Origin of the sequence: Herbaspirillum lusitanum, from assembly GCF_046025995.1 — a bacterium.
GTDB lineage: Bacteria > Pseudomonadota > Gammaproteobacteria > Burkholderiales > Burkholderiaceae_D > Herbaspirillum > Herbaspirillum lusitanum_A.
The window spans coordinates 1-461,373 of record NZ_JAQQFM010000006.1; the positions used below are offsets into that span (position 1 = coordinate 1).

Consider the following 461,373-nt stretch of genomic DNA (forward strand, 5'->3'; position numbering starts at 1 on the left):
ATTTCATGTCTGAAACCGATCGCAATTAAGATGATGAGCTAATTTTTACGTCGATTAAGATCGAATGCTGAAAGATGCCCCATTTTAATTGACCAAAGAAGCATCCTTCTTTCACTTGGATGTATCCCGATGAATAACGATCTCGCCAAAAGATCCGCAATGTGCAGCTCTCGGCAATTCATCGAATTCCTTCGATAAACACTGATAGAATGATAGCCATTCTCATTCAATGCTTGTTGCGGGAGTCGCGCGAAAGACATCGTACGCCTGATCGCGGCCGCCTTATTTCAGTTTATCGCTCACTCATGTCAATGACCGAACCGCACCACCAGCAACTGGGAACGCTTTACAGCGATCACCATGGCTGGCTCAAGGCATGGCTGCGCAATAAGCTAGGGTGTGCGGCGGATGCTGCCGATCTGGCGCAAGATACTTTTCTCCGTCTGCTGAATCGCGAAGAGAGCGGGCACGCCACCAAGACCGCCGGTTTGCGCGAACCGCGCGCCTATCTGACGCGCATCGCTCAAGGTCTGGTGATCGATCACTGGCGACGGCGCGATGTGGAACATGCTTACCTGGACGCGTTGGACGGCATGCCCGAAGCCGAAGTACCGTCACCCGAAACGCGTCTGTTGATCATCGAGACACTGGTGCGTATCGATGCCGCCTTGCATGCGCTGAAACCGCGCGCGAGAAAGGCATTCTTGCTGGCGCAGCTGGATGGCCTGAGCGGACCAGCCATCGCCGAACAACTCGGCGTATCGCTGGCGACCGTCGAGCGCGATTTGAATGCCGCCTGGCAGCAATGCTATCGGGTCTATTTCCAGTGAATTTTTCAGCCACTGCCCCATCCGTACCCATCATCGAACAGCAACTGGTGGACGAAGCGATTGCCTGGGGCGTGCGCTTGCGTCTGCGCGTCGCCAATGCGGCAGAGCTGCAGGCATTTCAGGCATGGCGCAACGCCGACCCAAGACATGAAGCAGCCTGGCGCCGCATCGAGGCCATGCAACACGATATGCAGCAGCATGTGTCGACCTTGCCTCCGCAGATGGCGGGACAGGTGCTGGCGACCAGCGCCCAAAACGCGGCACAGCGCAAAGGCAGGCGTACCGCCATCAAATTGATACTGACAGGTACATTGGTCGGCACCGGCATCTACGCCGGCCGGGATAGCGCCTGGATGCAAATGGTGACGGCAGACTACAGCACCGGCATCGGTCGCCGGCAGACGGTGCAACTCAATGACGGCACCGAGCTGGTACTCAATACCGACACCGCCATCAATGTGCGCTACGAAGCCGGCCGCCGGATGATTGAAGTCCGGCGCGGCGAAATTCTGGTGACCACCGGCCGCGATGAGCTTTCACCGAAGTTGCGGCCGTTTATGGTCGACACCAGCGACGGCATGATGCTGGCCAAGGGCACCAAATTCATGGTGCGCAAGGACGCAGCACAGACCCGCCTGACGGTATTGGAGCACGCGGTCGAACTCAGCAGCCGCGAGGCATCCGGCACAGTGCTGGCGAGGGCCGGCGACAGTTATTACATGTCGCGCACGGCTATCTGGAAAGCCGATGCGGCCGACTTCGATCCGGTCGCATGGACCGAAGGCCTGATCGCCGCGCGCGAGATGCGCATGGATCATTTTGTGGCCGAATTGTCGCGCTATCGTCCCGGCTTGCTGAGATGCGATCCCGCGGTTGCCGGCTTGCCCGTGTCCGGCATCTTCCAACTGCAGGATACCGATCGCACACTGGAAGTCTTGCTGGCCACCCAAGCTGTTGCCGCCCTGTACCGCACACGCTATTGGGTGACGATCATTCCGCGACAGCCGGTCTGATTAAGGAAATCGGCAGCGGGCAATGGCGAAAAGAATTTTGAAAATAAGTGAGGGGATTGGCGAACTGCTGCGGCATACAAGTTAGGAAACCTTAACTTGTAGCTCAACTCATCGAAAAGCCCATGTCTATCCGAAATCCACTGCGTTTTCATCTGCAGCGTTCAACTGCTCCGGTCGTTCCAGTCGTCGCCTCTCAACTTCCTCTCAAGCGTCCGCTGGCGCACGCAGTCGGCGGCGCCATGCTGTTGCTGGCATTCGGCCTGCCTATGGCGCAATCCGCGTTGGCGCAGACCTCCGGCAACACCGGCGCGGCAGCGCATAATTTTCGTATTGCAGCAGGATCACTGGATGCTGCGCTCGACCGCTTTGCGCGCGAAGCCCGTATCACCCTGACCTATGATGCCGCCGCATTGCGCGGCTTGCGTGCGCCAGAACTCAATGGCAGCTATACCGTGGATGCCGGCCTCACTGCACTGCTGGTCGGCAGCGGCATGACGGCCGTACGCCTGGCCGGTGGCGAATACGCGGTGCGAGCAGCAACAACTGCTGCCGGCGATGCGGCCGCTGCATCGAGTCAGTTGCCGACGATTACCGTCAAGGACAACGCCGACGCCGAAACCGGCCTGTCGCCCGTGGCCGGCAACGTCGCGCGCGTCAGCCGCGTCGGCACCAAGACCGATACCGCGCTGAAGGAAACGCCGCAAGCGATCTCGGTCATCACGCGCGACCAGATGGATGCGCAAGGGGTGGAAAGCATCGCCGAAGGTCTGCGTTACACACCCGGCGTGGTCGCGCAATACGGCAATACCGACTTGCGCTACGACTGGCTGACAGTGCGCGGCTTCGTGCCCGGCCGTTATCTGGATGGTCTGCGTTTACCATTTGGCGCGCGCGGCTACTCCCAGCCGCGCATCGAGCCTTTTGGCCTGGAGCGGGTTGAAGTGCTGAAGGGCCCGAGCTCGCTGCTGTATGGGCAAGCCAATCCGGGTGGTCTGGTGAATATGGTGAGCAAGCGTCCGACCACCGACACCGTGCGTGAAGTGGAACTGCAATACGGCAGCTATAACCGCAAGCAGATCGGCATCGATCTGGGCGGCAAGATCGATGAAGCAGGCGAACTGAGTTATCGCTTCGTCGCCCTCGGCCGCAAGAGCGACACCGCCTACGATTACGTGAGTGAAGAAAAGACGTACATCGCGCCATCGCTGACCTGGCGTCCGAATGCCGATACCAGACTGACCCTGCTGGCGCAGTATCAGAAAATCGATTCCAAAGGGGGCGGCGGTGCGCCGGTGCTGACAGCCAACGGCACGCTGTATACCAGCCGTTACGCCGCGCTTGATCGCAGCAGCTTTGCCGGCGAACCGAACTTCGATCGCTTTACCAACGAACAGTATTTTCTCGGCTACGAGCTTGAGCATAATCTGAACGACAACTGGAGCCTGCGCCAGAATCTGCGTTACGGCGAAGTCGATGCCGACACCAGGCGCGTGCAGGTGTATTGCCGTACCGCCGCCTGCGATCCGGCCAATCTCGGGCGCTACGCCTGGGCCTTCCCGGAGAAATCGCGTCTGTTCACCGTCGACAATCAGCTGCAAGGCAAATTCAACGCTGGCGCCACGCGCCACACTTTGCTGGTCGGCGTCGATTACTCATCGGAACGCACTGTCTACGACGAAACCACGCTCAGTCTGCTGAGCGGCGTCTTCAACGCTTATGCTCCGGTCTACGGCACCTACAGCGGCGCGGTGCCGCCTGTCGCCACGCACATCGAACAGGATCGCGATCAGCTCGGCGCCTACGTGCAAGACCAGATCAGGCTGGAGCGCTGGACCCTGGTCGCCGGTGGCCGTTACGACTGGGCCGACACCAGCACCCGCACTGTGACCTCTGCCGCGCGCAGCTCGGTCAAGCAAAGCGACAGCGCCTTCACCGGTCGCCTCGGTCTGCTCTACAGCTTCGACAACGGCATCACGCCCTATGTCAGCTATTCGACTTCATTCCAGCCGACGGTCGGCACCAGCCGCACGCTGGAAGCTTTCAAACCGACCAAGGGCCAGCAATATGAAGCCGGCCTCAAATATCAGCCGGACGGATCGAAGACCATGGTCACGCTCTCGGCGTATCAGCTGACGCAGCAGAACGTCACCACACCCGATCCGCTCAACACCAGTTTCAACGAGCAGACCGGCGAAGTGCGCGTGCGCGGTCTCGAACTGGAAGGCAAGATGCAATTGCAGAAGGGACTGGATCTGATTGCCTCCTACGGCTATACCGACAGCAAGATCACCAAGGCCAATCCGACCTCCGCAGGTGTCAATATCACCGGCAATCGTCTGGCTTTCGTGCCGCGCAATCAGGCCAGCGCCTGGCTTGATTACACAGTGCAAAACTCCGACCTGGCCGGTCTCGGCGCAGGTGTCGGGGCGCGTTATCTGGGCGAGAATTTCGGCGATAACGCCAACGTTTATCACATGCCCGGCGTAACCTTGTTCGACGCCGCCTTGCGCTACGACTTCGGCAAGCTCAACCCGCAACTGAAGGGACTGAGAATGGCGCTGAACGCTTCCAATATTTTCAACAAGACCTACGTCGCGGCCTGCCTCGGCACTACCGGTTGCTACTACGGCGATGGCCGCAGCGTCTATCTGACGATGAAATATGGTTGGTGATGCAGGGTTCGCAGAGGCGGGCTGATCGATTGTGTTCACCGTAAAAAAAGGCCCGGTGTTATGCCGGGCCTTTTGATTTTGTAGCGCTGAAATTCGGTGCAGCGGGATTTGATGCATATGTGCGTGAAATCGCCGGCCGCGTTCACCATCATCCTGATCGGCGGAATCAATGCTGCCGGCGTTGAGGCGCAGGCCGCAACACTCTGCATGCGCCGCTCCGATCAGAAGGTGTGGCGGACGCCTGTCATCACGCCGAACTGATTCATGCCGGCACCGACGCTGCCGCCTACATCCAGAGCGATCGCTGCCGTGCCTGCATTCTTCATGTAGCCGACGGAGGTGTACAGCGCAGTGCGCTTGGAGAGGTTATAGGTGAGACGCGCCACCGACAGCGTCGACTTGTTGACGCTGCCCTTGACGTTCAGACGCGCCACTTGTGCGTCCAGCACCAGCGCCACGCTGATCGGATACGACGCACCGATGTAATACAGATCGGAGTCGGTATTCACTGCGGCCGCTGCGCGCGTCTTGCGATCCATCACGCCCAGGCCGATCTTGGTGTTGCCCAGCATCGCATAGCCGTTCAGCGTGATGCGCTGATCGGTGTTGTCGCTGCTGGTCAGCCCGTTGGCGGCGCCGGTATTGCCGTACAGGATGTCGTAGGAGCCTGATACACCGAAGCTCTGGCTGTCGTAAGCCAGCATGCCGGTCACCTGGCGGCAGGCCTTGGCATTGCCGGCCACTTCGCCGGCACAGCCGGTTGCGCCGGCGCCGCCGGTGGCGGAGGTGTCGCGGCCGAAACTGTAGGTGGCGCCGACGGTAAGGCCGGAGAAAGTGCCGAGGTAGCCGATCGCATTATCGCTGCGGGCGTTCGGGATATACGCATCGATGCTGCTCATGGAGAAGATGTTCGGACCCATCACGTCCGATTTGGCTGCGACCAGATAGGTCATGTTGACCTGGCGGCCCAGCATGATGGTGCCGTAGTTGTTCTTCAGGCCGACATAAGACTGGCGCCCGAAAATGCGATTGCCCTGACCCATCGCGCCGCTGTCCACCGCGAAACCGGATTCCAGCACAAACAGCGCCTGCAGCCCGCCGCCCAGATCTTCGATGCCCTTGAAGCCGATGCGCGAAGGAAATGATGCGGTCAGGCCCGGCATCTTCAGTGCCGAGTTGCCGGCGGCATTGGCATTGGTGGTATAGACGACGCCGGTATCGACGATGCCGTAAATCGACACCTGGCTTTGCGCCAGTACCGGTTGCGCGCAGGCGATGCCCAGCAAGAAAAAAGTGCTGCAGACTAATTTGTTCATGATCTTCCCCATTTGAATGAAATTACCAAGTCGATTCTTGACGACGCCCGCCAGCATTCAGATTTGTACCGTTAAGTACAAAAAAATTGGCGCCCGCAGATCGCACCGGCCGCGTGTTTGGCATCGCTGCCGATGCGCGGTGTTGCCCAAGGATTTTTAAGTCTTGCCATCAGGCTTGCGCTGAAGGCCTTATCACTTGTCGGAGCGATCTTAGTGAAATCGGGAAGTGAAAAATATCCGCCGCTTGCACGTTACGGGCACAGGAATATCCGTTTTTTACGTTTGATTTTCGGTCGGAAAATGCTGGTGCAATGCGCGCTCGTTTCTGTGCGGCCTGCATGATTTTGTACGCGACAGCGAGCTGACTTCTGACCCGCGCATGTTCTTTTTCGTGATGAGGAATACGGCTTGTGAATGCCCATCGGAATCACATTGTGAGTGGATCAGATAGGTATCAGGTGCGCATCAGGAACGCGTCAGGAGTTCATCAAAAGAGGCGCTGCAATGTGCGCCGCCTGATGCAGGCGAAGGTCGGAAACCTTGAACACCGAGACTGTCTTGTTCAGTCGGTCGGCCTGTTCTTCCAGGGATTGCGCCGCCGCCGCAACCTGTTCTACCAATGCCGCGTTTTGCTGCGTACCTTGATCCATCTGGGCAATCGCGGCTGCAATTTTTTCAATGCCGTGGCGCTGTGCGACCGAGCTTGTGCTGATGGCACTGACGATGGCGGAGACATCGCCGATCGACTGCTGCGCCTGATCGACCGTGCTTCTGACCTCATGCGCCTGGCGCTGGCCATCTTGCACCAGACCTGCCGAGGCATCGATCAGGCCGCGGATCTCCTTGGCTGCAGTGGATGAGCGGTGCGCAAGATTGCGGACTTCGCTGGCCACCACCGCAAAGCCGCGACCTTGTGCGCCCGCGCGCGCCGCTTCGACAGCTGCGTTGAGCGCCAGGATGTTGGTCTGAAACGCGATGCCGTCGATCAGCGCCGTGATCTCTGAAATCTTCTTTGAGCTTTGATCGATTCTGGCAATCGTCTCGCTCATATTCTGCATCGCCTTGCTGCCTGACAACGCCAGCGTGTGGGCGCTGTCCGCCAGTGCATTGGCGCGCAGCGCATCGTCGGTATTGTGGCGAATCGCCTCGCTCAGCGCTTGCATGCTGTGCGCGGTCTGCTCCAGCGCAGCGGCCTGTTGCTCGGTGCGTATCGACAGATCGAGATTGCCGGCGGCGATCTCGCGCGTGGCGGTGCTTACCGATGCGCTGGAGTGCATGACGCTGACCACCGCGCCTTCCACCCGCTGCAGAAAGCCGTCGAAGGCCTTGGCCGAGTGGCCGAACTCATCGCGACGCGGACTGGCGGAGCGCTTGGAAAAATCGAGGAAGGACGCCATCTCGCGAAACTTGTTGGTCTGCCTATGCAAGCCGCCACACACCACCGTCACCAGATGACGCGCGGCGATCCACGCGATCAGAATCCCGACTAGCGTCAAGCCGACTATGCTGCAGGTCAGCACCGTGATCAGATCACGCTCGGCCGTGCCCTGCAGGCTGCGCATGAGCACCATGGCGCACACGCCCATGCAGCACAGGATCAGGCTGGTCAGACCGAAAGCCAGTCTGATCTTGAACTGAAGCGAGCGGAAATAATGATGCATCGCAGCCCTTCGCGTATAGGTGGTGGAGTGTTGCGGCAGCAGGTCGCCGGATTGCAGGCGGCCGGCTATTGCGCGATACAAATTGTGCGCAGCGCCAGTTGAGCTGATGCTAGTGGAGCGGCGCTGAAAGGAATATCCGGCGCTTGCAGATGGGGCTGCGGGCTTTATCCGTTTCTGGCGGATACGGGGATGCCGAGGGGGACTTATAAAGCACGCGCACAACAACGGGCACAACACGGCTCGCCGCATGGTGCCGGCGAGCTGTGTTCAGGGAAGAGGCAAAGGATGTCGAAGCAGAGGGTGTTGATGCAGCCGAACAATCAGCGCGCAGCGACGCGCGTCTGTTTCGGCAATTCGCCGAAGCGTTCGCGATAGTAGGCCGAGAAGCGGCCGAGGTGGCCGAAACCGAATTCGAAAGCAGTATCGGTGATGTTGGCGCCGGGATGCGTCAGCAGCCGTTCGCGCACCGCATCCAGGCGGATGTTGCGCAGCAAGTCCATGGGCGCCACACCGTGATGCTGATGGCACAGACCATTCAGAGCACGCACGCTGACACCGGCGGCGTTGGCCAGATCGGCCAGCGACAAGGGCGCGCACAGTCGGGTCTTGATGTATTTCTCCAGCATGTCCAGGCGTTGCAGCTTGCCGGCGCCGACCAGATTTTCAGCCGATTCATTCGCTGCCAGGCCGGCCGCAGTCGGCGGTGCAGTGTAAGTGCTGGTCAGTTGCGATAGAAGAAACTGCGCGGCGCCGCGTTCGAAATGATTGATCCACGCACTGTGGCCCTCGTGCTCGCCCGGCAGCGCCAGTACGCGCAGCAGCGATTGCACCAGCAGATCCCAGTGCGGCACCGCTCGTTCCGGCAACATGAACAAAGAAGGAATGCCGGGATGCACGGCCTGACCCTGCGCGCTGAGTTCATCGAACAGCGCCAGCGGCACCTTGAGGATCAACTGTTCCGAACCGGCTTGCCACCACAGACGCAAATTCCGTTTTGGTGCAATCAGGGCGGTCTTGCCTTGCGGGATGCACACTTTTTGTCCGTCCGCCTCGATCTCGGCGGTGCCGCTCAAGGTCATGTGGACCAGCGCAAAACCATCGAACAGACGCGGCCGCACCACCACCTCGGCGCCGTATTTCAACATGAAGATCTGCAACTGCTGGATCGCCGCCTTGAACAGCACGGTATCAACGTCGTCGCCCTTCCAGAACAGATCATGCTCGGATAACTCGTTGGCGACCTGAGCGTGGCAATCCACCTTTCTGCTCGACTGAAACACACGGTGTCGATAGAGCGGAGCCAGGCTTAATGAGTGGCTTAGGTTCTGCATGTTTAACCTCTTAACGATGTCCCGCCGAATGGGATGGGAGGACGATAGAGAGTGGAATGTTGCGGACTTGCCTGCTCGCTTGAACGCGCTTTTGGATGCAGGATGAAGTCAAGTGGCTGGTTTGACTCAAGTCAAGTTTTGAAGCAATTGCGGTGCATTGATGCGCCTGCCGTCAGCAATTTTCGTGCCCGCATCGGCGTGAAAACTCAGGAGCGAGTCTGTATGCGCGCCCGTGTCTGCGCATCAGCTGCCGTTGCAGCATGGCTGTTTCAATGGCGCGAACACAAGGTCAAACATCGTTTGCAGGATGGCTGGTGTTGCATCTGGGAAGGATGCGCGCTGTGCTTGTTGCCGCGTATTGTTGCATGCGTTGCCGCAGACATTGCCGCGTGCGCAAGGCTCTCGCTGCTGAACAGATTCATCCCGGTCTCCTGATATTTAGCGCTTATTTTCCCGATCATAGGAAGAAAACTTGGCATTTGTCCAAGACCATTTGTGCTGCCCTGCATACCTATTGGGTATGGCGCAGTGCGATGGCGGCGTGCTGCCAGGCGCAGCGGGAGTGGTGCGGCGCGGCACGTGATGGTGCGTGCAAGAAACGGATAGCCCGGCCCTGCAAGCTTGCAAACGGCGGATATTGTCGCGCAGGCGCTTTCCCTATGATGAGGTATCTGCTGGCCGAGGCATCGGCCGGTCTTTACCAAGGAATGAGGAAAAGCTTCATGCACACAACTACCCGGCTTGAGCAGGAAGGCTATGCGCCCTTGCTGCAGTTCCCGCGCACGGACGGCTCGCGCACTCCCTATAAGGTGTACAGCTCGCAGGAAGTCTATGACCTTGAGCAGGAGCGCATCTATCGCGGCGAGACCTGGAGCTTCCTGGCGCTTGAGGCGGAAATCCCGAACAACGGCGACTTCAAAAGCACCTTTGTCGGCGATACGCCGGTGGTTGTCACCCGCACTGAAGACGGCGCGCTGGCGGCCTGGGTCAACAAATGCGCACACCGCGGCGCCATCGTTTGCCGCACACCGCGCGGTAACGCCACCTCGCATAGCTGCGCCTATCACCAATGGAGCTTCGACACCCGCGGCAATCTGCTGGGCGTGCCGTTCCGTCGCGGTCAGAAGGGCGCCGCCGGCATGGCCAAGGACTTCGATCCCAAATGTCACGGCTTGCGCCAGCTGCGCGTGGAAAGCTATCGCGGCCTGGTGTTCGCCAGCTTCAGCGCCACGGTGGAACCGCTGGCCGATTACATCGGCGCCGAAATGCGGCCCTGGATCGACCGCATCTTCCACAAGCCCATCGTCTACCTGGGTTGCACGCGCCAGTATTCCAAGTCGAACTGGAAGCTGTATCTGGAAAATGTGAAAGATCCCTATCACGCCAGTCTGCTGCACCTGTTCCATACCACCTTCAATATCTTCCGCGTGGGCATGAAGGCGCGCTCCATCGCCGACAAGCATCACGGTCTGCACAGCATCATCACCGCCACCAAGAACGAGGCCGAAACTTCGGACGCCTACAAAGAGCAGGCGATCCGCTCCTTCGATGAAGGCTTCGCGCTGGAAGATCCTTCCGTGCTGGGCCAGATCAAGGAATACGAAGAGATGACCACCAACCACATCCAGCCGATCTTTCCGCAACTGGTGGTGCAGCAGATCCACAACACCCTGGTGGCGCGTCAGTTGCTGCCGAAGGGGCCGGGCAACTTCGAACTGATTTTCCACTTCTTCGGTTACGCCGACGACACTCCGGAGCTGCGTGCCTTGCGCATCAAGCAAGCCAATCTGGTGGGGCCGGCCGGCTATATCTCGATGGAAGATACCGAGGCGACCGAGCTGGTGCAGCGCGGCACCGCGCGCGATCCGAATGACTGCTCGGTGATGGACATGTCGCGCGACAAGCCGGACCAGGAAGACACGCTGATCACCGAGAGCCTGATCCGCAAGTTCTGGCTCGGTTACCAGAAGCTGATGGGCTTCGAGCGCATTGAAAAAGCATAACGAGGCACACGAGATGGAAAAAATGACATTGTGGTTTGAACTCCACCAACTGCAGGAAAGCTATATCCACGCGCTCGACAACGATCGCCTGGAAGACTGGCCGGAGTTCTTCACCGACGACTGCCTGTACGAAATCGTCCCGCGCGAAAACGTCGACGCCGGCCTGCCGATCGGAATCATTTATTGCGACAGCAAGAAGATGCTGCGCGACCGCGTGCTGTCGCTGCGTCACGCCAATATCTATGAAGAGCATACCTACCGGCACATGACCTCGGGGCTGATCTTCAAGGAAGTGGATGCCGAAACGGTGGAAGCCGAATCCAGCTACGTGGTGATCCAGACCTTGCAGAACGGCGAATCCTTCGTCTATCAGGCCGGCCGCTATATGGATCGGGTCGTGAAGACCGCCGCCGGTTGGCGCTATGCCAGCCGCCGGGTGATCTACGACACGCTGCGCGTGCAGACGCTGCTGGCGACACCGATCTGAGGATGCAGCGATGAGCGATTGGTTTGATGTCGGCGACGCCGGCGATTTTGCCGACGGCGAAGTGGCACCCGCCATGGCCGGCGGCCAGCCGGTGGCGGTATTTCGCATCGGCGAGGAATTGTTTGCACTGAAGGATCTGTGCACACACGGCAATGCCAGATTGTCCGACGGCTATGTCGAAGACGGCTGTGTCGAATGTCCCTTGCATCAGGGCCTGTTCGATATCCGCAGCGGCGCCGCGCGCTGTGCGCCGGTGACCGAGGCGGTGCGCAGTTTCCCGGTGCGGGTGGTGGCCGGGCGGGTGGAAGTCGGGATGGCGGCGCAGGCGCAGAACGAGAGCGCACCCGTGGTGCGCAAATTGCACGCGCGGATTGCCGGCATCACGCGCGCGGCGCCGGATGTCGCCGTGCTGGAGCTGCACTGCCAGGCCGAGGCCGATTCCGGCGCCGAGACCTTCGTCTATCAGGCCGGGCAATACGTGGACGTGCTGCTGGACGATGGCCAGCGCCGCAGCTATTCGATGGCGACGCCGGCGGCGGCCAGCGCCGGTTTGCATACGATCGAGTTGCATGTTCGTCATCTGCCGGGCGGCTTGTTTACCGACCGTGTCTTCAATGGCATGCAGGCCGGCGACATGCTGCAGCTGGAAGGGCCGGGCGGCAGCTTCTATCTGCGCGAGGGCGATGCCCCCCTGGTGCTGCTGGCCAGTGGCACGGGATTTGCTCCGATCAAGGCGCTGGTAGAAGAGGCCATCGCCAACAACATCAGCAGGCCGATGCGGCTGTATTGGGGCGGGCGCAGACAGGCCGATCTGTACATGGATGTTTTGTGTCGCGAGTGGGCTGCGCGCTTTCCCTGGTTTGAATATGTGCCGGTCTTGTCCGAGCCCGATATCCCGGCCGGCAAGCATGCTCAGTCAGATCAGCAGGATGAGGCCGGCACGCCGGCTTGCGCCTGGTCCGGACGTACCGGCTTTGTGCATCTGGCCGTCATGCAGGATCTGCCGGATCTGCGGCGCTATCAGGTGTATGCCTGCGGTGCGCCGGTCGTGGTCGAATCGGCGCGTCGGGATTTCACTGCCCGCTGCGGTCTGGCCGATGCCGATTTTTTTGCCGATGCTTTTTTATCGAAGGCCGATGGCCGGACTTGAATTCAGAAGTGAGCGCCGGCTATCAACAGCCGCACATGGCGGTGTTGATCTGCATCGCCATCCTCATTTTTCTCCACGCAATTTCCATTCACTTTCAGGAGTTTTGGCATGAATCGAATAACAACAATAGCGGGCGCGGCTTTGCTGACGATGGCAATGAGCGCGCAGGCGGCGGATGTCGTCAAGATCGGTTTCCTGACCACCTTGAGCGGCCCGGCAAGTGCACCTGGCGTCGATGAGCGCGATGGCTTCACGCTGGCCCTGAAAACACTGGGTGGAAAACTGGGCGGCGTGCGCGCCGAGGTGATCACCGTGGATGACCAGTTCAGCCCTGACGCCGCCAAGCAGGGCGCGGATCGTTTGCTCAAGCGCGAGAAGGTCGACATTCTGACCGGCTTCGTCTATTCCAACATTCTGCTGGCGGTGGCGCCGGCCGCCTTCGCCAGCAAGACCGTGGTGATCAGCGCCAATGCCGCGCCGGCGCAATTCGCCGGCGCCGGCTGTTCGCCGTATTTCTTCAGCGCCAGTTATCAGAACGATGCCACCCACGAAGCCGCCGGCAAGCTGATGGCCGACAAGGGCTACAAGCGCGTGGCGATCATCGCGCCCAACTATCCGGCCGGCAAGGATGCTTCAGCGGGCTTCAAGCGCTTCCTGAAAAAAGAACCTGCACTGGAGCTGTTCCCCAAACTGGGCCAGCTCGACTTCGCCACCGAGATTGCACAACTGCGCGCCGCCAATATCGACGCCCTGTACTTCTTCCTGCCGGGCGGCATGGGCGTGAACTTCGTCAAGCAATACTCGGCGGCCGGCATGGATCCCAAGATCGTGCGCGTGATGCCGGCTTACGATGCCGACCAGCAAATGCTGTCCAACGGCGATCTGATCGCCGGCGTCGCCAACACCGGACAATGGTCGTCCGATTTGCCGAACGAGCAAAACCGCGCCTTCGTCAGCGCCTTCGTCAAGGAATACGGTCATCAGCCGTCGATGTATGCCTCCCAGGCCTACGATGCAGCGATGCTGATCGACAGCGCCGTCAAAGCGGTCGGCGGCAAGGTGGAAAACCGGGAAGCCCTGATCGCCGCCATCAAGGCTGCCAACTTCAAGTCGGTACGGGGCGGCTTCAGGTTCGCGGCCAATCATTATCCGATCCAGAATCAATATGCGCGTGTGGTCACCAAGGGCGCCGACGGCAAATACGTCAACAACATGACGCAGACGCTGCTGACCGATCACGTCGACGCCTATGTCGGCGAATGCAAGATGCAATAAGGGACGATCTTGGCCAATCTGATTTTTGAGCAGGTGCTCAACAGCCTGCAGTTCGGCGTCATGCTGTTCCTGATCGCCTCGGGATTGACGCTGATCTTCGGCGTGATGAATTTCGTCAATCTGGCGCACGGCAGCTTCTTCATGATCGGCGCTTATCTGGCGGCCTGCATCGCCGGCGTTACCGGTTCCTTCTGGCTGGGTTTGCTGGGCGCGCTGCCGGCCACGGCGGCGCTCGGCTTTCTGCTTGAATGGCTGGTGTTTCGCCGGCTGTACAAGAAGGATCACATGGTGCACGTGCTGGCCACCTTCGCCCTCATCCTGATTTTCAATGATGGCGTACGCATGATCTGGGGCCCGCAACCGCTGCCGCTGAACATGCCGGCGGCGTTCGCCGGCCCGGTCATGCTGTTCGGTCTGCCGTACTCCAGTTTCCGTTTGCTGGTGATGGCGGTCGGCATTGCAGTTGCCATCGCTCTGTATTTTCTGATCAACCGCACCCGGCTCGGCATGTGGGTGCGCGCCGGCTCCAACAATCTGGAAATGGTCACCGCCATGGGCATCAACATCCGCCTGTTGTTCCGGCTGGTGTTCAGCTTCGGCCTGGTGCTGGCGGCACTGGCCGGCATCATGCTCGGACCGCTGGTGGCAGTGCAGGCCGGCATGGGCGACGACGTACTGATTCTTGCCTTCGTGGTGGTGGTGATCGGCGGCATCGGCTCGGTGCCGGGCGCGGCCATCGGCGCCCTGATCGTGGGCGTGGTCGATACCCTGGGCCGTGGCTTGCTGCCGCCGCTGTTCTCGCTGTTTCTCAGCGCCGATGCCGCCGCTTCAGTCGGACCGGCGCTGGGCTCGATGATGATTTATCTGGTCATGATCGCGGTGCTGTTCTGGCGTCCCAGCGGTTTGTTTCCCGCTCGTTCCTGAGGATTTTCATGCAACGTCTGTTTTTGCTGTTACTTGTGGTGCTGGCGATCTTGTTGCCGGTGCTGGCGCAGGCCGCCGGGCTGGATTACTACATCGGCGTTCTCACACGCATCCTGATTTTCGCGATGGTCGCGTCGAGTCTGAATTTCATTCTCGGCTACGGCGGCATGGTCAGCTTCGGTCATGCGGTGTTCTTCGGTCTGGGCGCCTATGTCACAGGGATCGCCAGTTTTCACGGCATCACCAGCGCCTGGCTGATCTGGCTGATCGCAGCGCTGGTCAGCGCACTGGCCGGGCTGGGCATCGGCATCATCGCCCTGCGTACGCGCGCGGTCTACTTCATCATGATCACGATGGCGCTGGCGCAATTGTTCTATTACTTTTTCGTCGGCCTGCGCTACTACGGCGGCGATGACGGACTGCAGATCAATGGCCGTCCGGGCATCGGTTTCGGTCTCGACATCAGCGGCGACAACGGTTTCTACTGGCTTGTGCTGGCCTGGTTGCTGGCGGTGCATGTATTGCTGGCGTGCTTGCTGCAATCGCGCTTCGGCCTGGCGCTCAATGCCATGCGCGAGAACGAACGACGCGCGCAGGCCATCGGCTATCCGACCTTGCGTTACAAGCTGGCGGCTTTCGTGATTGCGGCGGTGATTGCCGGCATCGCCGGCAGTCTGATCGGCATGAACAATCTGTTCGCCAGTCCCAAGCTGCTGCACTGGTCGCAGTCGGGCATTCTGCTGGTGATGGTGGCGCTGGGCGGCGTCGGTTATTTCTACGGCGGCATTCTGGGCGCGGCGGTGTTCCTGCTGCTGGAAGAAATGCTGTCCACCCATTTTGAATACTGGCAAATCTACGTCGGACTGATCTTGCTGCTGGTGGTGATGGTAGCGCCGCGCGGTGTCAGTTCGCTGATGAGCATCGGCAAGTCCTTGAAGCAGGGGGAACAACATGGCGCATGAGATATCGTTGCCAGCGTCTGCATCCGCGTTGACGGTAAAGGGACTGAAGAAAAGTTATGGCGGTCTCTATGCCACGCGCGATGTACAACTGGCGATCCAGGCGGGACATGTCCACGCCATCATCGGCCCCAACGGCGCCGGCAAGACCACTTTGCTGTCGCTGCTGTCGGGCGCTTTGGCGGCGGATGCCGGCGAGATCTTCCTGTTCGGCGAAGCCATGCATGAGCGCGCAGAACAGGCGCGCGTGAGCGCCGGCCTGACGCGTTCGTTCCAGATCACCAGCGTGTTCGACGAACTGAGCGTGCTGCAGAATCTGCAGGTCGCGGTGCAGCGTCAGCAACACGCCGGTTTCGGTTTCTTCCGCAGCAGCGCGCGGGATCAGGCGGCCAAAGACGCAGCGCTGGCGGTGGCGCGACGCGTCGGCCTGGAAAAGTCTGCGCATCAGTTGTCCTCGCAGTTGTCGCACGGCGCGCGCCGGCGTCTCGACGTCGGTCTGGCGATTGCCTGCAAGCCGCGCGTGTTGCTGATGGATGAGCCCATGGCCGGCATGGGGCATGAAGAGTCGGGCGAGATGATTGAACTGATTCAGTCGCTCAAGAAGGAGCTGACGGTGGTGCTGGTGGAGCACGACATGGATGCCGTGTTCGCACTGGCCGATCGCATCACGGTGCTGGTCCAGGGCGCGGTGCTGGCGACCGGCAGCGTGGATGAAATTCGCGCCAATGCCGAGGTCAGGCTGGCCTATCTGGGCGAAGACGAAAGCGAACATGAAAGCCGGCATGAAGGCCGACACGAAAGCGCCGGGAGCAAGACGGCGCACAGCGAGGAAGTGCCATGAGCAAATTGCTAGAGGTGGCCGGCCTGACCGGCGGCTACGGTTCCAGTCAGGTGCTGTTCGGCATCGACATGCAGGTCAATGAAGGCGAAGTGGTGACGCTGCTCGGTCGCAACGGCATGGGCAAGACCACCACCTTGCGCACGATCCTGGGTTTGAATCGTCCGACCGGCGGCGAAGTGCGGTTTCGCGGCCAGCCGATTCACGCCCACAGCGCCGACCACATCGCGCGACGCGGCATCGCCATCGTTCCGGAGGGACGGCAGATTTTCAAGAATCTGAGCGTGGAAGAAAATCTTTCGGCCTTCGCTGCGCGCCGCAACGGTCGCGACAATCCCTGGACGCTGGAGAAGATCTATCTGCAATTTCCGCGCCTCAGGGAGCGCCGCAGCAACGGCGGCGGCCAGCTTTCCGGCGGCGAGCAGCAGATGCTGGCGATCGGCCGGGCGCTGATGACCAATCCGCATCTGCTGATTCTCGACGAAGCCACCGAAGGACTGGCGCCGCTGGTGCGCGAGGAAATCTGGTCGTGCCTGAAGGCGCTGCGCGAGTATGGCCTGACCATCATCGTGATCGACAAATACATCAAGCGCCTGATCGGTTTTGCCGACCGTCACACCATTCTCGAAAAGGGCAAGGTGGTGTGGCAGGGCGACTCCGCGCAATTATCGGCACAGCCCGATTTGTGGGATCGTTATCTGAGCGTCTAGGCTTGCTTGCGGGATTGCACATCGCCCCATCCACGAACAGATCAATGGCCGCGAGGCCGCACAGGACAGTTTATGCATCAGAGCACATCGAAGATTGAAACCACGCAATTGCGCGTCATCTGCGCCGAGCAGGATTGCGAAGCCGGCTATAACCTGAAGGCTGCCTTCCCTGATTTCCCTGAGGTCTTGCAGGCCTGGCAGAAGGCCAGCGCCGAAATCGCGCCATCCATGCTCAGCGATGCGCATATCGCCTACGGTGCGCAGCCTTTGCAGACCTTCGATGTCTACCGCGCCGCCGGCGCCGATCGTCCCTTGCTGGTGTTCATTCACGGCGGCTACTGGCAGGGCGGCGACAAGAGCGACATCGGCTTCATCGCCGCGCCCTATGTGCGCGCCGGCATCAGCGTCGCCGTCATGAATTATTCGCTGGCGCCGCAAGCCGGCATCGAACAGATGACTGCGGAAGTACACGCCATGCTCAGGCACATCAAAGGCATGGCCTCGCAACTCGGCATCGATACCGGCCGCATCTCGCTGATGGGGCATTCGGCCGGCGGTCATTTGGCCGCGTATGTCGCGGCCGACCTTGCTGCCGACAATGCGGCTGCTTCGAACCCGCAAGCGCTAAAGGCGGTGTTCGCCATCAGCGGTCTGTTCGATCTGTTGCCGCTGATTCCTACCTCGCTGAACAAGGCCCTGACGCTCGATACCCGGCGCGCCGAGCAACTGAGCCCGGTGCTGATGGCGGGGCCATCAGGCACCCGTGTGCACACCATCATCGGCGAGCATGAAACCGGGCAGTTCCACATTCAGGCTGCCGTGATCGCCAATTGCTGGCCGCAAGTCGTGGCGCACCATGTCGTGCCCGCGACCCATCACTACACGGTGCTGTGGCCGCTGGCCGATGCCGACAGCCCCGTGTGTCAGGCGGTGATCGCGGAAATACTGGCTTGAGCATCAAAGCGCAGACCGTCGGCTAATCCGGCACCGCCCTGGCGTTGCCGGGCGCGGCGCGAACGGCTTGCGCCCGCGCCAGAATGGCCGGGCAATCGCTGGCTTGGCTCGTGCCCATATTGATCAGCGGAATCACCGCCGCCACCGGCGCCACCAGCGCCAGCGCCGCCGCTGCGCCGGCCTTGGCGATCAGCGGCCCTTTGTGTGCGCCGATATCCGGATGGCTGAAGCTGCCGCGCGCATACAGCGGCGTGCGTAGCGAGAGCAGTCGCACGCCTCTGGTTTGCGGATGCACCTCCAGATCGAGCAATTCCCTGGCCAGATCGATATGGCCGCTGACTTCCACCACCGCATCGTCGGTATCCATCATGAAGCGGCGAATGTCAGCTCGTCCATGCTCGACCTTGAAATCGCTGATCGCGCAGTTCAGGTGCACCTGCTTGTCGTCGAACATCTTGGCGAAGATGGCGTCGGCCACGTTGAGGCCGGCGGCCTCCAGAATGAATTTGCTGATCGAACCCTGGCTGATGACGGCGCTGATGTCGCCGTTCGCGGTGGCGAGCATGCGCGCCACCGAATTGCCGCTGCCGCTCAGCGCCGCATCGCCGTTCACCTCGCCGAAGCTGGCCTGCATCGATTCCAGCGTCGGAAACAACTTGCGAATTTGCAGATGACGCGCGGCCAGTTTCAGTTGCGCCTGTATCTCGGGCTTGCGCCCGTCGAGCGCCAGATTGCCGGTCACCGCACCATCCGCCATAGCGAATTTCAGCGGCGCCAGCGTAAGCACCTTGTCTTGCAGGCGAATCCCGGTGCTGATGTCTTGCAGCGGGAAGGAGCGCGGTCTTTCGATTTTCTTCGCGGTGAACTTCACGTCGGCATCCAGCGCGCCCCATTTTTCAGGATTGAACTGCTTGCCCGGCAGCGCCTTGTCGTCGCCGCGTTTTGCCGGGCCGTCCTTCTGGTTTGCGCCGGTCTTGCCGGATTTTCCCGCTTGCTGTCCCGCGCCCACGCTGGGCGCCAGGTCGTTCAGCAGCAGCCGTTCTGAATGAATCGTGGCCTCCAGCATGGGGCGTGGTGCGCGTTGCAGATAGCGGGCATCGCCGGCGATATCGCTCTGGCCTATGCGTCCCGCGAATGTGCGGTAATGCCAATCCCAATACTTGCCATCCTCATCGATGCGGGTGGCGCTGAGCTGGCCGCTGGTGTCGAATGCGCCGGTGGCCGGCAACAGCACGTCGGTGATCGGATAGAGATCGGCCAGACTATCGCCGGCCAGCGTCAGTTTGAGATTGAGCGAGATCAGCCGATGCGGATTGGTCAGCATGCCGTCGACCGAGGCACGGGCTTTGCCGACCGTGCCCGTTGCGCGCACCGGGTAGAGCGCCTGCTCATTGAGCAGATCCAGCAACTGGCCGGCCTCACCTTTGCCGCTGACTGCGCCGCCGCGATAACTGCCGGACAGATCGAATTTCACCGCGAATTCCGGCGTATCGTTTTTGCTGACGGCGCCCGGCGCGTTGGAGAGCGGTGTGGTGTCGGCCCGCAGATCGGCATCGAGCACGCCGTCGACGTAGCGGATTTGCGCGCGGTCGAATTCCAGGCGCTGGATATCGAAGCTCCACAGCGGATATTTGCGATCGCTGAAACGCCAGTTCTTGCGGCGGTCTGCTGAGCGCTCCATGGTGATCTGCGCCTGCTGTACCTTCAGATCGGTGATCAGCCAATGCTTGTGCAGCAGCGACAGCGGCGCGAAGGACAGATCGACGAAAGCGGCGCGCGCCAGAAAAGGCCCGGAATGGCTCCACCCGGTATTGCCGATGAACACATCGCGCGCGGTCAGGCGCAGGCGCGGCAGATATCGGGTGGCGGCAGATTCGCTAGCGGGGCCGCGCGTCAGCGACAGCTGCATGTCGCCGTCGATGCGGATGTCTCGTTGCAGCAGCGCCGAGCTCTGGCGGTTGAACCAGGGGCGCAGGTGGTTCCAGTCGAACAGCGTGATGAACAGACTCAGCGCCAGCAGCAAGCCGAGCAGGGCGACGCTGGCCCACAGCAGGATTCGTAAGGGTAATCGCAAACGGCCATGCATATCGCGCACGTAAACCTCCATTCTTATTCTGTCGAGTGTTCAGATGCGCGGGCCTATGTCCTCAGGCCCGTCGCGAGTCATTGCATCAAGCCGGGCACCAGCACGATCTTGCGGCATTCTTCCAGATGATTGTGATACAGCTTGTAGGCCTGCGGCCCGTCTTCCAGTGAAAAGTGATGCGACACCAGCTGTTCCGGCTGCAGCTTTCCCTCCTGCACATACGTCATCAATTCTCTGACATAACGCTGCACGTGTGTGCGGCCGGCCTTGATGGTGACATTCTTTTCAAACACCGAGCCGAACATGAAGCCGTGCAGCATGCCCGAGTAGCTGCCGGCCACGCTGATGCGGCCGCCGCGACGCACGCTGGCGATGGCGCGTCTGAGCGCCTTGCCGCTGCCGCCGGCCAGTTTGACGGTGGCCATGGCGCTTTCCAGCGGACTGCCCTCGGCCTCGAAACCGACCGCGTCGATCACGCAATCGGCGCCGCGAAAACCGGTGTGCTCGATGATGAATTGCTCGGGATTGACGGCGTTGAAATTGATCGGGATGGCGTCGTAGTGTTCCGCCGCAAAACGCAGCAGATGATCATGGCGGTCGCAGATGTAGATGCGTTCCACCCCCAGCATGCGGGCGCAGGCGGCCGCCATCTGGCCGACCGGACCGGCGCCGAAAATGGCCAGTGAATCACCGCGTTCGATCTCGCAATTGAGCACCGCCTGATAAGCGGTCGGCAGCACGTCGCACAGAAAGATGGCCTGATCGTCGCACATGCCTTCGGGGATTTTTACGGGACCGACATTGGCTGCGGGCACCCGCACGAATTCGGCCTGACCGCCGGGCAGGCCGCCATGAAAATGACCGTAACCGAAAAAGGCGGCGCCGGAGCGGATGATCTTTTCATTCATCAGCGTGCCGCGATCCAGATTGCTGCGTTCGCAGGCGGCGAATTGCCGGCGCTGGCAAAAGAAGCAGATGCCGCAGGCCACCACCGAAGGGACCACCACGCGATCGCCTTCCTTGAGCTCCTTCACGGCCTGGCCGGCCGCAGCGACCGTGCCGACGAATTCACGCCCGAGAATATCGCGCTCGCGAATCCCGGGAATCTGTCCGCGATAGATGTGCAGATCGGCGCCGCCCAGGCCTGCCGCCGATACCTGAACCACGATGTCGTCGTCTTCATCGATGATCGGCTTGGGCAAATGCTCTACCCGTACGTCGTGGCCGGAATTGAATACCAGAGCGCGCATCGGCTTTCTATGAGTGGTGAGATCGGTGGAAGGCGGCATCGCCGGGCAGACGCAGCAGCAATGCTCCGCGTTGCAGGAGGCCTAAGTATCGGTGCTCCGCGCACAGAGAGGTATAGGACGGCCGCCATTCCCTTTGTAGGCGATTCAGCATGGCTGCCTTCGTTCTCAGGGGCGGGCGGAAGAGAGCGTCTTTGTGTGGGTTCCCTGTGAACCATCCAAATGGCGAGCGCGATCCCCTCCTATCGGCTTTCATTGCGCCCTTGAGCACAGCAGAACACGTCCGGCCGACGGCCCATCGACAGCGCAATGATCATTGCCATTTGGAAATTTTCAGATCGGGCAGGCTGTGATTCCGATCAAAACTAAATCCCGGCTGCTAGTGGTGTTATCTCTTATCTTAATGGTATAGTGATTATACCAGTTAGGTGTTCGGCTGCTTTTCACGCGGCTTTCCTTGCTGGCTCACAACGATAGAGGATGAGCAAAGTCCTCAAAACCAGTCCGGCGCCAAGCCGGCGTAGCACCCGATCAGCCGACAAGAGCTTGCAAAGCCGACGGCATAAAAAAAGAGGCTGTTGTTGAATAGGCAAGAGCCTTATCCAATCGACTCAGGAGACAAAAGTGGAGACAAAAGTCAGCGCCGTAGAAAAATCGGCCATCAGAAAGGTCGCGTTTCGTCTGGTGCCCTTCGTGGCATTGATGTTCTTTATCAATTTTCTGGATCGCACTGCGATCTCATTCGCCGGCCCCAACGGCATGAGCAAAGACCTCGGTCTGACCGCCGCGCAGTTCGGCTTTGCCGCCGGCGTGTTCTTCATCGGCTACGTGCTGCTGGAAATTCCCAGCAATCTGGCACTTCACAAATACGGCGCACGCCGCTGGCTGGCCCGCATCATGGTCACCTGGGGCATCGTCGCGCTGCTGTTTACCTGGGTCAGCAATGTGGAAGGCCTGTATGTGCTGCGCTTTCTGCTGGGCGTGGCCGAAGCCGGCTTCTTCCCGGGCGCGATCCTGTATCTCAGCATGTGGGTGCCGGCGCGTCATCGCAGCCACATCCTCGCACTGTTCTATCTGGCGCAGCCGCTGACCATCGTGATCGGCGCACCGGTGGCCGCCTTGCTGATCGAAGCGCATGGCACTTTCGGTCTGGAAGGCTGGCGCGTGATGTTCGCCGGCGTCGCCTTGCCGGCCATCGTGGTGGGCGTGATTGCCTGGTTCTATCTGGCGGACAGTCCGGCCGACGCCAAATGGCTGACGCCGGCCGAGCGCAACTGGCTGACTGCCGAGCTGACTGCAGAACACAAGGAAAAACAGGCCGGCCACGCTGCCGCGCACAGCGTCACTGCCGCCGCAGCAGCCCTGAAGAACAGCCGCGTCTGGCTGCTGTCGGTGGTCTACTTCGGTCTGATATATGGCTTGTATGCCCTGGCGTTCTTCTTGCCGACCATCATCGGCGGCTTCGAAGGCCAGTTCGGCACCAAATTCAATGTGTTCCAGAAGGGCCTGATTACCGCCATTCCGTATCTGCCGGCGGCCATCGCACTGTTCTTGTGGAGTCGTGATGCCACCGCTCGCGGCGTACGCAGCTGGCACGTCGGCGCCCCGGCGCTGCTGGGGGCGCTCAGTATTCCGCTGGCGCTGTACATGAATTCGCCGGCGGCAACGGTGGCGGCCATCACCGTGACGGCCTGCTCGATCTTTTCCGCCTTGCCGACCTTCTGGTCGATTCCTTCGCGTTTCCTGTCCGGCGCGGCGGCCGCCGCCGGTATTGCCCTGATCAATACGATCGGCAACGCCGCCGGCTTTATTGCGCCGTTCGTCACCGGCGCCATCAAGGATGCGACCGGCTCGTATCAGATGCCGATGTTTGTGGTCGGCGCGCTGATGCTGGTGTCCTCGGTGGTGATCTTTGCCATTGGCGCCGGTGCGCGTCAGGAGAACGAGCTGGCTCAGCAGATGCGCGGCAAGGTCATCGCTGAATGAGTGGATGAGAAGTTGAAATCTGTAGCCGGCAATCGGCGGGCAGCAAGCAGTAGCAGCAAGCCGATTGCCGGAATGAACCTGAAATAAAACGGAGAGAAATGATGAAAGAGAAAATTGCCCTGTTCGGCGCCGGCGGAAAAATGGGCGTGCGCCTGGCCAGGAATCTGAAGAAGTCCGATTATCAGGTGGCGCACGTGGAGGTTAGCCAGGTCGGGCAGCAGCGGCTGAAAGATGAAGTTGGCGTCGAATGCGTGAGCACCGAAGTCGCGCTCGACAACGTCAAGGTGGTGATTCTGGCGGTGCCGGATACCCTGATCGGCAAGATCGCCGCCGAGATCACGCCCAGGCTGCCGGCCGGCACCATGGTGATGACGCTGGACGCCGCCGCGCCGTTTGCCGGCCATCTGCCGAACCGCTCCGATCTGGTCTACTTCGTGGCTCACCCTTGCCATCCGCCCATCTTCAACGATGAGCAGACCACGGAAGGCCGTCGCGACTTCTTCGGCGGCGGCGCTGCCCGGCAGTCGATCACCAGCGCATTGATGCAGGGTTCCGATGCCGATTTCGATCTGGGCGAAGACATCGCCAAGGTGATCTATGCGCCTATCCTGCGCTCCTATCGCCTGACCGTGGAACAGATGGCGCTGCTGGAGCCGGGCTTGTCGGAAACCGTCTGCGCCACGCTGCTGCAGGTGATGCGCGACGCCATGGATGAAACGGTGCGGCGCGGTGTGCCGGCCGAAGCCGCGCGCGATTTCCTGCTGGGGCATATGAACATCCTCGGCGCGGTGATCTTCAATGAAATTCCCGGCGCGTTTTCGGATGCCTGCAACAAGGCGATTCAATTCGGCAAACCGCGTCTGATGCGCGACGACTGGATCAAGGTTTTCGATCACGACGAAATCGCCGAGAGCATCCGCCGCATTACCTGATCGCCAGCTTGTCCGGTGCAACGCTGCTCGACAGCGCTGCCGCCGGACCGGCGATACTGAAACAGCCAGCCATTCACATCACTCAAGCGAAGCTATTCATGGAACGCATCTACGCCAGCTACTGGCTTGAAACCGGCGACGACCCGCGCCGTGCCGCCGAGGTGATCGCCGGCGAACAATCCAGCGGCACCTTCGTCGCACTCGCCAATGAAACGCCGGAGCTCAAGCTGCGCTCCGGCGCGCGCGTCGAGCGACTTGACATTCTAGGGCACAGCGCGACGCCCGGCCTGCCCGGCGGCATGCCTTCGGCGCGCTATACCCAATGCGCACTGGAACTGTCCTGGCCGCTGGAAAACATCGGCCCCTCGCTGCCCAATCTGATGGCGACCATCGCCGGCAATCTGTTCGAGCTGCGCCAGGTTTCCGGCCTGCGTCTGACCGGGCTGAAGCTGCCGCAGGCCTTTGCCGATGCGTATCAAGGGCCGGCGTTCGGCATTGCCGGCACGCGCAAGCTGAGCGGCGTGGCGCACGGCCCGCTGATCGGCACCATCATCAAGCCCAGCATCGGCATGTCGGTGGACGAGACCGTGCAGCAGGTGCGCGAGCTGGTCGCCGGCGGCGTCGATTTCATCAAGGACGATGAGCTGCAGGCCGACGGCGCGCGCTGTCCTTTCGATGAACGCGTGCGCGGCGTGATGCGCGTGATCAATGAACACGCCGAGCGCAGCGGCAAGAAGGTCATGATGGCCTTCAATCTGACCGGCGATCTCGATCAGATGCGGCGCCGCCATGATCTGGTGCTGGCCGAAGGCGGCACCTGCGTCATGGCCAGCCTCAATTCAATCGGCCTGATCGGCCTGCAGGAGTTGCGCCGCCACGCGCAATTGCCGATCCATGCCCACCGCGCCGGCTGGGGTTATCTCTCGCGCTGTCCGCAACTGGGCTGGGACTATGCCCCGTGGCAAATGCTGTGGCGTCTGGCCGGCGCCGATCACATGCACGTCAACGGCTTGCGCAATAAATTCAGCGAGCCCGACGAGAGTGTGATTGCCGCCGCCCGCTCGGTGCTGAACCCGGTGATGCCGCAGGCGGCCTTGCCCGCCATGCCGGTCTTCAGCTCCGGCCAGACTGGCCTGCAGGCCGCCGATACCTATCGTGCGCTCGGCAGCGTCGATCTGATCCACACTGCGGGCGGCGGCATCTTCGCTCATCCGCAAGGGGTGGCCGCCGGCGTCGAGGCGCTGCGCGAAAGCTGGGTCGCAGCGATGGAAGGCGTGCCGCTGGAAGCGCATGCCAGACAACATCCGGCCTTGCAGGCCGCCCTGGGGTTCTGGTAAGGCCGGGCCGGGTTGCGCCGGCGGCAGCGGGGAGGCGATGAAAAGCGATGTGGTAGAGTCAGCTACCGAAATTTGAGAGTCATCGCAGTCATGCCGGAACCGATACAGCGCCGCAAGTTATATCAGGAAGTACTGGAACGTTTGATGGAGCGCATCCACAGCGGCGAACTGCCGCCCGGATCGCAACTGCCCTCGGAACGTGAATTGATGGAGCAATACGGGGTCGGCCGGCCGGCGGTGCGCGAAGCGCTGCAGTCGATGGAGCGCTCCGGCTTCGTTGAAATCGTGCACGGCGAACGGGCGCGGGTGGTCGATCCGACCGCCGAGCGCCTGATCGCCCAGATCGCCGACGGCGCTCAGCATCTGCTGCGCACCAAGCCGGCCATGCTGGGCCATCTGAAAGAAGCCCGTGTGCTGCTGGAAATCAGCACCGCGCGCATGGCCGCCGAGCGCGCCACGGAGGAACAGGTCGCGCGCCTGCGCCTGAGTATCGCCCAGCACCGCGCCTCGATGGTCAATCTGGAAGAATTCATCGAACGCGACATGGCCTTCCACCGCGAGATCGCCGACATCAGCGGCAACCCGATTTTCCCGTCCATCGTTGAATCCATGTTCAGATGGGCCAGCGAGTTTTACTACACACTGGTGCGCGCCCCCGGTGCAGAAGAACTGACGCTGGTGGAGCATCAGCGCATCGTCGATGCCATCGCCGCGCATGACGGCGACGCCGCTGCCGACGCCATGCGCGCGCATCTGATGCGGGCCAATGATCTGTATCGGGAGTTGGGGCAGCAGTAAGCCCTCAGCAACAAGTAGCAGGGCCGCCGCACGAATGGAAAAAGCCGCTCTCGGTGGAGACGCGGCTTTTTTTCGTCGGGTTTGGCTTGCAGCTTATTTCACATTGGCGTGATCGATCACCACATAGAACTTGCTGGCGGCTTCGACGATTTCAAAAATGCCCTTGAAGCCCGGCGGAATGATCCCGGTTTCACCCGGCGCGAACTGGCGCACGGTGCCGGTGTCGTCGCAGCTGATCCTGATCAGGCCGCTCAGTACGTGGAAGAACTCGTGCTTGGCGGCCGGCATCTGCACCCGGTAGGCGCCGGGGCCGGCGCTCCAGGTGCCCGAACGCAGACCGTAGTCGATGTCTTCGAAGTAGTTCAGCGTGGTGCGATCCGGGGCGCCGCTGATGCGCATGTCAGGGTCGGGCTGGCGAACGGTCTTGACCGGTTGCAGGTCGGCAAAGCTGATGATGGTGGACATGATGTGGTGAGCCTTGAATAGGGTAATGAGGCGTGGCGCGCCGCGACGTGAGGGCGGCGCCGGGTTTGTGATTACTGCAGACCGCCCTGGCACATGTATTTGATGTGCATGTAGTCATCCAGACCATGGCGCGAACCTTCGCGGCCGTAGCCGGATTCCTTGACGCCGCCGAAGGGCGCCGCTTCGCTGGCAATGGCGCCTTCGTTGATGCCGACGATGCCGGTTTCGAGCTGGCCGGAAACGCGCCAGATGCGGGCGGCGTCGCGCGCATAAAAATAGGCGGCCAGGCCGAAGGGCGTGTCGTTGGCCTTGCGGATGGCCTCGGCCTCATCCTTGAAGCGGAACAGCGGCACCACCGGGCCGAAGGTTTCTTCGGCGAACAGCTCCATGTGTTCGTCGGCATCGCCCAGCACCGTCGGCGCGTAGTAGAACGGGCCGTCGGCGATCTCGTTGCGCAGGCGTTCGCCGCCGGCCAGTTTCACCGCGCCGCGTTGGACTGCATCCTGCACATGGCGGTCGATCTTGTCGACCGCGCGGGCGTTGATCATGGGGCCGATCCTGGATTCGCTCCAGGTGGCCGGGCCGACTGCCAGCGCCGCGACGCGCGCCGCCAGTTTGGCGGCGAACGCCTCATACACCGCATCCTGCACATAGACCCGGTTCGGGCACACGCAGGTCTGGCCGCCGTTGCGGAATTTGGCCGCCATCAGGCCATCCACCGCCAGATCCAGATCGGCGTCGTCGAATACGATGAAGGGCGCATTGCCGCCCAGTTCCAGCGACAGTTTCTTGAGCGTGCCGGCCGACTCGCGCGCCAGATGCTTGCCGACCGGGGTCGAGCCGGTAAAGGTGATCTTGCGCACACGGCTGTCGGCCAGCCAGCTGTCGACCACCGCCGGCGTATGCGCGCGCGAGGCGCTGACGATGTTCAGCACGCCGGCCGGGAAGCCGGCCTCTTCAGCCAGACGCACCAGCGCCAGCGCGGTCAGCGGCGTGTCTTCCGCTGGCTTGGCCACCACCGTACAACCGGCTGCCAGCGCCGGCGCAAATTTGCGCGCGATCATCGCCAGCGGAAAATTCCAGGGCGTGATCGCCGCTACCACGCCGACCGCTTCCTTGACCGCCGTCATGCGCTTGCCGGGGATCAGATCGGGAATGATGTCGCCATAGCTGCGTACCGCTTCTTCGGCGAACCATTCGATATACGAGGCGCCGTAGCCGACTTCGCCGCGCGCTTCATACAGCGGCTTGCCTTGTTCCTGCGAAATGATCTGCGCCAGATCGTCAACGTTATCCAGCACCAGCTTGTGCCAGCGTTTCAGCAACTGCGCACGCTCGCGCGGGCTGCGCGCTTTCCACGCAGGCAGGGCGGCAGAGGCGGCATCGGTGGCGGCTTTGGCGTCGGCGGCGCTGCTGTCGGCGACCTCGATGAAGTCCTTGCCGTCAGCCGGGTTGGAAACCGGCAGCAGGGCGCCGTCCAGCGCCGGCAGCCAGGCGCCGCCGATGAAGTTTTGCGTGCGCAGCAGTTCCGGGCGTTTCAATACAAGTGAGGCAGAGCGGGGCGATGTCATGGCAGGTAGCGTTCCTTGAACTTGATAAGACCTTGAAGCGGATGGGGTAGGCAAAGTCCGCCGCGGTCTGAATGGCGGAGTCAGACGGCGGCGGACGATGCTTGGAGGATAGTTTTTAAGCTGCCGCGACCTGCTTGGCGATGGCCATGCCCAGCTCGGTGGTCGAGCAGGTGCCGCCCAGATCCGGCGTATGCGGGCCGGTCGCCAGCACGTTCCTGATCGCCTCCAGAATCGCGTCGTGGGCGGCGCGGCCGGCGCCGCTGCTGCCGGTCAGAAAGTCCAGCATCATCGCGCCGGACCAGATCATGGCGACCGGATTGGCGATGTTCTTGCCGTAGATGTCGGGCGCCGAACCGTGCACCGGTTCAAACAGGGAGGGGAACTTGCGTTCCGGATTCAGGTTGGCCGATGGCGCGATGCCGATGGTGCCGGCGCAGGCCGGGCCGAGGTCGGACAGGATGTCGCCGAACAGATTGGAGGCCACCACCACGTCGAAGCTTTGCGGCTTCAGCACGAAGCGGGCGCACAGGATGTCGATGTGCTGCTTGTTCCATTCGATCTCGGGATAGTTGGCGGCCATGGCGGCGGCGCGTTCATCCCACCACGGCATGGAGATCGAAATGCCGTTGCTCTTGGTGGCCACCGTGACATGTTTGCGGGCGCGGGTCTTGGCCAGTTCGAAGGCGAATTTCAGCACGCGATCCGAACCGCGGCGCGAAAACACCGATTGCTGCATCACGATTTCATGTTCGGTGCCGGGATACATGGTGCCGCCGACCGAGGAGTATTCACCTTCGGTGTTTTCGCGCACGATCATCATGTCGATATCCGGCGGACCCGACAGCGGGCTGCGCACGCCCTTGAAGATCTGTGCCGGCCGCAGGTTGATGTACTGATCGAATTCGCGGCGGAATTTCAGCAGCGAGCCCCACAGCGAAACGTGATCGGGCACGATGTCCGGCCAGCCGACCGCGCCGAAGAAAATCGCATCCATCGGCTGCAACTGTTCCTTCCAGTCGTCCGGCATCATCTTGCCGTGCCTGGCGTAGTAGTCGCAGTCTGCCCATGCAAAATTGATCAGTTCCAGTTTGATGCCGAAGCGATCGGCGGCTACCTGAAGCACGCGCAGGCCCTCGGGCATGACTTCCTTGCCGATGCCGTCGCCGGCCAGTACTGCAATCTTGTAGGTCTTTTCCATGAAGCTGATCCTCAAAGTGCGGCGATGCCGCTAAGTGGCGCAGAAATCCATCCCGGATTCCTGCCGAAAAGGGCCGGAGTTGCTGATCATCCGGCTGCAAAGACCCGTCCGGCGGGTCTCCCGCCAGGCGCGAAAGCGCGCCCGACGAGCAGATGCAAGGATTATAGGGAAGGCCGATATTGAATATAATGATGGATTGGGTTGAATCATTATCTACAGATCGTGCATAAATATGAGCGTCGTACATAAAGTAACCACCTCCCCTAAACCGCACAAAACGCCGACGCCCGACGATCTGCGCGTCTTCATCGCGGTGGTGCGCAAGTCCAGCTTCTCGCAGGCTGCCGACGAACTGGGGGCGTCAGCCGCCTACGTCAGCAAACGCGTGCGCCTGCTGGAGCAGGATCTGTCGACCCGGCTGTTTCACCGCACCACCCGCAGCGTGGTGATTACCGAGGAGGGCGAGCGCGTCTATCACTGGGCGCAGCGGATTCTGGACGATATCGACCATCTGATGCAGGAAGTCTCGATCACGCAGCAGGCGCCGCGCGGCGCGCTGCGCATCAGCAGCAGTTTCGGCTTCGGGCGCAATGTCATGGGGCCGGCGATTGCCTTGTTGTCGAAGCGCTATCCGCTGCTGACGGTGCGTTTCGAGGTATTCGACCGGCTGGTGGACGTGGCCGCCGAAGGCATCGACCTGGACATCCGCATCGGCGACGAGATCGCGCCGCATCTGATCGCGCGCCAGATGGGCGCCAATCACCGCATTCTGTGTGCCGCGCCGGATTATCTGGCGCGACGCGGCACGCCGCGCACCCTGGCCGAACTGGCGCAGCATGATTGTCTGGTGATCAAGGAGCGCGATCATCCTTTCGGCGTGTGGCGCATGGACGACCGCAGCGGTGCGGCCGAAACGGTCAAGGTGATGGGGCCGCTGTCGACCAATCATGGCGAGATCGCGGTGCAATGGGCGATGGACGGTCTGGGCGTGGTGCTGCGTTCGATCTGGGACGTGCAGCCGCAGCTGGACAGCGGCAGGCTGGTGCGCATCCTGCCCGACTACCGGCAGGACGCCAACATCTGGGCGGTCTATCCGGCGCGGCTGGATACCTCGGCCAAGGTGCGGGTGTGCGTGGAGTTTCTGCAGGAATATTTCACCGGCATCGGACTGGCGGCGCATCCGCGTTGACGGGCGGTCCCGGCAACATCTTCAGCTTTTAAGCGCAGCGCCGATGTCGCCTCAGCCAGCACGCATATTCGGCGCCAGCTTGAGCAGCTGCAGCTCCGGATACATTGCATCCACCGCGTACAGATCGCTGCGCGTCTCTTCGATGATCCAGTCGCGCAACTCGGCCACCACCGGCCGCATGCGGGTGCCGGCGGCATGCACCAGATGGCACAGGCGGCCGGTCACATACACCTCGCCGATGGCCGGCACCAGCGCGCCGTTGCGCATCCAGTGGGTGGCGATGTTGACCCAGCCGGGAGCGATGCCCTGGCCCAGCATGGCGGCCTGCACCACGATCGAATAATCGGAAAAAATCAGGTTGTAGAGCGGATGGCGGCGCTCGCTGAAGGCCGGGAAATGCCTTTGCCATTCGCGGTCGCCGTCGCTCAGATTGATGATGGTGTCGATGCTGCGCTCGGCAAAATCGCGATAGGCCGGGCTGCACAAGGGAACGATGATTTCCGGCATGACCAGTACGCTGTCGTATTCGGTTTCGTTGCCATGGATGAAACGAATCCCCAGGTCGACATCGTGCAGCGGGCCGCCGACCTTGCCCGAAATCAGCTGAAAGCGCAGATCGATGCCGGGGAAGGCCGCGCGCAGCTTCTCCATGCGCGGCATCAGCCAGTGCGTGGTGAAGGCGGTGGAGACCGACAAGGTAATGGTTTCGGTGCCGGTCGCGCGCGTCTCGATCTCGCTGATGGCCTCCTCTATGCCCTTGAAGCCCTCGGTGATGCGTTCATGCAGGATGCGGCCGTTCTCGGTCAGTTCGATGCCGCCGCGTACGCGGTCGAACAATTGCACCCCCATGTGCTCTTCCATGCGCGCCAGCATGCGGCTGACCGCCGGTTGGCTGACATACAGTTCGGCGGCGGCCTTGGTGAAGTTGCCGCAGCGGCCGGCCGCCTCGAAAACGAAGAGGGCATTCGCGCTGGGAATTTTTCTGCGGAGATTAGCCATAACCTCATGTTATCGCATCTCCAACAATTCAGGATTTGTATTCATATTTTTTATCCCCTATATTTTGCCCACAGTGATGCAATTGCCAAGGGGAGAAAATGTCCGTCCGTAACAGCACAGGGGTTTCCATCAGGTCCGCCAGCAAGCGTTACGGAGACACCGTTGCTCTCGACTCTATAACTTTGGATGTCAAGCCGGGCGAGTTCGTATCACTGCTGGGGCCTTCCGGCTCGGGCAAGACCACCTTGCTGGGCATCCTCGGCGGTTTCGTCACTCCCAGCTCGGGGTCGGTGTGGAGCGGCGAGCGCGACATCACCTTCATGCCGCCGCACAAACGCGACATCGGTATTGTGTTCCAGAGTTATGCCCTGTTCCCGCATATGACGGTGGCCGAGAATGTGGCATTTCCGTTACGTGCACGCCGTCTGCCGAAATCGACCTGGGCGGAAAAAGTCGCCGGCGCACTGGCGATGGTGGCCCTGACCGGTTATGAAGACCGCAATATCGCCGCGCTCTCCGGCGGCCAGCGGCAGCGCGTGGCGCTGGCCCGCGCCATGGTGTTCGAGCCGCGCCTGATCCTGATGGATGAGCCGCTCTCGGCGCTCGACAAACAATTGCGCGAATCGATGCAGATCGAACTGCGCCAGCTGCACAAGAAACTCGGCGCCACCATCATCTATGTCACCCACGACCAGCGCGAAGCCCTGACCATGAGCGACCGCGTGGCGGTGCTGCGCAACGGCCGCATGGTGCAGATCGGTACGCCTTCACAACTCTACGATCATCCGGCCGATTCCTTCGTCGCCAGTTTCATCGGCGAATCGACCTTGCTGCCGGTGCTGCGCGCCGGCCCTGCCGAAGTCAGGCTGGGCAATCTGACGCTGCGCTCGGCGCGCGAATTGCCGCCCGGCGAAAAGCTGCTGCTGGCGCTGCAGACCGAAAAACTGCTGATCGACGACGGGCGCGGCAGTACCGCCGGCGGCGCACTCAACCGTATCAATTGCCGTGTGACCGAAGTGGTGTATCAGGGCGAAAGCCTGCGCGTGTTCGCGGTGCTGGACGACGGCACCGCGATCAGCCTGCGGCAACCCGCGCATCACGCCGCACGCTTGCAGATTCCGGAAGTGGGCCAAAGCATGATCGCGGTGCTGGCGCCGGAAGACACCATCATCGTGCCGGCATCGGACTAGCGCCCGCCATTCAAGCAAGGCAGTTCAGGCGCGCCGCTCCTTGGCTCATGCTGCGGCGCCTGCAGGCAAGCATCGTCAGAAGTTATCCGGATAGAGCAGTCAAGCACCTCAACCAACGTCAGAAAGGCCAGCAATCATGTCCCAGAAACCAAGCCTCGATCAGTTCAAGGTCCTCACATTCGACGTCGTCGGCACGCTGATCGACTTCGAGCGCGGTGTGCTGGATGCGGTGCGCCGCATCGGCGGCGAAGCAGCCGCCAAGCTCAGCGACGATCAGATTTTCGAGCCCTACAAGCGCGGCCGCGACACCTTTCCCGGCCGCTCCAGCCAGGAAATGGTGAACGTCTACCTGTCGCTGGCCAAGGAGCTCGGCCTGCCGACCGATCCGATTTCGGCGCAGGCCTTCCAGCTGGCCGTGCTGCAATGGCCGTCCTTTGACGATTCGGTGGCTGCGCTCAAGCGTCTGCGCAAGCACTATCGCCTGGTGGCGATGACCAATGCCGACCGCGTGGCGCTGTCGTGCTACGCGCATACCCTGGGCGATCCTTTCGACGACACTGTGACCTGCGACGAAACCGGCGTGGCCAAACCGAATCCGCAATTCTTTGCCTACAACCGCGGCCGTCAGGCGGCGCATGGCTACAAGTTCGGCGAAATCCTGCACGTGGCGCAAAGCCAGTATCACGACATCGGCGTGGCGCGCGAGCTGGGCTACACGGTCTGCTGGATCGAACGTCGTCAGGGCATGAACGGCTTCGGCGGTTCGCCCAAGCCGGCTCAGGTGACCACGCCTGATTTCCATTTCTCGACGCTCAAGGGGCTGGCCGACGCCGCCGATGCCGCGTTTGCTGCGGCTGCGTCCAAGGCGGCCTGAAGCAGCCATGTCCATGCCAACGGATCAGTCCGCAGATCGGCCAGGTCTTGCCGCCTCGGGGCAGTCCGGGCTGAGCTCGCTGTGGCTCAGCACCGCCGGTCCGGCGCCGCTGCTGCCAACGCTGGCGGGCGACTGCCGCACCGAGGTGGCCATCATCGGCGCCGGTTACTCCGGTCTGGCGGCGGCGCACCGGCTGCAGCAGCGCGGCGTGGCGGCGGTGGTGCTGGATGCCAACGAAGTCGGTTTTGGCGGCAGCGGCCGCAACGGCGGCGTGGTGTCGGCCAAATACCGCTTGTCTTTTCCTGCCATCGCCGGCGCCTATGGCCTGGACATCGCCCGCCTCATGCATCGCATTGCGCATGAGTCGGTCGATGCGGTGGAAGAGCTGGTGCAGGAATTCGGTATCGGCGCCGCCGGGTTTGCGCGCGTCGGCAATCTCAAGTGCGCGCACACCGAGCGCAGCAGCGCTTCCATCGTGGCCGAAGCCGAATGGCTGCAGCGCGAACTCGGTGATCGCGCGGTGGCGGTGCTGACGCCGGCCGAAGTGGCCGCCGAGACCGGTTCGCGCAGTTTCAGATCCGGCGTGCTGACCAAGGACGCCGGCGCGATCCATCCGCTGAATTACATACGCGGTCTGGCTGCCGGCCTGGCCGCGCGCCAGGTACAGATTTACGAACACAGTCCGGTCACGGAAATGCAGCGCGCAAGCGACGGCGTCAGCCTGCTGACACCGCGCGGCCGGGTGCATGCGCAGCAAGTGATTGTCGCCACCGACGCCTGGTCCAATCTGAGCCCGGCCACGCGGCGCTTTCGTCAGAGCATCATTCCGTTTCGCAGTGCCATCATCGCTACCGAGCCGCTGCCGCCGGAACTGAATGCACGCCTGCTGGTGAACTGTCGCAGCTACACTGAAACGCGGCGCATGATGAAATGGTTTCGCAAGGTCGACGGCCGCGTCATCTTCGGCGGCCGCGGCGCCTTCGGCAAGCAGGAAAGCATGGCCGCCTTCGATGGCTTGCAGCATGGCATGTGCGCCTTGTTTCCGGAGTTGCAGGCGGTCAGGGTCACGCATCGCTGGTCCGGCTTCGTCGGCATGACCATGGATCAGTTGCCGCATGTCGGCCGTCAGGATGATCGCATCAGTTTCTGCGTCGGCTACAACGGCGCGGGGGTGGCGATGGCCAGCATGCTGGGACGTTACGCCGCCGACTTTGCCATGGGCGAACAGCCGGCAGTCGGTTTGCTGGACGCCTCGCGGCTCAAGGCGGTGCCGTTCTATCCCTTGCGCGAAGCCGGGGTGCGCATGGTGGCGGGCTGGTATCAGTTGCTGGACGCCATCGGGCGCTGATACAGACCGGCCGCCGTGGCAATGAAGAATCAGGAAGTCGTTTTCAAGATGCAGCAGAAATAAAGGAATACAACAACATCCGCCGTCCAACGTTGCACACTCATCGGAGAACATCACATGCAATCCTCACGTTTCCGTCTTCCCCGCCTGACCGCAGCCGCCGGCGCGGTCATGGCATTGCTGGCCATGTCCGCTTTGTCTACAGGCTCGCAGGCGCTGGCCGCCGACAAGATCACGTTTGTTTCGCAGGGCGGCGCGTATCAGGAAGCGCAGACCGTGGCGATTCTGGATCCGGTGGCCAAGGCCACCGGCATCACCATTGCGCAGGATAGCGCACCGGATGCATGGCCGATGATCAAGACGCAGGGCAGCACCGGCAAGGTGACCTGGGACGTGGTCGATACCCCGACCGTCAACTGTATTCGCGGCGGCGAGCAAAAACTGATCGAGAAGCTGGACTACAGCAAGATTCCCAACGCCGCCAAGATTCCCGCCGAATACAAGACGCCGTACTCGGTGCCGTATGAGTTTTATTCCAGCGTGCTGGCCTACAGCCGCGCCAAGTTCCCCAGCGGCGCACCGCAGAACTGGGCTGATTTCTGGAACGTGAAGAAATTCCCGGGCCGCCGCGCCTTGCGCAACCATCCGCTGGGCACGCTGGAAGCAGCGCTGCTGGCCGACGGCGTTCCGCGCGACAAGCTCTATCCGCTGGATGTCGACCGCGCCTTTCGCAAGCTGGAAGAGATCAAGCCCAACATCACCGTGTGGTGGACCTCCGGCGGCCAGTCGGCGCAACTGCTGCATGACGGCGAAGTCGACATGATCATGATCTGGAATGGTCGCGCCAGCGCACTGGCCAAGGACGGCGCCAATGTCACCTACACCTACAACGACGGCATCCTGCAGAACACCCAGTTGTGCATTCTCAAGAACTCGCCGAATCTGAAGGCTGCGACCACCTTCATCAACGCCGCCATCGGCCCTGATGTGCAGGCCAATCTGCCGCTGCAGATCGACTACGGTCCGGGCAATCCGGCTGCGTTTGAAACCGGCAAGATCTCCAACCTGCGCGCCGCGCAGTTGCCGAGCGCACCGGGCAATGTGTCGCGTCAGGCCCTGATGTCCTACACCTGGTGGGCCTCGCCGGAAGGTGAAAAGGCCGAGAAGCGCTGGCTGCAATTCATGCAGAAATAAACGCGGTGCAGAAGCGGGGAAGCGGCCACCGGCCGGCCCCGCTTTTTGCGCCTCGCCATGCATCGCGGCGGTTCTGCGGCGCATCGTCTTTTCGATTCCGTTTCAATTCACCAGCATCGGGAAATTCAATTGAAAACCAAGGTCGCCGATTATTCGGAAGCAGCCACCCGCCGCGAACAGTTGCTGATGCTGTTGCTGGCCTCGCCGGCTGCGCTGGTCATTTTCGTGCTGCTGATCGTGCCGCTGGCCTGGCTGTTCTGGCAGTCGATCTATGCCGACGGTTTCACGCTGGAGCACTACCGCCGCATCATCACCGAAGACATCTATCGCAACACCTTTGCGCTGACCTTCAAGATCAGCATCATCGTCACTCTGCTGACCGTGCTGCTCGGCTATCCGGTGGCGTATGCCGCCGCCGCTTTGCCAAAACGCTGGGCGACGCTGGTGCTGGCGCTGGTGATTCTGCCGTTCTGGACCAGCGTGCTGGTGCGCGCCTATGCCTGGCTGATCCTGCTGCAGCGCAGCGGCCTGATCAACAAGACACTGATGGGCATGGATTTGATCCAGACGCCGTTGCCGCTGGTGCATAACGAATTCGGCACCATCCTCGCCACGGTGCACATCCTGCTGCCGTTCATGGTGCTGCCGCTGTACTCGACCATGCAAAAGATCCCCGGTGATCTGATGCAGGCCGGCGGCAGTCTGGGCGGCAATCCGCTGCACGTATTCCTGCGCGTGTTTTTCCCGCTGTCGCTGACCGGCGTGCTGGCCGGCATGACGCTGGTCTTCGTGCTGTGCCTGGGCTTTTACATCACGCCCGAACTGATGGGCGGCGGCCGCACCATCCTGGTGTCGATGGTGGTCAGCCGCAACGTCGAGCTGTACAACCAGTGGGGCGCCGCCAGCGCAGTGAGCGTGGTGCTGCTGGCCTGTGTGTTCGTCATCTTTTATCTGGTCAGCAAGCTGATTCCGCTGGAACGCATTCTGGGGGCGAAATGAGACAGTTAACTCTGGGCCGTATCCTGCTCGGCATCGTCGTCGCGGCGATTCTGATCTTCTCCATTCTGCCGGTGCTGGTGATCATTCCGGTGTCGTTCTCGGATACCCGGTTCATGACCTTTCCGCCGCCCGGCTATTCGCTGCGCTGGTATCAAAGCTTCATCAACAATCCGACCTGGATGGACGCTGCCAGGACCAGCTTGCTCACCGCATGCCTGACGGTGCTGATCGCCACGCCACTGGGCGTGGCCGCCTCCTATGCCTTGCACAACGGGCGCCACTGGAGCCTGCGCTACATCCGCATCGGCATGATGATGCCGCTGATCGTGCCCATCATCATCGTCGCGGTCGGCGTGTTCTTCGTGTATGCCAAGATCGGTCTGCTGTCGACCATTACCGGCCTGGTGCTGGCCAATACCATGCTGGGACTGCCGTATGTGGTGACCTCGGTGCTGGCCGGTCTCAAGGGTTTCGACCCGGCGCAGGAAATGGTGGCGCGCAGCCTCGGCATGAACCGCCTGCGCGCCTTCATGCTGGTGACGTTGCCGCAGATCAAGGCCAGCGTGATTTCGGGCGCGATCTTCGCCTTCATTCAGGCGCTCGATGAAACCATCGTGTCACTGTTCGTGTCGGGCGGCGAGAACCAGACCCTGACCAAGCGCATGTTCACCACGCTGCGCGACGAGATCGATCCGACCATCGCCGCCATCAGCACCTTGCTTACCGCCGCCAGTTTTGCACTGGTGATGCTGACGGTGCTGAGCAAGAACAAGACGCCGCGCAAGACGGCTAAATAAAGAACGGCAAATGATCATGCACATGCCCGCCTGCCACAGTCACCGCAGTCAAAAAAGCCCGCTCGGCGGGTGGCCTGCGGGCTGGGCTTGCATGACGGCGGAGAGGCTTGCGGCACGCCGCAGCGCATCAGGTATTGATGAATTTTTCCAGCGGGTAATGGTTCTTGATGAAGGGCGACTTGATCACGATGTAGCTGAAGTATTTCTCGATGCGCAGATGCTGCTCAAGCAGGTTTTCGATGATGCTCTGGTAATGCACCACGTTGCGCGTGACGAACTTGAGCAAATAGTCGTATCCGCCGCTGACCAGGTGGCATTCGATGATTTCATCGACGTTGCGGATATAGGATTCGAACTTGGCAAAGTCTTCGCGCCGGTGATCGGACAAGGTCACTTCGGTAAACACCACCTGCACATCGCTGAGTTTTTCCAGCTGGATATGCGCGCCGTAACCGCTGATGTAACCGGCTTTTTCCAGGCGCTTGACGCGGATCAGGCAGGGGCTGGGCGACAGACCCACGGCATCCGCCAGCACGACATTGGTGATCCGACTGTTTTGCTGAAGATGACACAGGATGCGCAGATCGATCCGGTCAAGCTTCAGGGCACCGCTAGCAATCATTTTTGACTCCGTTTTTCAGGCTGTTCTTTTACGCGCGCCCATCGTATCACGCAGCGCAAGTCACGCAACTTGCCTTGCGCCTCTGCGGGATGTTGTTCTCCCGTCCGACATCGCTTCCGACTCTGTTTTTTCTATCCGCCGACAGCGCGATGCAGCGCAGAAACTGACTTGCGTCAGTCGCTGAACTGCAAGCTATCCCGCTGCGGCAGATTGCGCTTAGACCAGCGCTTTGCGTACTTCCGGCTGTTCCAGCACCGTATCCAGAATCTGCTTCAGACGGCTGAACATCAGCGCAAAATCATCGCTGCTGTAGCACAGCGCCGGTGCGAATCCAAGAATGTTGTCGCCGAAGGCGCGGAAGATCAGGCCCTGTTCGTAAGCGGCCGTGGCGATGCGTTCGTGCAGTTTCAGTTCCGGTGCAAAGCGTTGCTTGCTGTCCTTGTCGGCCACCAGTTCCAGGGCGCCGAGCAGGCCACGGCTGCGGGCATCGCCCACCAGCGGATGCGACAGCAGATCGCGCAGACCGCCGGCAAAATTCGGCTCTTGCGCCACGCCGTTGGCCAGCAGACCGCCTTCGTGATACAGGCGCAGCACTTCGAGGCCGATGGCGGCGCTCACCGGATGGCCGGAATAAGTCTGGCCGTGGCCGACCACCACGTGTGCGGCGGCGCCGTCGGCGATGGTGTTGTAGATCCGGTCCGACATCATGACCGCGCCCATCGGCGCATAACCTGCCGTCAGGCCCTTGGCCATGGTCATCAGATCCGGTTGCACGTCTTCCGCCAGGCAGGCGAACAGTGGGCCGGTGCGGCCGAAGCCGGTGATCACTTCATCCACCACGAACAGAATGCCGAGTTCGTTACAGGTTTTTTGCATGGCCTTGAGCCAGCCGAACGGCGGCACGATGACGCCGCCCGAACCCTGAATCGGTTCGCAGAAGAAGGCCGCGACATTGTCGGCGCCCAGTTCCGCAACCTTGGCGCGCAAGGCCGCCACCGAGCCGGCGATGATCGCAGCGTCGTCGTGGCCGACCGGGCTGCGGTAGGGATAGGGCGAGGCGATGTAATTCTGGGTCGGCAGCGGCAGGTCGAAATTGAAGTGGAAGTTCGGCAGCGCAGTCAGACCGGCGCCGACCGAAGACGAACCGTGGTAGCCGCGCTCCAGCGAAATGAATTGCTTCTTCTGCGGCTGGCCCAGCGAGTTGTAGTAATGCGTGATGTAGCGGATCGCGGCATCCACCGCATCCGAACCGCCCAGCGTGAAATACACGTGCGTCAGCGAGGCCGGCGACAGCTCCACCAGTTTTTCCGCCAGCAGAATCGCCGGCTCCGAGCCGAAGTGAAAATAGCCGGTGGCGTAAGGCAGGCGGCTCATCTGTTCGGCCGCCACGCGCACGATGCTTTCCTGGCCGTAGCCGGTGTTGACGCACCACAGGCCGGAGAAGGCATCCAGCAATTCCTTGCCCTGATGATCGCTCAGATAGGCGCCGCGTCCGGATTGCAGAATGGTGACGCCGGCCTGTTCATGTTCGCGGAAGCTGGCGACGGGGTGAATCAGGTGTTTGCGGTCGAGTGCGACGAGATCTGAGGTTTGCATGATGGCAGGATTTCCTATGGCTGGCAGGGGGTTCAAGTCATTGAACGGCATGGAATATGGTAAGTCCGCCCCCTCAGCTTTAGCTTGCAAGATGCCGCGTTGAAACGGCATCTTCGGGCTAATTATTCAGTCCCGCAGCATATTCTGCGGTGTCCCGCAATGGCGCATGGGACGTGGTTTGAATCGGGGCGCAGGGCATCATGAAGGTGCAGAAAACGGGAGTGGAATGAATGAAAAGCGTGCAGCCGCCGGCCGCGCTTGATGATGCGCTCGCGGATGAACACAGCTGAAAGCAGGAGGGGACGCAAGCGGCCGGTGGCGTGCGCCGGCCGGCAAATCAATAACCGCGCGTGCGGTCGACCAGGCCGACCAGCGGTTGTCCGGCCTGATGACGGCGGATGTTGTCGAGCACCGCTTCGAAGCCGGAGACCGGCTGCGTCATGCTGGCGATATGCGGCGTCAGCACGATGGACGGATGATCCCAGAACGGATGATCGGCGGCCGGCGGTTCAGTCTCCAGCACATCGATCACGGCAGAAGACAAATGGCCGCTGTCCAGCGCCGCCAGCAGATCGGCCTCCACCAGATGCGCGCCGCGGCCGACATTGATCAGTGCGGCGCCGGCCGGCAGCGCGGCGAACAGTTTGCGGTTCAGAATGCCGCGCGTGCTGTCAGTCAGCGGCAGCAGGCAGATCAGGATATCGGTGCGCGCCAGAAAGCTGTCGAGACCGGCCTCGCCGTCGTAACAGGCCACGCCCTCCAGCGTATGTGGCGAGCGGCTCCAGCCGGCGCAGTCATAGCCGAAATCGCGCAGCTTTTCCAGCACCGCCTTGCCCAGCACGCCCAGTCCCAGCACACCGACGCGCCGGCTGGAAGCAGGCTTGACGGTGCGCGCGATCCATTGGCGCTGACGCTGCTGTTGTTGATAAAGAGGGCCATCGCGATGCAGCGACAGCACCGCCTGCATCACGTACTCGACCATGCCGGCGGCCAGGCCCGGTTCTATCATGCGCACCACCGGCACGTGCGCCGGCAGGGTGGAAAAATCGAACTGATCGATGCCGGCGCCCACCGAAAACACCACCTCGACATTCGGAAACTGCTGCGCCAGATCGGCCGGCGGGATCCATGCAGCGAGGTAGCGCACCTCTTTCGGATCGCCGGTTTCAGGCCAGCAATGAAACGTGATTTCCGGTGCACGTTCGGCAAACAGGCGTGCCCAGAGTTCGCCGCGGACCGGGTCCGACTTGTAGAGAAAATGCATGCTGTTCCTGTGTAAGCCGGTATCGCTAAGCGTGAATGGGGAATAGGAAATAGTGACCGGAGACGGGCCGCGTCAGCCCATGGCCTGATTGATGACGGAAAAATGTCTGACGTCGGCGGCCGGCATCGAGGTCGCCGGCTTGCCGTTGTCCTTGCGCATCGGCACCACGGTATCGACGCGAGTCAGGCCGATGTCGGTGAGCCATTCGCTGAGCTCGCCCGATTCGAACACGTCGATGCGAATGAAAGAGTCGGCATACACATTGATCCAGTGGCTGATCAGCGCCTTGGCGCGCTGCACATCGGGCGCCACCACCGGGCCGATCACGCGGCCGTGGCCAAAGCGGCGCACCAGCGCAAAGCCCAGCATTTCGCCGTCGCGGTCGATGGCCACGCCTTCGGCCACTTCGCCGATGGCTTCCAGCACCTGGCTGCGATCCAGTCCGCTGGCGCGCGCGTCCAGCGCTTCGATGCGGGCGCCGTCGCTGTTGCCCAGCGGCCGTACGCGTTCGCCGGCCGGCAGCGGAATCAGCAGCGGCTGAAACAGCGAGCCCTGATGCTGGTGCAATTTGCCGACCGCAGCAAAACCGAGTTTTTCATACAGCGGCTGGCCGGCCGGCGTGGCGTTGAGCAGGCGCACGCGGCCATCAGTTTCATCCAGCAATTTCTGCATCAGGCGACGACCCAGGCCATGACCTTGCAAGCCCGGTTGCACGATCACCATGCCCAGCGAGGCATGGCTCTCACCGTAATTGAAATACAGCGCGGAGCCGATCAGCACCGGCGCTTTATCGCCGTCCCGGCTTTCGATCACGAAGCCGTGCCCCATGCGCTCCATGAATTGCCAGTCTTCCAGACGGTGCGGCCACCTCAGTTGCAGCGACAGGCGATGGCAGGCCGGGGTATCGGCTTCGGTCATCGCGCGCATGCTGAAATTGCCTGCCGGGCCGGTGGCTTCGGTCTTGGGTGATGAAGTGCTGGAGGCTGGATGTGCTGCTGACATGGGAATTCCTTGACGAATATCGGGCGGTCGCAATGGGTAAAAGCTAACTGAAAAACGGGCCTGCGGCCGGCGAATTGACTGACCTCAATCATGCCTTGTTTCAGACCGCAGAATGCCGCCTTCTGCACGCAAACTTCGCAATCTTATAGCGTGTTCAGGCTGCGTCTCGGCACAAAATTGTCGCTGTTCGGGATTAGCATCTTGCTATTCCTGCGCAGTCCCAGGCTCGAGTTCCGGCAATTTCAATGCCGGTGAATCGCTGCAGGCCTGGCGCCGGATTCTCGCCAATAACTTGCATGCACGCAGCATGCGGTGCACTTATTCAACCAAGGATTTTCAGATGCAGGACTTTGCCCCCGATCAGATTGTCGTCCGCTGCGCTCACTTCATCGGCGGCGAATACATCGATGTCAGCGCCGGCCTGATGGATGTCCTGCGTCCTTCGGATGGCGTGGCCTACGCCGGCTTGCCGGTAGCCGATGCGGCGCTGGTCGATCGCGCCGTGGAAAACGCCTGGCAAGCCTGGCGCGGCAGCAACTGGGCCTCGCAAGCGCCGCGCGACCGCGCCCGCATCATGCGGCGCTGGGCCGATCTGATCGATGCCGACGTCGGCGTGCTGGCGCCGATGGAGGCGGTCGGTTCGACCCGGCCGATCCGCGACGCGGTGCAATGGGATGTGCCGTTCACCGCGGAAGGCATACGCTTTTTCGCCGAGCTGGCCGACAAGCACGGCGGCGATGTGGCCGCCACCAGCCAGCATCAGCTGGGCATGACCATCACCGAGCCGTATGGCGTGATCGGCGCCATCGCACCCTGGAATTTTCCGATGGTGATGGCCTCGTGGAAGGTAGCCCCCGCGCTGGCGGCCGGCAATGCGGTGGTGCTCAAGCCATCGGAGATGACGCCGTTCACGGTCTTGCGGCTGGCGGAACTGGCGATTCAGGCCGGCATGCCGCCGGGCATCTTCAACGTGATTCAGGGCGATGGCCGCACTACCGGCGACAGCCTGTGCCGCCATCCCAAAATTTCCAAAGTCACCTTCACCGGATCGACTGCTACCGGCGCCGCCATCATGCGCGCCTGCGCCGAAAGCGGCACCAAGCCGGTGACGCTGGAGCTGGGCGGCAAGAGCCCGCAAATCGTTTTCGCCGATGCGCCCGACCTGAAGAAAACCGCACGCACGGTGGCCGGCGCCATCACCGGTAATGCCGGTCAGGTCTGTGTCGCCGGCTCACGCCTGCTGGTGCAGCGCGGCGTCGCCGGCGAACTGATCGCCGGCATCGTGCAGGCGTTTCAGGCGCTGCAGCCGGGGCCGACCTGGCATGCTGCAACCACCTTGCCGCCCATCATTTCCAAAGGCCAGGCCGACCGCATCGACGGCATCGTGCAGCGCACCGAAGCGGCCGGCGCGCAAGTGATCACCGGCGGCAAACTGCTGGGCAATGGGGGCGCGTATTACCTGCCGACCATCCTCAGCGGCGTCACGCCCGGCATGGAGGCGGTGCACAGTGAAATCTTCGGCCCGGTGCTGACGGTGCAGGAGTTCGACGACGAAGCCGGGGCGCTGGCGCTGGCGGCGCATCCCGACTACGGGCTGGCGGCCGGCGTGCACACCAGCGACATTGGCCGCGCCTTGCGCATGGCGCGCAAGCTCGAAGCCGGAACGGTGTGGATCAACCGCTACGGCCGCACTTCAGACTTCATGATTCCGACCGGCGGTTACAAGCGCTCGGGCATCGGCAAGGATCTCGGGCGACAGGCTTTCGAAGCCAACCTGCGCGTCAAGAGCGTGCTGATCGAGATCGGCGAATAAGGCGCTGCAGTTCCAGGGATCTGAGCGCTCAGAAAAAAATGCCCGCAGGCGCTGCGCCTGCGGGCATTTTTACTGCCTCACATTTTTCTTCAGGTTTTCTCAATAACCGGCGGCCCAGCGTTCCAGATCGGCCGCACTCTGTTCGCCGGCAAACATGGCCATGATGCGTTCACCCAGCAGCGGCCCGAACTTGAACATCTGGCCGTCGCAGTTGGTGACCACCAGGCCGCGTCCTTCGGATTCGACGCGGAAGCGGCGTGAGCTGTCCATCTGGTAGTAGCCGACCTGAATGCGCAGCGCGCGATAGGCCTCGGCCTGTTTCAGATAGGGCTTGAATGCGCCCAGCACGATGGCGCCTTCGGTTTCCAGATCGGAGCCGAAGCCGTCTTCTTCCGGCTTGGCCAGACGGCGATGTGCGCCGTGGCCGAACTTGAGGCCGGCGCCGCGCCGGTCCGGCAGGGTGTAGCCGCCGTGGTCGCCGATGGCGACAATGGCCGGCGAGTTGCGCCAGCTTTCGACATAGTCGGCCGGCGGCTCGACGTAACACAGGCCCTGGCGGAAGGTCGGGCCGTCGCCGTAGCTGTCGGGCAGCAGACGCGAAATCCAGGCGCCGGCCGCCACCACCAGCAGATCGCCGCTGATTTCGCTGCCGTCTTCCAGTGTCGCGATACCGCGGGTGCGATCCACCGATTTCACTGCGCAGTTGTGACGCAGATCGACGCCGTGCTTGCGCACCCAGTCGGTCAGTTCAGTGACGATGCGGCTGGCGAACAGCGGGCCGCCACGACCGCCGGTGACGCCCCAGGCATCGGCCGGCAATTGCAGATGCGGGCAAAGCTCCTCCAGCGCGCTGCGGTCGTGCACCTCATGTTCCTGGCCGACTTCGCGGAAGGCGTCCAGCGTCTTCTGGCCGTAGTCATTGGGCAGCAGCGAAATGGCGACGGCGCCGGTGTTCTCGAAATGCTCGGTGCCGAGATCGGCCCAGACGCGATCCCAGGCGTCGAAGGCCGGCGTCACCATGCGCGTGTAGCCGCCGAAGGAACCGTAGTGATAACGGATCATGCGATGCAGGTCGAACGATGCGCTGTGCGGATTGGGCGCCGGGCCGCGTTCCAGAATGGTGGCCTGATGGCCGCGCTTGATGGCGGCGCGGGCGACCGACAAGCCGACTATGCCGGCGCCGACGATGACGATATGACTCATGTGCTGCTGTTCCTATGTGGAGTCCGTCTTGCTGCAAGAAGCTGAGCCTTGGCTCACTGGCTGGCGGCGGACATTGAAAATAAGTGATGGAGCGATGGGTGTTTCAGTGTGTTCCGGCGGCAGCCTTGGCGGGGGAGGTCGCTGCTGCCAAGATGGCTTCCGCCGCCGCAAAGCGTCCGATGGCATAGTGCTCCAGGGGCACATCGGTGGCGCCGGTATCGATCAGTTCGGCCATCACGTCGCCGACGCCGGGGCCGAGCTGGAAGCCTTCGCCGCAGAAGCCGAAGGCGTAATACAGGCCCGGCACCTTGGCGCTGGGGCCCATCACCGGATTGCTGTCCGGCAGATAGCTTTCGATGCCGCTCCAGACCCGGATCAGATTGACGTTGGCCAGCACCGGCGACAGCCGCCGCAACTGGCTCAGCTGGCGGATGGTGTTTTCCGGCTTGACGTAGGCGCGAATGGTTTCGGTGCTCACTTCGCCGTAGCCGCAGCCGCCGAAGATGATATTGCCGCGCGGGATCTGGCGGTAGTACAGACTCTCTTCCGTGATGTTGGTCGAGACCCCGACCACCGGGCGAATGCCGTACGGCACCGGCTCGGTCACGCCCATCTGCGGGCCGCGCGCGATCAGCGGCACCGGCTCGCCGAACTGCAGCGCCAGGTGGTCGCCCCAGGCGCCGGCGGTGATCAGCATGGCCGGCGCGCGATACACGCGGCCGTCGGTGCTGATGGCGCGGAAATCTTCGCCTTCCTTTTCCACCAGCGCGATTTCGGTATGTTCTATCATCTGCGCGCCCAGCCGCGCCGCCGCGCGGCAGAAGGCCGGCGCCGACAAGCGCGGATTGGCATGGCCGTCGAGCGGCGAGAGCGAGCCTGCCCGCACCTCGGGGCCGAGATAGGGGAAGCGCTTGCGCATGCTGTCGCCGCTCACCATTTCCAGTTCCAGGCCGTAATCGCGGGCGTCGCGGGCATAGCTTTCCAGCAGGCCGACGCGCTCTTGATCGTAAGTGATGCGGATGTGGCCGGAGGGCAGAAATTCAACGTCTTCGCCGATCAGCTCAGGCAGCCGGCCCCAGACTTCGCGCGAGCGATTGGCCAGCGGCAGCTGATGCAGATGGCGGCCCTGGCGCCGCACATTGCCGAAGTTGGCGCCGCTGGCCTGACGGCCGACCAGTTCGCGCTCCAGCAGAATCACCGAGCGGCCGCGACGGCGCAGAAAGAAGGCCGCGGCGCAGCCCATGATGCCGCCGCCGACGATGATCACGTCGGCTCTGGCAGAAGCAGCAGTATTCATTCGAGCTCCTCGATGCTGGCCAGCGACAGCGGCTTGACCGGCGCCTGCGCACGCAGGCGTCCGACCTCGGCAATCGGAATCCGGGCGGCGGCGGCAATCACTTCCGCGCCGGCGTGCGCGCAATAGCGACCCTGGCAGCGGCCCATGCCGACCCGGCTGAAGGACTTGGCGCGATTGGCTTCGAGCGCGCCGGTCTGCTGCACCACCTGGCGCAACTGGCCGGCGGTGATGCTTTCGCAGCGGCACACCACGGCGTCGTCGGGCAAATCCGCCGCCTGTTGCGAGGGCCAGGGAAACGCCTGCAGCAGGCCGACCCGGAATTTGTCCATCTTGATTTGCCTGGCCAGCAGCTCGGCGCGGCTGGCCGCATCCACCGGCAACTGCAAATCGCTGAGCACCGCCATCGCCGCCAGCCGGCCGGCGTTTTCCGCACCGTCGGCGCCGAGAATGCGCACACCGTCGCCGGCCAGATACACATCGGGCACCGAGCTGCGGCCCTCGGCATCGATGGCCGGCAGCCATTGACGCGAATGGGCGTCGAACTGAAATTCGCAGCGCGCCATGTCGGCCAGTTGCGTTTCAGCGCGCAGGTGATAACCCAGCGCCACCGCATCGCATTCAAGCAGATGTTCGCCGGCGGCATCGCGATAGCGTATGCCCTGCACGCCGTCTCCCGCAGTGCCGGTGATTTCCAGCGGCGTCATGCCCTTGATCACCGGCACGCCGGCGCGCCTGATGGCGCCGATCAGCGACATGCCTTTGCGGATCAGTGCCGGCCGCGCCAGCATGTGCGGCAGGGCGCCCAGTTGTTGCGTGAAGCGGGCGGTGTCGAGCACGGCGGCGACCTGGGCGCCGGCCTTGATGTATTGACTGGCGACCAGATACAGCAGCGGGCCGCTGCCGGCAAACACCACCTTGCGGCCGATCGAGCAGGCCTGCGATTTCAGCGCCACCTGCGCGCCGCCCAGGGTATAGGTGCCGGCCAGTTGCCAGCCCTTGAGCGGCATCAGGCGGTCGGTGGCGCCGGTGCACAGGATCAGGCGATCGTATTCGAGGTTGAGCACGCGGCCGCGGCTGACCATGTGAATCTTGCGGCCGCTGATGTTCCAGGCCAGGGTCTCGGGCCGGTAATCGATCTGCGCCCGGATGGCGTCGAAGCTTGCATGCAGCGCACGCGCATGGCCGGCTTCGGTGCCGTACAGGGTTTCGTAGGAGCGTTTGAAATGGGCCGGCTGACGGCGATAAATCTGGCCGCCGTCGCGCGCGCCTTCATCGATCAGGGTCGGACCCAGGCCGGCGGCGACCAGCGTTTCGGCGCAGCGCACGCCGGCCGGGCCTGCGCCGACGATCACTATGCGAGCTGCGGCCATGTCGCCTCCGGCTGTCGCGTGAACAATTGCATGCCGGCCTCCACCACGGTGGAGCAGGCGCGCACCCGGGCGCCGCCGGCGTCCCACACCCAGCAATCCTGGCAGGCGCCCATCATGCAGAAGCCGGCACGGCGGTCGTCGCCGAACTCGGACTGGCGCAGCGTGCGCACATTGGTCAGCATGGCCACCAGCACGGTGTCGCCCTCCAGCGCTTCGGCAGACAGGCTATCGATGGAGAGCCTGACGACCGCGCGCCCGGTTTCCTGCAATCTGACCAGACGGCCTCGAGGTGATGCGCTCTGCTTGGATATCTCTTTCATGCGGCGATCTCTTGCTCCGCGATCAGCGGTGCTTGCAGTTGCTCCAGATCGGAGATGGTGCGGTGGCAGAGGATGCGGGTGCCGTTGTCGAGCAGGCGGCGCGGCGGTTGCACGGTATTGCAGATGCCGTCCATGCGCAGGCCGCAGCGGTCGACGAAGGTGCAGATATCGATGCTGCGGTCGCTGGGGCCGATGGGCGGCAGGCCTTGCGGCGTCCGGCCGGCGGCTTGCTCCAGCCAGCCCGGACGCAGGTCCGGCACCGAGGACATCAGCAGATGCGAATACGGATGGCGCGGCGCTTCGGCCAGCGCCTCACGCGGACATTGCTCGACCATGTGGCCGGAATACAGCACCACGATGTCGTCGCAGATGGCGCGCACGGTGCTGATGTCGTGGCTGATGAACATGTAAGACACGTTGAGTTCGCGGCGCAGCTGCGTCAGCAGATCGAGGATGGCGGCGCCGACCACGGTGTCCAGCGCCGAGGTCACTTCATCGCACAGCAGCAGGTCGGGTTTGGCGGCCAGTGCACGGGCCAGATTGGCGCGCTGCTTTTGTCCGCCCGACAGCTCGCCCGGCAAGCGGTCGATGACATTGGCCGGCAACTGCACCAGATCCAGCAGCTCGGCGATGCGTTTCTTTTGCGCCGCCTTGTCGAGCCCGTGATAGAAGCTCAGCGGACGACCCAGAATGCGGCCTATGGTATGACCGGGATTGAGTGCGGTGTCGGCGTTCTGGAACACGATCTGCACCCGGCGGAACTGATCGCGCGTGCGATTCTCCAGCGTCGGCGGCAACTCTTCGCCGTCCAGCAGAATGCTGCCGCGCGCCGGCGCCACCAGTCCGGCCACTACGCGTGCCAGCGTGGTCTTGCCGGAGCCCGATTCGCCGATGATGCCGACGGTGCTGCCGCGGCGGATGGTCAGATTGATGTCGTCCAGCACGCGGCTGGACGGCAGCCCGCGCCGGTCCGGCCGGCCGTAGCCGGCCACCAGGCCGCTGATGCGCAGCAGCGGCGCATCTTCCGACGGCGCCGGCTGTTCGCGCAGCTTGGGCCGGGCGGCCGCCAGCAGACTTTGGGTGTAGGCGTTTTCCGGGTGATAGAGGATGTGGTCGGTGGTGCCCACTTCACGCATGCGGCCATCGCGCAGCACGATGATGCGGTCGGCCATCTGCGCCACCACCGCCAGATCGTGCGAAACATAGACGGCAGTGGTGCCGAGTTGCTGCACCACGTTCTTGAAGGCGCGCAGCACCTCGATCTGGGTGGTGACATCGAGCGCCGTGGTCGGCTCATCCAGCACCACCAGTTGCGGATCGGTGATGAAGGCCATGGCGGCCATGATGCGTTGCAGCTGGCCGCCCGAAACCTGGTGCGGATAGCGGCTGCCGATATGTTCGGGATCCGGCAGCGCCAGCGCGCGGAACAGGCCGACGGCTTTTTCCTGCGCCTGCCGGCGGCTCATGATCTTGTGGATCATGGCGCTTTCGATGACCTGATCCATCAGCGTGCGTGAAGGATTGAAGGCGGCGGCCGCACTCTGCGCGATGTAGGCCACATGGCGCCCGCGCATGTGCTGCAACTGCCGGTCGTTCATCGTCAGCACGTCGTGCTCGCCGACCTGGATGTTGCCGCCGGTGATCTTGCAGCCGGTGCGCGCATAGCCCAGCAGCGACAGCGCAATGGTGGTCTTGCCGGAGCCGGACTCGCCGATCAGCGCCAGCACTTCGCCGCGTCCGATGTTGAAGGCAACGTCCTGCACGATGGGCGTGAGCTGACCGTTTTCCTTCAGGGCCGCGACCTGCAGTCCGCTGACGCGGACCACTTCAGCGCCGGCGCTGCCGCTGTCGGGTCCTTGCTTGTGTGTGTTCATATCCAGATCCTTCTAAGCCTTAACGACGCTTGCCGCGCAGATTGTCAATCAGCAGATTGACGCCGATGGTCAGCGTGGCGATGGCCAGCGCCGGCATCAATACCGCCGGCGCACCCTGGCCGAGGCCGGAAATGTTTTCGCGCACCAGCGAGCCCCAGTCGGCGTCCGGCGGTTGCACGCCGAGGCTGAGGAAGCTCAGACCGCTCAGCAGCAGCACTACGTAGACAAAGCGCAGGCCGAGGTCGGACATCACCGGGCGAATCATGTTGGGCAGCATTTCGATGCAGGTGATGTAGAGCCAGCCTTCGCCGCGCGCCCGCGCCACCTGTACGTATTCCATGGTCTGTACGTTGACCGCCAGTGCCCGCGCGATGCGGAAGGCACCCGGCATGTAGGTGATGGCGGCGGTGATGATCAGCAGCCGCACCGAGGAGCCGAAGGAAGCCACCATCATCAGCGCAAACATCTTGCTGGGAATCGAGATCAGGGCATCGAAGGTGCGGCTCAGCAGCGAATCCAGCCAGCCGCCGCTGACGGCCGACACCATCGCCAGCAGGGTGCCGAAGCCGCTGGCCAGCAAGGTGGCGACCAGCGCCAGGCCGATGGTGTAGCGCGTGCCGTAGAGAATGCGGCTGAGCATGTCGCGGCCGAGGTAATCGCTGCCCAGCCAGAATTTGCTGCTGATGCCGCCGAATACATCCATGTCCAGCACTTCGCCGGCGTCGTGCGGCGACAGCAGCGGGCCGAAGATCGCCATCAGCACCCAGAACGCGACCAGCGCCAGGCCGACCAGACCGAGCGGACTGAGACCGAGGATGCGGCGCGCCGGTGTGTGGGCGGACTGATTGGCAAGGGGGGCGCCGGCAGGCGTAGCAGGCGCTGGAGTGATCGCGCCGGGTGTGGAATCAGGCTGGCTCATTTGATCCTCAGTTTCGGATTGGCGACGATGGCGACGATGTCGGCGAACAGCACCAGCATCAGATAGGCGGCACAGAAAATCATGGCGCAGGCTTGCACCAGCGGCATGTCGCGCGTGGTGACCGCGTCTACCATCAGGGTGGCGATGCCGGGATAGTTGAAGATCGATTCGACGATGATCACGCCGCCCAGCAGATACGACAGGCTGAGCGCCACCGCATTGACGATGGGGCCGATGGCATTGGGCAGCGCATGGCGCAGCACGATGCGCACCGGGCCGGCGCCCTTGAGGACCGCCATCTCGACATAGGAAGAGGTCAGCTGATCGATCACCGCCGCACGCGTCATGCGCGACATCTGGGCCACGATCACGCAGCACAGCGTGATCACCGGCATGGCGTAAGCCTTGACGAACTGGGCAAAGGTGGTGATGCCGGCGGTATGCGACAGCGCCGACAGCCAGTGCAGATGCACGGCGAAGATCAGCACCGCAATGGTGGCCACCAGAAATTCGGGAATCGACACCATCGACACCGCCATCACATTGACTGCGCGGTCATATTTGCTGCCGCGATACATGGCGGAGGTGATGCCGAGGGTCAGCGCAATCGGCACCGACACGGCAGCGGTGACGCCGGCCAGCAGCAGCGAGCTGGGCAGACGGCCGCCTATCAGTTGCGCCACCGGCATGTGATTGACCAGCGATATGCCGGGCTGGCCGGCCAGCAAGCCGCTGAGCCAGCTGAAGTAGCGCAGCGGGGCCGGCTGATCGAGGCCGAACTGGGTGCGCAGGGCGGCCAGCAATTCGGGCGTGGCGGCCTGGCCGAGCGCGGCCTGCGCGGCATCGCCGGGCAGCAGATTGGTGATGAAGAAGACGGCGACCGAGACGATCAGCAGCGTCAGTATCCCGAGCGCCAGACGTTGGGCGATGAGCCTGCCGACGGTACTGTTCATGAAAAACTCCCCGGAAAATGCGCGACGCGTCGCTGGATTGCAATCAATAACTGAAGCTTGGTTTTGCGCTGCCGGGCAGGTGCAAAAGCGCGGAGCTGTATAGGGGCCTGCAGGGTCTGGATCATGGCCCGGCAGAAGCAAACATCGTGCAAGCTGCCGGCGCGCTCATGCGCTTCAGGTGAAGCGCATGAGCGCGGGCAACATTCAGGCTGACAACTTAGTCCGCTTACGCCGACAACCAGATGTATTCGCCGCTGGTGTAGTTCATGAAGGCGCCCAGCGGGATCGGTTCAATGCCCTTGATCTTGGTGCTGTAGCCTTCCAGATTGGTGATGAAGACCGGAATGCCGATGCCGCCCTTTTCGTGGATCAGCACCTGCATGTCGGCATACATCTGCTTGCGCTTGGCGAAGTCGGTCTGGCCGCGCGCCTGCACCAGCAACTGATCGAACTGTTCGTTCTTCCAGCCGGACTCGTTCCAGGTGGCGTCCGACTTGAAGAATTGCGTGAACAGGATGTCGGCGCTGGGACGTGGGTTGATGTTGCCGAAACCGAGCGGCACCTTCATCCACTGATTGGACCAGTAACCATCCGCCGGCAGGCGTTTGACGTCCAGCGTCAGGCCGATCTTCTGTGCCGATTGCTGCATCAGCATGGCCATGTCGACCGAACCTGCGGCGGCCACCGAGGCCACCAGCGGGATCGGCGTGCTGCCCAGTACGCCGGCCTTGCCCAGGTGGAACTTGGCCTTGTCCGGATCGTAGGGACGCTGAGGCAGACCGGCGAAGAAGAAACGGTTGGTCGGATCGATAGGCTGATCGTTGGCGACCACGGCGTAACCGCGGAAGGCGGCGGTCTTTATCTGCTGGCGATCAATCAGATACTTCATGCCCAGCGTGAAGTCCATGCTCTTGCCCGGTGCCGAATCCTGGCGGATCACCAGGTCGGAATACAGGCCGGACTTGGTTTCCAGAATGCCGAAATCAGGGGTGGCCTTGATGCGCGAAGTCGAGCGCGGATTGACTTCGTTGATCCAGTGCACGTCGCCCGACAGCAGCGCATTGACGCGCGCCGCTTCGTCGGGAATGCCGAAGATTTCGATCTCGTCCAGATAAGGCATGCCCGGCTTCCAGTATTCGTTGTTGCGCACGCCCACGGTGCGTACGCCCGGGGTGAACTCGGAACACTTGAAGGCGCCGGTGCCGTTGGCCTTGGTGAAGCTGGTGGTGCCGTCGCGGATGATCAGGAATTGTGCAGTGGCCAGAATCACCGGCAGGTCGGCGTTGGGGCCGGTCAGCTTGATCTGCACTTCATTGGCGCCGCTGGCCTTGACCGATTCGATCTGGTCGGCAATCGCCTTGACCTTGGAGCCGGTGGCCGGATCCTTGTGGCGCATCAGCGAGAACACCACGTCGGCCGGCGTCAGCGGCTTGCCGTCGTGGAAGCGCACGTCCTTGCGCAGCTTGACGGTCCACAGCGTGGCGTCGTCGGTATTCATTTCTTCGGCCAGCACCATCACCGGCGCCAGCTTGATGTCGAGCTTGGTGAGGCCGTTGTAGAACAGGTGCGCGCGGGTGTAGTCGGTGGAGTGCGAGGTCTTGGCCGGATCGAGGGTGTCGGCGGTGGAACTGGACTGCGTGGCGATCTTGACCTTGCCGCCGCGTCGCGGTGTGGCCGGGGTGGTCGCCGCCTGCGCAAAGGCGCTGCCGGAGGCGGTCAGCAAACCGCCGGCCGAACTGGCCATGAGGCCGCCGGCCAGCACCGAACGGATCATGGCGCGACGGCTGAAACCGCCGGTTTCTATCAGCGATCCGGAGGCAGCTGCAGTGGTGGCCGATGCGGCAGAAGCAGCGTCGGCGTTCTGCAGGTCTTGTTCAAATTTGCTCTTAGTCATAAATCGCCTCGTCAAGGAAGTAGCACCATCAATCTTGACCGACCACGCTAGCGGGTCGGCCGGTCTTTTTTTGCTGCACCAACAATTCATGCCCGGCGGCGGTGTTGCAGTCCAATTCCATCTGTTGAGGTCTGCTGCGCCGGTTGATTCTTTTCGCCTGCTGCTTGTTTTTCTCTTCCTTCGCGCTTCAGGCCAGCTTGTCGCGCAACTGGTAATACGCACCCACCAGCGGCAAAAACCAGGGCTTGCCGAAATGTCCGGGAATCGGCGGCCAGGCCATGCCGCGCATGGGGTTGGCCTGGACATTGCCTTGCAGCACCTCGGCCATGACTTCGCCCATATGCACCGACATCTGCACCCCGTGGCCGCTGTAGCCGGTGGCGTAATACATGCCCTGATGTACGCCGGCGCGCGGCAGGCGATCGGCCGACATGTCGACCGAACCGCCCCAGCAATAATCGATGCGGGTCTGGCGCAGGGCCGGGAACATCTCGATCATGGCCGCCTGCAGCAGCGCACCGCTTTTGGCATCCGACTTCGGATTGGACATCGCAAAACGCGCACGGCCGCCGAACAGCAGGCGGTTGTCGGGCGTGATGCGGAAATAGTTGCCGATATTCTTGGTAGTCACATAGTTGCGGCGGCCCGGCATGATCTGGTCCAGCAGCGCTTGCGACAGCACTTCGGTGACGATGATGAAGCTGCCGACCGGCACCAGCCGGCGGCGGAAATAGCCCAGCGGTCCGGTGGCGCAACCGCCGGCGGCGATCAGCACCTGTTGTGCGCGCAGGCTGCCTTGTGCGGTCTCTACCATGAACGATTGATCGGGCTGGCGCTGCAGGCCGGTCACCGGCGTCGCTTCAAAAATGCGTGCGCCCTGGCGTGCTGCGGCATGCGCCAGACCGATGCCGAACTTGCCGACATGCATCTGGGCGCTGGTGGTTTGCAGCAAGCCGCCATGAAAATCGCCCCCGCCGATTTCGGACGCCATATCCTGCGGCGCGATCAGTTTCAGGTTGGCATCGATATCCGGGCTCAGATCGCGGAACACCTGTTGCAGTTTGGCGTAATGCTCGGGCTTGGCTGCCACCTTCAGCTTGCCGCAGCGGCGGAAATCGCAATCGATATTTTCATCGGCGACGATGCGCGCCACGGTTTCCACCGCCTGGCTATAGGCGCGATACAGCTCGGTGGCCCTGGCCTTGCCGATCTTGCCGCTCAGCTCCGAAAAGTCGTGCGCCAGTCCGGCGTTGACCTGGCCGCCGTTGCGGCCGGATGCCTCGCCGGCGATGCGGCCGGCTTCCAGCAGCACCACCGAACGATGTTGCTTGCGCAGCGCAAGCGCGGCCGACAGCCCGGTGAAGCCGCCGCCGACCACCACCACGTCGGCTTCGCCGTTCACCGTTCCTGCGGCGCCGCCGCTAAAGCGCGGCGCCGTATCCAGCCAGTACGATTCAAGTTTCATTGGGGCCCAGAAGACAGGAATGGATGAGCTTGCGCCAGTGTGCCGACTTGCCGGCTTACAGCCCGACCACGCCCGGCAAGCCGCCGATGTCGGTGATCTCGGTGTAGCCGTAGTACGGAGTCGACGGCTCATGACCGCGCGCCACATACACCTTGTTCTTGATGCCCATGTCGCTGGCCGGCATCAGATCGTAGCGCAGGCTGGAAGACACGTGCAGCACATCTTCAGGATTGCAGTTGAGGTTGTCCAGCATGTATTCGAAGGCCTTCAGGCGCGGCTTGTAAGCCTGCGCCTGCTGCGCCGTGAAGACCTTGTGGAAGGGCGCGCCGAGCTTGTCGACGTTGTGCTGGATCTGCTCATCGGCGGCGTTGGAGAAGATCACCAGCGGGAATTCCTTGGCCACGCGCGCCAGACCTTCAGGCACGTCGGCATGCGGGCCCCAGCTCGGCACGGCCTGATAGTACTTGCCTGCTTCTTCGTCGCTGACGGCGATGTTCCAGCGGGCGCAGGTGCGCTTGATGGCGTTCTTCAGCACTTCTTCATACGGCTTCCACTGATCCAGCACTTCGTCCAGACGGTAAGCGGCGAACTGGCGCAGGAAAAAGGGCATGTCTTCCGCCGAGACGCGATCGGCAAACATCTCGCGCGCCATGTCCGACATGCGGAAGCGGGTCAGGGTACCGTAGCAATCGAAGGTGATGAATTTAGGCCGGAAGATGCTCATGTGCGTAGTCCTCTGTCAGGTTGGATCAGCCGTCAGGCGCGTTGGCCGACGACTTGAAATTGGGGGCGGAAAACAATGCGGCTTTCTTGCGCAGCAGTCTCCAATCCGGGCCGGACCATTGCGTAATGCTTGCCTTGCTACGTTGATGATTACATCACACACGATCAGCGGGAATATTCCGTTTTGCGAGGGCGACGGCACAGAATCACGTGTTTTGGGCAGGGCAATCAGCATAGCTTGCTGAGCGGTGCAGCAATGCGCTGCGGCGGGGCGTTATTTGATGAAATTCACCGGGCTGGTGCGGATTCCGGCGCTGCCTGCCGCCAAAAATGGCAGAGGCGCTTGTCGCTGTATCCGAATGGCGCGCTTTACGTTTGTCAATTCCGGCAGCGGCAGCGTCGCCGTGGCGCATGCGTATGGCAAAGTAAGTTGCGCCGCATCACGTCGCCATTTTTATGCTGCCGGCAGCCCGGATTCAGCAGATTGTTTCAAGGCCGCCGCCTGCCGTTCATCCTGAGCCCGAGCTCTGCTCATCCTCAGCGCCACCTCAGTCCATCCAGAAATCCGGCCCGGCTTTTGTCAGCTCCTCTTGCATGAACTGCGTCACCAGTTCCACCCGCGCCAGATCGCGCGTGTCGGCGTGCGTCACCAGCCAGTAGGAGCGCGTCAGGCGAATCTGTTCCGGCAGCACGCGCACCAGGCCGGGCTCGTTGCGCGCCATGAAGTGCGGCAGCACGCCGATGCCGGCGCCGCCGGCCAGCGCCATCATCTGCGTGATCACGTTCGACACGCGCAGGTGTGCGCTGATGTCGCGCGCCACCTGCGGCAGATAATCCAGCTCGGGCGTCCACATCAGATCTTCCACATAACCTATCCAGTGATGCCGGCCGAGGTCTTCGCGTTTGCGGATGCGCGCGTGCTGCTCCAGATAGGCCGGCGCCGCATACAGGCCGAGCGCATAGTCGACCAGCTTGTTGGCGTATACCCGGCCCTGTGCCGGGCGCGCCATGCTCACCGCCAGATCGGCTTCGCGCTTGGTCAGGCTGAAGGAACGCGGATTGGCCACCAGTTCGATTTCCAGACCGGGATGAGCGTGCGTGATGCCGGCGATGCGCGGCCCCAGAAAGTAAGTGCCGAAACCCTCAGGTGTGCCGACCCGCACGGTGCCGGTCAGGCTGGCGCTGCCGTCGTCGAGCTGGGCGCGCATGCGCAGCGCCAGTGTCTCGATGGCTTCGGCGTCGCCGAGCAGGCGCTCGCCTTCCGGCGTGAGCACGAAACCGACCGTGCGCCGTTCGAACAGCGGCACGCCCAGCGCCGCCTCCAGCGCCGCAATGCGCCGGCTCAGCGTCGAATGATCGACGCCCATGCGCTGCGCCGCCACCGTCAGGCGGCCGGCGCGCGCCATGGTGAGAAAGGCTTGCAGGTCGTTCCAGTTGAAATCGGACATGGGGTTTGTTGCACAAGCCGATTTCGGCTTTGCGCATTCTTTTGCGGAAATGCCGATGCTATCTTCAAGCCGCGCCGCTGTGCAATAAGAATCCGCTCAGCGGTGTTAGGCTTGCCGGTCTTCGCCAGGTAAGGCGGGGGCGTATATCAGGGCGCCATTGCCGATTTTCATTATTTCAACAGGAGACCTTGCATGTCCTTAGCCGTCGTCGTCGATTTCCTCATCAAGCCGCAGCACGCGGAAGACTTTGCCGTCGCCATTCTCAAGAACGCGCGTGCCTCGGCCGCCAACGAGCCCGGCTGCCGGCAGTTCGACGTCTGTCGCGATCCGGACGACGCCTGCCGTTTCTTTCTCTATGAACTTTACGATGACCATGCCGCCATCGAAGCGCATCGCAGCGCGCCGCATTATCTGGCGATGCAGAAAGAAGTCGGAGACTGGATCGTGCAGCGCGATTTGCGCGTTCTGCAACGGGTGTGATTCTGCGGCCGGCGCTTTTTCGGACCCACGCAAACCGATAAGAGCGCCTGCTAATCCCCCGTTATTGTTCTCTTGCAGCAGCCAGGACCGACGCTATCATCCGCTCTTCACCAATAAAAAAAGGGGAAGCGGATGTTTGACACCTCGGAAAATTTCTTCAAGCCGATTCCATTCATCGCGGACGGCGCATCGGCGCCCTTGCTCGACAAGGAGCAGTTTCCGTTTCTCTACAACAGCGGCGGCAAGCTCGAGCAGCTGGCGCAGCCCAAAGGACGGCTGATCACGATGTCGCCCGAAGAACCCGGACTGGAGATGGGGCAGCGTTACAGCGGCATCCGCCATTGGCCCAAAGAGATCGTCAGTCCCTACGGCAACTATCAGATCACCGAGTTCGACTTCGGCGTGCAGGAAGTGCGCTACGCCAGCCTGCCGGCCAATGCGCGCAACGCGCAGGCCTTCGGCATGACGCTGCTGCATCCCGGCGAATGCGTGCGCTTCCAGTACGACCAACTGGTCATGAGCGACTACACCTATGGCAAGTGGGCCGGCTATCAGTCGCCGTACATCGGCGCGGCGCGCGAGCTGGAGTTGCTGACCATTAATCCCACCGATCTTGAGTTTCACGATTTCCCGCATGTGTTCGTCTCGCGCGATGATGTGCCGCTGGTGATCAGCGTGGCGCGCTGGCGCGTCTATGTGAATGAAATCTCATTGGCCGATTTATGGATTGCACCGGGCGACGCTATTGTGCTGCCGCCCAAGCTGATGCCGCCGCCGCCCGAAGCCGGCATGCCTGAGGAATATGCGCGGCGGCTGGTGGTGGATATGCATGGCAATCGCAATTCGGCGCAGGCCTGCCGTTTCGTCGAAGGCAAGCCAGCGCTGGCGACCACCACCGTGCTGGCCAACAGCACACGAATGAGCGAACCGGAATACGCGCCGCGCTATCACGAAGAAAAGCATGCGACGCTGCACGTGAAGTTACCGTTCTATCAACTTGAACAAGCTGATCAGCTTGCGACGGTGCAGGCGATGCCAGCGGGCGAAATGTCAAAGTAAAGCCTGCCGCGGGGGCGAGGCTGCACGCCGGGTGCGGGTCGCGGCATCGCCTTCTCAGGCCTGAAAGTCGACCCGGAAAATCGCCCCCGCGTTGCCGTTTGCGGCATTGGCAGCATCGGCGGCATTGGCGGCATTGGCGGCATACAGGCGCCAGCCGTGGAAGCCGGCGATTTCCTGGCAGATCGAGAGCCCGAGACCGGCGCCTTCGTCGCGCCGCTCCGGGCCGCGCCAGAAGCGTACGAACAGCATCTCCATCGTCGCCGGCGGGATGCCGGGGCCGTGGTCGCGTACGCTCAGACCCCGGCGCTCGACTTCAATGTAGACCTTGCTGCCGGGCGGCGCGTGGTGCAGGGCATTTTCCAGCAAATTGCGGGTCAGCGCGAACAGCGCACTGCGGTCGGCGCGCTGCATCACGGCATCGTCTGACAAGAGGCTGACGATGAAGACTTGGCGCCGCTGCGCCAGTCGCTGCAAATGCGTGACGGCTTCGCGCACCGGCTCGCGCACATCGATGATTTCCATCGCGTAGTTCTGGCGCTCACTGGCTTCGGCCAGATGCAGCAATTGATTCACCTGGCGCGCCATCTGGTCCAGATCCTTGAGCAATTGCGCGCGGTCTGCAGGCTGATTCTGTTCGTTCAATTCGATCTGGCCGCGTATCAGCGCCAGCGGCGTCTTCAGCTCATGCGCGGCCGAGGCCAGAAAATTCTGCTGCACGCGGAAACCATGTTCGACCCGTTCCAGCGCCTGATTGAAGGCCTGGAACAGCGGCGTCAGTTCGCTCGGGATGTCGCGCGTGGAAAGCCGGGTTGAAAGACTGTCCATCTTGATCGCCGCCGCCGCTTCGGCCGCCACGCGCAGCGGCTTGAGCATGCGATGCAGGATCACCAGCACCACCAGCGTGAAGATGGCCATGGCGATCACCGCCGCCGCGATCCAGGTGTGCTTAGTGTGTCCGCTGTCGTTGTCGAGCATGACTTTCTGCATGCGTTCGCTGCGCATGGCCTGCACGTAAAAGCGCTGGCCGCCATGCGCGAAGCCGCGCGTGTGCACATGCAGATCCTGGCCGTTCAGGGACAGTTCGAAGCGGCTGAGTTGCGGCTCGAAATCCTGACCCGGTCTGGTGTAAGGCCGGCTCGCCGCATCCGAGGACAGCAGCACATGGCCGCTCTGATCGAGCACGCGATAGCCGTTGTCCAGTTTGACGGCATCGTAGGCGGCCTGCATTTTGTAGTCGACGCGCAGGCTGTCGGGCGTGCCGGCAGCATTGAAATGCACGCCGTTTATAAGACGCCCGGCGTCACGCTCCAGCTGGTGCTGCATCAGCCCCTGGGGATTCAAGGCCAGCAGCAGCGACAGGCCCAGGACCACCACGGCGGTGATCAGTGTCAGCAGCAGCGCCACCGCGGTCAGCAGACGGAAAGAGAGACTGTCGCGCAGCACAGCCTTGCCGAATCGAAACTTCATGCGGGCGTGAGTGGCGGTGGTGCGCCTTCATCCTGCAGGGCATAGCCGTGGCCGCGAATATTGACCAGCTGCAGCGTCGAGTCTATGCCGTTCAGCTTGCGTCGCAGACGGTGCAGCGCCACATCCAGCGCGTTCGGCGTGACCGGCTCGGTCAGACCCCAGGCCGCCGCTTCCAGCGCGGTGCGGCGCACCGTCTTGCCGGCTGCGCGCACCAGACTCAGCATTAGTTGCATTTCGGCCGGCGCCAGCGAGATCGATTCTGCGCCGCTGTGCATGCGGCCGGCTTCCGGATCGATGCGCAGGTCGCCGAACTGCGGCGCCAGACTGCGCTGTTGCGCCGGACGCCGCATCAGGGCGCGCACCCGGGCAATCAGTTCTTCCATGGAAAAAGGTTTGGGCAGGTAATCGTCGGCGCCGGCTTCCAGCCCGGCCACCCTATCGTGCAGGGCATCCAGCGCGGTCAGCATCAGGCTGGGCGTGAAGTCGCCGCGCGCCCGCAACTGCTTGAGAAAATCCAGGCCGTCGCCGTCCGGCAGATTGCGATCGATCACCAGCACCGGATAGCTCAGTTGCGCCAGCCCCTGACGCGCCTGCGCAATGCTGGCATAGGCATCGGTTTCGATGCCGGCGCCGGCCAGCGCCTTGCTGATCAGCGCGGCCATGCGTTCATGATCTTCCAGCAGTGCGATGCGATTCATGCCCCAACCATGTCTTGTCAGAATTTATACAGATAACCCAGGCGCAGCGCCGGCGAGCTGGAGCGATCGACCAGCGGGCTGTCGCTGATGGCCGAGCCGTAGCGCGTGACCGAAGCGTCCATTATGAGGGATTGGCTGGCGGTCAGCGCATAGTCCACGCGCAGGCCGGCGGTGAGGTTGACGGTGGAGCCGGCGCTGTAGGCGCGCCGCGCCGAGGTCGCCTCGGACTGGCGCACGCCATAGTAATAGTCGGTGTAATTGCTGCTCAGCCAGGCTGCGCCCAGATGCGGCGTCAGGCGCGCCTTGCCGAAGCTGAAGCCGCGCTCGGCGCCGAGTCGCAGGGTCTGGCCGCTGCTGTTGCCGGAGACATCCCCCAGCCATTCGAGCGAGATGCGCGCCAGCGGGCTGCGCCAGGTAGCGGCGCCGCCGGCCCAGAAGCTGCTCTTGCGGTCTTCCATGCCGTTCAGGATGGCGGCGTCGCCCGAGCTGTAGCCTTCGCCGCTGTATTTGGCGCGCAGGCTGAAATCGACACTGGAGAGGCTGCCCAGCTTGAGATCGGCGGTGGTGCCTTGAAGGCGGAAGCGCGGGCCGTCGTAAGTGATCAGCGGCAGCACCCGCGTCTTGTTGCCGTAGTCGCGATAGGGGCTGCGTTCGACCGACGCGGCCAGGCCCAGGCCCCAGTGGCTGGCGCTGCTGTTTTGGGCTGCTGAGTCATCGGCGGCGCCGGCGGTTTGCGCCATGGCGGGGACTGCCGCAGCGGTAGCGGCCAGCAGCGCAAAACCGATGAAGATGAAAGGCAAGCTGTGACCTGAGCGACGTGGGTTACCTTGATGAAACGACATGCGGACTCCTGTGGCGAGGTGATTGAGCAAATCAGAAGGGAAGGACTGAGGCCGCATGATGGAGGCGTCCGTCTTACTGTTTACTTACCAGGAGGCCGGACACAGGCGTGTTGCCTGTGCAGCGCGGTAAATAACCGTAATGAAAAGCGCCGCCGGCTTGTGCGCGCAGTGGTTCCGGCGCCGCCCGTATTCTCTGCGGCCATGTGCAAGAGATGTGGATTTATGCACAGACTACTTTCCTGTTTGCGTATTGGATTGCGAAAATGTTGGTGCTATCTTTGCCTACAGCAGTCGGCGCTGCAGCCGTTTTTAACGCCTTGCCGCCAGCAGGCGCCGCACACACTGCCAGGTTTTGCCTTGCGACTCGCCAAGTCTTGCTTGTCGTTTGCTTGTCGCTTGCGTGCAGCGCGGGCAGCCATTCAGATCGTTCATAAAAACATTTTTTACGGAGACAACATCATGTCGCTCATCGCTAAATTGAAGGCGCGCGCCGCCAACGGCAAACCGGTCCGCGTGGCCGTTATCGGCGCCGGCAAGTTCGGTTCCATGTATCTGTCGCAGGCGCCGCGCACACCCGGCATCCATCTGGTGGCGGTCGCCGATCTGTCGCCGACCCGCGCCCGCGCTTCGCTGGCCCGCGTCGGCTGGGAAGAGCCGCGCTATCAGGCCAAGTCGCTGCAGGAAGCGGCGCGCAGCGGCTCCACCTTCATCACCGACGATGCCGACGCCATGATCGCCAGCGAATATGTGGATATCGTGATCGACGCCACCGGCAGCCCGGCGGCCGGCATTCACCACGCGCTGCAGTGCTGCGCGCACAAGAAACACATCATCATGGTCAACGTCGAAGCCGACGTGCTGGCCGGCCCGCTGCTGGCGCGTCGCGCCGAAGAAGCCGGCATCATCTATTCCATGGCCTCCGGCGACCAGCCGGCCCTGATCGCCGAAATGGTGGACTGGGCCCGCACCATCGGCATGGAAGTGATCTGCGCCGGCAAGGGCACCAAATATCTGCCCATCTATCACCAGTCGACCCCGGAAACCGTCTGGGGCCACTACGGCTTCTCGGAAGAACAGGTCAACGGCGGCGACTTCAACGCCCAGATGTTCAATTCCTTCCTCGACGGCACCAAGTCGGCGCTGGAAATGGCGGCCGTGTCGAACGGCTGCGATCTGGTGCCCCCCAGCGACGGCCTGATGTTCCCGCCTTGCGGCGTGGACGACATGCCGACCATTCTGCGTCCGACTGCGGACGGCGGCATCCTGCAGCAGCGCGGTACGGTGGAAGTGCTGTCGTCGATCGAGCGTGACGGCCGTCCGGTGTTCCGCGATCTGCGCTGGGGCGTGTATGCAGTGTTCGAAGCGCCTAGCCAATACGTCAAGGACTGCTTCGCGCAATATGGTCTGAAGACCGACGCCAGCGGCCGCTTTGCCGCCAGCTACAAGCCCTATCACCTGATCGGTCTGGAGCTGGGCATTTCGGTGGCCAGCATCGCGGTGCGCAATGAAGCCACCGGCGCCACCACCAACTGGGCCGGCGACGTGGCCGCCACCGCCAAGCGCGCCCTGAAGGCCGGCGAGAAGCTGGACGGCGAAGGCGGCTTCACCGTCTACGGCAAGCTGATGCCGACTGCCGATTCACTGCGCCTGGGCGCCTTGCCCATCGGTCTGGCGCACAACATGGTGCTCAAGAACGATATCCCGGCCGGTCAATCGGTGCGCTGGAGCGACGTCGATTTCGATGCCTCGAAAGAAGCGATCCGCGTGCGCCGCGAGATGGAAGCAATCTTCAGCAAGGAACTCGGCATTCATGCTGAACAGAAGAAGGCGGCCTGATCTCTCGTCTGAGTGAGCAGTAACAGCCGGCAATACCCGACGGGAGGATGCGCTTCATCCTCCCGGAATTTGCATACGCCGACGTGTATGCAAATTCAGAATCTCGCTTCTCCTTTGATGCAATGTCGGATGAGTCTGGTCCCTCAGACGCATTGCATCAGTTTTTAGTGCGGCGAGCGTTTCCATCACCGCCCTCAGCCAGGAAGACCAGAAAAATTTAATCCGCCCGCTTCAATCCACAACCTCAATTCAAAAGCCCTCTAAAGGGCGCCGGAGGAGACATGACACAAAACACACTGGCGCAGCCTGCTGCGCACGCCGGACGTTTCGACGTCTACCGCAAGATCTCGTGGCGCATCATGCCGTTCATCGTGCTGTGCTATCTGGTCGCCTATCTGGACCGCGTCAACGTCGGCTTCGCCAAGCTGCAGATGATGACCGATCTGCATTTCAGCGATGCCGTCTATGGCCTTGGCGCCGGCATTTTCTTCATCGGCTATTTCATCTTCGAAGTGCCCAGCAATCTGATCCTGCACAAGGTCGGCGCGCGGCGCTGGATCGCCCGCATCATGGTGACCTGGGCCATCATCTCGGCGCTGACGCTGTTCGTGCAGACGCCGACCCAGTTCTACGTGGTGCGTTTCTTCCTCGGCGTGGCCGAAGCGGGTTTCTCGCCCGGCATCATGCTGTATCTGACCTACTGGTTTCCGGCCAAGAAACGCGGCTTCGCGCTCGGCTTCTACTACATAGCGATTCCCCTGGCGGGCGTGATTGGCGGTCCGGTGTCCGGCTGGATCCTGGATGCCTTCGCGCAATCGACAGTGATGCGAGGCTGGCAATGGCTGTTCCTGATCGAAGCGATTCCTTCGCTGATCGCCGGCATCGCCGTGCTGTTCCTGATGGTGGACAAGCCGGAGCAGGCGCCGTGGCTGAGCCCGGATGAAAAGCGCGAAGTGGTGGAGGCGATCCGGCGCGAAGACGCCGGCAAGACCACCCACGACAGTTCCGGCTCCTTCATCAAGGATGCGCGTCTGTGGAAACTGGCGGCAGTCTATTTCTGCCAGATCATCGGCCTGTACGGCATCAGCTTCTGGCTGCCGTCCATCATCAAGGGCGCCGGCATCAGCGACAACACCATGATCGGCTGGCTGTCGGCGATTCCTTACCTGTTCGCGATTCCGGCCATCATCCTGACCGGCATCAGCGCCGACCGTTTCCGCTCGCGCCGCATGCACTTTTCGCTGGCATTGGCGGTCGGCGCCATCGGTCTGGCGATGGCCGGCTACGTCGGCAAGGATCCGACGCTGGCGATCATTGCGCTCACCGTGGGCACCGCCGGCACCTTGTCTGCGCTGTCGCTGTTCTGGGGGATTCCATCGGCCTTCCTGGCCGGCACCTCGGCCGCCGCCGGCATCGCCGCCATCAACTGCATCGGCAACCTGGCCGGCTTCGTCTCGCCCTACATGGTGGGCTGGCTCAACGACGTCACCGGCAACGCCCGCATCGGTCTGTATGCAGTCGCCGCCTTCATGCTGCTGGGCGCGCTGCTGGTGCGGATGATTTCGGGGCGGATTGCGGATCAGTAAGTCCGGCACAAGCTTCAGCCTTAATCGAAAGACGGCGGTGATATTTCACCGCCGTTTTCTATTGCCGAAACAGAGGCTCAGAAACGATAGCGGATCGTCGCCGTCAGATTGCGTTCGGCGCCCAGATAGCATTCGCCGTGATAGCAGATGCTGTTGTACTTGCGGTTGAACAGGTTGCTGGCATTGAGACGGAAGCGCCATGGCCCCAGTTCATAGCGCAGCATGGCGCTGGCCAGTGCAAAGCCGCCTTCGGCGGTGGTGTTGGCTTCGTCGTTCTGACGGACGCCGACATAGTTCACGCCGCCGCCCAAACCGAAACCGCCGCCGGCTTCATAGTCCAGCCAGATCGCTGCAGTCTGTCTGGGAATGGTGGCCGGCACCTTGCCGACCTCGGTGCTGTCGGCGCTTTCCAGCACCTTCATGGCCAGCCAGGTCATGGATGCAACCGCATTCAGGCGCGGCGTGATTTCGGTCTTGGCTTCCAGCTCAAGGCCGCGCGAACGCTGCTTGCCGATCTGGCGCGCGTCGCCGGTGAGGTTGTCGTAGGTGACGGTATTGGTCTTGCGCAGATCGAACACGGCGGCCGTGAACAGACTGCGCGAAGCTTCCGGCTGGAACTTGATGCCGGCTTCCAGCTGCTTGCCGCGGCTGGGTTTGAAAGGATGATTGTCGGCATCCAGTCCGCTCGACGGCAGGAAGGATTCGGCATAACTCAGATAGGGCGACCAGCCGTTGCCGAACAGATAGCCGAGCCCGAGCCGGCCGCTGAACATGCTGTCGTTCTGCGTGCTGCTGTTACTGGCGCTGAGATGATTGTCGGTGCGGGTGCGCACATAATCCTGGCGGCCTCCGATGGTCAGCAGCCAGCGCTCATCGATCTTGATCTGGTCCTGCGCATACAGGCCGATCTGGCTCATCGTCTGATTGAAGTTGGCCAGCGGCGTGGTCGCCGCCGGAATGTTCAGGCCGTAGACCGGATTGAGCAGATCCAGATCGGGCGCCGTGCCGCGGAAACGCAGGGCGTCGCCGTCCAGATAATTCCAGTCGACACCGAACAGCAGCGTGTGCGCGGCGACGCCGGTCTGCAGCTTGCCCTGCAACTGGGTATCGAGCGAAGTCTGCTTCAGGCTGTCGTCCCAGGTGCGGGTGCCGCGCGAATAGGTATGGCCGTCGGCTTGCAAGGAATCGACCCACACCACACGGCGATCCAGCGTGATGTCGGTGTAGCGGAAGTTCTGGCGCACGCTCCAGGCGTCGTTCAGATGATGCTCGAACTGATAGCCGAGTGAGGCCTGATTCTGGCGGAAGCGGCTATAAGACGGATCGCCCATCTTGACGCGCGAGAGGCTGCCGTCGCCGGCGATGGCGTAATACGGATCTTCGCCCGAGTCGTTCTTGATGAATTCGCCCAGCAGCGTCAGCGAGGTCGATGCATTCGGCCGCCAGCGCAGCGAGGGCGCCAGCGCATAGCGCGTACGATTTATTTTCTGGCCGTCGGGATAGCGGTCCTGATCGTTGCTGTCGAGCGCCACCCCCAGCAGGCGGTAGCTGAGGTCTTCATTGCTGCTGAATTTGTCGCCCAGATCGAAGGCCAGTTGCTTGCGGTCGAAGCTACCGTATTGCAGCTCGATCTCTTTGATGGATTCGTCGCCGGCCAGTTTGCTGACGCGGTTGATGACGCCGCCGGCTTCGCCCTGGCCGAACATGACCGAGCCCGGCCCGCGCAACACTTCCACACGCTCCAGACCATACAGTTCCGTCATGCGGTAGATCACGCCGAACTGGCTCTGCGGCAGACCATCGCGAAAGCTGCTGGTATTGCCGCTGAAGCCGCGCAGCGACACGTATTCCCAGCCGCGGTTGTCGGGGCCGTAGGGATTGACGGCGATGCCGGGCGTCAGCGCCACCACGTCCATCAGATCCTGCGCCCCGCGCGCCTCGATTTCGGTACGGCCGATGACCGAGATCGACTGCGGGATTTCGATCAGCGCGGTGTCGGTCTTGGTGCCGCTGCGGCTGCGCCTGGCGACATAGCCGTTGACCGGGCCGTCGGCGCTGTCGCGCGCACCATTGACCAGCACCGTGGGCAGGGTCGCGGCAGCGGCCAGGCCGGCAGCGCCGGCGGCGCTGGTCGATGACGCGCCGTCGGCCCGCAGCGAATAAGCGCCGCCGGCGCCGCGCACCAGTTGCAGCGCATGGCCGCGCAGCAATTCCGCAAAGCCTTCGTTGACGCTGTAGCTACCGCTGAGACCTTTGCTGGTCTTGCCCTGAATCAGCGCAGCATCGACCGCCAGTTCGACGTCGGCGGCATGGGCAAACGCCGTCAGCACGCGCTCCAGCGGACCGGCTGCAATGTTGTAGGCGCGTTTTGCTTCGTTCGCGCCTTGAGTGGCCGCCTGGGTTTGCGCATGCGCCGTCGGCGCGGTCAGCGGCAGACCGCTCAAGGCCAGGCCCAGGCTCGCCAGAAACATGGAACGGATCACCGCTGCCGGGGGCCGCAGTCGCAAGCCCGGTGCGGCGGGGTGCCCTGCAGGTGCGGACGTTGGCCTGCCTGAGTTAGTCCTGAGGTGATGCGTATTCTGGCGGGAAGCCATGCGGAGATCCTTTCGGTGCGGAGAATTGTGGAGGTGTTCATCAGGTCTCCCGGACGGAAACGCTAAAACCTCAATCCCGATCGAAAATTTTTTCGGCATGCCCCCAATGAGGGAAATATCTAATTCGCGCGGGCGCGCACCGTAACCCAGTAGCGGGTGCGATAGCTCACCTCCACCGGCAGCGCCAGACTCAGATTGGACAGCGCCTGATCGGTGTCGCGCAGGCGGAATACGCCGGTGACGCGCAGCCCGGCAATAGCCGGCTCGCAGCGCAGCAGGCCGTGCCGGTAGCGGCTCAGTTCAGCCAGGAAGTCATCCATGCGCATGCTTTCCGCGATCAGATTGCCTCCGGCCCAGGCAGCCTTGCTTGCGCTGGCCTCGGATGCATCTGCGGCACTGACCTCGGCGGCGGAGAACCGGGCGCCCTGGCCGGCATCGATGCGCACTGCCGTGGCGTCTGCCTGCTGCGGCCGGATCTCGACCGCGCCTTCGAACACGGCCACCTGCGAATCCGCTCCGTCCTGACGCACCGTGAAGCGGGTGCCGAGCGCGGTCACCCGGCCTTGGCGGCTCTGCACTGAAAACGGCCTGTGCAGCGGCGCCGGGTCGCGGGCGGTGCTCACCAGAATTTCGCCGGCGCGCAGCACGACCAGGCGTTCACGTTCGGTGAAGCGCAAGTCGATGGCGCTGGCGGTATTGAGCACCACGCGGGTGCCGTCCGGCAGCAGCAGTTCGCGGATCTCGCCGGTGCCGCTGCGGAAGTCGGCGGCGGCCATGCGCCAGGTCTCGGTATCATGCGCGGCATAGAGCGCGCCGCCGCCGACCGCGATCAGTCCCAGCATGCGCAAAGTGCGGCGTCGCGAGGCGGCTTTGACGCTGCGTTCGGCGCGGGCGATTTCTGGTTCCAGCAAGGCGTGGCGGGCGACGTCGCGCGGCAAGTCGTCGAGCTTGCCGCTCATGGCCTGCAAAAAGCGCCAGGCGCGCTCATGGTCGGGATGCGCCGCCCGCCATTGCAGACAGGCTTGCCGATCGCTTGCGCTGGCGTCGTCGGCCCAGATGCGCGCGATCCACTCCGAGGCGCGGCGGATGATAGCCGGGTCGATGGGGGCGTGCAGCGGCGGGGCGGGCATGGTAGCGGGGGCGGGTTGTGGCGAGCAGTGCCGGCTCAGCCGGGCAGCTGATGCAGGCCGGGATGCAAGCCCTGCATGCAAGCCTGGTAGCAGGCCTGAAAGCCGGCGGCGATGTATTTTTCCACCGACGACTGCGAGACGCCCAGCCGCCCGGCGATTTCACGGTAGCTCAAGCCGTCCAGCTTGAACATCAGCAGCGCCATGCGCGCCTTGCCCGACAGCGCGTGCAGGATAGTATCGATTTCGATCAGGGCTTCCAGCACCAGCGCCTTCTGTTCTTCCGACGGCAGCGCCGGTTCCGGCAGATGGCAGAGAGTTTCCAGATAGGCCGCCTCAAGCCGGCGGCGCCGATGCAGATCGATCACCAGACCGTTGGCGATCTGTGTCAGAAAGGGGCGCGACTGCTCGGCTTGCGGTGAGCGGCCCGACACCATCAGGCGCAAATAGGTGTCGTGCGCGATATCGGCGGCGTCGAAGGCATTGCCGAGTTTCTTGCGCAGCCAGCCGCGCAACCAGCCGTGATGGTCGGTGTACAGCGCTTCAAGCGAAGGCAGGGGAGCAAGAGGGGAGTCGGCCGCTGACATGGTGTCCGGATTCTCGAATGAATGTTATGTGCAAATAAGAATTGTTCGCAATTGTAGGGGCGGGACGATCTTAAGGCAAGGCTGGGCGGGCTTCTGTTGCCGATCGTCCATTGCCCGGGCGCAATCAAGGCGCTGATATCCCGGCGCCCGCTTTTGACTTGTCCATCCAGCAAAATCTTCATCTGTGTAAAAATGGCGTCCTCTGCGGAAATGACAGGCCGGACAGCATTGATGGCGCCGGCGGCGTTCCACGCATCGAATTCAAAGACATCAAGAGAAGGAAGCACCGTGATCTTGCGCAATCGTTTTTTTCAGCAACTCCTGCCGCTGTGCGCCCTCGGCGCCGTGCTGACGTTCAGCGCCGCGGCTCAGGCTCAGAGCCCCATCAGGATCGGCGAGATCAACAGCTACAAGGCGCAGCCGGCTTTTCTTGAGCCCTACCGCAATGGCTGGGAAATGGCGCTGGGAGAAATCAATGCCGGCGGCGGCGTGCTCGGCAAGAAGCTGGAAGTGATCGCGCGCGACGATAACGGCAATCCCGGCGATTCGGTGCGCGTGGCGGAAGAGCTGGTGGCGCGGGAACGCGTGAGCCTGCTGTTCGGCGGTTTTCTTTCCAACACCGGGCTGGCGCTGGCCGACTACGCCAAGCGCCGCAAGATTTTCTTCCTCGCGGCCGAGCCGCTGACCGACAAGCTGGTCTGGGAAAACGGCAACAAATACACCTATCGCCTGCGGCCTTCGACCTACATGCTGGTGGCCTCGCTGGTGAAGGAAGCGGCCAGGCTGAAGAAGAAGCGCTGGGCCATCGTCTATCCCAATTATGAATACGGCCAGACCTCGGTCGCCAGCTTCAAGAAGCTGCTGAAAGAGGCGCAGCCGGATGTCGAGTTCGTCGCCGAACAGGCGCCGCCGCTGGGCAAGATCGACGCCGGCGCGGTGACGCAGGCGCTGGCGGATGCCAAGCCGGATGCCATCTTCAATGCCTTGTTCGCGGCCGACCTCGGCAAGTTCGTGCGTGAAGGCAATACCCGCGGTCTGTTCGAAGGCCGCGAAGTGGTGTCGATGCTCACCGGCGAGCCGGAATATCTGGATCCGCTGAAGGGCGAAGCGCCGGTCAACTGGATCGTCACCGGCTATCCCTGGTACGCGCTGACCACGACTGAGCACAAGAAATTCGTCGATGCCTATCGCAGGAAATTCAACGACTATCCGCGTAACGGTTCGCTGGTCGGCTATTCGGCGCTGATGTCGATTGCGGCCGGTCTGAAAAAGGCCGGCAGCGTCGATTCCGACAAGCTGGCGGCGGCATTTTCCGGCCTCAAGGTGGATACGCCGGTCGGCCAGATCACTTATCGCGCGCAGGATCACCAGTCGACGCTGGGCGCCTTCGTCGGCCGCACCGGCGTCAAGGACGGCAAGGGCATCATGACCAGCTTCACCTATGTCGACGGCGCTACGCTGCAGTTGCCCGATGCCGAAGTGAAGAAGCTGCGTCCGGCTGACTGAAACATTCCTTGCGACGGGAAGCATGGCAGGCAAAACAGAAGCGCGGCGTTGCCTGACGCTTTTTCCGGCCTGCGACTCGGGATCACGCAATAGCCGTTGATCGATCTTCCGATTCCCCCCTTCCTCCCGAACCACGAGCGCAACACCGATGACACTTTCCGGCTTGCTGGTGCAAATGATCAACGGCCTGGCCGATGCGTCCGCCATGTTTCTGGTGGCGGCCGGCTTGTCGCTGATCTTCGGCGTCACGCGCATCGTCAACTTCGCCCACGGTTCGTTCTACATGCTGGGCATCTTCATCGTCTACACCCTGGTGGGCCTGATCGGCGCCAGCGGTCTCGGTTTCTGGAGCGCGGTCTTGCTGGCGGCGCTGGCCACCGGCCTGCTTGGGGCGGTGGTGGAGATCGTGATTCTGCGCCGCATCTATCGTGCCCCCGAACTGTTCCAGCTGCTGGCGACCTTCGCGCTGGTGCTGGTGCTGAAAGACGCCGCGCTGTATGTGTGGGGGCCGGAGGATTTGTTCGCACCGCGTGCGCCGGGTTTGTCCGGCTACGTCGAATTGCTGGGCCGCCGTCTGCCGCAATACGATCTGGTGCTGATCCTGATCGGGCCGCTGGTGTTCGGCCTGCTGTGGCTGCTGCTCAATCGCACGCGCTGGGGCACGCTGATCCGCGCCGCCACGCAGGATCGCGAAATGGCCGGCGCGCTCGGCATCAACCAATCCTGGCTGTTCACCGGTGTGTTTGCGCTGGGCTGTTTTCTGGCGGGCCTGGGCGGCGCCTTGCAGGGGCCGCGCATGCCGGCCAATCTGGCGCTGGATCTGGAAACCATCGGCAATGCATTCGTGGTGGTGGTGGTCGGCGGGATGGGCTCGATCGGCGGCGCGTTTCTGGCGGCCTTGCTGATTGCCGAGATCAAGGCGCTGTGCATTGCCTTCGGTCAGGTGTCGTTCGCCGGCATCGAGGTCTCGCTGTCCAAGCTGACGCTGGTGGTGGAGTTTCTGGTGATGGCGGCGATTCTGGTGGTGCGTCCCTGGGGTTTGCTGGGACGGCCGCAGCCGCAAGTGCGCGCCGGCGCCTTCGATGAAACGCCGCTGCATCCTGCCGCGCCATGGCAGCGCCGTCTGGTCTGGGGCGGGCTTGCCTTGTTGCTGGCGGCGCCTGTGCTGGCGCCGGTCTTTCCGTATCTGACGGTGCTGCTGGTGGAAATCCTGATCGCGATTCTGTTTGCCGCCAGCCTGCATTTCATCATGGGGCCGGGCGGCATGGCTTCCTTCGGTCACGCCGCCTATTTCGGTCTCGGCGCCTATGCCGCGGCGCTGGTCTTGCTGCGCCTGCATGCGCCGATGGAGCTGGCCCTGTTGGCCGGGCCGCTGGCCGGTGCGCTGGGCGCCTTGCTGTTCGGCTGGTTCTGCGTGCGCTTGTCGGGCGTGTATCTGGCGATGCTGACGCTGGCCTTCGCACAGATCGTGTGGGCCATCGTGTTTCAGTGGGATGAAATGACCGGCGGCAGCAATGGTCTGATCGGGGTGTGGCCGGCGCCGTGGCTGGCGTCGCCCACGGCTTACTACTATCTGGCGCTGGGCTTCAGCGCGGCCGGTGTCTGGCTGCTGCGGCGCGTGCTGTTCTCACCCTTCGGCTACGCCATGCGCGCCGGCCGCGACTCGCCCTTGCGCGCCGACGCCATCGGTATCGACGTCAAGCGCATGCAGTGGCTGGCCTTCGTCATCGCCGGTGCGTTTTGCGGCATGGCCGGCAGTCTGTTTGCGTTTTCCAAGGGCAGTATCTCGACCGAGGCGATCAGCATCGCCCGATCGGTCGACGGCCTGGTCATGGTCATGCTGGGCGGGGTGCAGACGCTGGCCGGGCCGGTGGTCGGCGCCGCCGCATTCACCTGGCTGCAGGACTTGATTGCGCGTGAGACCGATTACTGGCGCGCGCTGCTGGGGGTGACGATACTGGCGCTGGTGCTGCTGTTCCCGGCCGGTATCGCCGGCTATTTCGGCCAGCTAGCCCAACGCTTCGGCGGCCCGGCGGCGGACAAGCGCAGCAGCGGGGAGGCGCCATGAGCCTGTTGCAGATCGATCGCATCAGCAAGACCTTCGGCGGCGTGCAGGCGGTCAAGGAGGTTTCCTTCGAATTGCCGGCCGGGCAGTTGCTGGCGCTGCTGGGGCCGAACGGCGCCGGCAAGTCCACCTGCTTCAACATGCTCAACGGCCAGACCCGGCCGGACAGCGGCAGCGTGCGTTTCGACGGCCGCGACATCACGGGCATGCGGCCGCGCGCCATCTGGCGTCTCGGCGTCGGCCGCACTTTTCAGATTTCCGCCACCTTCGCCTCCATGAGCGTGCTGGAAAACGTGCAGATGGCCTTGCTGTCGCGCGAGCGCAAGCTGTTCCAGTTGTGGCGGCCGGCGGCTTGCTTCTATCGCGACGAAGCCATGCAACTGCTGGGGCAGGTCGGCATGGCGGCGCAGGCGCAGCGCTCGTGCGCGGTGCTGGCCTATGGCGACGTCAAGCGCGTGGAGCTGGCGATTGCGCTGGCCAATCGCCCACGGCTGCTGCTGATGGACGAGCCCACCGCCGGCATGGCGCCGGGTGAACGCAATGCCTTGATGGCGCTGGTCAAGCAGCTGGTGGTCGAGCACCAGCTGGCGGTGCTGTTCACCGAGCACAGCATGGACGTGGTGTTCGCCTTTGCCGACCGCATGATCGTGCTGGCGCGCGGCGAACTGATCGCGGAAGGGGACGGCGATGCCATCCGTCGTCATCCGCGTGTGCAGGAGGTGTATCTGGGCAGCGGCAAGAGCTTCGAAACGCAGCCTGATGTGAATGCAGGCGGAGGTGCGGCATGAGCGCGGTCGATCAGACCGGCGAGCCGGCAGACCTGCTGCTCGACGTGCAAGGCCTCAAGGCCTTTTACGGTCGCGCGCAGATTCTGTTCGACCTCGCGCTGCAAGTGCGGCGCGGTGAAGTGGTGGCGCTGATGGGGCGCAACGGCGCCGGCAAATCGACCACCATGAAAGCGCTGATGGGTTTGCTCGACGGCGCCGGCGGTCATGCCGAGGGCCGCATCCGTTTTCGCGGTGAAGATATTTCCGGCGCGCGTGCGCATCGCATTGCGCGCATGGGCATGGGCTATGTGCCGGAAGACCGGCGCATCTTTTCCGATCTGACGGTGATGGAAAATCTGGAAGTCGGGCGTCAGCCGCCGCGCGCCGACGCCGTGCACTGGACGCCGGAAAAACTGTTCCGCCTGTTTCCCAATCTGGGCGAGATGCCGCAACGCCCCGGCGGCCAGATGAGCGGCGGCGAGCAGCAGATGCTGACGGTGTCGCGCACCTTGATGGGCAATCCCTATCTGGTACTGCTGGACGAACCCTCGGAAGGCGTGGCGCCGGTGATCGTGGAGCAGATGGCGGCGATGATTCTGCAGCTCAAGCAGGCCGGCATGTCCATTCTGCTGTCGGAACAGAATCTGCATTTTGCGGCGCTGGTCAGCGACCGCGTCTATGTGCTGGAAAACGGTCAGCTGCGTTATCAGAATACGATGGCGGCGCTCACTGCAGATGAAGCCGCGCGGCGCGCTTATCTGGCGGTGTGAGCGCCATGCTCTAAGCAGACTTGCTGACCCGATAAACGCAACGGCGCGCGCCCGACAGCAGATGATCTTCGCGCTCGACCGTAGCCTCGCTGCCCAATACTTCGCGGAACAAGTCCAGCTCGGAGCGGCAAAAGCCCTGGCAACTGCGCGCTGCGGCGCAGATCGGGCAATGGTCCTCGATCAGCAGCCAGTCCTTGCCTTGCTTTTCCACGCGCGCCATATAGCCTTCGGCATTGCGCAGGCCGGCCAGTCTTTCCACGCGCGACTTCAGTGAGCTGAGTCCGGCGCAGGCTTGCAGGTAATGGCCGCGCATCTCGTTTTCGCGCTGGGCGATCAGCTTGTCCATTCCCTGTTCGCCGAACAGTGTGCGGATCGAGCCTATCAGTTGCACCGTCAGTTCCTTGTGGGCGTCGGGGAAGCGCGCATAGCCGGCTTCGCTCAGTTCCCAGTGCTGGCGCGGGCGCCCGGCGCCGGATGGCGCTTGCGCGCTGCCCATGATCAGGCCTTCTGCGAGCAGCTTCTGCACCTGCAGGCGCGCCGCTTCGGCGGTGATGTCGAGTTCCTGCGCCAGCGTCGCGGTCGAAGCCGCACCCTGCGTCTTCAGGCGCATCAGCATGCGGTCGGTGGTGGCCGACGGCACTTGCTGAGTTTGCAGGGTGCTCTGATTATCCAAATTTTTACTTGTATATTTCATGGCGACGTCTTAGTATGCAGGCTTAAATATCCAAATAATTTCTTGGTTAATTGCCGCATCATAAGCGGCCCCAGCCAACTTGTCGAGCCTGCCATGAACAACAACACCCGCTCCGAGCCACCTGTGCCGGATACTTCGGCTTCTTCGGCCGCCGCTTCCGCCTCCTGGGGCGAGCTGTTCGACCGCCGCAATATCTGGCGTGCGCTGGCGCTCACCGGCGGTGTGGCGCTGCATGCCATCAATGTGCACATCGTCACCACCATCCTGCCATCGGTGGTGCGCGATATCGGCGGTCTCGATTACTACGCCTGGAACATCACGCTGTTCGTCGCTGCCTCCATCGTCGGCTCGGCGCTGACCAGCAAGCTGCTGGACCTGCTCGGTGCTCGCCCGACTTATCTGCTGGCGCTGCTGGTGTTCGTGGCCGGCTCGCTGATCTGCGCGGCGGCACCGCAGATGTTGTGGATGCTGGCCGGGCGCAGCGTGCAGGGACTGGGCGGCGGTCTGTTGGCGGCGCTCGGCTATGCGCTGATCCGCGTGGTGTTCGCACCGCGTCTGTGGTCGCGTGCGGTGGCGCTGGTGTCTGGCATGTGGGGCATCGCCACCTTGCTGGGGCCGGCCGTCGGCGGCATCTTCGCCGAGAGCGGCAACTGGCGTCTGGCGTTCTGGGCGCTGTTGCCGGTGGCCTTGTTGCAGGCGCTGATCGTGACGATGCAATTGCGCGGTCGCGGCACCGCGCCCGTCACCGGCGGCAGCTTGCCGGCATTTCGCATTGCCTTGCTGACCGCATCGGTGCTGGCGATTGCGCTGGCCGGACAGGTGCAGGAGCCGTTATGGCAAATCGGCGGCATCGTCATCGGCGTCTTGCTGGCGGTGTGGATGGCGCGGCTGGACAGCCGCATGCGGCGCGCCGGCGCCACCACCGTTTTCCCCAAGGGCACTTACCAGCCGGGCAGCGTGATGGGCAAATTGTTTGCCTGCGTCGCGTTGCTGACCATTGCCACCACCACTGAAATCTTCGTGCCGTATTTCCTGCAAGTGATTCATGGCCAGCCGCCTTTGCTGGCCGGCTACATGACTGCCGCCATGGCCGGCGGCTGGAGCGCCGCTTCGCTGATCAGTTCCGGGCGCAGCGGCGCGTCGGCCGATCGCATGGTGCGCAGCGGTCCTTTGATCATGGCGATGGCATTGCTGGCGCTGGGCGTCTTGCTGCCGCAGCCGCCGGACTTGTCGCCGCTCTTGCCGTGGCTGCAGGTGCTGGCGCTGGCCGGCGCCGGACTCGGGGTCGGCCTGGGCTGGCCGCATCTGTTGACGCGGGTGCTGCAATCGGCCGAGCGCGGAGAAGAAAATCTGGCCTCGTCGTCAATCACCACCGCGCAGTTGTATGCGATGGCGGTCGGTGCGGCGCTGGCCGGGGTGGCGGCCAACGGCGCCGGGCTGGTGCAGCCGGGCGGTGTGGAAGGCGCGCAGATGGCGGCGCGCTGGCTGTTCGCAGTGTTTGCGGCGGCGCCGCTGCTGGCAGCCTGGCTCACGCGCGGCCTGTCGCGCCAACTGGCGCGTTCATCTGCGGCGCAGCGCTCGCGCACAGTGGAACAGGGCCGGTGAACACGCGCAGCGACAACATGCTGGCCGCGCCGGCTGAATTGCGTGAGGCCCTTGAGCGGGAAGCAGGGCAGCGCGACGCCATTGCATATCAGTTGCTGCTCAATGAATTTGATCTGTTGTGGAGTCGGCTGCCGCAAGCCGGCGACCGCGTGCGCATGGATCAGTTGATAAGCTTGATCGAGGCGTATGAAGCCAGGCGCCGGATGGCTTCTTCGGCCTGAGCGAGATCGGCGGCCGGCAAGCGGATCTGCAGATGCACTGAGGCGCCGTGGCTGCTATCGAGCAAGGTGTAATTCTGTTGCTGCAGCCAGCGTCGCAGTGTGGATTCTTCGGCATAGCCGATTTCGACATCGAGCGCGGCATAGGCGATGCGCTCGATTCTGTCCGTGAGTTTCAGCACGCTGGCGATGGCATCGGTGTAGGCGCGCACCAGGCCGCCGGCGCCCAGTTTGACGCCGCCGTAATAGCGCACCACCATCGCCAGCACGCCATCGAGTTCGTGATGGCGCAGCACTTCCAGCATGGGGCGGCCGGCGGTGCCCGAGGGCTCGCCGTCGTCCGACATACCGGACTGGCCGCCGGCCATCAGCGCCCAGCACACATGGGTGGCGCCGCGATGCGCCTCGCGCACGCGTTCCAGCTCGCGCATCGCCGCCGCCCGGTCATCGACCGGCACGACGATGCCGATGAAGCGACTCTTGCGAATCTCTGTCTCGGTTTCGGCGGCGCCGGCCAGCGTGTAGGTGGGCATGTGCTTGCGCCGGTAAGGCGCTCAAAAAAGATACTGGGAAATGAGGCGATCAGAACGGCGAGGGATCTTCGCCGTTCAGCTGCGCCTTGAGCTTGTGATTTTCGGAAGTCAGTTCGGCAATCCTGGCCTGCAGGCGCGCGATCTCGGCGCGCAATGCCGCCGGATCGTCGCCGACCGGCGCCGAAACGCCGCCATCAGTCGATGCCGCCGGACTGCCCGCTGTAGCTGCGCGCGGCGTGCGCGTCAGATTCTTTTGTTCGCGCACATGCTTGGCGGCCTGGCGCAATTCCTTCTTGCCGCCGGCTACGGCGCTGACCTGTTCTTCGCTCGGCAGTGAGGCCACTGCCGCAGCAGCGTTGATCGAGATGGTGCCGGCGCGCACCGCCTGCATCAGTTCCGGCGCCGCCGTCTTGCGGATTCTTTCGATCTGGCCGATGGTGTTGCTGCTGATGCCGGCAACGCGTGCGATGTCTTCGCGCGTCTTGATCTGCGCCGCGCCGGCTTCTGCCGCCGCTTCTTCCACCGGTGCATCGCCCGCGGCAGCGTCGCCGGCCTCTGCCGCCTCAGGATGTTCCGCTGACGGATCGTCGGTCTTCGCCGGACGGCTGCGGGTCGACATGATGTCGCGCTTGCGCAGCGCCAGAATGCCGCGCTGGAAATCGCTGACGCTGCGGCGGCCGAGCTGATTGTCGATCATCCACAGCAGCACGTCGTCCAGCGAACTGAAGCTGGTGTTCTGCACCGTCCTGAATTCGATGTCGTACTTGCGGCAGATTTCGTAGCGGTTGTGGCCGTCCACCAGCACTTCGCCCCACAGCACCAGCGCATCGCGGCAGCCCTCCGCCAGCAGACTGCGCTCCAGCGCGGCATACTCATTGGGCGTGAGCGGGTCAATGTATTTGAGAAGTTCGTCGTTGATGATGATGTTCATGCGTTTCCTGTGCTGCGGCCATGCGATTTCTGAAGGAGCGGAATTTTACCTCAGACCGGACTTCGCACCGGGCTTGCCGCACGTAAGCCATATGGCGTCTGTCGCTGCACTACAATAGCGGGAGCATTGCGCCGCAGCCATCTGCGGCCCGGCGCAACAAAAAATATAAATCAGATGAACCAGCGAAGCGGCATGCTCCTGCCCCCATGAGAATCGATCCCTACAGTCTTGAGCTGTTTCTGGCCGCCGTGCGCGAAGGTTCCATTGCACGCGCCGCGCGCAGCGAGCACATCGCGCCTTCCGCCCTGAGCCGTCGTCTGGCCGATCTGGAGCAGGCCATGGGCTTGCCCTTGCTGGTGCGTTCGCCGGGCGGCGTGACACTGACCGAAGCCGGGCAGCATGCGCTGGTGCGGGCCACGCGCCTGCATCAGGATCTGCAGGCCATGGTGCGCGAGGTGCGTTCGCTCAGCGGCGAGGTGTCGGGCGTGGTGCGGCTGTTCGCCAACGCTTCCGCCATCGTCGGTTTTCTGCCGGAAAAGCTGAAGCGCTTTCAGGCCGATTATCCCTTGGTGGAGATCGCGCTGAACGAACATATCAGCGCTGACATCCTGCGCGCCTGTCTGGAGGATCGCGCCGACCTCGGCATCTGTGCGCAGCCATCCCAGGCCCAGACGCCGCGTGGGCTCGATGCCTGGCATTTCGCCGATGACCCCTTGATGGTGGTGTTGCCGCGCAAGCATGAGCTGGGGCGCGAACGCAGCCTGACGCTGGCGCAGGTGGCGCGCTTTCCGCAGGTGGCCTTGCAGGTGGGCGGTGCGCTCGACCGCTTGCTGCATGATCAGGCCGAGGCCGCGCAATTGCCGCTGCGCATCAGCGTGACGGTCAACAGTTTCGATGCGCAATGCCGCATGGTGGAAGCAGGACTCGGCATCTGCGTGGTGCCGACCAGCGCCGCGGCGGCGTATGCCGGCACACGCAATTTTGTGCGGCGGCCGCTGGCCGAGTCGTGGGCGCAGCGCCGTCTGCAACTGTTTGCCTTGCGCAAGTCGCCGCGCCTGAAGGCGGTGCAGGCGCTGATCGATGCGCTGGCGGCGCCCGACTGAGTATTTGCCGTCGTCTCATTTGCAGTCGTCTCATAAGGCGATGGCAGAGGCAGGCGGGGCAACGCGAAATGCGACGGCCCCGGTGCCGAAGCAGCACTACATGACGATGTCCCTTGCGGCGTAGATTGTCGGCAGGAGAACTGCATGACACATCTGAACTTAGCGGGACGTGTACTTTTTTTAAGCACAGACCCCGGCATCATCGAACGCCAGCTCGGCGGCGACAATCTCTCTCTGAGGGACGCCGGCGCCTTGCGCGACGACGTCTCTACCGACGAGATCACGCCCATGAGCGTGCTGACCTACTACGACGAACGGCTCGGCCGTTATCCCTATGTCGGCCTGCGCGCCGGCGAGCGCAATCCGATTGGCACCGATGCCGTCCGGAACGGCAATTTCTGCGTGACCGTGGCCGGCAATCGCTACGGCAAGGGCTCGTCGCGCGAGCATAGTCCGGTGGCGGAAGTGCGCGCCGGCATCCGGCTGGTGATCGCCAAAAGCTTCGAACGCATTTATCGCCAGAACGCCGACAACCTCGGCTTGTTCACCTCCACCGACTTCGGCCTGATTGCACGCATTCAAAACGGTGAGGCGATTCCTCTGGAAGAGCTGGTGGCCTCGCGCGATGCGCTGGCGGCCGCGATTTTGCGCAACGGCGGCTTGCTGCGCTATGGCATGGCCAATATGCGCGATGTGGCCACCGCCGAGCTGGCCGAAGAGACGCGCCCGCGCACGCTGACCGAAAAGATTCTGGCGCGCCACGCCATCCGCACCGAGCAGACCAGTGCCTCCATCGAGGCTGGGCAGGGCGCGTTCGTGCGTGCCGACTGGCGCTTCATCCATGAGTACTACACCGGCATGGCGACGCACATGCTGCACACGGCGTTCGGGCGTCCGCTGAAGCTGGCCGACGCCGCCAGCATTCTGGCGTTTGAGGATCATCTCTCGTATGCGCATCGCAGCGAGCTGCATATCAAGCATGGTTTGCTCGGCAATGTGCGCGAACTGTCGCAGGCGCATCGCGCATTTGCGCAGGAATGCGGCGTGCGCAATCACGGCTATCTCGATCCCGACGGCAGTCTGGGAGCGGAAGGTGCGGAAGGCTCGGAGGGTATCTCGCACGCCATGATGGCCGAGCTGTATGCGCTGCCGGGGCAGGTGCTGGTCGGCACCGATTCGCATACGCCGCATAGCGGTGCGCTGGGTTGCGTGGCCTTTGGCGTCGGCACCACCGACATGGCGAATGCCTTCGTCACCGGCGCGGTGCGCATGACGGTGCCGCAGTCGCTGAAGATAGACCTGCGCGGCCCGGTGCCGGCCGGCGTCACGGCCAAGGACCTGGTGCTGCATCTGCTGGCCGATCCGAAGATCAGCGCCGGCGCCGGCGTCGGCAAGGTCTTCGAATTCTGTGGCTCGGCCATGGGACAGCTCAACACCGATGAGCGCGCCACGCTGACCAACATGACCGCCGAACTGGGCGGCTTTACCGGCATCGTGGCGCCGGATGCCGAAACCGTGCACTTTCTCAAAGAGCGGCGCGGCATCGATTTCGTGGTGGAAGACTGGATGCTGAGCGATGTCGGCGCCGCGTATGCCGACACCATCGTGATCGAATGCGCGCAGATAGCGGCCATGGTGGCGCGTCCGGGCGACCCCGGCAACGGCCTGCCTTTGTCGGAGTTGCACGAGCGGCCCGGCATCGATGTTGCCTACGGCGGCTCGTGTACTGCCGGCAAACGCGAGGACTTCGATCACTATCACGCGGTCTTGTCCTGGGCCGCGCAACGCGGTCTGCGCGTGCCGGACGGCGTCAGACTCTATCTGCAGTTCGGCACCGCCGACGTGCGCGATTACTGTGTGGAGCGCGGCTATCTGCCGGCCTTCGAACAGGTCGGCGCCGAGATGCTGCAGCCGGCTTGCGGCGCCTGCGCCAATTGCGGCCCGGGCTCATCGACTGAAGCAACACAGGTCACGGTGAGCGCCATCAATCGCAATTTTCCTGGCCGCTCCGGCCCCGGGCAGGTGTGGCTGGCCAGTCCGCCGACGGTCGCCGCCAGTGCGATTGCCGGCGAGATCATTTCCTTTGAGGAGTTGCAGCAGCGCTTTGCTGCGGCTTGACGGGCTGTCGATCAGGCTTGAGGGGTGAGGGCTGCGATTCGGCTAGAATGACGTGTCATTTTTGCGCGCTGCGCTTGATGCATGAGCGCGCGTCAATTGACTCGCCATCTACCTCTTCTGTCTTTTCACTGCATCCAATTCATTCCATGCGTTTCATCTCACGTATTGCGGCACTGACTGCCGTTTCTTCATCGCTGTTGCTGGCCGCTTGCAGTTCCGGCTGGGTGCCCGGTTTTTCCGGCGCCAAGCCGGCCGACAATGCCGGCGCGACGCCGGTGGCGGCGCCGACTGCACCTCCCCGGAAAATCAGGATCGGTCTGGCGCTGGGCGGCGGCGCCGCGCGCGGTTTTGCGCATATAGGCGTGATCAAGGCGCTGGAGTCGCAGGGCATCAATGCCGACGTGGTGGCCGGCACCAGCGCCGGCAGTCTGGTCGGCGCGCTGTACGCGGCCGGCAATAATGGCTTCGCGCTGCAAAAGCTGGCGCTTGAGATGGACGAGGCGGCGATTTCCGATTGGTCGGTGCCGCTGTTTTCCAAGGTCAGCGGGGTGCTGAAAGGCGAGGGTGTGCAGAACTATGTGAACCGTTCGGTCAACAATCTGCCCATCGAAAAATTCAAGATTCCGTTCGGCGCGGTCGCCACCGATCTGAAGAGCGGTCAGCCGATTCTGTTTCAGCGCGGCAATGCCGGTATCGCGGTACGCGCTTCGTCGGCGGTGCCGGGCGTGTTTCAGTCGGTGAAGATCGGCGACCGCAATTATGTGGATGGCGGCCTGGTGTCGCCGGTGCCTGTGCATTTCGCGCGGCAGATGGGCGCCGATTTCGTGATCGCAGTGAATATTTCGGCGCAACCGGAGGTGCAGGCGTCTTCGACTTCGGTCGACGTGTTGCTGCAGACCTTCGCGATCATGGGGCAAAGCATCAATCAATATGAATTGAAGGACGCCGATATCGTGCTGCAGCCCAGCCTGGGCAATATGCGCGGCAGCGATTTTTCAAGTCGCAACGTGGCGATTCTGGCCGGCGAGCAGGCCACGATGGCGGCCATGCCGGAGATCAAGTACAAGCTGAAATTGCTTTCCGGAAACTGATTGCGCCACCGCCTTGCCCAATGAAAAAAGCCGCTCATTCGAGCGGCTTTTTTCATTATCTGCTGATTGCCTTGAGCGGAATCAATCCAGACGGGATCTTATTTGGTTTCGCTTTCGTCGGCGGCGATGCGACGCGCCCCATTGAAGCGCTTCTTCCAGTAGGCGACATCCATGTCTTCGATGCGCACCTGGCCGCCGGCCGATGGAGAGTGGATGAACTTGCCGTCGCCCAGATAGATGCCGACGTGCGAAAAGCCGCGGCGCAGCGTGTTGTAGAACACCAGATCGCCCGGTTGCAGTTCGCCCTTGCCGATTTTTTCGCCGACGCGACTGATTTCAACTGCGGTGCGCGGCAGGTCGGTGCCCCATGCTTCCTTGAACACGTATTGAACGAGGCCGCTGCAGTCGAGTCCGGTGTCGGGGGAGGTGCCGCCGTAGCGGTAATTGATGCCCAGCATGCTGAGGGCCTGAACCGCCAGTTCGGATGCGCGATTGGTAATGTCGTGCAAACGGGCGATGGCGAAGTTGGTCTTGCTGAGGGAGGAATTGTCTTGCGGTAACTGCGGCGGATCGATGCTCCAGGCGCTGCTGCTGAACCATAGTCCGGCCGCAAGCACGCACGCTTGCACAGCGTGTCGTCGGAGGCGGTCAGATCGGTTTAGCGTCATTCGGAGTTGTCTCGTTCAGTATGACTGCAGGAATGTAAGTGAATTCTTACCGGGTGTCAAAAGCTAATTTCATGCCAGCTCAACAATAAACGCCTGCGGCGGGCTTGCGCGGGGTGGCGCTTTTCCCCGCCCCGTAAGGGTTTTTCCGACATCGGGCGATGAGCGCGGAGACGAAATTATTTGCGAAATTTTTTACGGGTTTAAGTCGAACTGCCTTAATTCGGTGCGCTCTGTTATCGAGGTGTCATGTTTTTGCCCGATTCGGAGTTGCAGCGAAAAAGCCGGCGCCGGATCGTCGGACTGATGAATATGTTTCGTCCGCCGGTTGATGCCAAAACAGCTTTATCGCCGTACAATCAGCGTTCAATTTTTTTAGGTAACCGGAGCGATCCATGCAAACAAAACCATTCCTGTCCCTGGACGACGTGAAGAAAATCGCCGCCGGCGCCGAAGCTGAAGCCAAGGCCAACAACTGGGCAGTGACCATTTCCATCGTCGATGATGGCGGTCACCTGCTGTGGCTGCAGCGCCTGGATGGCGCCGCACCGATTTCTTCGCACATCGCACCGTCCAAGGCGCGCACTGCCGCGCTGGGTCGTCGCGAAACCAAGATTTATGAAGACATGATCAACAACGGCCGTTTCTCTTTCCTGAGCGTGCCTGAAGTCGACGGCCTGCTGGAAGGCGGCGTGCCGGTGGTAGTCGATGGCCACTACGTTGGCGCAGTCGGTATTTCCGGCGTGAAATCTTCGGAAGATGTACAGATCGCCAAGGCCGGCATCGCTGCGCTGGGTCTGTAATCTTTTTAACCCGGCCGCCGTTCGCGCGGCCGGCGTTTCCTGATATTTGCGCTCTTTTGAGCGCTTCTTGCGGCAACTTTCGGCGATCTCGAATTTGCTGGAGGTGCCTTTTTGCGCTATAATCGAGCGGTTTAGCTAAATTTATATTCCGCCGTAGCGCATACCACTCCTCCACCTCGTTCCAGCAGGCCAACCAACTACCCTTACCGAATGAGTCGGGGAGTTCGCGCCGGTCGGTTTGGTGCGCAAGGTCTTCCGGTCATCCAGCGGCGGTAACAATCTCAGGAGTTACCCTTGCTGCCTCTTCTTTCCGGTCCCGCGATTCCGGCCATCCTCGCGCTCGCAGACGGGTCTGTATTTCAGGGCTTTTCCATCGGCGCCGCCGGCAATACTACCGGCGAAGTGGTGTTTAACACCGCAATGACCGGTTATCAGGAAATCCTTACCGATCCCAGCTATAGCCGCCAGATCGTCACACTGACCTATCCCCATATCGGCAACACCGGCATCAATCGCGAAGACATCGAAGCTTCCCAGATTCACGCCGCCGGTCTGATCATCAAGGATCTGCCGCGTCTGGTGTCCAATTTCCGCAGTCAGCAAAGCCTCAGCGAATACCTGCAGGAAAGCAATATCGTTGCCATCGCCGGCATCGATACCCGCAAGCTGACCCGCATCCTGCGCGAGAAGGGTGCCCAGAGCGGCGCCATCGTCGCCGGCGACACGAATATCGAAGCGGCAACCGCCAAGGCGCTGGAACTGGCGCGCGGTTTCCCGGGCCTGGCCGGCATGGATCTGGCCAAGGTGGTGTCGACCAAGCAAGCCTACAACTGGACCGAAACCGAATGGCAACTGGGTCGCGGCTACGGTCAGCAGATCACGCCTAAATTCCACGTGGTCGCGTTCGACTACGGCGTCAAATACAACATCCTGCGCATGCTGGCCGAGCGCGGCTGCAAGGTGACGGTGCTGCCGGCGCAGGCGACTGCCGCCGAAGCGCTGGCGCTCAGTCCCGACGGCATCTTCCTGTCCAACGGCCCCGGCGATCCGGAGCCCTGCGACTACGCGATCAAGGCCTCGAAGGAACTGATCGATCTGGGCATTCCGACCTTCGGCATCTGCCTCGGTCACCAGATCATGGCGCTGGCCTCAGGCGCCAAGACGCTGAAGATGAAGTTCGGTCACCATGGCGCCAATCACCCGGTGCAGGATCTGGACAGCAAGCAAGTAATGATTACCTCGCAAAACCACGGTTTTGCGGTGGATGCCGCAACCCTGCCGGCCAACTGCCGCGTCACGCACGTGTCGCTGTTCGATGGTTCGCTGCAAGGTTTTGCCCGTACCGATAAGCCCGCGTTCTGCTTCCAGGGCCACCCCGAAGCATCGCCCGGGCCGCATGACATCGCCCCCCTGTTCGATAAATTTGTGGCGATGATGGAGAAAAAGAAACATGCCTAAGCGTAACGACATTAAAAGCATCCTGATCATCGGCGCTGGTCCGATCATCATCGGTCAGGCCTGCGAATTCGACTATTCCGGCGCACAGGCCTGCAAGGCCCTGCGTGAAGAAGGCTACAAGGTCATTCTGGTCAACAGCAACCCTGCGACCATCATGACCGATCCTGAAATGGCGGACGTCACCTACATCGAGCCGATCACCTGGCAGGTGGTGGAGCGCATCATCGCCAAGGAAAAGCCGGACGCGATCCTGCCGACCATGGGCGGCCAGACTGCGCTGAACTGCGCACTGGATCTGCACCGCAACGGCGTGCTGGAAAAGTACAAGTGCGAACTGATCGGCGCTTCGCCGGAAGCCATCGACAAGGCCGAAGACCGCTCCAAGTTCAAGGATGCCATGACCAAGATTGGTCTGGGTTCGGCGCGTTCGGGCGTGGCGCACACCCTGGAAGAGTCCTGGGGCGTGCAAAAGGGCCTGGGCTTCCCGGTCATCATCCGTCCATCGTTCACCATGGGCGGCACCGGCGGCGGCATCGCCTACAACGCCGAAGAATTCGAAACCATCTGCAAGCGCGGCCTGGAAGCATCACCGACCTCCGAGCTGCTGATCGAAGAATCGCTGATTGGCTGGAAAGAGTATGAGATGGAAGTCGTGCGCGACAAGGCCGACAACTGCATCATCGTCTGCTCGATCGAAAATCTGGATCCGATGGGCGTGCACACCGGCGACTCGATCACCGTGGCGCCGGCGCAAACGCTGACCGACAAGGAATACCAGATCATGCGTAACGCCTCGCTGGCGGTGCTGCGTGAAATCGGTGTGGATACCGGTGGTTCCAACGTGCAGTTCTCGGTCAACCCGGCCGACGGCCGCATGATCGTGATCGAAATGAATCCGCGCGTTTCGCGTTCGTCGGCGCTGGCATCGAAGGCCACCGGCTTTCCGATCGCCAAGATCGCGGCCAAGCTGGCGGTCGGCTTTACGCTGGACGAACTGCGCAACGAAATCACCGGCGGCGCGACCCCGGCTTCTTTCGAGCCGTCCATCGATTACGTCGTCACCAAGATTCCACGTTTCGCGTTTGAAAAATTCCCTCAGGCCGACAACCATCTGACTACTCAGATGAAGTCAGTCGGTGAGGTGATGGCGATCGGCCGCACCTTCCAGGAATCCTTCCAGAAAGCCCTGCGCGGTCTGGAAGTCGGCGTCGATGGCATGAACGAAAAGACCACCGACCACGAAACCATCAAGGAAGAACTGGGCGAGCCTGGTCCCGACCGTATCTGGTACGTGGGCGATGCATTCGCACAGGGTTTCTCGCTGGAAGAAGTGCATGCACTGACGCACATCGATCCATGGTTCCTGTCGCAGATCAAGGAAATCGTCGACATCGAACTGTGGCTGGAAAACGGTCAGACGCTGGAAGGTCTGGACAAGGACACGCTGTACAAGCTGAAGCAAAAGGGCTTTGCCGACCGCCGGCTGGCCAAGCTGCTGAAGGTGACCGACACTGCGGTGCGCGAAAAGCGCCATGCGCTGAACATCCGTCCGGTCTACAAACGCGTGGACACCTGCGCCGGCGAGTTCTCGACCAACACCGCGTACATGTATTCGACCTACGAGGAAGAGTGCGAGTCCAAGCCGAACGACAAGAAAAAGATCATGGTGCTGGGCGGCGGTCCTAACCGCATCGGCCAGGGCATCGAATTCGACTATTGCTGCGTGCACGCCGCGCTGGCGATGCGCGAAGACGGTTACGAAACCATCATGGTCAACTGCAATCCGGAAACCGTTTCCACCGACTACGACACCTCCGATCGTCTGTATTTCGAATCGCTGACGCTGGAAGACGTGCTGGAAATTGTGGCACTGGAAAAGCCTTATGGCGTGATCGTGCAATATGGTGGTCAGACGCCGCTGAAGCTGGCGCTGGATCTGGAAGCCAATGGCGTGCCTATCGTCGGCACGTCGCCTGACATGATCGATGCCGCTGAAGACCGCGAGCGTTTCCAGAAACTGCTGCAAGACCTGGGGCTGCGTCAGCCGCCGAACCGTACCGCGCGCACTGAACCTGACGCGCTGCGTCTGGCGCAGGAAATCGGTTATCCGCTGGTGGTGCGTCCTTCGTACGTGCTGGGCGGCCGCGCGATGGAAATCGTGCACGAGCAGCGCGATCTGGAGCGCTACATGCGTGAAGCCGTCAAGGTTTCGCACGATTCGCCGGTGCTGCTGGACCGCTTCCTGAACGATGCGATCGAAGTGGACGTCGACTGTCTGTCCGACGGTCAGCGCACCTTCATCGGCGGCGTGATGGAACACATCGAACAAGCCGGCGTGCACTCGGGCGACTCGGCCTGCTCGCTGCCGCCTTATTCGCTGTCGAAGGAAACCATCGAAGAACTGAAGCGGCAAACTGCGGCGATGGCCAAGGGCCTGAACGTGGTCGGTCTGATGAATGTGCAATTCGCGATTCAGCAAAGCGAAGTCGACGGCAAGACCGTTGATACCGTGTTCGTGCTGGAAGTGAATCCGCGTGCATCGCGTACCGTGCCCTTCGTCTCAAAGGCCACCGGTCTGCAACTGGCGAAGATCGCTGCACGTTGCATGGTCGGTCAGTCGCTGGACAGCCAGGGCATCAAGAACGAAGTGATTCCGCCTTACTTCAGCGTCAAGGAAGCCGTGTTCCCGTTCGTGAAATTCCCGGGCGTCGACACCATTCTCGGACCTGAAATGAAGTCGACCGGTGAAGTCATGGGCGTGGGCAAGACCTTCGGCGAAGCCTTCGTCAAGTCGCAACTGGGCGCCGGCGTGAAGTTGCCGAAGTCGGGCAAGGTGTTCCTGAGCGTCAAGGGCAGCGACAAGCCGCGCGCGGTGCAGGTTGCCAAAGACTTGGTGGCGATGGGCTTCTCGGTGGTGGCGACCAAGGGTACGGCAGCGGCAATCAGCGCCGCCGGCATTCCTGTGGCGACCGTCAACAAGGTGGTTGAAGGCCGTCCGCACATCGTCGACATGGTGAAGAACAACGAGATCGCACTGGTGGTCAACACCGTCGAAGAGAAGCGCAACGCCATCGCCGACTCCGGCGCCATCCGTACTTCGGCCCTGGCTGCACGTGTCACCACGTTCACCACCATCGCCGGCGCGGAAGCCGCGGTGGAGGGCATGCGCCATCTGGACGCGCTGGATGTGTATGATTTACAAGGACTGCATAAAGCTATACACTAAACCCACACATACGTTTCGTTGTTAGGTCGCAGAGGGCATCTGAGTAATCGATGCCCTCTGCGGCTTTTTGAAAGAAGCTTAACGGAACTTCTGCAGCAAAGTTCTGTTCATCTGTAGAGCTTGATCCCGGAAAAACTTACGATCTTGTCGCCCATTCAATGCGTGACGGGAGTGGGTTTTTTTGTTTTCAGCCGCAGCAAGGGCTTGATGGCCCGGCGCTGCTCAAGGATAGATGAGCGCAACTGCGCATAGTGCGAAGTTCATAAACTGGATTGAGATAGACATGAGCACAGTGCCAATTACAAAACACGGGGCCGAACTCCTGAAAGAAGAGTTGCAACGTTTGAAATCGAAAGAACGACCAGCCGTCATCAATGCGATCGCCGAAGCGCGCGCGCAGGGTGACCTGTCGGAAAACGCGGAATACGATGCCGCCAAGGAACGTCAGGCTTTCATCGAAGGGCGCATCGCCGATCTGGAAGGCAAGTTGAGTTCGTCGCAAGTGGTCGATCCGACCACCTTGAGCGCGGATGGCCGCGTGGTTTTTGCGGCAACCGTTGATCTGGAAAATCTGGACAGCGGCGAAAAGGTGACCTATCAGATCGTCGGTCTCGACGAAGCGGATATCAAGGAATCCAAGGTCTCTATCACTTCGCCTATCGCACGGGCGATGATCGGCAAGAGCGCCGGCGACGTCGTCGCGGTGGAGGCGCCCTCGGGCGTGAAGGAATATGAGATTCTGGAAGTGCGCTACATCTGATCTCAGATGGCGATGCGATGCCGGGACTTGCGGATTGTTAGTGCACCTGCCTGAAAATGGCAGAATCGACCGCAGCCGGCGACATGCCGGAATCGCAGCTCAATTGAATGGGATTCCGGTAGCCGCAGCGCAATGAAAAATGCCCGCGTCAGCGGGCATTCTGTTGTGCAGAGGAGGTACTTGCAACTGTCTGCAAGCACGGCGCCCTCAACCGGCTGCAGCCTTCTTGACACTTTTCTGGCGCGGCTTGGCGCGCTTGATCGAACCGCCGGCAGTCACGCGTTCATTGCCCTTGAGCATGATCTTGGTGACCGAAGGTTTCTTGGCGGTATGCGTCTTGACGATGGTCACTTCGCGCATGCCCTTGCCGCGCGTGACGCTGCGTTCTTTTTCTGCATCTTTTTTCGGACGGTAGATCACCAGCAGTTTGCCGATGTGCTGCACCTGCGCGGCTTTGAGCTGTTCGCAGACGGTGTCGTAAATCGCGATGCGCTGTTCACGGTCATCGCCGAACACGCGGATCTTGATCAGACCGTGGGCGTTCAGGCTGAGATTGATTTCCTTGAGGACGGAATCGGTTAATCCGCTTTCGCCGATCAACACAACTGGATTCAAGGCATGGGCTTCGGCGCGCAGCTCGCTGCGTTCGGCGGGAGTTAATTTCAACATGGAATGGGAGTGCGGGACGCTGCGGCGTAGCGCAAATCCGTCCCTGATAGGTGTAAAACCAGTATTCTACGCGAATGGCAAAGAACAAATTAAACAAAAACTGGTTACATGACCACATCAACGACCCTTATGTGAAGCTGGCGCAGAAGGAAGGCTATCGGGCGCGCGCCGCCTACAAGCTCAAGGAAATCGACGAAGACGAGAAGCTGATCAAGCCCGGGCAGGTGATCGTCGATCTGGGGTCAACACCTGGTAGTTGGTCGCAATATGCGCGCAACAAGCTGGCCGGGCAGGAGGGGGGCGGCATTCGTGGCACCATCATCGGCCTCGACATGCTGCCGATGGCTCCGATTGCCGACGTTCACTTCATTCAGGGCGATTTCCGCGAAGAAGCCTCGCTGCGTCAGCTGGAATCGATTCTGGATGGCCGCAAGGTCGATCTGGTGTTGTCCGACATGGCGCCGAATCTGTCGGGCGTGGCGATTGCCGATGCTGCGCGGGTCGAGCACCTTATCGATCTGGCAATCGAATTCGCGCAGGCGCACATGAAGCCGAGCGGATCGGTGCTGGTGAAGTGTTTTAACGGCACCGGCTACAACGAACTGATACACAAATTCCGCGCAGAATTCAAAACGGTGACCTCAAAGAAGCCCAAGGCCAGTCGCGACAAATCGTCGGAAATTTTCCTTCTAGGGAAAATCCTGAAAAACCCGGTGTGAAAAATGATCTAAAGTGCATAAAGGTCGAATTTGCGCGTTTGCATGCCTTGTTTTCGATTATTTCAGCCACATATGAATCTGCGGAAATCATCATAAAGCCGGGTAATCGCCGATTTTGACGCTTGTGATCATTTGGCGATAACGGCTGTTTCATGCACAGCCGTCATTCCGTTCAGCGATTTATTGACCGGGATGCAACGAAGCTTGTTCAATTGCGACAGGCTTGCGCCGAAACGCCTTATAGCAGGCGGTTTCCTAGTAAGGGTGCATGAATCCGGGTAAAATCGGAAACATATAAAGGCAACGTGGCGCGTCGGCGTCGGAGGAGTTCTAGTGAACAACATGTTTTCCAAGGCTGCCATCTGGGTAGTCATCGCACTGGTGCTGTTTATGGTGTTTAAACAGTTCGACAGCCGCAGTATGGCGTCCGGTGCCTCGCCGATCGCGTATTCCGATTTCATCAGCGAAGTCAAGGCTGGTCATATCAAAGATGCAACGATCGAAGACCGCAATATCGTTGCCACCACGCAAGACGGCAAGAAGGTCAAGACTGCAGCGACCTATCTGGATCGCGGCCTGGTCGGCGATCTGCTGAACAACGGCGTCAAGTTCGACGTCAAGCAGCCGGAAGAGCAATCTTTCCTGTCCCAAGTCTTCATCTCCTGGTTCCCGATGCTGTTGCTGATCGGCGTGTGGGTATTCTTCATGCGTCAGATGCAAGGCGGCGGCAAGGGCGGCGCGTTCTCCTTCGGCAAGTCGAAGGCGCGCATGCTGGATGAGAACAGCAACTCCGTCACTTTCGCCGATGTCGCAGGTTGCGACGAAGCGAAGGAAGAAGTGCAGGAGCTGGTCGAATTCCTGCGTGATCCAACCAAATTCCAGAAGCTCGGCGGTCGTATTCCTCACGGCGTGCTGATGGTCGGTCCTCCGGGTACCGGTAAAACTTTGCTGGCGCGTGCGATTGCTGGCGAAGCCAAAGTGCCCTTCTTCACCATCTCCGGTTCGGACTTCGTTGAAATGTTTGTCGGTGTCGGCGCATCCCGTGTGCGCGACATGTTCGAAAACGCCAAGAAGCACGCACCTTGCATTATCTTCATCGATGAAATCGACGCGGTCGGCCGTCATCGCGGCGCCGGCATGGGCGGCGGTAACGACGAGCGCGAACAGACTCTGAACCAGATGCTGGTTGAGATGGACGGCTTCGAAGCCAACTCGGGTGTGATCGTGATTGCTGCGACCAACCGTTCCGATGTGCTCGACAAGGCGCTGCTGCGTCCGGGCCGTTTCGACCGCCAGGTGATGGTCGGTCTGCCGGACATCCGCGGTCGCGAACAGATTCTGTACGTTCACATGCGCAAGGTGCCTATCGCTCCTGACGTCAAGGCTGACATTCTGGCGCGTGGTACACCTGGTTTCTCAGGCGCCGATCTGGCGAACCTGGTCAACGAAGCTGCTCTGTTTGCCGCACGCCGCAACAAGCGTCTGGTTGAAATGCAGGACTTCGAGGATGCCAAGGACAAGATCGTGATGGGCCCGGAACGCAAGTCGGCCGTCATGCGCGAAGAAGAACGTCGCAACACCGCGTATCACGAATCCGGTCACGCGGTGGTCGCCAAGCTCTTGCCCAAAGCAGATCCTGTGCACAAGGTCACGATCATGCCGCGCGGTTATGCGCTGGGCCTGACCTGGCAGTTGCCTGAGCATGACCGCGTGAACATGTACAAGGACAAGATGCTGGAAGAGATCGCGATCCTGTTCGGCGGTCGTATCGCAGAAGAAATCTTCATGCATCAGATGTCGACCGGCGCGTCCAACGACTTCGAACGTGCGACCAAGCTGGCGCGTGCGATGGTGACACGCTACGGCATGTCCGAAACGCTGGGTACCATGGTCTACGAAGACACCGAGCAGGATGCCTACTTCGGCCGCATGTCCGCCAAGACCGTGTCGGAAGCGACACAGCAGAAGGTGGATACTGAAATCCGCAGTATTCTCGACACGCAATATGCTCTGTCGCGCAAGCTGCTGGAAGACAATCGCGACAAGGTCGAAGTGATGGCAAAGTCCTTGCTCGAATGGGAAACACTGGATGCGGATCAGATCAGCGACATCATGGACGGCAATGACCCACGTCCACCGAAGTCGGGAATTCCGGTCAAGAAGACGCCGCCTGACAGCAAGCCGGGCGACATCACACCGAACGCGACAGCACCAGCCTGAACAGGATAGCCGGTTCGCCGGCTAGGTTAAAAAAGGGTGAGGATTAATCCTCACCCTTTTTCTTATGGAAGACGGCAAATGCCGCAATGCCGAGCAGGCCCGGATGCAGGGGGGATGCAAGCGAAGCTGCGCACTGCAAGTGAACCAGCCGCATGCGCTGAATCGGCAAGCATGCTAATCCCCATGGCAGATATCAGAACTTCGGTAAAATCGATCGCTCGGAAAGCAACGCGGTAAAAACTCGCTAAATAATTTCCTTGGACGAAAATGCTCGGAAGCAAAACTGCGGCAAAAAAATGACTCACAACTATCTTCAATGCGGCAGATTCCGTCTGCCGACAAACTCCGGCAAGCGGCCGCTGGTCATGGGCATACTCAATATCACGCCGGATTCCTTTTCCGATGGCGGGCATTTCAGCACGCTGGAATTTGCGCTCAGCCATGCCGAGCAAATGATTGCCGATGGCGTCGACATCATCGATATCGGCGGCGAGTCGACACGGCCCGGGATCGCGCCCTTGTCGCTGGAGCAGGAATTGCAGCGCGTCATGCCTGTGATCTACGCATTGCGCGATTGTGGCAAGCCCTTGTCGATCGATACCTATAAACCGGAAGTGATGCGCGAAGCGCTGATCGCCGAGGTCGACATGATCAACGACATCAACGGCTTTCGCGCTCCCGGCGCCATTGACGTGGTCAAGGATAGCGCCGCCGGTCTGTGCGTGATGCACATGCAGGGCCAGCCGCAGACCATGCAGCAAGAGCCGCATTACGACGATGTGGTGGGTGAAGTCGCTGACTTTCTGCGGCAGCAGATGGATCAATTGACTGCGGCCGGCATCGCGCGTGATCGCATCTGCATCGATCCCGGTTTTGGATTCGGCAAGAACCTGCAGCACAATCTGGCGTTGTTGCGCAACACGCGCAGACTGATTCGCGAGCTTGATCTGCCTTTGTTGGCCGGCATGTCGCGCAAGTCCATGATAGGCGCAATTACCGGCAAGCCGGTCGAGCGTCGCATGGCCGGCAGCATAGGAGCGGCGCTGGCGGCAGCCGAGCAGGGGGCGCTGATTGTGCGCGTGCATGACGTAGCTGAAACGGTCGATGCCCTGGATGTGTGGCAGGCCGGGCGTGAGCCTTCAGGCAATTGAGCTGAGTGGCCTCAGGCTTTTATCACGCTCACCCGCCGCGGCTTTGTCAGCAGCATGTCAAGTAAGGCTGCCAGACTCGCCAGACTTGTGCTTCGGATACAACCGCAAGCAGGCCGCAAGGCACGATCAGACTTGAGGGAAACGCCATGCGGGGCATACAATTCGGGCTGGCCTGAGGTACGTCGCTTGTGCAAAGAGAATAAAAAAACAGGCAAGCGTAAGACAGCAATTCCGCTACCTCAGCTGCGCGAGAATACAAGAACACACAAAGGGATATCTCCCTGCATAACGAAGGCAAATGATGGCGACAAAATATTTCGGCACCGATGGCGTGCGTGGACGGGTCGGCACCGCGCCGATCACGCCTGATTTCGTGATGCGGCTCGGCTATGCCGCCGGCAAGGTGCTGGTGCACTCGCTGGCACAGAACGTAAAAGGTCACCCGACGGTGTTGATCGGCAAGGACACGCGGATTTCCGGCTATATGCTGGAAGCGGCGCTGGAAGCCGGTTTTGCAGCAGCAGGTGTGGACGTGATGCTGGCCGGCCCGGTGCCGACGCCGGCAGTCGCCTATCTGACGCGGGCTTTACGCTTGTCGGCCGGGGTCGTCATCTCGGCCTCGCACAATCCCTTCCATGACAACGGCATCAAGTTCTTCTCCGCCTCGGGCAACAAATTGCCGGATGCGGTGGAAGCCGAAATCGAAGCGGCGCTGGAGCAGCCCATGGATTGCGTGTCGTCCGAAAAACTCGGCAAGGCGCGCCGTCTGGATGATGCTCAGGGCCGCTACATTGAGTTCTGCAAGAGCACCTTCCCCACTGCGCTCGATCTGCGCGGCATGACTATCGTCATCGATTGCGCGCATGGCGCCGCCTACAATATCGCGCCGCACGTGTTCCATGAACTGGGCGCGGAAGTGATCACCATCGGCAATCGTCCTAACGGTCTGAACATCAACGACGGCTTCGGTGCGACCGCGCCTGAAGCATTGTCGCAAGCCGTGCGCGCCAACAAGGCCGATCTCGGCATTGCCCTGGACGGCGATGCCGACCGTCTGGTGATGGTCGACGGCGAAGGCCGCATCTATAACGGCGACGAGCTGCTGTACCTGATGGTCAAGGATAGGCTGGCGGTCGGCCCGGTGGATGGTGCGGTCGGTACACTGATGACCAACATGGCACTGCAAGTGGCGTTCAAGAAAATGGGAATCCCGTTCGAGCGCGCCAAGGTCGGCGACCGCTATGTGCTCGAAGTGCTGCAGGAGCGCGGCTGGCTGCTGGGCGGCGAAGGCTCCGGCCATTTGCTGTGTCTGGACAAGCACACCACCGGCGACGGTATCGTGTCGGCCCTGCAGGTCTTGTCTGCGCTCAAGCGCAGCGGCCAGACGCTGGCGCAGATGACGGCCGACATCAAGCTCTATCCGCAGGCGCTGATCAATGTGAGAATTCCGGCCGGCTACGACTGGAAATCGAACGCTGCACTGCAGGGCGAGAAAGAAGTCGTCGAGCGCGAGCTGGGCGACAGCGGCCGCGTTTTGCTGCGTCCGTCCGGCACCGAGCCGCTGATCCGAGTGATGGTCGAGGCGCCGCAGGCCGAGGTGGCGCATGCCATGGCGCAACGCATTGCCGACAAGGTCTTGCAATAAACCTGTATCCTTGCGCTGCCGCGTCAGCCTGACCGACGCCAGCGCTGGTGTTCATCGATGGAAGACTGGCCCGCGTCTGCCTTGGCCGCGGTCCAGAAGCCTGTTCAACTGAACGCCTTGAGCGGGCCGATGCGTCCGACCTTCGCTGGACTCAATTTCGCAGAACCTCAATTCATTCGCATGGCAAAAGAGCAGCCTCATATTCTGTTGGTCGAAGACGAACCCAGCATCGCTGAATTATTGCGCTTCACGATGCAGGGTGCCGGTTTTGTCACCAGCATCGCCAGCGATGCCACGCAGGCGCGCAAGCTGATCGCCGACGCTTTGCCGCAGGTGGTGTTGCTGGACTGGATGCTGCCGGACAGCTCGGGCCTGATCTTGCTCAGCGAGTGGCGGCGTGATGCGCGTACCGCGCATCTGCCCATCATCATGCTGACCGCCAAGGGCATGGAAGAGGACAAGGTCAAAGGCCTGAACGAAGGCGCCGACGATTACGTGACCAAGCCGTTTTCACCGAAAGAACTGGTCGCGCGGGTGCAGGCCCTGCTGCGTCGCAAGATGCCGGAAGCCGGCAGCCAGGCGCTGGCTTACGGTTTGCTCAGCGTCGACACCGAGCGCCATACGGTCACGGTCGATGGCGCCGAAGTCGCGCTGGATCAGGCCGAGTTCAAGCTGCTGCGCTATCTGGTGGCGCACCCCGACCGCATCTTCTCGCGTGCGCAATTGCTGGACAAGGTCTGGGGCGATCACACCTTCATCGAAGAGCGCACCGTTGACGTCCACATCATGCGTCTGCGCAAATCGCTGGGCGCCGCATCGGGCTATGTGCAGACTGTGCGCGGCGTCGGTTATCGGCTGAGCATGGAAGAGAAGTCCTGAGCGGGATCTAGCCGCATCTTCCGACGGCTTGCCCATGCGGCAGTCGTCCATGAAAAAGCGACCCTTGCAGGTCGCTTTTTCATTTCTGTGCTCATCGAAATAGGCGCTACTGCGCGGGCACTGCCCGATTGCGATTGACGTCGTTGGCCGATACCATGCCGGCGCGATTGCTCCAGCTGTTGCGGATATAGGAGACGATGGCGGCGACTTCCTGATCGTTCAGCGTCTGACCGAATGGCGGCATGCCATAAGGATGAGGATTGCCGGCAGTCGATGGTGGAAAACCGCCGTTCAGCACCATGCGGATGGCATTGACTGCCGACGTGGTCGTCATGGCGCGATTGCCGTCCAGTGGCGGATAGTTGGGCGGGAAGCCCTTGCCGCTGCCGCGATGGCAGCTCGCACAGTGATCCTGATACAGGGTTTCACCGAGCGCCATGATGCGCTGTGCCTCTTGCAGCGGCGGTTGCCGGCCCACGTCTTCGGCGGGCGCATCGGCTTGCGTCAGCGATTTCAGATACAGCGCCATTGCCGTCAGGTCTTCTGTCGTCAGATGCTGCAAGCTCTGGCCGACCACCTCTGCCATCGGCCCGAATGCCGTGGCGCGCGGCGACACGCCGGTTTTCAGCAAGTCCACGATGTGCGGCACTTCCCAATCGCCCAGCCCAGCCTCGCGATTCGATCTCAGCGAAGGCGCATACCAGTTCAGCGCCGGGATCAGGCCGCCGGCCAGATCAGCCTTGTCCACCGTGGCGCCCACTGCATTGCGCGCCGTGTGGCAGGCGCTGCAATGCCCCAGACCCTGCACCAGATACGCGCCGCGATTCCATGCCGCCGATTGTGCAGAATCCGGCTTGAAGGATTCCGGTCTGAAATAGAGCGCGCGCCAGCCGGCCAGCAAGAGGCGCTGGTTATAGGGAAAGCGCAGCGCATGTTCCTGATTCTGCTGCGCGACTGCGGGCAAGTCTTGCAGATAGGCGAATAGCGCATCGGCATCGCTGCGCGTCACCTTGGTGTAATTGGTGAAGGGGAAGGCCGGATATAAAAAACTGCCATCCCTGGATCGGCCATGATGCAGCGCGCGCCAGAAATCATCGGCTGTCCAACTGCCGATGCCGGTGATCCGATCCGGCGTGATATTGGGCGAATAGATCGTGCCGAAGGACGTCGGAATTGCTCGCCCGCCGGCGTAAGCCGGGCCGCCACGCACGGTATGGCAGGCCATGCAATCGCCGGCGCGCGCCAGATAGGCGCCGCGCACGATCTGTTGTGAGCGGTCGCTGTTGGTGGCCGGTTCTGCGCGTCCCATGTCTTCGGCGCCGTAAAACTGTAATGCAATCACCGCCGCCGGCAGGACGATGGCGATCAACAGAACCAGCATGAGTGCGCGCAGCAGCAGATGTTTCATCTGGCGCTCCCCTCGGTGGTGCCGGACTGGGGGACCCCGCCGCAGGCCAGCGGCATGCTCGCCGGCAGCGTCGTCGCCGGTTGCGCGCCGGGCGGCACCGGCTGGCCGGACAGCCAGGCGCTGAGCGCGCTGACGTCTTCCAGCGTCAGCTGTCTGGCGATGTGGCTCATGCAATCCGGCTGGCGCGCCTGGCGCAGGCCGTTTTTCCATGCGCCCAATTGCGCGCTGATGTAGTCGCGCGGCACGCCGATCAGACCGGGGACGGCTGGCGCCAGGCCGGTCAGCGCTTGGCCGTGGCAGGCGATGCAGGCCGGGATTTTTTTCGCAGCATCGCCGTGATGCACCAGCAGGCGTCCGCGTTCCAGCATCGCAGCGGAAGCGTCGCCGGCAGCCGGTGCCGGGTAGGGCGGATGCTGCTCCGAAAAGTAGCGAGCGATTTCGTGCAGATAATCATCCGACATGTTGGCCAGCATGTAGGTCATCAAGGGATATTGGCGGCGGCCGTCGCGAAAGTTCTGCAGCTGATTGAACAGATAGCCCTCGGGCTTGCCGGCCAGGCGCGGATAGTAGCCATCGGCAGCAGCGCGTCCTTGCTTGCCGTGACAGGCGGTGCAGGCGATCAGGCGCTGATGCATGGTATCCGGCAGTACCTGGGTTGGCGGCAGCGTTTCAGCATCGCTGCTTTGCGTAGTTTGTGCCGAAGCTGCTGGAACGAACTGGAATGAAATGAGGACCGAAAGCAGCAAGCCTGGCAAGGCTGAGGCGGCCGAAATCATTGACATGATGACGCGAGTGCACGCAAGTTCTATGCTGGCAATGCTGAAGCTGGCCATCTGGTTGGGGTCTCCGTATCTGTTCTGACGACAGAATCAAGTGCGTGCCGCATGGCAGTCCGGGGCGGCCGCACGTCAGCAGCTATTGTATTTGATCGGCGCGGTGGCGGGACGCTACACCGGCATCAATGAAAAACCAATACAGCAGGCGATGTTATATTGTCGCCAGCCAGAATTTGTGTATGCGATGCCGTGATGCATGGAGGATCCGGCTGGCTCGCCTGTGCCAAAAACAAGCCCGAACAGACTAAAAGCAAGCCCGAACGGATCGGAACCGACAGCAGATGAAAGACCTTAATTTCGAGCAAGCCCTGGTGGCCGAGCGGGCTACGCTGGTCAAATTCGCGCGTCTGCATTTGCAGTCGGATGCGGCCGAAGATGTGGCGCAGGAGACCATCATGGCGGCGCTGCAGAATCCCTCCGGCTATTCAGGCAAATCCAGTCTGCGCACCTGGCTGGTGGGCATACTCAAGCACAAGATCGTCGATGTCATCCGCAAGGAAAAGAAGTATGTGCAGCTGACACCGCAGGAGGCGGGTGATACCTCCGATTTCGACGTGCTGTTTCAGCGTGACGGACATTGGGCCGAGGCGCCTGTGGATTGGGGCAATCCCGATGCCACGCTGCAAGAGGCGCAGTTTTTCGACATCATGGATTTCTGTCTGAACAAGCTGACGCCGGCCATGGCCAGAGTGTTTTCCATGCGCGAGATCTTCGAATTCGAGATCAAGGAAATCTGCAAGGAACTCAAGATCAGCGCCAGCAATTGCAGCGTGCTGCTATATCGCGCGCGCATGCAGTTGCGCCTGTGCCTTGATCACAATTGGTTTGCTGTCAGAGCGTGAATCCTGAGTTAGTCATGAGTAAATCAGGCATTGCGGGCATCGAACAGGCAATAGCTCAATGCTGACAACCCATAACTGCCGCGATCGGTGATCCAGGTTTTCTGACCGCTGCCGGTCATGCCGGTGCTGCCGGCATGTTGCCAGCGCGTGCTCAGGCCTAGTTTGATGTCGTCGTCCGCCGATTCCACGCCGGGATAGCGCGCGGGTATCAGGCAATTGATCGCCGGCAGCGCGTGCAGCTGTATGCGCGCCGGTTGCCAGATCAGATCGAGCAGCTGTTTCGCCGGAGTCAGTTCGATGGCCGCGATATCGGCAAACGGCAGCCACAGATATTGCCCCTCCAGAATGATTTCGCAGGCCGGGCCGATGCGCGTATCGCTGTCCAGCAGCCATGAAAATCCCCCCAGATTGCTCATCCCGCCTTGCTCCTTGAGCAGAGAAAAGGCCAGCTTGCGGGCATTGTCCGCCAGCACGAACTGATGCTGCGACTGCAGGCGCAGGGCGGCGATCCACTGCGGGGCCCAGTTCGGCGTGCGATGCAGAAAGGTCGGCGGGCAGTAGCCATCCAGAATCTCGCGCCTCAGATTTTCACTGCGCAACAGCAGGCGATAGGCCTGCGCCATTTCATTCAGGCTGTCTTGTGCCTGAGCGCAGGCTTGCAGCTCACGCAGCGCGCCCGACCAGTTTCCATGCAAGCAATGCAGTTGAAACATGCGTGCGCGCAGATCGGCGTTGTCCGGCTGCCGGCGTAGGTGCAGCAGCGTTTCATTGCGCATCTCGTCGAGGCTGCGTCCATCCGGCCATTGCGTCAGTGCCAGGGGGATTTGTGTTGGGGAGTTGGGGATAGCAGAGGTGGCAGAAGTTTGCATGACAAGCTGGAAGGGGGTGATGGTGACGGCGGGATGGGGGGATCGAGAACTCGGAATCAAGAACTGGGGGATTGCGGGCGCGGGTTCTGAACCGATGCTGCGCCATTCAGATCAGCCGGTAAGGCAGGCTAGAAACCGTTGAGGAGCGGACGATGAAAAAATCAGAGGCTGATCGTAAGACCTCAGCGTATCTTTGCCTATAGATTTTCATCGGTAATCACATTTTTCAGAGAATTCTCATATCGACGTTTTTTCGCGAAACCGATAATCGCTGCGCTGCAACCATCCGCCAAAGCGTGCCGTGGCCCGGATTTCGGGAGCGCCGCGCGCATAAAAATTCAGCACCTGCGGTATGCCATCCATGCAACACGGTACTGTCTTCAGATATCAGATCAGCGATTCGCTCAGGGAAACAATGTCAAATCCGGCAGCTACTGCAAGAAGTTATTTCGACGAAAGAGAAATGTCGGCGCACGCCTGCCGCGACCTGCTCATCGCCGATGCGGCGGCGCTGACGGCGCATCTGTCCGTTTTCAGCAATTCGGACGAGGTGGTGGTGAAGGGCATTGAGCGTTTGCCGGAGCTGAGCTCGCCGGCCTTTCTCAATATCGAGATTGATCCCTTCGATGAGCGCATGAAAGCCATGAAGCCGCGCGGTATCCTGCAGATCAAAGAGATCGATGCCGAGAACGAAGGCGAGTCCTACTGCACCATGGCTGAACTGGCGCCTTATGCGTTGAACGTGTTTGAAAGTGCCGGCATGATGCCGAGCGCTCACGTCCGCGCTCATGAGTCGGCGCAGCCAATGCAAGCGGTGCGCAGCGTGGCAGAGTTTTATGAGGACTGTCTTTCCTGCGATGTCGATAACGGCCCGGGGCCTTTGCTTTAAGCATGCGGCCAAATGCGGGCGGGATGTCCTATGCGTCCTGCATGCGAAGCGTGGAAAGCGGCTGGCGCCGGCGCCGAAGCCGCACGCGGCGAGATTCCGTGCTTTGCAAGCCAGTCGGCAGTCGTTACAATAGCGGCTTGTTTTGCCCCCGTAGCTCAGTGGATAGAGCGATCCCCTCCTGAATTTTGGGCACCGGATGCCGAAAGGCGCCGCGTGAATGGAGTCAAATTCGGTGAACCCTGACAGCGCACAGGCTGCTGGCAATACCGAGCCAAGCCCCGCGTTTTGCATGAACCGGAAACGCGCGGAAGGTGTAGAGACTAGACGGCTCCGGCCTGCCGATTGCATACCTCATGCAATCCACGGCCAAGGTATAGTCCAGACCACAAACACTCATCCTGGTGGCGGAAGCCATAGTGGTACGAAGGGATAGGTCACACGTTCGATCCGTGTCGGGGGCACCAGAAACAAAAAAAGCGCAGAAGATTTTTCTTCTGCGCTTTTTTCTTTTCCATTTTTTTCTGCTCCGGCGGCGACGGATTGCTCCGCCGCATCGGCCCGCCGTCTTTTCTTGCTCGCGTGATCAGTGGCCCTGATACAAACCTTCGGTCGGGCCCTTCTTTTGAGCCGGCCCACTTGGCTGCGCGCTACCGGGTGCATTCGGTGCAGCTGCATTGCCGCCCGGCGTCTGGCTCGGCGTCCAGCCGAAGAAGTTGGAAATGGCATCGACCACGGTCACGCCCAGATTCGTGACCAGACCGTTGCCCGGCGTGAAGTTGTCGTAATAAGGCTCGCCGTCGATGATGCGCACACCGTCCGGGGCCGGCATGTCATAAGCGGGTACGCCCTTGAGCGCCTTGCCCATGTAGTCGACCCAGATCGGCAGCGCCAGTTGCGCCCCGAATTCCATGCCGCCGAGGCTCTTGGGTTGGTCGTAACCCATCCACACCACGGTCGCCAGCGTGCGCTGATAACCGGCGAACCAACCGTCGATCGCTTCGTTGGTGGTGCCGGTCTTGCCGGCCAGATCGGTACGGCCGATGCTGTTGCTGCGGGCGCCGGTGCCGCGCTGCGCCACCGATTTCAGCAGATTGGTCATGATGTAGCTGTTGCGCGCCGGCAGTACGCGCGGCGCGTTATCGTCCGCGACCAGCGGCGCCGCCTTCGACAAGACATTGCCGCGCGCATCGGTGATCTGGGTGATCAGATAAGGATTGATCCTGTAGCCGCCGTTGGCGAACACCGAATACGCCGCCGTCAATTGCAGCGGATTGGTCTGGCCTGCGCCCAGCGCCATCGGCAGATACGGCGGCACCTTGTCCTTGTCGAAACCGAAGCTGTTGGTGATGAAGTCCTGCGCATAGGGCACGCCGATGTTGTCCAGCGTGCGGATCGCTACCAGATTGACCGATTTCTGCAGCGCGGTGCGCACCGTCATCGGACCGGCCGGGGTTTCATCATCTTTCGGTTCCCAGTTTGGCTGACCTGCGCCGGCCGGGTAAGACACCGGCGCGTCGTTGACGATACTGGCCGGTGCAAAACCTTTTTCCAGCGCTGCCGAATAGATGAAGGGTTTGAAGGTCGAGCCCGGCTGGCGCCATGCCTGGGTCACGTGATTGAAATTGTTTTGGGTGAAGTCAAAGCCGCCGACCAGTGCGCGGATCGCGCCGTTCTGCGGCGTCACCGAGACCAGTGCCGACTCGACCTGCGGCAATTGCACGATCTGCCAGTTGTTCTTGGCATCCTGCATCAGACGGACCAGCGAACCGGCCTTGATGCGTACTTCCTTCTTGGCTTTTTCGCTGAGCGCACCGGCGACGAAGCGCAGGCCTTCACCGCGAATGCTCACGGTCTCGCCGTTGCGCAGCGTGGCCTGAACTTCCTTGGCTTGTACCGAGACCACGACTGCGGCGACGATGTCGTCGTTGTCGGGGTGGTCGTCCATCACGTCATCGATGGCCTGCGCGCGCTCATCCGCGTCGGATGGCAAATCAATGGTTTCTTCCGGACCGCGATAGCCGTGACGGCGGTCGTAATCCATCACGCCCTTGCGCACGGCGTCATAGGCCGCCTTCTGACCCGCCGAGTCGATGGTGGTGGTGACCACGATGCCCTGGGTGTAGGTCGCTTCCTTGTATTGCGCATACACCATCTGGCGCACCATCTCGTTCACGTATTCGGCGTGTACGCTGTACTGGGTGCCGGGGCTGCGCACTTTCAGTTCTTCCTTGCTGGCCTGATCGTATTGCGCCTGGGTGATGAAGCCCACGTCCAGCATGCGTTGCAGAATGTATTGCTGGCGGATATGTGCGCGCTTGGGGTTGACCACCGGATTGTAGGCCGACGGCGCCTTGGGCAGCCCTGCCAGCATTGCAGCTTCGGCCAGCGACACATCTTTCAGATCCTTGCCGAAGTAAGTGCGTGCGGCGGCGGCGAAGCCGAAGGCGCGCTGGCCCAGATAAATCTGGTTCATGTAGACCTCAAGGATCTGATCCTTGGTGAGTGCGCTTTCGATCTTGTTGGCCAGCAGCACTTCATACAGCTTGCGCGTGATGGTCTTTTCCTTGGTCAGGAATACATTGCGCGCCACCTGCATGGTGATGGTGCTGGCGCCTTGCGAGGCCGTGCCGCGAAGGACGTCGGCCACCAGCGCGCGCGCGATGCCGAAATAATCGATGCCGCCGTGTTGGTAGAAACGATAGTCCTCAATGGCCAGCACCGCATTCTTGACGTCGGCCGGGATATCGTCGAGCTTCACCAGGCTGCGCTTTTCTTCGCCGAATTCGCCGAGCAGCACCTTGTCTTCCGAGTAGATGCGCAGCGGAATCTTGGGGCGGTAATCGGTGATCACGTCCAGCGAGGGCAGGCGCGGATTGATGAAGATCAGCGCATACACCACCAGCAGCGCGCCGGCGATGCCGAGGCCGAGAATCGAGAGTCCGAGAAACTTTGCGATATTGGGGTTGAGAAAACCGCGTTGACGGCGCAGCGAGCCCGAAGGGGGAGTAGAAGAAAAGTGCATGGAATAGGCCAAAATCTAGACCGGGCTATCTTACAGCATGCGCGCTGCTGCGGCCCCCGACGGACAGATCCGGTTACACCTTTGAGGGAGACTTTGCCGCCAGATTTTCGCCGATTTTCAATTTGGCTTGTCAGAGTGGCATCTTCGGTCTGGAACGAGGCCAGGTTTTCTTCCGTACACCTGACACCGGCGCGGTGTGCATCCTCGCCTTTACCGCAAAATTCGCCAGAATCCGTCAATTCGGCACAAACCCGGCTATATCTGTATGTTGCAGCGCAATTTGAGCGCCGCAGTCGGTACAATGCCGTCTTTGTCTTTCTATTCAGCCGGCTTCGTTTCAGCCGCCGGCCGCACATCACATCCTATGGCAGTCTTTTCTATTTCCGACGCGCAACTCGCCTTCGGACACGTTGCGCTTCTCGATCACGCAGAATTCTCGCTGGAATCCGGCGAGCGGGTCGGCCTGATCGGCCGCAACGGCACCGGCAAATCGTCCTTGCTCAAGATCATCGCCGGCCGCTCCAAGCTGGATGACGGCCTGCTAGTGATGCAACAGGGCGTGAAGATCGCCTACGTTGACCAGGAGCCGCATTTCGCGCCCGACATGACGGTGTTCGACGCCGTTGCTTCGGGCCTCGGCGATCTGCCGGCCTTGCTGAGCGAATACGAAGCGCTGACCGGCCAGTTCGGCGGCGACAACGACGATGCCCTGCTGGAGCGCATGAACCAGATCCAGATGCGTCTGGATGCGTCGGACGGCTGGTCGATCGGCAACAAGGTCGAGATCACGCTGGACAAGCTGAATCTCAATCGCGACGCTCGCATCGGCGAGCTGTCCGGCGGTATGCAAAAGCGCGTGGCGCTGGCCTGCGGCCTGGTCGGCGCGCCCGACATCCTGTTGCTGGACGAGCCGACCAATCACCTCGATTTCGGCTCCATCCTGTGGCTGGAGGGCCTGCTGCGCGACTACAAGGGCAGCATTCTGTTCATCACCCACGATCGTAGTTTTCTGGATAACGTCGCCACCCGCATCATCGAACTCGATCGCGGCAAGATTCTGTCCTTCCCCGGCAACTTCAGCACTTACCAGACGCGCAAGGCCGAGCTGCTGGCTAATGAAGAAGTGGAAAACGCCAAGTTCGACAAATTCCTGGCGCAGGAAGAAGTCTGGATCCGCAAGGGCGTACAAGCTCGCCGCACGCGCGACGAAGGCCGTGTGCGCCGTCTGGAAGCCTTGCGCCTGCAGCGCGGCGAACGCCGCGATCGTCAGGGCCAGGTCAAGCTGGAAGTCTCCTCCGGCGAACGTTCCGGCAAGATCGTGGCGGAACTGGAAAACGTCAACAAGGCCTTCGGCGCCAAGACCATCGTGCGCGATTTCAGCACCATCCTGATGCGCGGCGACAAGATCGGCCTGATCGGCCAGAACGGCGCCGGCAAGACGACCCTGCTCAAACTGATCCTGGGCGAAGACACGCCTGACAGCGGTTCCGTGCGCCAGGGCACCAAGATGCAGGTGGCGTATTTCGACCAGATGCGTACGCAGCTGGATGAAGAAGCCAGCCTGGCCGACACCATCGCGCCGGGTAGCGACTGGGTTGAGATCAACGGTCAGCGTCGACACGTGATGACTTATCTGGGCGACTTCCTGTTCGCGCCGGAGCGCGCGCGTTCACCGGTGCGCACCTTGTCCGGCGGCGAGCGCAATCGTCTGCTGCTGGCGCGTCTGTTCGCCAAGCCGGCCAATGTGCTGGTGCTGGATGAACCGACCAACGATCTGGACATCGATACGCTGGAACTGCTGGAAGAACTGCTGGAAGAATACGAAGGCACCGTGTTCCTGGTCAGCCACGATCGTACTTTCCTCGACAATGTGGTGACGCAGGTGATCGCCTCCGAAGGCAACGGCCAGTGGAAGGAATATGTCGGCGGCTACAGCGACTGGGAGCGCGTGCGCACCGTGGCGCCGGTCCAGAGGAAGGGCGAATCCAAAGCCGACGTCAAGGCTGAGTCGACCATGGCTGCTCCGGCGGCGGTCCCCGCTGCGGCCAAGGGCAAGAAGCTGAGCTACAAGGAGCAGCGCGAGCTGGACGAACTCCCCAAGCGCATCGCTGAGCTGGAGACGGAGCAGAAAAGCATTTCCGAAAAACTGGCTGATGCCGAGCTCTACAAGAGCAATCCGGATGACATCGTGAAGCTCAATCTGCGCTTCGCTGAAATCGACGAGCTGCTGCTGGAGAGTCTGGAAAAGTGGGAAGCGATCGAAACGCGCAAGTGATATCGAGCGTGCCTGAATCGGCTTGAACGATTCGCAGGAAATGAAACCGGAGCGCCATGGCGTTCCGGTTTCATTTTGGGGATAAGATTTTTTGCGTTGGGGGAACTAGCGATGGATTAGCCCGGCCGGCGCAAGGCCTCGCGCAAATCCGGCAGCATCTCGCGCAGATTCTCCGAGTCTTCGGCCTGCGGGCGCATCGCCAGATACGCTTCGAGGTCTTCCAGTGCCTGCTGCGGCGCCGACAGATTGGCGTGTGCCAGACCGCGATCGCGGCGCTCGGTAATTTCTTCCGGCAGCAGGATCACCAGACGTTCCTGCACATCCAGCACCTGTTGCCAGCGCTGGTTTTCCATGAAGATGGCTTTCAGGTTGCGCAGCATGCGCGCCAAAATCTCGCGCGGATGTGCTGCGCGCAGATAGGCCGCCAGCGGGATCTCATCGCCGAAATCGTATTCTTCGTTTTGCAGATAAGGTTCCAGGCGTTCTTCCAGCTCCTCGCGCGACAGGCTGGCGCCATTCATGGGATCGAGCACGATCTCGCCCGACTGTACCGACAGCTTCATCAGGAAATGGCCGGGGAAGGACACGCCCTTCATGCTCAGGCCGACCTGCAGGCCCAGTTCCATGTAAACCACCGCCAGCGAAATCGGAATCCCGCGCCGGGTCGACATCACGCGATGGATGTAGCTGTTGTCGGGATCGTAGTAATTATTGATGTTGCCGGCGAACGCCAGCTCTTGAAAGAAGAAGTGATTCAGCATGCGCAGCTTCTGAATCTGCGAGGCATCGGACGGAATGCGCTGCTTGAGCTTAAGCGCCAGCATATCCATTTCCATCTCGAACTCGCTGAAATCCAGTTCGGGATAAAAATCCTGTCCCAGCGTCAAAGCCGATTCAAACAAAGGAATCGAATCGTCCTGGCGCACCAGCGACGCAAAATATTCGAGAGGGGTGAGCGTCATATGCTGACCATCCTATCAAAATTAATCATCTTGCGTAATGTCGCGGGCGTAAATATTGGCGGCCATTGCGAGCCGTGATGCGCGCACAGATTTCTGATCGGCGTGCTGCCCATGCCGCAAAAGCCTTAACGCGCGATGCGCTTGAATTCCCTAAAGCGAAAGCCCATGATCATCAGTGCGCCGAAATAGGCCACGCTGCAAGCCGCCAGCACCAGCATCAGCGCGCCGATGCGGGCGATCGGATGCGCGCGCATGGCGATCCAGTCAAAATGCCCGGCGACCCACATGGCGACGCCCGCCAGCAGGAACAGCGCGCCGATGAGCTTGATCAGAAACAGGCCCCAGCCGGGACGCGGCGTATAGAGTTTGCGGCGACGCAGGCCCCAGAACAGCAGGACGGCATTGAGGCAGGCGCCGAGTCCGATGGACAGCGCCAGCCCTGCATGGGCGAACCAGGGTACGAAGATGCTGTTCATCAATTGCGTGGCGATCAGCACGCCGATGGCGATCTTTACCGGCGTGCGGATGTCTTGCTTGGCATAGAAACCCGGGGCCAGGATCTTGACCAAAATCAGCCCGATCAGGCCGACGCCGTAGGCGATCAGCGCGTGGCTGGTCATCAGCACCGAGGTATTGTCGAATTTGCCATAGTGGAACAGCGTGGCCGTCAGCGGCTCCGACAAGGTTGCCAGGCCGACGGCGGCCGGCAAGGCCAGCAGGAAGGTCAGGCGCAGGCCCCAGTCGAGCAGCGAGGAATATTCCTCCATGTCGTTGGCGGTGTGCGCATTCGACAGGCTCGGCAACAGAATCGTCCCCAGCGCTACGCCCAGCAGCGCGGTCGGGAATTCCATCAGGCGATCCGCATACGAGAGCCATGACACGCTGCCATGCGCCAGCCGCGAGGCGATATTGGTGTTGATCATCAGGCTGATCTGCGCGGCCGAGACGGCGAATACCGCTGGCCCCATCTTCTTGAGCACGCGTCGCACGCCTTCGTCCCGCATGCCCAGCATCGGGTTCAGGTAAAGACGCGGCAGCATGCCTATCTTGATCAGCGCCGGCACCTGTAGCGCAACCTGCAGCACGCCGCCGACGAAAACGGCAAAGGCCATCGCATAGATAGGCTGCTTCATGAACGGCGCCACGAACAGCGAGGCGACGATGAAAGACAGATTGAGCAAAACCGAGGTGAAGGCCGGGATCTTGAATTCCTTCCAGGTATTCAGAATGCCGCCGGCCAGCGCCACGAAGGCCATGAAGCCGATATACGGAAACATGATGCGCGTCATCACCACCGAGGCGTCGAAGGCCTCAGGGTTGTATTGCAGGCCGGTGGCGATGAAGTAGATCACCAGCGGTGTGGCGACGATGCCGGCCGCACAGGTTGCCAGCATGACCCACATCAGTACGGTCGCGACGTGATCGATCAGATGCTTGGTCTCGGCCTCGCCGCGCTGATTCTTGTATTCGGCAAGGATGGGCACGAAGGCTTGCGAGAACGCGCCCTCGGCGAACAGTCGCCGTAGCAGATTGGGAATGCGGAAGGCGATATTGAAGGCGTCGGTATAAGCGGAAGCGCCGAATGCGCGGGCAAACAATATTTCACGGGCCAGGCCGGTGATGCGCGACAGCATCGTCATGCCGGAGATGGTCGCAAGCGTTTTATGCAAGTTCATGGAGCGGGATTATAGCGGCGGCTCTGCGTGGCGAGCGTTTATAATATGCGCTCTTCACGAGACCGGCAGAGGGTTTGGTGGTTGCGGATCCGTTGCGCGATCATCTGTTTATATATGGCGCGCCGGCGATGCTGATTGCAGGGTCGGGCGAGTAGACCGGTGCTGTGCGCTGCAAGTTCGGCCTGAGTTGACAGTGACGGCGCAGAATCTCTGATTCGCCTGGTTTCGCTGAGGCGGGGAGTGCGGATCGAAATGCGCGAAAGCTGGCCGAAACGGGCGTAGAAGCAACAGCTTTCGCCCCGGAAACCCTAAAAACCAAGGGGGATTTGCTCCTTCCCCGAAAAATGGTTATAATCCAACGCTTTACAGAATTCGGCCTCGCGAGTCCCTCGGGTTTGCGGCGCACACGACACTCGATTTAGGATAATTTCATGGCAAATACCGCACAAGCACGTAAGCGTGCTCGTCAAGCTGTTAAGCAAAACGCGCACAACTCCAGCCAGCGTTCGACGCTGCGTACAGCGATCAAGGCTGTTCGCAAGGCAATCGAAGCAGGCGACAAGGCTGCTGCGACTTCCGTGTTTCAAGCTTCGATCTCGACAATTGACAGCATCGCTGACAAGAAAATCATTCACAAGAACAAGGCTGCTCGTCACAAGAGCCGTCTGGCTGCCGCTCTGAAGGGCCTGGCAACCGCCGCTTAAGGCTTGTTTCTGGTGTTTTCGGCGCATGCCGGAAATGCTGTGAATGCAATAAAAAACCGTCTCAATCTGAGGCGGTTTTTTGCTTTATACATTCGAAATAGATCGTCGTGATTTGGGATGTGCCGGTCAAGCCGCTGCTGCCTGGCTCTGTCTTTTGAGGTGCTACCTGTATTTGAGCGCAGTCGAGAGCTGCCTAGCGTCGCGGGTTGCCGTGACTTGCACGGTCATCTTTTGTCGTTCGTGCTACGCGCCTTGAGCGCGCTAGCCGGCGCTCAAGGAAGGCTGTCAATCTGATCTCTGACCGGGCTAGTGCGGGATGCCCTCAATCTTCATCCCGGCTTTGATGTTCTTCTGCTTGAACCAGCCCTTGTTCATTTCCAGCGCATAAGTGGCCGCCTTGGTCGCACAGTGCGAATTTGTGGTCTGCTCCTTCATTTCTTCGATGTTGATGATTTCACCCTTGTCATCGAGGAAGGCTACCGACAGCGGAATCAGCGTGTTCTTCATCCACATGCACACGCCGGCCGGCGCGCCGAACAAAAATATCATGCCCTCATTGGGCCCCATCTTTTCGCGAAACATCAGACCTTGTTCGCGCTCGGCTTCATTGGAGGCGACTTCTGCCTTGATCAGATGAATGCCGGTGTTGAGCGTCACGGTCGGAAACTTCTTGATTTCTTGCGCATGTGCAGTTGCGAGGCTGCTGGCCAGGCCGACAGCGGCAATGACATGCAGTGCGCCTGCGATCAGTTTGCGCAGCGCGGGTTGATCAGGAAATCCAGTGGCTTGCTTGCGGGAAGATGAGTGCATGGCGAATTTTGTTCTTGAGGATGATCGGAAATTATAACTGTCCGTCCGGGCTGCCGTGGCGGGCGCATCGGCATCGCTTGTCGCTCGATGCGTCGCAGCGTGCCGCGCAAATAAAAAGTCTTGCTGAAAAAATAATAGGCGGGAAGGGCAGGTAAACCGTTCAGGCAACAAAAAAGGCAGGACTAGCCTGCCTTTTTTTGAGTCGCGCGACGCTAAATTACTTAGCTTCAGCAGCTTTCTTTGCCTTCTTGGCCTTGTGTGCCTTCTTGGCTTTCTTAGCCTTAGGAGCAGCAGCTTCAGTCTTTGCAGCTTCCGGTGCAGCAGGAGCTTGTGCGAAAGCAGCAGTAGCGAACAGACCAGCGATCAGAGCGGCGATCAATTTTTTCATTTTGCGTCCTTCAATTCAACATGTTAGGGATGTTTGGAAAACTGCGATTCGTTCGAATCACTGTCAATAACGATGTGCTGCAAGCGTGGTTGACATGTTTTTTAAAAAGTTTTGCATGGGGCTTTGTTTTCTTTGGGCGCGCCGTCATTCGAGGGCTGCGAGCTTGTCGTTTTACTATCGTCTTGCCGCGATGGCATCTTCACGGATCGAGTTCACTCGCTATATTCAGATGTCGTCCGCATCGACCTCGCGCGATTCGCCGGGCCACAGCGGATGCGTCGCGAGTGAAAAAGGGCCGATCGCAATTCTGATCAGGCGCAGCGTAGGCAATCCCACTGCCGCAGTCATTCTGCGCACCTGGCGATTCTTGCCTTCGCTGATGGAGAGCGTGAGCCAACTGGTCGGCAGATTTTGCCGCTCGCGTATTGGTGGATCGCGCGGCCATAACCAGTCCGGCGCCGCGACATGTTTGACTTCGCATTTTTGCGTGACGAAGTCACCGAGATCGAGTGGGTTGCGCAGACGTTCCAACATGTCGTCGGCAGGTTCGCCTTCGACTTGAACCAGATATGTTTTAGCTTGCTTGCGTTTGGGATGACTGATGCGATGCTGCAGCTTGCCGTCATCGGTCAGCAGAAGCAGGCCTTCGCTATCTGCATCCAGGCGTCCGGCGGGATAGACTCCGGGCGTTTTGATATAGTCGGCCAGCGTCTGGCGCTGTGGATGCGCCGAAAACTGGCACATCACCTGAAAAGGCTTGTTGAATAAAATGAGAGGCATGCGCTAGTGTCGCAAAAACGCGGCGTTCCGTAAAATAGCCATGCATAATGCAGCAGATGGGTCATTTGTCTTATAGAAGATTGATGGTGCTCTCGCGTGCATCCGGATGCTGATTCCTGAAATCCGATTTCGGTGCTGAGTCGTCGTCCTGGCATTCCCTGGTTTTTTCCTGACGCAGCCGGAATGGCAGAATGGCGGACTTGCACTGATCGCTGCTTACTAGGCGCGTCCCTTATTCTTTTGCGTTTTTTACGTTTATCTGTCGGAGACAGTCATGTCGTATCAACATATCAAAGTGCCCGCTGAAGGCAAGAAGATTTCTGCCAACGCGGATTTCTCGCTCAACGTTCCCGACAATCCAATTATTCCGTTCATCGAAGGCGATGGCGTTGGCAGCGACATCACGCCGGTCATGATCAAGGTAGTTGATGCCGCAGTCGCCAAGGCCTACGGCGGCAGCCGCAAGATCAACTGGATGGAAATCTACGCCGGCGAAAAATCGACCAAGCTTTACGGCCCTGACGTGTGGCTGCCTGAGGAAACCATCGATGTCGTCAAAGAGTATCTGGTCTCGATCAAAGGGCCGCTCACAACGCCGGTCGGTGGTGGTATCCGTTCGTTGAACGTCACGCTGCGTCAGCAACTGGATTTGTATGTCTGTCTGCGTCCAGTGCGCTATTTCAAGGGAGTGCCTTCACCGCTGCGTGAGCCGGAAAAAACCGACATGGTGATCTTCCGTGAAAACTCGGAAGATATTTATGCCGGTATCGAATGGGAAGCGGGTTCCGACGGTGCCAAAAAGCTGATCGATTTTCTGCTCAATGAAATGGGTGCACGGAAGATTCGTTTCCCTGAGACGTCGGGTATCGGCATCAAGCCGGTGTCGCGCGAAGGCACTGAGCGTCTGGTGCGCAAGGCAATTCAGTACGCGATCGACAATGATAAGCCTTCGGTGACGCTGGTTCACAAGGGCAACATCATGAAGTTCACGGAAGGCAGCTTCCGCGATTGGGGCTATGCCCTGGCGCAGAAGGAGTTTGGCGCCGAGCTGATTGATGGCGGCCCGTGGGTGCGGTTGAAGAATCCCAAGACCGGCCGGTACATCATGATCAAGGATTCGATCACGGATGCATTCCTGCAGCAGATTTTGTTGCGCCCGGTAGAGTACAGCGTGATTGCAACCTTGAATCTGAACGGTGATTACATTTCTGACGCGGCAGCAGCGCAGGTCGGCGGCATCGGCATCGCGCCGGGCGCCAACATGTCAGATTCGGTCGCGATGTTCGAGGCGACCCACGGCACGGCGCCGAAGTACGCCGGCAAGGATTACGTGAATCCGGGTTCGATGATCCTGTCGGCGGAGATGATGCTGCGTCACATGGGCTGGGTTGAGGCTGCTGATCTCATCATTGCGGCGATGGAAAAGGCCATCCCATCCAAGCGCGTGACTTATGATTTTGCGCGTCTGATGGAAGGTGCGATGCAGGTGTCCTGCTCCGGCTTCGGTGATGTGTTGATTGAAAACATGTAATTGCTGAGAGTCGAATCAAAAAAAGCCGGGCGAGTCCCGGCTTTTTTGTTGATCGTTATTTTTCAGGCTTGCGTTCGCCATTGCTTTGGATTCAGCCACTGGCCTGGCGTTTAATGCCCGGCTTTAGAGCGGGATTGTGGCATCAAAGGTGGCGTCAAAGGGGCTCCAGAAACAAAAATGCCTCGCAAGTGCGAGGCATTGTCTAGCGTACCTTGGAGGGTATCAAGGAGCCTGGATATTCGAGGCTTGCTTGCCTTTCGGGCCTTGCGTGACTTCAAACTGAACCTTTTGACCTTCTTTCAGGGTCTTGAAACCATTCATCTGAATTGCGGAGAAGTGTGCGAACAAATCCTCACCGCCATCATCAGGGGTGATAAAGCCGAAGCCTTTGGAATCGTTGAACCACTTAACTGTACCTGTCGCCATAAAAAGCATCTTTCAATTAAAAACTATCACACGAGCCGTAAAAGCAAGAAGCCTCGCGTCACGCAGCCCTCCTTAAACTTGCCCCCTATCGCATTGATTAGTAGTAACTACTTATCAATGAATTCCATTGTTCGCGCTGCAAATATAAAAGTCAAGCTGTTTTCACCGTAAATAATAGCCTTTTGTTCAGGCGATGGGCCTCGCCCCTCTTGATTTAGGATAAATCACCGTTATCTGCGCAACATCTGGAAAACGCGTAATATCTAATCTGATTAGACGAACGTGGCACCCATGTGCGTTGCACGGGTATTTCACAGTAAAGAACGCATGGCAACCAAGCACGAAAACGATAACGGTACAGTCCTGGAGCGGCAAGAGCAGAAACTTAAGCCGCCCCCTATGTACCAAGTACTGTTGTTGAACGATGACTATACGCCGATGGAATTCGTCGTCGCAGTCATCCAGGAGTATTTCAACAAAGACCGGGAAACCGCGACGCAGATTATGCTGATGGTGCACCGTGATGGGAAAGGTATGTGCGGTGTGTATCCGAAAGATATCGCATCCACTAAAGTGGAACTCGTTTTAACCCACGCTCGAAAAGCAGGGCACCCCCTGCAATGCGTGATGGAGGAAGCATGATTGCGCAGGAACTTGAAGTCAGTTTGCACATGGCCTTTGTCGAAGCCCGGCAATCGCGCCATGAATTCATTACGGTAGAGCATCTGTTGCTGGCGTTGCTGGACAATCCTTCCGCCGCGGAAGTGTTGCGTGCATGCTCCGTCAATATCGATGATCTGCGCAAGACACTGACGAATTTCATTACCGATAACACTCCGACCGTTCCCGGCACCAATGAGGTCGACACGCAGCCGACGCTGGGTTTCCAGCGCGTCATCCAGCGTGCGATCATGCATGTGCAGTCGGCGTCGAACGGTAAGAAGGAAGTGACCGGCGCCAACGTGCTGGTCGCAATCTTCGGCGAGAAGGATTCGCACGCGGTGTACTACTTGCATCAGCAAGGCGTAACACGCCTGGACGTGGTTAACTTCATTTCGCACGGCGTGCGCAAAGACCAGCAGGTCGATCCCCAGAAGGCCCCTGAAGGCGCTGAGGATGTGCAGGCTGAAGGCCAGCAAAAGGAAAGCCCGCTGGATCAGTTCACGCAGAATCTGAACAAGGCCGCTGCCGAAGGCAAGATCGATCCGCTGATTGGTCGCGATTCCGAAGTCGAGCGCGTGATTCAAACACTGTGCCGTCGTCGCAAGAACAATCCCTTGCTGGTCGGCGAAGCCGGCGTCGGCAAGACTGCGATTGCCGAAGGTCTGGCATGGCGCATTACGCAAAACGACGTACCGGAAATTCTCAAGAACGCTGTCGTCTATTCGCTCGATATGGGGGCACTGCTGGCCGGCACAAAATACCGTGGCGATTTCGAGCAGCGTCTGAAGGCCGTTCTCAAGCAATTGAAGGACAGCCCGCACGGCATTCTGTTTATCGATGAAATCCACACCATCATCGGCGCGGGTTCGGCATCGGGCGGCACGCTGGATGCATCCAATCTGCTGAAGCCGGCGTTGTCGAGCGGCCAGTTGAAGTGCATCGGTGCGACTACGTACACGGAATTCCGTGGCGTGTTCGAAAAAGACCACGCGCTGTCGCGCCGCTTCCAGAAAATTGATGTCAACGAACCGACCGTCGAGCAAACGATTCAGATTCTGCGCGGCCTGAAGTCCAAGTTCGAAGAGCACCATGGCGTGAAGTATTCCGCCTCGGCGCTGACTTCTGCGGCAGAACTGGCGGCACGCTTCATCAATGACCGTCATCTGCCGGACAAGGCCATTGACGTGATCGACGAAGCCGGTGCGGCGCAACGCATCTTGCCGAAGTCCAAGCAGAAGAAGACCATCGGCAAGCCCGAGATCGAAGAGATCATCTCCAAGATCGCACGCATTCCGCCGCAATCGGTCAATCAGGACGATCGCACCAAGCTGCAAACGATAGACCGCGACCTGAAGAATGTCGTGTTCGGTCAGGATCCTGCGATTGAAGCGCTGGCGTCCGCCATCAAGATGGCGCGTGCCGGTCTGGGCAAGACTGACAAGCCGATCGGTTCCTTCCTGTTCTCCGGTCCTACCGGCGTCGGCAAGACCGAAGTGGCGAAGCAGCTGGCCTTTATCATGGGCATTGAGCTGATCCGTTTCGACATGTCGGAATACATGGAGCGTCACGCCGTCAGTCGTCTGATCGGCGCGCCTCCGGGTTATGTCGGTTTTGATCAGGGCGGTCTGCTGACCGAAGCGATCACCAAGAAGCCGCATGCCGTGCTGCTGCTGGATGAAATCGAAAAAGCCCATCCGGACATTTTCAATATCCTGCTGCAAGTGATGGATCACGGCACGCTGACCGACAACAACGGCCGCAAGACTGATTTCCGCAACGTGATCATCGTGATGACGACCAATGCCGGCGCTGAAAGCTTGCAGAAGCGTTCGATCGGTTTCACCGAGAAGAAGGAAGCCGGCGACGAAATGGGGGATATCAAGCGTATGTTCACGCCTGAGTTCCGCAATCGTCTGGATTCCATCATCAGCTTCCGTCCGCTGGATGAAGAAGTCATCCTGCGCGTGGTCGACAAATTCCTGATGCAGCTGGAAGAGCAGTTGCACGAGAAGAAGGTGGAAGCAGTCTTCTCTGATGGCTTGCGCAAGTTCCTGGCCAAGAAGGGATTTGATCCGCTGATGGGCGCGCGTCCTATGTCGCGTCTGATTCAGGACATGATCCGCAAGGCGCTGGCCGACGAACTGCTGTTCGGCAAGCTGGTATCCGGCGGTCGTGTGACGGTCGAGATGGATGACAAGGATCAGGTCAAGCTGGAGTTCCCGGAGGGCGATGATTCCGCTCCACCGGAAGAGCCTCAGGAAAAGCTGGAAGTCGAATAAGTCTTTTGATTTGACGTGAAAAAGCCGGAACATTGTTCCGGCTTTTTTTATGCCTGCACGATCTGGAAAAGAGAGATTGAAGGCCGTTACACCGGCGATCATTTTCCTGGCCGCTGTGACTTTGACCCGAGAGAACAGTCGGCAATTTCAAGCCGCCTGACCCGCCGTCCAGGCCATGATGCCGTACCGATCGCGCAATCAAGAAAGGCCGCAATACATTGCGGCCTTTCTCTTTTCAACGCCAGAAATTCAGCGCCTCAGACTTCAAGGCACCAGCGGCTTGCTCGCGGCCTGTTTGGCCTTCACTATCTGCGTCACCTTGTCGATCATCGCCAGGCGATACGTGGTCGAAGGGTGGATCGCGGTATAGCCGTTCGGCACGCTGGCCGGATATTTATCCGCCAGACGCTTCCAGAACACCGGCGCCTTATCGATGTTGTAGCCGGCGCGCGCCAGCATGTACAGCGACAGCGTGTCGGCGGCGGCATCCAGGTCCTGAGGATATACGCGGATACCGGCAGTGCCTGCCGTGGTGGTCGGGTCAGGATGCGGCTGCAGCAGGTTATCGATCACCTCGGCGATGGTCGACACCATGCGCTGGCGGATCGCGTGGCCCAGCGAGTTGTGGGCCATCTCCTTGGCGATGAGATAGGCCAGCTCGTCATCATTTTGCGTGAAGTTCAGCATGCCGCGAGTGATCAGTACACGACGGCCGTCGGCGTAACTGTTGACGTTGTCGGCATTGCCCAGTTCGATGCTGAAGGCGCACGCCAGCGTCAGTGGCACCGACATGGATTGCTCCTGGCCGTTGCGCGATACGCTCAGCTTGATCGGCGCCCGCTTGATCACCAGCGGGCCCAGCAGTAGAGCCGCCTGGCGTTCGGCATCGGTGCCTTGCGGCATCGGCTTGTCGGCCACCGACAGCAGGATGTCGCCGCGCTGGATGCCGGCCTGTGCCGCACCGCTGCCCGGCAGCACGCCGCTGACTTGCAGGCGGTCGTCATAGCCCAGGTTTCTGGCGCTGTCGGCGTATTCAATCGGGAAGGAGAAACGGTTCTTGGCAGTGAAGCCCAGCAGATTGCGCGCATTGCCCTTGCACAGCGGCGCGTTGCTGGTCAGTAGCGGGGCGGCGACGCGATACAGACGATCTTGCTGATCGATCAGCACCCGCAAGGCCTGCTCCTGCGGCGTCAAGCTGCGCGGCGCGACTGCTTGCGGTTTGGGGGCTGCGACCGTCGGTGCGGTGGCGGTATCCATGGGCTGCGTGGCGCAGGCCGCCAGCAAGGCGAGCGGGGTGAGAATTGCGATATTTCTTATCTTCTGCCAGTTCGGCATGTCATGCAGGGCCATCAAATTTTCTCCATCAGTGTTTGCCGGTGCTGCCGAAACCGCCGGCTCCGCGTTCGCTGCTGTCGAATTCTTCGACAACATTGAAGCCGACCTGCAGCACAGGAACGATGACCAGTTGCGCCAACCGTTCCATCGGGTTTAGGACAAATTCGGTATTACTGCGGTTCCATGTCGAGACCATGAGTTGGCCCTGATAGTCGGAATCGATCAGGCCCACCAGATTGCCCAGCACGATACCGTGCTTGTGACCCATGCCGCTGCGCGGCAGGATCACGGCCGCGTAGCCGGGATCAGCCAGATGGATCGCCAGCCCGGTCGGGATCAGATGCGTGCTGCCCGGCGCGATGGTCAGCGGCGCGTCGATGCAGGCGCGCAGATCGAGACCGGCGCTGCCTGGCGTGGCGTAGGCCGGCAACTGATCTTTCATGCGTGGATCGAGGATTTTGATATCTATGGTTTTCATGGGCAGGGCTGAATTCAGTTGGAGGTGTTGAAGGGTTTGCAGCAAGCGCAATTGTTCGAGGCGCAACGCTCAGGCTTTGCGGCGTCGCCGTTCCGGCGCTGTGCTAATGCTGCAGCATGCGGCGCGCAATCTCGCGCACCAGTTGCCGCGCCAGCGTCTGTTTGTCGGCGCGCGGCAGATCGCTGTGACCCTGTGCGTCAAACAGCATCAGCGCGTTGTCGTCCCTGCCGAAGGTCTGATGGCCGATGTTGCCGACCAGCAGCGGGATATTTTTGCGTACGCGTTTGGCGGCGCCGTATTGCTCAAGATTTTCCGACTCGGCGGCAAAGCCTACGCAATAAGGTCTGACCGGCAACGCGGCGACTTCCGCAAGAATGTCCGGGTTTTGTTCAAACTCCAGCAGCGGGGCTTTGCCATCTTCATCCTTCTTCAGTTTTTGTGTGCTGACATTGGCGACGCGCCAGTCGGCCACCGCCGCCACTGCGACAAAAACATCCTGGCCGGCGACATTCGCCAGTACGGCATCACGCATTTGCTGCGCGGTCTGCACATCGACGCGGCGCACGCCATAAGGCGCGGCCAGCGCCGTCGGGCCGGATACCAGCACCACCGCGGCGCCGGCTTCGCGCGCGGCGCGCGCCAGCGCATAACCCATTTTTCCGGAAGAGAGATTGGTGATGCCGCGCACCGGATCGATAGGCTCAAAGGTCGGGCCGGCCGTCAGCAGTACACGTTTGCCGCTCAGCAGTTTGGGCTGAAAAGCGGCAATGATTTCTTCCAGCAGTTGTTCCGGTTCCAGCATGCGGCCCAGACCGACTTCGCCGCAGGCCTGCTCGCCGGCATCCGGGCCCAGCAGCACAATGCCGTCCTGGCGCAGCTGCGCCACGTTGCGCTGGGTCGCCGGGTTTTGCCACATCTCTACATTCATGGCCGGCGCCACCATCAGCGGCAAACCGGCGGGACGCGCGATGCACAGCGTCGACAGCAGATCGTCGCAGGCGCCATGCGCCAGCTTGAAGATGAAATCGGTGGAGCAGGGCACGATCACGATGGCATCGGCCTCGCGCGTCAGATCAATGTGCGGCATGTTGTTGGCGATGCGCGCATCCCACTGATCGCTGTAGACGGTGTTGCCGGTCAGCGCTTGCATGGTGACCGGGGTGATGAATTGCGTGGCCGCCTGCGTCATCACTACCTGCACCGAGGCGCCGGCTTTGCCCAGGCCGCGCGCCAGTTCGGCCGCCTTGTAGCAGGCCACGCCGCCGGTCAGGCCGAGTACGATTTTCTTGCCAGCGAGGTCCATGTTATAGCTCCCGGAATGAGGCAGTGTGGTGAATGCAGATTGCGCATTGAGGGCAGTGCCGCGCGATGTACCACATGACGGCGGAGCAGCAAGTGCCGGCGCCGCCGTGTCGCGTTTATTTTTTCGAAACCCTGCGCAATTCGTCCAGCACGAACAATACCGCACCTACGCAGATCGCACTATCGGCCACGTTGAAGGCCGGCCAATGCCAGTTGCCGACGAAGACGTCGAGGAAGTCGATCACATGGCCATACGCCACGCGGTCGATCACGTTGCCGATGGCACCGCCCAGGATCAGGGCCAGCGCCCAGCAGAACATGCGCTGTCCGGCGTGCTTGCGCAGCATGTGGATGATGAACACCGCCGCCACGATGCCGATAGCCGTAAACAGGTAACGCTGCCAGCCGGTTTCGCTGGCGAGGAAGCTGAATGCCGCGCCCTTGTTATAGACCAGCACCAGATTGAAGAAGCCGGTCACCGGACGCGATTCGCCGTATTGGAACAGACGCAGGATGGTGATCTTGGACAACTGATCGAACAGCAGCACGATGGTGGCGATGCCTATCCATGGCAGCAAGCCGCCGCTGCTGCTACCGGTAGAAGAAAACGAAGGACGTTTTTTAGTGGCCATGAGATTTGTTGTTGAAGGCTGGGGCGCCGCCGGCTGAATTCGACTTCATTTTCACTGCGGCACGTCGGAGACGTTCGGCGGTTCGAAGAAGAGTGCAAGCGCCTGGCGCGGAAGATATTGCTGAAACTGATATTGGGGCTGAAATGCAATCCGGCTGCCTGAACTGCAATCAGGTAGCCGGATCTGGTGCATCAGGCGAAGCGTCGTGTCTCGCCCTGACCGAACAGATTGCTGTAGCAGCGACCGCACAGTCCCGGATGCTCGGCATGAGATCCGACATCGGCGCGATAGTGCCAGCAGCGCTCACATTTTTGTTGCGTCGACGGCGTCACGATCACCGCTTCATCAGCTGCGTCCGCCACCGGAGTGACAGTGGCGGACGAAGTGATCAGCACGAACTTCAGATCATCGTCCAGGCTTTGCAGCAGCGCGGCCTTGTCGCCCGCCACCTTCAGTTCCACTTCCGCCTGCAGCGACGAACCGATGTTGCCGGCGATACGCACTTCTTCCAGTTGCTTGGTCACGGTCGCACGGACTTCATGCAGCACGTTGAACTTGGCGACCAGCGCTTCGGCCTGTTCCACTTCCGGCAACTGATAATAGGTCTGCGAGAAGATGGTCTGGCTGCTGGCTTCGAACTCTTCTTTGCCGGCGAAGAAGCTCCAGGCTTCTTCCGCCGTGAACGACAGCGTCGGCGCCATCAGACGCAGCAGCGCCTGAGTGATGTGCCAGATCGCAGTCTGTGCCGAGCGGCGCGCATGCGACTCTGCGCCGCTGGTGTACAGACGGTCCTTCAGGATGTCGAGATAGAAGCCGCCCAGATCTTCCGAACAATACATCTGCAGCTTGGAGACTACCGGATGGAATTCATAGGTCTCGTAATGCGCCAGAATTTCCTTCTGCAGATTGGCCATGTTGGCGATGGCGTAGCGATCGATTTCCAGCATCTCGGCCACCGGCACGGCATGCTTGGCCGGGTCGAAGTCGGAGGTGTTGGACAACAGGAAACGCAGCGTATTACGGATGCGGCGATAGGCTTCGGTGACGCGCTTCAGGATTTCATCGGAGATCGAGATCTCGCCCGAGTAATCGCTCGATGCCACCCACAGACGCAGGATTTCCGCGCCCAGCGAGTCGGCCACCTTTTGCGGCTCGACGCCGTTCTTGAGCGACTTCGACATCTTGCGGCCTTCGCCGTCCACCACGAAACCGTGCGTCAGCAGCGCCTTGTACGGCGCGCAGCCGTTGAGCATGGACGAAGTCAGCAGCGAAGAGTGGAACCAGCCGCGATGCTGATCCGAGCCTTCCAGATACAGATCGGCCGGGAACTGCAACTCCTGCTTGTGCGAACCGCGCAGCACGGTCTGATGGGTCGAGCCGGAGTCGAACCAGACGTCCAGCGTGTCTTTGTTCTTCAGATACTGATCGGCTTCGTCGCCCAGCAATTCTTTCGGATCCAGCGTCTGCCATGCCTCGATGCCGCCTTGCTCGATGCGCTGGGCAATCTGCTCCAGCAGCTCGGGCGTGCGCGGATGCAGCAGGCCGCTTTCCTTGTGCACGAAGAAGGCCATCGGCACGCCCCACTGGCGTTGGCGCGACAGCGTCCAGTCGGGACGGTTGGCGATCATGCCGTGCAGGCGCGCCTTGCCCCAGGCCGGGAAGAAGGCGGTGTCTTCGATGCCTTGCAGCGCAGTTGCGCGCAGGCTCTTGCCGCCATCCTTGGGCGTGTTGTCCATGCTGGCAAACCATTGCGAGGTCGCACGATAGATGATCGGCGTCTTGTGGCGCCAGCAGTGCATGTAGCTGTGATCGAACATCACCAGCTTGAACAGCGTGCCGACTTCTTCCAGTTTGGCGCAGATCGGCTTCGACGCTTCCCAGATCGTCATGCCGGCAAACAGCGGCAGCGACGACGCATAGCGGCCGTCGCCCATGACCGGGCTGATGATGTCGTCGTCCTTCATGCCGTGCGCCTTGCACGACACAAAGTCTTCGATACCGTAAGCCGGCGCCGAGTGCACGATGCCGGTGCCGCTGTCGGCCGTCACGTAGTCGCCCAGATAGATCGGCGACAGGCGGTCGTAGCCTTTATCGGCGGTGGCCAGCGGATGATGGAAGGCGATCAGCGACAGCGCCTCGCCCTTGGCGGTGGCGATCACTTTGCCTTCCAGGCCGAAGCGCTGCAGGCAGGATTCGACCAGATCATTGGCCAGAATCAGCAGTGTTGCTTCGCCGTTGCGCTCGGTCTGCACCAGCGCATAGTCGAATTCCGGATGCACGTTCAGCGCCTGGTTGGACGGGATGGTCCATGGCGTGGTGGTCCAGATCACGACGTAACCTTTATCCGTTGGCAGCTTGGCCAGGCCGAAGGCCTTGGCGATCTTGTCGTGTTCTGCAAACGGGAAGCCGACGTCGATGGCCGGGTCGCGCTTGTCCTGATATTCCACTTCCGCTTCGGCCAGCGCCGAACCGCAGTCGAAACACCAGTTGACCGGCTTCAGGCCGCGATACACATAACCCTTCTCCAGAATCGTGCCGAGCGCGCGCAGCTCATCGGCTTCGTTGGAGAAGTTCATGGTCTTGTATGGATTGTCCCATTCGCCCAGCACGCCGAGGCGGATGAAGTCTTTCTTTTGCAGCTCGATCTGCTCGTTGGCGTAAGCGCGCGCCTTGGCTTGCACTTCGGCCACCGGCAGGTTCTTGCCGTATTTCTTTTCGATCTGGATTTCGATCGGCATGCCGTGGCAATCCCAGCCCGGCACGTATTGCGCGTCGAAGCCGGCCATGTTGCGGGCCTTGACGATCATGTCTTTCAGGATCTTGTTGACGGCGTGACCCAGGTGGATTTCACCGTTGGCATACGGCGGACCGTCGTGCAGGATGAATTTGGGCCGGCCGGCCGAGGCCTTGCGGATACGCTGATACAGTTTCTTGCTCTGCCATTCCTTGACCCATTGCGGCTCGCGCTTGGCCAGATCGCCGCGCATCGGAAACGCGGTCTCGGTCATGTTGACCGGATACTTGCTGACCGGCTTGCCTTCGGATTTGCCGGGCTTGTTCGGCTTTTGGGATTCGTTGTTCGACATGAGGATTTTCTTTACAGGGATTTCTTCCAGCCCGTCGCGATCTTTGCGCGGGTGCTGATGTTCTTGATGTTGCCGGTCGCCTGCAGCAGGCTGCGAGCTGCAATTGCGCGGTGGTAGGGTAACTGGCTGCCGGCGCCATGCCGACAGCCAGCATCAAATTCGGTCGGTGGCCGAGATGGCTGAGCTGGTCTGCTCTTTGAAAAAGTTGCGCGCCTGTTCGGCATCGCGCTCGATGGCCGCAGTCAGCGTCGGCAGGTCGATGTATTTCTCTTCGTCGCGCAGTTTCTTCAGAAACTCCACGCGCAGCAGCTTGCCGTAGCAGTCGCCGCTGTAATCGAATAGATGCGTTTCCAGCAGCACGCGGCCGCTGTCGTCCACGGTCGGGCGCACGCCCAGGCTGGCGACGGCCGGCAAGGGCTGGTCGCCCAGTCCATGCACCTGCACGACGAAAATGCCGGACAAGGCAGGGCGCTTGTGACCGACGCGCATGTTCAGCGTCGGAAAACCGATGGTACGTCCCAGCTTCTTGCCGTGAATCACGTGGCCGCTGATGCCGTAGGAATGCCCCAGCAGTTGTCGCGCCAGGACGAAATCGCCATCGGCCAGCGCAGCGCGCACGGCGGAAGACGAAATGCGCACGCCGGCGTTGGTGACGGTCGGCATGGTGTGCACTTCAAAGCCGTGCTGCTTGCCGGCTTCTATTAGCGTCTCGATATTGCCGGCGCGGCGTGCGCCGAAGCAAAAGTCGTCGCCCACCATCAGCCAGCGCACATGCAGGCCCTGCACCAGAATCTTCTCGATGAAGTCTTGCGGCGACAGCGCCGCGAAGTGGCTGCCGAAATGCTCCACGATCACGCGGTCGATGCCGGCATCGGTCAGCGATTGCAGCTTGTCGCGCAGATTGGCGATGCGCGCCGGCGCCTTTTCGGGCGTGCCGGCCAGTTGCGCAAAGAATTCACGGGGATGCGGTTCGAACGTCATCACGGCCGCGTCCAGCTCCAGCCGGGCGGCGGCATCGCGCACCTGTGCCAGCAAGGCCTGATGGCCAAGGTGTACACCGTCGAAATTGCCTATCGTCAGCGCACAGGGCGCGCGCGATTCGGCGTTGGGAAGTCCGCGAAATACCTTCATGGAAGAAGCTGAAAGTGGCTTTGTTGCAAAAGCCGACCATTATAAAGGTTTTCGGGCAGTTTCCCCGCATCGCAGCGATGCGGGCTTACGGGAGGCAGAATTGAGAGAAAGTTGCTTTTTTGAAATGGTGGGGCAAGGCGGCCGGCGCAGCAAAAGCCGCGTCAGACCATTTCGCCGGTCTTTTGCTGTCGCGCTTCGGCCAGCATCCAGATCGTGATCTTGCGCACTTCCAGCTTGCTCTGGGTAATGTGCGCGCGCAGCAGGATTTGCGCTTCGGTGGCCTTGCGCTTGGCGATGAGCGCCAGAATCTTGCCATGCTCTTCATAGGTGGCCGTCACGCGGTTCTTCTTGAGAAAGTCGAGCCGGCGCACGATGCGGATCTTTTCCGTCACTTCGGTGTGGATGCGGGTCATCTCTTCATTGCCGGCGGCTGCCACCAGATTGGTGTGAAAGCTTTCGTCCAGCTCGGCCACCTTCACGGCGTCGCTCTCGCGTGCATCTTCCTCTACCAGCCACACCGCGTTGAGATTCTGCAAGGCCGGGGGGATATCCGGGTTCTGGCAGATGCGTTCCAGCGCCGCCATCTCCAGCACGATGCGCAGGTCGTAGAGATTGTCGAGGCGGTCGAAGTCGATCGGCCGCACCTTCCAGCCGCGGCGGAAGCCGACGTCCAGATAGCCTTCGCGCTGCATCCGGAACAGGGCGTCGCGCAGCGGCGTGCGCGAGACGCCGTAGGACTGCGCCATTTCGGTTTCGGTGAAATTGTCGCCGGGCAACAGCCTGAAATTGAAGATGTCGTCCTTGAGCCGGTTGTAAACCTGTTCAGCGAGGGGGTTTGCAGCAGTTACGGTCATGGGGAAACGTCATCAGCAAAAAGAAAAAGTGGGGCGTAGATAAGGCGCCGGGCGGTGTGACTCGCGTCTCGGTATCCGCTCATGGCATCAGGCTCACATGCGCGGCGACGATGCGCCAGCCGGCGTCCATGCGCACCCAGGTCTGCATCTGACGGCCGATCTTGTCCGAGTCCTCGGCCGTGAATTCGGTGCTGACAGTAGCATAGTCGCTGCCGAAGCTCGTGACTACCGTGCGCTGCAGGCGGCGCGAAGGATGCACCGGCTTGCAGCTCTGGCGATATTCGCGGATCGCGGCGCCGCCCAGCAGAATCTCGGCCACGCCGTAGCGCACCGTCTGCGGGTCGTACCAGAACCAGCGATCCAGGCGCACGATGTCGTTGACGCGCAGCGCGTGTTCATAGTCGGCGAAGACCTGTTCGACCTCGGCCACGATATGCGGCAGATTGATTTGCATCATGAGTGTTCTCCGGAGGTTTCTTTGAGGGCCGCCTGCAATGCGGCCAGCGGTGCTTTCCAGCCGACGATGCCGCCCTGCGCGGTCAGCATCGCCAGCGTGGCCTGATGGAATACCGGGAAATAGCTGGCGCAGGCATCTTCCACGATCAGACATTCATAGCCGCGGTCGTTGGCTTCGCGCATCGAGGTCTGCACGCAGACTTCGGTGGTGACGCCGGCAAACAGTAGATGCGTGATGCCGCGCGCCTGCAATTGCGCGTGCAGATCGGTGGCGTAAAACGCGCCCTTGCCGGGCTTGTCGATCACCAGCTCGCCGTCTTGCGGCGTCAGCAGCGGCAGGATCTGATTACCCGCTTCGCCGCGCACCAGAATGCGCCCCATGGGGCCGATGGCGCCGATGGCCAGCGAGGGATTGCCGCGCCGCAGTTTCGATGGCGGGCAGTCGGACAGATCGGGCAGATGCGATTCGCGCGTGTGCACCACCAGCATGCCGCCGGCGCGCGCGGTGGCCAGCAGTGCGGCCACGGTCGGCACGATCTCGGCCAGCGGCCGCACGTCGTTGCCGAGTGCGCTGCCGAAGCCGCCCGCTTCAATGAAGTCGCGCTGCATGTCGATCACCACCAGCGCGGTGTGTTGCAGCTCGAATCGGTAGGGCGTAGGGAAAGCATCTATCGTGCTCATGCGGTCTCCAGTTGAGTATGGTCGTGCGCCGGCGCTGCATCCTGATGGCCGGCCATCCAGCGACCCAGCTCCGTGCGGTCGGCGACTCCGGCCTCGCAGGCATGCACGATGGCGCCGTCGGTCATCACCAGAATCCGGTCCGCCAATTCCAGCAGCTCGTCCAGATCCTCGCTCACCAGCAGCACCGCTGCGCCCCGCGCGCGCGCCTGCAGCAGCCGGGCGTGAATGTCGGCTACGGAGGCGAAATCGAGGCCGAACACCGGGTTGGCGACGATCAGCACATGCGCGGCCTCTGCGGATGACATGCCGTCATCCGCATCGCCCAATTCACGGGCCAGCACCGCGCGCTGCACATTGCCGCCCGAGAGTGTGCCGATGGCGCGTTCCGGCAGGGGCGGGCGCACATTGAAGGCCGTGATCAGCGATTGCGCCTGCCGCCGCATGGCGGGCCGGTTCAGGCACCAGCCGAGCCAGCCGCTGCGGCGAAACGGCGGCACGTCGAAATTGCGCAGCGCCATGTTTTCCGCCACATTCATGCCGGCGATACAGGCGTTGCGCAGCGGCTCTTCCGGCAGTGCGAAAACCTTGTGCCGGCGCATCTCGTCGCGGCTGGCCTGATAGGCGGCGCCGGCGATGCCGACCTGTCCCGACAAGCGGCGGCGCTGGCCGAGCAGGGCCTCCACCAATTCTTTCTGACCGTTACCGGAGATGCCGGCCAGGCCGACGATCTCGCCGCGCCTGACCTGCAGCGACAGATCCCGGACGGCCGGCACGCCGCGATCGTTCAGCACCTGCAGCGCGTCGATCTGCAAGCCGACTGGCGCATCGGCGGGCACCGGCGGTCGTGCTTGCGCTTCCTTTTCCACGCGCGCCTGACCCATCATCCAGTGCGCCAGTTCGGCCGGACTGGTATCGGCCACCGCGCTGCTGCCGACCAGCCGGCCCTTGCGCAGCACGGTCACATCGTCGGCGTAGGCCGTCACTTCGTGAAACTTGTGGGTAATCATCAGTACCGTCAATTCCCGGCGTCGGGTGAGATCGCGCATCAGCCCCAGCACTTCATCGGCCTCTTGCGGCGTCAGCACCGAGGTCGGCTCATCCAGAATCAGCAGCCGGCGGCGCAGATAGAGTTGCTTGAGAATTTCCAGTTTCTGTTTTTCACCGGCCGACAGGCCGCTGATGTGGCGATCCAGATCGATGCGGAAAGGCATGGTCTGCATGAAGTCGCGCAACGCCTCGCGCTCTTGCTGCCAGCGTATGCGCCAGCGCATGTTGCCGCGCGCCAGCAGCAGGTTTTCCGCCACCGTCAGGCTGGGCGCCAGCGTGAAGTGCTGATACACCATGCCTATTCCCAGCGTATTCGGCACACGCGGGCCGCGAATCTCCACCTCGCGGCGGTCGGCCTGGATCATGCCCTGATCGAGCGGACTATAGCCGACCAGACCTTTGACCAGCGTGCTCTTGCCGGCGCCGTTCTCGCCCAATAGCGCATGAATGGTGCCGGCCCTGATCTTGAGCGACACCTCGTCCAGCGCGCGGAATTCGCCGAAGGACTTGCCGGCGCCGGTGATCTCCAGCTCGAGCGCATGCATGATTATTTTCCTATCGCTTGCAGCAGCGATGATGAGTCCGACACCGCGCCGAACACGCCGCCCTGCATCTTGATCATGGATAGCGCCGCCAGATGATTGGCCGGATCGGTGGCGCCGCAGCAGTCGCTCAGCATCACGCATTCGAAGCCGCGATCATTGGCCTCGCGCATCGTGGTGTGCACGCAGACGTCGGTGGTGATGCCGGTCAGGACGATGTTGCGGATGCCGCGCGTGTGCAGCACCAGCTCCAGATCGGTGGCGCAGAACGAGCCCTTGCCGGGTTTGTCGATGATGATTTCGCCGGCCAGCGGCGCCAGTTCGGGAATGATTTCCCAGCCCGGTTCGCCGCGCACCAGAATCTTGCCGCAGGGGCCGTCGTCGCCGATGCCGACGCCATTGGTCCCTATCTGGCGTGAGCGCCAGCGCTTGTTGGCAGGCAGGTCCGACAGGTCGGGGCGATGGCCTTCGCGCGTGTGGATGATGGTGTAGCCGCCGGCACGCATGGCGCTCAGCACGCTCTTGATCGGCGCGATCGGCGCGCGCGTCAGCGACAGGTCGTAGCCCATCTTGTCGACGTAGCCGCCGATGCCGCAGAAATCGGTCTGCATGTCGATCACGATCAACGCCGTGTTGGACGGCTTGAGCGCGCCGTCGTACGGCCACACATAGGGTTCGGCCTGGATGAACAATTCGGACATGTCGGTTCTCCGCTAAAAAAAAGTTGATCGAGCTTATCGAGATTATCGGGTCAGGCTGAGTTCGCCCGGCGCGCTCGACAGACTACGGTCGGGGCGGCAGGTGATGACCATGATCAGCAAGGTCAGCGCATACGGCGCGGCGTTGAACAGGTAGTAGCCGGAGGTGATGCCGACCGCCTGCAAGGCCGGGCCGAGCGCGCCGGCGGCGCCGAACAGCATGGCCGCAAACAGACAGCGCAGCGGCTGCCAGCGGGCAAAGATCACCAGCGCCACCGCCATCAGGCCCTGGCCGCTGGACAAGCCTTCGTTCCAGCTGCCGGGGTAGTACAGCGACAGATAGGCACCGCCGACCGCCGCCAGAAAACCGCCGCAGGCGGTCGCCACGATGCGCGTGAAGTTGATGCGATAGCCCAGCGCACGAGCGGTTTCGGCGTGGTCGCCGACCAGCCGCAGCGCCAGCCCCCAGCGGGTGCCGGCCAGACCCCATTGGAGCAGCGCCGCCAGCACCACGCCGATCAGGAACAGGGCATTGATTTCCAGCGCGTGATGCAGATGCGGATTGCTGCTCCAGCTGCCCAGATCGATGGCCGGCAACATAGTCGCCTGCGGTTGAATGAAGGGCTTGCCGAGGAAGAAGGCGAGGCCGGTGCCCAGCAGCATCAGCGCGATGCCGAAGGCGATGTCGTTGACGCGCGGCAGCGAGCACACCAGTCCGTGCAGCGTGCCCAGCAGCATGCCGGAGCCGCCCGCCGCCAGCACGCCCAGCCAGGCCGAGCCGGAAAAGAAGGACACCGCGTAGCCGGTCATGGCGCCGCACACCAGTATGCCTTCCAGTCCCAGATTCACGCGGCCGCCTTTTTCGGTCAGACATTCGCCCAGGCTGACGAACAGAAACGGCGTGCCGACCCGGATGGCGCCGGCGAACAGTGCCAGCAGCAGTGTGCTGAAATCGATGTCAGACATGGCTGCTCTCCTTGATGGCGGCAGAGGTGCCGGCAGGTGCCGCAAATCGGGTGTGCAGCTGTTGCTGCCAGCGCGTCTTCAGCGCCGCCAGGCGGCCGGTGATGGCTTCCCATGCCAGCAGATTGCAGAACAGCAGACCCTGCAATACCAGCGTGGTGGCGTCGGGCAGATCGAGACGGCGTTGCAGCAGACTGCCGCTGGCTTCGACGCCGCCGATCACGATGGCGCAGACGATGATGGCGAGCGGATTCTGGCGCGCCGCAAAGGCCACCAGAATGCCGCTGAAGCCGTAGCCGGCCAGCAGCGCGCTGTTGGCGCTGCCATGCACGGCGGCGACTTCGAACATGCCGGCCAGTCCCGCTGCCGCGCCGCCCATAGCGCAGGCGGTCAGCACCAGGCGGTTGACCGGCAGGCCGACCAGCCGCGCGGTGCGCACATTGCCGCCGGCCACCGCCATGGCGAAGCCGGACACGCTATGACGCAGGAATACCCAGGCCGCGACGCAGGCCAGCACGCCCCATGCCAGCCCCCAGTGCACATCCAGACCGGGCAGAGGATTGATCAGATAGGCCTCGGCCAGGGGCGGCGTCGAAGGCTTGTTGAGGCTGGCCGGATCGCGCAGCGGGCCTTCCACCAGATGCTTGAACAAGGCCACCGCCAGATACGACAGCAGCAGGCTGGAGATGGTCTCGTTGACGCCGCGCCATTGACGCAAGGCGCCGCACAGCGCGATCCACAAGCCGCCCGCCAGCATGGCGGCGCCGGCCATCAGCGGCAACATCAGCCATGGCGAAAGTACCGGCAGATAAGCCGGCAGCACGGCGGCAAACAGGCCGCCCATGGCCAGCGCACCTTCGCCGCCGATCACGATCAGGCCGACACGCGCCGGCAGCGCCACGCACAGCGCCGTCAGCAATAGCGGCGCCGCGCGTTGCAAGGTGTTCTGCCAGGCAAACATCGAGCCGAATGCACCCTGATAGATCAGCAGACAGGCATCGGCGGCGGGCTTGCCCTGTAGCGCCAGAAACAGCACGAACAGCGCCAGCGTGCCGGCCAGCGCGCACAGCGTCGGCAGCATGGGAAGGGCGGCCATGCCGAGCCTGGCCTTGGCCTTGAGCATGAGCGGGGGCGCGCTGTGAACTGGAGTCATGGCAATGTCCGAAATGAGGAAGAGATCAGCAAGTCTGGTACCTGAAAATCCTGACGCCTGGAAAATCCCGCCGCCCTGAAACTGCCGGCGGCAGGAGATTCAAGGCATGCTTCACACCTGCCCGACCACGCCGGCCACCAGATAATTCATCTTCTCCAGCGCGACGTCGGTCTGCGCCTGCGTGGTGCCGGCCGGGATCACGACCGCGCCCTTGTTGTCCTTGATCGGGCCCTTGAAGATCTGGAAGCTGCCGGCCAGCATCTGCGCCTTGATGTCGTCGGCCTTCTTCTTTGCCGCCGCGCTGACGCCGGCGCCGTAAGGCGACATCTTGACGAAATTGTCTTTCAGGCCGCCGCGCAGGAAATTGATCATCGGTTTGCCGTCCAGTGTGGCCTTGACGATCTCGGTGTAGGGCGTGGCCCAGTTCCATTCAGCGCCGGTGAGGTAGCCCTTGGGCGCCAGCGCAGCCTGGCTGGCGTGGTAGCCGGTGGTCATGATGCCGCGCTTCTCGGCGGTTTCGACGATCACCTTGGGGCCGTCGACGTGGCAGGTGATCACATCGCAGCCCTGATCGATCAGGCTGTTGGCGGCTTCCGCTTCCTTCACCGGTAGCGACCAGTCGCCGGTGAAAATCACGCGCGTGGTGATGCCAGGGTCGACCGATTGCGCGCCCAGCGTGAAGGCGTTGATATTGCGCAGCACCTGTGGAATCGGTTTGGCGGCGATGAAGGCCAGCTTCTTGGATTTGCTCATGTAGCCGGCCACCACGCCGCTCAGATATTCGCACTCCTCGATGTAGCCGAAGAAGCTGCCGACGTTCATCGGATGCTTGCCCTGCGTCCACAGGCCGCCGCAATGGGCGATGCGCACCTTGGGATATTTCTCCGCGACTTTCAGCACATGCGGATCGAAATAGCCGAACGAGGTCGGGAAGATCAGCGATGCACCGTCCTGCTGGATCATGGCTTCCATGGTCTTTTGCACCGCCACGGTTTCCGGCACTTTCTCTTCTTCAATGACCTTGATGCCGGGCATCTTCTTGATGATGGCGGCAGCCTGCGCATGCGACTGGTTGTAGCCGAAGTCATCGCGCGCGCCGACGTAGATGAAGCCCACCGTCAGCGGTCCGGCGGCCAGCAGATCAAGCGGGAAGGCAGCGCCGAGTGCGGCGGCGCCGGTCAGTTTGAGAAAGTCGCGACGTTGAGTCATCTTTGGCTCCTGGAAGGGGAAACGTTAATGGTGTTGTTGGCAAAGAACTGAAGGTGAACGGAGGTCCGCCCTGCAAAATTACCTGGGCGGCCGGGCAGTGGCTTCACGCCGCACTTCGCGTTGGAAAATCTCCAGGCTGGTTTTCTTGGCGGCGATGAAGCTGGGCTGCGACAGCGTTTCCACTGTGCGCGGACGGGGATCGTCGTAGCGCAGGATGTCGGCCACCTTGGTCGGGCGTTTGGTCAGCAGCAGGATTTCATCGGCCAGATAGACCGCTTCTTCCAGATCGTGCGACACCAGCACCATGGTGGTCCCGGTCTGCATGAAGACTTCCTGCAGCTTTTCGCGGATGAACAGGGTCATCTCGAAATCCAGCGCCGAGAACGGCTCGTCGAGAAACAGCACCTCCGGCCCCGGCGCCAGTGCGCGCATGATGGAGGCGGTCTGCTGCTGCCCGCCCGACATTTCGTAGGGATACCGGTTGAGGTCGAACTTGACGTCGAAGGAGGCCACCAGCTCCTCCACGCGGCGCTTGATTTCAACTTTCGATTTGCCTTCCAGCTTGAGCGGGTAGGCGATGTTGTCGATGGTGCGCAGCCACGGAAACATGGCTTCGCGGTAGTTCTGGAACACGTAGCCGATCTTGGTATCGGCCAGCGATTTGCCGTCGAACAGGATCTGGCCGGAGTCGATCGGAATCAGGCCGGCGATCATGTTGATCAGCGTCGACTTGCCGCAACCGTTGGGGCCGAACACCGACACGATCTTGCCCTTGGGGATGTCGAGATCGAAGTTCTCATACAGCGGCCAGCCGGCGAAATACTTGGTCAGGCCGCGAATGGTGATGTGGGTGCCGGGCGGGCCGGGCACGAAAGGAATGACCGGCTCTTCATGTTTGAGTTTCGGGGAAATGACCACGCTCATCTTCCGCTCCAGTGGACGATACGTTTTTCAATCACGATGAACACCACGTTCAGCGCATAGCCGAGTGCGCCGGCCGCCAGAATCGCGGCATACATTTCGCGTACGTTCAGGACTTGCTGGGCGTCGATGATCTTGTGGCCCAGACCGTTTTCGGAACCGATGAACATCTCGGCCACGATCACGATCACCAGCGCCATCGACACCGCGCTGCGCAGGCCGACGAAGGTCGGCTGCAGGCTTTCCCACAACAGCACATCCTTGAAGATCTGCCAGCGCGAGGCGCCCATCACCTTGGCCGCCATCACGCGCTGCTTGCGCGCATTGAGCACGCCGTAGGCGCTGTTGAACAGCACGATCAGCAGCGCGCCGAAGGCGGCGATCGCGACCTTGTTGATATCCGATACGCCAAAGATCAGCAGGAACAGCGGGATCAGCGCGGACGACGGCGTGGAGCGGAAAAAGTCGATCAGGAACTCGACGCTGCGATAGGCGCGCTCATTGCTGCCCAGCAGAACCCCGAGCGGCACGCCGATCACGGCGGCGATCAGGAATGCTTCCAGCGTGCGCCACACGGTGACCAGAAAATCCGTGAGCAGCGGGCCGCCGGCCAGGCCATTGACCAGCGTGATCAGCGTGGCGGTCGGTGTCGGCAGCAGGATCGCCTTGATCCAGCCGGCGCGCACCACCAGATCCCAGATGATGAACAGCACCACCGGGCCGAGCACCGGCAGAAATTTGCCGAACAGTTGCGACAGGCGGCGCTTGCGCGGCGCCGCCGGCCTGATGGAAGGGGCGCTTGCCGGCAGTTTTTTGGCCGTGCCGTCGGCCACGATGGAATCGGACATGATCAACCCTTGTAGAGCAAGTTATCGACCACCACGCGCGACGCAAAAATGCCTTTGTCCACGAACAGGTCATAGAATTTCTGGAAGTAGGCGATATCGCTGGCCTTGAACTCGTTGTAAAGCATGTAAGACGCCAGCGGCACTTCATTGGTCAGCGAACCTTCGATGGCGGTATAGCCCTTCAGATAAGGACGCGCCTTGTCCGGCGTCTTGCGGATCAGCTCGATGCCGCGCGTGTAGGCGGCGATGTATTTCCTGGCTTCGGCCGGATGCTTGTTGATGAAATCGCTGGTCAGCGCCGCTGCGCCGCCATGCCAGGGCGCCATCGGATTGCCGAGGATGTACTTGGCGATGACGCCGGCTTCCAGCACGCGGGTGGTGTTGTTCATGCGGCCGACGGTGCCGGTCGGCTCCAGCGTGTAGACCGCATCGACCTGACCTGCCGCCAGCGCCGCCACGTGCTGGCCGATCGGCAATTCTGTGACCGTGGCGCCGGTGGCGCCGGCGCGTTCCAGCACCGTTTTTGCCAGCGTCACGTTCTGAATGCCGGGACCGGAGGCGACCTTCTTGCCCTTGAGTTCGGCAATCGACTTGATTGTGCTGTCCTTGGGCACCAGGAACTCGTCGAGCACGTATTGCGCGTTGCTGGGATTGGTCGCGAAAATCTTGAACAGGCCGGGCTGGGCAATTTCGCCGATCGCCAGATTGCCGGCCCCGGTGCCATTGGCCGAACCATCCGCACGGCCCGAGAGCATGGCTTCCATCACCTGCTGGGCGCCGGCGAATTTGATCGGCTGCACGTCGAGCCCGGCTTCCTTGAAATAGCCGGCCTCCACCGCAGCGTAGAACGGCAGACCGGCGGCCACCGGCCAGTAGCCGATGCGGATAGGTACGCTCTGGGCGCGCACGATGGCCGGCGCCGCCAGAGCGCTCAATGTCAGCGCACCGGCGGCGCCGAGCAGCGTGCGACGCTTGCTCTGTACGCCTTTGGCTGAGCTATCGCTGGAGGTGTCCATGGAAGTGCTGGCTGCTTGTTCAGGTACAGTTTTCATGCTGGCTCCGTCAGGTAGGTGCGGGTAATTGAATCGTTGCGTCGTTGAGTGCTTGTTGCGCGTGCTGAATATTTGCCGGGCAATCCGGCAGGCTAAATCTTGGTCTCCAGATAGGCGCACCAGCCGCCGTAGCCGGTGATGTCGCGCGCCGTTTCGAGTGCCGCCGGTTCGCAGATGAAGCCCTTGACGCTGCTGCCGTCGATCAGCTCCAGCGTGCCTATGCCGAGCGGCGCCGGAATGCCGGCGACGAAGCCGCCGAAATTGCGCAGCGGCATTTCCCAGACTTCGAGCACGATGGCCGCGCCTTCACCATTGGCTGCGACGCGCGCCAGACCCGGCTTGGGCGGCGTGGTATTGGCCAGGGCATACAGGCGATAGTCCTTGCTGGTGGTGGTGCGGGCATGCAGGCGGGCGCCGGCTTCGAGCAATTGCCAGTTGAGCGGCTGACCGCTGAGATGGGCACCGACCACCGCCACCTTGATCGTGGCTTCGTTGAACGGCAGCGGTGCAGCGGCGATGGAATCGGCCTGCGGTGCGCCGCCCAGCGCTTCCTGGAAACGGGCGCCGGCTTCCGCCAGCAGATGATCGGCACCGGCCGGGCCGATCAGCGTCAGTCCGGCCGGCAGGCCGTCCTTGCGCCACACGGCGGGAATCGCCAGTGCCGCCATGTCCATCAGATTGACGAAGTTGGTGTAGTAGCCCAGCTGAGAGTTGCGCACGATGGGGTCGGCTTCGACCTCGGCGATGGTCGGCATGGTGGGCGTGGTCGGCACCAGCATCAGGTCGCTGCCGCTCAGCAGGGTTTCCACCTCGCGTCGCAGTTCGGCCATGCGGTACTGGCCGTTGAAGGCGTCGACCGCATCGTAGTTGGCGGCCTGGGCGGTGATTTCCATGACTACCGGATGCACGGCGGCGCCATGCGTCTCGAAAAAATCGCCCATGGCGGCGCGGCGTTCGGCCACCCAGGGACCTTGATAAAGCAGTTGCGCTGCGTCGGCAAACGGCTGGTAGGGAATCTTGCTGAGCGTGACGCCGGGCAGGGCGGCGATGACTTCCAGCGCTTTTTCGTAAGCCTCGCGCGCCGCCTCGTCGCCGAAGAATTCCGGCGCCTGCGGCACGGCGATGCGATAGCCGCGACGCTTCACGCCCAGCATGGCGGGGCTGCGTGAATAGGCGTCGTCGGCATCGAAGGCGGCAGCGGTTTGCAGCACGCGCCAGGCATCGGCGACGTCATGCGCGAAGATGGAGATGCAGTCCAGCGTCTTGCAGGCCGGGAACACGCCTTTGCCGCTCAGCAGCCCGCGTGTCGGTTTCAGACCGACCAGATGATTGAAGCCGGCCGGCACGCGGCCGGAGCCGGCGGTGTCGGTGCCCAGCGAAAACGCCACCTGGCCGAGCGCCACCGCCACCGCCGAGCCTGAGCTGGAGCCGCCGGACACATATTCCGGCCGCAAGGCATTGCGCACCGCGCCGTAGGGCGAACGCACGCCGACCAGGCCGGTGGCGAACTGATCCAGATTGGTCTTGCCGATCAGGATGGCGCCGGCTTGCTGCAGGCGCGCCACGACGGTCGCGCTGGCGGCAGGGATGAAGCTCAGTTCCGGGCAGGCGGCGGTAGTTGCCATGTCGGCGGCGTCGATGTTGTCCTTGACCGCGAAGGGGATGCCGAACAGCGGCAGCGTCTCGAACACGCTTTCGCCCTTGATCTGGCGATTCAGGTCGAGCGCGGCGGCCTGCTGTTTCACGGTCTTGGCGGCGACGCGGCTGATCCACACTTCGCTGCGGTCGGATTGCTCGATCTGTTCCAGCAATTCGGCGACCATTTTGCTGACCGAGAGACGCCCGCTGCGATACGAGGCCAGCAGGTCGGCGATGGTTTTGGCCGGCTGCAAAGCCGGGACGGAAGCTGATTGAAGTGAATTCATGATTTATATTCATTCTTGAATACAAGATGGAATTCATAAAAGCATGGAGTGTGCCAGGGTCTCTCGAAGAAGTTTGGATCGGCTTGAAGGCCAGGCCAGATCAGGATGTTTTACTACGGCAAGACTAATTTAGTGATGCTGTGCGCTGGTCCGATGGCACGGATTTGAGGCGCAAATATCGTTCGTGGTGCGAGATCGGGGCGCATCCGGATCAATTTTGGTGCCGGTCGCAGGTCAGGAGTCGGGCGGGGGAGGTCAGGCCGCATGCAGGCAATTCATGGGGCGAGCTCAGGCGAGGGGTCTGGGCTTATACAGAAGCGCGATTATAGAAGCGCGCTAAGAGCCCCTGAGGCGCGTTGGCGCAGGGAAAAAGAATCCAGCCCGGAGGCATGCACCGCCGGGCGAGCAACTGGCGAATTACATTTCGCCCCAGATCGCATTGATCGCCGCCAGCGCGCTGAGGCCGGCAGTTTCGGTGCGCAGCACGCGCGGGCCCATGGCCAGCATCAGGGCGCCATGCTCGCAGGCCAGTTGTTCTTCTTCATTGCTGAAGCCGCCTTCCGGGCCGACCAGCAGTGTGACGGCCTGCGGCGGATGATGGCGCGCCCAGTCCGACAGCGATTGCTCGCCGCGCGGTGACAGCAAAATGCGTTTGTGCATGTCGTTTTGCGTGATCCAGCGTTTGAAGTCGATCAGATCCGCCAGATGCGTCAGGCGGTTGCGGCCGCTTTGTTCGGCCGCGGCCTGGATGATGCCTTTCCAGTGCGCCTGTTTTTTCTCGGCACGCTCGGGATTGAGGCGCACCACGCAGCGTTGCGCCGCCAGCGGCTGGATCGCGGTGGCGCCCAGTTCAACCGCCTTTTCGATGATCCAGTCGATCTTCGAGCCTTCCGGCAGCGCTTGCGCCAACGTCAGGCCGTAGGGCAGTTCCACTTCTGTCGGCGCAAAGGTCTTGATTTCGGCCTGGGCCGTTTTCTTGCCGATGGCGACCACGCTGGCAATGAATTCACCGCCCTGGCCGTTGAACAAGGTAATCACGGCGCCCGGTTGCAGGCGCAGCACCTGAATATGGTGGGCAATGTGCTCGGGCAGCTCCAGCGTCATGCCGATGGTCAGGTCTTGCGGACAAAAAAAACGTGGCATGCGGGCGTTCCGAAGAAGTGTTGGACAAGAAAAAGCGGTGGGCGCGCATGCTTCCTGACGGAAACTCTGCGATGCGTCTCTGGGCGGCGCCGCCTGTGGCCTGCACTAGTATCGTGCGTAGTCCCGGAATTTTAATGCCTGACGGCGCTGGCCGGTAGCTCTCTGGTAAAATACTCGCCCGCGCCGGCCCTGCGTCGGCGCGATTGTTTTTGGATTCAGAGTCCTTGATCAGGTTTTTCGATCAGATTTTCCGACTCGGTTTCTCGACCCAAGATTCGTGTGCTCCTATTTGGAGCGCCACTTCGCCACTCTCTGACATTGACATGATTTCCACACTCCCCACCGACAAGATGGCCAATGCGATCCGCGCACTGGCGATGGACGCTGTTCAAAAAGCCAATTCCGGCCACCCAGGCATGCCGATGGGGATGGCGGAAATCGCGGTGGCCTTGTGGGCCAAGCATTATCGTCACAACCCGGCCAATCCGGGCTGGGCCAACCGCGACCGCTTCGTGCTGTCCAACGGCCACGGCTCGATGCTGCAATACGCACTGCTGCACCTGAGCGGCTACGATCTGACGATGGAAGACATCAAGGGCTTCCGTCAGTTGCATTCCAAGACCGCCGGTCACCCTGAAGTGCACATCACCCCGGGCGTGGAAACCACCACCGGTCCGCTGGGCCAGGGCGTGACCAACGCGGTCGGCATGGCGCTGGCTGAAAAGCTGCTGGCGGCCGAATTCAACAAGCCTGATCTGGCGGTGGTCGATCACTACACTTACGCCTTCGTCGGCGACGGCTGCCTGATGGAAGGCATCTCCCACGAAGCCTGCTCGCTGGCCGGCACATTGCGCCTGTCCAAGCTGATCGTGCTGTACGACGACAATGGCATCTCCATCGACGGCCACGTTGAAGGCTGGTTCAAGGACGACACCCCTAAGCGTTTCGAAGCCTACGGCTGGAACGTGATCCCGGCTGTCGACGGCCACAACGTGGAAGCTGTCAACGCTGCGATTCATCAGGCCAAGCTGGCCGACAAGCCGACTCTGATCTGCTGCCGTACCGTGATCGGCAAGGGGTCGCCGAATCTGGCCGGTACCGACAAGGTGCACGGCGCGGCACTGGGCGACAAGGAAATCGCCGCCGTGCGCGAAGCCCTGGGCTGGAGCTCGGCGCCGTTTGAAGTCCCGGCCGACGTGTATCAGGCATGGGATGCCAAGACCGCCGGCGCACAAGTCGAAGGCGAATGGAACAAGCTGTTCCAGGCCTACGCCGCCAAATATCCGACCGAAGCGGCAGAACTGAGCCGCCGCCTGAAGGGCGAACTGCCGGCCAACTTCGACGCGACCGTGGCCGCCTATATCGCCAGCACCGTCGACAAGAAGGAAAACATCGCTACCCGCAAGGCCAGCCAGAACGCAATTCAGGCCTACGCGCAAGCGCTGCCTGAATTCCTCGGCGGTTCAGCCGATCTGACCGGTTCGAATCTGACCAACTGGAAAGAATCGGTCGCCGTGCGCGTCGACCAGGCCGGCAATCACATCAATTACGGTGTGCGCGAATTCGGCATGAGCGCCATGATGAACGGTATCTCCCTGCACGGCGGCTACATTCCGTTCGGCGCGACTTTCCTGACCTTCTCCGACTACAGCCGCAATGCACTGCGCATGGCGGCGCTGATGAAGATCCGCGCGCTGTTCGTGTTCACCCACGACTCCATCGGTCTGGGCGAAGACGGCCCGACCCACCAGTCGGTGGAACACGTTTCCAGCCTGCGTCTGATTCCGAATCTGGACAACTGGCGTCCATGCGACACCACCGAAACCGCGGTGGCATGGGCCGAGTCGGTCAAGCGCAGCGATGGTCCGAGCACGCTGATTTTCTCGCGCCAGAATCTGCCGTATCAGGAGCGTACAGAAGCTCAGATCAAGGACATCGCGCGCGGCGGCTACGTGCTGCAGGACGTGGCGAATCCTAAGCTGGTGCTGATGGCGACCGGTTCCGAAATCGAACTGGCAGTCAAGGCGGCCGCCGAACTGACGCAGCAAGGCGTGGCCGTGCGCGTGGTGTCGATGCCGTCGACCGATGTGTTCGACCGCCAGGATGCAGCGTACAAGGCCGGCGTGCTGCCGCACGGCGTGCCGCGCATCGCGATCGAAGCCGGCGTCAGCGCCTTCTGGTACAAGTACGTCGGCCTGGAAGGCGACGTGGTCGGCATCGACACCTTCGGCGAATCGGCTCCGGCCGGCGTGCTGTTCAAACATTTCGGCTTCACCGTCGAAAATGTGGTGTCCAAGGCCAAGCTGCTGCTCGCTTGAGCGCGCCGCAGATTGAAGCAAATGGAACCTCAATGAACGCAGCATCGGTATCAGCGCAGTTGCCGGGCGACGCGCAAGTCGGCGAAGTCACCATCCGCCGCGCCCGCGTGTCGGATGCGCCGGCCATTTCCGGCGTGCGCATCGACAGCTGGCGCGCAACATATCGCGGCGTGTTTCCGGATGCTTATCTGGATGGAATGAAGGGCGATCAGAGCGTGCAGCTGTGGCAACGCGTGCTGGGTGCCTCCTCGGATGCGGCCTGCACTTACGTGGCCGTGGTCGAGGATGAAGTGGTTGGTTTTGCTTCCGGCATGACGCTGGCGGAAAGCCGTTTCGGTTGCGATGCCGAGCTGACCGGCATGTATTTGCTGCCGCACATCCAGCGGCGCGGCGTTGGCCGCAAGCTGCTGGCGCACGTGGCGGCGTCGCTCATCAACGCCGGCGCCACCGGTCTGCTGACCTGGGTGGTGTCGAAGAATCAGGGCGCACGGGATTTTTTCGGCGCCTTAGGTGCCGAAGAGCTGATCGAACAAAGCTTCCAGTGGGACGATGACACGGAAGTGGCTGAAACCGCATACGGTTGGCGCAAGCTGAAAGGCTAAGGCTGCAGGCGAGGGATGCCTGAGAGGACAGCGAGGGAAAGCGAGCCGCAAGAAGCTTGAGCACGAGATTGAAGATTCAGTTTTAACCCTAAGGAGAAGAGCATGACAATTCGCGTAGCAATCAATGGCTATGGCCGCATCGGCCGCAACATCCTGCGTGCCCATTACGAAGGCGGCAAGAAGCATGATATCGAAATCGTCGCCATCAACGATCTGGGCGATCCCAAGACCAATGCTCACCTGACCCAATACGACACCACCCACGGCAAGTTTCCTGGCACCGTGACTGTCGATGGCGACTCCATCGTCGTCAACGGCGACCGCATCAAGGTGCTGGCGCAACGCAATCCGGCAGAACTGCCGTGGGGCGAGCTGAAGGTCGACGTCGTGCTGGAATGCACCGGCTTCTTCACCACCAAGGAAAAGGCCAGCGCACACCTGAAGGGCGGCGCCAAGAAGGTCATCATCTCCGCACCGGGCGGCAAGGATGTGGACGCAACAGTGGTGTTCGGCGTCAACGACGGCGTGCTGAAGGCAACTGACACCGTGATCTCCAATGCATCGTGCACCACTAACTGCCTGGCGCCGCTGGTTCAGCCGCTGCACGAAAAGATCGGTCTGGTCAACGGCCTGATGACTACCGTTCACGCTTACACCAACGATCAGGTGCTGACCGACGTTTATCACGAAGATCTGCGTCGCGCGCGTTCGGCAACCCAGTCGATGATTCCGGCCAAGACCGGCGCTGCTTCCGCTGTCGGTCTGGTGCTGCCGGAACTGAACGGCAAGCTGGACGGTTTCGCCATCCGCGTGCCGACCATCAACGTATCGATCGTCGATCTGTCGTTCATCGCCGCACGCGACACCACGGTGGATGAAGTCAACGCCATCATGAAGGCCGCTGCTGACGCCGGCCCGCTGAAGGGCATCCTGACCTACAACACCGAGCCGCTGGTGTCGGTCGACTTCAACCACAATCCTGCATCGTCCAACTTCGACTCGACACTGACCAAGGTCTCCGGCCGTCTGGTCAAGGTTTCGTCCTGGTACGACAACGAGTGGGGCTTCTCCAACCGTATGCTGGACACCACCGTCGCACTGGTTTCGGCCAAGTAAGACGGACGCAGACATCTCCGGATGTTTGCCGACATTTGCGATTTCCGGCCGGATTCGGCTTCTTTTCATCGGATGGCATTCAAGTATTGCCGGTGAAAATAAGCTACCAGCCGGAAAAGCACCAAAGGCTGTTGCAAAACCTGGTTTTGCAATGGCCTTTTGTCTTTCCCGGCGCATGCAATTTAAATAACAATTCCGGACACCGGACCGATCCGCGCAGGCCGCGATCGCAGGCAGCCGAAGCGCCATGTGCCAGATCCAGACGATCCAGCGTGCATCCCGCCCTCAGGCCGACGCCAGACGATCAGTGCAGGCTTGCGCCGCCTTGGTCCGCGCTCCATCCGGCCATCGACCATTGAGGGATGCAATGTCATCAACGTCTTTCCAAGTGCGCACGCTGAATACGCTGAGTAAGCTGGCTCTGATTCTGGGTGTCAGCCTGTCGCTGAGCGCTTGCGACTACATCAGCAGTTTCAGCAAGCCCAAGCAGACCCCGGAAGAAGCGCGCGCCGAAGGCATCGCGCTGGGCGCCGGTTGCCGTCAGGCCGGGCAGACGCTGGAAGACTGCTATCAGCGCAATCCCGATGCACTGAAGGCAGGCATCTTCGCCGGCTGGAAAGACATGCACGAATACATGGCCGCCAAGAATATTCAGACCGTGACGCCGCCACCGCCACCGGTCAAGGAAGCCGAAGCACCCAAGGAGGCTTCCAAGGACGGCGCCAAGGATGAAAAGAGCAGTCGCTCGCGGGATCGCGAAAGCAGCCGCAGCCGTGACCGCGACCGTGACAGCAGCGCGTCGAAGGACGGCAAAGATAGTAAGGACAGCAAGGAAAGCAAAGACAGCTCCAGCGATCGCAGCAGTCGCGCCAGTCGCGATACCGCCAAGAATTATTGAGGCGATTTTGCGTAGCGTGCATGGTTTGCGGCCTGCGGCTGCAAGCTGATGCGCTCAGCAGAAAACATTCAAGGCCGGCGTTTGCCGGCCTTTTGATTTACATTCCCTTTGCAATTTTCTTCCAGAAACAATTCGATGCAGTAGAATTCGTGACTCGGGGGAAATATCCAGCCAGCCTGAATGCAGGCCAGCCATCTTGCTTGTCTGATTCCATGTGACCCAGCAATACGCGGGCCGCCGGACTGCCATCAGGCCATCGCTCACATTCACATCTCTGAATTCAATGGGCCGGCCATTCTTCAAGCGATCACTCCTCTGAATTCACGGCGTGCATCCGGGCATGGGATGGCGCCGGGTACGAGGCAACCGGCGCAGCTGCGCCGGATTTCAGATCATAAAGAGCGTGGCGCTTGCCGCGCCGTTAAGCAAAAAGAATGAACAAACCTTTGACATTGAAGCCGGAACTGGCTTCCGATCACGTGCCGGAAACCGCTTTCGGCATCTGGTTCCTGCAAACTCCCACCTGGTCGCTGCACGTGCTGGAGCGCGCCTTCAAGGATCTGGAACCGCTGATCGCGGATCGCAAGGCGTCCTATCCGGTGATCGCCGATGTCGGTTGCGGCTGGGGCCGCTCCATGAAAAAACTGCACGAGCGCTTCGCGCCGCAGCGCCTGATCGGCATGGACATCGACCAGGCCATGCTGGATGCCACCGCCAGGGAAGCCGAATTGGAAGGCCTCAAGGTCGAGCTGGTTCATTGCTCCAGCTCGCGCATGACGCTGGAAGACAACAGCGTCGATCTGCTGTTCTGCCATCAGACCTTTCATCATCTGGTCGAGCAGGAGCAGGCCATCCAGGAGTTTTTCCGCGTGCTCAAACCGGGCGGCATTCTGCTGTTTGCGGAATCGACCAAGCGCTACATCCATTCGTGGATCATCCGTCTGCTGTTCCGTCACCCCATGGAAGTACAGAAAACCGCCGAGGAATACCTGGCGCTGGTGCGCAGCGCCGGTTTTCAGGTCGACGCCAAGGCGATCTCCTATCCGTATCTGTGGTGGAGCCGCGAAGACCTCGGTCTGCTGGAGCGGGTGTTCAGGATCAAGCCCAGGGCCGAGCGCGAAGAGACGCTCATCAATCTGGTGGCGGTCAAGCCGATGCCAGCGGTGGCCTGAGCGCTTAAGCTCAAGGAATCCAAAAAAACAGCGCAGACGGATTATTCCGTCTGCGCTGTTTTTTCATGAGAGGGCGGTCTCCTGCCGTCAGTGATGCGCATTCAGTGCGCTTAGTCCGTTCCGTCCGCTCCGAAAATCTGGCTCCACAATCTGATCACGCAAGCCTTTTCCAGATCGACCAGGTTGCCGGCGATGTGCGCGCGCTCCGAACCTTGCAGGCGGATCTGGTGCTGCAATTTGCGGAAGCGGCGATAGGCGTCTGCGACTTCGGCGGCCAGCATGGAATCGATCAGGCCGAGCTGGCCGCTCAGCTTGAGCAGCGCGATGTTGCCGATGTCGGCAGTCAGTTGCGGATATTGCGGCGCGTAGCGCAGCACCAGATATTGCACCATGAACTCGATGTCGATCATGCCGCCGGCGTCCTGCTTGAGGTCGAACAGGCTGCTGCGGCTGGGGTGCGCCTCGCGCATGCGCTTGCGCATGTTCAGCACTTCTTCGCGCAGCTTGGCGGTATCTCGCTCCTGCGTCAGCACGCGCTCGCGCAGCGCTTCAAAACGCAGGCCGATGCTGGCATCGCCGGCGCAGAAACGGGCGCGCGTCAGGGCCTGGTGCTCCCACATCCAGGCTGAATTCAGCTGGTATTTTTCAAAGGTGCTGAAGGGCGACACCAGCAAGCCGCTGGCGCCGTCCGGGCGCAGCGCGACGTCGATGTCGAACAGCGTGCCGGCCGGGGTGTGGCTGGTCATCCAGGTGATGAAGCGCTGCGCCAGCTTGGCGTACAGCGGAGGGGCATCCTGATCTTCATCGTCGTACAGGAACACCACGTCCAGATCCGACACGTAACCCAGCTCCTTGCCGCCCAGTTTGCCGTAGGCGATCACCGCAAACAGCGGTGTTTCGCGATGGCGGTTGGTCACGGTCTGCCACACCGCCTTTACGGTGATGTCGACCAGCATGTCGGCCAGCGCCGACAGCTCATCGGCCAGCCGCTCGACCGACAATTCGCCTTCCAGATCCTGCGCCAGCAGGCGGAACAGTTGCGCGTGATGCATCTCGCGCAGGATGTCCATCTGGCGTTCGGTATCGCCCGGCACGGTATCGAGCTGGCGCTGGCAATCCTGAACGAAGGCCTGCCAGTCCGGCGCCGCTTTAAGATTACGGTCGTCCAGCAATTCGTCCAGCAGGATAGGATGCTGGGTCAGGTATTTGGCGGCCCAGTCGCTGGCTGCGATCATGCGGATCAGGCGCGCCAGCGCCTGCGGAAACTCTGTCAGCAGCGCCAGATAGGCGGCGCGGCGGGCGATGGCTTCGAGAAAATCCAGCAGCCGGCCCAGCGTCGCGAGACGGTCTTCCTTCTGCGCGGCGATCAGCGGCAGAGCGGCATTGATCAATGCCGTCAGCCGCGTGCGGCTTTGCTCCGGCAGCGATTGCAGGCGCGGCGACTGGCGCGTCATCTGCAAACGTTTGGCGGCTTCGTTCAGCTCGTCGTCGGCGTAGCCCAGCGTCTGCAGGGTTTCGGTGATCGATTCGAGATTGTCGTCCTCGCTCAGGCCGGGCAATTCGGCGGTACTGTTTTCTTCATTGCCGTCGCCGCTGCCATTTCCGTTTCCATTGCCGTTTTGCTTGTCGCTGAAGATGGCGTCGAACTGTCCGGCCACGATGCGGCGATGCCGCTCCAGCTCGCGCAGCAGCCCGTCCAGGTCCGGATAGCCCATCATCTGCGCCACCAGCAGCTGGTCGGACGGATTGACCGGCAGGGTATGCGTTTGCGCGTCTTCCAGATATTGCAGACGGTGTTCCAGATCGCGCAGGAATACATAGGCCGCCAGCAATTGCTCCACCACTTCAGGCTCCAGCAGATTCTTTTCCGCCAGCGTGCGCAGCGTGGCGCGCGTCGAGCGGTCGCGCAACTCCGGATCGCGGCCGCCGCGGATCAGCTGGAACACCTGGCTGGTGAATTCGATCTCGCGGATGCCGCCGCGTCCCAGCTTGACGTTGTTGCTGCGGTCGGGGTGCAGCGACTCCTGGCGTTTGACCTCGGCGCGGATCTGGCCGTGCATGGAACGCAGGGCGTCGATGGAGCCGAAATCCAGATAGCGGCGATAGATGAAGGGCCGGCTGATGGCTTCCAGCGCTTCGATGTCCTGGGCCTCGCCGGTCAGTGCACGAGCCTTGGTCCAGGCGTAGCGCTCCCATTCGCGGCCCTGCCGGATCAGGTATTCCTCCACCATGTTGAGGCTGGCCACCAGCGGGCCGGAGCCGCCGTTGGGGCGCAGCGCCATGTCGACGCGGAAGGTGAAGCCGTCTTCGGTGATTTCCGACAGCGCCGCGATCAGCTTCTTGCCGAGGCGGATGAAGAATTCATGATTGGACAGCGATTTCTGACCGTCGCCGGCGCGGGTATCGCCGTCCTCCGGATAGACGAAGATCAGGTCGATGTCGGACGATACATTCAGTTCGCCGCCGCCCAGCTTGCCCATGCCCAGCACGATCATGTGCTGTTCGCGGCCGGATTCTTCGCCGATGGGCATGCCGAACAGGGCCGTCATCTCCTGCATCAAAGCAGCCAGATGGGTCTGCACCGCGAAGTCGGCGAACTCGCTCATGGTGCTGACGACTTCATTCAGATCGGCGCGTCCGTTCAGATCGCGCTCGATCAGCGTGCATACCGCCAGATTGCGCAGACGGCGCATGGCGGCATTGAGGGTCAGCCCTGCCGCCAGACTCTGTTGCAGGCGCTCTTCAAAGAAGGTGCGCGACATGGCGGCGTCGGCGCAAGCCCCGATCAGCGCTGCGCGTGTGGTATCCGCGTTCACCCAACGTGTAAAAAATCGTGAAGCGCTGCTGCTGACGAGGGAGGTGCCGGTAGAGTTGCTCATGGTTGCCATGCGGGAAGATAAACCTTGAATTGTCGTGTACGGGGAGATCTGTATTTGCGCCAACGGTCTGAACTCTGGGGCGATTCGCGCTGTCCGTCTTGTGGTCTCTGCTTGATCTTGTGAATGTTGAGGCCTGAACCCGAGCACCGTCTGAGCGCTGGCGGAGAGACTGTTCAGACATCCCCCGCCGATATACTTGAGAGATACTTGTTAACTGCCTCAAAGTTTCCATGCGATCATGTGCGCTTGTCCGATTTATTCTACCTTGAGTTGTCACTCTTACCCTGATGTCCCCAGACCAACACCACGCCACACCACCAACTGGCCGCCTGGCCAAATGCTGGCGAATCGTGCGGGTCAGCTACCGTCGACTCAACCGCGCCACCTTTCATGTGCTTGGCTTTACGCTGAAGCTGCTGCTGGCCGCCTATTTCATTTTTTGCGTGCTGTTTCTGGCGCTGCGTTACGCCGTGCTGCCGGAAGTGGCGCGCTACAAGCCCGAAATCGAAAAGCTGGCCTCGAAGGCGGTCGGCCGCACAGTCGCCATTCAAGGTATCGAAGCCTCCTGGAGCGGACTCAGACCGCAGCTGGCGCTGACCAATGTCACCATCCGTGATGAAGGCCGTCAGGCCGAACTGACCTTGCCGGACGTGCAGGCCACGCTGTCCTGGACCTCCATCCTGGCCGCCGGCCTGCGGCTGGAAAATCTGACCATCAATCATGCCGATCTGGCGATCCGGCGCGACGCCGCCGGCAAGCTCTACGTGGCCGGGATTCCGGTGCCGGACAGCAAGGAGCACGGCGGCGCCCAATGGGTGCTGTCGCAACGCGAAATCGTGATCCGCAACGGCAAGCTGCGCTGGCTGGACGAGCAGCGCAATGCGCCCGAGCTGGCGCTGGACGACGTCAATCTGGTGCTGCACAACCAATGGCTGCAGCACAAGCTGGCGCTGAAGGCGACGCCGCCGCTCAGTTACGCCGCGCCGCTCGACGTGCGCGCCGACTTCAGCCACCCGGCGTTCGCGTCCAACATCGCCGACGTGTCGCGCTGGAAGGGCATGCTGTATGCCGATCTGCGCAATACCGATCTGGCGGTGTGGCGCGCGTTTGTCGATTACCCGATCGAGATCACCCAGGGCAGCGGCTCGGTGCGCGCCTGGCTGACGCTGGACCGCGCCAAGATCGCCAATTTCACGGCCGATCTGGCGTTGCAGAATTTTTCGGCGCGGCTGAGCAAGAAGCTGGAGCCGCTCAGTCTGCGACGCGTGGATGGCCGGATCTCGGCCAGCGAGAGTCTCGGGCCGACGCCGGAAGACGGCGTGCCGACCTTTGGCGCCAATGGCCACAAGGTGACTTTGAATAATTTCTCGGTGGAAACCGAAGACGGCTTCCAGTTGCCGCCCACCTCCATCAGCGAAGTCTACGAACCCGCGACCCGTCTGCATGCCGAAAAGATGAGCGTGCAAGCCAGCGTGCTGGATCTGGCCGCCTTGTCGCAGATGGCGGCGCGTTTGCCGCTATCGCCGTCGCAGCGGCAATTGCTGAGCGACCTCGACCCGCGCGGCCGCCTGCAAGACTTCACCATGCAATGGCAGGGCACTTATCCCGATGTGGATTCCTTTCAGGTGCGCGGCAAGTTTTCCGGGCTCGGCCTGAAGCCGCAGGCGCGCCATGTCGAAACCCGCAAGACGACGCCTTTGCAGACTTCGCAGGTGTTCTGGCCCGCGACCCCCGGTTTCGATAATCTCAACGGCCAGATCGACGCCACGGAAAAAGGCGGCACGCTGAGTCTGGCCTCGACCCATGTCAGCATCCAGCCGCCGCTGCAGTCGGTCATGCCGGTCATGCCCTTCGACAAGCTCAATCTGCGCGCGCACTGGGCGCTGCAGAAAGATCAGACCATGCTGTTTCAGGTGGACGACATGGACTTTGCCCAGGCGGGCGTAGCCGGTCGCCTCAGCGGCACCCACATCATGCCGCTCAACGGCAAGTCGGCCGGCGTGATCGATATCAACGCCCGGATCAGCGAATTCGACGTCAAGACCATGGCGCGCTATCTGCCTCTGAACATGGCGCCGCCGCTGCATAACTGGCTGACCAAGGGGCTGATGGACGGCACCGTGCGCGATGCCCAGATCGTGGTCAAGGGCGCGCTCGCCGACTTTCCGTTTCACACCAGCAAGCCGGGAGACAAGCCCAAAGGCCAGTTCAGCGTCAGCGGCAAGTTCGATGGCCTGAAAGTGAATTACACCCCAGGGCATCTCAACAAGGAAGGCCGGGAGCCGGAATGGCCGTTGCTGGAAGAAGGCCGCGGCCAGCTGCTGATCGACCGCACCCGACTTGAAATTCACGCTGACACCGCCAAAACCCGTGGCGCGACGCTGACCGATGTGAAGGCGGTGGTGCCCGATTTGCTGGCGGCCGATTCCGTGCTGGAAATCGACGGCAATGCGGCCGCGCCGATGCAGACCTTGCTGAACTACCTCAACGACAGCCCGGTGGCGCGCTGGATCGGCAACGCCACCGAGCAGACCACCTCCAGCGGCAACGGCAAACTGCAGCTGAAGTTCCAGATGCCCTTGCATCACGCCATCGACACCAAGGCCGAAGGCGCGCTGCTGTTCACCAATAACGACGTCGATCTGATGCCGACGTTGCCGGTCATGTATCGCACCAACGGCAAGCTGGAGTTCAATGAAAAGGGTTTCACCCTGAACGGCATCAGGGGCCAGTTCCTGGGTGACAACGTGGCGGTCACGGGCGGTACGCAACACGACGGCAGTACCCAGGTCAAGCTGGAAGGCATGGTCGCCATCGACGGTCTGCGCAAGTCCTACACCGAGCCGATGATGCAGCGCCTGCTGGCGCACGTCAGCGGCAGCGCGCGCTACACGGCGTCGGTGATCGTGCGTCAGCACCGGCCGGAGGTGATCGTCGAATCCAACCTGCTCGGTCTCGGCATGAATTTCCCGACGCCGCTGGTGAAGGCGGCGAATGAAAGCATGCCGCTGCGTTTCGAGCTGCAGACGCAGGCTTCCAACGATGCGCTGGTGCAGCGCGATGAGGTTAAATTTGCGCTGGGCCAGTTGCTCGCCAGCCGTTATGTGCGTCAGCGCGTGGCATCCAAATCGGATGAATGGCAAGTGTTGAGCGGCGGCATCGGCCTCGGCCAGCCTGCACCGCAACCGGCCAGCGGACTGGCCGTGCAGATCGGTGGACGTGCGCTGAATCTGGACGAGTGGCTCAGTTTCAAGACCGAAATCAAGGGCGGCAAGTCTGCCACGCAGTCGGGTGAAACGGCAGGCGGCAAGCCCGGGATTCGGGCATCGGGTGTCGATCTGGACCAGTATCTGGAGCCCGATTCGGTGAGCGTGCGCGTGCCTGAAGTCACGCTCAAGGGCAGCAGGATCGGCAATGTGAATCTGAATGCCGTGCATCGCGAGAACGTCTGGCAGATCAATCTCGATTCCGATCAGGCCAGCGGCAACATTACCTGGAACGAGTCGCGCAGCGGTCGCGGCGCCGGGCGTCTGAATGCGCGCCTGAGCCGACTGGTGATCCAGAAGGGCAGCGTCGCCGATACCTCCGGCGATAGCGCGGACAAGAGCAGTACCGATAACGACAACGGCGATGCGCAGATCCCGGCGCTGGACATCATGGCCGACGACTTCCAGCTGTTCGGCAAGAAACTCGGCAAGCTGGAACTGAATGCCAACAATGTGCGCGTCAGCGTAGGGCGCGAATGGCGCATCAACCGGCTGACGCTGAGCAACGAAGACGCCGAGTTCCGCGCCGCCGGCAACTGGATGAGCTTCGGTAAGAGTAACGACACCAACATGACCTATGCGCTCGACGTGCATGATGCCGGCAAGCTGCTGGAACGTTTCGGCTTCCACGGCGTGGTGCGCAGCGGCGCGGGTAAGCTGGACGGCGACATCAGCTGGAAGGGCGCGCCGTTTCAACTGGACATTCCGAGCCTGAGCGGGCAGGTGCATGTGGACATGCATGGCGGCCAGTTCCTGAAGGTGGAGCCGGGCGCCGCCAAACTGCTGGGCGTGCTCAATCTGCAGGCCTTGCCGCGTCGCCTGGCGCTGGATTTCCGCGATGTGTTTTCAGAGGGGTTTGCCTTCGACAACATCGTCGGCACCGCGGCGATTGCGCAAGGCGTGGCGACCACCGACAATCTGAAGATGACCGGCGTTACGGCCTCGGTACTGATGAACGGTTCGGCCAATATCGCCAGGGAAACGCAGGATCTGCATCTGGTGGTGATTCCGGAAATCAATCTCGGCACCGCGTCGGTGGTGGCGATGGCGATCAATCCGGTGGTCGGCGTCGGCACCTTGCTGGCGCAATTGTTCCTGCGCAATCCGGTGATGAAATCGCTGACCTTCGAATACAAGGTCAGCGGCTCCTGGAGCGACCCGGTGGTGGTCAAGCAGGAGCACAAGACCGACGGCACCACCGCGCCGAAAACCGGCAGCGATGCCGCCGCGAATGCCATGCCGGCCGCCGCTACGCATTGATTGCTGCATGCCTGTGCATCTTTGCGGGCAGAGGTTTATGCTTGCTCTTTCGCGGGCGGGAGCCGCAGCAGTATCTTGACCACCATTGAAGATGCATGGCGCAGGCTGGAGTCCAGGGCCCTGTGCCGGGGAGAAACGACATGAGCGAGACATTCAAAGTAGCCGCGGTGCAGATGGTATCGACGCCCGATGTGGCGCAGAATTTCGAGGCAGCAGCGCGCCAGGTGGCAGCCGCAGCGGAGCAGGGCGCCAGGCTGGTTCTGCTGCCGGAATACTGGCCCATCATGGGCATGCACGAGCGCGACAAGATGGCGCATGCCGAGCAGAACGGTCAGGGCCGGATTCAGGATTTCATGGCCGGTCTGGCCGAGCGCCATCAGTTGTGGCTGATCGGCGGCACCTTGCCGATGGTGGCGCGCGAAGAGGGCAAGGTGCTCAATACTTCGCTGGTCTACGATCCGTCCGGCAAGCAGGCGGCGCGCTATGACAAGATCCATCTGTTCAGCTTCGTCAAGGGCGAGGAGTCGTATAACGAAGCGCGCACCATCGAATACGGCGACACGGTGCAGACCTTTGAGGCGCCTTTCGGCAAGGTCGGTTTGTCGGTCTGCTACGACCTGCGTTTTCCCGAGCTGTATCGGGCCATGGGCGACTGCGCGCTGATCGTGATGCCGGCGGCATTTACCTATACTACCGGCAACGCCCACTGGGAAACCCTGCTGCGCGCGCGCGCCATCGAGAACCAGTGTTACCTGCTGGCGTCGGCGCAAGGCGGCAAGCACGTCAACGGTCGCCGCACCTGGGGGCACAGCATGCTGATTGATCCCTGGGGCGAGATTGTGTCGGTGCTGCCGGAGGGCGAAGGCCTTGTTATCGGCGATATTGACCCCCATCGTCTACAATACGTACGAGATAGCTTGCCGGCATTGCGCCATCGCAAGCTTTAAATGTTGATTAAAGTACCCCTTATGAAATTATTTGAGCCCAATCTGAGTGCCCTGAGCGTCGCGCGCGACGTGCTGTTGACCCCGTTCGGCCTGGATGAGTCCAAGCTCCTGAAAACGCTGGGCAGCATGTTCACGCACAAGGTCGATTACGCCGACCTGTATTTTCAGTTCACCAAGAGCGAGGGCTGGAGCCTGGAAGAGGGCATCGTCAAGACCGGCAGCTTCTCGATCGACCAGGGCGTCGGCGTGCGCGCGGTGTCGGGCGACAAGACCGCCTTTTCCTACTCCGACGAAATCTCCGAGAGCGCCTTGCTGGATGCGGCTGCGGCGACCCGCACCATCGCCCGTCAGGGCGCCGGCAAGATCAAGGTGGCCGGCACGATACAGCCTAGCGGCGGCCGCTCGCTGTATCTGCCGCACGATCCGCTGGTGTCGCTGGACGCCACGGCCAAGGTCAATCTGCTGGAACGCGTAGAGCGCATCGCCCGCGCCAAGGATCCACGTGTGGTGCAAGTCATGGCCAGTCTGTCCGGCGAATACGATGTGGTGCTGGTGGCGCGCAGCGACGGCGTGCTCGCGGCTGATATCCGCCCGCTGGTGCGCGTGTCCGTGACGGTGATTGCCGAACAGAACGGCCGTCGTGAAATGGGCAGCAGCGGCGGCGGCGGTCGTTACAGCTATGCTTACTTCACCGATCAGCTGCTGGAAAAATATGCCTCGGAAGCGGTCTCCACCGCGCTGGTGAATCTGGACGCGCGTCCGGCACCGGCCGGTCCGATGACGGTAGTGCTCGGCCCCGGCTGGCCCGGCATCCTGCTGCATGAAGCCATCGGCCACGGTCTGGAAGGCGACTTCAATCGCAAGGGCTCCAGCACCTTCTCCGGCCGTATCGGCGAACGCGTGGCCGCCAAGGGCGTGACCGTGGTCGACGACGGCACCATCGCCGATCGTCGCGGCTCGCTCAACATCGATGACGAAGGCAATCCGACCCAGTGCACCACGCTGATCGAAGACGGCATTCTCAAGGGCTACATCCAGGACACCATGAATGCGCGTCTGATGAAGATGCCGGTGACCGGCAACGCCCGTCGTGAGTCGTTCGCGCATCTGCCGATGCCGCGTATGACCAACACCTACATGCTGGCCGGCGACAAAGACCCGGCGGAAATTCTGGCCTCGGTGAAGAACGGTTTGTACGCGGTCAATTTCGGCGGCGGTCAGGTCGATATCACCAACGGCAAGTTCGTGTTCTCGGCCAGCGAAGCCTACATGATCGAAGACGGCAAGATCACCTACCCGGTGAAGGGCGCGACGCTGATCGGCAACGGTCCGGATGTGCTGAACCGCGTCTCGCTGATCGGCAACGATATGCAGCTGGATTCCGGCGTCGGCGTGTGCGGCAAGGAAGGGCAGAGCGTGCCGGTGGGCGTCGGCCAGCCGACTTTGCGTCTGGATGGCGTGACCGTAGGCGGAACAGGCTGATCGGGCCTGAGCTTTATTCCATGCCGACTTGCTGAAGAGCTGATCCCGCCAAGCGGGGTTTTATCCGGAAAGAAAGCAAGATTGAAAAGCCGCTGCGCAATCAGCGGCTTTTTTCATTTTGCGGGAATCTAGAGCGCATGAAAGCGATGAAACGGGCCCGGTTTGCACATATTTTGAGATCATGAGCGCCATCACATCCGTCATTTCCTGGCCACTGACATGCATGCCTCAAGATTTTTTATTGTATTTATTGCCTTTAAATTTAATAAAATGCACAAATAATTAATTTTAATCATATTTAATGGCTGTTTTGTGAGTTATTTCGAAATATCGCCAAACTGCTGAGCCAGCTTGCCAAAGCCCGTTATTTGTAGCACTATGAGCGCTCGTCAAATTTAACCATGACAGCAGACATGTCTTTTACCGCTTACTTTTTCTACTTTTACTTTAGCTATTCCAGCCCAACGGCGGTGAAAAGCGGTAAGCGTTCGTAAAAGCAAAAACCGAATTTCTAAAAAACCGCCAGTGATGGCGGTTTTTTTTTGTCGATTACCAAAATAGCAATCAGGAGAAAAAATGCCGCGCACCGACGATCTACGCATCCGAGAAATGAAAGAACTGATTCCCCCGTCGCATTTGATCCGCGAATTTGCCTGCACTGAAAAAGTCGAAAGCACCACCGCCGAATGCCGTACCGCGCTGCATCGCATTCTTCACGGTCAGGATGACCGCCTGATGGTGGTGATCGGCCCCTGTTCGATTCACGATACCAAGGCCGCGATGGAATATGCGCGCCGCCTGGTGGTCGAGCGTGAGCGCCTGAAGGGCGAGCTGGAAATCGTCATGCGCGTCTACTTCGAAAAGCCGCGTACCACGGTTGGCTGGAAGGGCCTGATCAACGATCCTTACATGGACAACAGCTTCCGCATCAACGACGGTCTGCGCGCCGCGCGTGAACTGCTGCTCAACATCAACGACCTCGGTCTGCCGGCCGGCACCGAATTCCTCGACGTGATCAGCCCGCAATACATCGCCGACCTGATCAGCTGGGGCGCGATCGGCGCCCGCACCACCGAATCGCAAGTGCACCGCGAACTGGCTTCAGGTTTGTCCTGCCCGGTCGGTTTCAAGAACGGCACCGACGGCAACGTCAAGATCGCGGTCGATGCGATCAAGGCCGCTTCGCAGCCGCACCACTTCCTGTCGGTGACCAAGGGCGGCCACTCGGCCATCGTCTCCACCGCCGGTAATGAAGACTGCCACATCATCTTGCGCGGCGGCAAGGCGCCGAACTACGATGCTGCCAGCGTCGATGCGGCTTGCCAGGATATTGCCAAGAGCGGCCTGGCTGCGCGCCTGATGATTGATGCTTCGCATGCCAACAGCTCGAAGAAGCCTGAAAACCAGATCCCGGTCTGCGGCGATATCGGTGCTCAGGTCGCGGCGGGGGATACCCGCATCGTCGGCGTGATGGTGGAATCGAACCTGGTGGCAGGTCGTCAGGATCTGGTGCCGGGCAAGGAGCTGACCTACGGCCAGTCGGTCACCGACGGTTGCATCAACTGGGAAGAAAGCCTGGGCGTATTGCAAGGTCTGGCCGATGCGGTCAAGCAGCGTCGTCTGGTCGGCGACAAAGAGTGAGCCTTGCTGCAGTTTTAAACTGATGCAGGAGAGGGGCGGGAAGAGATTCTTTTCCCCCATAAAAAACGCCGGCATTTGCCGGCGTTTTTTTGTCCTGACGCAATCGGAATCAGTCGCGGAAGTTGTTGAACTCCAGCGGCAGATCCTTGATTTCCTTGCGCAGCATCGCCATCGCGGCTTGCAGGTCGTCGCGCTTGGCGCCGGTGATACGCACGGCGTCGCCCTGAATGCTGGCTTGCACTTTCATCTTGCTGTCCTTGACGACACGCACGATCTTCTTCGCGTCTTCGGTCTCGATGCCGTTCTTGACCTTGATCACCTGCTTGACCTTGTCGCCGCCGATTTTTTCAATCTTGCCGTGATCCAGGAAGCGCACGTCGACGTTGCGCTTGGTCATCTTGTTGGTCAGTACATCGCGCACCTGGCCGAGCTGGAATTCGGAGTCGGCATAGGCGGTCAGATCGCGTTCCTTCTGTTCGACGCGGGCGTCGCTGCCCTTGAAGTCGAAACGGGTGGTGATTTCCTTGTTGGCCTGATCGACGGCATTCTTCACTTCCACCAGATTGGCTTCGGAGACGGTATCAAATGAGGGCATGGCGGTTTCCTTTATTCTTGCGCGCTGTGCAATCACAGCATCCAGGGCGTGATTTTAACGGACTGCGGCGGACCCGGCTATTGCTTGTTCTCTGACAGCGGCCCGGCAGCACGGCATGACATGCAGCGTGCTGCGGGCGTGCGCGATGCAGCTATAATCCTGCGCTTATGTTTCCGATTCCATTACAACGCGACTTCTCGCTGCGCCAGCTCAATACCTTCGGGATCGATGCCCGCGCGCAAGCCTATCTGCCGGTAGCCGGCGTCGACACCCTGCGCGCCGTGCGCGACAGCAAGGAGCTGGCCGGCTGGCCGCGTCTGGTGCTGGGCGGCGGCAGCAATCTGCTGCTGACGCGCGATTTCCCGGGCTTGGTGCTGCACATGCGCAGCAGCGGCATTGAGATTGTCGACGAAGATGAGGACTACTTTTACGTACGCGCCGCTGCCGGCGAAAACTGGCATCGCTTCGTGCAATGGACCTTGCAGCAAGGTCTGGGCGGGCTGGAAAATCTTTCGCTGATCCCCGGCAGCGTCGGCGCCGCGCCTATCCAGAACATCGGCGCCTACGGCATCGAAATAAAAGACCGTTTTCATCAACTGACTGCCTTCGATTTTGTCAGCGGCGAAGTGCTGACACTGGACAAGGCCGCCAGCCGCTTCGGCTATCGCGACAGCGTCTTCAAGCATGAATTGCGCGATCGCGCGGTGGTGCTGGATGTCACCTTCGCCTTGCCGAAATCATGGCGGCCCAACGTCAACTACGCGGACGTGGCGCAGGCGCTGAACGACGCCGGCATCACTGCGCCGACGCCGCAGCAGATCGCCGATGCGGTGATCGCCATCCGCAGCAGAAAACTTCCCGATCCGGCACAGATCGGCAATGCCGGCAGTTTCTTCAAGAATCCCATCGTCAGCGCGCAACAGCGCGATGCCCTGACGCAGCAACATCCGACCCTGGTCAGCTATCGCCAGGACGACGGCAGCTACAAACTGGCGGCCGGCTGGCTGATCGACCAATGCGGCTGGAAGGGCAAGTCGCTCGGCGCTGCCGGCGTCTATCCCAAGCAGGCGCTGGTGCTGGTCAATCTGGGGGGCGCCAGCGGTGCAGATGTTGCGGGTCTGGCGCATGCGATTCAGTCGGATGTGCAGGCGCGCTTTGGTGTGTTGCTGGAGCCGGAGCCGGTGTTCATCTGAGCTGCAGGCAAGTTGTCCGGCCCGAATTTCAGTCATCCTTTCAGTCGTCCAGACTGGCCAGTATCGACAGCAGATCCTCCGGAAAATAGCTGAAATCCGCGTTCGCCAATTCTTCCCTCGACCACCAGCGATGGGCGGCGATGACTTGCTTTTCCTGCTCCGTCCAGCCTTGATCGGATAAGGTGCCGGTCGTGCATCTATCCTCCATTTTGACGGCAAAGAAGCGCTCCTGCGCCAGCACATGCTCGCCGTCCGGCAACTGCAAGATGAATTCGCGTTGCGCCACCACGGGGCCGGGATGGTTTGTCTGCAGGCCGGTCTCTTCCCGCAGTTCACGGCAGGCGGCCTGCTCATAAGTCTCGCCGGGATCCACGCCGCCGCCCGGTGTCGCCCAGTAATCCTGGCCCGCCAGCGCACCTTCACGATGATGAAAGCGAAACAGCAATACGCGGCCTTCGGTGTCGCGTATCAGCAGGCGTGAAGAGGGGCGGGTTCTCATGTATGGCTTTCAGTCGTGAGTGAATGAGGCGATGTCGATTCGATGTGTGCTGATGGAGTCTCTGCATGTGCCAGAGCGGATTGGAAAAGCGCTGCTCAATAAAAAAACCGGACGTTTGCGCGTCCGGTTTTTTTGAGTCCTGCTTAATGCCTGATGGGCATCAACCGAAATGGCAGACGTAATCCAGAGTCTCGGTCACTTCAATGTCGAAGCTGGAGTTGGCCGGCACGTCGAAAGTGGTGCCTGCGGCGTAGGTATTCCAGGCTTCTTCACCCTTGAGGCGCACGCGGCAGCTGCCGCCGTTGATTTCCATGATTTCCGGTGCGCCGGTATTGAAGGTCAGCGAAGCCGGCAGAATCACGCCCAGTGTCTTCTTGGTGCCGTCAGCAAAAATCACGGTGTGCGAAACACACTTGCCGTCGAAATAGACATTGCCCTTTTTGAGGACGGTAACGTTGTCGAATTGAGTGGTCATGTTGAGTTCTCTGGGTTGCGATGATTACTTCGTGTCTTTGTCCAGCAGCGGCAGCGATACGGCGTTGCTGGTGGCCAGCAGGCCTGTGCTTTGATAAATCGCCAGCTTCTGACGCGTGTCGATGATATCCAGATTGCGCATGGTCAGCTGGCCGATACGGTCTTGCGGCGTGAATGCGCCTTCGCCCTTTTCCATGGTCAGACGCTCTGGCTGATAGGTCAGGTTGGCCGACTCGGTGTTGAGGATCGAGTAGTCATTGCCGCGACGCAGTTCGATGGTGACCTCGCCGGTGATGGCGCGCGCCACCCAGCGCTGTGCGGTTTCGCGCAGCATGATGGCCTGCGAATCGAACCAGCGGCCCTGATACAGCAGGCGACCCAGCTTGCGGCCGTTGTCGCGGTATTGCTCGATGGTGTCTTCGTTGTGGATGCCGGTGATCAGGCGTTCGTAAGCGATGAACAGCAGCGCCAGGCCAGGGGCTTCGTAGATGCCGCGGCTCTTGGCTTCGATGATGCGGTTCTCGATCTGATCGCTCATGCCCAGACCGTGACGGCCGCCGATGCGGTTGGCTTCCAGGATCAGGTCGGTCATGTTGTCGAAGGTCTTGCCGTTCAGGGCAACCGGACGGCCTTCTTCAAAGCGCACGGTGACTTCTTCGCGTTTGACTTCGACCTCGTCGCGCCAGAACGCCACGCCCATGATCGGCTGCACGATCTTCATGCCGCTGTTCAGGAATTCCAGATCCTTGGCTTCGTGCGTCGCGCCCAGCATGTTGGAGTCGGTCGAGTAAGCTTTTTCCACCGACATCTTGTAGTCGAAGCCGGACTTGATCATGAACTCGGACATTTCCTTGCGGCCGCCCAGTTCATCGATGAAGGTGGCGTCCAGCCATGGCTTGTAGATGCGCAGGTTAGGGTTGACCAGCAGACCGTAGCGATAGAAACGTTCGATGTCGTTGCCCTTGAAGGTGCTGCCGTCGCCCCAGATGTCGACATTGTCTTCACGCATTGCAGCGACCAGCATGGTGCCGGTGACGGCCCGGCCCAGCGGCGTGGTGTTGAAGTAAGTCACACCGGCGGTCGAGATGTGGAAGGCGCCGCTTTGCAGCGCTGCAATACCTTCGTTGGCCAGCTGCTCGCGGCAATCGATCAGGCGCGCCAGTTCTGCACCGTATTGCATGGCCTTCTTCGGAATGGCGTCGTAATCAGGCTCGTCCGGCTGGCCCAGATTGGCCGTGTAGGCGTAAGGGATGGCGCCCTTTTGGCGCATCCAGGTCAGCGCAGCGCTGGTATCGAGGCCGCCGGAGAAGGCGATGCCGACTTTTTCATTGACCGGAACGGATTGCAGGATGTTGGACATGATCTTACCGAGATGAGGTTGTTGTAACTTTAACGGGAGAGGTGAGAGCGCGTCGTCCTCAGACGATCTTGCCGCACACCAGATATTCGAGCAGCGCCTTTTGCACGTGCAGACGGTTTTCGGCTTCGTCCCACACTACCGATTGCGGGCCGTCGATCACCTCGGCGGCGACTTCTTCGCCACGGTGAGCCGGCAGGCAGTGCATGAACAAGGCATCAGGCTTGGCGCGCGCCATCTTGGCCTGATCGACGATCCAGCCGTCGAAGGCTTTCAGACGCGCGGCGTTTTCATCTTCAAAACCCATGCTGGTCCACACGTCGGTGGTGACCAGATCGGTGTCCTGGCAGGCATCGGCAGGATTGCTGTAGAAGGTGTAATTCTTGTTGCCCGGTGCGACTTGCGCAGGGTCGATGTCGTAACCCTTCGGAGTCGACACGTTCACATGGAAGCCGAACACCTGCGCCGCCTGCAGCCACGAATACAGCATGTTGTTGGCGTCGCCGATCCAGGCCACGGTCTTGCCCTGGATGGAACCGCGTTGCTCGATATAGGTGAAGACATCGGCCAGTACCTGGCAGGGATGCTGTTCGTTGGTCAGGCCGTTGATCACCGGCACGCGCGAGTAAGCCGCAAAGCGCTCGATGATGTCCTGGCCGAAGGTGCGGATCATGATCACGTCGCACATGCGCGACATCACCTGCGCTGCATCTTCCACCGGTTCGCCGCGGCCGAGCTGGCTGTCGCGCGTATTCAGATAAATGGCGGCGCCACCCATCTGATGCATGCCGGCCTCGAACGAGAGGCGGGTGCGTGTGGAGTTTTTTTCAAACACCATCACCAGCGTGCGATCGGCCAGCGAATGATGGGGTTCGTAATTCTTGAACTTACGTTTGATCACACGAGAGCGTTCGATGACGTACTCGTATTCATCAAGCGTAAAGTCGGAAAACTGGAGGTAGTGTTTGATTGCCATAAATAAAAACGGCGGCCGGTGTGGCGCCTGCCGCCGATTGCCTGTCGCTGTGTGCTTGAACTCATAGATTATAAGGGATTTGGCTTAAAAAGATACCCGGCTCTATTGCTCAGGGGAAATGTCGGCGTCGAGCCTGCATTAAGCCTGCATCAAGGCTGAACTGAGTCTGCATCAAGCCCGCGTCGCTCCATATTCTCACCACGTTTTCAGATTTTTCCTCTTCCCCGCCGTGCGCGAATTTTTCAGGCGCAGCGGTTTTCCTGCGGTCATGTCCGCACGCGATTTCTTCGTTGAAAATCATGCAATAAAGATAACTAAAAGAAGATATTCAATGCTTTGGTCGTCTTTCATTCAGTGGCGAATTGACGTTCCGCGATTGTTTCCCTGTATCTGCCGGCCCCAGATTTTGGATGAGAATTATTGTCATTTGTAAACCTAGAATGGCGCCTCTTTTCTCAATCAACAATACAGGGGCGAGTCCGTTTCCATCATGCTTACACCTCCACGCAGGCCATTGCGCCTGAAGACATTGTCATTGGCCATGCTCTCGGTTTTCGCAGGCTTTTCCAGCGCCACGGCCAGCGCAGCAGACACTGCCGAAACCCGCGACCTGCCATCGATCGAAGTACGCAGCGAGCGCAGTCATTATGATCCGCGTGCTCCGAAAGGAAGTACGGCAACCCGTACCGACACCGATCCGCGCGAGGTGCCGCAGACCGTCAATAGCATCAGCGTGGAGCAAGTCGCTTCCTACGGCGGGCGCGATCTGGCCAGCGCCTTGTCCGGCACGCCAGGAATTTCGAATGTATCCGACACGCGCTTCGACTCGTTCAGGATCCGCGGTTTTTCCAGCGCCGGCGATCTCTTGCTGGACGGCATGCGGGACGACGCGCAATACGTGCGCAGCCTCGGCAATATCGAGCGCATAGAGGTGCTCAAAGGGCCGGCAGCCGTTTTGTATGGGCGAGGCAGCGGCGGCGGAGTGATCAATCGCATCAGCAAGCAGCCGACGCCCGATGCGCATAGCAGCATCTCGGGAACCTGGGGCAGCTACGGCGTTATCGGGGCGGCTGTCGATATCAACCGACCCTTGTCCGATCAATGGAGCATGCGTATCAACGCGGGGCGTGAGCGCGCAGACAGCTTCCGTCAACAGGTCGACAGCACACGTCAGTATTTCGCGCCTTCGCTGAAGTGGGAAGACGCTCAGAACACCTGGCTGCTGCAGGCTGAATACAATGAATTCGAGCGTATTCCGGATCGCGGCATGCCGGCCAGAGTGAGCGCGGTGAATCGCAGCGGGCAGCCGGTCAGTTACACCCTGCCACCGGCTTCGCAAGAAAAATTCTTCGGTGCGGCAGGGCGTGATTTCATTCGCGACACCAATCTCAATCTGCGCTCGACCTTGACCCACAGGATCAATCCTGACTGGCAATTGCGTCATATGCTGAGCATGCTCGATCTGAACAGTAATTTCGACAACACCTATGTCACGCAAAGTTTCGTCACCACACCGCGCGACTACAACCGCGTGCAACGCGCCCGCTATGTGCAGGATTTACAGCAGCGTAATGTGCAGACCAATCTGGAGTTGAGCGGCAAGCTGAGCACAGGGCCGATCGCTCATCAAGTGCTGCTCGGCACGGAATACAGCTGGCAGAAGCGCGAGCCGCGCTTGTGGTCGGCAACTGCGCCGCCGGTGTCCATCACCCGGCCGGACAATTACGCCAATCGCAGCTCGGCATTGACGCCGTTCATGATGAACTACCATCGGGCCAGCGGCTATGCGCTCTACGCGCAGGATCAGATCGATCTTGGCGGGCAGTGGAAAGTCCTGGCAGGTTTGCGCTGGGAGCGCTTTGAGGTTGACTCCACCAATCAGCTGCGCAATCTGCGTTCCCGGCGTTCATCATCGGTGTTGAGCCCGCGCATCGGTACAGTCTGGTCGCCTGTCGCCGACCATAGTCTCTACGCTTCGTATAGCAAGAATTTCGCCCCGGTCGGCGGTGACACCATCGGTATCACGCCCAATGCACAAGGCAACGTCAATGATGTCGGCCCGCAGTACAGCCGGCAATATGAGGTCGGGCTCAAGAGCGATTGGATGCATCGCAGAATCAGTACAACGCTTTCCTGGTTTCAGCTTGATTTGTATAACCGCGCAGTGGCCGATCCGGTACGTCCCGGCATTTTTTATCTGACCGGGCTGGAGCGTAATCGCGGTGTGGAACTGAGCGTCAATGGCGAGCTGGCGCGCGACTGGTTCATTCGCAGCGGCGTGAGCCGTCAGAACGCCAGGGTGCTTGAGGCAGAGCGTCAATTCACCGGCAAGCGCTCAAGCGGCGTGTCGTCCACCAACGGCAGTGTGTTCATTTCCTACGCACCCGCGCATGGCTTCTTTGCCGAAACCGGTCTGGTGTATGAAGGCTCGCGCTACGCCGATCGCGACAATCTGCTGGAGCTGCCTTCTTATACGCGCTGGGATGGGAAGATCGGCTATCGCACCCGTCAGACTGAAATCACCCTGGCAGCCACCAATCTCGCCAATCGGAGTTACTACGTGAGTTCTACCGGCGCCGCGCAGATCATGCCCGGTTCACCGAGGGCGCTGACGCTGACTGCAGCTTACAAATTCTGATGAGCTGATTGAGCGCAAAAAAAGCCATCCTTGAGGATGGCTTTTTATATTGTCTGATGCTGACGTTGCATCGAAAGAATATCAATACAACTTCTGCGAAGACTCATGCAGCAACTGCGCATACAACTGATGCCGCATGGTCGCGATCTCGCCGCTTTTCACGGCTTCCAGCACGGCACAGGAAGGCTCGGTCAGGTGGTGGCAGTTGTAGAACTTGCAGTGGCCGAGGTAAGGCGCAAACTCGCGGAAGGCGCGTTCCAGCATGCCTTCGCTGAGCTGGTAGAGGCCGAATTCCTGGAAGCCCGGCGAGTCGATGATGGCGGTGTTTTCATCCATCTGGTACAGACGGGTGAAGGTGGTGGTGTGCTTGCCGGTGTCCAGCGCGGCCGAGATTTCGCGTACGGCGATGTCGGCGTCGGGAATGATCAGATTGATCAGCGACGATTTGCCCATGCCGGACTGGCCGATCAGGATAGTGTTCTGTCCTTCCAGCAAGGGCATGAAGGCGGCACGCGTTTGCTCGGGCTCGGCACGCGCCGATACTTCATGAATCGGATAGCCGAGGCGGGCGTAAACCTGCAGGCGCTCGCGCGTCTTCGGCAAGGCTTCGACGATGTCGGTCTTGTTCAGGATCAGGTGGGCGCTGACGCCGGCCGATTCGGCGGCCACCAGCGCGCGCGACACCAGATCGTCGGTGAAGCCCGGTTCGGTGGCGACCACGATGAACAGTTGCGTGACATTGGCGGCCAGCAGCTTGGACTTGTATTGGTCCGAGCGATACAGCAGCGTCTTGCGCTCATCGATGGTTTCCACCACGCCCTGATTCGGCGAGGTGCGCTTGAAACGGATCAGGTCGCCGACGGCGACATCGCTCTTCTTGCCGCGTGTGACGCATTGCAGTTTCTGTTCGCCGGCCTGCACCAGATAATGGCGGCCGTGCGCGGCAATCACTGTGCCGGATTCCAGTGCCGCTGAGGCGTCCTTGCTATTTTTTTCTTGAGACTTGCGGCCGCCCATGCTCAGGCCGATCGCTGCGCGAATACGGCGTCGACCTTGGCCGCGCAGATGAAGTCGTTGATCGACAGCCCACCCTTGCCGCCGTTGACGCTGTGCGTATCGAAACGCACGCCGCAGCGGTTGTAACTCACGGCCAGATCGGGGTGGTGATCTTCGGCGTGGAAGATGTAGGCGACGGCATTCACGAAGGCCAGGGTTTCATAGTAGTTCTTGAAGTCGTAGCTCTTGGCGATCTTGCCGCCGTCGATTTTCCAGCCCTCGACAGTTGCCAGATAGTGCTTGATATCGGCGTCGCCCAGCGCTTCGGTCTGGTTGGTGCAGTGGCGGGTCGCCAGTTCGGTTGCGGATGATGTCATGTTGATCTCCTCGGTTCAGTTATCGGAAGCCCGTCGCGAACAGGGTTCTGGGTGGACTCCGATGCCGGCGCCGGGTTCAGCTTCTTTCTGTGTGATGAATAAGGAGCAAATAAAGGTGCAAATAAGGTGAGCCGATTCAGTGCGCGCTGCCCGCAGCGGCCACATTGCCGACATTGCCCGTATTTCCGTACGCCGCCGTCAGGCGACCGATGCGCAGCGTGGCCGGCGGATGCGAATCGTAAAAGGCCGAATGCAGCGGATCGGGGGTCAGCGTAGAGGCGTTGTCTTCATACAGCTTGACCAGCGCCGAGACCAGATCCTGGGCGTTGGTGTGCTGCGCGGCAAAGGCATCGGCTTCGAACTCATGCTTGCGCGAAGTCAGTGAAGACAGCGGGCCGAGCAGGAAGGTGAAGATCGGCAGCGCCAGCATGAACAGGATCAGCGCCATCGCATTGTTGCTGCCGAACAGCAGCGGATTGACGCCGAGGCCGGTGTAAAACCAGACCTGCCCTTTGAGATAGCCTAGCAGCGCCAGAAAGCCCAGCGAGACGGCAAACATCACGCTCACGCGCTTGACGATGTGCTTGAGCTTGAAGTGGCCGAGCTCATGCGCCAGCACCGCTTCGATTTCATGCGGCGCCAGACGCGCCAGCAAGGTGTCGAAAAACACGATGCGCTTGCCCGAGCCAAAGCCGGAAAAATAAGCATTGCCGTGCGCGCTGCGCTTGGAGCCGTCCATCACGAACAGGCCCTTGGAGGCAAAGCCGACGCGCTTCATCAGATTTTCGATGCGGCTGCGCAGGCTATCGTCTTCCAGCGCGGTGAACTTGTTGAACAGCGGGGCGATCACGCTCGGATACAGCACCAGCATCAGCAATTGAAAACCGCTGAACACCAGCCAGGCGTAGAACCACCAGAAGGCGCCGGATTTTTCCATCAGCATCAGGATTACCCACAGCAGCGGCAGACCGATGACCGCGCCCACCAGACTCTGCTTGATGGCATCGCTGAAGAACAGCTTGCGCGTCATCTTGTTGAAGCCGAAATAGCTTTCGAGGCGGAACTGGCGGTAATAGTCGAAAGGCAGATCGATCAGGCCGGAGATCATGGCGAAGGCCACGATCAGGCCGATCTGATACCACATGTCGGGGCCGCCGGTCCATTGCAGGATCGTCCCGGACAACCATTGCAGGCCGCCCAGCAGCGTAAAGCCGATCAGCACGGCGCAGTTGACCACCAGCGTGATCAGACTGAACTTGGTGCGCGCCACGGTGTAATCGGCGGCTTTCTGATGCGCCGCCAGCGGAATTTTTTCAGCGAATTCCGGCGGTACTGCGCTGCGATGTTGCAGCACATGGCGGATATGGCGCGATGCCAGCCAGAAGCGCACCAGCACGCTTAAGGCCAGGAAACCGACGAACAAAACTGAAAACGTAAGTGAAGACATGCTTTCCCTGTGAGAAAATGGCGCCTGATCGATGTCCGGTGCCGTAAGGCTGAGTGCGCGAAGCCGGGCTTTGCAGCGGCTTGATCACCGGAATGTTTAAAGTTGCCGGAGGGTATCTCCCAACCGGATCAGGATTTGGTTCCACGCCGGATCCGCATCGAATCCCTGCACAGAAAACCAGTCATCAGTAAATGGGGGACAAAACCCATTTCATCAATAAGGAAGAATTATGTCACAAGCCACCGGCGCCCACGCCGCAGCACCTACCCCAAGCGTTCCGGCGCGCACCAATGAATTCAATCTGGTCTGGCTGGACATGGAAATGACCGGCCTCGATCCGGACAACGACCGCATCATCGAAGTCGCCGTGGTGGTGACCGATTCCGAACTCAACATCATCGGCGAAGGTCCGGTGCTGGCGATTCACCAGGCCGACGAAGTGCTGGACGGCATGGATGCCTGGAACAAGGGCACCCACGGCCGTTCCGGCCTGATCGAACGGGTCAAGGCGTCGACCGTGACCGAAGCAGAGGCAGAAGCCGTGCTGGTCGAATTCCTGAAGAAATATGTGCCGGCCGGCAAGTCGCCGATGTGCGGCAATTCGATCTGCCAGGATCGCCGCTTCATGGCGCGCGGCATGCCGAAGCTGGAAGCTTTCTTCCACTACCGCAATCTGGACGTGTCGACCCTGAAGGAGCTGTGCAAGCGCTGGAAGCCTGAAATCGCCAGCGGTTTCAAGAAGCACCAGATGCACACCGCTCTGGCCGACATCATCGAATCCATTGATGAGCTGAAATACTACCGCCAGCATTTCATCAAGGAATAGGTCGCCTGGTTTCATGCCGCGCCGCGCGGCTTGCTGCAAATGAAAAACAGCGTGGGGGATTTGCTTCCCTCACGCTGTTTTTTTGTCACGGCAGCAAGCAGATCCTTACAGCTTGTCTCCCCGCCAAGCGGGATGCCTCCGGATATGAACCAGACTCAATCCTCGCCTTCGCGTCCGCAGCAGCTCTTGTACTTCTTGCCGCTGCCGCACGGGCAGGGATCGTTGCGGCCGACCTTGGGCGCCGCGCGCTTGACGGTTTCCACCGCCGATTTGCGCTTGGGCTGCCAGTAGCGAAAGATATGCGGAATCGCCGATTCGATTTCCACCGCCAGCTTGTGGGTCTTGATCGGGGTATCGATGAGCTTGGTTTCTTCTTCTTCCAGCTCATCCGAACCGAGCAGATAGATAGGGCGCAGCAGCGGGCCGAGGTCGGAGTGGAAAATCTCTTCCCATTCGGCCTGGCGCAGTTGTATGCCTTCCCAGAAACCCCAGGCCCAGGCTTCCGCATCCAGCAGCGGCTTGCCTTCATGTTCACGTTCGCAGAACAGCGGTTCGTATTCCTTGGGCGCCACCTCGAAGGTGATCGCGATTTCGTTCAGGGAGCGCGCAATCAGGCTGGTGATGCGCTCGGCTTCCTTGCCCGACTTGAACTTGGGCGTGTCTTCCGGCTGGCTGCCCCAGACGCGCGGCAGCCATTCGGCCATCAGGACTTCCTGCGGACCGATCGTCAGCGCCGTCAGATAACCGTGCAGGGTATCCATAGTCATCACATCGTCGGCGCAGCGATCGGACAAAAGGAAATCGTCGAGTTCGTCGAACTCTTCATCGGACAGGGGCTGATCGAGGTGCATGGTGATTCCGTTTCAATGGGGGCTGCGTAAAACCCGCAGTGTAATTGCATTCGACGGTGGAGGCGAGCATTGTTGTTTCGTCAGCTTTTCTTTACGCTGGCTGCGATGCGCGCCGCCGGCCAGGCTTTATCGCAAGGATGGCATAACGATGCTGCACCCGCAGCACGTACAATACGCGCATGACAAATACCGAGCCCGTAACTTCTTTTGCATCGTTGTCGCCCGACATGGTGCTGGACGCGCTGGATAGCGTCGGCCTGCGTGGCGATGGCCGCCTGCTGGCGCTCAACAGCTATGAAAACCGGGTCTACCAGGTCGGCATGGAAGAGGGGCCGCCGCTGGTCGCCAAGTTCTACCGGCCGCTGCGCTGGAGCGATGAGGCGATTCTGGAAGAGCACGCTTTCGTCGCACAACTGGTGGCGCAAGAAATTCCGGTGGTGCCGGCCATGCAACTGGAGCAGGGACTCACTCTGCAGGAATTTCAGGGATTCCGCTTTGCCGCCTTCGCGCGCCACGGCGGCCGCGCGCCTGAACTCGATAACCCCGACACGCTGGAGTGGATGGGGCGCTTCATCGGCCGCATTCATGCGGTCGGCATGCAGCAGCCTTACGTCAAGCGTCCGGCGCTGGACATTTTCACCTTCGGCGAAGAGCCGCGCGACTATCTGCTGGCGCATGATTTCATTCCCATGGATCTGCTGGCTTCCTATAAAACCACGGTCGCGCAGGCGCTCGACGGCGTGCGGCGCAGCTACGACCGCGCCGGCGCCGTGCGCAATCTGCGCCTGCATGGCGATTGCCATGTCGGCAATGTGTTGTGGACCGATGCCGGCCCGCATTTCGTCGACTTCGACGACAGCCGCAGCGGACCGGCGATTCAGGATCTGTGGATGCTGTTGTCCGGCGAGCGCAATGACATGCAACGCCAGTTGGCCGATTTGCTGGCCGGCTACGAAAGCTTTTGCGATTTCGATGCGCGCGAGCTGTATCTGATCGAAGCCCTGCGCACGCTGCGCCTGATTCACTACGCGGCATGGCTGGCGCGGCGCTGGGCCGATCCGGCTTTTCCGGCGGCCTTCCCGTGGTTCAACACGCAGCGCTATTGGCAAGACCGGATTCTGGAGTTGCGCGAGCAGATCGCGCTGATGGACGAAGCGCCTTTATGGCCCGTCTGATAAAAAATGAATGAGGGAAACATGACGACACGCTGTGCCTGGGTCAATCTGAATAATCCGCTGTATGTCGAGTATCACGATAAAGAATGGGGCGTGCCTTGCCACGACGAAACCCGCCTGTTCGAAATGCTCAATCTGGAAGGCGCGCAAGCCGGGCTGAGCTGGGAAACGGTGCTCAACAAGCGCGAGACCTATCGCGCCGCTTTCGATCAGTGGAATGTCGAAAAAATCGCCGGCTACGATACGCGCAAGGTGGCGGAATTGCTGTCCAATCCTGGCATCATCCGCAATCGCCTCAAGGTGGAGGCCACCATCACCAACGCGCAGAGCTATCTGCGTCTGCGTGATGAAGTCGGCGGCCTCGATCCTTTCCTCTGGGCTTATGTGGATGGCGAGCCGATCCACAACAAGTGGACCGACCTTGGTGAATGTCCCGCCAAGACACCCTTGTCGAATCAACTGGCAAAGGACATGCTCAAGCGCGGTTTCAAGTTTGTCGGCTCCACCATCATGTATGCCTACATGCAGGGCATAGGCATGGTCAACGATCACGTCACCGGCTGCCATTGTCACCGCAAGGAGCACTGAGTTTGCGGGGCGGGGCCAAGGGCGGCGGGGTGGCTGGCCTGATCGGTTAGAATCCTTGCCTTGCAGAAATGCAGGCCTCGCTGTATTGAGTCCGCTGTATTGAGTCCGCGACATCAAGCTCCTTGTTACGCCGGCACGGCGTCAGCAATTGAGAAACGCGAAGACGGCTCATTAGTTTGAACAAGTAATCAAGTCGGCGCTGCCGTCTCATCTTTCTGCGCCGCATTGGACCGCAGAGAGCAGCATGCCGGGTAGGCCGGGCAGCGCCGTTTCAAGTTTTCGGGAATAGCATGATCTTCATCAAATGGTTTGGCTGGTCGGTACTGTGGATAGTGCCGCTGCTGTTGAGGTCGGCGCTGGCAGCGCTGACTCGCAAATCCATACTCGGCGGACGCGGCTCCATCCGTCTCTGGCTCGGCACCTTGATGGTATTGGCATCGAGCTGCGCCATCGAATCCATGGTGCGTGCGCAAAGCGATACCGACGACAGCGCGGATACGGCTCCTGCTGCCGACGTGCTCGGTGCAGCGCTGGCGCAAAGCATGGCGGGCATGATGGGCAAGGCGATTTCGGTGATCGTGTTGTTCGCACTGGCCGCGCTCGGTCTGAAATGGATGCTGGGCGTATTGCTGGGACGCGGAGAACGTGGCGCTGTGGCCACCGACGAACGCATTGCTGCGCAGTCCTTGAATCCCTCTTCGACCGGCGACCTCGTACGGCGCGGCAGTATTGAAAGCATACGCCTCAAGAATGCTGCCGCGGGCGCTACGCCGGTGCAGGCGAGGCCAATCCCGCCGCGCCCTGCGACGGCATCAACGACATCGGCCACCTCCACGATATCCACTGCGCCGCCACGTGCTTTGAATACACGGCAGCCGGGCGCAGCACCGGGCCAGGCGAATGCCGCTGAACGTTCCGAGCGCTTTCCAAGTCCGGTCGAGCGCATGCGCGAGGGCGGTGGCCGCAGCGATGTCTGGCCCTTGCCGCTGAATTCTCTTAATGGCGGCAAGCAGGCGCCCAAGGGGCGTGACATGCGAGCCCCTGCGCGGCCATTACCGCCCAGCCTGAGCAAGACCGGCGCCGACAAAACGGCACGTCCCGAATCCGAGTGGGCTGCTTTCGAAGCGCTGCGTCCGACTGAAGCCATGCTGGCGCGCGGCGGCGCAGCAAGCGGCGCAGCTGCTGGCACTGCGGCGGGCTTGTCTTCTTCTGCATCGGCAACATCCATCACGCCGCCGGGTTTTGCTGCTCAGCCATCCGCATCGGCCAGCGGCAACCCGGCGGTGCCGCATGCCATCGGCTCCACGCGCAGCATTCGTATCAGCAGCGTGGGCCGCGCGGCCAAAGCCGGCGAAGCGAAACGCCTGCCGAGTGAACCCGCTGAAGTGGTGCCTACGCGCCTGATGCGTTCGCTGCAGGAAGCGGCGGAGCGCGAGCAGGCTGCGGCGGCCCCGCTTGTGCATGCGCCTGCGGTATCTCCGGCGACACCTCCTGCGACGGCTGTCGAAGTCGTTCCGCACATTCCAGCCGCGCTTCCCTTGGTGCAGCCGCAGATTGTGGAATCTGCGCCCGCCATCGAGACACCGGCACTGCCTGCTGCTGAAGAAGCTATTCCGCCGATAATGACACCGACCGCCGAGCACGCCGCGACAGAGCCCGGGACAGCGCAGATGAGCATGCTGCAAGATGAGGCGCTTCTTCCCGCTCCTCAGGTTGCGCAGGCGGATTTGATTGCGACGACGTCACCAGATGCGCCGCCGAGCCAGGACCCGGCGCAGCCGACATTGAGCGTCGCGTTGCCGCCGGTGCAGGAAGTCGCGCCCGAGCCCGAACTGCCGGCGCCGGCAGTGACCGTAAAGGAAATTCAAATACCGGTGTTCACGCAGCATGCCGCTGCATCACAGATAGCGGCGCCTGTCATACCTGTTGTACCTGCAGCACCTGTGCCGACACCAGTAAAGATCGCAGCGGGCATCCCTGAGACGCCGACGCTGTTCTGGGATGACGAGCCGGAAGACCTTATTGCACCCGCCGCATCCGCGCCCGTGGTTTTACCTGCTGAAGCGGCGGCACCCGGCAATTCTTTCTTCGTCCGCCAGGTCACCACTCCGGCGCCTGAAGTGCAGAGCGTGCCGCCCGAGGACATCGAGCCAGCCGAGCCGCGTCCCGAAATTCCCTTGCCGGCCCTGGACTTACTGGATCAGGCGCATGAAACCAAAGTGGAAATCGATGCTGAACAGCTCAATGAAACCGGTCGTCTGATCGAACAGCGCCTGAAGGAATTCAAGGTGCCCGTCACGGTGCTTGGCGCCGATGCAGGCCCTGTGATTACGCGCTTTGAAGTCGAGCCGGCGCAGGGTGTGCGCGGTGCGCAGATCGTCAATCTGATGAAGGATCTGTCACGCGCGCTGGGCCTGACTTCGATCCGGGTGGTCGAGACCATTCCCGGCAAGACCTGCATGGGACTGGAGTTGCCGAACGCCAAACGGCAGATGATCAGGCTGGCCGAGATCGTGCAGTCCGAGGCTTATCGCAAATCGTCTTCGCTGCTGACGCTGGCGATGGGCAAGGACATCACCGGCGTGCCGGTGGTGACCGATCTGGCGCGTGCGCCGCACATGCTGGTGGCCGGCACTACCGGCTCCGGCAAGTCGGTGGCGATCAACGCCATGATTCTTTCGCTGCTGTACAAGGCCACGCCGGACGAAGTGCGCATGATCATGATTGATCCCAAGATGCTGGAATTGTCGATCTATGAAGGCATCCCGCATCTACTGGCGCCGGTGGTGACCGACATGCGCGAAGCCGCGCATGCGCTCAACTGGGCGGTGGAAGAGATGGAGCGCCGCTACAAGAAAATGTCCAAACTGGGCGTGCGTAATCTGGCCGGATTCAATCAGAAACTGGACGAAGCCCACGCGCGCGGCGAAAAGATCGGCAACCCGTTCAGCCTGACGCCGGACGCACCCGAGCCGCTGGAAAAACTGCCGGCCATTGTGATCGTGATCGACGAGCTGGCCGACCTGATGATGGTGGTCGGCAAGAAGGTGGAAGAGTTGATTGCGCGTCTGGCGCAAAAGGCGCGCGCCGCCGGCATTCATCTGATCCTGGCAACGCAGCGTCCTTCGGTGGATGTGATTACCGGTCTGATCAAGGCCAATATTCCGACGCGTGTGGCGTTCCAGGTGTCCTCCAAGATCGATTCGCGCACGGTGCTCGACCAGATGGGCGCAGAGTCTTTGCTGGGGCACGGCGACATGTTGTTCCTGCCGCCGGGCTCGGGTTATCCGCAGCGTGTCCATGGCGCCTTTGTATCCGATGAAGAAGTGCATAGGGTTGTGGAATATCTGAAGTCCTTTGGCGAACCGCAGTATGAAGAGGCGATTCTGGCGCCGCCGCAAGCCGAGGAGGTGCAGGCGGATATGTTCGGCAACGAGGTGCCGGATGCCGAATCCGATCCGCTTTACGATGAGGCGGTGGCGTTTGTGCTGCGCAGCCGGAGGGCGTCGATTTCTTCGGTGCAGCGGCAGTTCCGTATCGGCTATAACCGGGCGGCTCGGCTGGTGGAGCAGATGGAGACGGCGGGGGTGTTGTCGGCCATGTCGCGCAATGGGAGCCGGGATATTCTGGTGCCGCCTTCTGCTGAGGAGTGAGGTTTGGGCGTAGTTTGCTCTTGACGCCTTGCTTGCGCTGATCGATTCCGCTTTTTCTTCGGGCTGAGGGGAGCGCCGGGGGTAGCCCGGCAGCTACTCACTTTTCTTGCTTCGCCAAGAAAAGTCAGCAAAAGAAGGCGACCCCAGGGGCTGCGGATTCCCGGTGCTGTGGCGCAAAAAATGGGAAGTGAAACAAACTCGCTGCGCTCAGACAAGTTTCACTTCTGATCCATTTTCTGCACCACATCACCGGCTGCGTCCCCACGGGGAATTCTTTTAGCCGCCTCGCCTTCGGCCTCGGGTTCTTTTGTCACCCGCTTCAGATCGCGCCCCAAAACAAAAACGGCGAACCGATTTCCGGTTCGCCGTTTTTATTCATGAAGTAGCCAGTCCTGCGCTGCTTCAGTCAGGTCTGACGATTACACATCCAGTTGCGAGACGAACTTGGTGTTGACGTAGGCTTCGATCGCTTCGGTGCCGCCTTCCGAGCCGTAGCCGCTGTCCTTGATGCCGCCGAACGGGACTTCAGGAATGGCCAGGCCCATGTGGTTCATGGTGATCATGCCGCTTTCCACGCGTGATGCCAGCGCGTGCTTGACCTGGGCCGATTTGGCGAAGGCGTAGGCGGCAAGGCCGAACGGCAGGCGGTTGGCTTCGGTGATGGCTTCTTCCAGCGTGTCGAAGGAGTTGATCAGCGCCAGCGGGCCGAACGGTTCTTCGTTCATCGCGCGGGCCGTCAGCGGGACGTTGGTCAGCACGGTTGGCTGGAAGAAGTAGCCCTTGTCGCCGATGCGCTTGCCGCCGGTGCGCAGTTGCGCGCCTTGCGAGACGGCATCGTCGATCAGCGCCTCCAGTGCCGGGATACGGCGCTTGTTGGCCACCGGGCCCATGGTGGTGCCGCTTTCCATGCCGTTGCCGACCTTCAGTTGTTCGGCGAAGGCGACGAACTTCTCGACGAAGGCGTTGAACACGTTCTTTTGCACCAGGAAGCGGGTCGGCGCCACGCAGACCTGGCCGGCGTTGCGGAACTTGGCGCCGGCCAGGTTCTTGACTGCCGCGTCGATGTCGGCATCGTCGAAAATGATGGCCGGAGCGTGACCGCCCAGTTCCATGGTGGCGCGCTTCATGTGCTGGCCGGCCAGTGCTGCCAGTTGCTTGCCGATCGGGGTCGAGCCGGTGAAGGAAATCTTCTTGATGGTCGGATGCGGGATCAGGTATTCGGAGATTTCCGACGGCACACCGTACAGCAGATTGATCACGCCGGCCGGGACACCTGCATCGGCATAAGCGCGCACCAGTTCAGCCGGGGAAGCCGGAGTTTCTTCCGGCGCCTTGACGATGATGGAACAGCCGGCCGCCAGCGCGGCGGACATCTTGCGCACCACCTGATTGATCGGGAAATTCCATGGCGTAAAGGCTGCGACCGGGCCGACTGGCTCCTTGATCACCATCTGATACGCACCGGGCACGCGCGACGGCACCAGACGGCCGTAGGTGCGGCGGGCTTCTTCGGCGAACCAGTCGATGGTGTCGGCGGATCCCAGGGTTTCCATCTTGGCTTCGGCCAGCGGCTTGCCTTGTTCCAGAGTCATCAGTTGCGCGATTTCATCGGCGCGCTCACGCAGCAGATTGGCTGCCTTGCGCATGATCTTCGAGCGTTCGAAGGCGGAGATGTTGCGCCATACTTCGAAACCCTTTTGTGCTGCGGCCAGCGCCGCGTCCATATCTTCCTTGTTGGCGTGGGCGATCTTGCCGATCACCTCTTCCGTGGCAGGATTGATTACCTGGATGGTGCGATCCGAAACGCTCTGGGTCCAGCGGCCATCGATGAATAGTTGAACGTCCTTGTACATAAGAATTACCTCGCTTGACTGGGTTGGAAGGGAAGCCGCATCCGGCAGATACAAAGTGCGGAGCGGGTGAACATGTTTTTATGATGACGTGGCGGCTATGCGGAAAAACTTGCTGGCTGCGTGACGTCCTTGACGGTGCATGACGGGCGGATGCCACCCCATATTTATACCATGCATCGCAACATCGCGTATGACGTCCGATCTCTGCAAGGCGCGGAGCAAACGTCAAAAACGTCCTGGAGCGACGCAACAGGCGAGCGCAATAAAAAATGCCGCTCAGCGCTGGCTGAACGGCATCGATGCTCAAGGAGCCGGTTGCCCGCCGCAAGATGTCTGCGGCAGGGCAAAAGACATCAATACTTCCACAGAATCTTCTGCAGTTCCTTGCTGTCGTTGGTCTTGGTCAGCGCCAGCGCGGTCAGGATGCGCGCCTTTTGCGGATTCTGATCGTCGGTCACGACCCAGTCGAACTTGTCGTCGTTCTGTTCGCCGTTGCGGATCACCACGCCCGAGCCGGTGCGTGTTGCGCGCACCACTTGCAGGCCCTTGCTGCGCACTTCCTGCAGCACCGGCACGATCTGTTCGGCGACGCTGCCGTTGCCGGTGCCGTCATGGATGATGGCCTTGGCGCCGGCAGTGACGAAGGCGTCATATGCAGCGCGGCTGACGTTGCCGTAGTTGTAGGCGATGTCCACGCGCGGCAGGCTGTTGATCTGATCGATGTCGAACTCGGTCTGGGTGGTGTGCGGGCGTGCCGGCAGGCGGTAGAACATCAGCTTGCCTTCCACCACATAGCCCAGCGGGCCGTATGGCGAGCGGAAGGTTTCTACCTTGAAGGAGTTGGTCTTGGTGACGTCGCGGCCTGAATGGATTTCGTCGTTCATCACCACCAGCGTGCCCTTGCCTGCAGCGTCCTTGCTGGAGGCAACCAGCACCGCGTCATACAGGTTCAGCGCACCGTCCGCGCCCAGCGCCGTACCCGGACGCATGGAGCCGACGACTACGACTGGCTTGTCGCTCTTCAGGGTCAGGTTGAGAAAGTAGGCGGTCTCTTCGATGGTGTCGGTGCCGTGGGTGATCACGATGCCGTCGACGTCACTCTGCTTGAGCAGCTCGGAGACGCGCTTGCCCAGTTTCAGCAGGCGCTCGTCGTTGAAGCTTTCACTGCCGATCTGGAAGATCTGTTCGCCGCGCACATTGGCGATCTTGGAGATCTCGGGCACGGCCGCGATGATCTTGTCCACCGGCACCACCGCCGACTGGTAGGCTGCGGTATTCACGCTGGAGGCGCCGGCGCCGGCAATCGTGCCGCCGGTGCCGATCACTACCACATTGGCCTTCTTGTCCTGCGCTTGCGCGGACAGGGAAACGGCGGCCGACAACAACAGCACGCTACTGATTTGTTTGAGTTTTAAGTACTGCTTCATCTAAGGTCTCCTGGATGAACTATGGACAGAAAAGCGACTGAATGAACCGCTTCGTCGCCCTGATCTTGTCGTGTTGAATAAAGCGATCGAAGCGGCTGGCCGGGTGCTTTTTGCACTCTCGGACGCAGCGATCATACGGAAGGGCAGATGCGATGTCTCATGCTTTTAAAACATAAAAATGGGCTAACTATGCTGCAATTGCATGAGTCTGGAGACGCGAGTGAGTCCGTGTTTTTCGTTCCTTGAAGATCACTCATCACCCATCCTGCAGACGAAAAAAAACCGTCGAAATCGACGGCCTCGTTTCAGTGTGACGCGGTGGTAAAGGCTACGCGTTCAGAAGAACTCGACAGTATCGTTGGTGGTGATACCCGAATTGAGGACGCCCGAATCCACCAGCTCTTCATAGAAGCAGATGCGGTTGCGGCCGGTATTTTTGGCGTGGTAGAGCGCCTGGTCGGCGTGCCCCAGAATCACCACCGGCGTCTCGCGCGAGATACCGACGAAGCCGAGGCTGACCGTGACGTTGCCGACCTGCGGGAAATCGTATTCCTGCACGTTCTGGCGGAAGCGGTCGAAGATCTTGCGGGCATCGCTGAGTGTGGTCGCACGCAGCAGGATCACGAATTCCTCGCCGCCGAAACGGAAGATGCGGTCATGGCTGCGGAAAGACGCGCGCAGGATATTGGCCATCAGAATCAGCACTTCATCGCCGTACAGGTGGCCATAACGATCGTTGACCTGCTTGAAGTGATCGATGTCGACCACTGCCAGCCAGTGTCCTTTGACCTCTTCGTCGATGGCTTCGGTGCGGCGCTCATCCTTGTCCAGCGAATGCGATTCATGCGGCGCAATGGCGAACGCATACTTGGTGAATTGCTCGTCGAAGGTCTTGCGATTGAAGAGGCCGGTGAGCGCATCACGCTCGCTGTAATCGAGCAGGCTTTGGTAATTGCAGAAAACGTGGAAAATGCCGCTGATGACGTCCAGCATCTGCTGGTCGAAGGCGCGTTCGCTGCGGATTTCAACACAGGAATTGACCTTGCCGTGCAGCCAGACCGGCAGCCACAGAATGTGCACGCCCTCGGGCGAAATTTCCAGGAATTCGTTGAGGTGCGAGCGTATGCATTCCTGAATCGGAGGATAGGCGCTCAGCAGTTCTTTGGGATCGTCGGCGGTATGTTCATCGATGGTGTGGATCTCGCCTTCCGTGATCACCATCTTTTCCTGCACGTAGTATTCCTCGCGCATGCTGAACAGTTCAAGCATGCGAATACGCTGCACATTGGTCAGCTGATACAACGCGGACAGAACCGACACAGCCAGACGGGAGTGCTCCCGATGGGCAGTGATCTCTACCAAGTGTTTCAGAAGTGGTTTCTTCATCTGGTCGTCGATTTCCCGCATGAGCCCATTGTTCTATGTCTGGTTGGTCTCTAATTGATGCTCCACCATTCACGCAATGTACTGAGGACTAATGCAAGAATCACGCCATGAAACTGAGCTGGAAGCGCATTGATTTTACACGTTCGCCGCAAGGGGCGTTAAGGACTTTGTGCAAATTCAGTACGAAAATTTGACTTTAATTTCCAGGTGGAAATTATTTCCGCTTTTTATTCGCAGCTGCAATTCCGCCCCGGGATTTGACACTTTGCTTGAACGATTGCGGCTATAGAAATTTGTGCAGCGCTGCACAAAAAAACACCTTTGAAATGAATGCCCATGGGGAAAATTGGCGCCCGCCCTGACGCAGATTTTGTACCGGTCGGTTTGGAAAAAAAATGCCGGCGCATGGCCGGCAATTTTGAGTGGAACAATGGCTGAGCAGTGCTCAGGTAATCGTGAGGCAAGAAGGGGCGGCGAGCGAGTGAAATTCTTCTCGGGCCCTGTTTTATTTCACAGGTAAATGATCAGCAGCGCGACGGCGATGATCAGACCGAACTTGGTCACCTTATAGGCAGTGCGGTTCCAGTTCTTGAACTTGCGGCGATATTGTCCGGCCAGCCAGACGAAGCGGAACAGCTTGTTGATGCGGCCGGTCTGGTCGCCGGTTTCATTCGGCGAACTGGCCGCCGTCATCATGGTGCGGCCCAGCCAGCGGTTGATGGCTTCGGCCCAGCGATAACGCAGCGGGCGCTCGATGTCGCAGAACAGAATGATACGGTTCGTATCGGCGCCGTTCTGCGCCCAGTGGATGAAGGTTTCGTCGAACACCACGCTTTCGCCGTCGCGCCAGCTGTAGCGCTGGCCGTCGACTTCGATAAAGCAGCTGTCGTTGTTGGGCGTGACCAGTCCCAGGTGATAGCGCAGCGAACCGGCGTAGGGATCGCGGTGCGGGTTGAGCGTGCCGCCCGGCGCCAGCTCCGCGAACATGGCAGCCTTGACGCAAGGAATGCGGCGCAGGATTTCCACGGTCTTGGGGCAGAACTGTTCGGCCGAAGGATGGCTGGCGTTGTACCACTTCAGATAGAAGCGCTTCCAGCCGGCCTTGAAGAAGGAGTTGAAACCGGCGTCGTCGTTCTTTTCCGCTGCCTTGATCTTGGACAGATTCTGCAAGGCCAGCGCTTCGCCTCGAATCACTTGCCAGTTTTCATCCAGCAGATTCAGATTCTGATAATCCTTGAGCGAAGGATAGGGAATCGACGGCACCTTGGAGAAGGCGTACATGAAGAGGTTGATCGGTGCCATGATCGACGAGTGATCAAAGAACTGGCGCAGGAACGGCAGCCGCACGCGGCCGCGGAAGTGGATGAATAAAATGGAAAACAGATAAATGGCGACAACAACCCATTTCATTTCGATACCCTCATGATGATGTCGGTATTGCAGCGACTGATCGTGTTAAATGCATATGGCTGCAAGATGGAGGCAGATCGCGGTAAATCAAGCTGCGCGGCCTGCGCAGGCGCTGCGGCCATAGTTGGCATGGCCGTGGCCGGATCCGGCGTTGCCCCGGATTCTACACCAAGCGTTTGTGAGGGAATGTAAGGACGCCGGACCGCAGTTTGCGTTCAATCAATAAAAAAGCAGGTCCCCCGCGAACGGGAAGACCTGCCAATACCACAGTGAAGACTTTGCTTTGCTAGCCGGTTTGAAGCCTGTCAGGCGATCAGGCCGTCTGCTGGACGACGTTCGGACGTTGCGCCCAGCGCGGCAGGCCGGTGAAGGCGAAATCGATTTCCGGCTGACGGCCGGCCACGATCTCGGCAATCGCACGGCCGGAACCGCAGCCCATGGTCCAGCCCAGCGTGCCGTGACCGGTATTCAGATACAGATTGGCGAACTTGGTCTTGCCGACGTAAGGCACGTTGGACGGCGTCAGCGGGCGCAGGCCGGCCCAGTAGACCGGGTTTTCGTAATCGCAGCCGTCCGGGAACAGTTCGCGGGTACGGCGCGTGATCGCTTCACAGCGCGTGGTGTTCAGTTCGCGGCCGTAACCGTTCAGTTCGCAGGTGCCTGCCACGCGCAGGCGATCGCCCAGACGCGACACCACCAGCTTGTAGCCATCATCGGTCAGCGACACGGTGGGTGCCGCATCCGGATTGGTGACCTTGTAAGTGGCCGAATAACCCTTGCCCGGATACAACAGCAGATCGATGCCCAAAGGCTTGACCAGCGGTTGCGAGAAACTGCCCATGGCGACCACGAAGGCGTCTGCGTGCAAGACTTCATGGCGGCCGTCCGGATTGATGACTTCCACGCCGGTCACGCGTGCCGAGGCGCCGGCGCCTTCGGTGATCAGACGAGTGATGGTGGTGCTGTAGCGAAACTTGGCGCCGCCTTGTTCGGCCTTTTGCGCCAGACCGCTGGTCAGTTTGTAGACGTCGCCCGATTCATCGGTGGCGGTGTAGTCGCCGCCGACGATCTTGTGGCGGATGCTGGCCAGCGCCGGCTCGATGCGGATGACTTCGTCGGCGCCGATGGAGTCGCGCGGACAGCCGAGATCGCGCATCAGCTTGGCGGCGGGCAGCGATTCGTCGAATTCTTTTTGCTCTGTATAGAAATGCAGGATGCCGCGCGTCAGGTGATCGTATTGAATCCCGGTTTCGGCGCGCACGGCTTGCAAGGTCTGGCGGCTGTATTCGCACAGCGCCACAATCTGGCGGATGTTCTGATCGGTGCGGGCGGCGGTGCATTCACGCAGGAAGTGCACTGCCCATTTCCATTGCAGCCATTCCGGACGGAAACGATACAGCAGCGGTGCGTCTTCTTTGCCCAGCCACTTCAGCACCTTCATTGGCGCCGACGGATTGGCCCAGGGTTCGGCATGCGAGACCGAGATCTGGCAACCGTTGGCGAAACTGGTTTCCTGTGCTGCGCCAGGCTGCCGTTCGATGACGGTGACGTCGTAGCCTTCCTTCTGCAGGAACCACGCCGAAGCCGTGCCGATGATGCCTGCCCCCAATACGATCACTTTCATCAGAATCTCCTTAGTCAATGGATGGCATTGTAAGAACTTACTGATTTTTTATGTATTCAATCGCAGGGGCTGGATTTTTATTTATTCGCCATGGAGTCGATCCAGGCTTTAAAAATAAAAATAAATGGCGAGAAAATTTACTTTTTCGAAAATTCGAATTTCGCCATTTCTTCTGCCACTGCGCGCGATACGCTTTCTTCCAGCGCCTGCTGCAGGCTGAACTTGATGCGCTGCGTCAGAATATCGGCCATATTGTCCAGAACCACCGCCATATGGTCTTGAAAATGCTGCTGCAGCACACCATCGACATGCGTCAGCAGATTCTGCAATACATTTTCCCGGATGTCTTGTTGTATCTGGCCTAGCTGTGCGGCGTCAGGCTGGGGCGGAATCGGGGCAGGCGCTGGCTGGGTGATGTTGTCCTGAAAAGACGGCAAGACGCCCGGCGGCATATTCGGCGCATTGAAAGACGATTGCCAGGTCTGCGCCGTGTGCATTGGCGGCTCATCGGTGAATTGCAAGCTCTGTGGCTGTTGCCACGGCTCAGGCGCATAGGCAGGCGGCTGATGCTGTTGCTCGAAATGCAGCGGCGCCGGCTGCTGCCAGCCATAGCGATTCTGTGTGGAATAGGGCAGAGGCTGTTGTGCTTGCTGCGGCTGTGGCTGAGGCGGCGACTGAAAATGATGTGGCGCCTGATCTGAGGAAGGCGTCAGCAAGGGCGCGGGGATATCCGAGTAGACGTTCACATCGGGCGTCGGCTGAGAGGTGTGCGGTGCTTGCCGTCGTTCCTGAGCCTCAGGCGTCGCCGGAATGATCTCGGTCAGCAGCGGAATATTGTCGTCGTGATTCATGGAAGGCTTTCCTTACGCTTATCCGGGAGCGCCGCCCTGAACGGCGGCGAGAGCGATTTCCTGATGGCAGGCGGGCCGCGATGAGCAGGTGACCGGCAGGCTACAAATAAGGAGCGATCAACTGGCGACGAAGTGACTGAGCGGGTAGCCGCGTTCCTTGTAGAAACGATAACGTTCGCGGCCGGCGGCCTTGTCGGCTTCCTCGTCGGAAATGATTTCGAACATGCGCTCAAAGCGCGCGAAGTGCGCGGGCGTCTGTCCGGAGAGATTGATCAGCACCTGATGATGCGGCAGTTCGACATCGTCGTCTGCGGTCAGGATGATGGGCGTCTGTGTCGCTTGCGGGCTGCCTGCGATCACGTGCGGCAGAAAGTCCAGCTCGGAAAATGTCCACAAGGCCTGATCCAGTTGCGCCAGTTCGTTGCGGTCGCGGGCGCGCAGAACAATCTGGTTCTGCGCGCCGCGCGCCTTGCGCACCAGGCGGCAGACGTAAGCCAGTTTCTGCGGAACATTGCTATGGAAGTCGATACGGGTCATGGCGGCAGTATAGACATTTGCAGGGGAAAGGAAAACCAGTCAGGGCAGAGAGGCGGGCGCGGGGAGCGTATGGAGCGTGCGGAACGTATTTCCTGCGGGCATCAAAAGCCAAGGTCCGGCGCCCGCATCGCGCAACCCGGCATGTTGTCACATGGCGAGTGCGGATTCAGGCGCCGGACCTTGCCGGCTTGCTGCATGCGGAATCGCGTCAGGCGGCCATGCCGCTATGGCGCAGCAGGGCATCGATGCTTGGCTCACGGCCGCGGAAGGCCTTGAAGGATTCGATGGCCGGACGCGAACCGCCGACCGACAGAATTTCCTTCTGGAAGCGCTGGCCGGTTTCGATCGAGATCACGTTGCCGCCGGCGGCCGCGGCTTCTTCGAAGGCGCTGTAGGCGTCGGCCGACAGCACTTCCGCCCACTTGTAGCTGTAATAGCCGGCAGCATAACCACCGGCGAAGATGTGGCTGAAGGAGTGCTGGAAGCGGTTGAATTCCGGCGGCGTCACCACCGAAATCCGCTCGCGTATGCCGTTCAGCAATTGCTGCACGCTCTGTTCGCCGCCGGCCTGATATTCGTGGTGCACCAGCATGTCGAACAGCGACAACTCCACCTGGCGCAGCATCTGCAGGCCGGACTGGAAGTTCTTGGCGGCGGTCATCTTGTCGAACAGCGCGCGCGGCAACGCTTCTCCGTTGTCGGCGTGCGCCGTCAGATGCTGCAGCACGTCCCATTCCCAGCAGAAGTTTTCCATGAACTGCGACGGCAGCTCGACAGCATCCCATTCGACGCCTGAAATGCCGGACACGCCGACTTCATCCACCTGCGTCAGCATGTGATGCAGGCCGTGGCCGAATTCATGGAACAAGGTGATCACTTCATCGTGCGTGAACAGCGCCGGCTTGCGTACGCCGTTGACGGTGGCCGGTTCGGTGAAATTGCAGACCAGATAGGCGATCGGCGTCTGCACGCCGGCCGGCGTCAGGCGGCGGGCGCGGGCGTCGTCCATCCAGGCGCCGCCGCGCTTGCCGCTGCGCGCATACATGTCCAGGTAGAACTGGCCGACCAACTGGCCGTCGCGTTCGATGCGGAAGAACTTCACGTCAGGATGCCAGACCGGCGCGCTGTCGGTCTTGATATCGACGCCGAACAGGCGCTGCGCCAGATGGAACAGACCGTTGACCACCTTGGGTTCGGGGAAGTATTGCTTCACTTCCTGTTCCGAGAAGGCGTAGCGCTGCTCGCGCAGCTTTTCCGAGGCGTAGGTAGTATCCCAGGCTTCCAGCTTGTCCAGTCCCAGTTGTTCCCTGGCGAAGCTGCGCAGCTCGGCGTAATCCTTCTCGCCGAAGGCGCGTGCGCGGCGGCCCAGATCTTCCAGGAAGGAAATCACTTCAGCCGGCGACTGCGCCATCTTCGGCACCAGCGACAGTTCGGCGAAATTGGCGAAGCCCAGCATGTGTGCTTCTTCCTTGCGCAGCTTCAGGATCTCGACGATGTTCTGGCTGTTGTCCCATTCGGACCTGGCGCCCAGTTCCGAGGCCTTGGTGGCGTTGGCGCGATAGATCTTTTCGCGCAGTGCGCGATTGTCCGCGTATTGCAGCACCGGGAAGTAGGACGGGAAATGCAGCGTGAATTTATAGCCAGGCTTGCCATCCTTTTCAGCGGCGGCGCGCGCGGCCTGGCGGACGTCTTCCGGCAGGCCGGACAGTTCGGCTTCATCTTCCACGAACAGACCGAAGTCGTTGGTGGCGTCGAGAATGTTTTCGGAGAAGCGGGTGGTCAGCGCAGCATGCTGCTCCTGGATGTCGGCGAAGCGTTCCTTCTGATCGTCCGGCAGTTCGGCGCCCGACAGTCGGAAATCGCGCACCGCGTTACCGACCACCTTTTGGCGCGCGGCCGAGAGCGAGGCGAAATCGGGGCTGTCATGCAAGGCCTTGTACTTTTCGAACAGCGCCAGATTCTGGCCCAGCGCAGTCCAGAACTCGACCAGACGCGGCTGGTTTTCGTTGTACGTGGCGCGCAGTTCAGGCGTGTCCATCACCGAATTGAGGTGGCCGACGATGCTCCAGGCGCGGCCCAGTTTTTCGGTCGCGCTTTCCAGCGGCTCAACGAAGTTGTCCCAGCTCACCTGCGCCATCGGCGCTTCCAGTTGCGTCACCAGCTGGCTGGCATCGGCCAGCAGCATGTCCAGCGCCGGCGTGACATGCTCCGGTTTGATGGCGTCGAAATGCGCCAGACCGGTAAAGTCGAGCAGGGGATTGCCGGCAAGGGCTGCAGCGGTTTGGGTCGTCATAAACTCTCGATTCTTGAAGGATTGCCGTCAGGATGTAAGGTGCTGCGCGGCTGAAGCCTGAATTCAGGCTTCAGATGCAGCGGCTTCAGGCGCGTTCGGCGGCTTCGATGGTGTTGACCAGCAGCATGGTGATGGTCATCGGTCCGACGCCGCCCGGCACCGGCGTGATATAGCCCGCAACTTCGCTGGCGCCGGCGAAATCCACATCGCCGCACAGCTTGCCGTTGTCGTCGCGGTTCATGCCGACGTCGATCACCACCGCGCCCGGCTTGACCATGTCGCCGGTGACGATGTTGCGCTTGCCGGTGGCGACCACCAGGATGTCGGCCTGACGCGTGTGATGCGCGAGATCGCGGGTCTTGGAATTACAGATAGTGACGGTTGCCCCGGCTTGCAAGAGCAACATGGCCTGCGGCTTGCCGACGATGTTGGAGGCGCCCACCACCACCGCATTGGCGCCGCGCACCGGGTAATCGATGGATTCCAGCATTTTCATCACGCCATACGGCGTGCAGGGGCGGAACAGCGGCTGGCCGGTCATCAGCAGGCCGGCGTTGCTGACGTGGAAACCGTCCACGTCCTTGTCGGCGGCGATGGCTTCGATCACCTTGTGCGAGTCGATATGCGCCGGCAGCGGCAGTTGCACCAGAATGCCGTTGATCCTGGGATCCTTGTTGAGGGCGTCGATGCGCGCCAGCAGTTCGGCCTCGGTCATCGTCGCTTCGTATTTTTCCAGCACCGAATGCAGGCCGTTGTCTTCACAAGCCTTGACCTTGTTGCGCACATAGACCTGCGAGGCCGGGTTGTCGCCGACCAGCACCACGGCCAGGCCGGCTTGCTTGCCCTTGGCGTTGAGGGCGGCGGCGCGCTTGGCGACATCGGCGCGCAGTTGTTTGGAGAGCAGATTTCCGTCTATCAGTTGTGCTGGCATGGTGGCTATGTAAAAACGTGGGGAGGATGGAATGAAGAGGTCGAATCAGGCGGCTCGCAGGCAATCGGACCCGCTCGCAGGGGCAGATGCATGTGCCGTGTGCAAAGACGACATTATAAGACGAGCGGGGCCGGCAATGCGCGGCGCAGCAATCTGCCGGAGGGCGGCGCCGGAGTCGTGAGCCGGATCGTCTCGACTGGGCGGGCTTCAAGCTCGCGCAGCAATCCGCTGCCGGCGCTCGCATAGAATGGCGCGCCGATGCAGATGGTTCGAAGATGTTTTGAGCGGAAAATATTTTTTGCGGCGGAGCGCTGAAGGCGAGCGGCTGAAGAATAAATTCTCGCTCTTTCGGAATGCGCGCCATGGCTGCTCATGCTCAGCGTCTGATATTGACTGGACGGCGCTCTGGCGGCGTATACGAGCCGATATGAACGTGCCGCCAAGGCCGCAGATTTCGATCAGGCGACGACGAGCTTTTTCATTTTCGGTTATGCTCCGCCAACTAATTATTTCGAAGGACTTTTGCATGGCCGATCTGCTCACACAACGCCTCAAGCTGCTTGCCGACGCGCAACATCGCGATCTGCTTGGAAAAGGCTTGCGCGGTGTCGAGCGGGAGACCCTGCGCGTCGATCTGCAAGGCCATCTGGCGCAGACGCCGCATCCGGCGGCGCTGGGTTCGGCGCTGACCAATGAGCAGATCACCACCGATTATTCGGAGTCGCTGCTGGAGTTCATCACGCCGGCCGAAAACGATATCGCCACCGCGCTCAGGCGCCTGGATGAAATCCATCGTTTCGCCTACACCAAGCTGGATAAGGAAATCCTCTGGAATTTCTCCATGCCCTGTGTGCTGCCGGACGAAACCGACATTCCCATCGCCTGGTACGGCACTTCGCACATCGGCACGCTCAAGCATGTCTACCGGCGCGGCCTGGCGCTGCGCTACGGCAAGACCATGCAATGCATCGCCGGCATCCACTACAACTTTTCGCTGCATGAAGACCTGTGGGATGTGCTGCGCCAGACCGACGGCAGCGTCGAGGCCAGCGTTTCGCGCCGCGATTACCAGTCGGAGCGCTACATTGCGCTGATCCGCAATTTCCGTCGTTACAGCTGGTTGCTGATGTATCTGTTCGGCGCTTCGCCGGTGGTCGCCAGCAATTTCCTGCGCGGCCGTCCGCATCAGTTGCAGACCTTGAGCGAAGACACGCTGTATCTGCCTTACGGCACCAGCCTGCGCATGAGCGATCTGGGATATCAGAGCAATGCCCAGGCGAATATCACGCCGCATTACAACAATCTGCCCAGCTACATCCGCAGCCTGTCGCAAGCCGTCAGCGAGCCGTATCCGCCCTACGAGGCAATCGGCACCAAGCGCGACGGCGAGTGGGTGCAGATCAATACCAATATCCTGCAGATCGAAAACGAGTTCTACTCGGCGATCCGCCCCAAGCGCGTGATCTATAGCGGCGAGCGTCCGGTGCAAGCCTTGTCGGCGCGCGGCGTGCAATACGTCGAAGTGCGCTGTATGGACATCGACCCCTTCAATCCGCTGGGCATCAGCCTGGAGGCGTCGCGCTTCCTCGACGTCTTCCTGCATTTCCTGGCGCTGGAGGAAAGCGACATCACCACCGGCGAAGAAGGCGACCAGAATCGCGCCAACTTCATGGCCACCGTCAAGCAAGGACGCCAGCCGGGCCTGCAGTTGCATAACGGCGAACGCAGCGTGGGTTTGCAGCAGTGGGGCCTGGAACTGCTGGAGCGCATGGCGCCGGTCGCAGCCTTGCTGGATCAGCAGGCCGGCGGCGACGAGCACGCGCGCAGCATGGCGACCCAGCGCGCCAAGCTCAATGACGCCGACCTGACGCCTTCGGCCCGGGTCTTGCGCGAAGTGCAGGCCAACGGCAATTCTTTCCCGGCATTTGCGCTGCGCCAGAGCCAGTTGCAGGCCGACGAACTGATGGCGCGTCCGCTGAGTGCCGAACAGACGGCAGACTTCGTCGCCATGGCGCAAGCCTCGCTGGATGCCCAGACCAGTATGGAACGCACCCAGACCGGCGACTTCGATACCTTCGTCGCCGCTTATCGCGCCAGTACGCTCGGTAATATCAGCGTCTGATTTTTACTGACGCCTCAAAAACGCCGGCTTGTTGCCGAAATGCCGTTCAGTGAAGAACTGAGCGGCATTTTTTTGTACTGTTCGATTTCAACTCCGTTCGCCCTGAGGAGCTGCAAAGCAGCGTATCGAAGGGCAGGCAAGCGCCATGAACGTCGCAGGCCGGTTTCGACACGGTCTTGCGGCCCTGCTCAGCACTAACGGCTCGCCTGGGAAATTTTACTTAACTGAAGGGCATCAGGCTTGTTGCCGGCGTTTCTGGGCCCGGATTCAGGCGGGTGGGCTCGTGTTCTTCAAACTTTAGCTCTGGAGAGGCCGCAATACAGCGCTCCGCATGCCGGCGTCGGCATTGCCTGCAAGGCAAGTAATCAGTCAGCTATTCTCAAGGCTCTTCTATATATAGAGCAGTGATTTCCAATTTCCCTGTGGGTTTAATTAACTCGGAGTCGAAAAGCTTCAAAAGCAGCTTGTGCGATCCGGGTTTGATGCCGCAGATTTCTTCCCGGTAACTCAGGACCGTGCGGCGCAGCTCGATCCGCAGCTCCGGCTGATGCGTTTGCAGCCGGTTTTGTGGCAGCGCAAACCGGACGCAAAACCATGGCAAGGCTGAAAACCGTAAAAAAACGACGGCCTGAGAGCCCCTGTTTATGCCGCTTTGCAGCAAAATTTCAAATTATGAAATCGATTATCGTAATTTGAAAATTAAAAATTCCCTGATAAAATGCGTCGTCCACAAGGCTGGAAGACCGTACATTAACGTTTCAGCGCGTCGGCTTTGCTCAAGGTTCTGGGCTCATTTGAGAGCACCGGATCATCTCAACAAACATGGAGACATGACATGTCAGCCCAAATCGATCAAGTTCTGGCACAGGCGGCCAACGATCCCGATGTGATGGAAACCCAGGAGTGGCTTGACGCCCTCGAAGCCGTGATCGAAAAAGAAGGTCCTGAACGCGCGCACTATCTGATGGAGCGCATGGTCGATCTGGCCCGCCGCCGGGGCGCGCACATCCCGTTCTCCAGCAATACCGCTTACGTCAACACGATTCCTGCCGATCAGGGCGAGCACTGCCCGGGCAATCTGGAAATCGAAGAGCGCCTGCGCTCGTGGATGCGCTGGAATGCGATGGCGATGGTGGTCAAGGCCAACCGCGTCGACGGCGATCTGGGCGGTCACCTGTCCTCGTTTGCTTCGCTGGCCAACATGCTGGGCATAGGCTTCAACCATTTCTGGCACGCCCCGACCGAAGATCACGGCGGCGACCTGCTGTACATTCAAGGCCACTCCTCGCCGGGCGTCTACGCCCGTGCGTTCCTGGAAGGCCGCCTGTCCGAAGAACAGCTGCTGCATTTCCGTCGCGAAGTCGACGGCAAGGGCCTGTCTTCGTATCCGCACCCGAAACTGATGCCTGAGTTCTGGCAGTTCCCGACCGTGTCGATGGGCCTGGGCCCGCTGATGGCGATCTATCAGGCGCGCTTCCTCAAATATCTGCACGCACGCGGCATCGCCAAGACCGACAACCGCAAGGTCTGGGCCTTCTGTGGCGACGGCGAAATGGACGAGCCGGAATCGATGGGCGCGATCGGCATGGCCGGCCGTGAAAAGCTGAACAATCTGGTCATCGTGGTCAACTGCAATCTGCAGCGTCTGGACGGCCCGGTGCGCGGCAACAGCAAGATCATTCAGGAGCTGGAATCCGACTTCCGCGGCGCCGGCTGGAATGTGGTCAAGGTCATCTGGGGCAGCGGCTGGGACGAGCTGCTGGCCAAGGACAAGGACGGCATCCTGCAAAAGGTGATGATGGAAACCGTCGACGGCGAATATCAGAACTACAAGGCCAAGGATGGCGCCTACGTGCGCAAGCACTTCTTCGGAAAGCATCCCAAGCTGCTGGAAATGGTCAGCAAGATGTCCGACGACGACATCTGGCGCCTGACCCGCGGCGGCCACGATCCGCACAAGATTTACGCCGCATTCAAGGTGGCGCAGGACAGCAAGGACCAGCCGACCGTGATCCTGGCCAAGTCGATCAAGGGCTATGGTTTCGGCAAGGCCGGCGAAGCGCGCAACACCGCGCACAACACCAAGAAGCTGGACGACGAAGCCATCAAGGCCATGCGCGACCGCTTCCAGCTGCCGATTTCGGATGCCGAGCTGCCAAACATTCCGTTCTTCAAGCCGTCCGACGACACCCCGGAAATGCAATACCTGCACGAGCGCCGCAAAGCGCTGGGCGGTTACCTGCCGCAGCGCCGTCCGCAAGCCGACGAAAAGCTGACCGTGCCGGAACTGTCGGCCTTCCAGGCCATGCTGGAACCTACTGCCGAAGGCCGTGAAATCTCGACCACCGCCGCGTATTCGCGCGTGCTGACTGCACTGCTGCGCGACCAGAGCCTGGGTCAGCGCGTGGTGCCTATCATGGTCGATGAGTCCCGCACATTCGGTATGGAAGGTCTGTTCCGCCAGATCGGCATCTTCAGCCAGGTCGGTCAGTTGTACGAGCCGGTCGACAAAGACCAGGTGATGTACTACCGCGAAGACAAGGCCGGCCAGATTCTGCAGGAAGGCATCAATGAAGCGGGCGGCATGAGCTCGTGGATCGCTGCGGCGACCTCGTACTCGACCAACAACCGCATCATGATTCCGTTCTATACGTATTACTCGATGTTCGGTCTGCAGCGTATCGGCGATCTGGCATGGGCAGCGGGCGACATGCGCGCACGCGGCTTCCTGATCGGCGGCACTGCCGGCCGCACCACGCTGAACGGCGAAGGTCTGCAGCACGAAGACGGCCACAGCCACGTGTTCGCTTCGGCAATCCCGAACTGCGTGCCTTACGATCCGACCTTTGCACACGAAGTCGCCGTGATCATTCACGACGGTCTGCGCCGCATGGTGGCGAATCAGGAAGACGTGTTCTACTACATCACCGTGATGAACGAGAACTACGCACATCCAGGCATCAAGGCCGGGCAGGTGGACGGCATTCTGAAGGGCCTGTATCTGTTGAACGAAGCCGGCAAGGAAAACAAGCTGCGCGTGCAACTGCTGGGTTCCGGCACCATCCTGCGCGAAGTCATCGCCGCCGCCGATCTTCTGCGCGACGACTGGAAGGTCGATGCCGACGTCTGGTCCGCACCGTCGTTCACGCTGCTGGCGCGTGAAGGCCAGGACGTCGAGCGCTGGAACATGCTGCACCCGGCCGATACCGCCAAGAAGGGCCATTTCGAGCAGTCGCTGGAAAAGAGCGAAGGTCCGATCGTGGTCTCGACCGACTACATGCGCACCTATGCCGAACAAGTCCGCGCCTTTGTACCTAAGGGCCGTTCCTACAAGGTGCTGGGTACCGACGGTTACGGCCGCTCCGACACCCGCGCCAAGCTGCGCGAGTTCTTCGAAGTGAACCGTTACTTCGTCACCGTGGCGGCGCTCAAGTCGCTGGCCGACGAAGGCAAGATCGACGCCTCGGTGGTCAAGCAGGCGATTGCCAAGTACGGCATCGATCCGGACAAGCCGAATCCGGTCACTCAGTAAGGTAAAGCAACTCAGGTAAGCGCAGGGAAACCGATCCGTGCCAACGCTCACGCCAGATTCCGGAATGACCGGAATTGCAGCGGATGCGGTCGGCCGGATCGCCCGAAACTAAAGGAAAGGCGGCTTGTCATGACATACTCCATGTCTGCAAGCCGTCTTCACATACGCGGATATCACAGGCCGGCAGCAGCGCCGGTCCCCAAAAATACGGAGCGCAACAGATGAGTCAAGTCGAAGTAAAAGTGCCGGACATTGGCGATTTCAAGGAAGTCGAAGTCATCGAGCTGCTGGTCAAGGTCGGAGACACCGTCCAGGTCGATCAATCGCTGGTGACCGTCGAGTCGGACAAGGCCAGCATGGAAATCCCGTCAAGCACGGCCGGTGTGGTCAAAGAGCTGAAGATCAAGATCGGCGACAAGATCGCCGAAGGTTCGGTGCTGTTGATCGTTGAAGCCGACGGCGCTCCGGCTGCCGCGGCTCCCGCAGCAGCGCCGGCACAGGCTGCCGCTGCGCCTGCCGCCGCCACCGCTTCGGCTCCCGCACCTGCTGCCCCTGCGCCAGCTGCTGCACCGGCAGCCGGCGGTGTGCAAGACATCGTGGTGCCGGACATCGGCGACTTCGCCGAAGTGGAAGTGATCGAACTGCTGGTCAAGGTCGGCGATACCGTCAAGGTCGAGCAATCGCTGCTGACCGTCGAGTCCGACAAGGCCAGCATGGAAATTCCATCCAGCAGCGCCGGCGTCATCAAGGAACTCAAAGTGAAGATCGGCGACAAGGTTGCCAAGGGCAGCGTGATCGCCTCGATCGAAGCCAGCGGCGGCGCGCCAGCTGCTGCCGCAGCACCGGCACCGGCGGCCGCTGCAGCAGCACCGGCGGCGGCTCAGGCTTCCGCGCCTGCATCTGCTCCGGCAGCGGCGCCAGCCTCGGCTCCTGCGGCTGACGCCATCGCCAGCGCTTCGGCCACCACTACCGGCGGCAAGGCGCATGCCTCGCCATCGATCCGCAAGTTCGCACGCGAACTGGGCGTTGATCTGGGCCGCGTGGCCGGCACCGGTCCCAAGGGCCGTATCCTGCAGGAAGACGTGCAGAAATTCGTCAAGGCGGCACTGGCCGGCGGCGCCGGTACACCGGCCGCAGCAGCCAAGGGCGGCAGCGGCGCGGGCATGGATCTGCTGCCGTGGCCGTCGCTGGACTTCAGCAAGTTCGGCGCCACCGAACTGCAACCGCTGTCGCGCATCAAGAAGATCAGCGGTCCGAACCTGCATCGCAACTGGGTCATGATTCCGCACGTCACGCAATTCGACGAAGCCGACGTCACCGAGCTGGAAGAATTCCGCGTCAGCTCCAATGCCGCTTACGCCAAGGCCAAGTCGCCGGTCAAGCTGACCATGCTGGCGTTCGTGATCAAGGCCAGCGTGGCCGCGCTGAAGAAATTCCCGGCTTTCAATTCCTCGCTGGATGCCAAGGGCGAAAACCTGATCCTGAAGCAGTACTACAACATCGGCTTTGCGGCCGACACGCCGAATGGCCTGGTGGTGCCCGTGATCAAGAACGCCGACCAGAAGACCATCGGTCAGATCGCCACCGAAATGGGTGATCTCTCGGCTCAGGCGCGCGACGGCAAGCTCAAGCCGGCCGACATGCAGGGCGCGACCTTCACCATCTCCTCGCTGGGCGGCATCGGCGGTACGGCGTTCACGCCTATCATCAATGCGCCTGAAGTGGCGATTCTGGGACTCTCCAAATCCATCACCAAGCCGGTCTGGGACGGCAAGCAATTCGTGCCGCGCCTGATGCTGCCGACTTCGCTGTCCTACGATCACCGCGTGGTCGACGGCGCGATGGGCGCACGCTTCTCGGCCTATCTGGCCGAAGTGCTGGGCGATCTGCGCAAGTCGCTGCTGTAAATCACGGAACTGCTGCGGCGTCTGCCGCAGCAGTTTTGCGTTGAGCAGCCTAGCCATCAAGTACCCGTTCACCGCATCCGGCTCTGGCCGGACCGGTCAGCCGACAGCGTCAAGCGAACAACAGAACACACGGAGTAAAGACATGAGTCTGATCGAAGTCAAAGTCCCCGATATCGGCGACTTCAAGGAAGTCGAAGTGATTGAATTGCTGGTCAAGCCGGGCGACAGCATCAAGGTCGATCAATCGCTGGTGACCGTCGAATCCGACAAGGCCAGCATGGAAATTCCATCCAGCCACGCCGGCGTCGTCAAGGAATTGAAAATCAAGGTCGGCGACAAGGTCGCTGAAGGTTCTGTCGTGCTGACGCTGGAAGCCTCGGCCGACGCCGGCGCCGACAAGCCGGCAGCGGCCGCTCCGGCGCCTGCCGCTGCACCGGCTGCGCCGGCTGCAGCCCCGGCAGCTCCGGCCCCGGCGGCACAGGCTCCGGCCCCGGCCGCCGCCAGCTTCGGCGGCAAGAGCGATATCGAATGCGACGTCATGGTGCTGGGCGCCGGTCCCGGCGGCTATTCGGCGGCTTTCCGCGCGGCCGATCTGGGTCTCAACGTGGTGCTGATCGAGCGCTATGCCACCCTCGGCGGCGTCTGCCTTAACGTCGGTTGCATCCCCTCCAAGGCGCTGCTGCACGTGGCAGCGGTGATCGATGAAACAGCCTCGATGGCCTCGCACGGCGTGACGTTCGGCAAGCCCGAAATCGACATCGACAAGCTGCGCGGCTACAAGGAAAAGGTCATCGGCAACATGACCGGCGGTCTGGCCGGCATGGCCAAGGCGCGCAAGGTCAACGTGGTGCAGGGCAACGGCCAGTTCGTCGGCGCCCATCACATCGAAGTCACGGCGGCTGACGGCAGCAAGAAAACCATCCAGTTCAAGCAGGGCATCATCGCTGCCGGCTCGTCGGTGGTGAAGCTGCCGTTCGTGCCGGAAGATCCGCGCATCGTCGACTCCACCGGCGCGCTGGAACTGCGCGGCGTGCCCAAGCGCATGCTGGTCATCGGCGGCGGCATCATCGGCCTCGAAATGGCGACCGTGTACTCGACGCTGGGCGCACGCATCGACGTCGTCGAAATGATGGACGGCCTGATGCAGGGCGCCGACCGCGACATGGTCAAGGTCTGGCAGAAGTTCAATGAAAAGCGCTTCGACAACATCATGCTGAAGACCAAGACCGTTGCGGTCGAAGCATTGAAGGAAGGCATCAAGGTCACGTTCGAAGCTGCCGAAGCCGGCGCCAAGTCGCCCGAGCCGCAAGTCTACGATCTGGTGCTGGTGGCCGTCGGCCGCAGCCCGAACGGCAAGAAGATCGCCGCCGACAAGGCCGGCGTGCAAGTCAGCGATCGCGGCTTCATCAGCGTCGACAGCCAGATGCGCACCAACGTGCCGCACATCTTCGCCATCGGCGATCTGGTCGGTCAGCCTATGCTGGCGCACAAGGCGGTGCATGAAGCGCACGTCGCGGCCGAAGCGGCTGCAGGCCAGAAGAGCCACTTCGACGCCAGCGTGATTCCGTCGGTGGCCTACACCGATCCGGAAGTGGCATGGGTCGGCGTGACCGAAGACGAAGCCAAGGCCAAGGGCATCAAGATCGAGAAGGGGCATTTCCCGTGGGCGGCTTCCGGTCGCGCAGTGGCCAACGGCCGTGCCGAAGGCTTCACCAAGCTGCTGTTCGATGCGGAAACGCATCGCGTCATCGGCGGCGGCATCGTCGGCACGCACGCCGGCGACATGATCGGCGAAGTGGCGCTGGCCATCGAAATGGGCGCGGATGCAGTCGACATCGGCAAGACCATCCACCCGCATCCGACACTGGGCGAGTCGCTCGGCATGGCGGCGGAAGTGGCGGAAGGGCATTGCACCGACTTGCCGCCGCAGCGCAAGAAGTAAAATCTGGCAGCAGCTCAAGCTGAGGGCCAGCAAGCCTCTCACGGCGTAATGAAAAACGGCGAACCTCGGTTCGCCGTTTTTTTTCGTCTCTGTGCGAAGCAGATCAGGAAGCGGGCATGAGGCCGGCGCGGCGTCCCCACACCGAGGCGTCCAGCAGCGAGTCAGGCGGTCGTCCCGACAGTGCGGCGATGACCTGCGCCGCGCACTGGGTCGCGGTGGCTTGCAGCGCCTCCTGCGAGGAGCCGGCGATGTGCGGCGAGAGCACCACATTGCCGAGTGCCGCCAGCGGTGATGCCGGCGCCAGCGGCTCTTGCTCGAACACGTCGAGACCGGCGCCGCCGATGCGCCCGGCGCGCAGTGCATCGACCAGTGCAGCCTCGTCGATCAGACCGCCGCGTGATGTGTTGACGATGATGGCGTCGCGCTTCATCTGCGACAAGGCGCCGGCATTGATGGTGTGTGCAGTGTCGGGGCGCAGCGGACGGTGCAGGCTGATCACGTCGGACTGCGCCAGCAATTGTTCAAACGATGTCGCGACCTCGGCGCCGAAAGAGCGTACGTGAGTCGCCTCCGCGCGCGGCGACCACACCAGTATCCGCATGCCCAGTCCCTTGCCGGCCATGTCGCACAGCAGTTCGCCGATGCGGCCGAAACCGACGATGCCCAGCGTCTTGCCGTACAGCGACAGCATGCGGCCTTCGTACTTGAAGCGCCAGTTGCCGGCGCGCGTGGCGTCGTCGGCGGCGACCGCCTGATGTGCCGTGGCCAGCATCAGGTAGAGCGTGTGCTCGGCCACGGCGCGTACATTGGCCAGCGGCGTGTTGCTGACCGCGATGCCGAGCCGGTGGGCATGGGCGACGTCAATCTTGTCGGTGCCGGTGCCATGGTTGGCCACCAGCAGCAGGCGCGACGCAGTATCGAGCTGGGCGGCGTTGACGCCGTCGCGCACGATGGCGGCATCGGCGCCGGCCAGCTCCTGCGCGAAGGCGGCCGCGCCCCTGGATTGCAACACCTCGATGCCGGCTGCGCGCAGCAGTTCGGCGCCGACCGGATGGATGGGTTGGGCGATCACACACAGCGCCATGGCGGGGAAGTCCTTTCAGGTGAAAACCGCACCGGGCTCAGCGGCGCCGGTGCGAAAAATGCTGCAGCATGTGCTGCAAAAAAAATCAGGGATTCAGGCCAGCAAGGCTTGCGCCGGATCCCAGTGCGCGCCCGGCATGGCCGCGATCAGTGCGCGCGTGTAGTCGTGGCGCGGCGCCTCGAACAACTGCAGCGGCGGACCCTCTTCGACGATCTTGCCGCGATGCATGACGATCAGCGAGTCACAGATTTGCGCCGCTACCCGCAGATCATGGGTGATGAACACCAGCGCGATCCCCAGCTTCTGCTGCAGCTCGCGCAACAGTCGCAGCACCTGCGCCTGCACCGATACGTCCAGCGCCGATACCGATTCATCGGCCACGATCAGTTGCGGCTCCATCGCCAATGCCCGGGCGATTCCCACACGTTGCCGCTGGCCGCCCGAGAACTCGGCCGGATAGCGGTCGAAGGCCGAGCTGTCCAGTTCCACCAGTTGCAGCAGCTCGCGCGCACGCCGTTCGGCATCCTTGCGCGGCACACCGGCCGCCACCGGTCCGTCGCACAGAATGCGGCCTATGGTCTGGCGCGGGTTGAGCGAGGCAAACGGGTCCTGGAAGATCATCTGGATGTCGCGCCGGCGCGGGCGGAACTGGGTTTCGCTCAGCGGCGCGATATCCTCGCCGCCAAACAATATCTTGCCGCCGTCGATGCGGGTGAGCTTGAGCAGGCACTTGCCGATGGTCGACTTGCCCGAACCGGATTCGCCCACCACGCCCAGCGTCTGGCCGCGACGCACCGAGAAACTCACGCCGTCGACCGCATGCACCACGCGCTTGCGACCCCACAGACCGGAGCCGGTGGCATAGGTTTTTTTCAGATTGTCGACCTGCAGCAACGGCGCTTCCTGCACCTGGCGGATGTGGCGCTGTTCTTCCTTCGCGGGCGATGTCTGGCCGCCGTGCCGCGGCACCGCGCCGATCAGCTTGCGCGTGTAGGGATGACGAGGACGGTTCAGCACCTCATCCACCGTGCCTTGCTCGACCAGTTCACCCTTTTCCATCACGATCACGCGGTCGGCGATTTCCGCCACCACGCCGAAATCGTGGGTCACGAACATCACGCCCATGCCGCGCTCCTTCTGGATGCGTGCGATCAGCGCCAGAATCTGCGCCTGCGTGGTCACGTCCAGCGCCGTGGTCGGCTCATCGGCGATCAATAGCTTGGGCTCCAGCGCCAGCGCCATGGCGATCATCACGCGCTGCCGCTGTCCGCCGGAGAGGCGGAAGGGCCAGCTGTGGCGCAGCGTGGCGGGATCGGGCAGGCCGACGAATTCCAGCAGCTCCAGCACACGCCGTTCACGCTCGGCGCCGGGATGGGCATCGTGCACGCGCATGACTTCGGCGATCTGGTCGCCCACCGTCATCAGCGGATTGAGGGCCGACAGCGGCTCCTGAAAGATCATCGCCATTTCGCGTCCGCGCAGCGTGCGCAGACTGTCTTCATTCATCTCCAGCAGGTCGCGTCCTTCGAGCAGGATGCGGCCCTGTTCCGGGCGCAGGTAGGTCGGCAGCAGACCCATGATGGCATTGGCGCTCATCGACTTGCCCGAGCCGGATTCGCCGACGATGCAGACGATTTCGCCGGCATGGATGTCGTAGGAAATGTCGCGCACCGCATACTTGCGGTCGCTCTGCCGCGGCAGTGCAATGCTGAGATTGCGGACGGACAGCAGCGGGGCCGCAGCGGCCGTGTTTGTATTCGTTTTTGTGCTTGCGTTTGTGTTTGTGCTCATCTCATTCCCCACGTTTGCGCAGTTGCGGATTGAGCGCATCGTTGAGGCCCTCGCCGATCAGATTGATGGCAAGCACCGTCAGCATGATCGCCAGCCCCGGCCACAGACTCATCATCGGCGCTTCGCGCAACATGGTGCGCGAAGCGCCGATGATGTAACCCCAGCTCATCAGGTTGCGGTCGCCCAGTCCCAGAAACGACAGCGCGGACTCGGTCAGGATGGCGGTCGCCGTCATCAGCGAAGCGGTGACGATGATCGGTGAAGCGGCATTGGGCAGAATCTGCGTGACGATGATGCGGGCCGGCGTCTGGCCGATCACGATGGCCGCCTGCACGAACTCGCGCTGCTTGAGCGTCATGAATTCCGAGCGCACCAGACGCGCCACCGGCGGCCATGAAACCACGGCGATGGCGCCCACGATGGAATACAGCGAGGGCTTGAAGATCGCCACCAGCACCATGGCCATTGCCAGTTGCGGAATGGTCTGAAAGAACTCGGTGCAGCGCATCAGCAGATCGTCGATGCGGCCGCCGTTGTAGCCGGCCAGCGCGCCGACCACCACGCCCAGCAGCACCGCAACCAGGGTCGAGATCAGGCCGATCATCAGCGACACGCGGGCGCCGTAGGCCAGTCCCGCCGCCAGATCGCGGCCCAGCATGTCGGTGCCCAGCGGATAGGCGGCGTCGCTGAAGGGCGGCAGCAGCGGCTGCGCCACCATCGCCCAGGGCGATTCCTCGTACCAGAACGAAGCCAGGCAGGCCACCAGCGCCACGATCACCAGCAGCACCAGACCAGCCAATGCGCCGCGATTGGCGGAAAAACGTCGGAAGAACAAAGTCATGAGAATTCCTTTTAATGCTCGCCGATTAATGCTCGCCGATGCGCGGATCGATCAGGCGGTAGAGCAGGTCGGTCAGCAGATTGAACACCACCACCATCACCGAGGTCATCAGAAACACCCCCAGCATCAACTGGTAGTCGCGCTGCATCAGCGCGTCGAACATCAGGCGGCCGATGCCGGGCCAGCCGAATACGGTTTCGGTCAGCACTGCGCCGCCGGCCAGCTGGCCCAGCTGGATGCCGGCAAAGGTCACCACCGGCAACAGCGCATTGCGCAGCGCGTGGCGACGGATGATTTCACCGGTGGCCACGCCCTTGGCGCGCGCGGTCTTGATGAAGTCCATGCCCAGCACTTCGAGCATGGAGGCGCGCGTCAGGCGCGCGTACACCGCCATGAAAAAACAGCCCAGCGAGATGGTCGGCAGCACCAGATGCGCAGCGACATCGGCGACGTGGGCCCAGCCGGTGAGGCCGGCGCCGACGCTTTCCATGCCGAACGGCGGCAGCCAGCCCAACTGCAGGGAAAAGAAGATCACCGCGATCAGGGCCAGCCAGAACTGCGGCGTGGCATAGATCAGCAGGGCGATGCTCATGATGGCGCTGTCCAGCCAGGGCCGTTTTCCGGCATAGCGGGCGCGCGAGGCGATGACGCCTAACAGCACACCCAGCACGACCGAGAAGACGAAGGCGCAGCTCATCAGCAGCAAGGTGGCCGGCAGGCGATCGAGGATCAGGTCGAGCACCGGCAGGCGCTCACGGTAGGAAAAACCGAGATCCAGTTTCACCACGCCCTTGAGGTAAGTCGCCAACTGCACGTACACGGGTTGATCGAGACCGAATTCATGACGCAGTTGCGCCACGTAGGCCGGGTCGGACGAGCCGGCGTCTCCGGCCAGCACGCTGGCGGGATCGCCGGGCGCCATGCGGATCAACAGAAAGTTGATCACGACCACGCCCAGCACGACCACCAGGGCTTTGCCCAGCCGGGCGAAGAGGAAAGACAGAGACTTCATTGCTGACTCCAGGGGGCGGCCCTGCGCGACACTCTGCGCAGGGCCGTTACTAAGGTGTTGCGGGATGGGACAGGTTCACACCCGGCGGCGGGCCCGGTTGAAAGCAGGGGCCGGCACCGGGTGCGAGCGTGGACAGCGTCTTACTTGTCCAGATAGACGTCGGCGAAGGTGTCGTTCAGGCCGATCGCGCTCTTGACCAGGTTATGCACCTTGCCGCTGTAGAGCGTCGGGTTTTCCAGCTCGAACAGATAGCCGTTGGCGACTTCCTCGACCAGAGTCTTCTGGATCGTGGCGTAGGCCTTGCTGCGTTCGTCATTGGACGTAGCGGCCGCGGCCTTGTCCCACAGTTCATCCATGGCGGCGTTCTTGTAGCCCTGGTTGTTGACGAAGGCCGAGCCCTTCACGATATTGCGGGTCAGGTACAGGCGCGACACGCCCAGCGCCGGATCGCCGTATTGCGAGGTGAAGCTGAAGGTCAGGTCGAAGTCGAAGTCCGATACGCGCTTGGACCAGGTGCCGGCGTCGGCCGACTCGATCTCCACCTTGAAGCCGATCTGTTCCAGGCTCTGGCGGGTGTATTCAGCCAGACGATCCCAGGCTGCGCCGTAGGGATAGGACAGAATCTTGACCGGTGTTTTCGAGAGGTCCACGCCGGACTCTTTCACCAGCGCGCGGGCCTTCTTCAGATCGAAGGCGTAGGCCGGCACGTCGCTGCTGTAGAACGGCGTGTTCGACGAGACCGGGCCGGTGGCGACCTTGCCCAGACCGAAGAAAATGTTGTCCACCACGAACTTGCGATTGATCGCCGCCATCACCGCCTGACGCACCTTGACGTTGTCGAAGGGCGGCTTGCGCTGGTTCATCTGGATATAGGACTGCTGGGCGAACATCTCCCAGCCCTTGGTGGTGTACTGCACGTTGGGCAATGCCTTGAGGCGCTTGATGTCGACGTTGTCGGCATCACCGCTGCGCAGCACCTGCACGTCGCCGCGCTCGAAGGCGACCGCACGGGAGGCGGCGTCGGGGATCACGTTGAACACGATCTCATCGAGGTAGGGCTTGCCGGCCTGCCAGTAGTCAGGGTTGCACACCAGGATGATGTAGGAACCCTTCTTCCATTCCTTGAACTTGAACGGGCCGGTGCCGATCGGGGTCTGGTTGGCCGGGTTGTTCTTGTAGTCGGTGCCGTCGTAGATGTGCTTGGGCACGATAGGCATGTTGTCGCTGACGAAGGCCTTGAGGAAGGGAGCAAACGGCTCCTTCAGCTTGATCTCCACCCTGGTCGGCGACAAGGCCTTCACCGAGGCCACGAACTGATTGATGATCACGCGTGCGCGCGGGTGCACCTCACGCAAGAACTTGTCCACCGAGAACACCACATCGTCGGCCGAGAAGGGCTTGCCGTCGTGCCACTTCACGCCGCTTTGCAGCGTGAAAGTGTAGGTCTTGCCGTCCTTGGAAATCTCCCAGCTCTTGGCCAGACCCGGTTGCGCCTGCAGCTCGGGCGACCAGGTCAAGAGGCTTTCATAGATCTTGCCGGCGACGTACTGGGTCGGGATCTGCTGGTTCAGGCCCAGCATGAGCAGCGGCGGCTCCGGCTGCACGATGGCGCGCAAGGTGCCGCCGCGCGTCTGGGCCTGTGCGGCCGAAGACGTCAGCACGCCGGTGGCGCACAGGCCGAGCGACATGGCGGCCACCGCGATGGCGCGGCGGGAGGGAAGGGCAATGCGTGAAAACATGAACTTGGCCTTTCTGGTTGACGGTCGGAATGAGTGGTGGAGTGCTACTGGAAAAAAACGCATCAGGTGGCGGCGATGAGAATGCCGTCGGCGCGCAAGGCGGCGCCGATCTGTTGAGCAAATACGGTGGCGCCGGCCTGATCGCCATGCACGCACAGTGTGTCGGCCTTGAGCGGCACGTCCTTGCCGGACAGCGCACGCACCGAACCCTGCAGCACCATCTGGCGCACCTGCGCGGTGGCCAGATCCGGGTCTTCGATCATGGCGTGCGGCTGCGAACGCGGCGTGAGCGTGCCGTCGTCCTGATAGCTGCGGTCGGCGTAGACCTCATACGCCACCTTCAGGCCGAGCGCCAATGCGGCATCGGTCATGTGGCGGTTGGCGACGTAGACCTGCAGCGCCGGGTCGATGTCGAACACCGCTTGCGCCACGGCGTCGGCGAGCGCGCGGCTGCGGCCGGTCATGCCGTACAGCGCGCCGTGCGTCTTGACATGGTGCAGCCGCGCGCCCTGCGTGGCGGCGATGCCTTGCAGCGCTCCCACCTGATAGGCCACCAGCGCGTAGACTTCGGCCGCGTTCATGACGATTTCGCGGCGGCCGAAGCCTTGCAGGTCGGGCAGGCCGGGATGCGCGCCCAGCGCCACGCCGTGGCGCAGCGCCAGTCTGACGGTGGACAGCATCACGCCCGGATCGCCGGCGTGGAAGCCGCAGGCGATGTTGGCCGAAGTGATGTGCGGCATGATGGCTTCGTCGGCGCCCATGTTCCAGGCGCCGAAGCTTTCGCCCATGTCGCAGTTGATGTCGATGCTTGGCATGGCTACTCCTTGTTGTATCGGTTTCAGTTCGGTGCAAGCGCGCGCTGCGCTGCCTCGCACAAGGCTTGCATGCGGTCTTCGCATTGCAGCCAGAGTTTTTCGGCCCGGGCCTGCGTCAGCGTCGCGAAGCGCACTGCCGCGCCCGGCCCGGCCTGCGCCAGCAAGGGCAGATCGGCGGCGGCGACGTAGGCGATCTTGGGATAACCGCCGGCGCTCTGGCGGTCGGCCATCAGGACGATGGGGCGACCATCCGCCGGCACCTGTACGGTGCCGAAACAGGTGGCCTCGGAAATCATTTCAGGCAGATCAGGTCTGGCCAGCGCCGCGCCGTCGAGGCGATAGCCCATGCGGTCGGATTGCGGCGTGATCTGCCAGCTCTGGCCGGTGAAGGCTGCGCGTGCGGCGGCGTCGAAGGCATGCCAGTGCGGGCCGGGGATGCAGCGCAGCGTCAGCACATCACTTGCCGGATCGACCTCGCAAAGCGGGACCCAGTGGCCGGCCGCTTCCGGCAGCGCTGCAGCCGCCACCATGTTCAGGCCGCTGGAGACCAGCATGCGCTCCAGCGCCAGCGGCGGCATGCCGCGTTCGCGACTGAAGGCGGGCACGCGGTCGCCGCGTTGCAGCGCGCGTCCCTGCATGCCGCCGAAGTGGCCGCGCACATAGGTGCTGCGGCTGCCCATCACGCTGTCGGTGGCAAAGCCGCCGCGCACGGCAAGGTAGGCGCGGGTGCCGCTGACGGCGCCTTGCAGTTCGATCTTCGCTTGCCGGCGCACCATCACCGCGCGGTGGCGCGGCAGCGCGCGGCCATCCACGGTGGCGCGCATGTCGGCGCCGGTCAGCGCGATCAATGTGTCCTGGCTGAAGTGCAGGGCCGGCCCGGTCAGCGTGCATTCCAGCACCGCCGCATCTTCCGGGTTGCCCACCAGCGCGTTGCCGGCGCGATGCGCCCACTCATCCATCGGGCCATTGACCGGCACCCCGTATTGCTGGAAGCCGTAGCGCCCCAGATCTTGCAGCGTGCAGTACATGCCCGCGCGGTCGATGTGCATCAGATTCATGCGCGCGGCTCCAGCAATTGCTCGAACTGTTCCGGTGAGACCGGACGGAAATGGATGCGGTCGCCCGGTTGCATGCGGGTGGGCGGCATGGCCTTGAGGTCGAACAGGCTCAGCGGCGTGCGCGCGATGATGTTCCAGCCGCCCGGCGAGGCATTCTGATAGATCGATGTGATGCCGCCGGCCACGCCCACCGAGCCGGCCGGCACCAGCGTGCGCGGCGTACTGCGGCGCGGAATATCCAGGCGCGGATCGAGCGGCCCGGCAAAGGGATTGCCGGGCGAGAAAAAGAAGGCGTACACCGTCAGCGGCTGGCTGCTGTGCAGGGCGATGAGTTCTTGCGGCGTCAGTTTGCAGTGGCGCGCCACTTCCAGCAGATCGGGGCCGTGTTCGCCGCCGTAGCAGGCCGGTATCTCGACCACGCGGCCGCTGCCGGTGGCGGCCGCTACGCTTCGGTTCAGCAACTGCTGCACCTTGCGCGCGACCTGTGCCGAGGCCGGCCCCGCGCGACGCGGAAAAGCGGCCGGCTGAAAATGCACCGCCACCGTGGCGAAGGCCGGCACCACGTCGAGCACGGTATCGCCAAAGCCGGCGCGCAAAACTGCTGCCACCGCATGCACGATGCGGCTGGTGTCCACGCCCACCGTCTGCCCTACGCGCACCAGCAGGCAGCGTTCGCCGACCGGCTCGGCCTGCCAGTTGAAGGCAGGCAGCGAGGCCGCGTCCACCACGCCTTCGGCGATGGCGTAGTCGCGATCATAGGGGCGGGCGGCGGTAGTCATTCCATCAACTCCTTATGTCCGGCGCAGGCGCTGGCAGGCGTTCACGATTTGTTCGCAGGCCAGACGCAGGCGTTCGTCGGCGGTGGCATAGGCCAGGCGCAGATAGCCGGTCATGCCGAAGGCGCTGCCCGGCACCACCGAGACGCCGGCTTCTTCCAGCAGCCATGCGGCGAGCGCCCAGTCATCGTTCAGTCGCTGGCCTTGCGGCGTGATGGCGCCGAGTGCGGCCTGGCAGTCGGCATACAGATAAAAGGCGGCGGCCGGCTTGCGCACGGAAAGCCAGGGCGCGGCATCGGCCAGAATGGACAACGCCATGTCGCGTCGCGCCCGCAGGCGTTCGCGCCAGCCGTCGAGGAAATCCTGCGGCCCCGTCAGCGCCGCCAGCGCACCGGCCTGGCTGATCGAGCTGGGATTGCTGGTGCTCTGTGACTGCAGCAATTCCAGCGCCCGGATCAGCCATTGCGGGCCGCCCGCATACCCCAGACGCCAGCCGGTCATGGCGTGCGACTTGGAGACGCCGTTCACCGTCAGCGTGCGCGCCTGCAGGTCGGGCGCCGCTTCGGCAAAGGTGCAGAAGACGCCGTCGAAGACGATGGCTTCATAGATGTCGTCGGCCAGCACCATGATCTGTTCATGCGGACGCAGCACATCGGCCAGCGCGCGCAGCTCATCCATGCTGTACAGCGCGCCCGAGGGATTGCAGGGCGAGTTCAGCATCAGCCAGCGTGTGCGCGGCGTGATGGCCGCTTGCAATTGCTGCGGCGTGAGCTTGAAGTCTTGCTCGGGCGAGGTCGGCAGCACGACCGGCTCGCCGCCGGCGATGCGCACCATCTCGGAATAGGAGACCCAATAGGGCGCCGCCATGATGACTTCATCGCCGGCATCGACCGTGGCCAGCAGCGCGTTGAACAGAATCTGCTTGGCGCCGGTGGCGGCGATGACCTCACCAATTTGGTAATCGAGCCGGTTGTCGCGCGCGAATTTGGTGACGATGGCTGCTTTCAGCGCCGCCGTGCCACCCACCGAGGTGTAGCGCGTCTGACCTTCGGTAATGGCCTTGATGGCGGCCTGTTGTATATGGTCGGGGGTGTCGAAATCCAGTTCGCCTTCGGCCAGGCTGATGATGTTGCGGCCTTGTGCAGCCAGCCTGCGGGCGGCTTCGGAGGCGGCGCCGGTGGCAGAAGGGCGGGCCTGAGCCAGGCGCGCCGAGAGACGTTGTGAAGGAGGCTGGGTCGTCATGTAAAGAAGCTTGATTCGGTTCGTTTCAAATGAAATACAATTGGTATACCATTCGTATTCAAGCAATACTCGTGCCAAACACAATGACTCTTTCGGTTAAAATCTGCCCACCATGAATGCCCGCCACGACCTGCCAGCCCAATCCGACGCCGCCGATGCCGATGTGAATGGCAATGCGGATACCGACGTCGGCATCGACGCGCCCGAAGCCGGCGCCGCCAGTCTGGGTAATCAGGCGTATGAAGCCCTGGTGGATCTGATTCTCTCGCGCGAGCTGAAGCAGGGCGAGGCAGTGCAGGAGCGCATGCTGGCCGCGCGTCTGGGTATTTCGCGTACGCCGCTGCGCGAGGCGATGCACCGGCTGGAAGGGGAGCGCGTGCTGGAGCGCAAGGCCAATGGCCGTCTGTATGTTCGTCTGGTGACGGTGCAGGAAATCATGGAGGTGCTGCACGTGCGCCGGCTGCTGGAATCCGATGCCGCCACGCGCGCTGCCGGCAAGGTGCCGGCAGCGCAGGCCGCAGATCTGCGCGCGCGCATCGAAGCCATCATGCTGCGTGATGATCCGGCCGATCCTGAACACCAGCGGCTCGACGGCGAGCTGCACGGCCTGATCACCGACTGCTGCGACAATCAGTTGCTGGCGGCGATGATCATCGAACTGCGTCGCAAGACCCGCATGTTTTCGCTGAAGCGCATGGACAACCGCGCCCATCCCACCTGTCTGGAACACATGGCCATTCTCGACGCGCTGGTGCGCGGCGACGGCGCCGTGGCGGCGGCCGAGACCGCGCGCCATATCGACAATATCCGTCAGGCCATCATCGACAAACTGTTGCGCTGAACGGCGCGCAACCGCTTCTCTCTTTCTCTCTTCTTTATTTTTCTTGCTTCCTGCCTTACAGCAGCTTGCCCGGATTCATGATGTGGTTAGGATCGAAGGCCTGCTTGATGCGCAGCATCAGCTCCATTTCCAGCGGTGACTTGTAATGCTTCAGTTCGTCGCGGCGCAACTGGCCCACGCCGTGCTCGGCGCTGATGCTGCCGTTGAAGTTGATCACCAGATCGTGGATCAGGCGGTTGAAAGCGGCGGTGGCGCTTTTCATTGCTTCATATTCGGTGCTGGCCGGCAGCAGCACGTTGAAGTGCAGGTTGCCGTCGCCCAGATGGCCGAAGTTGATCAGGTCGGTAGTCATGCCGGAATCGGCCAGCGCCTGTTCAGCCTGCGCCACGAACAAGGGCAGCGCCGAGATCGGCAAGGCGATGTCGTGCTTGATGGCCTTGCCGGCGCGCACCTGCGCCTGCGAAATGCCTTCGCGGATTTTCCACAGCGCGGCGGTCTGACTCTGGTTGCTGGTGAACATGGCGTCGCTGATCAGTTCCTCTTCCAGCGCCTGGCCGAGCACGTCTTCCAGCATCGCCTGCAGACCGGTGTCTTCGGTGTCGCTGAGTTCGATCAGGGCGTTGTAGGCGGTCTTGCTTTCGAGCGGTGCGCGGGTGTCGCTGACGTGTTCCAGCACCAATTCCAAGGAACGCGCCGACATCATTTCAAATGCCACCAGTCGTTCGCCGCAGCGGGCGCGCACGCGCGTCAGCAGGCTCACCAGTTGCTGCAGGCTGGCCGCGCCGACCCAGGCGGTGGCGCGTGCATGCGGTTGCGCAAACAGTTTCAGCACGGCGCCGGTGATCACGCCCAGCGTGCCCTCCGAACCAATGAACAGGTCGCGCAGATCGTAACCGGTGTTGTCCTTGCGCAGACCGCGCAGGCCGTTCCAGATGCGGCCGTCGGGCAATACCACTTCCAGTCCGAGCGCCAGCTCGCGCATATTGCCGAAGCGTAGCACGGCGATGCCGCCGGCATTGGTCGCCAGATTGCCGCCCACGGTGCAACTGCCTTCGGCGCCCAGACTCAGCGGAAAATAGCGCTCGGCCTGGCGCGCCGCTTCCTGCGCATGGGCCAGGATCACGCCGGCATCCACCGTGATGGTGTTGTTGACCGGATCGACTTCGCGAATGCGGTTCATGCGCGTGGTGCTGAGGATCACTTGCGCACCGCTGTCGTCGGGCGTGGCGCCGCCGCTCATGCCGGTGTTGCCGCCCTGCGTCACGATAGGGGTATGCGTGGCGTGGCACAGTTGCACCACGGCGGCGGTCTCTTCGGTGTTGGCGGGACGCACCACCACCGAGACCTTGCCATGCCATTTGCCGAGCCAGTCGCGCAGATACGGTTCCTGTTCGGAGGCTTCGGTGATCACGCCGGCCGGGCCCAGCAATTCTTGCAGGCGGCGGATCAGGTAGGCGCTGCTATGGTCATGTCCGGGTTGCTGCAGTTGATTCATGTTGAGGTTCACAGTCAAGTTCAAGTTGGTAGCGCATTCGCGCCTGAGTTCGGCCCTGGCTTCTGCATTGCCGCTGCAGTTCAGGCACGATGCCAGTTCATCTGCACCCGGCCGATGGCCATCGCGACCGCCGCCTGGCTAGGCTCCACCACCGGAATGCCCAGTGCGTCCTGCAGCGGATCGCGATATACCGCCATGCCGGCGCAGCCCATCACGATCACGTCCGCACCTTTTTCATCGCGCAGGCGCTTGCCGGTATGCACCATGCGTTCCAGCGTACGGTCGAATTGCGAAAGTTCGGTGACATTGAGGCCGATGGCCAGTTCGCCGGCCAGGCGCTGGCTCACGCCCATGGCGCCATAGGCGCGCAGGTGGCGCGGGATGGAGCCATCCAGAATCGCGATCACGCCGAAGCGCTGGCCCAGCGTCAGCGAGGTAAGAATGCCGCATTCCATGATGCCCAGCACCGGTCTGGCGACCGCTTCGCGCACCGCATACAGGCCGGGGTCGCTGAAGCAGGCGATGACGAAGGCGCCGGCTTTTTCTTCCAGCGAACGCGCCAGCATGGCCAGCGGCAGCGTCACCGATTCGACATCGTGCTGAGTCTGGATACCGGCCGGCCCGGAGGGCAGCGACAGACAGGAAATCTGCGGGCCGCCGGCCATGCGCAGCGGCGCCATGGCGGCGTCGATGCCGTCGGTCACGCGCTGCGTGCTGTTGGGATTGATGACATAGATATGAGGCTGCATGACGGGGCTCCGGCAAGCCGCAGCAGCGCGCCGGCATGAATCGATGAAAACTGTTCATGCCTGGGCCCGGTCTGCGGCGTTAAGTTGGCGCACCGGAGCCGGCATTTGCCGTGCTGCGACGCTGGTTGAAACTCTACTCCAAGGAACTGGGCATGTTCCTTGCTCATTTGTGGGTTCCCCTTAACATCCTGTTATGCATGCGAGCTTCCATGGCACTCAATCTGCGTCAGATCGAAATCTTCCGTGCGGTCATGATCACCGGCTCCATCAGCGGCGCGTCGGAGTTGTTGTTCGTCTCGCAACCGGCGGTCAGCCGCCTGTTGTCACACACAGAACAGCGCGTCGGCTTTGCACTGTTTGAGCGCATCAAGGGCCGTCTTTATGCCACGCCGGAAGCCAAGAAGCTGTTCCATGAAGTCGAGTCCGTCTATCAGGCGGTGCAGCGCGTCAACGAACTGGCGCACGATCTGTCGGAAAACCGCAGCGGCATTCTGAACATCGTCTCCAGTCCCAGCATCGGCCAGATGCTGATCCCGCAGGCGATCACGCTGTTTCGCGCCAAGCATCCCGAGGTCAAGCTGACCTTCAACTGTCTCAGCTACGCTTACCTCAAGGAGCGCCTGCTCAACCGCCAGGCCGATCTCGGCATCATCATCCTGCCGATGGAGCATCCCAATCTGGAAGTGACGCCGCTGTGCAGCAACCGTCTGGTCTGCGCGCTGCCCTACAACCACGAGCTGACGCGGCGCGGCACGCTGACGCTGGCAGATCTGCGACCGTTTCCGCTGATTTCCTACGACAAGGATTCGCCCTTCGGCGGCATCGTCGGCCGCATGTATCAGGCGCAGGATGAAGCGCTCAGACCGATCATGGAAGTCGGCTCGCCGCAGAACGCCTGTTCGCTGGTGCAGATGGGCGCCGGTATCGCGCTGGTGGATGAGTTCTCGGTGCGCAGCTGGTCGGCCAACAGCCAGCTGGTGGTGCGGCCGGTGGCCAATGCGCCGGTTTTGCAGGCCAATCTGGTTCATGTGCAGCTGGAGCCGCTGTCGCAGCTGACGCAAGCCTTCATCGCCGAACTCAGAACGCTGGTGCAGGGGCAGGGCTACGGGGTGCCGGCCTTGCATGCGGAGGGGCAATCCGGCGCGGGTGCGAATGAAGCAGCGACACCCGCACGCAAGGTCAGGCAGAAGAAAGCGGCTTAACATCACGTTAAGGCTTTCGCACAAAAAGGCATGCGACAGCGGCGAAAGTCTCCACCACAATGAATTCCACATCTCGTCACTGCTTACGGAATTCACATGTCATCGACCACACCTGCCGCCGCTTCCCAGAGTTCTCTGAACACCGCTCGCGGTGTCTACACGATCTGTCCGACGCCTTTCCATCACGACGGCACCCTGGATCTGCACAGCATCGCTTCGCTGGTCGAGTTCCAGATTGCAGCCGGCGTCTCCGGTCTGGCCATCCTCGGTTTTCTGGGCGAGGCGCACAAGCTGTCCAACGCTGAGCGCCGCGTGGTGGTGGAAACCTTCGTCAAGTGCTCGGCCGGCCGCGTGCCGGTCTGGGTCGGCGTGCGCGCGCTGGGCCTGGCCGGCGCCGTCGAGCAGGCGCAGGAAGCCGCGCAAGCCGGCGCCGCCGCCATCTTCGCTGCGCCGCTGGACAATGCCTCCGACGCCGTGCAGTTCGACTACTACCGCGCACTGGCGGCTGCGCTGACTATCCCGGTGGTGATTCATGATTTCCCGGATTCCTTCGGCACTGAAATCAAGGCGGAGGTAATCGCTCGCTTGGGCAAGGAAGGCGGCGTCAATTTCATCAAGATGGAAGAGCCGCCGGTGGGCCAGAAGATCAGCCGCATCCGCGATCTGGCCGGTGAGTCCATGCGCATTTTCGGCGGCCTCGGCGGCGTCTACTTTCTGGAAGAGCTGCAACGCGGCGCGGTCGGCACCATGACCGGCTTTGCCTTCCCCGAAATTCTGGTGCGCATCTATGACAAGTTCGCGGCCGGCGATCTGGCCGGCGCCGCCGCCACCTTCGACCGTTACTGCCCGCTGATCCGCTACGAATTCCAGCCCAAGATCGGCCTGGCGCTGCGCAAGTATGTGTACCGCAAGCGCGGCGTGATCGGCTGCGAAGCCATCCGCTCGCCGGGCATGCGCATCGATCCTGAAACCGAGCGCGAACTGGAAGCCGTGATCGCCCGCGTCGGCCTGTCGCTGGATCAGCGCGGCGCGCTGGTGATCGAGTAATTGCCGATTCGGATTTCAGCAGCAAATGATGAAAGCGCCGACCCTCAGCAGGCAATCGCCTTCGTCAATAGAATGGCCGGGCAGAAATAAATCTGTACCGACCATTTAAAGAGAAGAGGACACACCATGGACTTAGGAATCAAAGGACGCAACGCCATCGTTTGCGCATCGAGCAAGGGCCTGGGACGCGCCTGCGCATTTTCACTGGCGCGTGAAGGCGTCAACCTGACCCTGATCGCACGCGGCCAGGAAGCACTGGATGCCACCGCCGCGGAAATCCGCGCCGCCACCGGAGTCAGCGTGACCGCCATCGCCGCCGACATCACTACGCCGGAGGGCCGTGCGCTGGTGCTGGCGGCCTGCCCCAATCCGGACATTCTGGTGACCAATGCCGGCGGCCCCAAGCCCGGCGATTTCCGCGACTGGTCGCGTGACGACTGGGTCGCCGCACTGGACGCCAACATGCTGACCCCGATCGAACTGATCAAGGCCACCGTGGACGGCATGATGGCGCGCGGTTTCGGCCGCATCATCAACATCACCTCGGCTGCAGTGAAGGCACCTATCGATATTCTCGGGCTGTCCAATGGCGCGCGTTCCGGCCTGACCGGTTTCATCGCCGGCCTGTCGCGCAAGACCGTGGCGCGCAACGTCACCATCAACAATCTGCTGCCGGGCCCGTTCGAAACCGATCGCCTGCGTTCCACCGCGACCGGCGCCGCCAAGGAAAGCGGCAAGACCGTGGATGAAGTGCTGGCGGCGCGCCGTCTCACCAATCCCGCGCTGCGTTTCGGCGATCCGGCCGAGTTCGGCGATGCCTGCGCCTATCTGTGCAGCGCGCAGAGCGGCTTCATCACCGGCCAGAATCTGCTGATGGACGGCGGCGCCTTCCCCGGCACTTTCTAAAACTTCTGAACGATGGCTATCGATCACGGCGCCTATTTGAACGACGGATTTTGACTGCAACTATGAACGACGCTCAGACATTCGATCTCACCATTCGCGGTGGGCGCATTTCCACCGACAAGGACACTTTCATGGCCGACATCGGCGTGAAGGACGGCGTGATCGTGAAGATCGCGCCGGGCTTGCCGGCCGGCCGCGAAGACATCGACGCCTCCGGCCGCTGGGTGCTGCCCGGCGGCATCGATAGCCATTGCCACATCGAACAGTTGTCCGGCATGGGCATGATGTGCGCCGATGATTTTTATTCGGGCACAGTGTCGGCGGCCTTCGGCGGCACCACCACCATCATTCCCTTTGCCGCACAGCATCGCGGCAATCGCATCCCGGATGTGATTGCCGACTATGCAAAAAGGGCGCGCGAAAAGGCGGTGATCGATTACGGTTTCCACCTGATTCTGTCGGACCCGGACGAGCAGGCCTTGCAACACGATCTGCCGCAGGCGATCCGCGACGGCATCACCTCGCTCAAGGTCTACATGACCTACAACGCACTCAAGCTCGACGATTATCAATTGCTGGACGTGATGGCGCTGGCCGGCCGCGAAGGCGCGCTGGTGATGATCCACGCCGAGAATCACGACATGATTCGCTGGATCGCTTCGCGCCTGCTGGATCAGGGCCACACCGCACCGAAATTCCACGCCGTGGCGCACGATGCGCTGGCCGAATCGGAAGCCAGCAACCGCGCCATTGCGCTGTCGCGCCTGATCGGCGTGCCGGTGCTGATCGTGCACGTGGCCGGCGCCGAAACCGTGCAGACCATCCGCAACGCCAAACTGCTGGGCGCGCAGATTTATGCCGAGAGCTGCCCGCAATATCTGTTTCTCACCGCTGAAGATATCGATCTGCCCGGCGTCGAAGGCGCCAAGTTCTGCTGTAGCCCGCCGCCGCGCGACGCCAAGTCGCAGGAGGCGGTGTGGGACGGTCTCAAGGACGGTACGCTGGGCATGTATTCCTCGGATCACGCGCCTTACCGTTTCGACACCAGCGGCAAGCTGCCGCGCGGCGACGACACCACCTTCAAGGAAATGGCCAACGGCGTGCCGGGCATAGAGTTGCGCCTGCCGCTGCTGTTTTCCGAAGGGGTGCTGGGCGGCCGCATCAGCATCAACGAATTTGTACGCCTGACCGCCACCAACCATGCGCACATGTATGGCATGTCGCACCGCAAGGGCAACATCGAGGTCGGCTTGGACGCCGATCTGGCGCTGTGGGATCCGCACAGCAAGCGCACCATCACCAGCAGCATGCTGCACGACAACGTCGGCTACACGCCGTATGAAGGACGCGCCATCACCGGCTGGCCGGAGACCGTCATCAGTCGCGGCCGGGTGGTGGTGCAAGACAATCAACTGCTGGCCGGGCGCGGCTCCGGCCAGTACATCGCACGGCACTGTCCGGAACCGGCCGGCATCGGCTATCCGCCGGCGCGCGGCAACTTGCCGGGTCTGCTCGGCCTGAAAGGAAAAGCATGGCAATCGATCTGAATACGGGCAGCGGCACCGGCAACAGCAAGATCAAAAACAGCTTCGGCCTGGCCGTGGCGCAGATGGGCCCGGTGCATCTGAATGACAGCCGCGTTGCGGTGGTTGCGCGCCTGCTGGAAATGATGCGTGAAGCGGCATCGCGCGGCGCGAAGATGGTGGTGTTTCCGGAACTGGCATTGACCACATTCTTCCCGCGTTACTGGATGGACGACGCCGAGGTCAATGCGCGCTTTTTCGAACCCAGCATGCCCAGCGCCGAAACGCAGCCGCTGTTCGATCTGGCGGCACAACTGAAGATCGGCTTCTATCTCGGCTATGCGGAACTGACGGCAGACGGCCACCGCTTCAATACCTCGGTGCTGGTCGACGAGAACGCGAAGATCGTGGCGCGCTATCGCAAGATCCATTTGCCCGGCCATTCCGATCACAAGCCGGATGCGCCGTTTCAGCATCTGGAGAAAAAATATTTTGAAGTCGGCAATGAGGGCTTCGGCGTCACCGACATGCTGGGCACGCGCATCGGCCAATGTCTGTGCAATGACCGCCGCTGGCCCGAAACCTATCGTGTGATGAGTCTGCAAAGCGCGCGCATCGTGGTGCTGGGCTACAACACGCCGTCCTGGAATATCCACTGGAGTGAGCCGCCGCATCTGCGCATGTTCCATCATCTGCTGTCGCTGCAGGCCAATGCCTATCAGAACGGTCTGTGGGTGGCGGCGGCCGCCAAGTGCGGCGCCGAAGACGGTTTCCACATGATAGGCGGCTCCGCCATCGTGGCGCCGACCGGCGAAATCGTGGCGCAGGCGCAGAGCGAGGACGATGAAGTGATCTTCAGCAATTGCGATCTGGGGCTGGGCGAGACCTTTTTGCAGCACGTCTTCAATTTTGCCAAGCATCGCCGTCCTGAACATTACAAGCTGATCACCGAGCGCACCGGCGCCGGCGAGCCTTTATCCGCCTCCGCACTAAAAACAACCCAACCCCAGGAGTAATGCAATGTCCATGTTTTCTCTGAAGAATTTGTGTGTCATGACGGCAGGCGCCGCCGCGTTCTCGATGCTGGCGGCAGGTGCTTATGCACAGACTGGCCCCGGCCCTGGCCCATTAAGGACCGGCGTCGATGCCACCTTTGCGCCGCATGCCATGGTCAAGCTGGCCGGCGGTTTGCAGGGTTTCAACATTGATCTGGGTGAAGAACTGGCGCGCCGTCTGGGCCGCAAGATTGAAATCGAAGGCACCGAATTCTCCGGTCTGGTGCCGGGCCTGAACGCCAAGAAATACGACTTCGTGCTGGCGCCGGTAACGGCCACGCCGGAACGCGCCAAGGCCATGCTGTTCACCGAAGGCTATCTGGACACCGACTACACCTTCGTGATCAAGAAGGGCGCAGCGCCGATCAAGGCGCTGGAAGATCTCAAGGGCAAGACCATCTCGGTCAACAAGGGATCGGCTTACGAGAGCTGGGCGCGCGACAACAGCCCCAAGTATGGTTTCAAGTACGACGTCTACGGCAATAACGCCGATGCCGTGCAGGCCGTGCAGTCCGGTCGCGCCGATGCCAATCTGGCCGGCAGTACGGTGGCCGCCTGGGCCGCCAAGCAGAATCCGGCAGTGCAGACCACCTATACCGTCAAGACCGGTCTGGTCTGGGCGCTGGCCTTCCGCGTGGACGACAAGGCCGGACGCGATGCCGCCGGCAATGCGCTCAAGTGTATGAAGCAGGACGGCACCATGTCCAAGATGGCGCAGAAGTGGTTCGGCTACACGCCGGCGGCGGATGCCACCGTGGTCAAGGTCGGCGTCGGTCAGGGCGTGCCGGGTCTGGACGGTTACGATCCGACGCCGGTCACACCGGTCTGCAAGTAATCAGCGGCTTAGTTTCACAACAGTTCATCACCAAGCGGATCATCACATGCAAGCTGCCCCCATCCTGGAAATCGTCGGACTGCACAAGTCCTACGACAACAACGTCGTACTGCGCGGCATCGATCTGCGCGTGCGGCCGGGGCAGCTGATCTGCGTGATCGGCCCTTCGGGTTCGGGCAAGAGCACCATGCTGCGTTGCTGCAACCGGCTGGAAGAACCGAGCGAGGGGCAGATCCTGGTGGACGGCATTCAGATCATGCATCCGCGCGTGAATCTGAATGAAGTGCGGCAACGCATTGGCATGGTGTTTCAGCAATTTAATCTGTATCCGCATCTGACGGCGCTCGGCAATGTGATGCTGGCGCTGAAAAAGGTGCAGCGTCATCCGCACCCCGAAGCCGAAAAGCGCGCCCGCAAGGCCTTGCAGCAGGTCGGTCTGGAACACAAGGCCGACAGCTATCCGGGCCAGCTGTCGGGCGGCCAGCAGCAGCGCGTCGGCATCGCCCGCGCGATTGCGCTGGAACCCAAGGTGATGCTGTTCGACGAACCGACCAGCGCGCTCGATCCCGAGCTGGTCGGCAGCGTGCTGCAAGTCATGCGCGAATTGCGCGAAGCCGGCATGACCATGCTGGTGGTCACGCACGAGATGGCATTTGCGCGCGCCGTGGCGGATAGGGTGGTGTTCATGGACGGCGGCCACATCGTTGAAGAAGGACCGCCGGAACAGATTTTCGGCGCGCCTCAGCATGAGCGCACGCGCGCTTTCGTGTCGCGCTTTTCCGGCGAGGCCTCCTCGCATGCATCACACTCCGCAGCTGCGGCCTGACATCGGACGCCGGCATGCAGCAATTCATCTTCACTTTCTTCAACGCCGATATCGCCGCGCGTTACTGGCCGGATATCCTGCGCGGCATGGGCGTGACCGTCATGCTGAGTCTGGCGGTGATCGTCGCCGGCCTGCTGCTGGGGCTCGGGCTGGCGATCCTGCGCGCGACGCAAAAACGCGCGCTGGTGCTGCTGGTGGTGATGTTCGCCGACATCATGCGGGCCTTGCCGCCGCTGATCATCATCATCGTGCTGTTCTTTGCGTTTCCGTATATCGATCTGGCAATGTCTTCATTCACCGCCACCTGGCTGGCGCTGACGCTGGTGCTGGCGGCTTACGCCGAAGAAAGCATCTGGGCCGGCATCCAGTCGCTGCCGCGCGGTCAGACCGAAGCCTCGCGCTCGACCGGTCTGAGCTGGTGGCAGACCATGTCGTGGGTGGTATTGCCGCAGGCGATGCGGCTGGCGGTGCCGCCGCTGACCAATCGGGTGATTTCGATCACCAAAAATACCGCGCTCGGCTCGGTGGTCGCGCTCAGTGAAATTCTCAACACCGCACAGGCCGCCAGCAGCAATGCCGGCAACCCGACGCCGCTGATGCTGGGCGCGGCCGCCTATCTGGTGATCTTCATCCCGGTGGTCTTGTTTGCGCGCTGGCTGGAAACCCGCTGGCGCTGGAAGAGGTAATCGGCATGGATGCGCTACTGCAAAATTTCTTCAACTTTCAGGTCTACCACGACGTGCTGCCGTTCTTGCTGGGCGGCCTGTGGACCACGATCTGGCTGTCGCTGCTGGTGATTCCCATCGGGGTGGTGTCGGGCCTGGCGCTGGCCTTGCTGAGTACGCAAAGCCGTTCGCGCACGGTGCGCATTCTGGTGGCGGTGTATGTAGATTTTTTCCGCTCCTTTCCGCCGCTGGTGCTGCTGATCCTGATCTATTTCGGCACGCCGTTTCTCGGTCTGGAATTGCCGAAACTGGCGGCAGTGGCGATCGGTTTCATGCTCAACAATTCCAGCTACTTCGCTGAAGTCTTCCGTGCCGGCATCGAGAGCGTGCCGCAAGGGCAGATGGAGGCCGCGCGTTCCACCGGCCTGTCGCGCATGCAGGCGCTGGCCTATGTGATCGTGCCGCAGGCCACGCGCAATTGCCTGCCGGATCTGGTCGGCAATGGAATCGAGGTGATCAAGCTGACCACCATCGCCAGCGTGGTGGCCTTGCCCGAATTGCTGCGCGTGGCGCGCGATGCCCAGTCGCTGGTGTACAACCCCTCGCCCATCGTGCTGGCCGCCTTGCTGTATCTGATTCTGCTGTGGCCGCTGGTGCGCTGGCTGAGCCGGCTGGAGCACAAGAGTCGTGCACTGCATTGAGTTGCTGGTGTGCCGGTAGCCAATAAAAAAAGAGGCCTGCATATGCAGGCCTCTTTGCTTCAGACAGCTGTTTTTTTACTCAGGCTCAGGCATTCAACAGCTTCATCGCCGCCGTCGTATAGCGATCGCCGGAGGCCGAACCCAGCGGGAACAGTTCATTCAATTCCAGCACATCCTGCGGGCTGAGCCTGACCTGCAGCGCGCCGACATTTTCCTCCAGATAGCTGCGGCGCTTGGTGCCGGGGATAGGCACGATATGCGGATCCTGCGCCAGCACCCAGGCCAGCGCCAGCTGGCTAGCCGTGCATTGATGGCGCTGCGCCAGCTCCTTCACCTTGCTCACCAGTTGCAGATTTTTTGCAAAGTTCTCACCCTGAAAACGCGGACTGGAACGGCGATAATCATCGGCCGCGAATTGCTCGGGACTGGTGATGGCGCCGCTCAGAAAACCGCGACCGAGCGGGCTGTAAGGCACGAAGCCTATGCCCAGCTTGCGGCAGGTGGCCAGCACATCGATTTCAGGATCGCGCGTCCACAATGAATACTCGCTCTGGATCGCCGTGATCGGATGCACGCGGTGCGCGCGTTCTATGGTTGCGGCCGAGGCTTCCGACAGGCCGATGTAGCGAATCTTGCCTGCCGTCACCAGATCGGCCAGCACGCCCACGCTTTCTTCAATCGGCGTAGTCGGATCGATGCGGTGCTGGTAATACAGGTCGATGGTGTCCACGCCCAGACGCTTGAGGCTGCCTTCAACCGCCGTGCGGATATAGGCCGGACTGCCATTGACGCCGCGGCTGGCCGGATCGGTCGAATCGCGCACGATGCCGAACTTGGTCGCCAGGAACACCCGGTCGCGTTCGCCGCGCAGCACCTTGCCCAGCAGTTCTTCATTGGTGTAAGGGCCGTACATGTCGGCGGTATCGAACAGGGTGATGCCAAGCTCCAGCGCGCGGTGCAGGGTGGCGATGGATTCCGTTTCATCGCGATTCGAATAAAAATCGCTCATGCCCATGCAGCCGAGACCGATGGCGGACACCAGCGGGCCGTTGGCGCCCAGGCGCCGGCTGCCGAGCGGAGAGTCCGGGGACAGCGGTGAGGCTGCTGCGGCTTGTGCGTGCGGAGTTGCTTGAGTTTGCTGGTTCATGTCAGACGTCCTTTTCTGTTGTTGCTTCAGAATGGGCCGGCCGTTTGCGTCGATGCTCAGATCCGGCCGGATCAGATCGAGGTGGGCGATACAGGCGCGCTTGCACGTTTGCGTTTCGACACGGCAGCGGTCGCTGCAGCGGCAGGTTGTTTGGTGCTCGCAGCATTGGCTGCAGCGACCTGTTCCAGCTCGCAATAAGTGTCGATCTTCTTGTGCAGCACCGCCAGATTGCTTTGCAATTCGGCCAGCGTGGCTTCCACGGAAAGCGTATGCGCTTGCAGGATCGCTTTCCGTTCCGACACGCTCTCCATCGTATCCCCCATGCGCCGCAGTTCGGCATAGCGCAGCATGCCGCGCACCGGCAGACCGGTGGAACGCAGCTTGAGCAAAAAACCGATCCAGCGCAGATCGTCGTCGCGATACAGCCGATGGCTGTTGTCGCGCCGCTCCACCGGATCGAGCAGGCCGATGCGTTCGTAATAACGCAGCGTATGCACGCTCAGCCCGGTTGCTTTGGCAGCTTGTTGAATCGTCAGAGAGCTTGTCATGGGAGGCAGTCTATTTGTTGGAGCGCGCTCTAAGTCAAGCGCTTGAATGCACATTATCGGGGGCTGGAGTTTTATTCGCTGAGGGCGGAACAGGTGTTGTTGTAAAGAAATTTTTGCAAGAATGTTGATCGCCGATGATCAGGCAAGCATTGCATCCACGCTGTCTTCTGCAGCCATTTTCACTTTATGCGACTATAGCGCCCAACCAAAAGCCGGGCGCACGACGCAGCGGCATACGCCAACCCTAGGAGTTAAACAATGTCACAAGCATGGAATACAGCGGCGATTGCCGAGAAGTTTGGAATTGACGCAGCCGATCTGGCAGTTGAATCGATTTCGCACACGCTGGACGGCGTCGAATACGAAAACGTGCTGTTCTTCAGCAAGAGCAAGGCGCCCAGGAGCGGCGTTCTGTCGGTGCCTAATTACTTCGGTATCCGCCAGCAGGCGCTGGAAATCGCCGCAGCGACCATAGGCTCGGGACACGCCGTATTCGTGGCCGACGTCTTCGGCAAGAGTGTGCGTCCGACCACCGGCGATGAAGCGATGGCCGTGATCGTGGCCTTGAAGAAGGACCGCGCCGAGCTGCGCAAGCGCATGAGCGCGGCGCTGGATGCGCTGCGCACGCAGACTGCAATCAAGCTCGACGCCGGCAAGCTGGGCGCCTGCGGTTTCTGTTTCGGCGGCACCGCTGCGCTGGAACTGGCGCGTGCCGGCGCCGATGTACGCGGTACGGTGTCGCTGCACGGCGCGCTGGATACGCCGACCCCGGACGGCAGCAAGATCAAGGGTGCGGTGCTGGTGCTGCACGGCGTGCAGGATCCGTCGGTGCCGCGCGAACAGGTCAATGCCTTCATTGATGAGATGAGCGCCGCCAAGCTGGACTGGCAGCTGCTCAACTACGGCCAGGCCGGCCACTCCTTCACCGATCCGGATGCCAACAACCCCGGCTTCTTCTATCACAAGCAAACTGCCGAACGCGCGGCAGTCGCTCTGCAGAATTTCTTTGGCGAGCAACTGGCCTGAGTGTGGCCTTGCAGGGCTAGGATATTGATCCGGGTCAGGCGTGATATTTCTCACACGCCCGACTCCGACTTTTTTTGCCGCGATCTGCACTGAAAGATTCAGCGTTCCGTCAACTCCTCCGCAATACCTCCAGCGACTGGATAGCAAGGCGCGAACGCTGTATCCTTTGGATCGTTCCGCAGCCCGGCAGCGCTTGGGAAGTCTCAATGGCGCCGACTTTGCCGATCAAAGACAGTAATGGCGGGTGCTCGCCAAATCAGAGGTATTTCCATGAAAATCTTGTTGACCGGCGAAAGCGGCCAGATCGGTCATGAACTGGCGTCCAGTCTGCGTGGATTGGGCGAGATCGTCTCCTTCTCGCGCCAGCAAATGAATCTGGCCGATCTCGATCAAGTGCGGGACGTGATCCGCGCCACACGTCCCGATCTGATCGTCAATCCGGCGGCCTATACCGCTGTGGTCAAAGCCGAAAGCGAGACCGATCTTGCCATGCGCATCAACGCTGAGGCCCCAGGCGTAATCGCAGAAGAGGCCCAGCGTCTGGGTGCGCCCATGGTGCATTACTCGACTGATTATGTGTTTGACGGCACGCAGAACCAGCCTTACGAGGAGAGCGCTTCGACGCATCCGATCAATATCTACGGCAAAAGCAAATGTGCCGGCGAGGAAGCGATTGCGCGTCACTGCGAAGCGTACTGGATATTGCGTACCAGTTGGGTCTATAGCGTCGGCGGCGGCAATTTCTTGAAGACCGTGATTCGTCTGGCGCAGGATCAGGAGAAATTCACCATCGTCGGCGACCAGTTCGGTGCGCCGACCTGGTCAAAAACCATCAGCGAGCTTACGCGTGAGCTGCTGGTCAAGCGGCATGGCGGCGACAGTTCGGGCATCAATCTCGATCATCTGCGCAAGACCAGCGGTATCTATCACCTGACCGCTGCCGGTGAAACGTCATGGCACGGCTATGCCTCGTTCATTGTTGATCAGCTGCAGGCTCTGAATGTGCCGGTCAAAATCGGTGGCAGCGCGGCTATTGCACCGGTGCCATCCAGTACTTATCCGGTGCCGCCGCATCGCCCCCCGAGTTCACGCCTGTCGGGGAAGAAACTGGCTTCGACGTTCGGCGTGACGATGCCGCAATGGCAGGACGACGTTGCCGCCTGTCTCAGAGAGATCGTGCGTGAATACGGTCTGTCCGAAGGACGCAAGCTGGTTTGAATGCCCGCTGCCCGACGCTTTGCGATGGCGCTTAATTGCTCCGCACGTAGAGCGTTTGATCATCCTTGGTGATCAGATTCAACTGTCCGGTTATTTCCTTGAGTTTTTCGAGATTGGTGTAGCCTAAGGAGTGTGTATAGCGCAACAGCAGATAACTGCCGAAGCGCTCTGCGCAGAAGGCCCAGGCACGCGCTTGATAGCCCTCGCGTTTCATCTGGTAACGTTGCACACAAGCCCAGGTCACTGCTTCGATGGCGGCGATGCTTTTGAGCCAGAACTCGGCCGGGAAAACACCGAGTTCGACGCCGCCTGTGAAGAAGTAGCGCTCGTTCAGGAACGAATCGGTTTCATGTGGCTGCAATACGCCCAGTTCCACCGCCTGTGCAGTGAAGCGCAGCAGGTCTTCGGCGTGGTGCTCGCGCGCATAGTTGCTCAGATAGTTTGAGACTTTGCCGTCAACTGTTAAACCGCAAGTCTTTCCGACCAGTATTTCCATCGCGTCGGGATCCAGCATGCTCTCGAAGCTCTGGCGCTCCAGCTCCTTGTTCGACACCACATCCATCAGCCAGTTTTCTTCTGCGGGCACGGAGCTGATGCGGTAACGCGAGACGAATTTGCGGTACATGCAGACGCCGATGCGCTTAACCTTTGGATGATGTTTGAGAATGTGATTGCGCAAGGCAAAGTTGCCGACCATGCCGCCGACGATATGATGATAAGGCAGCCATTGAGGCGCCAGATCGCGCAGATTCAGACGTCCTTCGGCCTGCGATTCGCCGAGATAGATCGGCGTCACGAAGTCTGGAAAACGAATCGGCAATTCGACGTGCGTGATGCAGCCATATACCAGTTCCGAATCTGAATTCGGCGAGCCATGAGCACCGGATATCTCGGCATGCCGGTTCTTTTTTGAATTTGCATGTTCCTGGATGCTGGTCAGGATGCTATTGCGCAGTACGAAAAATTCGTCTATCAGCGCAATGTCTCGGGTCTCCAGATAGTTACGCTTGAGGGCATCAAGTTTAGGAAATTCATCCCGATAGGCCAGCGACGACAAATCGGTCGGCGGCAAGGTCGCAGGGTCGAATGTGGCAACCCGTAGTTGTTGATCCAGAGCCAATACCAGGGAGGCCAGGCGCTCCGTCAGCAAGACCTTCATCGGCGTCGGCACGGCGCCTGTCGAGGTCGCATTCAATTGCAGGGTAAGTGCGTCCATGCCTGCCTCGGCGATGGCAAAAACCTGTTCCGCCAGATCGAACCAGGTTTTCCAGAATACCGGTTTGGCGACCACGTAACCTATATGCGTGGTAGTGCGAAAGTCGGTGACGAGCTCGCGCAGATCCAGCGCGAGGCCGATAGCGTCCAGATAACGTTGCGCCAGGTCTCTCAGCCCGGGATGATGGAATTCGCCTTCTTCAAATACATTCAGGAAGCAAGCCGCATCGCCCGTGAATGGAAAGAAGACATAGGCATCATTCCCTGGATTTTTCTCGATGAACCGAGCGATCTCAGGCAGGCCCAGGCCGGTTTGCTTGTGAAAGTCTTCGGAAACGAAGCCGTATAAAGCTTCTTCATCCACACTTTCATTCAGAAAATAATTGCGGATCGCCGCATAGTTGCCCCAGTCCTTGCGCGCGCCTGGCGCCAGCGTCATGAAGCCGGTTTGTGCTGGCGCAGCCGGTTGCGCGCCGGTGTAAGCGCTTGTCGTCTCAGCCCGGGAGATCTGATGGATGTAGATTGTCATGAGAACAAGATTGGCGGATAGAGGATTGTTTTTCGACGCTGCTACCAGATTTGCATGTGGGGAACGGCAATCACAAAGCGTCCGTCCCATTCACGAATGGTTGCGAGCTGGGTTTCAATTTCGAGCTTCAGATTCCACGGCAGCATCAGCACATAGTCCGGTTTCGTTTCCAGCAAGGCGGAAGGCGAGACGATCGGTATGTGACTGCCCGGCATGAACTTGCCTTGCTTGGACGGTGCCGCATCGGCCACCAGAGACAACAGGTCGGCATGCACCCCGGAGTAGTTCAGCAAAGTGTTGCCCTTGGCCGCAGCACCATACGCCACGACCTTCTTGCCGAGACGCTTTTGCTCCAGCAGAAATTGCAACAGGTTCAGCTTGATTTTCTCTGCCCGCGGCTGAAAGCCTTCATAGGTCTCGATATTCTCAAGTCCGAAATCGCGCTCTTGCTGCAGCGCCTGGGACAGCGATGCTGTCGGCGCGTGCGCCGCTTTGTCATGACAGGCGTAAATGCGCAGACTGCCGCCGTGGGTCGGAATCTGATCAACGTCGTACACGCGCAGTCCCAGCGTGCGCATCATGCGGTCGACGCTGCCGAGCGCCAGATAGGAAAAATGCTCGTGATAAATCGTGTCGAACTGGCTCTGCGCAATCAGGTTCAGCAAATGTGGAAACTCGACCGTGATCGTGCCTTCTTCCTTGAGCAGGATCGCCATGCCGCTCAGAAAATCATTGATGTCCGGCACATGCGCCAGCACGTTGTTGGCGACGATCAGATCGGCCTTGCCGTCGCGCTCAACAATGGCTTTCGCGAGCCTGACGCCAAAAAAATCTTCCACAATCGGAATGTTCCTGGCGCGCGCGGCGTCGGCGGTGCTGGTGGTCGGTTCGACGCCGAGGCAAGGGATGTCGCGCTGCTTGACGTACTGCAACAGATAGCCGTCGTTGGCGGCCAGTTCGACTACTTTGGAATGCTGGTCGAGCTTGAGTCGCGCCACGATCATGCCGACGTAATCGGCCGCGTGCTTCAACCAGCTTGTCGACGTGGAAGAAAAATACGCATAGTCGGATTCAAACAACTGATCATGGTGCGCATAGTCCTGCGTCTGCACCAGCCAGCACGAACGGCATACCATCACGCGCAGCGGATAGTAGGTTTCTGGGCGCAGCAGGTCTTCTTGCCGCAGATAAGCATTGGACGGCGGCGAAAAACCGAGGTCGATAAAGGTATCGTGCAACTCGGTCTGGCAATGACGGCATTTCATAAACTGATCCCGGAAAAATCACTGCTCAGAAAAGGATGCAGCAGATCGCGTTCAGACAGATTTTGCGGCGGCAATGGCCAGTCAATGGCGATGCGCGGATCATCGAAGCGCACCGCGCCTTCGGCAGCTGGCGTGTAAAAGGCGGTATGCAGATACAGCATCTGCACCTCATTGCTCAGAGTCTGAAAACCGTGCGCGCAGCCTTCGGGAATCAGCAAGGCGCGATCATCGCCGGCTTCCAGCTCAAATCCGCGCCACGCCAGAAAGGTCGCGGAGTCCTTGCGCAAGTCGACGACCACATCGAAGATCTTGCCGCTCAGGCAGCGGATAATTTTTTTCTCGGCGTGCGGCGCGTATTGAAAATGCATGCCGCGCACGCTGCCGCGCTGTACCGTGTGCGAATGATTGATCTGCCGTATCGTCGCACCCTGCAAGGCTGCGGCCAGATCGCTCTCGCAGAACCAGCGTGCAAAACCACCGCGCTCGTCGCTGCGGCGGTCGGTTTCCAGCAGCAGCACGCCGGGCAAATCGGTCAGCAGGGTGTTCATGCCGGCGAATTCAAGGCCATGTTGAAGATCATGTTCAGGCCCAGGTTTTCCACTGTGCTGTACCGCCGTCCCACAGCTGGTTAAGCTGATTCTTGTCGCGCAAGGTATCCATGCACTTCCAGAAACCGCGATGCTGCCAGTTCAGCAGCCTGCCGTCGCGGGCGATGTTTTCCAGCGGTTTGCCTTCAAAAATCGTCGCTTCGCCGTCCTTGAGATAATCGAATACGCCGGTGCGGCACACCATGAATCCGCCGTTGATCCAGCCCAGGTCACCGGGCGGCTTTTCGCGGAAATCGTTGATGTAGCCCTTTTCATCGGTGTTGACCATGCCGAAACGCGCCTCCGGCTGTACCGTGGTCATGGTCACCAGCGCCTGATGCTGATTGTGATGTGCGACCAGAGCCGTGATGTCGACATTTGCCACGCCGTCGCCATAGGTCAGCATGAAATCTTCACCGTCCAGATAGTCGCGCGCTGCCAGCAGGCGGCCGCCGGTTTGCGCCTGCAGGCCGGTTTCAAGCAGCGTGACCTTCCATGGTTCGGATTTGTTGCGATGTACCTCGATCTTGTTGTCGAGCAGATCGATGGTGATATCGCCCTGATGCAGGAAGTAATTGGCGAAATATTCCTTGATCAGATAACCCTTGTAACCCAGCAGAATCACAAATTCATTGAAGCCGAAGTGCGAATAGCCCTTCATGATGTGCCACAGAATAGGTTTTCCGCCGATTTCCACCATCGGCTTCGGACGCAGGTCGGTTTCTTCCCCCAGACGCGTTCCCAGTCCACCCGCAAGAATGACAACTTTCACAAACACCCCTCAAACATGGGCCATTTCGACGGATTGTGCCGTCAAGAGCGCCCGCATAATGTTGTTTTCAATCGATGTGGCGGCCACCTCAGTGCATCCTGGCGATCCGGATGAGGCGGCCTTGCTCCATTGACGGAAAATTGTACGATATATTGGGTGGATAAAGCGTCCCAAAACGCCCGCTCACAAAGGATTTTCAGCGTTTTCAGCAAAATGATTCCCGGCCGTGTCACGATGCGAAAGCCGGGTTTTGGTCACGCCCGTTCTTGCCGGAATGCATTGGCAATCCGTCGAAGTTGATTCACCCGCCGCTGATTCAGACAGGCCGCAACCATCATGAGGAAAAGCAGCTTTGACTAGCAAGAAACGTATCCTGATCTATACCGTCGAATCGACCTGGAGCCCATGTCCGCAGATTCGTCTGATACGCCCGTTTGCGCATCTGGAAAATGATTGGGAGCTGATCTGGGGCATTCGCGACGGCAAGCTCATGACTGACGCCATTGACGGCGCAGATCTGATATTGCTGCATCGCTTCACGCCGGGCCTGCTGCCGATGGCCACGCTCGAAGCCATCTTCAGTCTTGGCAAACCGGTCATCTATGAATCGGATGATCTGCTCAACGAAATTCCGCACGATCATCCGGAAGCCGCCGCGGGTGCGCGCTGGAAGGAGGGTATCGAATATACCGTGCGTCGCGCGCACGCGATTGTTGTATCGACCGCATTCCTGGCCGAGAAATACCGGCCGCTGAATCCGCGTGTCCACGTACTGCCGAACTATCTGGACTTCGATCTGTTTTTCCGCCCGGTGCCGTTGACTTCCCGGCCGGACGAAACGATCACCATCGGCTTGCTGGGCTCATCCATTCAGCCCTCCAATTTTGCGCTGGTCAACCGGGCCTTGCAGACCCTATGCCAACGCTACGGAGCGCGTCTGAAGATCCATTTCGTTGGCTGGGAATGCCCGAAGGGCTGGGAACACCATCCGAATGCCGTGTTTCAGAGTTTCATTCACGAATACGTCGATTACGCCGGGCAGCTCAAGCAATGGGGCTGGGACATCGCCCTGATTCCGCTGGCCAGCGACGAATACAATCAATGCAAGAGCTACATCAAGTGGCTGGATTATTCCGCCGCGGGCATTGCTTCTGTCTTCAGTGATGTCACGGTCTATAACCAGGTCGTGACGCACGACCGTAGCGGCTTCCTGCTGCCGAATGACGATCAGATCTGGCTCGACACGATCACGCAGTTGATCGAATCGCCGGCAAAATGCCATGCCATTGCGCAGGCGGGGCAAGATGAAGTCCGACGCGACTACGACCTGCGCGCCAAGGCGGCACTGTATGACAGCGTCTACAGCAGCTTTACCGGAAAACCGAAAAACCTTGCTTCGACTCCTGTTCCTTCCGCTTCTTCAACTGCCGCCGCTTCTTCAACTCCGGCTGCCGCCATCGCCATGAAAAAGAATATTCTGCAGATTCATTACGACGAAAACAGTCGTCGCATGCTCGACCCCGGCTTCATCCCGCTGGAGATCGTCGGTAACCCGCGCGCGGACTGGCGCGAATACTGGGCTATCCGCAGCTACTTCCTGAGCCAGGAACTCAACGCGGATGAGTATTACGGTTTTCTCTCACCCATCTTCCATGGCAAGACCGGCTTGCAGGCGCAGCGGGTCAAGGGCCATATGGACGCCAATCCTGGCGCGGATGTGTACACCTTTTCACCCACCATGTCGGACGCGGCCTGCTATCTGAACGTATTCGAACAAGGTAATCGCCGCCATCCGGAGATGCTGCCGATCACGGTCGCGCTAATGCGCGAGGTCGGGCTGGATGTCGATATCCGCACGCTGATCAACGATTTCCGCAGTACCGTCTACTGCAATTACATCATCGCCAAGCCGGTGTTTTGGGAAAAGTGGTTTGCCATCACTGAACGCATGTTCGATATCGCGGAAGCCGGCGGCAATGAGCTCGCCAGAAAACTCACCGAGATTACCGACTACGGCAAGAGCACGGTGCAGATGAAGGTGTTCATCATGGAGCGCATCGGCTCGCTGGTGTTGGCCTTGATGCAGGAACTGCATGTGGTCAATCTGCCGATCAATGCGATGAGCATCGGCAATCCGATGTTTTATCCCTGCCGCGACGAGATGGTCATGCTCGACGCACTCAAAGTTGCTTATCAGCATTCGCGCGACGAAGCCTATCTGAAACGCTTCACAAATCTTCGCCACGAGGTGCTGCGTCGTTGCGATACGGAATACCTTGCCGAATTGCCAGGCGATTTCTTCTGATTTCTTTGCTTGTTCTTGAATAATTCATTGCGGTTAAGCATCAAGTGCAAACCGGTGCCCGGGATTTCAATATTTTCGGCAGGATGCGTCATCACGTATCCTGTTCAGCTGTGCAATTTATCGGTAGCAGCATCAATCCATGTCCGAACCTGAAGTTTCATTTTCCGATCTCTTGAATCGGCGTCGTTCCACACGCCGCTTTCTCGACACGCCGGTGTCCGATGAGACGCTGGCCGCTTTGCTGGCGCAGGCGCGGCGCTCGCCGAGCGGCGCCAATTTGCAGCCGGGCGAATTCATTGCCTTGCAGGGCGGGGCGCGTGAACGTTTTTCTTCTGCGCTGACCGGGGCCTTTCGTGCCGGTCAACAAGAGCCGGAAGACTACAGCTATTTTCCGCAGCCTATGCCGCTTAGCTTGCGCCGCCGTCAGGTGAGCGCGGCGGCGCGCTTATACGACGCGCTGCAGACCGGGCGCGACGACCGGGCCGGGCGTGATCGCCAGTTCGAACGCAATTTCCGTTTCTTCGATGCGCCCGTGGCCTTGCTGGTGACCATAGACGGCCGCATGGGCAGCGGCTGCTACATGGATCTGGGCATGTGTCTGTACGGCTTGATGCTGGCGGCGGCGGCGCAAGGTCTGGCGACCTGCGCCATCGGTGCGCTGGCCTCGTATCCGGAGTTGATCCGCGCCACCCTGCAGCTGGAGCCGGGCCGGCATATCGTGTGCGGCATGGCGCTGGGCTATGCCGATCCGGCGGCGCCGGAGAATGAGGTGGAAACCGAACGTCTGCAGCCCGAGGAATTCTTCAGCATCTTGCGCTGAGCCGGAAAGCCCGCAGCCGAAGTGTCAGAGGCGCTGGACGATGGCCGCCGCGCCGATGCCGCCGGCACCGGCGATGGCGGCAAGTCCTGACGTTCCATGAGCTGCCTGCGCGTGCATATCGGCCAGCAGGCGCACCAGCGCAATCGCGCCGGACGCGCCGATGGGATGGCCGCGTCCCAGTCCGCCGCCGCCACGATTGATGTGCGCCGGCGATGCAGTCAAGGTCTGGCAGAAGGCGATGGCCTGTGCTGCGAAGGCGTCGTGCAATTCAAATCCCCACATATCTTTTGCCTGCAGCGCCGCGCGCGCAAGCAGCGCTTGCGCTGCTTCGGCTGCCGCCAGCATCGGCATTTCCGGCGCCGCGCCGAGGCTGAGGCCGCCGCGCCATATAAATTGCGCATGCAGTTGCAGGCGCTCGGCCGCCGCGCGCGTCGCCATCACGACGAAGGCGGCGCCGTCGGCGCGCGGCGACACCGCGATACGGCTGACTGCATGCTTCAGCCTGTCTTCCTGGGTGATGCCGGTGTCGTCCGTCATTGCCGCCAGCGGCATGCGCGCCAGTTTTGCAGCGTCCAGATGACGCGGATAACTGTCGTGGTGTGCATCGCCGATGGCGACGATTTCATCGCGCATGCGCTCGCGCGCGGCGAGCGCGCGGGCATGACTTGCCAGCGCCCAGGCATCTTGTTGCGTGCGGCTGATTCCTGCCTGCCAGGCATGCCGCGCCGCCGCCAATAGCAAGTCGGGGTCGCGCGCCGGATCGGGGGCGAAGGCCGGACGTTCGTAGGCCATGGCTGCCTCGTCTTTCAGCAGCGGCCGGTGCTGACGGATAGGCGCGCGGCTCCAGGCTTCGACGCCGCCCGCAATCACCAGCCCCGCATTGCCGGCGGCCAGCATGCCGGCGGCCAGCGTGACGGCATCCAGCCCGGCACAGCATTGGCTGTCGATAGAAAGTGCGGCGACGCGGTCCGGCAGGCCGGCTGCCAGCGCCACCATGCGCGCCGGATTGCCGCCGGCGCCGAGCGCATTGCCGGCGATCACGGTATCGATGGCATGGGCGGGAATGGCAAAACGCTGCAGCAGTCCCTGCAACACCGGTGCGCCGATTTCATGCGCCTGCAATTGCGACAAGGCGCCGCCGACCGGCGTCACGGCGCTACGCGCCCAGCCCAGAATGAGGACGTCGTTCATCGCGAGTTCAGCAGCTGCAATGACTCGGGGGCATCGCGGAGCAGCCGCCCGAGCCGGGTGTGGTCGCTTTTGCCGCTGGCGGTGCGCAGCCAGTCGCTGCAGACGTAAAAGCTGCGCGGAATCTTGTAAGGCTCCAGCCGCGCGCGGCACCAGGTCTGCAGTTGCTCCACACTGGTGTCGGCAGACAGACGCAGCAGCACGGCGATCTGCACGCCGCGCACGGCGTCGGGTATGCCTTGCACCGATGCGGCTTCGACCGCCGGGTGCGCGGCGATTATATTTTCAACTTCTTCCGGAAACAGATTCTTGCCCTGCGTCAGCAGCATGCGTTGCTGGCGGCCGAACAGATGCAGACGACCATGTTCATCAAGCCGGCCGACGTCGCGCACCGACAGCCAGTCGCCGTCGCGCAGCAGCGCGGCCGGTTCGTCGTCGGGTGCCACGGTGACGTAGTCGCTGAACACCATGGGACTGCGTACATAGATCAGGCCCGGCTGGTCGGGCGCGCTGGCATCGATGCGCAATTCGACATTGGCAAACGGTCGCCCGACCACGTGGTCGGGCAGGGTGCTGTCGCTGTCGGTCCAGGCGATGAAGCTGGTTTCGGAGGCGCCGTAAAACTCGATGATGCGCGCCTGCGGAAACAGCGCCTGCAGCTCGGGCGTACGCGCGCGATTCCAGGGCGCACCGCCGATCAGCAACAGACGCACGTTGGCGATGGCCGGCATGGCGCGCCGCTGTACCAGATCCAGCATCAGGATCAACTGACTGGGCACCGCCACCATGGCGCCGGCTTCGCCGCGCGCCAGCGTTTCCAAGGCCGCAGCGGCCGAAAAGCGCGCTTGCAGACGCACGCCGGCGCCGGTCCACAGACCCAGCATGGCGCCGAACAGGAACAGCGAATGAGAAAGGCGCCCCGGCACGAGTATCGTTTCGCGTGCGGCGTCGCCGAAGCTCTGCAGGCAGACGTCGAAACTGCTGGTCCATGAGGCATGACTGCGGCGAAAGCCCTTGGGCAGGCCGCTGCTGCCGGAAGTGAAGCCGATATAGAAAGGGGAGTCGGCCTTGGATGGCGCAGGACCATGCATTTGATCCGCGCTTGACGCGCTGTCTGCAACGCGCGCCAGCACCTGGTCATGCACCGCCGGCGGCCAGTCTGGATCGCTGACGGCGGCGGTGCGGTCGGCCGCCAGGATGGACAGAAAACTCCGGAGTTGAAGCAGCGGCGAGGCGCTGTCCTGGGTCCAGCAGATGGCGGGTGCGCCGGACTGCTGCAAGGCGGCCGCCTGCGCTTCTACCTGTTGCGACAGGCTCGCAAAATCCAGCCGGCCGGCGCCGTCATGCAGCGCCAGCCGCTGCGGACGGATCTGCGCCCACCATTTCAGTGGTGCATGAACCGTGCTGAATTCAGGCGGCCGGCCGGCAGACATCAGTCACGATCCAGACGCCAGGCCGGCATGCCGCGCACCACGCTTTGCACCAGCACCGCACAGATCGCGCATTTGAACAGATCGCCCGGGATGAAGGCCAGCACGGCGATTCCTGCTTGCGCGAAGCTCAGGTGTGCCGCCAGCATCAGGCCGAGAATGCCGAACAGATACATCACCACGATGCCGCCGATCAGCGACGACAGGAAGGCGCTGACCAGCAGCAGCTTGCCGCCGTCGGCGCCGACGCCGGCCTTGACCATGCGGCGCATGACCCAGCCGCAGGACGGCGCGCCCAGCAGCCAGCCCAGCAAAAAGCCCGAGGATGGCGCCATGAATACGCTCAGGCCGCCACGGCCGCCCGACAACAGCGGCAGACCGAGCGCCACCGCCACCAGAAACAGCAGCACCGACAGAAAGGCGCGGCGCGGCCCCAGCAGGCAGCCGACCAGCATCACGCCCAGCGATTGCAAGGTGATCGGTACGCCGAACGGCAGATCGATCTTGGGGATCAGGCCGAACACCGCCATCACGGCAGCGAACAGGGCGATATACGAGAGCGAACGGGTGGAGCTCATGGAGCCGGTGTTGGTCATGGAGATTTACTCACAGGTCATTGAAAAAGAATTCTTGGTTTGAGGCCTGCCGATAATTTAACAGGCTAGCCGCCCAGTCTCGCCGCCAGTGCATCGGCTACGCGTTCGGCGCTTTGCAGGGCGCGGATCGCCAGCGGCGCCAGCAGACGCAGGCCGCCGCTGCGGCCGGTGCGTGCGCGGTGGGCATCGTCCAGGCGCTGCCACTGCGCATAAAAATTCTCGGCGAAGCGCAGCGTCAGTCCGATGGCCAGCGCGATGCGGCCGCTCGGTATGCCGACATGGCGCAGCGGATGCAATACGCGTTCCAGCACTTCCAGCAGATCGTCGAAGCGGGTGGTGAGCGTCAGCATCAGTGCCATCATCGAGGCCGCCATGATGCGCAGCGCGCTGACCACACCGATCGCGGGATGACCCATCCACCAGTGAAAAGCGGCGATCAGCGCTGCCGCGATCAGCAGCCCGCGCAGCATGCGCCACTGGCGCCGTGCCGCCGTGCCGAGCGAGAGGAACAGCGTGAGCACGATGGCGGCGGGGATGCTCATCGACAGCACCTCGCTCAGCAGCATCAGCGCCGTGCCCGCCACCGACAGCGCCAGCAGCTTGCACCAGGCCGGCACCGCATGCAGCCAGGTGCGCTGCGATGAATACAGGCTACGCATGTACCGCCTGCCGTGAATCTTGTACTGCGGTAGCCATCTCCGGTAGGGCTTCGGCCAGAGCGCGCATGCGTACATCGGCCGCGTAGGCGGCGCAGATTTCACGGCCGGGTCCATCGGCGCGCAGTTGTCCGCGCTCCAGCCACAGCACGCGTTCGAAATCCTGTACGTGCTCCAGCAAATGCGTGGAGAGGATGATCTGTTGCGTCGTGGCGCCGATCTGCGCCGACAAGCGCATCTGGCTCAGCAGATCGAGACTGGCATAGGGTTCATCCAGCAGCAGGGTTGCCGGGCGGGTAATCTGCAAGGCCATCAGGCAGACTTGCTGGCGCTGGCCCTGACTCAGTTCGCCGACCGCACGCCTGGCCCAGTCCGACAAACCGCGCGCCGCGAGAAAGTCGAGCGCACCCTGACGCGCCGCTTGCCGGCCGGCACCGGCCGCGCTGAGGCTGAAGGCCAACTCTTCGGCCACGGTAGGGAAAATGATCTGGTCGTCCGGATTCTGAAACATCAGGCCGACCTGTTGCGGCAGTTCGCGCCGTTTGTCGACTGTATCGACGCCATGCACGCTGACGCGCCCGGCATGCGGCTGATCCAGTCCGCTGATGAGACGGAACAGGCTGCTCTTGCCGGCGCCGTTGTCGCCGACCAGGCCGATGCGTGCCTCGGTCAGATGCAAGTCAAGGCGCTCGAATACGGTGTGGTCGCCGCGTTGGAGCGTGACCGCTTGGAGCCGGATGCCGCGTGCATTCGCGTCGGCGCCAGGCGGGGTCAAATTGTTTGGGTTCATAGCTGCTCGGCCTGTGTCCGCCGTGGGGCCGCCATTATATGACAGGTCGCCGGGGCGCCCCCCGGTCCGCCGGGCTTGATGCCGGCGCAAGGCGGAAGGAGCGCGGCGGAGCCGCTTGCCGGAGAGAAAAATGCGGCTGACGTAGAATGCAAGGTCGCCCCCCTGATCTGAAAGGACATTTCATGAGCACACTCTACGATATCCCCCTCAAGCGCATCGACGGCAGCGACACCAATCTGGCCGACTATCGCGGCAAGGTGCTGCTGGTAGTCAACGTCGCCTCCAAATGCGGCCTGACGCCGCAATACGAAGGCCTGGAAAAACTGTATCAGGAGCAACAGGCCAAGGGTCTGGAAGTGCTGGGTTTCCCGGCCAACAACTTCAAGGGCCAGGAGCCGGGCAGCGATGCCGAGATCAGCCAGTTCTGCGCGCTGACCTATGACGTGCATTTCCCCATGTTTTCCAAGATTTCGGTCGCCGGCGCCGACAAGCACCCGCTATATCAAGCGCTGACCAAGGCGCAGCCGGCTGCCACCGGCGACGGCCCGTTCCGCGAACGGCTCAAGGGCTATGGCATCGAGTCGGGCGACCCGCAGGAAGTGCTGTGGAATTTCGAGAAGTTTCTGGTGAGCAAGCAGGGCGAAGTGGTGGGACGCTTTGCACCGGACGTGGCGGCGGACGATGCGCGTCTGCTTGAAGCAGTGGATACGGAGCTGGCCAAGAGCTGACTTCACCACGGTTTCACCCGCATAGCAAAAAGCCCCGCGTCAGCAATGATGCGGGGCTTTTTGCAGATCATCGAATTCAATCAAAGGGCATGCGATCAAATCAGCACGCGCTCAGCTGTTACGCATCTCTGATTCCAATGAACGTCCCACGCAAGCTATCTGGATAAAACTTGTTTAAATTTTCGCCCATGTCAGGCGCCCAGTGATCATATTGTTCAAATACCGTGCTGAACCCCAGATCGTAGATCAGACCCAAGAGATGTTCTTTTTGTACCCAAAACGATTTATCGTTTTCGTAGGACGCCCATCTCAATTTTTCCCTTTCTTCGAAAGGTAAGTTTTCATCAAATTCGTAGTACCACCTGCCATTTAAACCTTCATGCACATCCATGGGCGAAAGATTAAATTGCTTCACTCCACTGTCCAGCGCAGTGGCAAAGTGCGTTTGTAAAATCAACAGCTTCTTTGTGTGCCGGGCCAGTTTTTCCAAAAACGCCTTTGGTTTATCAAAATGGTAATAAAGACCACAGCAAAAAGCGGCGTCATAAGGGCCGTATTTGTCGAGATTCCAGGCGGTATCTCTAACAAAATTCAAATTCTCTAAATCAAGATTTTCTTTTACATAATTACAGCAAGCAATACTTTCTTCCCGGACCTCAAGTCCTAAAGTATCAAATCCCATTCTGGCAATTTCAACTGAATATCCGCCCTCCAGGCAGCCTAAATCAACGACGCGATAGTTTTTTTTGTGCAAAGGAAAGACTAGATTCAAGATTTTACGTGTAGAGATAGCCCACGGTTCATCGCTTATAAGTTTCGCATCTGGTTTTGTATATGAACCATTGTCCAGCCGAATATTATGAGCCGTAAAATTCATTGCTTCACCTTTACCTTTATGTACAGAATCGGTTCGGAATCAAGTATGTTTGCGAAAGCCTTTTTGACTAATTAACTGCAGCATTGCCGTCTTTCAGCAGAGGGATATTACTTGTTGGTGCGGCTTATATGTTGAAAAATTTCTTGGTCGGCATGGTCAAATAGCGACAGTCGGACAAGCCGGCCTGGGTTCCGCATCTTTCTCGCATCTCTCTCTCGCATCTCTCACCTGTCTGTAAATAAAAAGAGGATCTGATTTCCGGGAAATCAGATAACACTGAAGACAGCGTGCGACAAGCGACCACTAGGCTCGCCTATCCGGATCAACGAGGATGCATACATTTTAGGCCGTGTCATTTCCGCGTCGGCGAAAAAAAACCGGCGTCTTTTCGACGCCGGTCCGTTTCTTGCGCAAGGAGCGGCAGACTACTCTTTCACCGCGCCGGTCATGCCCGAGACGTAATATTCCACGAAGAAGGAATACACCACCGCCACCGGCAGCGAGCCCAGCAGCGCGCCTGCCATCAGCGCGCCCCAGTGGTAGACGTCGCCGTCCACCAGCTCGGTGACGATGCCCACCGGCACCGTCTTCACTTCCGAGGAGGAGATGAAGGTCAGCGCGTAGATGAACTCGTTCCACGACAGCGTGAAGGCGAAGATGCCGGCCGAGATCAGGCCCGGCACCGCCAGCGGCAGGATGATCTTGACCAGGATCTCCCAGCGGGTGGCGCCGTCGATCAGCGCGCACTCTTCCAGCTCATACGGGATCGAGCGGAAGTAACCCATCAAGAGCCAGGTGCAGAACGGGATCAGGAAGGTCGGATACGTCAGGATCAGCGCCCAGCGCGTATCGAACAGACCCAGCTTGAACACGATCGCGGCCAGCGGAATGAACAGGATCGATGGCGGAATCAGATACGCCAGGAAGATGCCCAGACCGACCTGCTTGGAACCCTGAAAGCGCAGCCGTTCGATGGCGTAGGCGGCGAACACGCTGGCCGCCAGCGAGACGACGGTGGACACCACCGACACGATCACGGTATTGAGCAGCCAGGCCGGATACTGGGTATCGAACAGCAGCTTCTTGAAGTGGGCCAGCGTCGGTGCGATCACCCAGAACGGGTTGCCGCTTTGGGACAGCAGCTCACCATCGGGTTTGAATGCCGTGATCACCATCCAGTAGAACGGAAACAGCAGCACGATCAGGAAGATGATCAGCGGCAGATAGATGGTGACCCAGCGGCGCGGCATGGACTGCAGGAAATCCATGCCCTGGGTTTCCAGCTGGTCGTCTTTTTTCTTGGACATTATTTGTCACCTCCTTGTTGCCAGCCGCGACGTTGCAGGCCGAAGTACGAGAACATGATCGCTGCCAGCAGGAACGGAATCATGTAGGTTGCCAGCGCTGCGCCTTCGCCGAGTGCGCCGCCGGGAATGGCGCGCTGGAACGAGAGCGTGGCCATCAGATGGGTGGCATTGAGCGGGCCGCCACGCGTCAGCACGTAGATCAGCTGGAAGTCGGTGAAGGTGAACAGCACCGAGAAGGTCATCACCACTGCGATGATCGGGGTCAGCAGTGGCAGCGTGACGTGGCGGAACTGCTGCCACGGCGTGGCGCCATCGATGGCCGCCGCCTCATACAGCGAAGGCGAGATGGTCTGCAGGCCCGCCAGCAGCGAGATCGCCACGAACGGGATGCCGCGCCAGACGTTGGCAAAGACGGTGGACCAGCGTGCGTTCCACGGGTCGCCGAGGAAGTCGATGTAGTGGTCGATCAGGCCCATCTTCATCAGCGCCCAGCTGATGACCGAGAACTGCGCGTCATACAGCCACCAGAAGGCCAGCGCCGATAGCGCCGTGGGTACGATCCAGGGCAGCAGGACGATGGCGCGGAAGAAGGTCTTCAGCGGCACGTTCTTGTTCAGCAGGATGGCCAGCCACAGGCCCAGCGCAAACTTCAGGATGCTGGCGCTGATGGTGTAAAAGAGGGTGTTGAACAGCGACAGTTGCGCAAGCGAGTCGCCGAACAGATAGGAGTAGTTGTCCAGGCCGATGAAGCTGCCTTCGCCGCCGATCTTGGTGTCGGTGAAGCCCAGCCACACGCCCAGTCCCAGCGGGTAGGTGAGGAACACCACCAGCAGGATCACGGCCGGAGCCATGAACAGCATGCCCAGAACGTTACGGTTATTCATGAAACGGGATAGCATAATTCGCCTCGGTTGAGTCGCCGCACGGCAAGCCGCACGACGGATGCTGTTTTCTCTCGATGTCCGATGAGTCGGGGGTGGCCGGCAAGCCCTGACAACTTGCCCATCGCCCGAGGGGAGCCAAACCGCTCATCGCCGGCGCGCGCCGTATCGTGGTGCGCGCCGGAATCACTGCATCAGTGCCGCATCAAGCCTTGTAGAAGCGCTTGGCGCGATCCGATGCGCGGTCGATGGCCTGTTGAATGGTCTTCGAACCGCTGGCGGCTTCCGCCACCATGTCCACCACCACATAGTCGGCCATGCAGGCTGCGGAAGCCTGGCCGAGCGGGCCTTCGTGGCCGTGATCGACCATGATCGAGGCCGAATCGCGATACACCGTAGCCTTGGGATCTTCGGTCCAGATCGGATTCTTTTCGTAGGCCTTGAGCGGCTGGCTGACGTAACCGATGGACGCCTTCATCCATGGGTTGTACTGATCCGGTTCGAACATGAACTGGACGAAGGCCTTGGCCGCATTCGGGAACTTGGTGTGCTTGAAGACCATCATCTGGGTGATCTGCATCAGCTCGGTCGGTTTGCCGGCAGGGCCGATCGGGAAGTGCGCGTGTTGCGTATCCTTGCCGATTTCCTGCATCTTGGCCTCGGTCGAATTCTTGGCCGCGTAGTACACCGAAATGCCGTTGGCGGTCATGCTGATCTGGCCGTCCAGATACGCCTTGTTGTTGGACGGATCCTGCCACGACAGCGTGCCCGGTACGAAGGTTGCGTACAACTGCTTGGCGTATTCGAGTGCCGCCTTGGTTTCCGGCGAATTGATGGCGACTGCGCCTTTCTTGTCGACCAGCTTGCCGCCGTGCGACCACAGCAGCCAGTGCGCCCAGTTGTTGGCATCGCCCACCGCCTTGCCGAGCGCAAAGCCGACCGGCGTGTTCTTGGCCTTCAGCGCCTGGCACAGCTTGAGGAAGCCGGCGGTGTCTTTTGGAATCGCCTCAAAGCCGGCCGCCTTGATCTGGCTTTCGCGATACACCAGCGCATTGCCGATCACGCCCAGCGGCATGGCGATCCACTTGCCGTCCTTGGTGCCGTATTTGCGGCAGACGTCGTACCAGCCGCCGTAACGCTTGCCGAGCGAGTCGGCCAGATCGGTCAGATCGAGCAGCTTGGTCGGATATTGCTGCGGGTCGTCGAACCAGCCCAGCACGATGTCGGGACCGCTGCCGACGTTGGCGGCCACCGCCGCCTTCGGCCGCACGTCTTCCCAGCCTTCGCTGTCGGTGCGCACGGCCACGCCGGTCATCTCGGTGAATTTCTTCACGTTGGCGTTCCACAGGTCTTCGTCGCCCTGGACGAAACGCTTCCAGCGCAGCACGCGCAGGGTAGCGCCCGATTCGATCGGGTATTTGATGCTGTCGGCGCCGGCGGCGCCGGCAGGTGCCGCAAAGGCGTTGCCGCCAAGGCTGGATGCGGCGGCAACGGATGCGCTCGCTACCAAGAAATCACGTCTGGTCAGCTTAGTCATGTCTCCTACTCCTTCTTTGAAAGTGGATTGGCCCGCTATGTTGCGTTTTCGGCTTGCTGCTCGGGTGTTGCCTCGTTTGCTACCTTGTTGTTACTTACGTACTTGCTTGCTGCGTTCAGCCCGCCAGCGTCTTGCCGCTTTCGGCATCGAACAGATGCGTGCCTGCGTGGTCCGGCACCAGATGAATGGTGTCGCCGGCGCCGAAGCCGTGACGCTCGCGGAAGATCGAAGTCAGGCTGGTGTCGCAGAAGCGTGCATAGACTTCGGTGTCGGCGCCGGTCGGCTCGACCACGATGACCTTGGTGGCGATGCCTTCGCCGGCGCCGCCGAGGCGCAGATGCTCAGGTCGCACGCCGTAGGTCACGCGCTGGCCGTCGACGCCTTGCAGGCGACTGCCATACGGCGCCGGCAGACGCGTGCCGTCGGAGAATTCGACTTCGGCGCGATCAGCATTGCGGCGCAGAACGCCGGGGATGAAGTTCATCGCAGGCGAGCCGATGAAGCCGGCCACGAACAGGTTGGCGGGATGATCGTACAGCTCCAGCGGACGGCCGCGCTGCTCCACCAGACCGTCGCGCATCACCACGATCTGGTCGGCCATGGTCATCGCTTCGATCTGATCGTGGGTGACGTAGACCGAGGTGGTCTTCAGGCGCTGGTGCAGTTCCTTGATCTCGGTGCGCATCTGCACGCGCAGCTTGGCATCCAGATTCGACAGCGGTTCATCGAACAGAAACACCTGCGGGTCGCGCACGATGGCGCGGCCCATCGCCACGCGCTGGCGCTGGCCGCCGGAGAGCTGGCGAGGAAAACGTTCCAGTAACTGGTTCAGGCCCAGGATGTCGGCCGCTTTTTTGACGCGCTCTTCGATGAAGGCCTTGTCCTTCTTGGCCAGCGTCAGCGAGAAGGCCATGTTGTCCTTTACCGTCATGTGCGGATACAGCGCGTAGTTCTGGAACACCATGGCGATGTCGCGGTCCTTGGGCTGGACGTTGTTGACCACCGTGCCGCCGATCAGGATCTCACCGCCGCTGATCTCTTCCAGGCCCGCGAGCATGCGCAGGAGGGTCGACTTGCCGCAGCCGGACGGCCCCACCAGGACGGTGAATTCGCCATCGGCGATGTCGATGTCGACACCGCGAATGATCTGCGTGCTGCCGAACTGTTTTTTGACTGCCCGAATCTGAACTGATGCCATGCAAATGCTCCTCGTCTATATCCTCGTTTTTTATCGTGCCTGCTTGCGTTCGTGCTTGCCTGATGTCCGGTGTTGGAATGGTTTTATCCGGCGGCATCGAGAGGCGGGCGTCATGCGATTGCGGCATGCAGGCAGGGCCGATGCAAAGCAGCGGACGTGCAGACATGACGGCATGCGCGTGCAACCTGTTTCTCTTGTTTCAGTTTGGTGAAGCTGCCTGTCGGCTTTGGCTTGCCTGCAGGCTCGCTGGCTTGCGAATGCGCCAGTCGGTTCTGGGTGTGTCTGCCGGCCGCGCCGGCATTTCTGCGGGCGGCCGGTATAACTCGTCTCTGTTACCTGTCTTTGGTATTTCTATTTCTGTTTTTTCAATTTTTCAGCTGCTGATGCGGGCCTGTTTCAAGCCTGCCTGCGACCCTCGATCACGACATATGAAGGCTTGCCGCTGCGGTCCCAGTCGATCAGATTCTGCGCTGCCTTGCGGCGCAATTCGCGCGCTGCGACGTCCGAGTAGAACGCCGCGTGCGGCGACAATAGCACACGCTTGTGCTGCACGATAGCGGAACTTGTGGCGGGCGGTTCGACCGGCAGAACGTCCAGCGCAGCGCCTTTCAGCTGGTTCGAATCGAGCGCCTTGAGCAGGTCGTCGATGTTGACCAGACCGCCGCGCGCCGAGTTGACCAGATAGCTGTCCGGCTTCAGCAGATTCAGCACGGAGGCGTCGATCATGCCGCGCGTTTCATCGTTGAGCGGCGTGTGCAGCGAGACCATGTCGGCCTGCCTGAACAGCTCCTCTTTCGATACGCGTTCGACATAGGCGGGGAAGTCGCCGTCGATGATGTGCGGATCGAATGCAATCACGCGCTTGAACACGTTGCGGCTGATATGCGCCATGCGCTTGCCGATGCGGCCCAGACCAATGATGCCCAGCGTCAGGTCGGAGGCGCGCGGGATGATGCCGGCGGTGGTGTAGTGCCACTCGCCGGCCTTCACTGCGCGGTCGTAGACGGTGATGTTGCGGATCAGATCCAGGCCCATCGCCAGCGCATGGGTAGCGACCTCGCCGACGCCATAATCGGGCGAGTTGGCGACCCATACGCCATGGCTGGCGGCGTCGGCGGTATTGATGGTGTCAAAGCCGGCGCCGTAGCGGCTGGCGATGCGAATCTCGGGGCGCGCCGCAAATACCTTGGCGTTGACCGGTGCATATTGCACCAGCAGGCCCTGGCATCCTTCGGATGCGGCGATGACTTCTTCTTCGGTGCGGCATTGCGCGGTCACGACTTCGACGCCGGCAGCGCGATAAAGATCGAGCTCCAGATCGACATCGGGGAAATCGTAATCGGTGATCAGTACTTTCATTGCTTTGTCTCCATGATGGCTGTCTCGGGTCCATCTGCTGCAACTACTGTTACTTCACTTTCTGATGCTTTATCCCTGGGCGCTCGCCGCCGACCTTGTGGTTCTGTACGGCGTCGCTTCGGTGTTTTTTATTTCTTCTGCCTGTGCTTCCGGATTCCGATACAGCCGTTTTTGAAATCGAATTTTGTGGCTGGAAGCAGCACCACATTTCATGCTGCTGCTCCGCTTGCTATCGTTTGTTGCTTGCCGGTTCCCGTGATCTGGAACCGATCCCATCCCTGATTCAATCACCGGCTGCGCTGAACCTGTTACGGCTCGGCGCAACCGGCAGAGGATCTTAGTGATTGTCCTTCGGTACGTACGGGCCGCTCTTGCCGACCAGGAAATCGAGGTCGGCGCCGAGATTGGCTTGCTGCACGTGATCCACATACAGCTTGACCCAGCCGCGTGTGGCCGGCGCCGGCGGCGCTTGCCATGCTGCGCGGCGGCGTTCCATTTCTTCATCCGAAATATCCAGATGCAGCTTGCGGGCGTCCACATCGAGCTCGATGAAGTCGCCGTTCTGCACCAGCGCCAGCGGACCGCCGGCGGCAGCTTCCGGCGACACGTGCAACACCACCGTGCCATAAGCAGTACCGCTCATGCGGGCGTCGGAAACACGCACCATGTCGGTAATGCCCTTGCGCAGGACCTTCGGCGGCAGTGGCATGTTGCCGGCTTCGGCCATCCCCGGGTAACCCTTGGGGCCGCAGTTCTTCAGCACCAGCACGCAGGTTTCGTCGACGTCCAGATCCTCGTCGTCGATACGCTTGTGCAGATCGTTGCTGTCCTCGAACACCACGGCGCGGCCACGATGCTTCAGCAGTGCCGGGGTCGCGGCCGAAGGCTTGATCACCGCGCCGTCCGGGGCCAGATTGCCCTTGAGGATGGCGATGCCGGCGGCTTCCTTGAACGGCTTGTCGAAGGAGTGGATCACTTCTTCGTTCCAGTTCGGCGCGTCCTTGCAGTTGTCCCAGAGAGTGCTGCCGTTGGCCGTCAGCGCGCTCTTGTCGATCACGCTTTCCAGCTGGCGGATCACTGCCGGCAGGCCGCCTGCGTAATAGAAATCTTCCATCAGGAATTTGCCCGATGGCTGCAGGTCCAGCAGGCAAGGCAGTTGCTGGCCGATGTCGTCCCAGTCTTTCAGGTTCAGGTCGATGCCGATGCGCCCGGCGATCGCCAGCAAGTGGATCACGGCATTGGTCGAACCGCCAATGGCGGCGTTGACGCGAATCGCATTTTCGAAGGCCTGACGCGTCAGGATCTTGGACAAGACCAGGTCTTCCTTGACCATGTCGACGATGCGGCGACCGGCATTGCGCGCCAGCACGTTACGCCGTGCATCCACTGCGGGAATGGCGGCGTTGTGCGGCAAGCCCACGCCCAGCGCTTCAACCATGCTGGCCATGGTGGAGGCGGTGCCCATGGTCATGCAGTGGCCGTGCGAACGGTGCATGCAGCTTTCGGCTTCGAAGAATTCTTCCTGGCTCATCTTGCCGGCACGCACATCTTCCGACATCTGCCACACGCCGGTGCCGGAACCGATTTCCTTGCCGCGGTATTTACCCGACAGCATAGGGCCGCCGGACACGCCGATGGTCGGTACGTCGACCGAAGCCGCGCCCATCAACAGGGCCGGGGTAGTCTTGTCGCAACCCATCAGCAGCACCACGCCGTCCAGCGGATTGGCGCGGATCGACTCTTCCACGTCCATGCTGGCCAGGTTGCGATACAGCATGGCAGTCGGGCGCAGCAGGGTCTCGCCCAGCGACATCACCGGGAATTCCAGCGGGAAGCCGCCGGCTTCCCAGACGCCGATCTTGACCTGTTCGGCCAGGGCGCGGAAGTGGGAGTTGCAGGGCGTCAGTTCGGAGTAGGTGTTGCAGATGCCGATGACCGGACGGCCATCGAACTGGTCGTGCGGAATGCCGCGGTTCTTGACCCACGAACGGTAGATGAAGCCATCGCGATCCTGGCGGCCGAACCATGCCTGGCTGCGGCGGGTTACTTTCTTTGTATCGTCACTCATGTTGGGATTCCCTCGATGGCAGATGGCCTCGGCCGCCTGCCGGTATTCTTTAAAATGTGCCTTGTCATGCGGCGCGGCGCCGGCATCTGATTGCCCGGCCGCGCGAATTACAAAACGGTGTGCCTGTTGCCCTGATCGAAGAAGTAACGCGAAAAGTCGATCAGCATGAAAGCCAGTAGTGAACCGAAGGTGGAGGCGCGGCGCAGCGAAAGGCGCGCGCGGGTGGTCACGGGCAGACGCGCGGCATGAGCGGCACGCTGGATGCGGGCGCTGAGTCCGCTCATCCAGCTGCCTGGCATCTTGCCGTTGAGGTCGCCTGCTGCGTGATCCAAATTTGTCTCCGCGAGATTTAGTTCTTTTTGCGCCCTAAATATTTCTGTCGGGACATAAACAGAATTGACAGGGCGATGCTTTGTTGCCGGTCCGTCAATTGTGCAGACCTTGTTGGCGTAACAGCATTGATTGGCTGCGAGTCTATTGCAGACTTTCGCGTTTGGTCAAGTGGTAATACCAAATCGAAATAAGGATAATTTTCATGCGAAAAAACGCGCGTTGGCTTGCGTGCTGCTGCAGCATCGCTGCACTTGCGCGAGCCGCTCCGGCAATAGTGCCTGCAAGCCGCAAAACCACGCTGCAATTGCTGCAGCGCGAGACAGATGAATTATTTTTTCGACCCGGTTTCATTCTTGACAGCCTCAGGCAGATATGAAATTCTGGCCGCGCTGGTCTGACCACATGACCGATTGCGCTGGACTGCATTGCTGAGCCTGATGCCTGAAATTCCATGCCCGCGGCTGTCTGTCGCTGAGCAAGAGCAGCCAGATCCTACCGTAAAAATCGTCGCATAAAGACAGGCGACGGAGCATGCAAAAAATATTCAGATCCGAATGTCGACGCTGAACGCTTGCCGATTCAGCCTGAACCTGCAGGAGACAACATTCATTCCTTCAAGGCATCGATGCGAATTCCGGCAGAGGGCGGCTTGCGTGCTCGCCCTGAAGCAGGGTCGCGTATCCGATTTGTTTTTCGTTCTACAAGTAGAAGAAAGGATGGTTGTTTCAAATGGCTACACCAGAACGTTTTTCCGCCGATGAACTGACGCGTTTCGCCGAGACCCTGTTGCAGAAGGCCGGTCTGGCCCAGGTGCAGGCAGCCGCGGTCGCCACTACGCTGGTCGACGGCGACCTGCTCGGCCACGACACCCATGGCCTGGCGCTGCTGGCGCCGTATGTCAAGGAGCTGGAAAACGGCACCATGACCAAATCCGGCGAGCCTGAGGTGCTGTCCGAACGTGGTGCGGCGCTGGCCTGGGATGGCCGTCGCCTGCCGGGGCCGTGGCTGGTGCATCACGGCATCGATGCGCTGATGCCGCGCGCGCGCGAATACGGCACCGCCTCGCTGACGATTCATCACAGCCATCACATCGCCTGCCTCGCGGCCTATCTGCTGCGTGCGACCGAAGAGGGCTTCATGATGATTCTGGCCAGCTCCGATCCGGCGGTGCGCAGCGTTGCGCCGTTCGGCGGCACACAGGCGGTGTTCACGCCGAATCCGATTGCCGCCGGTATCCCGACTTCCGGCACGCCTTTCCTGGTCGACATCTCGGCTTCGATCACCACCAATGGCATGAGCAATCGTTTGCACAAGGCCGGCAAGCAGTTCGACGAAGAATGGCTGATCGACGGCCAGGGCAATCCCAGCCGCGATCCGGCAGTGCTGGCGACTGATCCTCCCGGCACCATTCTGCCGCTGGGCGGTCTGTCGGCCGGCCACAAGGGCTTCGGTCTGGCGGTCCTGATCGAAGCGCTGACCGGCGGCCTGTCCGGTTTCGGTCGTGCCGATCCGCCGTCGGGCTGGGGCGCCACCGTGTTCATGACGCTGTACGATCCTTCGGCCTTCGGCGGGCAGGACGCCTTCCTGCGTCAGATGGACTGGATCGCCGATGCTTGCCGCAACAACCCGCCGCGTCCCGGCGTTGAGCAGGTGCGCATGCCGGGCGACCGCGGCATGGCGCGTCGCGCACAACAGGGCAAGGATGGCGTGGCGCTGCATCCGACCATCGCGCCGATGCTGCGCGAGGCCGGGCAGAAATACGGCCTGCCTTTCCCGCAGGCGCTGACGAGCTAAAAACTGAGAGCTGAGACCGCTTCAGTCCGGCAGCAGTGTGAAGTTGGTTTGAACGGTGTTCGCGATGCCCTGAGACAGCATCGCGAACACCGTGTGCAGCAAGCCTGTCCGCGAGTCCGAGCGCAAGTTCGGGCGCAAGTGGAGGACGGGTGGTGTTATACAATCCGGCGCCAGCATAACGACAAAATTATGATCGGAATCCATCCATGCCCATTGAAGCGATCGAGCCGCAAAGGCTGTATCGGCAAATCAGCGACCAGCTGCGCAAGCTGATCGTCGACGGCGAGTTCCCGGTAGGTTCGCGCCTGCCCTCGGAACGCGATCTGGCGGTGCAACTGGGCGTCAGCCGACCCTCGCTGCGCGAAGCGCTGATCGCTCTTGAGGTGGAAGGCTATATCGAAGTCCACATGGGTTCCGGCATCTATGTCTGCCCGCCGCTGCCGCACGATGAAGGCGCGATCGACCTGTCCAGCGAAGAAGGGCCGCTGGAACTGATACGCGCACGCGCCATGCTGGAAGGAGAGGTCGCCTACGCCGCCGCCAAGAATGGCAAGAAGGCGCAGATCGACGCCATTGAAGAGGCGTTCCGGCAGATGATAGAAAACACCAGGGCCGGCATCAATCCGCTGCAGGCCGACCGGCTGTTTCATATCCGTGTCGCCGAAGCAACCGGCAACAGCGTGCTGGTCGGACTGGTGACGCAATTGTTCGATGCGCGCCTGGGGCCGCTGTTCAATCGCCTGCACAGCCACTTCGACAATCAGCAGGTATGGCAGGAAGCGATCGAAGAACACTCACGTGTCATCAAGGCCTTGCGCGCCAAGGATGCTGAGGCCGCGCGCGCCGGCATGCGCCGGCATATGGATCTGTCTTTCAAACGTTACAGCGCCAATCTGACGCTGCAATACGGCGCCCCGGATTCGCACACGGCCGGCGGCAAGGATGCCTTGGGCGCAGCCGGTTCCGGCAAGCGACTGAAGACAGCGGCAGGCAAGAGCGGCGCGGGCGGTGCATCGAAAGTGACAGTGAAAGCGGCGCCGCTCAAGAGCCGGCTGAAGAAAAACAGCGCACCGACGGCCGCTGCCAGGACCGACGCACCGACGGCTGCGCCGCTCAAACCGCATCTGCGGGGAGCGAGGAAATTGCCGGTTTAGTTTTGAGCCGAAAACGAAGCTATAAACGAGGCTATAAACGAAGCTGTAAACGAGGCTATAAACGAAGCTATAAGCGATGCACTTGCTGAAGCCACAAGGGCGTCGCACATGCCGCTCTGTCACGGCAGCTGCCATCGCGGCAGCGTCAGATTCGACGCCGGGCTCACGATACGGCGCGCGACCGTGTGTAACTGCTCCATTTTGCAGCAAGAAAGGCATCCGGCATCATCGTGTCGCGCCGGAAAATTTCTGACTCGTCAGCGGCGCCGACGATCTCTCCACTTGTCAATTCGGCTGCAAGATCGCACGCCATTGTTTCACCGCCGTTGCGGCATTCATGCCTTCACCCGCCCGCGCGCCGCGCCGGAACTCTCCACCATCAATTTGCGTTGTCTGGATGATTTCGATCTGGCTCAGCCGGGGCTGGAGTTTGTGGAGTTCCAGGGCGAGGATTGAATAGGTGATGTGAACAGAAAACCATGAATGGCTGATCCCGGCCCCTTGTTGAACAGCTCACCGCAACCGCGATATTCATCCTGATTCAATGTCACGCTGACGCTGCTATCCGAATATTCGCCCGATCCCGCGTGCCGGCATTTTTCCTGCGTGATCCGGATGCGCAACGCGGGTGCGGCGGCTCCGCCTTCCATGGCAATGGCTTCAAAGACGCCGCTCGCGCTTTGTTTCAGATGAGTGCGGATCTGTTTGTTGCCGTAGTCGTAGTTGAAGACGGCGGGAAAGGTCTGCTCGTCCTGCTGATGTATTTCCAGCGTCCAGCCCGGTTCGCTGCCATTGCCTTTGAAGTATGCGTCGCTTGCGATTGCATCCGGTGCGTCCGATTGCGTCACGCTGCCGGCATTGTCTTGCGGGCTGGTGGTGTTCGTCGCGCTGTCGTCTTTCTTGGCGCCGCATGCCGCCAGCAGCATTGCGCAAGCCAGCATGCAGCCGGCTGAAATCATGTTGAAGCTTGTTTGTTTTGTCTGTTTCATATCGCCATTTCTCTGGATTGTCGCTGGCCCTGATTCAGTTGCAAGGGGCGGAGGAGGGCGTCTGACAAAGCAGGGTGTGGCGAGTTGCAGCTGGTACGGACGCAATGCTGCCTTGTCGATAAAAATCGAAACAGGTCGACTATTGATCAGATGATTTCAGGGAGTGAGGCTATTTTTTGCGGAGCTGCCGCGGTGGCAACTTAATTGAAATAGCTGCGCGCCATTTCAAAGCGACGTGAGAAATAGGGATTGTCCATGCGCGAGATATGCACCTTGCCGTTGGTCGATGGCGCATGCACGAAGCGGCCGTCGCCGATGTAGATGCCGACGTGCGAGAACGGTTTGTTCATGGTGTTGAAGAACACCAGATCGCCGGCGCGCAGATTGCTGGCGCTGATTTCGCGGCCCTTGCGCGCAATGTCGGCGGCGCTGCCGCTGACGTTGAACTGCGCCGCATTGCGGAAGATGTAGGCCACCATGCCGCTGCAATCGAGGCCGGCATCGGGATTCTTGCCGCCGAACTTGTAGCCGGTGTCGATCAGCGACAGGGCGTAGATCGCGACTTCGTTGCCGGCGTCGGTGGCCGGTTCCGAGCGCACGGTCGGGGCCGGCGGCAGACGTGAAACGCCGCCGCCCGATTCCGGACCATAAGTGCCGCAGGCCGCCAGCGACAAGGCCAGCGCGAGGCTGATCGTTATTGCCGCAGCACGCTGCGGCAATAAGCTGTGTGGCGATGACAGCGAGCGGACCTGCATGCGATCAGTGACCCAGCTTGACCAGCACGTCCGACAGCATGGAGAACATCTGATCGATTTCTTCATTGCTGACGTTGAGCGATGGCATGAAGCGCAGCAGGTTAGGGCGCGGCGCATTGAGCAGCAGGCCGACCGGTCCCATGTTGCGGGCCGCTTCGACGATCTGCGGGCCGATGTCCTTGCCCAGTTGCAGCGCGCGCAGCAAGCCTTCGCCGCGTTCGCCTTCGAAGCCGTGTTTCGCGGACAGCTTGAGCGAACCGGCGCGCAGGTATTCGGCGCGCTCGCGCACCGTTTGCATGAAGCCTGGCTTCAGCAATTCCTTCATCACCGCCACGCCCACCGCTGTCATCAGCGGATTGCCGTTGTAGGTGCCGCCTTGTTCGCCGGCTTCGAAGCAGGCGATCGACTCGCGCGCCAGCAAGGCCGCCAGCGGCACGCCGCCGCCTATGCCCTTGCCCAGCGTCATGATGTCGGGTTCGATGTCCGACAATTGATAGGCGAACAGTTCGCCGGTGCGGCCCATGCCGGTCTGCACTTCGTCGACGATCAGCAGCAGGTTGGCCTGCTGGGTCAGCTTGCGCAGGCCTTGCATGAATTCACGCGTGGCCGGGATCACGCCGCCTTCGCCTTGCACCGGCTCCAGCATGATCGCCACGGTGTGCTTGTTGATCAGCTTTTCGACGCTGGCCAGATCGTTCAGCGTCGCCTTCGGGAAGCCCGGCACCTGCGGTGCAAACATGGTGTCCCAGCCGTCCTTGCCGCTGGCCGACATGGTGGCGATGGTGCGGCCGTGGAAGCTGTGCTTGAAGGTAATGATTTCGAAGCGCGCATCGCCGTTGGCGGCCGGATTCTTCTTGCCCCATTTGCGGGCCAGCTTGATCGCGCCTTCATTGGCTTCGGCGCCGCTGTTGGCGAAGAACACGCGGTCGAATACCGAGTTGTCGGTCAGCAGGTCGGCCAGTTCGATCGACGGCGCATTGTAAAAAGCCGGCGAAGGATTGAGCAGCTTCTTGCCCTGCGCCACCAGCGCGTCCTGAATACATTGCGGCGAGTGGCCCAGCGCGTTGACCGCCCAGCCTTGCAGGTAATCCAGATAGCGCTTGCCGTTATGGTCGGTCAGCCACATGCCGCTGCCTTCGGTAAAAACCAGTTCAGGGCGGTTGGTCACGTACATCAGTTTGTTGACGTCGAACTGCTTGAATTCCATTGAGTGACTCCTGCTTGCAAAAATAGGTGAATGAAGAGACGGAGGTCATGACCGAACCGGATCGGAGAAGACACGAACCCTGGGCCGGGGAAGAACAACGTTGTTAGCGTCAGATAAAAAAAAGCCACAGGGTTCGCCTGTGGCTTCGCGATTTCTTACAATTCACGCGCCCAGCAAACCTCGTTGAGGTTGGCTGCGACGTCGGAAGAATGTAGTGGTAGCGATCATACGGTCAATATTAGGACGTTTTGCGCAAAGCGTCAAAAAGATTTCCCTGCATTTTGCCTCAAATTTCGATATGTCGTCGCCACGCTGCATGCCGAGCAAACTTCACGCAAGATCTGCGGTCGGCGCCGCCTCGCTGCGCGCTCTGATAAACAGCGATTGTAGAGGGCTATTATGACCAGCCTGTTGCAGTGAATCCGCGCAGCCGAGCCATGCTGCGCATTGATGATTCAAGATGCATCAGGCCAGTTTTTCCTTGGACAGATCCGCTTCCGAGGTGAAGGAGTCGGCGTAGAACTCTTCTTCCGGCAGCTTGCATTGGGCCACGAAGTCGCGCTGTGCCGATTCCACCACGATGGGCGCGCCGCAGGCATAGACCTGATGGCCGGACAGATCGGGGAAGTCGGCCATCACGGCCTGGTGCACGAAGCCGCTGCGGCCGCTCCAGTTGTCTTCCGGCTGGGCGTTGGACACCACCGGCACATACTTGAAGTTGTGCAGGGTGCGGCTCCATTCTTCGCACAGATCGTTCATATACAGATCCTGAGGACGGCGGCCGCCCCAGTACAGGGTGATCGGGCGTGTCGATTTTGCATGTTCCAGTTGCTCGACGATGGCCTTGATCGGCGCGAAGCCGGTGCCCGACGCCAGCAGCACGACAGGCTTGTCGGAATCTTCACGCAGGAAAAAAGTGCCCAGCGGGCCTTCGATGCGCAGGATGTCGCGCTCCTTCATGGTGGTGAACACCTGATCGGTGAACAGACCGCCCGGCATGTGACGGATGTGCAGGCTCATCGGCTCATCCTTGTGCGGCGCGATGGCCATGCTGTAGCTGCGGCGCTTGCCGTCGCGCAGCATGAATTCCACATACTGGCCGGCCTTGTATTGCAGGCGATCATTGGCCGGCAGTTGCAGCGACAGCACGATGACGTCATCCGCCTTCTTTTCCAGCCCGGCCACCCGCACCGGCATCTTGCGTACCGGAAACTCGCCGACGCCGGCCACTTCACGGGCTTCGATCACCACATCGGATTGCGGGCGGGCGCAGCAGAACAGCGAAAAGCCCAGTTCTTCTTCCTTGGCCGGCAGGGCGCGTTCCTGATGCGGGCCGTGCACCACGCTGCCGGACACCAGCTTGCCCTTGCAGGAGCTGCAGGCGCCGTTTTTGCAGCCGTAAGGCAGGCCGACACCGGCGCGGATGGCGGCGGTGAGGATGGTTTCGCTTTCATCGCAGGTAAACTGGCGACCGCTGGGCTGTACTGTGACTTGGAAACTCATACAATTCTGATCTTGAAGATGGGGATTAAAGAATGACTAAAAAAATCGGCTTGCCGCGTTTACTGATGCTGGGCTGCGGCGACGTCGGCCTGCGCATGCTGCCCTTGCTGCGTCCGCATTTCCGTGTGCTGGCGGTCACCAGTCGGCCCGAACGTTGCGCCGAACTGCGCGCCGCCGGCGCCGTGCCGCTGGTGGCCGATCTCGACCGGCCTGACAGTCTGGCGCGGCTACTGCGACTGGCGCCGACCATCGTACATCTGGCGCCGCCGCAGTCGTCCGGCGAAAAAGACCGCCGCACCCGCAATTTGGCCGCCATTTTACCCGACCGGGCGCGCCTGGTTTATATCAGCACCACCGGCGTCTATGGCGATTGCGGCGGGGCCTTGTTCGATGAGACGCGCAAGGTCAATCCGCAGAACGCGCGCGCGCGACGCCGGGTCGATGCCGAACAGGTCTTGCGCCTCTGGGCCCGGCGCAGCAATTCGCGGCTGGCGATCCTGCGCGTGCCCGGCATTTACGCGCGCGACCGCCTGCCGCTGGAGCGTCTGCAAAAGGGCACGCCGGCGCTGGCGGCGGCCGACGACGTCTTTACCAATCACATCCACGCCGACGACCTGGCGCGCATCGCGGTAGCTGCGATCTTCCGCGCCATGCCCGGCCGCATCTATCACGCGGTGGACGATACCCGGCTCAAGATGGCGGAATACTTCGACGCCGTGGCCGGGGCTTTCGACATGCCGCCGCCGCCGCGCCTGCCGCGCAGCGCGCTGCAACAGGCGGTGACGCCGATGATGTTGTCCTTCATGTCGGAGTCGCGGCAGCTGGATAACCGGCGTCTCAAGCGCGAGCTGGGCGTCAGGCTGCGCTATGCGACCGTGCAGGATCTGTTGGCGAGCATGAAAAAGCCGGAGCCAGGTGTTCCCCGGGCGCTTGTCGTCACCGCGATAAGCGAGGCCATGGGCGAGGTATCAAGCGATGTCAGCACCGGCGAGCCCGTGACCGAGCCCGCTGCAGAAAAGAAAAAAGGCAAAAAAGGGCCGCCCTCGCCGCAAATGATGCTTTTTTGATACCGGTTCAATGCAGACAGGCTTATGTCGCGGTTCCCCTTTCTTGAATGAAATCGCGCATTTCCTTATTCGGTTTTCGAATAAGCATAAGCATTTAAAGTAGTTGTATTGCATTAGGAGCAACAGTAAAGTGGCGCCCTGCATGAAAAAATGTGGGGAAGTATGGGCAATTGATTTGGGCGAGTGCCAGTCGACGCATCAGAGATCAAAGTTCGCCGGCCTCGGCAACGGCAGCTTGGCAAGCCCCGTCCACTTATTGCGCCGCCTGAAGATCGATCCGGCGGCACGGCTGCAGACATTGCACCCGCAGCCCGGTATCAAGAACACCCCGAGCACCACGGACCTTACCAAGACATCGCATGAGATTTTCTTTCAAGAACATTGCCAAGCATTTCGGCGACTTGCACGTCATCGAAGAATTCACGCGCGATATCGAATCGGGCGAGCTGGTGGCGCTGGTCGGTCCCTCCGGTTGCGGCAAGTCGACGCTGCTGCACATGGCGGCCGGTCTGGAAACGCCGAGCGCGGGCAGTCTCACGGCCGACAATCAAGTCATCAAAGGCCCGCATCCTGAACGCACGCTGATGTTCCAGGAAAACGCGCTGTATCCCTGGCTGACGCTGGTGCAGAACGTGGCGCTGGCGCTGGAATTCCAGAAAGTCGACAAGAAGCAGGCCGCCGCCCGCGCCCGCGAATGGCTGGGCAAGGTCAAACTGGCCGGCTTCGAAAATTATTATCCGCATCAGGTGTCCGGCGGCATGCGCCAACGTGCGGCGCTGGCGCGCGCTTTCATTTCGCGCCCCAAGGCGCTGTTGCTGGATGAGCCCTTCGGTGCGCTCGACGCCTTGACGCGCATGACGCTGCAGGATTCGTTGCGCGAGCTGATACGTTCGGAGTCGCCCACCGTCTTGCTGGTCACGCACGATGTCGACGAAGCGCTGTTCCTGGCCGACCGGATTCTGGTGTTCAGCCCGCGTCCGGCCACCGTGCTGAAAGAATTCAATCTGGTGCATCACGAAAAGACGCACGATCTTTCCGAATTCGCGGCAATCCGTCGCGAGATTCTCTGTCTGCTCGGCATTCAGGCCGAACAAGACGAATTTTGCAAGGCAATCGAGGGGGTAGGGGTATGAAACTGAAACGTTTGTGGGCGCCGGCACTGGCGGCAATCGCGGCACTGGCCTTCAGCACGAATGCGCTGGCGCTGGAAAAATTCAAGATCGGCTATCTGCGCGTGATGGATGATGCGCAAGCCATGGCGGCTTATGAGGCAGGCTTGTACAAAAAGTACGGTCTGGACGTGGAACTGATCGAATTCAAATCCGGTACCGACCTCATCAAAGCCATCGTCGGCGGCCAGCTCGACAGCGGCGTGTTCGGCTTCACCAACGCGGTGGCCTGGGCTTCCAAGGGGGCCGATCTGAAAGTGGTGAGCGGCGCGCAACTCGGTTATCACGCGCTGGTGGCGCGCGAAGACTCAGGCATCAAGAAAGTGGCCGACCTGAAAGGCAAGACGCTGGCCTCACAAGCCGAGGGCAGCACCGCCGACGTCGTGCTCAAGGGCGTGGTGCTGAAAGACGCCGGCCTCAAGGAAGACGATGTCAACGTGATGGGCGTGAGCCCGCAGGTGGCGGTGCAGTCGCTGGTCGGCAAGCGCGTCGATGCGGCTTTCCTGTTCGAGCCGCAGGCGCGCATCGCGCAACTGATCGCGCCGGTCAAGCAGATCTATGAAATCGGCGAAGTCTGGCCTTTCCCTTGCATGGTGGTGATCACTTCCGGCGAAACCCTGGCCAAGCGGCGCGATGCCGTCTGGAAGTCGCTGGATGCGCAACGTGACGCCATCACGCTGCTGCAAAAGAAGCCGGCCGAAGCGGCCAAGCTGATCGCCGGCTACTTCATCGCCGAGCCGACCCTCAAGACCCTGAAGCACGGTGAAATGCTGCGCGAAGACGTGATCCGCGACGCCATCAAGAGCCAGACCTTCGGCGCCAAGCTGAACGAGAAGGATCAGAACCGCATGCAGGAAATCTCCGACATTCTGCAACAGCAGGGCACGCTGAAGACGCGCGACGGCAAGCCGTTCAATGTGCGCAGCATCGTTGACCTGTCCTGGCAAAAAGACCGGAAGTTGTGATCGTGATCAGTACGGCGTAAAGCTACTGCGCCCCCCGATCACGCTTCTGTGATGCTCGCCGTACCGCCGTACGGCTGCGCTTCTCGAAACGAGCTCGGGGCGCTCGCTACGCTTTTCGCCGCACTGCACAGCGCCATTTCATTTTTTACCCTGTCGCTTCGCGTTGCTCGCTGCGTACAATATTGAATCTTTATTTTTTGGCCGGATGTTCCGGCCTTCGTCTTTTATAAGTTATGAGCTCTCAGCGTCGCGTTACCGGTCTTCGTAAAAAGCTTGCCATGGTGATGGCGATCGCCTTCATTCTGCTGATGTGGCAGATCGCGGCGTGGTGCTTGCCTTCGTTTCTGATGCCGGGCGTGCCGACGGTATTTGTGCGCTTGTGGGAAGAGGTGCAGTCGCCGGCATTCCGGGTGGCCTTGTGGGGCAGCTTGTATCGGCTGGGCATGGGTTACGGTTCGGCGCTGCTGTTCGGCATCGGTTTCGGTCTGGTCGGCGCGGTGCTGTTCTTCTTCCGCGAAGTGCTGAAGTCGGCCATCGTGATTCTGCAGTCGATTCCGTCGATTGCATGGGTGCCGCTGTTCCTGATTCTGATGGGCTTCGGCAATCTGCCTATCGTGGTGGTGGTCGCCATCGCCGCTTTCTTTCCGGCGGCCTTGTCGGTGATGAATGCGACCGAGAGCGTGCAGCAGGTGCATGTATCGGCCGCGCGTGTGATGGGCGCGTCGCGCGCCGGCATGCTGCGTCGCGTGTATCTGCCGGCGGTCATGCCGGAGCTGATCACCGGTGCTCAGTTGGCCTTCGGCAATGCCTGGCGCGCGCTGATCTCGGCCGAGATGCTGGTCGGTTTCGGCAAGGGGCTGGGGCGCACGCTGGCCTATTCCGGCGAGACCGCCGACATGGTCGGCGTGATGGCGAACATTCTCACCATTGCGATTCTGGCGGCGCTGATTGATCAGGTGATTCTGGAAAATCTGAAGCACCGTCTCCTGCGCTATCAATATGTATAAAGCGGCGTCCGTCGTTGCCTGCGTGAGCTTGGCGCTGGGTACTTTTGCCAGTGTGCAGGCGGGTGTGCTGGACGATGCCAGGGCGCGCGGCGTATTGCGCGTCGGCCTGGATTTTGTGCCGCCGGTCTACACGGCCGGCGCCAAATTCCGTACGCCGGAAGGCATAGACGGCATTCTGGCGGAAGCGCTGGCGGCGCGTCTCAAACTCAAGCCGGAGCCGCTGCGCAATGGCGGCGACAGCAAGGCCTTGCAGGCGATGAAGGCGGCGCGACCCGACTTCGCGCTGGTGATGGTCGACGAGGCCGCCGTGCGCAGCGGCAATGCGGCGAATGCTGCCGACGCCGATGGCAGTGTGCTGATTGCGACCGGGTATAGCGCCGGCGGCATGGCGATCATGCGCACCGACACCGATATCAAGAAGTGGGAGCAGCTCAAGGGCCGCACGGTGTGTCTGTCGGAAGGCGGCGCCTATGTCGGGCAGATGGCGGCGCGTTACGGCGCGATTGAAAAAGTGATGCGGGCGCCGGCCGACTCCTTGCTGGCGGTGCGCGTCGGTCAGTGCGATGCCGCCGTGCACGACGACACCATGCTCAAGGAATTGCTCAAGCTGCCGGAGTGGAAAAAATTCTCTGCACAATTGCCGGCGCCGACGCGTTCGGCATTGATGTTCAAAGTACCGGCCAACGATGCCGCCGCGATCAGCTATGTGAAGCAAGCGGCGGCCGACTGGTCGCGCGGCGATTTCTGGCCGGCGCTGAAAAAGAAGTGGACCAACAATGTCGCGTTCGAAGTCTATCTCGATCAGAACGTGCCGGATTGTCACTGATCGGCTGGCGAAACGGGGCGTTTCGCGTCCGCACGAAACGCCCCGTTTCGTGGTCGGCGATAAAAGTAATGCTTTGATAAAACTTGTTTTCTCATTGGCAATGAATCGCAAAAAATCGTGTCGCATCCGAGCTGTTTATAGGGAAAACACTGAGGCATTGCTCAAAAATGTTGCAGCTTTGGGTGTAAGATGAGGCCATCAGATTTCAATTTCACGCCCCAGACATCAGGAGGTCATGATGGCAGCCGTTGACGCAATCGCATCCACTACCAGTTCCACCACCGTTACCCCGAGCACCGCTTATTCGGTGACCGATCCGAACGAGACCCGCAAGCAGGATGAGGCGCGTGCAGCCGCCAAGGCGGAGCAAACGCGTCTGGATGAAATGAAGGCCGATCAGACGCGCGCCGAGCAAGCACGTGAGCAACGCGCGCGTGCAGATGAAGTGTCGCGCAACTCGAACGGCGAAGTGATAGGCACCACGATCAGCACCACTGCCTGATCACGCAATAGTTCATGCATCGTTTGCGCTGAGGTGCAGACGACGATAAAAAAGCCCGCAATATTTTGCGGGCTTTTTGTTTTCTTTCCTGCGCAGTTTCAGACCGGCATGGCCTCAAGGTCGCGTCCCGCCCTGAAGTTCGGCCGGCGTGCCGAACGCCGGCAGGCTCTGCGTACTTTCAGCGACGGCATGGGCCTCCGCCACGTCGGCGGACTCCGCCCCCATGGCTTTCACCGCCAAGGCAGCGATCAGGGAAAACACCGTGATCAGCAAAGCCACCATCCACGGACTGCCCTGATTTTTTGCCAGCAGCAGCGAGGACAATACCGGCGTGATGCCGCCGCCCACCAGCGCGCCGATCTGATGCGCGATGCCGACGCCGCTGTAACGCACGCGGGTGCCGAACAGACCGGCAAACAATGCGCCTTGCGGGCCATACATCATCGGATGGATCACGCCCAGCGCAATCGCTACCGCCAGACCGACCATCAGCGGCTGAGCGGTATTGATCATGCCGAAGTAGGGCCACACGCAGACTGCGGCGCACAGCGTACCAAGGATGTACATGCGGCGATGGCCGATGCGGTCCGATAGCGCGGCGAAGAAGGTATTGCCGAAGATCGAGATACAGGCGCCGATCAGGATCGCATTCAGAATCATCGGCTTGCCCAGCTTGAGCTGGCTCACCGCATAAGCAGTGGTGAACACCAGCACATTGATCGGCCAGGCGATCTCGCCGGCGCGTGCAATCGAGGCCAGCAGAATCTGTTTCTTGTGGTCGCGCATCAGCGTGCGCAGCGGCGTCTTGCTGACTTTGCCGGCTTGCTTCGCGGCTTCGAACTCATGCGACTCCGGCAAGCGTGCGCGCGCAACCACGCCGATCACCACCAGCACCATGCTGAACAGAAACGGCAGACGCCAGCCCCAGCTCAGGAAATCCGCTTCCGGCAATTTGGCGGTCAGCGACAAGGCCAGGGTCGACAACACCAGACCCGCCATGCCGCCGCTGGAGCTCCAGCTGCCGAACAGGCCGCGCTTCTCCCTGGGTGCATTTTCCACCGCGATCAGAATTGCACCACCTTGCTCTCCACCCAGCGCAATGCCCTGAATCAGACGCAGCAGGCACAACATGACCGGCGCCCAGATGCCGGCGCTGGTGTATGTCGGCAGCAGACCGATCAAGGTCGAGGCCACGCCCATCACAATCAGCGTCGCCAGCAGAATCGACTTGCGCCCGTAGCGGTCGCCGAGATAGCCGCACAGGATGCTGCCCAGCGGCCGTCCGAGGTAGCCCGTGGCATAGGTGGCAATCGCCGCCAGCGCGCCGGTCAGCGGATCGAGCGTGGGGAAAAACAGTTTGTTGAACACCAGCGCGGCGGCGGTGCCGTACAGCAGAAAGTCGTATTGCTCGAGCGCGGTGCCGATGAAGCTGGAGAGAAACACAATGGCGCGGCGCGGTTTTTTCGGCGGAGAAGCGGAGAGGGCGGCAGATGTAGAGGTAGACATGGACTGCTCCTGGCTAGGCAGAATTCTGAATGGAGAGAAGGGCGACGAATGTCGGAAGCTTCAGCCAGCGCGCATCAGCAACGCTGGCGCAGCACACGCCGCGCAAACATCGCGAAGCTGGCCTTGACGATGCTGGGCGACAGCAGGAAGTCGTGCGACTCTTTTGCCAGCGCGGGGTCGAGTTCCCTGAGCGTGCCGTAGGCTGCCATCGCCTGCAGTTGATTGCGTGCCGCGCGCTCGATCAGCACCGACAGATACAGGCTCTCTTCGACGCTGGAGGTGGCTGCCAGAAAACCGTGATTGACCAGCAGGATGGTGCGCTTGTCGCCCAGCGCGGCCGAGATGATTTCGCCCTCCTGATCGGCAATCGGCAGTCCCGGCCATTCGCTCAGAAACGCGCAGTCGTCGTGGAAGGGCGTGGCGTCCATGTGCGCAATCGCCAGCGGCTGGCCGGTCATGCTGAGCGTCGACACGTATTGCGGATGGGTGTGGATGATGCAGTTCACATCACTGCGGCGCGCATACACCCACAGGTGGAAGCGGATCGCCGGATTCGGCACGCCTTTGCCTTCCAGCACTTCCAGTTGGTCGTTGATGCGGATCACCGAGCTGGCGTCGAGTTCGTCGAAGCCCTGCGCCAGCGGCGTGGTCAGAAAAGTGCCGTCGCTCTGACGCAGTGTGATCTGGCCGGCCAGCGTTTCGGAGTGGCCTTCGGCCGCCAGAATGTTGCAGGACAGCGCGATCTTTTCGCGCGGCGTCCAGTCGCCGTAATCGAGCCCGCCCGACATGCGGCGCAGCGCCTGGCTGGAAACATCTTCTTTGGCTGGCGTGATCAATTTCTTCTCCCTCGTATAAATATCGGTGGGACAAGATTAGCGGCCGACGGCCGTCACGACTGACACCTGAGCGCACGGCGGCATGTCTGCAAGCGCCGTCGCACGATGGCGCAAGAAATCAGGCTAGTGCCGGCTCAGGCATGGGCCGGCATCATGGGATCCGGAGAGGATGTGAAGGTGGAAGATGCTGTGCCACGCAAGGCCGAAGGCGGCACGCCGTAGCGATGGCGGAAACTGCGGCTGAAATGGCTGGCGTTATTGAAGCCGACGCGAAAGCCGATGTCCGATACCGAGAGCTTGCTGCAGGCCGGGCTGCACAGATCGGAATGGGCGCGCTCCAGTCGTCTTTCCAGCAGGTAATTGCTATAGCGATGGCCGTGGCTGGCGAACAGGCGATGCACCAGCCGCGGCGAAATGCCGAGCGCCTGCGACAACTGGCTGACGCTGAGGTCCGGCTCGCACAGCATGGCGTCGAGCGTGCTGACCAGTGTTTCCCAACGGGTTTTCTGCTTGTCGGCGGCGCCGGCAGCGGGCGCAGTTTCGGCCTGCTGCGACTCGGCATACACCGCCGACAGCAGCGAGACGAAAGCCTGCTCGGCGTGATAGATGGTGTTGAGCGAATGTCCGGCGGTCTCACTGTGAGCGCCAGAGAGCGCCGGCAGCACCTCTTGCGCGTATTGCCAGAGCGCGCTGCGCAAGGGCGAGTCGCGGCGCGCCAGGGTCGGCATAAAACGGTCGAAGCGGCTGGTATGGGCGCCGTTGAAACGGCTGAAGGAAAAGCGCAGCAGCAGGAAGCGGCAGGCGCTGGCGTTCTGCACCGTCGAGGGCATGCGCGCCTTGCGGTAGAACACATCGCCGGCATTGAACTGCAGCTCGACGCCGTTCTGCGATACGCAACCCTTGCCTTCCAGCACGATGCTGGCCAGCACATCGTTGGATTCCAGTCCGGCAACGTGTTCCCATTCATGCCGCACCATGGTGCCGGCCGGCAGCGCGGCGATGATCATCACGCCGCCGCCGACCAGACGGCAGGCCGACAGTGTGCCGGGGAGGGCGGCATCGGTGCGGATGTCGCCGGGCCCGACCAGATCGTCGAGGGCGTATTTCAGGTGGTGTGTGGAAAATGCATTGACCGGATGCAGCGAGGGCATATAAGGCAGACCGGAAATCAGGGATGTCGGCACGGCGAAATCTCCTCAAAGCTTGGGCGGATGGCAATGCCATCATACAAGCAATTTCCGTGCTTGTTCGGCACCTGAGGCTTGGCGGGAGCGGGCTGCGGCGGGATTTGGACGCATTGATGCGGACTGGCGCATGCAGGCAAGCTCAGTTGCTGAAGATGGCGTGCACGGGCATGCGCAGCGGGACGTGATCGGCTAGCAGAAATCACCTTGTTCCTGGCCTGCTGCCCTTCGGTGAAGCTCAAAGAGAGCTTGAGCGATCTTTTCCTCCGTTCGGGCCGAGCAGGTCCGCAGGACCATATCGAAGCCGGCGCGGCACCTTCGCCGTTCCTGGCGGCCCTTCGATATCCGATATCCTGCTTTGCAGCGACTCAGGGCGAACGGAATTTTGCTATGAACGCAATAATAAAAATGCCGTTCAGTTAAGACTGAACGGCATGACAGATCAGCCCGGCATTTTATTTAGTTAGGCGCATTCAGCGAACCCAGCAACCAGGTTTCCGCGAGATCGATCTGGTTGATCAGCATCAGGAAGGTTTCATCGTTGATGCGTTGCTCGGCGCGCAGATAATGCACTTCCTGGCGTTCGGCGCGGATCGCTTCCAGCCGAAGTTCGCGTTCGAACTGTTTGAAGCGGTTGGCGGTGCGCAGGGTTTCTTCACTGCCGCTTTCGGCATCCATGCGCATGCGGTAAGTCGCCAGCAGGCTGCCGCTGACTTCGGTCAGCAGACCCAGATCGGCCTCATCCAGCTTGGCGCCCATGCGCTCCTGAGCGGCCTCGATGCTGCGCACGGCGGCTTCCGAAAGACGCAGGCGGGCCGAGGTCTCTTCCGAGTGGCGGCGTTTGACTTCGGCCTCCAGGCGCAGATCCTTGAGCAGCCAGGGCAGGAAAAAACTGCCGAACAGCAGCGAGCAGACGATCACGCCGGTGGCCAGGAAGATCAGCAGATCGCGTGCCGGGAAGGGCCCGCCGCCAGGCATGGTAAAGGGGATAGACATCACGCCGGCCAGCGTGATCGCGCCGCGCACGCCGGACAGCGAGGTGATGCTGATCAGGCGCAGATCGAAGCGGCGATGGCGCGCGCTCTGGCCGCGCACCGCGCTGGCAAATTTTCTGAGACGAAGATTGATCCAGACCCAGATGAAACGCAGCACCACCAGCGCCACCGTGATTGCGGCGATATAGCCGAACAGATGCCACACCGGCACGTTGCCGGCCAGTTGCGCATCGAGGTGGGCGAGGCTGACGATGCCCGGCAATTGCAGACCCAGCAGCAGAAACGACATGCCGTTGAACACGAATTCCATCATGGTCATGATGCTGCGGCCCTGCATGCGGGTGGCCGCCGATTCGCCGCCGGCAGTTTCGATATAGGGCATCAGCATGCCGGCCGAGACCGCCGCCAGAATGCCGGACAGGCCGAAATGTTCGGCGAAGATATAGGCCGAGAACGGAATCAGAATCAGCAGCACCACCTGAATGCCGGGCTCGTCGCCGCTCCATTCGATGATCTTGCGCCGCACCAGCCCGAAACCCCAGGCCACGATCAGGCCGACCGCAATGCCGCCGATGGCGATCAGCACGAAGCTGATGCTGGCGTCGAACAGCGAAAACGTGCCGGTCAGCACCGCCGCGATGGCGAACTTGAATGCGACCAGACCGGAAGCATCATTCATCAGCGCTTCACCTTCCAGCACATGCTGCATCGAGGCCGGCAGGCGGCCCTTGCCGATGATGGACGAGACCGCCACGGCATCGGTCGGCGACAGCACCGCCGCCAGCGCGAACGCGGCCGGCAGCGAGATCGCCGGGATCAGCCAGTGAATGAAGTAGCCGACGCCGACCACGGTGAACAGCACCAGCCCCAGCGCCAGCGCCAGAATCGGTTGCGCCAGCCGGAAGAATTCACGCTTGGGCATGCGCCAGCCGTCGGTGAACAGCAGCGGCGGAATGAACAGCAGCAGGAACAACTCCGGATCGAAATCGATGCGCAGGCCGAACATCGGCAGCGCCAGCAGGGCGCCCAGTCCGATCTGGAACAGCGGCAGCGGAATATTGACGGGCATCAGGCGCGCCACCACGCCGGAGACGGCGACGGCGAGCAAGAGGATCAGAACGGTAAAAACTATTTCCATGGGCCGGCGTGAGATTTTCTTGTTGGTCTGAGCGCGCAGCTGCAGCCTGAGCCACCGCCACAGCGCCGGCGATACAGGCAGGGCCGGCATCGCAGCGAAGCTGTAAGTATAGAGCGGATGGTGCGCCCGGCAGCGAAACCCGATGCGGCATACAATCATCGGCTTCAGGCAAGAGCGTGCCAGATGGCACAGCTGAGTCGGGAGACCGGCCATCGCAAACAGCCGCGCAGCGGACATGCCGCACCGGCGTTGGCGAATCGCAGCATGCACATCCGTTCCGCGAGGACAGCACATGGAGCCACAGTCGCCGATTGCAAGATTTACATTTGTAATCCGCTGTAGCAGAACGGGCCTGCGACCGGCAGCATGCGCCGCCTGATCAAGATCATTCCGCAATCAACGTGAAGGAGTTCTGATGCAAAAACGTCAACTTGGCAATTCCGATATTCAGGTGGCACCGCTGGCCTTCGGCGGCAATGTGTTCGGCTGGAGCATCGATGAAAAGACTTCGTTTTCCATCCTCGACAAGTTTGTCGAGTCCGGTCTCAACCTGATCGATACCGCCGACGTCTACTCGCGCTGGGTCGAGGGCAACAAGGGCGGCGAGTCGGAAGTCATCATCGGCAAATGGCTGGCGCAAGGCGGCCGGCGCGACAAGGTGGTGATTGCCACCAAGGTCGGCAAGGACATGGGCGACGGCAAGGTGGGTCTGAAGAAGGATTACATCAAGCGCGCGGTGGAAGATTCGCTGCGCCGCCTGCAAACTGACTACATCGATCTCTATCAATCGCATGACGACGACAAGAGCACGCCTTTCGAAGAAACCATGGAAGCCTACGGCGAGCTGATCAGGCAGGGCAAGGTGCGCGTCATCGGCGCCTCCAACTACGACGCCACGCGGCTGGCCGAAGCACGCGCCGTCAGCGCACGCCTGGGTTTGCCGACCTACCAGACCCTGCAGCCGGAATACAGCCTGATTGCCCGTGAGGATTTCGAGAAGAATCTGGAACCATGGTGCCTCAAGCATGGCGTGGGCGTGATCGGCTTTTACTCGCTGGCCAGCGGTTTTCTGAGCGGCAAATATCGTTCCGAAGCCGACCTCGGCAAGAGCAGCGCACGCGGCAGTCGCGTCAAGTCCTATCTGAACCCGCGCGGCCTGAAGATTCTGGATGCGCTGGACGCCGTCGCCGAGCGCTACAGCAGCACGCCGGCCAGCGTCGCTCTCGCATGGCTGATCGCGCGTCCCAGCGTGACCGCGCCGATTGCCAGCGCCACCTCGCTGGAGCAACTTGGCGCGCTGGTTGCGGCCACGCAGCTGGCGCTGGATAAAGACGCCATTTCGCAACTGGATGCCGCCAGCGCTTACTGACGCCATGCTGACCATTTGCTGATATCTGCATAAGCACGCCCCGGCATTGCCGAGCCAAGCGCTTCGGCGATGCCGGGGCGGCTTGCGGGCATCCCTGCCGCCTCTTTTCTCTTTCTCTGCTTTTCAGGCATTTTCGTCCGTCCTGGCTCCCTCCTTCTTACATTGCAGCGCCTACTCGCCTTGGTCTGCCCTGTCCGCGCTGCACGGTTTTGACATGCCCGCTGGGAATGTCTCCGGCTTCTGTCCTACATGCGATGCGGGAGAAATCTGACAGTCATTTTTAAATGCCGCAGGCATAATTCCGGATTGCGAGGGCTGCAAAAAAATAAACTGGCCGGGGTGAATCCGGCTCAAAATGCACATGATAATATTCTTGGCCATCGCCCGTAGCGGCGGTCGACATTGGTCTGTAACAAGACGCTGAGTTAAGCAATCTGCAGCAGAGCTTCAATACGTAAAAATCATAAACGCAGCCGTTTGCAGTATGACGCTACCGATTCTCGATCCTCGATCTCCAAGTCTTGATCTTGTCAGCGGCGCGGCATGTCTGCGAAGGGCCATAAAAGGGTCTCAAGAAATGTCGACAGGACAGAACAAAAAATTAGCGCAGGTCATTCGGGATAACCACGAAACGCTGTTGAAGGATTGGCTGGAAACACTGGCCAACCGCCTGGGGAAGCGCGACAAGAACGGCGAAACGGAAATCCGCCGGCAGGCCGCGCAGTTTCTGACACTGCTGGTGAATGTGCTGGATTCGCCGCAGGGCGTGAGCATCGACACCGCCGAATGGAGCGAGGTGCGTCATCTCTTGTCGGACTTATCGCGTTCGCGTGTACAGCAGGGGTTTTCCTCGATTGACACCGCCAACTTCATTTTTGCGCTCAAGGAACCGCTGTTTTCCTATCTGCGGCAAAGCTTCGGCGATGATCTGAACGGCCTGGCTGAAGAGACTTCCAGCACCAGCGTGCTGTTCGATCAGCTCGGTCTGTACACCATCGACGTGCATCAGAAAGCGCGCGAGCAAGTGATTCTGCGTCAGCAGCAAGAGCTGCTGGAGTTGTCGACGCCGGTCGTGCAACTGTGGCAGAACGTGCTGGCGCTGCCGCTGATCGGCACGCTGGACAGTGCGCGCACCCAGGTCGTGATGGAAAACCTGCTGCAAAAGATCGTCGATACCGGCGCCGTCATTGCCATCATCGACATCACCGGCGTGCCGACCGTCGATACCCTGGTGGCCCAGCATCTGATGAAGACCATCGCCGCTGCACGTCTGATGGGCGCCGACTGCATCATCAGCGGCATTCGACCGCAGATCGCCCAGACCATCGTGCACCTCGGCGTCAATCTGGAAGATGTGATTACCAAGGCCACGCTGGCCGATGCCTTCCTGGTCGCTCTCAAGAGAACCGGCTCCACCATCACCCTGGGTGCCAAGGAGTAATTCCTGATGGAACGCATTCCAATTCTGAGAATGGGCAAGCTGCTGCTGGTCACCATTCAGGTCGACATGCATGACCGCCTGGCCATGACCTTGCAGGACGATCTGACCGAGCGCATCGTCAAGGATGGCGCCAAAGGTGTACTGATCGATATTTCAGCACTCGACATCGTGGATTCCTTCATCGGCCGCATGATCAGCAATACGGCTTCGATGGCGCGCATTCTCGATGCCAGCACGGTGGTGGTCGGCATGCAGCCGGCGGTCGCCATTACGCTGGTTGAACTTGGCCTGACGCTGGACGGCGTGAGGACTGCCCTCAATATCGACAGAGGCATCAAGCTGCTGGAACGGGACCTGTCGTGAACTGCGATCCCGGAGTGCTTATGGGCGTATCTGTTCCTGCTGCATCACTCTTCTCGTATGGCGGAGGCATTGCTTGAATCAGATTGAGCAATCAGTGTTGCCCTTGCACAGCGACGAAGATGTCGTGCGTCTGCGCAAGCAGGTGAGAGACCAATTGATAAAGATGGGTTTTTCGCTGGTCGAGCAAACAAAAATGATTACCGCCGCCAGCGAGCTTGCGCGCAATACCTTGCGCTATGGCGGCGGCGGCGAAGCGCACGTGATTGAGTTGAACAATGGCAGCAAACGCGGCGTTGAACTGAAATTCGTGGACGAGGGGCCCGGTATCGTCGATATCGCGCTGGCGCTGACCGATGGCTACACCACCGGCGGCGGACTGGGTCTTGGTTTGAGCGGGGCCAAGCGCCTGGCAGACGATTTTGAAATCGATACCCGCCCGGGTGTCGGCACTGCCGTCACCATCAGGAAATGGAAACTGTTTTGAACATCGAAGGTGCGCAGCGCCTATTCAAGATCAATGAACCGAGCGATGTCGCAGTGGCGCGTCGCGCCGGCGTGGATCTGGCCGCGTCGATCGGATTCTCAGAAGTCCTGAGCGGCCAGCTGGCGATCGTGATTACCGAGGCGGCGACCAACATCGTCAAGCATGCGCAGCAGGGCGAGGTGCTGTTGCGCATCATCCAGCGCCAGCAGGACAGCGCCGGCGGCGAGCTTTCCGTGCTGGGCATTGAAGTACTGGCGGTGGATGCCGGCCCAGGTATTGCCGATCTTGATTTTCAGATGCAGGACGGACATTCGACGGTCGGCACCTATGGCGTGGGGCTGGGCTCAATACAGCGTCTGTCGCATTACATGAGCGTGTATTCGCAGTCGGGCAGCGGCACCGTGCTGCTGGCAATCCTGTGGAGCCGCGAAGGCAGCGTCGACAATACCGAGTGGGAAGTCGGTCTGGTCTGCCTGCCGCTGCCCAGCGAACAGGAATGCGGCGATGCTGCCTATGTCGACGATTCCAACGGCACGCTGATCGCCATGGTGGCTGACGGTCTGGGCCACGGCCCGGAGGCGGCGCTGGCTTCGGGCGCCGCAGTGGAGGCGCTGCGCAGCTCAAGCGCCGCGGGCGGCCTGGCGAAGGTGACGCCGCAAATGATGCTGCAGCAGATACATCTGGCCATGCAGCGCACCCGCGGCGCCGCCATCGCCATCGCGCAGATCAGCCGCGCCACCTCGCAGCTGACATTTGCCGGCGTCGGCAATATCGCAGGTTGCGTGATCACGGAGCAGCGTCGCAATCATCTGATTTCGCATAACGGCATCGTCGGCAGCAACATTCGCAAGATCCATGAGTTCGCGCTGGAGTGGCCCTATCAGGCCCTGCTGATCCTGCATTCGGACGGGCTCAGCACGAAGTGGGATATGAATGCCTATCAGGGGCTGGTGAATGCGCATCCGGCGCTGATCGCTGCCGTGCTGTACCGGGATTTTTATCGCGGCCGGGATGACGTGACAGTGCTGGTGGTGAGGCAACATACCTGAAATCATCTGACATACGTAAGACTATGACACTACGCATACTGACTGCATCGATCAGAACCGAACTTGACGTCGTCAGTGCACGGCAGCGCGCGCGCCAGATTGCCGCGCTGTGTCATTTCGGCCATCAGGATCAGGTCCGCATCGCCACCACCGTCTCGGAACTGGCGCGCAACATTTTCAATTACGCCGATACCGGCCGTATCGAGTTCTGCATCGAGGGCGATACTTCGCCGCAGATCCTGGTCATGCTGGTTGAAGACGTCGGCCCCGGCATCGCGCATCTGGACGCGATTCTGGCCGGCACCTATCTGTCGTCGACCGGCATGGGGCTGGGCATACCCGGCGCGCGCAAGCTGATGGATGTGTGCAACATCGAAACCGAGTTGGGCAAGGGCACCCGCATCGAATTGAAAAAACTGCTGCCCAGCAATGCACCGCTGATCACCAGCGCGGCGCTGGGCGTACTCAGCGCCAGTCTGGCGTCGCTGCCGCCCAACGTGGCGCTGGCCGAAGTTCAGCAGCAGAATCACGAATTGCTGGGTACGCTGGCCGAACTCAAGGCGCGCCAGGAAGAGTTGATGCAACTGACGCGCGAGCTGGAAGATACCAATCGCGGTGTGGTCGCGCTGTATGCCGAGCTGGATGAAAAAGCCGAGCACCTCAAGCGCGCCGACGAAATGAAATCGCGCTTTCTCTCCAACATGAGTCATGAGTTCCGCACGCCGCTGAGTTCGATACGCGCGCTGTCCAAGCTGCTGCTGGACCGGGTCGACGGCGAGCTTTCTGTCGAGCAGGAAAAACAGGTCAACTTCATTCTGAGCAGCGCCGTGTCGCTCTCGGAACTGGTCAACGATCTGCTGGATCTGGCCAAGATCGAGGCCGGCAAGATTGAAATCCGGCCATCCCGCTTTGAGGTGGTCGATATGTTCAGCGCCTTGCGCGGCATGCTGCGTCCCTTGCTGGTGTCGGAGCGGCTCAACCTGAGTTTTGTGCCGCCGGCCGGCGAGTGCAGGATGTACACCGATGAAGGGAAAGTCTCGCAGATATTGCGCAACTTCATTTCCAATGCGCTCAAGTTCACCGAGGCCGGCGACGTGATCGTCAGCGCTACCTTGGTGCCTGAGCAGAACAGCGTGCGTTTCACGGTTGCCGATACCGGCATCGGTATCGCAGAAAAGGATCTGGGGCTGATTTTTGAAGAATTCAGCCAGGTTGAAAATCCGCTGCAGCGCCGCACCAAAGGCACCGGGCTGGGCCTTCCTTTGTGTCGCCAGCTTGCCTTGCTGCTCAACGGCTATGTCACGGTCACCAGCACGCCGGGCCAGGGCTCGGCATTTTCCGCCGTGATTCCGCGCAGCTACGAAGCGCGGCGCGAGGTCGAACCCGTACGACGCGCCAGCGAGGACGACACCCGGATTCCCGTCATGGTGGTGGAAGATCATCCGCAGATAAGAATGATCTACGAAAAATTCTTCGTCGATACTGAATTCCGGATGCTGCCCGCCAGCGATGTGCACGAAGCCGAAACGGTGTGGGAGCGCACCACGCCCAAGGCGGTCATCCTCGACATCCTGCTGAATGGCCGAGATTCCTGGCAGTGGCTGGTCAAGATCAAGAACGATCCGGCGCGCCAGCATGTGCCGGTGATCGTGGCGACCGAGGTGGACGACAAGCGCAAGGGACTGAGTCTGGGCGCTGACGTCTACTACCTGAAGCCGCTGGTCAGAAATGAATTGCTGGGCAGCTTGCGCGCCCTGTTGCGGGGCGAATCAGCAAATCACACCGGCCGGCAAGACTCGTCGGATCTGTCTCACGCACGCAGCGTCTCGGACCGCAATGCGATCTGAGCTGCCCCATACTGCAGTCTCCTGCCATAGTGCGGCGGGAGGCTCCACGCCATACTCATGTAGGCTGAACCAAGGACAGGCATATGTCTCTTTCCCCTGTCAATAATGCCGCGCCGGCTTCGTTGATTCTTAACGTCGACGACAACGACGCTGCGCGCTATGCCAAGACGCGGATTCTGATTCGCGCAGGCCATCACGTCATCGAAGCCGCCAGCGGTGAAGAAGCGATGAGCAAGGCGCTGTCCGAGCAGCCGCTGGTCATGCTGCTGGATGTCAAGCTGCCCGATATCAACGGCATGGAAGTGTGTTCGCGCCTCAAGAGCAATCCCGCGACCAGTTCGATTCTGATTTTGCAGACCTCTGCCTCCTACCTGGATGTGGCCGACAAGATCCGGGCGCTCGACGGCGGCGCCGACAACTATCTGTTCGAACCGATCGAACCCGAAGAGCTGGCTGCCAGCGTGAACGCCCTGTTGCGGCTGGCCAGGGTGGAGAGCGAACTGCGCAATGTCGATCGCCGAAAGAATGAGTTCCTCGCGGTGCTGGCGCATGAACTGCGCAATCCGCTGGCGCCGATCCGCAATGCGGTCGAACTGCTGCAGCAGAAAGATCCCGACGCGCCCGCGTGGCAACTCAAGGCGCGCGGCACCATCACCCGTCATCTCGACCACATGGTGCGTCTGGTGAATGATCTGCTCGACGTGGCGCGTCTGTCGCATTCCAAACTCTCGCTGCAGCTCAGACCGGTCGAGTTGCGCAGCTTCGTCGATTCGGCGCTGGAGTCCAGCAATCACTTGCTCAGCCTGCGCCGCCATACGCTCACCGTGAATCTGCCGCAGCAAGCCGTGTGGGTCATGGGCGATGAAGTGCGGCTGGCACAGGTGATCGGCAATCTCTTGCTGAACGCCGCCAAGTTCACCGAGCCTGGCGGCAGAATCGAATTGTCTGCCAGTTCCGACGGCGAATCGCTGCTGATCGCGGTCACCGATAACGGCATCGGCCTCGCACCGGATCGGCTGCAAGATATTTTCCACATGTTCGAGCAGGCTCGCGATCCGGCCGGCGGCATGCACGACGGCCTTGGCATCGGTCTGGCGCTGGTCAAGAATCTGGCGGAAATGCATCAGGGCTCGGTGCATGCCCACAGCGCCGGACCGGGGCAGGGCAGCCGATTCGAATTGCGCCTGCCGCTAACGCAAGTCGCAGCCGATACCCGGATCATGAATGAGGTTGCCGACGAACACAGAAAGAAACGCATCCTGATCGTGGACGACAACGTTGATAGCGCCGATACCCTGAGCGATATCCTGGAAACCTTCGGCCACGAGGTCAAGGCCGTCTACAGCGGCGGTGCGGCGCTGAGCGAAGCGCCGCTCTATCAGCCCGACGCGGTCTTTCTCGACATCGGTCTGGGTGACATGACCGGTTTTGATGCGGCCATCGCGCTCAGAAAACTGACCGGGCTGGAACGGACTTTCCTGATCGCCTTTTCCGGTTACGGCGACGAACTGCATCGCAGCAAAGCCGTCGACGCCGGCTTCGACGACTACCTGGTCAAGCCCATGGACTTCAGCAAGCTGGCGGCCATGAGTTTTGCGCGCAAGGCTTGATCCGGCCGCATGTCACTGTTGCTGCCGCGAGCTGCAGCCATTAAAAAAAACCTGCGCTGACGACAGCGCAGGGGAGAGATGTCAGATTCGGATGTCAGGTTGTCCGGCATTTTTCTTCATGGCCGAACCAGCGTGGCGCGACGTACCCGCATCCGCGCGCCGCGCTCAAACTCCACCTTCAACTTCCCGGCCCATCCTTGCCGGCCATACTGCTCATGGCCGGCGTCGCCATTCCGGTATCCGCCGCCAGACCGCGCGGCGTTGCCGTCAGCATGTGCGCCTTGCGCCAGCCGCCGTAACGGTAGTAGGCCAGCGCCAGTATCACCGAAACCAGCGTGCCCAGCGGGAAGCTCCACCAGATCGCCTCGGCGCCATAGCGCGACGCCAGCAGCTCGGCGAAGGGCAGGCGGATCAGCCACATCGAAATGAACAACACCACCAGCGGCGCCATCACCGCACCGGTCGAACGCACCACACCGAACAGCACCATGGTCACGCCGAACAGCACGAAGGACCATGCCACGATGTTATTGATGTGTTGCGCCACCTGCATGGCCTCTCCTTCGCGCGGCAGGAAAAGACCGAGCGCAGCGTGATCGAACAGGTACAGCAATGCCACCAGCGCACCGGTCAGCAGGAAGTTGAAACCGACGCCGGTCACCGCAATGCGGCTGACGCGATCCCAGCGCCCCGCGCCTACATTTTGCGCCGCCATCGAAGACACGCTGGCGCCGATCGCCAGCGCCGGCATCTGCACATAGGTCCACAATTGCGAGGCCACGCCATAGCCGGCCGTCATCTGCGAACCGTAGCCGTTGACCAGGCTGATCATCACCAGCGCTGACGAAGAAATCACCAGCATCTGCAAGCCCATCGGCAAGCCCTTGGTCACCAGCGCGCGCAGGATCGCGGGATCGGGCCGCAGATAGTTCAGTTCCTTGCTGCGCAGCGCCAGAAAATGTTTGCGCCGGTAGAGGTAAGTAATCATCAGCAGCAGGCTCAGGCTTTGCGCGATCAGCGTGGCCAGCGCAGAGCCGGCAATGCCCATGGCCGGCAGCGGGCCGAGACCGAAGATCAGCAGCGGATTAAGCGCGATGTCCAGCCCCACCGACAGCAGCATGAAAAAGAAGGGCGTGCGCGAATCGCCGCCGCCGCGCAGCGTCATCATCACGAAGTTGTAGAAATACATGACCGGCAGTGCGATGAAGATGATCCGCAGATAGGAAATGGCAAATGGAATCGCATCGGCCGGCGTATGCATGGCGCTCAGAATGTGCGGCGTGAACATATAGCCGAAGGCCGCCACCAGCACCGAGAGCGCGGCGAAGAAGCTGGCGCCGGTGCCGACCACGCGGCGCGCCCGTTCTATATTGCGGCTGCCAACCGCCTGCCCGACCAGAATGGTGGTCGCCATGCTGATGCCGAACACCACGCCGAGCAGGAAGAACAGGATGATGTTGGCATTCGAGGTGGCGGTCAGCGCCGCCTCGCCCAGATAATGGCCGACCCAGATGGCATTGACCGAGGCATTCAGCGACTGCAGCACATTGCTGCCCAGCACCGGCAGCGAAAACAACAGCAGGGTGCGTGCAATCGGACCGTTGACCAGATCGGGACGGGAATTGTCCGGCTTGCCGGGCGGCATGCCGCCGGCAGCGGGAGCGCCAGACGAAGGTGAGGAAGAATCAAGCGATGAAGCAGAAGGCCGTTGGCTGGACATGGAGGGCGCGTATCGGTCGGAGAATCCGACATGCTAGCGCATTCATCGCATGCTGAGCCTTGACTGATGCAAGCGCAGGAAAATAGGTGCGTGAGAATCTTGGGTGGGCGCATCTGAATTACGGCGCGTCGATGCGCCCTTATACCTTTGTATCATTTCTCGACACTCCTCAGCTTGTTACCCTGAGAGCTTGGATGATCGTGTCAGACACTCGTCCTCGGGCGCCACGCATCTTCTTTTGCAGGAGCCTTCCTGCGCAGTATCAAGCTTGAGTCTGCATGCCCATGCAGCGCTTCAGCGCCGCCACGCCATCCTTTCATCAATTTCAACATTACTCAGGGATATCCATGAAGAAAACTGCATTTGCATTGGCCACGTTGAGCCTGCTGAGTATCGACGTGCAAGCGCAAAGCAGCGTCACGATGTATGGGGTGGTCGATGTCGGCATGTCGTACACCAGCAAGGCTGCAAGCGGAAGCGGCAACGGCAGCCGTCTGGCGGCAGATTCCGGCGATCTGACCAGCTCGCGCATCGGCTTCAAGGGCGAAGAAGCTCTGGGCGGCGGCTGGTCGGCCATCTTCAATCTGGAGAACGGCTTCAACGCCGATGAAGGCGGCATGACGACGCCGGGGACCTTGTTCGATCGCAAATCGGTAGTCGGTCTGAGCGGCCCTTTCGGCACGCTTACGCTGGGGCGGCAGGCGGATTTTCTGGAAGACATCGGCCTGAAATATTCGTCGATGCAGACCTTTGGCGGCAACGGCATCAAGGCCGGTCATCTGAATGGTCTGGATCGCCTGACCGGGGCACGCGTCAGCAATGCCATCCGTTTCGACACGGCGGCTTACCAAGGCTTCAGCGGCAATCTGTTCTATGGATTCGGCGAAGTGGCCGGCAGCACCACTGCCGGTCAATCCCTGGGCATCGGCGGCAATTATGCGAACGGTAATTTCGGTATCGGCGCCGCCTATTTTCAGAGCAAGCTGGCGGCCGATGGCGGAACTGCCGCTGCCGGCGACACCGATCTCAGGACCTTCACGCTCGGCGCCAGCTACAAGTTCGGCGCAACCAAACTCTACGGCGCCTGGTCGCAGGTACGGCAGCCGCAACAGACGGCGCTCGCGGCCACCGGCCTGGTCGACATCACCAGCGCGGTCAAGGCCGATATCTTTGACCTCGGTGCGGACTATGCGCTGACGCCGAATCTGCATCTGCTGGGCGGCGTGATTTACGACCGTGCACGCGTGAGTCGTGTCGGCGCCGGTGCGACCACCATCAGCAGCACGCAGATCAACCTTGGATTGGACTACTTCCTTTCCAAACGCACCGATCTGTATGCCATCTATGGCAACCAGCGCGCCGATGACGCCAACAATCCGGGAGTGCTCGGCGGCGCCTATGCCAATGCCCCGACCGACGACCGTGCGCAGCATGTTGTGCGCGTGGGTATGCGTCACAAGTTCTGATCCTGCTTGATGATTTGAGTCTATCTTGAGGGTGCTACCGCAGTAATTTATATGGCGGGCGCGTGAGCAGCGTCCGCCATTTTTTTTATGTTGTGCGTATGGGGTGCGTTTGTTGTGTGCATGTGGCGCTCATGTCGCTCTTTTGGTCTTCGTCACCAGGCATCGCTGCATATCGCTGACTATTCCTAGCTATCGCAGACTATCGCTGCTCTTCACTCGTCCGCACTCGTCCTCATTTTTCTCACTTGTAGCGCTTGCCATGCGAACGCAGCAGCAGTTCCAGCGCCTTTTCCGCCGCAATCGACAAGGGCCGCGAGGTGTTGGTGATGGCATAGATCGGTACGCTGTAGAACGGCGATTTCGGCACTTCCTGCAAGGGCAGAATGGGCTTGAGCATGTTGGCGTAGTGGGTCGGCAGGATGCCGACGTAGTGGGTGCTGGCGATCAGCATCGCGACCGATTCCATGCCGATGGCTTCCGGGCCGCGACGATATCCATGAGCGATGGCGTCTTCCACGAACGGCTGGGCGGCGCGAAATACGATGGGCAGGCTGGCCGGTTTGCGCGCCACGCCATCGGCGTCCTTGCTCTTCACGTAGTAGAGCTTGTGGGTCTCTTCGAACAATTCCAGATAACGCAGCGAGGCGATGCGTGGATGCACATGGTGGATGCCCTTGATCACCAGATCGAGTTCGCGTTCCAGTAGTGCATTGATCAGGGAATTGCTGGGCATGGTCTGCAAGGTCAGCGCGACTTCGGGCGCCATCGTGCCCAGCTCATCGAGTGCGCGCTGAATGCTGCCGGCCGGGTTGCCGATCACGTTGTCGCTCATGCCGAGCACCACCGCGCCCGAGATCATGCCGCGCGCAGCGTCTACTGCCGGCACGATGCGATCCAGGGCATCCAGCGCTTCCTGCGCATAGCGCAGCGCGGTCTGGCCATCCTGTGTCAATTCAAATCCCTGCGGCCCGCGCACGCACAGGATGCAACCCAGGCTATCTTCCACCGCCTTGATCTGGCGGCTGATGGTGGCCTTGGTCATGTTGAGCTGCTTTTCCGCCGCCGCAAAACCCTTGGCCTGGGCCGCTGCGCGGAAGATGCGCAGCGCCCGCAGATCGCGTTCGTTCAGGGTCTTTCTTCTCATCGGTGTGCAGTCTCAAAAAATATTCAGACAAAGACATCTGCAAAGCAATTGTGGTGCCAGCGACGGGCAGGGCCGGCGCGGCCGTGGGTTTTTGCGCTTGTTGCCGGCGGGCATGAAAGCCCATCAACGTTACGTTTAGCGTAACCGCGATTGCGAAAAAACCGGGTTTTCCGTGACATGGCGCTTCAGTACCATCGGTCGCATCAATCATTTCGGATGCGCTTACCGCGCTTATTGCCATGTCCCTTCCGCTGACCGTTCTGCCCAAGACCAACCACAAATCGCTGCTGTTCGCCGAACTGGCGCTCGATCTGGACAATCTGGATGCCGACTTCGCCGTGCTCGGCATGCCTTACGGCGCTGCTTATTCGCCGCAGGACTACAACAACGATCAGGTCAATGCGCCGACCGCGATCCGTCAGGCTTCGGATCGCGTGATCCGCACGCCCGAGCGTTTCGATTTCGACATCGACGGCCCTCTGCTGCAAAACCGCACCGACATCCGTTTCGTCGATTGCGGCGATGTGCCGGCCGATCTCAGCGATCCGCGCGGCCATTATGTGCGTGCCGAACAGGCCACCCGCAAGATTCTGGCGGCCGGCGCGATTCCTATCGTGCTGGGCGGCGACCACGGCATCACCAATCCGATTCTGCGCGCCTTCGACGATCAGGGCCCGCTGACCATCGTTCACATCGACGCCCACCTCGATTGGCGCGACGAAGTCAACGGCGTCAAGGATGGCTTGTCGAGCCCGATCCGCCGCGCTTCCGAATTGCCCTACGTGAAAGACATCATCCAGATCGGCCTGCGCGCTTCGGGCAGCGCGCGCCAGCAAGAGGCGGACGATGCGCGCAAATGGGGCGCCCAGATCATCACCGCCTATGAATTGCACGACATCGGCATGGATGCGGTGCTGGATCGCATTCCCGACGGCGGACGCTATTACCTGACCATCGACGCCGATGGCCTCGACCCGACCTGCATGCCCGGCGTGGCGGGTCCGGCGCCGGGCGGCGTCAGCTTCGTGCAGGCGCGCAAGCTGATTCACGGCCTGGTGAAAAAGGGCCGTGTGGTCGGCATGGACATCGTCGAGATTCAGCCCGCGCGCGATTTCAATCAACTGTCCTGCATGACGGCGGGGCGTCTGGTGCTCAATCTGATCGGCTCGGCCATCCGCGCCGGTTATTTCGACGGCAAGCGCTGATCCGCAGTCGGCTTTCAGTTTCAGAGGCAGTCAGGCCGGCAAGCATGCGGCCGGTGTCCGGTAGTCATTCAAATCGTTCAGGTCGTTCAACACAAAAGGGGAAAAAGCATGAAGCTCAGGAATCTATTGTTGGTGGGAATGTTGTCGCTCGGCGCGCAAGCGACTGCAGCCTTTGCAGCCGATCCGATCCGGGTGGCGATCGATCCGACGTTCCCTCCCATGGAATACATCCAGGACGGCAAGCACACCGGTTTCGATATCGATCTGGCGGCAGCGCTGTCGGTCAAGATGGGCCGCAAGCTGGAATACACCGACATGGATTTCAAGGGCATGATTCCCTCGGTGATCTCGGGCCGCAATGACATCGTGCTGTCGGCCATCTACATCACCGACGAGCGCAAGAAGGTCGTCGATTTCACCGATCCTTACTTCACCGCCGGTCTGGTGGTGATGGTCAAGAAAGACAACAACGCGATCCAGAAGCCGTCCGACATGGCCGGCAAGCGCGTTGCGGTGCAGGTCGGCACCAAGTCGATCGCCTTCCTGAAGGAAAACTATCCTGAGGCCATCCGCGTGGAAGTCGAGAAGAACGAAGAAATGTTCAACTCGCTGGAAAGCGGTCGCGCCGACGCCGTGGTGACCGGCAAGCCGGCCGCGCTGCTGTACTCCAAGGCGCGCGACACCACCAAGGTGCTGGCCGAGCCGGTGACCAGGGAAGACTACGGCATCGCCGTCAGCAAGAAGCTGCCGCAACTGCGCGAAGACCTGAACAAGGCTCTCAAGGAAATCAAGGCCGACGGCACCTACGACAAACTGATCGTGCGCTGGTTCGGCAAGACGCCCGGCTAAGGTTCAGGGATGGAACTCGATTTTTCGCCGGCGCTGGCTGGCTGGCATGAACTGGCGATGGGCGCTCTGGTGACGGTTGAAGTCACCCTGGCGGCTCTGGTGCTGAGCTGTCTGCTGGGCATACTGATCGGTCTGGCGCGCGTCAATTCCAAGCGCCGGCTGGTCTATACGGCGGCCAATACCTACGTCGTCTTCATTCGCGGCACGCCGTTGCTGGTGCAGCTGTTCATCCTGTATTACGGCCTGCCTTACTTCGGCATCATGCTGCCGGCCTTCGTGTGCGGCGTGCTCGGCATGGGCTGCTATTCGGCGGCCTATGTGTCGGAGATCGTGCGTGGCGCGGTGATTTCGGTGGATCGCGGCCAGATGGAGGCGGCGCGTTCCATGGGCATGTCGGCGCGTCAGGCCATGCGGCTGGTGGTGTTGCCGCAGGCGCTGGTGCGCATGGTGCCGCCGCTGGCGAACGAGTTCATCTCACTGATCAAGAATTCGGCGCTGGTGTCGCTGGTGACGATTCACGATGTCATGCATGAAGGCCAGAAGATCATCAGCGTTTCGTATCGCTCGCTGGAAATCTATCTGGCGATTGCGCTGATCTATCTGGTGCTTACCAGCGCCACCATGTTGTTGCTGAGAAAAGTGGAAGACCGCCTGCGTGCAGGAGGAATGGTGCAATGAAGTCTCACGATGCAAGCACGCCGCCCTCCGGCAGCACGATTGTCAATGTCAACGGTCTGTTCAAGAGCTATGGCGCGCAGCAGGTCTTGCGCAATGTGGATATACAGATCCGGCGCGGCGAAGTGGTGGTGGTGATCGGCCCCAGCGGTTCCGGCAAGAGCACCTTCCTGCGCTGCTGCAACGGTCTTGAAACTGCCGAGCAGGGTTCGATCCGCATCTGCGGCGCCGACCTGCTGCAAGACGGCAAGCCGCTGGCCGAAGATGCACTCAACGCATTGCGCAAGCATGTGGGCATGGTGTTCCAGTCCTTCAATCTGTTTCCGCATCTGTCGGTGCTGGACAACGTCGCCATCGGCCCGCGCAAGATCGTCGGTCTGCCGCGCGACGAGGCCGAAAAGATTGCGCTGGCCTTGCTTGAAAAAGTCGGTCTGGCGCACAAAGCGGCCGCCATGCCGGCCAGCCTCTCGGGCGGCCAAAAGCAGCGCGTGGCGATTGCGCGCGCACTGGCGATGCAGCCCGAGGTGATGCTGTTCGATGAACCGACTTCTGCGCTCGATCCCGAACTGGTGGGCGAAGTGCTGCAGGTGATGCAGCAACTGGCCGCCGAAGGCATGACCATGATCGTGGTCACGCATGAGATGTCGTTTGCGCGCGAAGTGGCCGATGTGCTGGTGGTGATGGAAGAAGGGCGCATCGTCGAGAGCGGCCCGGCCGCGGCCATCTTCGAGCAGCCGCAGCATGCGCGTACGCGCATCTTGCTGCAAAAGTTGTCATCCTAATTTTTCAGAGAGTCCATCATGACTGACATGCGAGGTGTTGGCCGCGCCAACCGCGCCTTTACCGGCATTCCGACCTTTCTGCGCAGCGACATCTGCACCGACCTCGACACCATCGCCGCACGCATGGCGGTGTTCGGCGTGCCGATGGACGAGGGTTCGCCGTATCTGCCGGGCGCACGTTTCGCGCCGCGCAGCATTCGCGAACATTCGATGCGCTTCGCCGCCACCGGTTTCTACGACATCGAACGTGACCGCCATTTTCTGGCGACCGAAATCACCGACGGCAGCATCGTCGATGTCGGCGACGTCGATGTGTTTCCCACCAATGTTGAAAAGACCGCCGAGAACATCAGCGCGATGAGCCGCCAGCTACGCCGGCGCGGCGTGATTCCGGTCGGCATCGGCGGCGATCATTCGGTGAGCTTTCCCATCGTGCGCGGTTTCGAAGAGCCTATCCACGTGATCCAGTTTGACGCTCATCTCGACTTTGCGCCGGTCACGCCCGATCTGCGCTATACCAACGGCCAGCCGTTTCGCCACATCACGGCGCTGCCGCACGTCAAGAGCGTGACGCAGGTCGGCATCCGCAGCCTGCGCGTACGGCCGGTGGAAGTGGCCGATGCGCGCGCCGCCGGCAATCGCATCGTCACCATGAGCGAATTCCACACCCTGACACCGGCCGGCGTCGCACAACTGTTGCCGGCCGGCGAGAAGTGCTACGTCAGCATCGACATCGACGCGCTCGACATGTCGCTGATACCGGGTTGCGTCTCGGCCGAACCTAACGGCCTGATATATGCCGAGCTGCGCGACACTCTGATCGCGCTGGCGCAGCGCATGGACATCGTCGGTTTCGATCTGGTCGAAGTCTGCCCGCCGCTCGACGTCGGCACCGGCGTCACCTCTTATCTGGCGGCGCACGTGATGGTCGAGTTCATGGGCCATATCTTCGCGCGCTGATTTGCACCATGAACTGCAGGCGCTTCAAAGCCAGGGTTCTCCGTTCTGACGCGAGCTGACTTCATCGGTCCACACTTTGAAGCTGCTCAGGGTATTGGGGCCGAAGGTATTGTTGATGGCGACGTCGGCGGCGTCGCGGCCACGGGCAATCAGGACTCTGCCTATGCGCGGCGTATTGTTGCGGGCGTCGAAGGTGTGCCAGCTGCCGTCGAGAAAAACCTCGAACCAGGCTGCGAAGTCCATCGTGCCATAGGGGGGGAGCGTGCCCATGTCGCCGAGGTAACCGGTGCAATAACGTGCCGGGATGTTCATGCAGCGGCAAAAGGCAACTGCCAGGTGGGCGTAGTCGCGACAGACGCCGACCTTCTCCTGAAACGCTTCCAGCGCGGTACGCGTCATGCGCGCGTTTTCGTAGCCGAAGGTGATGTGACGATGGACGTAATCGCAGATGGCCTGCACCCGGCCCCAGCCGGCGGGAGCGTGCTCAAACAGTTGCCAGGCGATGGGCGACAAGCGGTCGGTCTCGCAGTAGCGGCTGCCTAGCAAGAACAGCAAGGGTTCTTCCGGCAGGTCCTGCACCGCAAGCTGTCGCGCCTGCGGCACCAGCATGTCGGGCAGGCCGCTGTCGTTGATGAGGGCATCGGCAGAAATGCGGATGCGGCCTTGCGGCGCGACGATGCGCGTGCACCAGTTGCCGAAACTGTCGCGATAAGCCGAGCGCGGAACCGGCGGATCGAACATCAGATCATCCCGACTGACCAGATCGGAGACCCGCGTGAAGTGCACATTCAGGTTGAAAATCATGGGAGTGGGCTGCGGACAGTCGTAGACCATTTCAAAGCCGATATGGATTTTCATGAGAGCTTCCGGTTTTCAGCCCCGGTGCGCAAGGCACAAGGAAGCCGAGGTTAAGTTGCATTGATATAACAAGATTGCATGGGGTGAACTGCATTCTTCCTGGACTACGATGGATTGCGCAGGGCACATGCCGTACGCAAGCTGTCCATCAGCAAGCTGCGCAATGCCGCCCAGTGTGCCGCCGCCGATTGCAGCAGGCCTTGATTGATCTCCAGTTCGATCCCGATGTAGTCGCTCGCGGCAAAGCGCAGCCGCAAGTGGGCGGTCAGACCATCGCCTTTGCCCGCATAGGGGTAGTTGCGACGCACGCGTACGCCCGGCGCGATTTCCGCCAGGCAGGCCTGCCACTGCGCGCACAGTTCGACCTCGCCTTGCCGCGCGGGGTGATAAAGCAAACCGACGTCGGCGTGTCTTACTTTGCCGTCCAGCTCAGGCGTGAAACTGTGTGAGGAAATGTGAATGACGCGCTGCCCCTCGGACACGGCTTGAGCGACCAGACGCTCAACCTGCTCGCGATAGGGCCGATAGTATTGCGCCAGAATTTGTTCGCGCACCGGCGGCGGCAAGCGGCGCGTGGTCGACGAGAAGAGTGTCGGATGACCGATTGAACGATTGAGATCGACCAGCAAACGGCTCACGGTCGAAGTCACGAGCTTGCCGTCAAACGCTGCCGCCAGTTCCTGCGCCATCAGCAGCGCACCGGGATCGTAGCCGCGATGAGAGTCGAGCAAAACCTGCTCGTCTCGGAACAGACTGTCATAGGGCGCAGGGATGCGATTGCCGCCGTGCTCGCAAGTGATGATGAAAGAATGGATGGAGGCTCCTTCGGCTGAGGTATTCAGGTACATGAAGGAACGCCGCCTCCGTTGTGCCGAGCAGCCGGCGGGAGGTCTTTTGCAAAAAGCCAAAGCGGGCACTTTGATTTGCCCGAACACACAGTAACACGCTTGTCATGAGGGACGTGCATGCGATCTCGTACAGAATTTGCCATTGACGACAAGCGCAGACAGTACGCGCCTTGCTGCGGCCAGCAGGTTTGGTCTCATGCGGGTTTATTTCGTCGATATTTTTCATCTCCGCCTTACGGCGCCGCTGGATCTCCCACGTTTCCCTCCGGCAGGCCCTGCGGTGCGTCACATTTCCCTGCACCCGCGCCGGCTGTGCAATACAGCCGAAGCGTCTTGCACAAATGGATCGTCGCGGGGCGTATCCGCATGCTTTTTTTATTGTCCGAACTTCAATAAAGTCCGGCGATGTACAGCGATGCGGGGTCGGAGTTGCCACTCGGTCAATACAAAGCTGTTAAGAAAATAGTTACAATTCCCTGTCCCAGAAGAAACCTTGGCGCCGTGAGTTGCATGCTGATTCGGCGCGAAGCGCTACCTGATGAATTTCGCAGGCGCCGTCATGGCGCAGATCGAGGTTCTCTGCTGTAACGACATGAGGAGACAGCGTTGAAAAAAGTGACGGCAGACATTGATCAGTCCACAACTGCAGGCCACATCGGTACGCCTCATTGTGCCGGCGATCCGGCATGAGGGAATTCACGGTCCCTGACTATTCTCCGGCTCCTATTGTGGGCATTGTGCTTGCGTGGCTTCTGCTGCTCTTCGCAATGCCGGCGCAGGCAGCCGATGCGCCGGCCGGCGCTCCCGCTTCGGTCGCCTTTTTCTACGGAGCCAATCCGCCGCTGGCCGATCTGCAGGCCTTTGATGTCGCCGTGGTGGAACCCGAATTTGTAAAAAATCCGGCGGCCCGCAATCGCGCGCCAGGCGATGGCGCGCACAGTCTGTTCGCCTATGTCTCGCTGGGCGAGGTGCAACCCGTCCGTCCGTATTACAAGCAGTTGCCGCCGCACAGCCTGCGCGGCGATAACGCGGCCTGGGGCAGCCGTGTGATCGATCAGACGGCACCGGGCTGGCGCGACTTTTTCCTCGACCGCATCATCGCCCCGTTGTGGCAGCAGGGCTGGCGCGGCTTCTTTCTCGATACGCTGGATTCCTACCAGCTGTTTGCCAGGACCGATGCCGAACGCGCCGCACAGACGGCCGCCATGGTCGATATCCTGCGCGAATTCAAACGTCGCTATCCCGATGCCAGACTGATGCTCAACCGCGGCTTCGAGCTGCTGCCGCAGATCGCGCCGCTGACTTACGCGGTCGCCGCGGAGTCCCTGTATCGCGGCTATGATGCCGGCCGCCGCGCCTATCGCGCGGTGCCGGATGAAGATCGCGCCTGGCTGCTGGGCCAGATGGAAACCGTGCGCGACCAATATCACCTGCCGGTGATTTCCATCGATTACGTTGATCCGCAGCAGCCCGGCGCCCGCGATCTGGCGCGCGCCACCGCCGACAAGATTTCCAGCACGGCTTCATTCCCTGGGTGGCGGATGGTGCACTGATGTCGGTCGGTGTCGGCAGCGTCGAGCTGGTGCCGCGCAATGTGCTGGTGTTGCTGGACATTCCGCCCGGGCAGGATGTCCACACCAGTGAGGCGCAACGCTTTCTCGGTATTCAGCTCAACCATCTCGGGCTGCGTTATGAATTCCTTGATCTGAATCGTCAGACCTTGCCTGAGATGCCGCTGGCGGGACGCTATGCCGGCGTGGTGACCTGGTTCCGCAACGGCGTCGATCATCCCGCACTGGTGCCATGGCTGAGCGCGCGCATCAAGGAGGGAGTACCGATTGCGGTGTTCAATACCTTCGGTTTTCAGATGAACCGTCTGAGCGCTGCAGCGCTGGGCCTGAGCAGCGTGATTGCCGCGCCGGTGAGCGGCGACCGGCTGCGCATCGTCAACAGCGATGCACAACTGATCGGATTCGAAACGGTGCCCCGCCCTGATGCCGGATTGCTGGAAAACATCCGGCTTGCTGACCCGACGGCGAGATCTCTGCTGCGTCTGCAGGACAGCCGCAACAATATCTATGATGCGGCAGCGTTGACGCCATGGGGCGGTTTTGTGCTGGCGCCTTTTGCGATTGAAAGCTTGCCGGTGGTGGATGTGCCGCGCTGGGTGCTGCAACCGCTGAAGTTTCTCAAGGCCGCCTTACGCCTGCCCGATCTGCCGGCGCCGGACGTCACTACCGAAGGCGGGCGGCGCATCATGATGAGCCATCTGGACGGCGACGGTTTTCCTTCGAAGTCGGAATATCCCGGCACGCCGTTCGCGGTGGAAGTGCTGCAACGGGAAATCTGGGATCGCTACAAGTTTCCGGTGACGGTGTCGGTGGTGGAGGGCGAGCTGAGTCCGCAGGGCGTGTATCCGGCGCTGTCGGCGCAGACCACTGCACTGGCGCGCAAGATGTTCGCGCTGCCTTATGTGGAGCCGGCCAGCCATTCCTTCTCGCATCCGTTCTCCTGGGCCGATGCGATGAACGGCACCAGCAAGGCCGACATCAACCAGATGGATGGCGATGCTTCGCACACGCTGGAAATCCCGCACTACAAGTTTGACCTGCAGCGTGAAATCAAGGGCTCGATGGATTACATCAACAACACCTTGCTGCCGCCGGGCAAGAAGGCCGAGATTTTCTTCTGGACCGGCAACTGCGTGCCGCCGGCGTCGGCGATTGAGCAGACCTATCTGGACGGCTATCTCAACATGAACGGCGGCGACACGCTGATCACCAACAGTCGCAAGAGCTGGACCGTGATGGCGGCGCAGGGCGTGCGCAAGGAGGGCTGGTATCAGGTATTTGCGCCGAATCAGGATGAGAACGTCTATACCGGCAACTGGACTGGGCCGTTTTACGGCTACGAGCGCGTGATCGAAACCTTCGAGCTGACCGAGGCGCCGATCCGCTTCAAGCCGGTCGATATTTACTACCATTTTTATGCGGGCACCAAACCGGCCTCGATCGCCGCGCTCAACAAGATTCATCGCTGGGCGGCTGCGCAGCCTTTCACCCGCCTGTATGCCTCGCAGTACATCCGCAAGGTGATCGATTTTGAAAACACCAGCATGGCGCGTACGCCCGACGGCCAGCTGGTGGTGCGCACCGGCGCCAATCTGCGCACCTTGCGCCTGCCGGACGGCACGCCTGCTTATGCCGCCGACAGCCCCGGCGTGGCCGGCATCGCGCCCGGGCCGTCCGGCGCCTATCTGATTGCCGCCGCCGCTGAGGTGCGCTTGCAGCCGCCAGCCGACAAGCCTGATCCGGCGCTGCCGACACTGCTGGAAGCCAGCGGCCAGGTGGGCGACTTCAGCCGCAAGCGCAACGGCAATCTCACCGAGCTGCGCTTCTCGCTGACTTCCAACGGTCAGGCCACCTTCAGCGTGGCCGGTGCCAGGCAGTGCAAGGCCAGCGCCGACGGGGCGCCGCTGACTCCCAGCGCCAATCGCGCCAACAGCATCGCCGGCCAGCCCTGGTTCAGGGCGGTCAGCCTCGATCAGACCAGCAATGCCCACTCCGCCCAATCCACCAACTCCGCCAGCATAAGGAACGCCGTACTCCAATATGACATCGGGACCGCAAACGCCAAGATCGCGACAACAAGGCACCTGGTACTCGTTCAATGCTCCCTATGAACGGTTAAGGCTGTTTTCGCCGTGGGCGATCGCCGGTTTCGGACTGGCGGTCGGGCTCGGCCTCGCGCTCGTTTTTCCGCAGGTGTCGCTGCAGCAGAGGCTGGCGACGGCCAATGCCAGCGGCCGTCCGGACCTGTTGACGGTGGAATATCTGAAAGTGTTTCTCAAGGCACAGCCCGGCAACGACGAGTTGCGCCTGGAGCTGATCAAGCAGCTGGTAGCGCTTGGCCAGCTCGACGATGCGCGCCGGCAGCTGGCGCAACTCAGGCTGGTGCAGGATTCGGCGCTGCGCTTTCAGGCGGCGTGGATGGAATACCGGATCCGGCAGCAGGAAACCTTTGCGCTGGCCGAGGGCTCGGCCCAGCGCACGCAGCAGATGGCTGAGCTGCGCGCTCGCCTGCACGATCTGCTGAACTATGCGCTCAGCGCCGATCAATTGCTGGGCCTGTCGCAGGATGCGCTGGCGCTGGGCGACAGCCAGTCGGCCAGGCAGGCCTTTGCGCGGCTGCTGCAGGACAAGGATCATCTCAAGCTGAGCGGCGCCGACGCCCTCAGTCTGGGCAAGCAAAGTCTGGGCATGGGCGACTACCGCAGCAGCGCCGCTTTTTATCTGATGGCGATGGAAAGCGCCGGCTCGCTGGAAACCCGGCGCGCACATTTCCTCACGGCGCTGCGCACCTTGCAGGCCGGCGGCCTGTACGCCGAGGCGCTGGAAACCGCCGACCGCAACCTTGGTCCGCTGGGCAAAGACAAGGAGACGCTGCTGTTTTTGACGCGGCTGGCGCAGTCGGCCAATCGCCCCGACGCGGCGCAGCGCTACGTCAAGCAGCTGCTGCAATTGTCGATGGCGGGGCAATTGCGCACACCCGGGCTTGCGTCGCTGGCCGGCAGCTTTACGCCGGCGCATTTCGAGCGCATGCGCGAATTTGCGGCGGCCTTGCGCATGCCGCTGGCGCTGCGCCATTCGCCCGATACGCTGCGGCGTCAATTGCAGGCAAGTCTGCACGAAGCCCGTCCCGTGCGCGTCGCCAGCCTCGCAAACGGTGGCGATGCAGCGCCTGCCGACCAGCAGGGCCTCGCGCGTCTGCCGTTCGACGACGAGATTTATACCCTGGCCTACACGGTCTTTCTCGCCAATCGCAATCTGACTGATGCCCGCCTGCTGGCGCAATCGGCGGTGCGGCAACAGCCGGCGGCCGCAGCCTGGCGCAAGCGTCTGGCCGAAGTCAGCGAGTGGAGCGGCCTGCCGCAGGAAGCCACGCCGCAATGGCTGGCCTACGCCCGCCAGAGCGGCGACGAAGCGGGCTGGGATGCGGTGCTGCGCCTGAGCGGCGGCACCTTCGAGCAGGACATTCTGATCGAGTCGCTGCAGCATAAGCTGCAAAGCGATCCCGGCAACCAGCAATGGCTGGAGCAGTTGCTGGCGCAGTATGAAAACATCGGCCAGCCGGAGCGCGCCATCGCCTTGCTGGAAGCGCGCCTGAAAGAAAATTCGCGCGGCTTGACCCGCGCCCGTCGCGCCGCACTGATGGAAGCACTGGCGCGCGTCTATCTGCGCGTGGGGCAGGACGACGCTGCGCTCGACGTGTTGCGCAGCATGCGGCGCGAGTTCGGTCCGACGCCGGAGAATGCCTTGCTGGCCGCCAATCAGCTTTATCTGCGCGGACGCATAGAAGAAGCCATGGCGGTGTTGCAGGAAGCGGCGCCGGCCGCGCCGCCGGAGAATGCCGATTTCTGGCGCGCCTATGCCGAAGTCGCGCGCTTTCTGCAACGCGACGACGATGCCCGGCGCGGTTACCGGCAGATGCTGTCTTCCGACAAGGCCGAGCCGAATGACCTCAGCAATCTGATCGCGCTGATTCAGGATCAGGAACCGCGCGCCGCCGCCAATCTGGCCGAGTTCGGCTATCGCCTCAGCGGCGACCGCAATTTCGCGATACAGGCGCTGAGCTATCGCCAGCGTGCCGGCGATATCGAAGGCGCTCGCCGGTTTCTCGACAGCCTCAAGCCCGAACAAAACGCCGAGCTGGAAAAGAGCATCCAGTTTCTGACCGCCCGCGCGGCGCAGGCGCAGTTGCGGCGCGACTTGCCGGCGGCGCGCGCCGACATGGTCAAGGCGCTGACGCTGCGACCCGACTCGCCCGATGCGCGCGCCGAACTGATCTGGATCTTGATCGCCGGCCGCGAAGCCGAGCTGCTCAAGCGCGCGCTCGACCTGTGGGCGGCCGATGCCGAAAATGCGCCGATTCTGTGGGGGCCTTTCGCCGCCGCCAACATGTCGCTGAACCGCCAGCCGACCGCGCTGCACTGGTTCCGTAAATCCGGCTTTGCGCAAAACGATTATCTGTGGCTGATGAGCTATGCCGAGGCGCTGGACGCCACCAGTCAGCCTGATCTGGCCTGGCGCATCCGGCGTCGCGCCTGGTTCGAGCTGCGCGATCCGCAGGTGCTGCGCAATATGCCGCCGTCGCAATCGCGCGAAATGCGCGACCGGCTGGCTTCGCTGGTGCCGCTGTTCATGCAGTCCGATGCCGGCTTGCGCGTGATGCAGGCGCTGCTGCAGTCCGATGCGGCGAAGCTGTCGCAACCCGAACAGCATTTGCCGCCGGTCGACGGGCCGGGCTTGCTGCGCGAGATGGAGGACAGCCAGATGCGGGACGCCGCGGCAGGCAATGCACAGTCGGCGTTGACGCAGAAACTGGGGCGGGGGCCGGATGCGCTGTTCGCGCGCAATGCGGAATCCGGCCAGCGGCCGCGCGACGATGCGCGCTTGTCGTCCAGCGTGCGCGAGCTGGCGCTGGCCTATGCCATGAATCAGAACGCATCCGATCTGGCGCGCGCCTGGCTGGCCACGCGCTTTGCGCGCCAGCTCGACAAACCGCTCTGGGGGGAATTGACGCTGGCACTGGCCGCTGACGACCGCGACGGCCTCAACCGCATGCTCGACGATCTGCCGGACTGGCTGCCCATGTACGACCGCGTCGAAGCCGCCAGACAGGCCGGACGCATTCCGCTGGCGCAGACCCTGGCCTTCGATCAGCTGGCGCTGCTGCCGGCCGACGAAGAACTGCATGCGCGCCTGACCAATCTGGTGACCGAAGATCCACCCAAATTTAGTGCCGGTTACACCAGCAGCCGCGAATTTCCGCTGGAGACCAGGCGCTTCGATCTGAAGACCGGGGCGGCGCTGACGCCGGGCATGACTTTCTTCTTCGGTTTCTCCGAACGACTGCAAAGCAGCAGCGACACGTCGCAGCTCGACAACGTGCCGCGCACGGATCGCCTGTTCGAGCTGAGCCTGCGGCGTCGTATCGAAAACGGTTTCGTCAGCGCCGGCCTGCAGCGGCGGCAGGCGGCCGAAAGTTTTAACGGCCTGCATCTGGAATTCAGTCGCCAGCTCACCCCCAAGCTGACGCTGAACGGCGCCGGCGGACTCGGCCAGATGGCCACCGAGTCGGCGCTGATGCGTGTGGGCGGCAAGCGCAGCGGCGGCGAGCTGAACCTGAACATGCAGATCAGCCGCACCGAATATCTGCGCCTGGGCGGCGGCTATCAGCGCTATTACACCCAGGCCGGCACCGCGCTGGGCAGCGGTCGCACGCTCAATGTCGAAGCCGGCACGCACTTCCGCGTCGAGTATCCGAATCTGACTTTGCGCACTTATGTTTCGGATGCGAAGTTCGTCGACAAGGGCGCCTCCGACGATCAGATCGCAAGGCTGGCACCAGCCGGCAGCGACCCGGCCGGCTTCCGCTACATGCCGCTCGATTCACGTGTGTTCGGCATTGCCCTGGGCGCCGGCACGGTGGCAGAGACGGCCTATACCCGGGCCTGGCGGCCGTATGCCGAAATCGGCCTGACGCGCACGTCGGACATCGGCTGGGGGCGCAATCTGCGCGCCGGCGTGGCCGGCAGCGTGATCGGGCAAGACGTGCTGAGCATTGGTCTGCAAAGCACCAGCGCCACGCCGAATACGCCGCAGCGCGGTTTCGAGCTGGGCGTCAATTATCGCTGGCTGTATTGAACTCAAGTGCGGAGGAAGGAGCTATGCCAATGAATCATGCTTTCATTCTCACCTCGCCGTGGCGGCGAGCGGATTTTCCGCATCGCCTGAATCGCTGTCAGGAGCACTTTCATCCAGCCGTCTTTGCGGCCATTTTTGCCGCCATTCCCGATGCCATTCCCGATGCCATTTCGGTCTCTGTTTCAATGTCCACTTACTCCACTCACCGGTGATTTTCATGAACAATCGCAAACTTATACTTCCGCTGCGGCTGCTGAAACTGGCTGCCATCGCCGTCTTTGGCATTGCGCTGGCAGCCTGCTCCACCACCGAAATAGGGCGCGCGCCGACCTTGCAAGCCGGCGCGCAATGGGGCGTGCTGCCGTTCGCCAACCATACCGAAACGCCGCAAGCCGGCCTGCGCGCCGAATCGATTGCCGAGAACATCCTGCGCGCCAATGGTCTGGCCAACCTGCGTCACTATCCGGCGGCACTCAACAATGAAACTCTGTTCGAACCGATGGACCGCAAGCAGATGGATGCGGCGCTGGAATGGGCACGCGCCGAAAACCTGACTTACGCCCTGACCGGCACCGTCGATGAATGGCGCTACAAGGTCGGCATCGACGGCGAACCGGCGGTCGGCCTGACGCTGCAACTGGTCGAGGTGTCCAGCGGCAAGGTGATCTGGGCGGCGACCGGCGGCAAGAGCGGCTGGAGCCGTGAAGCCTTGTCGGCGGTGGCGCAGAAGCTGTCGCGCACCATGCTGTCGCCGCTCATCGCCAGTCAGCCCAAGCCCTAAGTCCGGAGAGCTATCGTGAGCAAGAGCGATCAGACGCCACCACGCGCACGCAGTAACAGCGGCCAGACCGCCGCCACGCCAGCGGCCGATTTCCGCCGCCGTTTCTGGCGCCGGCTGTTTGCGCGCATCGACACCGATGGCGCCTCACCCCGCGCCGCCTTGTGGCGCGGGGTGGAATCGATCGTCTTCGTACTGCTGACGCTGCTGTTGTCGCAATGGATCGCGCCCGAGGATCCGTTCGGCATTCGCGCGGAGTTTCCCTGGATCTGGATGGTGCCGGCGATTCTGGCGATGCGTTACGGCAGCGCCATCGGTGTGGTGTCGGTACTGACGCTGGTGGCCGGCTGGTATGGCCTGGCGCACTGGCATCTGGTGGGCGTGACGGCAAACATGGCGGGGCCGGCGGCGGCAGGTGCCGGCATGCAAGCGCCTGAGGTCTTTCCGCAGGTGTATTTTCTGGGCGGCCTGGTGCTGACCCTGCTGTGCGGCCAGTTTGCCGAAGTCTGGAATGCGCGCAGCCGTCGCCTGCGCGCCATCAACGCCTATCTGGACGAGCGCCTGACCATGCTCACCAAGAATCACTTTTTGCTGCGTCTCTCGCATGAGCGGCTGGAGCAGGATCTGCTGTCCAAGCCGCTGACGCTGCGCGAATCGCTGGACCGCATGCGCGCGCTGACGCTGGATCAGAATCGCCACGCGCCGGCGCGGCTGCCGGCGGCCGAGGCGTTTTTGCAGATTCTGGTGCAGAGCTGCCAGCTCGAGGTGGCTTCGGTGCATGCCTGCGACGAGCAGCGCCAGATCAGCCCGACGCCGGCGGCGACGCTGGGCAAGACCAGCGAATTCAGCGCCGACGATCCGCTGGTGCGGCACAGCCTGGAGTTCAACAAACTGGCGCACGTGCAATCCGAAGCGATCAGCCAGAGCGGGCGCAACCAGAGCCGCTATCTGATCTGCGCGCCGCTGCGCAATTTCGACGGCGAGCTGTTCGGCCTGCTGCTGGTGGAAAAACTGCCCTTCGTGGCGCTCAACGAAGATGCGCTGCAATTGCTGTCGGTGCTGATCGACTACTACGCCGACGGCATCGAAATGGGCCTGAGCACGCGCGCGGTATTGCAGCAGGTGCCCGAATGTCCGCCTCAGCTGGCGGTCGACATGGTGCGCCTGCATCACCTCAAACGCAGCACCGATATCGATTCTTCATTGGTGGCGCTGGTGTTCGGCGACGATGAGACCTCGCGCGACATGTTCGAACAGGTTCGTCGCCTCAAGCGTGCCGCCGACGTCATCTGGTCGTATCGCGCCGACGGCCGCAACGTGCTGATCAGTCTGCTGCCGCTGGCCGGCAGCGCCGCCGTGGACGGCTATCTGATGCGCATCGAAAGCGTCTCGCATGCACAGTTCGGCAACAAGTTTCTGAGCAATTTTGCAGAAATCCATACCGCTCACCTGGGCCGGCAACAAGTGCCCCAACTGCTGGCCAATCTGGTGGAACGCTGTGCTGTATAAACTTTCAATCGCCGGTTTCAGCTTCGAGCTCGCGTCCATCGCGATGCTGCTCCAGCTCGGCCATAGTCCCTTGCTGCTGGCCTCCTATCTTGCGCTGCATCTGGTGTCGAGTGTGCTGTTCGGTCTGGCGCTGGCTCTGGTGGTGCCGCAGCGTTACCGCCAGCCGCGCTTCTGGTTGCTGGCGTATCTGATGGCCTTCAATTTCTTCATTCCGGTAGCCGGCATTCTGTGCACCGCGCTGGCATTGCTGGTCGGCGTACTGTGGCCGAAGAAGGCCGACGATCAGGATTTCGATACCACCAGCTCGCCCGAATTCGTCACCGTGCGCAAGCGCGAAGGAACAGGTTTTCGCGGCAATCGCGTGCGCGCGCAACTGAGCAATCTGGCGACGCCGCTGGATGAACGGCTCAACGCGCTGGTAGCGATCCAGCATACGCCGACGCGCAGCAGCGGCGAATCGCTGCGCAATCTGCTGGCCGATCCGGCCGACGACGTGCGTCTGCTGGCCTACGGCATTCTGGATGGCAAGGAGAAGAAGATCACCCAGCGCATCGTCGATACCCGCGCGCGCCTGGCCGAGGCCGACGCAGCCAGCGAAACCGGCTCGCAGGCTTTGCTGCATCAGCAGATCGCCGAGCTGTATCAGGAGCTGGTGTATCAGAATCTGGTGCAGGGCGATCTGCTCAATTATTCCTGCGACCAGATGCGCGAACACGCCCGTGCGTCGCTGGCGATCGACCCCGAGCAGGCCGGACTGTGGTTCATGCTGGTGCGGCTGGAGTTGACGATTTCCAACGCCGCCGGCGCGCGCGAGGCTTTGCAGAACGCCTATGAGCACGGTTTTTCGCGCAACCGCCTGTTGCCGTATATGGCCGAGCTCAGCTTTCAGGAACGCGACTTCGACGCGGTGCGCAAGCTGTTCATCGAAATGGCTTACGACCCCAGCGTCTCGTCCACACCGCAATTGCATCGTTTCTGGCGCCATGGCCGTCGCAATGTGGCGCCCGTTCATGCCGCACCGGGAGGCGGCCGCAGATGACTCAGGATCAGAACAACACCAGGCCGGGCGCTCCCGATCCGTACGATCGCAAGGCAGCCGATTGCGACGTCATGCTGCTGCTGGAGGGGACCTTTCCCTATGTCAGCGGCGGCGTCTCCAGTTGGGTCAATCAGATCATTCGCGGCTTTCCCGAAATCCGTTTCGGCCTGTGTTTCGTCGGCAGCCGCCGTCAGGACTACGGCGCGCCCAAATATGCGCTGCCGGATAACGTGGTGCATCTGGAGACGCATTATCTGCATGAGCATTTCGACCTTGCGACCAAGCCGGGCGCCACGCGCACACGCGGCAATGCCAGCGCCTATGAGCGGATGGATGTGCTGCATCAGAAATTCCGCAGCGCCGGCGGCGCCGTCTCAAAGGACGGCGAGCCCGCCAGCCAGACTGAGCTGAGTGCCTTGCTGGCCGAATTGACGCCGCTGCTGGCGGACGGTCAGGCGCTGGATGAAGCCTCGTTCTTGTACAGCAAAAACGCCTGGGATTATCTGACCGAGCAATATCGGGCCTTCTGCACCGATCCCTCCTTCGTCGATTATTTCTGGACCGTGCGCATCATGCACACGCCGATCTGGACCCTGGCCAAAGTGGCGCGGCAGATGATTCCGGCGCGCTGCTATCACACCATTTCGACCGGCTACGCAGGGTTTCTAGGCAGCCTGCTGAAAATGCAGACCGGCCGCCCGCTGTTGCTGTCGGAGCACGGCATCTACACCAAGGAACGCAAGATCGATCTGTTCCAGAGCGAGTGGATACGTGACAACCGCAACGTGTTTGAAAAGGATTCTTCGCAGATTCCTTACTTCCGTGATCTGTGGATACGCTTTTTCGAAGCGCTGGGGCGGCTCTGCTATCAGGCTTCGAACCAGATCGTCGCGCTCTACGAAACCAACCGTCTGCGCCAGATCAATGACGGCGCACCGCCGGAACGCACGCGCAACATTCCCAACGGCATCGACCTGCCGCGCATGGCGAAGCTGCGCGCGCAGCGCAGTGCGGCGATTCCGCCGGTGCTCTGTCTGCTGGGGCGGGTGGTGCCGATCAAGGACGTCAAGACCTTCATTCGCGCGATGCGCTCGGTGGTGATGCAGTATCCCGAAGCCGAAGCCTGGATCGCCGGGCCGGAAGACGAAGACAAAGCCTATGCCGAGGAATGCCACAGCATCGTCGAAGGCCTGGGGCTGACCGGCAAGGTCAAGTTCCTGGGCTTCCAGAAGATCGATGACCTGATGCCGAAGATCGGGCTGGTGGTCTTGTCCAGCATCAGCGAAGCCTTGCCGCTGGTGCTGCTGGAAGGCTTTGCCGCCGGCGTGCCGGCAGTCGCCACCGACGTCGGCTCCTGCCGCCAGTTGATGTACGGCCTGGATGAAGCCGACCGCGCGCTCGGCGCCGCCGGCGAGGTGGTCGGCATTGCCGAGCCGCAGGCGCTGGCTAGCGCCGCGGTCGGCCTGCTGACTGATCCGCAGCGCTGGCATGCGGCGCAGGCCGCCGGCATCGCGCGCGTGGAACGCTATTACACGCAGGACATGATGTTCGGCGCCTACCGCAGCCTGTATCACGAGGCGCTGGCGCAGACCCCGCCGCCGGCAGCGGACGGCGCGGCAACTCCGGCTTTGCGCTGCCCGGTAAAACACTAGAGATCAGGATAGAACTCCACCATGGCCGGTATTGGATTCGAACTACGCAAGATCCTCAGGCGCGACAATCTGCTGTCGCTGCTGCAGGCCTATTCCTATGCGGCGCTGATCAGCTCCGGCTCGTGGATCATGTCCATCGTCGGCATCCTGATCATCGGCGTGATGAGTCACGCGGTGATCGTGCCGGGCAATGTGGTGGTGCAGTTTCAGGTCAGCATCACCTATGTGATTTCGATCTCGCTGATCTTCACCGGCGTGTTCCAGCTGGCGCTGACACGCTTCACCGCCGACCGTCTGTTCGAAAAGGATATGGCGTCCATCCTGCCCAATTTTCATGCGGTGTCGTTCACGGTGACGGTGGCCGGCGGCATCGGCGGCCTGTTGTGCGTGATGTTTCTGTTTCCGCAGCAGAGCGTGCTGTACCGCCTGTTGCTGCTGGCCGCCTTCGTCATCATGTGCAATATCTGGATCGCCACGATTTTTCTGTCCGGCATGAAGCAGTACAAGGCGATTTTCTGGATGTATGCGCTGGGCTACACCATCACCGTGCTGGCGGCGCTGAGCTTGCGCGGCCTCGGGCTGGAAGGTCTGATGGCCGGTTTCGTGATCGGCCAGGCTGTGCTGCTGATGGCGATGATGGCGCTGATCCTGCGCAATTTCGAATCGGATCGCTTCATCTCTTTCGAGTTTTATCGCAAGGACTTGCTGTATCCCTCGCTGATGGCGATCGGCTTTTTCTACAATGCCGCGATCTGGGTCGACAAGATGATGTTCTGGTTCACGCCCGAAACCAGCCAGGCTGTCATCGGCCCCTTGCGCGCTTCGGTGATCTACGACTTGCCGGTGTTTCTGGCCTATCTGGCGATCATTCCCGGCATGGCGATCTTCCTGCTGCGCATGGAAACCGATTTCGTCGAAGACTACGACGCCTTCTATGAAGCCGTGCGCAGCGGCGCTTCGCTGGAAACCATAGAGAAGCATCGCAACGGCATGGTGGAAACCGTGCGTCTGGGCCTGTTCGAAATCATCAAGATCCAGACCATCGTCACCTTGCTGCTGATCGTGGCCGGCGAAGCGATTCTCAAATGGCTGGGCATCTCCACGCTGTATCTGCCGTTGCTGTACATCGACATCATCGCCGCCAGCCTGCAGGTGGTGCTGCTGGGCATTCTCAATGTCTTTTTCTACCTCGACAAGCGCGCCATCGTGCTGTGGCTGACCGGCGCGCTGGTGGTGCTCAATGTGGTGCTGACCTGGATTTCGATCGCGCTGGGCCCGGCCTTCTTTGGCTACGGTTTTGCCATCGCGGTGTTTCTGGTGGTGCTGGCCGGCTGCATTCTGCTGTCGCGCAAGCTGGAGGTGCTGGAATATGAAACCTTCATGCTCCAATAGCCTCCGCGCGCCTGCCCGCATGCCGCTGGCGGCGTTGCACCTCCTTGCCGTACGCCGTACTGCCTGCGTCGGCGCGCCTTGCCATCGGCACGCGGGCAGGCGCGCGGACGCGTGAGAAGCGTTGCACCTCCTTGCCGTACGCCGTACTGTCTGCGTCGGCGCGCCTTGCCATCGGCACGCGGGCAGGCGTGCGGACGCGTGAGAGGTGTCGCACCTTCTTGCCGTACGCCGTACTGCCTGGGTCGGTGTGCCTTGCGATCGGCACGCGGGCAGGCGTGCGGAGCCTGATACCTCTCAGCTCGCCCACAAACGCTCGAAATCGTTGACGCGGAAGCGTTCGACCAGCGCGTCGATGAACAGCCTGTCCTTGGCCGGCAGGTGGGCGCGCGTCTGGAAGGCGATGTTGATAGTCAGGCGCGGCAAGTCCCAGTCATCCAGCACCGGCACCAGGCGTCCGCTCAGCAGATCGTCGTAGACGATGTATTTGGGCTGCACCAGAATCCCCATGCCGGCCAGCGCTGCCTGCCGCAGGATCTGGCCGTCGTTGGCTTCCAGCAGCGGCCGGATTCTGCTCACGATCTTTTCATTGCCGCGTCGCAGCGGCAATTCATTGGGCGTATCCGACAGCGCGTAATTGAGGATGTGATGGCGGTTCAGATCGGGCGGCAGCACCGGCACGCCGAACTTCTCGATATAAGAGGGCGCCGCCGCCAGAATGCGCCGGGTCTCGGCCAGCCGGCGGATCGTGATGTTGCTGTCGGACTCCACCTGGCGCGTGCGGATGGCGACATCGACGCCGTTCTCGATGATGTCGTAATAGCGGTTGGCGGCGATCACTTCCACCTGAATATCGGGATAGCGCCGGGTGAATTCCGGCAGCAGCGGCGCGATGTGCAGCACGCAGAATGAGAGCGAGGCCGTCACGCGCAGGCGGCCGGTGGGTTTGACCGCGGTCTCGGTGACCGAATTTTCCGCCTCGCGCAGATTGGCCAGGATGCTCTTGCATTGCTGATGAAACTGCGCGCCGGCGTCGGTCAGAAACAGACGGCGCGTGGTGCGCTTGACCAGTTGCACGCCCAGCCGCGCCTCGAGTGCAATCAGCGCACGGCTGGCGGCCGAGATGGAAATCTCCAGCGCCTCGGCCGCCTTGCTGATGCTGCCCAGATCGCCGACCTGAACGAACAGTTCTATTTCCCGTAAATGATTCATGCTTATTTCATACCTGTTATCCGAGCCATTTGCGCTTACTTTCCCGATTTATGCAAAAGAGATTATATATTTTGCTCTGTTTTCTCTTTAATCGTGAATATAGAATTGCGCCACAAGCTTGAAACAACAATATCCGGAGAAATCGCATGCCAGATCCGCACGCCACGCCAGCCGCGAAAAACCTGCCTTATTTCCTCGAGGAAAGCTCGGCCGAGGTGGTCAACTCGCGCATGGGCGATGCCGTCTCGCCGCGTCTGCGCGAGGTCATGAGCGTGCTGGTCAGGCATCTGCATGCGGCGGTCAAGGAAATCGAACCGACCCATGAAGAGTGGCTGACGGCGATCAGATTCCTGACCGAGACCGGCCAGATGTGCTCCGACTGGCGTCAGGAATACATTCTGCTGTCCGACGTGCTGGGCGTGTCCATGCTGGTCGACGCCATCAATCACCGCCGCCCGAGCGCGGCCACTCCGAATACCATCCTGGGTCCGTTTTACGTGGAGAACGCGCCGCACTATGAGAACGGCGCCAACATCTGCCTGGACGGCAAGGGCGAACCGATGGTGATCTCCGGCATTGTCACCGATGTGCACGGCAAGCCGATTCCGGGCGCCACGCTGGATGTGTGGCAGACCAATAACGACGGTTTCTACGACGTTCAGCAAAAGGGCATACAGCCGGACTACAACCTGCGCGGCGTGTTCAGCGCCGGGGCCGATGGCGGCTACTGGTTCAAGTCGGTCAAGCCGCGCCACTATCCGATTCCCGACGATGGTCCGGTCGGCAAATTGCTGGGCCAGCTGGGCCGCCACCCCAATCGCGCCGCGCATCTGCATTTCATCGTCAGCGCACCCGGTTACGAGCCGGTGATCACGCACATCTTCACGCCCGATTGTCCTTACCTGCGCGAAGACACGGTGTTCGGCGTCAAGCAGGAACTGGTGGCCGATTTCGACAGCATCAACGACGCCGCGCGCGCCGGCGAGCTCGGCACCACGGCGCCGTTCTGGAACGTGCAGTGGAATTTTGTGCTGGCGGATAAAGCCGCCTGATGCGGCACCGGCGCCGAGCCTGACCAGCCAGGCCATCACAAAGATACTTGCTGCAAAGTTCCTCATCGCGCCGCAATCGCGATGAAGGGATCGTTGCGCGACAACGATTTGCAACTGCTCCACATTCACTCACCCATATTTCACCAAGAGGAACTCATGAGCGACGTATCCACGACCAATAACGACATTCTTGAACTCAAGCGCCGGCTCAACGTGCTGGAAGCCGAAGCCGACATCCGCCGCATTCAGGCGCGCTACATGTTCCTGTGCGACACGCCATGCCCGGAGCCGGTGGCATCCGACGACGAGCGCATCGAGAAGATTCTGGAGCTGTATTCGGAAGATGCGATCTGGGAAGGCGTCGGCGAATACTACAAGGGCCAGTTCGGCCAGGCCGTGGGCAAGGCCGCGATCCGCAAGCACTTTCAGGCCTTCTGGGGCCAGAAGAAAGATCCGGAACTGCTGCTCAATGTGCACTACCTGACGTCCGAGCAGATTCATGTCAACGGCGACGAGGCCGATGGCCAATGGGTGCATTGCCAGCCCTGGATTTTCGGCGACGGCTCTTCGCTGCTGCGTTCCAGCCGCCTCAACAATCTGTTCAGGAAGGTCGACGGTGTGTGGAAGATTTCGCGCACCCGTACCGAGAACGTGTTCGTGGCGCCGCTGACCAAAGGCTGGGCCAACAACGTACCGACTTATTCGGAACTGATGCGCTGAGCCGGAATGCCGGTGCAGATCACTCAGCACAACTTCAACCTCGTCAACGGGAAATCGCGATGAGCAAGCAAACAGCAGACGCCGCCGACCTGCGCCGTCTGACCACCAAACATATTGTCATGTGGGATGTCCGCGGCGATACGGCGCAGCAAAAACGCGAGACGGCGGCCTTCGTCAAACGCAGTTTCGAGAATCTGGCCGGCAAGATTCCCGGCATGACGATGGTGGAAGTCGGGCTTGATGTCAGCGGCGTCGATTACGCCTGCGACGTGGTGCTGTACATGGAGTTCGAGTCGCCCGAATGGCTGGCCGCGTATGCCACGCATCCCGAGCATCTGCGCGTGAAAGAGGCGCTGGGCGATTGCCGCATTGCGCGGCATCAGGTCGATTATCTGGCGCCGGCCGGCATGGGCTGTGCCACGACTGCGGTGGAGGCATGAGCATGTACGAATTCACCTATACCGCCAACGCCTCGCGCGTGATTTTCGGGCGAGGCAGCCTGAACAGCATCGAGCAGGAAGTCGAGCGCCTCGGCGCCGGCCGCGCGCTGGTGCTGTGCACGCCCGACCGCCGCGAACTGGCCGAGCCGGTCGCCGCCTTGCTCGGCAAACGCTGCGCCGGCATCTACGCCGGCGCCATCATGCATGTGCCCATAGAAAGCGCGCGCGCCGCCACCGAACATGCCGGCAAGGTCGGCGCCGATTGCGCCATCGCCATCGGCGGCGGATCGACGGTCGGCCTCGGCAAGGCGATTGCGCTGGAATCGGCCTTGCCCATCATCGCGATTCCGACCACCTATGCCGGATCCGAAATGACGCCCATCTTCGGTCTCACCGAAAACGGCCTCAAGCGCACCGGTCGCGACGCCAGGGTCTTGCCGCGCACGGTAATCTACGATCCGCAGCTTTCATTGACGCTGCCCTTGCCGATTTCTTTCGTCAGCGGCCTGAACGCCATGGCGCATGCCGCCGAAGGTTTGTATGCGCGCGACGGCAATCCGGTCATGTCGCTCATGGCGGAAGAGGGCATACGCGCGCTGGCCAAGGGTTTGCGCGCGCTGAAACAGGATGCCGCCAATCCGGACGCGCGCAGCGATTGTCTGTACGGCGCCTGGTTGTGCGGCACCGTGCTGGGGCAGGTCGGCATGGCGCTGCATCACAAGCTGTGTCATACCCTGGGCGGCTCCTTCAATCTGCCGCATGCGGAAACCCACGCCAGTGTCTTGCCGCATGCGCTGGCCTACAACGCCGCCGCCGCACCGGAGGCCATGCGTCGTATTGCGCGGGCGCTGGGGGCGTCGGAAGCGGAGGCAAACGATCCGGCTGCCGCAGCGCTTGCCTTGCATGCCTTGTCGCAGGAGCTGGGTATTCCGGCCGGACTGAAAAGCATAGGCATGCAGGAAGACGATCTGGACCGCGCTTGCCAGATCGCGCTGGCCAATCCTTACTGGAATCCGCGCGCCATCGAGCCGCAGCCTTTGCGTGCGCTGCTGCAGCGCGCATGGTCCGGCGTTGCGCCTCAGCCTGACTAGCCGAAAGTAACGAGCGGAGAGCAGCGAGTGGCGAGCGCAGCAACCTGGTGTGGATGTTGCATGCTGGCGCATCATCTTTCTTGACGCAGGCGGGAGGCGGGCATGACCACGTTCAACAATATGGATCTGAATCTGCTGCGGGTGTTTCAGGCGATTGCGGACGAGCGCAGCCTGACGCTGGCCGGGCATCGCCTGCACATTTCGCAGCCGGCCGTCAGTTCTGCGCTGGCGCGTCTGCGTGTGGCGTTCAACGATCCGCTGTTCATCCGCACCAAGGACGGCATGAGCCCGACCGCCACCGGCGCCGAACTGGCCAAGCCCATCGGCCGCGCGCTGCAAGCGGTGCAGGAGGCGCTGCGTTACGGCGAAGAGTTCGATCCCGCGACTTGCACGCGTACCTTCCGCATGTCGATGACGGATGTGGCCGAGATGGAATTTCTGCCGCACATCTGCGAGAAGCTGAAAGACCTCGGCCCGCGCATCAAGCTGCAGGTCGAGCAATTGCCGCCTTCGCAGATCGAAGGCGCGCTCAAGACCGGGCAACTGGATTTCGCCATCGGCGACTTGCCGGTGCTCAAGCCGCTGACCCGTTTCGAATTCCTGTTTCGCGATTCCTATGTCTGCATGACGCGCAAACGTGCCGGCCTGCCGCAGCGCCGCCACCTGACGCTGGCTGAATTTCTGGCGATGACGCACGTCGTGGTCAAGTCGGTGGAGTGCAGCCACGTGCAGCTTGAGAGCGAGTTCAAGTCCAACAATATCCATCGCGAAATCACCCTCGAAGCGCCGCATTTCTCGGTACTGCCGCGCATCCTCGCGCGTTCGGACCTGGCCGCCACGCTGCCGCGCGGCAGCGCCAACGTCTTCAATGAAGACGGCCGTCTGGCCGTCTACGAATTGCCGGTGGCATTGCCGACGGTCGACATTACGCTGCACTGGCACGGCGACTTCGACGCCGACCCCGGCGCCAAATGGATGCGCGAGCTGTTCATCGACCTGATGCGGCGCAAGGACGTGGCCGGAGAGTTTACCTACGCCAGCTAGCGTAGAGCCGTTTGCCTGAAATCCGGCGTTCAAGATGCAGGCACTTTCAGTACAGCCGTCCTGGCTGCACCCCTGCAAGATTGCCTGCGCCGTTCAACGCGTCCTTCCTTACTTCCTTTATTTCTTTATTTCCCTTCGGCAATCATTTCGTGCCTCTGCCGGCGTGCTCTGAAAGCCCGTCGCACCAAAAAATCTGACTTGTATTTATTTTTTGGTTGTATCATCAAACAATACAGTGTTTCTTTTGATGATATTTTGTTTCGAGGCTAATTGTGTAGTTCAGGGTAAAAGGGGGGAATAAAATGTTTGCCAGTCTGAAAATCGGTGGCCGGCTCCGTCTGGGGCTGGGGTGCATTCTTGTGCTGTCTTGCGCCGCGACGGCGGTGGCGATATGGAATCTGGAGTCGGTCTCGCGGGCATCGTCGGCGATGATGCAAAGGCCGCTCATGAAAGAGCGCCTTAGCAGCGACTGGTATCGGGCGATTGACTCCGGCATCATGCGCACTACCGCGATCGCCAAGAGCAGCGACACTTCGCTGTCGGCATTTCTTGCAACGGAAGGTCCCAAACGCTCCGGCGATTTACAGGACAACATCGGCGCCTTGCTGGAAACGCCGGAAGAAAAAGAACTGTTTGCGAGAATCGGAACGCAGCGCAAGCTGTATCTGGCCGCGCGCGACAAGGTCAGCAAGCTCAAGGCGGAAGGGCAAGCGGAACGAGCCTTGCAGGTGCTGGAGCAGGAATATGTCCCGGTCGCCAAGGCTTTTCAGCATCTGATGCAAGAGTTGCTCAGCGTGCAACGCAAGCAGATCGACGCCATCAATGCCGGTATTGAAGAAACCGCCCGCCGCAGTCGCAGCTTGCTGCTGGTGCTTGAAGCGCTGGCAATTCTGCTGGGCCTGCTGATTGCGCACTTGCTGGCGCGTTCCATCATCAGACCGCTGGCGGCGGCAGTGCTGGTCGCCGAGCGGGTCGCCAAGGGCGATCTGACGGCTGACATTCAGGTCAATTCCAAAGACGAGGTGGGGCAACTGCTGGCTGCCTTGCGCTCCATGAATCTGAGCCTGAACACGCTGGTGGCCAACATTCGCAAGAGCATCAACAATATCGCCCTTGCTTCATCGGAGATCGCCAGCGGCAATATGGATCTGTCGATACGCACCGAGCAGCAAGCCTCTTCGCTGGAAGAGACGGCTGCCGCGACAGAGGAGATTGCATCGACCATCAGGCTCAATGCGGAGAGTGCCGGGCGTGCGGATCAAAACGCCGCGGCCGCCAGTGAGGTCGCGGCACGCGGCGGACAGGTGGTGGCCAAAGTGGTCGCCACCATGAGCGCCATCAATGAATCCTCGCGCCAGATCGCCAATATCATCGGCGTCATCGACGGCATTGCGTTCCAGACCAATATTCTGGCGCTTAATGCGGCAGTCGAGGCGGCGCGCGCCGGCGAGCAGGGCAGAGGTTTTGCGGTGGTGGCGTCTGAAGTGCGAAGTCTGGCGCAGCGATCCGCCAATGCCGCGAAGGAGATTAAGGCGCTGATCACGGATTCGGTGGAGCGCGTCGACGGCGGCACGCTGCTGGTGGCGCAGGCCGGAGCCACCATTCATGAAGTGGTCAACAGCGTGGAAGGAGTGGCGTGCATCATTCGCGAAATCAGCGGCTTCAGCCAGGAGCAGGCCACCGGGATATTGCAGATCAGCGGATCGATCAATCTGATCGACGACGTCACGCAAAAAAATGCGGCACTGGTCGAAGAGGCCTCGGCAGCGGCGGCCGCCATGAAAGACGAGGCGGCGGTACTGGCCAGGCTTGTCAGTGTCTTCAACTTGAGCGATGCGAGCGAAACGGTGGAGGCAGACCGGCATCCTTCAGATTTTTCGGGCAATCGCCGGCATGCCGTTCTGATCGCCTGAAATCCGCTGACGCATACCACCAGGGCGTCACCCCGGGTGTGGGGTGTGCGCCGTCTTTTTCGGGCAGGGCAATTGAAATTGACGGTTCCAGCCCTGGCGGCAGCAGTCTTCAGAGCTGAAGAAATGCCATTCTCGAGATGGGTGATTTGTTTTGCTTGCTGGAACGACGTATCATTTTATGGTAGTGTACTCAGCCTTGAATCATCGTTCAGATAGCCCTGGGCGCCGGCAACTGCCGCGAACGCCGGACATCAGCGCTGTCAGTTGATTTGCCGCCGCCCGGTCGGGGCTGACATATGCGGAAGCATCTGCCAGAATGGCGCAGGCTTGCAGCCCTTGAAGATGAGGCGAGTTCAGGCGAAATTCAGACGAAATCAGGCAGACATCGCCTCGTGCTCTTATCTGTATATTTGTCTCTCCATGAAAAAGAACGTCACGCGTGACGCTGAGCAACAAAGGAATTTTTTATGAGTTATACCGTTGATGCGGTAAGCAAGGCGATCGAGCTGCTGTTTTTGGTGGCGGAAGAGGGGGGCAAGGGCGTGACCGAACTGGCCAAACGCTCCGGCAATACCAAGGCGCGCGCCTTCCGATTGCTGACGACGCTGGAAGAAAGTGGTCTGGTCAGGCGGCAGTTGCCGATGGCGACCTACAGTCTCGGCTACCGCGCGCTGATCATCGGCACGGCTGCTCAGGCGCAACTGAGTCTGATCGATGTGGCCAAGGATATCCTTGAGCCCATCGGCCGCGAATGCAATGAGAGTGTCCTGGTGCGTATTCGCGATGGCGCCGAAACCGTATGCGTGGCCTGGTGGGATGCTCCGCATGCCTTGCGGGTTCACAGTCAGCTGGGAGATCGCCGGCCCCTGTTCGTCGGCGCCTCGGGCAAGCTGTTGCTGGCGCATGCGCCGGAAGAGATTCAGGAGGGCATTCTGACCGGCAAGCTTGAAAAGTTCACGCCGAATACCATCGTCAAGCGTACCGAGCTGAAAAAGGAATTGAAGAAAATACTGGGCGATGGCTACAGCACCTCGTTCTCGGAAAAAGCGGCTGACATGGTGGCGGTGGCCGCCCCGGTGCGCGACGCTACAGGCGCCGTGATCGCCTCATTGTCGATGACCGCGCCGGCCAGCCGGGTGCCGCAGGACAGTCTCGGAAAGTACATTGCCATCATTCAGTCGGCCGCCATCAGATTTTCCGCCGCGCTGGGCTATGTGGAGGACTGAGAAATGATCGTGATGCCGTAGCGGTCGCTGACCGAGCCGATTGAAAAACCGCAGATTGCGATCTGCGGTTTTTTTTCGTCCCTGCAATGACTGAGCGATGACTGAGCACAGATATCCGAAGGTGCTTTGCCCGCGATCGTTCGCAAATGCAGCGGATGCCTGGGATTGTTGTGAGCTCGTTTTCAATTTGACGCGAGTCGCAACATCGCATCCCCTGAAAAATTGTTCCGTGCTCCCTTTTGTTGCAGATTTGATGCGAGCCCCCGTTTTTTTTCCGAGGGATGTGAAAAAAAAGAGACGCTGCATTTTTGTGCTTTTTGCAGTGCGCAAGATTTGTCTGGTGCATTGCCCTTGAAATCGCGTTCTGTTTTGCATTTTCACGGTGCGGCATTGCGCAAAATTGAACTAAATCCGGGCATTTTTTATGGAAGCATTTTCTTTAATGGTGTATCGCTAAATGATACGATATATTTCTTGATGAAACATGGTTGACGTCGGCAAGGTGCTTGCTTAATATCTCATCTATCGTTACGTTGGTTTGATAGATGAAACGATTGCCAAGGGGTAAAAGTCAGGCTAACTGCCGTTAAGGCGTTACATAGGGAGATGTAAATGAAAAAGTCAGTACTCGCGCTTCTCGGTCTGAGCGCGTTCGGGGTTGCGCATGCGCAGAGTAGCGTCACCATTTACGGCGTCGCGACCGCCGGTATCGGATATGTGGACAAGGTCGTCACTACCGGCCGCAACACAGGTAACCGCATTGGTCTGGATTCTGGTCAGTACACGCAGTCGCGTCTCGGTTTTCGCGGTGTGGAAGACCTGGGCGGCGGCCTGAAGGCGGACTTCGTCATCGAAGGCGGCTTCACGATGGATAACGGCGCCTCCGCACAGAACGGCGCAACCTTTGGCCGTCGCACCACGATCGGTCTGAGCGGTGCTCTCGGTACGATTGAAATGGGGCGTCGCAAGGACTACACCGATTTCATCGCGAATCAGTATTCCACTGCATCGCGCATGCTGCCGTTCACCGGCAAGGTACATGGCAACAATATGGATCGCGCCACCGGCGAGCGCGCCAACAACATGCTGTATTACCTGACGCCGAATTTCGGCGGTTTCCAGGCCAATCTGGCTTATGGTTTTGGCGAGCAGGCCGGTTCCGCAACGACCGGACAGTCGCTGGGATTCGGGGCCAACTACGAGAACGGGCCGTTCGGCATAGGTTTCGCTTATTGGCAGTCGAAGAAAGCGGCAACCGTCGGTTCCGCCACCACCAACACCAGCAGCGATCAGGGCGCATCGAGCAACGCCGGATGTAACACCACGGCTCTGGGCAATGCAGGCGATACGTGTATCAAGGTCTTCATGCTCGGCGCCAACTATGACATCGGCGCGCTGACCTTGCGCGGCGAGTGGTCGAATGTCAAGCAACCGCTGATCAACGCCTCATCCGGTGCTGCGCCGAATTTTGCGACGACGTTTACGTCGACTGCCGGCAGCGGCGCGTTTTCGGCCGGCGGCATCAACAACTCGAAGGCCAACATCTTTGACGTCGGCGCCGACTACAAGATGGGGGCATGGCTGTTCAAGGGTAGCGTCATCCATTCACGCTATGACTTCGTCGGTGCATCCAACAAGGGCAAGTTGACGGCGCTGGTGCTGGGTGCGGATTACACCCTGTCGAAGCGCACCTTGTTGTACGGGATGGTCGCCAATCTGCGCGCATCCGACATGTACAACCCGGGCCTGACCAGCAATGGCGCGCCGGGCGCCGACAGCGCACAGAATGCGCTGGCCCTGGGCATCATGCATCGCTTCTAAGGTAGTAAGTAGTGTAGTGGCTGTTGAAGTAGCTCTTGAGGAGTCCCTTTTTGCCAGTCCCGCTCGCGGGATTGGCTTTTTTCCTCGGAGTCCGGCGGTAATCTTTCCGGATTGCCGGGCGGCAGATGTTCGGTGAGCATCGAGGCCCGGGCGGCAGTCCGACGGCGCCGGTCTGGATCTTGCGTCCGGGAAAATAGGCTATTTTTAAATGAAACAGAATCGGAGGTTTGCATGATGTGGAATACGGTGAGAAAGCTCTTTGGCATAGGCCTGCTGGTCTGTCTGTCGTCTGCTGCCTTGGCCGCAGATCTGAAGATAGGTTTCAAGGCGGAAGTCACATCGGCTGACCCTCATGTACTCAACGGCGCAAATCGCAATGTCTGGGCCCACGTCTACGATTCTCTGGTCGATCAGGATCATCAGTTGCGTCCCAAACCGGGCCTGGCGCTCAGCTGGCGCATGCTCAATCCGAGCACCTGGGAATTCAAGCTGCGCCCGAATGTGAAGTTTCATAATGGCACGGTGATGACGGCTGATGACGTCAAGTATTCGATCGAGCGCGCCATGCATCTGAGCGGGCCGCGCACCTTCCGTTCTTATCTGAAGGATGTGGACAGCGTCAGCGTCAGTGCGCCGCTGACCATTCAGGTGAAAAGCAAGCGCGTCAGTCCGACCCTTCCCGAAAATCTCGGCTTGATTGCCATCATTCCCAAGTCGCTTGGCGATACCGTCAGCGAAGAGAGCTTTGCCAGCGGCAAATCGGCAATCGGCACCGGCCCCTATAAATTTGGCAGCTGGGCGCACGGCCAGAAGATCACGCTGAACAAGAATCCGGATTACTGGGGCGAGAAAGAGCCCTGGGATAGCGTGACGCTGCAGTTCATTCCGCGTGAGCCGGCGCGTGCAGCGGCATTGCTGTCGGGTTCCGTCGATATCATCAATGACATCACCTCAAACATGGAAGCTTCGTTCAAGAGCTTTCAGATTTCTTCGGTCACTTCTTACATGCTGAACTATCTTGCGCTGGATCAGTTCCGCGACAGTTCGCCTTTCGTCAAGGCCGCCGATGGTTCGCCGCTGAAAAAGAATCCTTTGAAAGACCTGAAGGTACGTCAGGCGCTGATGACCGCCATCAATCGCGACGGCATCATCAAGTTTCTGATGAAGGGCGATGCCACCGCATCCGAGCAGTTGGTGCCCAAGGGCTTCTTCGGCTATGACCCCACGCTCAAGCTGCCGGCCTACGATCTGGCCAAGGCCAAGGCGTTGCTGGCTGAAGCTGGTTATCAGAACGGTTTTCAGTTGACCATTCACTGTCCGAACAATCGCTATATCAACGACGCCAAACTGTGCGAAGCGGTAGCGCAGGTTTTCAGCCAGGTCGGCATCAAGACCGAAGTGGCGACCATGCCTTATTCAGTGTTTCAGACTCGCGCGTTCGGCGGAGGCCCCAACGGTGAGCCGGAGTTCAGTGTCTTTCTGGTCGGCAATGGCGCTGTCACCGGCGACTCGCTCACCGGCCTGATCTCAAGCATTCACTCATTCGACAAGGCCAGCGTGACAGGGGTCAGCAACTATGGCCGTTACAGCAATAAGGAGGTGGACGCCCTGATCGACAAGGCGGCTGCCACCACCGATGAAAAAGCCCGCAGCCAGCTCCAGCAACAGGCAGCGAAAACGGCATTGACGGACGGCGCCATCATTCCGCTGCTGCATCTGAACGCGGCCTGGGCCATGAAGAAAAACCTGTCCATTACGCCGCGCGCCGACGGCTTCACGATGGCGATGGATATTCGTCAGAAATGAAGCCGGCCGGATCCGGAAGATAAAAAAAGAAACCGGAGGACGGCAATGGAAGGGGCCTGCCGTCCCGCTCCGGCTTGATGCAGTCAGACGTCACCATGAGCAAACTCATGCCGTCTTTGGGAGGTCCTGCTTTGCAGTTCCAGTCGTCGCATGCACGGCGAGGCCGTTTTTTTTATATCCCAGCGAAGAGACGGGGTCATTGTCCGGCCTCTCGCCATTTGCCTTGATTGCAGCGAGCAGGCCTCATCTCTTGCGCCGCCCATTGCCACCCATTTCATATTCGATAGCACTCTCTAAATCATGAGTCAGTCAGGCAACAAATCCTATCCGCAGATGGCGGAGGGGCCGGGCTTTGCCCGAATTTCAGAAACCGGGGCCGAGGCGTCCGGCGATATCTCCTTCCGCGTCTTGCGTGATGTCATGGTGCGCATGCGCGACGGCGTGCTGCTGGCGACCGACATCTATCTGCCCGCTACGATGGATGCCGGTACGCAGAAGCTGCCGGTCGTCCTGGAGCGTACGCCTTACGGCAAACATCTGCCCAGCCGCAGCGAATGCAGTGCGGAGGATGCACGTCCCCTGTCGCGCGAGCAGGTGGCGCTGCACTTTTTGCGGCATGGCTATGTCGTGGTGTACCAGGATTGCCGCGGGCGCTACGCGTCCGGGGGCAGTTTCGTCAAATACACCAGCGACGCCGAAGACGGCTATGACAGCTGTGCATGGATCATCGACCAGCCTTGGAGCAACGGCCGTATCGGCAGCATCGGCCTGTCGTATGCGGCGCATACGCAGGCGGCCATGGCCAGCCTGGGCGCGCCGGGCCTGGTTGCCATGTTTCTCGATTCAGGCGGTTTTTCGAATGCCTTTCAGGGCGGCATCCGGCAAGGCGGCGCATTTGAAATGAAGCAGGCCACCTGGGCGCTCAGGCAGGCGCTGGAAAGTCCCGAGATCAGCAACGATGCGCAACGTCAGGCCCGGTTGCGGGCGGTCGACATGCGTGAATGGTTCGGCCGCAGCCTGGAATGGGCGCCGGGAAATTCGCCTCTGAGCGAGGCTCCCGAATATGAAGACTATCTCTTCGATCAGTGGCGCCGCGGCAGTTTCGATGATTACTGGCGCCAGCCCGGCCTCAATGCGCAAACCTATTACGCCGCTTTCAGCGACGCGGCGATGGTGCACATGTCTTCCTGGTACGACCCGTATCCGCGCACGGCTACCGAAAATTATGTCGGTCTGTCATTGCGCAAGAAAGGGCCGGTGTGCCTGATTCTCGGCCCGTGGATACATGGCAATCGTTCCGTGAGCTATTCCGGCGATGTCGATTTCGGGCCGGAAGCGACGCTGGACGGACATCTGGCCAGGAACTTCCTGGAGCTGCGCAGGCGCTGGTTCGACCGCTGGCTCAAGGCGGATGAGCGGGCGCCCTCGCCGTTGCCGCCCGTGAGTCTGTTCGTGATGGGCGGTGGCAGCGGCCTGAAGGATGCTGCCGGTCGCATGCAGCACGGCGGCGTATGGCGTTCGGAGCAGGACTGGCCACTGCCCGATACCCGGCCTGTCGCCTATTACCTGCATGCCGATAGCCGTCTTTCAACGCAGGCGCCGCGGCAGCAGGATGCATCCCTGAGCTATCGCTACGATCCGCACCGGCCGGTGCCGACCATCGGCGGCGCCGTGACCTCCGGCGAGCCGCTGATGGTGGGCGGCGCCTTCGATCAGCGCGAGTCGGCCGCCAGTTTCGGCTCGCAACTGCCATACCGCGCCTTGTCGGAACGCGATGACATTCTGGTCTTTCAGTCGGCGGTGCTGGAGGAGGATGTCGAAGTGACCGGCGTTGTCACTGCGACCTTGTGGATCTCGTCGGATTGCCCCGATACCGATTTCACCATCAAGCTGATCGACGTCTATCCGCCCAACGCCGATTATCCGGAAGGTTTTGCCATGAATCTGACCGACGGCATTCTGCGCACCCGCTATCGCAATTCGTGGGAGCAGCCCGAGTTGATGGAGCCGGGGCGTCCTTATCTGATTCATATCGAAGCTTTTCCTACCAGCAATCTGTTCAAGCGCGGCCATCGCATCCGGATCGATATTTCGAGCAGCAATTTTCCTCGCTTCGACTGCAATCCGAATACCGGGGAGCCCGAAGGGCGGGCGACCCAGGTCCGTATCGCCCATAACCGGGTCTATCTCGATAGTTTGCATCCATCGTTTGTCAGCTTGCCGACCATTCCGGCAAGGAGCCATTGAGCAACGGGGCGCTGGTGCGATTCCTGCTGTATGCGTGGGAGAGGGGTGGGCGAGGCTTGAAACAAGTCCCGGCCTGAACATAAGGCTGTTTCTTTGTGTGAAACAGGGTTTTGAAAAATGTACTTTTTGCTTTGACTTTGTATCAATCAGTAATATATAGTATTGTCTAGTGAGACAAATTAGTGCTGAGCAAAGTGTGCCGGATAGCGAGAAATCTGTAGCCAGGCGGGCGTGTCTGAATGCGGTGGATTGCATCTCCGGTCGGTCAAGGCGACGAAGCAAGTTGATGAGCGGAGCATGCAATGTTTGAAATGCTGTTTAGGCGCGCGCTGCAAAGTGTGCTGGTGATTTTTGTGATGTCGATCATGGCTTTTGTCGGCATCAATCTGGTCGGCAATCCCATTCATTTATTGGTCGCGCCGGATGCCTCGCTGGAAGAAATTCAGCGCGCCTCCCATGCGCTGGGTCTGGACCTGCCGATGTATCAGCAATATCTGCGCTTTCTTAGCAATGCGCTGCATGGCGATCTGGGCAATTCCTTTGTCTTCAACCGTTCCGCGCTGGCGCTGATTTTCGAGCGCATGCCGGCCACTTTTGAGCTGGCCGTCATGGCGCTGCTGCTGTCGGGACTGATCGGCATCCCGCTGGGGATGTGGTCGGGACTGCGGCCGGGCAGCCGTCTGCACAAATTTGCGATGGGCTTTTCCATCCTCGGCGTGACCATTCCGGTTTTCTGGCTGGGGCTGATTCTGATTCTGGTGTTTTCGGTGAATCTGGGCTGGCTGCCTTCAGGCGGCCGCGGACCGACTAGCTCGCTGCTCGGCATCGAGGTCAGTTTCCTGAACTGGGAGGGCATCAAATTCATGCTGCTGCCGGCCTTCACCCTGGCGCTGCACAACGTCGCACTGGTGATGCGCATGACCGAAGCCGGCACGCGTGAGGTCGCCGTGCAGGAGTACGTCAAATTCGCGCGGGCCAAGGGCGTCAGTCCAAGCCGTCTGATGTTTCGTCACATCGCGCCGAACGTGATGATTCCCATCGTCACGGTGATGGGGATCGAGTTCGGCCATCTGATTGCGTTCTCGCTGATCACCGAAACCATCTTCGCCTGGCCCGGCATGGGCAAGCTGATCATCGATTCGGTGCTGCAACTGGATCGGCCGGTAGTGGTGGCCTACCTGATGGTGGTGTTGCTGCTGTATGTCGTGATCAATTTTGTCGTGGATGTGCTGTACCTGATTCTCGATCCGCGCCTGCGAACAAAATCGGCCTGAAGCCAAGGATCAGGCTGCTCAGACAAAACGCCGCTTTCTGATTGAACGCCTTCGCCAGCATGCGAAGGGTAACAAGTCGCGGGTCATTCCGCCCTCTGAAAATGAAGATGAACGATATCGATTCAGGCCTGGTCGCCACGCCTAAAGTTAATCCGGATGCGCCGCTGGCGCGTCCCGAAACGCCTACCCGTCTGTTGCTGCGGCGTTATTTCAAGAGCCGGGTCGGTTCCATCGCGGCGATCCTCCTGCTGTTGCTGATTGTGGTCGCCGTCGCGGCACCCTTGATCGCGCCGCAGAATCCTTACGATCTGGCGACGGTTTCCATCATGGAGGCCGAGCATGCGCCGGGAACCACCAGCAGCGATCAGAAGATCACCTATCTGCTGGGCACCGACGGCGCCGGGCGCGACATGCTCAGCGCCATTCTCTACGGACTGCGCATCAGCCTCGGCATAGGCGTGACCAGCGCCCTGGTGGCCTTACTGATCGGTACCTGTGTCGGTCTGATCTCGGCTTACTTCGGCGGCAAGGTCGATGCCTTGCTGATGCGGATTGTCGACGTGCAGCTGAGCGTGCCGACCATCCTGGTGGCGCTGGTGTTGCTGGCGGTATTGGGGCAGGGCGTGGATAAAACCCTGATGGCGCTGGTGCTGGTGCAGTGGGCCATCTTCGCCCGCAATGTACGCGGCGCGGCGCTGGTCGAGCGCAGCAAGGAATACATCGAGGCTGCCGTCGGGCAGGGCTTGCCGGCACGCCACATCATGTTTCGGCATGTCTTGCCGAACTGTCTGGCGCCCTTGATCGTGACCACCACCAACCAGATGGCCAACGCCATCACGCTGGAGGCGACCATGAGCTTTCTGGGCATCGGTCTGCCGCAGACCAAACCGTCGCTGGGTTTGCTGATCTCAAATGGTTTTGATTACATGCTCTCCAATCAATACTGGATCAGCGTCTTTCCCGGCGTTGCGCTGGTGTTGCTGGTGGTCTCGGTCAGCCTGGTGGGCGATCAGTTGCGCATCGTTCTCAATCCCAAGCTCGACGCCTGAGGCGTACAAGGAAAAATCATGGCACTTCTGGAAGTAAAGAACCTGGTGACTGAATTTCATACCGAGGGCGGTGTGGCGAGGGCGCTGGACAATGTTTCATTCACGCTGGAGCGCGGCAAGGTGCTCGGGATTGTCGGCGAGTCGGGCTCGGGCAAGTCGGTCACGGCATTCTCGCTGATGAACCTGGTGGATAAACCGGGCCTGATCTCGGGCGGCGAGATCATGTTCAACGGCGAAAACCTGCGCACCGCATCGGTCAAACGCTGGAGCCAGCTGCGCGGAGATCGCATCGCCATGGTGTTTCAGGATCCGATGATGTCGCTCAATCCGGTCATGCGGGTCGGCGCGCAACTCGCTGAAACCGTCGCCATCCACAGGAAAGCCTCGCGTTTGGAAGTTGAGCAGCAGGTGCTGGAAGCGCTCAAGCGCGTCGGTATTCCGGCGCCGGCCGAGCGCATGAAGGCTTATCCGCATGAGCTGTCGGGCGGCATGCGCCAGCGTGTGGCGATTGCCAACGCCATCATCAACAAGCCGGACCTGATCATCGCCGATGAACCGACCACCGCGCTGGACGTGACGATACAGGCGCAGATTCTGTACGAGATGAAACATCTGGCGCGCGAGAGCGGCACCGCGCTGATCTGGATCACGCACGATATCAGCGTAGTCAAGGATCTGGCCGATGAGGTGTGCGTCATGTATGCCGGACGCATCATCGAGCGCGGTCCGGTGGCGCAGATCATCAATCATCCGCTGCACCCCTACACGCGCGGTCTGATCGATTCATTGCCGCATGCCGAGAATCATGGCAAACGCTTGTATTCCATCCCCGGCGCGACCCCGCCTTTACTGTCATTGCCGCCCGGTTGTTCATTTGCGCCGCGCTGCTCAAGAGCCAAGCCGGGTTGCGGCATGACCCCGCCCGTGTTCCGGGCGGAAAGCCGTGAGCACCGCTGCTTTTTTCCTTTAGCCTAAATCATGACGACCATGCTTGAAACCAGAGAACTCAGCAAAAGCTTCAGCCTGAAACGCAGCAGCCTGTCGCGTGCCGCCGGCGCCCTCGGCCTTTCCAGGCAGGAGGACAGGCGCGTGTATGCGGTCAATGAAGTGTCGCTGAGCGTGGACCAGGGCGAAGTGCTCGGACTTGTCGGCGAATCCGGTTGCGGGAAGTCGACGGTGGGGCGCATGATTGCCGGCTTGCTGCCCGCCACCAGCGGCGACCTTGCATTTGAAGGCAAGGACATGAGCCGCCCGAGTGTGGATACCCACCTGAATATTCAGATGGTGTTCCAGAATCCCTATGCCTCGCTCAATCCACGTCAGCGCGTGGATCAGGTGATCAGCGAAGCGGCGATCTATCACGGCCTGATCCGAAAAAAAGACGCTTCATCTTTCGTCGCCGGCCTGCTGCAACAGGTGGGGCTGGATGCAAGTTACGCCAGCCGCTATCCGCACCAGTTCTCCGGCGGTCAGCGCCAGCGGATTGCGATTGCACGGGCGCTGGCGCTGAATCCGAAATTCATCGTCTGCGACGAAGCGGTATCGGCGCTGGACGTGTCGGTGCAGGCGCAGATTCTGAATCTGTTCATGGACTTGCGCGAATCGAAGGGCCTGACCTATCTCTTCATCAGTCACAACCTCGCGGTGGTGGAATACATCGCCGATCGCGTCGCCATCATGTATCTGGGACGCATCGTGGAACTGGCCGATACCCGTTCGGTCTTCGCCCGTCCCAATCACCCTTATACACAGGCGCTGATCGCCGATGCGCCGCGCCTGGATGCCAAGGTGGTCGAGCACCGGCCGATTCAGGGCGAGCTGCCGAGTCCGCTGAAGCCGCCATCGGGCTGTACTTTTCACCCACGCTGCCCGCATGCCATGCCGCGCTGTTCGCAGGAGCGTCCGGCGCTGACGAGCATTGCTCCCGGCCATTGGTCGGCCTGCCATCTCAACGATACCGGCGCCTCAGCCTGACCATCACCATCGCTGCATCATGATCAAATCAATCAATCAGGTTTATTCCATCATACGGCCGAGTCTGGCCGACACCCGTCTGCCCATCGTGATCGATTCGCCGCACAGCGGCACCGACTATCCGTTCAACAGCGGGATCATTGCGCCGTCCGAGGCGCTCAGGACCACCTGGGATGCTTTCGTCGATGAGCTCTGGAGTATTGCGCCGCCGCTGGGCGCGCCTTTGCTGTCGGCAAGATTTCCGCGCGCCTATATCGATCCGAACCGCGCGCCGGAAGACATCGATCAGGCCATGCTCGACGAGCCGTGGCCGACGCCGCTGACGCCGTCGGCCGCATGTCTGCGCGGCATGGGGCTGATTCGCCTGAATGCATTGCCGGGCGTGCCGATGTATGCCGGCAAGGTCTCGGCGGCAGAGGTACGTTACCGGCTGTCGCAGTACTACATGCCTTATCACAGCGCATTGAAGACTTTGCTCGACGACGCGCATGAAAAGTTCGGCCACGTCTGGCACATCAACTGCCATTCGATGAAATCGGTGGGCAATGCGATGAACGTGGACAGCGGGGTTGCACGTCCGGACATCGTCATCAGCGACCGCAACGGCACCTCGGCCAATCCGGCTTTCACGGAATGGGCGGCAGCGCAGTTCGATGCCCTGGGCTACAAGGTGCAGATCAATTCGCCGTATCAGGGCGGGCATATCGTGCATCACTACGGTATGCCGACGCAACATCGCCATAGCGTGCAGATCGAGATCAAGCGCGGCGTCTACATGGACGAGCGCAATGCCGAAAAGGCTGAGGGTTTCGAGCAATTGCAGCGCGATCTGGAAACCTTCGTCACCGCCCTGGCCGGGTACGCGCAGCAAAAGATGAAAGAGAAATAGCCGCCAGGACGCCGCGGCAGGATGCATGGTCGGGGCGGCATCGCCATTTTGCAAGCCTATCTTTGGGGAGGTGCAATGAGAATCCGAGGCTTATCCATCGGAGCCCGGCTGATCGTCGGATTCGGTCTGGTGCTGGGAATCCTGATCGTGCTGGTGGCCGGCACTACCGCCGCCACCTCCTACAACAAGAAACAGTTGATCGGTGCGCTGGAACGATCCAACGAGAAAGGCGTGCTGGCCGTCGGCATGAAAAGCGCACTGCTGGAAGCCGGCATTGCCATGCGCAACATCGGTCTGCAATCCGACGTCGGCGACATGCAGCGCGAAGCGGCGCAAGTAGTCGAGAGCAATCGCCGCTATGTTCAGGCGGCCGGCAAACTGAAGCTGTCGGGCCTGGACGGCGACGAGCAGAAAATAGTCGCGGAGACCGCGCGTTTGCAAGGCGATATAGAAACTGCCTTGAAGACGGCGATGAACGATGCCTTGTCCTTCAATATGGAAAACGCCACCAGGACTATCGCAGGGAAAATCGATCCGCTCAACAAGCAGGCGGTGACCGAAGTTGAAAAACTGGTCGTGCTGCAACAGCGCCAGGCGCGCGCAGTGCTGGAGCAGTCGGTGCAGGATGATCGCCGGCTGACCGCCATACTGTTCGGCATCGGCACGCTGGCGCTGCTGATCGGCGCGGGTTTTGCCTGGGCCATACGGCGCAGCATCGTGCGGCCGCTGCATGTGGCGGTCGAAGTCGCGGCGCGGGTGGCGCAGGGCGATCTGACTTCGCATGTTGCGCCCGGCAGCCATGATGAGATCGGCAAGTTGCTGGGCGCACTGGGGCAGATGAATCAGCAACTGGCGTCGATCGTCGGCAAGGTGCGTTCAGGCACCGATACCATCACTGCTGCTTCCATCGAGATTGCCAGCGGCAACCACGATCTGTCGGGACGCACCGAGGCGCAGGCGCAGTCCTTGCAGGAGACGGCCGGTTCGATGGGGCAACTGACCACTGCGGTGCGTTTCAACGCCAACAATGCGCAGGAGGCGAACCGGCTCGTCATCTCAGCCTCCGACGTGGCGACCCGGGGCGGCGAAGTGGTGGCCAGAATGGTCGCCACCATGGAGCAGATCAAACAGAGTTCGAGCAAGATACGGGAGATCACCAGCGTGATCGACGGGATTGCCTTTCAGACCAATATTCTGGCCTTGAACGCAGCGGTGGAAGCTGCACGTGCCGGCGCCCAGGGGCGGGGCTTTGCCGTGGTGGCGTCGGAGGTGCGCAGTCTGGCGCAGCGTTCGGCGGCCGCCGCCAAAGAGATTTCGCAGCTGATCGCCGACTCGGTGGAAAAGGTCGAGGCCGGAAGCGTGATGGTGGATGACGCCGGCAGCACCATGAATGAAGTGGTGGTGGCGGTCAGGCATATTGCCGACATTGTGGGTGAGATTGCCGGCGCCAGCGAAGAGCAGACGCAAGGGATAGAAAAGATCAACGAGAAGATCAGCCTGATGGACGACATGACGCAACGCAATGCAGCGCTGGTGGAAGAGGCGGCGGCTGCAGCCGAGAGCATGCGCGATCAGGCTGCATTGCTGGCGGATACGGTGTCGGTTTTCAAGCTGGCGCCGGCGGTTGTGCCGCCGGTGCGAAATACGGGCATGAAAGCGCTCGGGACTGCGCGCCATATCGCGCCCCTTGCGCCGGCGCGGCAGGCCTTGCCGCGCGCCCCCCTGTCCGGCCGAGGTCAGGGCTGACAGGCGCAAGCACAAATAGTCATTGTTATCAAAGGAAGCATCAACATGAAAAATCTGGTGGCACGCCTGAACGGCATATGTGACGAGCAGCCCTACGTCACGGCCTGGTATGTGAAAAATCTGCTGACCGGGGAGCAGGCAGATCGCGGCGGGCATATGGCATTTCCTTCCGGCAGCACGCGCAAGGTCTCGATCATGATGACCATCCTGCGCGCCGTGAATCAGGGCCGGCTCGATCTGAATGAGCCTATCCTTTATGAAGAGCGTCTGCGGGAAGGCGTGGTGTCCGGGACTTTCAAGTTTCTGACGCCGGGTTTCACTATCAGCCTGCGCGATGCACTGGTGCAGATGATCATCATCAGCGACAACGTCTGCACGCGTATGGTCATGGAGCGGACCAGCCTGGATGAACTCAATGAATTCTGTCGCGCGATCGGCATGAACGACACCGTGCATCGCACCTCGATACCGCGTCCCGACATGCCGGCCGACCACAGGCTGGAAGAGGTCACGGTGATCAGCGCCAGCGACCAGGGACTGCTGTACGATCTGATTCTGCGCGGCTGCACCGACGCCGCAGCGGCAGCGAAGCTGGGATGCACCAGCGACCAATGTGCCTTTGCCATCGAAGTGCTGAGCTGGCAGAAGCTGCGCACCAAAATTGCATCTCTGCTGCCGGCCGATACCAGAATTGCTCACAAGGGCGGTACCGGCAAGCGCGGCCGTATGGACGGCGGCATTGTGTTCAGATACGGCAAACCGCTGTTCATCGTGACCGGCTACACCGATCAGGTGCCGCTGGAGATGCCGGACGGAATGCCCGGCTACGTATCTGCATTCAACACGCTGGGCCGTCTGGCAAGGGCTTGCTGGGACGATATCGGCAACCCGGAGGCATCAGGAAAGTGAACCCAAGCATGAATCAAAAAGACTCTTTGGCGGCCGGTGCAGCAGCGGGCGCCGACACGCAATCGGATGCAGCGGGAACGCTGGCGCCATCCTGGATGAGGCCGAACATGCCTGACGGTTTCACCCTGGCGGCGGTGGGCGATCTGATCATCACCGATGCAATCTATCCGCGTCTGCAACGGCAGTCGCCCGAGCTGATTGCCTTGCTCAAGAGTGCCGACGCCACCTTCGGCAACTTCGAAGGCACCGCCATCGATCTGCAGAAATTCGGCGGCCACCCTTCGGCGCTGGCAGGCGGCTCCTGGCTGATCAGCACCCCGGCCGTGGTGCCCGATCTGAAGCAGATGGGTTTCAATCTGATCAGCCGCGCCAACAACCACAGCACTGACTGGGGTGTGGAGGGCATGCGTTACACCGATGCCTTGTTCGATCAGGCCGGCATGGTGCACGCCGGCACCGGTGAAAGCATGGCGCAGGCGCGCGCGCCGCGTTTCTTTTCGACGCCGGCAGGTCGGATTTCCATGGTGGCGCTGGCTTCGCGTTTCGAGGCCAACGCGCGCGCCATCGATGCGCTCGGTCAGATTCCCGGACGGCCCGGCCTGAATGCCCTGCGCACCACGCGCCATGTACTCGTTTCGCCGGAACGTTTGCAGATGCTGGCGGCGATGCGCGATGCCCTGCCCAAGGGCATGATGCGCAAATCCATTCTGGCTGCCGACGCCAAAAACGGTACGGTGACCTTGTTCGACATCAAGTACCGTGCCAGCGAACAGGTCGGCGACGGCGTCGATTTCAGCTTTGTCATGGATGAACGTGATCGCCAGAGCATCATCCACAATCTGCGTCAGGGCAAGCAGACTTCGGATTTCTCCATCATGTCCATGCATACGCATGAGCCCGGCAATTATTGCGAACTGCCGCCCGACTTCATGCCGAAGATGGCGCGCGATGCCATCGACAACGGCGCCGATGCTTTCATCGGGCACGGCCCGCACCAGTTGCGCGGCATCGAAATCTACAAGGGCAAGCCGATCTTTTATTCGCTCGGTAATTTCTTCTTCATGGAAAATCAGCAACAGCCGATCACCCGCGATGAATACGAGAAAGACAAGGTCGAGCCGATGTCGATGACGGAAGCCGAATTCATGGAGCACCGTCGTGTGCATGGCGTGTTCAAGGAACAGATCTGGTATGAGAGCGTGGTGGCGATCAGCCAGTACGACAGCCGGGGCAATCTGTCCGCGCTGGTTTTGCATCCGGTTGAAATGCATTGGGAAAACGAACGCGATGCAGATCGCGGCATACCGAGAATCGCTCGCGGTGTCGATGCGGTGCGGATTCTGAGCCGGCTGCAACGTCTGTCAAAAGCTTATGGAACCGAGATCGCTATCGAGAACGACGTCGGCTATGTCAGACTGACGTGAGCCCTGAGGACTTCACGTCCTCAGACCGCATTGCCCTGCGCAGGGCGCCAAGCAAAGCTGCCCGGCAGATTTGTCGGCTTTTCCGACTATCGATTGCCGGCTGCTACCGGCCTCATTGATGCGTGCAATGAGGCCGGATTGCGCTTCGTCATCGTGAAGATTCATGTACTGCAGCATGGGCGCCGCTTGACATGTCTCTCCCGCCTACCTATGCTCCCGCCAATTGGTCTTACCTTTGCCCTCGGGCGGCTCCTCCGGAGTTGTCGCGATGGCAATGCAACCGCAGGCACTCAAGCAGACGTCCATGTCATTTGATCCCATCGTTCAAAAATCCATTTCCGAGCAGGTCGCGCAGCGTCTGCTCACCATGATCCGCAGCGGCTTGCTCAAGCCCGATCAGCAGTTGCCGCCCGAGCGCGAGCTGGCCGCCATGCTGGGCGTAGGCCGTCCGGCCGTGCGCGAGGCGATACGCGGGCTGGCGCTGCTGGGGCTGCTGCGCATCCGTCAGGGCGAAGGCACCTTCGTCAGTTCGCTGGAAACGCGCGAACTGCTGGAGCCGCTGGAAATGATCATCGACCTCAACGCCGGCACGCTGGAAGCCCTGTTCGATGCGCGCATGATCATCGAGACCGGGGTTGCCGCGCTGGCCGCGACCAACATGGGCGACACCGAACTGGCGATGCTGGTGCGCAATATCGAGGACGAGGAGCGCCTGCTGAGCGATCCGGTGGCCTTCGCCGCTGCCGATGTCGAGTTTCATGAAGCCATCATCGAGGCTTGCGACAACCCCTTCCTGCAAAGTATCGCCGGCAGTCTGTACATGCTGGGCAAGAAGAGCCGCACCATTACCTCGCGCATTCCGGCTACGCTGGAGCGCAGCCTGCAGGATCACCGCGACATTCTGGATGCGCTCAAGGCGCGCGATCCGCAGAAGGCGTCCGACGCCATGCGCGCGCACCTGATCCACGTGCGTGACGCCTATCGCGGCGCCGCCAAGGACAAGAACGAATCGGTGCACGGCGACTGATCGCCTGCATCAGGTTTGATCCTGCAGCGTCAGGATCGCCCGCAAACAATCTACAAGCATACCGGCGGACGCAGGCGGGCAGCGTCGCAACCAGCCGGAGCGTGATCAAACCGAAGGAAAGATGAACGTGTCGCGGCGATGCCGTGGCGCTCTGCTTCCGATTTTTTGAATCATCAATACAGGAGAACAACATGCTGGATCTGGCCGGAAAAGTCGTCTTCATCAGCGGTGCAAGCACCGGTATCGGCGCCGCCGCCGCGCGTGCTTTCGGCGCTCGCGGTGCGCACGTGGTGGTGCATTACAACAGTTCGGCCAAGGAAGCGGAGCTGGTCGCCGCCGACGTGCGCCAGACCGGCAGCAAGGCGATTACCATCGGCGCCGATGTGCGCGACAGCAAGGCCATCGATAAGGCCGTGGCCAGCGCCGTGGAGCAACTGGGCCGCATCGACATCCTGATCAACAACGCCGGCAGCCTGGTCAAGCGCGAAGCGCTGGAAAAGGTCAGCGACGAACTGTTCGATGAAATCGTGCAGATCAATGCGCGTTCGGTGGTGGCCTTCACGCGGGCCGTGATCCCGGTCATGCGCAAGCAGGGCGGCGGCAACATCATCAACGTCACCTCGGTCGCGGCACGCCATGGCGGCGGTCCGGGCGCACTGATCTATGCAGCCTCCAAGGGCTTTGTCAGCACCATCACGCGCGGTATGGCCAAGGAACTGCTGGCCGACAAGATCCGCGTCAACGCGGTGGCGCCGGGGGTGATCATGACGCCGTTCCAGGAACGTTTCACCACGCCGGAACAGCTCGAAGCCTTCCGCAAGACCATCCCCATGGGCCGCATCGGCGAGCCCGACGAATGCAGCGGCGCCTTCCTGTATCTGGCGTCGGAACAGTTGTCCGGCTATGTGACGGGGCAGATCATTGAAGTCAATGGCGGGCAATACATGCCTTGAGGCTAAGGCCGCTCCGGCATGCATGGCTCAGCGCAGATGAAGCCTGCAATGAAAAACGCCGACATGTGATGTCGGCGTTTTTTTATGGCGAAACCGCTGCTTACTTATTTCTGCACGCGCTGCTTCAGATCGTTGACGGCGGCGATCCAGCTTTCCTGCTTGCCGGACTCCTGCCACAAATCCAGCAGTTCGGACGGTTGCTCCAGCGTACGGTCGATTGCCTGCAGCGCTTTTTGTCTGATGGCTTCGTCCGGTGCGACCTTGACCTGGGCAACCCAGGTATCTACCGTTTCGGTGTAAGCGTTGCGCACACCCCAGTTGCCTTGCAGCCTGGCCAGCACTTCGGCTGCGGCAATCGCGCGGGCGGCGTCCGGCGCTTCGAGATAAGCGCCGGTACTGTTGATGACGATGTTGAATGCGTCTTCGACAATTGAGAGATCTTCCGTGTCCAGCAGATCTGAACTGAAGTCGCACGCGTCGTCATTGTCAAATGATTCGTGTGACCAGGCACCCATATTCCACTCCATTGAAAACTGTTGTTTGAGACTGCGCCAGACCGCTGCTTAAGCTGCCAACGCCCGGCGGATATTAGCACGGCGCCGCTACATGAATATGACGCCGCCGGCGCCGCGGCGTGGCTGAAGGAGTGCGCAGGCGGAGTTTGACGCGGTGCCCTGCGGGGCATGGCCTGCGCCCCCGCTCCTGGCGCTGAGCTTTTACCCGGTTCGTTTGATGGTACATGCGGAACTGGCATGAGCTTTGCAGGACATTCTTTATTGCAATTGGCTTACCGTTCTTAACAAACAAATGACCTCTTCCCCGCAGATCAACACGCTAAGCGATGCCGACAGCGACGCCATCTTGCTGCGCGACAAGCTGACCCTGCTGCTCGACTCCACCGGCGAAGGCATCTACGGCATCGATCTCGACGGCCTGTGCACCTTCATCAACCGCGCCGGCGCGGAGATGCTCGGTTATCGGGTGGAGCAGATGCTGGGCAAGAACATGCACGATCTGGTGCATCACAGCCATGAAAACGGTCTGCATTATCCGGAGGAGGATTGCCCCATCCTCAAGGCCTTCCGCAAGGGCGAGTCCTGTCGCGTCGATCAGGAGGTGTTCTGGCGCGCCGACGGCAGTTTCTTTGCGGCCGAGTATTCCTCGTATCAGATCATCGATGCCGGCGCGGTACGCGGCGCGGTGATCACTTTCAGCGATATTTCCAAGCGGCGTCTGGCCGAGGAACAATTGCAGCGCGCCAAGGCCGAGCTGGAACTGCGCGTGGCCGAGCGCACGCGTGAACTGTCGGCAGCCCTGCGTCAGGTGCGCGAACTGTCCGCCCACGCGCATTCGGTGCGTGAAGATGAGCGCACCCGCATCGCGCGCGAGATACATGATGAACTGGGCAGTCTGCTGGTGGCGCTCAAGCTGGATGTGAACTGGATGAGCAGCCGCGTGGCCGATCGCGAGCCGGTAGCGCGCAAGTGTGCCAGCATGAATCGGCTGATCGAGCTGGCGGTGGACAATGTCGGCCGCATCATTACCGATCTGCGGCCCAGCATTCTGGATCATCAGGGATTGATTGCAGCGCTGGAGTGGCAGGTGCAGGAGTTTTCGGAAGCCACCGAGCTGCCTTGCGAAGTCGAGTTCGATATTGCGCCCGAGGCCTTCGTGCCGCAGGGCACGCTGGCGACTGCGGCGTTTCGTATCTTTCAGGAAATGCTGAGCAATGTGGCCCAGCATTCGCAGGCCAGCGAGGTGAAGATTGCGGTGCGTCTGTCGCCCAGTCATCTGCAGATGGAAGTGGAAGACAACGGTATCGGCGCCAGCACGGCGGCGCTGGCCAGCCCGACCTCGTACGGCGTGATGGGCATGCGCGAGCGTGCGCTGCACTTTGGTGGCGCACTGAGCATCATGAGTGCGCCCGATGCACCAGGCTGTGGCGTGCAGGAAGACATCAATGAGGATGTAAAGCGCGGTACGCTGGTGTGTCTGAGTCTGCCCTTGCACCCCGGCGGCTGAGCGAATGCCTGACAAAAGAACAAGAGGGAGTGGAACAACATGATCCGGATTTTGCTGTGCGACGACCATCGCATCGTGCGCGAGGGGCTCAAGCAGATTCTGGCGGATACGCCGGATATCGAGGTGGCCGGCGAATGTGCGGACGGCCCCGAGGTGGTGCGCCAGGCGCGCGTGCAGGCCATCGATCTGGTCTTGCTGGACATTGCGATTCCGCTGCAGGACGGTCTGGATGTGCTGCGCCAGTTGAAGCAGGAGATGCCGCGCCTGCCGGTGCTGATGCTGTCGACCTATCCCGAGAAGCAATATGCGGCGCGCTGTTATCGGCTGGGTGCGGCCGGTTATCTGAACAAGAGCGCCGATACCGAGCAACTGGTGGAAGCCATCCGCAAGGCGGCCGACGGCGGCGTCTACGTCAGCCCGCACATGGCCGAGACGCTGGCGGCCGAGCTCAGCGCGCGCACTGCACACACACAGCGCGCCGCGCATGAAAGCCTGTCGCATCGCGAGTATCAGGTGTTCCGGCTGATCGCCGCCGGCCGCAGCGTCAAGGAGATCGCCGACCAGCTGACGCTGAGCCCGAACACCGTCAGCACCTATCGCAGCCGCATTCTGGAAAAGACCGGCGCCAGCAATGATGTGGGGATTGCGATGTACGCGGTCAGGCATCAGTTGCTGCCGGTGTGATTTTTCTGCCGCCTTCTTTCCTGCCGCCATTTATATAGAGCGGCATTGGTAGTTCGCAGAGTCCTGTCAATCCGACAAGTTTTTGTAGTTGAATCACTACACGCCGTCGTCTGTGGATGACGCAAAAAGCGCGGGTGGCAAGACCCTTGCAGGCATTGACGCTGATTGCAGCACATCGCTCAACTCAGCCCAACTCAATGACTGCGGGGGATTTATGCCACAACAGACCGACCACACTATCTTCCAGACTTACGATGCCGAGCGCGCCGGCGGACAACAATGTTCCTGCGGTCGCCATGCCAGCCAGAGCGCACATGAAGACGCCGAGCGTCTGCAGGCGCTGGAGCGGCGCGCCGCCGATCCCGAGCAACTGAGTAACGACGTGGTGGAGGAGTCGGTGATGCGGGCGCTGTTTCCGCAGGCCGAACAGCGTCGCGATTTCTTGCGCGCGGTCGGTATCAACACCGCGCGCGCCGCCATCGCCAGCATGTTTCCGCTGGGCGCCTTGCAGGCCATGGCGCAGGAAAAGACCGGCGCCAACGGCGCCATCGAAAAGAAGGATCTCAAGATCGGCTTCATCGCCATCACCTGCGCAGCGCCGCTGATCATGGCCGACCCGCTCGGCTTCTACAAGAAGCAGGGCCTGAACGTATCGCTCAACAAGACCGCCGGCTGGGCGCTGATCCGCGACAAGATGATCAACAAGGAACACGATGCCTCGCACTTCCTGTCGCCGATGCCGCTGGCGATGTCGATGGGCGTGGGCAGCAATCCGGTGCAGATGCGCATCGCCACGATCCAGAACATCAACGGCCAGGCCATCACCCTGCATGTGAAGCACAAGGACAAGCGCGATCCGCAACAGTGGAAGGGCTTCAAGTTTGCCGTGCCTTTCGAATATTCGATGCACAACTTCCTGCTGCGCTACTACCTCGCGGAGCACGGTCTCGATCCTGACCGCGACGTGCAGATCCGCGTCACGCCGCCGCCCGAGATGGTGGCCAATCTGCGCGCCGGCAATATCGACGGCTTCCTCGGCCCTGATCCCTTCAACCAGCGCGCGGTGTATGACGAAGTCGGCTTCATTCATATCCTGTCCAAGGAAATCTGGGACGGCCATCCATGCTGCGCCTTCGGCATGTCGGAAGATTTCGTCAAACAGAATCCGAATACCTTTGCTGCGCTGTTCCGTGCCGTGCTGACGGCGGCGGCGATGGCGCGCGATCCGGCCAATCGCTCGCTGGTGGCCAAGGTGATTTCGCCGGCGGCGTATCTGAATCAACCCGAGACCGTGGTCGAGCAGGTCCTGACCGGCAAGTTCGCCGACGGTCTGGGCAAGGTGCAGAACGTGCCGACCCGCGCCGACTTCGATCCGGTGCCCTGGGACTCGATGTCGGTCTGGATTCTGAGCCAGATGAAACGCTGGGGTTACATCAAGGGCGAGGTTGATTACAAGGGCATTTCCGAGCGCGTGCTGTTGCTGACCGACGCCAAGAAATACATGAAGGAACTCGGTCAGCCGGTGCCGGACGGCGCGTACAAGAAATACAAGATCATGGGCAAGGAGTTCGACCCGGCCAAGGCCGATGCCTATGTCAACAGCTTCGCCATCAAAAAGGCCGTCTGATGAAGAACGCGCATCTGGGCTGGCGCGCCGCGCTGATCTCCTTGTTCCTGCTGGCCTGCATACTCGGGGCCTGGCATCTGGCGACGGCGCCGAAAGAAAGTGCGGCCGCAGCCTCGACGTCGGCCGCTCAGGATGATGAGTACGCCAGGCTGATGGGCAAGAGCAGCACCAGCGCCGCCAGGACCTCGGGCTTTCCCGGTCTGGCGCAGATGGGCGAGACCATGCGCCGCGAGCTGGCCCATCCCTTCTACGACAACGGCCCCAACGACAAGGGCATCGGCATTCAGCTCGGCTATTCGCTGGGGCGGGTCGGGCTGGGATTTCTGATCGCGGCGCTGGTGGCGATCCCGCTCGGCTTCCTGCTCGGCATGTCGCCGCTGATGCAACGTGCGCTCGATCCCTTCATCCAGATACTCAAGCCGATCTCGCCGCTGGCGTGGATGCCGCTGGCCTTGTACACGATCAAGGATTCGTCGGTCTCGGGCGTGTTCGTGATCTTCATCTGCTCGGTGTGGCCGATGCTGATGAACACCGCCTTCGGCGTGGCTTCGGTGCGGCGCGACTGGCTCAACGTGGCCAAGACGCTGGAGGTGAAACCTTTGCGCAAGGCCTTTCTGGTGATCCTGCCGGCGGCGGCGCCGACCATCCTGACCGGCATGCGCATCTCGATGGGCATCGCCTGGCTGGTGATCGTGGCGGCCGAGATGCTGGTGGGCGGCACCGGCATCGGCTACTTCGTCTGGAACGAATGGAACAACCTGTCGCTGACCAGCGTGATCTTCGCGATTCTGGTGATCGGCGTGACCGGCATGCTGCTCGATCTGATTTTTGCGCGTCTGCAAAAGCTGGTCACCTACGTCGAATAAGCGAAGGAATCTGACAAGATGGAAAAAGCATTTTTAAGCGTGGAAGGGCTCAACAAGCGCTATGTCGCCGATGGCCCGCCGGTATTCGACAACGTCTCCTTCGGCATCAGCAAGGGCGAGTTCGTGTGCGTGATCGGGCACTCCGGCTGCGGCAAGACCACTATCCTCAATGTGCTGGCGGGGCTGGAGTCGCCCAGCGGCGGCGTGGTGATCATGGATCAGCGCGAAGTCAAAGGGCCGAGCCTGGATCGCGGCGTGGTGTTTCAGAGCCATGCGCTGATGCCCTGGTTCAGCGTGCTCGGCAACGTGGTGTTCGCAGTGAAGTCGCGCTGGCCGGACTGGCCTCGCGACAAGGCCGAGGAGCATGCGCGGCGTTTCATCGACATGGTGGGATTGAAGGGCGCCGAGCACAAGAAGCCGGCTGAACTGTCGGGCGGCATGAAGCAGCGTGTCGGCATCGCGCGCGCCTTTGCCATCGAACCCAAGATGCTGTTGCTGGACGAACCCTTCGGCGCGCTCGATGCATTGACGCGCGGTGTGGTGCAGGACGAGCTGCTGAAGATTTGCAGCGCCACGCGTCAGACCGTGTTCATGATCACGCACGATGTGGATGAGGCGATTCTGCTGGCTGACAAGATCTTCCTGATGTCCAACGGCCCGCGTGCGCGCATCGCCGAGATCGTGGTCAACACCATGCCCAAGACCCGGACGCGCGAGACCATGCATCACGATCCGCAGTTCTATCGCATCCGCAATCATCTGGTGGACTTTCTGGTGAATCGCTCCAGGCGGATTCAGGCCGGCGACGGTGCGGAAGTACGCAATCTGATCGCGGCGACGCCGGTGGTGCGGCCGGGGCTGGAGGGCGATGACGCCAGCCGGCCGCAGTCGTCGGCGCTGGCGTGAACGATTGATTGCGGGAGCAGTTGCTTCAATTGATTCAGCAGTCCGGCAGGCAGCAGTAACAAAACAAACAACAGACGTATCGACACTTCGATTGATTGATTCATTCACCTATTCATCCCAAGGAGATTCTCATGGACCGCAACATCGTGACGCAAAAAATCGTCTCCGCCAAAGTCAGAAAGCAAATGAGCTGGGCGCAGATCGCCGACAAGATCGGACAGAGCAAGGAATGGACGACCGCCGCCATGCTCGGCCAGATGACGCTGACCGCCAAGCAGGCCGCTGCCGCGCAAGAGATGTTCGAACTGAGCGACGAAGAAACCCTGTGGCTGCAGATCGTGCCTTACAAGGGCTCGCTGCCGACGCCGGTGCCGACCGATCCGCTGATCTATCGCTGGTATGAAATCGTCAGCGTCTATGGTTCGACCATCAAGGAGCTGATCCACGAGGAATTCGGCGACGGCATCATGAGCGCCATCGACTTCAAGATGGACATCCAGCGTCAGAACGATCCCAACGGCGACCGCGTGAACGTGGTGCTGAGCGGAAAATTCCTGCCCTACAAGACCTATTGAGCTGTCGCCGGATCGGTCGCGATGCTGACTGATCCGGCTTTCGGCTTGCCCGGTATGCGGCTGGCGTTGGAAGTTAGACGTTAGAATAGCGCGCATGCTCAAAGACAAACCTCTCTCCGCCTACAAGCCTTCGGCCAGCCGCATCAAGGCGCGCTTCGTGGCGATTTCCTGGCGCGATCTGGCGATCAGCTTCGGCCCTTTCCTGTTATTGATTCTGGTCGGCATCTGGCTGGTGATCTGGCTGATCCGCCCGGCGCCGCCGAATACGCTGACGATTGCCGCCGGCCCTGAAGACAGCAGCTTCTGGCGCAGCGCCGAAAAGTACAAGGCGATTCTGGCGCGCGACGGCATCAGGCTCAAGGTGCTGGTGACCAACGGTTCGCTCGACAATCTGAAACTGCTGACCTCTGAAGACGGCGAGCAGGTGGATGTCGGTTTCGTGCAGGGCGGCGTGGCCGACGGCGTGAATACCGATAGCCTGATGTCGCTGGGCAGCGTGGCGTATGTGCCGGTGTCGGTGTTTTATCGCACGCCGCCGCGTGTTGCGGGACGCAAGCCGGCGCCGCCCCTGACGCGTTTGTCGGAACTGAGCGGCAAGCGCGTCGCCATCGGCGGCCCGGGCAGCGGCTCGCGCGCGCTGGCGCTGAACCTGCTCAAGATCAATGGCATCGAGGCCGGCGGCAAGACCACCTTGCTCGACATCGGCGGCGATGAAGCGGCCAGGGCCCTCAGCGAGGGCAAGATCGATGCCGCGTTTCTGATGGGCGACTCGGTGGCGCTGGCGACCATGGGCAAGCTGATGCGCACCAGCGGCATTCATCTGCTGGAGTTTGCCCAGGCCGATGCCTATGTGCGCCGCTTCAGCTATCTGAATGAACTGACCATGCCCAAGGGCGTGTTCGATCTGGCGCGCAATGTGCCGGATCACGATGCGCACCTGATCGCGCCGACCGCCGAACTGGTGGCGCGCGACGATCTGCATCCGGCCTTGTCCGATCTGCTGATCGAGGCGGCGCATGAGGTGCACGGCAAGGCCAGTGTGCTGCAGAAGGCGGGCGAGTTTCCGGCGCCGCTGGCGCATGAATACCGGATCAGCGACGACGCCACGCGTTACTACAAGTCGGGCAAGTCCTTCGTCTATCGCACGCTGCCGTTCTGGCTGGCGAGTCTGGTGGATCGGGCGCTGGTGCTGATCCTGCCTATCATTCTGTTGCTGATCCCGGGCGTGAAGCTGGTGCCGCTGGTGTACGGCTGGCGCATCCGCTCGCGTATCTATCGCTGGTACGGCGCGCTGATTGCGCTAGAGCGCGGCGTCACCGGCCACACGCCGGAAGAGCAGGCCGAGATGCTCAAGCAACTGGATGAAATCGAGACGGCGGTGAATCGCATGAAGATGCCGCTGGCCTTCGCCGATCAGTTCTACGTACTGCGTGAACATATCGGTTTCGTGCGTACGCGTCTGGGTCAGAGCGCGTGATCTTGCGAAGAAAAGAGGGGGGCGGCGCGAGTCGGCTATAATCAGCCGATCCTGATGAGCTGTGCCGATCAGGATTGCGCTGAAAAGCCGGTGATGACACACACAGTCATTATTGTTGGAAGGCAAGTCCTGCAAGGCTTGCCGGTCGATGAGGCCAAAAAAAGACAGACCGCAGAGAAAAAGCAAAAATTAAAAACTACTGTTTGTTTATACAGTGTTTGTGATACAGTGGAGCCTCTTTCAACAAGAGGGAAACACTGCCATGACACACTTCGATCTTGCTTCAGGCGCTCGCTTTGGTCTGGAATCCAGCCCGTCCACTTTTGCCCTGCGTTTCGGCCGCCGCGAGATTTTCGCTTGCCGCGACAGCTACGTGCGCCGTTACCGCGTCAACCCCATCATCGAATGCAGCGCAGGTCTTGAGCCTGGTCACGTCGAAATCCTGCTGTTCCGCCGCTGGCTGCTGGTGCTGTCCAAAGCACGCGGCTGATCGCTCAGGCTGAATACTGCAGCCGCCAAGCGGTGGCAAAGGAACCTGAAGCTGTCACTGCAACCGCAACTCCCGGATCAGGCCTGGCGCGGAAACGCCACGACGTGCGACACGTCCAGCCTGATGCCGATCTGCTCGCCGATCTCATGATCGTGATGCGAAGGCACCAGCGACAGCACTTGCTGACCATCTTCCAGCGCCAGCGTGTAGAGAAACTCCGCTCCCCGAAACGATTTGCGTACGACGCGCGCCTTGAACGGCGAAGCATCGTCGTGAACGACGTCGTCGGATCTCAGCAGCACGTCGTAGAGCGCGCCTTGATTCATTCGGGTATGTGCTTCGATCAGCTTTGTGCCGTTTTTCGCTTGGGCTAATCCAGAGCGCAATGGCATTCCGGGCGGCACGGTATCGGCCGGCGCATCAAGCAGGCCGATTGCGGTCGCCATGGCGACTGCGCCATTTTCATGGTCCTTGTTCTCGCCATCGCCCTCACCCTTGCCCGGCACCAGTCGCCCCGGCAGAAATACGCCATGCCCGATGAAATCGGCCACGAAGCGGGTAGCGGGGCGGTGATACAGGGAATAGGCGTCATCCCATTGTTCCAGCTGCGCCTGCTGCATCACGCCGACCACGTCGGCGATGGCAAAGGCTTCCATCTGATCGTGCGTCACCATCAAGGCGGTGGTGTGTGTCTGTTTCAATATTTCGCGCACATCGGCGGCCAGCCGTTCCCGCAATTCCACATCTAGACTCGAAAACGGTTCATCCAGCAACAGCAGGCGTGGTTGCGGCGCCAACGCGCGCGCCAGTGCAATGCGCTGCTGCTGGCCGCCGGACAATTGATGCGGGAATTTCTTGCCCGCGTCTTCCAGCCCGACCAGCGCCAGCATCTCTTCTACCCGTTGCGCGCGTTCCTGGCGGCTCAGATGCGGCAGACCGAAGCCGACATTCGCGGTGATATTCAGATGCGGGAACAGTGCAAAATCCTGAAACACCATGCCGATGCGGCGCTGCTCGGCGCTGATGCGTACGCCGGGGCCATCCAGTTGACGGCCATCCAGCGTGATGCTGCCGGCGGCCGGCTGTTCCAGTCCGGCGATGGCGCGCAGCAGGCTGGTCTTGCCGCTGCCGGACGGGCCGATCAGCACACCCAGCTGGCCTGCTGCAATTTGCAGTGAGACGGCCTCGACCGCCGGTTTCGGATTGCGTGGATACACCACGCTGACTTGATCGACTTGCAGGAACATCGGTCACCGTAAAGTTGGAGACTACGCAAGCGCGTGGTCGTTTGAATCGGAAGAGGGCGACTGAATTGCATGATTCGCCGGGTCTGAGCACCAGTCACCAAGCTCGCCGTGCAGATCTGTTGAGATCCGGGCAGCGCAATCTGCTGTCTCTCGCTCAGGAATGGTTACAATTCGCATCTCGCGCAAGTGTAGCCCAAGACTTTCGCTGCACTCTGTTTTACCGGCTGTGGCGATGAGTTTTCAGTCTCTGCCGCACAGCGCGCGACGGATGCTGAACCTCGCCGCAATGCACGTCATCGTGATCTGTGCGACACAAGCCATCAACAGCATCATCACATCATCGATACAAATCGCCCATGCACATCATCGGACTACTCGCCTTGTTCATCGCCTTGCCCATCCTCGGCGTGCTTGGCGCATGGACAGGTCTGGACGCTGCCGGCATCGATGCCCTGCAGCAGCAATTGGAGACTGTGCTGCCGGGTTATCTGGCGACCTCGGGATGGCTCGCGCTGCTGGTGACGCTGGGGGTGATCGTGGTCGGCGCCGGTACCGCGGTGACCACCAGCCTGTTTGAATTTCGCGGCAAGCGCTTCCTGTCCTGGGCGCTGCTGTTGCCGATGGCGATGCCGGCCTACGTCTGCGCGTATGCCTATACCGATTTCCTGCAATATGCCGGGCCGGTGCAAACGGCCCTGCGTGGATGGATGCCCGGTCTTCGTTTCGATGTGCGCGGGTTGACCGGCGCCATTTTTCTATTCGTGTTTACGTTGTATCCCTATGCGTATCTGCTGGCGCGCAATGCGCTCAGCGAACGCGGCGTTCATTTGATGGAAGCCGCGCGCATGCTGGGCACGCCGCTGCGCAGCCGCATCTGGCGCGTGGCCTTGCCGCTGGCGCGGCCGGCCTTGATGGCCGGCGCCGCGCTGGCATTGATGGAAACCCTGGCCGACTATGGCGTCAGCGCCTACTTTGGCCTCACTACGTTCACCACCGGTATCTACAAGGCCTGGATGGTGATGGATGATCGCCTGGCGGCAGCGCAATATGCCTCGGTGCTGCTGTTGTTCGTCGCCTTGTTGTTATGGGTCGAGCGGCGCGAGCAGCAGCGCATGCGTTTTGCCACCGTGCGCGGCTATCGTGGCGATGACGGCGCCGAAGCGCGGCTGCCGCAATTGCGGGGTGGACGTGTGTTGCTGGCCTGGCTGGTTTGCGGCTTGCCGGTGTTGCTGGGTTTTGTGTTGCCGGTGCTGATCCTGCTCAAGCTGCTGACCGGCGAGATGTCTTATCTGAGCAGCGCGGCAGAGGTCGGCGAGACCGCCTTGTTTGACGGAGCACGCTACCTTGGCTGGGTCTGGAACAGCTTCCGCTTCGGCGGCATGGCGGCGCTGGCGGCGATCGTGCTGGCGCTGGGACTGAGCCTTGCGCAGCGCGCCGGCGATCTGCCGCGCACCCGGCGCCGGATGTTGCAGGCAGTGACGCGGCTGGCTGCCATGGGCTACGCGATTCCCGGCTCGGTGATCGCGATCGGCATTTTGTTGCCGCTGGCCTGGGTGCAGGCACGCTTTCCCGCCAGCTCGGCCGGGGTGCTGCTGACGGCCAGCTCGGCCGGTGTGATTTATGCATATCTGGTGCGCTTCACCGCCGTCGCCGTGCAATCGGTGGAGTCGGGTTACACGCGGATTCCGCCCAGCTTTGACGAGGCGGCGCGCATGCTTGGCAGCGGCCGCGCGCGCATCGCCTGGTTGTTGCACATGCCCTTGCTATGGCGTTCGCTGGCGACGGCGGCGCTGATGGTGTTCGTCGATGTCGTCAAGGAGTTGCCGGCGACCTTGTTGTTGCGGCCCTTCAATACCGACACGCTGGCGGTGATCGCCCACAATCTGGCGCGCGATGAGCGTCTCGGCGAGGCCGCGTTGCCGGCGCTGAGCATCGTCGCGGTCGGGCTGATTCCGGTGTTGCTGGTCACCCGTGCGCTGGACGGCAGAAACCGCAGACAGAGCGCGGGGGCTTGAATCGCCGCCGCCAGCCTCAAACTGTGCAGTCCTGTACGATGCTGATTCAGGCGGCACGACAACAGCACGCCCCCAATACGGAGAAAAAAATGAGCCAATACGATTACGATCTTTTCACCATAGGCGGCGGCTCCGGCGGCGTGCGCGCCAGCCGCTTTGCCGCGCAATACGGCGCGCGCGTGGCGATTGCCGAAAGCAAATATCTGGGCGGTACCTGCGTCAACGTCGGCTGCATCCCCAAGAAACTGATGTCTTACAGTGCGCACTTCCACGAAGATTTCGACGATGCTGCCGGTTACGGCTGGACGCTCAAGGACAAACCGAGCTTCGACTGGGCTGCGCTGATCGCCGCCAAGGACAAGGAAATCCTGCATCTCAACGGCATCTATCGCAAATTGCTGGACGGCGCCGGCGTGGCCATCCATGAAGGCTATGCCACGGTGGAAGATGCGCACACCGTCAGCGTCAACGGCAAGCGCTACACCGCTCAACACATTCTGATTGCTACCGGCGGCCATCCCAGCGCGCCGGATATTCCGGGCAAGGAGTTCGGCATCAGCTCGGACGAATTCTTCCACCTCAAAGGGCTGCCCAGGCGCGCGGTGGTGATGGGCGGCGGCTACATCGCGGTGGAGCTAGCCTCGATTCTCAATGGCCTCGGCAGCCAGGTCACCCTGGTGTATCGCGGCGAACGACTGCTGCGCACCATGGATGCCGATCTCGGCGTGTTCCTCGCCGATGAGTTGGTCAAGAAGGGCATACGCGTGGTCTTCAAGGCCAACATCGAGGCGCTGGCCGCCAGCCATGCCGGCGAAGACGCCGTCAAGCAGGTCACGCTGAGCAACGGCGAAACGCTGGAAGCCGAATGCGTGTTGTTTGCCACCGGCCGCTCCGCCAATACCGGCAAGCTGGGGCTGGAAAACGCCGGCGTCGTGCTGGAGAAAAACGGCGCAGTGAAAGTGGACGCCGATTTCGTCAGCAATGTGCCGTCGATACTGGCCATCGGCGATGTCATCGACCGCGTGGCGCTGACTCCGGTGGCTCTGGCCGAAGGCATGGTGGTCGCCGCGCGCCTGTTCAGCAAGAACGAGCGCAGCATCTCGTACCAGAACATTCCGACGGCGGTATTCAGCCATCCGAATGTCGGCACGGTCGGTCTGACCGAAGAAGAGGCGCGCAAGGACTTCGGCGAAGTGACGATTTTCAAGAGCAGTTTCAAGCCGCTGAAAAATACCCTGAGCGGTAATACCGAACGCACCTTCATGAAACTGGTGGTCGACAGGAAGACCGATCGGGTGCTGGGCGTACACATGGTCGGCGGCGAGGCCGGCGAGATCGTGCAAGGTTTCGCGGTCGCTCTGCAATGCGGCGCGACCAAGGCGCAGTTCGATAGCACCATCGGCATCCACCCGACTGCAGCGGAAGAGTTCGTGACGATGCGTACCCCGGCAAGCTGAATGCCCGGTACCGGCGATGTCCGGCGCCAATGAAAAGAGCGGGATGACCGACATCGTCATCCCGCTCTTTTTTATTGGTACGGCTGTCAGGCCGTTTCAGATTTCAGGCTCAGACATCAACGCCACAGTGCGTAACCGATGCGGAATTGCGGCGTGCTCTTCTGGTTGTAGGTCAGCATGCTCTCGCCGTAGCCATAGAAATAGCTCGCTACCAGGTAGCCGGCGGTGCCCGGGATCAGCTTGGACATCGGATACGACAATTGCGAATCGACGCTGCCGTAGTTGCTGCGCGAACCCTTGCGCAGCATGGTCGAAAATTCGACGCCGTCAGGTTTGCCGAAGGCCAGCTTGAGGTCGACGTGGCCGCGGTAATCGGCGATGTCCGGGTTGTCGCGCAGTGGGCCGAGGTAGGCGTAGACCTTGGGCGCGATGCTCAGGTGATAATCGTTGAGGTTGCCGAAGTTGACGGTGGGCTGGACGAAGTAAGTGTTAACGCCGCGTGACTCGGTGCCGTCGCGGCCGTTCGATTCATGTTCCAGGCCGGTGGCAATCGACATGCGGCTGATCACGCTGTTCTGAATGCCCAGATCCGGCAGGAAGTAGTACACGCTGGGGCGATAGTTGGTATCGCGGAACGGTGCCGACGGCGCGCTCAGATCCCACAGCGAAAATTGTGTGTAACCCAGATACAGATTGTCGAGGAAGCCGCGCGAGCGAGGGTCCTGCGGCAGGAACAGGCGGTACTTGAAGCTCAGCTGGAACTTGGCGTTGCGATTGCCGCCGCTGTTGCCGACCGAGAAATACATGGGCTCGTTGAAGGACAGGCGCGAAGCATTGAACAGGTCTTCGGCGGCTGGCGCGCTGGCGCTGCTGATGGCATTCGAGCCGGGCGTCACCACCGAAGCGCCCGGCGCCACCGGCGCGGTCTTGCTGGACGAATCGGCCAGCGGCGCATTCAGCAGATCGGGGGCTGTCGCCAGCGGCGGCATGTTGGCGTCGGGGCGGATCACCGCCACCAGAATCGGCGAGGCATCCAGGCCGATGGGTTCGATACGCACCATGCCGCGCAACCGTTCGGGCAGCGTGCCGCGATAGGCCACCTTGCGGAACTCGCCCTTCTTCAAACTGATCTCGCTTTCACTGGCGGCGTCGCGCGTGAGCGTGATCTGCACCGGCGGGATCATGTCGGCCGAGGCCGCCACCAGAATCGTCTCGGGCAACTGATACGTGTGCTGCGCCTGTTCATCTTCGCTGACCAGCAAGGTCAGCGTCAGCGGTTTGGTGGCATCGATGCGCTTGGGCGGCTGTAGCATGGAAACTCCGGCTTCGGCGTAGCTGCTGGCGCCCAGGCTCAGACTTCCCAGCACCCCGGCCAGCGCCAGACTCAGCGACAGGCCTCGCATGCGATGGCGCTGTCTGCAAGCGTGACGGCTTGGGTGGATTTCAGGGAAAGAATGGGGGAGTGCAGAACTTGCTGGAGACTTGCTGCCCGGCGTCGGGGCTGAAAGAGAGAAGGCGCGGCGCATATTTTCTTTATAAAGTTGGAGTTGAAATCAGCCGATAACAATTGATCAAGGCGCTTTCCTGCACGGTTCTGGCAATTGGGTATCATGCGCGCATCGGTGTATCAGTGCTTTGCGCAGGCCGGTGCATTGTGCAATACCTTGCTTATTCTGTGCAGTTGCGCATAATTTTTATGTGTATTTCCAGCATTTCCAGCATTTCCAGGATTTCCGGCTTCGCCGATTGTCCGCAGGTTCCTATGAGATACCCGGAACATCGCGTCTACCCCACGGCCCGGAATACAGCGCTGCAAATCGCACCAGATACAGATCAGTTCCGGCGCATAAAGTTGCCTGAGGGCGCTGTTGTATTGCAAGGTAAGGAATTTCCCTAAAGACAATTTTGGGGCGCTGGGAAATAATTTTCATATTGAATATGGTAAGTTTCCCGCCACTTAACGCAAATTGATTCAATAAAAACAATCTTTTCCTTCTAAATAGCGCCATCATGCTCACCGCCTCTTACGACAATTTACTGGTTGTCGTATCCATATTGGTCGCAATCCTCGCCTCTTATACGGCGCTGGATATGGCCGAGCGTGTCAACAACGCACGCCAGGCTCAGTCCGGCGCGGCGCGTTGGTGGCTGGCCGGCGGCGCGGTGGCGATGGGCATCGGTATCTGGTCCATGCATTTCGTCGGCATGCTGGCGTTCCGTCTGCCGATTGCTCTGGGTTACGACCTCTGGCTGACCGGCTTGTCCTTGCTGATCGCGATGGCGGTGTCCGGCTTCGCATTGTGGATTGTCAGCCAGCCGGTATTGCCCTTGCGGCGCCTCTTCAACAGCGCCTTGCTGATGGGCGTCGGCATTGCCGCCATGCACTACACCGGCATGGCCGCGATGCGCATGGCGCCCGGCATTGAATACGACAGAGTGCTGTTTGCCGCTTCGGTGGCAATTGCCATCAGCGCCTCTTGCGCCGCCTTGTGGATTGCCTTCCGTCTGCGCAAGAACACGCCTCACGTAAAAGCTGCGCGCTGTGGCGCTGCGGTGGTCATGGGGATTGCCATCGTCGGCATGCACTACACCGGTATGGCGGCGGCCAATTTCCCGGCCGGCAGCGTCTGCACGGCGGTACGCGAAGGCGTCGGCCCGGGCTGGCTGGCAGTGCTGATCGTGATCGTCACGCTGTCGGTGCTGACCATTGCCTTGCTGACCTCGGTGCTTGATGCCCGGCTCGAATCGCGCACCGCCAAACTGGCGCGTTCGCTGGCCGAAGCCAATGAAGAGCTGACGCAGATGGTCTTGCATGACCATCTGACCAAACTGCCCAATCGCACCCTGCTGGAAGATCGTCTGACGCAGGCGATTCACAAGGCCGCACGCGAGCAGGGCCACTTTGCGCTGATGTTCATGGATCTGGACGGCTTCAAGACCATCAACGATTCGCTCGGCCATCACATCGGCGACATGCTGCTGGTGCACGTGGCCAAACGGCTGGCGCAGGTGATGCGTGCGCACGACACGGTGGCGCGTCTGGGCGGCGATGAATTCGTGATGCTGATGGAACTCAAGGAGCCGGACGACGCCATGTCTATCGCCGCCAAGCTGGTGGAGACCGTCAACGAACCCTTCGTCATCGAAAGAAATGAATTGCGCGTCTCGGCCAGCGTCGGCATCGCCATCTATCCGGAAGACGGCAAGACGCGCCACGATCTGGTGATCAACGCCGACGCCGCGATGTATCACACCAAACGCAGCGGCCGCAACGGCTATCACTTCTTTGAAGCCTCGATGAATGCCAACGCGCGCAATCAGTTGCAGCTCTTGCAGGACTTGCGCGGGGCGCTGCAGCGCAAGGAATTCAGCCTCGTCTATCAACCCAAGTTCAGCTCGCCCGACGGCAATGTACTGGGGGCCGAAGCCTTGCTGCGCTGGCAACATCCGGTGCGCGGCCTGATCGGTCCGGATGACTTCATCGGCCTGGCCGAACGCTCCGGCCTGATCGTGCCGATCGGCGAATGGGTGCTGGACGAGGCCTGCCGCCAGATGCGCGTCTGGTATGAGCAAGGGCATTCGAAATGGAAGATGGCGGTCAATCTGTCGGCTTTGCAATTTGCCCACGACGGCCTGATCGATGTGGTCAGAGCAACGCTGCTGCGCCATCGTTTGCCGGCGCAATGCCTGACGCTGGAAGTGACCGAATCAACCGCCATGCACGACACCGCCACCAGCATGGAGACTCTGCAAAAGATCTCCGATCTGGGCGTGGATATTTCCATCGACGACTTTGGCACGGGCTACTCCAGCCTGCTGTATCTGAAACGCCTGCCGGCCAATGAGCTGAAGATCGATCGCGGCTTCGTGCGTGATCTGACGCATGGCACGGAAGACGCTGCCATCGTCTCGGCCATCGTGGCGCTGGGCCGCACGCTGAACCTGCGCATCGTCGCGGAAGGCGTGGAGACACAATTGCAGCAAGACTTCCTGACCTCGGTCGGTTGCGACGCGCTGCAAGGTTATCTGATGGGGCGGCCGGTGCCGGCCGATCAATTCATGACGGCGCTGACCGCAGATTATCCGCAGGGCAAGCGGGCCTGATTCATCAAGGGCCTCGCCTTGCAGGCGATAGATGGCATTGTCGTCCGGCAATGCCATTTTTTATTTCGCTCTTTGTCCGGTGCTTTTTTCCTCTCCTTCGCTTGTCCGGATTTAATCCCGCCATTGCAGTTTTTGCCCCTTTGTTTTTCGCCGGAAATCTTTCGCCGGTATTCCCGTCTCTCATCATTCTCATGGGTATCGGTATGCGCTTATCCATCCAAAAAACTGGCGTGCCTGTGCGCTGCTGTTCGGCCTATGAGCGCTGTGGGACTGAGGCAAGATGGATGGCTGAATGCTAATAAATATGCCGGCCGCAGCGAGCGATGGCAACGTCCGCATCGAGACGTGTCGCGTCGTGTCGGAAAGGACAATGGCGGCGGCAACAAGAAAAGCAGCACGCATCAGAAATATTTGCATATAAACCGTGGGAGGGGAAATGAACATCATCACCAACATGAAGATCGGCAAGCGATTGGCGCTTGGCTTTGCAGTGATATTGGGCTTGTCTGCGCTGATTACCGGTATTGGCGTCTGGCGCTTGCAGAGTCTGTCGCAAGCGACGCAAACCATGATGGAAAAGCCGATTGCCAAGGAGCGTTTCATTTCCGACTGGTATCGCAATACCTATGCGGGCATCCGGCGCGCCACCGCCGTCGCCAAGAGCAGCGACAAGTCCTTGTCGGCCTTCTTCAAGCCTGAAACCGACGAGGCCACCCGCGTTTCCAGTGAATTGCAAAAGAAGATTCAGGAGCTGCTGGTCTCGGAGGACGAAAAGCAGTTGTTCGACAAGATAGCCGGCCTGCGCAAGCAATACCTGTCGACGCGTGACGTCATCTACAAGGAAAAGGCCAAGGACAGCCCGGATCAGGACATGATCAACGTGGCGCTGGAAAAGGATTACGTGCCGGCGGCGCGCGCCTATCAGGAAGGGGTTGAAGCGCTGATGATGGTGCAGCGCAAGACTCTGGATGAACTGAGCAAGAGAAACGCCGAGATCGCGCACGAAAGCGCCATCACGCTCGGCGTGCTGGAGGCGCTGATGCTGTCCTTCGGCGTGGCCTGTGCCTGGTTTCTGACGATCAGCATCACGCGGCCGCTCAACGTCGCCGTCAAGATCTCGCGGCGCGTGGCGGCGGGCGATCTGACGACGGAATCCAAGCCGCGCAGCAAGGATGAGGCCGGGCAATTGCTGGGTTCGCTGCAAGACATGAATACCAATCTGCGCAACATTGTCAGCAATGTGCGGCTGGGTACCGACACCATCGCCACCGCCTCATCGCAGATCGCCAGCGGCAATCTGGATTTGTCGTCGCGCACCGAGCAACAGGCCGGCGCGCTGGAAGAAACCGCCTCGGCGATGGAACAGCTGACCTCCACCGTCAAGCAGAATGCCGACAATGCCAAGCAAGCCAATCAGCTGGCGGCGTCGGCGTCCGAAGTCGCGGTGCAGGGCGGCGAGGTGGTCAATCAGGTGGTGCAGACCATGAGCTCGATCAATGAATCTTCGCGCAAGATCGTGGACATCATCAGCGTGATCGATGGCATCGCCTTCCAGACCAACATCCTGGCGCTGAATGCCGCGGTGGAAGCGGCGCGCGCCGGCGAGCAGGGCCGCGGTTTTGCGGTGGTGGCGTCGGAAGTGCGCTCGCTGGCGCAGCGTTCGGCGGCTGCCGCCAAAGAGATCAAATCCCTGATCGACGATTCGGTGGAAAAGGTCGGCGTCGGCAGCAAGCTGGTCGAGCAGGCCGGCGTGACCATGCAGGAAGTGGTCGGCAGCGTGCGCCGCGTGACCGACGTGATGGGCGAAATCACGGCGGCCAGCCAGGAGCAGAGCAGCGGCATCGAAGAGGTGAATCGCGCCATCACGCAGATGGATGAAAACACCCAGCAGAATGCGGCGCTGGTGGAGCAGGCAGCGGCTGCTGCGCAATCGCTGCAGGATCAGGCGGCGAAACTGGCCGAGCTGGTCAGCGTGTTCAATCTGAGCGGTGCGGCGCTGCCGGCGCCTGGCATGGCGATGAATGCGCCGCGCAGCCGGGATATCACGCCGGCGCGTCCTTTGCTGTCATGAGCCGAGCCGGGGTTACCGCGCTCTGCTTTTCATTGCGCTCGATGCCGGGTTAGCTGGCAATAAAAGGGACAAACTTGAACGCCGCATTTTCCTCATCGGCAATGCGGCGTTTTCATCGGCAGGGAATGAGGATGCAGCCTTTACGGCGCGGCGCTGCAGCCGGCGTGATGCAGTTCGGCGGCACGTCTCGCCTTGCGTCTGGCTTTCTCGATCTGTGCTTCTTTTTTGGCGGTTGCACCGGCTTGCAGACTGGCCAGATCTTCTTCCGCCCAGCGTTTGCGCTGCGCCAGGCTATCGCATTTCTTGCGCGCAGCCGCCTCTGATTTCGACTGCTGCTGCCGGCGTTTTTGCTCTTGCGCCGCAGCCGTCTTGCTTGCATTTTTCTCTTGCTCTAATTGCTTCAGCCGGACTTTTTCCTGTTGCAGATGTGCTTGGCCGCGCGCGCGTGTATCAGCTTTGTCGCCTGCCGCTCCTGGTTTTTCACCAGATGGCAACGCCAGTACTTCGCCATTGAGACAAGGCTGATCGCTGTAGCTGAACGTATCGCCATTTTTGCATTTGTAGATGGCGGCTTCGCTCGCGTGTTGCGCGCTTAAGCTGATCAGGGCCAATAAGGCCAATAGCATCGAGGCAGCCGTGCGGGAGCGCAGGCGCATCGGCCTGGAGAGGAAGTGCGCAGTAAAGGACAGCGAACAGCAGGCGTGTACAGGCATGGCAGACTTTCAGTAGGTCGGCAAAAAATGCAGACCGATGTCGGTCCGCATGCATGCTCCCTGTCCGCTTCATTCCCTTTTTTTGCCCGGCTTGAATTCGAAGCCCGGCGCCAGTCAAGCTGGCCGGCTCAGACCTGTATCACCTTGCCCGGATTCATCAGATTGTGCGGATCCAAGGCGTTTTTGATGGTGCGCATCAACTTGAGTTCGACCGGCGATTTGTAGCGCGTGATTTCTTCGCGTTTAAGTGCGCCCAATCCGTGTTCTGCCGAGATCGAACCGCCAAAATTATCGACGCTGTCATGCACCACCAGATTGATGGCCGCCTGCTGCGCGATGAAATCGGTGTCCTGCATGCCGGGCGGCGGCGAGACGTTGTAATGCAGATTGCCGTCGCCCAGATGACCGAAGGTAACCATGCGGCAGGCCGGCGCGGCCTGTTGCACCAGTTTGTCTGTCAGTTCGATGAACTCGGCAATGCGTGAAATCGGGATCGAAATGTCGTGCTTGATGTTCTTGCCTTCGTGCGCCTGCGCCATGGAAATGTTTTCGCGCAGTTGCCACAGCGCTTTCGACTGCGCCATCGATGCCGCGATCACGGCGTCGTCGATGATGCCTTGCTCCAGCGCATTGCCAATGACTTCTTCGAAGATCGCGCGCGCGTGCTCTTCCGATTCGCTGTCCGACAGTTCCAGCAGCACATACTGCGGATGCGAAGTGCCGAAGGGCATGCGCTGATCCTGAAAATGCTTGAACACCAGTTGCAGGCAGAAATCCGACATCAGCTCGAAGGCGGTCAGCGCCGGGCCGCAGCGGTCTTGCGCCAGACTCAGCAATTGCAGCGCCTGTGCCGGTGTTTGCAGCGCCGCCAGCGCCGTGACTTGCGCGCGCGGCTGAGGATAAAGTTTGAGGACTGCGGCGGTGATCACGCCCAGCGTGCCTTCCGCGCCGATGAACAGGTCGCGCAGATCGTAACCGGTATTGTCTTTGCGCAGGCCGCGCAGGCTGCTCATGATCTCTCCCTGCGCGGTCACTACTTCCAGTCCCAGACAGAGTTCGCGCGTATTGCCATAGCGCAGCACGCCGGTGCCGCCGGCATTGGTCGAGAGATTGCCGCCGATGGTGCAACTGCCTTCGGCCGCCAGTGACAGCGGAAACAGACGCCGCTGCGCAGCCGCTTCCTGCTGGATGTGCTGCAGAATACAGCCGGCTTCCACCGACATCGTATTGTTCACGGGGTCGACCGCGCGCACGCGATTCATGCGCTTCAAGGACAGCACCACTGCATTGCCTTGCTGATCGGGCACGCTGCCCAGCACCAGCCCGGTATTGCCGCCTTGCGGCACCAGCGGCACGCGATACTGATCGCAGAGCTTGAGCAAGCCCGCGACCTGCCCGGTATCGGCCGGGCGCAGCACTGCCGGCGATTTGCCGGTATAGCGGCCGCGCTGATCGGTCAGATAGCCGCTCAGATCGGCGGCGTCGGTCAATACATGCTGAGCGCCGAGCACGGCGCGGCAGGCTTGCAGGAATTCTTCCATGGGGCGGCTGATGAGTGATGTCTATGGGCAGGAATGGGAAGCGCCATCAGACCGGTTCGGCCTGATGGCTCAGTTTGCTTTGTTGCTTATTGCGACGCCTTTTGAATGGCGCGGCGCGCCAGCTCCTTGGCGGCTTTCTTGAAAGGATGCAGATACAGAATGGCGCAGAAGAAATAAATGCAGCTCAGCGCCACTTCGGCCCAGCCCAGCATGATCGAGGTCGAGCCGTGGTCGCTGGTGGCGCGCACCAGCCCTTCGGCCAGATAGGCCAGAATCAGCATGGACGACCATTGCATGGTGTAGACGTCGCGCTTGAGCACGCCGCGCAAGGGCAGCAGCAGCGGAATCACCTTGAGCACCATCCAGGAACCGCCCGGTCGCAGCGGCGCCAGTATCAGTTCCCAGGCCACGCACAGCAGGATCAGCGCGATCAGGCTGGCGGCGGCGACCAGATGAAAAATGCGGGCGCGGTTTTGCATGCTTATCTCCGTAGGGTCTGTGCCGTTTCAGCCAGCCGTTTGCCCAGCGCGATGGCCAGGGTGCGCGAATCGTCGGACAGCGGCTGGTTGCCGTTGACGCCCGACCAGTGGCTGGCGCCGTAAGGCGAGCCGCCACTGCTGGTATTCATCAGTTGCGGATGGGTATAGGGCAGGCCGAGCAGCAGCATGCCGTGATGCAGCAGCGGGATCATCATCGACAGCAGGGTCGACTCCTGACCGCCGTGCATGCTGCCGGTCGATGTGAACACGCTGGCAGGTTTGCCCGACAGGCTGCCGGACAGCCATTGCGGGGCGGTGCCATCCCAGAAATATTTCATGGCGGCGGCCATGTTGCCGAAGCGGGTCGGCGAACCCAGCGCCAGGCCGTGGCATTGCTCCAGATCGGCGGCTTCGACGTAAGGCGCACCATCGGCCGGGATCTCCGGCGCTGTCGCTTCGGTCACGGTCGATACCGCCGGCACCGTGCGCAGGCGGGCGTCGCAGCCGCTGACGCTTTCCACGCCCTGGGCGATCAGTTCGGCGAGCTTGCGGGTGGAACCGTGGCGCGAGTAATAAAGCACCAGAATTGTGGTGGGGCTGTCGATAGTGGAACGGGGAGATTGAGCGGAGTTCATGAGCTTTATTATATTGGCGTTTCGGATGTTGCTCTGCAGCGAAAAAGACGGCTTTATCGCCTCCTGCAATCAAGATTGAGAGCGAGGGCCGCGGAGCTGCCGGGCGCTGGCCGATATCACGGCGGGATTGGGCGTATTGAGGCGGAATTGCGACTGCGCCCGCGCCGGCGTAGAGTTTTGTTCCTGCTTGGGCGATAATCCGGGCTGTCACATCGCGGCTTACCTCGAAATTTCGAGAAGGTTCGATGTAAGTTCAAAGCATATTCGCAGCACATCGTTGAAAAAGACGATGCGCGACTAGTGTGGAAATCATCTGCGTCGGCTTTGGTAAGTGACATTGTCTTGCCCGGATCGCACGCAGGATGAGATGAATTCGTATGGTTTAACGGTATTTTCGCCGGATCTCTCGCGCCAGCGCGTCAGGCAAGCGGCAAAAATCCGCGACAGTCTTCACAGGCTGTCTTTTGTTTCAGGCTGTCTGCATGTCTTCTTTCAAATTTTCAGTGACGCATATGCGCGGATTGAACCGTCAACAGTTGCGCGACCTGCTGCGCTTCGCCGGGCGCCGGCTGGGCGAGGACCGCCTGCCGCAAGTGGCTGGCAGTCTGACGTTCACCACCATCCTCTCGCTGGTGCCGATGCTGACCATCGCGCTGGCCATCTTCACCGCATTTCCGCTGTTCGGTACGTTTCGCGCGGCGCTGGAAGCTTACTTTGTCCAGAACCTGATGCCCAAGGGCGTCGCCAACACCATCCTCAATTCGCTCAATCAGTTCGCCTCGAAGTCGGCGCGCTTGTCGGCGGTCGGCGGTATCGCGCTGGTGTTCACGTCGGTGATGACCATGGCGACCATCGAGCGCGTGTTCAATCAGATCTGGCGCATCAAGAATTCGCGCCCGCTGCTGCAGCGGGTGCTGGTGTACTGGGCCATCATTACGCTGGGCCCGCTGCTGATCGGCGTTTCCATCAGTGTGACTTCTTATATCTCGGGCGCCACCAGCGGCGCGGTCAATAGCCTGCCGTGGCTGGGCGCGACCTTTTACACGCTGGTGTCGGTGCTGCTGACCACCGCCGTGTTCACCTTCATGTACAGCGCGGTGCCGAGCCAGTCGGTGGATTGGCGCGATGCGCTGGCGGGCGGTCTGCTGGCCGGCGTCGGCGTGGAAATCGCCAAGCGCCTGTTCGCCGTCTACATCCTGAAATTCCCGACCTACACCATGGTGTACGGCGCCGTCGCGGCGCTGCCGATCTTTTTGGTGTGGATCTACATGCTGTGGATGATTACCTTGCTCGGGGCCTTGCTGGCGGCTGCCTTGCCGGTGGTGCGCTATGAGCGCTGGTGGCATGTGGCCTCGCCGGGCAGCGAATTCATCGACGCCATGCAGGTGCTCAAGCATTTGTATCGCGCGCGCGCGGGCGGCGATTCATCGGTGGTTGATATCGGTACTTTGCGATTCGAAACCAAGCTGGGACTGGATGAAGTGCAGACCTTGCTGCAGAAGATGCTGGAGTGCGGCTGGGTCGGTTCGATCAAGGCCGACGCGCCCAAAAAGAAATCCGCCTGGGGCCGCAGTAACGAAGACGGTCTGGATCGCTGGACGCTGGTCAGCAATCCGGATGTATTGAAGCTGTCGGACGTCTATCGCCTGTTCGTCTTTGATCCGCTGCATGTGGATGCAGGCGAAGAACGGCAACTGGCCGACAGTGTCGAGGCGGCGATCAATGGCGTACTGGGGCAATCGCTGTCGGATTATTTTGAAGCGCAGCGGCAGGGCGGTGACAGCCTGGACGCCTCTTTGCGTCCGGCCGTAGCGATGATGCCGGCGCCACGCTCGCAGACTTTGCTGCAGCAGAACCTGCCTGAGAAAAATGAAGAGAAGGCGGATCAGCTTGAATCAGCAGCGGCGCGTCCGCATCCGGCCAAAGCCTTTCGCTGGCCGCGCTGAAGGGGAATGCTGCGCTGCAAACGGATGTGCAGTGCGCAGGGTAAAACAATCAGAACGAAATCTGCCCGGTCAGCATCTGCCAGTACATCACCCAGTCGCCGATGAACGAGTAGACCGGATGGCGCAGACTGGTCGGGCGATTTTTCTCGTAGACGTAATGGCCGCTCCAGGCCAGACCGTAACCGCAGATCAGCGCCGCCAGCAGCCACCACAGGCTGTGCGTGAGCATCAGCATGATCAGACACAGCAGCGCGAGGGTGGAACCGAGGAAGTGCAGCTGGCGCGACTTTCGATGCGAGTGTTCGCTCAGATAGGCAGGATAGAACTCGGCGAAGCGCGTGTGTTTCCGCTGATGCAAGACGGTAGGCATGGTCGGCTCCCGTTGGATGAGCATGCTTCAGCCTAGTCGCAAACCATGCGCTATTCAATGAAATACTTTGTACAGACCCCTTTTGCGGTTGCCCAAACGGCCGCAATGCTCGTACCATGTATTCCCACGCCGCCGCATAGAGCGAAATTGGATTTTTCGCAAGGCATCGGCTAAAGTCCAGATAGCACAATAATTTAGGATGACATCATGAAAGTCTCTGAAATCCTCAAGGTCAAAGGCAATATCCTGTTCACCGTGACGCCGGAAACGCCGATTGTGGAAGCGGTGGCGGCCATGGCGGAAAAAGATATCGGTTCGCTGGTCGTGATGGAATACGGCGAACTGGTCGGCATGCTGACTTTCCGCGAAGTGTTGAATACCTTGCACAAGAGCGGCGGTTCACTGGACGGCAGCACCGTGCGCAAGCACATGGACGATTCCCCGATTACCGTCACGCCGGACACCGACCTCAACGAAGTGCGCCGCATCATGCTGGAAAAGCACACGCGCTACATGCCGGTGATGGATGCCCGCACGCTGCTGGGCGTGATGTCGTTTTACGACGTCGCCAAAGCCGTGCTGGATGCGCAAGGCTTCGAGAACAAGATGCTGAAAGCCTACATTCGCGACTGGCCGGCCGAGCACGAAGAAAACAATACCTAAGCAATACCTGAGCTGAAATAGCTGATCTGAGCCCGGCCCTTGGGCTCAGTGATTGAGCCGGATCGACGGAATCGATCCGGTTTTCGTTTGGGCGGAGGTCGGCATCTGGTGCGCCCACGGCCCGGCTCGCTGAAGTTGAAATACAATGCAAACCGTTCCTTTGTGAACGGTTTTTTATTGGGTTGTCGCAATGTCCTGCGGCAGCGCCTGTTTTTCTCACCCACTCTGAATCTTCCATGCGCAAGAACAATCAGTTTGCCCTGCTTGCCCAACGTCGTTTTGCTCCCTTTTTCTGGACCCAGTTTCTGGGCGCACTCAACGACAACGTTTTCAAGACCGCGCTGCTGACGATTCTGACCTACGACGCGCTGAGCTGGACCACCATGGACACCGGTCTGCTCAACAACCTGATTCCGGGTTTGTTCATCCTGCCGTTCTTCCTGTTTTCAGCCACCGCCGGGCAGCTCGCCGACAAGCTGGAAAAAGGCCGTGTCGCGCGCTACGTCAAGTTGCTGGAAATCGCCATCATGGCTATCGCCGCCTTCGGCTGGATGACGCATCATCTGTGGCTGCTGGTGGCGGCGGTGGTCGGCATGGGCATTCATTCAACGATTTTCGGCCCGGTCAAATATGCCTATCTGCCGCAGCAGCTCAAGCGCGAAGAATTGGTGGGCGGCAATGGCGTGATCGAAATGGGCACCTTTGTCGGCATTCTGCTCGGCGAGATTCTGGGGGCGGTGCTGGTGGTGCAAAAGACCTGGGGTTTGCAGCTGGTGGCTGGCGCGACCCTGGCGATCGCGGTGCTGGGCTGGCTGGCCAGTCTGGCCATTCCGAAGTCGCCGGCGCCGGCGCCTGAGCTGAAGATCAACTGGAATCCCTTCACCGAGACCGTGCGCAATCTCGGTTTCTCGCGCCGCAATCGTCCTGTGTTTCTGTCGCTGCTGGGCAATTCCTGGTTCTGGTTCTACGGCGCCATCATGCTGGCGCAATTCCCGCTGTACGCGAAGAATTATCTGCATGGCGATCACAGTGTATTCGTGCTGCTGCTGGCGGTGTTTTCAGTCGGCATCGGCGCCGGTTCGCTGCTGTGCGAAAGGCTCTCCGGACACAAGGTGGAAATCGGTCTGGTGCCGTTCGGCTCCATCGGTCTGTCGGTGTTCGGGCTGGAGTTGTATTTCGCCAGCGTCGCCTATGGCGGTACGGCGCTGACCACGTCGCTTGATCTGGCCGGCTTTCTGGCGCAGTCGGGCAGCTGGCGCATTCTGATCGACTGCATCGCCATCGGCGTGTTCGGCGGCCTGTACATCGTGCCGCTGTTCGCGCTGATTCAGACCCGTTGCGATCCGGCTCACGTTTCGCGCACCATCGCCGGCATGAACATCATGAATTCGCTGTTCATGGTGGTGGCGGCGCTGGTGGCGATGGTGTTGCTGCGCTCCGGTTTCACGATTCCGGAAATCTTCCTGACCACGGCCATCCTGAATGCGGTGGTGGCGCTGTATATCTTCTCGCTGGTGCCGGAATTTTTGATGCGCTTCCTGGCCTGGATTCTGATCCACACCATTCACCGCGTGCGTGTGATCAATGGCGAGGCGATTCCCGCCCAGGGTGCGGCAGTGCTGGTCTGCAATCACGTCAGCTACGTCGACGCGATCGTGATCATGGCGGCTAGCCCGCGTCCGATCCGCTTCGTGATGGATCACCGCATCTTCAAGATACCGGTGCTGTCCTGGGTGTTTCGCACCGCCAAGGCGATTCCGATTGCGCCGGCCAAGGAAGATCCATGGCTGATGGAAAAGGCTTACGTCGATATCGCTCAGGCGCTGCATGAGGGCGATCTGGTTTGCATCTTCCCGGAAGGCAAGCTGACGACCAACGGCGAAATGAATCCCTTCAAGAGCGGCGTCAAGAAAATCATCGAGCGTTCGCCGGTGCCGGTGATCCCGCTGGCCTTGCGCGGTCTGTGGGGCAGTTTGCTGACGCGCGACAAGACCAATCCCTTCCATCGCGGTTTCCGGCGAGGTCCGTTTTCGCGGCTGGAACTGGCGGTCGGCGAGGAAATTCCGGCCGCGCAGGTCACGCCCGAATTGCTGCAGGAGCGGGTGCAAAGCCTGCGCGGGCACTGGAAGTAGGCAGGCATCAAGCCGGAAATAAGTGCGTCGCAGCGCCCTTGTAAGAGCACTGCTTCATGACATGCTGCATGGTGCCGGCGGGGAGGGGCTGATAGAATCACGGTCTTTCCCCGTTTTTCAGCGAATCGACCATGTCCGGCAATACCTTCGGCACTTTATTTACCGTTACGACCTTCGGCGAATCCCACGGCCCGGCCATCGGCTGCGTGATCGACGGCTGCCCACCGGGCATGAGCCTGTCGGAAGCCGACATCCAGCCTGAGCTGGATCGCCGCAAGCCCGGTACTTCGCGTCACGTGACGCAGCGCCAGGAGCCGGACACGGTCGAAATTCTGTCGGGCGTGTTCGAAGGTAAAACCACCGGCACGCCGATTGCGCTGCTGATCCGCAATCAGGATCAGCGCAGCAAGGACTATGGCAATCTGCTGGAGACTTTCCGTCCCGGTCACGCCGATTACACCTATTGGCATAAATACGGCATTCGCGATCCGCGCGGCGGCGGCCGTTCCTCGGCGCGTCTGACAGCGCCGGTGGTCGGCGCTGCGGCAGTCGCCAAGAAATGGCTGTTCGAAAAATTCGGCACTACGTTCAAGGGCTGCATGAGCCAGCTCGGCGACATCGCGATTCCCTTCGAGTCCTGGGAGCATGTGCGTGAGAACCCGTTCTTTGCCGCCAATGCCAGCATCATTCCTCAGCTGGAAGACTATATGGATGCGCTGCGCAAGGACGGTGATTCCTGCGGCGCGCGCATCGATGTGATTGCGCAGAACGTGCCGGTCGGGCTGGGCGAACCGATTTACGACAAGCTCGACGCCGAAATCGCCTATGCCTTGATGGGAATCAACGCCGTCAAGGGCGTGGAAATCGGTGCCGGCTTCAAGTCGGTGGCGCAGAAGGGCACCGAGCACGGCGATGCGCTGACGCCGACGGGTTTTGTCGGCAACAATGCCGGCGGCGTGCTGGGCGGTATTTCGACCGGGCAAGACATCACTGCTTCGATCGCCATCAAGCCGACGTCAAGCATCCGCTCGCCGCGTCCCTCGATCGACAAGGCCGGGAATTCGACGGAAGTCGAAACCTTCGGACGTCACGATCCTTGCGTCGGCATCCGCGCCACGCCGATTGCGGAAGCCATGCTGGCGCTGGTGCTGATGGATCACGCGCTACGTCATCGCGCCCAATGCGGCGACGTCAGGGTGGACACGCCGCAGATTCGCTGACGCGCTGAGCAAGTCTGATTTCTGCGGCGCGCTTGGTATTGCGGAATGCAGATTCAAGTGACTTGTAAGGAAAAAGCGAGCCGTTGCATCGATATTTCGACGCAACGGCTTTTTTTCGTGCGAACCATGCCGCGATCGCTTGGTCATACGCTGCTGGAAAAAGCGGCGCAGCTTGAATGCGAATGATGTTTCATGCTTTCATGGCGACGCACTTCTCGAATAATTTCAAACACGAATATGGAGGTGGGTATGGCACGCGGCACAACAATTTTCAAACAGACGCTCATGGTTCTTGCCTTGGGCAGTCTGGTTGCCTGCGAAACGGTGCAGACCACACAAGGCGGCGCGGTCGGCATCGATCGCAAGCAGCAGATGCTGGTGAGTTCGCAGGAAATGAATGCGGCCGCCGACAAGGAATATGTGCAGTTGCTCAATGAACAAAAAGCCAAGGGCAATCTGAATCGCAATGCGGCGCAGGTGCAGCGCGTGCGCGCCATCGCCAATCGCCTGATTCCGCAGACCGGCGTGTTCCGTCCCGATGCGCTCAAGTGGAACTGGGAAGTCAACGTGATCACCTCGGACGAAGCCAATGCCTGGTGCATGCCGGGCGGCAAGATCGCGGTCTACTCCGGTCTGATCGACAAGCTGAAGATTACCGACGATGAACTGGCGGCCGTGATGGGACATGAAATTGCCCACGCCTTGCGTGAACATGCGCGCGAACGCGCTTCCGAGCAGGCGGTTGCAGGTTCGGCGATTTCCATCGGCTCTTCTTTGCTGGGGATAGGCGATCTGGGCAAGCAGGGCGCGCAATATGCCTATATGGGCTTGATGGGCTTGCCGAACTCGCGCTCGCATGAGACCGAGGCCGACCGCATCGGCGTGGAACTGGCGGCGCGCGCCGGCTACGATCCGAAGGCGGCGATCACGCTGTGGCAGAAAATGGCCAAGATCGGCGGGGCCGAGCCGATGAAGTTCATGTCGACTCACCCGTCGAGCGCCGACCGCATCAGCGATCTCACCGTATACGCAGAGCGCGTGCAGCCGCTTTATCAGCAAACCAGGCAGACGCGCTGAGCTGTAGACGGACGGGCGGGCGTATGCGGCCAAGGGACCTGCCCGGCCTTGCCAATGCAGCAGCGGAAATGGCCGGCGGCATTGCAATAAAGCGTTGTCAGTCTAGAGTCAAAAAATACCGGGTTTGAAGCGACACTCGTTTTCTTCTGCGTTTTTTTTGGTGCTTCGCAGCATTTCTGGCCGTTGTTGCTGCGCAGCGGAAAATGCCGGAGGCCACATAAGGCGCGGCGCTTTATGGCATAATCAAATGCTATTTTCAACGACCAGTGCCCCTCCTGCACACGATTGCAATCATGTTCAAGACGCTTTACGACAAACTCTGGGAGTCGCATGTCGTTCATACAGAAGATGACGGCACCGCCACTCTGTATATCGACCGCCATCTGCTCCACGAGGTGACCAGCCCGCAAGCCTTCGAAGGCCTCAAGCTAGCCGGACGTCAACCATGGCGTAACGCCGCCAATCTGGTCGTCGCCGATCACAATGTGCCGACCACTGATCGCGCCAACGGCATTGCCGATCCGATTTCCCGCCTGCAGGTTGAAACGCTGGACGCCAACGCCAAGGAATACGGTCTGACCTATTTCGGCATGAACGACAAGCGCCAGGGCATCGTGCACGTGATCGGGCCTGAGCAGGGCGCGACCCTGCCCGGCATGACCGTGGTCTGCGGTGATTCCCACACTTCCACACACGGTGCTTTCGCTGCGCTGGCACACGGCATCGGCACCTCCGAAGTCGAACACGTGCTGGCCACGCAAACGCTGCTGGCGCGCAAATCCAAGGCAATGCTGGTGCAGGTCGACGGCGCACTGCCGACCGGCGTCACCGCCAAGGACATCGTGCTGGCCGTGATCGGCAAGATCGGTACCGCAGGCGGCACCGGTTATGCCATCGAATTTGCCGGTTCGGCGATCCGTTCGCTGTCCATGGAAGGCCGCATGACGGTCTGCAACATGGCGATCGAAGCGGGCGCTCGCGCCGGTATGGTGGCGTTTGACGACACCACCATGAATTATCTGAAGGGTCGCCCTTATTCGCCTTCCGGCCCGCACTGGGAGCGCGCCGTCACGTATTGGCGCACGCTGCATACCGACGTCGGCGCCAAGTTCGACCTGGTGGTCACGCTCAATGCCAGCGAAGTCAAGCCGCAGGTGACCTGGGGTACTTCGCCCGAGATGGTGGTGTCGGTGGACAGCCGCATTCCCGATCCGGACAAGGAAAAAGACGCGACCAAGCGCGACGGCATGGAAAAGGCGCTGGCTTACATGGCCCTGAAGCCCAACACGCCGATCGAAGATATCCGTATCGACAAGGTGTTTATCGGTTCCTGCACCAATTCGCGCATCGAAGATCTGCGCGAAGCGGCAGCCGTGGTGCGCGGCAAGTTCCGCGCCTCCAATGTCAAGCTGGCGATGGTGGTGCCTGGCTCCGGCCTGGTCAAGGAACAGGCTGAACGCGAAGGTCTGGATCGCATTTTCAAGGATGCCGGTTTCGAATGGCGGGAGCCGGGTTGCTCAATGTGTCTGGCCATGAATGCCGACCGTCTGGAGCCGGGCGAGCGTTGCGCATCGACCTCCAACCGTAATTTCGAAGGTCGCCAGGGCGCCGGCGGCCGTACTCATTTGGTCAGTCCGGCGATGGCTGCTGCGGCAGGTATCGCAGGACATTTCGTTGATGTGCGTTCTTTGTAATCGAAGAGGGAAAATATGAAAAAAATCACTGCTCTGTTTCTGCTGATCGCATCCGTCACTGTGCTGGCGGGCTGCAATACCGTGAACGGTTTCGGCAAGGATGTGGAACACGTCGGCGAAAAGATGCAAAGTTCGTCTGATCGCAACAAGTAAGCAGCGATCAGCAATTCGATGCGGGGCGGGTCTGATCCGGCGATGCCGGTCGGCCCGTTTTCAAAGTCCGAGGCAAGTTGTTTTGCGTGATTCGAATGCCCCGATTTGCCCGATCGAATTACTTGATTGATTTACGAGATTAAATAGGAAGCCGGTCATCGCTCCCAACGCATGTGAGGCAGCAGCAAGCCCAATCGTCCAGCCTTGATCGCAACATGTCATGAATAAATTTATCGTCCACGACGGCTTGGTTGCTCCACTTGATCGCGCCAATGTCGATACCGATGCCATCATTCCCAAGCAATTCCTGAAGTCGATCAAGCGCAGCGGCTTCGGCCCCAACCTGTTCGACGAATGGCGTTATCTGGATCATGGCGAACCCGGCATGGACAACACCCATCGGCCGCTCAATCCGGATTTCGTGCTGAATCAGGCACGCTACCAAGGCGCATCGGTGCTGCTGGCGCGCAAGAATTTCGGCTGCGGCTCCTCGCGCGAACACGCGCCATGGGCGCTGGATCAGTTCGGTTTCCGCGCCGTGATCGCGCCGAGCTTCGCCGACATCTTCTTCAATAACTGCTACAAGAACGGCTTGTTGCCTATCGTCTTGTCCGAGCAGCAGGTCGATCACCTGTTCAATGAAGTCAAGGCTTTCCCGGGCTACCGCCTGACCATCGATCTGGAAAAACAGATCGTCACGACCCCGAACGGCAGTCAGACTTTCCCGTTCGATATCAGTGAATTCCGCAAATATTGTCTGCTCAACGGCTTCGACGATATCGGCCTGACCTTGCGCCAGTCGGATAAAATCCGCGCATTCGAAGAAAAACACATTCACGAGCAGCCCTGGCTGAGCAACACGATCTGATTGCGCCAGCTGTAGTAGGCTAGCCGATCAGAACGAAACTCGCAGTGGGCTGTATGGACGGGTGGCTACGACGTAGCCGCCCGTTTCCTCCATTTTTCAGATAAAAAGTGAGCGCTATGAAAATTGCAATTCTGCCGGGAGACGGCATCGGACCGGAAATCATCGATCAGGCGGTGCTTGTATTGAATTCGCTGGGCGAAAAGTTCGAGATGGAAAGTGCGCCGGTCGGCGGCGCCGGCTATGAGGCGCACGGTCATCCGCTGCCGGACGGCACGCTGAAGCTGGCCAAGGAATCCGACGCGATTCTGTTCGGGGCTGTCGGCGACTGGAAGTACGACAAGCTGGAGCGCGCATTGCGTCCCGAGCAGGCAATTCTGGGTCTGCGCAAGCATCTGCAACTGTTCGCCAATTTCCGCCCTGCAATCTGCTATCCGGAACTGACCGGCGCTTCCTCGCTCAAGCCTGAACTGGTGGCGGGTCTGGATATCCTGATCGTGCGCGAACTGAACGGCGACATCTATTTCGGCCAGCCACGCGGCATGCGCGAAGCGCCTGACGGTCCATTCAAGGGGGCGCGCGAAGGCTTTGATACCATGCGCTACAGCGAGCCGGAAATCCGTCGCATCGCACACGTCGCGTTCCAGGCTGCGGCCAAGCGCGGCAACCGTCTGTGCAGCGTCGACAAGGCCAACGTGCTGGAGACTTTCCAGTTCTGGAAAGACATCGTCACCGATGTGCATAAAGAATATCCGCAAGTCGAACTGACCCACATGTATGTGGACAATGCAGCGATGCAACTGGTCAAGGCGCCGAAGAACTTCGACGTGATCGTCACCGGCAACATGTTTGGCGATATCCTGTCGGACGCAGCAGCGATGCTGACCGGTTCAATCGGCATGCTGCCGTCGGCGTCGCTGGATGCCAACAACAAGGGCCTGTACGAGCCGTCGCACGGTTCGGCGCCTGATATCGCCGGCAAGGGCATTGCCAATCCGCTGGCGACGATTCTGTCGGCAGCGATGATGCTGCGCTTCTCGCTGAACAAGGCCGAGCAGGCCGACCGTATTGAATCGGCGGTGAAGAAAGTGCTTGCGCAAGGATTGCGCACTGCCGATATTTATGAAGAGGGCACGACCAAGGTCAGCACCAAGGAAATGGGCGACGCAGTCGTCAAAGCTTTGGGCTAAGCTTGCTAGTGGTTTTTTTAACGCTGTAGTTTTTTAATTGATGATGGAAGTCACTCATAGGGAAAGATGATGAAACTGGTTGGTTTAGTTGGCTGGCGTGGAATGGTGGGTTCGGTCCTGATGCAACGCATGCAGGACGAAGGTGATTTCGATCACATCGAACCGGTATTTTTTTCGACCTCGAATGCAGGCGGTAAAGCGCCGTCGTTCGCCAAAACGGCAACGACGCTGAAAGACGCCAACAGCATTGATGAGCTGAAAAAATGCGACATCATTATTACCGCGCAGGGTGGCGACTACACCACCGACATCTTCCCCAAGTTGCGTGCCGCAGGCTGGGATGGTTACTGGATCGATGCTGCATCGACCCTGCGCATGAAGGATGATGCCGTGATCGTGCTCGATCCGGTCAACAACAACGTCATCAATGACGCGTTGGCCAAGGGCGTCAAGAACTACATCGGCGGCAACTGCACCAACTCCATTCTGCTGATGGGTGTGGGCGGTCTGTTCAAGGAAGGTCTGGTCGAGTGGGTCAGTTCCATGACCTATCAGGCGGCTTCGGGCGGCGGCGCGAACCACATGCGCGAACTGCTCAAGGGCATGGGCGTGATCAATGCGGCCGTGGCTGAAGAGCTGGCGACGCCGTCGTCGGCAATTCTGGACATCGATCGCAAGGTTGCCAAGACCATCCGCGAAGATGTGCCGACTGAGTTCTTCGGCGCACCACTGGCCGGTGGTCTGATCCCATGGATCGACGCGCAGCTGGAAAACGGCCAGTCCAAGGAAGAGTGGAAGGGCCAGGCCGAAGTCAACAAGATCCTCGGCAACGAGAAGGCCATTCCGGTCGACGGCCTGTGCGTGCGTATCGGCGCGATGCGTTGCCACAGTCTGGCGCTGACCATCAAGCTCAAGCGCGATCTGCCTCTGTCGGAAATCGAATCCATCATCCGCTCGGGCAACCAGTGGGTGAAATGGGTGCCGAACGAACGTCCGGCGACCGTCAAGGAATTGACGCCGGCGGCGGTAACCGGCGGTCTGGAGATCGGCGTAGGCCGCGTGCGCAAGCTGAATCAGGGGCCGGAATACATTTCTGCCTTCGTGATCGGCGACCAGTTGCTGTGGGGTGCGGCAGAACCGCTGCGCCGCATGCTGCGCATCATTCTGGGCAACCTGAACTGAAGTCCGGTTTTCAGTAGAACCTGAGCCAAATCGCAAACTGCATCACCTGAAAGCTTGCGCAGGTCGTTGTCAGTCTGCAACAATAGCCCGCCAAGGTCCGTCGTCATGGACCTTGGCGGGTTTTTCACATCTTGAGAACTTGGTTACACTTGCGGGTGTAAGTTCTTGATGATATGTTGAAAATCGAAATTCATTTCATGAAAGCCAATAAAATACGGCTGGAATGCTGAGGCAGGCGTGGGTTCACGCAGCCGCCGGCACCCGAATCCGTGGCTGGATTTGCTGGATTTGATGAAATGGGTGCTGGTTTTCAGGCTCTTTAGCGGAACGTCTCTCTACGCCATATAAATATGCCTCTGAATACAAATAGCAAGCTCCCCCGATCTCCCCTCTCGAAACTCAGCATCGCGCTGACGCTGGCTTTGTCCTTGCCGCTGGCGGCGCATGCTGCGAGTCTGGGCAAACTGACCGTGTTGTCCTCGCTGGGACAGCCGCTGCGCGCCGAGATCGAGCTGACTTCGGTGACGCCGCAAGAAGTCGGCAAGCTGGCTGCCAGCCTGGCGCCGCCTGAGGCTTTCAATCGCGCCAAGGTGGATTTCAATCCGGTGCTGTCATCGCTGAGTTTTGCGGTCGAGCAGAGGCAGGGGCGGCATTTCGTCCGTATCAGCTCGCCGCAGCCGATGAATGAACTGTTTGTCGATCTGCTGGTGGAGTTGAGCGGCAGCGGCAGCAACAAGCTGGTGCGCGAATACACTTTCCTGCTGGATCCGCCAGACAGCCGCGCACCGCGCGCCGCTCAGGTGGCTCCCGTGGCGCCTGCAGCACAGACGGCTCCGGCGGCGCCTGCAGTTCCGCCAAGCCAGGCAGCAGCGCCGTCCGTGCCTTCGCTGCGCGCGGCGGTTACGCCGCCAGCGCCGGCAGCGCCTGCGCCGACCGCACCGGCGGCAGCAACTCCTGCCCCGGCATCGGTACCGGCAACTGCTGCGGCGCCGGCCCGACCAACTGGTTCTTCGTCTGCTTCGGACGACGAACCAGTGGAAAGCATCGTGCAGAAGGATGCTCCTTCGCCGTTGGCCGAAGAATTGATCCGCAGCCAGAATTACCGCGCTCAGAATGAAGCGGCGCAGCCTGCGGCGCCGGCCGCTCCTGTTGCTCCGGCCCCATCGCAAACGGCCCAGGGCAGTATCGCCCAGCCTGCGGCTTCAGCACCTGCAGCACCAGTTGCCGCAAATAACGCCGCGCCCGCAACTGCAGCGGCTGCCGGCGGCAAATCTTATACCGTCAAGCCGGGCGATACCCTGGCCGGCATCGCTGCCCGCAATAAGAATGCCAGTGTCTCGCTGGATCAGATGCTGATTGCCCTGTATCGCGCCAATCCGGATGCCTTCATGGGCGACAACATCAATCGTCTGCGCGCCGGCAAGATTCTGGCCGTGCCGGATCAGGCTGCGGCCTCTGCCATTGATCAGGGCGATGCGCGCGGCATCGTTGTGGCGCAAGCACAGGACTTCAACGCTTATCGCAACAAGCTGGCTTCGCAAGTGGCCAATAATGCTGCACGCAAGCCGGCAGGCGAAGCCAAACAAAGCGGCGGCGGCAAGATTACCGCCAAGGTGGAAGAAAAATCCTCCACCGGTGACGCCAAGGACAAGCTCGAACTGTCCAAGGCCGGGGCCACCGAAAAGGGCGGCAAGGCTGGCAGCGCTTCTGCGGAAGACAAGCTGGCCAGCGACCGTGCGCTGGCGGATGCCAATGACCGCGTCAAGGAATTGGAAAAGAACGTCAGCGATCTGCAGAAATTGCTGGAAATGAAAAACAAGGCCATGGCCGACCTGAGCGATCAGCAAAAAGCCGCTGAAGCCGCGCAGGCCGACCAGGCCGCCAAGGCGGCTGCAGCCGCAGCAGCAGCGCCCGCAACTCCGGCAACGGCTGCAGCGGAAGCCAAACCGGCTGAGCCGGCAGCAGAGGTCAAGCCCGAAGCCCCTCCCGCCGCCGTTCCGACACCTGCTCCGGCCCCGGCAGCTGCTCCTGCAGCGGAAAAGCCCACGCCAGGTCTGGATAAAGCCCTGCCCAAGCCGGGTTTCTTCGATGGACTGCTGCAAAATCCCTACACCTTGCCGGGCGCCGGCGCGATTGTCGCCTTGCTGGCCGCCTTGGGCGTGATGCAGGTACGTCGCCGCAAGAAAGGCGAGGAAGAAGCAAAAAAAAAGCCGAGTGACGCCGCGCCAGTGGCTGCGGCGACTGCTGCGGCAGCAGTAGCAGCGGCTGAGACGGAAGAAGAAGCCAAGCCTGCCGAGGCGCCGGTCGAAAGCCAGGTCGATCCTTTGGCCGAAGCCGATATGTACATCGCCTACGGTCGCGACGAGCAAGCGGAGGACATTCTCAAGCTGGCCTTGCAGACTCAGCCTGAGCGCCATGCCATCCGTTCCAAGCTGCTGGAAATTTACGCCAAGCGTCAGGACGTTGACAACTTCAACAAGATCGCCACCGATTTGCATGCGGCAACCGGCGGCAAGGGCGAAGATTGGGAAAAGGCTGTCATTCTGGGGGCCGTGCTTGATCCGACCAATCCCTTGTATGGCGGCAGCGCCGAGGCAGAAAAACTCGAAGCCGAAGTCCCGGCGGCCGCGCCGGTTACTCCCGTGGCTCCGGTCGCACCGGTGGCTGAAGTTGAGCCTGTACCCGTGCCGCCTCCGGCCCCCCCTGCGGCGCCCGTCCCGGAACCTGAGCCTGAAGAAGACGGCCTCGATTTCGATCTGAACGATTTCAAGGCGGCTGAAGCTGCTGCCGCTGCTACGCCACCGCTGTCGCTGGGCGACAAGATCGATTTCGATCTGGATCTGGACAGCGATGCCGGTACCGACGACAGTCCGCTGGTGCCGACGCCTAGTGCTTCGCCTCTGATGGATACCAAGGACGAGGCGCCGCCGGTCAGCCTGAATGACATCAGCCTCGACCTGCCGGGAGAAGAAAGTGCGCCTGCGCCTTCCGCCAGCTCACTGTTGGAAGAGGACGAGGAGTCTGCCTTCGAAGCCGAAATGACGACCAAGCTTGATCTGGCTGCGGCCTATCAGGAAATCGGCGACAAGGAAGGTGCCCGCGAATTGCTGGAAGAAGTCACGCGCGGCGGCAACGATGCACAGGTTGCACGCGCCAAAGACATGCTCTCCAAGCTGAGCTGAGCAGCGCAGATGCATCGGGAATGAGCTTCCTGGCAGATGCCGAATTAGTCGAGGCATTACCTGAAACACCGCAGTAGAAGTCGACGGGCGCCGGTACGGCGCCCGTTTTTCTTTGCTGCTGCCTTCTCCTTATCGCCATCGGCGCGCCAGGCGGCCGCAATGAGGGGCGCGAGCGCTACTGGACTCTCAGGGTGTGGAGTGGCGGAGGCCGAAAGTCAACATCATCCTGGGCAGCCAAGGCGGCGAGGGAGGCTTCGCGTTACTATCCGTCCCAGAGCTTGAATTTCAGCGGTGCAAATCGCCGGCTCAGTCCACGCAAGTCAATACCCATATATTCATCATGAAAGAGCAGGTCATGTCTTCTGCAGCAGCACCGGCGCCAGCCAATGCCGGTCCCGGCATCAAGGTCGAAGAATCCGCCAACAGTGGTCACGCCTTGCGGCGCGTGGTGCTGGGGGTGCAATACGACGGCGCGGCATGGCAGGGCTGGCAGACGCAGTTGCACCGCTTGACTGTGCAGGATCAGCTGGAACAAGCCTTGCAGCGCTTCACTTTGACCGAAATCGGCACGGTGTGCGCCGGCCGCACCGATTCCGGCGTGCATGCGCTGGAGCAGGTGGTGCATTTCGACACCGAAATCGCGCGCGATCTGTTTTCCTGGGTGCGCGGCGTCAATGCCTTTTTGCCGCCCAGCATCGCGGTGCAATGGGCCTGTGAGCTGCCGTATGTGGACGATGCCACTTTGGTTGCCGGCGTCGGCGCAGACCGCAACCGGACCGCGGCGGCTCAGCCATCCGGGCAAATTGGTCAATTTGGCGAATTCGGCGAATTTGGATTTCATGCACGCTTCAGCGCCACGGCGCGCACCTATCACTATGTCTTGTACAACAACCCGGTGCGTTCGCCGCTGCTGGCGGGCAAGGCCGGCTTTACCTTCCGTCCGCTGGATGCGGAACGCATGCAGCGCGCCGCGCTGGCGCTGGTAGGGGAGCATGATTTCTCCAGTTTTCGTGCAGTCGAATGCCAGGCCAAAACGCCGGTACGCACCATGGAAAGCCTCAGCGTGCGGCGCCACGGCGACATGGTGGTATTCACGCTCAAGGCCAATGCCTTCCTGCATCACATGGTGCGCAATATCGTCGGCTCGCTGATCTTCGTCGGCGATGGCCGTAAGGAGCCGGAGTGGATCGCTCAATTGCTGGCGCAACGTGATCGTAGCCTGGCCGCACCGACCTTCATGCCGGATGGCTTGTACCTGGCGCACGTCGATTATCCGGCGCATTGGCAATTGCCGCAGCAGCTGCGCTCCTGGCCGTGGATCTGACGGCCGGATCGCCGGATCGACGTTGAGCCTTATTCTGAACGGATGCCGGCCGCCGTTTGCATTGATTCAGCATGTAAGCTTGCAAACTGGCAGCGTCCGATAATTTCCAATGGCATGGCAATGACACACAGAACCAGAATCAAGATTTGCGGACTGACGCGCAGTGAAGACATCGCGGCGGTCATCGCGGCCGGGGCTGACGCCATCGGTTTCGTGTTTTACCCGAAGAGTCCGCGTTACGTGACGCCGCAGCAGGCGGCGCAACTCACGCGCGGCCTGCCGCCCTTCATCAGCACGGTTGGCCTGTTCGTCAATCCTTCCCTGGAAGACATACGGCAAGTCCTGCAGCAGGCCCCCTTGTCGATTCTGCAATTTCACGGCGATGAAACGCCGCAGTCCTGCGCCGACATCGCCGCCGCGGTCAATCGCCCCTTCCTGCGCGCAGCACGCATCGGGCCCTCGACGACGTCCGCCGATTTGTTAGAATACGAGCTTGCATATCGCACCGCCAGCCCGCTCTTCGCCGGGCTGCTGCTCGACACCCTGGTCGAGCAATATGGCGGCAGCGGAAAGGTTTTCGATTGGTCTCTCATTCCAGAAGAGCTCGCGCCTCGGGTCGTTTTAAGTGGTGGCTTGAGCGTACAAAACGCGACTGACGCAGTGGCCCGCGTACGCCCCTACGCGGTCGACATCAGCAGTGGTGTCGAGCAGGCCAAGGGCATCAAGGATGCCGCCAGGATCAGCGCCTTCGTGGCCGCTGTACATGCGGCAGACGCCAGCCGGATCTAGCCTTCAATCGGCATCTACGCATCCAAAGGGATGAAGGAATGCCGCGCCGGACCGGCCAACTGAACAGAGGACATCTCCATGAAAGAATTGAATCCGCTCGGCAACTTCGCCGAGCGCCAGCCGCTCTCCGCTTCCGCCCTGCATCAATCGGCGCCTTATAACCTGCCCGACGCACGCGGCCACTTCGGCCAGTACGGCGGCAGTTTTGTGTCGGAAACCCTGACCCACGCGCTCAATGAGTTGCGCGACGCCTACGATCATTACCAGCACGACGAACAGTTTCTGGCTGAATTTCATACCGAGCTGAAGCACTTCGTCGGTCGTCCGAGCCCGGTGTACCACGCCAAGCGCTGGTCCGAGCTGGCCGGCGGCGCGCAGATCTATTTCAAGCGCGAAGATCTGAATCACACCGGCGCCCACAAGATCAACAACGTCATCGGGCAGGCCTTGCTGGCCAAGCGCATGGGCAAGAAGCGCATCATTGCCGAAACCGGCGCCGGCCAGCACGGCGTGGCGACCGCCACCATCTGCGCGCGCTTCGGCATGGAATGCATCGTTTACATGGGCAGCGAAGACACCAAGCGCCAGTTGCAGAACGTATATCGCATGAACCTGCTGGGCGCCAAGGTGGTGCCGGTGGAATCCGGCTCCAAGACGCTCAAGGATGCGCTCAATGAAGCCATGCGCGACTGGGTGACCAATGTCGAAAGCACCTTCTACATCATCGGCACGGTGGCGGGCCCGCATCCTTATCCGATGATGGTGCGCGACTTCCAGTCGGTGATCGGCAATGAATGCATCGTACAGATGCCGGAAATCGCCAGCCGCCAGCCCGACTACGTGGTGGCGGCGGTGGGCGGCGGTTCCAACGCCATGGGCATTTTCTACCCCTACATCGATTATCCGGAGGTCAGGCTGGTCGGCGTCGAAGCGGCTGGCGACGGCCTCGACAGCGGTCGTCATTCAGCCTCGCTGACGCTGGGTTCGCCCGGCGTGCTGCACGGCAATCGCACCTATCTGCTGCAGGATGAAAACGGCCAGATCATCGAAACGCATTCGGTCTCGGCCGGTCTCGATTATCCCGGCGTCGGTCCCGAGCACGCATGGCTGAAGGACAGCGGCCGCGCCAGCTACGAATGCATCACCGACGACGAAGCGCTGGCCGCCTTCAACACCTGCTGCCGCATCGAAGGCATCATTCCGGCGCTGGAGTCGAGTCACGCGCTGGCCTACGCCGCCAAGCTGGCCGCAACGCTGCCCAAGGACAAAATCGTGCTGGCCAACCTGTCCGGTCGCGGCGACAAGGACATGCATACCGTACAGCAGCGGCAGGGCTGAGCGGCAATCGCAATTGCATCCTGAGGCGCCATGCGGCGTTCTGCAGATCGGAGCAGCGGACTCTGAATCCGTTGGTACGATAGCCGCAGACCCGCCGCATGGCCGAATAGACAAACAGAAAAATCTCATCATGTCCCGACTCCAATCTACTTTTTCCAAGCTGGCCGAGCAAAAGCGCAAGGCGCTGATCACCTTCATCACTGCCGGCGATCCTTCTCCCGATCTGACCGTGCCGCTGTTGCATGCGCTGGTGGCCGGCGGTGTCGACGTGCTCGAACTGGGTGTGCCGTTTTCCGATCCCATGGCCGAAGGCCCGGTGATCCAGCGCGCCTGCGAGCGGGCATTGAAATTCAACATCAGCACGCGCGATGTGCTGGGCTATGTGCGTGAATTCCGCAAGACCAATGCGCATACGCCGGTGGTCTTGATGGGTTACGCCAATCCCATCGAACGTTTCGGCGTGGATGCCTTCATCGATGCCGCCAGCGAAGCCGGGGTCGATGGCACCATCGTGGTCGATTACCCGCCGGAGGAGTGCGAAGAGTTTTCGCAAAAGATGCAGGCCAAGGGCCTTGATCCCATCTTCCTGCTGGCGCCGACCTCGACCGAAGAGCGTATCCGCCAGGTCGCCAAGGTCAGCAGCGGCTTCTGCTATTACGTCTCGCTCAAGGGCGTGACCGGCGCCGGCAACATCGATACGGCAGAAGTGGCGGAGCGTATCGCCGCCATCCGCAAGCACGTGAAGTTGCCGATCGGCGTCGGTTTCGGGATCCGCGACGGCGCCACCGCCAGAGCCGTGGGCGCTGCTGCGGATGCGGTGGTGATCGGCAGTCGCATCATTTCCGAGCTGGAAAACACGCCTCACGACAAGGCTTGCGAAGCAGTACAGACCTTCGTCGCCGGTATCCGCGAGGCGCTGGACGCCTGAGTATCAGTTCGCGCTTGCCTGCAAGTGAGTCTGAATCAAGCGCAACTTGCGGGCGACCCGGTGTCGCCAATCTCAATCGGCATCGCGCCGACCTTGCCGGCGCACTTGTCATTCCATTAAGTTCGGGCGAAACATTGTGATCAGGCAAGCTTGCAGGCCTTTACTTCCGGGCGTCGCGGGCTCTGGTACAATTCGCCACCGCAAAATAGAAAGAGGTTGCCTATGAGCTGGCTAGAGAAGTTATTGCCCCCACAGATTCAACGCAGCGATTCCGCCAGCCGGAAGTCGGTGCCCGAAGGTTTATGGGTCAAATGCCCATCTTGCGAAGCCGTGCTGTACCGTACCGATCTGGAGTCCAATCTCCATGTTTGCCCGAAGTGCAGCCATCACATGCGTATCCGCGCCCGCGCCCGTCTCGACGGTTTGCTGGATGAAGGCGGCCGCTATGAAATCGGGCAGGAAACCCTGCCGGTCGACACGCTCAAATTCAAAGACAGCAAGAAATACCCAGACCGTCTGAAAGACGCGATGGAATCCACCGGCGAAACCGATGCCATGGTGGTGATGGGCGGCGCGATCATGACCCTGCCGGTTGTGGTGGCCTGCTTCGAATTCGAATTCATGGGCGGCTCGATGGGTTCGGTGGTCGGCGAGCGCTTCACCCGCGGCGCGCAGATCGCGCTGGAGCAAAAAGTGCCGTTCATCTGCATCACTGCCACCGGCGGCGCGCGCATGCAGGAAGGTCTGCTGTCGCTGTTGCAGATGGCCAAGACCACGTCCATGCTGACCAAGCTGGCGGAAAAGAAATTGCCGTTCATCAGCGTGCTGACCGATCCGACCATGGGCGGCGTGTCGGCTTCATTTGCCTTCATGGGCGACGTCGTCATGGCCGAACCGAAGGCGCTGATCGGCTTTGCCGGCCCGCGCGTGATCGAAAACACGGTGCGCGAGAAACTGCCGGAAGGCTTCCAGCGTTCCGAGTTCCTGGTGCAGAAGGGCGCGATCGACATGATCGTCGACCGTCGCAAGATGCGCGAAGAAATCGCACGTCTGCTGGCGCTGCTGCAAAATCAGCCGGCCGAAACCGTTTCCTGATCGACAAGCTTCGACGGCCCGGATTTGCTATGTGCAAGTCCGGGCTTTTTGTTTTTTCCGCTGACCAGATTGATGTCATGCAAGCCCAAGCAAACTCAACACCCTCCACGCTGAACGAATGGCTGGCCCTGCTCGAACAACGCCATTTCAAGCAGATCGACATGGGCCTGGACCGCGTCATGCAGGTCAAGCAGAAGCTCGACATCCAGTTTGGCTGTCCGGTCATCATGGTGGCCGGCACCAATGGCAAGGGCTCGACCTGCTCCATGCTGGAATCGATACTGTCGCGCGCCGGCTACCGCGTCGGCCTCTATATCAAGCCGCATTTCCTGCATTTCAACGAGCGTGCGCGCATCGATGGCGACATGGCCAGCGATGTCCAGCTGATTGCGGCATTCAATGCGGTGGAAGCGCAGCGCGGCGACATTTCGCTGACCTATTTCGAGTTCACCACGCTGGCCATCATGAAGCTGCTGGCGGACTCCAAACTGGACGTGGCGATTCTGGAGGTCGGTCTGGGCGGACGTCTGGACGCGGTTAACGTAATCGATGCCGACGTCGCCGTAGTGACCAGCATCGACATCGATCACACCGAATATCTGGGCACGACGCGCGAAGCCATCGGGTTCGAGAAGGCCGGTATTTTCCGTGCCGGCAAGACCGCAGTCTGCGGCGACCCGGTGCCGCCCAAGTCGCTGATCGAGCATGCTGAAAAGATCGGTGCCGATCTGTGGCTGATGGGGCGCGACTTCAATTATCAGGGCGACAAGCAGCAGTGGGCCTACGGCGGGCGCAACATGCGCCGCAACTCGCTGGCCTATCCCAGCCTGCGCGGCGCCAATCAATTGCTCAACGCCTCGGCGGCACTGGCCGCGCTGGAAGCTTTGCGCGATGTGTTGCCGGTAGGCGCTCAGGAAGTGCGCACCGGGCTGGCGACGGTGGAGCTGCCGGGCCGCTTTCAGGTGCTCCCGGGGCAGCCCTTGGTGATTCTGGATGTGGCGCATAACCCGCATGCGGCAGCGACGCTGGCGCAGAATCTCGACAACATGGGCTTTCATCCCTACACCTACGCGATCTTCGGTTCCATGCTGGACAAGGACATCGACGGCGTGATTGCGCAGCTCAAGGGCAAGATCGATCACTGGTGCGTGACCGACCTGCCGCTGCCGCGCGCTGCTACGGCGCAACAACTCAAGGATGCATTGCTGGAGGCGGGCGTAGAGCCGGAATTCAAGCCGGATGCGGCCTGCACCATCGAAACCTTCGAGACGCCGGCTGCTGCGTTCGCAAATGCACAAAGCAGAGCCGGTGAGAATGATAGAATTGTGGTTTTCGGATCATTCCTTACCGTTGCCGGTGTAATGCAGGCGCGCAGACCGGAATTGCACTGAGTCATCTCAACCGCGCTCAACCGCGCACGACTGAGCGCCATCGAGCAGCACGAATTCACTGCCCTTGCAGCAATGGCTGCAAGGGCGTATTGAGCAGCAAATACCTGAGTGCCCAGGCGCAGTGCGCTGAATCCCGGATCGCACAGTGAGCCGAAACGCGGCCCGCCTTGTTCATGACGCGGCCGGCAAGTGCAACAGAACGTGCAGTATTCGGGGAGCGACAGTTTTCGTCGGGGCGAAGACAAAGGTCGGGTTTGCTTCATCGTTTTTTCAGATCATTTCATTTCTATCCGCATGGGCTTGTTCTCGTTTTTTCGTAAAAACAAGCAGGAATCTGCTTCCGGTCAAGGCGATTTCCTTTCGCGTTCCGAGCAGTCATCAGTCATCCGCAATCGCAGCAGCCGCAGCAGCGCCAATACATCCGGTCGCAGCGCTTCGGGGGGCAGTCGCGCCAAGGCCAAAGAGCAGGGCGCCGATCCATTGTTGCCGGAAAAGAAACGTGCGCGTCGCCGCCTGATCGGCGCCGTGGCGCTGGCGCTGGCAGTGGTGATCGTGTTGCCGATGGTGCTTGATTCCGAGCCCAAGCCGCTGAACGAAGACATCGCGATCCAGATTCCATCGAAGGATCAGCCGGCCGGTTCGGCCAGCCCTGCCGCCGCCACCGCGGTGGACAGCAGCAAGCAGGCCTCAGCCGCTGCCGCGCTGGATCAGAAGGAAGAAATCATCGAACCGTCGAAGCTGAATGCGCCGCAAAGCGCACCAGTTGCATCGGCGGCGCCGGTCATGCCGCCGATGGCCTCGGTGGCGCCGGCCGCCAAGCCGGTGGAGAAGCCGGCAGAAAAAGCGCCTGAAAAACCGGCCGCCAAGCCCGCCGAGCACAAGCCTGAAGTCAAGAAAGAAACACCGAAAGAAACCGCCAGGAAGGACGTCAAGGAAGCCGCCAAGCCCAAGGCTGCCGATCATCCCGATGATTCGGCTCGCGCGATGGCGATTCTGGAAGGCAAGTCCAACGCGGCAAACGCCGACAAGAAGCCGGCCGCGAGCGGCGGCAAGTTCGTGATTCAGGTGGCAGCGCTGGCGACGCAGGAAAAAGTGAATGAATTGCGCAACAAATTGAGCGGTGCAGGCATACATTCCTTCACGCAAAAAGTGGCGACGCAATCGGGTGATCGCACGCGGATTCGCGTCGGACCCTTCGCCAGCCGTGAGGAAGCGGATCGCATGCGAGCCCGAATCAGCAAGCTGGGCCTGAATGCGACCATTGTTCCGGCTTGAATTTGATGTCCGATAGCCGCATATTGTCAACGTGACGATTTTCGACTACCTGGTGCTGCTGGTGCTGGCGTGCTCGGTGATCATCAGCACGCTGCGCGGCCTGGTCAAGGAAGTGCTGTCGCTGGCGAGCTGGCTGGTCGCCTTGCTGGTTGCCAACACTTATGGCGAGGCGCTGGCGGAGATGTTGCCGGAGATGATTCCCGGCGAGCTGACCAGATTGATTGTGGCATTCATTGCCTTGTTCATCGGTACGCGGCTGTTGATGGCCCTGGTATCGAGAGCGGTGAGTGAAGTGGTCAAGGTAAGCGGTTTGTCCTTGCTGGATCGCGCTCTGGGCAGCCTGTTCGGTGTCGCCCGAGGTCTGCTGATCGTGGTAGCGGTGGTGCTGCTATGCGGCACCACATCGATTCCGCAGCAGGCGTTCTGGAAAGACGCGGTGCTCAGCGCACGCGCCGTGGAACTGGCAGAATTCGTGAAGCCGCATTTGCCGGAACAGTTTGCGCAGCATGTCAGTTTTGACGGGCCGTGAGATTTGATCTGTTGTTGGCGGGAAATATTGGTGATCAAGCCGGCAGCAAGCGCCGAATGTGCAACACCGCATTATTTGAAATCTGAATTATCTGAAACACCGGCAACATTGAATTACACGCAGCGTCGCCATTTGCAGTCACTCGTTTTTTTCGTTTTCGTTTTTGTTTAGGAGTCCACCATGTGTGGCATCGTCGGTCTCGTCTCTCATAGCCCTGTCAATCAAATGCTGTACGACGCCTTGCTGCTGCTGCAGCATCGCGGTCAGGATGCGGCAGGCATTGCAACCAACCACGGTAACGGTTTCTCGATGCATAAGGCCAACGGCCTGGTGCGCGACGTCTTCCGTACCCGCAACATGCGCTCCCTGCCGGGCAACACCGGCATCGGCCAGGTGCGTTATCCGACGGCAGGCAGCTCCTCCAGCGAGGAAGAGGCGCAACCGTTCTACGTCAATGCGCCGTTCGGCATCATCCTGGCGCACAACGGCAATCTGACCAACGCTGAACAGTTGAAGATCGACATGTTCAAGAACGATCGCCGCCACATCAACACCGACTCCGACACCGAAGTCCTGCTGAATGTGCTGGCGCATGAACTGCAACAAGCGACCACCGGCTATTCGCTCGATCCGGCCGCGCTGTTCAAGGCGGTAGCGATGGTGCACAAGCGCGTGCGCGGTTCGTACGCGGTGGTGGCGCAGATCGCCGGTTACGGCTTGCTGGGTTTCCGCGATCCTTACGGTATCCGTCCGATGTGCCTGGGTTTCACGGAAACCGACAAGGGCCCTGAATACATGATGGCCAGCGAGTCGGTGGCGCTCGAAGGTCTGGGCTTCCGCTTCCTGCGCGATGTGATGCCGGGCGAAGCGATCTTCATCGACAACGATGGTCAGCTCTATAACCAGCAATGCGCGGACAACCCGACGCTCAATCCATGTACCTTCGAATACGTTTATCTGGCCCGTCCGGATTCGGTGATCGACGGCGCTTCGGTGTATGCAACCCGTCTGAAGATGGGCGAATTCCTGGCTGAAAAGATTGTCCGTCAGTTCCCGGCCGGCGATATCGACGTGGTCATGCCGATTCCCGATTCGTCGCGTCCTGCGGCGATGGAGCTGGCACTGAAGCTGGGTATCGAGTATCGCGAAGGCTTCATCAAGAATCGCTACATCGGCCGCACCTTCATCATGCCGGGCCAGGCGCTGCGCAAGAAGTCGGTGCGTCAGAAGCTCAACGCCATCGCCAGCGAATTCAAGGGCAAGACCGTGCTGCTGGTGGATGACTCCATCGTGCGCGGCACCACCAGCCGTGAAATCGTGCAGATGGCGCGCGAGTCCGGCGCCAAGCGCGTGATCTTCGCCTCGGCGGCGCCTCCGGTCAAATTCCCGAACGTGTACGGCATCGACATGCCGACCCGCGACGAACTGATCGCCTTCGGTCGCACCGAAGAAGAAGTGTGCCGCGAAATCACGGCCGACGCGCTGGTCTATCAGGACGTGGAAGCCATGAAGCGCGCGATTTCGGATGTCAATCCGGCGCTCAAGAGCTTCGAAGCTTCCTGCTTCGACGGCCACTATGTGACCGGCGATATCTCGCGTGAATACCTCGATCGTATCGAGTTCGCACGCAAGAATCCGAAGCCGACGCTGGACGATGTGACCCGCTCGCAGCTCAATCTGAATCTGGCGCGGGTCGACTGATACGCCTGATTGGCTTTGTTGTGGCTTCAGAACGCCGGTTTGCTGTTTGCGCAGCGCCGGCGTTTTTCATTGGCGGCTGCGCTCTTCACTTTCAGTGATGTGTGCCCGAAGATTGCATGAGCTTATGCGTAGGCACGCCATCGTTAACTGGCTTATCATTTTGCTTTTGCGGCGCATGCGCCTTGGCAGCTTCAAACCTTGCCGGCGTTTTCGGATTCCGCTTTTCGCATGGGCCTCTGGCATCTGCGTTTAATTTTTGACTTTCTCTTCAGCGATCTCAGCGATGAACGATAAAAAGACTTACGGCTTCACCACCACCATTCTGCACAGCGACCGCCAGAAGGACATCGAACACGGTTCGCTGCACAAGCCTATTCACACCGCCGTGGCTTTCGGCTACAAGGATGCGCGCCAGCTGGCCGAAGTATTCCAGGGCAAGCAATCCGGCTATCGCTACGGGCGTCAGGGCAATCCGACCGTGTCGGCGCTGGAAGACAAGATCACCAAGATGGAAGGCGGCAAGTCGACTATCTGTTTCGCTACCGGCATGGCCGCCATTGGCGCCATCGTGCAAGGCCTGTTGCGCGAAGGCGACCACGTGGTGTCGTCGGCCTTCTTGTTCGGCAATACCAACAGCCTGTGGATGACCGTCAACGGGCAGGGCGCCAAAGTGTCCATGGTGGATGCGACCGATGTCGCCAATGTCGAAGCCGCGCTGACGCCGCAGACGCGTCTGGTGTTCGTTGAGACCATTGCCAATCCGCGCACGCAAGTTGCGGATCTCAAGCGTATCGGCGATCTCTGCCGCGAGCGCGGCATCTTGTACGTGGTGGATAACACCATGACATCGCCTTATCTGTTCCAGCCGAAAGCGGTTGGCGCGGGCCTGGTGGTAAATTCACTGACCAAGTCCATCGCCGGTCACGGCAATGCGCTGGGCGGCGCGTTGACCGACACCGGCGAATACGACTGGACGCGTTACCCGCATATCGCCGACAACTACAAGCGTAATCCTGCGCCGCAGTGGGGCATGGCGCAGATCCGCGCCAAGGCCCTGCGCGACTTCGGCGCATCGCTGGGACCGGAAGCTGCACACCACATCGCGGTCGGTTCCGAAACCATCGCGTTGCGTCAGGATCGCGAATGCCAGAACGCCATGGCGCTGGCGCAGATGATGCAGGCCGACGAGCGCGTCGCCGCCGTGTATTACCCGGGGCTGGAATCGCATCCTCAGCATGCCTTGTCGCGTGAACTGTTCCGTTCATTCGGCAGCCTGCTGAGCTTTGAGCTGAAAGAGGGGATCGACTGTTTTGACTATCTGAACCGCCTGCAACTGGCGGTGCCGGCCAGCAATCTGGGCGACACGCGCACGCTGGTGATTCCGGTCGCGCACACGATTTTCTTTGAGATGGGCGCCGAGCGTCGCGCCGCCATGGGCATCGCCGAATCGTTGATCCGCGTTTCGGTAGGGCTGGAAGATACCGCCGATCTGGTTGAAGATTTTCGTCAGGCGCTGGATGCCTGATGACCTGCATCAGCGTATAGATTCAGAAATCAAAAAAGCCGGCGCGAGCCGGCTTTTTCATGCGAAGGGGAGACGATCAGCGCACCAGATTCGATACTGCTTCGCGGTCCATCCACTTGCTGGTGTAGCTCGGCTTGAAGGTCTTGAAACGCTCAATCAGCTTGGCCGGTTCGGCTTCGTGCATCATCAGCTTGGCCTGATCGGCACTCACGAAACGCTGCGACACCAGATGGTCGACGAAGGCGATCAGGTTATTGTAGAAGCCATCGACATTGAGCAGCGCGATCGGCTTGTAATGGAAGCCGAGCTGGGCCCAGGTCAGCACTTCAAACAATTCTTCCAGCGTGCCCATGCCGCCCGGCATCGCCACAAAGCCGTCTGATAATTCCGCCATCATGGCCTTGCGCTCGTGCATGTCTTTGACGATGTGCAGACGGGTCAGGCCGTTGTGGCCGAGTTCCTTGTCCAGCAGCGCCTTGGGGATGACGCCGGTGGCTTCGCCGCCCAGTTTCATCACTTCAGAGGCGATGATGCCCATCAGGCCGACATTGCCGCCGCCGTAGACCAGCGCGATGTTGTCTTTCACCATTTCCTGCGCCAGGCGGCGCGCGGCTTCCGCGTAAGCCGGCGTGGCGCCGGGGGAAGAACCGCAATATACGCAAATCGATTTCATGTTTTCTCCTGCAGACGATTTCATGCAGATGCCGGTTGTTGGCGTCAATTGACAACAATCGCATCGCTGCACATACAATACACTGAGTTATACCACGCTTACTGTGCAGTGCAGCATAATGAGATAAGGTGACGCTGCGATGACGCCTTTCCAATGAGGTCTGCAGCAGATTCGATCATGATACGTCTGCTTTTGAGCTTCGACTTTTGAAATGCTGAGCGCATGCTTGCTCAGCCATGGCCCCAAGCTTCTTGCTTGCCGCCCGCATGAATCTGAACCGTTCGCCGCATCTGCGTGCGGACCAACGCTTCGGGGGAGTTCTATGCAAAACAAAATCACCAGTCTGGCTTTGCAGGGCGGCGGCTCGCACGGCGCCTTCACCTGGGGCGTGCTGGATCGCCTGCTGGAAGACGGTCGCCTGGATTTTGAAGCGGTCAGCGGCGCCAGCGCCGGCGCCATGAATGCGGTGGTGCTGGCGCAAGGATTTGTGGAAGGCGGTCGCGACGGCGCGCGCGCAGCGCTGGAAAAATTCTGGCTCAGCCTGATCACGCGCGAGCCTTTCGACTTCATGCCGAAGGACCCCGGCGGCGTGAGCGCCTCTCCGGTCGGGGCGCCGGCGGCGATGCAGGCTTTTCTTGCCATGACGCGTTTCTTTTCGCCGGCCCAGCTTAATCCGCTGGACATCAACCCGCTGCGCGACATCCTCAACGAACAGATCGATTTCGAACGCCTGCGCCGTGAAAGTGCGATCAAGCTGTTCATCGCCGCCACGCGCGTGAGCACCGGCACCCTGAAGATTTTCCGCAATCCCGATCTGACGCCCGATGTGCTGCTGGCCTCGGCCTGTCTGCCTTCACTGCACCGGGCCATCGAGATCGATGGTGAAACCTACTGGGATGGCGGCCTGACCGCCAATCCGCCGATTTTCCCGCTGCTGCATCAATGTGCCGCGCGCGATGTGCTGGTGGTGCTGCTGCACCCGAGCCGGCGCCCGGTGACGCCCACGTCCAGCGACGAGATCGGTCAGCGGCTCAGCGAAATCAGTTTCAGCTCAGCCTTCTTCACCGAGCTGGGCGGCTTGGCGCTGGCCAAGCGCGAAGCCGAAAACGCCAGCTTCGCCTTCGGTACGCTGGAGCGTCGCCTGCGTCAGCTCAACATGCATCTGATCGACGCCAATGAGCTGATGGGGCAGTTGAATGTGATGAGCAAGCTCAACACGCAGGGCAGCTTCATTCGCAGCCTGCACCAGCAAGGCCGCGAACGGGCGGGCGAGTGGCTGGAGCAGCACTATGAGCTGATCGGTCATCGCTCCACCTTCGACCTCGGCAGCTTCCTGCAGTAAGCGGGCGATGGATATCTGGCGACGCCTTGGCGGCCTGATCCTGGCCGTGCGGATGGTCCGGCCCGCGCCGGACTTTTCCTAATTGTCTATACTCTGCGCTTTGATTTTGATCAGGGGCATTCATCTGCGCCTCCGATCCGACCAGGCAGACTCCTATGAAACCATCGCGTTCCGAATTCCTGCAAGTGCGCGGCTTGCGCTATCACATCCGCCAATGGGGCGACCCGCAGGCGCCCAGGCTGTTCATGCTGCATGGCTGGATGGATGTCTCCGCTTCCTTTCAATTCATGGTCGATGCGCTGGCGCACGACTGGCATGTGATCGCACCGGATTGGCGCGGCTTCGGTCTCAGCCAGCGCACAGCGGCCGATACCTACTGGTTCCCCGACTATCTGGCCGATCTCGATGCGATCCTGCTGCACTACGCGCCGGACAACCAGGCCGTCAATCTGCTCGGCCATAGCATGGGCGGCAACGTTGCCGGCCTGTATGCCGGCATCCGTCCGGCGCGCATCGCGCGGCTGATCAATCTTGAAGGCGTGGGCATGCCGACCACGCGGCCGGAGCAGGCGCCCAGGCGTTTTGCGGCGTGGATGGATGAGGTGCTGAGCGGGCCGGCGATGCGCAGCTATGCCTCGCTGCCGGAAGTGGCGGCGCGTCTGCAGAAGACCAATCCGCGTCTGAGCGACGCACGCGCTGAATTTTTGTCTGCGCACTGGGCGGCGCAGAATGCCGACGGACAGTGGGACATCCTCGGCGATCCCTTGCACAAGCAGACCGGCCCCATGTTGTATCGCGTCGATGAAGTGACCGCCTGCTGGCAGCAGATCACCGCGCCCGTGTTGTGGGTGGAGGCGCAGGACAGCGATCTGTGGCGCTATTTCGGATCGCAGGCCATGTCGCGCGCAGAAATCGACCGTCGCATCACGTTTGTGCCGCAAGTGCAGGTCGAGAAAATCGCCAATGCCGGGCACATGCTGCATCACGATCAGCCGGAATTGCTGGCGGCGATGGTGGAGAAATTTCTGGCCCAGTAAGCGGGCGCGCCGGCCGGCGCGGTCTTCTGAAACAGGGCCGCACTGCATTCGGCTCGCCGGTTCAACCGCGCCCGGGCGCGGGCAAGAAACGGAGTAGCAGCGTACAATAGAGCCTTGTTTTGCATGCGTTTTTTCAATTTTTCGCCTTTGAAGCGCGCTCATTAGAGGTCTCCGGTTTCCATGCTCAAATTCGATCTGCACAGCCATTCCAACTTTTCCGACGGTCTTCTGACGCCGGAAAGAGTGGCTGCGCGCGCCAAGGCCAATGGCGTCGACGTCTGGGCGCTGACTGATCACGATGAGATCAGCGGCATCGCCGGCGCACGCGCGGCAGCGGCGCAACTGGGATTGAAATATGTGTCCGGGGTGGAAATCTCGATCACCTGGGCCGGCCAGACCGTGCACATCGTCGGACTGCGCATCGATGAAACCAATCCGGCGCTGGTGCAGGGTCTGGCTTCGACCCGCAACGGCCGCGAGCGGCGCGCACGCGAGATCGGCGATCAGCTGGCGACCGCCGGCATTCCCGATGCCTATGAAGGCGCGCTCAAGCACGTCGGCAATCCCGATCTGATTTCGCGCACCCACTTCGCCCGCTACATGGTGGAGATCGGTCGCTGCAAAGACACCCGCGAGGTGTTCGCCAATTACCTGACCGAAGGCAATCCCGGCTATGTGCCGCACCGCTGGGCGACGCTGCAGCAATCCATAGACTGGATTCGCGGCGCCGGCGGGGTGGCGGTGATTGCGCATCCCGGTCGTTACAAATATTCGCAGCTGGAGTTCGGCGCCCTGTTCGACGAATTCAAGCAGATGGGCGGCCTGGCCATTGAAGTCACTACCGGCAGCCATACGCCGGAGCAATATGAGGAATATGCGCGGGTCGCGCGCAGCTACGGTTTTCTGGCGTCCAGCGGTTCCGATTTTCACGGGCCGGGCGAGTCGCGCGTCGATATCGGCGGGTTGCCACCTTTGCCGGCCGGGCTGACGCCGGTGTGGCATGACTGGGGCATGTAAGCTGCGTTGCTGAGGCGCCGCGGTTCCGGCATCGCGCCCAGGCCGGCGGCAGCAGGGCACTTGATTTTCCCCGCCTCAATCCTATCTAATACCCACTTTCCCGATAGGAGCTTTCCCGATGAAACGGATTTTGCTGTTTGTTGCAACCAATATTGCCGTATTGGTGGTGATGAGCGTCATCTTGTCGCTGCTTGGCGTCGACCGCTTCCTGACGCGCTCCGGCCTCAATCTGCCGATGCTGCTGGTGTTTTCGCTGGTGGTCGGTTTCACCGGATCTATCATTTCCTTGCTGATGAGCAAGAGCATGGCCAAATGGTCGACCGGCGCGCGCGTGATCGAGGCGCCGGCCAACTCCACCGAGCACTGGCTGCTGGAAACGGTCGGCAAGCTGGCGCAGCGCGCCGGCATCCGCATGCCGGAAGTCGCCGTATATGAGGGCGAACCTAACGCCTTCGCCACCGGCGCGTTCAAGGATTCTGCCCTGGTCGCGGTGTCGACCGGCTTGTTGCAGGGCATGACCAAGGAAGAAGTCGAAGCGGTGCTGGGCCACGAAGTGGCGCACATCGCCAACGGCGACATGGTGACCATGACCTTGATCCAGGGCGTGGTGAATACCTTTGTGGTGTTCCTGTCGCGGGTAGTCGGTTACTTCGTCGATTCGGCCCTGCGCCGTAACAACGACAACTCCGGCCCAGGCATCGGCTACATGGTCACCGTGATGGTGTGCCAGGTGGTGTTCGGCATCGGCGCCTCGATGATTGTGGCCTGGTTCTCGCGCCATCGCGAATTCCGCGCCGACGCCGGCTCTGCGCGTCTGCTCGGCAGTCCGCAGCCGATGATGCATGCGCTGGCGCGTCTGGGCGGTATTCCCGTGAGTGGTTTACCGCAATCGATGGCCGCCATGGGCATCAACGACAAGCCGGGTTTCATGGAGCTGTTTTCTTCGCATCCGCCGCTGGAACAACGCATTGCGGCATTGCGCGGTCAGCGCTGAGCTTATTAATTTCATCCGGGCGGCGGTGGCGACACCGCCGTTTTGCATTTCCGGATATTGGTTTTGGAATCGATATCATGAGTCAGTTTTTTGAAATTCATCCCGACAATCCGCAACTGCGGCTGATCAAGCAGGCGGCGCAGATCGTGCACGCCGGCGGCATCGTGGCCTTGCCGACCGACTCCTGTTACGCGCTGGTCTGCCAGCTCGACAACAAGGACGCGGTAGAGCGTGTGCGCCGCATCCGAGGCGTCGACGACAAGCATCATCTGACGCTGCTATGCCGCGATCTGAGCGAAATCGCCCAGTATGCCAAGGTCGATAATCGCCAGTATCGTCTGCTGAAGGCGGCCACGCCGGGCGCCTACACCTTCATTCTGGAGGCGACCAAGGAAGTGCCGCGCCGTCTCAGCCATCCCTCGCGCAAGACCATAGGCCTGCGCGTACCGGAGAACCGCATCGCCCACATGCTGCTGGAAGAACTCGGCCAGCCGCTGCTCGGCACCACGCTGATCCTGCCTGACGAAGAGCTGCCGCTGACCAATGCCGAAGACATCCGCGAGCATCTGCAAAAGCAGATCGAACTGGTGATCGACAGCGGCGCCTGCAGTCTGGAGCCGACCACCGTGATCGATCTCACCGATGACGACCAGCCGGTGCTGGTGCGGCAAGGGCGGGGCGATGCCGCGCTGTTCGGTTTGTAAATTTGTCGCGACGCAGATGCTGAATGATATCGGCGCACGTCGCCCATGCCTTGCGCCTGTCCAGCCGCGCCGCTTGGGCTGCTCTTCATCAAATGCTGATTCTCAGCCGATGTTTTTTTAACATCCTGTTTCCATTTGCTGACCGCGCTTGGCGTTCCTTAGCAAGGTTTGGCGCTTGTCAGCGCCGGCCATCCTTCCTTTTTCTCCGATTAACCGGGTGCAGCTGCCCGCTCTGTTAGAATTCCGGCCCATGAACGATCTTATCCAGACTGTTGCGGTCTACGCGCTCCCGGTGCTCTTCGCCATTACCTTGCACGAGGCAGCGCACGCTTACGCCGCAAAGTTTTTTGGCGACAATACCGCGTATTCTCTGGGGCGCATGAGCCTCAATCCGATCAAGCATATTGATCCCTTCGGCACCATCGTGATTCCGGTGCTGCTGTACTTCGCCACCGGCGGCGCCTTCCTGTTCGGATACGCCAAGCCGGTGCCGATCGAATTCGGCCGGCTGCGCAAGCCCAAGCGCGACATGGCCTGGGTGGCGCTGGCCGGGCCGGCCGCCAATTTCTTGATGGCATTGATCTGGACGCTGATCATCTACGCTTTGGCGATCGGCAATGTGCAGGAAGAGTTTTTCATGCTGATGGCCAAGGCCGGCGTGCTGACCAATCTGGTGATGCTGGCCTTCAATCTGTTTCCGATTCCGCCGCTCGATGGCGGCCGGGTGCTGATCAGCTGGTTGCCGAATAAATATGCCTACAAGTTTGCGCAGATCGAGCCCTATGGCTTCTTCATCGTCATGGCGCTGGTGTTGCTGAAAGTGATTTACACCTGGTGGATGGCGCCCGTGATGTACGTGGCCAGTCTGTTGCTGCAACTGATTACTTCGCCGATTCTCTTTTTTCTCAAGTAACTAGCCGCCGCTATGTATCCTGATCGTGTCGTTTCCGGCATGCGCCCCACCGGGGCGCTGCACCTCGGCCACTACCATGGAGCCTTGAAAAACTGGATCAAGCTGCAGGCTGAATTGCCATGCCTGTTCTTCGTGGCCGACTGGCACGCGCTGACCACCCATTACGACGATCCTGGTCTGATCGAAAGCAGTACCTGGGACATGGTGGTCGACTGGCTGGCAGCCGGCGTCGATCCCTCGCAGGCGACGCTGTTCATCCAGTCGCGCGTGCCCGAGCATGCAGAGCTGCATCTGCTGCTGTCGATGGCGACGCCGCTGGGCTGGCTGGAGCGGGTGCCGACCTACAAGGATCAGCAGGAAAAATTGACGGATCGTGATCTGTCGACCTATGGTTTTCTCGGCTACCCGCTTTTGCAGGCGGCCGATGTACTGATCTACCGCGCCAGTCAGGTGCCGGTGGGCGAAGACCAGATTCCGCATATCGAGATGATGCGCGAGATTTCGCGCCGCTTTAATCATCTCTACGGCAAGGAAAAGGGCTTCGAGGAAAAGGCGCGCGTAGCGGTCAAGAAACTGGGTGGCAAGCGCGCCAAGCTGTATCAGGAACTGCGTACGCAATTCCAGGAGAAGGGCGACGAGGAAGCGCTGGAGCAGGCCAAGGCCATGCTGGACGATGCCCAGAACCTGTCGATGATCGACCGCGAGCGCCTGTTCGGCTATCTGGAAGGCAGCCGCAAGCTGATCCTGACCGAGCCGCAGGCCTTGCTGACCGAAGCCTCGCGGTTGCCCGGCCTGGACGGCGCCAAGATGTCCAAGAGTTACGGCAACGCGATTGCGCTGCGCGAAGATAAAGAGTCGGTGACCAGGAAGGTGCGCACCATGCCGACCGATCCGCAGCGGGTGCGCCGCAGCGACGCCGGCGATCCGGACAAATGCCCGGTGTGGCAGTTTCATCTGGTGTATTCGGAGCAAGCGACACGCGACTGGGCCGCCAAGGGATGTCGTTCCGCCGGCATCGGTTGTCTGGAATGCAAGCAGCCGGTGATCGACGCGATTTTGCAGGAGCAGCAACCGATGCTGGAGCGCGCCCAGCAGTATCTCGACGATCCATCGCTGGTGCGCGCGATCGTGGCCGACGGCTGCGATACTGCGCGCAAGATGGCGCAAGACACCATGCGCGACGTGCGCGAAGCGATGGGGCTTGCCTATTAGAAAGAAATTCGGGATTGGCAGTGGAAACCGCAAGGAAAATCAAGGTGGGACGGGCCTGCAGGCAGCTTTTGCAGCGTTTTACAGAGTCCGCCGCACCATGAATTTGAACCGATAAGGGTTCCTATCCGCTACAATCGATCTTTTACTTTGACCAAGACGCTACGAACATCATGATTAAGGGCAGCATTGTTGCAATCGTCACTCCCATGCATCCGGACGGCAGCCTCGATTTCGACGGCCTGCGCAAGCTGGTTGACTGGCACATCGCCGAGGGAACAGACAGCATCGTCATCGTCGGCACGACCGGCGAATCCCCTACCGTTTCGATGGAAGAGCACTGCGAACTGATCAAGGTCGCGGTCGAGCATACGGCCAAACGCATCCCCATCATCGCCGGCACCGGCGGCAATTCGACCGCTGAAGCGATCGAATTGACCGAGTTCGCCAAGAAGGTGGGGGCCGATGCGTCGCTGCAGGTTGTGCCTTACTACAACCGCCCGACGCAGGAAGGCATGTACCTGCACTTCAAGACCATCGCCGAGGCTGTCGATCTGCCGGTGATCCTGTACAACGTGCCGGGCCGCACCGTTGCCGACATGAGCAACGAGACCATCCTGCGTCTGGCGCAAGTCAAGGGCATCGTCGGCGTCAAGGACGCGACCGGCAACATCGCGCGCGGCACCGATCTGATCCGCCTGGCGCCGAAATCCTTCGCCATCTACTCCGGCGACGACGCGACTGCGATCGCGCTGATGCTGTACGGCGGCGCCGGCAATATTTCCGTGACCGCCAACGTCGCGCCGCGCGACATGCACGAACTGTGCGTGGCCGCCATGAGCGGCAACCTGGCGCGCGCCATTGAGTTGAACAACAAGCTGCTGCCTTTGCATAACAAGCTGTTCGTGGAACCGAATCCGGTGCCGCTGAAGTGGGCCATGCAGCAGATGGGCCTGATCGGTCCCGGTATGCGTCTGCCTCTGGCGCCGCTGGGCGAGGGTTTCCACGATACCGTTCGCGGGGCTTTGCGCGAATCCGGTGTATTAAAATAACAGGCTGGCCGGTAGCAGCGTTTCCCTCTTGAACCCCGATTCCGCTTTCGATAGTAACGATATGACTAATAGCAAGAACGTTCGTCCTGTATTCAGCACTCTCACACAACGTAGTGTCATCCTCGCACTGGCGCTGTCCAGCCTGGCGGGATGCTCGGCCGTCAGCAACATGCTGGAAGGCGATCGTATCGACTACAAAAGCGCAGAAAAGGCCAAGGGCCCGCGTCTTGAAGTGCCGCCGGATCTGACCCAGCTGCAACGCGACAACCGCTACGCGATTCCTGAAGCGAACAAGGGTGTGGCCACTGCTTCCGGCTACAACCTGGAGCAGCAGGTCAAGCCGGCGGTCGATGCATCCGCTGTGGCGCCTACCGGCAAGGGCAATGAAATCCGCGTCGAGCGCGACGGCACCCAGCGCTGGCTGGTGGTCAAGCAATCGCCGGATGCGCTGTGGCAACCGATCAAGGATTTCTGGCAGGACAGCGGTTTCCTGATCAACGTCGATTCGCCTGACACCGGCGTGATGGAAACCGACTGGGCCGAAAACCGCGCCAAGATTCCGCAAGACTTCATCCGCAACACGCTGGGCAAGGTGTTCGACTCGCTGTATTCGACCGGTGAGCGCGACAAGTTCCGCACCCGCCTCGAGCGCGGCCCGAACGGCACCACCGAGATCTTCATCAGCCATCGCGGCGCCGAAGAAGTGCTGACCGGCTCCTCCAAGGAAACTTCGGTGTGGACGGCACGTCCTTCTGATCCGGGCCTGGAAGCAGAATTCCTGTCGCGTCTGATGGTGCGCCTCGGTGCTGAAGAAACCAAGGCCAAGGCCATGGTCGCCAATGCGCCTTCGCTGCAGGCCCGTTCCAAGTTGCTGAAGACGGCCAACGGCTCGACCGTGCAGGTGGATGAAAGCTTTGAGCGCGCATGGCGCCGCGTGGGTCTGGCGCTGGATCGCGTCGGCTTCACGGTGGAAGATCGTGACCGTACCCAAGGTCTGTACTTCGTGCGCTACGTCGATCAGAATCAGGACGCCAAGGACAAGGATAGCGGCGGCTTCTTCTCGAATCTGTTCACCAGCTCCAAGGACAAGGAAAAGAAGGCGGCACGTTATCGCATCCAGATCAAGGGTAGCGGCGACAGCAGCAGCATTGCGGTCCTGGACAATGACGGCAAGCCTGAAATTTCGCAGACCGCCGACAAGATCCTCGGCCTGCTGAACGATCAGCTCAAGTAAGCAAATCACGAGGCCGCAATGAAGTTCGCGAGCCTCGGCAGCGGCAGCGAAGGCAATGCGCTGCTGATCTCAGCCGCATCCGGCACGACCAGTACCACGGTCATGCTGGATTGCGGCTTTGCTTTGCGCGAAACGGAAAGACGCATGCTGCGCATAGGCGTGCAGCCGGATTCGATTTCCGCGATTGTCGTTACGCACGAACACAGCGACCACGTCGGCGGCGTTTTCAAATTCGCGCGTCGTTACAAAATTCCGGTGTGGCTCAGTTACGGCACCTGGCAAGCAGTGCAGGCCGATATCAAAGACGTCGACATCCGCATCTGCCGCGACGGCGATCGGCTCGCCATCGGCGACCTCGAACTCCATCCCTACACCGTGCCGCACGATGCGCGCGAGCCGATTCAGTATGTCGCTGCAGATGGCGTGCATCGTCTCGGCGTATTGACCGATGCCGGTCAGTCGACCTCACATCTGGTGCAAGCGCTGGGCGCCTGCGACGCGTTGCTGCTGGAATGCAATCACGATCGCCAGATGCTGGCCGACTCGCCTTATCCGCCTTCTCTCAAGCGCCGCATCGGCGGCGACTACGGCCATCTGGCCAACGACACCAGCGCTCAAATTCTGGCGCAACTCGACCACAGCCGGCTCAAGCGCGTAGTCGGTGCTCATCTGAGTCAGCAAAACAATACGCCCGCGCTGGCGCATGCCGCCTTGATGCAAGCCATGGGTGAAGGTTTTGAGGGCATACGCATCGCCTGCCAGCAAGAAGGTTTCGACTGGCTCGATATTGCACAGGTTTGAGTGGTGCTCTGGTGCGGGAGGCGATGAACTTATTGCGATGTCATCGGTGGCAAGAATTCCGGTGATGCGCGACAGGCGATCTCAGAGAGCTTTCTTTTCATGCATCTTCACTCGTTTCTCTCCCGGCTTTGGAAGGGCCTGGAGTCGTGCGTGATCGCGTCTATGGCGTGCCAGGGGATCTGACAATGCGCTGACGCAATCGGGCGGATCAGCCATCACTGCCGGGCGCAAGCCGAATCAAGCCGCTCAAGCCGCAGGCCTCGCGTTGGCAGTGAGGGCGATGCCGCTGAGGGCAAGGATGAAGAGCAGGAGGAAAGCGGAAGAGGGGAAATGCAGACGTAAAAAAAGCCGACCAAAGGTCGGCTTTTTTGCAGTGCAAGTAATCCGGAGATTACTTAGCAGGTGCGTCAGCTGGCTTAGCTGCGTCAGCTGCCGGTGCTGCAGGAGCAGCATCAGCTGGCTTAGCTGCGTCAGCAGCAGGAGCTGCGGCTGCAGGAGCTTCAGCAGCTGGTGCTGGAGCGGCTGCTGGTGCTGCTGGAGCTTCAGCGGCTGGTGCTGGTGCAGGAGCAGGTGCTTCTTCTTTTTTGCCGCAAGCAGCCAGAGCAACAGCAGCCAACAACGATGCGATCAACAGAGTCTTTTTCATGAATATTCCTTCAATATTTAAAAATTTTGCGATGAATAATTACCGGTAATTATCGCTCTACAGGATGTTCTCGCCGTCTCCAAAAATCCCGCGTTCTTGCTTCGGATCTTGCTTCTTTTTACCGCGGGATCTGCGATTTACATTGAAAACTTTCCAGCCCGTTATTATAGCCACTTTTTTGCGCGATCACATGAGAATCGTTCTTTTTGGTAAGAATTTGTAAGAACTTACATCTCATTCGAATATGCATCAACAGCCTTTGTTGATGCGGTTTTCCGCGTGATTTCCCTGATCCGGAACAAGAAATTTCTTAACTTTTTGGGACATCTTTCTGTGCTTCTTGATACACATCCACCGGGTGTTGATTTTTGATTCACATGGCGCGCAATTTGTCATGAATTCGTCAGCTTGGCGTTTTTATTTCAGCGCCACCCAGCCGCTTTCATACCAATGATGAAAGGCATCGAGCAAATCTTCCGATGCGCCATTGATCTCATTATTTTCAAGTGCGCGCGCGTTTGCGAGTTGACTCAATATTTTCTTGTCGGCGCCATTCACTTCGAATGAATCGCCATTGATGAAAATGTGGCGATTGCGATAAAGCATCTGCGTCTTGCGGTCCAGGATCAGACCACGCTTCTTCAGCGCCTGCCCGAAGCGCGCGAACGATAGTGCTTGCGCAGGAGAATTGAAGAACACCGAAGCCTTGGGTTCGGACAGATACTCGCCCAGGAAAATCGAAATGTCGTCGTCCGTGAAGCGGATCTTGTTCAGCTCATCGCGCACGCGTTCGATCATATCGCCCGGCAGTTCCGCCGGCTTGCTGGTCGGCTTCAGATCGGCATCGGCGAAACGGCCCGGCAACTCGATCGAATCCATCATGAATTGCAGGAAGGACTCGCCGAGCTCCTGATAAGCGGGCGCGCGGAAACCGATCGAATAAGTCATGCATTCGTCCAGCGCCACGCCGTCGTGCGCGTAGTGCGGCGGCAGATACAGCATGTCGCCGGGCTCCAGCACAAACTCCTGCTCATGCTTGAAGTTCTTCAGAATCTTCAGTGCCGCGCCTTCGACCAGCGTCAGATCATCCTGCGCGCTGATGCGCCAGCGACGCTGGCCATGCGCCTGCAGCAGAAACACGTCATAGGAATCGAAATGCGGACCGACGCCGCCGCCTTCGCTGGCGTAGCTGATCATCAGATCATCCAGACGCGCATCGGGAATGAAGCGGAATTCGCGTAGCAGCGCATCGGCGCTGGCGTGATGCAGATTCACTCCCTGCACCAGCAGCGTCCATTCCTTGCGTTTGAGCGGCGGCAGCGTGCCGAAGGGGCCGTGTTCGAATTGCCAGCCTGATTTTTCATGGCTGACCAGGCGCGACTCGACATCGTCGCGTTCGGCCAGCGCAAACAGCTCGTCGCGCGGAATCGGCGCCGAGAAGCCGGGAATCGCCTGACGGATCAGCAAGGGTTTCTTGTGCCAGTAATCACGCAGGAATTGGGCGGGCGTGAGGCCGCCGAGCAAGGTCATTTTTTTCATGGCGACATTATAGGCGCGGGCGCCGGGGAACGCTGCCAAACAGAGGAGTCAAACGGCGAGGCGGGTTATAATTCGGGCCAGTAAATTCTGCCCGGTATTCCGGCATTGCAACTGCGCGACAGCTCTGCAATGAGTTCCAGGACACATCAAACTCTCAGAGAGAAAAGGACACCGATGAAAATCGTAAAGAACACCGTAGTTTCCGTAAACTACAAATTGTCAGATGCTCAAGGTAGCCTGATCGAAGAAAGCAGCGAACCGATGGTTTATCTGCACGGCGGTTATCAGAACACCCTGCCGAAGATTGAAGAAGCGCTGGACGGCAAGGAAAAGGGCTATCAGGTCACGATTCAGGTCGAGCCGGAAGATGCCTTCGGCGAATACGATGCCGAACTGGTCAAGATCGAGCCGCTGAGCCGTCTGCCTTCGCCTATCGAAGTCGGCATGCAATTCGAAGGTTCGCCGGATGAGTCGGGCGAAGACGCAGTGATCTTCACCGTCACGGAAGTCGCCGAAGACAAGGCTGTGCTGGATGGCAATCATCCGCTGGCCGGCATCGCTCTGCGTTTTGAGCTGAACGTGATCGACGTGCGTGAAGCCAGCGAAGAAGAAACCCAGCACCAACACGTGCACGGCCCGCATGGCCATCATCACCATCACCACGATGAAGACGACGGCGCCGCAGGCGATCACTTCCGCAGCCAGCCGCTGAACTGATGCTTGAGGACTGAGCGACCGTTCAGAAAAAAGCCCGCCAAAATTTGGCGGGCTTTTTTATTTCTCAGATGCTCATTGCGGCATCGATCCTGCAGTTAATCTATCTCTCTTTCAGGGCTTGCTCTGGTCCGATGCAGCCACCGAAAAAATCTGTGCCGAAGCTTCATGCACATTGATCTTCAGCCACTTGTCGCCGACGCCGACCTGGCCCAGATTGCCGGTCCAGGCGATGCGATTGGGCTGCTTTTCGCCGGAGGTCTTGGACATCTCACCGTGCACGATCAGCACGCGGCCACGGAATTTTTCGGACAGCTCGCTGAACAGGCGCCGCGTTTCGGAAAAGCCGTCGCGCTGAGTGCGCAGGAAGGAGCGTTTGGGCGGCGGGCCGAAGGGATTGCCGTCGGTGAAGAAGACGATGGCGCCCGATTTCTTCAAGGCGGCATAGGCGAACAGATGCTGCAGCCAGTTGCGATTGGCAATCAGGCGATCTTCGAATTCGCTGTTGCGGCCGCCGCTTTGCAGGAAGTGATTATTGTTGGCCGGCAGATTCACGGTGGCGAACAAGGTATTGCCGAATTCCCAGCGCGCGTTTTCGGTATAGCTGCGGAATTTCGCGGTGAGCGACTGCCGTAGCAGCGGCAGCTTGCTGGCGCCGAAAGACAACTCGCCGCCATAGAACATCTCGCGCACCCGGCTCAGACGCTCGATGGCGTCGGATTGCTGAGCCTCATCCTTGCACAGCGCCCAGTCGCTGGCCGCCAGCGACATGATCAGGCCGTTCTGCGCCTGATTCAGCAGATCGCGGCGCTGGCCGTACAGCGCATCGCTGCAATCCTCGGTCGGCGACTTGATGCCGTTGACCACCACGAAGGCCAGATTGTCGGCATCGGTTTCTGTGATCGCCCGCCGCAGCATGCTTTCATCACTGTTCTTTACCGCATGATTGATGATGCCGAAGGAAAAATCAGGCGGCGCCGCCACGGCCAGCGCCGGCGCCAGCAGGCAGCTCGCGCTCAGCGTCAGGATCACGGCAGCGTGGACGATGCATTTCATGCGGCAGGTTCTCTCATGACGAGGGTGATGCGTGATAAAACCGGTCAGAACGGAGCAGAACTGGCAGGCACTGCCGGGGCCGCGCAGGATGCATGTTCAGCTTGCCGTTGAAATGGCCCCGGCGCCGGCAGCGCTGCTCAATTGCTTGAGCTTGTACAGCGCATCCAGCGCCTGACGTGGGGTCAGCGCATCGGGATCGATCTCCTGCAGCGATTGCAGCAGCGCCAGACTGTGCGGATCCGGATCGATGGCAATCGTCGCAGCGGGTTCTTCACTGCGATTAACATCATTCTCCTGCGTTTCATCGGCCGCGGCATACGACACCGAACTGAACAGATCGAACTGCGGCGTCGGCTGCATGGACTGGCTTTCGAGCGCGCTCAGATGCTTGCGTGCAGCGCGGATGACCGGCGCCGGGACTCCGGCCAGTTGCGCCACCTGCAGACCGTAGCTCTGCGAAGCCGGGCCGCTCTGCACCGCGTGCAGGAACACGATACTGTCCTTGTGCTCCACCGCCGAGAGATGCACGTTGGAAGCAGTGACGTGGACTTCCGGCAATTGCGTCAGCTCGAAATAGTGGGTGGCGAACAGCGTGAAGCTGCGCGTCACTTCGATCAGATGCTTGGCGATGGCCCAGGCCAGCGCCAGACCGTCGAAGGTCGAGGTGCCGCGTCCGACTTCATCCATCAGCACCAGCGAATGTTCGCTGGCATTGTTGAGAATGGCGGCCGATTCGGTCATCTCCACCATGAAGGTGGAGCGCCCGCCGGCCAGATCATCGGCTGCGCCGATGCGCGTGAAGATGCGATCGATCGGGCCGATCACCGCGCTGGCGGCCGGCACGAAACTGCCGACATAGGCCAGCAGCGTGATCAGCGCCACCTGCCGCATGAAGGTCGATTTACCGCCCATGTTGGGACCGGTGATCAGCAGCAGTTTGCGTTCCGCGCTCAGTAAGCAATCGTTGGCGATGAAGCGTTCGATCTGGTTTTCCACCACCGGATGGCGGCCTTGCTCGATGGCGATGGTCGGTTCGCTCACCAGCTGCGGCGCGCACCAGTTATTGCGCGAGGCGTGATCGGCCAGCGCCACCAGCGTGTCGAGCTGCGCCAGTGCATGCGCGATGGCCTGCAGCGTGATGATGTGCGGCGCCAGTTCGTTGAGCACGCGCTCGTAGAGAAACTTTTCGCGGCTCAGCGAGCGATCCTTGGCCGACAGCGCCTTGTCTTCGAAGGCCTTGAGTTCGGGCGTGATGTAACGCTCGGCATTCTTCAGCGTCTGGCGGCGGCGATAATCGTCCGGCACCTTGTCGGTCTGGCCGTGCGTGACTTCGATGTAGAAACCGTGCACGCGGTTGTATTCCACGCGCAGATTGGCGATGCCGGTGCGCGTGCGTTCGCGCGTTTCAAGGTCGACCAGAAACTGCCCGGCGTTTTCCGACAGGCCGCGCAGTTCATCCAGCTCGGCATCGTAGCCGCTGGCGATCACGCCGCCGTCGCGCACCATGGCCGCCGGTTCCAGCATGATGGAACGCTCCAGCAGATCGACGCATTCGGTCGGCGTGGCCAGCGCATCGTGCAGCAGTTGCAGCAGCGGCGCTTCGGCGTCGCGCCCGCACATGGCGACATAGGCACGCAGCGAACCGAGCTGCTGCAGGCCGGCGCGCAGTCCCGCCAGGTCGCGCGGGCGCGCCGATTGCAGGGCGATGCGGGTGGTGATGCGCTCGATGTCGGGCACGCCCGCCAGCGTAGCCGACAGGCCGGAGCAGGCATCGGTACGCATCAGTGCATTGATTGCCGCATGGCGCGAACGGGCAATGTTCTGATCGCGCAGCGCGTGATGCAGCCAGTGACGCAGCAGGCGCGAACCCATCGCCGTGCGGCAATGGTCGAGCAGCGAAAACAGAGTCGGGGAGACCGTCGCGGCATCCTGTGCGCGAATGGTTTCGGTGATTTCAAGATTACGGCGGGTGGCGGCATCGAGGCCGATGAATTCGTTTTCCGATTCCACCGTCAGCGCGCGCACGTGCTGCAAGCCCTTGCCCTGGGTCGATTGCGCATAGCGCAGCAGCGCGCCGGCAGCGGCGGTGGCAACGTCCAGGCCTTGCGCGCCGAAACCGTCCAGCGTGGCGACCCCGAGTTGATCGAGCAGCGCCTTGTGGCCGCTCGGCAGATCGTAATGCCAGTCAGGGAGGGTGGTCGCCTTGCCCGGCAACAGCAGTGCACATTGCTGCAACTGGCTTTCGGCGACCAGCACTTCGGCCGGCGAGATGCGTTCCAGTTCCTGCTTCAGGCGCGCTTCCAGCACTGCACCTTCGGCCGAGAATTCCATCAGCTTCAGCGCACCGCTGGCCATCGACAGCCAGGCCAGGCCGACGTGCACCGTCTTGCGTTGCTTGTTGCTGCCGATCTGCAGCGACAGCAGCGGACGTTCGGCTTTTTCCGGCAGCAGATCGGAGTCGGTCAGCGTGCCGGGTGTAATCACCCGCACCACCTTGCGCTCCATCGGGCCTTTGCCGGTGCTCGGATCGCCGACCTGTTCGCAGATCGCCACCGATTCGCCCAGCTTGATCAGCTTGGCCAGATACTGGTCGGCGGCATGAAACGGAATGCCCGCCATCTTGATCGGCGTGCCATTGGAGGAACCGCGCTGGGTCAGCGTCACGCCCATCAGGCGCGCAGCTTTTTCGGCATCGTCGAAAAACAGTTCGTAAAAATCGCCCATGCGGTAGAACACCAGCGTCTGCGAGAATTCAGCCTTGATGCGCAGGTACTGCTGCATCATTGGTGTATGGGCGGAGAGATCGTTTTTAGTCATCAAGCTCGGTCTTTATTTCTTTCCTGATGGGGTTCAGGTTCAGGTAACGGATTTGGCGGGTAGCTGTGTGCGCCTGCGAGGCCGGCCCGAGGTTGGGCGCTGCGGAAACCGGCGTCGGCCGGGCAGAAAAACGGCCGGCGGCGCAACCATCAAAAATGCGGGCCAAAGCCCGCAACAATTGAGCTGGGATTGTACGCGCAATGGGCGTGGGCAGCCAGTGGGCGGGGCTGCCTGAAGGCAACTTCAGCGGGATTTTTCCGGACCGGCGGGGCAGTTCTTGCCGGGTGCGTCAGGAGCAGAGGCACAGATATCAAGACTATCCGGAGAAGGGCGCAATCTCATGAATGAAAAGAGGCCTCATCGCTGAGGCCTCTTAATATTGCGGCGTGCGCGAACCGCAAGGGCTCATCAGGCCGACGCAGTTTCCTTGCGTGTGCCCAGCAAGGCCTTGAGGGTATCGATGACGTAGTCGATCTCCTGCTCGCTGGTCCAGCGGCCCAGCGAAAAGCGGATGGCGTTGCGCGCCAGCGGGGCGGGGCAGCCCAGTGCCGACAATACATAAGAGGGGGCCACATTGGCCGAGTTACAGGCCGAACCGGCCGATACCGCAATGCCCAGCAGCTGGCCGGCGATGCCGTCGGCGGCGCTGGTGTCGAAACTCACGTTCAGATTGTGCGGAATGCGCCGTTCGGCGTCGCCGTTCAGTTGTACGCCCGGCAACTCGCGCAGGCCGGCCCACAGGCGGTCGCGCAATATACGGATCTTCGGGCCTTCTTCGGTCAGCAACTGCCTGGCCAGCTCGAAGGCTTCGCCCATGCCGGCGATCTGATGCGTCGCCAGCGTGCCCGAGCGCATGCCGTTTTCATGGCCGCCGCCGTCGATCTGCGCTTCCAGCTTGAGCGCCGGGTTGCTGCGCACATACAGCGCGCCTATGCCTTTGGGGCCGTAGACCTTGTGCGCGCTGAAGGACATCAGATCAGCCTTCAGCGTCTGCAGATCGATGGCGATCTTGCCGGCGCCCTGTACTGCATCCACATGAAACACGATGCCGCGCGCGGCGCAGATTTCACCGAGTTGCTGTACCGGCTGAATCACGCCGATTTCATTGTTGACCATCATCACCGACGCCAGAATGGTGTCGGGACGGATCGCCGCTTCAAACTGCTCCAGCGTGATCAGGCCGTTGGCCTGCGGTTGCAGATAGGTGACTTCGAAGCCCTGGCGCTCCAGCGTGTGCATGGTGTCCAGCACAGCCTTGTGTTCGGTGCTGACGGTAATCAGATGGCGGCCGCGCTCGCGCAGCGCCTGCGCTGTGCCCTTGATCGCCAGATTGTTGGATTCGGTGGCGCCCGAGGTCCAGACGATCTCGCTCGCCTTGGCACCCACCAGCGCCGCTACCTGCTTGCGCGCATGTTCGACCGCCGCCTTGGCTTCCCAGCCCAGCGAATGCGAATTGCTGGCTGGGTTGCCGAATTTCTCGGTCAGAAAGCTGATCATCTTTTGCGCCACGCGCGGATCGACCGGCGTGGTCGCCGAATAATCGAGATAGATGGGAAATTGCAGGCCGGTGGCCGTACTACAGGCAGGCGAGGCAGGCTGGGCAGATGAGGATGGCGATGAGCTGGACATGGGAGAAATTTTCCGTTGAAGAACGAGAGATAAATTACGCCACTTCTTTTATATGAAAAACAAATTAAAACAAGTTTCTATATGCAAATTTCGTGCTAATGAGGCCGATCTTCCAAAGTAAATCGGTTCTGAACCCATCAGAACATGAATTTTTCGCGATTTCGACTGCTTATCGCCTGCCTGAATACGGCATTGCAGCAATCTCGCAACACCTTATGGCGCAAGGCTTCCAAGCACAAATCTGTATCTTTCGCATTAACTTATGCAAAATGATTATACTTAAATCGAATAAATATGTTCTTATAATTCCAAAACGATATAAATCGATATAAATATATTGAAAATGGATCTGAACCAGCTCGAAGCCTTCTCCGCAGTGATGACCATCGGCAGCGTTACCGGCGCCGGGAAGAGTCTCGGCCGTTCACAGCCGGCGGTCAGCAAGGCGATTCAGGAGCTGGAAGGCGAGCTCGGATATGCCTTGTTCGATCGCAACGGTCCGCGCGTGACGCCGACCGACAAGGCTTTTCTGCTGTATGAAGAAGTCGAGCGTTCGCTGGTCGGTTTGCGCACGATCCGCGAACGCGCCGCAGAAATCGGCCGCGACATATTGCAGCCGATTCATCTGGTGGCGACGCCGGCGCTGGCCTCGACCATCGCCCCGGCCGCGCTCAAGCTGGTCGAAGCCAAAGGGCATCTGCCGGAACACATTCATCTGCGCAGCGCCTCGGCCGAGCAGGTTGCGCACTCGGTCTTGCACCGCACCGTCAGCCTCGGGCTGATCAGTTTGCCGGTCGCGCATCGCGGCCTTGATCTGCACTGGATAGGCGAAGCGCCCTGCGTGGCGGTGATGCGCAAGGATCATCCGCTGGCGCAACTGGACTGCATCGACGTCAATGCTTTGCAGGGGCAGCGCGCGATCACCATGTCCAACCGCTATCGCCTGCGTCAGCGCATCAACGGCGCGCTGGCCGGCGAAAAGCCGCTCGATGTGGCGCTGGAAACCAATACTTCCTTCAACGCCATCATGGCCGCCCATGCCGGCCTGGGCGTGGCGCTGGTGGAGCCGATCACGGCGCTGGGCATGCCCATCGAAGGTCTGGTGGTGAAGCCGCTGGCAGTGCATATTCCGTTTTACTTCGGTGTGGTGACGCCCTTCGGCAAGCCGCTGACAGCTACCACGCAGGCGCTGATCGAGGCGATAGAAATCGCCGCGCGCGACATCCTGCACGGCTTCGTCAAACGTGAAGCGTCGGAGCACGACGACTTGCTGTAAGCCGTGCGCGCAATACTCAGAACGCAATAACAATTTACCGCCGGGGAAGGGCGAGCATCGTGAATAGTCCAACAGCAGAAACAATCGCAAGCGGCAGTGAGCAGAACGCGCCGACCGCGCCGGCCGCGCCGATCGGCCTCGAGGCGCTGGAAGCACGCCTGCGCCAGGATCTGGAATGGCTGGCCTTGCCCGGCAAGTCGTGGACGCCGAAGACTGAGCGCGACGGCGTGCCGGTGCTCGACGTCGCCATCATCGGCGGCGGTCAGGCCGGCATGGCGGCGTCGGTGGCGCTGTCGCATCTCGGCATTCCCAATGTCATCTACGACCAGTCGCCGCTCGATTACGAAGGCCCCTGGGCCACCACCGCGCGCATGGAAACCCTGCGCTCTCCCAAGACCCTGACCGGCCCCGCGCTGGGCTTTCCGGCGCTGACCTTCCGCGCCTGGTTCGAGGCGCAGTTCGGCCTGGCCGCCTGGGATGCGCTGGACAAGATTCCGCGCATGCAATGGATGGATTATCTGCGCTGGTTCCGCCGCGCGATGCAGCTCGACATCCGCAATGAACACAAGGTGCTGGCCGTGTTGCCGCGCGCCGACGGCGTGGTCGAACTGAAATTGACATCGCCGCAGGGCGAGTCCTCGGTACTGGCGCGGCGAGTCGTGCTGGCCACCGGGCGTGACGGTCTGGGCGGCGCTTACGTGCCGCCGCTGGCCGCACAATTGCCGCGCGCGCGCTGGGCGCATTCTTCCGACCTGCTCGACTACGCCACGCTCAAGGGCAAGCGCGTGGGCGTGGTGGGCGGCGGTTCTTCGGCCATGGACAGCGCTGCCACCGCTCTGGAAAACGGCGCCGCCCGCGTCGATCTGCTGATCCGCCGCACCGAACTGCCGCGCGTCAACAAGGGCAAGGGTTCCGGCAATCCGGGGCTGGTCAATGGTCACCAGCATCTGCCCGATGCCTGGAAGTGGCGCATCCGCCATTACGTCAACGCGCAGCAGGTGCCGCCGCCGTCGGGCAGCACGCGGCGCGTATCGCGTTTTGCCAATGCGCGCTTTTTGCTGGGCACCTCGATCAAGGGCGTCGCGGTCAATGACGGCGTGCTGCAATTCGACACCAATCGCGGCCGGCTGGATCTGGATTTCCTGATCTTTTCCACCGGCTTCAAGGTCGACTGGAGCGTGCGTCCGGAGTACGCCGCCATCGCTCCGCATATTCTGACCTGGCGTGAGCGCTATACGCCGCCGGCCGGCGACGAAGATACCGAACTGGCCGATTCGCCCTATCTCGGCCCGGTATTCGAATTCCAGCCCCGGCAGGCCGGCGCCATGCCCGGCCTGGAGCGCGTGCACTGTTTCTGCTACCCGGCCACCGCCAGCCACGGCACCGTGTCGGGCGACATCCCGGCCATCAGCGATGGCGCCTATCGTCTGGCGCAAGGCATCGCTTCGCTGATGTACAGCGAAGACGTGGAATACCACTACGCCAATATCCAGATCTATGAAGAGCCGGAACTGATCGGCGACGAATGGACGCCGGCAGAATGGGCGCTGCCGTCCGGGGAGCCGCACCGATGACCGCGGCGATCACGAAGAGCGTCCTGCAGGCGCTGATGGTGGTGCTGCTGATGACGGTGATCGTCTTCTTCGGCCTGCACATGATCGGCAATCCGGTGGATATCCTGATCGGGCAGGACGTCGATCAGGTCGATCGGCTGCGCATCATCAAGGAGCTGGGGCTGGATCAGCCGGTCTGGCGCCAGTATCTGGCCTTCCTCAACGGCGCGCTGCACGGCAATCTGGGCAACAGTTTCGTCTACAACACCTCGGCCATCATCCTGATTTTTCAGCGTCTGCCGGCGACGCTGGAGCTGGCCTTCGCCGCGCTGATTCTGGCGGTGATGATCGGTGTCCCGCTCGGTTTGCTGGCCGGCCTGTTTCCGCAGCATCCGCTGTCGCGGCTGGTGATGACCGGCAGCATCCTCGGCTTTTCGCTGCCGACCTTCTGGATCGGTCTGATGCTGATCATGGCTTTTTCGGTGACGCTGGGCTGGCTGCCTTCTGGCGGACGCGGCGCCACCGCGTCGCTGTTCGGCGTGCAGTGGTCCTGGCTCACGGCCGACGGCTGGCGGCATCTGATCTTGCCCGCGCTCAATCTTTCTCTGTTCAAGATCTCGCTGGTGATGCGTCTGACGCGCGCCAACGTGCGCGAGGTGTTGCCGATGGATTACGTCAAGTTTGCACGCGCCAAGGGCCTGAGCCCGATGCGCGTGGTGACCATGTATGTGTTGCGCAATACCCTGATTCCGCTGGCGACCGTGCTCGGTCTGGAGTTCGGCTCGACCATCGCCTTCGCGGTGGTGACCGAAAGCATCTTCGCCTGGCCCGGCGCCGGCAAGCTGATTCTGGACAGCATCAATGCGCTCGACCGTCCGGTGATCGTGGCCTATCTGATGGTGATCGTGTGTCTGTTCGTGTTCCTCAATCTGCTGGTCGACGTGCTGTATAAAGTGCTCGATCCGCGCGTGCGCCTGGAGGCCAAGGCATGAGCAGCATGAACGAGACCAGTCTGAATTCATCCGCTGCGCAACAGCTGCCCGAAGCGCCGCTGCAAGGCCTGACGCAGGAGCAGGTGCGCGCGCGCGTGGCCGAGCTGTCGGCCTTCACCGCGCCGCACCGCGAATCGCCGTGGCGCCGCGTGGTGCGCAATTTCGTGTCGTCCAAGTCGGCCATGCTGGGCCTGATCGTGGTGATCCTGCTGATCCTCGGCGCGCTGCTGGCGCCCTGGCTGACGCCGCAAAATCCCTACGACCTGATGCAGCTCGACGTGCTGGATGCGCGTCTGCATCCCGGTTCGCCCAACGGCCTTGGTCGCTTCAGCTACTGGCTCGGCACCGACGCCCAGGGGCGCGATCTGTATTCCGCGATTCTGTACGGCCTGCGCATCAGCGTCGGCATCGGCGTCGGCTCGGCCCTGATCGCCGGCGTGATCGGTACGCTGGTCGGCTTGCTGGCGGCTTATGTCGGCGGCAAGGTCGATACCTTGCTGATGCGCTTCGCCGATCTGGTGCTGTCCTTCCCCTCGATCCTGGTGGCGATGCTGATCCTGGCCTACGTCGGCAAGGGTATCTTCAATGTGATGGCCACGCTGGTGGTGCTGGAGTGGGCCTACTACGCCCGCACCGCGCGCGGTCAGGCGCTGGTCGAGCGGCAGAAGGAATACGTGGAGGCGGCGCGCGGCCTCAACATTTCCTCGTGGCGCATCATGGTGCGCCACATCCTGCCGAACTGTCTGCCGCCGCTGATCGTCATCGGCACGCTGCAGATCGCGCGCGCCATCACGCTGGAAGCCACGCTCAGCTTTCTCGGTCTGGGCGTGCCCATCACCGAGCCCTCGCTGGGCCTGCTGATTTCCAACGGTTATCAATACATGCTGTCCGGAGAATACTGGATCAGCTTCTACCCAGGCATCACGCTGCTGGTGGTGATCGTCGCCATCAATCTGGTCGGCGACCGGCTGCGCGACATCATGAATCCCAGGTGGCAGAAATGAATCCGCAATCGAACCCGCAATCCGCTGCAACGAGCCCCGCCGCAAGCGCGCCGCCAACGCTGGAAGTGCGCGGCCTGCGCACCCACTTCTTCACACCCGACGGCGTGCTGCCGGCGGTCGACGATGTTTCGCTGCGGCTGGAACGCGGCCGCATTCTCGGTCTGGTCGGCGAGTCCGGCTCCGGCAAGAGCGTCACCGGCTTTTCGATACTCGGCATGGTCGATGCGCCGGGCCGCATCGTCGGCGGCCAGATTCTGTTTCAGGGCCAGGACCTGGTGACGCTGGGCAAACAGGAACTGCGCCATCTGCAAGGCAATCGCATCGCGATGATCTTTCAGGATCCGATGATGACGCTCAATCCGGTGCTCAGGGTCGAAGCGCAGATGGTCGACGCAGTACGCGCCCACACCAAAGCCACGCGCGAAGAAGCACGCGTGCTGGCGCGCGACACGCTGGGCATGATGGGCATTCCGAGTCCGGAAGAACGCCTGCAAGCCTATCCGCATCAACTCTCGGGCGGCATGCGCCAGCGCGTGGCGATCGCCATCGCCTTGCTGCACAAGCCCGACCTGATCATCGCCGACGAGCCGACCACCGCGCTGGACGTCACGATACAGGCGCAGATTTTGTCCGAAGTACAGAAGCTGGCGCGCCAGCACGGCACCGCGCTGATCTGGATCACCCACGATTTGTCGGTGGTGTCCGGGCTGGCTGACGAGGTCGCCGTGATGTATGCCGGCCGTATCGTCGAATACGGTCGCGTGGCCGATGTGCTGGATCATCCGCTGCATCCTTACACCCAGGGTCTGATCGGCAGCCTGCCGGGCAATAACCGGCGCGGTCAGCGGCTGCGTCAGATCCCCGGCATGACGCCCAATCTGCTGCATCTGCCGCCGACCTGCGCCTTCGCCGCCCGCTGCGAACGCGTGGCCGAACGCTGCCTGCAGGCGCCGGCCATCACCGAACCTTTGCCCGGACGTCTGGTGCGCTGCTTTCATCCGGCGCTGCCGGAGTTGGCTCAGGAGGCGCGTCATGGCTGATTCCGCCGCAGAAAAAAATATGACGACCCAAGTGCCCATCATCGAAACCCGTGCCGTCAGCAAGCGCTTCGGCGAACGCAACGCAGGCCCGTTCAACCGCATGCTGCAGGCGCGTGGCTGGAGCAAGCCGCCGGCCGTCACGCGCGCGCTGGACATGATCGATCTGCAAGTCATGCCGGGCGAAGTGGTCGGTCTGGTGGGCGAATCGGGATGCGGTAAGTCAACGCTGGGCCGTATCGCCTGCGGCTTGTTGCAGCCCTCGGCCGGCGAAGTGCTGATCGACGGCCGCGAGCGCAGCAAGCTGTCGCAGCGCGAGCTGGAAGCGGCACGGCTCAAGGTGCAGATGATTTTTCAAAATCCTTACGCCAGTCTCAATCCGCGTCTGCGCATCGACCAGATCGTGGGCGAGGCGGCAGCCCTGAATAATATTGCCGGGCAGGGCGGCGCCGGCGAGCTGGATGATTACGTCTGCCAGCAGATGCTGCGCGCCGGTCTCGATCCGGCCTTGCGCGACCGCTATCCGCATCAGTTCAGCGGCGGCCAGCGTCAACGCGTGGGCATTGCGCGTGCGCTGGCGGTGCAGCCGCAGATGCTGGTCTGCGACGAAGCGGTGGCCGCGCTCGACGTCTCGATTCAGGCGCAGATTCTGAATCTGTTCATGGACCTGCGCGAACAGCTGGGCCTGACTTATCTCTTCATCAGCCATGATCTGGGCGTGGTGGAGCATGTCTCGGACCGCGTGGTGATCATGTATCTGGGCCGTATCGTCGAGAGCGCGCCGGTGGATGAATTGTTCGCGCAGCCCAACCATCCCTACACGCAGGCGCTGCTGGCCGAGGTGCCGAGCCTGCAGGCGCGCAACAAGCAGTTCACGGCGATCAAGGGCGAGATACCGAGCCCGCTCAATCCGCCGTCGGGCTGTCATTTTCATCCGCGCTGTCCGCATGCCATGCAGCGCTGTCGTGAGGAGGCGCCCTTGCTCAAGGAAATTGCGCCAGGCCACAAGAGCGCCTGCCACCTGAACGAACGTATCTAGTTTTCAACATCCGTATTAGCAAGAAACCGAGCGGCTCGCCATACCTTCAACGTGAACATAACGAACTAACCGAGGAATGAAGCATATGAAAAAGACTCTACTGACCCGTCTGCTGGCAGTGGCCCTGATCGGCGCTGCAGCATCCGCCATCGCCACCGGCGCCCATGCCCAGAACCTGAACATCGCCTTCGCCGACCCGCTGTCGTCGCTCGACCCTCAGCTCAACAACCACGCCGGCGACCGCTCGGTGGATCTGCATTTCTGGGATCTGCTGGTGGAAAACAACTACAACAAGCTGCAGCCCGGCCTGGCGCTGAGCTGGAAGAACATCGATCCCAAGACCTGGGAATTCAAGCTGCGCCCCAATGTGAAATGGCAGGACGGCACGGCTTTCACCGCCGACGACGTGGTGTTCTCCTACCAGCGTGCGCGCAATGTGCCGGGCAGCGTCGCCACCTTCGCCGGCTATCTGCGCACGGTGGAGTCGGTCACCGCCAAGGATCCGCTGACGCTGGTCATCAAGACCAATATCGCCAATCCTGATCTGCCGCTGAATCTGGCGTCGGTGCACATCGTCAGCAAGCACATCGGCGAAAAGTCCAGCACTGAAAACTACAACAGCGGCGCTGCGGTGATCGGCACCGGCCCCTACAAGTTCGTTTCCTATACGCCCGGCGACCGCGTGGTGATGGAACGCAGCGCCACCTACTGGGGCACCAAGCCGCTGTGGGACAAGGTCAACTACCGCTACATCAATAATGCCGCGGCACGCACCGCCGCGCTGCTGTCGGGCGACGTCGATGTGATCGACAAGGTCTCGGTGTCGGATCTGGCCAAGCTCAAGCAGTCGCCCAACATCAAGGTGTATCCATACAACGGTCTGCGCGTGTTGCTGCTGCAACCGAGTTTCCATGAAGGCAGCAGCCCGTTCATCACCGACAACAACGGCAAGCCGCTGGAAAAGAATCCGCTGCTGGACGTGCGCGTGCGTCGCGCGCTGTCGCTGGCGATCAACCGCAAGGCCATCGTCGACCGCATCCTGCAAGGCGCGGCCACCGAGGCCAATCAGTGGATGCCGGCCGATACCTTCGGCTACAACCCGGACGTGAAGAACATCCCGAACGACGTCAATCAGGCCAAGAAGCTGCTGGCCGAGGCCGGCTTCCCGCAAGGCTTCAAGCTGGTGGTGCACGTGCCGAACGACCGTTATCCGCAAGCGCCTGAAACCGCGCAGGCGGTGGCGCAGTTCTGGACCCGCATCGGCGTCAAGACGCAGGTTGAAGTATTGCCATGGGCTTCCTACGCGGCGCGCGCCAACAAGAACGAGTTTGCCGTCAGCATGCTGGCATGGGGCAACGGCACCGGCGAAGCCAGCTACGCGCTGGTCAACGTGCTGGCCACGGTGGACACCAAGAAGGGCCTGGGCGCCTCCAACTGGGGCCACTACAGCAACCCGGCGGTCGACAAGGCGCTGGCCGATTCCACCGCTGAATTCGATGTGCCGAAGCGCGAAGCCATTCTGCGCGCCTCGGTCAAGGTGGTGTCGGACGACGTCGGCGTGATTCCGCTGTATCACTACCAGAACATCTGGGCCGCCAAGAAGGGCCTGAAAGTGACGCCGGTCAGCAGTGATCGCACCACCGCCATGATGGTGACTCAGGACGGCAAGAAGTAATGGATGCGACGGCTGCAGTGGACGCAGTGACTCTTCACGCTGAATTCAGCATGGTCGTTACGCCGTCTGATGCCCTGATCGACGTCCCGCCGCGCATCGTGGTGCGTGGTGCAGCGCCCGGCGCCGAGGTGCTGGTGCGCAGCCGCACCTTGCGCAACGGCGTTGTCTGGAGCAGTCAGGCGAGCTTCATCGCCGATGCGCAGGGCGAGGTCGATCTGGCCGTCACGGCGCCGGCGGCGCAACTGGCCGGCAACAGCTATCAGGTGGTGTCCGCCACCGGCTTGCTGTGGTCGCAACAGCCGGAGCAAGCCGGCCAGCGCGAACAGTTTCACCGTGATGTGCAGCAGCCGCTGGAGACGCAGTTGCATGCGGTCTCGCAGGGGCATGCTGCGCAGGCCACGCTGACGCAGCGGCTATGTGCAGAAGGCGTGACGCGTACCGAAATCCGCGAGCGGGGGCTGGTCGGCACGCTGTTCATGCCGGCCGGCCCTGGCCCGCATCCGGCGATCATGATCCTCAATGGCTCCGGCGGCGGCATCAACGAGCCACGCGCGGCGCTGTATGCCTCGCGCGGTTACGCCGCTTTCGCGCTGGGCTATTTCAAGGCGCCCGGTTTGTCGCCTTATATCTCCAACACGCCGCTGGAATATTTCCGCGACGGTCTCGACTGGTTGCGCGCACGCGTGCAGCCGCCGGGCGATTTCGTGGCGCTGAGCGGGCAGTCGCGCGGCGGCGAGCTGGTGCTGTTGCTGGCGGCGACCTTCCCTGAGCGGGTCTCGGCGGTGCTGGCCTATGTGCCCAGTGCGCTGGTGCACAGCGGACAGAACGCCGCCGATCCGGCGGTCGGGCGCGAAGGTCCGACCTGGCTGTTGCAGGGCAAGCCGCTGCCGCATCAGTGGCAAGGCAATCGCCACGCCAGCTGGAAGCCCTTCGACGACGGTCCGGCGCCGCATCGCCATGAACTCGCCATGCTGACCGCGCTGCGCGATGCAGACGCAGTGGCGCGTGCGCGCATTCCGGTGGAACGGATTGCCGCTCCGGTGCTGCTGCTGTCGGCCAGCGACGATGGCTCGTGGCCGTCCAGCCGCTATTGCGAAATGGTGAGCACGGCCTTGCACCGCCATCCTTATCCGGTCGAATGGCATGATTATCAGCAGGCCGGTCATTCGATCCTGTTCCCCGCAGTTCCGACTACCCAGACCAGTTACGCGCACCCGGTTTCCGGGCGCGTCAGCACCGGCGGCGGCATGCCTGCCGCCAATGCACTGGCCGATGCACATTCGTGGCGTGAGGCGCAGGCTTTCCTGCAACGCGCCGTCGCCGCACAACTCGATAGAAAGGTTTCGCCATGAGCACGCAAGCGCAGTACAACAGCACCGGTGACGGTGCCGTCGATATCGTGGATATCGTCGACCGCCTGTCCGGCCTGCCGGCCGGCAGCCCGATTCACACCTTGCGCCATCAGCGTGAAAAAGTGGCCGCCGCCACGCAAGGCAGCTACGACACGCTGTTCGATCCGACGCTGGAAGGCATCGGCCTTGATGAGCGTTTGCTGGTTGCGCTGTATGCCTGTCGTCTGACCGGCGGCAGCGAACTGATCGCCCATTACCGCGAGCGTCTGCTGGCCTTGCCGGCGGATGCTGCACAACTCAAGGTGGTCGAGCAGGGCGTGCCGGAAGATCTGCCGGCCGGCCGTCTGCAAGCCATGCTGGCCTTCACGCGCGCGCTGACCGAACGTCCGGTCGAAGGCGACAAGGCGGCCATCGAAACTCTGCCGGCAGCCGGCATCAGCACCCCGGCAGTGGTGGCGCTGGCGCAGCTGATTGCCTTCATTTCGTATCAGGTGCGGGTGGTGGCAGGGCTCAAGGCCATGGACGCCCTGAACAAGCAGGTCAACACAGCAGCGGGAGCACAGGCATGAGCACCATCATCAAATCGAACGGCTTTACCAACGAAGTGCTGGAATGGGATGCATGGCTGGACGTGATCGATGTGGACAAGGCCAGCGAAGACCAGATCAAGGTGCTGGAAGAAAGCCATCCCAAGGCCAAGACCTCTGACTACTATCTGTTCCTCGGCCATCAGCCGGCCATTCTGCGCCAGCGTTCGGCCGCCTTCAACGCCATCATGTACGCGCCGGGCGGCATGTCGCGCGCCGAGCGCGAGCTGGGTTCGATGGTGGTCTCGCGCATCAACGGCTGCGTGTATTGCGCCTCGGTGCATGCGCAGCGTTTCGAGCAGCTGGCCAAGCGCAACGATACCGTGCAGCAGGTGTTCGACGATCCCTACAGCGCCGGCGTCGATGCGCGCGAGCAGGCCATTTCGAAGTTTTCGGCCGATCTGACCGACAAGCCGGACGGCCTGAACGCCACGCATATCCAGGCGCTCAAGGATGTCGGCCTGAACGATCTGGAAGTGCTGGATCTGATTCACTCGGTCGCCATCTTCGCCTGGGCCAATCGCCTGATGCTGAATCTGGGCGAGCCGGTTTTTCCGGCGGCGGCAGACTGAAGCCGGCCTGAATATTTACCGTCGTACGACACCAATCGATAATCGATACAGCAAGGAGACCGCAATGCAGTTACCCGACAACCTGGCTTATGCCGACACGCATGAGTGGATCAAAGTGGAGCAGGACGGCAGCCTGACCATCGGCATTACCGACTTCGGCCAGGAGCAACTGGGGCCGCTGGTTTATGTGGCGATGCCTGAAGTCGGCGCGCAGCTCAAGCGCGGCGCCGAGTCGGGCGTGGTCGAGTCGAACAAGACCGCCTCCGACCTGCACGCGCCGGTGGATGGTGAAGTGCTGGCGGTAAATGAGCTGTTGAACGACACGCCGGACGCGATCAACGGTGCACCTTACGAGCAGTGGATTTTCAAGCTGCAGCCGGCGGCGCCGTTCGACGCTGCGGCCTTCATGGATGCCGAGGCGTATCGCAAGATGGTGGCCTGAGGCTGGTTCAGCAGCGAGCGCATGGGCAGTAAAAAAAGCGGCGCCGGAGATATTCTCCGGCGCCGCTTTTTTATTCCGTAGCGTTTCTGCGATCAATCCATCGTGATCACGATCTTGCCCGAATGCGCGCCTTGCTCCATGCGTCGCAATGCATCGGGCGCCTGCGCCAGCGGGAAGCTGGAGTCGATCACCGGCCTGAGCTGATGCATGGACATCATACGGATCATGCTTTCCAGCGCCGCGCGCGAACCCACCACCACGCCGTGCATGCGTATCATCGGCACGATCAGTTGCTTGATGTTGAGCGGTGTTTCGTAGCCGCCGACAAAGCCGATCACACCGATGAAGCCGCCGAATTTCACCGCCGTCAATGATTGCGACAGGCTGCTGCCGGTGGTCTCGACCACGATATCGACGCCGCGACCATCGGTCGCCTTGCGTACTTCCGGCCCCCATTCGGGCTGGTCGCGATAGTTGATCACGGTTTCCGCCCCCAGCTTTTTCAGCAGTTCGGCCTTGGGCGCGCTGGAGGTCAGGCCGATCACGCGTGCGCCCGCCACTTTGGCGAATTGCGCGGCGAACAGCGCCACGCCGCCGGTGCCTTGCACCAGCACGGTCTGGCCGGCTTGCAGGCCGCCTTGTTGCAGACAGCTCCAGGCGGTGAGGGCGGCAATCGGCAGCGTGGCGCATTCGGCGTCGCTCAGATAGGCCGGCGCGTGCACTGCTTCTTCCGCCGGCACCACGATGTAGTCCTGCAGCACGCCGGTCAGCGGCGCGCCCAGCGATCCGCCGCTGCGCTGCTCCTGTGTCAGCGCGCCGTCGCGCCAGCCCTGAATGTAGACCGGGATCACGCGGTCGCCGGCCTTGAAGCGGGTGACGCCTTCGCCCACTTGCTCGACCACGCCGCAGGCATCGGAGGCCGGCACATAGGGCAATTTCAGTTGCGGCATGTAAGTGCCGGACAGGATCGCCAGATCGCGATAATTGATGCTGGCCGCCTTGATGCGGATCAGGATCTCGCCGCGCCTGACTTGCGGCACGGGCTGCTCGACCAGACGCAGGCTGGCGATGGAAAAGGCTTCGGCTTGCAGGGCTCTCATGATGTCTTGTCTCCGGGGGATGGCGGTGCCGCAAAGTCTAGCAAAATCATGCGCGATGCGTGCGCGGATGCAGGTCAGCATCGATCAGTCCAGATGGGCGCTGAATTCGGCGCACAAAAAAACAGAAGCCTGCGCAATTGCTTGCGCAGGCTTCTGCCCGGCTCCGGGGAGTGAGCCTTGGGGGGATCAGTGCGCGGCTGAGGTATCGGCCACGCGAGTCGGTTTGGGCGCGAACCAGATGGCCAGCGCCGCCAGTGAGAACGAGACCGCCGCCATCATGAACACATGATTGGTGGCCAGCATGATGCTTTGCGACTGCACCGTCTGCGCGATGGAGGCGGTGGCCTGGTCGGCGCTCATGCCCGAGGCCAGCAGGGTATTGGTGGCGTCGCCCATGCGGTCGACCAGGCCGGACAATTCGGCATGGAAGTGGGTGGCGTCGTTTTCCCAGCTGGTGTTGACGATGGAGGTCGCAATCGCGCCCGACATGGTGCGGCAGAAACTCATCAGCCCGGCCGCCGAAGCGGTCTCCGATTCGTTCACGCTGGCCAGCGCCAGCCCGGTCAGCGGCACGAAGAACAGCGGCAGCCCTATGCCTTGCAGGAACAGCGGCCAGCCGATCTGGAACATGGTCATGTCGGTGGTGTTGAAGGCGCGCACGAAGGTCATCAGCCCCAGCCACACCACGCCGATGAAGACCAGCTTGCGGGCATCGACGGTGGTCGACATCTTGGCCACGAAGGGCGCCGTCAGCACCGCCAGAATGCCGGTCATGGCGGACACCATGCCGGACGAGGTGGCGGTATAGCCCATATAACCCTGCAGCCACAGCGGCGTCAGCACGGTGGCGCCGAAGAAGGCGCCGAAGGCCAGGCAGATGGTGGTGACGCTGGCCGAGAAGCCGCGATGGCGGAACACCCGCAGATCGACCACCGGATTGCGTTCGGTCAATTCCCAGATCATGAAGGCGATGAAACCGGCGCCGGCGATCAGGGCCAGCACCACGATTTCGGTGGAGGCGAACCAGTCTTTTTCCTTGCCTTCGTCCAGCATGAATTGCAGCGCGCCGACCCAGATCACCATCAGCAGCAGCCCGACCTTGTCGATCGGCACGATGTTGGTCTTGGTCTCGTAGCGTTTGAGCATGCGCCAGCCGACATAGCCGCAGATCAGCGCCACCGGCACGTTGATCCAGAAGATGTAGGGCCAGCTGTACTGATCGCACAGCACGCCGCCCAGGATCGGCCCGGCAATCGGCGCAATCAGCGTGGTCATGGCCCACAGTCCGATGGCGGCCGGCGCCTTTTCCTTGGGGAAGATGCGCAGCAGAAGAGTCTGCGACAGCGGCATCAGCGGGCCGCCGGCGAAGCCTTGCAAAATGCGGAAGGCGATCAGCATGCCCAGCGAATTGGCGAAGCCGCACAGCGCCGAGAACACGCCGAACATGATCATCGAGGTGATGAACACGCGCACCGTGCCGAAGCGGTTGGCGAGCCAGCCGGTCAGCGGCACGGTGATGGCTTCGGCCACCGCGTAGGAGGTGATGACGTAGGTGCCCTGGCTGGTCGATGCGCCCAGCGAACCGGAAATGGTGGACACCGACACGTTGGCGATGGTGGTATCCAGCACCGCAATGAAGTTGGCGGCGGCCAGCAGAATGCCGGCGCCGACCAGCTGGCCGCCGGTCAGCGGCGCTTCGAACAGCCCGGGTTTGGACGGCGGCGAAGCTGGCGGATTCGACGGTAGTGAAGGCGCAGTTGCGCTTGAAGATGACACGATAGACCTCTGTTATTTGTCCGTGTTGATGATGGCGCGGTCGGTGCAACTGAATGCCTCGCGCATGCAGCGGTCGTTGCCGCTGTCATGCGGGTTTGCCTGATGTCGGAAGCTTGCCGCTCAGAGGCTGGCGCTTTTCTGCGACTGGCCCTGGGCTTGACCTTGCGCCTGTGCCGGCTTGGCGTGCTCGCCGCGGGTATCGATCTCGACTTCCATCGACAGACCGACGCTCAGCGGACGTTCGCTCAGTTCCTTGGCATCGATGGAGATGCGCACCGGCAGGCGCTGCACCACCTTGATCCAGTTGCCGGTAGCGTTCTGCGCCGGGATCACCGCGAAGGCGGAGCCGGTGCCGCCGGCCAGACCGGTGACCACGCCGTGGTATTCCACCGAGCCGCCATAGATGTCAGCCTTCATGGTGACCGGCTGGCCGATCTCGACCTTGGTCAGCTGGCCTTCCTTGAAGTTGGCATCCACGTGCATCTGCTGCATGGGCACCACCGACAACAGATTGGCGCCGGTCTGCACACGCTGGCCGACCTGCACCTGACGGCGCGCGATGACGCCGTCGACCGGTGCGCGCAAGACGGTGCGCTCCAGATCCAGCTTGGCCTGATCGCGCTTGGCGCGCGCCAGCTCGACTTCCGGATTGTCGGCCACGGTGGTGTTGGCGGTCAGCACGGTGCTGGCTTTCTGGGCGCCCATGGTGGCGCTCTTGTTGGCGCGCGATTGCACTTCGCTGGCTTCGGCCGCCTTCATGTTGGCTTGCGCGGTGAGCAGGGCGGTGCGCGCATTGCTCAGTTCTTCGCCCGATACCGAACCCGACTTGGCCAGCGCTTCGCGGCGTTGCAGATCGATCTCGGCGCGCTTCATGTCAGCCTGGGCCGACAACACTTGCGCGGCAGCGCGTTTCTGGTCGGCTTCACGGGCCAGCACCTGGGCGGCAAGACCGGCGTCGTTGGCGAAGAAACCTTCGACCTTGCGCTTGGTGCGATCCAGATCGGCTTCGGCTTGCGCCAGCGCCAGTTTGGCATCGGCGTCGTCGATACTGAGCAGCACGTCGCCCTTTTTGACCTGTTGCGTATCGACCACCTTGACATCGGCCACGATGCCGTTGATGGCCGGCGTGACCACCGAGATTTCAGTCGCGGTGTAGGCATTGTCGGTGCTGACGTAGCGCGAACCGATCAGATACCAGTAAGCGCCGTAGCCGAGCCCGACCACCACCACGGCGGCACCGAAGATGGTGAACAGTTTCTTGCGCTTTTGCGTGTTGCCTTGTTGTGCTGCTGCCGGTGTTGTCGGTGTTGTCGGTGTTGCTGGAGCTGCTTGCTGGTCGGCGCTGCTGGCCGCCAGGGATTGTGCTGCTTGATTGTCGCTGTGAGACATGATGATTAACCTTTCGCTTGCTGTTCTGTAGTCGGCGCAAGCTGCTTGCTGGCGTCGCCGGTTTTGTTCGTATCGCTGCTGTCGCTCTCCGGCTGGCTATAGCCGCCGCCCAGTGCGCGCACCAGCGCGACGTCGAGCGAGAAACGGCGCGAGCGCAGATTCGACAGTTCCTGGAGATTGGTCAGCAGGGTGTCTTGCGCATTGAGCACGTCGAGGTAATTACTGAGGCCGCCGTTGTAGCGATTACTGATGATGCGATAGGCTTCGCCGGCCGCATCGGCCGCCTCCTGCACGCGCGACAGCCGGCCCGCCAAGGCCTTTTCGCTGACGGTAACGTCCGCCACATCCTGCAGTGCCTGGGTGACGGCCTGATCGTAGTTGGCGACCGCTTCGTCATAGCTGCCGCTGGCGGAGCGGAATTGTCCGCGCAGCTTGCCGCCATTGAAGATCGGCAGCGAGATTGCCGGGCCGATGCTGCCGATGTCGGAGCCGCGGCTGGTCAGCATGTCGATGCCCAGCGACTGGAAGCCGAAATAGGCGGTCAGGTTGACGTTGGGATAGAAAGCGGCGCGCGCCACCTTGATCTGCTTGCCGGCCGATTCGGCGCGCAGGCGCGCGGCCACGATATCGGGACGACGGCCCAGCAGATTGACCGGCACATTGGCCGGCAGCGCGAAGGGTTTGGTCAGATCGATGGCCGGACGGGTCAGCTTCAGGCCGCGATCCGGACCGGCGCCGGACAAGGCCGCCAGCTTGTTGCCCTGCAGGGCGATGGATTCATCGGTGGCCTGCAATTGCGCTTCGGCCATGGCGCGGCGTGCTTCCATCTGCTTCACCGAGCCCATGGTTTCCAGGCCGTTGGTATAGCGCTGGCGAAACAGGTCCAGCGTTTCCACCCGCACCTTGAGCGCGGCGGCATTGGTGTCGCGTTGTGCGTACAGATTTTCCAGTTCGGCGTAGGCGGAGGCGATCGACGTCGTCAGCGTCATGCGTGCTTGTGCGGCATCGGCCTGGCTGGCCTGCAACTCGGAAGTGGCGGCGGCCAGCGCGGCGCGGTTCTTGCCCCAGAAGTCGATTTCGTAACTGAAGTCCAGCGTGGCGCGCGTTTCGTTGTTGTAATCCTTGGGGACGTATTCAGCCGGGAAACCGTTGTTGTAACTCTGCTTCATGTGATCCAGCGAAGCATTGGCGCTGATCTGCGGATACAGCGCGGCGCCTTGCTGCTGAGCCGAGCCTTCGGCCTTGAGCAGACGCGCACGCGCCACCGCCATTGACGGCGCACCCTGCAGCGCTTCATTCATCAGCGTGTTGAGCTGAGCATCGCCGTAGCTGTTCCACCACTGATCTGTGGGCCATTGCGCCAGATCCTGCGTGCCGGCCAGCGACTGGCTGGCGGCGTACTGATCGATAGCCTTGGGTTCGGCGCGCGGCCCGAGGTCGGTGAAAGAGGCACAGCCGCTCAGGGCGGCTGCAATCAGAAGCGCCAGCGACATGGTGGCGGCGCCGCGACGTGACAGCTTGGGGGAGGCCGAGCGACGCTGTTGCTGATGCCGGGCAGCAAGGCCGTAGGCGCTGTCAGCAGCCGAGCCGGTTCTGCCCGAGGCTGAAGCGGATGAATGCAAGGTTTTCATGATCGTGGATGAGCTTTTTTATAAAATTCTAAACTGTACAGTTCAGTATAGTATTGACTTTTGGAGAGCGTCAAGTGAAACTACAAAAATTGATCGGGCCTGCGCGCAACGTCGTTTCGGCGCACACGGGCTTGAATTGAAGCAAGACATGTGAACAAATTCGGCGCGCGGCAAGACATGTTGCGATCAGGGAAATATTAGAATGCGGGCCTTGCACGAGACCGATGTATGCATCTTGAGCCCGGCAAGCCCAGGAATTTGAACAGGCGCCGGCATCTCCGCCCATGAGCGGTTCGCTACCCAATATCAGTAAAGTCAGGACAGACAGGCATGCGCAAGAAGAGTGAAGAACGCCGGCAGGCAATGATCGACATTGCCGCCGAGGTGTTTAACGAGATCGGATTCGAGGGCGCTTCGATGGCGGTGATTTCAGCCCGTATCGGCGGATCGAAGGCGACGCTGTACAACTATTTTTCGTCGAAGGAAGAAATCTTCGTCGAGGTCATGCTCAAGCAGGTCGGCTGCCAGTTCGAGAATGTGTTCACCGCCTTGCAAGATGAAGACGACTTGCGCGCCGCCTTGCTGCAACTGGCGATTCATTATCTGAGCGTGGTGCTCAAGCCGGATGTGGTGGCGGTCAAGCGGCTGGCGATGTATTACGCCGGCAAATCCGAACTCGGGCCGCTGCTGTATGAACGCGGCCCCAAACGCGGCTGGACCCGCATCTCCGAGTTTCTGAAATTCAAGATGGAGCAGGGCGAGCTGCAATCTTCCGACAGCTGGATCGCCGCCCTGCAGTTCCGCTCGCTGGTGGAAGCCGAATGGGTCGATGTGCGCATGCTCAATGTGGTGACCACGGTGTCGCCGGCCAAGATCAAAATCTCCGCTGCGCGCGCGGTGGACAGTTTTATCCGCATGCATGAGGTGCGTCCTTCAGTCTGAATCCTTGACCTCCGGATAAATGAAAAAGCCTGACATCGTCACCGATGCCAGGCTTTTTCTTTGACGTCGAATGCTTAAGCATTTAACGCTGATGCACCTGCTTGCCCGCCGAATAAGTCGCGGCAATCGCCCGGTCGTCGCCCAGAATCGCCAGCGCAAACAGTTGCTCTTCCAAATTGTCGGTGGTCGCGCTGCGCCGTGCCAGCAGCGGCGTGGCTTGCGGGTCGAGCACGATGAAGTCGGCGTCGCAACCGGCTGCGAAATTGCCGATCGTGCCTTCCAGTTGCAACGCGCGTGCGCCGCCCAAGGTCGCCAGATAAAACATGCGCTGCGCCGACAGATGCGTGCCGCCCATGCGACCGACCTTGTACAGCTCATTCATGGTTTGCAGCATGGAGAAGCTGGTGCCGCCGCCGACGTCGGTCGCTATCGATACCGGCATATGCAGACGGTCGGCGCCGGCGAAGTCGAACAGGCCGCTGCCCAGGAACAGATTTGAAGTCGGGCAGACCGTCGCCACCGATTGCGTGGCCGCCATGCGGGCGCGGTCGGCATCGTCCAGCCAGATGCAATGCGCATAGAGCGCGCGCTCGCGCATCAGGCCGTATTGATCGTAGACGTCGAGATAGCTCCGGCTGTCGGGGAACAGCTCCTTCACCCATTTCACCTCATCGGTGTTCTCGGCGACGTGGGTCTGGATATAGGTGTCGCGATACTGGCTGGCCAGTTCGCCGGCCAGCTTCATCTGCGCATGCGTGGAGGTCGGCGCAAAGCGCACGGTGATGGCGTAATGCTGGCGGCCCTTGTTGTGCCAGCGCTTGATCAGTTCTTCGCTTTCGCGCGCGCCGCTTTCGGCGGTGTCGCGCAAGAAGTCAGGCGCGTTGCGATCCATCAGGCACTTGCCGGCCACCATGCGCAGGTTCAGTGCGCTGCTGCGGTTGAAGAAGGCATCCACCGATTGCGGATGCACGGTGCAGTAAACGGCGGCGGTGGTGGTGCCGTTGCGCAGCAGCTCGGCCAGGAAGAAGTCGGCCACTTCCGCCGCGTGTTCGCCGCTTTCAAAACGGCGTTCGGCCGGGAAGGTGTAGGTGTTGAGCCAGGGCAGCAGGCCCGGCGCCGGCGAGCCGATGATGTCGGTCTGCGGATAGTGCACGTGGGTGTCGATGAAGCCGGGCGTAAGAATCTTGCCGCGATAGTCCTGCACCTCGGTGCCGGCCGGCAGGCTGGCGATCAATTGATCGTAGTCGCCGGCGGCTACGATCTTGCCGTCGGCCACGATCAGCAGACCGTCGCCATGCCAGCGCGTGGCGTGTTCGTCGAAGGCGGGGTCGCCGCTGAAATGCAAGAGGCTGGCGCGATAGGCTTGCACGGATGTGTTCATGAATTGCTCCTCTAGGGATTGCTTGAAAGATAAACGAAGCCTTACAAGAAGGTCTGCAAAGTCTTCGGTCTAGAGGGTGACGGCAGGGCGGCTTGGTTTATGCCCCACCGTCCAGCGAGTGTGTGGCGAGCAGTGCCTTCGTTTTTCCTGCGCCCTGCTGGAAGCGCAATTCCCATAGCTGCAGCAACTGCGCCACCACCGCGATAGCGATGCTGGCGGGTTCCTTGCCGTAGATGCCGGGGATGCCGATGGGACAGGTCATGCGATTCAGTTGTTCCTGGGTAATGCCGCGATCGAGCAGGCGGTGCTCGAACTGCTTGCGCTTGGTGTGTGAGCCGATCAGCCCGAACCAGGCGATATCCTGGCGTTTCAGGATGCGTTCTGTCAACTGCTGATCGAGCGCGTGACTGTGCGTCATCACGATGAAATAGGCGCCCGGCTCGGCCAGATCGACCACCGCGTTCGGCACGTCGGTGGCTTCCACCCTGACGTTGGGCGGCAGATCGTCGGGGAACATGTCTTCCCGTTCATCGACCCAGATCACGCGGCAGGGCAGCGTCGCCAGTACGCGCACCAGCGCCGTGCCGACATGGCCGGCGCCGAACAGCACCAGCTGCGGCTGATGTGCGCGGCACAGATCGAGCAGCCAGCGGCGGCCGAAGCTGTCGCGCGTCACATAGGTCTTGCGGACGTCGCGAAACTGCATGGCGTGCAAGCCATGGTCCGGCCCGGCCAGATCGCAGGCTTCGCCATCGATCTCGTACAGGCGGCAAGGCTCTGCATTATCCAGCGGCAGCGCGCGCCAGATATCGGTGCCGCTGCGCCAGTGTTGCTCCAGTTCGTGCAGGACGGCGGCGGCCTGCTCATCGATGCGTTCGAAGGCGAGAAACACCACGCCGCCGCAGCACTGGCCCAGGCTGGGGCCGAGCGCGATACGCTCCAGCTTGCGTTGGGCCGGCAATGGTGAGACATCGCCTTCCAGCATGGCGCGCGCGATCTGCGCTGCGCGCCATTCCAGATGGCCGCCGCCTATGGTGTCGAATTGCCGGTCGGCGGTGAACACCATGCGCGCGCCGGCTTCACGCGGCGTCGAACCCTGGATTTCGGCGACCGTCACCAGCACTGCCGGTACGGCCTTGCTGCGCAGTTGCATCAAAGAGGCTAGCCATGTAGTCATGAATGCGCTCGCTGGTTACGTGGGTTCACTTGCCGGTGCGGAATCGTGGGCATCAGATTGCGGCTGCTCTTACCGCATCCACCGCATCCAGAATCGCCTCGCTGGTGGCCGGTGCGCGCAGCGGCGGATTGACCTTGTGTTCGCCCACCGCCGACACTGCATCGCGGATCGCCAGAAACACCGAGAACGGCAGCAGCAGCGGCGGTTCGCCGGTGGCCTTGGAGCGGTGGATGGTGTCCGAGACATTGCTGTTCCTGAACAGCTGCGTGCGGAAATCAGCCGGGCAGTCAGAGATCGCCGGAATCTTGTAGGTCGAGGGCGCATGCGTCATCAGCTTGCCGTCCTTGTTCCACCACAGTTCTTCGGTGGTCAGCCAGCCCATGCCCTGAATGAAGCCGCCTTCGACCTGGCCGATGTCGATCGCCGGATTGAGGCTGTCGCCGGCGTCGTACAGCGAATCGACGCGCAGCGGCTTCCATTCGCCGGTCAGGGTGTCGATCACCACTTCCGCCACCGCCGCGCCATAGGCGAAGTAAAAGAAGGGATGGCCGGTCATGGTCTTGGAATCCCAGTGCACGCGAGGCGTCGAGTAAAAACCGTCGGACCACAATTGCGTGCGCGCGAGGTATGCCTGCATCACCAGTTCGGGAAAGGGCACGGTCTGTTCGCCGGCGATCACCAGGCCATCGGCGAAACGGATGGCGCCGGCATCCACGCCGAAACGCGCGGCGGCCACCTGCGCCAGCCGCGCGCGTATCTGCAGGGCCGCATCCTGCGCCGCCTTGCCGTTGAGGTCGCTGCCGGTGGAGGCGGCGGTGGCCGAGGTGTTGGCAATCTTGCTGGTGTCGGTGGCGGTGCAACGCACCTTGTCCAGCGGCAGACCGAGTGCATGCGCCACCACCTGCGCCACCTTGGTGTTCAGGCCCTGGCCCATTTCGGTGCCGCCGTGATTTACCAGCACCGAGCCGTCGGTGTAGACATGCACCAGCGAGCCGGCCTGATTCAGATGCGGCACGTTGAAGGAAATGCCGAACTTGACCGGCGTCAGCGCCAGCCCTTTTTTCAGAATCGTGTTCTGCGCGTTGAAGGCCTGCACGGCAGCGCGGCGCGCCTGGTAGTCGCTGGTCCGCTCCAGCTCATCGACCAGCGCATGGATCACGTTGTCTTCCACCTTCTGACCGTAGTGCGTGACATTGCGCGCATCCTGGCCTTCACCGCTGCTGTCGCCGTAGAAGTTGGCGCGCCGCACTTCCAGCGCATCCTTGCCCAGATTGCGGGCGATTTCGTCGATGATGTATTCGATGGCGATGGCGCCTTGCGGACCGCCGAAACCGCGAAAGGCGGTATTCGATTGCGTATTGGTCTTGCCGCACATGGCGTGGATTTCAACGTCCGACAAGTAATAGGCATTATCGAAATGGCAGACCGCGCGCGTGGCCACCGGGCCGGACAGATCGGCCGAAAACCCTGCGCGCGAGACCATGTCTATCTTGGCCGCCACGATGCGGCCGCTGTCGTCATAGCCGATTTCATAGTCGTAGGCGAAGCAGTGGCGCTTGCCGGTGACGATCATGTCGTCGTCGCGGTCGGCGCGCAGCTTGACCGGTCGCCGCAGTCGCGCCGCCGCCACCGCAGCGGCGCAGGCCCACAGCGCCGATTGCGATTCCTTGCCGCCGAAGCCGCCGCCCATGCGCCGGCATTCCACCAGCACATCGTGCGAAGCCAGATTCAGCACCACCGCGATGTGATGCTGCATTTCGCTGGGGTGCTGGGTCGAGCAATACACATGCATGGCGCGTCCTTCTTTGGGGATCGCGTATGAAATCTGGCCTTCCAGATAAAACTGCTCCTGCCCGCCGACGTCGAATTTTCCGTTCAGCACATGGGGCGCCGAGGCCAGCGCTTCGGCCGGCTTGCCGCGGCTCAGATGCATGGGCGGCAAGACGTAAGACTGCGCCTCGTGCGCTGCGCGTGGCGTCAGGATCGCCGGCAGTTCCTCGTAGTCGATGGCAGCCAGCCGCGCGGCGCGGCGGGCGGCATCGTGGCTGTCGGCCACCACCAGAAAGATGGGCTGGCCGACGTATTGCACCAGGCCGTCGGCCAGCACGGGATCGTCGTGAATGATGGCGCCGCACTGGTTGTCGCCGGGGATGTCGTCGGCGGTGTAGACCGCGACCACGCCGGGAGATGCTTTTACTTTGGACAGATCGACTGCGCGCAATTTTGCATGAGCCTTTTGCGACAGGCCAAGCGCGGCATGCAAGCTGCCTTGCAGCTCGATGATGTCATCGGTGTAAGTGGCCTCGCCGGTCACGTGCAGGATCGCCGATTCGTGCGGATTCGGTTTGCCGACCGCCGACCACGAAGCCGGCGGCAGGCCGGCCTTGGCGGACATGAATTCTTCGGTGTGCTTGTTCATCGCAATGACTCCTCAGGCGAAGTCTTGATCGCCTTGATCGTGAATGCGCGCAGCGAGTCGGCCGCCAGCGGCGCATCGGCGCGGGTTTCCAGCCAGTAGCGATACAGCAGGTTCTGCGCCGTGCGCAAACGATAGGCCGAGCTGGCGCGCATGTCGGACAGCGGCTGATAATCCTGCGCCATCGCCTGCATGGCGGCGCGCACGTTTTGCTCGCTCCAGTCCTGACCGTTCAGCACGGCTTCGGCCTGCGTTGCGCGTTTGGGGGTGGCCGCCATGCCGCCGAAGGCGATGCGCGCCTCGGCCACCTGGCCTTTGTCCAGCCTGAATGCAAACGCCGCACACACCGCCGAGATATCCTGATCGAAGCGCTTGGACAATTTGTAAGTGCGAAACACCACGCCCGCGCGCGGCAGCGGAATGCGCACCGTCGCCACCACTTCGTCGGCTTGCAGCGCCGACTTCTGATAGGCGATGTAGAAGTCTTCCAGCGGCATCTCGCGCGGACCGTGCACGCTGTGCAAAACCACATGCGTACCCAGCGCGATCAGCCAGGGCATGGAGTCGCCGATGGGCGAGCCGTTGGCGACATTGCCGCCCAGCGTGCCGGCATTGCGCACCGGCAGCGAGGCGAAGCGCTGCCACAGTTCAGACAGTTCCTGCGGATAGTGCGCATGCGCGGCGGCATAAGCTTGTTCCAGCGAAACACCGGCGCCGATGTCGATCCAGCCGTCGGCCACCGCGATGTGGCGCAATTCTTCCACCTGACCGATGTAGATGATGTCGCCCAGATCACGCATGTGTTTGGTGACCCACAGACCGACGTCGGTTGAGCCCGACAGGATGCGCGCCTGCGGCAGGTCGCTGCGCAGCTTCGCCAGTTGCGCCAGGGTGCGCGGCGCGTGGAAGGTCTGGCCCTTGTAGCTGACGCTGAGCGGTTCGCTGCGCCGGATGTCGCGCAAAGCCTGGCTGACCTGCTCGCGGTCGAATGCGACTTTGGGCAATTCACCCATGCGGCGCGCGGCGTCGATGATGGGGCGATAGCCGGTGCAGCGGCACAGATTGCCCGACAGCGCATCGTCGATCTCGCGCGCGCTCGGCTCGACTTCGGTCTTTTCGTGCTTGAGATACAGGCCCCACAGCGACATCACGAAGCCCGGTGTGCAGAAACCGCATTGCGAGCCGTGGCATTCCACCATGGCCTGTTGCACCGGGTGCAGACAGCCGTCGTGCTGCTTCAGGTCTTCCACCGTGAACAGCGCGCGGCCGTCCAGCGTCGGCAAGAACTGGATGCAGGAATTGACGGTTTTCAATTCCAGCTGATCGTTGCGCAATTCGCCGACCACCACAGTGCAAGCGCCGCAGTCGCCCTCGGCACAACCCTCCTTGGTGCCGGTGCAGTGCAGGTCTTCGCGCAGGTGCTGCAAGACGGTGCGGGTATTGGGCAAGCCTTCAGCCCGGCGGATCTCGCCACGGAAATAGAACTGGATGGAGCGCTGGGAGGCGCAATTCGATTCTGACATGTCTCTGCTCTGGTCAATGTGTTCAAACAAAGGGTGCTGAGAGCTTGTTTCGCTCTATGGCACGCTCCAGGGCTGATCGTGGGGCGCACTCTTATTATTCGATCCGGCAGGAAGCGCTGGTTCCTCCTGTTACATCTGCTGGCCCGTGTCGGCGGCTGGCGGATCTTTTTTCTGCTTCCTGCATGGACGTTGCTCGTCTGGAAAACCATACAAGAAACGTGCCGGGGTCCTCAAAAGATGAAACTGATTGTCGCCCTCGTTTTGTGGCGAACGATTGTTCAATGTCATCTTTTGACAATCCCGGGATGCGCCTTCAGGAACGGCGCATCCCCTTACTGCAATTTACCGTTTTTTCGGTACGCTCACTCGCCCAGATAGATCAGCTTGAACAGGAAGATCGCGGCGATGATCCAGATCACCACCGACACATCCTTCACGCGGCCGGTCAGCAGCTTCAGGCCGGCGTAGCTGATGAAGCCCAGCGCCAGACCGTTGGCGATCGAATAGGTGAAGGGCATGATCAGCGCGGTGATGACGGCCGGCACGCATTCGGTGGTGTCGTTCCAGTCGATGTCGGCCAGCTCGCGCAGCATCAGGCAGGCCACGAAGAACAAGGCCGGCGCCGTTGCATAAGCCGGCACCACGCCCGCCAGCGGCGCAATGAACAGGCACAGCAAAAACAGCACGGCGATGGCCACTGCGGTCAGCCCGGTGCGGCCGCCGGCCTGCACGCCCGCCGCACTTTCAATATAGGCAGTGGTGCTGGATGTGCCAAGGAAAGAGCCGGCGACAATCGCGCCGCTGTCCGCCAGCAGCGCCTTGTTGAGGCGTTCCATCTTGCCGTTCTTCATCAGGCCGGCGCGCTGCGCCACGCCCATCAGCGTACCGGTGGCGTCGAACAGCTCAACCAGAAAGAACACCAGCACCACGTTGAGCAAGCCCATTGACAGCGCGCCCTTGATGTCGAGCTGGAACAGGGTAGGCGCGACCGATGGCGGCGCCGAGAATACGCCGCTGAAATGATTGCCGCCGAACACGAAGCTGAGCACGGTCACCACCAGAATGCCGATCAGCAGGGCGCCGCGCACTTTCATCTTGTCCAGCGCCACGATCACCAGAAAGCCGATGATGGCCAGCACCGGCGCCGGCTGATGCAGATCACCCATGGTCACGAAAGTGGCCGGGCTGGCGGCCACGATGCCGGCATTCTTGAGCGAGATGATGGCCAGAAACAGCCCGATCCCGGCCGGAATCGCCGTGCGCAGGGAATGCGGAATGCTGTTGACGATCAGTTCACGAATCTTGAACAGGCTGACGATGACGAACAGGCAACCCGAGATGAACACCGCCCCCAGCGCCGCCTGCCACGGAAACCCCATGCCCTTGACCACGGCGTAGGCGAAATAGGCGTTGAGGCCCATGCCCGGCGCCAGCCCGATGGGGTAGTTGGCGTACAGACCCATGATCAGGGTGCCGATGGCGGCCGCCACGCAGGTAGCCACGAATACCGAATCCTTGGGCATGCCGGCATCGCCCAGAATCGATGGATTGACGAAGATGATGTAAGCCATCGTCAGGAAGGTGGTCAGCCCCGCGAGCAGCTCGGTGCGCACGGTGGTGCCGTTGGCGCTGAGCTTGAAATAGTTGTCCAGAAAATTCATTGTGGCTTGTCTCCGTTTGGTCCTTTTTTATACGCCGGAAAACTTGCCTGTTTCTGAGGCAGGCAAAAAATGGGCGTTTGCGTCTTTATCGTTATGGCTGCAGTTGTTGCCTTTGCTCCGTCTGTTCCGGGCGGTAGGGCCAGGTGCAGATTGATTGCAGCGTACGTAATGTCGTCCAATTTCGAGGTGGGTTCGTAACTCATATGAAATATCTATTATAGATATACGGTTATATGTTTAGTTGATGCTGGAATGAGGGGTTGTGTGAGGGGGGGTGTTGCGCTGCATTGTGAAGGTTTCTGTATTGAATCTTTGTGATTTGGATTGGGGCTTGCTGGTTTTGCAATGTTGGGTTTGTTCTGCCTTGGAATTGCTGTGTTGCTTTAGTCTTTTCTTTCTTCGGGCGGAGGGGAGCGCCGGGGGTAGCCCGGCGGCTACTCACTTTCTTTGCTTCGCCAAAGAAAAGTAAGCAAAGAAAGGCGACCCCTAAGCGCCAGCCCCTTCGGGGTGCCCGTCGTCACCCTGCAAAAAATGGGAAGGGAAACAAACTCGCTGCGCTCAGACAAGTTTCCCTTCTGATCCATTTTTTACAGCGCGACGACGGCTGGCCCACAAGGGGACTTCTTTAACCGCCTCGCCTTCGGCCTCGGGATTTTTGCTCGCCTTCGGCTTTGCTTGGGCTTCGGCATTGCTGTCTTTGATCGCTGCGGGTCTTCTTCTTTAACATTTCATCTGCATCCGTTCGGGCTTAGTCTCGGCATTGCTGCGTATCGAAGCTCGCCTGCTCCCTTACTTCACCGTTCCTCGCCAGTAATCCGGTCTTGCATAGACTTCTTTCAGGTAGTCGATGAAGAAGCGGGTCTTGGCCGGCAAATGTCGTTGCTGGGGGTAGACCGCCATGATGTCGTAGTGCGGCAGGGCGTAGTCGTCGAGTACGGTAATCAGTTCGCCCGAGGCCAGTTGCGACTGGATTTCCCAGGTGGAGCGCCAGGCCAGTCCCAGGCCTTCTCCGGCCCAGCGGTGCAGCAGTTCGCCGTCGTTGCAGTCCAGATTGCCTTGCACCTTGATGATCACCGGTTTGCCGTTTTGCTGGAAATACCAGCCGCGCTGTTGGCCGCCTTGCAGGTTGAAGGCGAGGCAATTGTGCCGGGCCAGGTCGTCCAGGGTTTTCGGCATGCCCTTGCGGTGCAGGTATTCGGGCGCGGCACAGACCACGCGGCGGTTGCTGGCCAGACGCACGGCGACGAAGCTGGGCTCGATGCTGCCGCCGATGCGGATGCCGAGGTCGTAGCCTTCGCGCACCAGATCCACCACGCGGTCGGTCAGGTTGAAGGAAATCTGCACCTCCGGATTGGCGGCGAGGAAGGCCGGCGCGTGCGGCGCCACATGCAGACGGCCGTAGGCCGCCGGGGTCGATACCACCAGATGGCCGGTGGCCTTGTGGCGGCCTTCGGAGATGCTTTTTTCCGCCGTCTCCATCTGCTCCAGCAGCTTGCGGCAGTGATCCAGAAACACGCTGCCTTGCTCGGTCAGCGTCAGGTGGCGCGTGGTTCTGTGCATCAGCTTGGTGCCCAGGCGTTTTTCCAGTGCATCGATGCGCCGGCCCATCATCACCGGCGTGACGTCTTCTTCCAGCGCAGCCGCCGCCAGGCTGCCTTTGTCGACCACCAGCACAAAGGCTTCTATCTGTTTGAGTTTGTCCATATTTCTATCTTATCCGATACTTTTTCTGTTTTTCGATACTTTAAGTAAGTAATAAACAGATTTTATGTCGGCTTATCAAACCTGAGGTGCGGCTATAGCATGTGTCTCACAGGATGCAAGGCTCGCTGTTCCGGCGCCGGGTTTCCGTTCACCACAGGCATATCAAGCAACTTCAGGAGGAAACATGGCAAGGATGAGAGCAGTCGACGCCGCCGTCGCGGTGCTGGAAAAGGAGGGCTGCCTGCAAGCCTTCGGCGTGCCGGGCGCGGCCATCAATCCGTTCTACGCGGCATTGAAGCGCCATGGCGGCATCCAGCACATCCTGGCGCGCCACGTGGAAGGCGCCTCGCACATGGCCGAAGGCTACACCCGCGCCAAGGCCGGCAACATCGGCTTGTGCATAGGCACCTCGGGCCCGGCCGGCACCGACATGATCACCGGTCTGTATTCGGCCCAGGCCGATTCGATTCCGATTCTGTGCATCACCGGCCAGGCGCCGCGCGCCCGCTTATATAAGGAAGACTTTCAGGCGGTCGATATCGAATCCATCGCCAAGCCGGTCACCAAATGGGCGGTGACGGTGCGCGAGCCGGCGCTGGTGCCGCGCGTGTTTCAGCAGGCTTTCCACCTGATGCGCTCGGGCCGTCCCGGTCCGGTGCTGATCGATCTGCCTTTCGATGTGCAAATGGCCGAGATCGAATTCGACCCCGATACCTATGAGCCGCTGCCGGTTTATCGTCCCTCGGCCACCCGCGCCCAGATCGAAAAGGCGCTCGCCATGCTGAATGCAGCCGAACGTCCTCTGCTGACCATCGGCGGCGGCGTGGTGAATGCCGATGCCGCGGCGCTGGCGGTGGAGTTCGCCGAGCTGATCGGCGTGCCGGTGATTCCGACGCTGATGGCCTGGGGCGCCATCCCCGACGATCATCCGCAGATGGCCGGCATGGTCGGTCTGCAGACCAGTCATCGCTACGGCAACGCCACCATGCTGGCGTCCGACTTCGTGCTCGGCATCGGCAATCGCTGGGCCAATCGGCATACCGGTTCGGTCGAGGTGTTTACCAAGGGCCGCAAATTCGTTCACGTGGATATCGAACCGACCCAGATCGGCCGCGTGTTCGGCCCTGATTACGGCATCGTCAGCGATGCGAAGGCGGCGCTGACCTTGTTCATCGAGGTCGCCCGGGAAATGAAGGCGGCCGGCAAGTTGCCCGACCGCGCGCAGTGGCTGGCCGAATGCCAGCAGCGCAAGGGCAGCATGCAGCGGCGCACGCATTTCAATGAGGTGCCGGTCAAGCCGCAGCGCGTGTATGAAGAAATGAACCGCGCCTTCGACCGCGACACCTGTTACGTCAGCACCATTGGTCTGTCGCAGATCGCCGCCGCGCAATTCCTGCACGTCTATAAGGACCGGCACTGGATCAACTGCGGCCAGGCCGGGCCGCTGGGCTGGACCATTTCCGCCGCGCTCGGCGTCTGCGCCGCCGACCCGCAACGCAAGGTGGTGGCGATCTCGGGCGACTACGACTTCCAGTTCATGATCGAAGAGCTGGCGGTCGGCGCGCAATTCAATCTGCCTTATCTGCATGTGCTGGTGAACAACTCTTACCTCGGCCTGATCCGTCAGGCGCAGCGCGGTTTCGAGATGGATTACTGCGTGCAGCTGGCGTTTGAAAATATCAATGCGCCGCAGCTCAACGGCTATGGCGTCGATCACGTCGCAGTGGTGGAGGGGCTGGGATGCAAAGCAATCCGCGTGACCGATCCGAATGCGATTCAGGATGCCTTCGCGCAGGCCAGGCGCTGGATGGATGAGTTCCGCGTGCCGGTGGTGGTGGAGATCATTCTGGAGCGCGTGACCAATATTGCGATGGGCACCGAGATTGATGCGGTCAATGAGTTTGAGGAGCTGGCGACGGAGAGAGGGCATGCGCCTACGGCGATCAGTTTGCTGGATTGAGGTTTAGGCCCGGGGCCTGATCGATTTTGCCCTGTTTTTCTTCGGACGAACTCAGTTGCCGGGGGTAGCCCGGCGGCTACTCACTTTTCTTGCTTCGCCAAGAAAAGTAAGCAAAAGAAGGCGACCCCGAAGACTTGCCCCTGCGGGGTTCCCGGTGATGTGGCGCAAAAAATGGGAAGTGAAACAAACTCGCTGCGCTCAGACAAGTTTCACTTCTGATCCATTTTCTGCACCACATCACCGGCTGCGTCCCCACGGGGAGTTCTTTTGTCCGCCTCGCCTTCGGCCTCGGGAGTGTTGCTCGCAGTGTTTTTTCGCGTTTTCTTTTTTCATCATTTCAAGGATCTGACATGACCAAGCTGGCTGCCAATCTGACCATGCTGTTCACCGAGCTGCCGTTCATGGAGCGCTTTCGCGCGGCGGCGCAGGCGGGCTTTCGTGGTGTCGAATTTCTGTTTCCTTATTCTTTTGATGCCGAGCAGATTGCCGAGCAGTTGAAGCGCAATGAGCTGGAGCTGGTGTTGCACAATCTTCCTGCGGGAAATTGGGATGCCGGCGAGCGTGGCATTGCCTGTCATCCGGATCGCACCGCCGAATTCCGCGAGGGCGTGGAGGAGGCGATCCGTTACGCCGGGGTGCTGGGCGTGTCGCAGTTGAATTGTCTGGTCGGCATTCTGCCGCCGGGCGTCAGCGCTGAAGTCGCGCGCTTGACTCTGATCGTCAATCTGAAATTCGCCGCGGAAAAATTGAAAGCAGAGGGCATTCGCCTGCTGATCGAGCCGATCAATTATTTCGATATCCCCGGCTTTTATCTGAACACGACCAAGCAGGCCGTGGAGCTGATCATGGCGACCGGTTCCGACAACATCTTCGTGCAGTACGACATCTATCACATGCAAAGGATGGAGGGCGAGCTGGCCGGCACCATCAAGGCCAATCTCTCGCTGATCCGTCATGTGCAGCTGGCCGACAACCCGGGCCGCTTCGAGCCGGGCACCGGCGAAATCAACTATCGCTTTCTGTTCAGCTTGCTGGAACAACTCGGCTACGACGGCTGGATCGGTTGCGAATACAAGCCCAAGGCCGGCACTCAGGAAGGTCTGGGCTGGCGCGCTGCACACGGGCTTTAATCGGTCACTAATCGGCCGCTGATTGGCTGCTAATTCGCACTAATCAGTGCCCGACATTACTTCAGACACTATTTCTTGAGGAGAAACATCATGGCAAAAGTCGGCTTCATCGGTCTCGGTATCATGGGTGCGCCCATGGCGGACAATCTGCAAAAGGGCGGTCACAAGCTGTATCTGCACGATCAGAAAAATCCACCGGCGGCATTGATCGACGGCGGCGCCACGGTCTGCACCTCGGGCGCGGAAGTCGCCAAGCGCGCCGACATCATCATTGTCATGGTGCCGGACACGCCACACGTTGAAGCAGTGCTGTTCGGCGACAAGGGCGTGGCGGAAGGTCTGTCGGCCGGCAAGATCGTGGTCGACATGAGCTCCATCTCGCCGATTGCCACCAAGGGTTTCGCGCAAAAGATCAACGCCCTCGGCTGCCAGTATCTGGACGCGCCAGTCTCCGGCGGTGAAGTCGGCGCCAAGGCCGCTTCGCTGACGATCATGGCCGGCGGTTCGGAAGCTGCCTTCAACGACGTCAAGCCGCTGTTCGACCTGCTGGGCAAGAACGTCACCCTGGTCGGCGGCAACGGCGACGGCCAGACCACCAAGGTCGCGAATCAGATCATCGTCGCGCTCAACATCCAGGCGGTAGCCGAAGCGCTGCTGTTCGCCTCCAAAGCCGGCGCCGACCCCGCGCGCGTGCGCCAGGCCCTGATGGGCGGCTTCGCCTCCTCGCGCATTCTGGAAGTGCATGGCGAACGCATGGTCAAGCGTACTTTCAATCCCGGCTTCCGCATCGAGCTGCATCAGAAAGATCTCAACCTCGCCTTGCAAGGCGCCAAGGCGCTCGGCATCAGCCTGCCCAACACTGCCACCGCACAAGAACTGATGAATGCCTGCGCCGCCCACGGCATGAGCGGACTTGATCACTCGGCGCTGTGCCGCGCGGTGGAATTGATGTCGAATCATGAAATCGCAAAGGCGTAAAAAGTAAGGGAAGAGCAAACGTCTTCGCAGAAAAGAAAAAGCCGGTGATTGCGATCAGAAAAATCGAAGCCGAAGGCGAACAGCAAACAAAGCAAAGCCGCAGGCGAGCTCAACCCGATGCCGAAGGCGAGGCGGACAAAAGAATTCCCCGTGGGGACGCAGCCGGTGATGTGGTGCAGAAAATGGATCAGAAGTGAAACTTGTCTGAGCGCAGCGAGTTTGTTTCACTTCCCATTTTTTGCGCCACGGCACCGGGAACCCGCAGGGCAAGTCTTCGGGGTCGCCTTCTTTTGCTTACTTTTCTTGGCGAAGCAAGAAAAGTGAGTAGCTGCCGGGCTACCCCCGGCAACTGAGTTCGTCCGAAGAAAGGAAAGAGTCAACCAGCACATAACTCAATCTGCGCGAACTAAACATACTGCCCAAGCCCGCAACAAATCCTCCAACAAAAAATCATCCCCCCGGAGCCCCTCATGCGCCGCCACCGCCAAGCCAAAATAGTCGCCACCCTCGGCCCCTCCAGCAACGACCGCCAAACCATCCAGGCACTATTCGAAGCCGGCGCCGACGTCTTCCGCTTCAACTTCAGCCACGGCAGCCACGCCGACCACATGGCCCGCTACCGCATCGTGCGCGCAGTGGAGCGCGAGTCCGGCCGCCCGATCGCCGTGCTGGCCGACCTGCAAGGTCCCAAGCTGCGCATAGGACAATTCGAACAAGGCAAGGTGACGCTGAACAAGGGCCAGGACTTCACGCTCGACCGCGACACCCGGCCCGGCGACAAGCAACGCGTCTGTCTGCCGCACCCGGAACTGTTCGATGTCATCACCGCCGGCCAGGCCCTGCTGCTGGACGACGGCAAAGTGCGCTTGCAGGTTGAATACAGCGACGGCCAGCGCATCCGCACGCGCGTCATGAATGATGGCGTGCTGTCGGATCGCAAGGGCGTCAACGTGCCCGACGCCGTGTTGCCGATTCCGGCGCTGACCGACAAGGACAAGCGCGACCTCGATTTTGCGCTCGACATGGGCGCCGACTGGATCGCGCTCTCATTCGTGCAGCGTCCCGAAGATGTGCATGAAGCGCGCGCCATCATCGGCACGCGTGCCGGTGTGCTGTCGAAACTGGAAAAGCCGGCCGCGCTGGACCGGCTAGACGCAATCGTGCAAGCCTCCGACGCCATCATGGTGGCGCGCGGCGACCTTGGCGTGGAGTTGCCGCCGGAGCGCGTGCCCGGCACCCAGAAGAAAATCCTGCGCACCTGTCGCCAGCATGGCCGGCCCATCGTCATCGCCACCCAGATGCTGGAGTCGATGATCAGCAGCCCGGTGCCGACGCGGGCGGAAGTATCGGACGTCGCCGGCGCCATCTACGATGGTTCGGACGCCGTGATGCTGTCGGCCGAATCCGCCAACGGCGCCTATCCCTTGCAAGCGGTGGCGATGATGGATCGCGTGATCGCCGAAGTCGAACGCGATCCGCTGTACCGCAACTTGCTCGACGCCCAGAACGAAGCGCCCCAAGCCAATCGCGCCGACGCCATCTGCTCGGCATTGCGCGACGTCGCCGGCATCGTCGGCGCCACCACCACCGTCACCTACACCAGCTCCGGCCACACCAGCCTGCGCGCCGCCCGCGAACGGCCGATGGCGCCGATTCTCAGCATCACCCCGCAACTCGCCACCGCACGCCGGCTGGCGCTGGTGTGGGGCGTGCACTCCACCATCAGCGAGCAGATACACAACGAACAGGAAATGGTCAGCGCCGCTTGCCAGACGGCACTGAAAGAAGGATTCGCCAAAGCCGGGGATCAGATCGCAATCACCGCCGGTATGCCCTTCGGGCAGCCGGGGAGTACCAATTTGTTGAGGTTGGCGGAGGTGTGGGCTTAGTCCGCTTTTAAAAAAACGGGATATCAAGTCAATTGAAATCCCGTTTAGTTTTTTGCTTATCGGTTTGAGGAAGACGAGCGCATGCGTTTGCGCCAGATGAGGTAATAGCAAAGCCAGACGGGGAACATGCCGGCGTTGATGCTCAGAAATCCTCGTACTGCATTCGTGTTTGATTCAAGCGCAACCTTGAGCGCGATCAGTTCGATGACGACGAGCGGACCGAGAACGAAGAGAATGAACCACGTGGTTTTGACCCAGGGTTTATGTGAGGTGCTGATACTGGTGATGGCGCGCGCTTCGTCGATCCCGGACTGAAACGGGTCGTTGGGACGATAGATGTATTGAGGTGTTTCCAGCGGTTCGGGCGTCTCTGGTTTCTCGACGGTGACCGGGCGCATGTCCGGCGCGGCCGTGATGGTCGTCATGCTTGTTTCCGGTATTTCCAGATAAACGTTTCCTACCTTGATTTTTGAAGACATGCTTATCGCCGGTTTCGTTGTGTCGGGGAAGTAGATAAAAAAACAATGTCAGCTGAGGGTCGCTCGCGAGAGCGAAAAAAGATGATCAGAAACTGGCCAGCAATTCCTTGCGTCGCCTGGCACTCAGGCTCGCCAGAGCCTTCTCATAAGCCCACTGCACCAGCTCCTTCAAATACGCCTCCGGCATGCTGCGCACATCCACAACCGTGACCCAATGAAAGCGCGACATGTAGCGCGCAGGCTTGATGCCGGGCATATCGGTCAACTCGATGAAGCGATCCGGACTGACGCGAAAGCTGAAACGCCATTTTTCAGGATCGCTGGTCTTGAACCAGGCGAAGTTCTTTTCGCCGATGGAATAGACCAGAACATTGGCAGGCGGCGCCACGAGGCGCGATGTCGCTGCGGGCAGGTCATTGCAGAATTTTTTGAGCTGAGTGGCGTTCATGACAGTATGAGACTTGGCGAAAGGGATCGAGGCATTGTAATCAGGCACCAAGGAAAACGGGATTTCAAGTCGCTTGAAATCCCGTTTTCTTCGCGTCAGAGCAATTCAGACATAGCGTCCTGATTGTCTTCAGCTGATTTTAGCCATGCAACTGGAGAAGCCATTTCCCAAAGACAGCAGGGCTCTCTTTGACGCCATTTCGGGCTTCCGACCTTACTTGCTTACGGCAAGTTTGGTTTCCAGTACGCCCTTCTTACCTTCATCGTCGGAAACGAGATGCAGCTTATTGCGTGCGTAGAGGACGCCCATTTTTACTTCTTGCCAGACGTAAGTCAGGATGCCGGGTTTGGCATCGATTTCCAACGTATCGGTATTTTCGGCAGTGGAGCTGATCACGTGCTTGCCCGGTGTCAGTTCTTTGTAGAGATAGGTATTGGCAGCGGTCTGGCCGGTTGCTTCGCCATCGATTGCTACGTCCATTTTTACGGAAGCACCCATCGATTCGTTGCGATAGATATACACGCCGGATTTGCCCTGTGGTGCTGTAAAGGTCTTGAGCGCTGCATCTTGCTGAGGATCGCCCATAGGTACGGATGCGCAGCCTACCAGGCTGGAAGCGATGAGTGCGGCCAAAAACAGTTGTTTCATAGTTGTCTTTCTTAGTGGATGAGTTGATGCAATATTTACTGCTGACTACAGGAAAAAATTGCTGCCAAAACTTATATGCAGCGTCAATGGCTGTTCTTCTCAGTGCTGCTTGCAGAAAACGTTTTCAGGGTTGCAGGCGTGACTATTCCAATGCCGAAGAAATAGAGTTCATCGGCATGAATGACTTCAGAGAAAAAATTTAAGCTGCTAGGACGGGGGCGGTATTTCCGCGCGCTGGCGCGAGTGGCGTGTGTTCATTTTTATATATTTCCCCTTGCAAGCATTTGAGTATTGTTTGTCAGCTTGGAACACATTTTGATTACGTGATTATCGTGTTCAATTTTGTGGAGGAAATAGTAAATCAAAGTAAAGAAAAAAGCTTGGGGAAAGTAAAAACGGCGCAGAAATGCGCCGTTTTTACTCGATCGAACAGTCGGGTTTTGTCTTTTCTTAGACAGAAATCTATCCCTCTGGCTAAGTAAGAGTTGCGCTCAATTTTTATCTTTCCTGGCTCAGCTTTATGCGATGGCAGTACTTCAACGTGCCGCCTGCGCCTGCGCCAGCTCCAGCGACAGTGCATTGTGGCGCTCAATGACTACGCCCAGATCTACCGAGGCGAGATGCCCCTCGCGCACCACCACGCGGCCGTTGATGATGCTCCAGGCGACCTTGGGCGGGGTGCAGAACACCAGCGCCGCGACCGGGTCGTGCAGCGCGCCGGCAAAGCCGATCTGGCGCGTGTCGAACAAGACCAGGTCGGCCGACATGCCGGGTTTGAGCGCGCCGATGTCGTCGTGATTCAATACTCTGGCGCCGCCCAGCGTGGCGATTTCCAGCGCTTGCCGCGCAGTCATGGCATCGGGGCCGAAGCCCACGCGTTGCAGCAGCATGGCCTGGCGCACTTCGCCCATCATGTGGCCGGAATCGTTGGAGGCGCAGCCGTCTACGCCGAGACCGACCGGCACGCCGGCGTCCAGCATCTTGCGGATCGGCGCGATGCCCGAGGCCAGCCGCATGTTGGAACAGGGACAATGCGCAATGCCGGTGCCGGTGCGGGCAAACAGATTGATGCCGTGATCGTCGAGCTGCACGCAGTGCGCGTGCCAGACGTCATGCCCGACCCAGCCGCAGTCTTCGGCATATTCTGCCGGCGTCATGTTGAATTTCTCGCGGCTGTAGGCGATGTCGTTGAGGTTCTCGGCGAGGTGGGTGTGTAGCGAAACCTTATAGCTGCGCGCCATGTCGGCGGCTTCGCGCATCAGGTCGCGCGAGACCGAGAATGGCGAGCAGGGCGCCACCACGATGCGTTGCATGGCGTGGCGGCCGGCATCGTGATAGGTCTCGATCAGGCGCTGGGTGTCGCGCAAAATATCCTTTTCTTCTTCCACCACGCGGTCCGGCGGCAGGCCGCCTTTGGACTGGCCGACGCTCATCGCACCGCGCGCGCCGTGAAAGCGCATGCCTATCTGTTGCGCGGCTTCGAGGCTGTCATCGAGGCGCGTCTTGTTGGGGTAGATGTAGAGATGGTCGCTGCTGGTGGTGCAACCGGACAGCATCAGTTCGGCCATCGCGGTCAGCGTGGAGACCTTGATCATCTCGGGCGTGAGGCCGGCCCAGATCGGATAGAGGTTGGTGAGCCAGCTGAACAGTTCGCCGTTCTGCGCTGCCGGGATGGCGCGCGTCAGGCTCTGATACATGTGGTGGTGGGTGTTGATCAGTCCGGGCAGCACCACGTGGTGGCTGGCGTCGATGATTTCATCTGCGCTCTGTGGCAGGTCGGCGCTGTTGCCGACTTGTTCGATGATGTTGTCGCGGATGTAGATGGCGCCGTTCTTGATTTCGTCGCGGCTGTCGTTCATCGTGACGACGATGGCGGCGTTTTTGATGAGCAGGGTTTTGGACATTGCTGGGACTCCTTTTTCTTGCGGTTTACTGGTTTTCTTGGGTTGGTTTGTTGCGGGTGCGGCGCAGGTGATAGGGGAGTCCCTTTGAAGTCCTATTAACGCTTTGTCGCTCGGGGTGGTGTTTGTTGTTTGTTCTTTGTTGCTGATGTGGGGTTTCTTCGGACTGCCTCAGTTGCCGGGGGTAGCCTGGCAGCTACTCACTTTCTTTGCTTCGCCAAAGAAAGTAAGCAAAGAAAGGCGACCCCGAAGACTTGCCCTGCGGGTTCCCGGTGCTGTGGTGCAAAAAATGGGAAGTGAAACAAACTCGCTGCGCTCAGACAAGTTTCACTTCTGATCCATTTTCTGCACCACATCACCGGCTGCGTCCCCACGGGGAATTCTTTTAACCGCCTCGCCTTCGGCCTCGGGATTTTTGCTCGCCTTATTTGCGTTCTTGCCTGGTTTGGCTTTGCTCTTTTATTGCTGGGCTTTACGGCTTGCTTTTAAAACTCCGCAGGAAATCCAGCAGGATCTGTGCGGATACTTCGGCGTCGTCTGCGGTCATGGTTTCCAGCGGGTTGTGGCTGATGCCGCCGTTGCCGCAGCGGGTGAAGAGCATGCAGACGTCGGTCATTCTGGCGATGGCCATGGCGTCGTGGCCGGCGCCGGAGGCGAGTTCGAAGGCAGGGATGCCGGCGCGTTCGGTGGCGGCGGCGAGTTGTTGCATCAGCCAGGGCGCGCATGGCGCTGCCGGGGCCGACAGGGTTTCTTCCAGTGTGTATTCGACCCGGCGGCGTTCGCAGATCCGCTCTATCTGTTGCAGCACGTCGGCGACTGCGGCCTGGCGGATGTCGTCGCGCGCGGCGCGGATGTCGAGCGAGAGCTGGCAGTTGCCGGGGATGACGTTGGTCGAGCCGCGCGAGACCTGCAGCTGGCCGACAGTGCCGACCAGCGAAGCATGCTGGTCTTCGGCGCAGCGCTGTTCGACGTAGAGGATGATTTCGGCGGCAGCCGCTGCCGCATCCTTGCGCATGTTCATCGGCGTGGTGCCGGCGTGGCTGGCGACGCCTTTCAGGTCGAGCAGGTAGCGGGAGCTGCCGGCAATGGAGGTGACGATGCCGACCGGCAGGTCGCGGTTCAACAGCACCGGGCCTTGTTCGATGTGGACTTCGACATAGCCCAGCACGTCGGCCGCATCGCGTGCGATATGCGGAATGGCGTCGACGTCGTGGCCGGCCTGCGTGATGACCTCGCGCATGCTGATGCCGTCGCGGTCGCTCAGCTCCAGCAGGCTCATGTCGAAATGACCGGTGACGGCGTTGCTGCCGAGGAAGGTGCTCTTGAAGCGCACGCCTTCTTCTTCCGAGAAGCCGATCACTTCGAAGTGGAAGGGCAGGGTTTCGCCGCGTTCGTGCAACTGCTTGACGATGGCGATCGGCAGCAGGATGCCTTCGCGGCCGTCGTATTTGCCGCCGTTGCGCACGGTGTCGTAGTGCGAGCCGGTGATCAGGGTCTTGGCCTGCGGGTCGGCGGACAAGTAGCGGCCGACCACGTTGCCGACGGCGTCGATGTGCACGTGCATGCCGGCTTCGCGCATCCATTGCGCCAGTTGTTCGGCAGTACGGCGGTGGGCGTCGCTCATGTAGGTGCAGGTCAGCGCGCCTTCGTCTTCGCTCCAGGCGCCGATTTCTTCGGCCCATTGCATGATGGTCGCACCCAGTTGCGGCACGTGGCCGAGCAGGTCGTTGAGGCGCATTTCGGCGATGCGGCCGATCTGGCGCAGCGCTTCCTGCAATTCATCTTCCGGCTGATTGCGCAGGCGGCGCGTGAAGGTGGCGATGATCTGCTGGCGCGTCAGGCCCTTGCCGGTGGCGCCTTTGACCGCCAGGATGAAGGGGAAACCGAATTTGGCGTTGTAGTCAGCGTTGAGCTTGTGCAGCGTGGCGAATTCTTCCGGCGTGCACAGATTGAGGCCGGCCCTGGCCTGTTCGCCGGTGGATTCCGCCGTCAGCTCGCCGGCGATGGCGGCTTTGCCGGCCAGCTCGGGGTGGGCGCGGATCAGACCGAGCTGCTCGGCGCGGCCGGCCTCGGTCACCACTTTTTGCAATGCCAGCTTGAGCGCGGTCAGATTGCGGAACGGACGCTGCAGCGCTGCGCGCTCCGGAATCCACGGCGAATGCTCGTAGATGCCATGCAGCGAGGTGGTGAAAGTGGAGGCGTCGCAGTGATTCAGTTGTTCCAGAGTCGTCATCATGTTCGCAGGCGGTGCGGCCGGCCTGATCCTGTTAAGTGGTTGGTGCGTTTTTTGTACGTATTCGGTTCTGCGGTTCAATTCCTGTTGCTGCAGATTGTCATGGCATTTTGTTGCGGCAATTTGTCGTGCATTGCTGTCTGCAACGCTGAGTGGATAGGCCTTGCAGGCCGCCCACCTGCAGTCTGATCAAGTTCGCCATTATGCTTCATGGCAGCGGCGATATGCATCTGCCACGCTCAATGATCCGAACTCTGCGCCGCCGCCATCGCGTAGCGGTTGACATCTTCTTCCGAGCCGCGGCCGTTGAAGAACAGGTTCAGGATCACCGCCATCGCCGATGCAAGCAATATGCCACTGTGAAAAATGGTGCCCAGCACGGCCGGCATCTGCGCAAAGAAAGTCGGCGCGACGATGGGGATCATGCCGACGCCTATGCTGATGGCGACGATGAACAGATTGTTGCGATTGGTATGGAAATCGACCTTGGACAAAATCTTGATGCCGGTCGCCGCCACCATGCCGAACATCACGATGCCGGCGCCGCCCAGCACGAATTGCGGGATCGACGCCGCCACGTGGGCCATCTTTGGGAACAGGCCGAAGGCCACCAGAATCACGCCGGCCGCCACACAGACATAGCGGCTGCGGATGCCGGTGACGCCGACCAGGCCGACGTTCTGCGAAAACGAGGTATAGGGGAAGGTATTGAAGATGCCGCCGATGACGCTGCCCAGGCCATCCACGCGCAGGCCCTTGGCCAGCGTCTGGTCGTCCACCTTCTTGCCGACGATGTCGCCCAGCGCCATGAACATGCCGGTCGATTCGATCATGGTGACGATCATCACCAGACACATGCTGAGGATGGAGGCGATATCGAACTGCGGCCAGCCGTAGTGAAACGGCCGGATGAAGGCGAACCAGTCGGCGTTGCCGAGGCCGTCGAAGCTGATCTTGCCCAGCGCCAGCGCGATGACAAAGCCGATCACCATGCCCATCAGCACCGAGATGTTGGCGATGAAGCCCTTCATGTATTTGGTGATGACGAGGATGGAAATCAGCACGATGGCGGCAATCGTCAGGCTCAGCGGCGAGCCGTAGTCGGGATTGGGCACCTTGACGAATACGCCGTCCACCAGCTTGCCGATGATGGGCTGGCCGCCGGCGGCCCAGTTGATGCCCACGCCCATGAGCGAGATGCCGATCACCGTGATCACGGTGCCGGTCACCACCGGCGGGAAGTAACGCATCAGCTTGCTCATGTAGGGCGAGGCCAGAATACAGAACACGCCGCCGGCGATCACCGCGCCGTAGATGTGCAGAATGCTGAGGCCGGGATTGCCGGCCATCGCCACCATCGGCCCGACGGCGGCGAAGGTGACGCCCATCATGACCGGCATGCGGATGCCGAATTTCCAGATGCCGAGACTCTGGATGATGGTCACCAGGCCGCAGCAGAACAGGTCGGCGCTGATCAGGTAGGCGATTTCGGACTTGGGCAGATTGAGCGCGCCGCCGATGATCAGCGGCACCGCGATGGCGCCGGCATACATCACCAGCACGTGCTGCATGCCGAGTGCGAACAGTTTGAAAACGGGTAGTCGTTCATCCACCGGATGGCTTGAGGTTTGCATGGCTGTCTCCTTTATTTTTTCGGAGCGGTCGGCAACGAGATGTCCCGGCGCGCCGCTCCTTGTAGTGCAAGTCCTTGCAACAGCCAGTGGAGCAGCCGATACAGGCTTGGTGCAGGGGATACTAATGCAAACGCGGAGGGCCGATATATAGAGTGGGACATACCGGATTTCAGACTGCGGATATATGCGGAATGTGCAGAATTTGCTGAAGCGCTGGACATGGCGATCTCCCGGAAGCGTGGCTAGGTGGCGTGCGGTGGACGGCAGGGGAAACTTCAGGCAGGGCGCTCGGCCCTGCCGACTATATTACGCTTTCTCCGTCCCTTGTTTCAAAGCAGTCCGGCCTGCGCTTTGGCTGCGGCGCCGACCTGCGCGCGCAGCCATTTGTGTTCGGTGGCCTGATGCACGCGTTCGTGCCACAGCTGATAGAAACGCAGCGGCGGAAACTTGATCGGCACGTTGTAGCACTTCAGCGGCAGCGTCTTTTCGTAGAACGCCGCGAACTGCTGGCCGGCGGTCAGCACCAGATCGGTCTGCGCCACCATGTAGGGCAGCATGCGGAAATGCGCCGACTCCACCACCACGTTGCGATGCAGATTCTGTTTTTCGAGGAAGGTGTCGATGGTGCCGTGATAGCCCGGCAGGATCTGCGACGGCGCCGCATGCGGCAGACTCAGATAGTCCTCGATGCTCATCGCATCCCTGGCGGTGCGCTTGGCGTAGGCGCAGTCCGAACGCATCAGACACACGATGGGATCGTCGAACAGCTTGGACAGATGCAGATGCGGCGGCGGCTCGTCCCAGTTGGCGATCACCAGATCGAGATCGCCGTCCGACAGCAGGCGCACGTAATCGGTCTCCGGCCCTAGCGCATGAATCACGATGCGGCTGCGCGGCGACTCGCGCCGCAGACGGCTGATGATCTCGGTGAAGAAGGGCGTGTTCATGTAGTCCGGCGCGGCGATGTGGAAGGTGCGCTCCTCTTCCTGCGGCACGAAGGCGGTCTTGGGCACGAACAGGCGCTCGGTTTCGTCGAGGATGCGCTTGGCCGGTTTCAGCAGGCTCTCGCCGTGCTGGGTCGGCACCATGCCGCGCGCGCCGCGCACCAGCAGCGGATCGCCGGTGAGTTCGCGCAGTTTGCGCAGCGAGGCGGAAATCGAAGGCTGCGGCTGATTCAGTTTGAGGGCGACGCGCGAGACGTTCTTTTCGCACAGCAAGAGATACAGAATTCTGATCAGGTGGATGTCTAAGTGATCGGGTAGCCTGGACATAGTTGTCTCCGGGTAATTGTTTAGGCGCTGGCGGCGGGGTTGCAGTGTTTGCATCTTGTTGCCGCTTGCTTGTCTCGTCAGATGGCGCCTGTATCCGATCAAACCTGTTTTGTATGTCTGTGGCCGTTGCGCCTGTCGATCTGAAGTCGATTCCGGCAGCAGCTTCTTTTCACCGTGCGGGCCACGGCGGACAGCATGCTCATCTGCGGGCGCAGATGAGAGAACAAGGCGAGCGCGGTTTTTCGCGCGACCGCCAGCGTCCCACATTACGGCGCTATTTTTGTATATGAATATCCGTATGTCAAATATAAGACGATCAACATGTTTTGAAAGTCCAACACGTTTATCTTTCGTGCAACCGTAGTGCCTCACGGAACGTCATCAACAAATACGAAGGGCGCTGCGGAAGAACAGATGGTGCAAGCCATCGGGTCGTCGCGGCAGGCGAACGGCGAGGGTTGACGCAAGCGGTAAAAGAAGAGAGCAGGAGACGCCGTTTGCGCCAGTCTTTCCGGATTCGCAAGAGTTCGTTCATCCACACATGTTCAAGTTTCCCGGCGGCTTGCCGGCGCAGCTGCGTCCGTTGGAGACATCTCGCACGACCGTGTCATGAGGCCATGCCTCGGCCATCCGCATGCCCGCTGTGGCGGACGGCAATCACACGTGGGGAAGACATGGAAGCAGTTCTGGTTTCGTATGGCATCGAATGGGCCAATCTTCTGGTGCGCTGGTTGCACCTGATCACCGGCATCGCCTGGATCGGTGCCTCGTTCTATTTCGTCTGGCTGGACAATTCGATCCGGCCGCCCGCGCCGGGCAGCGATCTGGCGAAGAAGGGCGTATCGGGCGAACTGTGGGCGGTGCACGGCGGCGGTTTCTACAATCCGCAAAAGTATCTGGTGGCGCCGGCCGAGTTGCCGGAAGAATTGCACTGGTTCAAGTGGGAGGCCTACGCCACCTGGATCACCGGCATTGCGATGCTGTTCATCGTCTATTACTTCAATGCCTCGGCCATGATGGTCGATCGTTCGGTGGCCGAGCTCAGCGGCATGCAGGCGGTCGGCGTCGGCATCGGCACGCTGGTTGCGGGCTGGATCGTCTACGACCTGCTGTGCCGTTCGCCGCTGGGCAAGCGCGAGGGCCTGCTGGGCCTGATCATGTTCGGATTCATCGTCGCGGTGGCGTTCATGCTGACGCATCTGCTGAGCGGGCGCGCCGCCTATATTCACGTCGGCGCCATGATAGGCACCATCATGGTCGGCAATGTGCTGATGGTGATCATTCCCGGCCAGCGCAAGCTGGTGGAGGCGATGAAGGCCGGCAAGTCGCCCGATCCGATTTACGGGCGCAAGGGCAAGCAGCGCAGCGTGCACAACAATTACTTCACGCTGCCGATTCTGTTCATCATGATCAGCAATCACTACGCGATGACCTATACACATCGCTACAGCTGGCTGGTGCTGGCGGCGATCATGGCGGCCGGCGTGCTGATCCGTCACTTCTTCAATCTGCGTCACAAGGGCCGTGTATCTATCGGTTTTCCGATTGCCGGTTGCGTGCTGTTGCTGGGCGTGGCGATTGCGATTGCACCGAGGCCGGCGGCCAGGCCCGCAGCATCGGCTGTACCGGCGGCAACGGCCATAACGGCCGCACCCGTAACGGTGGAAAACTCAAAAAGTGTACCTGTCGCCTCAGCGGCCAGCGGCGTAGACTTCGCCCGCGTGCAGGAGGTGATCGTGCAACGCTGCGCCAGTTGTCATTCGGCGCAACCGACGCAGGCCGGCTTTGCCACCGCGCCGGCGGGGATGATGCTGCAGACGCCGGAGCTGATCCGGCAGCACGCCGCCAAGATCTATCAGCGTGCGGTCCAGACCAGGGACATGCCGCTGGCCAACATGACGCACATGAGCGACGACGAGCGCGCGCTGATCGGCGCCTGGTTCGAAGCCGGCGCCAAGTAAATTCCCTCGATGAATGAATGTCTGCTTTTTGCAGGCGTTCCGGTCCGACAGAACATGACGATAAGGAGCTTCCCCATGACCAACACCACCATCAGCACCGTCACCATCGACGGTTTCAATCTCAATGCGCAACAGGTCGTCAGCGTGGCGCGCGGCGCCAACGGCAGCTTCGCCAAAGTCGCACTGGCGCAATCCTCGCGCGATGCCCTGAAGCAGAGCCGCGATTACATCGAAGCCACCTGGATGCACGACGAGGCGCCGATGATGTACAGCTTCAACACCGGCGTCGGCCTGTTGAAAGACACGCGCATCAAGGTCGAGCACATCGAGCTGTTTCAGACGCAACTGATCAAGGCGCACAGCGCCGGCATCGGCGAGCCGTTTTCGGAAGAGGTCAGCCGCGCCACCATGCTGTTGCGCGCCAATGCCTTCGCCAGCAATTATTCGGCGCCGCGCGTGGAAGTGGTGGATAGACTGCTGGCCTTCATCAACGCCGGGATTCACCCCGTCATGCCGCAGAAGGGCTCGGTCGGCGCCTCCGGCGATCTGGCGCCGCTCTCTTATCTGGCGGCCGCCATCGCCGGTTTCGACGAAGCCGAAGTCATGTATCAGGGGCGCCGCATGCCGGCGCCGCAGGCGATCATCGAAGCCGATATCGGCCCGGTGCAGTTCGATCTCAAGGCCAAGGATGCCTCGGCGCTGATCAACGGTTGCACCGCGACTTTGGCAGTCGCCGTGCTGGCTGCGCACGATGCACGCCATCTGCTGACCGACGCCTGCCTGTCGCTGGGCCTGACGCTGGAAGCCATGCGCGCCGAGATGTCGGCCTTCGATCCCCGGATTCAGCAGGCGCGTCCGCACGCCGGCCAGATCAAGACCGCGCAGGTGGTGCGCAGCTTGCTCAAGGGCTCGACCCGCACCACGCACGAGGCGCGTGCCGTGCAATTGCCGGATGAGCTGCGCCGCACCGACATTCCTTACACCGCGCGGATTCAGGATGTGTATTCGCTGCGCTGCTCGCCGCAGGTTTACGGCCCGGTGTTCGACGCGCTGGATTACATCGACACCATCGTCGACAAGGAAATCAATTCCGCCACCGACAATCCGCTGATCTTCAGCAAGGACGAAGCGGACGGCGGCGGCTTCGAGATCATTTCCGGCGGCAACTTCCACGGCCAGTATCTGGCGCAGGCGATGGACTTGCTGGCGATGTCCATCACCGATCTGGGCAGCATCTGCGAACGCCGCGTGGCGCGCCTGATCGATCCGACCTTGTCATGGGGCTTGCCGCGCAATCTGATGAGCGGCGTGCGCGGCGTGAACACCGGCTATCCGGTAGTGCAATGTTCGCTCAGCTCGCTGGTGATGGAGAACCGCACACTCAGCATGCCCGGCAGCGTGGACAGCATTCCGGCCAAGGGCAATAGCGAAGATCACGTCTCGAACTCGACCTGGTGCGCGCGCAAGGCTGCCACGGTGGTGGCCAATACGCAATACATCGTGGGCGTCGAAATGCTGCTGGCGGCGCAGGCCCTGACCATGACCGAAGAATTGCTGAAGGAGTTCAAACTCGGCGAAGGCACGCAGTCGGCCTACGATGAAATCCGTCGCCAGATCCCGGCCTGCCTGGAGGGCGACCGCTGGTTCCACAACGATATTCAGACCGCTCATTCCTTCATTACCAGCGGTTCGGTGCGCGATGCGGTGAGGGCAAAGATCGGCCAGTTTGTCTGAAAGAAAACGCTGATTCAAAGAAAGAGCGACTTGATAGTCGCTCTTTTTTTATGCCCTTGATGAAGTTTTCTGAAAAAAATGAGGTGAATGTCCGGCGACCTTGTTGCCTCTGAATCCAGCTTGTATAAACGCGCTCTTGATGAGCGCAACGAGTTTGTTCAGCCGCACGCCAGCGCTTGTTCTCATCAACATCATTGAACATTTAATCGAGGATTATTATGAAGTTGGTAGCGAAAAGCATTCTGTTTGCAGCGATTCTAGGCAGTACCGGCGTGGCCTCGGCACAGGTGACCCAGTTCAGCGGTTTTACTCTCGGCGGCGATATCGCCTTCCGCAACAATCGTGCCGATTTCGACGGCTATGCGAACAATCGCACCGCCTCTGCACACGACACCACGGCGCAGCTGGATTTTTCTTACGGTATGGCGCTCGATGAAAAAGTGCAGATGACCTTCGGTGTGACCTACGATCTGGGCAAGACCAACTTCGGCTCGCAGCGCTATCGCGCCGGCAGCCGCAACGCCGATGCTTCGCTCAAGCTGAGCCAGCATTTGTCGATCTACGCTGCACCCGGCGTGCTGGTGGCGCCTAACTGGCTGCTGTACGGCAAGCTTGCCTATCACCGCGCACGCGGCGAGTACACCGATTCGGTGTTCGGCAACGGCAAGACTTCGCACAGCGGTTACGGCTACGGCGTCGGCATGAGCTATGCCGCGTCCGAGCATGTGCGTCTGGGCGTGGAAGTGCAGCAGGTCAAGTTCAGCCGCGAATCCAACGGCGCCTCCAGCGCCAAACCGTCGATGACTGAAATCGCACTGAAGTTCGGTTATCGCTTCTAAGCGCTTGTTGGCAGTAAAGCAAAAAGGCAGCCTCGGCTGCCTTTTTTCATGGTGGAGGTAAGCGCGGTTTTTGCTCGGCCTTGTGCAACGCAGGCCTGAGAAAAAACAGTTCATGCAGGCATCAGATCTCGGCCCATTGCCGCAGCAGATTGTGATAATGCCCGGTCAGGCCCAGCACTTCTTCGATGTCGCCGACCTTGCTGCGCAGGCCGGATATATTCTGATCCAGCTCAAACAGCATGCTGCGTTTCCAGTCGTCGCGGATCATGCTCTGGGTCCAGAAGAAAGAGCAGATGCGCGCGCCCTGAGTCACCGGTTCAACGCGGTGCAGGCTGGTCGAGGGATACAGGATCAGGTCGCCGGCCGGCAGTTTCACTTCGTGCGTGCCGTAGGTGTCGACCACCACCAGCTCGCCGCCTTCGTACTCTTCCGGCTCCGACAGAAACAGGGTGCTCGATACATCGGTGCGGATGCTCATGCCGGTATGCGGCACGCCGCGCACCGAGCCGTCCACATGCAGGCCGTAATGCTCGCCGCCTTCATAGCTGTTGAACAGAGGCGGGATGGTTTTCTTGGGCAGGGCAGCGGCAAAGAACAGGGGATTTTTTGACAGCGCGGCGAGGATGATTTCACCCAGCTTCATGCCCACTGGCGAGAACTCCGGCAACTGCCGGTTGCGTTTGACTTTGGCGCCCTGATCGCCCACGGTTTGTTTGCCGTCCACCCAGTCGGCACGCGCCAGTTCCTCGCGCACATGACGAACTTGTTCGGCGCTCAGGACCTGAGGAATGTGCAACATCATGATTCAGTTCTCCCATAAAAAATCCGCCTCCCTCCGCACGGGCGGGAGCGCAGATTTTTCATCCTGTTCTGCCGACCCCGGCCTCGCCGATTTGTATCGCCGCACACTATAAACCATGTGTTATCGCAGACTAATTGCCGGATTCCGAATGAAGTTCACTTTCTAGGAAAGAGCTTAAATGAGCCTTGATAAAGTTGGATTCGCACCTCTGCTTGATCGCCCGGCACTTGCCGACAGGAGCATGACCAGATGACGCTCAATTGTCCGGGCAAATCAATCGCAGCTTATACGCGCGAAGCATATGCGCCATGCTAATTCGGTAATTTGAGATGGTGGACGGGGCATTTAGACTCTATCCAGAGTATTCTGGGCAGGGCGACCGCGTCGTATGCAGTAAGTCTGGTCGTCTTGTGCGTGCCACTCGGCTCCTGCGGATACTCCTGTTTCCCCTGCGCCAATGAGCGTGCTCCCTTATATGCCTGAAGCATACCGCCCATACTAATTCGGTAATTCCCGGAAGGGCGCTTGCTTGCATATACTCACCTTCCGCTGATTTTTCATGCTGCCCTCCTGAAAATGCCGAGCTATGGCAATGCCGGATAGGGCGGCCGTTTGTTTGTTTGTTTGTTTGTTTGTTTGTTTGTTTCCTTTTTCGGGGCCGCGTCGTTGGTGCGGCGGCCGGCTTTCATTCCGCCATCGCGATAGGCATCTCTCGCAAGGAAATGCAGTTCCATGTATGTCCATTGCTATCGACGTTGCGAAGCAGCACGAAATCCTGTCGCGGGAAGAAGTATCGGCGGAGATTGTCCGTGGCCTGGTCGCCGCAGGGGGGCAAGGTGATTTTGTCAGTAGAATTTGCGGGACGGCCTATCTTCGTGCCCGCGATTATCAGAGTCAGGGGATGATGAATCTGCTGTCCTCTCTGCACGCCGACCCGGAACCGGGTGCGCGTTGCGGACGCAGTCCAGGGCTCGTCCTGCGCACCATGCGCAGCGGCCGGCAAACGTAGCGGCAGTAAGCAGGCATGGCTCGGCAAGGCTGGACTCAGCCCGGCGCCGTTTATCAGACAAAGGAGACGTAGCATGAAAACAAAACTGGCTTTCACCGCTGCCGCAGCATTGGCGCTGACTATGGCTCTCGCAAACTCGCCGGCATATTCCCAGGCGAAAAACAAATGGGTGGCGGCTTGGTGCGGCGCTATTCAAGGGCCTTATCCCGTAGGCAATCCCTCGGCTCAGCCGGATCTCAGCTTTGCGTTTCCCAATGCCGAAGAGGGCGCCGAAGATCAGAGCTTCCGCCTGATGGTACGGCCCGACATCTGGGGGCCACAGGTACGTATTCGCATGTCCAATGTTTTGGGAACTCGGCCGGTGACGTTTGACGGCATCTACGTCGGACTACAGCAGGGAAGCTCCGCCGTCATGCACGGAACCAATCGGCAGGTTTCCTTTTCAGGAAAAACCAGCGTGACGATTGCCGCCGGCGAATCGGCTTGGAGTGATGCGATTGTTCTGCCATTTGCAAAGTCAGGAGATCCGAAGCTTCTTGAGGGCAGACGCCTGGCCGTGAGCTTCCACGTGGTCGGACAAAGCGGGCCGATGACCTGGCATGCAAAGTCGCTTAACACTTCGTTCATCAGTCGCCCCCGAGCCGGATCAGTCGGCCAGTCAGAGGACGAGCAAAACTTTCCGTACAGTACCAATTCCACCTATTTCCTGGATGCCGTCGACATGATGGCGCCTGCCACTGCCCAGGTAGTGGCGGCATTTGGCGATTCCATCACTGACGGCACGAGCACGACTTTGAACGGCGACGACCGCTGGCCTGATGTGCTTTCACGGCGCTTGCATGCGCGTTACGGCAATCGCGTCTCAGTGGTGAACGCCGGCATAGGCGGCAATCAGGTCGTCGGCCCGGCCTCCTACTCCGCGCAAAAGCCCTTTCCGGGCGGACCTTCCGCGATATCGCGGGTGGAGCGCGATCTGATAGCACTCTCGGGCGTCTCGACTGTGATCTGGCTGGAGGGGATCAATGATTTCAGCAAGAACGGCAATGCGGCTGTGGACGATGTTGTTAAGGGCATGCGTGATGTAGTGGCGCGATTGAGAAAGGAAATTCCTGGCGTCAGGGTTCTCGGCGCCACGGTTACTTCTGCGTTGGGCAGCACCAGCGCTGCACATGGACATGTGGAACAAAATGACAAGCGCAAGGCGCTCAATGAATTCATCCGCAGCGACGGTCTGTTTGATGACGTCCTTGATTTTGATGCGGCTACGCTGGATACGGCCTCAGGCGGATTAAAAGCCGAATATGTCCCCGATGGCACTTCAGGCGGCCCTGGCGACAAGCTGCACCCGAACCGCGCGGGCTATCAGGCGATGGCTGGCGCGATCCCGCTTGCCAAGGTCGTTAATGCCTTTCGAACGGGGCGAGAGAGAAAAATTGTGGATGCCCCTGGTTCAAACTAAATTGGAAAATCATGAGACAAAAACGGTACGCGGTCATCGGCGGCGGTATCAACGGACTCGCTGTTGCAAGGCAGTTGATCCTCGAAAATCCTGACATCCAGGTGACGGTATTCGAGAAGGAGGACTCCGTTGCTCAGCATCAGTCCAGTCATAACTCGGGCGTTGTGCATGCGGGGCTGTACTACGAGCCAGGAGGACTCAAGGCAACGCTGTGCCGGCGTGGTGTAGATCTGATAAGGGCTTATTGTACTGAGCATAACGTTCCTTACGACGAATGCGGCAAGGTCGTCGTGGCGTTGAAAGACGAGGAGTTGCCGCGTCTGGAAGCCATCTACCGCAAAGCACAAGCCAATGGCGTTCCGGACGTCAGATTGATTGGCCCGGAAGAACTCAAGGAAATCGAACCCAATTGCGTGGGGATTCGCGCGCTTTATTCGCCCCGTACCGCAATCGTCAGTTACGGGCAGATTGCTGAGCAAATCGCCAGGGAAATTCAGATGAAGGGGGCGCGTATTTGCCTGAACTCCCCTGTGCACAAGCTCATTGAGCGTAGCGACCAGGTTCACATTGAGCTACAGAGCGGCGAGGTCTTCCCGCAGGGCTTCGACTATGTTGTCGCCTGTGCTGGCTTGCAGTCCGATCGTCTCGCAATGAATTCGGGAGACAAAGAGACGCCCAAGATCGTGCCGTTTTTTGGCCAGTACTACGTCATCGACGAGACGTACAAGTCGCACGTCAAGGGACTGATCTACCCTGTTCCCGATCCCCGTTTCCCATTCCTGGGCGTGCATTTCACCAAGCGTATCGACGGGCAGATGACCATTGGCCCGAACGCATTTATCTCCATGGGACGGGAGAACTACACCGGCGACAGATTCAATCTGCGCGACATCGTCGACTACCTGGGATACGGCGGCTTCTGGAAATTTGCTGCGCGCAATGTGCCATCCACCTTGCGCGAGCTCAGGACGGTTGTCAGTAAATCAATTTTTGTGCGCGAGGCGGCTAAATATGTGCCGTCATTGGCGAACGTTTCGGTGTCGCCGGCTGTTCGTGGAATTCGTGCGCAGGCGATGGAAGGCGACGGTTCACTGGCAGACGATTTCGTCATTAGACAGACCGGCCGGGTAACCCATATTCGCAATGCGCCATCGCCGGGAGCAACTTCGTCGCTGGCAATTGGGGAGCACATCGTCCGTAACTTGATTCGATCGCATTGAGCTCTTGCAATCGAGCGGACATGACGACGGAAAAAACAATATTGCTCACGCCAAATGAGGAAGAGGCAATTGAAACCTGAACACCGGCCTGGCAGTCAGCGGCGGTTTATCTGACGCCAGGCTATACTTTCCCGACAACTTTCAAACCGAACCCCATCCCATGCAAGCTGCTGCCTGGCCTCCGCTGAAGAAGTGAATGCTTGGATCTCACATGTTCGCTGCTGAATCGAACAAGTGAGAGACACCTTCGCCACCCGCTTTCGGGTGATGTATTGCCTATGTTTTCTGGCGCCTCGCGTCAGAGCATCGGCCATCGTTTCTTTATGGGATTCATATGCAGCTCTTCAATCAAATGATGGCGCACGCCGTCACGCTTTTGCCTCGTCCTCTGGTTCGTCAGTTATCGCGGCGCTATATTGCCGGCGCGACTTTGCCTGAAGCGCTGGCGCGGGTCAGGGAACTCAATGCAGCCGGATGCGCCGTCACGCTCGATGTTCTTGGCGAGGATATCTCGTCGATGGCACAAGCCCGGAGCACAGCAAAGCACTATTTCGACGTTCTTGAATCCATCGAAAGCAAGGGCTTGCAGGCGAACCTGTCGGTAAAGCCTTCCGCTATCGGCCTGTTATTGGACGTCGACGAGTGCCTGAAGCTTGCCAGGCAGATCGTGGCCAAGGCCGGCTCTTTTGGAAATTTCGTGTGTTTCGATATGGAGGACGTAAGCTGCACTCAACTTGAGATCGATCTTTTCAGGCGGCTCAGCGAAATTCACGACAATGTCGGACTGGCATTGCAGGCCTATCTAAAACGCACCTATCAGGACGTGGCGGAACTTGCGCGCCCTCAAAATAGCTTGCGGATTTGTAAGGGTATTTATGTGGAGGAGGAAAGATATCTGATTCCCGATGCACACAAAGGCCGCAAGGCGATCAATCAACACTTCTTGGCTCATGTGGCCCAATGTTTTGAGATGGGTACGTTTGTCAGCGTTGCCACCCACGACGAAACCTTAATCAAGGAAATCATGGACCTTGCAGAAAGAAAATCTATCAGCAAAAAAAGATTTGAATTTCAAATGCTGCTGGGTGTTTGCGAAACCTTACGCGACCGGATATTGAAAGCGGGTTTCCGCGTGCGCGTTTATGTTCCATTTGGCAGTGATTGGTATGGTTACAGTATTCGTAGATTGAAAGAAAATCCGCAAATCGCCGGGTATCTTGCGAAAGCCCTGTTCGGACGATAAGACTTCATGCCGCTTTCTGCAAAGCATGGCGACTTGTGATCGCCTTGCTTTGCCGGCGCGGCACCGATCAGAAGTGATATTCGAGCCGCACCATCGGCGTCCTGGCGAGTGAGCCCGGCACCGCGGCCGGGTTGCCGAACTTGTTGCGCCAGTATTGATATTCCAGGCCCAGGCGCAGCGTGTTCTTGCCCATGCCCATGGTGCTGCCGACGTCAACCATGATCTGGGCATCAATGTTCAGTTCGGGCGCGGTAGCGCCGCCGAATTCATTCCTGCCCTTGGCGGCGATGTAGTTCAGATAGCCTTCGAAGGCAAACGGCGAGGAGCCTATCGGAATACCCCAGGCCAGATTCAGCATGGGGTGGGTGTCGTAGCGGTAGCGGCTGGAAATGCCTTTGGGCTGATTGCTTTCGAACAGCGCCAGCAGGCTGACATTGAGGAAGCCCGGTACATCCAGCATCAAGGTCGGCCCGATCACCCACATGCGCTTTCTGGAGGCATAGCTGTTGTCGTTCTTGGTGTTCCAGTCGAAGCCCAGTGTGAAGCCGACGCCGCGCGCCGGGCCGAAGCTCAGATCCTTGCCGGCGATCTTGCCGAGGTCCAGCGTGTGACGATAGGTGATGTAGGCTTCCTGTGCATTGTCGTCCTTGCTGTCCGACATCAGCAGATCGACGTTGAGGAAATTGCTGCCGTATCGGTAGCCGCTGGCATGGGTGAAGTTGATGACGCTCTTGCTGATGTCCTGCGAGTTGTAGGGCTCGGCGAAACGCGTGCCGTAGCGGTAGCCGATGGCATTGTCGGACCAGTCGGCCGCCTGCGCGCCTATGCCGAAGCCGAACAGGGCAGCGGCCAATGCCAGCTGCTGAGGCCCTGGCCGGAAGCTGTTGTTGATTTTGCCGCGAGGGTTCTTGCGGATGGATTGCATGTGTCTCCTCCATGAATGGATGTATGTTTTCAGGTGATGCAAGTCCGTGGAGCCGCCACGGCGGTCATGCAGCGGCATCTCCATGAACGCGGACGCACGCCGGCCCGCCGCGCTGTTTCAGTGGCGCAGCGCGGATGGTATTCAGACATTCCGGTAATGAAAGCGCAGGGTGCGCTCGCTCAAACAGGGCCGCCCGTCTTGCCTCGGCACTTTGACAAGACGGCCGGCCTCAGCTGTTCAGGTCGGCGACCGGTAAGGGTGATGTTCGCGCCAGTGGCTGGCGATATCGATGCGGCGCGCGACCCAGACCTGATCGTGTCCGCAGACGTAATCCAGAAAGCGCGCCAGCGCAGCTGCGCGCGCCGGTCTTCCGGCAATGCGGCAATGCAGGCCGACCGACAGCATCTTGGGACGGTTGAGGCCATTCGGGTCGCCTTCGCGATACAGCACGTCGAAGGCGTCTTTCAGGTAATCGAAAAACTGGGCGCCTGAATTGAAGCCCTGCGGCGCGGCGAAGCGCATGTCGTTGGTGTCCAGCGTGTAGGGCACGATCAGCTGCGGCGTCTGTGTGATCGCGGAGACATCGCCTTGCGCGTTGCGGATGGCGACGTTTTCCCAGTACGGCAGATCGTCGGCATAGCTGTCGGCGTCGTAGGCGAAACCGCCGTGCTCGGCCACCAGCCGCCGCGTGTTGGGCGAATCGCGGCCGGTGTACCAGCCCAGCGGCGCAGCGCCGGTCAGCTGCTTGATGATGGCGACCGCTTCGGCGATGTGGCGCCGCTCGGTGTCTTCGTCGATGTTCTGATAGCTGATCCAGCGCAGGCCGTGGCAGGCGATTTCATGGCGCTGCTCGATGAAGGCGGCCAGTGCTTCCGGATGGCGCTGCAAGGCACGCGCCACGCCGAATATCGTCAGCGGCAGGCGGCGTTCTTCGAACAGGCGCAGCAAACGCCACAGGCCGGCGCGCGAGCCGTATTCGTAGAGCGATTCCATGCTCATGTGGCGCGCGGCAAAGCTTTGTGCGCCGATGATCTCGGAGAGAAAGGTTTCCGACCCGGCGTCGCCGTCCAGCACGCAGTTTTCGGCGCCTTCCTCGTAGTTGAGGACGAATTGCACCGCGATGCGCGCGCGGCCCGGCCATTGGGCATGCGGCGTAATGCGGCCGTAGCCGCCGAGGTCACGCGGATAGTGGATATCTTTCATGTCTCCTGCCTGTCTGGATAGCAGCACTGCGGTGTGCCGCGGATGCAGTCATTGAATGCTGCATGCTGTTTTTGGAATGAGGGCAATTATGTCCGCAGATTGGATGGCAGTTATAAGTGGCTTCGTATATGAATCTGAAGCGCGCGGTATATCATCTGACGTCGCCTTCAGTCCCGTGCTCCGGGCCTGATGTCTGCGTAGCGATAGCGGATTCGGATGGTCGGATGCGGCCGGCTCGTCAATCAACACAGGGAAAGGAATCAACATGGGTAAGCTGAGCACGCATGTGCTGGACATCACCAAGGGCAAGCCGGGCGTGGGCGTGAACGTGGCCCTGTATGCAGTGGAAGAGGGCGGCAAGAAACTGCTGAAGAAGGCCGTTACCAACAACGACGGGCGTTGCGACGAGCCGCTGCTGCAAGGCGAAGAAGTGCGCACAGGCCGCTATGAACTGGTGTTCGGCGCCGGCGATTATTTCGCGGCGCAGGGCGTGGAGGTGCCGACGCCGCGTTTCGTGGATGAAGTGGTGATCGCCTTCGGCATCGCCGACCCCGCGCAGAATTATCATGTGCCGCTGGTGGTGTCGCCCTGGGCGTATTCCACGTATCGCGGTAGCTAAAACCGCTACGCGCAGTTTTTTGCAGAAGAAAATCCGGTCACGCCTTCACGCCTGGCTGGATTTTTATCGTGTGTTACCAGCGGCAATTCCTCAATCCATCGCTTCATTGATGCGCGCGCTCAGAATGTGATCGGCCCAGCTGCCATTGATCTTCAAATAGGCGCGCGCCTTGCCTTCCGGCTCGAAATGCAGTTTCCGCAGCAGGGCCGCGCTGCGCCGATTCTCCGGGCGATAGTTGGCCATGATCCGGTGCAGATGCAGTTCGCCGAACACAAATTCAATCGCACAGCTCAGCGCTTCGTGCATCAATCCCTGGCCTTGCTCCTGCGCATCCACCGAGAAGCCGAGGTGGCAAGCCTGAAACGGCCCGCGCACGATATTGCTGAAATGGCAGACGCCGGCGATGGCAGCACTGGTGTCTGCCGTCCGCGCAAACAGCAGATGCAAGGCTTGCTGCGCCTGCATTTGCATTTCCATCTCGTGCAGCCGCTGGCGGGTGGCGGCCAGCGTAAAGAAGGCCTCGTCGCGCCGCGGTTCCCATTCCAGCAGATGCGCGCGATTGCGGGACTGATAGGCAAGCAATGCCGGCGCATCGGCCAGGCTCGCCCGGCGCAGATGCAGGCGTGCGGTATGCAGGCCATGGTCAGGAAATGTCATCCGGCGAACCTGCGATTCAGGTTTGGAACTCCTTCTGCCGCCGCTTGCCGCCTCGCACCAGTGCGTGGTCGGTGCGCGCCAGGTCGATCGACACAGGCGGATTCTTGAACTTGAGGCCGGTGGCCGGATGGCTTGCGGCGAAGCATGAGGAAGCGCTCCTTGAGAAAATCGCGGGGGAGGGGAAGCCGGGCAAAGATCATACATGCTAACTCTGAGGAAGCGCTGACGGCGGGGATGTCTTGCCGAGCAAGCTGGCCGGCGAAGTAGCGGCCTGAAGCAAGCCTTTGCTGCAGGCCGGCAGCGATATGCGATGGCTTGCCGACGGCGAATATTTTTGTCATTTCAGCACCGAAATTATGTTTCTGACATGTTTGCAGATTGCAGCTTTGCAAGATAAGGCTTGTCCATATATCCTCGTTTTCTTATAATGAGAATCATTCTCGAAAAATAAAAGAGAGCAAGGCGTTACGCGGTCAACAGCATGCGCGTTCGGAGCGGTAAGGCAGTATCGGACGCAGCGGCGGACAAAAGCGGCGCCCGCCATCGGGAACAGGGAATCGGTCAGGCGAGGGTCGGTCAGCACAGCATGTTTTTCACCTCATCCATTTGTATCTGCTGCAACTGCTGAATCCGGCATGCAGTCATCGCCTCCTATTTCATTCCTGAAGCAGACGTATTCGCGCCCAAAGAAAATGGCCGCTGATTTCAGTGGCCGTTTTGCAGTATGAGTTTGATCCGATTCAACATAAAAAGAGGCTGTTGCAAAAACAATCTGGCTGCGTGCCGCCGGTTTTGCTCTGTCGGCAAGGCGACCCGGCCGGTCTGTTCTTGCAGCAGCTTCCAACATTTAAAGGAATGACTTCATGAAGCGTTTGGCGATCGTATCCGGTTTGCTTTCTACTTTCTTGCTGGCGGCACCGGCACATGCGCACCAGATCTGGCTGCAGCAGGATGCCAAGTCGGCCAATATGTATTTCGGCGAATTCGGCGAAAATCTGCGCGAAGCTTCGCCCGGCCTGCTCGACAAGTTCGTGCAACCGAGCGCGGTGCTGCTGACCGGCAATGGCGACAAGACCCTGGAACTGAGCAAGAAGGCCAACGCTTTCGCGCTGTCCGGCAAGGCCGGCAAGAACGAATCCATCGTCGCTGAAGAAGCCCACTACCCGGTGTTCGAAAGCAAGGGCGGCGACAAGGTGACCCGCACTGCGTGGACTCCCGCTGCGCGTCTGGTGACTTCGGATGCAGCGCAACAGCCGCGTCTGACGCTGGATCTGGTGCCGACCGGCAAGCCGGGCGAGTTCAAGGTGTACTACAAGAACCAGCCTCTGCCCAAGGCCAAGGTCGGTCTGGTGGTGCAATCGGGCTGGGCCAAGGAAGCGCATTCCGACGCCGAAGGTCTGGTGACTTTCGATCTGCCATGGCAGGGTACTTATGTGGCTGAAGTCCATCACACCGACAAGACTGCCGGCGAGCGCGACGGCAAGCCATATGACGTGGCCAGCTTTGTGACCACGCTGTCGCTGGTGCAGGCCAAGGGCATCAAGGCAGTGCCAGCCGGTCCTGCCGCCAAGCCGAACAAGTAAGCCGGAACGCAAGACAAAAGCGATGCAGTGCATGCGGCCGGAGGGCCGCATGCCTGAGAAGGAAAAGCGGAAACAATGAAGCAAATGATGCAATCGGGTTCGATGGTGATGTACCGGCTGGGCGTGCTGTCGCGCGTGCTCGCGGCGATTCTGGGCGGCTATGTGCTGTCGGCGCTGTGCACCGTGATGGTGTCGCATGGCTTGCCGCTGGGGCGGGCCGATGCGGTGATGACGGCCACCATGCTGTCTTTCATCATCTATACCTGCGCGGTGATCTGGGTGTTTGCCGTGCATAGCGCCTTGCGTGCCTGGATCGGCATTCTGATTCCGACTTTGGTGCTGGCGGCAATTTACTGGTTTGCGATCCGGAGTGCGTCATGAGAGAAGGTTTTCGCCAGTCGATGGCATGGCTGCACACCTGGGCCGGGCTGGTTGTGTGCTGGATTCTGTTCCTGATCTTCAGCGCCGGTACCGCCAGTTATTTCCGTGATGAAATCACGTTCTGGATGACGCCTGAACTGCATCTGACCGATTCGCCGCAAGTGGCGCCGGCGATTGCAATCAAACATGCGGCCGAGGCGCTGCAAAAGAAGGCCGGCGATGCCGAACGCTGGTTCATCAGCATGCCGACCGAACGCAATTCGGCGATGCGCATAGGCTGGATTCCGGCGCCGCCCAAAGATGGCAGCAAGCCGGTCGGCCGTCGCTTCCAGAGCGAAACCATGAATCCCGCCACCGGCGAAAAACTGGAGGATGTACGCGACACCCGCGGCGGCGAATTCCTGTATCGCCTGCATTTCGATCTGCATTACATGCCGGTAATCTGGGCGCGCTGGCTGGTCGGCATCTGCGCCATGTTCATGCTGGTGGCGATCATCAGCGGCGTGATCACGCACAAACGCATCTTCAAGGATTTCTTCACCTTTCGTCCGCGCAAGGGCCAGCGCTCATGGCTGGATGCGCATAATGCCGCCGCCGTGCTGCCCTTGCCGTTTCACCTGATGATCACCTACACCGGGCTGATCACCATGATGTTCATGTACATGCCCTGGGGGGCGCAGAGTGCCTACAAGGGCGATCAGAATGCCTTCTTTGCCGAGGTGTTCCCTTCCGTCGGCGGGCGCGGCAAGGCGGCCGGCAGCGCCGCGCCGCTGACCGATCTGGGCGTATTGGCGACACAGGCGCAGGCGCACTGGAACGGCGCGGCGCTGTCGACCATCTCGGTCAACAACCCTGGCGATGCCAACGCCACCGTCGTCATCACGCGTGAGAAAGCCAAGTCGCTGTCGTATCTGCAGCCGGCCATGACCTTCAAGGGCACGACCGGTGAGCTGGTCGGCACCGCCGGTGAAGATCCCAGCGGCGCAGCAGTCACGCGCGGCGCCTTGTACGGTCTGCACATGGCGCACTTTGCTGATCCATGGCTGCGCACGCTGTTCTTCCTGTTCGGTCTTTCCGGTTGCGTGATGGTCGCCAGCGGCGCCTTGCTGTGGGCCGTCAAGAGCCGTCAGAAACAAGCCAAGGCGATTGCGCAGGGCGCGCGCGTGAGCTTCGGCCTGCGTCTGGTCGATGCGCTCAACATCGGCGCCATCGCGGGTCTGCCGATTGCCTTCGCGACTTACTTCTGGGCCAATCGCATGCTGCCGGTGGAACTGGCGCAGCGCCCGCAGGCCGAGATCAATTGCTTCTTCATCGCCTGGGGCGTGGCTGCAGTGCTGGCGCAGATCCGTCCGAGCATGGGCATGTGGCGGCTGCAGCTGTGGTTCGGCGCCCTGATGTTCATCGGCATTCCGGTACTGAACGTGTTCACCACCCATTCGCATCTGGGCGTCACCCTGTTGCAGGGCAAGGGGCCCTGGCCGGTGGCCGGTTTCGATCTGACCGTGCTGGCGCTGGGCATTGCGCTGGCGATGACGGCGCGCATTCTCGGCAAGCGTGAAAAGAAGAAGGCCGGCGGCAAGGTGCAATCGGCGGATGCCACCGGCGGCAAACTCAAGGAGGCGGCATGAATCCGTTTGGTTTTTTACTGGCGATGACCTTGGCCTTCGCCGGCTGGAGCGCGCTGAGCATGGCGATGGATAGACACTATGCCGACGTCTACGGCCGTGGCGCCGAACCGGCGCCGGCCTTGCGCAACAAGCTGCGCTGGCTGGGATCGCTGGCAATTGTGCTGACCTTCGCGGTCTGTGTCGCCATGCAGGGCTGGACCATCGGTGCGGTCGGATGTCTCGGCTTTCTCGGACTGGCCGGCTTGCTGCAGGTGATCGCGCTGACCTATGTACCGGCGCGCGTGCCTCTGCTGGGTAAGCGGCTGGCGCTGGCGGCGCTGGTGTTCGCGGTATGCTGGTGGCTCAGCCTGATGTAAGGCGCACTGATCTGCATCGATTTACTGTGTTGTAACTTGTGCTGCACTCTTTTGAGTGCAGCTTTTTTTTGCCTGTCACTTCAACGACCGAAACAGGCAAAGCCACAGCATCCGGCTCAGGACGCTGCGGCTTTTTAGCGCGGCCCTGCCGCGGCCGACATGCTCAGGCCGCCAGTGCCTTACCTGGTTCGGCCAAGCCCATCTCCTTGCGGAACAGGGCCTCCATTTCACGGCGCACGCGTATCGATTCGCGGCTGGCATCGATGGCGACGTCGGCCCAGCTCACGGTCTGGCCGGCAGGCACCGGGCGCTGCAGCACGATGTTGTGCGCCAGTCCGATCGGCAGCGCTTCGTGGTTGAGCGAAGCGGCGGCCGGCATCAGTTTGCCGTAGACCATGAAGCCGCCTTCGCCATCCAGTTTTTCGCCGGCCTTGAGATCGCGCTTGGCCACCGCCACCGTGTCGCCGGCAAAGTTGCGCGTACTGCCGGTGGGCTGTCCGCGCACCGCGATGTTGGCGACCGAGTAGCCCAGCTCCAGGCCGATCAGGTGATACGGCTTGTACATGCTGGAAAAACGTCCGCTGGCATCGGTCTTGAGGCCGTATTGCGAGAAGCAGTCGCGCACGTAATCGCTGTGCGCCTCGAAGGTGACATATACGCCCCAGCGCAGATCGCGGAACACCGGGCGGCCGTCGCGTTCCAGCGAAGACACCACTTCCACCGTGCCCGAACGCGACAGGATGCCGCCGTCTGCGCGTGGTTTGAGAAGATTGGGCAGATCGTCCACACCGCAAGGCGGGAAGGCCAGACCCGCGTCGGCCGGCGTCAGGCCGCAGGCATTGGAGACGGCCGCCATTTCCAGCGCCGACTTGGTGCCGTCGAGGAAGGAGTTGAACATCTGCGCATTGAAGTCGCCGCCGGCTACCTGTTCGTCGGAAAAGCCGTAGTGGCCCCACACCGTATCGGGCGTCGACTGGTGATAAACGGGCAGATACTTGGTGCCCTTGCCGGCGCAGACGACATCGAAACCCGAGGTGCGCGCCCAGTCCACCATTTCCGCAATCAGCGCGGGCTGATCGCCGTAGGCCATCGAATAAATGATGCCGGCTTCCGCCGCGCGGCGCGCCAGCAGCGGCCCGGCCAGCGCGTCGGCTTCGACGTTGACCATGATGATGTGTTTGCGGTGCTCGCAGCACAGCAGCGTGTGGCGGATGCCGGCGGCGGGGTTGCCGGTGGCGTCGATGATGATGTCCAGCTGCGGCTGCGAGATCAGCGCCTCGGCATCGTCCTGCACGAAGGTGCTGCCGTTGCGCAGTGCCTCGGCCCATGAGGTGGCGGCGTACATGTCGGGTTTCCAGCCCACGCGTTGCAGCGACTCCTGCGCGCGCTGCGGCGACAGGTCGGCGATGCCGAGCAGATGCACGCCGGGCGTGCGCGGCACCTGCGAGAGAAACATGGAGCCGAACTTGCCGGCGCCGATCAGGCCGACGCGCACCGGTTTGCCTTGTTCGGCCAGCGCCTGTAGTTGATGAAACATCGTTGCCATGCTTGTCTCCTCTGATTTCACAGCCGGGCGGCTGCGGTATGTACCGATGGGCGGTATGCCGCCTTCGTGTGATCCGGATCGTTTTTGCACTGCTGAGCGCTGCCGATACGGGGGCTTCGGCAAAAGAGTAGCATTGGCATTTTTCAACGTAAATATCAAATAATGCACATAGGATGTGTGAAAAATCGCATACTCTTGCTTTCCCCATCAAGGCGGCAAGCCGCAGCGAAGACGGGCTTCATGGATAAATTTGACTGGAACGATCTGCAGGCTTTTCTAGCAGTGGTGCGTGTCGGCCGCCTGACGGTGGCGGCGCGCAAGCTGGGCGTCGATCATTCGACCTTGAGCCGCCGCATCAGCGGGCTGGAGCAGGCCATTGGCGCGCCGCTGTTCGACCGCCGCGCCACCGGCTACGTACTGACGGTGGAGGGCGAACGCCTGATTCCCGATGCCGAAGCCATGGAAAACCTGGCCATCCGCATCAGTACGCGCCAGGATGATCCGGCACAAGGCCTGACCGGATCGGTGCGCATCGGCACGCCTGAAGCCTGGGGCACCTATTTCATGGCGCGCCAGTTGCAGGGGCTGGCGCAGCTGCATCCCGAGCTGGAAATCGAACTGATCGCCAATCCGCGCATGTTCAGCCTCTCCAAACGCGAGGCCGATCTGGCGGTCAGCATGACGCGGCCGGAGCAGGGCCGCCTGTATGCGCGCCGCCTCAACGATTACGAACTGGGGGTGTACGCCTCGCGCACCTATCTGCAGAACCATGGCCCGGTCGGCAGCAGGGCGCAGCTGGAGGAACACCCCTGGGTGGGCTATGTGGAGGATCTGATGTGGTCGGCCGAGCTGGATTATCTGGCCGAGATTTCATCGACCTTGCGCCCGCGCATCCGCATCTCCAACATCATCAGCCAGGTGCAGGCGGTAGCGGCCGGCGTCGGGCTGGGCGTCTTGCCCTGCTTTCTGGCGCGGCGCGAGCCTGATCTGGTGCGTCTGCTGCCCGACGACGTCCGGCTGCAGCGCTCATATTGGTTGCTCACGCATGCGGATGCACGCGATCTGGTGCGGGTCAATGTGGTGGCGGAATTTATCATGCAGCGCTTGCAGGCGCTGGGCGCCGCGTTCTGGATGGATGCAGGTGGGGAAGGTATTGCAGAGCTTGCCGGAACCAGCGCCGCAAAAGAACCGAAGGCAAGCAAGCCCGGGCATGTCTTTCACAAGGCGCTAAAAAAGCGCAGCGATCCGTGAGCGCTGCGCTGTCTTGCGAGATCCGGCCTGGTGATTCTTTTAGTGGCTCTTGGCTTTTTCTATGGTGCTGCGGGCTGCTTCCATCATCGCCACCGGTTCGGGCGAATCGGATTCCAGATACTGATTCTCCAGCGTGAGCGCCAGATTGCTCATCTTTTCCGACAAATCGGCCAAGGCGACGCTGAGTTCGCACATCAGGCTCGACATGGTTTTGGGTGACTGCGCCATGGCTGCTTCCTTTTCAGAAATTCATGCTCATCCATATCACTGCACTTGCCGGCGTTGCTGTAAATCCAGAGGACCGATGGCTGCCGTGGCCGTGTCGTATGGGACTTATTCTATGACGAATAGAGTTACGACTGTTGAGCGCTGCGAAAGGGTTCGTCAAAATTGTAAGCAAAAATGTGGCTTCCTTGATCTGCATTAATAAACTGACTCGAAACCAGACTCGATTGATGCCTCAGTGACAACGTCGCCATCTCGTTTGCTAAGCCGCCCGTAACTGATAGTAAATGCAGCTACGTGACTTGTGAATACGGCTCAGAGATATTTGATTTCGATGGTAGTGGAGCCGTCGAGCGGCACATCTTGTGTCAATGGCAATTCTTCGGCCTTGTTCAGCACTGGCTGCACATTGATCTGAGCCGACAGCACCTTGAGCGCGACCGGGCTGGCGGCGCCGTTTTCGGCGAACGAGAAATAGGTATTGGCGTGATCCAGGAAGCCGGCATCCTGACTCCAGCTGTTGCCGCGATCTTTGGACGCGATGGCGCTCACGCTGCGCGCATCGGCGGTGGCGTTGCTGCTGAAAGACAATGCATAGCCCCCCACGTTCTTGCCTGCCACGCTGCCCAGGCCGAAGTTGTATTCGGCACCGCTGCGCAGCTGATCCAGAATGCCGTCCACGCGCGACGCGGCACGGTTGTCGACGAAGGTGACGGCGATTTTGGCGGCGGCGTTGCAGGCCACGGTCAGGCCGATCTGGCGCGCCGGCAGCGCGGTGCTGCGACCGCGCTGCAGCGCGCCGGCGGCGATGGTGCCGTAATCCACCACGCCGCTGCCGGCCAGCGTCGGAGTGCATGCAGCCGGGCGGATCACGCCGGTGACTTTCAGCTCGACCGAGGGGGCCGCTTGCAGCAGGCCTGCATACAGCGAGGCGCTCAGTGCAACAGTCAGCGTGATCAGTCGGGAGAAGCCTTGCATGATGGTCGTCTTCGGTGGGTGGGCGCCGTGATCTGAATCACAGTGCAATGACGACATTCTCCCGATTCACCTCCTTCGTTTATATGAGAAAAGTCTCAAACTAATTTTGAATCTGGCTTGAGAGCAGGCGCGCAGGCGTGATGGGACGCCGCCGGAACCGACGCCAATGCATAAATAATTTCACCGGGGAAACTTGTCGGTTTCTGGCTTGCAGGCACGCGCCACCGCAGTGCCGCAGTGTTGCAAGCCGTTAGCGTCAAGGATGAAAAAAGCCCGCATCGGATAAACGATGCGGGCTTTTGCTTGCTGCGGCAGACCTCAGAACAATCAGAAGGTCTCCCAATCTCCTTCGTCATTCGGCGCCGATTTAGGCGCGCTCTTGGCGGTGGCCGGACGCGCCGGCGCTTTTGCTGCTGCCAGCTTGGGTGCCGCGGCCGGTGCCCTGGCGGTCGTCAGCGGTTTGCCCGGCGTTGCTTTGCGCACCATGGACGGCGCTACCGGGATTGCAGCCGGGGCGGCTGCCGCCATCGTTGCGGTCGCCGGGCTGACGCGCAAAGCGTTCACCTGGGCAGGATCCAGCTGGAAGCGGTTTACCAGTCCGGCCAGCGTTGCCGCCTGATCCTGCAGCGACTGTGCAGCAGCGGCGGCCTGTTCTACCAGGGCCGCGTTTTGTTGCGTGCCTTCATCCATCTGGGTGATGGCCTGGCCGACTTCCGAGATGCCGGCGCTTTGCTCCTGGCTGGCCGAGCTGATTTCGCCGACGATGTCCGTCACGCGTTTCACGCTGGCGACCACCTCGTTCATGGTGGCGCCGGCCTGTTCCACCAGTCGGCTGCCGATGTCGACCTTTTCCACCGAGTCGTCGATCAGCGCCTTGATTTCCTTGGCGGCAGCGGCCGAGCGTTGTGCCAGCGAGCGCACTTCCGAGGCCACCACCGCGAAGCCGCGGCCTTGTTCGCCGGCACGCGCCGCTTCCACAGCCGCATTCAGCGCCAGGATATTGGTCTGGAAGGCAATGCCATCAATCACGCTGATGATGTCCACAATCTTCTTCGACGATTCATTGATCGAACCCATGGTCTGCACCACCTGATGCACCACGCTGCCGCCCTGAATCGCCACTTCCGATGCCGACTCGGCCAGTTGATTGGCCTGGCGCGCGTTGTCGGCGTTCTGCTTGACGGTGGAAGTCAGCTCCTCCATCGCCGACGCGGTTTCTTCGATCGAGCCGGCCTGTTGCTCGGTGCGGCTGGAGAGATCCAGATTGCCGCTGGCGATTTCGCCGGAAGCGGTGGCGATGGTATCGGCCGATGCCTTGATGTTGCCGATGGTGCTGACCAGCGAATCGCGCATGCTCTTGACCGCATACAGCAGGCTGACCTGATCGCCCGGCGCTGTGGCGATGGTCGGCGTCAGATCGCCCTGGGCGATGCGATTGGCCACTTCGGCAGCATTGCCGGGGTCGCCGCCGACGGTGCGCATGATGCCGCGATTGATCATGCTGACCATGCTCAGCAGCACTGCCGCCAGCACCGCGAACAGTCCCCCCATCTTGTAGAGCGAATTCATGAAGGCGGCGTTGATGTCATCCATGTAGACACCGGTGGTGGAGATCCAGTCCCAGGGTTTGTAGCCGAGCGCGAACGACAGTTTCGGCACCGGCGCATCGGCGCCGACCTTGGGCCACATGTAATCGATGAAGCCGCCTTCCGGCTGGCTGCCGGCCTTGCTGATGTTGACGAACACCAGATTGCCGACCGGGTCCTTGAAGTCGGACAGTTTCTTGCCGTCCAGCTCCGGCTTGATCGGATGCATGATGATCAGCTCATTCGAGGTGGAAATGGAAAAGTAGCCGTCGGTGCCGTAGCGCATGGCCTTGATTGCCTGCTTGGCGCGCAGTTGCGCCTCTTCCTTGGTGATGGCGCCGCTGTCGGCCTGCGCCGCCAGTGCCTTGATCACGCTGACGGCGGTGTAGGAGACATTTCTCAAATCGTTCTTGCGTTCTTCGATGCGCAACTCGCGCGTCTGGAAGGCGCTGAAGATCGACACCGCGAACAGTGCGATCAGGCTGACGATCAGCGGCAGCCATAATTTTTGCTTGAATGAGAATTGGCTCATAGTGAAGTCTCCCTGGTGGTCAGTTGAATTGTTGCCTGATGGGTCTCTTGCGTACCCTTGAACGACGGATATCACTATTCAGTCTGTGCGCGGGCTGAGCTGGGGCGCCAACGCAACCAACGCTGCATGATTATTAACGGCATCGTTCACGGCAAACTTTACTTCCATACCGATCGGTAAAGCGTGACTTTCGATAAAGAATTGCTGGCAGCATGAGTGGCGACAAGTCCGCTCACGCGTGCCTGCTGCACGGATATGCAGGAGGCATGAAAACATGCTTGATGGAAATATCAGGCGATGGGGGGAAAGGGAGGAAAAAGATGCGGGGAGTAAAAAACAGCAAAGAGTTCAGCTCAGATCGGGCTCGATGCCGCTATTGCTGAGAACATCCGTGCTGTGAATACACATTGCGCGCAAAATTCCTGATCTCCGGGTGTTCCCGGATGTTGCTGCTTCATTGTTTCAGTAGCGCAGCCGGTACCAGAGTAAGCCTATCCATTCATGCATGGCGTAGCTGCTCAGAGCCAGCGCGCCGGCGTTGGGCAGGTAATCGGTGGAGAGGCTGCGTTGATACGAAATGAAGCCGGTCGGCGCCGCCACGGCTGCGAGTTCAGTCTGGCCGAATGCTTTCATCGAACGCTCCATGTGCATGGCATCGGTCAGCAGCAAGACCTTGCTGATGCCCGCCGGCTTCAGCATGGCAGCCGACATGACGGCGTTCTGCTGGGTGTTGTCGGATTCACCTTCGATCCAGCGCGCTTTCACTTCAAAGTCGCGCTGCAGCGAGCGCGCCATCAGGCCGGCTTCGCTTTCCCTGGAGCCGTCGGGTTTGCCGCCGGTGACCAGCAAAGGCAGACCGGTGGCGCGATGCAGGTAAGCGGCGTACTCCAGGCGCGCCAGCGTGGCCGCGCTGGGTTGATCGCTGGAGCCGAATTCGGGGGCATTCGACAGCCGTCCGCCGCCCAGCACCACGATGGCCTGGGCGCCCTGGCTGATTTCCGCCGCGCTGCCGGTGAGCGGGGCATGCGATGTTTCCAGCGGGCGCACCAGCCACAGCGAGCCGACGCGAGTGCTCAGCACCAGCAGCAGCGCCAGCGACAGCCAGCAGAGGCTGGTCCCGAGTTTCGGCCAGCGCCGCCGCAGCAGCAGGCCGAGTGCGCACAGCAGGACGAAATTCATGGGCGGCAGCAGTGCAGCACCGGCGAACTGGGAGAGCAGTACGGAAGAATTCATCGAAGGCGGGAGTCCAGGGCAATGGCGCTCATTGTCTCTGATCGAATCGGTTTTTCCTAGCGGCTTGCAGCGCCGATGCTGCCGGCGTCGGGCGACTTCAGGTTGTCCAGGTGTGCGGTATCGTGACAGCCGGAATCGCAAAGAAGCCGCTGGCGGGTGCCTGAGTTGCACCTGATGTCGGCTTTGCCTGTTGCCGTTGCCGTCTGGACAGGTCAGAATCGCGTTTAACTTCATACAGGGAACGGTCTTCAGACCGGGGAAGAATTGATACGTCTTGTTTTGTTATTACTGGGTACGGATTTCATCCGCCGTCACTGGCATGTGCTGGGCTTTGCCGGCCTGATCTGGGGCACCATCGGCGTGAGCCTGATGATTGATGCACTGGACGGCGTGCTGGTGTTTCCGCTCACGCTGTTCGGCTATCTGTTGCTGCTGGAGAGTCTGGCGACCTTGCTGGTTGCTTCCAGCGGCATCGGCGCGCAAAAGACTTTGCGTTATGCCAAGGGCGGCATTTTCCTCTTGATCGCGGTCTTGATCATCGTGCCGCATCACGCCAGCAGCATGGTGCTGGCGATGCTGTTCGGCACTGCCTTCACCATCGGCGGCGGCTTGCAGATCACCTCGGCGCTGGTGGTGCGCTTTCCGCGCTGGCGTATGGCGGTGGCCGGCGGCGGCGTGCAGATTGTGCTGGCGATCATTTTCTTTCAGCCTTACCCCACGCATTACAAGGGCACGGTGCCGTTCTGCATGGCGCTGGGCCTGATTTTCGGCGGCTGGAACATGATCTGGCTGGGGCTGCGCTCGCGCATGCTGCCTGAACGCGCATCGATTGCGGCGCTGGAAAATCGCAATGTGCAGGCCGAACTGCCGCTGGATGCCGGCCTCTATCGCGGGCATGAGGCCATGGGGCCGGCGCTCAAGAGCGGCAAGGGCGGCGCCGGGCCGGCCAGCGTTTCCGCTTCCTCTTTGTCGTCTGAGTCGCAGTCTGAGCCTATGCCAGAGAGCCGCGCCGACCCCACGCAACCGCCGCCGATGACCGTGCACGTCTGGACGCCGGCCGGCAGTGCCAAGGGCCAGGCGCGCAACCGGCCGCTGATCAACCGCTACATCGCGGCGGTGGACACCAACGGCGTGATCTCGACCGGCCATGCTGCGCTGGAAGTGGCGCCCGACAGTGCCAATG

Annotated in this window: 383 protein-coding genes and 1 pseudogene (1 of these 384 only partly in view); 214 read left to right on the plus strand and 170 right to left on the minus strand. The window is 61.0% G+C overall.

What is annotated here, in order from left to right; translation table 11 throughout:
• Positions 1-305 precede the first annotated feature (305 nt).
• The 3 genes from PQR62_RS13885 to PQR62_RS13895 all read left to right on the plus strand — a co-directional run bounded on the left by PQR62_RS13885 (position 306) and on the right by PQR62_RS13895 (position 4,515).
• Positions 306-830 (plus strand): sigma-70 family RNA polymerase sigma factor, encoded by a 525-nt coding sequence (locus PQR62_RS13885; protein ID WP_408158559.1) that lies wholly within the window; start codon positions 306-308, stop codon positions 828-830.
• A complete protein-coding gene (locus tag PQR62_RS13890) occupies positions 827-1,843 on the plus strand; it encodes a FecR domain-containing protein (RefSeq protein WP_408158560.1) in 1,017 nt (338 codons plus the stop codon). Before PQR62_RS13885 ends, PQR62_RS13890 begins: the two co-directional genes overlap by 4 nt.
• 122 nt (positions 1,844-1,965) lie before the next feature.
• Positions 1,966-4,515: a TonB-dependent siderophore receptor gene (locus PQR62_RS13895; RefSeq protein WP_408158561.1), complete on the plus strand. Its 2,550-nt coding sequence runs from the start codon at positions 1,966-1,968 to the stop codon at positions 4,513-4,515.
• 221 nt (positions 4,516-4,736) lie between these two features.
• On the opposite strand, the gene PQR62_RS13900 is transcribed toward PQR62_RS13895, so the two are convergent.
• Positions 4,737-5,831 (minus strand): porin, encoded by a 1,095-nt coding sequence (locus tag PQR62_RS13900; RefSeq protein WP_408158562.1) that lies wholly within the window; start codon positions 5,829-5,831, stop codon positions 4,737-4,739.
• Between the two features lie 117 nt (positions 5,832-5,948).
• On the opposite strand from PQR62_RS13900, the gene PQR62_RS13905 reads away from it, so the two are divergent.
• Complete coding sequence (locus PQR62_RS13905) at positions 5,949-6,173, plus strand: hypothetical protein (protein WP_408158563.1); 225 nt, start codon at positions 5,949-5,951, stop codon at positions 6,171-6,173.
• 134 nt (positions 6,174-6,307) lie between these two features.
• Here the strand turns inward: PQR62_RS13905 and PQR62_RS13910 are convergent, their stop codons facing one another.
• The gene (locus tag PQR62_RS13910; protein ID WP_408158564.1) at positions 6,308-7,573 is read right to left on the minus strand and encodes a methyl-accepting chemotaxis protein; all 1,266 of its coding nucleotides are present in this window, start codon (positions 7,571-7,573) and stop codon (positions 6,308-6,310) included.
• Positions 7,574-7,812: 239 nt separating this feature from the next.
• On the minus strand, positions 7,813-8,823 hold the full coding sequence (locus PQR62_RS13915; protein ID WP_408158565.1) for an AraC family transcriptional regulator: 1,011 nt from the start codon (positions 8,821-8,823) through the stop codon (positions 7,813-7,815).
• Positions 8,824-8,925: 102 nt separating this feature from the next.
• Between PQR62_RS13915 and PQR62_RS13920 the strand changes: the two genes are divergently transcribed.
• The 10 genes from PQR62_RS13920 (at position 8,926) to PQR62_RS13965 (ending at position 18,123) form a co-directional block, all read left to right on the plus strand.
• Entirely contained in the window at positions 8,926-9,258 is a 333-nt protein-coding gene (locus PQR62_RS13920) for a hypothetical protein (RefSeq protein WP_408158566.1), read from the plus strand.
• A gap of 287 nt (positions 9,259-9,545) precedes the next feature.
• Complete coding sequence (gene andAc, locus PQR62_RS13925; RefSeq protein WP_408158567.1) at positions 9,546-10,826, plus strand: anthranilate 1,2-dioxygenase large subunit AndAc; 1,281 nt, start codon at positions 9,546-9,548, stop codon at positions 10,824-10,826.
• 13 nt (positions 10,827-10,839) lie between these two features.
• Positions 10,840-11,313, plus strand: a complete 474-nt coding sequence (gene andAd, locus PQR62_RS13930) for an anthranilate 1,2-dioxygenase small subunit AndAd (protein WP_408158568.1) — start codon at positions 10,840-10,842, stop codon at positions 11,311-11,313.
• 10 nt (positions 11,314-11,323) lie between these two features.
• A complete protein-coding gene (andAb, locus tag PQR62_RS13935) occupies positions 11,324-12,463 on the plus strand; it encodes an anthranilate 1,2-dioxygenase ferredoxin subunit AndAb (protein ID WP_408158569.1) in 1,140 nt (379 codons plus the stop codon).
• Between the two features lie 108 nt (positions 12,464-12,571).
• Positions 12,572-13,738: an ABC transporter substrate-binding protein gene (locus PQR62_RS13940; protein WP_408158570.1), complete on the plus strand. Its 1,167-nt coding sequence runs from the start codon at positions 12,572-12,574 to the stop codon at positions 13,736-13,738.
• Positions 13,739-13,747: 9 nt separating this feature from the next.
• Entirely contained in the window at positions 13,748-14,662 is a 915-nt protein-coding gene (locus PQR62_RS13945; protein ID WP_408158571.1) for a branched-chain amino acid ABC transporter permease, read from the plus strand.
• A gap of 8 nt (positions 14,663-14,670) precedes the next feature.
• Positions 14,671-15,624 (plus strand): branched-chain amino acid ABC transporter permease, encoded by a 954-nt coding sequence (locus PQR62_RS13950; RefSeq protein ID WP_408158572.1) that lies wholly within the window; start codon positions 14,671-14,673, stop codon positions 15,622-15,624.
• Positions 15,614-16,462, plus strand: a complete 849-nt coding sequence (locus PQR62_RS13955; RefSeq protein WP_408158573.1) for an ABC transporter ATP-binding protein — start codon at positions 15,614-15,616, stop codon at positions 16,460-16,462. Before PQR62_RS13950 ends, PQR62_RS13955 begins: the two co-directional genes overlap by 11 nt.
• Positions 16,459-17,169, plus strand: coding sequence for an ABC transporter ATP-binding protein (locus PQR62_RS13960; protein ID WP_408158574.1), 711 nt, complete (start codon positions 16,459-16,461; stop codon positions 17,167-17,169). Before PQR62_RS13955 ends, PQR62_RS13960 begins: the two co-directional genes overlap by 4 nt.
• A gap of 72 nt (positions 17,170-17,241) precedes the next feature.
• On the plus strand, positions 17,242-18,123 hold the full coding sequence (locus PQR62_RS13965) for an alpha/beta hydrolase (RefSeq protein WP_408158575.1): 882 nt from the start codon (positions 17,242-17,244) through the stop codon (positions 18,121-18,123).
• 22 nt (positions 18,124-18,145) lie between these two features.
• On the opposite strand, the gene PQR62_RS13970 is transcribed toward PQR62_RS13965, so the two are convergent.
• Together PQR62_RS13970 and PQR62_RS13975 are read right to left on the minus strand one after the other, a co-directional pair.
• On the minus strand, positions 18,146-20,209 hold the full coding sequence (locus tag PQR62_RS13970; protein ID WP_408158960.1) for an AsmA family protein: 2,064 nt from the start codon (positions 20,207-20,209) through the stop codon (positions 18,146-18,148).
• A 77-nt stretch (positions 20,210-20,286) separates the two neighbouring features.
• The gene (locus PQR62_RS13975; protein ID WP_408158576.1) at positions 20,287-21,459 is read right to left on the minus strand and encodes an alcohol dehydrogenase catalytic domain-containing protein; all 1,173 of its coding nucleotides are present in this window, start codon (positions 21,457-21,459) and stop codon (positions 20,287-20,289) included.
• A gap of 621 nt (positions 21,460-22,080) precedes the next feature.
• Here PQR62_RS13975 and PQR62_RS13980 point away from each other — a divergent pair.
• The 4 genes from PQR62_RS13980 (at position 22,081) to nanR (ending at position 26,509) form a co-directional block, all read left to right on the plus strand.
• A complete protein-coding gene (locus PQR62_RS13980; protein WP_408158577.1) occupies positions 22,081-23,442 on the plus strand; it encodes an MFS transporter in 1,362 nt (453 codons plus the stop codon).
• A gap of 101 nt (positions 23,443-23,543) precedes the next feature.
• Entirely contained in the window at positions 23,544-24,374 is an 831-nt protein-coding gene (locus tag PQR62_RS13985) for a phosphogluconate dehydrogenase C-terminal domain-containing protein (protein ID WP_408158961.1), read from the plus strand.
• Between the two features lie 98 nt (positions 24,375-24,472).
• Entirely contained in the window at positions 24,473-25,711 is a 1,239-nt protein-coding gene (locus PQR62_RS13990) for a ribulose-bisphosphate carboxylase large subunit family protein (RefSeq protein ID WP_408158578.1), read from the plus strand.
• A gap of 90 nt (positions 25,712-25,801) precedes the next feature.
• A complete protein-coding gene (gene nanR / locus PQR62_RS13995) occupies positions 25,802-26,509 on the plus strand; it encodes a transcriptional regulator NanR (protein WP_408158579.1) in 708 nt (235 codons plus the stop codon).
• 93 nt (positions 26,510-26,602) lie between these two features.
• Here the strand turns inward: nanR and PQR62_RS14000 are convergent, their stop codons facing one another.
• The 3 genes from PQR62_RS14000 to PQR62_RS14010 all read right to left on the minus strand — a co-directional run bounded on the left by PQR62_RS14000 (position 26,603) and on the right by PQR62_RS14010 (position 29,743).
• Positions 26,603-26,974 (minus strand): cupin domain-containing protein, encoded by a 372-nt coding sequence (locus PQR62_RS14000; RefSeq protein ID WP_408158580.1) that lies wholly within the window; start codon positions 26,972-26,974, stop codon positions 26,603-26,605.
• A 71-nt stretch (positions 26,975-27,045) separates the two neighbouring features.
• The gene (locus tag PQR62_RS14005; protein ID WP_408158581.1) at positions 27,046-28,545 is read right to left on the minus strand and encodes an NAD-dependent succinate-semialdehyde dehydrogenase; all 1,500 of its coding nucleotides are present in this window, start codon (positions 28,543-28,545) and stop codon (positions 27,046-27,048) included.
• A 115-nt stretch (positions 28,546-28,660) separates the two neighbouring features.
• Entirely contained in the window at positions 28,661-29,743 is a 1,083-nt protein-coding gene (locus PQR62_RS14010; protein WP_408158582.1) for a tartrate dehydrogenase, read from the minus strand.
• Between the two features lie 232 nt (positions 29,744-29,975).
• Here PQR62_RS14010 and PQR62_RS14015 point away from each other — a divergent pair, with 232 nt between their 5' ends.
• Complete coding sequence (locus PQR62_RS14015; RefSeq protein WP_408158583.1) at positions 29,976-30,932, plus strand: LysR substrate-binding domain-containing protein; 957 nt, start codon at positions 29,976-29,978, stop codon at positions 30,930-30,932.
• A 51-nt stretch (positions 30,933-30,983) separates the two neighbouring features.
• Here the strand turns inward: PQR62_RS14015 and PQR62_RS14020 are convergent, their stop codons facing one another.
• The gene (locus tag PQR62_RS14020; RefSeq protein WP_408158584.1) at positions 30,984-31,931 is read right to left on the minus strand and encodes a LysR family transcriptional regulator; all 948 of its coding nucleotides are present in this window, start codon (positions 31,929-31,931) and stop codon (positions 30,984-30,986) included.
• Between the two features lie 98 nt (positions 31,932-32,029).
• On the opposite strand from PQR62_RS14020, the gene PQR62_RS14025 reads away from it, so the two are divergent.
• From PQR62_RS14025 to PQR62_RS14050, 6 genes are all read left to right on the plus strand, one after another.
• On the plus strand, positions 32,030-33,121 hold the full coding sequence (locus tag PQR62_RS14025) for an ABC transporter ATP-binding protein (RefSeq protein ID WP_408158585.1): 1,092 nt from the start codon (positions 32,030-32,032) through the stop codon (positions 33,119-33,121).
• A gap of 136 nt (positions 33,122-33,257) precedes the next feature.
• Positions 33,258-33,995, plus strand: coding sequence for an HAD-IA family hydrolase (locus tag PQR62_RS14030; protein WP_408158586.1), 738 nt, complete (start codon positions 33,258-33,260; stop codon positions 33,993-33,995).
• Between the two features lie 7 nt (positions 33,996-34,002).
• The gene (locus tag PQR62_RS14035) at positions 34,003-35,343 is read left to right on the plus strand and encodes an NAD(P)/FAD-dependent oxidoreductase (RefSeq protein WP_408158587.1); all 1,341 of its coding nucleotides are present in this window, start codon (positions 34,003-34,005) and stop codon (positions 35,341-35,343) included.
• A gap of 171 nt (positions 35,344-35,514) precedes the next feature.
• The gene (locus PQR62_RS14040; protein ID WP_408158962.1) at positions 35,515-36,537 is read left to right on the plus strand and encodes an ABC transporter substrate-binding protein; all 1,023 of its coding nucleotides are present in this window, start codon (positions 35,515-35,517) and stop codon (positions 36,535-36,537) included.
• 186 nt (positions 36,538-36,723) lie between these two features.
• Entirely contained in the window at positions 36,724-37,536 is an 813-nt protein-coding gene (locus PQR62_RS14045; protein ID WP_408158963.1) for an ABC transporter permease, read from the plus strand.
• A complete protein-coding gene (locus tag PQR62_RS14050; RefSeq protein ID WP_408158588.1) occupies positions 37,533-38,333 on the plus strand; it encodes an ABC transporter permease in 801 nt (266 codons plus the stop codon). The genes PQR62_RS14045 and PQR62_RS14050 overlap by 4 nt, the downstream gene beginning before the upstream one ends.
• A gap of 127 nt (positions 38,334-38,460) precedes the next feature.
• Here PQR62_RS14050 and PQR62_RS14055 read toward each other — a convergent pair whose 3' ends face one another.
• The 4 genes from PQR62_RS14055 to PQR62_RS14070 all read right to left on the minus strand — a co-directional run bounded on the left by PQR62_RS14055 (position 38,461) and on the right by PQR62_RS14070 (position 42,817).
• Positions 38,461-38,955, minus strand: coding sequence for an Lrp/AsnC family transcriptional regulator (locus tag PQR62_RS14055; protein WP_408158589.1), 495 nt, complete (start codon positions 38,953-38,955; stop codon positions 38,461-38,463).
• Positions 38,956-39,171: 216 nt separating this feature from the next.
• Positions 39,172-40,551 carry an aspartate aminotransferase family protein gene (locus PQR62_RS14060; protein WP_408158590.1) on the minus strand — a complete coding sequence of 460 codons (1,380 nt, stop codon included), beginning with the start codon at positions 40,549-40,551 and terminating at the stop codon, positions 39,172-39,174.
• Between the two features lie 337 nt (positions 40,552-40,888).
• A complete protein-coding gene (locus PQR62_RS14065; protein WP_408158591.1) occupies positions 40,889-41,815 on the minus strand; it encodes a 2-hydroxyacid dehydrogenase in 927 nt (308 codons plus the stop codon).
• Between the two features lie 72 nt (positions 41,816-41,887).
• Positions 41,888-42,817 (minus strand): GNAT family N-acetyltransferase, encoded by a 930-nt coding sequence (locus PQR62_RS14070; protein WP_408158592.1) that lies wholly within the window; start codon positions 42,815-42,817, stop codon positions 41,888-41,890.
• A gap of 340 nt (positions 42,818-43,157) precedes the next feature.
• Here PQR62_RS14070 and PQR62_RS14075 point away from each other — a divergent pair, with 340 nt between their 5' ends.
• On the plus strand, positions 43,158-44,630 hold the full coding sequence (locus PQR62_RS14075) for an aldehyde dehydrogenase family protein (protein ID WP_408158593.1): 1,473 nt from the start codon (positions 43,158-43,160) through the stop codon (positions 44,628-44,630).
• A 99-nt stretch (positions 44,631-44,729) separates the two neighbouring features.
• Here the strand turns inward: PQR62_RS14075 and PQR62_RS14080 are convergent, their stop codons facing one another.
• The 10 genes from PQR62_RS14080 to PQR62_RS14125 all read right to left on the minus strand — a co-directional run bounded on the left by PQR62_RS14080 (position 44,730) and on the right by PQR62_RS14125 (position 56,649).
• Positions 44,730-45,833 carry an NAD(P)/FAD-dependent oxidoreductase gene (locus PQR62_RS14080; RefSeq protein ID WP_408158594.1) on the minus strand — a complete coding sequence of 368 codons (1,104 nt, stop codon included), beginning with the start codon at positions 45,831-45,833 and terminating at the stop codon, positions 44,730-44,732.
• Positions 45,834-45,936: 103 nt separating this feature from the next.
• Positions 45,937-47,130 carry an NAD(P)/FAD-dependent oxidoreductase gene (locus PQR62_RS14085; protein ID WP_408158595.1) on the minus strand — a complete coding sequence of 398 codons (1,194 nt, stop codon included), beginning with the start codon at positions 47,128-47,130 and terminating at the stop codon, positions 45,937-45,939.
• On the minus strand, positions 47,127-48,500 hold the full coding sequence (locus PQR62_RS14090) for an FAD/NAD(P)-dependent oxidoreductase (protein WP_408158596.1): 1,374 nt from the start codon (positions 48,498-48,500) through the stop codon (positions 47,127-47,129). Before PQR62_RS14090 ends, PQR62_RS14085 begins: the two co-directional genes overlap by 4 nt.
• Positions 48,482-48,820, minus strand: a complete 339-nt coding sequence (locus tag PQR62_RS14095; RefSeq protein ID WP_408158597.1) for a (2Fe-2S)-binding protein — start codon at positions 48,818-48,820, stop codon at positions 48,482-48,484. The genes PQR62_RS14090 and PQR62_RS14095 overlap by 19 nt, the downstream gene beginning before the upstream one ends.
• A complete protein-coding gene (locus tag PQR62_RS14100) occupies positions 48,817-50,694 on the minus strand; it encodes an ABC transporter ATP-binding protein (protein WP_408158598.1) in 1,878 nt (625 codons plus the stop codon). Before PQR62_RS14100 ends, PQR62_RS14095 begins: the two co-directional genes overlap by 4 nt.
• A 19-nt stretch (positions 50,695-50,713) precedes the next feature.
• Positions 50,714-51,613 carry an ABC transporter permease gene (locus tag PQR62_RS14105; protein ID WP_408158599.1) on the minus strand — a complete coding sequence of 300 codons (900 nt, stop codon included), beginning with the start codon at positions 51,611-51,613 and terminating at the stop codon, positions 50,714-50,716.
• Positions 51,610-52,566 carry an ABC transporter permease gene (locus PQR62_RS14110; RefSeq protein ID WP_408158600.1) on the minus strand — a complete coding sequence of 319 codons (957 nt, stop codon included), beginning with the start codon at positions 52,564-52,566 and terminating at the stop codon, positions 51,610-51,612. Before PQR62_RS14110 ends, PQR62_RS14105 begins: the two co-directional genes overlap by 4 nt.
• A 226-nt stretch (positions 52,567-52,792) precedes the next feature.
• Positions 52,793-54,340, minus strand: coding sequence for an ABC transporter substrate-binding protein (locus PQR62_RS14115; protein ID WP_408158964.1), 1,548 nt, complete (start codon positions 54,338-54,340; stop codon positions 52,793-52,795).
• A gap of 307 nt (positions 54,341-54,647) precedes the next feature.
• Positions 54,648-55,925: an NAD(P)/FAD-dependent oxidoreductase gene (locus PQR62_RS14120; protein WP_408158601.1), complete on the minus strand. Its 1,278-nt coding sequence runs from the start codon at positions 55,923-55,925 to the stop codon at positions 54,648-54,650.
• Between the two features lie 55 nt (positions 55,926-55,980).
• Complete coding sequence (locus PQR62_RS14125) at positions 55,981-56,649, minus strand: haloacid dehalogenase type II (RefSeq protein ID WP_408158602.1); 669 nt, start codon at positions 56,647-56,649, stop codon at positions 55,981-55,983.
• A 280-nt stretch (positions 56,650-56,929) separates the two neighbouring features.
• Here PQR62_RS14125 and PQR62_RS14130 point away from each other — a divergent pair, with 280 nt between their 5' ends.
• Entirely contained in the window at positions 56,930-57,166 is a 237-nt protein-coding gene (locus PQR62_RS14130) for a hypothetical protein (RefSeq protein ID WP_408158603.1), read from the plus strand.
• 30 nt (positions 57,167-57,196) lie between these two features.
• Here PQR62_RS14130 and PQR62_RS14135 read toward each other — a convergent pair whose 3' ends face one another.
• On the minus strand, positions 57,197-58,096 hold the full coding sequence (locus tag PQR62_RS14135) for a LysR family transcriptional regulator (protein WP_408158604.1): 900 nt from the start codon (positions 58,094-58,096) through the stop codon (positions 57,197-57,199).
• Positions 58,097-58,288: 192 nt separating this feature from the next.
• Between PQR62_RS14135 and PQR62_RS14140 the strand changes: the two genes are divergently transcribed.
• On the plus strand, positions 58,289-58,576 hold the full coding sequence (locus PQR62_RS14140; RefSeq protein ID WP_408158605.1) for a putative quinol monooxygenase: 288 nt from the start codon (positions 58,289-58,291) through the stop codon (positions 58,574-58,576).
• A gap of 132 nt (positions 58,577-58,708) precedes the next feature.
• Positions 58,709-59,635: a hypothetical protein gene (locus PQR62_RS14145; RefSeq protein WP_408158606.1), complete on the plus strand. Its 927-nt coding sequence runs from the start codon at positions 58,709-58,711 to the stop codon at positions 59,633-59,635.
• A gap of 54 nt (positions 59,636-59,689) precedes the next feature.
• Here PQR62_RS14145 and PQR62_RS14150 read toward each other — a convergent pair whose 3' ends face one another.
• From PQR62_RS14150 to PQR62_RS14160, 3 genes are read right to left on the minus strand one after another with little or no spacing between them, the layout of a single operon-like run.
• On the minus strand, positions 59,690-61,102 hold the full coding sequence (locus PQR62_RS14150) for a sensor histidine kinase (protein ID WP_408158607.1): 1,413 nt from the start codon (positions 61,100-61,102) through the stop codon (positions 59,690-59,692).
• Positions 61,099-61,800, minus strand: coding sequence for a response regulator transcription factor (locus PQR62_RS14155; protein ID WP_408158608.1), 702 nt, complete (start codon positions 61,798-61,800; stop codon positions 61,099-61,101). Before PQR62_RS14155 ends, PQR62_RS14150 begins: the two co-directional genes overlap by 4 nt.
• A gap of 17 nt (positions 61,801-61,817) precedes the next feature.
• Positions 61,818-62,642, minus strand: coding sequence for a MipA/OmpV family protein (locus PQR62_RS14160; protein ID WP_408158609.1), 825 nt, complete (start codon positions 62,640-62,642; stop codon positions 61,818-61,820).
• A gap of 459 nt (positions 62,643-63,101) precedes the next feature.
• On the opposite strand from PQR62_RS14160, the gene PQR62_RS14165 reads away from it, so the two are divergent.
• Together PQR62_RS14165 and PQR62_RS14170 are read left to right on the plus strand one after the other, a co-directional pair.
• Positions 63,102-64,478 (plus strand): NAD(P)H-dependent oxidoreductase, encoded by a 1,377-nt coding sequence (locus PQR62_RS14165; RefSeq protein ID WP_408158610.1) that lies wholly within the window; start codon positions 63,102-63,104, stop codon positions 64,476-64,478.
• 281 nt (positions 64,479-64,759) lie between these two features.
• Entirely contained in the window at positions 64,760-66,064 is a 1,305-nt protein-coding gene (locus PQR62_RS14170) for an MFS transporter (RefSeq protein ID WP_408158611.1), read from the plus strand.
• A 77-nt stretch (positions 66,065-66,141) separates the two neighbouring features.
• Here the strand turns inward: PQR62_RS14170 and PQR62_RS14175 are convergent, their stop codons facing one another.
• The 3 genes from PQR62_RS14175 to PQR62_RS14185 form a co-directional block, all read right to left on the minus strand.
• Entirely contained in the window at positions 66,142-68,535 is a 2,394-nt protein-coding gene (locus PQR62_RS14175; protein WP_408158612.1) for a TonB-dependent siderophore receptor, read from the minus strand.
• Positions 68,536-68,777: 242 nt separating this feature from the next.
• Positions 68,778-69,788: a FecR domain-containing protein gene (locus tag PQR62_RS14180; protein ID WP_408158613.1), complete on the minus strand. Its 1,011-nt coding sequence runs from the start codon at positions 69,786-69,788 to the stop codon at positions 68,778-68,780.
• A 35-nt stretch (positions 69,789-69,823) separates the two neighbouring features.
• The gene (locus PQR62_RS14185) at positions 69,824-70,372 is read right to left on the minus strand and encodes a sigma-70 family RNA polymerase sigma factor (RefSeq protein WP_408158614.1); all 549 of its coding nucleotides are present in this window, start codon (positions 70,370-70,372) and stop codon (positions 69,824-69,826) included.
• Positions 70,373-70,660: 288 nt separating this feature from the next.
• Here PQR62_RS14185 and PQR62_RS14190 point away from each other — a divergent pair, with 288 nt between their 5' ends.
• The 4 genes from PQR62_RS14190 (at position 70,661) to PQR62_RS14205 (ending at position 75,480) form a co-directional block, all read left to right on the plus strand.
• The gene (locus PQR62_RS14190; RefSeq protein ID WP_408158615.1) at positions 70,661-71,878 is read left to right on the plus strand and encodes an ABC transporter substrate-binding protein; all 1,218 of its coding nucleotides are present in this window, start codon (positions 70,661-70,663) and stop codon (positions 71,876-71,878) included.
• Positions 71,879-72,026: 148 nt separating this feature from the next.
• On the plus strand, positions 72,027-73,946 hold the full coding sequence (locus PQR62_RS14195; RefSeq protein ID WP_408158616.1) for an ABC transporter permease: 1,920 nt from the start codon (positions 72,027-72,029) through the stop codon (positions 73,944-73,946).
• Positions 73,943-74,731, plus strand: coding sequence for an ABC transporter ATP-binding protein (locus PQR62_RS14200; protein WP_408158617.1), 789 nt, complete (start codon positions 73,943-73,945; stop codon positions 74,729-74,731). The genes PQR62_RS14195 and PQR62_RS14200 overlap by 4 nt, the downstream gene beginning before the upstream one ends.
• Positions 74,728-75,480, plus strand: coding sequence for an ABC transporter ATP-binding protein (locus PQR62_RS14205; RefSeq protein ID WP_408158618.1), 753 nt, complete (start codon positions 74,728-74,730; stop codon positions 75,478-75,480). Before PQR62_RS14200 ends, PQR62_RS14205 begins: the two co-directional genes overlap by 4 nt.
• A 10-nt stretch (positions 75,481-75,490) precedes the next feature.
• On the opposite strand, the gene PQR62_RS14210 is transcribed toward PQR62_RS14205, so the two are convergent.
• Positions 75,491-76,174 (minus strand): helix-turn-helix transcriptional regulator, encoded by a 684-nt coding sequence (locus PQR62_RS14210; protein ID WP_408158619.1) that lies wholly within the window; start codon positions 76,172-76,174, stop codon positions 75,491-75,493.
• A gap of 93 nt (positions 76,175-76,267) precedes the next feature.
• On the opposite strand from PQR62_RS14210, the gene PQR62_RS14215 reads away from it, so the two are divergent.
• Positions 76,268-77,779, plus strand: coding sequence for an MFS transporter (locus PQR62_RS14215; RefSeq protein ID WP_408158620.1), 1,512 nt, complete (start codon positions 76,268-76,270; stop codon positions 77,777-77,779).
• A 160-nt stretch (positions 77,780-77,939) separates the two neighbouring features.
• Here PQR62_RS14215 and PQR62_RS14220 read toward each other — a convergent pair whose 3' ends face one another.
• Both PQR62_RS14220 and PQR62_RS14225 read right to left on the minus strand, forming a co-directional pair.
• Positions 77,940-78,530 (minus strand): IMPACT family protein, encoded by a 591-nt coding sequence (locus PQR62_RS14220; protein WP_408158621.1) that lies wholly within the window; start codon positions 78,528-78,530, stop codon positions 77,940-77,942.
• Between the two features lie 49 nt (positions 78,531-78,579).
• The gene (locus PQR62_RS14225) at positions 78,580-79,461 is read right to left on the minus strand and encodes a hypothetical protein (protein WP_408158622.1); all 882 of its coding nucleotides are present in this window, start codon (positions 79,459-79,461) and stop codon (positions 78,580-78,582) included.
• A 206-nt stretch (positions 79,462-79,667) separates the two neighbouring features.
• Here PQR62_RS14225 and PQR62_RS14230 point away from each other — a divergent pair, with 206 nt between their 5' ends.
• From PQR62_RS14230 to PQR62_RS14240, 3 genes are all read left to right on the plus strand, one after another.
• Positions 79,668-80,564: a LysR substrate-binding domain-containing protein gene (locus tag PQR62_RS14230; RefSeq protein WP_408158623.1), complete on the plus strand. Its 897-nt coding sequence runs from the start codon at positions 79,668-79,670 to the stop codon at positions 80,562-80,564.
• Between the two features lie 144 nt (positions 80,565-80,708).
• A complete protein-coding gene (locus PQR62_RS14235) occupies positions 80,709-82,682 on the plus strand; it encodes an aconitase family protein (protein ID WP_408158624.1) in 1,974 nt (657 codons plus the stop codon).
• Between the two features lie 146 nt (positions 82,683-82,828).
• Positions 82,829-83,773, plus strand: coding sequence for a patatin-like phospholipase family protein (locus tag PQR62_RS14240; protein ID WP_408158625.1), 945 nt, complete (start codon positions 82,829-82,831; stop codon positions 83,771-83,773).
• A gap of 98 nt (positions 83,774-83,871) precedes the next feature.
• Here PQR62_RS14240 and PQR62_RS14245 read toward each other — a convergent pair whose 3' ends face one another.
• Complete coding sequence (locus PQR62_RS14245) at positions 83,872-84,441, minus strand: C40 family peptidase (protein ID WP_408158626.1); 570 nt, start codon at positions 84,439-84,441, stop codon at positions 83,872-83,874.
• A gap of 392 nt (positions 84,442-84,833) precedes the next feature.
• Here PQR62_RS14245 and PQR62_RS14250 point away from each other — a divergent pair, with 392 nt between their 5' ends.
• The 4 genes from PQR62_RS14250 to greA all read left to right on the plus strand — a co-directional run bounded on the left by PQR62_RS14250 (position 84,834) and on the right by greA (position 90,685).
• The gene (locus PQR62_RS14250; protein WP_408158627.1) at positions 84,834-85,241 is read left to right on the plus strand and encodes a GlcG/HbpS family heme-binding protein; all 408 of its coding nucleotides are present in this window, start codon (positions 84,834-84,836) and stop codon (positions 85,239-85,241) included.
• Between the two features lie 294 nt (positions 85,242-85,535).
• Positions 85,536-86,699, plus strand: a complete 1,164-nt coding sequence (gene carA, locus PQR62_RS14255) for a glutamine-hydrolyzing carbamoyl-phosphate synthase small subunit (protein ID WP_408158628.1) — start codon at positions 85,536-85,538, stop codon at positions 86,697-86,699.
• A complete protein-coding gene (gene carB / locus PQR62_RS14260; RefSeq protein WP_408158629.1) occupies positions 86,692-89,925 on the plus strand; it encodes a carbamoyl-phosphate synthase large subunit in 3,234 nt (1,077 codons plus the stop codon). Before carA ends, carB begins: the two co-directional genes overlap by 8 nt.
• Before the next feature lie 283 nt (positions 89,926-90,208).
• On the plus strand, positions 90,209-90,685 hold the full coding sequence (greA, locus tag PQR62_RS14265; RefSeq protein ID WP_408158630.1) for a transcription elongation factor GreA: 477 nt from the start codon (positions 90,209-90,211) through the stop codon (positions 90,683-90,685).
• A gap of 207 nt (positions 90,686-90,892) precedes the next feature.
• Here greA and yhbY read toward each other — a convergent pair whose 3' ends face one another.
• On the minus strand, positions 90,893-91,354 hold the full coding sequence (gene yhbY, locus PQR62_RS14270; RefSeq protein ID WP_408158631.1) for a ribosome assembly RNA-binding protein YhbY: 462 nt from the start codon (positions 91,352-91,354) through the stop codon (positions 90,893-90,895).
• A 74-nt stretch (positions 91,355-91,428) separates the two neighbouring features.
• Between yhbY and PQR62_RS14275 the strand changes: the two genes are divergently transcribed.
• The 5 genes from PQR62_RS14275 to PQR62_RS14295 all read left to right on the plus strand — a co-directional run bounded on the left by PQR62_RS14275 (position 91,429) and on the right by PQR62_RS14295 (position 97,968).
• Entirely contained in the window at positions 91,429-92,073 is a 645-nt protein-coding gene (locus PQR62_RS14275) for an RlmE family RNA methyltransferase (RefSeq protein ID WP_408158632.1), read from the plus strand.
• Positions 92,074-92,406: 333 nt separating this feature from the next.
• Complete coding sequence (gene ftsH / locus PQR62_RS14280) at positions 92,407-94,293, plus strand: ATP-dependent zinc metalloprotease FtsH (protein WP_408158633.1); 1,887 nt, start codon at positions 92,407-92,409, stop codon at positions 94,291-94,293.
• A 296-nt stretch (positions 94,294-94,589) separates the two neighbouring features.
• A complete protein-coding gene (folP, locus tag PQR62_RS14285) occupies positions 94,590-95,444 on the plus strand; it encodes a dihydropteroate synthase (protein ID WP_408158634.1) in 855 nt (284 codons plus the stop codon).
• A 301-nt stretch (positions 95,445-95,745) separates the two neighbouring features.
• Positions 95,746-97,089, plus strand: coding sequence for a phosphoglucosamine mutase (gene glmM / locus PQR62_RS14290; protein WP_408158965.1), 1,344 nt, complete (start codon positions 95,746-95,748; stop codon positions 97,087-97,089).
• Between the two features lie 180 nt (positions 97,090-97,269).
• Positions 97,270-97,968 (plus strand): winged helix-turn-helix domain-containing protein, encoded by a 699-nt coding sequence (locus tag PQR62_RS14295; protein WP_408158635.1) that lies wholly within the window; start codon positions 97,270-97,272, stop codon positions 97,966-97,968.
• A 106-nt stretch (positions 97,969-98,074) separates the two neighbouring features.
• On the opposite strand, the gene PQR62_RS14300 is transcribed toward PQR62_RS14295, so the two are convergent.
• Positions 98,075-99,376 (minus strand): c-type cytochrome, encoded by a 1,302-nt coding sequence (locus PQR62_RS14300; RefSeq protein ID WP_408158636.1) that lies wholly within the window; start codon positions 99,374-99,376, stop codon positions 98,075-98,077.
• Positions 99,373-100,152 carry a c-type cytochrome gene (locus PQR62_RS14305; RefSeq protein ID WP_494410466.1) on the minus strand — a complete coding sequence of 260 codons (780 nt, stop codon included), beginning with the start codon at positions 100,150-100,152 and terminating at the stop codon, positions 99,373-99,375. The genes PQR62_RS14300 and PQR62_RS14305 overlap by 4 nt, the downstream gene beginning before the upstream one ends.
• Before the next feature lie 341 nt (positions 100,153-100,493).
• Between PQR62_RS14305 and PQR62_RS14310 the strand changes: the two genes are divergently transcribed.
• The gene (locus tag PQR62_RS14310) at positions 100,494-101,054 is read left to right on the plus strand and encodes a sigma-70 family RNA polymerase sigma factor (protein ID WP_408158638.1); all 561 of its coding nucleotides are present in this window, start codon (positions 100,494-100,496) and stop codon (positions 101,052-101,054) included.
• Between the two features lie 23 nt (positions 101,055-101,077).
• On the opposite strand, the gene PQR62_RS14315 is transcribed toward PQR62_RS14310, so the two are convergent.
• Positions 101,078-101,923: a type VI secretion system accessory protein TagJ gene (locus tag PQR62_RS14315; RefSeq protein ID WP_408158639.1), complete on the minus strand. Its 846-nt coding sequence runs from the start codon at positions 101,921-101,923 to the stop codon at positions 101,078-101,080.
• Positions 101,924-102,386: 463 nt separating this feature from the next.
• Between PQR62_RS14315 and PQR62_RS14320 the strand changes: the two genes are divergently transcribed.
• Entirely contained in the window at positions 102,387-102,812 is a 426-nt protein-coding gene (locus PQR62_RS14320; RefSeq protein ID WP_408158640.1) for a type VI secretion system contractile sheath small subunit, read from the plus strand.
• Positions 102,813-103,395: 583 nt separating this feature from the next.
• On the opposite strand, the gene PQR62_RS14325 is transcribed toward PQR62_RS14320, so the two are convergent.
• The gene (locus PQR62_RS14325; protein ID WP_408158641.1) at positions 103,396-105,834 is read right to left on the minus strand and encodes a penicillin-binding protein 1A; all 2,439 of its coding nucleotides are present in this window, start codon (positions 105,832-105,834) and stop codon (positions 103,396-103,398) included.
• Between the two features lie 364 nt (positions 105,835-106,198).
• On the opposite strand from PQR62_RS14325, the gene PQR62_RS14330 reads away from it, so the two are divergent.
• Positions 106,199-108,109, plus strand: a complete 1,911-nt coding sequence (locus PQR62_RS14330; RefSeq protein ID WP_459251859.1) for an ATP-binding cassette domain-containing protein — start codon at positions 106,199-106,201, stop codon at positions 108,107-108,109.
• A 116-nt stretch (positions 108,110-108,225) separates the two neighbouring features.
• Here PQR62_RS14330 and PQR62_RS14335 read toward each other — a convergent pair whose 3' ends face one another.
• Both PQR62_RS14335 and murJ read right to left on the minus strand, forming a co-directional pair.
• Entirely contained in the window at positions 108,226-109,071 is an 846-nt protein-coding gene (locus PQR62_RS14335; RefSeq protein ID WP_408158643.1) for a SirB1 family protein, read from the minus strand.
• 125 nt (positions 109,072-109,196) lie between these two features.
• Positions 109,197-110,747 carry a murein biosynthesis integral membrane protein MurJ gene (murJ, locus tag PQR62_RS14340; protein ID WP_408158644.1) on the minus strand — a complete coding sequence of 517 codons (1,551 nt, stop codon included), beginning with the start codon at positions 110,745-110,747 and terminating at the stop codon, positions 109,197-109,199.
• A gap of 431 nt (positions 110,748-111,178) precedes the next feature.
• Here murJ and rpsT point away from each other — a divergent pair, with 431 nt between their 5' ends.
• On the plus strand, positions 111,179-111,451 hold the full coding sequence (rpsT, locus tag PQR62_RS14345) for a 30S ribosomal protein S20 (protein ID WP_408158645.1): 273 nt from the start codon (positions 111,179-111,181) through the stop codon (positions 111,449-111,451).
• Positions 111,452-111,757: 306 nt separating this feature from the next.
• Here rpsT and PQR62_RS14350 read toward each other — a convergent pair whose 3' ends face one another.
• From PQR62_RS14350 to PQR62_RS14360, 3 genes are all read right to left on the minus strand, one after another.
• A complete protein-coding gene (locus PQR62_RS14350; RefSeq protein ID WP_408158646.1) occupies positions 111,758-112,261 on the minus strand; it encodes a DUF192 domain-containing protein in 504 nt (167 codons plus the stop codon).
• Positions 112,262-112,478: 217 nt separating this feature from the next.
• Positions 112,479-112,649: a hypothetical protein gene (locus PQR62_RS14355; RefSeq protein ID WP_408158647.1), complete on the minus strand. Its 171-nt coding sequence runs from the start codon at positions 112,647-112,649 to the stop codon at positions 112,479-112,481.
• Positions 112,650-112,874: 225 nt separating this feature from the next.
• Positions 112,875-113,429 (minus strand): pseudouridine synthase, encoded by a 555-nt coding sequence (locus PQR62_RS14360; protein WP_408158648.1) that lies wholly within the window; start codon positions 113,427-113,429, stop codon positions 112,875-112,877.
• 274 nt (positions 113,430-113,703) lie between these two features.
• Between PQR62_RS14360 and icd the strand changes: the two genes are divergently transcribed.
• Positions 113,704-114,960 carry an NADP-dependent isocitrate dehydrogenase gene (icd, locus tag PQR62_RS14365; RefSeq protein WP_408158649.1) on the plus strand — a complete coding sequence of 419 codons (1,257 nt, stop codon included), beginning with the start codon at positions 113,704-113,706 and terminating at the stop codon, positions 114,958-114,960.
• Between the two features lie 222 nt (positions 114,961-115,182).
• Here the strand turns inward: icd and cspE are convergent, their stop codons facing one another.
• On the minus strand, positions 115,183-115,386 hold the full coding sequence (gene cspE, locus PQR62_RS14370) for a transcription antiterminator/RNA stability regulator CspE (RefSeq protein ID WP_009665919.1): 204 nt from the start codon (positions 115,384-115,386) through the stop codon (positions 115,183-115,185).
• Between the two features lie 327 nt (positions 115,387-115,713).
• Between cspE and clpS the strand changes: the two genes are divergently transcribed.
• Together clpS and clpA are read left to right on the plus strand one after the other, a co-directional pair.
• Entirely contained in the window at positions 115,714-116,028 is a 315-nt protein-coding gene (gene clpS, locus PQR62_RS14375; protein ID WP_408158650.1) for an ATP-dependent Clp protease adapter ClpS, read from the plus strand.
• Positions 116,025-118,328, plus strand: coding sequence for an ATP-dependent Clp protease ATP-binding subunit ClpA (gene clpA / locus PQR62_RS14380; protein ID WP_408158651.1), 2,304 nt, complete (start codon positions 116,025-116,027; stop codon positions 118,326-118,328). Before clpS ends, clpA begins: the two co-directional genes overlap by 4 nt.
• Before the next feature lie 264 nt (positions 118,329-118,592).
• Here the strand turns inward: clpA and PQR62_RS14385 are convergent, their stop codons facing one another.
• From PQR62_RS14385 to PQR62_RS14475, 19 genes are all read right to left on the minus strand, one after another.
• Complete coding sequence (locus PQR62_RS14385; protein ID WP_408158652.1) at positions 118,593-119,678, minus strand: M48 family metalloprotease; 1,086 nt, start codon at positions 119,676-119,678, stop codon at positions 118,593-118,595.
• A 13-nt stretch (positions 119,679-119,691) separates the two neighbouring features.
• Entirely contained in the window at positions 119,692-120,141 is a 450-nt protein-coding gene (dut, locus tag PQR62_RS14390; RefSeq protein ID WP_408158653.1) for a dUTP diphosphatase, read from the minus strand.
• 103 nt (positions 120,142-120,244) lie between these two features.
• Complete coding sequence (gene coaBC / locus PQR62_RS14395; protein WP_408158654.1) at positions 120,245-121,444, minus strand: bifunctional phosphopantothenoylcysteine decarboxylase/phosphopantothenate--cysteine ligase CoaBC; 1,200 nt, start codon at positions 121,442-121,444, stop codon at positions 120,245-120,247.
• A gap of 115 nt (positions 121,445-121,559) precedes the next feature.
• Positions 121,560-122,075 (minus strand): signal peptidase II, encoded by a 516-nt coding sequence (gene lspA / locus PQR62_RS14400; protein ID WP_408158655.1) that lies wholly within the window; start codon positions 122,073-122,075, stop codon positions 121,560-121,562.
• Between the two features lie 191 nt (positions 122,076-122,266).
• A complete protein-coding gene (gene ileS / locus PQR62_RS14405) occupies positions 122,267-125,161 on the minus strand; it encodes an isoleucine--tRNA ligase (protein ID WP_408158656.1) in 2,895 nt (964 codons plus the stop codon).
• A gap of 153 nt (positions 125,162-125,314) precedes the next feature.
• Positions 125,315-126,292 (minus strand): bifunctional riboflavin kinase/FAD synthetase, encoded by a 978-nt coding sequence (locus tag PQR62_RS14410; RefSeq protein ID WP_408158657.1) that lies wholly within the window; start codon positions 126,290-126,292, stop codon positions 125,315-125,317.
• Positions 126,293-126,453: 161 nt separating this feature from the next.
• Positions 126,454-127,146: a GntR family transcriptional regulator gene (locus PQR62_RS14415; protein ID WP_408158658.1), complete on the minus strand. Its 693-nt coding sequence runs from the start codon at positions 127,144-127,146 to the stop codon at positions 126,454-126,456.
• A 79-nt stretch (positions 127,147-127,225) separates the two neighbouring features.
• On the minus strand, positions 127,226-127,603 hold the full coding sequence (gene hpxZ, locus PQR62_RS14420; protein ID WP_408158659.1) for an oxalurate catabolism protein HpxZ: 378 nt from the start codon (positions 127,601-127,603) through the stop codon (positions 127,226-127,228).
• A complete protein-coding gene (locus PQR62_RS14425; RefSeq protein ID WP_408158660.1) occupies positions 127,600-128,283 on the minus strand; it encodes a cysteine hydrolase family protein in 684 nt (227 codons plus the stop codon). The genes hpxZ and PQR62_RS14425 overlap by 4 nt, the downstream gene beginning before the upstream one ends.
• Positions 128,280-129,875, minus strand: coding sequence for an ABC transporter ATP-binding protein (locus PQR62_RS14430; protein ID WP_408158661.1), 1,596 nt, complete (start codon positions 129,873-129,875; stop codon positions 128,280-128,282). Before PQR62_RS14430 ends, PQR62_RS14425 begins: the two co-directional genes overlap by 4 nt.
• 2 nt (positions 129,876-129,877) lie before the next feature.
• Entirely contained in the window at positions 129,878-130,573 is a 696-nt protein-coding gene (gene biuH, locus PQR62_RS14435; RefSeq protein ID WP_408158662.1) for a biuret amidohydrolase, read from the minus strand.
• A gap of 42 nt (positions 130,574-130,615) precedes the next feature.
• Positions 130,616-131,536, minus strand: coding sequence for an ABC transporter permease (locus PQR62_RS14440; protein ID WP_408158663.1), 921 nt, complete (start codon positions 131,534-131,536; stop codon positions 130,616-130,618).
• Positions 131,529-132,656 (minus strand): ABC transporter permease, encoded by a 1,128-nt coding sequence (locus PQR62_RS14445; RefSeq protein ID WP_408158966.1) that lies wholly within the window; start codon positions 132,654-132,656, stop codon positions 131,529-131,531. Before PQR62_RS14445 ends, PQR62_RS14440 begins: the two co-directional genes overlap by 8 nt.
• A 141-nt stretch (positions 132,657-132,797) precedes the next feature.
• Positions 132,798-133,895, minus strand: a complete 1,098-nt coding sequence (locus PQR62_RS14450; RefSeq protein WP_408158664.1) for a BMP family ABC transporter substrate-binding protein — start codon at positions 133,893-133,895, stop codon at positions 132,798-132,800.
• Between the two features lie 78 nt (positions 133,896-133,973).
• Positions 133,974-134,819: an ABC transporter ATP-binding protein gene (locus PQR62_RS14455; RefSeq protein ID WP_408158665.1), complete on the minus strand. Its 846-nt coding sequence runs from the start codon at positions 134,817-134,819 to the stop codon at positions 133,974-133,976.
• A complete protein-coding gene (locus PQR62_RS14460; protein WP_408158666.1) occupies positions 134,816-135,664 on the minus strand; it encodes an ABC transporter permease in 849 nt (282 codons plus the stop codon). The genes PQR62_RS14455 and PQR62_RS14460 overlap by 4 nt, the downstream gene beginning before the upstream one ends.
• A 2-nt stretch (positions 135,665-135,666) precedes the next feature.
• Positions 135,667-136,680 (minus strand): ABC transporter substrate-binding protein, encoded by a 1,014-nt coding sequence (locus PQR62_RS14465; RefSeq protein ID WP_408158967.1) that lies wholly within the window; start codon positions 136,678-136,680, stop codon positions 135,667-135,669.
• Positions 136,681-136,808: 128 nt separating this feature from the next.
• Complete coding sequence (gene atzF / locus PQR62_RS14470; RefSeq protein WP_408158667.1) at positions 136,809-138,641, minus strand: allophanate hydrolase; 1,833 nt, start codon at positions 138,639-138,641, stop codon at positions 136,809-136,811.
• Between the two features lie 417 nt (positions 138,642-139,058).
• Positions 139,059-139,784: a 16S rRNA (uracil(1498)-N(3))-methyltransferase gene (locus tag PQR62_RS14475; RefSeq protein ID WP_408158668.1), complete on the minus strand. Its 726-nt coding sequence runs from the start codon at positions 139,782-139,784 to the stop codon at positions 139,059-139,061.
• Positions 139,785-140,107: 323 nt separating this feature from the next.
• Here PQR62_RS14475 and tkt point away from each other — a divergent pair, with 323 nt between their 5' ends.
• The 5 genes from tkt to PQR62_RS14500 all read left to right on the plus strand — a co-directional run bounded on the left by tkt (position 140,108) and on the right by PQR62_RS14500 (position 145,890).
• The gene (gene tkt, locus PQR62_RS14480; RefSeq protein WP_408158669.1) at positions 140,108-142,102 is read left to right on the plus strand and encodes a transketolase; all 1,995 of its coding nucleotides are present in this window, start codon (positions 140,108-140,110) and stop codon (positions 142,100-142,102) included.
• A gap of 32 nt (positions 142,103-142,134) precedes the next feature.
• The gene (locus tag PQR62_RS14485) at positions 142,135-142,704 is read left to right on the plus strand and encodes a GNAT family N-acetyltransferase (protein WP_408158670.1); all 570 of its coding nucleotides are present in this window, start codon (positions 142,135-142,137) and stop codon (positions 142,702-142,704) included.
• 102 nt (positions 142,705-142,806) lie between these two features.
• Positions 142,807-143,820, plus strand: coding sequence for a type I glyceraldehyde-3-phosphate dehydrogenase (gap, locus tag PQR62_RS14490; protein WP_408158671.1), 1,014 nt, complete (start codon positions 142,807-142,809; stop codon positions 143,818-143,820).
• A gap of 367 nt (positions 143,821-144,187) precedes the next feature.
• Positions 144,188-144,718 carry a hypothetical protein gene (locus PQR62_RS14495; protein ID WP_408158672.1) on the plus strand — a complete coding sequence of 177 codons (531 nt, stop codon included), beginning with the start codon at positions 144,188-144,190 and terminating at the stop codon, positions 144,716-144,718.
• 434 nt (positions 144,719-145,152) lie between these two features.
• Positions 145,153-145,890: a class I SAM-dependent methyltransferase gene (locus PQR62_RS14500; protein WP_408158673.1), complete on the plus strand. Its 738-nt coding sequence runs from the start codon at positions 145,153-145,155 to the stop codon at positions 145,888-145,890.
• A gap of 110 nt (positions 145,891-146,000) precedes the next feature.
• Here the strand turns inward: PQR62_RS14500 and glnE are convergent, their stop codons facing one another.
• Positions 146,001-148,769, minus strand: coding sequence for a bifunctional [glutamate--ammonia ligase]-adenylyl-L-tyrosine phosphorylase/[glutamate--ammonia-ligase] adenylyltransferase (gene glnE / locus PQR62_RS14505; protein ID WP_408158674.1), 2,769 nt, complete (start codon positions 148,767-148,769; stop codon positions 146,001-146,003).
• A gap of 287 nt (positions 148,770-149,056) precedes the next feature.
• Between glnE and PQR62_RS14510 the strand changes: the two genes are divergently transcribed.
• From PQR62_RS14510 to aroG, 4 genes are all read left to right on the plus strand, one after another.
• On the plus strand, positions 149,057-153,295 hold the full coding sequence (locus PQR62_RS14510) for a YhdP family protein (RefSeq protein WP_408158675.1): 4,239 nt from the start codon (positions 149,057-149,059) through the stop codon (positions 153,293-153,295).
• A 140-nt stretch (positions 153,296-153,435) separates the two neighbouring features.
• Positions 153,436-154,242, plus strand: coding sequence for a carbon-nitrogen hydrolase family protein (locus PQR62_RS14515; protein ID WP_408158676.1), 807 nt, complete (start codon positions 153,436-153,438; stop codon positions 154,240-154,242).
• 21 nt (positions 154,243-154,263) lie between these two features.
• The gene (gene tldD / locus PQR62_RS14520) at positions 154,264-155,724 is read left to right on the plus strand and encodes a metalloprotease TldD (protein WP_408158677.1); all 1,461 of its coding nucleotides are present in this window, start codon (positions 154,264-154,266) and stop codon (positions 155,722-155,724) included.
• Positions 155,725-156,300: 576 nt separating this feature from the next.
• Positions 156,301-157,365, plus strand: a complete 1,065-nt coding sequence (gene aroG / locus PQR62_RS14525; RefSeq protein WP_408158678.1) for a 3-deoxy-7-phosphoheptulonate synthase AroG — start codon at positions 156,301-156,303, stop codon at positions 157,363-157,365.
• Between the two features lie 109 nt (positions 157,366-157,474).
• Here the strand turns inward: aroG and PQR62_RS14530 are convergent, their stop codons facing one another.
• Positions 157,475-157,960, minus strand: coding sequence for a YajQ family cyclic di-GMP-binding protein (locus PQR62_RS14530; protein ID WP_050461239.1), 486 nt, complete (start codon positions 157,958-157,960; stop codon positions 157,475-157,477).
• A gap of 167 nt (positions 157,961-158,127) precedes the next feature.
• Between PQR62_RS14530 and murB the strand changes: the two genes are divergently transcribed.
• The gene (gene murB, locus PQR62_RS14535) at positions 158,128-159,153 is read left to right on the plus strand and encodes a UDP-N-acetylmuramate dehydrogenase (protein ID WP_408158679.1); all 1,026 of its coding nucleotides are present in this window, start codon (positions 158,128-158,130) and stop codon (positions 159,151-159,153) included.
• A gap of 40 nt (positions 159,154-159,193) precedes the next feature.
• Here the strand turns inward: murB and PQR62_RS14540 are convergent, their stop codons facing one another.
• From PQR62_RS14540 to PQR62_RS14560, 5 genes are all read right to left on the minus strand, one after another.
• On the minus strand, positions 159,194-159,652 hold the full coding sequence (locus PQR62_RS14540) for an NUDIX hydrolase (protein WP_408158680.1): 459 nt from the start codon (positions 159,650-159,652) through the stop codon (positions 159,194-159,196).
• A 160-nt stretch (positions 159,653-159,812) separates the two neighbouring features.
• Positions 159,813-160,127, minus strand: coding sequence for a pyrimidine/purine nucleoside phosphorylase (ppnP, locus tag PQR62_RS14545; protein WP_408158681.1), 315 nt, complete (start codon positions 160,125-160,127; stop codon positions 159,813-159,815).
• Positions 160,128-160,151: 24 nt separating this feature from the next.
• On the minus strand, positions 160,152-161,486 hold the full coding sequence (argG, locus tag PQR62_RS14550; RefSeq protein ID WP_408158682.1) for an argininosuccinate synthase: 1,335 nt from the start codon (positions 161,484-161,486) through the stop codon (positions 160,152-160,154).
• 58 nt (positions 161,487-161,544) lie between these two features.
• Positions 161,545-162,459, minus strand: coding sequence for an ornithine carbamoyltransferase (gene argF / locus PQR62_RS14555; RefSeq protein WP_408158683.1), 915 nt, complete (start codon positions 162,457-162,459; stop codon positions 161,545-161,547).
• A 109-nt stretch (positions 162,460-162,568) separates the two neighbouring features.
• Positions 162,569-162,760 (minus strand): hypothetical protein, encoded by a 192-nt coding sequence (locus tag PQR62_RS14560; RefSeq protein WP_408158684.1) that lies wholly within the window; start codon positions 162,758-162,760, stop codon positions 162,569-162,571.
• Positions 162,761-163,000: 240 nt separating this feature from the next.
• Here PQR62_RS14560 and PQR62_RS14565 point away from each other — a divergent pair, with 240 nt between their 5' ends.
• On the plus strand, positions 163,001-165,097 hold the full coding sequence (locus PQR62_RS14565) for a TonB-dependent receptor (protein ID WP_408158685.1): 2,097 nt from the start codon (positions 163,001-163,003) through the stop codon (positions 165,095-165,097).
• An 81-nt stretch (positions 165,098-165,178) separates the two neighbouring features.
• Here the strand turns inward: PQR62_RS14565 and rsgA are convergent, their stop codons facing one another.
• The 3 genes from rsgA to PQR62_RS14580 form a co-directional block, all read right to left on the minus strand.
• Positions 165,179-166,114 carry a ribosome small subunit-dependent GTPase A gene (gene rsgA / locus PQR62_RS14570; protein ID WP_408158686.1) on the minus strand — a complete coding sequence of 312 codons (936 nt, stop codon included), beginning with the start codon at positions 166,112-166,114 and terminating at the stop codon, positions 165,179-165,181.
• A 2-nt stretch (positions 166,115-166,116) separates the two neighbouring features.
• The gene (locus PQR62_RS14575; RefSeq protein WP_408158687.1) at positions 166,117-166,470 is read right to left on the minus strand and encodes a 4a-hydroxytetrahydrobiopterin dehydratase; all 354 of its coding nucleotides are present in this window, start codon (positions 166,468-166,470) and stop codon (positions 166,117-166,119) included.
• 136 nt (positions 166,471-166,606) lie between these two features.
• A complete protein-coding gene (locus PQR62_RS14580; protein WP_408158688.1) occupies positions 166,607-167,917 on the minus strand; it encodes a M48 family metallopeptidase in 1,311 nt (436 codons plus the stop codon).
• A 229-nt stretch (positions 167,918-168,146) separates the two neighbouring features.
• Between PQR62_RS14580 and orn the strand changes: the two genes are divergently transcribed.
• On the plus strand, positions 168,147-168,743 hold the full coding sequence (gene orn / locus PQR62_RS14585; protein WP_408158689.1) for an oligoribonuclease: 597 nt from the start codon (positions 168,147-168,149) through the stop codon (positions 168,741-168,743).
• A 155-nt stretch (positions 168,744-168,898) separates the two neighbouring features.
• Here the strand turns inward: orn and PQR62_RS14590 are convergent, their stop codons facing one another.
• Positions 168,899-169,594 carry a UPF0149 family protein gene (locus tag PQR62_RS14590; protein WP_408158690.1) on the minus strand — a complete coding sequence of 232 codons (696 nt, stop codon included), beginning with the start codon at positions 169,592-169,594 and terminating at the stop codon, positions 168,899-168,901.
• Between the two features lie 179 nt (positions 169,595-169,773).
• On the opposite strand from PQR62_RS14590, the gene PQR62_RS14595 reads away from it, so the two are divergent.
• From PQR62_RS14595 to PQR62_RS14605, 3 genes are all read left to right on the plus strand, one after another.
• Entirely contained in the window at positions 169,774-170,769 is a 996-nt protein-coding gene (locus PQR62_RS14595; protein WP_408158691.1) for a serine/threonine protein kinase, read from the plus strand.
• A gap of 21 nt (positions 170,770-170,790) precedes the next feature.
• Positions 170,791-171,357 (plus strand): DNA-3-methyladenine glycosylase I, encoded by a 567-nt coding sequence (locus PQR62_RS14600; protein ID WP_408158692.1) that lies wholly within the window; start codon positions 170,791-170,793, stop codon positions 171,355-171,357.
• Between the two features lie 290 nt (positions 171,358-171,647).
• The gene (locus tag PQR62_RS14605) at positions 171,648-175,010 is read left to right on the plus strand and encodes an FtsK/SpoIIIE family DNA translocase (protein WP_408158693.1); all 3,363 of its coding nucleotides are present in this window, start codon (positions 171,648-171,650) and stop codon (positions 175,008-175,010) included.
• Between the two features lie 419 nt (positions 175,011-175,429).
• Here PQR62_RS14605 and PQR62_RS14610 read toward each other — a convergent pair whose 3' ends face one another.
• The 10 genes from PQR62_RS14610 to PQR62_RS14655 form a co-directional block, all read right to left on the minus strand.
• Positions 175,430-176,863: an NAD-dependent succinate-semialdehyde dehydrogenase gene (locus tag PQR62_RS14610; protein ID WP_408158694.1), complete on the minus strand. Its 1,434-nt coding sequence runs from the start codon at positions 176,861-176,863 to the stop codon at positions 175,430-175,432.
• A gap of 353 nt (positions 176,864-177,216) precedes the next feature.
• The gene (locus tag PQR62_RS14615) at positions 177,217-178,290 is read right to left on the minus strand and encodes an asparaginase (RefSeq protein ID WP_408158695.1); all 1,074 of its coding nucleotides are present in this window, start codon (positions 178,288-178,290) and stop codon (positions 177,217-177,219) included.
• A gap of 336 nt (positions 178,291-178,626) precedes the next feature.
• On the minus strand, positions 178,627-179,697 hold the full coding sequence (locus PQR62_RS14620) for a GGDEF domain-containing protein (RefSeq protein WP_408158696.1): 1,071 nt from the start codon (positions 179,695-179,697) through the stop codon (positions 178,627-178,629).
• A gap of 489 nt (positions 179,698-180,186) precedes the next feature.
• Entirely contained in the window at positions 180,187-181,086 is a 900-nt protein-coding gene (lpxO, locus tag PQR62_RS14625) for a lipid A hydroxylase LpxO (protein ID WP_408158697.1), read from the minus strand.
• 313 nt (positions 181,087-181,399) lie between these two features.
• Positions 181,400-182,710: a D-amino acid dehydrogenase gene (locus tag PQR62_RS14630; RefSeq protein WP_408158698.1), complete on the minus strand. Its 1,311-nt coding sequence runs from the start codon at positions 182,708-182,710 to the stop codon at positions 181,400-181,402.
• A 137-nt stretch (positions 182,711-182,847) separates the two neighbouring features.
• Positions 182,848-183,561 carry a hypothetical protein gene (locus PQR62_RS14635; protein WP_408158699.1) on the minus strand — a complete coding sequence of 238 codons (714 nt, stop codon included), beginning with the start codon at positions 183,559-183,561 and terminating at the stop codon, positions 182,848-182,850.
• 117 nt (positions 183,562-183,678) lie between these two features.
• Complete coding sequence (locus tag PQR62_RS14640; protein WP_408158700.1) at positions 183,679-184,098, minus strand: DNA polymerase III subunit chi; 420 nt, start codon at positions 184,096-184,098, stop codon at positions 183,679-183,681.
• Positions 184,099-184,306: 208 nt separating this feature from the next.
• Complete coding sequence (locus PQR62_RS14645) at positions 184,307-186,391, minus strand: M3 family metallopeptidase (protein WP_408158701.1); 2,085 nt, start codon at positions 186,389-186,391, stop codon at positions 184,307-184,309.
• An 85-nt stretch (positions 186,392-186,476) separates the two neighbouring features.
• Positions 186,477-187,322 carry a bifunctional methylenetetrahydrofolate dehydrogenase/methenyltetrahydrofolate cyclohydrolase FolD gene (gene folD, locus PQR62_RS14650; protein ID WP_408158702.1) on the minus strand — a complete coding sequence of 282 codons (846 nt, stop codon included), beginning with the start codon at positions 187,320-187,322 and terminating at the stop codon, positions 186,477-186,479.
• 207 nt (positions 187,323-187,529) lie between these two features.
• Positions 187,530-187,850 (minus strand): hypothetical protein, encoded by a 321-nt coding sequence (locus PQR62_RS14655; RefSeq protein WP_408158703.1) that lies wholly within the window; start codon positions 187,848-187,850, stop codon positions 187,530-187,532.
• Between PQR62_RS14655 and gshA the strand changes: the two genes are divergently transcribed.
• The 4 genes from gshA (at position 187,849) to lpdA (ending at position 196,825) form a co-directional block, all read left to right on the plus strand.
• Positions 187,849-189,444, plus strand: a complete 1,596-nt coding sequence (gshA, locus tag PQR62_RS14660; protein ID WP_408158704.1) for a glutamate--cysteine ligase — start codon at positions 187,849-187,851, stop codon at positions 189,442-189,444. The two genes, PQR62_RS14655 and gshA, sit on opposite strands and share 2 nt — an antisense overlap.
• An 835-nt stretch (positions 189,445-190,279) precedes the next feature.
• Positions 190,280-192,976 (plus strand): pyruvate dehydrogenase (acetyl-transferring), homodimeric type, encoded by a 2,697-nt coding sequence (gene aceE / locus PQR62_RS14665; protein ID WP_408158705.1) that lies wholly within the window; start codon positions 190,280-190,282, stop codon positions 192,974-192,976.
• A 221-nt stretch (positions 192,977-193,197) separates the two neighbouring features.
• Complete coding sequence (aceF, locus tag PQR62_RS14670) at positions 193,198-194,883, plus strand: dihydrolipoyllysine-residue acetyltransferase (RefSeq protein WP_408158707.1); 1,686 nt, start codon at positions 193,198-193,200, stop codon at positions 194,881-194,883.
• Positions 194,884-195,025: 142 nt separating this feature from the next.
• Entirely contained in the window at positions 195,026-196,825 is a 1,800-nt protein-coding gene (lpdA, locus tag PQR62_RS14675) for a dihydrolipoyl dehydrogenase (protein WP_408158708.1), read from the plus strand.
• 103 nt (positions 196,826-196,928) lie between these two features.
• Here the strand turns inward: lpdA and PQR62_RS14680 are convergent, their stop codons facing one another.
• From PQR62_RS14680 to PQR62_RS14720, 9 genes are all read right to left on the minus strand, one after another.
• Positions 196,929-197,909, minus strand: coding sequence for a hydroxyacid dehydrogenase (locus tag PQR62_RS14680; protein WP_408158709.1), 981 nt, complete (start codon positions 197,907-197,909; stop codon positions 196,929-196,931).
• A gap of 93 nt (positions 197,910-198,002) precedes the next feature.
• Positions 198,003-199,700: an ABC transporter ATP-binding protein gene (locus PQR62_RS14685; RefSeq protein WP_408158710.1), complete on the minus strand. Its 1,698-nt coding sequence runs from the start codon at positions 199,698-199,700 to the stop codon at positions 198,003-198,005.
• 1 nt (position 199,701) lies between these two features.
• Complete coding sequence (locus PQR62_RS14690) at positions 199,702-200,541, minus strand: ABC transporter permease (protein ID WP_408158711.1); 840 nt, start codon at positions 200,539-200,541, stop codon at positions 199,702-199,704.
• 25 nt (positions 200,542-200,566) lie between these two features.
• Positions 200,567-201,553 (minus strand): ABC transporter permease, encoded by a 987-nt coding sequence (locus PQR62_RS14695; protein ID WP_408158712.1) that lies wholly within the window; start codon positions 201,551-201,553, stop codon positions 200,567-200,569.
• 140 nt (positions 201,554-201,693) lie between these two features.
• Positions 201,694-203,292: an ABC transporter substrate-binding protein gene (locus PQR62_RS14700; RefSeq protein ID WP_408158713.1), complete on the minus strand. Its 1,599-nt coding sequence runs from the start codon at positions 203,290-203,292 to the stop codon at positions 201,694-201,696.
• A gap of 62 nt (positions 203,293-203,354) precedes the next feature.
• Entirely contained in the window at positions 203,355-204,107 is a 753-nt protein-coding gene (locus PQR62_RS14705) for a LamB/YcsF family protein (protein WP_408158714.1), read from the minus strand.
• Positions 204,108-204,130: 23 nt separating this feature from the next.
• Complete coding sequence (locus tag PQR62_RS14710) at positions 204,131-205,165, minus strand: 5-oxoprolinase subunit C family protein (protein ID WP_408158715.1); 1,035 nt, start codon at positions 205,163-205,165, stop codon at positions 204,131-204,133.
• Entirely contained in the window at positions 205,162-205,944 is a 783-nt protein-coding gene (gene pxpB / locus PQR62_RS14715; RefSeq protein ID WP_408158716.1) for a 5-oxoprolinase subunit PxpB, read from the minus strand. The genes PQR62_RS14710 and pxpB overlap by 4 nt, the downstream gene beginning before the upstream one ends.
• A gap of 12 nt (positions 205,945-205,956) precedes the next feature.
• Positions 205,957-207,183 (minus strand): pyridoxal phosphate-dependent aminotransferase, encoded by a 1,227-nt coding sequence (locus PQR62_RS14720; protein ID WP_408158717.1) that lies wholly within the window; start codon positions 207,181-207,183, stop codon positions 205,957-205,959.
• Positions 207,184-207,295: 112 nt separating this feature from the next.
• Here PQR62_RS14720 and PQR62_RS14725 point away from each other — a divergent pair, with 112 nt between their 5' ends.
• Positions 207,296-208,024, plus strand: a complete 729-nt coding sequence (locus tag PQR62_RS14725) for a GntR family transcriptional regulator (RefSeq protein WP_408158718.1) — start codon at positions 207,296-207,298, stop codon at positions 208,022-208,024.
• 55 nt (positions 208,025-208,079) lie between these two features.
• On the opposite strand, the gene PQR62_RS14730 is transcribed toward PQR62_RS14725, so the two are convergent.
• Both PQR62_RS14730 and PQR62_RS14735 read right to left on the minus strand, forming a co-directional pair.
• On the minus strand, positions 208,080-209,519 hold the full coding sequence (locus PQR62_RS14730) for an FAD-binding oxidoreductase (RefSeq protein ID WP_408158719.1): 1,440 nt from the start codon (positions 209,517-209,519) through the stop codon (positions 208,080-208,082).
• Positions 209,520-209,599: 80 nt separating this feature from the next.
• Positions 209,600-210,268: an aspartate/glutamate racemase family protein gene (locus tag PQR62_RS14735; RefSeq protein WP_408158720.1), complete on the minus strand. Its 669-nt coding sequence runs from the start codon at positions 210,266-210,268 to the stop codon at positions 209,600-209,602.
• A 209-nt stretch (positions 210,269-210,477) separates the two neighbouring features.
• On the opposite strand from PQR62_RS14735, the gene PQR62_RS14740 reads away from it, so the two are divergent.
• From PQR62_RS14740 to PQR62_RS14780, 9 genes are all read left to right on the plus strand, one after another.
• Positions 210,478-211,470, plus strand: a complete 993-nt coding sequence (locus PQR62_RS14740; RefSeq protein WP_408158721.1) for a LysR family transcriptional regulator — start codon at positions 210,478-210,480, stop codon at positions 211,468-211,470.
• 96 nt (positions 211,471-211,566) lie between these two features.
• The gene (locus PQR62_RS14745) at positions 211,567-212,517 is read left to right on the plus strand and encodes a dihydrodipicolinate synthase family protein (protein ID WP_408158722.1); all 951 of its coding nucleotides are present in this window, start codon (positions 211,567-211,569) and stop codon (positions 212,515-212,517) included.
• Positions 212,518-212,643: 126 nt separating this feature from the next.
• Entirely contained in the window at positions 212,644-213,423 is a 780-nt protein-coding gene (locus tag PQR62_RS14750; protein WP_408158723.1) for an SDR family oxidoreductase, read from the plus strand.
• A 62-nt stretch (positions 213,424-213,485) separates the two neighbouring features.
• Complete coding sequence (gene hydA / locus PQR62_RS14755) at positions 213,486-214,970, plus strand: dihydropyrimidinase (RefSeq protein ID WP_408158724.1); 1,485 nt, start codon at positions 213,486-213,488, stop codon at positions 214,968-214,970.
• Entirely contained in the window at positions 214,955-215,962 is a 1,008-nt protein-coding gene (locus PQR62_RS14760) for an N-carbamoyl-D-amino-acid hydrolase (protein ID WP_408158725.1), read from the plus strand. The genes hydA and PQR62_RS14760 overlap by 16 nt, the downstream gene beginning before the upstream one ends.
• A 4-nt stretch (positions 215,963-215,966) precedes the next feature.
• Positions 215,967-216,836: a transporter substrate-binding domain-containing protein gene (locus PQR62_RS14765; RefSeq protein WP_408158726.1), complete on the plus strand. Its 870-nt coding sequence runs from the start codon at positions 215,967-215,969 to the stop codon at positions 216,834-216,836.
• Between the two features lie 46 nt (positions 216,837-216,882).
• Positions 216,883-217,662: an amino acid ABC transporter ATP-binding protein gene (locus PQR62_RS14770; RefSeq protein WP_408158727.1), complete on the plus strand. Its 780-nt coding sequence runs from the start codon at positions 216,883-216,885 to the stop codon at positions 217,660-217,662.
• A gap of 14 nt (positions 217,663-217,676) precedes the next feature.
• Positions 217,677-218,348: an amino acid ABC transporter permease gene (locus PQR62_RS14775; RefSeq protein ID WP_408158729.1), complete on the plus strand. Its 672-nt coding sequence runs from the start codon at positions 217,677-217,679 to the stop codon at positions 218,346-218,348.
• Between the two features lie 5 nt (positions 218,349-218,353).
• A complete protein-coding gene (locus PQR62_RS14780; RefSeq protein ID WP_408158730.1) occupies positions 218,354-219,028 on the plus strand; it encodes an amino acid ABC transporter permease in 675 nt (224 codons plus the stop codon).
• 85 nt (positions 219,029-219,113) lie between these two features.
• On the opposite strand, the gene PQR62_RS14785 is transcribed toward PQR62_RS14780, so the two are convergent.
• Together PQR62_RS14785 and PQR62_RS14790 are read right to left on the minus strand one after the other, a co-directional pair.
• Positions 219,114-220,175, minus strand: a complete 1,062-nt coding sequence (locus tag PQR62_RS14785) for an aldo/keto reductase (RefSeq protein WP_408158731.1) — start codon at positions 220,173-220,175, stop codon at positions 219,114-219,116.
• A gap of 71 nt (positions 220,176-220,246) precedes the next feature.
• Positions 220,247-220,723, minus strand: coding sequence for a MerR family transcriptional regulator (locus PQR62_RS14790; protein WP_408158732.1), 477 nt, complete (start codon positions 220,721-220,723; stop codon positions 220,247-220,249).
• 258 nt (positions 220,724-220,981) lie between these two features.
• Between PQR62_RS14790 and PQR62_RS14795 the strand changes: the two genes are divergently transcribed.
• A complete protein-coding gene (locus tag PQR62_RS14795; protein WP_408158733.1) occupies positions 220,982-221,749 on the plus strand; it encodes a dienelactone hydrolase family protein in 768 nt (255 codons plus the stop codon).
• Between the two features lie 270 nt (positions 221,750-222,019).
• Positions 222,020-222,967, plus strand: coding sequence for a dTDP-4-dehydrorhamnose reductase (rfbD, locus tag PQR62_RS14800; protein WP_408158734.1), 948 nt, complete (start codon positions 222,020-222,022; stop codon positions 222,965-222,967).
• 31 nt (positions 222,968-222,998) lie between these two features.
• On the opposite strand, the gene PQR62_RS14805 is transcribed toward rfbD, so the two are convergent.
• From PQR62_RS14805 to rfbF, 4 genes are read right to left on the minus strand one after another with little or no spacing between them, the layout of a single operon-like run.
• Positions 222,999-224,711, minus strand: a complete 1,713-nt coding sequence (locus tag PQR62_RS14805) for a hypothetical protein (protein WP_408158735.1) — start codon at positions 224,709-224,711, stop codon at positions 222,999-223,001.
• Between the two features lie 41 nt (positions 224,712-224,752).
• Positions 224,753-225,976, minus strand: a complete 1,224-nt coding sequence (locus PQR62_RS14810) for a methyltransferase domain-containing protein (RefSeq protein WP_408158736.1) — start codon at positions 225,974-225,976, stop codon at positions 224,753-224,755.
• Positions 225,973-226,524, minus strand: coding sequence for a dTDP-4-dehydrorhamnose 3,5-epimerase family protein (locus PQR62_RS14815; protein WP_408158737.1), 552 nt, complete (start codon positions 226,522-226,524; stop codon positions 225,973-225,975). Before PQR62_RS14815 ends, PQR62_RS14810 begins: the two co-directional genes overlap by 4 nt.
• A gap of 34 nt (positions 226,525-226,558) precedes the next feature.
• On the minus strand, positions 226,559-227,335 hold the full coding sequence (gene rfbF / locus PQR62_RS14820; RefSeq protein WP_408158738.1) for a glucose-1-phosphate cytidylyltransferase: 777 nt from the start codon (positions 227,333-227,335) through the stop codon (positions 226,559-226,561).
• Positions 227,336-227,687: 352 nt separating this feature from the next.
• Here rfbF and PQR62_RS14825 point away from each other — a divergent pair, with 352 nt between their 5' ends.
• A complete protein-coding gene (locus PQR62_RS14825) occupies positions 227,688-229,640 on the plus strand; it encodes a glycosyltransferase family protein (RefSeq protein ID WP_408158739.1) in 1,953 nt (650 codons plus the stop codon).
• Positions 229,641-229,779: 139 nt separating this feature from the next.
• Complete coding sequence (locus tag PQR62_RS14830; protein WP_408158740.1) at positions 229,780-230,460, plus strand: nitroreductase; 681 nt, start codon at positions 229,780-229,782, stop codon at positions 230,458-230,460.
• Between the two features lie 24 nt (positions 230,461-230,484).
• Here PQR62_RS14830 and PQR62_RS14835 read toward each other — a convergent pair whose 3' ends face one another.
• The 5 genes from PQR62_RS14835 to PQR62_RS14855 form a co-directional block, all read right to left on the minus strand.
• Positions 230,485-231,651 carry an acetyl-CoA C-acyltransferase gene (locus tag PQR62_RS14835; protein WP_408158741.1) on the minus strand — a complete coding sequence of 389 codons (1,167 nt, stop codon included), beginning with the start codon at positions 231,649-231,651 and terminating at the stop codon, positions 230,485-230,487.
• Positions 231,648-233,081: an AMP-binding protein gene (locus tag PQR62_RS14840; RefSeq protein ID WP_408158742.1), complete on the minus strand. Its 1,434-nt coding sequence runs from the start codon at positions 233,079-233,081 to the stop codon at positions 231,648-231,650. Before PQR62_RS14840 ends, PQR62_RS14835 begins: the two co-directional genes overlap by 4 nt.
• Entirely contained in the window at positions 233,081-233,674 is a 594-nt protein-coding gene (locus tag PQR62_RS14845) for a biotin transporter BioY (protein ID WP_408158743.1), read from the minus strand. The genes PQR62_RS14840 and PQR62_RS14845 overlap by 1 nt, the downstream gene beginning before the upstream one ends.
• A gap of 65 nt (positions 233,675-233,739) precedes the next feature.
• Positions 233,740-234,333: an energy-coupling factor transporter transmembrane component T family protein gene (locus tag PQR62_RS14850; protein ID WP_408158744.1), complete on the minus strand. Its 594-nt coding sequence runs from the start codon at positions 234,331-234,333 to the stop codon at positions 233,740-233,742.
• Positions 234,326-235,120 carry an energy-coupling factor ABC transporter ATP-binding protein gene (locus PQR62_RS14855; RefSeq protein WP_408158745.1) on the minus strand — a complete coding sequence of 265 codons (795 nt, stop codon included), beginning with the start codon at positions 235,118-235,120 and terminating at the stop codon, positions 234,326-234,328. Before PQR62_RS14855 ends, PQR62_RS14850 begins: the two co-directional genes overlap by 8 nt.
• Positions 235,121-235,302: 182 nt before the next feature.
• Between PQR62_RS14855 and PQR62_RS14860 the strand changes: the two genes are divergently transcribed.
• Positions 235,303-235,848 (plus strand): glutathione peroxidase, encoded by a 546-nt coding sequence (locus PQR62_RS14860; protein ID WP_408158746.1) that lies wholly within the window; start codon positions 235,303-235,305, stop codon positions 235,846-235,848.
• Between the two features lie 118 nt (positions 235,849-235,966).
• Here the strand turns inward: PQR62_RS14860 and PQR62_RS14865 are convergent, their stop codons facing one another.
• From PQR62_RS14865 to PQR62_RS14900, 8 genes are all read right to left on the minus strand, one after another.
• Positions 235,967-236,725: a class I SAM-dependent methyltransferase gene (locus tag PQR62_RS14865; protein WP_408158747.1), complete on the minus strand. Its 759-nt coding sequence runs from the start codon at positions 236,723-236,725 to the stop codon at positions 235,967-235,969.
• Positions 236,726-237,150: 425 nt separating this feature from the next.
• Complete coding sequence (locus PQR62_RS14870; RefSeq protein ID WP_408158748.1) at positions 237,151-238,032, minus strand: carbohydrate ABC transporter permease; 882 nt, start codon at positions 238,030-238,032, stop codon at positions 237,151-237,153.
• Complete coding sequence (locus tag PQR62_RS14875) at positions 238,032-238,931, minus strand: carbohydrate ABC transporter permease (protein ID WP_408158749.1); 900 nt, start codon at positions 238,929-238,931, stop codon at positions 238,032-238,034. The genes PQR62_RS14870 and PQR62_RS14875 overlap by 1 nt, the downstream gene beginning before the upstream one ends.
• 187 nt (positions 238,932-239,118) lie before the next feature.
• Positions 239,119-240,450, minus strand: a complete 1,332-nt coding sequence (locus PQR62_RS14880) for an ABC transporter substrate-binding protein (protein ID WP_408158750.1) — start codon at positions 240,448-240,450, stop codon at positions 239,119-239,121.
• Positions 240,451-240,565: 115 nt separating this feature from the next.
• Positions 240,566-241,648, minus strand: a complete 1,083-nt coding sequence (locus tag PQR62_RS14885) for an ABC transporter ATP-binding protein (protein WP_408158751.1) — start codon at positions 241,646-241,648, stop codon at positions 240,566-240,568.
• Between the two features lie 396 nt (positions 241,649-242,044).
• Positions 242,045-243,007, minus strand: coding sequence for a C-terminal binding protein (locus PQR62_RS14890; protein WP_408158753.1), 963 nt, complete (start codon positions 243,005-243,007; stop codon positions 242,045-242,047).
• 337 nt (positions 243,008-243,344) lie between these two features.
• Positions 243,345-245,075 (minus strand): IlvD/Edd family dehydratase, encoded by a 1,731-nt coding sequence (locus PQR62_RS14895; RefSeq protein ID WP_408158754.1) that lies wholly within the window; start codon positions 245,073-245,075, stop codon positions 243,345-243,347.
• A gap of 107 nt (positions 245,076-245,182) precedes the next feature.
• A complete protein-coding gene (locus PQR62_RS14900; protein WP_408158755.1) occupies positions 245,183-245,407 on the minus strand; it encodes a hypothetical protein in 225 nt (74 codons plus the stop codon).
• A gap of 730 nt (positions 245,408-246,137) precedes the next feature.
• Between PQR62_RS14900 and PQR62_RS14905 the strand changes: the two genes are divergently transcribed.
• Together PQR62_RS14905 and PQR62_RS14910 are read left to right on the plus strand one after the other, a co-directional pair.
• Positions 246,138-247,202, plus strand: coding sequence for an Ldh family oxidoreductase (locus PQR62_RS14905; protein ID WP_408158756.1), 1,065 nt, complete (start codon positions 246,138-246,140; stop codon positions 247,200-247,202).
• Between the two features lie 206 nt (positions 247,203-247,408).
• On the plus strand, positions 247,409-248,356 hold the full coding sequence (locus tag PQR62_RS14910) for a FadR/GntR family transcriptional regulator (protein WP_408158757.1): 948 nt from the start codon (positions 247,409-247,411) through the stop codon (positions 248,354-248,356).
• Between the two features lie 413 nt (positions 248,357-248,769).
• On the opposite strand, the gene PQR62_RS14915 is transcribed toward PQR62_RS14910, so the two are convergent.
• From PQR62_RS14915 to PQR62_RS14930, 4 genes are all read right to left on the minus strand, one after another.
• Positions 248,770-249,282, minus strand: a complete 513-nt coding sequence (locus PQR62_RS14915; RefSeq protein WP_408158758.1) for a hypothetical protein — start codon at positions 249,280-249,282, stop codon at positions 248,770-248,772.
• A gap of 263 nt (positions 249,283-249,545) precedes the next feature.
• The gene (locus PQR62_RS14920) at positions 249,546-250,100 is read right to left on the minus strand and encodes a C40 family peptidase (RefSeq protein WP_408158759.1); all 555 of its coding nucleotides are present in this window, start codon (positions 250,098-250,100) and stop codon (positions 249,546-249,548) included.
• A 4-nt stretch (positions 250,101-250,104) separates the two neighbouring features.
• Entirely contained in the window at positions 250,105-251,307 is a 1,203-nt protein-coding gene (locus tag PQR62_RS14925; RefSeq protein WP_408158760.1) for an acetylornithine transaminase, read from the minus strand.
• A 465-nt stretch (positions 251,308-251,772) separates the two neighbouring features.
• On the minus strand, positions 251,773-252,810 hold the full coding sequence (locus tag PQR62_RS14930) for a CDP-6-deoxy-delta-3,4-glucoseen reductase (RefSeq protein ID WP_408158761.1): 1,038 nt from the start codon (positions 252,808-252,810) through the stop codon (positions 251,773-251,775).
• A 32-nt stretch (positions 252,811-252,842) separates the two neighbouring features.
• On the opposite strand from PQR62_RS14930, the pseudogene PQR62_RS14935 reads away from it, so the two are divergent.
• The 6 genes and pseudogenes from PQR62_RS14935 to PQR62_RS14960 form a co-directional block, all read left to right on the plus strand.
• Positions 252,843-253,712, plus strand: a pseudogene (locus PQR62_RS14935) (SDR family oxidoreductase); the annotation flags it as partial.
• Between the two features lie 524 nt (positions 253,713-254,236).
• Complete coding sequence (locus PQR62_RS14940) at positions 254,237-255,010, plus strand: ABC transporter ATP-binding protein (protein ID WP_408158762.1); 774 nt, start codon at positions 254,237-254,239, stop codon at positions 255,008-255,010.
• Positions 255,007-256,011 carry an ABC transporter substrate-binding protein gene (locus PQR62_RS14945; RefSeq protein WP_408158763.1) on the plus strand — a complete coding sequence of 335 codons (1,005 nt, stop codon included), beginning with the start codon at positions 255,007-255,009 and terminating at the stop codon, positions 256,009-256,011. Before PQR62_RS14940 ends, PQR62_RS14945 begins: the two co-directional genes overlap by 4 nt.
• 233 nt (positions 256,012-256,244) lie before the next feature.
• Positions 256,245-257,018 (plus strand): ABC transporter permease, encoded by a 774-nt coding sequence (locus PQR62_RS14950; RefSeq protein WP_408158764.1) that lies wholly within the window; start codon positions 256,245-256,247, stop codon positions 257,016-257,018.
• A complete protein-coding gene (locus tag PQR62_RS14955; RefSeq protein WP_408158765.1) occupies positions 257,011-257,844 on the plus strand; it encodes a type 2 periplasmic-binding domain-containing protein in 834 nt (277 codons plus the stop codon). Before PQR62_RS14950 ends, PQR62_RS14955 begins: the two co-directional genes overlap by 8 nt.
• Before the next feature lie 235 nt (positions 257,845-258,079).
• Positions 258,080-258,346, plus strand: a complete 267-nt coding sequence (locus tag PQR62_RS14960; RefSeq protein ID WP_408158766.1) for a hypothetical protein — start codon at positions 258,080-258,082, stop codon at positions 258,344-258,346.
• Between the two features lie 114 nt (positions 258,347-258,460).
• Here PQR62_RS14960 and PQR62_RS14965 read toward each other — a convergent pair whose 3' ends face one another.
• The 4 genes from PQR62_RS14965 to PQR62_RS14980 form a co-directional block, all read right to left on the minus strand.
• Positions 258,461-259,852, minus strand: a complete 1,392-nt coding sequence (locus tag PQR62_RS14965; RefSeq protein ID WP_408158767.1) for an MFS transporter — start codon at positions 259,850-259,852, stop codon at positions 258,461-258,463.
• A 74-nt stretch (positions 259,853-259,926) separates the two neighbouring features.
• Positions 259,927-260,685, minus strand: coding sequence for an aldolase (locus PQR62_RS14970; RefSeq protein ID WP_408158968.1), 759 nt, complete (start codon positions 260,683-260,685; stop codon positions 259,927-259,929).
• A gap of 137 nt (positions 260,686-260,822) precedes the next feature.
• Positions 260,823-261,872 carry an AraC family transcriptional regulator gene (locus PQR62_RS14975; protein ID WP_408158768.1) on the minus strand — a complete coding sequence of 350 codons (1,050 nt, stop codon included), beginning with the start codon at positions 261,870-261,872 and terminating at the stop codon, positions 260,823-260,825.
• A gap of 459 nt (positions 261,873-262,331) precedes the next feature.
• Positions 262,332-264,005, minus strand: coding sequence for a Na+/H+ antiporter (locus tag PQR62_RS14980; RefSeq protein WP_408158769.1), 1,674 nt, complete (start codon positions 264,003-264,005; stop codon positions 262,332-262,334).
• 415 nt (positions 264,006-264,420) lie between these two features.
• Between PQR62_RS14980 and PQR62_RS14985 the strand changes: the two genes are divergently transcribed.
• The 7 genes from PQR62_RS14985 to PQR62_RS15015 all read left to right on the plus strand — a co-directional run bounded on the left by PQR62_RS14985 (position 264,421) and on the right by PQR62_RS15015 (position 272,168).
• Positions 264,421-265,374: an aldo/keto reductase gene (locus tag PQR62_RS14985; RefSeq protein WP_408158770.1), complete on the plus strand. Its 954-nt coding sequence runs from the start codon at positions 264,421-264,423 to the stop codon at positions 265,372-265,374.
• A 577-nt stretch (positions 265,375-265,951) separates the two neighbouring features.
• Positions 265,952-266,815: an STAS domain-containing protein gene (locus PQR62_RS14990; RefSeq protein ID WP_408158771.1), complete on the plus strand. Its 864-nt coding sequence runs from the start codon at positions 265,952-265,954 to the stop codon at positions 266,813-266,815.
• A gap of 6 nt (positions 266,816-266,821) precedes the next feature.
• Positions 266,822-267,178 (plus strand): STAS domain-containing protein, encoded by a 357-nt coding sequence (locus PQR62_RS14995; RefSeq protein ID WP_408158772.1) that lies wholly within the window; start codon positions 266,822-266,824, stop codon positions 267,176-267,178.
• A gap of 73 nt (positions 267,179-267,251) precedes the next feature.
• Entirely contained in the window at positions 267,252-267,662 is a 411-nt protein-coding gene (locus tag PQR62_RS15000; protein WP_408158773.1) for an ATP-binding protein, read from the plus strand.
• On the plus strand, positions 267,647-268,711 hold the full coding sequence (locus PQR62_RS15005) for a SpoIIE family protein phosphatase (protein WP_408158774.1): 1,065 nt from the start codon (positions 267,647-267,649) through the stop codon (positions 268,709-268,711). The genes PQR62_RS15000 and PQR62_RS15005 overlap by 16 nt, the downstream gene beginning before the upstream one ends.
• A gap of 23 nt (positions 268,712-268,734) precedes the next feature.
• Complete coding sequence (locus tag PQR62_RS15010) at positions 268,735-270,558, plus strand: ATP-binding protein (protein ID WP_408158775.1); 1,824 nt, start codon at positions 268,735-268,737, stop codon at positions 270,556-270,558.
• A gap of 83 nt (positions 270,559-270,641) precedes the next feature.
• A complete protein-coding gene (locus tag PQR62_RS15015) occupies positions 270,642-272,168 on the plus strand; it encodes an ATP-binding response regulator (RefSeq protein ID WP_408158776.1) in 1,527 nt (508 codons plus the stop codon).
• Between the two features lie 178 nt (positions 272,169-272,346).
• Here the strand turns inward: PQR62_RS15015 and PQR62_RS15020 are convergent, their stop codons facing one another.
• Positions 272,347-273,813 (minus strand): MATE family efflux transporter, encoded by a 1,467-nt coding sequence (locus PQR62_RS15020; protein WP_408158969.1) that lies wholly within the window; start codon positions 273,811-273,813, stop codon positions 272,347-272,349.
• Positions 273,814-274,235: 422 nt separating this feature from the next.
• Between PQR62_RS15020 and PQR62_RS15025 the strand changes: the two genes are divergently transcribed.
• Positions 274,236-275,354: a porin gene (locus tag PQR62_RS15025; RefSeq protein ID WP_408158777.1), complete on the plus strand. Its 1,119-nt coding sequence runs from the start codon at positions 274,236-274,238 to the stop codon at positions 275,352-275,354.
• A gap of 241 nt (positions 275,355-275,595) precedes the next feature.
• Here PQR62_RS15025 and PQR62_RS15030 read toward each other — a convergent pair whose 3' ends face one another.
• On the minus strand, positions 275,596-276,498 hold the full coding sequence (locus tag PQR62_RS15030; RefSeq protein ID WP_408158778.1) for a LysR family transcriptional regulator: 903 nt from the start codon (positions 276,496-276,498) through the stop codon (positions 275,596-275,598).
• Positions 276,499-276,737: 239 nt separating this feature from the next.
• Between PQR62_RS15030 and PQR62_RS15035 the strand changes: the two genes are divergently transcribed.
• The 5 genes from PQR62_RS15035 (at position 276,738) to PQR62_RS15055 (ending at position 280,969) form a co-directional block, all read left to right on the plus strand.
• Entirely contained in the window at positions 276,738-277,703 is a 966-nt protein-coding gene (locus tag PQR62_RS15035; protein ID WP_408158779.1) for an agmatinase, read from the plus strand.
• A 108-nt stretch (positions 277,704-277,811) separates the two neighbouring features.
• On the plus strand, positions 277,812-278,552 hold the full coding sequence (locus tag PQR62_RS15040) for a transporter substrate-binding domain-containing protein (protein ID WP_408158780.1): 741 nt from the start codon (positions 277,812-277,814) through the stop codon (positions 278,550-278,552).
• 9 nt (positions 278,553-278,561) lie between these two features.
• A complete protein-coding gene (locus tag PQR62_RS15045) occupies positions 278,562-279,230 on the plus strand; it encodes an amino acid ABC transporter permease (RefSeq protein WP_408158781.1) in 669 nt (222 codons plus the stop codon).
• Positions 279,227-280,009, plus strand: a complete 783-nt coding sequence (locus PQR62_RS15050; RefSeq protein ID WP_408158782.1) for an amino acid ABC transporter ATP-binding protein — start codon at positions 279,227-279,229, stop codon at positions 280,007-280,009. Before PQR62_RS15045 ends, PQR62_RS15050 begins: the two co-directional genes overlap by 4 nt.
• 18 nt (positions 280,010-280,027) lie before the next feature.
• Positions 280,028-280,969, plus strand: coding sequence for an arginase family protein (locus tag PQR62_RS15055; protein WP_408158783.1), 942 nt, complete (start codon positions 280,028-280,030; stop codon positions 280,967-280,969).
• 24 nt (positions 280,970-280,993) lie between these two features.
• Here the strand turns inward: PQR62_RS15055 and PQR62_RS15060 are convergent, their stop codons facing one another.
• Positions 280,994-281,827: a transglutaminase-like domain-containing protein gene (locus PQR62_RS15060; RefSeq protein WP_408158784.1), complete on the minus strand. Its 834-nt coding sequence runs from the start codon at positions 281,825-281,827 to the stop codon at positions 280,994-280,996.
• A gap of 104 nt (positions 281,828-281,931) precedes the next feature.
• On the minus strand, positions 281,932-282,675 hold the full coding sequence (locus PQR62_RS15065) for an N-formylglutamate amidohydrolase (protein ID WP_408158785.1): 744 nt from the start codon (positions 282,673-282,675) through the stop codon (positions 281,932-281,934).
• A 767-nt stretch (positions 282,676-283,442) separates the two neighbouring features.
• Between PQR62_RS15065 and PQR62_RS15070 the strand changes: the two genes are divergently transcribed.
• Genes PQR62_RS15070 through pelG form a run of 9 tightly spaced genes read left to right on the plus strand, consistent with a single transcriptional unit; the run spans position 283,443 to position 296,751 of the window.
• Entirely contained in the window at positions 283,443-284,228 is a 786-nt protein-coding gene (locus tag PQR62_RS15070; RefSeq protein WP_408158786.1) for an endo alpha-1,4 polygalactosaminidase, read from the plus strand.
• Entirely contained in the window at positions 284,228-286,357 is a 2,130-nt protein-coding gene (locus PQR62_RS15075) for a polysaccharide deacetylase family protein (RefSeq protein WP_408158787.1), read from the plus strand. Before PQR62_RS15070 ends, PQR62_RS15075 begins: the two co-directional genes overlap by 1 nt.
• Positions 286,287-290,381: a tetratricopeptide repeat protein gene (locus PQR62_RS15080; RefSeq protein ID WP_408158788.1), complete on the plus strand. Its 4,095-nt coding sequence runs from the start codon at positions 286,287-286,289 to the stop codon at positions 290,379-290,381. The genes PQR62_RS15075 and PQR62_RS15080 overlap by 71 nt, the downstream gene beginning before the upstream one ends.
• A gap of 29 nt (positions 290,382-290,410) precedes the next feature.
• Entirely contained in the window at positions 290,411-290,593 is a 183-nt protein-coding gene (locus PQR62_RS15085) for a hypothetical protein (protein ID WP_408158789.1), read from the plus strand.
• A gap of 5 nt (positions 290,594-290,598) precedes the next feature.
• Complete coding sequence (locus PQR62_RS15090) at positions 290,599-291,162, plus strand: penicillin-binding protein activator LpoB (protein WP_408158790.1); 564 nt, start codon at positions 290,599-290,601, stop codon at positions 291,160-291,162.
• A gap of 15 nt (positions 291,163-291,177) precedes the next feature.
• Positions 291,178-292,668, plus strand: coding sequence for a PelD GGDEF domain-containing protein (locus PQR62_RS15095; protein WP_408158791.1), 1,491 nt, complete (start codon positions 291,178-291,180; stop codon positions 292,666-292,668).
• Positions 292,658-293,707, plus strand: coding sequence for a tetratricopeptide repeat protein (locus tag PQR62_RS15100; RefSeq protein ID WP_408158792.1), 1,050 nt, complete (start codon positions 292,658-292,660; stop codon positions 293,705-293,707). The genes PQR62_RS15095 and PQR62_RS15100 overlap by 11 nt, the downstream gene beginning before the upstream one ends.
• On the plus strand, positions 293,704-295,359 hold the full coding sequence (pelF, locus tag PQR62_RS15105; RefSeq protein WP_408158793.1) for a GT4 family glycosyltransferase PelF: 1,656 nt from the start codon (positions 293,704-293,706) through the stop codon (positions 295,357-295,359). The genes PQR62_RS15100 and pelF overlap by 4 nt, the downstream gene beginning before the upstream one ends.
• 21 nt (positions 295,360-295,380) lie before the next feature.
• Entirely contained in the window at positions 295,381-296,751 is a 1,371-nt protein-coding gene (pelG, locus tag PQR62_RS15110; protein ID WP_408158794.1) for an exopolysaccharide Pel transporter PelG, read from the plus strand.
• A 294-nt stretch (positions 296,752-297,045) separates the two neighbouring features.
• Here the strand turns inward: pelG and PQR62_RS15115 are convergent, their stop codons facing one another.
• Positions 297,046-297,960, minus strand: coding sequence for a LysR family transcriptional regulator (locus PQR62_RS15115; protein ID WP_408158795.1), 915 nt, complete (start codon positions 297,958-297,960; stop codon positions 297,046-297,048).
• Positions 297,961-298,106: 146 nt separating this feature from the next.
• Between PQR62_RS15115 and PQR62_RS15120 the strand changes: the two genes are divergently transcribed.
• The 20 genes from PQR62_RS15120 to PQR62_RS15215 all read left to right on the plus strand — a co-directional run bounded on the left by PQR62_RS15120 (position 298,107) and on the right by PQR62_RS15215 (position 322,565).
• Positions 298,107-299,012: an intradiol ring-cleavage dioxygenase gene (locus PQR62_RS15120; protein ID WP_408158796.1), complete on the plus strand. Its 906-nt coding sequence runs from the start codon at positions 298,107-298,109 to the stop codon at positions 299,010-299,012.
• A gap of 156 nt (positions 299,013-299,168) precedes the next feature.
• Entirely contained in the window at positions 299,169-299,732 is a 564-nt protein-coding gene (locus PQR62_RS15125) for a nuclear transport factor 2 family protein (RefSeq protein WP_408158797.1), read from the plus strand.
• A gap of 59 nt (positions 299,733-299,791) precedes the next feature.
• Positions 299,792-300,172 (plus strand): Dabb family protein, encoded by a 381-nt coding sequence (locus PQR62_RS15130; RefSeq protein WP_408158798.1) that lies wholly within the window; start codon positions 299,792-299,794, stop codon positions 300,170-300,172.
• A gap of 2 nt (positions 300,173-300,174) precedes the next feature.
• Positions 300,175-301,263: a maleylacetate reductase gene (locus PQR62_RS15135; protein ID WP_408158970.1), complete on the plus strand. Its 1,089-nt coding sequence runs from the start codon at positions 300,175-300,177 to the stop codon at positions 301,261-301,263.
• 102 nt (positions 301,264-301,365) lie between these two features.
• Complete coding sequence (locus PQR62_RS15140; protein WP_408158799.1) at positions 301,366-302,307, plus strand: LysR family transcriptional regulator; 942 nt, start codon at positions 301,366-301,368, stop codon at positions 302,305-302,307.
• Between the two features lie 302 nt (positions 302,308-302,609).
• Positions 302,610-304,220, plus strand: a complete 1,611-nt coding sequence (locus PQR62_RS15145) for a methyl-accepting chemotaxis protein (protein ID WP_408158800.1) — start codon at positions 302,610-302,612, stop codon at positions 304,218-304,220.
• A 467-nt stretch (positions 304,221-304,687) separates the two neighbouring features.
• Positions 304,688-305,446 carry an IclR family transcriptional regulator gene (locus tag PQR62_RS15150; RefSeq protein ID WP_408158801.1) on the plus strand — a complete coding sequence of 253 codons (759 nt, stop codon included), beginning with the start codon at positions 304,688-304,690 and terminating at the stop codon, positions 305,444-305,446.
• 612 nt (positions 305,447-306,058) lie between these two features.
• Positions 306,059-307,267 carry a porin gene (locus PQR62_RS15155; protein ID WP_408158802.1) on the plus strand — a complete coding sequence of 403 codons (1,209 nt, stop codon included), beginning with the start codon at positions 306,059-306,061 and terminating at the stop codon, positions 307,265-307,267.
• A 246-nt stretch (positions 307,268-307,513) separates the two neighbouring features.
• Positions 307,514-309,073: an ABC transporter substrate-binding protein gene (locus PQR62_RS15160; RefSeq protein WP_408158803.1), complete on the plus strand. Its 1,560-nt coding sequence runs from the start codon at positions 307,514-307,516 to the stop codon at positions 309,071-309,073.
• 300 nt (positions 309,074-309,373) lie between these two features.
• A complete protein-coding gene (locus PQR62_RS15165; protein ID WP_408158804.1) occupies positions 309,374-311,320 on the plus strand; it encodes a CocE/NonD family hydrolase in 1,947 nt (648 codons plus the stop codon).
• Positions 311,321-311,622: 302 nt separating this feature from the next.
• Entirely contained in the window at positions 311,623-312,594 is a 972-nt protein-coding gene (locus PQR62_RS15170) for an ABC transporter permease (protein ID WP_408158805.1), read from the plus strand.
• 101 nt (positions 312,595-312,695) lie between these two features.
• Positions 312,696-313,643: an ABC transporter permease gene (locus PQR62_RS15175; RefSeq protein ID WP_408158806.1), complete on the plus strand. Its 948-nt coding sequence runs from the start codon at positions 312,696-312,698 to the stop codon at positions 313,641-313,643.
• An 18-nt stretch (positions 313,644-313,661) separates the two neighbouring features.
• Positions 313,662-314,618, plus strand: a complete 957-nt coding sequence (locus PQR62_RS15180) for an ABC transporter ATP-binding protein (RefSeq protein ID WP_408158807.1) — start codon at positions 313,662-313,664, stop codon at positions 314,616-314,618.
• A 3-nt stretch (positions 314,619-314,621) separates the two neighbouring features.
• On the plus strand, positions 314,622-315,617 hold the full coding sequence (locus tag PQR62_RS15185) for an ABC transporter ATP-binding protein (protein ID WP_408158808.1): 996 nt from the start codon (positions 314,622-314,624) through the stop codon (positions 315,615-315,617).
• 19 nt (positions 315,618-315,636) lie between these two features.
• Entirely contained in the window at positions 315,637-316,506 is an 870-nt protein-coding gene (locus tag PQR62_RS15190) for an N-formylglutamate amidohydrolase (protein ID WP_408158809.1), read from the plus strand.
• A gap of 75 nt (positions 316,507-316,581) precedes the next feature.
• Entirely contained in the window at positions 316,582-318,252 is a 1,671-nt protein-coding gene (locus tag PQR62_RS15195) for a methyl-accepting chemotaxis protein (protein ID WP_408158810.1), read from the plus strand.
• A gap of 45 nt (positions 318,253-318,297) precedes the next feature.
• Positions 318,298-319,161, plus strand: coding sequence for a serine hydrolase (locus PQR62_RS15200; protein ID WP_408158811.1), 864 nt, complete (start codon positions 318,298-318,300; stop codon positions 319,159-319,161).
• An 8-nt stretch (positions 319,162-319,169) separates the two neighbouring features.
• Positions 319,170-320,585: a CapA family protein gene (locus tag PQR62_RS15205; protein ID WP_408158812.1), complete on the plus strand. Its 1,416-nt coding sequence runs from the start codon at positions 319,170-319,172 to the stop codon at positions 320,583-320,585.
• A 304-nt stretch (positions 320,586-320,889) separates the two neighbouring features.
• On the plus strand, positions 320,890-321,612 hold the full coding sequence (locus PQR62_RS15210) for a FadR/GntR family transcriptional regulator (protein ID WP_408158813.1): 723 nt from the start codon (positions 320,890-320,892) through the stop codon (positions 321,610-321,612).
• A gap of 191 nt (positions 321,613-321,803) precedes the next feature.
• Positions 321,804-322,565: an SDR family NAD(P)-dependent oxidoreductase gene (locus PQR62_RS15215; RefSeq protein WP_408158814.1), complete on the plus strand. Its 762-nt coding sequence runs from the start codon at positions 321,804-321,806 to the stop codon at positions 322,563-322,565.
• A 104-nt stretch (positions 322,566-322,669) separates the two neighbouring features.
• Here PQR62_RS15215 and PQR62_RS15220 read toward each other — a convergent pair whose 3' ends face one another.
• Positions 322,670-323,080 carry a DUF4259 domain-containing protein gene (locus PQR62_RS15220; protein ID WP_408158815.1) on the minus strand — a complete coding sequence of 137 codons (411 nt, stop codon included), beginning with the start codon at positions 323,078-323,080 and terminating at the stop codon, positions 322,670-322,672.
• Positions 323,081-323,372: 292 nt separating this feature from the next.
• Here PQR62_RS15220 and PQR62_RS15225 point away from each other — a divergent pair, with 292 nt between their 5' ends.
• From PQR62_RS15225 to PQR62_RS15260, 8 genes are all read left to right on the plus strand, one after another.
• Positions 323,373-324,587 (plus strand): sensor histidine kinase, encoded by a 1,215-nt coding sequence (locus PQR62_RS15225; RefSeq protein ID WP_408158816.1) that lies wholly within the window; start codon positions 323,373-323,375, stop codon positions 324,585-324,587.
• Positions 324,588-324,626: 39 nt separating this feature from the next.
• Positions 324,627-325,271, plus strand: coding sequence for a response regulator (locus PQR62_RS15230; RefSeq protein ID WP_408158817.1), 645 nt, complete (start codon positions 324,627-324,629; stop codon positions 325,269-325,271).
• Positions 325,272-325,485: 214 nt separating this feature from the next.
• On the plus strand, positions 325,486-326,898 hold the full coding sequence (locus tag PQR62_RS15235) for a CmpA/NrtA family ABC transporter substrate-binding protein (protein WP_408158818.1): 1,413 nt from the start codon (positions 325,486-325,488) through the stop codon (positions 326,896-326,898).
• Positions 326,898-327,764, plus strand: coding sequence for a nitrate ABC transporter permease (gene ntrB, locus PQR62_RS15240; RefSeq protein WP_408158819.1), 867 nt, complete (start codon positions 326,898-326,900; stop codon positions 327,762-327,764). Before PQR62_RS15235 ends, ntrB begins: the two co-directional genes overlap by 1 nt.
• An 18-nt stretch (positions 327,765-327,782) precedes the next feature.
• A complete protein-coding gene (locus PQR62_RS15245) occupies positions 327,783-328,670 on the plus strand; it encodes an ABC transporter ATP-binding protein (protein WP_408158820.1) in 888 nt (295 codons plus the stop codon).
• A 131-nt stretch (positions 328,671-328,801) separates the two neighbouring features.
• Positions 328,802-329,245 carry a cyanase gene (gene cynS / locus PQR62_RS15250; protein ID WP_408158821.1) on the plus strand — a complete coding sequence of 148 codons (444 nt, stop codon included), beginning with the start codon at positions 328,802-328,804 and terminating at the stop codon, positions 329,243-329,245.
• 94 nt (positions 329,246-329,339) lie between these two features.
• Positions 329,340-330,722, plus strand: coding sequence for a TAXI family TRAP transporter solute-binding subunit (locus PQR62_RS15255; RefSeq protein WP_408158822.1), 1,383 nt, complete (start codon positions 329,340-329,342; stop codon positions 330,720-330,722).
• Positions 330,723-330,984: 262 nt separating this feature from the next.
• Positions 330,985-331,212, plus strand: coding sequence for a hypothetical protein (locus tag PQR62_RS15260; RefSeq protein WP_408158823.1), 228 nt, complete (start codon positions 330,985-330,987; stop codon positions 331,210-331,212).
• A gap of 77 nt (positions 331,213-331,289) precedes the next feature.
• Here the strand turns inward: PQR62_RS15260 and PQR62_RS15265 are convergent, their stop codons facing one another.
• Positions 331,290-332,459 (minus strand): ABC transporter ATP-binding protein, encoded by a 1,170-nt coding sequence (locus tag PQR62_RS15265; RefSeq protein WP_408158824.1) that lies wholly within the window; start codon positions 332,457-332,459, stop codon positions 331,290-331,292.
• 356 nt (positions 332,460-332,815) lie between these two features.
• On the opposite strand from PQR62_RS15265, the gene PQR62_RS15270 reads away from it, so the two are divergent.
• Together PQR62_RS15270 and gorA are read left to right on the plus strand one after the other, a co-directional pair.
• Complete coding sequence (locus tag PQR62_RS15270) at positions 332,816-334,474, plus strand: ABC transporter permease (RefSeq protein WP_408158825.1); 1,659 nt, start codon at positions 332,816-332,818, stop codon at positions 334,472-334,474.
• A gap of 89 nt (positions 334,475-334,563) precedes the next feature.
• Positions 334,564-335,931, plus strand: a complete 1,368-nt coding sequence (gene gorA / locus PQR62_RS15275; RefSeq protein ID WP_408158827.1) for a glutathione-disulfide reductase — start codon at positions 334,564-334,566, stop codon at positions 335,929-335,931.
• A 116-nt stretch (positions 335,932-336,047) separates the two neighbouring features.
• Here the strand turns inward: gorA and PQR62_RS15280 are convergent, their stop codons facing one another.
• Positions 336,048-337,334 carry a phospholipase A gene (locus PQR62_RS15280; protein ID WP_408158828.1) on the minus strand — a complete coding sequence of 429 codons (1,287 nt, stop codon included), beginning with the start codon at positions 337,332-337,334 and terminating at the stop codon, positions 336,048-336,050.
• A gap of 607 nt (positions 337,335-337,941) precedes the next feature.
• Here PQR62_RS15280 and PQR62_RS15285 point away from each other — a divergent pair.
• Both PQR62_RS15285 and PQR62_RS15290 read left to right on the plus strand, forming a co-directional pair.
• Positions 337,942-340,035 carry a putative bifunctional diguanylate cyclase/phosphodiesterase gene (locus PQR62_RS15285; RefSeq protein ID WP_408158829.1) on the plus strand — a complete coding sequence of 698 codons (2,094 nt, stop codon included), beginning with the start codon at positions 337,942-337,944 and terminating at the stop codon, positions 340,033-340,035.
• 436 nt (positions 340,036-340,471) lie between these two features.
• Positions 340,472-342,106 carry a methyl-accepting chemotaxis protein gene (locus tag PQR62_RS15290; RefSeq protein WP_408158830.1) on the plus strand — a complete coding sequence of 545 codons (1,635 nt, stop codon included), beginning with the start codon at positions 340,472-340,474 and terminating at the stop codon, positions 342,104-342,106.
• Between the two features lie 140 nt (positions 342,107-342,246).
• Here the strand turns inward: PQR62_RS15290 and PQR62_RS15295 are convergent, their stop codons facing one another.
• The 4 genes from PQR62_RS15295 to wrbA form a co-directional block, all read right to left on the minus strand.
• Positions 342,247-342,819, minus strand: a complete 573-nt coding sequence (locus tag PQR62_RS15295) for a hypothetical protein (protein ID WP_408158831.1) — start codon at positions 342,817-342,819, stop codon at positions 342,247-342,249.
• Between the two features lie 128 nt (positions 342,820-342,947).
• Positions 342,948-344,360, minus strand: a complete 1,413-nt coding sequence (locus PQR62_RS15300) for an FAD-binding oxidoreductase (RefSeq protein WP_408158832.1) — start codon at positions 344,358-344,360, stop codon at positions 342,948-342,950.
• A gap of 86 nt (positions 344,361-344,446) precedes the next feature.
• Positions 344,447-344,839, minus strand: a complete 393-nt coding sequence (locus PQR62_RS15305; protein WP_408158833.1) for a DUF2069 domain-containing protein — start codon at positions 344,837-344,839, stop codon at positions 344,447-344,449.
• 2 nt (positions 344,840-344,841) lie between these two features.
• Positions 344,842-345,474 carry an NAD(P)H:quinone oxidoreductase gene (gene wrbA, locus PQR62_RS15310; RefSeq protein WP_408158834.1) on the minus strand — a complete coding sequence of 211 codons (633 nt, stop codon included), beginning with the start codon at positions 345,472-345,474 and terminating at the stop codon, positions 344,842-344,844.
• Between the two features lie 482 nt (positions 345,475-345,956).
• Here wrbA and PQR62_RS15315 point away from each other — a divergent pair, with 482 nt between their 5' ends.
• Entirely contained in the window at positions 345,957-347,420 is a 1,464-nt protein-coding gene (locus tag PQR62_RS15315; RefSeq protein WP_408158835.1) for a YihY family inner membrane protein, read from the plus strand.
• Between the two features lie 49 nt (positions 347,421-347,469).
• Here the strand turns inward: PQR62_RS15315 and PQR62_RS15320 are convergent, their stop codons facing one another.
• Complete coding sequence (locus PQR62_RS15320; RefSeq protein WP_408158836.1) at positions 347,470-347,790, minus strand: Mpo1-like protein; 321 nt, start codon at positions 347,788-347,790, stop codon at positions 347,470-347,472.
• A gap of 207 nt (positions 347,791-347,997) precedes the next feature.
• Here PQR62_RS15320 and PQR62_RS15325 point away from each other — a divergent pair, with 207 nt between their 5' ends.
• The 20 genes from PQR62_RS15325 (at position 347,998) to PQR62_RS15420 (ending at position 373,043) form a co-directional block, all read left to right on the plus strand.
• A complete protein-coding gene (locus PQR62_RS15325) occupies positions 347,998-348,453 on the plus strand; it encodes a CBS domain-containing protein (RefSeq protein WP_408158837.1) in 456 nt (151 codons plus the stop codon).
• Positions 348,454-348,689: 236 nt separating this feature from the next.
• Positions 348,690-350,585 (plus strand): MFS transporter, encoded by a 1,896-nt coding sequence (locus tag PQR62_RS15330; protein ID WP_408158838.1) that lies wholly within the window; start codon positions 348,690-348,692, stop codon positions 350,583-350,585.
• Between the two features lie 131 nt (positions 350,586-350,716).
• Positions 350,717-351,805, plus strand: a complete 1,089-nt coding sequence (aroC, locus tag PQR62_RS15335; protein ID WP_408158839.1) for a chorismate synthase — start codon at positions 350,717-350,719, stop codon at positions 351,803-351,805.
• Positions 351,806-352,090: 285 nt separating this feature from the next.
• On the plus strand, positions 352,091-352,882 hold the full coding sequence (locus tag PQR62_RS15340) for a M48 family metallopeptidase (RefSeq protein WP_408158840.1): 792 nt from the start codon (positions 352,091-352,093) through the stop codon (positions 352,880-352,882).
• Between the two features lie 293 nt (positions 352,883-353,175).
• Positions 353,176-354,576: a 3-isopropylmalate dehydratase large subunit gene (gene leuC / locus PQR62_RS15345; RefSeq protein ID WP_408158841.1), complete on the plus strand. Its 1,401-nt coding sequence runs from the start codon at positions 353,176-353,178 to the stop codon at positions 354,574-354,576.
• 15 nt (positions 354,577-354,591) lie between these two features.
• Positions 354,592-354,729 carry an entericidin A/B family lipoprotein gene (locus PQR62_RS15350; protein WP_408158842.1) on the plus strand — a complete coding sequence of 46 codons (138 nt, stop codon included), beginning with the start codon at positions 354,592-354,594 and terminating at the stop codon, positions 354,727-354,729.
• A 220-nt stretch (positions 354,730-354,949) separates the two neighbouring features.
• Positions 354,950-355,597 (plus strand): 3-isopropylmalate dehydratase small subunit, encoded by a 648-nt coding sequence (gene leuD / locus PQR62_RS15355; RefSeq protein ID WP_408158843.1) that lies wholly within the window; start codon positions 354,950-354,952, stop codon positions 355,595-355,597.
• 116 nt (positions 355,598-355,713) lie between these two features.
• Complete coding sequence (gene leuB / locus PQR62_RS15360) at positions 355,714-356,784, plus strand: 3-isopropylmalate dehydrogenase (protein WP_408158844.1); 1,071 nt, start codon at positions 355,714-355,716, stop codon at positions 356,782-356,784.
• Positions 356,785-356,853: 69 nt separating this feature from the next.
• Positions 356,854-357,966 carry an aspartate-semialdehyde dehydrogenase gene (gene asd, locus PQR62_RS15365; protein ID WP_408158971.1) on the plus strand — a complete coding sequence of 371 codons (1,113 nt, stop codon included), beginning with the start codon at positions 356,854-356,856 and terminating at the stop codon, positions 357,964-357,966.
• 350 nt (positions 357,967-358,316) lie between these two features.
• Complete coding sequence (locus PQR62_RS15370) at positions 358,317-361,148, plus strand: motility hub landmark protein FimV (protein ID WP_408158845.1); 2,832 nt, start codon at positions 358,317-358,319, stop codon at positions 361,146-361,148.
• Positions 361,149-361,503: 355 nt separating this feature from the next.
• Positions 361,504-362,472 carry a tRNA pseudouridine synthase A gene (locus tag PQR62_RS15375; RefSeq protein WP_408158846.1) on the plus strand — a complete coding sequence of 323 codons (969 nt, stop codon included), beginning with the start codon at positions 361,504-361,506 and terminating at the stop codon, positions 362,470-362,472.
• 120 nt (positions 362,473-362,592) lie between these two features.
• On the plus strand, positions 362,593-363,261 hold the full coding sequence (locus PQR62_RS15380) for a phosphoribosylanthranilate isomerase (protein WP_408158847.1): 669 nt from the start codon (positions 362,593-362,595) through the stop codon (positions 363,259-363,261).
• A 78-nt stretch (positions 363,262-363,339) separates the two neighbouring features.
• Positions 363,340-364,599 carry a tryptophan synthase subunit beta gene (gene trpB, locus PQR62_RS15385; protein WP_408158848.1) on the plus strand — a complete coding sequence of 420 codons (1,260 nt, stop codon included), beginning with the start codon at positions 363,340-363,342 and terminating at the stop codon, positions 364,597-364,599.
• Positions 364,600-364,729: 130 nt separating this feature from the next.
• Complete coding sequence (trpA, locus tag PQR62_RS15390) at positions 364,730-365,527, plus strand: tryptophan synthase subunit alpha (protein WP_408158849.1); 798 nt, start codon at positions 364,730-364,732, stop codon at positions 365,525-365,527.
• A gap of 222 nt (positions 365,528-365,749) precedes the next feature.
• Positions 365,750-366,622 carry an acetyl-CoA carboxylase, carboxyltransferase subunit beta gene (accD, locus tag PQR62_RS15395; protein WP_408158850.1) on the plus strand — a complete coding sequence of 291 codons (873 nt, stop codon included), beginning with the start codon at positions 365,750-365,752 and terminating at the stop codon, positions 366,620-366,622.
• Positions 366,623-366,699: 77 nt separating this feature from the next.
• Positions 366,700-368,013: a bifunctional tetrahydrofolate synthase/dihydrofolate synthase gene (gene folC / locus PQR62_RS15400; protein ID WP_408158851.1), complete on the plus strand. Its 1,314-nt coding sequence runs from the start codon at positions 366,700-366,702 to the stop codon at positions 368,011-368,013.
• Between the two features lie 294 nt (positions 368,014-368,307).
• The gene (locus PQR62_RS15405; RefSeq protein ID WP_408158852.1) at positions 368,308-369,288 is read left to right on the plus strand and encodes an SPOR domain-containing protein; all 981 of its coding nucleotides are present in this window, start codon (positions 368,308-368,310) and stop codon (positions 369,286-369,288) included.
• Positions 369,289-369,319: 31 nt separating this feature from the next.
• Positions 369,320-369,817, plus strand: a complete 498-nt coding sequence (locus tag PQR62_RS15410; protein ID WP_408158853.1) for a CvpA family protein — start codon at positions 369,320-369,322, stop codon at positions 369,815-369,817.
• A gap of 180 nt (positions 369,818-369,997) precedes the next feature.
• Positions 369,998-371,518: an amidophosphoribosyltransferase gene (gene purF / locus PQR62_RS15415; protein WP_408158854.1), complete on the plus strand. Its 1,521-nt coding sequence runs from the start codon at positions 369,998-370,000 to the stop codon at positions 371,516-371,518.
• A 283-nt stretch (positions 371,519-371,801) separates the two neighbouring features.
• A complete protein-coding gene (locus PQR62_RS15420; protein WP_408158855.1) occupies positions 371,802-373,043 on the plus strand; it encodes a cystathionine gamma-synthase family protein in 1,242 nt (413 codons plus the stop codon).
• A gap of 76 nt (positions 373,044-373,119) precedes the next feature.
• On the opposite strand, the gene PQR62_RS15425 is transcribed toward PQR62_RS15420, so the two are convergent.
• Positions 373,120-373,716: an LOG family protein gene (locus tag PQR62_RS15425; protein WP_408158856.1), complete on the minus strand. Its 597-nt coding sequence runs from the start codon at positions 373,714-373,716 to the stop codon at positions 373,120-373,122.
• 322 nt (positions 373,717-374,038) lie between these two features.
• Between PQR62_RS15425 and PQR62_RS15430 the strand changes: the two genes are divergently transcribed.
• The 10 genes from PQR62_RS15430 to PQR62_RS15475 all read left to right on the plus strand — a co-directional run bounded on the left by PQR62_RS15430 (position 374,039) and on the right by PQR62_RS15475 (position 384,019).
• Positions 374,039-375,058: a patatin-like phospholipase family protein gene (locus PQR62_RS15430; RefSeq protein ID WP_408158857.1), complete on the plus strand. Its 1,020-nt coding sequence runs from the start codon at positions 374,039-374,041 to the stop codon at positions 375,056-375,058.
• A gap of 155 nt (positions 375,059-375,213) precedes the next feature.
• Positions 375,214-376,095 (plus strand): alpha/beta fold hydrolase, encoded by an 882-nt coding sequence (locus PQR62_RS15435; protein ID WP_408158858.1) that lies wholly within the window; start codon positions 375,214-375,216, stop codon positions 376,093-376,095.
• A 180-nt stretch (positions 376,096-376,275) separates the two neighbouring features.
• The gene (locus tag PQR62_RS15440) at positions 376,276-377,112 is read left to right on the plus strand and encodes a 3',5'-nucleoside bisphosphate phosphatase (protein ID WP_408158859.1); all 837 of its coding nucleotides are present in this window, start codon (positions 376,276-376,278) and stop codon (positions 377,110-377,112) included.
• Between the two features lie 118 nt (positions 377,113-377,230).
• Positions 377,231-378,106, plus strand: a complete 876-nt coding sequence (htpX, locus tag PQR62_RS15445) for a protease HtpX (RefSeq protein ID WP_408158860.1) — start codon at positions 377,231-377,233, stop codon at positions 378,104-378,106.
• Between the two features lie 77 nt (positions 378,107-378,183).
• Positions 378,184-378,810, plus strand: coding sequence for an L-threonylcarbamoyladenylate synthase (locus PQR62_RS15450; protein ID WP_408158861.1), 627 nt, complete (start codon positions 378,184-378,186; stop codon positions 378,808-378,810).
• Between the two features lie 250 nt (positions 378,811-379,060).
• Positions 379,061-379,723 (plus strand): site-2 protease family protein, encoded by a 663-nt coding sequence (locus tag PQR62_RS15455; protein WP_408158862.1) that lies wholly within the window; start codon positions 379,061-379,063, stop codon positions 379,721-379,723.
• 12 nt (positions 379,724-379,735) lie between these two features.
• Positions 379,736-380,935 (plus strand): tryptophan--tRNA ligase, encoded by a 1,200-nt coding sequence (locus PQR62_RS15460; RefSeq protein WP_408158863.1) that lies wholly within the window; start codon positions 379,736-379,738, stop codon positions 380,933-380,935.
• A 170-nt stretch (positions 380,936-381,105) separates the two neighbouring features.
• Positions 381,106-381,984, plus strand: a complete 879-nt coding sequence (gene dapA, locus PQR62_RS15465) for a 4-hydroxy-tetrahydrodipicolinate synthase (RefSeq protein WP_408158864.1) — start codon at positions 381,106-381,108, stop codon at positions 381,982-381,984.
• 61 nt (positions 381,985-382,045) lie between these two features.
• Complete coding sequence (gene bamC, locus PQR62_RS15470) at positions 382,046-383,218, plus strand: NlpB/DapX family lipoprotein (protein WP_408158865.1); 1,173 nt, start codon at positions 382,046-382,048, stop codon at positions 383,216-383,218.
• Positions 383,219-383,236: 18 nt separating this feature from the next.
• The gene (locus PQR62_RS15475) at positions 383,237-384,019 is read left to right on the plus strand and encodes an MBL fold metallo-hydrolase (RefSeq protein WP_408158866.1); all 783 of its coding nucleotides are present in this window, start codon (positions 383,237-383,239) and stop codon (positions 384,017-384,019) included.
• 391 nt (positions 384,020-384,410) lie between these two features.
• Here the strand turns inward: PQR62_RS15475 and PQR62_RS15480 are convergent, their stop codons facing one another.
• Both PQR62_RS15480 and PQR62_RS15485 read right to left on the minus strand, forming a co-directional pair.
• Positions 384,411-384,665 (minus strand): hypothetical protein, encoded by a 255-nt coding sequence (locus PQR62_RS15480; RefSeq protein ID WP_408158867.1) that lies wholly within the window; start codon positions 384,663-384,665, stop codon positions 384,411-384,413.
• Between the two features lie 417 nt (positions 384,666-385,082).
• The gene (locus tag PQR62_RS15485) at positions 385,083-386,204 is read right to left on the minus strand and encodes a JmjC domain-containing protein (RefSeq protein ID WP_408158868.1); all 1,122 of its coding nucleotides are present in this window, start codon (positions 386,202-386,204) and stop codon (positions 385,083-385,085) included.
• Positions 386,205-386,378: 174 nt separating this feature from the next.
• Between PQR62_RS15485 and PQR62_RS15490 the strand changes: the two genes are divergently transcribed.
• A complete protein-coding gene (locus PQR62_RS15490; RefSeq protein WP_408158869.1) occupies positions 386,379-386,921 on the plus strand; it encodes an FKBP-type peptidyl-prolyl cis-trans isomerase in 543 nt (180 codons plus the stop codon).
• Positions 386,922-387,032: 111 nt separating this feature from the next.
• On the opposite strand, the gene PQR62_RS15495 is transcribed toward PQR62_RS15490, so the two are convergent.
• The 3 genes from PQR62_RS15495 to PQR62_RS15505 form a co-directional block, all read right to left on the minus strand.
• Positions 387,033-387,974 carry a hypothetical protein gene (locus PQR62_RS15495; protein ID WP_408158870.1) on the minus strand — a complete coding sequence of 314 codons (942 nt, stop codon included), beginning with the start codon at positions 387,972-387,974 and terminating at the stop codon, positions 387,033-387,035.
• A gap of 96 nt (positions 387,975-388,070) precedes the next feature.
• On the minus strand, positions 388,071-390,791 hold the full coding sequence (gene mutS, locus PQR62_RS15500; RefSeq protein WP_408158871.1) for a DNA mismatch repair protein MutS: 2,721 nt from the start codon (positions 390,789-390,791) through the stop codon (positions 388,071-388,073).
• Between the two features lie 408 nt (positions 390,792-391,199).
• The gene (locus tag PQR62_RS15505; RefSeq protein ID WP_408158872.1) at positions 391,200-392,420 is read right to left on the minus strand and encodes an IscS subfamily cysteine desulfurase; all 1,221 of its coding nucleotides are present in this window, start codon (positions 392,418-392,420) and stop codon (positions 391,200-391,202) included.
• A gap of 343 nt (positions 392,421-392,763) precedes the next feature.
• On the opposite strand from PQR62_RS15505, the gene PQR62_RS15510 reads away from it, so the two are divergent.
• The 11 genes from PQR62_RS15510 to gcvH all read left to right on the plus strand — a co-directional run bounded on the left by PQR62_RS15510 (position 392,764) and on the right by gcvH (position 403,949).
• Positions 392,764-393,696, plus strand: a complete 933-nt coding sequence (locus tag PQR62_RS15510) for a LysR family transcriptional regulator (RefSeq protein WP_408158873.1) — start codon at positions 392,764-392,766, stop codon at positions 393,694-393,696.
• An 83-nt stretch (positions 393,697-393,779) separates the two neighbouring features.
• Positions 393,780-395,270, plus strand: a complete 1,491-nt coding sequence (locus tag PQR62_RS15515) for an NAD(P)-binding domain-containing protein (protein WP_408158972.1) — start codon at positions 393,780-393,782, stop codon at positions 395,268-395,270.
• Complete coding sequence (locus PQR62_RS15520) at positions 395,267-396,241, plus strand: ABC transporter permease (protein WP_408158874.1); 975 nt, start codon at positions 395,267-395,269, stop codon at positions 396,239-396,241. Before PQR62_RS15515 ends, PQR62_RS15520 begins: the two co-directional genes overlap by 4 nt.
• The gene (locus tag PQR62_RS15525) at positions 396,238-397,245 is read left to right on the plus strand and encodes an ABC transporter permease (RefSeq protein ID WP_408158875.1); all 1,008 of its coding nucleotides are present in this window, start codon (positions 396,238-396,240) and stop codon (positions 397,243-397,245) included. Before PQR62_RS15520 ends, PQR62_RS15525 begins: the two co-directional genes overlap by 4 nt.
• Entirely contained in the window at positions 397,242-398,285 is a 1,044-nt protein-coding gene (locus PQR62_RS15530) for an ABC transporter ATP-binding protein (protein WP_408158876.1), read from the plus strand. Before PQR62_RS15525 ends, PQR62_RS15530 begins: the two co-directional genes overlap by 4 nt.
• Positions 398,286-398,304: 19 nt before the next feature.
• Entirely contained in the window at positions 398,305-399,321 is a 1,017-nt protein-coding gene (locus PQR62_RS15535; RefSeq protein ID WP_408158877.1) for an ABC transporter ATP-binding protein, read from the plus strand.
• Between the two features lie 85 nt (positions 399,322-399,406).
• Complete coding sequence (locus PQR62_RS15540; protein ID WP_408158878.1) at positions 399,407-400,996, plus strand: ABC transporter substrate-binding protein; 1,590 nt, start codon at positions 399,407-399,409, stop codon at positions 400,994-400,996.
• 50 nt (positions 400,997-401,046) lie between these two features.
• Positions 401,047-402,348 (plus strand): acyl-CoA thioesterase/bile acid-CoA:amino acid N-acyltransferase family protein, encoded by a 1,302-nt coding sequence (locus PQR62_RS15545; RefSeq protein ID WP_408158973.1) that lies wholly within the window; start codon positions 401,047-401,049, stop codon positions 402,346-402,348.
• Positions 402,345-402,917 carry a CMD domain protein gene (locus PQR62_RS15550; protein ID WP_408158879.1) on the plus strand — a complete coding sequence of 191 codons (573 nt, stop codon included), beginning with the start codon at positions 402,345-402,347 and terminating at the stop codon, positions 402,915-402,917. The genes PQR62_RS15545 and PQR62_RS15550 overlap by 4 nt, the downstream gene beginning before the upstream one ends.
• A complete protein-coding gene (locus tag PQR62_RS15555; protein ID WP_408158880.1) occupies positions 402,914-403,507 on the plus strand; it encodes a peroxidase-related enzyme in 594 nt (197 codons plus the stop codon). Before PQR62_RS15550 ends, PQR62_RS15555 begins: the two co-directional genes overlap by 4 nt.
• A 64-nt stretch (positions 403,508-403,571) precedes the next feature.
• Positions 403,572-403,949, plus strand: a complete 378-nt coding sequence (gene gcvH, locus PQR62_RS15560) for a glycine cleavage system protein GcvH (RefSeq protein ID WP_408158881.1) — start codon at positions 403,572-403,574, stop codon at positions 403,947-403,949.
• A gap of 92 nt (positions 403,950-404,041) precedes the next feature.
• Here the strand turns inward: gcvH and PQR62_RS15565 are convergent, their stop codons facing one another.
• From PQR62_RS15565 to PQR62_RS15580, 4 genes are all read right to left on the minus strand, one after another.
• Complete coding sequence (locus tag PQR62_RS15565) at positions 404,042-405,049, minus strand: zinc-dependent alcohol dehydrogenase family protein (protein WP_408158882.1); 1,008 nt, start codon at positions 405,047-405,049, stop codon at positions 404,042-404,044.
• Between the two features lie 186 nt (positions 405,050-405,235).
• Positions 405,236-406,753, minus strand: a complete 1,518-nt coding sequence (locus PQR62_RS15570) for a DHA2 family efflux MFS transporter permease subunit (RefSeq protein WP_408158974.1) — start codon at positions 406,751-406,753, stop codon at positions 405,236-405,238.
• Between the two features lie 192 nt (positions 406,754-406,945).
• Positions 406,946-408,214: an HlyD family secretion protein gene (locus PQR62_RS15575; RefSeq protein WP_408158883.1), complete on the minus strand. Its 1,269-nt coding sequence runs from the start codon at positions 408,212-408,214 to the stop codon at positions 406,946-406,948.
• Positions 408,215-408,219: 5 nt separating this feature from the next.
• Positions 408,220-409,707 carry an efflux transporter outer membrane subunit gene (locus PQR62_RS15580; protein WP_408158975.1) on the minus strand — a complete coding sequence of 496 codons (1,488 nt, stop codon included), beginning with the start codon at positions 409,705-409,707 and terminating at the stop codon, positions 408,220-408,222.
• A gap of 468 nt (positions 409,708-410,175) precedes the next feature.
• Between PQR62_RS15580 and PQR62_RS15585 the strand changes: the two genes are divergently transcribed.
• The gene (locus PQR62_RS15585; protein WP_408158884.1) at positions 410,176-410,787 is read left to right on the plus strand and encodes a TetR/AcrR family transcriptional regulator; all 612 of its coding nucleotides are present in this window, start codon (positions 410,176-410,178) and stop codon (positions 410,785-410,787) included.
• Between the two features lie 82 nt (positions 410,788-410,869).
• Here the strand turns inward: PQR62_RS15585 and guaD are convergent, their stop codons facing one another.
• The 6 genes from guaD to PQR62_RS15615 form a co-directional block, all read right to left on the minus strand.
• Complete coding sequence (gene guaD, locus PQR62_RS15590; protein ID WP_408158885.1) at positions 410,870-412,168, minus strand: guanine deaminase; 1,299 nt, start codon at positions 412,166-412,168, stop codon at positions 410,870-410,872.
• A 97-nt stretch (positions 412,169-412,265) separates the two neighbouring features.
• Entirely contained in the window at positions 412,266-413,345 is a 1,080-nt protein-coding gene (xdhC, locus tag PQR62_RS15595) for a xanthine dehydrogenase accessory protein XdhC (protein ID WP_408158886.1), read from the minus strand.
• Between the two features lie 52 nt (positions 413,346-413,397).
• Entirely contained in the window at positions 413,398-415,764 is a 2,367-nt protein-coding gene (gene xdhB / locus PQR62_RS15600; protein ID WP_408158887.1) for a xanthine dehydrogenase molybdopterin binding subunit, read from the minus strand.
• Positions 415,761-417,284: a xanthine dehydrogenase small subunit gene (gene xdhA / locus PQR62_RS15605; protein ID WP_408158888.1), complete on the minus strand. Its 1,524-nt coding sequence runs from the start codon at positions 417,282-417,284 to the stop codon at positions 415,761-415,763. Before xdhA ends, xdhB begins: the two co-directional genes overlap by 4 nt.
• Positions 417,285-417,646: 362 nt before the next feature.
• Positions 417,647-418,945, minus strand: coding sequence for an NCS2 family permease (locus PQR62_RS15610; RefSeq protein WP_408158889.1), 1,299 nt, complete (start codon positions 418,943-418,945; stop codon positions 417,647-417,649).
• Positions 418,946-419,734: 789 nt separating this feature from the next.
• Positions 419,735-420,649 (minus strand): LysR family transcriptional regulator, encoded by a 915-nt coding sequence (locus PQR62_RS15615; protein WP_408158890.1) that lies wholly within the window; start codon positions 420,647-420,649, stop codon positions 419,735-419,737.
• Between the two features lie 184 nt (positions 420,650-420,833).
• Between PQR62_RS15615 and gcl the strand changes: the two genes are divergently transcribed.
• From gcl to pyk, 5 genes are all read left to right on the plus strand, one after another.
• On the plus strand, positions 420,834-422,609 hold the full coding sequence (gcl, locus tag PQR62_RS15620; RefSeq protein WP_408158891.1) for a glyoxylate carboligase: 1,776 nt from the start codon (positions 420,834-420,836) through the stop codon (positions 422,607-422,609).
• A gap of 350 nt (positions 422,610-422,959) precedes the next feature.
• A complete protein-coding gene (gene hyi, locus PQR62_RS15625; RefSeq protein ID WP_408158893.1) occupies positions 422,960-423,739 on the plus strand; it encodes a hydroxypyruvate isomerase in 780 nt (259 codons plus the stop codon).
• A 90-nt stretch (positions 423,740-423,829) separates the two neighbouring features.
• A complete protein-coding gene (gene glxR, locus PQR62_RS15630; RefSeq protein WP_408158894.1) occupies positions 423,830-424,717 on the plus strand; it encodes a 2-hydroxy-3-oxopropionate reductase in 888 nt (295 codons plus the stop codon).
• Positions 424,718-424,761: 44 nt separating this feature from the next.
• Positions 424,762-424,914 (plus strand): hypothetical protein, encoded by a 153-nt coding sequence (locus tag PQR62_RS15635; protein ID WP_408158895.1) that lies wholly within the window; start codon positions 424,762-424,764, stop codon positions 424,912-424,914.
• A gap of 273 nt (positions 424,915-425,187) precedes the next feature.
• Entirely contained in the window at positions 425,188-426,606 is a 1,419-nt protein-coding gene (gene pyk / locus PQR62_RS15640; protein ID WP_408158896.1) for a pyruvate kinase, read from the plus strand.
• A gap of 56 nt (positions 426,607-426,662) precedes the next feature.
• Here pyk and PQR62_RS15645 read toward each other — a convergent pair whose 3' ends face one another.
• The 7 genes from PQR62_RS15645 to PQR62_RS15675 all read right to left on the minus strand — a co-directional run bounded on the left by PQR62_RS15645 (position 426,663) and on the right by PQR62_RS15675 (position 435,220).
• Positions 426,663-427,031 (minus strand): hypothetical protein, encoded by a 369-nt coding sequence (locus PQR62_RS15645; RefSeq protein ID WP_408158897.1) that lies wholly within the window; start codon positions 427,029-427,031, stop codon positions 426,663-426,665.
• A 139-nt stretch (positions 427,032-427,170) separates the two neighbouring features.
• Positions 427,171-427,533, minus strand: a complete 363-nt coding sequence (locus PQR62_RS15650) for an MmcQ/YjbR family DNA-binding protein (protein WP_408158898.1) — start codon at positions 427,531-427,533, stop codon at positions 427,171-427,173.
• Between the two features lie 213 nt (positions 427,534-427,746).
• On the minus strand, positions 427,747-428,181 hold the full coding sequence (locus tag PQR62_RS15655) for a DUF2846 domain-containing protein (RefSeq protein WP_408158899.1): 435 nt from the start codon (positions 428,179-428,181) through the stop codon (positions 427,747-427,749).
• A gap of 536 nt (positions 428,182-428,717) precedes the next feature.
• Positions 428,718-430,085: an 8-oxoguanine deaminase gene (locus tag PQR62_RS15660; RefSeq protein WP_408158900.1), complete on the minus strand. Its 1,368-nt coding sequence runs from the start codon at positions 430,083-430,085 to the stop codon at positions 428,718-428,720.
• A gap of 469 nt (positions 430,086-430,554) precedes the next feature.
• The gene (locus PQR62_RS15665) at positions 430,555-432,318 is read right to left on the minus strand and encodes an allantoate amidohydrolase (protein ID WP_408158901.1); all 1,764 of its coding nucleotides are present in this window, start codon (positions 432,316-432,318) and stop codon (positions 430,555-430,557) included.
• Between the two features lie 236 nt (positions 432,319-432,554).
• Positions 432,555-433,949: a nucleobase:cation symporter-2 family protein gene (locus PQR62_RS15670; RefSeq protein WP_408158902.1), complete on the minus strand. Its 1,395-nt coding sequence runs from the start codon at positions 433,947-433,949 to the stop codon at positions 432,555-432,557.
• A 329-nt stretch (positions 433,950-434,278) separates the two neighbouring features.
• Positions 434,279-435,220, minus strand: a complete 942-nt coding sequence (locus PQR62_RS15675; protein WP_408158903.1) for a LysR substrate-binding domain-containing protein — start codon at positions 435,218-435,220, stop codon at positions 434,279-434,281.
• A 674-nt stretch (positions 435,221-435,894) separates the two neighbouring features.
• Here PQR62_RS15675 and PQR62_RS15680 point away from each other — a divergent pair.
• From PQR62_RS15680 to PQR62_RS15690, 3 genes are all read left to right on the plus strand, one after another.
• Positions 435,895-437,181, plus strand: coding sequence for a urate hydroxylase PuuD (locus tag PQR62_RS15680; protein ID WP_408158905.1), 1,287 nt, complete (start codon positions 435,895-435,897; stop codon positions 437,179-437,181).
• A 75-nt stretch (positions 437,182-437,256) separates the two neighbouring features.
• A complete protein-coding gene (locus PQR62_RS15685) occupies positions 437,257-438,915 on the plus strand; it encodes an HAL/PAL/TAL family ammonia-lyase (protein ID WP_408158906.1) in 1,659 nt (552 codons plus the stop codon).
• A 218-nt stretch (positions 438,916-439,133) separates the two neighbouring features.
• A complete protein-coding gene (locus tag PQR62_RS15690) occupies positions 439,134-439,754 on the plus strand; it encodes an outer membrane beta-barrel protein (RefSeq protein WP_408158907.1) in 621 nt (206 codons plus the stop codon).
• Between the two features lie 121 nt (positions 439,755-439,875).
• Here the strand turns inward: PQR62_RS15690 and PQR62_RS15695 are convergent, their stop codons facing one another.
• Positions 439,876-440,556, minus strand: a complete 681-nt coding sequence (locus PQR62_RS15695) for a Fe2+-dependent dioxygenase (RefSeq protein WP_408158908.1) — start codon at positions 440,554-440,556, stop codon at positions 439,876-439,878.
• Positions 440,557-441,140: 584 nt separating this feature from the next.
• A complete protein-coding gene (locus PQR62_RS15700) occupies positions 441,141-441,290 on the minus strand; it encodes a hypothetical protein (protein ID WP_408158910.1) in 150 nt (49 codons plus the stop codon).
• 2 nt (positions 441,291-441,292) lie between these two features.
• On the opposite strand from PQR62_RS15700, the gene PQR62_RS15705 reads away from it, so the two are divergent.
• From PQR62_RS15705 to PQR62_RS15720, 4 genes are all read left to right on the plus strand, one after another.
• Complete coding sequence (locus PQR62_RS15705; protein WP_408158911.1) at positions 441,293-441,565, plus strand: hypothetical protein; 273 nt, start codon at positions 441,293-441,295, stop codon at positions 441,563-441,565.
• 73 nt (positions 441,566-441,638) lie between these two features.
• Entirely contained in the window at positions 441,639-443,024 is a 1,386-nt protein-coding gene (locus PQR62_RS15710; protein ID WP_408158913.1) for a GDSL-type esterase/lipase family protein, read from the plus strand.
• An 11-nt stretch (positions 443,025-443,035) separates the two neighbouring features.
• Complete coding sequence (lhgD, locus tag PQR62_RS15715; RefSeq protein ID WP_408158914.1) at positions 443,036-444,244, plus strand: L-2-hydroxyglutarate dehydrogenase; 1,209 nt, start codon at positions 443,036-443,038, stop codon at positions 444,242-444,244.
• A gap of 334 nt (positions 444,245-444,578) precedes the next feature.
• On the plus strand, positions 444,579-445,487 hold the full coding sequence (locus tag PQR62_RS15720; RefSeq protein ID WP_408158915.1) for a proline dehydrogenase family protein: 909 nt from the start codon (positions 444,579-444,581) through the stop codon (positions 445,485-445,487).
• Between the two features lie 67 nt (positions 445,488-445,554).
• On the opposite strand, the gene PQR62_RS15725 is transcribed toward PQR62_RS15720, so the two are convergent.
• Positions 445,555-446,412, minus strand: a complete 858-nt coding sequence (locus PQR62_RS15725) for an outer envelope protein (RefSeq protein WP_408158916.1) — start codon at positions 446,410-446,412, stop codon at positions 445,555-445,557.
• 237 nt (positions 446,413-446,649) lie between these two features.
• Positions 446,650-447,615: an allantoinase PuuE gene (puuE, locus tag PQR62_RS15730; RefSeq protein WP_408158917.1), complete on the minus strand. Its 966-nt coding sequence runs from the start codon at positions 447,613-447,615 to the stop codon at positions 446,650-446,652.
• Positions 447,616-447,880: 265 nt separating this feature from the next.
• Here puuE and uraH point away from each other — a divergent pair, with 265 nt between their 5' ends.
• The gene (gene uraH / locus PQR62_RS15735; RefSeq protein ID WP_408158918.1) at positions 447,881-448,234 is read left to right on the plus strand and encodes a hydroxyisourate hydrolase; all 354 of its coding nucleotides are present in this window, start codon (positions 447,881-447,883) and stop codon (positions 448,232-448,234) included.
• 90 nt (positions 448,235-448,324) lie between these two features.
• Here the strand turns inward: uraH and PQR62_RS15740 are convergent, their stop codons facing one another.
• Positions 448,325-448,891 (minus strand): GNAT family N-acetyltransferase, encoded by a 567-nt coding sequence (locus PQR62_RS15740; protein WP_408158919.1) that lies wholly within the window; start codon positions 448,889-448,891, stop codon positions 448,325-448,327.
• Between the two features lie 598 nt (positions 448,892-449,489).
• The gene (locus PQR62_RS15745) at positions 449,490-449,738 is read right to left on the minus strand and encodes a hypothetical protein (protein WP_408158920.1); all 249 of its coding nucleotides are present in this window, start codon (positions 449,736-449,738) and stop codon (positions 449,490-449,492) included.
• A 16-nt stretch (positions 449,739-449,754) separates the two neighbouring features.
• Between PQR62_RS15745 and PQR62_RS15750 the strand changes: the two genes are divergently transcribed.
• From PQR62_RS15750 to PQR62_RS15765, 4 genes are all read left to right on the plus strand, one after another.
• Positions 449,755-450,474, plus strand: coding sequence for a cobalt ABC transporter substrate-binding protein (locus PQR62_RS15750; protein ID WP_408158921.1), 720 nt, complete (start codon positions 449,755-449,757; stop codon positions 450,472-450,474).
• Between the two features lie 75 nt (positions 450,475-450,549).
• Entirely contained in the window at positions 450,550-450,855 is a 306-nt protein-coding gene (locus PQR62_RS15755; RefSeq protein ID WP_408158922.1) for a DUF3649 domain-containing protein, read from the plus strand.
• Positions 450,852-452,483 (plus strand): PepSY-associated TM helix domain-containing protein, encoded by a 1,632-nt coding sequence (locus PQR62_RS15760; protein WP_408158923.1) that lies wholly within the window; start codon positions 450,852-450,854, stop codon positions 452,481-452,483. Before PQR62_RS15755 ends, PQR62_RS15760 begins: the two co-directional genes overlap by 4 nt.
• Positions 452,480-452,839, plus strand: a complete 360-nt coding sequence (locus PQR62_RS15765) for a DUF3325 domain-containing protein (protein ID WP_408158924.1) — start codon at positions 452,480-452,482, stop codon at positions 452,837-452,839. The genes PQR62_RS15760 and PQR62_RS15765 overlap by 4 nt, the downstream gene beginning before the upstream one ends.
• 163 nt (positions 452,840-453,002) lie before the next feature.
• On the opposite strand, the gene PQR62_RS15770 is transcribed toward PQR62_RS15765, so the two are convergent.
• Positions 453,003-454,385 carry an NAD(P)H-dependent oxidoreductase gene (locus PQR62_RS15770; protein ID WP_408158925.1) on the minus strand — a complete coding sequence of 461 codons (1,383 nt, stop codon included), beginning with the start codon at positions 454,383-454,385 and terminating at the stop codon, positions 453,003-453,005.
• Between the two features lie 240 nt (positions 454,386-454,625).
• On the opposite strand from PQR62_RS15770, the gene PQR62_RS15775 reads away from it, so the two are divergent.
• On the plus strand, positions 454,626-455,636 hold the full coding sequence (locus tag PQR62_RS15775; protein ID WP_408158926.1) for a LysR family transcriptional regulator: 1,011 nt from the start codon (positions 454,626-454,628) through the stop codon (positions 455,634-455,636).
• 39 nt (positions 455,637-455,675) lie between these two features.
• Here PQR62_RS15775 and PQR62_RS15780 read toward each other — a convergent pair whose 3' ends face one another.
• The 4 genes from PQR62_RS15780 to PQR62_RS15795 all read right to left on the minus strand — a co-directional run bounded on the left by PQR62_RS15780 (position 455,676) and on the right by PQR62_RS15795 (position 460,190).
• Positions 455,676-455,864, minus strand: a complete 189-nt coding sequence (locus tag PQR62_RS15780) for a hypothetical protein (RefSeq protein ID WP_408158927.1) — start codon at positions 455,862-455,864, stop codon at positions 455,676-455,678.
• Between the two features lie 312 nt (positions 455,865-456,176).
• Positions 456,177-456,839, minus strand: coding sequence for a DUF1120 domain-containing protein (locus PQR62_RS15785; protein WP_408158928.1), 663 nt, complete (start codon positions 456,837-456,839; stop codon positions 456,177-456,179).
• 327 nt (positions 456,840-457,166) lie between these two features.
• Positions 457,167-458,957 (minus strand): methyl-accepting chemotaxis protein, encoded by a 1,791-nt coding sequence (locus PQR62_RS15790; protein ID WP_408158929.1) that lies wholly within the window; start codon positions 458,955-458,957, stop codon positions 457,167-457,169.
• A gap of 462 nt (positions 458,958-459,419) precedes the next feature.
• Positions 459,420-460,190: a YdcF family protein gene (locus tag PQR62_RS15795; RefSeq protein WP_408158930.1), complete on the minus strand. Its 771-nt coding sequence runs from the start codon at positions 460,188-460,190 to the stop codon at positions 459,420-459,422.
• A gap of 264 nt (positions 460,191-460,454) precedes the next feature.
• Here PQR62_RS15795 and PQR62_RS15800 point away from each other — a divergent pair, with 264 nt between their 5' ends.
• A protein-coding gene (locus PQR62_RS15800; RefSeq protein ID WP_408158931.1) for an HdeD family acid-resistance protein crosses the window boundary here: on the plus strand, positions 460,455-461,373 show its 5' portion. The gene runs 593 nt beyond the window's last position; the window shows 919 of its 1,512 coding nt (coding positions 1-919); its start codon is at positions 460,455-460,457; the stop codon falls past the right edge of the window.

Bases quoted from the DNA above. Each gene is read 5' to 3' on its own strand.
- PQR62_RS13885 (WP_408158559.1), top strand. From the start codon at position 306: ATGTCAATGACCGAACCGCACCACCAGCAACTGGGAACGCTTTACAGC.
- PQR62_RS13895 (WP_408158561.1), top strand. From the start codon at position 1,966: ATGTCTATCCGAAATCCACTGCGTTTTCATCTGCAGCGTTCAACTGCT.
- PQR62_RS13900 (WP_408158562.1), bottom strand. From the start codon at position 5,831: ATGAACAAATTAGTCTGCAGCACTTTTTTCTTGCTGGGCATCGCCTGC.
- PQR62_RS13915 (WP_408158565.1), bottom strand. From the start codon at position 8,823: ATGCAGAACCTAAGCCACTCATTAAGCCTGGCTCCGCTCTATCGACAC.
- PQR62_RS13920 (WP_408158566.1), top strand. From the start codon at position 8,926: ATGAAGTCAAGTGGCTGGTTTGACTCAAGTCAAGTTTTGAAGCAATTG.
- andAc (WP_408158567.1), top strand. From the start codon at position 9,546: ATGCACACAACTACCCGGCTTGAGCAGGAAGGCTATGCGCCCTTGCTG.
- andAd (WP_408158568.1), top strand. From the start codon at position 10,840: ATGGAAAAAATGACATTGTGGTTTGAACTCCACCAACTGCAGGAAAGC.
- andAb (WP_408158569.1), top strand. From the start codon at position 11,324: ATGAGCGATTGGTTTGATGTCGGCGACGCCGGCGATTTTGCCGACGGC.
- PQR62_RS13940 (WP_408158570.1), top strand. From the start codon at position 12,572: ATGAATCGAATAACAACAATAGCGGGCGCGGCTTTGCTGACGATGGCA.
- PQR62_RS13950 (WP_408158572.1), top strand. From the start codon at position 14,671: ATGCAACGTCTGTTTTTGCTGTTACTTGTGGTGCTGGCGATCTTGTTG.
- PQR62_RS13955 (WP_408158573.1), top strand. From the start codon at position 15,614: ATGGCGCATGAGATATCGTTGCCAGCGTCTGCATCCGCGTTGACGGTA.
- PQR62_RS13960 (WP_408158574.1), top strand. From the start codon at position 16,459: ATGAGCAAATTGCTAGAGGTGGCCGGCCTGACCGGCGGCTACGGTTCC.
- PQR62_RS13965 (WP_408158575.1), top strand. From the start codon at position 17,242: ATGCATCAGAGCACATCGAAGATTGAAACCACGCAATTGCGCGTCATC.
- PQR62_RS13970 (WP_408158960.1), bottom strand. From the start codon at position 20,209: ATGCATGGCCGTTTGCGATTACCCTTACGAATCCTGCTGTGGGCCAGC.
- PQR62_RS13975 (WP_408158576.1), bottom strand. From the start codon at position 21,459: ATGCGCGCTCTGGTATTCAATTCCGGCCACGACGTACGGGTAGAGCAT.
- PQR62_RS13985 (WP_408158961.1), top strand. From the start codon at position 23,544: ATGAAAGAGAAAATTGCCCTGTTCGGCGCCGGCGGAAAAATGGGCGTG.
- PQR62_RS13990 (WP_408158578.1), top strand. From the start codon at position 24,473: ATGGAACGCATCTACGCCAGCTACTGGCTTGAAACCGGCGACGACCCG.
- nanR (WP_408158579.1), top strand. From the start codon at position 25,802: ATGCCGGAACCGATACAGCGCCGCAAGTTATATCAGGAAGTACTGGAA.
- PQR62_RS14000 (WP_408158580.1), bottom strand. From the start codon at position 26,974: ATGTCCACCATCATCAGCTTTGCCGACCTGCAACCGGTCAAGACCGTT.
- PQR62_RS14005 (WP_408158581.1), bottom strand. From the start codon at position 28,545: ATGACATCGCCCCGCTCTGCCTCACTTGTATTGAAACGCCCGGAACTG.
- PQR62_RS14010 (WP_408158582.1), bottom strand. From the start codon at position 29,743: ATGGAAAAGACCTACAAGATTGCAGTACTGGCCGGCGACGGCATCGGC.
- PQR62_RS14015 (WP_408158583.1), top strand. From the start codon at position 29,976: ATGAGCGTCGTACATAAAGTAACCACCTCCCCTAAACCGCACAAAACG.
- PQR62_RS14020 (WP_408158584.1), bottom strand. From the start codon at position 31,931: ATGGCTAATCTCCGCAGAAAAATTCCCAGCGCGAATGCCCTCTTCGTT.
- PQR62_RS14025 (WP_408158585.1), top strand. From the start codon at position 32,030: ATGTCCGTCCGTAACAGCACAGGGGTTTCCATCAGGTCCGCCAGCAAG.
- PQR62_RS14030 (WP_408158586.1), top strand. From the start codon at position 33,258: ATGTCCCAGAAACCAAGCCTCGATCAGTTCAAGGTCCTCACATTCGAC.
- PQR62_RS14035 (WP_408158587.1), top strand. From the start codon at position 34,003: ATGTCCATGCCAACGGATCAGTCCGCAGATCGGCCAGGTCTTGCCGCC.
- PQR62_RS14040 (WP_408158962.1), top strand. From the start codon at position 35,515: ATGGCATTGCTGGCCATGTCCGCTTTGTCTACAGGCTCGCAGGCGCTG.
- PQR62_RS14045 (WP_408158963.1), top strand. From the start codon at position 36,724: ATGCTGTTGCTGGCCTCGCCGGCTGCGCTGGTCATTTTCGTGCTGCTG.
- PQR62_RS14050 (WP_408158588.1), top strand. From the start codon at position 37,533: ATGAGACAGTTAACTCTGGGCCGTATCCTGCTCGGCATCGTCGTCGCG.
- PQR62_RS14055 (WP_408158589.1), bottom strand. From the start codon at position 38,955: ATGATTGCTAGCGGTGCCCTGAAGCTTGACCGGATCGATCTGCGCATC.
- PQR62_RS14060 (WP_408158590.1), bottom strand. From the start codon at position 40,551: ATGCAAACCTCAGATCTCGTCGCACTCGACCGCAAACACCTGATTCAC.
- PQR62_RS14065 (WP_408158591.1), bottom strand. From the start codon at position 41,815: ATGCATTTTCTCTACAAGTCGGACCCGGTCCGCGGCGAACTCTGGGCA.
- PQR62_RS14070 (WP_408158592.1), bottom strand. From the start codon at position 42,817: ATGTCAGCAGCACATCCAGCCTCCAGCACTTCATCACCCAAGACCGAA.
- PQR62_RS14075 (WP_408158593.1), top strand. From the start codon at position 43,158: ATGCAGGACTTTGCCCCCGATCAGATTGTCGTCCGCTGCGCTCACTTC.
- PQR62_RS14080 (WP_408158594.1), bottom strand. From the start codon at position 45,833: ATGAGTCATATCGTCATCGTCGGCGCCGGCATAGTCGGCTTGTCGGTC.
- PQR62_RS14085 (WP_408158595.1), bottom strand. From the start codon at position 47,130: ATGAATACTGCTGCTTCTGCCAGAGCCGACGTGATCATCGTCGGCGGC.
- PQR62_RS14090 (WP_408158596.1), bottom strand. From the start codon at position 48,500: ATGGCCGCAGCTCGCATAGTGATCGTCGGCGCAGGCCCGGCCGGCGTG.
- PQR62_RS14095 (WP_408158597.1), bottom strand. From the start codon at position 48,820: ATGAAAGAGATATCCAAGCAGAGCGCATCACCTCGAGGCCGTCTGGTC.
- PQR62_RS14100 (WP_408158598.1), bottom strand. From the start codon at position 50,694: ATGAACACACACAAGCAAGGACCCGACAGCGGCAGCGCCGGCGCTGAA.
- PQR62_RS14105 (WP_408158599.1), bottom strand. From the start codon at position 51,613: ATGAGCCAGCCTGATTCCACACCCGGCGCGATCACTCCAGCGCCTGCT.
- PQR62_RS14110 (WP_408158600.1), bottom strand. From the start codon at position 52,566: ATGAACAGTACCGTCGGCAGGCTCATCGCCCAACGTCTGGCGCTCGGG.
- PQR62_RS14115 (WP_408158964.1), bottom strand. From the start codon at position 54,340: ATGATCCGTTCGGTGCTGGCCGGCGGCCTCATGGCCAGTTCGGCCGGC.
- PQR62_RS14120 (WP_408158601.1), bottom strand. From the start codon at position 55,925: ATGAAACTTGAATCGTACTGGCTGGATACGGCGCCGCGCTTTAGCGGC.
- PQR62_RS14125 (WP_408158602.1), bottom strand. From the start codon at position 56,649: ATGAGCATCTTCCGGCCTAAATTCATCACCTTCGATTGCTACGGTACC.
- PQR62_RS14130 (WP_408158603.1), top strand. From the start codon at position 56,930: ATGAAATTCACCGGGCTGGTGCGGATTCCGGCGCTGCCTGCCGCCAAA.
- PQR62_RS14135 (WP_408158604.1), bottom strand. From the start codon at position 58,096: ATGTCCGATTTCAACTGGAACGACCTGCAAGCCTTTCTCACCATGGCG.
- PQR62_RS14140 (WP_408158605.1), top strand. From the start codon at position 58,289: ATGTCCTTAGCCGTCGTCGTCGATTTCCTCATCAAGCCGCAGCACGCG.
- PQR62_RS14145 (WP_408158606.1), top strand. From the start codon at position 58,709: ATGTTTGACACCTCGGAAAATTTCTTCAAGCCGATTCCATTCATCGCG.
- PQR62_RS14150 (WP_408158607.1), bottom strand. From the start codon at position 61,102: ATGAAGTTTCGATTCGGCAAGGCTGTGCTGCGCGACAGTCTCTCTTTC.
- PQR62_RS14155 (WP_408158608.1), bottom strand. From the start codon at position 61,800: ATGAATCGCATCGCACTGCTGGAAGATCATGAACGCATGGCCGCGCTG.
- PQR62_RS14160 (WP_408158609.1), bottom strand. From the start codon at position 62,642: ATGTCGTTTCATCAAGGTAACCCACGTCGCTCAGGTCACAGCTTGCCT.
- PQR62_RS14165 (WP_408158610.1), top strand. From the start codon at position 63,102: ATGTCGCTCATCGCTAAATTGAAGGCGCGCGCCGCCAACGGCAAACCG.
- PQR62_RS14170 (WP_408158611.1), top strand. From the start codon at position 64,760: ATGACACAAAACACACTGGCGCAGCCTGCTGCGCACGCCGGACGTTTC.
- PQR62_RS14175 (WP_408158612.1), bottom strand. From the start codon at position 68,535: ATGTTTCTGGCGAGCCTGGGCCTGGCCTTGAGCGGTCTGCCGCTGACC.
- PQR62_RS14180 (WP_408158613.1), bottom strand. From the start codon at position 69,788: ATGCCCGCCCCGCCGCTGCACGCCCCCATCGACCCGGCTATCATCCGC.
- PQR62_RS14185 (WP_408158614.1), bottom strand. From the start codon at position 70,372: ATGTCAGCGGCCGACTCCCCTCTTGCTCCCCTGCCTTCGCTTGAAGCG.
- PQR62_RS14195 (WP_408158616.1), top strand. From the start codon at position 72,027: ATGACACTTTCCGGCTTGCTGGTGCAAATGATCAACGGCCTGGCCGAT.
- PQR62_RS14200 (WP_408158617.1), top strand. From the start codon at position 73,943: ATGAGCCTGTTGCAGATCGATCGCATCAGCAAGACCTTCGGCGGCGTG.
- PQR62_RS14205 (WP_408158618.1), top strand. From the start codon at position 74,728: ATGAGCGCGGTCGATCAGACCGGCGAGCCGGCAGACCTGCTGCTCGAC.
- PQR62_RS14210 (WP_408158619.1), bottom strand. From the start codon at position 76,174: ATGAAATATACAAGTAAAAATTTGGATAATCAGAGCACCCTGCAAACT.
- PQR62_RS14215 (WP_408158620.1), top strand. From the start codon at position 76,268: ATGAACAACAACACCCGCTCCGAGCCACCTGTGCCGGATACTTCGGCT.
- PQR62_RS14220 (WP_408158621.1), bottom strand. From the start codon at position 78,530: ATGCCCACCTACACGCTGGCCGGCGCCGCCGAAACCGAGACAGAGATT.
- PQR62_RS14225 (WP_408158622.1), bottom strand. From the start codon at position 79,461: ATGAACATCATCATCAACGACGAACTTCTCAAATACATTGACCCGCTC.
- PQR62_RS14230 (WP_408158623.1), top strand. From the start codon at position 79,668: ATGAGAATCGATCCCTACAGTCTTGAGCTGTTTCTGGCCGCCGTGCGC.
- PQR62_RS14235 (WP_408158624.1), top strand. From the start codon at position 80,709: ATGACACATCTGAACTTAGCGGGACGTGTACTTTTTTTAAGCACAGAC.
- PQR62_RS14240 (WP_408158625.1), top strand. From the start codon at position 82,829: ATGCGTTTCATCTCACGTATTGCGGCACTGACTGCCGTTTCTTCATCG.
- PQR62_RS14245 (WP_408158626.1), bottom strand. From the start codon at position 84,441: ATGACGCTAAACCGATCTGACCGCCTCCGACGACACGCTGTGCAAGCG.
- PQR62_RS14250 (WP_408158627.1), top strand. From the start codon at position 84,834: ATGCAAACAAAACCATTCCTGTCCCTGGACGACGTGAAGAAAATCGCC.
- carB (WP_408158629.1), top strand. From the start codon at position 86,692: ATGCCTAAGCGTAACGACATTAAAAGCATCCTGATCATCGGCGCTGGT.
- greA (WP_408158630.1), top strand. From the start codon at position 90,209: ATGAGCACAGTGCCAATTACAAAACACGGGGCCGAACTCCTGAAAGAA.
- yhbY (WP_408158631.1), bottom strand. From the start codon at position 91,354: ATGTTGAAATTAACTCCCGCCGAACGCAGCGAGCTGCGCGCCGAAGCC.
- PQR62_RS14275 (WP_408158632.1), top strand. From the start codon at position 91,429: ATGGCAAAGAACAAATTAAACAAAAACTGGTTACATGACCACATCAAC.
- folP (WP_408158634.1), top strand. From the start codon at position 94,590: ATGACTCACAACTATCTTCAATGCGGCAGATTCCGTCTGCCGACAAAC.
- glmM (WP_408158965.1), top strand. From the start codon at position 95,746: ATGGCGACAAAATATTTCGGCACCGATGGCGTGCGTGGACGGGTCGGC.
- PQR62_RS14295 (WP_408158635.1), top strand. From the start codon at position 97,270: ATGGCAAAAGAGCAGCCTCATATTCTGTTGGTCGAAGACGAACCCAGC.
- PQR62_RS14300 (WP_408158636.1), bottom strand. From the start codon at position 99,376: ATGAAACATCTGCTGCTGCGCGCACTCATGCTGGTTCTGTTGATCGCC.
- PQR62_RS14305 (WP_494410466.1), bottom strand. From the start codon at position 100,152: ATGATTTCGGCCGCCTCAGCCTTGCCAGGCTTGCTGCTTTCGGTCCTC.
- PQR62_RS14310 (WP_408158638.1), top strand. From the start codon at position 100,494: ATGAAAGACCTTAATTTCGAGCAAGCCCTGGTGGCCGAGCGGGCTACG.
- PQR62_RS14315 (WP_408158639.1), bottom strand. From the start codon at position 101,923: ATGCAAACTTCTGCCACCTCTGCTATCCCCAACTCCCCAACACAAATC.
- PQR62_RS14320 (WP_408158640.1), top strand. From the start codon at position 102,387: ATGTCGGCGCACGCCTGCCGCGACCTGCTCATCGCCGATGCGGCGGCG.
- PQR62_RS14325 (WP_408158641.1), bottom strand. From the start codon at position 105,834: ATGCACTTTTCTTCTACTCCCCCTTCGGGCTCGCTGCGCCGTCAACGC.
- PQR62_RS14330 (WP_459251859.1), top strand. From the start codon at position 106,199: ATGGCAGTCTTTTCTATTTCCGACGCGCAACTCGCCTTCGGACACGTT.
- PQR62_RS14335 (WP_408158643.1), bottom strand. From the start codon at position 109,071: ATGACGCTCACCCCTCTCGAATATTTTGCGTCGCTGGTGCGCCAGGAC.
- murJ (WP_408158644.1), bottom strand. From the start codon at position 110,747: ATGAACTTGCATAAAACGCTTGCGACCATCTCCGGCATGACGATGCTG.
- rpsT (WP_408158645.1), top strand. From the start codon at position 111,179: ATGGCAAATACCGCACAAGCACGTAAGCGTGCTCGTCAAGCTGTTAAG.
- PQR62_RS14350 (WP_408158646.1), bottom strand. From the start codon at position 112,261: ATGCACTCATCTTCCCGCAAGCAAGCCACTGGATTTCCTGATCAACCC.
- PQR62_RS14355 (WP_408158647.1), bottom strand. From the start codon at position 112,649: ATGAAAAAATTGATCGCCGCTCTGATCGCTGGTCTGTTCGCTACTGCT.
- PQR62_RS14360 (WP_408158648.1), bottom strand. From the start codon at position 113,429: ATGCCTCTCATTTTATTCAACAAGCCTTTTCAGGTGATGTGCCAGTTT.
- icd (WP_408158649.1), top strand. From the start codon at position 113,704: ATGTCGTATCAACATATCAAAGTGCCCGCTGAAGGCAAGAAGATTTCT.
- cspE (WP_009665919.1), bottom strand. From the start codon at position 115,386: ATGGCGACAGGTACAGTTAAGTGGTTCAACGATTCCAAAGGCTTCGGC.
- clpS (WP_408158650.1), top strand. From the start codon at position 115,714: ATGGCAACCAAGCACGAAAACGATAACGGTACAGTCCTGGAGCGGCAA.
- clpA (WP_408158651.1), top strand. From the start codon at position 116,025: ATGATTGCGCAGGAACTTGAAGTCAGTTTGCACATGGCCTTTGTCGAA.
- PQR62_RS14385 (WP_408158652.1), bottom strand. From the start codon at position 119,678: ATGGCCCTGCATGACATGCCGAACTGGCAGAAGATAAGAAATATCGCA.
- dut (WP_408158653.1), bottom strand. From the start codon at position 120,141: ATGAAAACCATAGATATCAAAATCCTCGATCCACGCATGAAAGATCAG.
- coaBC (WP_408158654.1), bottom strand. From the start codon at position 121,444: ATGGACCTCGCTGGCAAGAAAATCGTACTCGGCCTGACCGGCGGCGTG.
- lspA (WP_408158655.1), bottom strand. From the start codon at position 122,075: ATGGCCACTAAAAAACGTCCTTCGTTTTCTTCTACCGGTAGCAGCAGC.
- ileS (WP_408158656.1), bottom strand. From the start codon at position 125,161: ATGTCGAACAACGAATCCCAAAAGCCGAACAAGCCCGGCAAATCCGAA.
- PQR62_RS14410 (WP_408158657.1), bottom strand. From the start codon at position 126,292: ATGAAGGTATTTCGCGGACTTCCCAACGCCGAATCGCGCGCGCCCTGT.
- PQR62_RS14415 (WP_408158658.1), bottom strand. From the start codon at position 127,146: ATGACCGTAACTGCTGCAAACCCCCTCGCTGAACAGGTTTACAACCGG.
- hpxZ (WP_408158659.1), bottom strand. From the start codon at position 127,603: ATGATGCAAATCAATCTGCCGCATATCGTGGCCGAGGTCGAACAGGTC.
- PQR62_RS14425 (WP_408158660.1), bottom strand. From the start codon at position 128,283: ATGAGCACGATAGATGCTTTCCCTACGCCCTACCGATTCGAGCTGCAA.
- PQR62_RS14430 (WP_408158661.1), bottom strand. From the start codon at position 129,875: ATGCATGCGCTCGAGCTGGAGATCACCGGCGCCGGCAAGTCCTTCGGC.
- biuH (WP_408158662.1), bottom strand. From the start codon at position 130,573: ATGTCCGAATTGTTCATCCAGGCCGAACCCTATGTGTGGCCGTACGAC.
- PQR62_RS14440 (WP_408158663.1), bottom strand. From the start codon at position 131,536: ATGTCTGACATCGATTTCAGCACACTGCTGCTGGCACTGTTCGCCGGC.
- PQR62_RS14445 (WP_408158966.1), bottom strand. From the start codon at position 132,656: ATGCTCAAGGCCAAGGCCAGGCTCGGCATGGCCGCCCTTCCCATGCTG.
- PQR62_RS14450 (WP_408158664.1), bottom strand. From the start codon at position 133,895: ATGACTCAACGTCGCGACTTTCTCAAACTGACCGGCGCCGCCGCACTC.
- PQR62_RS14455 (WP_408158665.1), bottom strand. From the start codon at position 134,819: ATGAGCGTGGTCATTTCCCCGAAACTCAAACATGAAGAGCCGGTCATT.
- PQR62_RS14460 (WP_408158666.1), bottom strand. From the start codon at position 135,664: ATGTCCGATTCCATCGTGGCCGACGGCACGGCCAAAAAACTGCCGGCA.
- PQR62_RS14465 (WP_408158967.1), bottom strand. From the start codon at position 136,680: ATGGACACCTCCAGCGATAGCTCAGCCAAAGGCGTACAGAGCAAGCGT.
- atzF (WP_408158667.1), bottom strand. From the start codon at position 138,641: ATGAATTCACTTCAATCAGCTTCCGTCCCGGCTTTGCAGCCGGCCAAA.
- PQR62_RS14475 (WP_408158668.1), bottom strand. From the start codon at position 139,784: ATGCCACGTTTTTTTTGTCCGCAAGACCTGACCATCGGCATGACGCTG.
- tkt (WP_408158669.1), top strand. From the start codon at position 140,108: ATGATTTCCACACTCCCCACCGACAAGATGGCCAATGCGATCCGCGCA.
- PQR62_RS14485 (WP_408158670.1), top strand. From the start codon at position 142,135: ATGAACGCAGCATCGGTATCAGCGCAGTTGCCGGGCGACGCGCAAGTC.
- gap (WP_408158671.1), top strand. From the start codon at position 142,807: ATGACAATTCGCGTAGCAATCAATGGCTATGGCCGCATCGGCCGCAAC.
- PQR62_RS14495 (WP_408158672.1), top strand. From the start codon at position 144,188: ATGTCATCAACGTCTTTCCAAGTGCGCACGCTGAATACGCTGAGTAAG.
- PQR62_RS14500 (WP_408158673.1), top strand. From the start codon at position 145,153: ATGAACAAACCTTTGACATTGAAGCCGGAACTGGCTTCCGATCACGTG.
- glnE (WP_408158674.1), bottom strand. From the start codon at position 148,769: ATGAGCAACTCTACCGGCACCTCCCTCGTCAGCAGCAGCGCTTCACGA.
- PQR62_RS14510 (WP_408158675.1), top strand. From the start codon at position 149,057: ATGTCCCCAGACCAACACCACGCCACACCACCAACTGGCCGCCTGGCC.
- PQR62_RS14515 (WP_408158676.1), top strand. From the start codon at position 153,436: ATGAGCGAGACATTCAAAGTAGCCGCGGTGCAGATGGTATCGACGCCC.
- tldD (WP_408158677.1), top strand. From the start codon at position 154,264: ATGAAATTATTTGAGCCCAATCTGAGTGCCCTGAGCGTCGCGCGCGAC.
- aroG (WP_408158678.1), top strand. From the start codon at position 156,301: ATGCCGCGCACCGACGATCTACGCATCCGAGAAATGAAAGAACTGATT.
- PQR62_RS14530 (WP_050461239.1), bottom strand. From the start codon at position 157,960: ATGCCCTCATTTGATACCGTCTCCGAAGCCAATCTGGTGGAAGTGAAG.
- murB (WP_408158679.1), top strand. From the start codon at position 158,128: ATGTTTCCGATTCCATTACAACGCGACTTCTCGCTGCGCCAGCTCAAT.
- PQR62_RS14540 (WP_408158680.1), bottom strand. From the start codon at position 159,652: ATGAGAACCCGCCCCTCTTCACGCCTGCTGATACGCGACACCGAAGGC.
- ppnP (WP_408158681.1), bottom strand. From the start codon at position 160,127: ATGACCACTCAATTCGACAACGTTACCGTCCTCAAAAAGGGCAATGTC.
- argG (WP_408158682.1), bottom strand. From the start codon at position 161,486: ATGTCCAACATCCTGCAATCCGTTCCGGTCAATGAAAAAGTCGGCATC.
- argF (WP_408158683.1), bottom strand. From the start codon at position 162,459: ATGGCAATCAAACACTACCTCCAGTTTTCCGACTTTACGCTTGATGAA.
- PQR62_RS14560 (WP_408158684.1), bottom strand. From the start codon at position 162,760: ATGATTTTCAACGAAGAAATCGCGTGCGGACATGACCGCAGGAAAACC.
- PQR62_RS14565 (WP_408158685.1), top strand. From the start codon at position 163,001: ATGCTCTCGGTTTTCGCAGGCTTTTCCAGCGCCACGGCCAGCGCAGCA.
- rsgA (WP_408158686.1), bottom strand. From the start codon at position 166,114: ATGGGCGGCCGCAAGTCTCAAGAAAAAAATAGCAAGGACGCCTCAGCG.
- PQR62_RS14575 (WP_408158687.1), bottom strand. From the start codon at position 166,470: ATGACATCATCCGCAACCGAACTGGCGACCCGCCACTGCACCAACCAG.
- PQR62_RS14580 (WP_408158688.1), bottom strand. From the start codon at position 167,917: ATGTCTTCACTTACGTTTTCAGTTTTGTTCGTCGGTTTCCTGGCCTTA.
- orn (WP_408158689.1), top strand. From the start codon at position 168,147: ATGTCACAAGCCACCGGCGCCCACGCCGCAGCACCTACCCCAAGCGTT.
- PQR62_RS14590 (WP_408158690.1), bottom strand. From the start codon at position 169,594: ATGCACCTCGATCAGCCCCTGTCCGATGAAGAGTTCGACGAACTCGAC.
- PQR62_RS14595 (WP_408158691.1), top strand. From the start codon at position 169,774: ATGACAAATACCGAGCCCGTAACTTCTTTTGCATCGTTGTCGCCCGAC.
- PQR62_RS14600 (WP_408158692.1), top strand. From the start codon at position 170,791: ATGACGACACGCTGTGCCTGGGTCAATCTGAATAATCCGCTGTATGTC.
- PQR62_RS14605 (WP_408158693.1), top strand. From the start codon at position 171,648: ATGATCTTCATCAAATGGTTTGGCTGGTCGGTACTGTGGATAGTGCCG.
- PQR62_RS14610 (WP_408158694.1), bottom strand. From the start codon at position 176,863: ATGTACAAGGACGTTCAACTATTCATCGATGGCCGCTGGACCCAGAGC.
- PQR62_RS14615 (WP_408158695.1), bottom strand. From the start codon at position 178,290: ATGAAGCAGTACTTAAAACTCAAACAAATCAGTAGCGTGCTGTTGTTG.
- PQR62_RS14620 (WP_408158696.1), bottom strand. From the start codon at position 179,697: ATGCGGGAAATCGACGACCAGATGAAGAAACCACTTCTGAAACACTTG.
- lpxO (WP_408158697.1), bottom strand. From the start codon at position 181,086: ATGAAATGGGTTGTTGTCGCCATTTATCTGTTTTCCATTTTATTCATC.
- PQR62_RS14630 (WP_408158698.1), bottom strand. From the start codon at position 182,710: ATGAAAGTGATCGTATTGGGGGCAGGCATCATCGGCACGGCTTCGGCG.
- PQR62_RS14635 (WP_408158699.1), bottom strand. From the start codon at position 183,561: ATGAATCACGACGACAATATTCCGCTGCTGACCGAGATCATTCCGGCG.
- PQR62_RS14640 (WP_408158700.1), bottom strand. From the start codon at position 184,098: ATGACCCGTATCGACTTCCATAGCAATGTTCCGCAGAAACTGGCTTAC.
- PQR62_RS14645 (WP_408158701.1), bottom strand. From the start codon at position 186,391: ATGACGACCCAAACCGCTGCAGCCCTTGCCGGCAATCCCCTGCTCGAC.
- folD (WP_408158702.1), bottom strand. From the start codon at position 187,322: ATGCCAGCACAACTGATAGACGGAAATCTGCTCTCCAAACAACTGCGC.
- gshA (WP_408158704.1), top strand. From the start codon at position 187,849: ATGGCCGATCTGCTCACACAACGCCTCAAGCTGCTTGCCGACGCGCAA.
- PQR62_RS14655 (WP_408158703.1), bottom strand. From the start codon at position 187,850: ATGCAAAAGTCCTTCGAAATAATTAGTTGGCGGAGCATAACCGAAAAT.
- aceE (WP_408158705.1), top strand. From the start codon at position 190,280: ATGTCAGCCCAAATCGATCAAGTTCTGGCACAGGCGGCCAACGATCCC.
- aceF (WP_408158707.1), top strand. From the start codon at position 193,198: ATGAGTCAAGTCGAAGTAAAAGTGCCGGACATTGGCGATTTCAAGGAA.
- lpdA (WP_408158708.1), top strand. From the start codon at position 195,026: ATGAGTCTGATCGAAGTCAAAGTCCCCGATATCGGCGACTTCAAGGAA.
- PQR62_RS14680 (WP_408158709.1), bottom strand. From the start codon at position 197,909: ATGGCGCTGTGTGTGATCGCCCAACCCATCCATCCGGTCGGCGCCGAA.
- PQR62_RS14685 (WP_408158710.1), bottom strand. From the start codon at position 199,700: ATGAGCACAAACACAAACGCAAGCACAAAAACGAATACAAACACGGCC.
- PQR62_RS14690 (WP_408158711.1), bottom strand. From the start codon at position 200,541: ATGACTTTGTTCTTCCGACGTTTTTCCGCCAATCGCGGCGCATTGGCT.
- PQR62_RS14695 (WP_408158712.1), bottom strand. From the start codon at position 201,553: ATGAAGTCTCTGTCTTTCCTCTTCGCCCGGCTGGGCAAAGCCCTGGTG.
- PQR62_RS14700 (WP_408158713.1), bottom strand. From the start codon at position 203,292: ATGTTTTCACGCATTGCCCTTCCCTCCCGCCGCGCCATCGCGGTGGCC.
- PQR62_RS14705 (WP_408158714.1), bottom strand. From the start codon at position 204,107: ATGCCAAGCATCGACATCAACTGCGACATGGGCGAAAGCTTCGGCGCC.
- PQR62_RS14710 (WP_408158715.1), bottom strand. From the start codon at position 205,165: ATGAATCTGATGCACATCGACCGCGCGGGCATGTACTGCACGCTGCAA.
- pxpB (WP_408158716.1), bottom strand. From the start codon at position 205,944: ATGACTACCGCCGCCCGCCCCTATGATCGCGACTACGCCATCGCCGAA.
- PQR62_RS14720 (WP_408158717.1), bottom strand. From the start codon at position 207,183: ATGACGACCCAGCCTCCTTCACAACGTCTCTCGGCGCGCCTGGCTCAG.
- PQR62_RS14725 (WP_408158718.1), top strand. From the start codon at position 207,296: ATGAATGCCCGCCACGACCTGCCAGCCCAATCCGACGCCGCCGATGCC.
- PQR62_RS14730 (WP_408158719.1), bottom strand. From the start codon at position 209,519: ATGAATCAACTGCAGCAACCCGGACATGACCATAGCAGCGCCTACCTG.
- PQR62_RS14735 (WP_408158720.1), bottom strand. From the start codon at position 210,268: ATGCAGCCTCATATCTATGTCATCAATCCCAACAGCACGCAGCGCGTG.
- PQR62_RS14740 (WP_408158721.1), top strand. From the start codon at position 210,478: ATGGCACTCAATCTGCGTCAGATCGAAATCTTCCGTGCGGTCATGATC.
- PQR62_RS14745 (WP_408158722.1), top strand. From the start codon at position 211,567: ATGTCATCGACCACACCTGCCGCCGCTTCCCAGAGTTCTCTGAACACC.
- PQR62_RS14750 (WP_408158723.1), top strand. From the start codon at position 212,644: ATGGACTTAGGAATCAAAGGACGCAACGCCATCGTTTGCGCATCGAGC.
- hydA (WP_408158724.1), top strand. From the start codon at position 213,486: ATGAACGACGCTCAGACATTCGATCTCACCATTCGCGGTGGGCGCATT.
- PQR62_RS14760 (WP_408158725.1), top strand. From the start codon at position 214,955: ATGGCAATCGATCTGAATACGGGCAGCGGCACCGGCAACAGCAAGATC.
- PQR62_RS14765 (WP_408158726.1), top strand. From the start codon at position 215,967: ATGTCCATGTTTTCTCTGAAGAATTTGTGTGTCATGACGGCAGGCGCC.
- PQR62_RS14770 (WP_408158727.1), top strand. From the start codon at position 216,883: ATGCAAGCTGCCCCCATCCTGGAAATCGTCGGACTGCACAAGTCCTAC.
- PQR62_RS14775 (WP_408158729.1), top strand. From the start codon at position 217,677: ATGCAGCAATTCATCTTCACTTTCTTCAACGCCGATATCGCCGCGCGT.
- PQR62_RS14780 (WP_408158730.1), top strand. From the start codon at position 218,354: ATGGATGCGCTACTGCAAAATTTCTTCAACTTTCAGGTCTACCACGAC.
- PQR62_RS14785 (WP_408158731.1), bottom strand. From the start codon at position 220,175: ATGAACCAGCAAACTCAAGCAACTCCGCACGCACAAGCCGCAGCAGCC.
- PQR62_RS14790 (WP_408158732.1), bottom strand. From the start codon at position 220,723: ATGACAAGCTCTCTGACGATTCAACAAGCTGCCAAAGCAACCGGGCTG.
- PQR62_RS14795 (WP_408158733.1), top strand. From the start codon at position 220,982: ATGTCACAAGCATGGAATACAGCGGCGATTGCCGAGAAGTTTGGAATT.
- rfbD (WP_408158734.1), top strand. From the start codon at position 222,020: ATGAAAATCTTGTTGACCGGCGAAAGCGGCCAGATCGGTCATGAACTG.
- PQR62_RS14805 (WP_408158735.1), bottom strand. From the start codon at position 224,711: ATGACAATCTACATCCATCAGATCTCCCGGGCTGAGACGACAAGCGCT.
- PQR62_RS14810 (WP_408158736.1), bottom strand. From the start codon at position 225,976: ATGAAATGCCGTCATTGCCAGACCGAGTTGCACGATACCTTTATCGAC.
- PQR62_RS14815 (WP_408158737.1), bottom strand. From the start codon at position 226,524: ATGAACACCCTGCTGACCGATTTGCCCGGCGTGCTGCTGCTGGAAACC.
- PQR62_RS14830 (WP_408158740.1), top strand. From the start codon at position 229,780: ATGTCCGAACCTGAAGTTTCATTTTCCGATCTCTTGAATCGGCGTCGT.
- PQR62_RS14835 (WP_408158741.1), bottom strand. From the start codon at position 231,651: ATGAACGACGTCCTCATTCTGGGCTGGGCGCGTAGCGCCGTGACGCCG.
- PQR62_RS14840 (WP_408158742.1), bottom strand. From the start codon at position 233,081: ATGTCTGCCGGCCGGCCGCCTGAATTCAGCACGGTTCATGCACCACTG.
- PQR62_RS14845 (WP_408158743.1), bottom strand. From the start codon at position 233,674: ATGACCAACACCGGCTCCATGAGCTCCACCCGTTCGCTCTCGTATATC.
- PQR62_RS14850 (WP_408158744.1), bottom strand. From the start codon at position 234,333: ATGCGTAGCCTGTATTCATCGCAGCGCACCTGGCTGCATGCGGTGCCG.
- PQR62_RS14855 (WP_408158745.1), bottom strand. From the start codon at position 235,120: ATGAACCCAAACAATTTGACCCCGCCTGGCGCCGACGCGAATGCACGC.
- PQR62_RS14860 (WP_408158746.1), top strand. From the start codon at position 235,303: ATGAGCACACTCTACGATATCCCCCTCAAGCGCATCGACGGCAGCGAC.
- PQR62_RS14865 (WP_408158747.1), bottom strand. From the start codon at position 236,725: ATGAATTTTACGGCTCATAATATTCGGCTGGACAATGGTTCATATACA.
- PQR62_RS14870 (WP_408158748.1), bottom strand. From the start codon at position 238,032: ATGTCCAAGAAAAAAGACGACCAGCTGGAAACCCAGGGCATGGATTTC.
- PQR62_RS14875 (WP_408158749.1), bottom strand. From the start codon at position 238,931: ATGCTATCCCGTTTCATGAATAACCGTAACGTTCTGGGCATGCTGTTC.
- PQR62_RS14880 (WP_408158750.1), bottom strand. From the start codon at position 240,450: ATGACTAAGCTGACCAGACGTGATTTCTTGGTAGCGAGCGCATCCGTT.
- PQR62_RS14885 (WP_408158751.1), bottom strand. From the start codon at position 241,648: ATGGCATCAGTTCAGATTCGGGCAGTCAAAAAACAGTTCGGCAGCACG.
- PQR62_RS14890 (WP_408158753.1), bottom strand. From the start codon at position 243,007: ATGAAAGTACTGATCACCGATTACGATTTCCCCGATGTCGATCTGGAG.
- PQR62_RS14895 (WP_408158754.1), bottom strand. From the start codon at position 245,075: ATGAGTGACGATACAAAGAAAGTAACCCGCCGCAGCCAGGCATGGTTC.
- PQR62_RS14905 (WP_408158756.1), top strand. From the start codon at position 246,138: ATGGCTACACCAGAACGTTTTTCCGCCGATGAACTGACGCGTTTCGCC.
- PQR62_RS14910 (WP_408158757.1), top strand. From the start codon at position 247,409: ATGCCCATTGAAGCGATCGAGCCGCAAAGGCTGTATCGGCAAATCAGC.
- PQR62_RS14915 (WP_408158758.1), bottom strand. From the start codon at position 249,282: ATGCTGCTGGCGGCATGCGGCGCCAAGAAAGACGACAGCGCGACGAAC.
- PQR62_RS14920 (WP_408158759.1), bottom strand. From the start codon at position 250,100: ATGCAGGTCCGCTCGCTGTCATCGCCACACAGCTTATTGCCGCAGCGT.
- PQR62_RS14925 (WP_408158760.1), bottom strand. From the start codon at position 251,307: ATGGAATTCAAGCAGTTCGACGTCAACAAACTGATGTACGTGACCAAC.
- PQR62_RS14930 (WP_408158761.1), bottom strand. From the start codon at position 252,810: ATGAGTTTCCAAGTCACAGTACAGCCCAGCGGTCGCCAGTTTACCTGC.
- PQR62_RS14940 (WP_408158762.1), top strand. From the start codon at position 254,237: ATGAGATTTTCTTTCAAGAACATTGCCAAGCATTTCGGCGACTTGCAC.
- PQR62_RS14945 (WP_408158763.1), top strand. From the start codon at position 255,007: ATGAAACTGAAACGTTTGTGGGCGCCGGCACTGGCGGCAATCGCGGCA.
- PQR62_RS14950 (WP_408158764.1), top strand. From the start codon at position 256,245: ATGAGCTCTCAGCGTCGCGTTACCGGTCTTCGTAAAAAGCTTGCCATG.
- PQR62_RS14955 (WP_408158765.1), top strand. From the start codon at position 257,011: ATGTATAAAGCGGCGTCCGTCGTTGCCTGCGTGAGCTTGGCGCTGGGT.
- PQR62_RS14960 (WP_408158766.1), top strand. From the start codon at position 258,080: ATGATGGCAGCCGTTGACGCAATCGCATCCACTACCAGTTCCACCACC.
- PQR62_RS14965 (WP_408158767.1), bottom strand. From the start codon at position 259,852: ATGTCTACCTCTACATCTGCCGCCCTCTCCGCTTCTCCGCCGAAAAAA.
- PQR62_RS14980 (WP_408158769.1), bottom strand. From the start codon at position 264,005: ATGGAAATAGTTTTTACCGTTCTGATCCTCTTGCTCGCCGTCGCCGTC.
- PQR62_RS14985 (WP_408158770.1), top strand. From the start codon at position 264,421: ATGCAAAAACGTCAACTTGGCAATTCCGATATTCAGGTGGCACCGCTG.
- PQR62_RS14990 (WP_408158771.1), top strand. From the start codon at position 265,952: ATGTCGACAGGACAGAACAAAAAATTAGCGCAGGTCATTCGGGATAAC.
- PQR62_RS14995 (WP_408158772.1), top strand. From the start codon at position 266,822: ATGGAACGCATTCCAATTCTGAGAATGGGCAAGCTGCTGCTGGTCACC.
- PQR62_RS15005 (WP_408158774.1), top strand. From the start codon at position 267,647: ATGGAAACTGTTTTGAACATCGAAGGTGCGCAGCGCCTATTCAAGATC.
- PQR62_RS15010 (WP_408158775.1), top strand. From the start codon at position 268,735: ATGACACTACGCATACTGACTGCATCGATCAGAACCGAACTTGACGTC.
- PQR62_RS15015 (WP_408158776.1), top strand. From the start codon at position 270,642: ATGTCTCTTTCCCCTGTCAATAATGCCGCGCCGGCTTCGTTGATTCTT.
- PQR62_RS15020 (WP_408158969.1), bottom strand. From the start codon at position 273,813: ATGCCGCCCGGCAAGCCGGACAATTCCCGTCCCGATCTGGTCAACGGT.
- PQR62_RS15025 (WP_408158777.1), top strand. From the start codon at position 274,236: ATGAAGAAAACTGCATTTGCATTGGCCACGTTGAGCCTGCTGAGTATC.
- PQR62_RS15030 (WP_408158778.1), bottom strand. From the start codon at position 276,498: ATGAGAAGAAAGACCCTGAACGAACGCGATCTGCGGGCGCTGCGCATC.
- PQR62_RS15035 (WP_408158779.1), top strand. From the start codon at position 276,738: ATGTCCCTTCCGCTGACCGTTCTGCCCAAGACCAACCACAAATCGCTG.
- PQR62_RS15040 (WP_408158780.1), top strand. From the start codon at position 277,812: ATGAAGCTCAGGAATCTATTGTTGGTGGGAATGTTGTCGCTCGGCGCG.
- PQR62_RS15045 (WP_408158781.1), top strand. From the start codon at position 278,562: ATGGAACTCGATTTTTCGCCGGCGCTGGCTGGCTGGCATGAACTGGCG.
- PQR62_RS15050 (WP_408158782.1), top strand. From the start codon at position 279,227: ATGAAGTCTCACGATGCAAGCACGCCGCCCTCCGGCAGCACGATTGTC.
- PQR62_RS15055 (WP_408158783.1), top strand. From the start codon at position 280,028: ATGACTGACATGCGAGGTGTTGGCCGCGCCAACCGCGCCTTTACCGGC.
- PQR62_RS15060 (WP_408158784.1), bottom strand. From the start codon at position 281,827: ATGAAAATCCATATCGGCTTTGAAATGGTCTACGACTGTCCGCAGCCC.
- PQR62_RS15065 (WP_408158785.1), bottom strand. From the start codon at position 282,675: ATGTACCTGAATACCTCAGCCGAAGGAGCCTCCATCCATTCTTTCATC.
- PQR62_RS15070 (WP_408158786.1), top strand. From the start codon at position 283,443: ATGCCGGCGCAGGCAGCCGATGCGCCGGCCGGCGCTCCCGCTTCGGTC.
- PQR62_RS15075 (WP_408158787.1), top strand. From the start codon at position 284,228: ATGTCGGTCGGTGTCGGCAGCGTCGAGCTGGTGCCGCGCAATGTGCTG.
- PQR62_RS15080 (WP_408158788.1), top strand. From the start codon at position 286,287: ATGACATCGGGACCGCAAACGCCAAGATCGCGACAACAAGGCACCTGG.
- PQR62_RS15085 (WP_408158789.1), top strand. From the start codon at position 290,411: ATGAATCATGCTTTCATTCTCACCTCGCCGTGGCGGCGAGCGGATTTT.
- PQR62_RS15090 (WP_408158790.1), top strand. From the start codon at position 290,599: ATGAACAATCGCAAACTTATACTTCCGCTGCGGCTGCTGAAACTGGCT.
- pelF (WP_408158793.1), top strand. From the start codon at position 293,704: ATGACTCAGGATCAGAACAACACCAGGCCGGGCGCTCCCGATCCGTAC.
- pelG (WP_408158794.1), top strand. From the start codon at position 295,381: ATGGCCGGTATTGGATTCGAACTACGCAAGATCCTCAGGCGCGACAAT.
- PQR62_RS15115 (WP_408158795.1), bottom strand. From the start codon at position 297,960: ATGAATCATTTACGGGAAATAGAACTGTTCGTTCAGGTCGGCGATCTG.
- PQR62_RS15120 (WP_408158796.1), top strand. From the start codon at position 298,107: ATGCCAGATCCGCACGCCACGCCAGCCGCGAAAAACCTGCCTTATTTC.
- PQR62_RS15125 (WP_408158797.1), top strand. From the start codon at position 299,169: ATGAGCGACGTATCCACGACCAATAACGACATTCTTGAACTCAAGCGC.
- PQR62_RS15130 (WP_408158798.1), top strand. From the start codon at position 299,792: ATGAGCAAGCAAACAGCAGACGCCGCCGACCTGCGCCGTCTGACCACC.
- PQR62_RS15135 (WP_408158970.1), top strand. From the start codon at position 300,175: ATGTACGAATTCACCTATACCGCCAACGCCTCGCGCGTGATTTTCGGG.
- PQR62_RS15140 (WP_408158799.1), top strand. From the start codon at position 301,366: ATGACCACGTTCAACAATATGGATCTGAATCTGCTGCGGGTGTTTCAG.
- PQR62_RS15145 (WP_408158800.1), top strand. From the start codon at position 302,610: ATGTTTGCCAGTCTGAAAATCGGTGGCCGGCTCCGTCTGGGGCTGGGG.
- PQR62_RS15150 (WP_408158801.1), top strand. From the start codon at position 304,688: ATGAGTTATACCGTTGATGCGGTAAGCAAGGCGATCGAGCTGCTGTTT.
- PQR62_RS15155 (WP_408158802.1), top strand. From the start codon at position 306,059: ATGAAAAAGTCAGTACTCGCGCTTCTCGGTCTGAGCGCGTTCGGGGTT.
- PQR62_RS15165 (WP_408158804.1), top strand. From the start codon at position 309,374: ATGAGTCAGTCAGGCAACAAATCCTATCCGCAGATGGCGGAGGGGCCG.
- PQR62_RS15170 (WP_408158805.1), top strand. From the start codon at position 311,623: ATGTTTGAAATGCTGTTTAGGCGCGCGCTGCAAAGTGTGCTGGTGATT.
- PQR62_RS15175 (WP_408158806.1), top strand. From the start codon at position 312,696: ATGAAGATGAACGATATCGATTCAGGCCTGGTCGCCACGCCTAAAGTT.
- PQR62_RS15180 (WP_408158807.1), top strand. From the start codon at position 313,662: ATGGCACTTCTGGAAGTAAAGAACCTGGTGACTGAATTTCATACCGAG.
- PQR62_RS15185 (WP_408158808.1), top strand. From the start codon at position 314,622: ATGACGACCATGCTTGAAACCAGAGAACTCAGCAAAAGCTTCAGCCTG.
- PQR62_RS15190 (WP_408158809.1), top strand. From the start codon at position 315,637: ATGATCAAATCAATCAATCAGGTTTATTCCATCATACGGCCGAGTCTG.
- PQR62_RS15195 (WP_408158810.1), top strand. From the start codon at position 316,582: ATGAGAATCCGAGGCTTATCCATCGGAGCCCGGCTGATCGTCGGATTC.
- PQR62_RS15200 (WP_408158811.1), top strand. From the start codon at position 318,298: ATGAAAAATCTGGTGGCACGCCTGAACGGCATATGTGACGAGCAGCCC.
- PQR62_RS15205 (WP_408158812.1), top strand. From the start codon at position 319,170: ATGAATCAAAAAGACTCTTTGGCGGCCGGTGCAGCAGCGGGCGCCGAC.
- PQR62_RS15210 (WP_408158813.1), top strand. From the start codon at position 320,890: ATGTCATTTGATCCCATCGTTCAAAAATCCATTTCCGAGCAGGTCGCG.
- PQR62_RS15215 (WP_408158814.1), top strand. From the start codon at position 321,804: ATGCTGGATCTGGCCGGAAAAGTCGTCTTCATCAGCGGTGCAAGCACC.
- PQR62_RS15220 (WP_408158815.1), bottom strand. From the start codon at position 323,080: ATGGGTGCCTGGTCACACGAATCATTTGACAATGACGACGCGTGCGAC.
- PQR62_RS15225 (WP_408158816.1), top strand. From the start codon at position 323,373: ATGACCTCTTCCCCGCAGATCAACACGCTAAGCGATGCCGACAGCGAC.
- PQR62_RS15230 (WP_408158817.1), top strand. From the start codon at position 324,627: ATGATCCGGATTTTGCTGTGCGACGACCATCGCATCGTGCGCGAGGGG.
- PQR62_RS15235 (WP_408158818.1), top strand. From the start codon at position 325,486: ATGCCACAACAGACCGACCACACTATCTTCCAGACTTACGATGCCGAG.
- ntrB (WP_408158819.1), top strand. From the start codon at position 326,898: ATGAAGAACGCGCATCTGGGCTGGCGCGCCGCGCTGATCTCCTTGTTC.
- PQR62_RS15245 (WP_408158820.1), top strand. From the start codon at position 327,783: ATGGAAAAAGCATTTTTAAGCGTGGAAGGGCTCAACAAGCGCTATGTC.
- cynS (WP_408158821.1), top strand. From the start codon at position 328,802: ATGGACCGCAACATCGTGACGCAAAAAATCGTCTCCGCCAAAGTCAGA.
- PQR62_RS15255 (WP_408158822.1), top strand. From the start codon at position 329,340: ATGCTCAAAGACAAACCTCTCTCCGCCTACAAGCCTTCGGCCAGCCGC.
- PQR62_RS15260 (WP_408158823.1), top strand. From the start codon at position 330,985: ATGACACACTTCGATCTTGCTTCAGGCGCTCGCTTTGGTCTGGAATCC.
- PQR62_RS15265 (WP_408158824.1), bottom strand. From the start codon at position 332,459: ATGTTCCTGCAAGTCGATCAAGTCAGCGTGGTGTATCCACGCAATCCG.
- PQR62_RS15270 (WP_408158825.1), top strand. From the start codon at position 332,816: ATGCACATCATCGGACTACTCGCCTTGTTCATCGCCTTGCCCATCCTC.
- gorA (WP_408158827.1), top strand. From the start codon at position 334,564: ATGAGCCAATACGATTACGATCTTTTCACCATAGGCGGCGGCTCCGGC.
- PQR62_RS15280 (WP_408158828.1), bottom strand. From the start codon at position 337,334: ATGCGAGGCCTGTCGCTGAGTCTGGCGCTGGCCGGGGTGCTGGGAAGT.
- PQR62_RS15285 (WP_408158829.1), top strand. From the start codon at position 337,942: ATGCTCACCGCCTCTTACGACAATTTACTGGTTGTCGTATCCATATTG.
- PQR62_RS15290 (WP_408158830.1), top strand. From the start codon at position 340,472: ATGAACATCATCACCAACATGAAGATCGGCAAGCGATTGGCGCTTGGC.
- PQR62_RS15295 (WP_408158831.1), bottom strand. From the start codon at position 342,819: ATGCCTGTACACGCCTGCTGTTCGCTGTCCTTTACTGCGCACTTCCTC.
- PQR62_RS15300 (WP_408158832.1), bottom strand. From the start codon at position 344,360: ATGGAAGAATTCCTGCAAGCCTGCCGCGCCGTGCTCGGCGCTCAGCAT.
- PQR62_RS15305 (WP_408158833.1), bottom strand. From the start codon at position 344,839: ATGCAAAACCGCGCCCGCATTTTTCATCTGGTCGCCGCCGCCAGCCTG.
- wrbA (WP_408158834.1), bottom strand. From the start codon at position 345,474: ATGAACTCCGCTCAATCTCCCCGTTCCACTATCGACAGCCCCACCACA.
- PQR62_RS15315 (WP_408158835.1), top strand. From the start codon at position 345,957: ATGTCTTCTTTCAAATTTTCAGTGACGCATATGCGCGGATTGAACCGT.
- PQR62_RS15320 (WP_408158836.1), bottom strand. From the start codon at position 347,790: ATGCCTACCGTCTTGCATCAGCGGAAACACACGCGCTTCGCCGAGTTC.
- PQR62_RS15325 (WP_408158837.1), top strand. From the start codon at position 347,998: ATGAAAGTCTCTGAAATCCTCAAGGTCAAAGGCAATATCCTGTTCACC.
- PQR62_RS15330 (WP_408158838.1), top strand. From the start codon at position 348,690: ATGCGCAAGAACAATCAGTTTGCCCTGCTTGCCCAACGTCGTTTTGCT.
- aroC (WP_408158839.1), top strand. From the start codon at position 350,717: ATGTCCGGCAATACCTTCGGCACTTTATTTACCGTTACGACCTTCGGC.
- PQR62_RS15340 (WP_408158840.1), top strand. From the start codon at position 352,091: ATGGTTCTTGCCTTGGGCAGTCTGGTTGCCTGCGAAACGGTGCAGACC.
- leuC (WP_408158841.1), top strand. From the start codon at position 353,176: ATGTTCAAGACGCTTTACGACAAACTCTGGGAGTCGCATGTCGTTCAT.
- PQR62_RS15350 (WP_408158842.1), top strand. From the start codon at position 354,592: ATGAAAAAAATCACTGCTCTGTTTCTGCTGATCGCATCCGTCACTGTG.
- leuD (WP_408158843.1), top strand. From the start codon at position 354,950: ATGAATAAATTTATCGTCCACGACGGCTTGGTTGCTCCACTTGATCGC.
- leuB (WP_408158844.1), top strand. From the start codon at position 355,714: ATGAAAATTGCAATTCTGCCGGGAGACGGCATCGGACCGGAAATCATC.
- asd (WP_408158971.1), top strand. From the start codon at position 356,854: ATGAAACTGGTTGGTTTAGTTGGCTGGCGTGGAATGGTGGGTTCGGTC.
- PQR62_RS15370 (WP_408158845.1), top strand. From the start codon at position 358,317: ATGCCTCTGAATACAAATAGCAAGCTCCCCCGATCTCCCCTCTCGAAA.
- PQR62_RS15375 (WP_408158846.1), top strand. From the start codon at position 361,504: ATGTCTTCTGCAGCAGCACCGGCGCCAGCCAATGCCGGTCCCGGCATC.
- PQR62_RS15380 (WP_408158847.1), top strand. From the start codon at position 362,593: ATGACACACAGAACCAGAATCAAGATTTGCGGACTGACGCGCAGTGAA.
- trpB (WP_408158848.1), top strand. From the start codon at position 363,340: ATGAAAGAATTGAATCCGCTCGGCAACTTCGCCGAGCGCCAGCCGCTC.
- trpA (WP_408158849.1), top strand. From the start codon at position 364,730: ATGTCCCGACTCCAATCTACTTTTTCCAAGCTGGCCGAGCAAAAGCGC.
- accD (WP_408158850.1), top strand. From the start codon at position 365,750: ATGAGCTGGCTAGAGAAGTTATTGCCCCCACAGATTCAACGCAGCGAT.
- folC (WP_408158851.1), top strand. From the start codon at position 366,700: ATGCAAGCCCAAGCAAACTCAACACCCTCCACGCTGAACGAATGGCTG.
- PQR62_RS15405 (WP_408158852.1), top strand. From the start codon at position 368,308: ATGGGCTTGTTCTCGTTTTTTCGTAAAAACAAGCAGGAATCTGCTTCC.
- purF (WP_408158854.1), top strand. From the start codon at position 369,998: ATGTGTGGCATCGTCGGTCTCGTCTCTCATAGCCCTGTCAATCAAATG.
- PQR62_RS15420 (WP_408158855.1), top strand. From the start codon at position 371,802: ATGAACGATAAAAAGACTTACGGCTTCACCACCACCATTCTGCACAGC.
- PQR62_RS15425 (WP_408158856.1), bottom strand. From the start codon at position 373,716: ATGAAATCGATTTGCGTATATTGCGGTTCTTCCCCCGGCGCCACGCCG.
- PQR62_RS15430 (WP_408158857.1), top strand. From the start codon at position 374,039: ATGCAAAACAAAATCACCAGTCTGGCTTTGCAGGGCGGCGGCTCGCAC.
- PQR62_RS15435 (WP_408158858.1), top strand. From the start codon at position 375,214: ATGAAACCATCGCGTTCCGAATTCCTGCAAGTGCGCGGCTTGCGCTAT.
- PQR62_RS15440 (WP_408158859.1), top strand. From the start codon at position 376,276: ATGCTCAAATTCGATCTGCACAGCCATTCCAACTTTTCCGACGGTCTT.
- htpX (WP_408158860.1), top strand. From the start codon at position 377,231: ATGAAACGGATTTTGCTGTTTGTTGCAACCAATATTGCCGTATTGGTG.
- PQR62_RS15450 (WP_408158861.1), top strand. From the start codon at position 378,184: ATGAGTCAGTTTTTTGAAATTCATCCCGACAATCCGCAACTGCGGCTG.
- PQR62_RS15455 (WP_408158862.1), top strand. From the start codon at position 379,061: ATGAACGATCTTATCCAGACTGTTGCGGTCTACGCGCTCCCGGTGCTC.
- PQR62_RS15460 (WP_408158863.1), top strand. From the start codon at position 379,736: ATGTATCCTGATCGTGTCGTTTCCGGCATGCGCCCCACCGGGGCGCTG.
- dapA (WP_408158864.1), top strand. From the start codon at position 381,106: ATGATTAAGGGCAGCATTGTTGCAATCGTCACTCCCATGCATCCGGAC.
- bamC (WP_408158865.1), top strand. From the start codon at position 382,046: ATGACTAATAGCAAGAACGTTCGTCCTGTATTCAGCACTCTCACACAA.
- PQR62_RS15475 (WP_408158866.1), top strand. From the start codon at position 383,237: ATGAAGTTCGCGAGCCTCGGCAGCGGCAGCGAAGGCAATGCGCTGCTG.
- PQR62_RS15480 (WP_408158867.1), bottom strand. From the start codon at position 384,665: ATGAAAAAGACTCTGTTGATCGCATCGTTGTTGGCTGCTGTTGCTCTG.
- PQR62_RS15485 (WP_408158868.1), bottom strand. From the start codon at position 386,204: ATGAAAAAAATGACCTTGCTCGGCGGCCTCACGCCCGCCCAATTCCTG.
- PQR62_RS15490 (WP_408158869.1), top strand. From the start codon at position 386,379: ATGAAAATCGTAAAGAACACCGTAGTTTCCGTAAACTACAAATTGTCA.
- PQR62_RS15495 (WP_408158870.1), bottom strand. From the start codon at position 387,974: ATGAAATGCATCGTCCACGCTGCCGTGATCCTGACGCTGAGCGCGAGC.
- mutS (WP_408158871.1), bottom strand. From the start codon at position 390,791: ATGACTAAAAACGATCTCTCCGCCCATACACCAATGATGCAGCAGTAC.
- PQR62_RS15505 (WP_408158872.1), bottom strand. From the start codon at position 392,420: ATGTCCAGCTCATCGCCATCCTCATCTGCCCAGCCTGCCTCGCCTGCC.
- PQR62_RS15510 (WP_408158873.1), top strand. From the start codon at position 392,764: ATGGATCTGAACCAGCTCGAAGCCTTCTCCGCAGTGATGACCATCGGC.
- PQR62_RS15520 (WP_408158874.1), top strand. From the start codon at position 395,267: ATGACCGCGGCGATCACGAAGAGCGTCCTGCAGGCGCTGATGGTGGTG.
- PQR62_RS15525 (WP_408158875.1), top strand. From the start codon at position 396,238: ATGAGCAGCATGAACGAGACCAGTCTGAATTCATCCGCTGCGCAACAG.
- PQR62_RS15530 (WP_408158876.1), top strand. From the start codon at position 397,242: ATGAATCCGCAATCGAACCCGCAATCCGCTGCAACGAGCCCCGCCGCA.
- PQR62_RS15535 (WP_408158877.1), top strand. From the start codon at position 398,305: ATGACGACCCAAGTGCCCATCATCGAAACCCGTGCCGTCAGCAAGCGC.
- PQR62_RS15540 (WP_408158878.1), top strand. From the start codon at position 399,407: ATGAAAAAGACTCTACTGACCCGTCTGCTGGCAGTGGCCCTGATCGGC.
- PQR62_RS15545 (WP_408158973.1), top strand. From the start codon at position 401,047: ATGGTCGTTACGCCGTCTGATGCCCTGATCGACGTCCCGCCGCGCATC.
- PQR62_RS15550 (WP_408158879.1), top strand. From the start codon at position 402,345: ATGAGCACGCAAGCGCAGTACAACAGCACCGGTGACGGTGCCGTCGAT.
- PQR62_RS15555 (WP_408158880.1), top strand. From the start codon at position 402,914: ATGAGCACCATCATCAAATCGAACGGCTTTACCAACGAAGTGCTGGAA.
- gcvH (WP_408158881.1), top strand. From the start codon at position 403,572: ATGCAGTTACCCGACAACCTGGCTTATGCCGACACGCATGAGTGGATC.
- PQR62_RS15565 (WP_408158882.1), bottom strand. From the start codon at position 405,049: ATGAGAGCCCTGCAAGCCGAAGCCTTTTCCATCGCCAGCCTGCGTCTG.
- PQR62_RS15575 (WP_408158883.1), bottom strand. From the start codon at position 408,214: ATGTCTCACAGCGACAATCAAGCAGCACAATCCCTGGCGGCCAGCAGC.
- PQR62_RS15580 (WP_408158975.1), bottom strand. From the start codon at position 409,707: ATGTCGCTGGCGCTTCTGATTGCAGCCGCCCTGAGCGGCTGTGCCTCT.
- PQR62_RS15585 (WP_408158884.1), top strand. From the start codon at position 410,176: ATGCGCAAGAAGAGTGAAGAACGCCGGCAGGCAATGATCGACATTGCC.
- guaD (WP_408158885.1), bottom strand. From the start codon at position 412,168: ATGAACACATCCGTGCAAGCCTATCGCGCCAGCCTCTTGCATTTCAGC.
- xdhC (WP_408158886.1), bottom strand. From the start codon at position 413,345: ATGACTACATGGCTAGCCTCTTTGATGCAACTGCGCAGCAAGGCCGTA.
- xdhB (WP_408158887.1), bottom strand. From the start codon at position 415,764: ATGAACAAGCACACCGAAGAATTCATGTCCGCCAAGGCCGGCCTGCCG.
- xdhA (WP_408158888.1), bottom strand. From the start codon at position 417,284: ATGTCAGAATCGAATTGCGCCTCCCAGCGCTCCATCCAGTTCTATTTC.
- PQR62_RS15610 (WP_408158889.1), bottom strand. From the start codon at position 418,945: ATGAATTTTCTGGACAACTATTTCAAGCTCAGCGCCAACGGCACCACC.
- PQR62_RS15615 (WP_408158890.1), bottom strand. From the start codon at position 420,649: ATGGACAAACTCAAACAGATAGAAGCCTTTGTGCTGGTGGTCGACAAA.
- gcl (WP_408158891.1), top strand. From the start codon at position 420,834: ATGGCAAGGATGAGAGCAGTCGACGCCGCCGTCGCGGTGCTGGAAAAG.
- hyi (WP_408158893.1), top strand. From the start codon at position 422,960: ATGACCAAGCTGGCTGCCAATCTGACCATGCTGTTCACCGAGCTGCCG.
- glxR (WP_408158894.1), top strand. From the start codon at position 423,830: ATGGCAAAAGTCGGCTTCATCGGTCTCGGTATCATGGGTGCGCCCATG.
- pyk (WP_408158896.1), top strand. From the start codon at position 425,188: ATGCGCCGCCACCGCCAAGCCAAAATAGTCGCCACCCTCGGCCCCTCC.
- PQR62_RS15645 (WP_408158897.1), bottom strand. From the start codon at position 427,031: ATGACGACCATCACGGCCGCGCCGGACATGCGCCCGGTCACCGTCGAG.
- PQR62_RS15650 (WP_408158898.1), bottom strand. From the start codon at position 427,533: ATGAACGCCACTCAGCTCAAAAAATTCTGCAATGACCTGCCCGCAGCG.
- PQR62_RS15655 (WP_408158899.1), bottom strand. From the start codon at position 428,181: ATGAAACAACTGTTTTTGGCCGCACTCATCGCTTCCAGCCTGGTAGGC.
- PQR62_RS15660 (WP_408158900.1), bottom strand. From the start codon at position 430,085: ATGTCCAAAACCCTGCTCATCAAAAACGCCGCCATCGTCGTCACGATG.
- PQR62_RS15665 (WP_408158901.1), bottom strand. From the start codon at position 432,318: ATGATGACGACTCTGGAACAACTGAATCACTGCGACGCCTCCACTTTC.
- PQR62_RS15670 (WP_408158902.1), bottom strand. From the start codon at position 433,949: ATGCAAACCTCAAGCCATCCGGTGGATGAACGACTACCCGTTTTCAAA.
- PQR62_RS15675 (WP_408158903.1), bottom strand. From the start codon at position 435,220: ATGTCCAGGCTACCCGATCACTTAGACATCCACCTGATCAGAATTCTG.
- PQR62_RS15680 (WP_408158905.1), top strand. From the start codon at position 435,895: ATGGAAGCAGTTCTGGTTTCGTATGGCATCGAATGGGCCAATCTTCTG.
- PQR62_RS15685 (WP_408158906.1), top strand. From the start codon at position 437,257: ATGACCAACACCACCATCAGCACCGTCACCATCGACGGTTTCAATCTC.
- PQR62_RS15690 (WP_408158907.1), top strand. From the start codon at position 439,134: ATGAAGTTGGTAGCGAAAAGCATTCTGTTTGCAGCGATTCTAGGCAGT.
- PQR62_RS15695 (WP_408158908.1), bottom strand. From the start codon at position 440,556: ATGATGTTGCACATTCCTCAGGTCCTGAGCGCCGAACAAGTTCGTCAT.
- PQR62_RS15700 (WP_408158910.1), bottom strand. From the start codon at position 441,290: ATGGAACTGCATTTCCTTGCGAGAGATGCCTATCGCGATGGCGGAATG.
- PQR62_RS15705 (WP_408158911.1), top strand. From the start codon at position 441,293: ATGTCCATTGCTATCGACGTTGCGAAGCAGCACGAAATCCTGTCGCGG.
- PQR62_RS15710 (WP_408158913.1), top strand. From the start codon at position 441,639: ATGAAAACAAAACTGGCTTTCACCGCTGCCGCAGCATTGGCGCTGACT.
- lhgD (WP_408158914.1), top strand. From the start codon at position 443,036: ATGAGACAAAAACGGTACGCGGTCATCGGCGGCGGTATCAACGGACTC.
- PQR62_RS15720 (WP_408158915.1), top strand. From the start codon at position 444,579: ATGCAGCTCTTCAATCAAATGATGGCGCACGCCGTCACGCTTTTGCCT.
- PQR62_RS15725 (WP_408158916.1), bottom strand. From the start codon at position 446,412: ATGCAATCCATCCGCAAGAACCCTCGCGGCAAAATCAACAACAGCTTC.
- puuE (WP_408158917.1), bottom strand. From the start codon at position 447,615: ATGAAAGATATCCACTATCCGCGTGACCTCGGCGGCTACGGCCGCATT.
- uraH (WP_408158918.1), top strand. From the start codon at position 447,881: ATGGGTAAGCTGAGCACGCATGTGCTGGACATCACCAAGGGCAAGCCG.
- PQR62_RS15740 (WP_408158919.1), bottom strand. From the start codon at position 448,891: ATGACATTTCCTGACCATGGCCTGCATACCGCACGCCTGCATCTGCGC.
- PQR62_RS15745 (WP_408158920.1), bottom strand. From the start codon at position 449,738: ATGTTGGAAGCTGCTGCAAGAACAGACCGGCCGGGTCGCCTTGCCGAC.
- PQR62_RS15750 (WP_408158921.1), top strand. From the start codon at position 449,755: ATGAAGCGTTTGGCGATCGTATCCGGTTTGCTTTCTACTTTCTTGCTG.
- PQR62_RS15755 (WP_408158922.1), top strand. From the start codon at position 450,550: ATGAAGCAAATGATGCAATCGGGTTCGATGGTGATGTACCGGCTGGGC.
- PQR62_RS15760 (WP_408158923.1), top strand. From the start codon at position 450,852: ATGAGAGAAGGTTTTCGCCAGTCGATGGCATGGCTGCACACCTGGGCC.
- PQR62_RS15765 (WP_408158924.1), top strand. From the start codon at position 452,480: ATGAATCCGTTTGGTTTTTTACTGGCGATGACCTTGGCCTTCGCCGGC.
- PQR62_RS15770 (WP_408158925.1), bottom strand. From the start codon at position 454,385: ATGGCAACGATGTTTCATCAACTACAGGCGCTGGCCGAACAAGGCAAA.
- PQR62_RS15775 (WP_408158926.1), top strand. From the start codon at position 454,626: ATGGATAAATTTGACTGGAACGATCTGCAGGCTTTTCTAGCAGTGGTG.
- PQR62_RS15780 (WP_408158927.1), bottom strand. From the start codon at position 455,864: ATGGCGCAGTCACCCAAAACCATGTCGAGCCTGATGTGCGAACTCAGC.
- PQR62_RS15785 (WP_408158928.1), bottom strand. From the start codon at position 456,839: ATGCAAGGCTTCTCCCGACTGATCACGCTGACTGTTGCACTGAGCGCC.
- PQR62_RS15790 (WP_408158929.1), bottom strand. From the start codon at position 458,957: ATGAGCCAATTCTCATTCAAGCAAAAATTATGGCTGCCGCTGATCGTC.
- PQR62_RS15795 (WP_408158930.1), bottom strand. From the start codon at position 460,190: ATGAATTCTTCCGTACTGCTCTCCCAGTTCGCCGGTGCTGCACTGCTG.